The organism is Polyangiaceae bacterium (assembly GCA_015075635.1).
Classification (GTDB): Bacteria; Myxococcota_A; Polyangia; order Polyangiales; family Polyangiaceae; genus JADJKB01.
Genome location: JABTUA010000002.1, coordinates 2,806,704 through 3,220,291, shown reverse-complemented (window position 1 = coordinate 3,220,291; position 413,588 = coordinate 2,806,704). Strand labels below are relative to the sequence as shown.

Genomic DNA, 413,588 nt, shown 5'->3' with positions numbered 1-413,588 from the left:
CGATCAACTTCCATCTCCTGCGCGCGTGCAACGCCCACTGCCGCTACTGCTTCGCCGGGTTCCCCGAGACGCCGAAGCGGCTCTCGACCTCCGACGCCATCGAGGTCATGCGCCGCGTGCGCGACGGTGGAGGCGAGAAGATGAACCTCGTCGGCGGCGAGCCTACCCTTCATCCCGACATCGACCGGCTCGTGCTGGCCGCCAAGGAGCTGGGCTTCACGACGAGCATCGTGAGCAACGGGGCGCGGTTCGCTCGTCTCCTTGCGTCACCTGCGGGCGCGGTGCTGGACTGGGTCGGGCTCTCCGTCGACTCCGCTACGGATGAAGGCAACTCTCTCGTCGGCCGCGGTGGACCGGGATACACCGCGCAGGTCGTCGCTCACGCAGAGCAAGCGCGCGCCAACGGCGCAGCCGTGAAGCTCAACACCGTCGTTACTCGGCACAACGTGCGAGAGGACATGAGCGCGCTCGTTCGCGCGGTTCAGCCGGAGCGCTGGAAGGTGTTCCAGGTCCTCCGTGTCGAGGGGCAGAACGAGAGCACCGTCGACGACCTGCTCGTCGGCGCGCGCGAGTTTCAGGACTTCGTCGCTCGGCACCGCCGCCTCGTCGGCGTCGGCATCCCGGTGATCGCGGAGAACAACGACGCGATGACGGACTCCTACGCGATGATCGACCCGATGGGCCGCTTCTTCGGCAACACCGGCGGCGTCCACCGCATCGGACAGTCGATCCTCGACGCGGGAGCCATCGACGCGCTGGGCTCCGTGGGCTTCGACAACGACAAGCTCGTGGCGCGCGGAGGTGTTTACGAGTGGGATCGTGAACGTCGACGCCTGCACCTGGGTGTCGTCGGCGCGATCACCCCGCCAGCTTCGTGAGCATCGCCATCCCGCGCGCGGCCTCGGCGGGCGTCGCGTCGGCGAGTTCGAGGTAGACGCGCCCACTCTCGTTGAAGTCCTCTGTGTTCACACACCAGCGCTCGCTCGCGGGCGTGGCCAGCTCGACGTCGGCGGCGAGCCTGTGGAGCGCGGCCTTCACGACGCGGTAGCTGGTGCCCTTGGGGAAGCGGAGCGCGATCTGCGGCTCGGGCGTTCCGTAGCGGCTCTCGCCCTGGCTCACCGTCTTCGTCGTCTGCGTGTTCTTTGTCGTCGTGCTCATCGTCGTCCTCCGTGGCGCGTCGTGCGAAGTGCCCGTCGCGTGAGGACATACAGGCCTCCGTTTCGACCCCTAGCAAGGCCGGCGGATGTCGATTCTTGATGTTCTTTCAGGCAGTTAGAGGCCGGTCGCCTACACGGCGATGGGCCGCGACGACGTTGCGCCCGGGCGCGCCCGTGGCCCTTCGCGCGGGGCACGACGCCGGGCTGCGTGACACGGCCACGTGGGCCAAGGTCGGCGCGCGTGGCGCGCGTCAGAACGCGACCACCGGGTAACGCGAGCCGGGCTTCATCGCCTCGAGCTGGGCGCGGCGCTTCTCCGCGTCCTCGGCGGTGGCAAAGGCGTGACGGGAGGCGGCTACGTCGAACCGCGCTGAAGTCTGCCCATCGAGCGGGCAATCCCCAGCGACGCGAGGCCGAAGCCCGCAGCCGCGATGGAGACCTGGGACAGGTTCTTGGGCTCCACACTCCCGACGAGCACGAGCAGGCCGTACGCCACTGCGAGGTTGAAGAGCCCCCAGAGGACGTTCACGACTGGTGACGAGAGCCCTCGAAACGGCGGCGTCGCGAAGGGGCTTGGAAATGGGCGGCCCGATACTCCGGCGACGAAGTGCGGGGCGAAGTTGGCGAGAAACACGCCTCCGAAGAAGCAAGCGACGTTGTGCCAGAGCATGCGGCGAGAGTACAGCGACTGCACCGAGATGGCAACGGCGCGTTGCCATCTCGAACGGCGCAATGTTACGGTTGAGACCTATGCATCACGCAGCCGGAACGTCCCGCCGTACTCAAGGGCTCCTCGGGGGGCGTAGCGAGCAGGTGGTTCGACGCGTGCTCGATGCTGCGCTCGTCGAGCTCTCCCACTCGGGCTACGCCGACTTTCGCATGGAAGCGATCGCATCCAGGGCCGCCGTCAACAAGACGACGATCTATCGACGCTGGCCGAATCGTGCGGCGCTGGTCGCCGCTCTCGTGGAGCGAATGCGGATACCTCTTCGAGACAGCTCGCTTCCGGACACGGGGCAGCTCGAGGCTGATCTCCTCGAGGCATTCAAGCGGCGACGCGCCATCGGTCGAAAGGTAGAAGGCCGAGCTTGGGCGCGACTGCTCACCGAGCGCCACAATCCCGAGGTCGAGTCGCTCATTGGAACCGCGGTAGACGAACGCCGTGGCGAGTGGATAACGATGGTCACACGCGCGATTCATCGCGGTGAGCTGCCGCCAAACACCGATGCGCAGCTCCTCCTGGATGTCGTGCGCGCGATCGTCGACTCTCGCACGCCATCTCGCCAACTGAACGAGGACTGGCTCGCCATCGCAGTGCAGACGGCTATTGCTGGCGCCCGCGCTGGAACCCTCGCGCGAGGTCGCATGACAAAGTCCAGCACGAATCGCCGCCGCGCTTCCGTCCGGGCGGGCGTCTGACGCTGAGCGTCGACTACCCCTTCGCCGTGAGGCCGGTGCGGAGCATCTCGGCGACGAGCGACGCGGCAAGCTCCTCGTCGGTCTCGCCCTTCACGTCGAGCTCGACCTCCTCGAACTTGCGCGCGTTGGCGACGACCCACTCGATGTACTTCGGCACGGTGAAGTCCTCGACGCCGAACGCGATGTCCTGCATGGCCTTCACGATCTGCAGCGCGGTGCCTTGGAACACGCGCCCGTCTCTCATCACGATCTTCATGCTGCGGTCTCCTTTCGGCGCGAGCGCCAGTTGCCCGAGGCGATGACGGGACGACCCTCGACCTGCTCGGGCGGGAGGAGGTAGGTCTGGACGAGCGACCCGTCGTCGAGCGCGATGCGCGTGCGACGGTAGAAGCGCGGATGCCCTTCGAGCCGGTCAAGCGCGGCGAGCGTCGCCTCGTCGACCTCATACACCTCGCCGGCTACCGCGTGCGCGCCGCCGCTCACGAGACCCGGAAACGGTCCGAGGTCCCGCAGCTCGAACGCGGGCTCCGTGCGCGCGTTCGCGACAAGTCGCGCTCCAGCCAGGACGCGGTGGTTCGGCTCACCGGCGAGGAGCGTGCCGTAGACGAAGACGCGCGTGGGTACGCGACGCTGGCTCCGGGGCGCGCTCACGGCGACACCCCCGCTGCGCGAGCCAGGGGCTCGACGTCGAAGCCCAGGCGCGCGTACGCGTGCCAGAGCACGGTGAAGTAGCTGAGCGAGCGAAACAGCGGGGTTTTGGGTTCACCTGGCTGGCACGCCGCTCGCTGAGGCGGCAGTGGCGTGGGCCACCCTGCACATGCGCTCGCACAGCCCGAGCGCTCGCGCTTCCGCCACCGGCCGGAGAGGACCGTGCTCTACCAGACGGTGGCGGAGCACTGGCCGGCGTTCCTCGAGCGCGCGGAGGAGCACGGCGGACTGCCGCGCTTCGTGGTGAAGGAGTTCGAGGAGTACCTTCGCTGCGGGCGTCTCGAGCACGGGTGTCTGCATCTGGTCTGTCGCGAGTGCGGCTACTCCGAGCTCGTCGCCTTCTCCTGCAAACAGCGCGGATTCTGCCCCTCCTGCCTCGGTCGGCGGATGGCGGACACCGCCGTCCACTCTGGAGCAGAGCGTCCTGCCGCGCGTGCCCATTCGCCATTGATCTGCTCACCGCCCTGGGGACTGCGGAGCCTTGCTCGGCTACGACCGGAAGCTCTGCGCCGAGGTGGTGAGCGCGTTCATGGCAGAGGTGGACCGCCCACCGCGCTGGCGAGCGAAGCGCCAGCCGGGCCAGCGAGCGTCGCAGACGCGCACACGGGCGGCGTGGCCGCGGTGCAGAGGACGGACAGCGCGCTGCGCCTGAACGTCCACTTCCACTCGCTGGTGCTCGACGGCGTTTACGTTCACGAGAACGACGACCCGCGCTCGCTGCTCGAGTTTCGCGAGCTCGACACGCCCACGCGAACCGACATCGCCGAGGTGGCTGCGCGCACCGCCGCTCGCGTCGAGAAGCTCCTCCGAGCGCACGGCAAGAGCCTCGACCCCCCGAGCTCGTCGAGGACACGCCACCAGAGCTCGCCCCTCGACGAGCCTGGCCTGGCCGCCTGCTACGCCGCCGCCGCCGCGCAGGGCCTTCCGTGAGCGGCGACCGCGCTGGCCAGCCGCCGCTTCGCCTCATCGCCCGCCTGACCCACCTGCGCGCCCCCGCGCCGTCGATGCGACCGACCAGCCCATCGCAGAGGTGCGCGGTATCAACATCCACGCCGTGCAGGTCGGACGGCGGGACCGCCGTCGCGTGGAGCGGCTCTGCAGTACATCACGCGCCCCCTCGTCGCGCAGGACCGCCTCGAGCGCCGCGCGGACGGCAAGCTCGAGCTGACGTTCAAGAAGGTGTGGCGCGACGGCACGCGAGCGCTCGTGTTCGAGCCAGCTGACCTCATCCCGCGGCCTGTCGCTGCTGTGCCCCCGCCGCGATTCCACTTGCCCGGTACTTCGGCGTACTTCTCGAGCCACCCTCGCGCCGGCGTCCGTCGTGCCCACGCCCGCGCTCGACGACGCGACCGCGAACAAGCCCCGCCTGCTCGCGGCGATCAGCTCGAGCTGATCGGCGACACGGACGACGCGCCCGCACCCCGAAAGCGGTGGGCCTGGCTCGCTCACGTCTTCGCCGCCGACGTGGAGACCCGCCCGCGCTGCTCAGGGCCCATGCGCTGGGCCGAGGTCGCCAACACCCGCGCCCAGATCACCCGCCTGCTCGCGGAGCATGGCCTCGGCCCGAGGGCCCCGCCTGCGACCCGTGTCGGCGTTAGCGTGCCCGAGCAGTTGATGTTGGGGTTCGGGAAGGAGTGAGACGTCGGTGAGCGCCTCGCCGAAGGCGGAGCTGTGCCCTGCGCAGCCGGCGACGCGGAGAATCTCTGCCGAGCTGCGTCGGACGCCCGCCGCGCGAGGGTTCGCGGGCAGCACTCGACCCGAGCTCCGCCGCCGCGTATCTTGGACTCGGTGGGTTTTGACAGATGGAAACTCCTACGCGCCGGGATTACCCGCTTGCCGTTCGATGGCCGATGGCACCACGCAGAGCAATTCGACCACGAACAACCAGTCACGCGGCGGTACGCGCTCACTTGCCCGGCTTCGTACCAAGGTCGAGCGATGTGAGGCCCTCGCGCACCGCTAGCTTGGTCAGATCCGCGACGCTGCGCAGCTCCAGCTTGAGCATGATGTTCTTGCGGTGGGTCTCGACCGTCTTGCGGCTGACGTGCAGCCGCGACGCGATCTGGGCGGTAGGGTGCCCCTCCGCGATCAGCTGCAATACTTCCCGCTCGCGATCGGAGAGCTTGGCGAGCGCCGACCCCTCCGGTGGCGCGAGGCGCTGCACGTAGTCGTCGAGGACGACGCCGATGATGTCTGGGCTGAGGTAGCGGCCTCCGCGCATCACGATCTCGATGGCCTGGGCGAGCTCGGAGAAGGCGCTCTCCTTTACCACGTAGCCGGACGCGCCGGCGGCGAGCATGCCGGCCACGTACTGGCGATCGCAGTGCATCGAGACCGCGAGCACCCTCGTGTTCGGAAGCTCCGCGCGGATCTGTCGCGTAGCGTCGATGCCGTTCAGCTCCGGCATGCCGATGTCCATGATCACGAGGTCCGGCGAGAGCTCACGGGCGAGACGCACGGCCATTCGACCGTTGCTCGCGTCGCCGACGACCTGAGCTCCCGGCAGGTTCGCCAACATCGTTCGTAACCCTTCGACGAAGAGCTTGTGGTTGTCCGCAAGGAGGATCTTCACGCGCGGCTCCTCTGCCTATCCTGCTCGTCGTCGGCTCCGGGAACCCAGATTTGGATGCGAGCGCCCCTTCCGGGGCTGGAATCGACCTCCACCCGACCGCCCATGTGACCCATGCGCTCGCGGATGCTGAAGAGCCCGAATCCGCCGGTGGTGGACGGGACGCAGCCCCGGGAGGTCGCGTCGAAGCCGATGCCGTCGTCCTCCACCTCGACTCGGAGCTCGCCGGCGTCGTTCATCATTCGCACAGACGCCCGAGAGGCTTCCGCGTGCTTCACGGTGTTGGTCAAGAGCTCCTGAATGGAGCGGAACAACATCACGCTCGCGCCTTCGGTGAGCTCGACGAGCTCGGGATCCGCCCGTACCTCCACGGCGAGGCCGAACTGTCGATTCATGTGCTCGCCGAGCCAGCTGACCGCCTGCTCGAGCCCGAGCTCGTAGAGAATGGGCGGGCTGATCTCGAAGGTCAGTGCTCGTGTGTCGTTGACTATCTGCTTGATGAGGCTCGAGACGTCGTCGAGCCGTCCATGGTGCTCAGCCGGAAGGACATGCTTCAGCGCTTCGAGCTTCAGTCTCGCGACGGCGAGGCCCTGTCCGATCCGATCGTGAAGACAGATGGCGAGGCTCCGCCGCTCGCGTTCCTCGGCGAGCGTAAGCTCGGACGCCAGGGAGCGAAGGTGCTCCTGATACGACGCGAGTCGGTTCTGGGCCTCCTTCAGGGAGACGATCTCGGCCAGCCGCTCGGCCACCGTGGACAGCAGGATGTCCTCCTCTGGCAGGAACTCTGGCTCCCTTCCGTCGGGGAAGCGGTCCGTGTACCCGATCTCGAGCGCCCCGACCGGCTCTGCATCAGCGATGATCGGGACCTCCCGGCGCCAGCCGAGCTCGCGGAAGCGCCGCGTCTGATACCGGCGGCTCTTCAGGGTGATCGCGGCCCGCGCGAGCTCTGGGTGCTGCCAGGCCGATGGCAGCACGTCCACGATCTTCTGGAGGATGTCACCGAGCTCGTGTCTCCCCCTAAGCAGGCTCGAGATGGAGTGCAGACACTGAAGCTCCTTGACCCGCTCCGCCAGCGCGTCGGACCGCGCGCTGAGCTCCGTCTCGCCACTTATCGGTGCTTGCGATGGCGTCATCACCGTTCGCTCCTAGCTCTCCTCGAGCGCACGCGCCATGGCCGAAGAGCCGCGCGCATTTTCCCTAGGGCGTTACCCGAGAGCGGGCGCGAGACGGTGGAGGGCCGGCTAGGGAGAAAGCCCCACCGCTGCACGCCTGTGAGGAACCCATCTTCGCCGCTGCGCGCCCCTCAGAATCCGCGTGTGCCCGATATCCGGACTTCTTCGCCGAACCTACGCTGGAGCTCGATGGGTGGACGCTCCAGCTCGAGCGCCCACACGCACTGAGCAGTTTCCGAGAAACCCCCATCGGAGGTCGAACAGCATGAGCACGAGCCCATTTCAAGCGAAGGTCAGCAAGAGTGGCGGCCGCTCTACCTGCGTCTTCATCAGGTCCGGCGACGTGGTGATCCACACGGAGCTCGTGGAGCTCGTCGCCTGCGAGTTCCCGGTCCACGCGAGCTCGCCCGTTCACGTCGAGATACCAGCGAACAGGGTCAAGAGCTTCGTCGTGGGCCCCTTCCGTTCGAAGCTGCGGGAAGCGGCCGACGTGGGCTATCCGGACACGATCAAGTTCCCTGTCTATGAGGGGCAGGACATCGCGAGCCAGCAATCCTACCAAATGCTCCCTGGCGGCAAGCCCGACGACGTCCTGGCCATGACGCCAATCGTCGCGCTCGCCACGAGCGTGCGCGGGGTCGTGGACGGCAAGATCGTCCAGTCCCACAGCGTGCTGCCGATCTGGAACGACGGCTCCGCCGTCCTCGTCAAGCTCGACTGGTTCGAAGGCGAGCCGAGCGAGGGCACGCCCAACCCCGAGTGGCACATGAGCGCTTCCAGCGGGCTGCCTGCTGCGCTCGCTCTGGAGCAGCTCGCGCGAGATTCGCTCCTTCCCTCGAATGCGAGCTCGTGCCGCTACCAGCTCCACCTGACGCCCTGGCTGCTCGGTGCCGAGCTCCTCGAGGACAAGGGGAAACACACGACGCACCGCGTCTGGCAGCGGGAGTGGCAGTTCCGCGACATGAGGGAGCTCTCCGGCGCGTTGAACCGCATCTCGAGCGGCCTCGTGGGCCCCGAGCCGACCAGAAGCACGGATGCGGCGTGAGCCGCGATTCAGGACCAGTCATGACGCTCAAACGCATCGTGCTGCTTCGGCGCGACAGCGAACGGCTCGGAGCACTGCTGTCCGGCCGCACCAACGCTGAAAACGCCGTCATCCGCTTGCTCGACGACAAGCTCTCACGAGCCGATCTCGTCGAGTCTCTCGATGAAGCCGCCCACATCGTGACGATGGACTCCATCGTCGCCGTGCGACGACCTTCACAATCGCGACCTCGTGTCCTTCGCCTGGTCTATCCCGACGAAGCCGTCCCGGAAGGGGGGCGCATCTCCGTGCTTTCGCCGCTCGGCGCATGCGTCTTGGGTCACCCCGAGGGGGAGGTCTGCGATAGCGGCGGCATGCCGTTTCTGGAGGCGATAGTCGTCGAGTCCGTCACTCGCATGCCCGAGTCCCGCGCTGGCGGCCTCGGCTACTGATCACAGAGGAGCGTACCGTGTTTCGCCTCGCGTACTTGGGCCTGTTGCTCGGGCTCTCACTCGTGCTGGCAGCGACGCCGCCGGCGAGTGGCGTTCCGCTCGCGGTCTGGCTTCTGGGCCTCCCTGTTCTGTTCGTGGGCGCCCACGACATCATCCAACGCCGCCACGCCCTCTTGCGGAACTACCCCTTGGTCGGGCACTTCCGTTATGTCCTCGAGCGCGTGCGCCCCGAGATCCGGCAGTACTTCGGCGAGAGCGACATCGATGGCGTGCCGCTCGACAGGGAGGTGCGATCTCTGGTCTACCGCCGTGCCAAGGGCGATCCGGAGACGGTGCCCTTCGGCACCAAGCGCAATTTGGCGGCGGTCGGCGTGGAATGGGCGGCGCACGCGATGTACCCCCGGCCGGCGCGCACCGAGGAGGCGCGGGTGGTGGTCGGCGAAGCCACCTCCGCGCAGCCGTACGCGTGCTCGCGGCTGAACATCGCGGCGATGAGCTACGGAGCGCTGGGCGACACGGCGATCCGTGCGCTCAGCCGCGGTGCTCGCCTGGGCGGCTTCGCCCACAACACCGGGGAGGGCGGGGTGAGCCCGCACCATCTGGCCGGGGGCGGCGACCTGATCTGGCAGCTCGGGACGGCGTACTTCGGCTGCCGAGACCGCGAGGGTCGCTTCGACCCGGAGAAATTTCGCGACGTGGCGCAGCACCCGAACATCAAGATGATCGAGCTGAAGCTCTCTCAGGGCGGCAAGCCCGGCTACGGCGGCGTGCTCCCCGCAAGCAAGGTCAGCGCCGAGATCGCCACGATCCGCGGCGTGCGTCAGGGAGAGCGAGTCATGTCGCCTTCGCGCCACCCGGGCATCGACTCTCCTGTCGCTTTGCTCCATTTCATCGCGCAGCTGCGCGACCTCTCTGGCCGCAAGCCGGTCGGCGTGAAGCTCTGCGTCGGAGCCGAGCGCGACGTGGTCGAGCTGATCGAGGCCATGATCAAGACCGGAATCACGCTCGACTACATAGTCGTGGACGGTGCCGAAGGGGGAACCGGCGCGGCGCCCCAAGAGTTCACCAATCACGTCGGCGCACCGCTCGAGCACGGCTTGGTGCTCGTCGTCGACACCTTGCGGCGAGCAGGTCTCCGGGACATGACCAAGGTCTTCGCATCTGGACGCATATTGACCGGCTTCGACCTGCTGCGTGCGATCGCGCTGGGAGCCGACGGCTGCTTCTCGGGACGTGGCATGATGCTCGCGCTGGGTTGTATCCAGGCCTTGCGCTGCAACACCAATGACTGTCCGGTCGGAATCGCGACCCAAGATCCCGCGCTCACTCGCGCGCTCGACGTGGGCGACAAGTCCGTCCGCGTGAAGCGCTATCACGAGGCGACGATCGCGAGCTTCCACTCGCTGCTCGGCGCCGTGGGCCTGAGCGACCCGAGCGAGCTCCGTCGCGGTCACATCCTGCGCCGCGTCTCGATGATGCACATCGCGAGCCTCGCGGAGCTCTACCCCGACGAGCACGAGCGCGGGTCGAGAGACGGATCCTACGCCGATGCGCGTCCGGGCCAGCACGCGCTGCTCCGAAGCAGTGCTTCCCAGCCTCCGTCCTGAGCGGGAGCGCGGCGCTCCGAGCCTCGTCCGGCCGAGTGCCGAGGGCCAGCCTGTTCGTTGCTTCAGGCAAGCCACCGCCGCCGGCCACCTCTGGGTGCAGAGCTTCGGCGCGCCGCTCTGAGGAGCTAACGGTCGAGAAGTCCAAGCCTCGGCCGGCCGTCGCGCTCCAGCGCGGCCTTCACGGCACGGGCCGTCGCTTCGGGCGGATCTCCCAGCCCGTCCTGGCGGAAGCGCGCTACGCCGTCGGGGCTCAACACGGTGAGCACCGTGGAGTGATTGAACGCGCCGTTTTCGAGCTTCCGGTAGCGAATGCCGAGCACCGCGGCGAGCTGGCGCACGTCCTCCGAGGACGCGCGGGTCAAGCGCCAGGCTCGCTCGTCCAACTCGTGGCGTTTGGCGAGCTCATCGAGGGCGGCGGGCGTGTCGCGCTCGGGATCGAAGCTCACCAAGAGTACGCGCGTGGCCCTGCGCGTCTCGGGATCCAGCGCCGCCATCACGCGCTTGATGTCGCTGATGAGCATGGGGCAAGCGTAGGGGCAGCTTCCATGGAACATGCTCACGATCACGGGCTGGCCCGCAAAGTGGTCCAGGCCGATGCGGCGGCCGTCCTGGTCGGTCAGCGCGAGCTCGAGCTCGTAGAGGCTCGCCCCGGAGGCGGCCGCGCCGGCCGGCAGCGTCTCGTGCCCCGGGATGGTGGCGACGCTCGTGCTCTCGGGGCTCGGCGGGGAGCCGGGCTTCTGGCCGCAGCCGGTCAGTGACAGAGCGACGAGCAGCAGGGCGGTCTTCGCGTTCATGATGCTTCCTTTTCAGTGTCCCGCACGCAGCGGAACCCGAGGTGGCGAGCGACGTTCCGAGCTCCGAGCGAGCTCAGGAACGCGGTGCGCATGAAGCTCGCGTAGTCCTCGGGATCGCGGGCGGCGAGCGCGCCCGCTCCACAGAAGCTCGTCTTGTAGTTGCTCTGCGTGTTGCGGCTGTCGCTCGTGACGAGCGTGGAGTTGAAGTCGAGCACCCACTCCCACACGAGGCCGTGCAGGTCGGAGATGCCCCAGAAGTTCGGAGCGCCGGCGCCGACGTCTCGCTCGGGCCCACGCGACGGCTTCGCGTACCAGTCGAGGATCGCCTTCGACCACTTCGGGTCCTCACGCCCGTCGGAACGGCTCGGGCTCGCGGCCGCGACCCGCGCCCACTCGGCGTCGGTCGGCAGTCGGGCTCCCTCTGCAGCGCAGTATGCCCGCGCGGCGAACCAGCTCACGTTCGTCACCGGTTGCTTCCGAGCGCGGGGCTCGAGCTCCGTCTCCGCCTTCCAGTGCCCGAGATAGCCGTCGTCGGCGAACAGGCGCGAGACGCGGTCACGGCGCCACTCCGGATGCCGGCGCACGAACCGGAGGAAGTCGGCGTTCGTGGTCGGCGTCTTGGCCACGAGTAGCTCGCCGATGACCATCTCGGTCTCTTCGGGGCTCGGGGCGAACAGCGGCCGGTAGGTCCCACGCGGCACTCGGACCCACTCGATCGCGGGAGCGACCGCATCGGGCGCAAGCCAGCGATCGGCGGCTTGCCGAACGGCGTCAGGCTCGGTCGCGACCCAGAGCGAAAGCGTCGAGAGGAGCAGGCCGGCGAAAGAGACGGACATGAACGCCTCCCTAGTGAGCCGCCCCGATCACCTGCTGGCCGCCGAACACCCGGGGGTTCTCCTCACCCTCGACCATCAACGTGCCGACCGTGCCCTTGTGGAAGGCGCGGAAGATCGAGTGATCCACGAGCGCGTAGTCGCCGGGAACCTCGACCTGGAACTCGACGATCGCCGAGCCCCCGGCCGGGATGAGCGTGGTCTGCACGTTCTCCTGCACGCGGCTGCCTCCCTCGGTCCAGACCTTGTCGAAGATCTCGCCGATGACGTGGAAGCTCGAGACCAGGTTCGGCCCCGCGTTGCCGACGTAGATTCGGACGCGCTCGCCGACCCTGGCGCGGAGCGCCTTTGCGCCCGTGAGCGAGCCTTCGCTGCCGTTGAAGACGACGTAGGTCGGGTTCTCGTCGATCGCGCGCTGCTCGTCGAAGCCCTGGAGCCCGGCCTGTCGGTACTTTCCGTTGGTGTAGAGCTCGCTCTGCATCACATAGAACTCCCGGTCGACCGGCGGCAATCCTCCGGGCGGCTCGACCAGGATCAGGCCGTACATGCCATTCGCTACGTGCATCCCGACCGGGGCGGTCGCGCAGTGATAGACGAACAGACCGCGGTTGAGCGCCTTGAAGGTGAAGCGCGTTTCGTAGCCGGGCGAAGTGAACGAGGCGACGGCGCCTCCGCCGGGGCCGGTCACGGCGTGTAGGTCGATGTTGTGGGGCATCTTGCTGTCCGCCGCGTTCTTGAGCCGGAGCTCGACGGTGTCGCCCTGTCGCACGCGAATGAACTGGCCCGGCACCTTCCCGCCGAAGGTCCAGAACGGGTAGCTGACCCCGTGACCGACCGGCAGCTCGAGCTCGCGCGTCTCGATCTCGACGACGACGTGAGCGGGCTTGTCGCGCCGGATGGGCTTGGAGACGTTCGGAGCGGGCACGAGCTCGGCCGCCACGGGCGCGCCGACGGGAGCCCCGAGATCGCCCTTGGCGGAGCCGCCGGTGTCGCGGCCCTCCGCGGTGACATTGGTCGAACGGCTACAGCCGAGGGCGGCGAGAGCCGAAAGGACGAACAGAGAACGAATGCGACGCATGAAACCTCCAAGGCGGAAAATCGCGCCCTTCAGCAGTCGGGCCAGGGAATCGACAGCAAGAGGGCGCTGTCGGCGAGGGCCTCGACGTTGTGCACGACGGAGGGGTCGAGCAGCTGCAGCCCGCCGGCAACGTGCTCGACCGATTCCCCGGGGGCGTGGACCGTGACCCAACCCTCGACGGTGTGGATGGACACGGGCCGATCCACGCGGTGCTCCGTCATCGCCGAACCGCGCGCCAGAACCACGAGCACGACGCTCATCTCCGCTCTCTTGAAGAGGGTCCGCGCGGCACGCCCCCGGAGCGCGTACTGCGCCGTCGAACGCAGCTCGTCGATCTGGCGCGAGAGGATGAAGTGACCAGCAGCGGCTGGGACGTGATGGACCAACATCGCCGGCCCCGCACGGTGTGCGAGCTCCGATCTCATCATGGGCAAGAACCTCCGGGACGGCTCTGATGCACGTTCCGCGCCGCAATCGAGACAGGAAGGACGTCTGAGCTACGGCGCCCGCGCACCATCGAAATGAGGAGCCATGCGAGCGGGGCGAGGACCAAGAGGTAGCTCAGCCACTCGCCGTACTTGCCGGTGGGTCCGTAGGCCTCCGTCGCCAGGTGTAGCTCCTCGCTGTGCGGCAGGACGCGGGCCTCCGCGAGCTCGTGAAGCCCGACGATCGAGAGCTGCACCAAGAAGACGAGCAGGAAGACGCCCGTCATCTGGAGCAAGCGTCCGAGCTGGAGCCGGTGGCCGTACTGGCTGCACGCGGTGGCGAGCGCCGCCGACGCTCCGACGCCGATCAGCGCGCCCACCACGAGCTCCGCCTTTCCGACGCTGAAGAGCAGCGTCGAGAAGAGCAACGACGTCTCCATGCCCTCGCGGGTGACCATGAGCAGCACGAAGAAGAACACCGCGCTCGACGCACGCGGATGCTGGAGCCTACGCTCGAGCCCCTGCTCGAGCTTGCCGCGCACGGCTCGACCGTGGCGGAGCATGTACACCGTGAGCGGAGCGATGGTCACTGCTGCGACGAGTGCGAGGATGCCCTCCCAGAGCGGCCGGTTCTCGGCCTGCCCGAAGAGCCACCCAGCGCCGACGCTCACGGCGATCGAGAGCACCACGGCGAGCCGCGCCACACGACTGAGGTCGCTCCGCCCGGCTTTGCGGAGGTACGCGATCGTGATCGCGACGACCATGAAGGCCTCGAGCCCTTCCCGGAAGGTGAGCGCGATCGTGGGCAGCACGGATCAGTCCTCGGGCGGCTGCTCGCCGTCGTCCCGCCAGGCCTGCCAATCCTCGCCGAACAGCTCGACAGGGTGCGGCGTGCGCTCGGTGCCGTTGCCGCAAGTCAGATCGCTGATGGGGCATAGCTTCTCACACCCCCAGCAGACTCGCTCGGGGTGGGCCGGCTTCAGCCATCTTGGATCGATCACGGGCCCACCCGTTGCAGCGAGCGTGCCATGACTCAGTAGCGCGAGACGTCGGGGTCCATCGTGGACCAAGCGTCGATGCCGCCGACCACGTACCAGACGTCGATGAAGCCTCGAGCGTGGAACTGTCGTGCGGTCTCCCGTCCGCCAGTGCCGTGGTGCCCCATGAAGACGAGCTTCGTGCTCCGCGGCAGGGTGTCGAGCTCGGCCTGGTACGCCGCGTCGAGCGCCCGCGCGGCCTCCAGCCTGGCCTTCTCACGCTCGTCCGCGCTCCGCGCGTCGATGAGCTGGAACCGCTCGCGTTTCTCGAGCATCCGCAGTACGTCGGCGGGGCAAACGCCCTGGACGGCGCTCGATTGGTTGGGGTTGTCGAGCTTGAAGCCCGGTCCGGTGGCGCCGTCGGCGATGAAGTCGATCCTGAGCCCGTTGGCCCGTCGCGCAGTGCGTGGGTCCATCGCGAGCCTGAGCCCGCTCACGTCGACGACGACGTCGTTCGGCTGGCCGAGGCCGAAGTACAAATCGTTCTGGAACTTCGCGTCGATCGTCAGACGGAGCACCTCGCCATCGGCGGACTCGGCCGCGGCATCGCGGAAAGCTCGCAACGCGACCTCAGTGATGGTCACCTCGGGATGGATCATCGCGAGGGTTTCCTTGCCAGGGCCATGCCACCGCGCGGCGGCGGCTCCCGGCCTCCAAAACGGCCGGCTATGCCACTCTTGTCATATTTGACGTGCCGCGCATGCCAAATATGGCATGAATGGAGACATGCTGCTTCAGCTCCGGAAGAAGCCACCGCCGGTGGGCGAGGGCCTGCGCGCGATGCTCGATGGCGTGCCCGAGCCCGCGATCCTGCTCTCGATCGATCACGAAATCCTGGCCGCGAACCCGGCCTATCGCGACAAGTACGGTGAGGTCGGGCGGTCCTGCTACGCCGCCTCGCGCGACTTCGCCTCGCCGTGCGACGAGAACGGTGAGCCCTGCCCGCTACGCGCGACGCTGGAGTCGGGCCGCCGCCAGCGCGTCTTCCACATCCAACACGGCGCGGCTGGGCCGCGACACGTCGACGTCGAGGTCGAGCCGATCCTCGATGACCGCGGTCGCGTCGCGTACTTCTTGGAGCGCATCCACGAGATCCAGGAGGCACGCGGCCACGAGGGCGAGCTCGTCGGACGCGCCTCGAGCTTCCTCCGCGCGCTCGGCCTCCTGCAGCGAGCGGCGCCGAGCGAGGTGCCTGTGCTGCTCTTGGGAGAATCCGGGACGGGCAAGGAGCTCGCGGCGCGCGCGCTTCATCAGATGAGCACACGCCGGCAGCGCCCGTTCATGCCGGTGGAGTGCAGCGGCCTGCCCGAGACGCTCTTCGAGTCCGAGCTCTTCGGCTACGAGCAGGGCGCCTTCACCGGCGCGAACAAGGCGAAGCGAGGCCTCGTCGACGCGACGGCGGGCGGCACCCTGTTCCTCGACGAGATCGGCGACGTGCCGCTGCCCGTCCAGGTGAAGCTGCTCCGGTTGCTCGAGTCGGGGACCTTCCGCAAGGTCGGCGGTACCGAGCCGCACCGAGCCGACTTCCGCCTCGTCTGCGCGACTCACCGCGATCTCGCGGCGATGGTTCGCGAAGGCACGTTCCGTCAGGATCTCTACTACCGGATCAACGCTTTTCCCGTGAACCTGCCGCCGCTTCGCGAGCGTCGCGGCGACATCACCGTGCTCTGCCACGAATTCCTCGCGAAGAAGCACCCCGGCAAGCGACTCGCCCCCGAGGCGCTGGCGTTGCTCCTCGAGCACGACTTCCCGGGCAACGTGCGCGAGCTCAAGAACGTGGTCGATCGAATGGCCTTGCTCGCCGACGGCGAGGAGCTCGGCGTCGAGCACCTGCCGCCCGAGCTCGCAGCCGTCGGCCCAGGGCGCTCCGACCCGAGCCCAACGGCCGACGGCGCGTTCTCGGTCGCCGAGGTGCTTCCGCTCGCCGAGCTCGAGGCGGAGTATCTCCGTTGGGCCGAGGCCCGCGCGAATGATCGCGTGAGCCTGGCCCGGGCGCTCGGCGTCTCGGAGCGGACGCTCTATCGCAAGCTCGACGAAGCGCGACGCACGGGTTGAAGCGGGTTGGCATCCGGCGTGCAGGGGGCCAGCGGCAGCATGCTCCCGACCATCGCCGGCCCCGCGCGGGCGACCGCTTCGCCCGGGGCGCCGTCCCTTCCGGGCTTCGTCTCGCCGGCGCTGGTCCCGCCATGGCTGCCGGGTCAGCATTTCCTCGCCGCGCTCGTCTTCTACGCGGTCGGAGCAAGCACGCTGGTCCTCGCGGCGCCAGATCTGTCGCGGGGTCATTTCTTCGTGCCGCGGGTCGTCGCCCTGGTGCACCTCTTCACCCTCGGCTGGATCGTGCTGTCGATCTTCGGCGCGCTCTGTCAGTTCCTCCCCGTCGCGGTCGGCCGCTCGGTGCGCTTCCCGCCGCTCGCTCACCTCTCGTTTGCAGCCCAGACCCTGGGGGTCGGAAGCTTCGTCGTCGCGCTCCTCGCCTCGAGCAGGCCCCTCTTGCTCTTTGGGGCGTTCGCGCTCTCGCTGGCTTTCGCGGCTTTCGCGGTGAACTTGGCGGCGACGTTGATCCCCGTCCGCGAGCGGAACCTCACCTGGTGGGCGCTCGCCGGGGCCGCGATCTTCCTGCTCGCGACGCCCGCGTACGGCGTCGTGCTCGCGCTGAACCTTCGAGATGGCGCCCTCTTGTCCGACCGGTTCGGAACGATCGGCCAGCACGCACACATCGCGATCCTTGGCTTCGTTCTGATGGTCATGGTCGGCGTTGCGCACCGGCTCCTGCCCATGTTCCTGCTCACCCACGGCGCGAGTGAGCGCCCGGCATGGGTGGCCATCGGGCTCTTGTTCGGCAGCGCGACGCTGCTCAGCATGCCTTGGGGCGGCTCGGCGCGGCTCTCCGCCGCGGCTGCGCTCGGCTCTGCCGGCGTCCTTGCGCTCCTCGTGCAGGCTGCGACGTTCTTCAAGCACAGAAAGCGCAGGGCGATCGATCCGGGGATGCGCCTTGTTGCTTCCGGTCTCGCCGGGCTCGGCCTCGCGGTCGTGCTCGCGCCGTTCGCGCTCACCCGCGGCCTCGCCGATCCGCGCCTGCTCACGACCTACTTCGTCGTCTTGCTCGGGGCCGTCACGCTCTTCGTCGCGGGCCACTACTACAAGATCGTCCCGTTCTTGGTCTGGAACCATCGCTACGGACCGCTGCTCGGCAAGCGCAAGGTCCCGAAGGTCTCGGAGCTCTACTCGGAGCGAGTCGCGCTGGCAGACGCCGCGCTCCTCGTGGCCGGCCTGGTCGGCCTGGCCGTCGCCACCTTCATCGGATCCGTGGTCCTCGCGCGTATGGCTGCCATCGTGTTCGCGGCCGGCGCGTGGCTTCAGGTCATCGTCATCACCCGGCTCGCCCAGAGGAAGCTCGCATGAATGACAGGCATCTCTCCACGACCGAACCGGTTTACTCCGCCCTCCGCGACGTTATCGACCCGGAGATCGGCTTGGACATCGTGACCCTCGGGCTCGTCTATGACGTGGAGATCCAGGACGGCTCGGTCGACGTGACCTTCACGCTCACGACACCGGGCTGCCCCATGGAGCGGATCATCACCGATGGGATCCTCAGCGCCGTCGGCGTGGTGCCGGGCGTACGCGAGGTGATCCCGAACCTGGTCTGGGATCCGCGCTGGCACCCCGGCCTCGCGCAGAGGGGCGCGCTGTGATCCGCGCGGCCGACAGGCTGTCCGCCGTCCTCGCAGAGGACGAGCGGCTCCTCGACGTGCTGGCCGCTGCCGCGCCGCCCTTCGAGAAGCTCCGGGATCCCTCGCTCCGAAAGAACATGGCCCCGCGGGTCACGGTCGAGCAGGCCGCGCAGATCGCCGGGCTCGAAGCCTCCGCGTTGGTCGAGCGCCTGAACCGAGCGCTCGAGGACCAGCCACCGGCGCCCGAGCCCGCCGGGAAGGCCTTCACGCCGACGCCCGTGCCGGCTTCGCTCCTCGCAACGCCGGCCGAGCTCGTCGTCGACCTCGACGTGCGCGAAGACCTGCGATCGGGCCGTGAGCCGTTCGCCCGCATCATGAGCGCCGCACGGACGCTGCAAGCGGACAGCGTCCTCCGCGTCCGCGCTATCTTCGAGCCGGCGCCGCTCTACGGCGTGTTCGCGAAGAAGGGCTATGCGCACTTCACCGAACAGCTCGCCGCCGACGACTGGCGCGTTTGGTTCTTCCGCGGCGAGGGCGAGCGACGGGCGCCGGCGGCCAGCGTCCCGAGCGAGGACGAGGACGTAATGGTCCTCGACGTGCGCGACCTCGAGCCGCCCGAGCCGATGATCCGCACCTTCGAGGTGCTCGCGACGATGCCGCGCGGCAAGACGCTCGTGCAGCTCAACGTCCGCGTGCCGCAGTTCCTGCTGCCCAGGCTCGACGAGCAGGGCTTCGTCTACGAGATTCGCGAACAGTCGGCCGACCTCGTTCGGCTGTTCATCAGACACAAACCCGATTGAAGAAAGAGAGACCGAACGAAAATGGCCATCGAGCTCGACATCCGCGTCGTCCCCCCGCGGGAGAAGCACCCCGCGATCTTCCGCACCTTCGACGCGCTCGGCGCTGGCGAAGCCTTCACGCTGATCAACGACCACGATCCCTACCCGCTCCGGAGGCAATTCGAGGCGACGCGCACCGGGCAGTTCCAGTGGACCTACGTCGAGCAGGGACCCGCGGTCTGGCGCGTCCTCATCGAGAAGAGCAAGGCATGAAGCTGTCGCTGAGCGCTGCGGCAGCGCCCGGCCTCGCGCTCGATGCATTGGACGTCGCGTGCCGGGCGCGTGGGCTCGACGGGATCGAGCTCGTCGTCGAGACAGCCGACGACGCTCGGGCCCTCGGCGCGCTAGTCCGCGCGTCGGGGGTCCGGGTCATCGCGCTTCGCGCCGAGCGCTTCGCGGGCTCCGCGAGGGGCGTCCTCGCTCGGCTCTCCGGCGACCTCGCGGTTCCACTCTCCATCCCGCTCGGCGCGGTGCACGGCGACTCCATCGCGGACCTCTCACGGCTCTTCGCACGAGCGGGCGGGACACTGCTCCTCGGCTTGGGCACCGACCTCGACCAGGTCATCGCCGTCACGACCGCGCTCGAGAACGCGGGCAGTCCGCCCTCCGTCGGGCTCGCGTGGGAGATCCGTCCGAGCTCGGAGGATTTCGGGACGTCGGGCGCCGTCCTGCTCGCTCTGCACGAGCACCTCCGACTGGTGCGCCTGTACGGCGGTGGTCCGGAGCAGCGCGATCAGGACGGACGTGGCGTCGGTCCCTTGTTCGTCGATCTCGCGATCTCCGGGTACGGCGGTCCGGTCGTGCTGACGCCGAGCAGGCCCGAGGAGCTGCCGCGTTGGCACGAGTGGCTCTCGTCCCGAAAGCTCGCGGGCTGCGGCTCGGCTCACCCCTCGGGCGAGCACGAGGTCGACGTGCGCGACGTCGAGCCGAAGGATCGGCTCGGCACCATCCTCGGCGCGTTCCGCGCCCTGGCGCGCGGCGAGACGCTGCGAATCACGCTCGACCACGACCCGAGCTGCATGTACTACGCGCTCGAAGAGAGCGAGCCCGCCGGGAGCTTCGCGTTTCGCAAGATCGGCGATGGCCCCGAGGTGTGGGGCGCGGAGGTCACGAAGATCTGAGGGGCGAGAGCTGCGAGTCGACGTCTCAGAAGAGAACGAGACCTTTCGGGACTTGGCTCGTGTGCTGCGGGAGCTCGCCTGGGCTCGGGCGAACTCAGGGAGAAGTCCCTGACGTTCGGGCTGCTCGAACCGCTCCGATGCCTGCTCCGGCTGTCCTGGCTACCTCGCTGATCCGCGACTCTTCCATCAAGCAGCTCGCTGGTAACGTGATGGAGCCCGTTCAGCACGGGACGCGCGATCACCGCGGCGCGCCCGACCGCGGCGGTCGTGAACCCGACCGGAATGAGCTGACCGATGCCTTGGTGAGTCCGGGCTTCGTTGAAGTGGCGCATGTACTCGAGGAGGATCTCGAGCAGGTGACGTTCGCCGAGCGGGACGATGTGGTCGAGACACTCCCGCCGCACGCTGCCGAGCAAGCGTTTGCAGTAAGCGTTCGCCTTCGGCGCTCGAACAGGCGTCGTCAAGACCCTCGTGCCCAAGCGGGGGCCGACGCCGAACGCGGTCGCATCGCGGAGCTGCTGCGCGACCCGGGCCGAGCTCGGGTTTCCCGTCACCGCTACGCTCACGATCTTGCGGGACCCGAGCTCGACGACGACCCTGGGAAATCCCAGAAGTGGGATGAAGAAGGCAAAGAGCGGCCGGAACCAGATATCGTACACCTGGAGGAAGTCGCACGCCCAGATCTGGTGCAGGTGATTGTGCAAGAACGTCGCCCAACTCTGGCCCGAATGCGGGCGCGGTCGCGCCGAACGCATGTACTTCTGCACGGTGCGCTTGGCGACGCGAATGCCGACCTTTAGGAGCTCGCCGCGGATGCGCTCGGCGCCCCATAGGCGGTTGTCCCGCGCCATCGTCTGGATGAGCTCGACCGTTTCCGGAGCGACGCGCGGGACGGCGGTCACGGGCTGGCGCGACTTCGAGCGCCAGAAGAGGCGAAAGGCGTATCGATGCCAGCGGAGTACGGTTTGCGGCTGGATCAGAAGAACGGCGCTCTCCCAGTGTCGCACGAGACTCGCCAAGAGAACCATCACGCCTCGCTCGTGCGCCTTGAACTTCGGCTGTCGGAACGCGCGAGCAGCGACGATGAGCTGCTGGCGCAGAAGCGCATTCTCGGCGATCAACTCCTCGCGAGTGCGGAACGCATCCTCGACCAGACCGGCGACGAGCGACGTTGGACAGACTGCCGCGCGACCGGCGGAGTGCAGGCGCCGCAACACGCCGGCGACGACCCGTCCAACCCAGCGACCGAGCTCAGTCAGCACGAGCGATTGTGGCGATCGCCGCGAGCCGTTCAAGTCTTGTTCGCCGCGCACTCCCGCGAGATCATGCGGCGGATGCGACTGGTAGCCAGAACAAGAGGATCGCGAGGGCGCGCATGACTCATTGAACCATGGCCTGAGCCCCGACGAAAACGGTCGGATCTAGCCGCCTGCTCCTAGGGCTTTGCCGAGGCTCCTGAGGAGCGCGGCGCCGTCTCCGCGGCTCTTTTTCTCTTGCTTGTTGGGCGCTCGCTCTTGAACGAGCGCGCTTTCACTCTGTTGTCGGCGCTCGGTGCCTCTGACTCGCTCTCTCGCTCGCTGCATCCGCGCCTCGCGCTCGCTGTTACGCTCACCTGACACGCCCCGCTCTTGCGCTGCGTGCAGCGCTTGCCCGGTTCTGCGATGTGATTGACGAAGACCAGGTTGGTGTTCCCGTTCTTCAGGAAGACGCTCGTGCTCAGGATGAACGGGTTCGTCGTGAGCGGGCCCGCGTCTTCGCCGGCGTCCGACCCGGCGCTACCGCCGGCGCCTCCGCCTGACGTACCACCGATACCGCCGTTGGCAGGCTCTTCATCGCTGGAGCAGCCCGCTGAGAAGAGGGCGCAAGCGACGGCCGCATGGCCGAAGAACACTTTGATGACCATGTCTGTCGCCCTCGACTGGGGTCGATCGGGTCGTGCGTCATTTGGCTCGCCTGGCCGGGCGCCGGCGTCTGGCCGCGCTGCGCTGGCCCGCGATGCTGCGCCCGTCCGCCCACCGGCGCAGAGCCAGATAGGCGGAGTGTAGCGGGCAGCTCCGCTTCTGCCGGACGCAGCAGCCCGCGCAGCATCCGACTCGGGGATCGTCGCCGACCGCCCGCAGCACGTCGCCGAAGCTGATGGACCGCGCAGGGCGCGCCAGCGCCACACCGCCGTTGTGTCCGCGCTCCGAGATCAGCAACCTCGAGTCGACCAGCCGCCGCAAGACCTTCTGCAGATAGTAAGGGGGGATGCCGGTCGCGCGTGCGAGGTCCTCGGAGCGGAGCATCCCTGCGCGCCCCGACGTGCCCAAGTAGAGCATGGCGCGCAAGGCGTGGTCCGCCGTTCGGTTGAGAAAGACCCCCGCAGACATGGCTCAGTTATTCTTCGGGCGCACCGGGCTCCAGGGTGTCTTCGGGTCGCGGATGGCGCGCCGGTCGTAGTTCCAGATCACGCGCTGGTAGGGCCGATTCAGGTAATGGAGCGGGGCCACCAGGACGTGGACCAGGCGCGTGAAGGGGAAGATTCCGATGATCAGGAAGGCGGTGATGATGTGCAGCTTGATGACCAGCGGCATGGCGCTGACTGCGGTGATCTGCGGGTCGAGCAGGAAGAGCGACCACAGGTAGGGCGAGAGATCCGCAGCGAACCACGACGCACCCCAGCGGTGAGCGTAGCCGATGTAGAGCCCGAGGCCGGTCTGCACGAGCAGCATCAGCTCGATCAAGAGGTCCATTCGAGTCGTGACCATCTTCACGCGCGCGTTCGTGAGCCGGCGCAGCATCAGGCCCACGAGTCCCACCAACACGCTCAGGCCGAAGGCCCACGCGGTGATCTGGAGCACGAGCAGCCGGACGGGGTTGCTGTTCCAGGCCAGGATGCCGGCTGGGATCAAGAACGCGGTCAGGTGGCCGAAGAACACCACCAAGATGCCGAAGTGAAACGGCACCGAGGCCCAGAACAGGCGCTTCCCCTCCAGGAACTGTGAAGACAGGGACGAGACCTTGAAGCCCGTGTTGCGGTAGCGCTGAATCGTCCCGACGAGGAACGTCACGATGGCGATGTAGGGCAGCCCCACGAAGAAGAACAGGTTCGGCAAGGTCATCTCGTCCCTCTCAGGCGCTGGGGCCGCACGTCCCACTCGCGCAGGACTCGATACTCATCTCGGAATCCACGGATCGCACGAAGCCTCCGGCCTGCTCGACCGGCAAGCTGACCTTCAACTCGAAGTCCGCGCGCAGCACCGCGTACAGCGCCCCGATGGCGTGGCAGTACGCTGCGCGCAGCTCGTCGTCTGCGTGTTCGATGATCGTCTTGTGGTGTTTCTTGTAGATCTCTTCCTTCTTGGTGATGCGCGCCGGCTCGAACTCGCGGCACATCTCGCGCACCGCGGGGCCGACGATCACATGCACGAGCTCGTCGCGCACCTCGCCGCTCGGCATCTTGGCGAGCAGCCGAAGCACGTTCGGCAGGTGGTCACCGAGCTCCGTGCCGCAGTCGTTGCTCGCTCGTCTGTGCTCGGCAGAGAGGCCCGCGAGGAGCGCGCCGCGCTTGTAGTCTTCGCCGAACAGCGTGTAGCCGAGGTCCAGGGTGGTGATGGCCTGAATGTCGAAGGTCCGCACGAAGAGCTCGGCCAGGGCGACCGGCTCGGCCGGCAAGAGCGCGGCGAAGCGCTCGAGCCCCGCCGCCGCCTCCGGGTAGCCGTCCCGAAGGCGCGCGGCGACGGCGCGCACCTCGTGCGCGAAGCCGGCGGCTGGCGGGTCGAAGAGCCGCGACAGCAGGGCGTAGTGGCTGAGATCGGCGATCATCTCAGGACCCTCGCTCCGGCTTCTGCCGGAATCCGAAGCCCGTGGAGCCGCGCGTGTCACCGGTGAACTCGAGCATCTCGTGCGCTTGCTCGCGGTGCGACGGTGGAATCACGAAGCGGTCGTTGAACTTGGCGAGCGCCGTCAGGTAGTAGATGGCCTCCGCGCTCTCCTTGGTGAGCTCGGTGTCTTTCAGGACCTGATTCACCTTGCCCTCGTCGATGTCGCCGACGGTCTTCCAGCGGCGGTAGATGCGCACGGCCATCAGCTTCTTCAGCCGCAGGGCCACCGCCTGCTCGTCGCCGGCGCTGAACAAGCTGGCCATGTACTTCAGCGGGAAGCGCGCCTGGTCCACCGTGCCCCAGAGCTCCTCGGTGCTGGTGTCGTAGAGCCAGTCGTCGGCCCAGGTCTTGGCGATCTCGTTCAGCTTCTTCTTCTGCGCGCCGTCCGTCTCCTTGACCGACGCCATCACGGGCAAGAGTGGCGGGACGTAGAACAGCATCGGCAGCGTGCGGAACTCGGGGTGGAGCGGCAGCGCCATGCCCCACTCCTTGACGAACTTGTAGGTGGGCGAATTCTGCGCCGCCTTGATCGTCGAGTCGGGGATGCCGTTCTTCTTGGCAGCGGCGATCACTTTCGGGTCGAACGGATCCTGGATGATGTCCAGGTGCGCGCCCACCAGCTCGCTTTCGGGGGAGCTCGCGGTCTTCTCGATCAGGTCGGCGTCGTAGAGCATCACGCCCAGGTAGCGGATGCGCCCCACGCACGAATGCATGCACGCCGGCGCGTAGCCCGCCTCGATGCGCGGGTAGCACAGGATGCACTTCTCGCTCTTGCCGGTGTGCCAGTTGTAGTACGACTTCTTGTAGGGGCAGGCGGTCACGCACATGCGCCAGGCTCGGCAGACCTCCTGGTTGATGAGCACGATGCCGTCCTCGCCACGTTTGTAGATGGCGCCCGAGGGGCACGAGGCAACGCAGCCCGGGTTCAAGCAGTGGTTGCAGATGCGCGGCAGGTAGAAGAACGCCATGCGCTCCAGCTGGAACATGGCCTCGCGCTCGGCAGGCGTGAGCTTCGCCAAGTTCGGATCGTTGCGCGCGTAGTCTGGCGTGCCGCTCAGATCGTCGTCCCAGTTGGGACCCATCTGCACGTCCATGGGCTCGCCGGTGATGAGCGAAACCGGTCGCGCCGTGGGCTGATCGTCACCGGGCGGCGCCTCGATCAGGTTCAGATAGTTGTAGGTGAACGGCTCGTAGTAGTCCTCGACCGACGGCAGGTGCGGGTTGTGGAAGATGTTGCCGAGGCCCTTGCCCTTGCCGGCACCCTTGAGGTGGATCTTGCCGTCGCCGCCGCGCTCCCAGCCACCTTTGTAGATGCCCTGGTCCTCCCACTTCCCGGGGTAGCCGGTGCCGGGCTTGGTCTCGACGTTGTTCCACCACTGGTACTCGGCGCCTTTGCGATCAGTCCAGATGTTCTTGCACGCGACGGAACAGGTGTGACAGCCGATGCACTTGTCCAGGTGAAAGACCATCGAGATTTGGGCTCTGATGTCCATGTCCGTTTCCTCTCGTTGGTCTCAGAAGACGACCTTCGTCATCTTCTTTACGAAGACGTGGGTGTCGCGCTGCGGCGCGATCGGTCCCCAGTAGTTGAAGTGGAAGGAGAACTGCCCGTACCCGCCGCTCAGGTAGTTCGGCTTCAGGTGGATGCGCGTGAAGCTGTTGTGACCGCCCGCTCGGCGGTTGCCGCGCACCTGGGACTTGGGGATGCCGACAGTTCGCTCGGGGACGTGATAGACGATGCACACGCCCTTCGGGATGCGCGCGCTCACCGAGGCGCGCGTGCAGTACACACCGTGGTCGTTGTAGACCTCGACCCAGTCGTTGTCCTGGATGCCGAGCGACTCGGCGTCCGCTTCGCTCAGCCAGCACGGCTCGCACCCGCGCGAGAGCGTCAGCATGCGCAGGTTGTCCATGTAGGTCGAGTGGATGTGCCACTTGCCGTGCGGCGTGAGGCAGTTCAGCGCCATCGCCTCGCCGTTCTTCACCGTCTCGCGCAGGTCACCGTATGCCTCCGGTTTGGGTGACGGCTTGTACGTCGGCAGGCACTCGCCGTAGGCGAGGTAGAGCTCGTGATCGAGGTAGAAGTGCTGGCGCCCCGTGAGCGTGCGCCAGGGCACGAGCCGATCGACGTTGTAAGTGTAGGCCGCGTAGGCGCGCCCGTCGTTCATCAGGCCGCTCCACAGCGGCGAGGTGTTGTAGCGCCGCGGCTGGGCCTGCAGGTCCTCGTAGGTCAGGTGCACGTCGCGGCTGCCGTGGCCGATGTCCGCCAGCCGGAGGCCCGTCTTCTTCTCCATGTTCTCGTAGGCGCGGACGTTCAGCTTGCCGTTCGTCAGCGTCGACAAGTGCAGGAGCACGTTGGCCGCCAGGTTGTCTTCGCGCAACGAGGGGTAGACCTTGCCGTCGATGGTCTCGACCGGATAGTGGTTCGATTCGATCAGCTCGTCGTAGGCGTCCTCGCACATGTAGTGGTTGCCGTGCGCGCCCAGGCCCTGCTTCCTCACGCCTTCGCCCAGCGTGATGTAGCGCTCGTAGAGCTTGGTGAAGTCGCGCTCGACGACCGTCAGCTTGTGCATGGTCTGGCCAGGAATGGCGTCGCACTCGCCGCGGTACCAGTCCTTGATCGCGGGCTGAGTGATCTCGTCGGCGCTGTCGTGCGAGAGCGGCGAAGCCACCACGTCCTTGTGCACGCCGGGGAGGTGCTTCTTGGCCAGGTTCGCCGTGGCGCGAGAGATCTCCTTGAAGATGTCCCAGTCCGACTTCGACTCCCAGACCGGCGCTACCGCCTGCGACAGAGGGTGAATGAACGAGTGCAAGTCGGTGCTGTTCATGTCCGCCTTCTCGTACCAAGAGGCCGCGGGCAGCACGATGTCCGAGTAGAGCGCCGACGAGTCCATCCGGAAGTTGAGATCGACCACGAGGTCCATCTTTCCGGTGGGTGCGACGTCGTGCCACTTCACTTCCTCCGGGTGCTCCGCGGAGTCCTTGCCGATCGCGTTCGAGTGCGTGCCGAGGTAGTGCTTGAGGGCGTATTCGTGGCCCTTCATGCTCCCCATGATCGCGTTGCCGCGCCAGATGTACCAAACGCGCGGGTGGTTCTCCGGGGCCTCGGGATCGCTGACGGAGTACTCGAGCTTCTTGCTCTTCAGCTTCTCCACCACGTACTGCTTGATCTCGTCGTCGGTCTTCGCGCCGTGCTCCTGGGCTTCGCGGCACAGCTCGAGCGTGTTCTGCTTGAACTGCGGATAGAACGGCATCCACCCCATGCGCACCGAGCGGAAGATGGTGTCGGCGGTGTGGAGCTTGGTCCACTCGTTCTTGGGCACCGCGTTGTAGCGCGAGTAGTGCCCGTCGTAGCGGTATTGGCAGGTATTGAGGTAGTGCCAGAGCGGCGCCTGCTGCAGGCGGCTCGCGCTGACGTGGTCTTTGGCGAACGCCATCGTCCCCCACGAGTCCGACGGCGCCAGCTTCTCCTGGCCGACGTAGTGGTTCAGCCCGCCGCCGTTCTTGCCCACGCACCCCGACAGCATCAGCGCCATGGCGCCGGCGCGGTACATCAGGTTGGAGTGGTACCAGTGGTTGATGCCGGCACCGACGATGATCATGCACTTGCCCTGCGTGGTCGCCGCGGTGTTGGCCCACTCGCGCGCGAACTGCAGCACCGTCTTCGAGTCGACGCCGGTGAGGATCTCCTGCCAGGCTGGCGTGTAGGCCGAGTCCTTGTCGGTGTAGTCCTTGGGATAGTCACCCGGCAGACCGCGACCGACGCCGTACTGGGCCATGATCAGGTCGTAGACCGTGGTGACCGCCACCTTGCCCTCGGCGGTCTCGACGTAGCGCACCGGCACGTTGCGAATCGCCTTGCGATCGAGGCCGAACTCCGTGAACTCCGTGGGCAGCGTCTCGTCTCGATTGCCGAGCAGAGTGAGGATCGGGTCGTAGGGCTGGTCATCCAGCGCGTTCTCGAGCTTGATGTTCCACTTGGCCGTGTCCTTCTTGGCCCAGCGGAAGCCCACGCTGCCCTTGGGGATCACCAGCTCGTTGGTCGCCTCGTCGATGTTGAGGAACTTCCAGTCGCCGTGCTCGATCGCCGCGAATTTAGCGAGCTCGTTGGCACGCAGGAGGCGCCCGGGGCGGTAGTGATCGCCGACCTGCTCGAGCTTCACCAAGAACGGGCTGTCCGTGTACTGCTTGACGTACTGGATGAAGTACGGCGTCTGCTCCTCGTGGTGGAACTCCTTGAGGATGACGTGGGAGACGGCCATCCAGAACGCGCCGTCGCTGCCGGCGTGGAGCGGCACCCACTGATCGGCGTACTTGCAGACCTGGCTGAAGTCCGGGGAGAAGACCACCGCCTTGGTGCCGTTGTGGCGCGCTTCGGCGAAGAAGTGGCAGTCGGGCGTGCGCGTCATGTTCAGACACGCGCCCATGTCGGCGATCATCTTCGAGTTGTACCAATCGGCGCTCTCGCACACGTCCGTCTGCTCGCCCCAGATCTCGGGGAACGCCGTGGGCAAATCGCAGTACCAGTCGTAGAAGCTGAGGTTCGCGCCGCCGAAGAGCTGCAGGAAGCGACCGCCCGCCGCGTAGCTCAGCATCGACATCGCCGGGATGGGTGAGAAGCCGAAGACGCGGTCGGGCCCGTACTTCTTGGCGGTGTGGAGGTTCGCCGCCGCCATGATCTCGAGCACGGTGTCCCAGGACGCGCGGCGGAAGCCGCCCTTACCTCGGGCCTTTTGGAAGCTCTTGCGCTGCTCGGGGTCGCCCATGAGCTTGGCCCAAGCGGCGACCGGGTCCCCCTTCGCGTGCTCCTTCGCGTTCTCGAAAGCGTCGATCAGCGCCCCGCGGATCAGCGGGTACTTGATGCGAAGCGGGCTGTACAGGTACCAGGAGTACGAGATGCCGCGCTGGCAGCCGCGCGGCTCGTAGGGCGGGAGCGAGTCCTCGAGCAGCGGATAGTCGAGCTGCTGCGTCTCCCAGACCACGATGCCGTCCTTCACGTGGATCTGCCAGGAGCAGCCTCCCGTGCAGTTCACCCCGTGCGTGCTGCGCACGATGCGGTCGTGCTGAAAGCGGTTCCGGTAAAACTCCTCCCACTGCCGAGTCTTGGGCGAGATGATGTCCTGGATCCAGCTCATGGCTTTGTCACTCCAAGTCTTTCGCTGACGTTCTTCTGGTGTGTCACTCGGACTTCACCTGGCGCTCGAAGATCTCGCGGTTGACCGGCCCCGGCTTGCGCCGCCGCCAGATCACCCCGTACAGGCCTGCGAGCACGACGAACATCGCCGAGCCGCCCGCGACCAGCCGATTGCCGTAGTCCACCGGCGTCTGCAGCGCCTGCGTCTTGTCGACGTCTTGCAGGAACCCGACGATGTCGCGCGCTTCGCTCTGCGTGAGCGGCGCGTCCTTGTACGCGGCCTCCATCACCGGAAAGGGAGGCTTGCCGAGGATGGCGCTCACGCCCGGAGCGCCGACGCGGGAGAACACCTGCGTCAGGTCCTTGGCGAGCACGCCGCCGCCGATCACCGCGTCGTGGGTGACGTGATGGCACGAGTTGCAGGCCGGTCCGGCGTTTTCCAGCCGGATCAGCCCCTGGAACAGGCGTCGGCCGCGGTCGATCTCGGCAGAGGTCGCTTCGGGAAAGCTCTCCCCCATGCCCCCGCCGGAGCCCGAGCCCCCGGCCCTGATGAAGTCGATGATGTCCTTGATGTCCGCCTCGGAGAACTGAGGCATGTCGGGCATCGGAGTCTTGTTGAAGTCGTTGAAGAGCTTCACCGCAACCGGATCGCCGGACGCGATGACCGACTGCGACGACTTGATGAACTGGAGCAACCACTCTTCGGAGCGCCGGTCGGCGACGCCCTTCAAGTCCGGGCCGACGCGCGTGCCGCCGCCGATGGTGTGGCAGGCCGCGCACACGCTGTTGAATTTCTGCTCGCCGCCCGAAGCCCGCGCGTCGGTGGCACCGAGCACGACGGCGACGGCGGCGCCGATGGAGAGGGCGCGCCAGACAGTGGACGGTTTCATGATCGGTCTCCGGGCGGCGGCACGAGAGAGGCGTGCCGCCCGAGACCAGCGTTACGTTCCGGCGCTTACAGGCGACTTACGCGCGCCCGGTCCGGCTGACATCCGTCACGCCTGCGCTAGCTCGAAGAGCGAAAAACCCGTTGCCGGAGCGCCTCCAGCTCCGGCGAGCTCTTCACGCCCAGGTCCTTCTCGAGTGCGACCCTGAACTCGTCGAACTGGGCTCGTGCCTCGCCGGCTCGCCCCATGCGCAGCAGCAGGCGGAGCTGCGACTCGAGCAGATCCTCGCGATGTTGCCCGATCCGCAGCGCCTGCTGAAGGTGCCCGACGGCGCTCTCCAGGTCTCCACTTCGCGCACGCAAGGTGGCGGCACGCTCCAGCACCCGAAGCTGAAGCTCCGCGAGCTCGCGGCGCTCCGCCTCGCACCACTCGGCGTAGGGATCGTCCTGGAACAGCTCGCCCCGGTACAGCTCCAGCGCTTGCTCGAGCGTCGCGATCGCCTTGGCAGAACCGCCCGACTCACGCATGCCCGTCCGCGCGAGCTCCCGATAGCGGACGAGGTCGATCTCCATCGGGGCGTCGAGGTTCAGGTAATACACATCACCGCGGTTTCGAACGTACAGCCAGGCGCGGTCCGCCCGGTGCGGCTCGATCACCGATCTGAGCGCGTGCATCACGCCGTGCAGCCGGTTGGCTCCGCTCTGTGGGTCGGCGTCCGGCCAGAGTTGCTCGATCAAGAAATCCTTGCTGATCGGCGTCCCCGCCCTGAGCGCCAGCAGCTTGAGCAGCATCAGCGCCTTGCTGCGCGAGAACTGCTCGGCTGAAATCGCCGAGCCCCGCTTCAGCACCTCGAAGCTCCCCAGACAGCGGAGCTCGAGCTCCGGAGCCTTCGCCTCGTCGCCGGGATGCGCGACGCTGCTCGGGTCGAGTCGGAGTCCCGGACGGCTCGGCGCGAGGTGCAGCGCGGCCTGCTGCGCCATCACCAGCAGGGGAACCAGGCGCGCCGTGGCGTAGTTCTCACCTCGGCGCCCGAGGTCCACGGCGATGAGCCCGTGAAAGCGACCGTTCTCGCGGAGCGGCAGGCAGCACGGGGCGGTCACTCGGCTGGGAATGCCGCGCCGGCAGGGGATGGGCCAGCCACGCCGACCCCGATCGGCGGCGAAGCCATGCCCGTCCAAGACCGTAGGGCAGTCCGCCCACTCCCCGAGCTCGGCGCGGGCGCAGAGCAGCGAGGCGGGCCCGGTCGACACCACGCGGGCCGGCAAGCCCTTCTCCGGGTCGACCAACGCGATGGTGCCGTAGGTGGCGTTGGCGCGGCGACAGATGGTATCGAGCAGCGCTCGGAGCTGCGCGTCCGATCCTGATTCGTGGGGCGCGCACACCGCGTCGACCTCCTGCCTGAGCGTGGCGAGCCCAGCGCGCACCGCGCTCGACACGGGGACAGCGACGCGCTCCAGCAACGCGACGGCGCGCTCGACGGGAAAGCTCTCGCTGCGGGAGAGCAAGTGAATCGAGCCTAGGGCTCCCCGCGCCTCCGTCAGCGGCGCACACGCGTAGGAGCGGATGCCTCGCTCAGTGACCCTTCGCCGGAGGAAACGCGGATCGTCCGCCAGATCGCTGGTCGCGAGGCTCTTGCCGGTCGCGACGACGATGCCCGGGTAGCCGACGTTGGGCTCGAAGCGCATGCGATCGGACATCGCTTCACCGTCGGGGCCGGTCCAGACGGAGAGCAAGGCGTCCTTCCCATCTGGCTCGGAGAGGAAGAGCTCGCAGTCGTCCGCTCCGGTGGCGCCTCGTAGCGTCTCGAGGGCGGCTCCCAGGCTGCTGAACAGGTCGTCCGGGGAAAGCAGCGCCGCCACCGCGGCGACGACGCCTTCGACGTCCAGCTCGCCCTGAGCAGCGGGCGCGACGTGCCGCTTCACGACGTCGAGCAGCGCGGAGTTGTCGAACGGCTTGGTGAGGTAGTCGCTCGCTCCTTCCTTCATCGCTTCGACGGCCGAGTCGATGCTTCCGAATGCGGTCAAGAGCACGACCCGCGTTTGTGGCGAGCGCGCCTTCACCTCCGCGAGGAGCTGAACGCCGTCCATGCGCGGCATTCGGATGTCGGTCAACACCAGCGTCGTTTCGCGCTTCTCCATCAGCGAGAGTGCCTGCTTCGCGGAGTAGGCCACCTCCACGTCCAGCGGCAGCTCGCCGAGGAGCATGGCGATACCGTCCGCCATGTCGCGATGATCGTCGACCACCAGCACCCGAGGCCGAGTCATGCGGGGTCATCCCCCACCGAAGGCAGCCCTCGACTGGGAGGGACCTCGGGTAACAAGACGCGAAAGGTCGTCCCCTGCCGCGTCTCGCTCTCGACGCTGATGCTGCCCCCGTGGCCGCGGACGATGTTGTCCGCGACCGCGAGCCCGAGCCCCGTTCCGGTCGGCTTGGTCGTGAAGAAGGGTTGGAAGATTCGCTCGAGCTCTTCCGCTGGGATGCCTTCGCCGCAATCGCTGATCTCGATGGCGCGCGTGATTGGCGCGAGCTCCGGCGCTTCGAAGGCGCGGAGCTGCACGGTCCCGCCCTGTCGCGAAGCCTCTATGGCGTTCAACGTGAGGTTCAGCACCGCTTGCCGAAGCTGCTGCGCGTCCGCCTCCGCCCACACCGCCGAGGCGCTCTCCTCGTGGATGATCCGCACGCCGAGCTTCGCGGCCAGTGGCTCCACGGATTGGGCCACGTCGTGGCACACCGTCCGGAGATCGACGCGCTCGTGCTTGGGCTTCCGCGGTCGCGCGAGCTCGAGCAGGTCTCCGGTGATCTTCCGGCAGCTCTCGGCGTTGCGCTGGATGGTCTCCAGGTGCCGCTGGAGCGGATCGCCCTTGGGCAGTCGAGCCAGCGCGTGCTGTGCGTAGAGCGATACGACGCCGATGGGGTTGTTGATCTCGTGGGCCACCACCGCAGCGAGCTTGCCGACGACCGAGATCTGCTCCTCGTGCGCCAGGCGACGTTCGAGAGCCAGACGGTCGGTGACGTCACGGGCGACCACGACCAGGCCCATGGAACGCTCGCGCTGATCGCGCACGACCGACGACGTGGCCTCGTAGCTCCGGCCGGCGTGCTCGAAGACCCGCGCGCCCGTCGCGCCCTCGAGCGTTGCTTTCAGCACGTCCGCACGTGTCGCATCCGCGGCTCCCGGCGCACCCCACAGCTGTGCGGCGCGCTGGTTCTCGAGCAGCACGTTGCCCGCGCGGTCCGAGAAGCTCACCGCATCCCCCATGCAATCGATGATGGCCTGGAGCCTGGAACGCTCTGTCTCGAGCTCTTCGCGCGCATCTCTCAGACGATCGCTCTCGAGCGACGGGTCGTCGACGCTCCCGGCCGGCCGCCGCTCGCTCTGGTGCTTGCCGGTCAGGTAGTGGGTCAAGAGGGAGCTCACGACGAGCGTCAGGACGAGCCCCGCCAACGTGCCGAGCGCCCATGAGCTCAGCCTGTTGCCGACGCCAACCAGCACCAGGACGATACCCACGATGGCGAGCCAGCGCAGGCGCACCAGCCAGCCGAAGACAGGACCGGCGGGCTGCGCGCGCGCCATCGCTAGCGCCGACCCTGTCGAGCGGGTCTCACAAGAACTCTCGATCCGGTGGCGCGTGGGCCACGGCTGTGTCGAGCTCGCGATGGGTCCTCCCGAGGCGAGGGCCTGTAGGCCCGCTGCCGGCTCCGAGCGTAGCACGCACCGACTGGGGTCGTGGACACACGCGGAAACAGCGTCGGGCATTGTGCGCTCATGACCGAGCTTGGCCGAGGCGCGCTTCCCCGGCGCGCTCGCGGCGAACGGTGTCCGCGAGTGAGAACAGGCGCCGCGCGAACCCCGCGAACGCGAGGCTCCACGCGACGATGGCGACCACGACGAAGCGCCGGGCCAGCACCGAGAGCTCGACGATCCCCGTGACACTCGCGAGCTGAAAGCTGCAGGCCGCGTACATCCCCAGAGGAAAGACCGCTCCCCAGTACAGCGGGTCGTACGAGATGGGGAAACGTTTCACCACATGCCGCCACACCGCCAAGATCACCAGCATGGGGACCCACCAGGTCGCCGTCGCCCAGTACCAGAGCGTGAACCCCTTCAGGAACGGCAAGAGCGAGCTGAGCAGCTCCGAGCCTTCGGCGTTCTTGATCAAGGCGGTGCCTGCGAGCGTCGAGATCGCCATCGCCCCCATGTTGATCCAGTAAGGCGGCATCAGATCGCTCGGGAGGAAGCGGAAGAAGGTGTAGCGATAGAAGATCAGCGAGATGGTCCAAATGTAGAGCATACCCCCGCACAGCCACAACGCGAGCATCGCGAAGAGCGCGAACGGGCGGCTCGCACCGAAAGCGGTCGAGACATTGCAGCCGAGGACGCAGAGCGACTGCGTCGCGACGACCGCGACCAGCCAGCCACCGTTGATGCCGTCGGGCAAGCTCGGCTTGGTTTCGCGAACGGTCAGCGCCGTGAAGATGGCGTACATGCAGCCGCACCAGAGCGCGAGGCCGAGCCACCAGATGCTCTTGCCCAGGTCCAGGGCGGAGCGGAGCATCACGTGTTGGTTTCCGACGATGCAGGTGCTCGCGACGATGGTGAAGAAACCCACACCCCGTTGGTGATCGCTCCAGTCGGCGACGAACTCTCTGGGAAATCGCGCGACCCGCAGCAGCGTCAGCGCGACGAGCGTCGCCAAGAGCGGCAGGTTCAGCCAGAGCAGCGCGGTCGCGGCCAATTCGTGCCCGACCATGGCGCAGGCCATCGAGACGATGCCGGTCGACATCACCATCGCGAAGTAGGCCGGCTGCAGGTACTTCAGTTGCCCGTCTGCGACGCGCAGCAGGGCGGCGCCCCAGCTCCCGCTCGGCCCGACGCGTCGGGCCTGGGCTTCTCTGACCATCGTGCGACCGCGACGCTAGCGCCCCGCAATTACACGGCGCTTACGCCAGCAGCGGCGCTCGCGGTCAGCGCGTCACCGGCCCAATGTCTCACGGACCGTCGCCGCGATCACGGCGCCCTGGAAATCTCCGCTGTTGTCGAGCTCGGCCGCCCAAGGAAGCGTCTCCCTGAGCTGCCGGTCGTCCATCGGCCGCGATTCTAGCGGCCTCGCCGGCGGTATCCATGCGCGCGCTCAGCGGGCAGCGACGGCCGTCACGATCCACGTGCTGGACGGCGCGTAGACGCCGCGGTTGTCGCAGTCCGGATTCGTCACTCGCGAGTCGCCGGGGCCGCGGAATGAACTACACGGCCCGGGTCCGCGCGCTTGGATGCCTCCGTGTGTTGCCGAGCACGTGAAAGCGCAGAAATTTGAGCAGCCCGGCCGATCGAGGACGAGCCGCGCGCCATGCGCTTTGCGCAGACGCCCACGGAGGAGGCGCTGTGGCGGGAGCTGCGTGGCGGGAAGCTGGGCGCGGTCGTCCGACGTCAGTACGTCGTCGGCCGGTACATCGCGGACTTCGCCGTGCCCTCCGTGCGCGTCGTGATTGAGGTCGATGGCGCGTACCACGCCAGCCGGCGTGCGGCCGATGCGCGCCGGGACCGGGAGCTTGGTCGCCGCGGGTGGCGGGTGTTGCGGCTGCCGGCGGAGCTCGTTGCCCGGGACCTCGGGGAAGCGGTCGCGCGCGTGCGCGCGGTGCTCGGCAGCGATGGGTGACGGTGGCACCCCGCCGGGTGTCACGAAGCGCGTCGATCGCCACCTGAGTTCGCCACTTCGCCACCTTGTGAGCGAGCGAAACAGCGGGGTTTTGGGTTCACCTGGCTGGCACGCCGCTCGCTGAGGCGGCAGTGGCGTGGGCCACCCTGCACATGCGCTCGCACAGCCCGAGCGCTCGCGCTTCCGCCACCGGCCGGAGAGGACCGTGCTCTACCAGACGGTGGCGGAGCACTGGCCGGCGTTCCTCGAGCGCGCGGAGGAGCACGGCGGACTGCCGCGCTTCGTGGTGAAGGAGTTCGAGGAGTACCTTCGCTGCGGGCGTCTCGAGCACGGGTGTCTGCATCTGGTCTGTCGCGAGTGCGGCTACTCCGAGCTCGTCGCCTTCTCCTGCAAACAGCGCGGATTCTGCCCCTCCTGCCTCGGTCGGCGGATGGCGGACACCGCCGTCCACTTGGAGCAGAGCGTCCTGCCGCGCGTGCCCATTCGCCATTGGATCTGCTCACTGCCCTGGGGACTGCGAGCCTTGCTCGGCTACGACCGGAAGCTCTGCGCCGAGGTGGTGAGCGCGTTCATGGCAGAGGTGGACCGCTCACTGCGCTGGCGAGCGAAGCGCCAGCTCGGGCTAGCGAGCGTCGCAGACGCGCACACGGGCGGCGTGGCCGCGGTGCAGAGGACGGACAGCGCGCTGCGCCTGAACGTCCACTTACGACGTCCCGGCGCAGATGAAGAGCGGGCTCGGCGATCTGGCGCGATTCATGAGCCTGGAGATGGCCCCGCTCAGCGAGCCCGCCACGCTGGTCGCGCTCTCTCCTTCCACCTACGTCGACCGCATCCGTGCGCCGCTCTTCCTCTACGCAGGAGCTCGCGACGTGCGCACGCCCGTCAATCAGCTCGACGGGCTGGTGAGGACCTTGCGCGCCAAGAAGCAGCGGGTAGAGTACATGCTGGTCGATCAAGGTCATGCCCGGGGCGACCCGAGGACCAACGCCGAGATGACCGCCGTTGTGCCTCCAACTCGACGCAGCGGTGAGCGCCTCGCCGAACGCGGAGGTGTGCCCTGCGCAGGGAGCGAGTGGAGAATCTGCCGAAGTCGCGCCTGCCGACCGCCCAGCCGGGGTTCGCGGGCAGCGCTCGATCCGAGCTCCGCCGCCGCGTACTTCCAACTCGTTGGGTTTCTACAGGTGGAAACTCCTACGCGCCGCAGGCGGGCTCAACAAGATCCCGTCGGCCCAGACCGCGGGCAACATGGACGCCTACTCGTCGTTCCTCACCTTCCGCGCGCGCCGGGCTCACGCCACGGGCAAGCAGCAGGGACCTTCGCGGCTCCACGTCGGGAACTTGGCGACGTTCAGCCGCCCGCGCAAAATGCCAGGACTTCGAGCTTGGCCTGAGCGTCGCTCTGGATCTTGGTGCAGGTTTCAGGACACAGCACGATCGAGCTGCCGCCCGCATCTCCACCGCCACTGCCGACGGTGAGGTAGAAAGATCCGGCTTTGCACTGCGTGGCGTCGTTCACCTGGGTGAACGCTTCCGGTGAGCCTCCCGCCGAGGGTGTGTACGCGAGCATGAGGGTCTTCGGATCGATGGTCTTGCCCGCGGGAGGCGCCGGCACGTCGAACGTGCAAGCAATCTTCACGCCCTTGACCACGCTCTCGGCGATCTTCTTGAACACCACGTCGAAGCCCACGCCCTCGCATACCGGGTAGCGCAGGCCCCCGGTCAGCATGCTGAGCGCTTGGCTGCCCGGTCCGGAGTTCACCGCGGTCGCGCACTTGGAGGCGACGAGCCCGTCGGTCGGCGGGTATTCTCCCGTCGCATTGGCGGTGTTTTTGCTGACTCCCACCAGACTGTGCCAGACGTAGTTGCGCTTCGTGGCGGTGCCGAACTGGAGCGGGTCGAGAGCCAGCAAGTCGGTGTCGAAGTTCTGCGCGGCCAGAGGCGCATCGGTCAGGTAGCTGCTCGCGGTGCCGTCGTCGTAGCAGCTCGGGCCGTTGACCGCGCACGAGGAGTAGTAGGCCGCGGTCGACGGCCATTGGCAATCCATACGATCGTCGCTGACCAGTACGAAGGTCTTCAGAGCTTCCTTGCGCAGCCACTGCGACCAGCCGCCTGGAGCCAGGTTGTAGCGATCGGGCTGCTTGTACCAGTCCAGCATCTTGCACCAAGCGTCCCAACTCTCAACGTCGTCGTGATCGTAGTGATAGAAGACTGGTGGGTTGTTGGTGGGTGCGGTGTTCTGGAGCACGCCCGTGCATGGCGCTCCCCCAAGCGGCGGGGAAATGCAGATCGACGACTCGTAACTAGAGGGCGTGTTGTATCCGCCGTGCTCGCCGATCACGATCACGCGGTAGTCCACGGTGAGCGACCCGAGCACCTGTGCGAAGTTAGTGTTGATGTTGTCCTGGATCGCCTTCATTTCCTCGGCCATCGAGCAGGAGTTGTCGACGACGAAGATGACGTCGACCGGTGTCTTGATGAACGAAGCCTGGAACTTTTGGACGGCGCAGGCCGCGTCCGGGTTCAGCGCGCCGTCGCCGGCATCGGGGGCCGAGCCGCCGGTGCCCGTTCCGCCGGAGCCGCCGGCGCCACCCGCTCCGCCGGACCCGCCCGAGCCGGAGCCGCCGCTCCCGCAGTCACACGCGTCCCACTCGCCACTCGCCGAGCAGGTCTGCCCGCCCTGACACGCTCCGGGGCCCACGCACACCCGCGTGTCGCCCGGCGCGCAGGTGCCGGCGCCGCCGATACCCGCGCCACCGGTGCTCGCGCCCCCCGAGTGCAAGCCAGTGTCCGACGACTCTCCGCCGCACGCGCTCGCCAGAGCCGCGCCCAGAATCAAGCCGGTGCCCACGTAACCCGCATAACGGAGCGTCATCGATCCGGTCTCCCCAGCCGGGGCAGACTTCCCACCCCGAGTCGGAAGCTAACACGAAGCGTTCGAGTGTGCGCGCTCGGTTCGCGCGCGAGGATTGCGCGGTGCAGATCGCGGAGTAGTCATTTCTTGCAGGCGACCGAAGGTTCTTCGTTACTGCGCGCGCCGGCACACGGCTCGACGTCGCGGATTCTGTGTGCAAGCTCTCGATCGATCGACGACGCAGCGGAGCCGGCGCGAGGGGCGCGACGCGCGACGCCACCCGGGGTACCTCCATCTGACGCACGTCCGCGCGGAGTGCGGACAGCGGGAGAGCGAGCCCGGGTATTGCCCGGCCGACAGCTGCGCGTTGCGCGGCATCAACGTCTACGTCGCTCAGGTCGTCGACGGGCGGGACCGCCGCCGGGTAGAGCGGCTCTGCAAGTGGACGAGAAATGACCATGGACCCCAGGCATGTCGGCCCGTACGCTCGCGTGCATGCGGAGGCCCTCGGGCATCGAACGAAGGCGCCTGCGCTTCGGTGCCGTGCGAGCCTGGCGCGCGAAGACATTGGCGGCCATCACGATGGCCACGCTCGTGCTGGTGTGCCGCGTCGCTCCCGTGCGTGCCGAAGCCGAGCAGGCGGTGCCAGCGCTGCCCGTGCCGCGCGTCGGCCCGCTCGTGGGGGCGGGTTTCATGCTGAACAACGACGACTTTCCCATGCCGAACGGGTTTGGCGAGATCGGTGGGGCGGTGCGATTCGAGGTTGATCCCGTCTTTCACGGTGTCGTCGCCGTCTGGTATCAGCACCGCGTCACGAGCGAGACCTCCGAGAAGGACGCGAGTGGCACGGAAACCTCTTACAACCGATTCGATATCGTCGGCAGCACGATTCTGGCCGGTTGGTGGCTGAGCGAGTCGTTCGCATTTCGCACGGGCGCGGTCGTCGGCTACGCGTGGGTGGACCATCACAACGACGTCTGCGGCGACATTTCCTACGAGCGTCTCGCGCTCGGGCCTGCGTTCGGCTTCAGCAGCTCCTATGGAGCTCGCCGAGAGATCGAGGTGGGGCTCATGGTCGACGCAATCAACCTGCCCCGACTCAAGTGCATCGCGACGGCGAACGGTTACGGGCAGTTCAAGCTGTTCCACAAGCTCGACACGCTTTGGTCCGCAGCGGTCGCCCAGGTTGCGTACTTGTTCTGACGAATGGAAAGCAACGATCATGGAAGGCACTCACGGTCGGCGCAGCTCCCTTCGCCGCCTTCGTCTGCTCGTGGCGAGCTGCGCTCTTGGAGTGATGGTCAGCCTTGGAGCCGCGTGCAGCGCCGAAACGGTGAGCGAGACGAGCGACCCGTATGGCTGCAAACGTTACGAGGGCACTTGGATGGTCTCCTGCAACAACGCGGAAACCTGCACCGTGAGCTCTGCCAACCAAGGGTTCGACGGCTGCGACATCACATTCTCCAATTGCTCGCTCGAAGGTGTCGGCGACGTTCGCGAGGAGCGCGACGCAGGCGTCACACACATCATGCTCCGCTGGCACGTGGGCAGCAGTGGAAGTACCTGGAATAATTCCTGGTGTGAGGCCGAGGTCTCTGCTGACGTGAGCACGCTCAGCGGGAGCTGTGCGTGGGAACCGGGCTACTACTCGGGGAACTGTGCTCTCACCGCCACCAAGGCCGGTCTCGGCGATGGCGCGGCTGACTGATGAGCGCCACACCACGCCCAACGGCCCTCTGCCCGGGCGTGGATGGTGACGGATCCCGCCGCGCCACCTTCCCCTGCCGCGCGCAGCGGACGGCGCGAGTGCGGAGCACTGTGCTTCCGCGCGCTCCGCGGGCGCCGTTCGCGAGCACGGCTTTGGGGAAGGTCGCGCGGCCGGAGACAGCGCCTGGCAGTGCCTGTTCAGTGCCGCACCGTGATCGAGGACGCGCGGGTTGGGGCAGGAACACGGCCCGAGCGACGTGTACACACGCGTACGTGTCGTACGCCTACCCGGCGGGGATGGGGACGAAGCTGATCAACACCGTGGAGATCCCGGTGGTGAAGTAGCTGCCCCCACTCGCGGCGCTTCGCGCCGCGGTCTCCCCCTTACGCGGCAGCGCGCGCCGGATGACGTAGAGCCAAGACCACGGCGCCTTGCCGAGGGCGCGCGCCGCGCGCGTGGGGGAGACGCGTCGCTCCGAGTCTGTGTCGCCTCGCTTCGATGACGGCGACGTGAGCTTCCGCGCCGCTGGCTCCTGCCCGGCACCGCGGCCGGGCGCTGCCCATTTGGCGCACGACTCGCGCCAGGCGCCGTGCCTGCTCGGGTGATCGTCGCGAGAGTGGAAGGTGTGCGCAAGCGCCGGGCGCGGGGCGGAGGGGGCCGGCCTCGCTTCAGTGCAACGGCGCACGGCGCAGAAGGGTCTGCCCGCCCTTCAGCTCCAGGTAGAAAAGGTACTCGTCGTTTGCCGCGATGGCATAGGGCCAGCAGGCGCTCGCCACGGTCGTCGGCTGAGCTCCGGAGAGCGTGGCTCGCATTACACGTCCGTCGCAATCCTCCGCGAGGGTGCCTTGCTCGAGCCAGAACAACCGCTCGTGCACGACGAACTCAGCGGGGAACAGGTCACCTTCGAGCACGATGGACGCAGGGCCACCAGACACCGGCATGCGGCGAAGCGCGAACGTTCCCTTGGTCGTGCCCGCCATCCAGTACCAGAAGCCGTCACGTACTCGAGAGCTGAACATCGGGCCGCCCGGCTCGACGCCCAGGTCGGAGCAGGTGCCCGTGGCGTACTCGCATCGAGAGAGGACGCTACCGTGCAGAAAGAAGACGTGCGTGTTATCTGCGGCCGGGTCGCCGTATACTCCACCGAGAATGCTGGTGATCTCGCCCGTGAGCAGTGAATAGCGCTTGAGCTCTTGCGAATGCGCGAACCAGAGCCAGCTCGCGCCCAGTGCCAGATGCTGCGCGTTCGGTGTGAGCAGCATGAGATCCTTCACCGCGCCACCGTCAGGCGCTACCGCGCGGGTCGAAGACTGCGGCGGTGAGCCCAACTTACCGCTGTACTCCGTCCAGATCACGCGCTCAGGTGTCAGTACCATGTCAATGACTGCCGGTTTGACGTCATTCGTTACCAGACTGACCTGACCGGTAAGCGCGTCGATGCGACTTATCGTTCTGACTTCGACTGGGCTGCGCTCCGCGACGAAGACCGCATTGGAGTCGACTCGCATCGCTTCGACGAACTGAAGCGTCGCAAGCACCTCCGGTTGCCAAGGGCTCGCGTCTTCGGCGCCGTCCGGCGCGTCCTTGGCCGAAGTCTCCGCCGGCGCGTCCGCCGCCTCCGATGAAGCGTCTGTGCTGGCGTCGACTGCGCCGCTCGCATCCGGTTCGGCGGCCGCGCGATCGTCGTTGTCCACGCGACCGCAGTCTACGACGCTGAGCGCGAGGGGGAGCGCAAGGGACCCAGCAAGTGCTCTGCCGGACCAATGCCCCATGGATGCAAGCCTACACGCGCGGCCTGAGCTCGACCAGTTCGAGCTCGCGGCGGCTCACCGACACGCGAGTCGCGCCTGCCGGGACTCGTGTCCGCTCACTTCGATGACGGCGTCGTGAGCTTCCGAGCCGCAGGCTCCTGCCTGCACCGCGGCCGGGCTCCGCCCGCCCGGGTCAGGCGCGTTGCGGTGTCTCGCCTCGAAAACCACAAGCCACGAGCAGGGCAGCTTCCACCTCTGTCCAGCGCGCCTCGGGCAAAGTGGCTATCACGGCTCCGAGCCGAGTCTTTCGCGCAAGCGACACGTGATCCAGGTTGGCTGCGCAAGCGACCGGCATGCCGTCTTCAGGTGTCAAGACGACTTCGGTGTCGATGCCGCGAAGAGTGCGCGTGACCGGAGCGACGATTACTTCCGAGAGCGTGTCGATGACGCTGTCCCGAGTCATGAGGAGAACGGGACGTCGCTTGTCCGGGCTCGCGAACGTGTACCATCGGATCTCACCTCGCCGCACCGAAGGCCTCCCAACCCTCCGCGTCCCACGCGAGGGGATCTTCGTCGGTCCCGAACTCGTCGTTCGTCGGGGGCTGCGCGCGGTAGGCGACGTTGGCGGAGCGGCCCAACGCAGCCGCACGCAGCGCGAGTCTCGCCAAACGAACCTGCTCCTCGTGCGACAGCTTCTCGACGAGTGGCCAAAGGTCTCGGGCAGTAGCCGGTTCAGTCACCCGGCAACTCTATCACGCCTTCTGCCCGTGCGCGGCTGGTGACGGGTTTCGCCGAGCCACCTTCCCCTGCCGCGCGCAGCGGACCGCGCGAGTGCCGAGCACTGCGCTTCCGCGCGCTTCGCGGGGCGCCGTCCGCGAGCACGGCTTTGGGGAAGGTCGCGCGGCCGGAGACAGCGTCGAGCAGCGTCGGCGCAGTGCTGCACCGCGCTCGAGGACGCGCGGGTTGGGGCAGGACAACACCGCCACGGTCTGGGGCTGGGGCTCGGTGACCTCATGCCTATCGAGCCCCCGGAAACTCAGCGAGTTCACGTCGTGCAGCGGCCTAAGCGATCACCGATGCTCACCGGTGCGACGCGCTCCAGGTCCCGGGCCGAGCGTCGTCGCGCGGACTGTGAGTGGCGATCCGGGCGCGGGCGGCCGGAGTCGCCACTCCTTCGCGCGCTGACCGAACCCCGCGGCGTGGTAGTCTCAGCCGCCGATGGCTCGCGACGAGAGGTCTCCGGCGGCGCCGGCCCAGGACTCGCTGACCCTGGTGCGTCCGGAGCCGCGACTCGAGGGGTCTTTCGAGCAGCCCACGCAGGTCGCTCCTGCTCGCGATGTCGAGAACCCGGAGCTGGGCGAGGAGACTTTCGAACGACGGTATCGGCGCGAGACGCTGCTCGGTGAAGGCGGCATGGGACAGGTCCTGGCTTGCGAAGATCGGCGCATCGGTCGGGAAGTCGCCTTGAAGGTGATTCGCGCTTCTGCCGCCGAAGTGGCGGGGTTGCGCCAGCGCTTCCTCGCCGAAGCGCGCATCCAGGGACAGCTCGAGCACCCTTCGATCGTGCCGGTGTACGACCTCGGCAGCGGGCCCAGCGGCCCGTACTTCACGATGCGCCGCGTGCGAGGCAGGACGCTGGAGGCGGTCCTCGAGCGCCTGCGTGCGGGCACCGAGCTCGAAAAGTATCCGCGGCACCGCTTGCTCCGGGCCTTCGTCCAACTCGCCCAAGCCGTGGCCTTCGCCCACGCGCGCGGCATCATCCATCGGGACCTCAAGCCAGCGAACACCATGCTGGGCGACTACGGCGAGGTCTACGTCCTCGACTGGGGGCTGGCCAAGCAGACCGGGGAGTTCGATCCGGAGCTCACCAACGTCAACCCCGGGCCCGAGCTCGCCACGCTGGCCGGCGCCGTCGTCGGCACGCTCGGCTACATGCCTCCGGAACAGCTCCGGGGAGAGCCGCTCGACGCTCGCGCCGACGTGTACGCGCTCGGCGCCATCTTGTTCGAGTGTCTGACGCTCGAGCCGTTGCACTCGCACGACGCCAGCAACGCGCTGATCCAGTCGACGTTCGCGGGCGCGGACGCGCGCCCCACCGTGCGCGCTCCCGGGCGCGGCGTCCCGCCCGAGTTCGACGAGATCTGCGTGCGGGCGACCGCGCTCGATCCGGCCGAGCGCTTCGCCAGCGCGCGGGAGCTCGCGGACGAGGTCGATCGCTGGTTGAACGGCGACCGGGATCTCGCGCTGCGCAAGGAGCTCGCGCTCGGCCACTTCTCTGCGGCGCGAGAGGCGCTGGGGGGTCCCGGGAGCCTCGATGGGAAGCAGCGCGCGAGCGCCATCGCGGACCTCAACCGGGCCATCGCGCTCGACCCCACGAATGGCCAAGCGCTGGAGCTCATGAGCGCGCTCCTGCTGGAGGGTCCGACCGCGCCGCCGCCCGAGGCGCTGCTCGAGTTCAAGGAGTCGCTCGCGGGCGAGCGCCGGCAGATGGCGAAACTCGGAGCGATATCGTTCTCGAACTGGCTCCTGCTCTCCCCCCTGCTGTTCTGGCCCGGTATCAAGAGCTACGCGGGGTGGGTGATCCTCGCGCTGTCCATGGCCGTGTGCACCGCGCTCTGCCTCTGGCTCCATTCCAGGAAGCACGTGAGCGACATGATGGGGTTCGTCGTCCTCGTGCTCAGCACCGCTGCCATGGGCGTGCTGTCGTTGTTCCTGGGTCCGTTCATGTTGGTGCCTGCGCTCGCAGCCCAGAACACCATCTACTTTGCCGCGTTCGCGCCACGCGGGATCAAGCGCGGCGCGACCGTGGCGATCGGCACCCTCGCCGTGATCGCGCCCTTCGCGCTCGAGCTCGGGGGTGTGCTCCCGCCTTCGATGACGTTCACCGAGGGTGGGCTCTTGCTCCTACCGCGTCTGACCGAGCTTCCGTCTGCCCCCGTCCAGATCCTGTTGCTGGTCGGCTCGGTGTTCATGGTGCTCTTGCCGTCGTTCGTCCTGGCACGCCTGAACGACGAGCGCATCGACGTCAAGCTACGCCTCTTCTCCCACCTCTGGCACTTGCGCCAGCTGGTTCCCAAGGCCAGTCGCGGCGGCTCGCATTGATTCGGTGGTGAGATTCTCCGATCTTGTGCGGGTTCCCCTCCAGCAGCGCTCGATCCATGAACGCTCCGGGGTCGCCCCGCACTCGGCCCGAGGGCGCCGCCAGCCGAGCATGCGAAAGTGCGCGTGCCCGAGCAGTTGATGTTGGGCTTCGCGAAAGCGTGAGGCCTTCGCTCGCCGAGCGCCTCGCCGAAGGCGGAGGTATGACCTGCGCCGCGCGCGACGCCCGAATAGTTTCTGCCAAACCGCCCCGTCGGGGTTCGCGGGCAGCACTCGACCCAAGCTCCAACGCCGCGTACTCTTGCGCTCGGTGGGTTTTGGCAGTTCAAATGTGCTACGCGCCGCGCTGCTCATCGTCTTCGGCAACGTGATCTTCGTCGTGGCGTGCATCAACCTCTCACGCGCCAAGGGGCAGCCGTGGTACCTGCGCCTCCTGGGCCTCTCGAGCTGCCTCGGGCTGGCGGTGCTCCGGTTCGTCGTGCCCGACAAGGCCGGAAGCTCACAGAGGTGCACGGCACACGCTCCTCAGCTGGTCGAGGGCCTGCTCGAGGGGGAGCGCATGGCGTTCTCGTCTGGAGCGTACTGACAGGCTCCGCTCCCGTTGCTCCCGCGCGCCGACCACGGCGAACAGCGGCACGCCGGCCTCGTGGGCTGCGGCCACCCGGCGCGAGAGCGACTCCTCGCCGGCGTCGAGCCGGACGCGGAGCCCCCGCGCCCGCATGCTCTCCACTACCTCCAGCGCGTAGGCGTGCTCGGCGCCGGACACCGGCGCCACCACCACCTGCTCGGGCGAGAGCCACTCCGGCACCGCGCCGGCGTGGTGCTCGAGCAGGATGCCGAGGAAGCGTTCGAAGCTGCCGAACAGCGCCCGGTGGAGCATGGCGGGCCGGCTCCGGCCGCCGCCCCGCTCCACGTATTCGAGCTCGAAGCGCTCCGGCAGCACGAAGTCCAGCTGGATCGTGCCGCACTGCCACGAGCGACCGAAGCGGTCCCGAAGCGCGAACTCGAGCTTGGGGCCGTAGAAGGCACCGCCTCCGGGTTGCTCTGCGAACGACAGCCCTGCACGACGCGCGCTCGCGGCGAGCAGCGCCTCGGCACGGTCCCACGTCGCGTCCGAGCCGGCGCGAGCCTCCGGGCGCAAGGACAGCGCCACCGCCACGTCGTCGAAGCCGAACGCGCGGTAGAACGCCATCAGGCCCTGGCAGAAGGCCACCACCTCGTCTTCGATCTGGTCCGGCGCGCAGAACACATGACCGTCGTCTTGCGTGAACTGGCGCAGGCGAAATAGCCCGTGGAGCGTGCCGCTCGGCTCGTCGCGGTGCACCAGGCCGAGCTCGGCGAAGCGCACCGGCAGGTCGCGGTACGAAGGCGCGAGCTGGCGGAAGAGCTGCGTGTGCGCCGGACAGCTCACGGGCTTCAGCGCCACGTCTCGCTCCGGCAGCACGAACAAACCTTCCGGGAAGCTCTCCCAGTGGCCGCTCCGCTCCCAAACGGACCGGGCGAGCAGCTGCGGCGTGCGCACCTCGCGGTAGTCGTGTGCGGCGATCTGCCGGCGCACTGCCTGCTCCAGCTCCCGGTAGAGCGCGAAGCCGCGCGGGTGCCAGAACACCATTCCAGGGGCTTCCTCCTGGAAATGAAACAGATCGAGGCGTTTGCCGATTCTCCTGTGATCGCGTTCGTCGAGCATGGTCGTTCTCCGTCAGGGCCGGGCCGGCGGAGCGCACGAAGCCAAGATGCTCGAAAGCCCCGTCGGGTAATCCCGGCGGGGCCAGTTTCAGGGGCGCTCTTCCTTCGTCACCGCGCGCGCACGAAACCGCTCCCGCCGAAGCAGGTAGTGGTCGTGACGGTCGCCGCACGCAGGAACATCGCTCGACTTTTATGAACCTTGGCTTCGTCGGTGTCAAGTCGCGGGAGCAAGTTGGCAGTCTCGATCGGGTCTCCCCGAGTCGAGCTGCGTCGTCACCACCGGCGGGGAAGTGGTGACCCGGGGACGGGGCGGTGGAGAGGTACTGGGCCGCACAGGAGCAAGTGCCATCGATGGACGACCCGGCGGGCATCGAGCAGATCCGGCGCGCGGTGAGGCGCGACGAGAATTGGCAGCCGCTCTCTCCGCGCAGTCCTTGCGCACGTCGGGTCCAGGGGAACGGGTTGCTCTACGGGCTGCCGGTCCCAACGCTGTGCACATGGAGAGCCCTGCCCGGAAGGCTCCTTGCTGGCACGCCGAATCGGCCGCGCGAGTCGCCGAGCTCTTGGGAACCTCGGCACCCGCCGGCCTGACTCGCGAGGAGGCGTCGGCACGTCTCTCCCGACACGGTCCCAATCGACTGCTCCGGCGTCCGCCCAAGCCCGGCTGGCGGCTGTTCGCAGAGCAGTTCAAGAGCTTGCTGATCGTCGTGTTGCTCGTCGCTTCGGTGCTCGCGGCGCTCATCGGTGACGTGAAGGACGCGGTCGTCATCCTGGCAGTGGTCCTGCTCAACGCGTTCCTCGGCTTCCGCCAGGAGCACCGAGCGGAGGCGGCCGTGGCCGCGCTCAAACGCATGCTCGTGGGCAAGGCCCGGGTCCGCCGCGAGGGGTCCGTCGAGGAGATCGACGTCGAGCTGATCGTGCCGGGCGACGTCGTCCTGATCGAAGGCGGCGACCGCATCCCCGCCGATGGGCGCGTCGTGGAGAGCCACGGTGTCGAGGTGGACGAGTCCGCGCTGACGGGCGAGTCCCACGCGGTGGAGAAGCGGTCGGACGACGTACTGGCCGCGGACACCCCGCTGGCGGAGCGCTTCAACTTCGTCTTCATGAACACCGTGGCGACCCGCGGCCGGCTCGAGCTGGTGGTCACGGAGACCGGGATGAGCACCGAGATGGGGAAGCTCGCCGGCATGCTGGCAGAGGCTGGCCCGGCTGCCACGCCGCTTCAGGTCGAGCTCGATCGCCTCGGGAAGCGCCTGGCCTTGGTCGCGGTCACGGTCGTCAGCATCGTGCTGACGATCGACGTGCTTCGCGGTCAGCCGCTGCTCAAGGAAGTGATGGACGCCATCGCGCTCGCGGTGGCTGCCATTCCCGAAGGGCTCCCCGCGGTCGTGACCGTCACGCTCGCGCTCGGCATGCAGCGCATGGCGAGGAGCCGCGCGATCGTGAAGAAGCTCTCCGCCGTCGAAACCCTCGGATGCACGACGGTGGTCTGCTCGGACAAGACCGGCACCCTGACCATGAACCAGATGACCGCTCGGGCCGTCTGGTTCCAGGGCCGGCGCTTCAGCGTGACGGGGGACAGCTACGGCAGAGAGGGCCAGATCCACGGCGCCGAGTCCACGGACCTCGGACCGCTCACCCGACCCGTGGCGTTGTGCAACGAGGCACAGATCCGTGACGGGTCGCTGGTCGGCGACCCGACCGAAGGCGCCCTCCTGGGGCTCGCTCTCAAGGCGGGGGCCGACCTGCACGCGCTGGCCCGGGAGCTGCCGAGGATCGACGAGCTCCCGTTCGACTCGGCGACCAAGCTCATGGCGACGCTCCACCGTGACGCGGACCGGGTGCTCGTGCTGGTGAAAGGCGCCCCCGACGTCGTGCTCTCGCGGAGCGTGCAGGTGCTCGGAGCGAACGGGGCCGCGCCGCTGGACGACGAGATGCGCAGCACGATCGCGGCGGAGTCGGAGCGCATGGCTGCGCAGGCCATGCGCGTGCTCGCCGTGGCGGAGCGCCGCATCGAGGGCGCGGAGGTTCGGCCCGGGAGTGCGGGGCGGCACGTCACCGATCTGACGTTCGTGGGTCTGATCGGGATCGTCGATCCCCCCAGGCCCGAGGCCCGTGCCGCCGTCGCCCGGGCGGCTGGCGCCGGCGTGCGCGTCAAGATGATCACCGGCGACCAGAAGGCTACGGCCCTGGCCATCGCCTCGGAGATCGGCATCGCCGGACAGGCGCTCACCGGGCCCGAGATCGAGGCGATGAGTGACCAGGACCTGGCCGCCGTTGCACCGGGCACCGGCGTCTTCGCCCGGGTTTCGCCCGAGCACAAGCTGCGGATCGTGCGAGCTCTGCAGGCCAACGGGCACGTGGTGGCGATGACCGGAGACGGCGTGAACGACGCGCCGGCGGTCAAGACCGCCGACATCGGAATTGCCATGGGCCTCACCGGCACCGAGGTGACCAAGGAGGCCGCCGCGATGGTGCTCGCCGACGACAATTTCGCGACCATCGTCCGCGCCGTCGAGGAGGGGCGCACCATCTACGACAACATCGTCAAGTTCGTGCGCTTCCAGCTGTCGACGAACATCGGCGCGGTGCTCACCGTGACCGGCGCTTCGCTCCTCGCATTGCCGTCGCCGTTCACTGCCATCCAGCTGCTCTGGATCAACATCATCATGGACGGTCCGCCAGCCATGACCCTGGGCCTCGACCCGCCGCGGCCCGGAATCATGGCGCAGCCGCCGCGCCAGCGCGGGGAAGCGATCCTCACCTGGCGCAGGTTCGCGGCGCTGTTCTTCTACGGAACGACGATGGCGGTGGGGACGCTCTTCGCGTTCCAGCACGGGCTGGCGGAGGGTGGGGAGCGCTACGGGCTGACCCTGGCCTTCACGACCTTCGTGCTGTTCCAGATCTTCAACGTCTTCAATGCGCGCGCCGAGGGGTCCACCGCGCTGGCCCGATCCAGCTTCTCGAACTGGCGCCTTTGGCTGGCGCTCTCGGGCGTGATGCTGCTGCAGATGATCGTCGTGGTGTGGGCGCCGGCTCGGCTGCTGTTCGGGACGGAGGCGCTGTCAGCGCGTGACTGGCTCCTGGCGGTGGCCATCGCTTCCGGGATCCTGCTGGTCGAGGAGCTCCGAAAGTCGATCGGCAAGCTGCTGGCTCCGCGCCGTCCGGTGGCCGCCGCCCGCGCCGCGGGGTGAGCGATGTTGGACGAGCCTCAGCTGTTCTTGCGAGAGAGACCCGTCACGTTGAACATCGCGCCCAACCCCAGCCAGAACGGCACCGGAACCATCAACGTGCACTTCACCGCGCAGTGCGCGTACACCAAGCCCGACGGGACGCTCTGGCTCGAGATCAAGTCCATCATGTCCGACAATCCGCACCTGGGCTCGCTGACCCAGGAGTCCTGCCCGGTGGATTGCGGATACTTGGCGATGCCGCCGAACCCGTCGACGACTTCGGGACCCGAGCGCGGCACCCATCTCATCTTCCCCAACCTCGCGATCTTGAGCTCGGAAGGTGCGTTCACGGTCACGAGCGGCGCGCTCAAGATCGGCAGCGACGTTCCGAACAAGGCCGCCTTCATCGTCGGGGATCCAGCGTTCTCAGCCGCCGGAAAGCCGGACGGTTGCGTCGTCGCCACACGGACGTTCAAGACGACAAGACCTCGCTCTGACTCTGGCGCGATCGGGCGCGTGGACGGCACGGTCACGGTCGCGCTGGGAGGGCGCGCGTAGACTCTGGCAAGACACTCGGGCCGCGTGTGCTCGGGGGCCTCCGCCACCGCTCGCCGAAGCTGCCGCTGCATCCACACCCGAAGCTAGGGGGGGCGCGGGCGGGTGCATCGCGAGCCTGTCGCGACTTCGCGAGGAGCGCCAGCTCTGCTAGGGTCCCGAGCATGTCGCTTGGCCTGCCGCGTGAAGCCTTTCTGTCCATCGCCACCGTCGGCTGGGCCGACGGCTGGATGAGAAAGAACGAGATCGATGGGCTCCTGCGCGCCGCTCAGGCCTGCGGCGTGTCCGAGGCCGATCGCATTTCGATCGCCGCTGCGGCGAAGGAAGGCGTGGATCTCGACACCGTGGACTTGGGCGCGCTGGGCGACTGGGAGCGGGCGCTCACGTATGCCATCGCGGCATGGCTGGCGAAGCTCGACGGCGTCGCCAACGCCCAGGAGCTGAAACAGCTCCAGATCCTCGGGCGGCGCCTCGATCTTCAACAACGCCAGCTCGACTTGGCTACGTCCGCGGTGATGGACATCGCCATTCTCCCCGAGGGGCATCGACCGGAGAAGTTCGATTTCGACGCGCTCGCCACTCGCCTGCGCGAGAAGTTACCGCTGCTGAAGTAGGCGCCCGGCGTTCCCGGTAGCAGAAGCACTTGCAGCGGCCGCAGGCGGCGTACTCGAGAGTGCTGTAGCCTCCGGACGTGGTGAGCACACCCGTCGTCCTCTCCTTGGTGGTGATCGCGTGCGCATTCGCCTTCGGCGTGATCGGGGCGCGCCTGCGTCGAGACGACATTGCCTTCTTCGTCCTGCTGCTCGTCGTGACGCTGCTGCCCGCGGTGTGGATCCCGCGCTTCTGGCGCGACATCGTCGTGTGCGGCGGCATCGCCGCTTTGCTCTGGGCCGTCGGAAGCTCGTTCTGGGACAGGCTCGGCTGGAGCGCGGGCGTCAGCGTTCCGCTCTACCTCCTTTCCTGGATCGTGCCGGGCGGCGCCAGCGTGATCTTGACGGGTCTGACTCTGGTCGGGGTCTGGGTGAGCGGACACCGCAGCTACCAGCGCCTGCTGCGCCTCCGCCGCGCCACGGCGCTCGATCCGAACGTCCAGAGCGATGCTCTGGTCGAGATCGGTGGAACCGTCTTGCCGGCGCGCGTGCAATCGTCGCTGCCGAACGTCGACCTGTCCCGTGCTGGCGGCTTTCGGCTGTTGGGCAACCCCGAGAAGCTGAGCCAACCCGAGAACGTCGAGCTCACCACGCCGGCGGGGCTCGTGCTGGTCCAGCTTGCCTCCGTCGAGCTTCAGGACGTTCGGTTCGCGGTGCCGAGCCAAGAGCACGTCGCGGCGTGGCGCACCGAGCTCGGACTCGACGAGTCGACGCACCCGATGCTGGAGGTCATTGACGCCGACGAGCTCGCGTACGTGATCGGCACGCCGACCTGGACTCGAGCCTCGGAAGGTGGCGGCTACCGCAACACCCAAATGGTCCCCGTCTTCGGCAAGGGCTCGACGCTGTACCAGTTGTCCGAGTCCGAGGTCGACGCGCGGACGCGGTGGAACCTGGTCCTCGCCGTCGGCTTCGCCGTTGCCGCAGGCGCGGTCGGCGTTACCCATGCGTTTGGTCAGTGAGCAGGCGTCAGGGTTCGAGCAGGCCGTGAAGGCGACGGGCGTCGCCCCCAAGATGGCCTCGAGCGCGCTCGAGCAAGTGGGCGTGCCCTCATCCCGCGTCTGGTCGCCGCGGTCCCCCCACCACGCTGGCACTTTTCGCCAATTCGGCGTTCTGTCGAGCCACTCCTCGCGACGGCAGCTCGTCGTGCCCAAGCCCCCGCCCGACTGCCCGCGCATGAGCCCCCGCCCGCTCGCGGCGACCAGCTCGAGCTGCTCGGCGAGCATGACGAGTCTCGGGCGGTAGGGGTTTCAGTCACTCGGCAGCGCTATCACGCCTTCCATCCGTGCGCGGCTGGCGACGGATTCCGTCGCGCCACCTTCCCCTGCCGCGCGCAGCGGACGGCGCGAGTGCCGAGGACTGCGCTTTCGCGCGTTCCGCGGGGCGCCGTTCGCGAGCACGGCTTTGGGGAAGGTCGCGCGGCCGGAGACAGCGCCGGGCAGTGCCGGTTCAGGGCCGCACCGCGCCCGAGGACGCGCGGGTTGGGGCAGGCAGCACCGCCACCGTCTGGGGCTGGGGCTCCGTGACCTTCGGCCCGAGCTCGGCTCCACCGGTCGCACACCGCCCGCGTCGGTGCTATGGGCGTCCTCGGGTGCCCGCCGGCACGCGGGGCTGGGTGGACAAAGGTTTCTCGAATGTCGCGTTCGACGCTCGCTTGGGTGACGCTGACGGCCGTGTTTGCGGTATGCGCGACCGCCGTGGCGAAAGGCAAGACCGCGCGCGGTCACTGTCGCTGGGGAGGCTTGACCGATGCCGCCGGGCACCGTGTCCGCTGCCTCACCAAAGCCGAGGCGCGTGACCTCTCCGAGGAGTCGCAGAAGGACGAGCCGACGGCCGCGGACGAGCCGACGGCCGCGGACGAGCCGCCGAAGAAGCGCCTGCCTTGGGTGGAGCTCCGGACTACTTTCCAGAAGGGCAAGACAGGTGGCGCCACACCGCGGCTCTCCAAGAACGCCATCGTGTACGCGCGCTGCGTCGCCGACAACGGCGGGCTGAAACGAGCATCGGCGGAGGTGCGAATCCAGTTCCACGTATCGCGCTCCGGCCGGGCGCGCGACGTGTCCGTTTCCAAGCGCCGCTCCGTGGCTCCGGCCGCTGCCCGCTGCATTGCCGCCGCCATCGAGGGCGCGTTCGTCGGCACGCCGAAGGAGCAGCCGACCGTGGGCACGGCGGTACTGCGCTTGCGCTGACCCATCCCCACGTCCGCTGCAGCCCAAGTGGCCGAGGCGACCCCCGCAGTCGTCGCAGAGTGAGGCGCGGGCGGCTGCCCATCCGCTGCCGATCATCCCCTGCACGCGCCGATCAACGCGACCACCGTGTGGGTGATGTTCGTCGACCCGATGACCGCGACCACGAAGCTGCTCGGCGTCCCCAAACCGTAGCTTCTGCATCCCGGCCGTCGTCACAAGGTTCCGGCGATGATGCTGGCGATCTGGGCCGGCGTGAGCGCGCTCTGCCAGACACGGTAGCGGTCGAAGCCGACGCTCGCCGAGTTCGCCGTGGTGGCGCGGCCGAGGACCGTGAAGGTCGAGCCCATCGCCACGGAGCCGGAGTACGCCGAGCTGCCTGCGAGCGTGCCGTTGACGTAGAGGCGGCCCTGACCGCCCGCCGCGTCGAGCACGAAGGCAATGTGATGCCACTGGCCGTTCTGCAGGTTGCCGGTGTAGGTCACGTCGGCGCCGCCGGGCACGGAGCGCACCATCACGCCGGCGTTGGCCACACCGTTGGTGAACGCGCGGAAGCTCGTGCCGCCGTCGTACCACATGTACGAGGTGCCGGTGCCGGAGACGAACTTCCAGAAGAACTCGATGGTGGCGGTCGTGAGCGTGGTGGTGATGCCGTGCGTGACGTGGTTCACGCTGCCCGACGGGTTGAGCAAGTGGAAGCTCGAGCCCGGGGCGCCGCCCCCGGTGGTCCAGGTCATGGTACCCACGATGCTGCCGGCGGGCTGGCCGGGTGCCAGGTTCGGCACATTCGTGCCAGAGCTCTGCTCGAGCTCGTAGTGGATGAGCTGCGCGACGGTGCTGCAGCCCTCGTTGGTCTGGCCGTCGCAGTCGTCGTCCAGCGAGTTGCTGCAGATCTCGCTGGGCGCCGGCTGGTTGGTTTGCTTGCAGGTCACCGCTCCGGTCGTGCAAGTCAGCGTCCCCGACGCGCAGATGCCCTGCTTGCCGGTGTTGCACGCAGCGCCGCCGCCCGGGTTCCCGTCGTCCACGCTGCCGTCGCAGTCGTCGTCCACGGAGTTGCACGTCTCGGCCTTGGGCAGCACTGCTCCGGTGCAAGCGGCCCACTGTCCACCACTGCAGGCCTGGGTGCCGGCCTTGCACGCGCCGACGCCCTGCGTCCCCGCCGGACCGCTGTAGCAGGGCTGGGTCTGGCCGGTCGTGCACACGCACCCCTCGTCGATGGTGCCATCGCAGTCGTCGTCCACGCCGTCGCACTTCTCCGTCGGGCTCGCCGTCTTGGGCGTGCACGCGACCGGGACGCCATTCACGCAGTTGGCCGTGGTGACCGAGCACGCACCCTTGCCACAGGTCGTCTGCCCGAAGCCTTCGTCGGCGAGCCCGTTGCAGTCGTCGTCGAGCCCGTTGCACGCCTCTGCCGTTGCGGCCACGACTTGCCCCTGGCAGGAGCCCCACTTGCCGCCGGCGCAGTCCTGCACGCCGGCCTTGCAGATGCCCACTCCCTCCGTTCCCGGGGGGCCCGCGTAGCACGGCTGCTGTTGCCCGTCGTTGCACACTCCGCCGCCACCCGTGCCGCCGCTCTGATCTCCCGCCGCTCCGCCCAGACCCCCGCTCGACACCGTGCCACCCGCGCCCCCGGTGCCGCCGCCCGCAGCGCCCGAGCCGCCCGCACCGCTGGTGGCGCCCGCTCCTGCCGCTCCGCCTCCGCCCGGGTCGCCCACGCCGCCGGTGCTCGCACACGCTGCGACGACGACGAGCAACGAGGTCCCCGAGAGCGCGCGCAACCAGGAAATGACCCGCATGGCAACCCTAGTTCTAGCAGAGCAGGGTCCGGAGCGCATGACGCTCGCCAGCTGGCGAGATCGAAGTAGCTCGTCCGAGCGGCGCCTTGGTGGGCGCTCTCGACTAGTGTGAACGCAGCTCAACTGCGCCGGGTTTTGCAGTCATGCGGACCGCGACCGGGGACGCGGATATACTCCGAGCATGGCGGCGGACCGGGCTCGCGTCGGAGCACTAGCGCTGGCGCTGTCCTCGACTGCGTGCTCGCTGAACGATCTGGACGAGACGCTCGGCAAACCCTCCGACGCTGCCGTTGCGAGCGGGGGCGCTGACGGCGGGGGGCAGGGAGGGCTGATCGGCAGCGGGGGCTTCCCGAGCGCTGGCAGCGGTGGCGGGGGAACCGGCGGTGGCGGCGGTGGCGGGGGAACCGGCGGTGGCGGCGGTGGCGGGGGAACCGGCGGTGGCGGCGGTGGCGGCGGCGGCGGCGGTAGCGGCGGCAGTGGCGCGAGTTGCGGTGCGGGCGAGAAACTCTGCGGCGGCTCGTGCGTGTCCAAGAGCGCAGCGAACGGCTGCGACGCCGCTGACTGCGCGGCTTGCTCGGTCCAGAACGGGAAGGCAGCGTGCGTCGCTGGCCAGTGTGCAGTCGGCCAATGCAACGGGGGTTTCGCAGACTGCGACAAGAGCGCGCAGAACGGCTGCGAGACACCCCTCGGCACCAGCGTGCACTGCTCGAGTTGCACGGATGTGTGCAGTGCCCCGACCGGGACAGCGGCGTGTGTGGCTGGCGCGTGCAAGATCACGGCCTGCCCGTCGCTGCGAGCTGACTGCGACGGGCTCGTCGGCAACGGCTGCGAGGCCGACCTGACCACTCCCTCGACGTGCACCACCTGCACGAACAAGTGCGCGCCAGCGTTCGATTGCGCGAAGCCACCCACCGGCCCGCACCTCTGCGCATGCAGCGGCGACGCCAGCTGTCTGAATGGCGGGACCTGCTACCTCGGCATCTGCGTCTGCGGTGGGACCCCTTGTCCGGGCAATCAGCGTTGCACGCTCATCGGCACCTGTTTCTGAGGCGCCGGCAAGCGGCGTGCATTCGGGGTTCGCGCGTGAGCAGCGTCGTGCCTCGGCGCAAGCGCCGCGAGACGAAGCCGGGCTCGCGGGAAGTCCAGCGAGCGGTCAGGGAGTCCCCCAGCGATTCGAACCAGCGCTTCTTCCTGCGAGGGTCACGCCGGTGGTAGTCATCGTCGTCGTCATCGCGGCGGGCACTGGCCAACACGTTCAAGCGAGGGTTTCCCAAGTCCCTCGACGGAGCCCCCATGGTGTTGCCGCTCGAGACCTCGACGCTACGACGGATGCTCAATCAGTGGTTCGCTCGCTGTGGCGTCGAGCCTCGCGTGGTAGCCGAGTTCGAGGACAGCGCGCTGCTGAAGGTCTTCGGCGCGGACGGGGTCGGCCTGTTCGCGGCGCCTACCGTCGTCGAACGGGAGATCTGCCGCCAGTACGCCGTATCCGTCGTCGGTCGAGCCCCCGAGGTGAAGGAGCGCTTCTACGCCGTCTCGGGCGAACGTCGGCTCAAGAACCCCGCCGTCGTCGCGATCTCGGACGTCGCGCGCCACGAGCTGTTCGGGCGCGGCGCCGCACCACGTTGAGTGGCGAAGGAGGGTTTCAGGCCCGCTTCTCAAGACCTGGAGAAGCGGGTCTAGACCCGCGGGGCGCTGCCGCCGGTGGTCGCGCGCCTCGCGCGGATCACGGCATCGACGCCCGTCCCCGTGACGGCGCGCGCGCGCTCCGCCGCCACCTCGAGCACCCACTCCCTCTGATCGAGCACGGCGAGAGCGCTCTCGACGGAGACTTGCACCTGACCCGCCGCGGCCGTCGGCTCTCCGGTCGCGGGATCGATTGGACGGTGGCCGACGACGAACAACGTTCCGCCGGGTGCGACTCCGCTCGCCAGGCGCTGCACCATTTCTCCGACCGACCCCGCGACATGAACGTAGAGGCACATCACCAGGTCGAAGTGGCTGGGCGGCGGCGCCCACACCGCCAGGTCGCCCTCACGCCAGGCGATGCGCTTGGCGATGTCCGGGCCCAACGCCTCGGCGGTCGAGCGAGCGTGCGCGAGCGCACTCGCCGAGAAGTCGACTGCCGTGACCTCCCAACCGTGCGCGGCGAGCCAGAGCGTCTCCGCGCCGTGGCCGCAACCAGCGTCGAGCGCACGCCCCGGACGAAGTCCCGTCAGCTCGGCGACCAGATACGCATTCGGCGGACGCTGCGCGACCTTGTCCGGGTGCTCCCGCAGTGTCTTCGCCCAGAGCTGTTCCCAATACGAGCGGTCGTAGCCCATGCCGAGCAGGTTCTCCGCAGACCTTGGTCCCACGACGGCACGGACGATTCAAGCGCTCGTCCAAATGAGCGATGTTCGGAGCCGAGGACCACACGGCGCGGGAGCGTACCGCTTCGCCCAGCGGCGTCGTTTTCACACGGAGCGGGCAGGCGAGCTTCCCTTCCACCTGGGTGCTCGATGAGCTCGCGAGCGGCGAGCTCCACCTGACGGGGCTGTTCTCGCTCTCCGGCCACCTGACGGAGGACAACGCCGAGCAGCTCCTCGCCGAGGCGCGCGGGAAGTCCAAGCGACAGCTCGAGGAGCTGCTCGCCCGCTGGTTCCCGCGACCGGACGTGCCGCCGACCATCACCCCCGTCACGCTCGAGCCTGCGCAGTGGGAGTTGTCCACATGGCCCGGCGCAGGTAACCCGGCTCCGCCGCCTCTCGGTCGCGTCGAGCCGCTCTCGCCGGAGAGCGTTCGCGTGGATTTCACCGCCCGCGCTGCGTTCCGCGACAAGCTCGAGCAGGCCAGTGCCCTGCTCAGCCACACGGTGCCCAGCGGCGACCTCGCGACGATCCTCGAGCTCGCGCTGGACCCGGGGAGAACCGATCGAGAGTGCGTCCTCCAGGTAGCGGCTTGACCGGCTGCGAGGAGCCGCTATGGTGTCGTCCGTCGCGGGTGGCCGCGGCAGAGAGGAGCACGCCGATGACCTGGAACATCTCTTTCGCCGATCGTGTGTGCTCCGCCGTCGCGACGCGCTGAGCCCGTCGCGATCCGACCACTAGAGAGCCCGCGCCGCCCGCCCGGCGGCGCACACGCCTTTTGCCCGTGTCTCGCGGGGCGCGCCTGCTCGCGCTCTGCCTCTGCTCGGGGACTTCATCGATGTATCACGACCTGGAAACGCCGGCGCTCAGCGCGCTCGGCTTCGACGACCACTTCGCATCTCAGTTCTCCGACCCCGACGCTTGGGACCGCGCCGCGCGCGTCGCGGTCGAGCACCGCGGTCGCTACCTGCTGCTCTCTTCGACCGGAACGCGGGAGGGCGTGCTCTCCGGACGCCTGCGGCACGCTGTCGGTTCCACCGCTGAATTGCCCCGCGTGGGCGACTGGGTGGAGCTCGGGCCCCTCTCGGGCAGCGGAGTAGCCGTGATCGCGCGCGTGCTCGAACGAAAGACCTCGTTCGTGAGGCGCGACCCCGGCGATCCCCACGGGCTCCAGGTGATCGCCGCCAACATCGACGCGGCGTTCGTCGTGTGCGCCGAGTCCGGAAGCGACGACGACCGCGTACGACTGCGGGGAGTGAACCCGGCTCGGCTCGAGCGCTACGCGACCGCCGTGCGGCAGAGCGGCGCGCGCCCGGTGTTCGTGATCAACAAGCTGGACCTCGCGGCCGACCCGGAGCAGACCATCGCCCACGTCCGCGCGGTAGCCCGGGGCGCGGAGGTGATCGCGACCAGCGCGTTCACCGGCGCCGGCATCGAGCGGCTCCGGGCTGCCATCGGGCCGAGCGAGACGCTGGCCCTCGTGGGGCCGTCCGGCGTCGGCAAGTCCGCGCTCACCAACCGCCTGCTGGGCCGCGAGGTCGAGCGGGTGGGCGCGGTGCGCAGCGACGACGAGCGAGGCCGCCACACTACCACCCACCGCGAGCTCTTCGTGCTGACGGGCGGAGGGTTGCTGATCGACACGCCCGGGATGCGCGAGCTGGGACTCTCCGGAGAAGACGGCGACGTCGACGCGGGCTTCGACGAGATCGCCACGCTCGGCAGCGAGTGCCGCTTTCGCGACTGCCGCCACGCCGGCGAGCCGGGGTGCGCCGTGATCACCGCGATAGCGCGCGGGGAGCTCGACGAGCGCCGGCTCTGGAGCCGCCAGAAGCTAGAGCGCGAGATCGAACACGCACGCCAGAAGCTCGACCCACGAGCGCGAGCGGCCCAGAAGCGCATGTTCAAGACCCGCGCGCGAGCCCATCGACTGCGCGACAAGATGGGCAAGTGAGCGCTCGCGCCAGCGCGAGCCTTCGTTCAGTTCGCGCAGTCGAAGCGGGCGGCGAAGAGCTGGCTCGGCATGCCCTTCAGATCGTGCCAGGCGGCGATCGCGCTCTTCGCATCCGGGGAGCTCGCGAGCGAGAGGCTGCCGAGCGGGGCGCCGAGCAGGGGCTCGACGTGGATGGGAGCCGTGGAGGATTGGGTGCTGTCGTCCAAGCGATGGAAGCGCAGCGCCGCGCAGGGCTCGTTCTTGCAGACCGGGAACGGGTACCAGACCAAGAGCGCCCGGTTTCCCATGGGCGCCAGCGCGAACGGCGCCACGTCGCCCGGATCGACCACGTCGACCAGCTCGGAGGTCGGCTTGCCCTGCGCGTCGACCGCGAGCGCTCGGAGCGGGCCCGCCGGGATCCCCAGCGCCGTTTGGAACACGACCCACGCCCCGCCGTCGGCGCGAGGAGCGAGGCGGAGCGCGACGATGGGTTCTGCCAGCGTGAGCTCGTGCCGGAGCTCTGCGGAGGAGGGATCGGCTCCGTCTCCGAGGCGTGCGATCTGCAGGCGCGTGGGCGGACCGTCGGCCCACGCGTCGAGGCCGCAGGTCTGGAACGGGCGACTGGTGCTGAATGCCACCAGCGTGCCCGACGGCGACGACCAGCCTGCGGCGAGGAGCGGAGACGTGGCGCACCCGAGCCACCCAGGGGCACCGACCTTCGCGCCGCTCACGCTGGCGAAGGAGAGCTGATGCCCCCCGCTCTCGTACGCGACGACGTAGGCGTCTTCGGGCCCGCTGTCCGAGCGCGCCAGGAGCAGGCGGGGCGCTCCCACGTCGACCGGGGGCGACGACGTGCAGGAGCCGATGGTCGCCAGGGTGTCCTGCGGATCGATCGTGGCCAGGCGCAGACACGGCGCGCCAGCGACGCCGTGCAGCACGGCGGAGGTGCTCTTCTTAGCGTTGGCAGCGGCAACGAACGGGTCGTTCACGTCGGCGAAGATGGCGGCCGCCCCCACCAGGGGCGGCGACCACGCCCCGGACCAGGGCGAGAGCCAATCTCCCTTCACGATCGTCTTGCCGGAAGGGCTCGTCGTCTCGAAGACGACCTCGACGCTCGCGCCGAGCGCCACGAGAGCGGGATTCAGTCCGTCACCGCTGGGCTTCAGCACCTCGATCACGTCTCCGACACGCGTGAGCCCGTCGCAGGGCGCACCCGCGGCGCCGCCCGACGGCGCTCCGCCCGTGGACGCGCCCCCGACTCCTCCCGCGCCGCCGGTGCCCGTCCACCCTGCAGCAGCGGCCGTGCCCTCCGTGCTGTCGGCCACCTTCCCGCAGCCTTGGAGCGACACGACGAGCAGGAACCCCGGAACCGTCGTGCGTCGCATGCGGCCCAGGTTAGCGCTCGCGCTCGGTCCGCGCTCGCGCCTCGCGCGTCGCTCGAGGGTTCGCGCGGCGGCGACGGGGCGGTCGCGGCGCGAGCTTGGGCCGGACCGTGCTAGAGTTCAGGTTCTCGAGAGCGGATCGATCATGGGTGTGGACGAGCCGAGCGATGCCGGGACCCTCCGCTTCTCTGCTCTCGTGAACGAGTCCCGAGCTCGCCGTGTCCACCTTTGGCTCGGTGCGCTGCTGTCCATCTCGAGCTGTCGTCCGGCCAGCGACGCTCGTCCGACGCCCGCGCCGGAGCCCCGGGTCGAGCTTGTCTCCGCCCCGGACCCCACGGGTGCGAGTGTCCCCGACGCCTCGGTGGAGATCGCGCCGGCTCCGCCCCAAGAAGCTGGGACTGTCGATGCCGTGAGCGACGCAGCGCCGCCCCCGCGCGCGCCGGTGCCGACGCCCACGCGCGATGCGCTGGTGCAAGCGGTGCTTGACGCCCTGGCAGCCGGCGACCTCGAGGCGTTGCTGGCGCTCACCCCCACTCCGGCGGAGATCGAGAGCGCCTGCGGAGCCGCGGACAAGCTGAGACCGGACGGTCGCGAAATGCTCTCGTACGCCATCCGGCGGTGCGGCGGATTTGTCCCCCCTGGATCCAAAGCGAAGGCCGTGGCTGGAGGAAAGGTCACGGGGCCCTACGCGAACTGTCCAGTCGTCGCGTTCTCCAAGTTCCTGACGGTCACGATCGATCACCCCAATGGCTCTCGCGGCGAAGCGGAGGTCCGCATCGACGAGCCGGCGAAGCTGGGCCAGCGCTGGGTGATCCTCGACAACCCGCGCTGTCAGCTCAAGTAGGCGCGACGCTGCGGTATCTTCAGTGGCGGCGGAGTCGTGGCGGGCAGGGCGCGTCACCGGGCGTGTCTCGGTCCTTCGGTCACGCGCGCGGCTCGTGGCGCCCTTGCCGGGCTGGCTGGGCAGCGATATGGTTGACCCATATGAAGACAACCATCGATATTGCTGACCCGATCTTGCGGCGGGCGAAGCAGCTCGCGGCCAAACGTGGGACGACGTTGCGGGTCGTGGTCGAAGAAGCGCTGCGCGAGAAGCTGTCAGCAGAGGCGGACGGCGAAGGCGACGCGGAGGGCGTCGACACGCACGCGGTCCGCGGCCGCGGCCTGCAGCCAGGCCTCTCTTGGGAGGACGTGCGCACGCTGCGCGATCTGGCGTATGAAGGCCGCGGGACGTGATCGCCATCGACACCAACGTCCTCCTCTATGCTCACCGAGCGGACTCCCCGTGGCACGCCGCCGCTCGGGCGCGCGTCCGCGAAGCCTCGCGGCGGCCGTGGGCGATTCCGTGGCCCTGCATCCACGAGTTCATCGCGATCGCGACTCACCCCCGTGTGTTCGATCCGCCCTCGTCTCTGAGCGACGCCCGCCGGGCCGTCGAGGGCTGGGTCGCATCGCCGAAGCTCGCGCTGCTCGCCGAGACCACTGGGTACTGGAGCACGCTGGACGCCGTGCTCCGGGACGGGAAGGTCGTCGGGCCCCGCGTGCACGACGCCCGAATCGCCGCCCTGTGTCTGGAGCACGCCGTGAGCGAGCTCTGGACGGCCGACCGCGACTTCTCCCGGTTCTCCAAGCTGCGCACGCGGAACCCACTGATCGGCTGACGCGCGAGCTCGCTCGAGCCGCAAGGCGCACGGCCGTCGCCGCGAAGAGCACTCCTTCGGCCTCAGGCGACGCCGGGCCGACGGACTGCGAGCGGATCATCCCCCCGTCAGCAAGCCCCAAGCACGAGCGATCGGCGAATCGACGCGCTCGAGCGCGCTCACCGCCCCGTCGGGAGGCCCTTTGAGGCCATCCATGCGGTAGCGGGGCATGCCGCGCCGATCCAGAACGGTGATCACGGTGGAGTGGTTGATGGCGCCGTTGTCGAGCTTCTTGTAGCGGATGCCGAGCACCGCGGCGAGCTTGCGGACGTCCGCTTCGCTGCTCCTGGCGAAACGGAACAGGCTCTGATCGGTGCGATGCCGTTCGGCGAGCTCCTTCATGGCCGCTGGCGTGTCGCGCTCCGGGTCGAAGCTCACCAGCAGCACGCGCACGTCCTTGCGAGTCGTCTGGTCGAGCTTGTCGATGATGCGCTTCACGTCGGAAATCAGCGTCGGACAGGCGAAGGGGCAGCTGCCGTAGAACATGCTGATGATCACCGGGTGCCCGGCGAAGGCGTCGAGGCCGAGCGCCTGGCCGTCCTGGTCCGTCAGCTCCATCGAGACCTGGTAGAGGCTCGCTCCCTGCACGGCTCGACCGGCTGGCAGCGTGGCGTGCGGAACGTCCGCCTCGCTGGTCTCCGGTGTGGGTGGGGAAGACGGGGCGCGGGAGCAACACGAGAGCGCCAGGCACGCCGCGACGGTGAAGATGGAACGGTTCATCGGGTCTCCTTCTCGACGTCGCGGGCACAGCGGAACCCCAGGTGCCGGGCGACGAAACGTGCTTCCAGCGAGCTTCTGAACGCGATGCGCATGAACGCTGCATAGTCATCCGGATCACGGGCGCGCAGCGCTCCAGCGCCACAGAAGGTGTTCTTGTCGTTGTCGGTCGTGTCACGGCTGTCCGCCGTCACCATGTTGGAGTTGAAGTCGAGCACCCACTCCCAGACCAGGCCGTTCATGTCGTGGACCGAGAGGCTGTTCTCCGCTCCGCCGCCGACGTCACGCTCGGGGCCCCGGGACGGCTTGGCGTACCAGGCGAGCTGCTCCGCGGCCGGGCTCTCCGCGGCGACGCGCTCCCACTCCGCCTCCGTTGGCAGGCGCGCGCCGGCCGCTTCGCAGAACGCGCTCGCCGCGAACCAGCTCACCTGGGTGACCGGGCGCCGTGCGCCGGCGTCACCCAGATCATCGGGAGCAGCCCAGTGCGCGAGGTACGCAGGGTCGGCGAACAAGCGCGAGACACGATCTCGGCGCCACTCGGGGTGACGCTGCACGAAGCGCAGGAAGGCCCCGTTGGTGACTGGAGTGTCCGCGAGGTCGTGCTCTCCGATCGCGATCTCGGTCTGGGACTCACTCGGCGCGAACTGTGGTCGCTGAGTGCCGGCCGGAATGCGCACCCAGTCGATGCTGGCGCGGGGCTCGGGCCAGAGCGCTCGCTCGACGAGGTCCGGGTGCTTCGTCGCCACCAGCGTCAGCAGGGAGAGCCCGATCAGTGCGAGGGAGCCCATGATCCGACCCTCAGTTCGGCTTCCATTCGCGGGCTTCGAGCTGCCCGGAGAAGGTCGCCTTGTTCTCGTCGCCGCTCACGCGGAGCGTGCCGAGAGCACCCTTGTGGAAGGTGCGGAAGATCGAGTGGTCCACCAGCGCGTAGTCACCCGGGACCTCGACCCGAAACTCGACAATCGCCGAGCCGCCGGCCGGAATGAGCGTCGTCTGGACGTTCTCTTGATGGCGAGTCCCGCCCTCGGTGTAGACCTTGTCGAAGATCTCACCGATGACGTGGAAGCTCGACACCAGGTTGGGACCCCCGTTGCCGACGTAGAGCCGCACGCGCTCCCCGACCTTGGCTTTCAGCGCATTGTCGCCGGTGAGCGCGCCCTCCCGACCGTTGAAGAGCACGTAGGTGGGGCGCTCGTCGATGGCCTTCGCTTCGTCGAATCGAGCCAAGCCGGGCTCCCGGTACTTGCCCGCCGTGTAGAACTCGCTCTGCATCACGTAGTACTCGTGATCGACGGGGGGCAGGCCTTCCGGGGGCTCGACCAAGATCAGGCCGTACATCCCGTTCGCGATGTGCATGCCGACGGGCGCGGTCGCACAGTGGTAGACGAAGAGGCCCTGGTTGAGCGCCTTGAACGAGAACTTCGTCTCGTATCCCGGGGAAGTGAAGGAGCTCTCCGCTCCTCCGCCAGGTCCGGTCACCGCGTGCAGGTCGACGTTGTGCGGCATCTTGCTGTCGGGGTGATTCTTCAGCCGCACCTCCACGGTGTCGCCTTGCCGCACGCGGATGAACTGCCCCGGCACCTTGCCGCCGAACGTCCAGAACGTGTACGTGGCGCCGTTGGCGATGGGCAGCTCGAGCTCGCGCGTCTCGAGCTCCACCACGACGTGGGCCGGCTTCTTGCGCTCCACGGGTCTCGGAACTCTGGGCGCATCGGTGAGCTCGGCGACCACCGGCGCCCCGACGGCCGGGCCGAAGTCCCCCTTCTCGGAGCCACCGGTCGAGCCGAGGCGCTCGCGCTGGACATCCGGGGAGCGGCCGCAACCGAAGGCGGCGAGCAGGGCAACGACAGAAAGTAGTGCGGACACGGGTCGCATGGACGGACCTCCGGCAAGGGGTTCGGATGCCGGGCGCAGCGTCAGAGCTGGGTTCTTCCCGGCTTGCCCCCGCCTTTCACGCGCCGTGCCAGCCGCAACGAACCCCCAACTTGACCAGGATCAAGTCGAATTCAATGGATATTTTTATCCACTGACAGTCCGATCCCCGCGCGAGCTTTGCGCCCGCGCTCGCCTCCCGCGCAAGTTTGGCACCGGTTCAGGCCACGAGCGCTCGAGAACAGACGCAGGCGAGCGCCAGTTGCGCCTCCTGGCCGGGTCTCGGCGGGCGTTCGCGCAACCGCTGCGCCAGTCCAGCGCGTCGGACGCAGTCAGGCCGGGAGCCGGCGATGGGGCTCAGCGCGGCATGGCGCGCGGCGAGGGCCGCCCCGCTCAGGTTCGCCTCGAGCCCCGCCGAGGCGCTGCACCACCTGCCCTAGCGGAAGCCTGGAGCGCGGAGAGGTTTTCCATCGCGCGACGCTCCAGACTCTGCGCCCCCGTAGTCCGGGCGAGCTCCAGGGCCTCGAGATAGTCCTTCGCCGCCGCGGCGGGGTTCGTGCGTTCCACCTGCTCGCCGCGGATCCGGAGCAGCTCCGGTAGGAACACGCTCTCGTCGTGGCTGATCGCGAAGGAGATGATCTCGCCGGTGAGGCGGCTCGCCTCCGCAGCGTGCCCGGACGCCCTCAACACGTCGATCAGGACCTGCCCGAGCAACGTGGAGCATGTCGAGACTTCGGTCAGCCGCTGGTTCAGGTCGTCGAGGAGTGGCCGAATCTCCTCGAGCGAGAGCGGGGCGCGGCGGGCCTTCGCCCACAGCGCGAAGGCCTTTGCCTCCGTCTGGAGCCCCAGATCGGGCGCCGCGACCCGGACTGCCTCGATCGCCTCCACCTCGGCGATCGGCAGCGGATCGCGACGCAGGTACCGGAGCCTCGCGCGGACCACGTGCCCGAGCGCTGGCAGGACCGGGACTCCGGTCCTCGCCGCGAGGTCGATCGTCGCCTGCGCCTCGGCCAGGGCGCGCTCGGCGTCCCCCATGACCCAGCGCACGCACGCGAGATGGCCCAGAGCGAGCGTCCTACCGGGGAGGTTCGCGTGAAACACAGACCGCTCGTGCTCCGAGGGAGCTAGCTGTTCGAGCAGGCGAACCGCGCTGCCGAGGTCGGCGGTGAAGAACGCGGTATACGCCCGGGCGAAGATCCCGGAGTGGAGAAGCACCGGATCCAGCTCGTGGGCTTGCTCGATCGCCTCGAGCTCACCGTGCAGCTCCGCCGCCTGGCGGTAGTCGGCAGTGATCATGTGGTAGTTGCACAGCCGCGTGAGCGCTGCGTACACGCTCGGCGAGTCATCGAGCGTGCGCGCGATCTCGATGGCCCTCGAATAGACCGAGAGCGGCTCCCGGCCGGCGAAGGTCGTCTTGAACGAGGTGGAGCTCACCTGTCGGCACATGGTCCCCAGGATCTCGAGCTCGAGACGGTCGCGCTCACGGCCCGCGGGCAAGCGGGGCAGCAGATCCAGCGCGCGGGCGCACAGGGCGATGGCGTCGGAGGTGGCGTATCGGAGGCCGGCCTGTCGTCCCGCTGCCGCATAAGCGGGAACCGCTCGCGCCGCATCGCCCGCAGCCTCGAAATGCTGGGCGAGGAGGTGCGGGCTCTCGCCGGCCAAGAGGTCGCGCTCGAGCGCCGCGGCAACGCGCTGATGCCACCGCTGGCGCCGCGCCGCGCTGCTGCGCTCGACGCACACCTCCTGGACCAGCGCATGGGTGACTCCGTGGTTTCCCGCCTCGAGCATCTCCCCGAGGGTAGCGAGGTCCTTCTGGTTCACGAGCCCGATGGGCGATCGGAACGTCTGTCGGGTCGTGACGCCGACGATCTGCGCCCAGACCTGGCGACCCATGCCGAGCCACTTGCCCCCGCCCTCTCCCCCGAGGATCACCAGAGTCCCCGTCGGCGCGAGCGCGCGGCGCAGGGCGGACACACTGCGGCTGCCCGCGAGGTCGATGATGACGTCGTAGGTGCGGTCGCCCGCGGTGGCGTCCTCGCGCGTGTAGTCGATGACGTGCGCCGCGCCCAGAGAACGCACGAAGTCCAGCTTCGCCGTGCTGCAGACGCCGGTCACCTCGGCGCCCATCGCGCGCGCGAGCTGCACCGCGTAGGAGCCGACGCCGCCGCCCGCACCCGTGATGAGCACCGTCTGCCCTGCTTCGAGCCCCGCCGCGCGGAGGCCCGTGAGGGCGGTCGTCGCTGACACGGGCACGGCCGCCGCCTCCGCGAAGCCGAGGTTCGGGGGCTTGTGCAGGAGCTTGGAGACGGAGGCGCGCGCGTACTCGGCGAAGGATCCCTCCCCGACGCCGAAGACCTCGTCGCCCGGTGCGAAGGTGGTCACGTTCGTGCCCACCTCCTCGACCACCCCCGCTAGCTCGATCCCGCGCACGGGGTTCTTCGGTCGGCGCAGGCCAAAGGCGAGTCGCACCGCGTAGGGCACCCCCTCCATCAGGTGCCACACCCCGAAGTCGATGCCCGCGGCGTGGACCCGGACGATGACCTCGCCCGCGCGCGGCCGAGGACGATCGATCTCCCGGAGTTGCAGTACGTCGGCCGATCCATAGCGGTCTTGAACGATGGCTTTCATGAGGGTCTCCCGAGCGAGGTCAGGGCTCGAACCTACCCACGGGCACCCACCGAGGATTGAACGAAAGGGCTGCCGCGTGGCCCCGCCGCCCCGGTCCCTCGAGCCATCTTGGCCGTGGTGTCGCAGCGGTCGTGTGCAGGCCTCGAGTTGACATCGGGCCGGCGCTTCTCGATATCAAGCGCATGACCGACGTGTTGGTGATCGGAGACGGTCCGGGCGGCCTGAGCGCCGCGCTCTTCCTCGCGAAGAACGGCATGGACGTGGTCGTTCACGGCCAGGACAAGACGGCGATGCACGCCGCGCTGCTCAGGAACTACCTGGGCATCCCCGAGATCCTCGGCAGCGACTTCCAAGCCGTCGCGCGCCGGCAGGTCGCCGCGCTCGGCGCGAAGGTCCTGGGCACGCGCGTCGAGGCCCTCGCGAAGCAGGGAGACGGGTTCCAGGCGACGCTCGAAGACGGCGCGACCGTCCGAGCGCGCTACGTGATCCTGTCGGAGGGCAAGTCGCCGCGCCTCGCGCAGATGCTCGGCCTCTCCCACGATCCGGCGACGGGGCTCGCCACGGACAAGAACGGGCGCACCGCCGTGCCCGGGGTGTACGCCGTCGGGCGCTCGACGCGACCTGGTCGCAGCCAGGCCATCATCAGCGCCGGCGACGGCGCCGCGGCGGCCATCGACATCCTCTCGATCGAGAAGGGCGAGTCCGTGACGGACTGGGACTCGCCGCCGGAGGGTGGCTGACCGCGGTCGGGTGTAAGCCCCGAGCCCGCCAGGCGTTGCCCCGGGCATCATGCGAAGCTCGGCTTTCTTGGTTCTGAACGTGCTCGGGTGGATGGCGCTGGCGACGCCCGCGGGCGCTCGCAGCGCGGACGAGGATGACATCGGCACTCGGCCGGCGGGCGCCGCGATCGCGGTTGACGGGAGTGAGGGGCGAGACACCCGAGAGCAGAAGGTGCTCGACGCGCCACCCTGCACTGCGCCGGGCTGCGGCCCCGGAGCCCCGCCGAGCCCGGATCTGGTGGTCGCCGAAGAGCGCCCGAGCAACTGGTACGTGCTCGACGCAGGCCTGCGCACGCACCGTGACACCTTCGTCGGCATCGCGACGCTGGCCGCGGCGCAGAGTCGCACCGAGCGCTTCTACGGCGTAGCTTCGCTGTCGCTGATCCGGAACGACGCCGGGAGTCACTACGGCGTCGCGCAGCTCGCGCTCGGGCGCAACCTCTCCGACGAGCTCGGGGGCGTGGCCCAGGTGAGCCTGGGAGAGAACCGCGCGCGCTACTTTTACGGGTTGGGGCAGCTCACCTTGGGTCACAACCGCAGCCAGGAGTTCGGCGGGGTGTTGCAGCTCGCCGGCTACAACCGTGCCCAGAGCTTCGCAGGGCTGATGCAGCTCGGCGGGTACAACCTGACGGACGAGTCCTTCGCCGGCGCGCTCCAGCTCGGTGGCTACAACCGCTCCGCCGGGTCCTTCGTCGGGCTCGCGCAGATCGGCGTGGTCAACGGCCAGGGCAAGGGCCTGTTCGAGAGCCGGGGCGACGACACCGAGCTCTGGGCCTTGGGCCAGTTCGGCCTGCTGAACTACGCCAACGAGTTCCGCGGCGTGGCGCAAGTCGGAGCCATGAGCGCTGCGCACGACTTCAGCGGCGGCCTTCAGATCGGGTTGTTCGCCGGCGCCGAGACGTTCCGCGGCCTCGCGCAGATCGGCGCTGCGAGCATCTCCGAGCGCTCCACGGGCGGGCAGCTCGGCCTGGCGAACCTCGCCTTCGAGCAGCACACGGGCGCGCAGCTGGGTGGCGGCAACTACGCCCAGACCCTGCACGGGGTGCAGCTCGGCGCGGTGAACGTCGGCGACCGGGTGAGCGGCGTCCAGATCGGCCTGTTCAACCACGCCAAGCGGCTGCGCGGGCTGCAGATTGGGCTGTTGAACCACGCCGAGGACGGCGTGCTCGAGTGGAGCCCGCTCTTGAACATGGGCTTCGACGAAGCGAAGCCGCAGGTCGGCTCGCTGTGACTCGACTCTTGCTGCCTTGGCACGGCTAACCGCTCGAAAAGGTTGGGCTTTCGTGGGGCACAGGCGCGGTGCTCTAGAAATCTGCCGGGACATGTCGATCCGGGCCGCGCTCGTTCGTCGCCTGATCGAACCCCAACCAACCGAAGAGGGCAGAACGATGCGAGTGATGGTGATCGTCAAGGCGACGAAGAGCTCCGAGGCGGGCGTGATGCCCAGCGAGAAGCTGCTCGCCGACATGGGCAAGTACAACGAGGAGCTGGTGAAGGCCGGCGTGATGCTCGCAGGCGAGGGGCTCCACCCGAGCTCGAAGGGCAAGCGCGTCGTCTTCACCGCTGGCAAGAAGACCGCCATCGATGGTCCCTTCGCCGAGACGAAGGAGCTCATCGCCGGATTCTGGCTGTGGCAGGTGAAGAGCATGGACGAGGCGCTCGAGTGGGCCCGGCGCTGTCCCGACCCGATGCCCGGCGAGGAGTCGGTCCTGGAGCTCCGGCCGGTCTTCGAGGCCGAGGACTTCGGCCAGGAGCTCACGCCGGAGCTGCGCGCCCAAGAGGAACGCTTGCGCGCCCAGATCGAGCAGCAGCAGAAGTCGTGAGGAGGACGACGATGGCTCGCGCAAAGATATTTCCGCACCTCTGGTACGCGAAGGAGGCCGAGGAGGCGGCCCGGTTCTACGCCTCCGTCTTCCCAGACTCGCGGGTCGACCGGGTCACGCCGCTCCTGAGCGAGTCGCCGAGCGGCCCACCGGGCTCGGTGAAGGTCGTGGACTTCACGCTCTTCGGTCAGCGGTTCCAGGCCATCAGCGCCGGGCCGCACCACGAGTTCAACGACGCCATCTCGCTGGTCGTGGCCTGCGACGACCAGACCGAGCTCGACCGCTACTGGGACGCGCTCCTCGAAGGAGGCGGCAAGCCGCAGGCGTGCGGCTGGCTCATCGACCGGTTCGGTGTGCGCTGGCAGATCGTGCCGCGGGCCCTCGACGAGATGATGTACGACCAGGACCCGGCTCGCTCGAGGCGGGTGACGGACGCACTCTTGAAGATGGTGAAGCTCGACATCGCAGAGCTCGAGAAGGCCTACCGCACGTGAGCCGTGCGACGCGCGAGGCCATCGAAGCGGTCTGGCGCATCGAGTCACCTCGGTTGATCGGCGGGCTCGTGCGCCTCGTTCGCGACGTCGCTGGTCGCCCTGATGGAGCTTCAGGCGTCGCGCGCCCGGGCGCGGGTTGGCCCCTCGGGCGAGCCGATCCTGCTCCTCGACCAGGACCGCGCCCGCTGGGATCGGCTGCTCATCCAACGCGGGCTCGCGGCGCTCTCCGGGGCGGAGTCCCTGGCCCAGCCGCTCGGCCCCTACGCGCTCCAGGCGGCGATAGCCGCGTGCCATGCACGCGCCCCGAGCGGCGCGGAGACTTACTGGAAGAAGATCGTGGCGCTCTACGACGCCCTCGCCCAGCTGACTGGGTCGCCCGTGGTCGAGCTCAACCGCGCCGTTGCGGTGTCGATGGCGTTCGGCGCCGCCGCCGGCCTGGAGCTGGTGGACGCGCTGGTCGAGGAGCCCGCGCTGCGCGCGTACCACCTCTTGCCCAGCGTCCGCGGGGACCTGCTCATGAAGCTGGGCCGCACCAGTGAGGCACGCGCCGAGCTCGAGCGCGCCGCGTCGCTCGCGCACAACACGCGCGAGCGGGAGCTCTTGCTGGCGCGCGCGCGGGCGTGCGTCGAGGCGAAAGACGGGAGCAAGGCGCGCCCGTCATGACCGAGGCGGCGCGCCGTCGCCTTGGGCTCCGGGCACGAAGCGCTCCGCGCGCGTCGAGACGCCGACGTAGCGCAGCCCGAGGTTCAGGGCGCGGCGGTGCACCTGCTTGGGGACGTAGCGGAAGCCCTGCCGCACCACGCCGCACACCAGCCGGAAGCGCCGCTGATCCCAGCGCGTCCAGGGGATGTCGAAGCGCCGCCGCACCAAGGCCGGCAGCGCGCCGATCACCAGCGCGCGACCGGCGCCCTTGCTCAGCGGATCCCTGAAGTTCGTGCGAATCAGCGGCGGACGCCACTGTCCGGCGAGCGCCATCTCGAGAGTGCGCGCCGCCGCCGGGGTCATCTCCAGGGTGGTCGCGCAGACGTCGTCGAACTTCGCCAAGAACGCGCGGTAATCGGGCGGTACCGGGCGTGAGCTGACTCCGTAGAGCTCGTACCAACCGACGCTGTCCGCGTAGAGGCGCTCCACGTCGACGCCGCCGAGACCGCCGGGGAAGAACAGCCGGATCGCCTCGAAGACCTCCCAGGTGAACGTGGCGTGCGCCCACCAGTAGGTCTCGGGATCGAGCGCGTGGAAGGGCCGACCGCTGGCGTCTGTGCCCTGGATCGAGCGGTGCAGGTCGCGGATCCGGCGCGCGCGCTCCGCGCCGTCGGGCGCCAGCACGGTCGCCCAGATCTGCGGGACGGAGCGGTACACGCGACCGAACGGATCGCCGAAGAAGTCGGATTGTGCGGCGACGGCCGCGCCGAGCGGCGGGTACATGAGCTGGAGCACACCCGCGCTGCCGCCGGTCAGGAGCGTCCGAAAGTCGCCCAGGTAGCAGCGCAGCATCCAGAGACTCAAACCGTCCTCACATCCCCGACGCCGCCAGCGCAGCGAGCGACGCGCGCCAGACTCGGTTCTTGCGGCCGCAGACGTAGAGCGTGTCCGAGCCTGCCAGCGCGACCCCGTAGAGCGCGTCGTCGGTCGGCGACGGTAGAGGTCGCGGGTCGGTCTTCAGGTCGAAATACAGGACCGTGCCGCGATCACCGACCGCCACGACCTGCGAGGCGTCCCCGGTGATGCGCTGGATGTACGCCTTGTCGGCCTCGGGGATCGCGAGGTTCTGGTAGACCTGCGCGAGGGGCTTGTTCCGCTCGAGGAACCACGAGAGCCCCAGGAAGTTCGCGCCGACGAAGAAGGTGCTCGTGCCGGGCAGACGGAACACGGAGGCGTAGCTCACCTTCAGGTCGGGGCCGCACAGCCGGATCCAGCCGCTCGCGTCCTTGTGCGCGAGCACCGCCGAGTCGCCTGCAGCCAGGATGTTCTCGAACGAGCTGCCGTCGATGGCGTTGAGGGTCGGGCTCGGCTCGCTCCCCGTGGGGCAGCCGCCCGTGACCACGGCCAGGTGATAGCGGTCGTTCGGATGGTTGACCGGGTCGTCCTGGAAGATCTGGCCCGCGAGCCCGGTGAAGTAGCGCTGCGTCCCTTTGCCCCAGACGTCCGTCAGCGCCGGGAGGCTGGGCGGGAACGGCGCGCCCGAGATCCACATGCCGCCGTCGTAGTCGAGCACGATGGGCGACAAGTCGAACGCGGCCGCCCCGACCGCGGTCAGCGCCGCGCTGCTCTCGCCCCAGATCCCGTACAGGTGCGCGCCCGGGATCTGCGAGAACGGATCCCACTTCCCGCCGGCCCAGCGCAGGATCTGTTGATTCTTGCCCACCACCCACAGGTCATCGGCCGACGGCGCGTAGATGTCGTGCAGCGCGTCGTCGAGCGCTGCCTTTGGATCGTCGTAGACGAGGGTCCAGAGGCTCGGGCCGCCGTCGCTCGCGTCGGACGTGCCGCCGTCGCCCGGCGCCTCTCCGACGGGATCCCCCTGGCACGCCGCGAGGAGAGCCGCGAGAGCCATGGCCAGCGGCCGCTGCATGCCTCCAAACCTACCACGCTCCCGAAGAGCGCACCCGGAGGAGGCCGCTGCCCGCTCGGGCGAAATTGGGCTAGACAGCAGCGATGCAGAAGCTCGCCAAGGGCATCCACTCGTTCCAGAGCGGATACTTCGCGACCCACCGCCAGCTCTTCGAGCAGCTGGCGACGGCGGGTCAGAGACCCGAGACGTTGTTCATCACCTGCTCGGACTCGCGGGTGGTTCCGGATCTGATCACCAACGCTGCCCCAGGTGAGCTCTTCCTGATCCGCAACGTGGGCAACGTCGTGCCGCCGCCGACTCTGCCGGGCGCCACCGCGGCGGCGATGGAGTATGCGGTCGAGGTGCTGGGGGTCGAGAACGTCATCGTCTGTGGGCACACGCAGTGCGGCGCCATCCAAGCCATCTTGCACCCCGAGACCGTCGCCCACTTGCCCTACGTGAGCCGCTGGGTCGCCGGCGCGACCCGGCTCAAGAGCATCCTGAGCGAGCGCTACTCGGACCTGACCGGAGAAGCGCTCGCGACGGCTGCCATTCAGGAGAACGTACTGCTCCAGGTCGAGCACCTGCGCCAGTTCGACTTCATCGAGAACCGGCTCGTCGCCGGCACGCTGCACATCAGCGCGTGGGTGTTCAAAATCGGGACAGGGCAGGTCTTCGACTACGACCCCAGCTCGTGCGAGTTCGTCGAGCTCTCGAGCGGGCGTCAGGAGCCGACCGTCGAGCCGGAACGCTGAGAGCCCGTTCTCATGGCCCTCGCAGGGCGACATGTTACACTCCTGCCCGCGCGTCATGCCCGGCGAGGCACAACCTCCGGACTCCGTCTCCAAATCCGGCGCACCGGTGAAGCAGGGCGACGTCCTCGACGGCAAATACGTCGTCGAGCGCGTGCTGGGCGTGGGCGGCATGGGCGTGGTCGTCGCCGCGCGGCACGCTCAGCTCGGGTCGCGGGTGGCCCTGAAGTTCCTCTTGCCCGAGGCCGCAGCCGACGGGAACGTCTGCGCGCGCTTCATGCGCGAGGCCCAGACGGTGACGCGGCTCACGGGCGAGCACGTCGCACGCGTGCTCGACGTCGGGACGCTGCCGACCGGCGCGCCCTACATGGTGATGGAGTACCTCGAGGGTCGCGACCTGGGTCGGATCCTGGAGGAACGCGGCGCGCTCTCGGTGCCGGACGCCATCGACTACCTGGTGCAGGCCTGCGAGGCGGTGGCGCAGGCGCATGCAGCGGGGGTCGTGCACCGCGATCTGAAGCCCTCGAACCTGTTCGTCACCCGCGGTGCGGACGGCAGCCCCCTGATCAAGGTCCTCGACTTCGGGATCTCCAAGGCCATGGCGCGAGGGCTCGAGGACTCGCAGCTCACCAACACCAGCGGCTTCTTGGGATCGCCCCAGTACATGTCCCCCGAGCAGATCCGGAGCGCGAAGCACGTCGACATGCGCTCGGACATCTGGTCGTTGGGGGTGATCCTCCATGAGCTCTTGACCGGGCGACCTCCGTTCGACGCGCAGACGGCAGGAGCGGTGCTGGCGAACATCATCGGCGACTCGCCGCCGCCGCCGAGTGCGCTCCGGCCGGAGATTCCGCGGGAGCTCGACGCCGTCGTGGCGCGCTGCCTCGAGAAGGACGTGCGGCAGCGCTACGCGACGGTGGGCGAGCTGGTGCGCGACATCGCGGCCTTCGGCCGGCCCGCCACCGTGGTGGCGGCCACGAAGATCCAGAAGATCCTCACCCAGAGCGGCCTCGGCCCGGACGTGGAGGCGCTCACGGAGCTCGCCCCGCAACCCGAAATCACGGGTTCCCACCCGGCGTTCGTGCCGGCGCCCCCGGCGGCTGGGGCGCAGACTCTGGGCAGCTGGGAGGCCGCCCACAAGGGCGCGCCGTCCAAGGGGCTCTTGCTCGGTCTGCTCGCTGGCGGGGCGGTCGTCGTGGTGCTCGCTGTGGTGGGTATCGGCCTCGCGGTCCGCGGCTCGCGAGCTGGCGACTCCGAAGCCAAGAGCGTCGAGCCGATCGTGACCACGGCCGCGGCGGCGACGCCCGAGCCGGAGCCGGTGGTCGTGCCGGACGTGGCGCCCGTCGTCACTGGCGAGAAGGCGCCCGAGCCGCTGCCCAGCGCCGCGGTCGGCGCAGAGGACGCGGGGCCGACGCCGGTCAAGCGACCGGTCCGCAGCGGCGGGGGCAGCAAGGGAAGCGACATCGAGAAGCTGATCAAGGACAGGAAATGAGGACCAAGCTCCAACTCCTTGCGTTGTCGTGCACCGCCGCGTCTGCGGTGCTGCTCCTGGCGTCCCCCGCGCGGGCCGACACCGCCGCGGCCGAGGCGCGCTTCCGCGAGGGTCTCCAGCTGATGGACCAGAAGGACTACTCGGCCGCGTGCCCGAAGCTCGCCGAGAGCAATCGCCTCGACCCTGCCTCCGGGACGCTGCTCGCGCTGGCGCTGTGCTACGAGCGCGCCGGCAAGACGGCGAGCGCGTGGGCTGCCTACACGGACGCGGCAGCGCGCGCGAAGCTCGAGAAGCGCGCCGATCGCGAGAAGGCCGCGAAGCAGAAGATCGCCGACCTGGAGCCGAAGCTCTCCAAGCTGACCCTTCGCGTGTCCGACCAGGCCAGGGGCACGAGCGGATTCAGCCTGAAGCGCGACGGCGAGCCGGTGGGCGAGGGTTCCTGGGACAGCCCCACTCCGGTCGACCCGGGCGAGCACGAGATCGAGGCCAGCGCGCCCGGACACGAGAGCTTCAAGGTCAGCGTCACGGTCGGGGCCGACGGCGATCAGAAGACGATCGAGATCGCCGCGCTGGAGAAGCTAGCGGAAGGAGTAGTCACACCGGTCGCGAGCAGCTCGTCGAGTGCAAGCGCCGACACGAGCACCTCGGGCGGCTCGCTCCGCACGGTGGGGCTGATCGCCGGCGGGGTCGGCGTGGTCGCCCTGGGCGTCGGGACCTACTTCGGCCTCCAGGCCAAGAGCAAGAACAGCGACTCGAGCGACGACTGCGACGGGAACGTGTGCGGCGACAGCGGCTACGCGGCGCGCCAGGACGCGCGCAGCGCCGGCAACACCGCGACCATCGCCTTCGTGGCGGGAGGCGTGCTCGTCGCGACCGGCGTCACGCTGTACGTGCTCGGAGCGCCATCCAAGGGTCGAGAGGCGTCGGCGCGACCAAGCGTCCAGCTCGTTCCAGCGCTCGCCCCCACCGCCGCGGGTGGCTTCGTGCGGGGGGTCTTCTGAAATGCGACACGGAAACGTCTCGGTGGTCTCGGTCGCGCTCTGCCTGGTCGCGTGCAACGCCATCCTGGGCATCGAGGAGCCGGAGCACCGCCCGGGCGACGCGAGCTCGAGCGGTGGGACGGGCGGCGGCGGCGTGGGCGGGACCGGCGGAACTGCCGGCGGCGGCGGCGTCGCGGCCAGCGGCGGCACGTCTTCGGGCGGAGCTGCGGGCAGCGGCGGCAGTGGCGCCGTCGCGGGTGACTCCGGGAGCGACGCTCCGGCTTGCACCGAGAGCTTCACGACGCTGAAGGCCGACTCGACGATCACCTCCGGGCAGTGCAACGGGTCGATCTCCAACGGTGGCGGCAAGTACGGCAACATCGGCGTGGGGCGCGGGCTCCTTCGCTTCGAGCTCGTCGCCGCCGACGCCGCCGCGCTCGAGAGCGGAGCGGTGCAGGGGATGAAGCTGACGCTCCACCGCAGCGTGGACTGCGAGGGTGACTGCACGAGCGGACTGGCTGTCACCGGCGGTTTCCAGGTCTTCCCGCTGCGCAACGACTGGGTCGAGAAGACCACGGCTGCGACCTACTCCGGCGCCGACTACTGCCGGCGGACGGACGGAAATCCCGGTCAGCCGTGGCAAACCGACGGCGCCGAAGGGGCCGCAGACCGGGGTGGCCCCGCCGGAACGCTGACCATCGACGCAGCCACCAACACCGCCGTGTTCGACCTGGATCCGGCGCAGTGGAAGAACTGGGTCGCGAACAACGAGGTGTCGGTTCTGATCGTGCCTCAGGACACGACGGGGAGGTTCGTCTACGCGACCCGCGAGAGCACGAAGTACGCGCCCCCGACCCTCGTCGTCTGCAAGTGAGTCGGGGACGCTATCGACCCGAGCGTCGCGTGGTGTAGGCTCCCCGCCTCGCGCGCATGCCCAACGCCATCCAAGGACTCGAGGCGTTCATCGAAGCCTGGGACGCCTCGCCCCCCGCGCCGGCGAGCTCAGCCGCGGCGACGACCGGAGAGAGCGTCGGGCCCGACGGTCAGATCAACCTCGAAGGCTCTGCCACCTGCCAGTCGGCGGCGATCTTCGTGCCTTCGGATCCGAGCTTCGTCGGCGCCCTCGAGCCGGGGGTGCGCGAGCTGTGCCTGGAGCTGATCGGGCGGCTCGACTGCGTCACTTACTCGAGCTGCCAAGGCCACCGCGCTGCCGAGCCGGGTGGCCGCTACCGGCGGCGACACGTCGGTATCGTCCCGCGGGACCAGGCGGAGGCGAGCCGCCTCGAGGACGCGCTCGAGCGCGTCTGCTCGGCGACCAACCGGAGCCTGCCGCACGCCGTGGTGCGCGTGTTGCTCGTGGTGAGCCAGGTGGACGGCGATCTCGGCCCGCGACCCTGCTTCGACCTCGAGCTGTTCGGCGACGGCGTGGACGAGGACCGGTACTTCCGCGAGGTCGAGCTGCTGACGCGCGAATTCTTGAACAAACTCCGAGAAAACTTCGGCTGAACAGATTTTAGCTGGCGTTCGCCCCGCAGAGTTTGCATATACCGGGACCGCACAATGAGGGGCTCGATCGAACAGCAGCGCGGCTTTGCGTGCCCCCAGGAGCCCTTCGACGACGCCTACCTGGACGCCCTGACCCGTGCTCGAAGTAGCCGACTCGCAGAGCTTTTCTCGAAGTGCTTCGCGTCTACGCTGCGGGCACGAGCGCCCCACCTGCTCGACGCGCTGAAGGCGTTCTGTGCCGAGCCGGGACAATTCCCCGATTCCTGGCCCGCCGCGCTTGGCGAGCTCAGGGCCGCCATGTTGACGCGCCCGCTCGACCCCGAAGCCGCGCTCGCCGCGGCCGACCACCTGGCACGAGCGCGCGGCCTGGCCGGTCGCCAGCCGGAGCCGCCGCTCGCGCGCGTCCGCGGCGTGCCGGTGCGCGTGCGGCCGCTGCCGGACGGGCTCACCTGCTCGGAGCGACCGGAGATCGCCAGCTACGAGGCCGCGTTCGACATCATCGCGACCGCCGCGCCGGTCTACCTGCCGTGGGTCGAGCGCGTGGTCCACACCCTGGTGCCGGTGCAGTCGCGACCCGGCGGGACGACGAGCTCGAGCTTCGAGCTGCTGCCGGGGGTCGTCGCCCTCTCGTACACGAGCCCGGCCATCTGCCTAGCCGACGCGTTGGTCCACGAGGCGAGTCACCAGCACTTCTACCTGCTCGCGCAGGCCGGGCCCGTCCACGACGGCAGTGACACGGACCTCTACTATTCGCCTGGACCACGCGCCGAGCGGCCCATCGACAGGATCTTGCTCGCCTACCACGCCTTCGCGAACATCCTGCTCTTTTACCGGGCCTGTCGGCAGTCGCGGCTCGTCGACGCGGACGTCTGCCTGCGCCGCGAGCAGTCGTACGCCCAGAGCCTGGCGATGTTGGACGCGCCGCTGGAGAAGACCGCTGCGCTGACGACCATCGGGAGGAGCCTGTACGAACCCCTCGCGGAGCGCGTGCGTGCGAGCACGTCCGAGCCCGCCGCTGCCCGCGCTGCCGAGAGTTGCGCTCCCGCGCGAGCCCAGATCACCGCCTGACACTCAGGAAACGAAGAAAGGGAAACCAGCATGTCCGGAAATGACGAAGAAGAACGTGGACTGACCGAAGAAGAGCTGGAGGAGGTCACCGGCGGCGCCGTCGGCGACGCGCTGAAGACGGCAAAGCTCCAGGGCATCAAGACGACCACCACGGTGAAGAAGCTCCCCGGCGGCGGCTCCGCGATCCACATCAAGTCGGATTTCGGCGCGCTGCCCGGTGGCGGCAGCACCGTGATCAAGGGAGCCTGAAGGAAGACGGCCCTCTTGCTGTTGTCCCGTTCGGTCGGCGGGCGGGACAACGGCTCGGGTCGCGAGGAACGGCTCCTTGTCAGACGCACCCGTCAGCTACCGGGGGTTCTCCTGTCCGCACGAACAGCTCGACGAGGAGCTGCTTCGACGCATCGCCATCCGGCACTACCGCCGTGCGCTGCGCACCTACGTCGATCGCCACGCGGCGCTCCTGGAGGAGCGCGGCAGCGGCGGCCTGGTGGACGTGTGCCGCCGCTGGTTCGACTCCGACGTCGGGTTCGAGACGGTCTGGCACGTCTCGTTCGGCAAGATGCGCGAGGTGCTGGCTCAGCAGATGGCGGACGCCGAGGTGCTCACCGCAGGAGCGCGCATCGGCCTGCGCCTCTCCGAGATGGGCATGTCCGCGGACTGGAAGCTCTCGCTGGAGACGCCCGCGCAGTTTCGCTGGGGACGCTGGCTTCTCCCGGCGTGTGACGGTCTGGAGCTGCACGCCGAGCGCGACGGGGCCGACGTCGCCCTGACGCTGGGCTCGACCCGCCGCGTGGTCCACCTCGAGCGAGCCGCGGACGGCGAGTGGAATGCAGATGGTGCTGCTCTCATCCCTCGCTTCGACACCGGCTCGCGTCAGCTGAACGTGCTCTTGCCCGACACGCCGGAGGGCAAGGAGAACATGGAGCACCCGCTGGTAGTGGACGAGGCGACGCGTGAGGCCGTTTGGCGAGGCTACGGCGCGGCGTTCGACGTCCTGGGGCGATACGCCCCCGTCTACGTGCCCTACGTGAACCGGCTGCTCAGGAACCTGGTGCCCGTGCAGGCGGAGCCGGGCAAGTACATCGGCGGCGGGAGTCTGCGTGACAATCCCGGGGTCGTGAAGCTGCCGTTCGCGCGCGAGCCGGTGGGGCTGGCGGCGAACCTGGGCCACGAGACCGCGCACCAGCACTACTTCCTGCTGCGCGGCGCGGGGCCCGTCGACGACGGCTCCGATCAGAACCTCTACTATTCGCCGTTCGTCCGCCTCGAGCGCAACCTGACGACGATCTTGCTCACCTACCACGCCTTCGCAAACGAGGCCCTCGTCTCCCGCACCTGCGAGCTCGCCGGCATCGCCGATCCCTACGCCGCCGCGCGCGCCGAGCTGGTGCGGAAGACGCTGGCGCCGGTCGAAGACATCCTCGCCAAGAGCACCGCGCTCACCCCGTTGGGGCGGGACCTGTGGCAGCCGGTCGCCGAGCACCTGCGGCGCGCGTTTTCCTGATGCCCGGACCATGGCGACCCGGTTCTTGTTCGACCAGGTGGTGCTGCAGCCCACCTCACTCTGCAATCTGAACTGCTCGTACTGTTACGTTCCGCACCGCGACGAAGATCGTCGCATGTCACCCCGGGTGACCGAACGACTGGCGGAGTCGCTCTGGGCGCTGCCCAAGCACCAGAACCCCATCTACCTGCTCTGGCACTCGGGTGAGCCTCTGGCGGTGGGCCTCGCGCACATGCGGGCGCTGTGCGAGCCCTTCCTGGGCCTGGAGGCCGAGCGACAGATCGCCCATCGGCTGCAGACGAACGCGACCCTGATCGACGCGGCGTGGTGCGAGTTCTTCGACGAGCGCCGCTGGGAGATCGCCATCAGCTTGGACGGGCCGCGGGACCTGAACCGTCATCGGCTGGACTGGGCCGGCCGGCCGTCGTTCGAGAAGGTGCTCCGCGGCATCGAGCGCCTGCGCGAGGTGAAGTGCGACCTCGTCGTGCTCCTGGTCGTGACCGAAGAGACGCTCGGGCAGGCCCGCGACCTGTACGAGTTCTTCGCCGGGCTCGGCTGCATCCGCCTCGGGGTCAACATCGAGGAGCGCTCGGGCATCAACCTGGGGCGGCCGATGCTCGAGGACCCTCGGGTCGCGGCGTTCTGGTCGGACCTGTACGAGGCGTTTGCCAAGAACCCGGTGATCGAGATCCGGGAGTTCAGGCTGTTCGCCGCCTGGTGGGACGCAGTCCTTGGCGTCCCGCCGCCGGCGGACGAGCAGCCGACCTACCGGACCAACCTGCTCCCGACCATCGGCTACGACGGAGAGGTCGTCTTTCTCTCGACCGAGATCCTCCAGACCGACGCCGGAAGATACGGGCGCTTCGAGGTCGGGAACATCCTGACCGAGAGCCTCGACGACCTGGTGAAACGCGCGAAGCGCACGCCCTACGTCCGAGACTTCCTCGAAGGGGTGGACGCCTGCAAGGCGCAGTGCAGCTACTACAGCTTCTGCGGGGGCGGCTTCCCCGCCAACAAGTTCTCCGAGCTCGGAACCATGAACGCGACCGAGACCGTCGGTTGCCTCAACACGCGGCGCCGGCTGTATGACGTGCTGATGGAGAAGATGCGGGGCCAGGACCGATCGGCCGCCGAGACGTTGCTGCCCAAGCGAACCTGACGGAGGAATAGGGGTCACATGCGCAAAGTGCTTTTCATCTTCGGGCAGCTCTCGGACACCGACGTCGACTGGCTCGCGAAGACCGGGCGGCGGAAGCGCCTGCCGAAGGCGAGCGTGCTGATCACCGAAGGGGTCGCCGTGGAGACCTTCTACATCGTGATCGACGGCGAGCTCGTGGTGACCCAAGGCAAGCCGCGTCGCGAGATCGCACGCCTGGGCGGCGGAGAAATCGTGGGTGAGATGTCCTTCGTCGACGCCAGGCCCCCGAGCGCCACCGTGACCGCTCTGACCGACGTCGTGGTGTGCGCCATCCCCACCGAGAAGCTCGGCCAGGCCCTGACCGAGAACAATGCGTTCGCCGCGCGCTTCTACAAGGCGGTCGCGACCTTCCTCTCGGACCGCCTGCGCAAGGCGACGGACACGGACTACGACGACGAGCTCGACGACAGCGTGCTCGACAACGTCGACCGCGCCGGTGCTCGCTTCAACGCGCTCAGCCGTTCGCTCCTGGACGCTTGATGGCCTCGAACAAGATCTTCCGCAAGGCCGCGCTGGAGCGGCTCAAGTCGCCGGAGCAGCTCGACACGCTGATGCGGGTGACCGACCCCAAGGGCTGGCTCGCGCTCGTCGGTTGCGCCGTGATCATCGGCGCAGCGCTGGTCTGGGGAGTGCTCGGCACGATCCAGACCAAGGTCTCCGCGAGCGGGATCTTGCTGTCGGGGGCCGGGATAACCGAGCTGACGGCGCCGGGTGAAGGACAGATCGCGTCGCTGGAGATCCAGGCCGGTACCGACGTGAAGAAGGGGCAGGTCATCGCCCGCATCGACCAGCCGGCGTTGAAAGAGCAAATCGAGAGCACGCAGTCTCGCCTCGACGGTCTGGTCGCTCCGGACGCGGGCGCCGCCGCCGAGATGCAGAGCCGGTACCGCGAGCGGCTGGAGGGCGATCTCAAGCGGATGCGTCGCCAGTTCGAGGACAATGGCAAGGTCGTCAGCAACATGGACGGGCGCGTGGTCGAGCTGCGCGCAACCGTCGGGAGCAAGGTCTCGGCGGGAACGCCCATCGTCGCCCTGGAGGAGACGGGAGGGCGCCAAGGCCTGGAGGCGCTGCTCTACTTCGATTCCCACCAAGGCAAGCTGCTGAAGCCAGGGATGCAGATCGAGCTGGTGCCCTCCGTGGTGCGCAAGGAGCGCTACGGCGTGCTGTTCGGGCGCGTGCGCGCGGTGGAGGACTTCCCTTCAACGCGCCTCGGGATGCTCGGCGCCCTGCGAAACGAGCAGCTGGTGGACTCGTTCATCCAGGAAGCAGGCGGCGCCCCCATCGCGGTGCGCGCCGAGTTGACGGCCGACAGGAACACTCCCAGCGGGTATCGCTGGTCGAGCGGCAAGGGCCCGGACGTGATCCTGACCAGCGGCACCCGCTGCACGGGCGCCGTCATCACCCGGTCTCAACGGCCGATAGCGCTGGTATTCCCCGCGCTCGACTCCGGCGGTTGATCTCGTGACGGAAGCAGCAGAGCAGAAGCCCGCGCCCCAGGCTCCCGAGGAGCGGCGCGTGCACACGCCCACGCGCCTCCAGATGGAGGCCACCGAATGCGGCGCGGCGAGCCTCGCGATCGTGCTGGAGCACTACGGCACCTTCGTCCCACTCTCGAAGCTGCGGGAGGAGTGCGGAGTCTCCCGTGACGGCAGCAAGGCCAGCAACGTCCTCAAGGCCGCGCGCAAGTACAACCTCGAGGCGAAGGGGTTTCGCAAGGAGCCCCACGAGCTGCGCTCGATGCAGCTGCCGCTGATCATTCACTGGAACTTCAACCACTTCCTGGTGCTCGAGGGCTTCTCCAAGGGGCGCGCCTACCTGAACGATCCGGCGCAAGGGCCGACCAGCGTCACGGAGGAGGAGCTGAACCGTGCCTTCACGGGAGTGGTGCTCGCGTGCAAGCCCGGCCCCGACTACCAGCCCTCCGGGCGGCGGCCCTCGATGTTGGGCATGCTCGGGCGACGACTCGAGGGCTCGCGCTCGGCCGTGGCGTTCGTCGCGCTCGCCGGGCTGTGCCTGGTGATGCCCGGGATGGTCGTGCCGGTCTTCGGCATGGTCTTCGTGGACGAGGTGCTCGTCGGCGGTCAGATCGGCTGGCTGCCTCGGCTGCTCGGGGCAATGGTGCTCGCTGCGATCCTGAGCGCCGCGCTCACGGCGTTGCAGCGAGTCTACTTGCTGAAGTTGGTGAGCCGCCTCGGGGTCAAGACCGCGTCGGCCTTCTTGTGGCACGCGCTCCGGCTTCCGGTCGGCTTCTACGCCGCGCGTTCTCCCGGCGATCTGGCGGACAGGGTGCGCGCCAACGACGCCGTCGCGCACACGCTCTCGGGACGAATCTCGGGCATCGTCCTCGATCTCCTCCTGGTGGTCTTCTACGCCGGATTCATGCTGTACATCGACCCGTGGCTGACGCTCATCGGCTTCGCCACGGTCGCCGCGCACCTGGGACTCCTGCGCGCCGCCGAGCGCATGCGGACGGATCTCAGCCGCCAGGTGGGGCAGCACGCGGGCAAGCTGGCGGGCGTCGCGAGTGGTGGCCTGCAGATGATCGAGACCATCAAGGGCACGGGCTCCGAGTCGGAGTTCTTCAGCCAATGGGCGGGGTACCAGGCCAAGCTGGTGGCGGCGCAGCAGAAGCTCGCGCAGCGGGACCAGCTGCTGGTCACCGCGACCGACCTCTTGGGGCGATTCAACTCGCTGCTGGTGCTCGGTGTCGGTGCTCTGCGCGTGATGGACGGCCACATGAGCCTCGGCATGCTCGTCGCTTTCCAGGGACTGATGTCGAGCTTCGTGCACCCGGTCGAGAGCCTGTCGCAGGTCGGAGCGGCGCTTCAGCAGCTGCGCGGCAACCTGGAGCGCCTGGATGACGTGCTGGGGCACGGCGCCGACGACGCGCTCACCGAGCCTGAGACGGAGAGCGCCGAAATCAAGCGCCTGACCGGCGCGCTGGAGCTGAAGCAGCTGACCTTCGGGTACTTGCCGTTCTCGCCGCCCCTGGTGACGGACCTCGACCTGAAGATCGCCCCCGGCCAACGCATCGCGCTGGTCGGCGGCAGCGGCAGTGGAAAGTCGACGGTCGCCAAGCTCGTCTGCGGCCTGTACCGACCGTGGCAGGGCGAGATCTCCTTCGACGGTGAGCCCCGCGAGTCGCTGCCGCGCGCCACCATCACCTCGTCGGTGGCCATCGTCGATCAGGAGGTCACGCTGTTCGAGGGGACGGTACGCGAGAACCTCACGCTCTGGGACGACACCATTCCAGAGGCGGACGTGGTGCAGGCCGCCAAGGACGCCTGCATCCACCAGGACATCGCGAAGCTGCCCGGAGGCTACGACGCCCGCGTGCAAGAGGGCGGTGGCAACTTCAGCGGAGGCCAGCGCCAGCGCCTGGAGATAGCCCGCGCCCTGGCCCGGCAGCCGTCTCTGATCGTGCTGGACGAGGCCACCAGCGCCCTCGATCCAGAGACGGAGCAGAAGGTCGACGCGAACCTCCGGCGCCGCGGTTGCAGCTGCCTGATCATCGCGCACCGATTGAGCACCATTCGCGACTCGGACGAGATCATCGTCCTCGAGCGCGGCCGCGTCGTGCAGCGCGGCGCTCACGAAGAGCTCCTGTCTCAGGGTGGGCTCTACCGGGAGCTGATCACGACGGGCTGATGTGATGGGAATCTCGCAGCAAGAGATCGCCGAGCTCAGGGCCCACTTCGGCTCGGACGCCAGCGAGGTGCTGGTAGAAGGGGACGATCCGCTCCTGCTCGTCGATCCGGCCTTCGTGTACGTCACACAGGTCCCCCATCACCAGCTGTTCTGCGTGGGCTACGAGGGGGGCACTGCCGTCGGACGCCGAGAGCACGTCGCGCTGTGTGCGACCGGTCAGCTGGTCGCCGGCGCCGAGCCCGGTCCTGCCGTGCTGTTGCTCTCGGGCGCTGCGGGGAGCCATGTGCTCCGCATTCCGTCCGCGCGCTTCTTCCAGGCGTTCGGCGATCCTCGGGCGAAGAGCCTGGTCGAGCGACTGTTCGACGGGTTCATCGAGCTCCTCCTAGCGACGCTGCCGTCGGCTCCCGTCCCCACCCGCTGCGACGCCGTCGCGCCCGGCTCGACCCAGAGCGAGGTCGTGGCGCCCCTGCGCGCGGCGACGGGCTTGGTGTGGGCCCAGCTCGACAGCCCGCCCAGCCGCTACGGCGGCGTGGACGTTCCCATCGAACCGAGCACGCCGCTCGCGTGGCCCCTGACGGAGACCCGATGGGTCGCGTGCGAGGGCGCAGCCCGCGCCCAGCGGAGCTCGGACCTGGTGGCGGGCGACCCGTCGGCCGGGTTCGCGCGAGAGTTCCAGGCATTCGTCATCGGCTTCCTCGGCGCTCAGCGCATCGAGCTCGAGCGCGCGCGACTGGAGCGCGACCAGGCATCGCGAGAGGCCGAGGGGCAGTTCGTGTCCGACTCGCTCCGGCAGCTGGCGCTGGTGGGCCGAGGGGAGCGCCTCGCCCCGGAGCTCGGTCGCGGCGAAGCCTTCGAGATCGCCTGCAAGAAGATCGCCCTGTGGCTCGAGATCCCGATGCCCCCGATCCCGAAGCCGAAGGGAGCCGCGCTCTCGCACATGCAGGGCGCGCTCTCCCGGATCACGGGCGTTCGGACGCGGCCAGTCATGCTCGACGAGGGCTGGTTCCATCATGACGCCGGGGCCCTGCTCGGCTTCTTGATGGGAGAGGAGTCCGAGCTGCACCCGGTCGCGCTCTTCCCGGTGCGCTCGGGCTACGTCATGGACGACCCGCGGAGCGAGGCTCCGCAGCCGGTCACCGACGAGCTGACGGAGCGCCTGCACCCGCAGTCCTACCAGTTCTACGCCCCGTTCCCCGACCGCCCCATCACGCCGCTCGACGTGCTCTTGTTCTCGAGCCGCCGCGCCCGGAACGACATCCTCTACACGACGGCGATCGGCATGGCGCTGGGCTCGCTGACGACGCTCATCCCGCTGCTCACCGGGCAGGTCTTCGACACGCTCATCCCCGGGGCAGAGCGCGGCCTCTTGCTGCAGCTGACGCTGGTCTTGCTCTGCATCTACCTCGGGCAAGGCTTGTTCGACGTCGCCCGGGGTCTGGCCCTGGTGCGCGCCCAGACGCGCATGGACGTGACCCTGGAAGCTGGGATCTGGGATCGCCTGCTGAGCCTTCCTCTGCCCTTCTTCCGTGAGTATTCGGCCGGTGATCTCGCCTCGCGTGCGGCCGGAATCGGCCAGATCCGTGACGTCCTCGCGGGCACGACGCTGGCCGCGCTGATGAGCGGGCTGTTCTCGATCTGGAACCTCGGTTTCCTGTTCGTGATCGACACGAACCTGGCGCTGGCGGCGACGGGTCTCGTCCTGGTCGCGGCGGTGCCGGCAGCCCTCGCCACGCGCTACGCCCTCCGGCGCCAGCGCGAGGTCGCGGCCGTCGACGGCAAGATCGAGGGCCTCTTGCTCCAGCTCTTCAGCGGCATCTCGAAGCTCCGCGTCACCGCCGCGGAGAACCGCGCATTCGCGGTCTGGGCACGCCTGTTCGCGCGCCGCCGCGACCAAGACCTGGGCGCCGAGTGGGTGAACGTGCGCATGTCGGTGTTTCAGAGCGTGTTCCCGATCGTGTGCAGCATCGTGCTCTACTGGCTGCTGGCGAGCGGCGGGAAGCAGAAGGTCAGCACCGGACAGTTCCTGGCGTTCAGCGCTGCGTTCGGAATGTTCCTGGGTTCCACGCTGCACGTGATCGACGCCGTCTTGCACTCGCTCATGGTCATCCCCATGTACGAGCGGGCCAAGCCGATCCTGGCGCAGCGTCCGGAGAGCCAAGGAGGAGGCGTCCGGCCGGAGCTCAAGGGCGCCATCGAGGTCAACCACGTCTCGTTCCGCTACGAGGCCAAAGGTCCGCTGATCCTCGAGGACGTCAGCCTCCAGATCGGTGCTGACGAGTTCGTCGCCCTGGTCGGTCCGTCGGGGTCCGGCAAGTCCACGCTGCTGCGCCTGCTCCTCGGCTTCGAAGCACCGACGGAGGGCGGCATTTACTACGACGGCCAGGCGCTGCCCGGGCTCGACGTCCGCGTCGTCCGCAAGCAGATCGGCGTAGTCATGCAGAACAGCAAGGTCATGGCCGGCGACATGTTCACGAACATCGTCGGGAGCACGGGCCTCGGCCTGGACGACGCCTGGCGCGCTGCACGCGCCGCGGCCCTCGACAAGGACATCGAGGCGATGCCCATGGGCATCCACACCGTCATCTCACAGGGCGGCGGCACGCTCTCCGGCGGCCAGCGCCAGCGCCTGCTGATCGCGCGCGCGCTGGCTCCGCAGCCGCGCATCTTGTTCTTCGACGAGGCCACCAGCGCCCTCGACAACGTGACTCAAGCCGTGGTCAGCGAGAGCCTCGAGAGCCTGCGCGTCACGCGCGTGGTCATCGCCCACCGCCTGAGCACCATCCGCCACGCAGACAAGATCGTCGTCCTCGACAAAGGTCGCGTCGTGCAGACCGGCCGGTTCGAGGAGCTGATGGCCGTCGAGGGACCGTTCCGGGCGCTGGCCAAACGACAGACCGTCTAAAATCCGGCTTTTGGGTCACTGCGTTCGATAGCCTCAGCCTATCGCTTCCATCGAGAGGTAGTCCTGGACCGGATCTCCCGATGCGGCCAGCATGAGCCTCGCCGACAAGGAGAGCAGCCATGACCACCAGCGCCAAGTGCCCGTTTCATCAGACCGCCGGCGGCGGCACCTCGAACCGAGACTGGTGGCCGAACCAGCTCCGGCTCAACGTGCTGCGGCAGCACTCCGCGCTGTCCGATCCCATGGACCCCGGGTTCGACTACGCCGAGGAGTTCGCGAGCCTCGACCTCGCGGCGCTCGAGCAGGACCTCGCCGCTCTGATGACCAGCTCCCAGGACTGGTGGCCGGCGGACTTCGGCCACTATGGACCGCTGTTCGTCCGCATGGCCTGGCACAGCGCCGGCACGTACCGCACCGGCGACGGCCGTGGCGGCGCGGGGAGCGGCAGCCAGCGCTTCGCGCCGCTCAACAGCTGGCCCGACAACGTCAACCTCGACAAGGCCCGCCGGTTGCTCTGGCCGATCAAGCAGAAGTACGGCAGGAAGATCTCCTGGGCCGACCTGATGATCCTGGCCGGCAACGTCGCGCTGGAGTCGATGGGGCTCCAGACCTTTGGCTTCGGCGGCGGGCGCGCGGACATCTGGGAGCCGGAGCAAGACGTGTACTGGGGCTCCGAGCGCGAGTGGCTGGCGGACCAGCGCTACTCCGGCGAGCGCGACCTCGACAACCCGCTCGCTGCGGTGCAGATGGGCCTGATCTACGTCAACCCGGAGGGACCGAACGGCAACCCGGATCCGCTGGCTGCGGCGCGGGACATCCGCGAGACCTTCGCGCGCATGGCGATGAACGACGAGGAGACGGTGGCGCTGATCGCGGGCGGCCACAGCTTCGGCAAGGCCCACGGCGCCGGCGAAGCGAAGCACCTGGGGCCCGAGCCCGAAGCCGCCGGCATCGAGGAGCAAGGTCTGGGCTGGAAGAGCAGCTTCGGCACGGGCAGAGGCGGCGACACGATCACCAGCGGTCTGGAGGTCACCTGGACCACCACGCCGACCCGCTGGAGCACGAACTTCTTCTGGAACCTGTTCGGCTACGAGTGGGAGCTCACGAAGAGCCCGGCCGGCGCGCAGCAGTGGACGCCGAAGGGCGGCGCCGGTGCCGGCACCGTCCCGGACGCCCACGATCCCTCCAAGCGTCACGCGCCGGCGATGCTGACCACGGATCTCGCGCTGCGCTTCGACCCCGCCTACGAGAAGATCTCGCGGCGCTTCATGGAGAACCCGGTGGAGTTCGCCGACGCCTTCGCTCGCGCGTGGTTCAAGCTCACGCACCGGGACATGGGCCCCCGCGCGCGTTACCTCGGTCCGAAGGTCCCGGCGGAGGCGCTCATCTGGCAGGATCCGATCCCCGCGCGCGATCACGAGCTGATCGACGACAAGGACGTCGCCTCCCTGAAGCGCGAGCTCCTGGCGTCCGGCCTGTCCGTCTCGGAGCTGGTCTCCACCGCGTGGGCGTCGGCGTCCACGTTCCGCGGCTCCGACAAGCGCGGCGGCGCGAACGGCGCCCGCGTCCGTCTCTCGCCGCAGAAGGACTGGGAGGTCAACCAGCCGACCCAGCTGGCGAAGGTGCTGGCCGCGCTCGAAGGCATCCAGAAGACCTTCAACGGCGCCCAGTCCGGCAAGAAGAAGGTCTCACTGGCCGACCTGATCGTCCTTGGGGGATGTGCCGGCGTCGAGCAAGCTGCGAAGAACGCCGGTCACGCGCTGACGGTCCCATTCACGCCGGGACGCATGGATGCGTCCGAGACGCAGACCGACGCGGCGTCCTTCGCCGTGCTCGAGCCGGTCGCGGACGGCTTCCGCAACTACCAGAAGGCCCGGTACGCCGTGTCGGCGGAGGAGCTCCTGGTGGATCGCGCGCAGCTCCTCGGCCTGACCGCGCCGGAGATGACCGTGCTCTTGGGCGGCATGCGCGTGCTCGGGACCAACGTGGGGCAGTCCCCACACGGCGTCTTCACCAAGCGGCCGGAGGCGCTGAGCAACGACTTCTTCGTGAACCTGCTCGACATGGGTACGGAGTGGAAGCCGGTCTCGAAGGACGCGGACGTGTTCGAAGGTCGCGATCGCAAGACGGGTGAGGTCCGGTGGACCGGCACGCGGGTCGATCTCGTCTTCGGCTCGAGCTCCGAGCTCCGAGCGTTGGCCGAGGTCTACGGGAGCGCGGACGGGCAGGAGAAGTTCCTGCGCGACTTCGTAGCCGCCTGGACCAAAGTCATGAACCTGGACCGCTTCGACCTCTAACAACCGGCGCGGAGCACTCCGACCTCGACCGAGGCGGCCCTGGCCGGCGCCTCGCGCAGCGCGGGCTCGGTCTCACGCCAGTCCGACAACTCCGCCATCGGGTGCATGGGAACCGCGTAGGCGCGCTCGCGCAGGCGACGGAAGTTCGTCGCGCCCTCGCTCTCTACAGGCAGATGAGCGAACGAGGTGGTCAGGTGGAAGATCCGGTAGTGGAAGAAGTTCTTGGTGACCATCAGGTCGGCTTTCCTCGGATTCAGCCCGAGCTCGCGCCAGAACTTCGGATGGATCGGCAGGGGCGAGTGGTCTCCGATGGAAACGTGCAGCGACCCCGCGTCCAGGCGGATCCGCCGCCCGAACTCGCCTTCGTGTCGGGCGGCGATGGTGGCGGAGAGCTCGACCTCGGGCTGGTCGTAGCCCGGCGTTCCGCGCAACAGGACGCGCTGCTTGGTGCCCAGCGGCGTCTGCCACAGCTCGTCCACCAGCGCCGGATCGTGCACCGGTACCAACGCCGTGAGCCCACGGTCGCGGGCGGCCAGCGCCTGGACGATGCGGGTGCTGCCGCCCGGTGCCCCGGCTCCGACGATGTCGTCCGCATCCACCAGCGTGACCGGGCCGAACACGCGAGCACGCGAGCGTGCCACTGCCTCCAATGCCTCTTCGACGCCCAGCATGCGAGGCATCGCGACGTCCTTCTCCGCCCACGCCCGGTCGGCCAGCTCGTCGGCCAGACGTTCCGCCAGCGCCGGATCGCCGTCCGTGCACACGTGCACCGCCCAGCCGAGGTTCTGAGCGGAAGTGAAGGGATGCACCATGAACAGGCTGGCGGAGACCACCCCGGGGCGCTGCTCGAGCCGCTTCATGAAACGGAACACGCCGCGCATCGGCGCCAGGAAGTCGATGGTGGTTCCACCGCCGAGCACCATGGGCAGCTTGCGCCACGCGTGCGTCGGCGCGATCTCCCGCCGCAGCGTTCGGATCAGGCGAGTGCCCGCCCGGAAGCCCGTGGGCGCCAGGTCCCAGTGCGGGTTCGTGCGATAAGCGACCATCACGTCCACGGGCTCGAGCAACCCGGCGCTCAGGTTCGCGTGCAGGTCGTAGCTGACGGCGATGGCCGCATCGGGCCCGACCCGCTCCCGGACGCGTCGCAAGATCACCGCCTCCGGCGCCTCGCTCAGGCCCTGCACCTCCATGCTGCCGTGCAGCGCCAGGTAGACTCCGTCCACCGGGCCCGCCGCCTCGAGCCTCGCCAGCAGGCGATCGAGCAGCCAGGCGAAGCACTCCCCGGTCAACGGGCCGCTGGGCACGGCCATGTAGGAGGCCAGGGGAACGGTCTCCACGTTGCCCGCGACGCGCGCCGCCTGCACGAAGCCGGTGAGCTCCGCGTGGGGCATGTAGCCGGCGAGCTCCGAGCCCGAGAGCGTCGTGACCGCCGCGAGCTCCTGGGCCTCCAGGGCGTGCAGGCGCTCGAAGTCCTCCCGCGTCGTGAGCAGCGGGGAAGCGGCGCAGGCCTCGTGGAAGATCCGACCGTAGGCGATGCGCAGCGGGCGCGCGCCGTCCTTGCCGCGCATCCGCCGCGCGAAGCCGAGCACCCGGCCGATCACGAGAACAGCTCCGCGAAGAACAGCACCAAGAGCTTCTCGCGCGCGTCGGGCGTCATCGCGTTCATGATGCGGTGGAGCGGCGCTGACTCGCTGGGCATCGTCCCGGAGCCGAGCCCCATCTCCTCCACGATGGCGTGGGTGTCGACGCCCTCCGCTCCGTTGGCCAGGCTGCTGAGGAACGCGACCACGCCCTCGGGGGCCTCCGCGCTGGGCGGCAAGTCCTTGCAGCACTCGACCAGGTCGCGGCCGAGCTCCTGGGCGCGCCGCGCGTTCTCGGGATCCAGCGTCAGGTGGATGTGGGCGGGTGACGGGCCGAACTGATAGGTCGGCTGCACGTGCCAACCCTTCGCGGTCAGGCGGTCGGCCAGCGTGAACAGGTCGCCCCCGGTCGTCTTGAACGCGAACAGGTTCATGTCCGGACGCCCCACCATCTCGAGGCCGTCGGTCGCGTCCACCAGCGCCACGAGCTGCTTGGTCGCGTCCCACATGCGCGTCGCGCGCTCGCGGTAACCTTCCTTGCCCAGGTGCTGGATCAGCGCGTACGCCGCGCCCAGGGCCGCCACGCTCTTGCTGCCGAGGGTGGTGGAGTTGATGATCGAGTAACCCGTCCAGGTGGCGCAGGTGTAGTACTGCGCGTCCCGCAGCTCGCGACGGCGCTGAAGCAGGATGCTGATGCCCTTGGGGGCGAAGCCGTACTTGTGCAGGTCCATGGAGATGCTTGTCACGCCCTCCACCGAGAAGTCGAAGTCCGGCCCCGAGACGCCGGTGTCCCGCAGGAAGGGCAGCACGCAGCCGCCCACGCAGGCGTCCACGTGCATCAGCGTCCCGTGCTCGAGCGCCAGCGCCGCCAGGCCGCGGATGTCGTCGATGACGCCGTGGGCGTAGCTGGGCGCGGAGCCCACCACCAGGATCACGTCCGCGCTCATCTTGCGAGCGGCGTCCGCCACGTCGGCGCGGAAGGTCACCGGATCCACGTCCACGCTCACCACCTCGACGCCCAGGTAGTGGGCAGCCTTGTGGAAGCAGGCGTGGGCCGTGACGGGCAGGAGCATCTTCGGCGACCTCACCTCGGGCCGGGTCTTCCTGGCGAAATCCCGCGCCGTCTTGACCGCCAGCATCACGCTCTCCGTGCCCCCCGCCGTCGCCGTGCCCCGAGCTCCTTCCGGGGCGTGCATCAGCTCGAGGCAGGCCTTGACCACGGCGTTCTCCAGCTTGCGCGCCGACGGGTACACCGTGGGATCGAGCCCGTTGATGGGCATGCACGCCGCGAAGGCGTCGCGGGCCACTTCGCGGGCATGCTCCCCGGGATCGTAGACGAAGGCGAACGCGCGGCCATCGCTCCTGAGGTCCTCTGCTCGCGCCTGGGTCAGGGCAGCGAGCACTTCATCGCGACCCTTGCCTGTTTCCGGGAATGAAGTGGTCATGGTCTGTCTTTTCGTCCTCTCTTGAGGGGGCTGAGCAGGTGGGTCCACAGAAACTCGTGCACGGGGCCGAGGTCCACGTCAGTCATCACGCGCTGCACCATCAGACCATCGGTCAGGGCGCGGATCACGCTGACCAGCGCCTCCGCGTCGCAGGGCGCGACGCTGCCGTCGGCCATCCCGTCCTCCAGCAACTTCACGGCGGCGCGTCTCTGGGACTCGAAGACGCGGTTGCCCACCTCGATGATCTCGCTCATGCGCTCGCCGCTGGCGGCGATGGCCTGACTCAAGAACACGATGCGCTCCTCGCGCCCGTGGTGAAACTCGTGCACGGCGCAGAGCTGCGCGAACAAGCGATCGATGGGGTGCTCGTGCCGGTTCACGCGCTCCATCACGTAGAGCGCCTGCTCGGTCAGGAGCTCCTCGAGCGCGGTCTCGACGATGTGGCCCCGGGTCGGGAAGTGATAGTGAAGCGTCGGCCGCTTGACCCCGAGCTCGTCGGCCAGCCGGGACATGGACGTGCCAAGGCCCAGCCGGGCCAGCACGCCGACCGCGTCGCGGGCCATTTCCAGGCGCTTTTCCGGTTCCGAGGGGCGAGCCATTAGCTGACGGACTGTCAGATAAATGTTAGTTGACTAAGTGTCAACTAACATTTTGGGCTCGCATCCGCCGCGGAGCTTCGGGACCAATGAGCCCACCACGATGAGCGACGAAGAACGACGCCGGCTCAGGGAGGAGGGCGAACGTTACCGGCTGTTCGGTCCCTACCTGAGCGAGCGGCAGTGGGGCACGGTCCGCGAGGACTACAGCGCCGACGGCAACGCCTGGGAGTATTTCCCCCACGAGCACGCGCGCTCCCGGGCGTACCGCTGGGGAGAGGACGGCCTCGCGGGGATCAGCGACGAGGCACAGCGCTTGTGCCTGGCGATCGCGCTCTGGAACGAGAAGGATCCCATCCTCAAGGAGCGGCTCTTCGGCCTCACCAACAGTCAGGGCAACCACGGCGAAGACGTGAAGGAATTCTACTACTACCTCGACGCCACCCCGACCCACTCGTACCTGAAGTACCTCTACAAGTACCCGCAGTCGGCGTACCCCTACGAGCGGCTCGTGTCGGAGCGTCGCGGCGCCCACGAGCCGGAGCTCGAGCTCGAGGACACCGGCGCGTTCGACGACAGCCGGTACTTCGACGTGCTCGTGGAGTGGGCGAAGGCCGGCCCCGAAGACATCGTCCTCTTGGTGACGGCCGAGAACCGCGGGCCGGACGACGCGCCCATCCACGTGCTCCCGCAGATCTGGTTCAGGAACGTCTGGAGCTGGGGGTACCCGACCATCGCGAAGCCCTCGCTCGGTCGCGAAGGAGACGAGATCGCCGTCCAGCACGAGGCGCTCGGCCGCTTTCGCCTGAGCTCTCGCGAACGCGACGCCAAGCTGCTCTTCACCGACAACGACACGAACGAGGCCCGGCTCTGGGGCGCCAAGACCGTGCACTCTGCCAAGGACGCCTTCCACGATCGGGTGGTCCACGGTCGCCCGGACGCCACGAGCGCGCTCGACCACGGGACCAAGGCCTGCTTCTGGCTCCGCCGAACGGTCCCGGCCGGAGGGAAGGTCGAGCTCGGTTTTCGCCTGCGTCGCGAGGACGCGGGGACGCTCTCGCCGGACGACGTCGTGCTCGCACGCCGCCGCGCCGAAGCCGACGCCTTCTACGCGGAGCTCGCGAAGGACGTCGTCGATCCGGAGCAGCGGCGCGTGATGCGACAAGCGCTGGCCGGGCTCATCTGGTCGAAGCAGACGTATCGCTACGACGTGCGCGGTTGGCTCGCCGGCGACCCGCTGCAGCCGCCGCCGCCGGAAGCGCGGAAGCAGTCCCGCAACAGCGACTGGGATCACCTCCACAATCGCGAGGTCATCTCCATGCCCGACAAGTGGGAGTACCCCTGGTACGCGGCGTGGGACCTGGCTTTCCACACCCTCCCGTTCGGCCTGGTCGACATCGAGTTCGCGAAGGGGCAGCTCGTGATGCTCACGCGCGAGTGGTACATGCATCCGAACGGGCAGCTGCCGGCGTACGAGTGGTCGTTCGGCGACGTCAACCCTCCGGTCCACGCCTGGGCCGCGTGGAAGGTCTACAAGCTCGAGCAGCAGCAGAAGGGCAAAGGCGACCGCTCGTTCCTCGAGCGAGTGTTCCACAAGCTGCTCCTGAACTTCACCTGGTGGGTGAACCGCAAGGACGCCGCGGGCCGCAACATCTTCCAGGGCGGCTTCCTCGGCCTCGACAACATCGGCGTGTTCGACCGCAGCTCGCCCCTTCCCACCGGCGGCCGCCTCGATCAATCGGACGGCACGGCCTGGGTCGCGGCCTATTCGCTCCAGCTCATGCGCATCGCGCTGGAGCTCGCCCGGGAGAACCCGACCTACGAGGACATCGCGACCAAGTTCTTCGAGCACTTCCTGCACATCGCCGAGGCCATGACCAAGCTCGGCGGCAAGAGCCACGGCCTGTGGGACGAGGAAGACGGCTTCTACTACGACTCGCTGCACCTGCCGAACGGTCGGGTGATCCCGATCAAGATCCGCTCCATGGTCGGGCTCCTGCCGCTCTTCGCGGTGGAGGTGCTCGAGGCGGAGGAGGTCGAGCGTGCGCCGGAGTTCAAGCAGCGCCTGGAGTGGTTCCTCGACCACCGCCCGGATCTCGCGGCGCTGGTGTCGCGCTGGAACGAGCCGGGGCGCGGGCAAAAGCGGCTGCTCTCGCTCCTCAGGGGGAGCCGCATGAAGCGCCTGTTCAAGCGCCTGCTCGACGAGAGCGAGTTCCTCTCGGAGTACGGCATCCGCGCCCTCAGCCGGTACCACGCCGAGAACCCGTATCGATTCAGCCTGGGACGGAGCGAGCTCGAGGTGCGCTACGAGCCTGCCGAGTCCGGGAGCCGGCTCTTCGGCGGCAACTCGAACTGGCGCGGCCCCATCTGGTTCCCGGTGAACATCCTGCTCATCGACGCGATGCGCGAGTACCACCGCTATTACGGCGACGACTTCCGCATCGAGTGCCCCACGGGCTCGGGGAACCTGGTGTCGATCGCGGAGGCCGCCGACGAGATCGCGCGCCGCCTCACGCGGATCTTCTTACCCGACGGCGCCGGCGTCCGTCCGTTCATGTCGCACCGGCCGGAGCTCGCACGCGACCCGCACTTCCGGGACCACCTGCTGTTCCACGAATACTTCCACGGCGACACGGGCCGCGGCGTCGGCGCGATGCACCAGACCGGCTGGACGGCGCTGGTCGCCAGCCTGATCGCCGGGATCGGCGTGGACGGGAAGTGAGGAGTCTTCCGCTCACCCGGGGGGATCGCTACCCTGCGAGGCGCCCGTCATGAAGAGAACCGAAGACGTCCGCGACCCGAAGTCCATCCTCGTCATCGACGTCGGCGGCACCAACGTGAAGGTCGCGCTTGGCCATCACGACCAGCCGATCAAGGTGCCTTCGGGGCCCGAGATGACGGCAGCGAAGATGGTCGCCGACGTGAAGCAAGCGACCCGGGACTGGGAGTACTCCGTGGTGAGCATCGGCTTTCCCGGCTCGGTCAAGCAGGGACAGCCGGCGAAGGAGCCCGCGAACCTGGCGGACGGCTGGGTGGCGATGGACTACGAGCGCGCGTTCGAGCGCCCGGTGCGCATCGTCAACGACGCGGCCCTGCAGGCCATCGGCGCGCACGAGGGCGGGCGCATGCTGTTCCTGGGCTTGGGGACGGGGCTCGGCTCGACCTTGGTCAGCGACACCGATTTCGACGCCCTCGAGATCGCTCACCTGCCTTACCGCAAGGGGAAGAGCTACGAGGACTACGTCGGCGCCCGCGGCCTCGAGCGCCTCGGCAAGAAGAAGTGGGCTCGCCACGTCTTCCGTGTGGTGGCGCTCCTCCGCGAAGCGCTACAAGCCGACTACGTCGTGCTCGGGGGCGGGCAGACGAAGAGGCTGAAAGAGGTCCCGCCGGACGTGAAGCTCGCTCCGGGCAACGCGGCCATGCTCGGCGGGGTGCGGCTCTGGTCGAGGCTCTAGCGCGCAGAGTCCGACGACTTGCGGCGGAGGACGAAGAGGCGGGCCGCAGGCGTTTGCCCGGGACCGGGGAAGCTGCTCGCGTGCTCTTCGACGATCTCGAACGAGCCTCCGAAGAGCTGCTCCAGCGTTTGGCGGGTGTGGGGTGTGGTGCCGTGACGGTCGCCTTCTTCGCTCGCGTGGGTCTTGAGCAGCAAAGATCCGCCCGGCGCCAGCAGGGCGGCGACGTTGCGCGCGTAGCGGGCGGCGGCGTCGGGGGCGAGCAGGTGCAGGCAGCCACGGTCCACGGCCAGGTCGAACTGGCGGCGGAGGTGGCTGTTCGTGATGTCGTCTTCGAGCCAGAGGACCGGCAGCTCGGGAGCGCGTCTTCGCGCCTCCTCGAGCGCGCGACGCGACACGTCGATCGCCACGACGTGGTGCCCGCGCTCCGCCGCCGCCGCGGCCATCGGCCCGAGGCCGGTGCCGATGTCCAGCACGAAGCACTGTCTCGGCGCGAGTCGCTCGAACGCAGCGAGCAAGTCTTCATCGATCGCGTCGGTGTACCAGGGAAGTCGTTCCGGGCGCTCGGACGTGTACACGTCGTCCCACTCCGAGCCGCTCCTCGGGGCACGCTTCTTCCCTGCGCGGTGGAGCGCGAGGGCGGTCTCCAGCATCTGCACCACCACCCCGACCGGTGGCGCTGGACCGAGCTTCTCCGGGCGGTCGAGCGGCGGGTCGGCGACCTCGGTGCCGAACGAAGGGTGAATGACGTGCATGCCGTCCTTCGCCAGCTGCTCGATGTTGCGCTGCACCGCGGGGCGCGCGTACATACCCGCGTTCATCGACGGCGCAACGACGACCGGCGCGGAGGTCGCGAGCGTGATTGCGGAGACGAGCGAGTCGAAGTCACCCGTGGCGAGGCGGGACAACGTGGTTCCCGTCGCCGGCCAGACCAAGACCGCGTCGGCCCAGGTCGCGAGGTCGATGTGCGGCACTGGCGTCTCGCCTTCGTACATGTCCGCGGCCACCGGATGGTGTACGAGGCGCTCGATGGAATAGGTGCTGATGAACCGAAGCGCGTTCTTCGTCGCCGCCACGCGCACTTCGAAGCCACGCTCCAGGAGCCGAGCGATCAGCGCCGGCGCGTGCATCGCGGCCACGCCGCCCGCCAGGCACAAGACGACGCGGTCGTGGCATCGCAGCGGCGCCGCTGCGGGTGCGCCGCCCTTCGGCTCGATCGACTCGACCGCACCGCAGTCCAAGAGCAGGCGCAGCAGCTGCTCGACGACGCTGTCCTCCCCAAGCGTCGCACCGGTGAGGGCTTCCACATGCTCCACGACCTCCCGGCGAGACCTGGGCTCCAAGAGAAAGCGCAGCAGCACCTGCGCCAGCTGGGCCGTCTCGGCGTGCAGCTGGTGCGCGCGGCCGTCAGGCCCGAGGAGGACCGTCGTGTCGAGCGCGTCGTAAATGCGCACTACTCGCGCGCGCCGCAGGCGGGCGGTATCGGACATCGTCGCGGTTTCTCGCGGTCCAGACCGGACCGCCGTCAGCTATCAACTATTGTTGCCCGGCGTGCAGCCGCCGCTGCTGGTGGCGTAGCAGTCCTTCTTGGGCCCACACGTGACCTTGCCCTGGTCGTCCTCGCACTTCTCGCAACCGTCGGACGGCAGCTCGGCGCATGCGACGACGGCCGCTGAGCTCTTTTGCGTCTCGTCGTCCCCGCCGCACGCCGCCACGATGGCGAACGTCGTGACGGTCAACGCAGTCGGTAGGAGCAACTCCCTCACTCTGGTCCCGGCCATCGGCTCAGCCTACCACGATCATTCCGTTACGGAACTATCGCGAGTCTGGCAGGATTTCAGCCATTTGCGCGAGCGCCCCGAGGCCACGTGTAAGCTCGGACGATGGGCCGCCGACTCGCGCTCCTCGCCGTCCTGCTCAGCGTCCTCGGCTGTGGCGAAGGGAAGAGCGACGCGGCAGGCGAGCGCGGTGGCCTGCGGGCCCTCCCCGAGCTCGAGCTCCGGGGATACTTGCGAAACGACACGACGGGGCTCGCGACCGAAGCCGCGTTCGGAGCGCTCGACTTCGACTCGGTTCGCCAGAGCACCGACAAGGCCCACGCGCTGATTCACGTCTCGGGCTTCACCTGAAGTGCCTGCAAGGCAGCGGCCCGGGACATGGCCCTCGACTACGTGACCTACGCCGACAAGGCTATCTTCGTCGATCTTCTCGCCGAAGGCGCAGACCCCGGCGAGCCCGCGGGACAAGTGGAGCTCGACGCTTGGATCGTCGATCGAGAGATCCCGTTCACGACCGCCGTCGATGCCCCGGGTGCGGGCCAGCGCATCCTCAAGGACTTCTCACCGGTGGAGAACACGTTCTTGGTCGAGCTCGGGAGCATGAAGATCGTGAAGCACGCCCTGGCGCCCTCCACGCTCTATCCCGCGCTGGATGAGCTCTGAAGGGCGACGTCATGGCGGACCGAACGAGCCCGGATGGCGCATCGCAGGCGGCGCGGAGCTCAGGGCTCGTACCAGATGGGCCCCGAGATGATCACGTCGCCGTCCTCCTGGCGCGCGACCGCGACCACGTAGGTGCGCTTGGTGACGTTGAGGGGGAAGCTCACCTGGCAGGGGTTCTTCCCGTTGCAGTCGGCAGTGTCGACGAGCGCCCCGTGGGGGCCATACAGCCGCACCTTGGCGAAGCCGTCGCCGGCCTGTTTGTCGCTGAGCTGGACGCTGATCTTGCTCTTGCCGAGGCCGTGCAAGACCGAGCCCATCCAGCACGCGCCGTCGGCCATCATCTTCATGCGTGACGATTCGTCGTCGGTCGCGAGCGTGCGGTGCGCAAAGACCGCGGAGCGCACGCTGGAACGCGTCAGCTTCGGCGCCCAGATCAGCGTGGCTCTCGGCGAGTCTCCCCAGCCGCCGTGGTGGTTGTCCTCGTTCCACGAGGGCGAGACCATCCAGCCGCGGTCGAGGGCGGTGAAATAAGCCTTCAGCTTGTCGTCGTAGGAGCCGTGACCGTTGAACTCGATCAGGCGCACCTTGTCCTCCGCGACGGGGAAGAACTTGTAGTCCAGGAAGGTCCCTGGCCAGGGCGGGTGGTTGAACTGCCCCAGACACGGGCCGCACTCGGCGAGCGCCTGGTAGATGCCCGGGATGCCGTGGGGGAGCTTGTAGAGCTTGTCGGGGAAGAGCGTGTTGAGGTGTCCGATACCCTGGTCGTTGGCGCCGAACACCGTCTTCTCGTAGCCGCACCCCCCCACGAAGGTGCCCGGCACGTTGTACTTGTCGGCCGCGGCCTGGCAGCCCTTCCACTCGGCGGGGGTGATGCCGTTGTGGTGATCGGAGAGCCAGAGGAAGTCGAGCGGCGGCTTCGCCTTCTTGCTCGCGTGCTCGAACGCCTCGAGCGGAGAGCCCTGCCCGTCGGAGACGTGGGTGTGGGCGTGCAAGCTGCCGTAGTAGGGCTGGAAGTCGCCCTGCACGCAGCCCTTGCGTTCACACGCGCCGCAGTCCTTCGCGCACGACGTGCAGCTCTCGTCGCCGCTGCACACGCCGTCCCCACAGGCGTCGCACGCGCCGCAGTCGTCCTCGCAGCTCGCGCACGTTTCGCTGGCTGTTGGTGAACAGGTGCCGTCGCCGCAGCCGCTGCAAGCACCGCAGTCCTCGGCGCAGGAGCTGCACGTCTCGGTGCTGGAGCAGCTCCCGTCCCCGCAGCCCGGGCAGAGGCCGCAATCCTCCGTGCACGTGGTGCAGCTCTCGCCCGATTCGGCCACGCAGGTGCCGTCTCCGCACAGCGAGCAGACCCCGCAGTCCTCGGCGCACGACTCGCACGACTCGAGCCCCGTCGCTTTCTCGCAGCTGCCGTTGCCGCACACCGGGCAGGCGCCGCAGTCGCCCGGGCAATTTTCGCAGAGCTCGCCGTCGTCGTGGCTGCAGACCCCGTCGCCGCAGGACTTCGGGGCCGGCGAGAGGCTCGGCGCGGGTGCCGGCGCCTCGCTCCCACAGCCACCTGCGGAGCCGGCGACGACGACGAGCAGAGCGGCGACGCCGAGCGCGAGGCCGAAGGGAACGTCTCTCAGCCGAAGCATGGCGAGCACGTTTGCAATCGGCGTTCCAGCTCACGGGAGCGCGAAACCAGGGCGAAACACCGTGTCGGCAGGCGCCGCCGCCAACTGCGGGTTGGCACGGCAGTCCCGCTCGGTACGGGTACGGCGCGCGAGCAGGCGCAAATTCGCACTCGACAGGACGGGCCGGCGCTGGAGGTCGGGGCGTGGCTCTCGGGCGGCGCCGGGCGTTGGTGAAGCGCTGGCGGCGTCGGCGCAGCGGTCGAGCGCACGACGCAGAGCTCGATGACCGCGAGTGCGGCACTGCGTGCAGCTGCCTGGAGGGAGCGCCATCGGACTCGAGCTCGACGCGCAGCTTCCGGACCCACGGCGCTGCCGCTGACAAAGACCACCGAGGGCATCCCGTGCACGCCCGTTTGTTTGCGGGCGTGCCAGCAGCGTTTCAGCGTACGGTGACCTGAAGGAAAGAGCATCGAGACGTCGATTTCTCTTGACGCATTCTCGAGCGACGCGCGTTCGCGTTCGACGACCACGCGGGTGAGGGCCTCTCGCTCGCGCGTGGTGACGCGCTCGTGCGCGTTCGTGCGCGCGACGACGCGCGACGCGTTCAGATGCCCGAAACGCGCTCAGCGTGTCAGCAGCGAGCTCGAAAAATCGCGTGATATGCCAGAAAGCATGAACGCTCTCTCTTCGGTCTCCGACCACGAGCTCCGCGAGCGACTTTCGGCCGCCGTGAGCTCGGAGCGGTCGGCGTGCGCCAACGTCATCTTCCACCTGGCAGAGCTCGACCGCCGCAGGCTGTGTTGTTCCCGTTCCACGCCACACCACCGACAGCGATTCCGCGACTGCGGCAGACCGGAAGCGAGTTCCTCCGGCTCGGCCGGACTGTCTATTTCGATGCGTGTTCCTCCCTCTTCGCCTACTGCACCGAGCGCCTCGGCTATTCCGAGGACAGCGCGACCAAGCGTGTGCGTGTGGCCCGCCTGGCCCAGCAGTTCCCCCAGGTGCTCGATGACCTCGCCAGCGGCGAGCTCCACCTGACGGGGCTGTTCCTGCTCTCCGGCCACCTGACGGACGACAACGCCGAGCAGCTCCTCGCCGAGGCGCGAGGGAAGTCCAAGCGACAGCTCGAGGAGCTGCTCGCCCGCTGGTTCCCGCGGCCGGCCGTGCCGCCGACCATCACCCCGGTCACGCCCGAGCCGGTACAAGGGCAGTTGTCCACATGGTCCGGGGCAGGTACCCCGGCCCCGCCGGCCCAGGCGCCTCGCCCTCGCGTCGAGCCGCTCTCGCCGGAGAGCGTTCGCGTGGAATTCAGCGCCCACGCTGCGTTCCGCGACAAGCTCGAGCAGGCCCGGGCGCTGCTCAGCCACACGGTGCCCAGCGGCGACCTCGCGACGATCCTCGAGCGCGCGCTGGACCTGCTCATCGAGCGGGAGACGAAGCGCCGCGCCGGCGCGGGCAAGCCCCGCAAGCGCCGCGAGACGAAGCCGGGCTCGCGGCACGTTCCGGTGGAAGTCCAGCGAGCGGTCAGGGAGCGGGACGGCGACCAGTGCACCTTCACCGACGCCGAAGGGCGGCGGTGTTCGGCGACGCGCTTCTTGACCATCGAGCACATCGACCCGTTCGCGAAGGGCGGGCCCACGACGGTGGACAACTGCTGCTTGCTTTGCAGACCTCACAACGCCCACCGAGCGCGCCAGGTCTTCGGTGAGGACCACATCCAGAACGAGATCTCGGAGGCGCGAGCGAGGCGAAGACAGAGCACGCCACCGGCGCCACCAGCGCCGACGCCCGCGCCCGAGGGCGGCGTGTCCGAAAAGGTGCTCGGAGCGCTGGTTCGGATGGGGTTCAAGCGAGCGGACGCGCGGCGAGCCGTCGAGCAAGCGCGCCTCTGCGAGGTGGAGCCGCTGCTCGAGCCGATGCTTCGCGCGACGCTCGCCATTCTCACACCGTGAGACGGTTCGGGCACACCCCACGTCGAATGGGGTGTGCACGGATTGCCCTTGGTGGTCATTGTCAGCGGCAGCGCCGTGGGCACGCATGCGGACGAAGGAAAGGAGCTCATCTGTGCCTCGAACAGGTCGCACTCAACGCAGAGTCATCGGCATGCTCGTCAAACGCTTCGGCGACGCGCGCCTCGACGAGGTCCGCGACCCGCGCAACCCACGCGGGCGTCGCTGGCGCTCGGGCGGTGCGCGACCTCGGACTTCACTACCTGTTTGCCGTCAAGAGCACCCAACCCTCCCTCCACACCGAGGCCGTGCGCTGGATGGGTGGCCTGGAGCCTGACCAGGCCGCCGCCACCAGCACGGATCTCGACCACAGTCGCTCCGTCGTGCGGCGCATCTACCTCGGTGAAGCCCTTGCCGCGCCGGAAGGTTGGGAGCATCTCAGGACCGTGCTCCGCGTCGAGGTCGAGACCCTCGACTCCAATGGCGTCCGGGTCGCGAACGACAACCGCTACTTCGTCTCCAGCTTGCCACGCTCTCGTCTCACCGATGCCGAGTGGCTGCTCGTCGTACGGCGCCACTGGGGCGTCGAGACTGCCCATCAGCTTCTCGATGGCGCCTTCGCCGAGGACCATCATCCGTGGATCGAACAGAACCCGCGAGCCACGGTCGTCGTGATGGTGCTGCGGCGCATCGCATACACGCTGCTCGCGCTCTGGCGCGGGGTGACTTTGCGCAGCGACGAACAGCGTAGGCGGCCCTGGCGCGACCTGATGCGCGACATCTGGCTCTGCACAGTCAAGGCCACCGCAGAGACCCCTCGAAACTCGAGTGACCGCCGGCTCCCGCCGGCGCCTGCGTGACCCGTGCCGAGGCCTTCGCGCCGACCTGCTCTTTGACAGACTCCGCGTCGATCACCGCCCTCGGGCTCCTGCCCCCGTAGAGGCTCGATGGCACTTGCTCCTGTGCGGCCCAGTACCTCTCCACCGCCCCGTCCCCGGGTCACCACTTCCCCGCCGGTGGTGGCGACCCAGCTCGACTCGCGGAGAACCGATCGAGACTGGTTGGCACGGTTGCGGAGTTGCGACCCGCGCGGCGCCAGGGAACACTCTGCGAGGGAGGCGATGGATGCGGCTCGGGACTCTCTTCACGTTGGCCTTGCTGGGGCTCGTCGGCTGCGGGGGCTCGACCTCCGGCGGAGGAACCGGGGGCAGCGGGGCAACCGGCGGCGTGGGCGCGACCGGCGGCGTGGGCGCGACCGGCGGCGTGGGCGCGACCGGCGGCGTGGGCGCGACCGGCGGCGTGGGCGCGACCGGCGGCGCGAGCGGAGGCTCGTCCGTGGGCCAGCCACCGCCGCCGGATCCGAACGCTCCGCCGGCGTCCTCGACCACGCCCACGACCCTCGCGGTTCAGCGCCTCTTCCTCGGCGACACTGACCTCGGGGGCAACCCTGACCCGAACGCCTGGCGCAAGCTCGGGTTCAACGTCGACGGGTTGGTGTCGGACAAGATGTCGGCCAACCACTGCAAGTACCAAGAGGGCGCGACCAAGTCGAGCGTGCAGATCGACGGAGAGAACGGCATCGACAACTCGTTCGGCTCGAACCTGGTCAAGATCATCGCCTCGCTGATGGCCAACCCGAGCCAGTCCGTGACCGACTCCATCAACGGCGGCGGTGGGACCTGGCTCCTGCACCTGCCGAACCTGGGACCCCAGCCGAGCCAGAACGGCGTCACGGCCGCCATGTTCAGCGGCGCCAAGCTCGGACTCGCGCCCGCGTGGCAGGGCGGCGACGTCTGGCCGGTGACCTACGAGTCGGTCGTGGGCGGCAACATCGCCCAACCGCTCGTGACCTTCCCCCAGAGCTACGTCGTGAACGGCGTGTGGGTCGGCGCGCCGGCCGCGAGCGGCGCGCTCGACCTGGTGCTGGATGGACAGGACTTCGGCCTCGGCTTCCGCATCCATCACCCGAGGGTGACGGCCCTGGTGATCGGCACCGGTCCGAATGCCAAGGCGACCTACGGCGTGATCTCGGGCGTCATCGACACCGAGGAGTACGTGGCCATGCTCAAGCAGGTCGCCGGCTCCTTCGACCAAACCCTGTGCGAGGGTGCGACCTTCGAGTCCATCGCGCAGCAGATCCGGGCCGCGAGCGACATCATGAACGACGGCAGCAACGGCGACCCGAGCAAGATCTGCAACGGCATCTCAATCGGTCTGGGCTTCGAGGCCATGGCGGTGAAGCTGGGCCCAGTCGCGGGCAAGGCGCCGCCGCCAGTGCAGTACTGCAAGTGAAGGCCGGTCGCGCCATGCCGAAGCCGATGAGACCCGGAGCACGGAGACGGCCACCTCGGGGTTCGACGGGATCGTCCGCGCGTCGTCACGGCGTCGGGGCCCAGGCCGTTGCGAGGGCGTCGTGACACTGGAACGAAAGATTCACGACGTCGCAGCCTCGGTTCTGGCGCCGCCGCATCGGTCGTCGAGGTCGGGTGCGATGAGCGTGCTGCACGGGTCGTATCGCGGCTACCCAGCTCGACTGTCCTACGGGCGCCCCGATATTCATGCGACGGGCGCCGAAAATCTGACCATCACGCTCTCGGTCGACGCGCCGACCTACGGCATCGTCCTTTGGGTGACCTCGCGCGCAGCGCGCACGGTCCACCTCGGCGGCGCGCCGCCCAGAGTGCCCGAGATCCTGGACTGGGACGAAGCGTTCCGTCAGCGGTTCCAGGTCGCCGGTGCTCCTGGCTCGGTGCTCCGCCAGTGGCTGGAGCCAGCGCTCCAGCGGGCGCTCCTCGACGCAGGCATGAGCTTCGCGAGCTGCGATGGTGGTCCACTCGAGGTCGGTCTCTCCAGCGATGTCGCGGCCGATGTGGAGAAGTTGAACGCCCTGTTCGCGCTCACGGTGGACCTGGTGTCGCGACTCCCGACGGCGATCGCGGCCGCAGGAGCGAGTGCCCATCTCGCTGCTGGGTCGTTGGCAGCCCACCCCGAGGTGGTGGCGCATCGCGGCGCGACCGCTCGGAGGGTCCGGCGAGGAGTGCTCCTCCTGATCGTGGCGCTCCTCGTGGGCACCGGGACCGTGGTGGCGCTCGTCGCGGCGGCTTCGCTCATCGGCTGACAGCCCCGCTCGGGCTTCCGCCGCCGGGACATGGCGCGTCCACCAGGTAGCGGCGCGGGTTGTTGGGGCTCGCGCCGAGCGGCGTCACGAGGCCTCGTGCGGTGCCGCCGGGACATGGCGCGTCGAGCAGCTAGCGGCGGACCTGTCGGCCAAAGGCGTCGCAGAGGCGATCGGAGACGGCACCTGCGCGGTGAACGGGCCGGCTTCACCGACCCAGGCGCCGAGCCCGCTGGCAACTACGCCTGAGCCGGAGCCAGGCTCGGGAGCCGGCACGCATCCCGCAGCACCGCGAGCACCTCGGGCACCCGGTGCGAAGCGGGCGTCCCCTCGTTAGCTTCTGTCAGTTGCAGGACCTGCACCGTGGCACCGAGGTCCCGCCGAACCCGGGCGTGCGCGATCTGGATGCCGATCGCGCGCAGCGCTCGGAAGGCGCGATGGACCGGGTTGTCGGCGCTGGGACCGGTCACGGTCACCACCAGTCCCCGCGCGGTCGTCGGTTCGGACACGACGCGGACGACGACCTTCTCGAGATCGGGCACCTCCATGGGGTGAAGGCGCGCCAAGATCGTACGTGCGAGCTCGCTGAGCTCGATGGGCGGAACAGCCTCGGCGCGTGAAAACACCGCGGGCCAGTAGCTGGAATCCCTCCCGGTGGTCAACTTCATGGCGCCACTCTCGGGGCGCTGGTCGCGCCCGCAGCGGCTAGTCAAGGCGGGCAGTGCTTCTCGATTCCGTCGAGGACCTGGCGGCGGGCCTGTTCGAAGCTCGCTTCGCGGTTCGGCCAGCTCGCTCGAGCGCCCGCCTCGCCCAGCGCCCGCGGCACGATGCGCTCGGCTATCTGGCGCGCGAGCGCCTCGCCGCCGCAAGTCGCGAGCTCGCGCAAGAGCAAGCGGTCCAAGAGGCCACGCCTGAGCGCCTTCAGGCGCAGAGAGGGCAACGGTCCGGGATAGGCCAGCACGCCGTCGCCGTTGCCGAAGTCCGCTCCACCGCGCCGGCGTTCGTCGAAGGTGACCGGCTCGCGAGTCACCGCAGTCGGCCCGCCGCCGTTGTAGCGGTCGGAGAAGTAGAGGGCCTCCCAGGCGTACCAGAGCTCGATGTCGTAGCGGAACGCGATCCAACCCCAGGTGCGGAGAGCCAGGCCGTCGGTGTCCAGGATCATGCTCCCGGCCTCCGGCGGGCGGCCGTTGTAGGTCCAGAAACGCTCGCCCGTGTGGGCACGGGCGGCGCGCACCGCCGGGAAGTTCTTCGGCGAGATGAAGACGTCGATGGCGTCGCCGTAGATCGGCGAGGCCACGTCCGTGACGCCGCGCAACAGCCGCGGACGACCCGCGCCGGCCCTGCCCATCACCGCCGCGACGTGCTTCGCCCGGAGCTTGTCCGCGGTCGTTCGAGGCTCGTCCACCGGGATCGCGAACGGCGTCACGTCCGTGCCGCGGAAGAGCTCCAGCCATTGGCCGACGTCGCGCGCGATGGATTCGTCCGTGGAGGTGTCGAGCGCGACGGGCCAATAGCGCAAGTCGTGCATGAATCCACGTCGAGGCGCGAAGCGCCTGGGAGGCAGATCCGAGGCGAGCAACACAGCGTGCGCACGGAAGAGATCATGGTAGCTGCGCTCCTTGGCGATCAGCTCGGGCCCGTCGTCTTCGGGTAGCTCGTGCACGCGCGCGATCTCGCGAGGCAGGTAGAACGCCCACACCAGCGGCTCCCGTTCGGGGTCGATTTGGGCCCGCATCACCCTGAGCACGACCGGGAGCCGACGCTGCCCCACGGCGAGCTCTCCGGAGTAGCGACCGGGCGTGGCGTTTTCGGCGATGGCGACGTCGAAGAACGCGAGGTCGGCGCCGTCGACGCCGCCGGCGACGGGCGTGAGCACGTCCGGATAGACGCCCGGCCCGCGGCTCGGCCCGTACATGCCCGTGGACGGCTCGCTAACCTGCAGGGAGGAGACGCGGAAGGCCGTCACTTTCGCCGCCGCCTCGGGCAGCGAGAGGCGCGCCTCCCGGTGCTGCCCGTCGCTGATCCGGACCGACAAACCCAGGGTCTCTCCGCGCGCGCCGAACAAGCTCACCTTGCCTCCGGCGAAGATCGGTGAAGTGGCGGGCGAGCGCTCCCCGCGCGCGAGTCGAGTCGAGTCGCCGAGCACCTGCACCGCCGGCGCAGCCTCACAAGCCAAGAGTAGGCTCGCGAGCGTGCAGGTCGTCGCGAGGCGGACGAAGGTGTCCACCAAGGTTCGGGTTTGCACGAGCGAAGTCCGTGCATGCGCCATGCCACCCACGCACCGGGCGTGGTCTGGGCGATGTGTACGAAGGGACGAGCGCAGCTGCTGCGGACCGACGCAGGACGTGCGCGCGCCGACGAGGGACAGGTCATGCAGCGCGCCGCCGTTTGCGTGTCCGAGCGTGTGAGCGTGGATGAAGACTCGGCACCGTGCACGCCTTGCACTCCGGGTGGGGCGGGGTTAGCCGAGGTCGAAAGCGAGGCTCCAGCATGAAACAGCTGATTCAGCAGTTGGTGAACAAGGCGGACTTGAGCGAGGCGCAGGCCACCAAGGTCGCCGAGGTCGTCCGAGACTTCATCGGCGAGAAGCTCCCGGAGCCAATCCGCGGACCCGCGCTGGCGGCTCTGACCGGAGAGAACGTGGACAGCGCTGCGGACGCCATCAAGGGCGCGGTCGGGAAGCTGTTCGGATAGAGGCCCCTCGTGAAGACGACGCACCGTTGCCCCAAGTGCCAGAGCGATCGCATCCTCCACATCGCGACGGTCGCCGACCGCTACGGCGAGCACCTGAATAGCGAAGCCTCCGTGCCGATGAAGATCGCGCACTACGTGAGGTCGGCCGGCAGCCTGCTCGGGCTGGCGCTGACCAGGTCGGAGCGGGCCGGCGAGCTCGAAGCCGGCGTCTGTCCGCGTTGCGGCTACACGGAGCTCTACACCAAGGACCCACAGAACATCATCGTGGACGGCACCAACGTCCGCGAGCTGATCGCTCCGCGCTGAGCGGTCGCGTCAGGCGTCGCTCGACGTCATGGCTCCGCTGGCCATCGCGCGGGTGCGCTTGCGCACCAGGCGCGCTGCGAACGCTGCACTCAGACCCAGCGCCGCGACGCCGATGGCGCCGGCCGGTCCGGGCTTGGCGACCATCAAGAAGAGCGCCGCGGCGTCCGCGCCGAGCAGGGCGTCCGCCGCCAGATCCAGGCGCTCGGACCAGCGCAGCTCGTTCAGCGCGGCGGGCACGGGGCCGTCGCTGGCCTCGGCTGCTGCGCGCCCGATGAGCCCGAGCTCGGTCACTACGACGCGCACCGCCCAGGCCGCGCTGAACACGAACAGCACGACCGACACGACGAACCAGCCACTGGTCCACCAGCCCGCCGAGCCGAGGTAGAGGCCGGTCGCCAACAGGGTCATGGCCGCGATGGGGTTGGCTCGCGTCGAGCGACGCTCGAAGTCGAGCCAACCGGCTACTTCGCGGACCGTGCGAGCCCGACGCAGGGCGTCGCGCACGAACTGCGACGACAACGAGCTGCCGATCAAAACGGTTGCGGAGGCGATGTGGAGGAAGACGACCGAGCTGTAGACATTCATGTTGCGAGCGCCGATGCACGCGCCGCGCCAGGCGCGCCACTCCCGAAACCACGGGGAGCTGGTCGTCAGAGCGTCCGTTTTCGGACACTCGTGGCGGACAGGTGTCCGCGCGCGGTCAGCCTCGAGGGTGCCAGCACGGCTCCAGATCTGGTACGACCGGTCGAGAGGAGCCCCGATGCCCGTCAAACCGCAGCAGTCGTCCGACGAGATCGCCGCGCGCGCCCGACGTCATCTCGAGCAGGTCGTCGCCCTCGATTCCGCGAGTGACGAAGGCTCGACGACGATCCCGAGCACGCCGGGTCAGGCGAGGCTGTCCGAGCACCTCGCCGGCTTCTTCGCCGAGCTCGGCGCCTCGGTGGAGCGCGACGCGCACGCCAACCTGATCGCGACCTTCGCGGGCCGCGGGGTCGGCAGCTCCGCCGCTCCGCTCGCGCTCTTGTTCCACCTCGACACCGCGCGCGGCACGAGCGCCATCGAGCGGCTCGAGCTCGCGCCGACCTGGGACGGACGGACCATTCGCTACTCGGCCAACGAGAAGCTGGAGGTCAACGTCGAGAACTACCCGTCGCTCTCGAGCTTCGTCGGTCAGGCCCTCTTGCACGGGCCAGGCGACGCGCCGTTCGGCCTCGACGACAAGCTCGGCATGGCGCACGTGATGACGCTCGCCTGGCTGCTCCGCGAAAACCCGGCGATCCCGCACCCGCCCCTGATCGTCATCGGTCGCCCGGACGAGGAGATCGCGCGCATGCAGGCCGTGAAGGGGCTCGCCGCGCTCCTGGCCGAACGTGGGGTCCGGAGCGGCTACACCATCGACGGTATCGAGCCGTACGAGATCAACGTCGCCAACTTCAACGGCTCCCGAGGCGCGGTTTGGTTCCCCTGCCGGCCCGGTGACGCGCCGGACTGGCCCGCGTACACGCTGTCCTTGGGCGGCGTGAACACCCACGGCGCCACGGCGAAGGCGGAGGGACACCGGCCGGCGACGCGCTTGGGCGCCGAGTTGCTCGGGCGGCTCCGCGCACTTCGTCTGGTGCCGGAGTCGATCGTGCTCGCGTCCTTCCGCTCGGATTCGCTGCGCGACTGCGACGCGGAGTTGACCGTTTACGTGCGCGACGAAGGCGCCCGTATCGCGCTCGCCTCCGCGCTCGACGAGATCGTGGTGCCACACGTGCCCCGCGGCGCGAGCTATCGGCTCGAGCCGGCCGCGCTGCGCCCTGCCCCCGACGCCGCCGTCCACGATCTCCTCGACTTCGTCGCGCGCTTCCTCGCCTCGAGCCCGGGCTTCCCGCTCGCCGCCGAGGACTCCGCGGGCTGGGAAGGCTACTCCCAACCCTATCGCGCGCTCTCCGACGAGCGCGGTCTCAGGCTCGACGTACGGCTCCGGGACTTCGAGGACACGGGCCTGGCGAAGCGGTGCGAGCACCTGCGGCGAGAGGCCGCTGGGTCTCCGGTGGAGATCGAGGTGCAATACATCAACATGGGGCCCAAGCTCGCCGAGCGGCCAGAGCTCGCCGAGTGGGCGAAGCGCGCGGGTGAGGCGGTGGGAGTCGAGACGCGCGTGCTGCCCATCCGCGGTGGCACCGGCGTGGATCCCTTTCTGGAGCGCGACGTGGCCCTGGCGAACCTGGGCACGGGATATTTCGCGCCGGAGAGCGAGAAGGAGCTGACGACGCTCGAGCTCATGGCCGGGCACGCCGCCTGGCTCTGCGCGCTGGTGCAGATCGTGGGCTCGCCCGACTGAGCCACCGCGAAGCCATGTCGTTGTTCGGAGTGACCTGACCCGTCACATGAACCTGGTGATGCGGGCGGTGTGGAGCGCAGCCGCGCCCCTCGCGCTCAAGAGCGTGGCCGAGGGCGCCGCCACGCAGTGCTACGTCGCCACCCACCCGGCGCTCGCCGGAGTGTCGGGTGAGTACTTCGCGGACTGCAACGTCGCGCGGTCGAGCGCGCTCTCCAGAGACGCGGCGCTGGCGCGGCGCTTGTGGGACGAGTCCGAGCGCATCGTGGCGAGCCTGTGAGCGGCTGGTGCCTCAGAGCGTGAACGTGAGCTTCGCCGGCCAGCTTCCGGGCGGCGGATACACCGCCCCGGAGAGCACGCGCTCCAGGCACTCGACGGCGGCGGAGGCCCGTTCGTCGGGCGCTGCGATGCCGACGCTGATCGCGGCGCCGGCGAAGGTCGGTCCTGCGTCTGCCACGTCTTCGCCTGCGTCGCCCGCATCCGCTTCTGGTGGCGGGAGCTCGACCTGCTTCACGTACACGGTCGCCGTGAAGCTGCCGCTGGTCCCGCGCTTGCAGGCAGTGATCTCGTCGGCTGCGCTGGCGAGCACCGAGCTGGCCTGCGTGCTCGCCCAGTTGGTGGGGGCGCGGGTGTCCTTCGCGAGGTCGAACGAGAAGCTGGTGCGCACCACGCCGACCTTGCCCCCGACGGGCTTGGGGAAGGCGCGCGCCGACAGCGCCCCCAGCATGCAGCGCTGCATCGTGCCCTCGCCGAGGGTGCTCTGCTGGACGAAGCCGTAGCTCGCCCGACCGTCACGGCCGATGCCGAGCACGAGCTGGATCGTGCCGGCGACGAGCTCGTTTCGAGCGACGCCCTGCTCCCAGCAGCGGTCGACGTCACGCTCGGCCGAGCTGACGGCCTTGTCCACGGCCTCCTGATTCAGCCCGCCGACCTCTCCCTCGACCTCGATCCCGGGCGACGCCCGGTGCGCGACCGGGCCCCGTGACTCCGCCGTCTCGTCCGACTCCGGCACGACGTTCGCCGGGTCCGGCTCGAGGGCGGCGGACCGCGCGGGCTCGCTGCGACCGCAGCTGGACATCACCATCAGGCAGGCCAGCGCCAGCGACGCACGCATGCTCGGATCGGAGAGCGAGCCGAGGACGAAGTCAACAAGCGCTTCCGGCGTAGAACTTGCGCGTCTCGGCGCGCTCGAGGCGACATCCGTCAAGGCGCCCGCGCCGAGGCGGGGGCACGTTCCGCCGAGGAGCTTCGCATGGGCCACCATGGACACCTGAAGGCCGAATACGCCGCGCTCGGGGCACGGCTCGACCAGAACCCGATCGGGATGCCGGAGCCCGAGGACGAGCGCGCGCGCGCGGGCTGGCAGGAAATTCTGGAGATCCTCTACACCCCGGAGGAGGCCGCGATCGCCGCCCGGTTGCCGCTCTTGCCGGCCAGCCTCGAGGCGGTCGCGGAGCGCGTGGGCATCGGGCCCGAGGAGCTCGCGCCGAAGCTCGACGCGATGGCGGACAAGGGCATCGTGATGGACATCGTGCACCCGAAGACCGGCGCGGTGCGCTACCTGCTCTCGCCGCCGGTGGTGGGGTTCTTCGAATTCTCGCTGATGCGCGCCAGCGACATGATCCCCAAGAAGCGCATGGCCGAGGCGCTGGACGCCTACTGCCACGGTGACGCGACGTTCGCCCGTGAGGTCTTCGGCGGCGACACGGTGCTCGGGCGTGCCATGGCTCACGAGAGCACGATGCCAGCGGAGGCGCTCCCGGACGTGCTCGACTGGGAGCGCGCGACTCGGCTGGTCGAAGAAGCTCGCAGCTTGGCCGTCTCCTACTGCTACTGCCGGCACAAGACCGAGCACCTGGGCGAGCGCTGCGACGCACCGATGGACACCTGCTTGTCGATGAACGCCGGCGCGGACTTCGTGGCACGCCGCAAGTTCGGGCGTGCCGTCGAGCGCTCGGAGGCCTTCGACATCTTGACGAAGGCCCGCGAGCACAAGCTGGTGCAGATCGCCGACAACGTGCAGAACACGCCGACCTACATCTGCAGCTGCTGCGGCTGCTGCTGCGGTCAGCTCCGGGCCATCAACGACTACGACCTGCCCGCGGTCAACCCGAGCGGCTTTCTGGCTGGCTCGGACCTGGACAAGTGCAAGGGCTGCTCGCGCTGCGCTCGGGCCTGTCCCATCGGCGCGATTCGCATGCTGCCCAAGCGCGTGAAGGCCGAGCGCAAGAACGACCTCGACCCACAGGTGGACGCGGACCGCTGCATCGGCTGCGGTGTGTGTGTGCTCGCTTGCGGCAAGAACGCCGCCATGCACCTGGAGCGCCGGCCGCTTCAGCCTCGCGTCCCGCTGAATGCCATCGAGAAGACGGTGCGCACCGCGCTGGAGCGCGGCAAGCTCCCCGATCTCCTGTTCGACGAGGGCGCGAGCCGAGGCAGCCGCTTCATGAACCACCTGGTCCGCGGCCTGTGTGCCCTCACCCCCGTCGAGCGCACGCTCGCCAGCGAGCAGGTGAGGTCACGCTTCGTGCGCTTCGCGCTCGCCACCGTCCGTGACCCGAGCGGGTGAGGCAAGCGCGACTAGAAGTACTCCGACGGCTCGAGCCCCTTGAACCGGCAGTATGCGGCGAGCTCTCGCCGGAGCAGCCTGAGGGCGAGCGCCATGATCAGCACGTCGTCGATGTGCCCGATGCCCGGCAGCGTGTCGGGGATCAGGTCGGAGGGGCTCAAGAAGTAGAGCGCGGCCGCGACCGCGATGGCCAGCGAGTACCAGCGTACCTCGCGATAACGCCCTTCCCAGTAGTCGTCCACCAGGTCCAGGAGCAGCCGCACCTGGTTGGTCAGCTTCTGCATGCGCGCGGGGATCTCCCGGAGCTTGCCGATCATCGCCTGGCGCTGCTCGTGCAGTCGCGCGAGCTGCCGGTGTCGCACGTGCGACGTCAGTCGCCGGAGCAGCCCGAGGGCGCGGAAGCGGGCCGCTCCGCTGGGCCCCGACGCTGCCGGCTCGTCGATCGGGACGGGAGGCTCCTCTTCGGCTGCATCGTGTGTCGTCATCGTTCGCCCGCTCGAATCCTACGCCGAATGCGCCGCCGACTCGATGCCGCGAAATCCGTGCGGGCCCTCTTGGTCGAAGTGACGGGATTGCGTGTCGGGGAACCTCGCTCGCGCACACAGCGATGCCTCCCCCCTGGCACGTGACGTGCACGGAACAGGTCCGAGGCGGAAGCCATGTCCAAGATCCTCGTCGTGGAAGACGACTCGGCGCTGCTTCAGCTGCTGGAGCTTGGGCTGAGCCAGAGGGGACACGAGGTCGGAGTCGCAGCAGACGGTGAGCTCGGGCTCGAGGTCGCCGAGTCGATGCAACCCGACCTCGTCGTGACCGACCTGGTGATGCCGGTGCTCGACGGCTACGAGCTGTTGGTCCAGCTGCGCGAGCGCCCCGCGACCTGCGACATTCCCGTGATCGTGCTGTCGGAGGTTCAAGGCAAGGACTCGCGCCTCGCGGCCTTCCGCATCGGCTGCGGCGACTTCCTGCCCAAGCCCTTCGAGCTCGAGGAGCTGTATCTGCGCATCGACAACCTCTTGGGTCTGCACGGGCGCGGTCCCGGACACCTCAGCTCGGAGCCACCCGGAGTCACGCTGCACGGTTGCCTCGAAGACATCCCGCTGCCCTCGGTGCTCAACCTCTTGTCCATGGACGGGAAGAGCGGGGTCTTGAAGCTCGAGCAGGCTGACTTCCACGCCAAGCTGTACCTGGACTCCGGGCGGGTCGTGGACGCCGTGGACTCGTCGGATCCCTCGCGAGAACCGTTCGAAGTGGTGTGCCGAGCGCTGCGCCTGACGCAGGGGAAGTTCGCCGTGCACGACGACGCGGTGTCGATGCCGGACCGCCTGAGCAAGTCCATGACCCAGCTCTTGCTCGATGCGTACGGCAGGATCGACGAGGAAAACACCGCCGAGGCAAGACGGAGCGAGCTCGGGTAGGATCCTGCACCATGTCGAAATTGGTGCCCGGGCTCCTGTTCTCGATGGCCATTCTGGCAGCCTGCTCCGGCTCGAGCTCGAGCGAAGGGAGCGGCGGCAGCGCCGGCGGCGGCGGCACCGGCGGAGGCAGTGGCTCCGGCGGTGCTGCCGGCTCCGACTCTGGGACCCCGTCGTGCGGCAGCGCAGGCTCGTGCTCGGTGGGCACCAGCTGCGTCGAAGAGGTCTTCGAGCCGACGTGCGAGAACCTGAACGACCCGAACGCGGAGTGTCCCGACGGGAAGACCAAGTCGATCTGCGGCGGCGCGGGCTTCGCTTGCTGCTGCGATCCACCTCCCGAGAGCCAGTACTCGTGTCAGCCCACGACGGCGTGCAAGGGCAGCGTCGATTGCAGCTGCATCACCTGCCCGAACGGCAAGATGTGTCAGGCGACGGCGGCCGGGCCGTTCCGCTGCGAAGATCCGCCGAAGCCTTGAGTCGCGGTCAGTTCCCGAGCTCGACTGGCACTGGTTCGAGCCGAGGCTCGGGGCAACCTTGCCACACCTCGTCGCCGCAGAAGGCGGGCTCCACCCCCGGCTGCCCGAGGTAGTCCTCGCGCCCGAAGCAGAAGACCTTGCCGCCCTTCGAGAAGCACGTGAAGTCCTGCCCGCTCGTCACGCGCTCGACGCCCGAGGGGACGACGCTGGCCCGTGCAGCCGATGGGTAGGCCGTCCCCAGGGCCTTCTTTTCCGGACCGTACCCGAGCTCTCCGCAGGTGTTCTCGCCCCAGGAGTAGTGGGCACCTCCCACCCGGGCGAGCTGATGCCAGCCGTTCGTGCGGTAGACGGCGCTCACGGCTGGCGCCGACGTCAGACCCTCGAAGACCACCGGCGTGGGCGGAACGAACCCGTTGGTTTTCTCTCCGATACCGAGCTGTTCCTTGCCCCACCCCCAGGCGGTGAGGTGACCCTCCAGATCGACGGCAAACCCGGAGAGGTGCCCCATGCCGAAGGCATCGACCAAGCCCTGAGTCGTGGCGTTCACCCGGGTCGGTTCCGCGCGGTAGCAGAGAGACCCCGGGCTCTCGGCCAGCTGTCCACCGGTCGAGCAGTCGTTTCCCAAGTGAGAAGGGTCGGCGCCACCTCCGCAATTCGAGCCCCAGCAGTAGAGCTCCCGGTCCGAGCGTGCGCAGGTCGTGTTGCGCTGGGCCATCACTTCGTCCACCGGAAGGGTGAAGTGCGAGACCAGAGTCGGCGGCAGGATCAGGCTGCCCTCGTTGTCAGCCACCTCTTTCGTCGTGAAGCCACACATTCCACTCGCGTCGGGCTGGCCGGCATGCGCCGGGACGCGCGGCACGCCGCACTGTCCCGCGTGATTCGAGCCCCAGCAGTAGAGCTTGCGGTCCGTCGTGAGCGCGCAGCTGTGGAACAGCCCAGCGCTGACGCGCGCGACGTTCTCGAGCCCGGGGACCAGGAATGGCTCGTTCGGCGCGGAGCTCCTCGGAGCGCCGGTCTGACCGCCGAAGTTCTCCCCCCAGCAGTAGACCCGGCCGAGCTTGGTGGCGGCGCAGGCGTGGGTCTGACCGACCGACACGTCGCTGGCCGGCTCCGGCAGCTCTACCTGCACGGGTCGGCCATCGTTCTCGGTCGCCGACCGGCCCAGCTGCCCGTGGTTGTTGGCCCCCCAGCACCAGACGCTCCCGTCGCCCCGCACCGCGCAGGTCGTGCAGTTGAGCGCCGAGAGCGCGATCACCTTGGGTGGCACGTAGTCCATGTCCTCGACGCCGATCAGTTCGCCGCAGGCCGTGGTGAGCCCGAGCAGCGCCAGCGCGACGAGCAGCCGCATCAGAACCTCCCCCGCAGCGCGAGCCCAGCGGCTCGGGAGTCCGGTTCGGCCGTCAGAAGCACGTAAGTCCCGGCGCCGGCCAGGCCGAGCCCCGAAGCGACCAACAGCGTCGACGCGAGCGCGTTACGCCGAGCGTCGTCGTTGAGCTGAACGGCGTCCCGGTGCTCGCACTCGCGGTTCGGGCAGCGCGCCTCCGCGTCTTTGCGTTGCTCGATGGCTTGCCAGCCGAAGCGGAGGCCCGCCAGGGTGGCCGCGGCACCGGCTCCAATCAGCACGGTCCCCCACGTCTTCTGGGCATCGGCCGGCTGCTCGCGCACCAGCCGCGGAGGCGGCTTCTTGGTGCTGCCGTCGTCGGCCAGCGCGGGGATGCTGACGGTGCGCACGGCGCCGTCGCGCAGCCGTACCGTCAGGCGGAGAGGCTTCTTCCCCGGCGCGTGCGCCTCCACGGTGTGCTCGCCGGCGTCCACCGGCAGCGCCTCCCCAAGGCTGGCCTCGCCCAACGGCACGCCATTGCGGCGCACGCTGAGCCCTGGGACCTTGGCGCCGCTCTCCAGCACCACCACCAGCCTCGCGAGCTTGCGTTCGAGCGCGGCGCGGTGCTCCAGGGCGAACTGTTCGCGATCCGCCCGCCCGTCACGGCGCGCCCAACGCCCGGCCTCGTCGTAGAGCGCCCAGGCCGTCGCGGTCTTGCCGCGCAGCTCGTTGCACAGCGCCAGGTTCAGGATGGTGCCGCCGCCAGGGTCGAGGCGCATGGCCTCCTCGAACTTCGGGCAGGCGTGCGCGAAGTCCTTCTCCGCCAGGAGCGCGCGTGCTTGGTCGAAGAGCTCGCGGGCGACGGCGGCGCTCTCCGCGGGTGCCTGGGCCGCCGCTCGGGCCGAGCACAGCACGATCGCGAGCACGGTGGCGCCGTGCTCACGAGAGCCCATGCTCCTCCAGCTTCGTGTACAGCGTGCGGCGGCTGATGCCGAGCAGGCGTGCGGCGGCAGCGCGGTTGTCGTTGGTGCTGCGCAGCGCGGCCTGGAGCGCCTCGCGCTCCGCCGCGCGTACGCGCGCCTCCAGGGGCCCGCTGCCCGCGGGGATGGACACCGTGGAGATGGCCGGCTGGCGCGACAGCTCGCGGCTCACGGCGTCCGCGCCGACTCGGTCCGACTCCGACAGCACGACCACGCGCTCGATGAAATTCTGCAGCTCGCGCACGTTGCCGCGCCACCTTCGTGCGCGGAGTACCGCGACCGCGTCGTCGCCCAGCTGCATGCCCGCGCGGCCTGCGGCCTGCGCGAACTGCGCGAAGAAGCGCTGCGCCAGGGGCCCGATGTCCTCGGCGTGCTCGCGGAGCGCAGGCATCCAGATCGGGACCACGTTCAGGCGATAGAAGAGATCCTCGCGAAACTCCTTGGCGCGCACCATCTCCTCGAGCTTGCGATTCGTGGCCGCGACGAAGCGAACGTCGGCGCGAACGGTGCGCGTCCCGCCCAAGGGATCGTACTCGCGCTCCTGGAGCAGCCTGAGGAGCTTGACCTGCATGGCGGGCGTGATGTCGCCGATCTCGTCGAGGAACAGCGTGCCGCCTTCGGCGAGCTCGACGCGCCCCGGTTTGCGCGACGCGGCGCCGGTAAAGGCGCCCTTCTCGTAGCCGAACAGCTCGCTCTCCAAGAGCGCGTCGGGCAACGCGGCGCAGTGCACGCGGACGAAGGGACCGTCGGCGCGCGGGCTGTGGTCGTGGATCAGGCGCGCCACCAGCTCCTTGCCCGTGCCGCTCTCGCCGCGCACCAGCACCGTGGACAGCGTCGGCGCGGCTCGCCGCACGGTGGCGTAGACCTCTCGGATGGCCCGAGAGTCGCCGAGCAGCGCGCCGCCGAGCGGAAGCACCGGAGCCGAGTCCCGCACTTGCTCCGTCGCGGTGAGCGCTTTGTTCACCGCGTGAGCGAGCTCGGCGCTCGAGAGCGGTCGCGCGAGGAAGTCGGCGGCCCCCGCGCGCATCGCCGCGACGGCTGCCCTGAGGTCGCCGCGCGCGCTGGTCAGGATGACGGGCGTCTCGGGCGCGAGCGCGTTCACTTTGCGGAGCAGCTCGACCCCGGAGCCCGGGAGGTCCGCATCCGCGACGACCACGTCCGTGGGGTAGAGCTCGAGGTGACGCAGGGCCAGCTCGGCGCTGTTCACGACAGCGACCCCGAGGCCCGACTCGGCAAGGACGCCCTCCGCCGCGCCACGCTCGGCTGCATCCGCCTCCAGCAGCAGCGCGCTGCCCCGCTCGCTCGTCATGGATCCCTCTGGTGACTGCAAGCTGCGTACCCGAATGAAGCGGCAGGACGCAAGCGGGCACACGGCCCATTCCGTGCGGGACTCTGCCCAACGTGTGCAGCCCGCGGCACACCCGCTGTGGCGATTCCGAGACTACTTGGGGTCGGCGAGGGGGTCCGGGGCGGGTGTCGGGGGCGCTTTGGGCTCCGGCGCCAGCGGCGCGGATTTCTCCGGAGCTGCCGGCGGCTTCGCGCTGGCCGCGGGGCGAGCCACGAGCGGCCTGCGCAAGGCTGGGGCAGCGCTCGCCGACGGCGGGACCGAAGGCGCAGCGGATACGGGCTTTACGCTGGGGCCAGGACTGGGCAGCGCGCTCGCCAGCACCGCCGGCGTAGTCATTCTTGTGCCACTGGAGGATGGATCGGGTGCCGGAGCGTCGCTCCCGCCGCCGCGCGCGAGGAGGCCCGCCGCTGCGCCGATCGCGACCAACAGGCCGACGCCCAGCGCGAGGGACTTCCGGCTGCCCCGCTCGCTCGCGACAGGGCTCGCCACCGAGCCGCTGATGCTCTGCACCGGCGTTGCACGAGCCGAGCGATCGGGGCGCGACAGATCCGGTGAGGTCGGCGCGAGCCGTGCGCCCGAGCTGGGCACCGGTTCGGGCAGCTCCACGCCCAGGGCCCCCGCCAACGCCGCGACCTGCTCGCCCACGCTGGCGAAGCGCTCCCTGGGCGCGCGCGCGCAGGAGCGAAGGAACCAAGTGTCGAAAGCCGGCGTCAGCCGCGAGACCTTCGCCGAAGGCGGACGCACGGGTTGGCTCACGAGCTCCGCGAGCAGCATCGACACGTTGCCGGTGGACCAGTACGGCCGCCCCGTGAGCAAGCGGAACGCGATCATCCCGATGGACCAGATGTCCGTCCCGGCGCCGATTCGCTCGTGCTCCGCCGCGGCTTGCTCGGGTGCCATGTAGAGCGGCGTACCGACGACCGCCCCGGTGCTGGTGCGATTGCCGCTGTCACCGTCGCGAGTCTTGGCGATGCCGAAGTCCAAGATCTTCACGATGCCCGACCCGTCGGGGCGACTGGCCAGGAACAGGTTTTCCGGCTTCAGATCGCGATGGACGATGCCCGCGGCATGCGCCGCGTCGAGGGCGCCGGCGATCTCGTACAGCCACGCCACCACACGCGACGCTGGCTGCGGGGTGTCCCCGGCGAGATCGGCGAGGTTGTCACCCTCGAGCAGATCCATCACCAGAAACGGCGCGCCGCCGAGCTCTGGCGCGACGTCGGCGTCGATGACGCGCACGATGTGCTCGTTCTTCAAGAGCGCGTGCACGCGCGCTTCGCGCCGGAAGCGCTCCAACGCGGTCGCGTCCAGGGCTTCCGTGGCGCCCTTCAACAGCTTCAGGGCCAGGCGCTCGCCGGTCTTGTCGTGCTCGACCTCGTACACCGCGCCCATGCCACCGCTGGCGATGTGGCGGATGGGCAGGTACTTGCCGCCGAGCTTGGGAGGAAGCCCGGTGGGACCCGAGGCGGAGCCGCTGTCGTCGCCGGTCATTCCTGAAGCTGCGAGTCTACGCGCTCCTGGCGCCGGCGGCGCAGAGTTAGCGCTCCCGCCGCCGGTCCTTGCTCAGATCCGCCGTGACCTCGTCCACGTTGATGCGGGGGAGCTTGGCGGGGCGGGGGATGCGTCGAATCGTGCTGGCAGCCGCCTCGTGCGCCGGCTGCGTCGCCAAGTTGCGCGCGTTCAGTCTGGGCACGGTGGTCTTGGTCCGCGAATTGGCCCGTGGTCGGGAGGTCTTGTTCTGCGACTCGGCCCCGGGGCGAGTGGTCTTGCCGCGGGACTCGGCCCCGGGGCGAGCAGTCTTGCCGCGAGACTCCGCCCTGGGGCGGGCGGTCTTCGCGCGGGGCTCCGCCTTGGGGCGAGCGGTCTTGCCGCGCGACTCCGGTGGCAGTGAGGCGGCAGCTCGACGTTTGGTGGTTCGGGTGCGGGCGTCGGCCATCTGGGTCTGCCGCGAAGAAGCTAGTCGACCTCCGCGCCGGAGTCATGGGGATGGAACGCCAGCGCGCTCCGACTCCAAGATCTCGGCGATGGCCGCGTCGAGCGCCGCTCTGAGCGCAGGGTTCGGCGCGTCGAGGAACACGACCACGCGCAGCCGCCCGATCTCGACCGGCGTCACCGGGGAGAGCCCGAGCCACGCACCCTCGTAGAGCCACAGCGTGAGCCTGAGCCCGTGCTCGGGGTCGAGCCGCGAGCGATAGGGGGAGCGCGCGCTGTGGGGGGCCGGGACGTAGTTCGGATCGGGCTCCCAGCTCGCGCCGTGCTCGTGGTCCCAGCGCGCCAAGAAGCGCTCCTGCCAGGGCAAGCGTGACGTGTCGATGCTGTAGATCGGCCGGAGCTCCCGGCTGGCTCCGCGCATCGACGGGAAGCGCTCGCCGAGCGCGGCGACCCGCTCCACGATGCGGCGCGCCAGCGGCGCCAGGTGGTGGGGATCCTTGGGTGTCTCGGCGGCAGGAGGAGCCGGTGGGGCCGGCGAGGCCGCGCACGCCCCAGCGAGCATCACTACGACGCCGAGCGCGCTCGCACGACGGGCCACGCCTCAGCCGTCCACCAGCGCGAACGCCGCGGCCGCGCGCTGCTCGAGCGCGGCCCGCCCCTTACCCCCCACGATCTCGACGGCAGCCGAGAGCGCCGCTCGCTCGAGGATGCCGGTCTTGGCGATCAGCGCGCACACCGCGCCGAACGCAGCTCCGTCTCCGGAGAGGTTGCCGCGGAGCGGCAAGACGAGCGTGCGTTCGGCGGGGAGCTCGGCGGCGATCGTCGCGTCAGCCACCAGCGTCGCTTCCGGCGGAAGACGGGCGAGATCGCCGCGCGCCTTGGCTTCGCGCAGCCCATCGGCGGACACGACCAGGAGCGCGTCGGGCGCGTCGCTGCCCGTGTACAAGATGGGCTCGGGGCTGAGCTTCACCTCGGCCAGCGAGAAGCCGCTGCCCACCGTGACCGGGTAGTCGTTCTTCTGCACGCAGTGCAGGCCGGAGAGCACGGCGGCCTGGCTCAAGATCGCGCCGGCAGTCTGCACGCGCTCTCCGGCGCTGCCCGCCACGATCACGGTCATCGGCCGCTCGAGCCGGTGGCCGAAGAGCTCGGGAGCGGGACCTTCTCCCACCGGCTCGGCCGGCTCGGAGCGGGGGAAGCGCTCGCGATACAGCTCGTGGTACGGGCGGCGGTCGTCACGCCGAATCAGCACGCCCAGAGCATGGCCCTGCGCCTCGGCGGCGCGCCGCAGGCTCTTGCCGTCGAGGCGGTTCAGCGGAACCCCAAAGCCGGTGCAGAGCTCCAGCACCTCGACCATGGCGAAGCCCGGGTACGCGATGGCTGACGCGATCACCTGGTGCAGATCGGGGTCCGTCGCCAGCTTGCGCGCGAAGAAGCCACCCTGGCAGCCGCGCACGAAGCTCTCCATGTCGATGGCGGGGATCCAGTTGCCCTCTGGCGTGGTGCTGGTGGCGAAGCCCTCCGGCGTGAAGGCGGAGTGCTGCCCGCCGGTCATCCCGTAGAGCATGTTGTTGTGGAGCAAGACGGTCAGATCGACGTTCATCAGCGCCGCCTGCGCCAGGTGCAAGAGGCCGATGGTGGCGCCGCCGTCGCCGATCATCACCACGTTCTCGAGGCGGCCCTCGCCGAGAAGGGCGTCCGCGAGCACGGCCCCCGCCGCCACCGCGGTCGAGCGACCGTGGATGGTGTGAACGGTGTGGACCTCCGGAAACAGCGGGTCCACGAGGCCCACGCAGCCGATGTCGCTGGTGAGGACGACGTCCTTGGGTTCGACGCCCAGAGCGAGCAAAGCGTCGTTCAGTCGGCGGGTGACCACGCCGTGGCCACAGCCCTTGCAATACGGCAGCGGCCGGTCCGCGAGGAAGCTCGTCGTCTCGCCCTGGGTCGTCATGCCGCCTCCAGGATCTGCGCCGGACGGATCATCCCGCCCAGCTGGTTCACGCCCACGAGCGGCAGCTCCGGGACGACGCCGCTGAGCGCGCGCCGGTACAGACCCGGCAGGTTCTCCTCCGCGACGATCACGCGGCGGGCGCCCTGGGCCGCGGCGCGGATGGCCTCCACCGGGATCGGGAACAGCGTGAGCACCCCCAGGAACGACAACCGCTTGCCCGCGGCGCGCCCGCGCAACACGGCCTCGCGCGCCGCCCGGCTGGTCACGCCGAAGCTCAAGACCAGCGTGTCCGCGCCCGGTTGGAGGTCGGCGTCGACGAGCGCCATGTCGCGAGCGCGCGCCGCGACCTTGGCCTCCAGGTGCCGCAGCACGTCCAGCGTCTCGGGATCGTTCTTGCGCAGCCAGCCGTCCTTGTTGTGCGCGGAGCCGGTGACCGTCACCTTCAGCGGACCGCCGAGCGGCGCGAACGGCGGCACCTCCTCGGCGCGGTCGAACTGAACGGCGCGATACCCCTCGGGCCGGGCCAGCGGGCGCTCCCACACCTCGAGCTGGGGCAGGCCGGCGAGATCCACGGCCTCGTAGGTCATGCCGACCTCCTTGTCGCTGAGCAGCACGACCGGACAGCGCAGCGCCTCCGACCAGTTGAAGGCGTGGACGGCGAGGCGGTAGCAGTCGAGCGGCGTGCTCGGCGCGAAGACCGGCACGGTGTACCCGCCTGAGGTCGCGAACTCCGTGAGCAACACGTCGCCCTGTCCGCCCTGCGTCGCGCCGCCGGTGCTGGGCCCCAGCCGCTGCACGACGCTGACGACGAGCGGCGTCTCGGCCATGAGCGCGTACTGGAACGCCTCGATCATCAGCGCCCAGCCCGGGCCCGAGGTGGCGGTCATGGCCTTGAAGCCGCGCTGCGAGGCTCCGATGCAGTAGCAGAGGGCCGAGATCTCGTCGGGCGCACCCACCGCCACGTCGCCGCGGGCCTGCAAGCGCAGGGTCGCCTCGCGGTAGATCTCCGAGGCGGGCGTGATGGGATATCCGCTGAAGAAGCGGCAACCGGCGCGCATCGCGCCCTCCACCACCATCTGGTTTCCGGAGCGGAGGCGCATGCGCGTGGGGATCGTGCTCGAGCTCACTCCACGCGATCTAGCGAGATTGGTGCGGTCCCGCAACGCGGCGCCAGCGCAGGTTCTGCGGGCGGCGACCTGGTGATAGGCTCGCCGCGGGAGGAGCGCAGCATGTTCAAGAGCGTAGCCGTCGCCCTGGGCGTCGGTCTGTCCTGTCTGGTCGTCGCTTGCGGGAAACCTCAGCTCGACAAGGTCCCCGAAGAGCAAGTGGACGCCGCCAAGAAGGCCAACGCCGAGGCGCTGGGAACGAAGATCCTGAGCGCGTGGGCGAAGGACGAGTACCCGCTGCTCGGTGACGAGGCCGCGGAGGCGTTTCGCAAGGCGCACAACGCCGACGACGCGCAGCGCGCCGCCGACAAGTCCATCGAGAAGGAGCTCGGCAGCTTCCAGGCGATGACCTACCACGAGACGCTGCGCACGAAGGACGGCAAGACGGACGTGTTCCGCTTCAAGGGGACCTTCGACAAGAGCAAGGTCGCGAGCGAGGTGCGCGTGGTGATCGACGCGCAGGGGAAGCTGACGGGGTTCTGGGTCAAGCCGTGGAAGGACCAGCTCTGACGAGCGCGCTCGTCGCGACCCCGATCCAGATCGCCTGGGGCAACCTGTGCGCGGCGGTGCTCGGGCAGTTTCCGCTGATGCTGCTCTTGCCGCTGGCGCTGGCGGTGGTGCTGCGGCGACGCGTGGGCGCGCGCTACGCCCTGTTCGCCGTGGGTGGGGCGACCTTCGTGGCCTCCCAGGTCGTGCACCTGCCCCTCAATTACGCGCTCGGGCTCCTGGGGCCGCCGCGGGGCGTCGCGCTCTTTCCGCTGCCGCTGGTCGGGCTCATCGCCGGGCTCTCCGCCGGGCTCTGCGAAGAGCTGGCGCGCTACGTCAGCATGCGCTTCGTGGTGAAGAACGATCGCGGCTGGTCGAGCGCGCTCGGCTTTGGCGCCGGGCACGGCGGCGTCGAGGCCATGATCTTCGGGCTCCTGGCGCTGGTCGGCCTGGTCAACGTCTTGCTCGCGCCCTTCGCCGCGTCGCTGGGCGTGCCCGACGGCGATCAGGCCATCATGCGCCACGCAGCGCGGCAGTACTGGGCGCTGCCCTGGTACCTGCCGCTGCTCGCCGGCTGGGAGCGCGTCTGCGCCATGGCGTTCCACATCGGGGCCAGCGTGCTGGTGATGCGAGCGGTGACCCGGCGGCGCCTCGGCTACCTCGGCCTCGCGATCGGGCTGCACGCGGCGCTGAACGCGCCGATCGTCTACGCCCAGGCCATCGGGCACTTCTGGCTGTACGCGTACCTGAGCGCGGCGGGGCTGGGGATGCTGTTCTTGACGTTGCGATTGCGCGAAGAGGCCGTGCCGGTCTGATTCAGGCGCGCTGGGCGTCACCGCGCAGGCCGAGTCCTCTGCGGTCGGAGCGCGCGTCGTGCTCGGGGCCGTCCAGGGTCTCCCGGACGAGCTCGGCACCGGAGATCTCGGCGGCGGCGGCCAGGCCGCCCATCATCGCGCCCATGATGCCGTGCCCGGAGCGCGCGCTCGCGCCGCACAGGTACAGGCCCGAGATCTCCGTCTTCGGGCCGGGGCGGCGCCACAGGAACTGATCCGGCGTCGCGGCGATGCCGTAGGAGGTGCCGCCGGTGGACGACGTGTAGCGCGCGTGGGTGAGCGGGGTGGCGAGCTCCTGGAACACGACGTGGTGGCCGAGGCCCGGGAAGACGCTCTCCGCGGCGGCGAGCAAGCGCTCGGAGTACTCGGCCTTGGCGGCGAGGTAGCCGGGGCTCTCGCGGTAGGCGCCGCTCGCCAGCTCCTCCGGGCTGGTGCGCCAGGCGCTCGGCGCCGAAGGGGCGAGGGACATGAGCTGGAGGTTGACGACGCCGGCCGGCGCGAGGCGCGGGTTCTCCGGATCCTTGAGCGACGCCGAGGACACGAACAGGAACGGACGCCGGGAGAAGCGCCCCGCTTCGACCTCGGCGTACTCCTGCTCGAGATCGTAGCTCGGGTAAATCCAGTAGTTGGTGTTCACGCCGCGCGAGCCGAGCGCCTCACGCCTCACGCCCAGGTAGAGCGCCCCGAGCGCCGGCGCCATCTTCCAGCCCGCCGCCCGCCGGCGCGTGCGCGCGCCGAGCGCGTCCGGCGCGATCAGCTCGAGCAACGCCTGCTTGACGTCGTTCGAAGCGAGCACGATCGGCGCCCGCACCTCGACCTTGCCCAGGTGCTTGTTCGAGAGCCGGACTCCGCGCACCTTGCCGGACTCGACCAGGATGCGCTCGACGCTGGTCGAGAGCAGGATCTTGCCGCCGCTCTGCTCGATCGAGGCCGCGAGCTGGTCGCTCATCACCTGCCCGCCGCCTTCCGGGTAGTAGGCGCCGTCGGACAGGTAGTGCGCCATGAGCCCGGCGTGCATCAGCGCGCTCACTCGGCTCGGGGGCAGGGCGTAGTCGCCGCCCTCTCCGGCCAGGACCGCGCACAGGCGCGGGTCGCGGGTGTAGCGGCCCAGGAACTGCCCGAGGGTCGAGGTCGCGTTGCGGAGCGCCAACAGGGACTGCGGCAGCACGCGCCACGCATTGGCCGGTCGAGCCGGCAGCTGCGACAAACCGAGCACCTGCTCGATGAGCCGAGCGTTCGCGTCGATGGCGCGCTGCTCTCGGGGGAAGGCTTCGAGCAGGCGCTCGCGGTAGCGCTCGACGCCGCGCGGGACCCGGAGCTCGAGATCCGGGTACACCAGCGTGTCGAAGCCATCGGGGTCGAGCGGACGGAAGCGGACGCCGCCCGCGCCGGCGGCCTTCAGGATGCGCGGGATGGCCCCGTCGGGCCCGCACTGCCCCAGGTAGTGGATACCGATGTCGAACTCGTAGCCCTTGCGGCGAAACACAGTGGCGTTGCCCCCGGCCACGTAGTGCCGATCGACCACCAGCACCGCGAGCCCGCGGCGCGCCAGCAGCGCCGCCGCCGTCAGGCCGCTGATGCCGGCACCCACCACGATGGCGTCGAAGTTGTCTCGCTCGAGGCGACGAAAGCGATCGGGACGCGGCATGGGACCTCTCAATCTTGACGATGACAAGATTCGCATACCGCTGAATCTTGACGCTGTCAAGACTCGGTGCTCCGATGCCGTCGTGCCCCCCGCCAAGAAGCCCGCCCGGCCCTACCACCACGGCGATCTGCGCCGGGCGCTGGTGGAGGCCTCGCTCGAGCTGGTGGACGCGGGCGGCGCCGCCGGGCTCACGCTGCGAGGGGTAGCGCGGAAGCTGGGCGTCTCGCACGCAGCGCCGGGCCACCACTTCGCCGACCGCGCGGCCCTCCTGGCTGCGGTCGCGGCGCGTGGCTTCGAGGGGCTGGCGGAGGCGACCGAACGCGCGGCGAACCGAGCGACCTCTCCGGTCCAGCGTCTGGAGGCCGTCGGCGTGGCCTACGTGGAGTTCGCGGTCGCGCACCCGGAGCGCTTCCGCTTGATGTTCGGCGCCGAGGTGCGGGGAGCTCCCAGCGCCGAGCTCGCCGACAACGGCCGGCGTGCCTTCGACGTCCTGGTGGGCGCCGTTCGCGCCGCGGTCGGCGACGACGATCCGGAACGCCAGCGCGTCACCACCCTGGCGGCGTGGTCCCTCGTCCACGGCCTGGCAACGCTCTGGATCGACGAGCGCCTCGCAGGGTTTGCCAGCTCGCGCAATCGCAGCGCCGCGACCCGTCTCGCGCGCGAGGTCACCGCGCTGGTGGCGAGGGTCGTCGAGGTCGGCTGAGCCGGAGGCTACGATGGAGTCGAGGCAGCTCGCCTGCTGCTGCCTCCGACGGAGAGGCGGAGCGCGCCGAACGAGGTGCAGAGCGCCGCGAGCACGAGCAACACCAGCGCCAGAGCGACGTTGTGGAGCGACTCTCCGAAGCCGATGGCGCCGATCAGCGGCACCTGCCCCTGCGGAACTTCGTACAGGTGGGCGGTGGTGACGATCAGGCCCACCACGAAGCCGAAGGTCCCGGTGAGCAACGTCAAGACACCCAGCGCGACCTGCAATGGCAGGAAGCGCGCCTCCGGGCGAACCGCGTAACGCGCCGCGACCAGCAGCAGGAGCACGCCGAATACGGCTGTCGGATACATCCCCCACCCACCTTGGCGAAAATGGTCGAGCATTCTTGACCTCCTCGAGCAGCTGGAACACCCGAGGCCGCGCGCGCCTTGGGCTCCCCTCGCGCCTGCCGCGCCGCCGAGCGACAATGGCTGAATGGTCAGGGCCGAGCTGCCGGACGTGGGGCTCTACGGATCGATGGATCGCTACGGCGATCTGGGCATTCACGCGGTCATCGACCTGAGGCGCCGCTTCTCTCGCACGGAGCTCGAGCGCGCGATGCGGGAGACGATTGCGGCGTTCCCGGTCCTCGACCGGCGCTACGTGCCGGGCTTCTGGCGCGACCGCTGGCAGAAGGTCGAGGGCCCGCTCTCGGAGTCCGTCCACGTGCGCGACGAGCCCGTGGATCTCGAGGCGGAGACGGCGTCGTGGGCGCGCCGGCCCATCGACTCGACGCGCGAGCGGCCGCTGCGCTTGGTCAGCCTGGGTCGGGCCGGGGGCTCGCGCTTGATCTTCAGCATCACGCACCTCGCCGTGGACGGCGGGGGAGCGGCCGCGGTGGGGCACGTGCTCGGCGCGCACTTGTATGGGTTGCCGCCCGCGGCCCCGGTAGACGCGCGTCGCAGTGTCGCCAGCTCGCTCGAGGGACTCCGCTGGCATCACGCCCCGGTCCTGCTTCGGGACGTGGCCCGGACGATGTTGCTCCCGCTCCAGACGCTCGCCGCGGCCCGGCGCGAGCGCCATTTCCCCGTCGCCGCGTCGCGCGAGCCGACCTGGCGCCACTTGACGATCTCGGCGGCGGAGGTCGAGCAAATCAAGCTCCGCTGCCGGCCGCGGGGAGCCAGCGTCAACGACGCCTTGATCGCGGCGCTGGCCCGCATCGCGGCGAAGCGCTCCAGCCGCGGCCCTTTGGCGGTGATGTACACCATGGACCTGCGCCGCTACGCGGGGTCGCCCCGGCTCACCGCGGCCAACACCTCGAGCATCCTGAGTGTGATCGTTCCGAGGGAGGCGGTCTCGGACCTCGCGGCCACGGCGGAGGCGGTCGCGCGGATCACGTCGCGCCACCGGCAGGGCCTGGCGGGGCCCGCGTTCATCCTGACGCCTCTGGCCCTGGCGGCCGGCGCGCCGCACGCCTGGGCGCGCCGCATCACGCGCTGGCTGCACCCGGTGTTGATCGAGCTCCCGCTCAGTCGCGGCTTGGTCTTCACCAACGTCGGTCGCATCGACGCGGGACTGTCCGCCTTTGGCGACGACATCGAGAGTCTGCGCGTCATCGGCCCCAACGTGACCGGGGTTCGGGTGCCCGCGGTGGTCGCGTTCGGCTATCGGGGCGAGCTGCACCTTCAGCTCTTCGGCGCGCCCGGCCTGGCGGCCCTGGCTCTCGACGAGCTCGAGGGGGAGCTCCGCGAGGCCTTGGAGCTGACGCATCGCAACGGCGCGACGGATGCGCGCTCGGGTGTACCGGGCCGGCACGCGCCTTGATCCCCGTCATTGAGGGCTGGTTCGGCCGGTGACAATTGGTCGACCATGCCAGGGGCGTGGAATGGCCGGACCGAGCTCGCCCCCGGGCAGGTGGTCGCGGACCGCTATCGCCTCGATCGCCGCATCGGGCAGGGTGGCATGGGATCTGTATGGGCCGCGAGTCACATGGTCACGCGGCGGGCCGTCGCCCTGAAGTTCCTGCGGCGCTCGGAGGAGTCCGAGGAGAGTCGCCGTCGCTTTCTGCGGGAGGCCCGGGCCGCGTCTGCCGTTTCCCACCCGAACGTCGTAGAAGTGCTGGACTTCCTCGAGGTCTCCGAAGGATCGCCGGTCTTGGTGTTGGAGCTCCTCGAGGGCGAGTCCCTCGCCGGCCGGCTCGCGCGCGTCGGGAAGCTGTCGGTCGCTCAGACGGCCGAGATCATGTCCGCGGTCGTGTCCGCGGTCGGTGCCGCGCACGCCGAAGGCATCATCCACCGGGATCTCAAGCCGGACAACATCTTCCTCCAGCGTGAGCGCGGCGGTGGCAGCGTGGTCAAGGTCCTCGACTTCGGGATCGCGAAGGTCACCATGCTCGACGACGACACCCGGAAAGACGCTGGGCTCACCCACACCGGGGCGATCCTCGGCACCCCCGTGTACATGTCGCCCGAGCAGGTGTTCGCGGAAGCCGACCTGGATCACCGCGCGGACATTTGGGCGCTGGGGATCATTCTGTACCGGTGCCTGTCGGGGATCGTCCCGACGGAGGCTCCCAGCGTCGGGCAGGTCTACAAGATCATCGTGGCCGGCAGCATCGCGCCGCTGCGCGAGGTGGCGCCGCACGTCCCGCCGGAGCTCGCGGCCCTGATCGACGGCATGCTGTCTCGGGACCGGAGCGCCAGGCCGAGCGATCTTCGGCCCGTGCTCCAGGTGCTCCAGCGCTTTGCCGAGCGGGAGGCGTCGTCCTTCGGGCCGCCGCGCGCCGCGTCGCCTCTCGGTGCGGTGATTCCGCCAGTCGCGGGCGACTCGGAGAGCACCGAAACGCTCGCGCTCACCGGCGACGCCCGCGACTCCGCCGAGCCACCGGAGGCGCCCGCGCGCGTGGGCCCGGAGCGGCGTCGCTGGCTCCTGCCTGTGGGCGTCGGCGTCGCGCTGGCGATCGGGACCGCCCTGGCCGTCACCCGGTCGAGCCCGCCCGAGCCACCCGGCGCGGCGGCGGTCTCGGAGCCGGAGCGCGGAGCACCGACCGTAGCGCCGGCAGCGACCGGCTCGACCTCGTCGCCGAGCGGGCCACTGCCGAGCGCGCAGCCGGAACCGCCCGCCAGGAGCGCCGCTGCTCCCGCGCCTGGGGAAGCGAAGCGACCGCGCGCGAGGCTGAACCGACCGAGCCCGAGCGCCGCTCCCAAGAGTCTCTCTCATCCGGAGGACCCGTATGGGTTCTGAGCGGTTGTTCGCTGCCCTAGTCGTGTCGGTCGCTCTCTTCGTGTCGCCGGCCGGAGCGGAACCGACCGCCGCCGATCGCGAGACCGCCCGCGCGCTGATGAAGGAGGGGGACCGATACTCGAACGAGGGCGATGCGGCTCAGGCGCTGCGTGCCTACCAGGCCGCGCACGGCATCATGAACGTTCCTCCGACGGGAATGGCGGTGGTGCGTGCGTTCACGCAGCTCGGAAGGCTGGTCGAGGCCCGCGACGTCGCCTTGCAGGTGATCCGCTCCTCCGTGCAGCACGGCGAGTCCCCGGTGTTCGCCAAGGCGCGGCAGGAGGCTGCCGCAGCGGCACGGGATCTGGAGGCCCGGATCGCCGGCTTGGTCGTCCGCGTCGAGGGCGCCCGCGTGGTCATCGACGGAGCAGTGCTCGCCGACGGCGCGGTGGGCCTGGTGCGCAAGCTGGATCCCGGCAAGCACGTCGTCGTGGTCAGCGCGCCGGGGCACGAAGAGGTGCGCCTGGAGGTCACGCTGGCCGAAGGCGAGACACGAGAGCTGAGCCCGACGCTCGTGCGCATCCCGGAACCGGACGCACCGTCGAAGCCACCACCGGCGCGCACCGCGAAAGCACAGGTGGAGCCCGCGCCCCCGGCGGCCGAGCGCCAACCCACGTCGTCAGGTCGCTGGCTGATGATCGGGGGAGCCTCCGCCGCGGTGGCCGGTGTCGCCGTCGGATCCATCACCGGCATCATGGCGATCCAGCGCTCGTCCGATCTCCGGAGCTCCTGTCCGAGCAGCGGCTGCCCGCCGAGCCGGCAGGACGACTACGACTCCGCCGCGCGTCTGGCCACCGTGTCCAACGTCGCCTTCGCCGTGGGTGCGGTGGGGATCGGCGTCGGCGTGTCCGGCTATTTCCTCTCCAGCTCCGAGCCCGCCGCCCGTGGGTCCCGGTCGTCGGTCTGGCCGGTGGCGGGGCTCGGGGCGCTGGGACTCGAAGGACGTTTCTGAGGAGCTCCCCAATGACGTGGATTCGAACGTTGCTGTCAATTTCGCTCCTCGTGGGCTGCGAGTCCGTCGCCAACCTCGACGAGGTGAACATGGCCTCGGGAGGGCAGGCGGGCGTTGCGGGAGACGCGGGGAGCGAGCTCGACGGCGACATCGAGGCTTCGACCGGCGGGCAAGACTCCGGGCAGGCGGACTCGCCGACCTCGGACGCGCTCGAGGACGCGCTGGGCCCCCTCGAGTTTCCCCCGAGCTGCGTGAAATACGGCTCGGTCACCATCGGGTGCAACCCGATGACCAACGAAGGCTGCGGTGCGGACACGGCCTGTGACATGGCGGCGAACGGCAGCTCCTACGGGTTCGTGTGCTTCCCCACCGGCACCGTGGAGGAAGGCCAGCCCTGCAACGGCGTGAGCGGCCCGTGGTGCAAGCCGACGCTCCACTGCGGGACGGCCAAATGCGTGAGGTTCTGCTGCACGAGTGCGGACTGCCCGGGTTCGGCTTGCTCGATGTACGACCCGATCAAGGTCGGCACCTTCGGCTGGTGCAACTGAGGACCATGAGCGCCCACCAGACCACCGCTCCCTTCCAGAGCACGATCGGCTCCGCACCGATTGGCAGCGCGCTGATCATCCGCTGGGTTCACCCGTCGCCGGAGGGGCCCGTCAGCCCGCTCGACGTCGGGCGCTTCCTGCTCGGGCGTGGCGAAAAGTGCCGTACGCGGCTCGAGGCCGAGGCCGTGTCGCGCTACCACGCGGAGGTCCTGCTGGATGGCTCTGGCCCCCGGATCCGCGACCTGGGCAGCAAGAACGGCGTCCACGTGAACGGCGCTCGTGTCGAAGAGTGCCCGCTCCAAGCGGGCGACGTGCTTCGCCTCGGCGCTTGTGTCGGGGTCGTGGTGGCGCGCGAGCCCGAGTTGGTCGGGTTCGGTGAGCCCTTCCCTGGGCTGCTCGCCGGTCCGGTGTTCTGGCCGGTGTTGGACGCGGCGCGGGCGGTCGCTCGGACCGACTTGCCGGTGATCATCGAGGGCGAGACGGGAACGGGCAAGGAGCGAGTGGCTCGCGCCATCCACAGCTGGACCGGCCGCAACGGCGCGTTCGTCGCGCTCAACTGCGCGGCGCTGCCGGAGTCGCTCGCCGAAGCGGAGCTGTTCGGGTATCGCAAGGGCGCGTTCACCGGCGCGGACCGCCCGAGCCAGGGTCACTTTCGCGCCGCCGACGGCGGTACGCTGTTGCTCGACGAGGTGGTGGATCTGCCGCTCCCCTTGCAGGCGAAAGTGCTGCGCGCGATCGAGGCGCGTGAAGTGGTCCCGCTCGGAGAGACGCGGCCCGTGCCAGTGGACGTTCGCCTCGTCGCTGCTGCTCAGACCTCGCTGCACGAGGCCGTCGGCCAGAAGCGCTTCCGAGCAGATCTCCTGGCCCGGCTCGACGGCGCCACGGTCAGGCTTCCACCGCTGCGCGAGCGCATCCAGGAGGTGCCGTTCTTGTTCACCCGTCTGGCGTCGCGGCACGTCTCGCGGCTGCCCGCCCTCGACCCGCGTCTGATCGAAGCGCTGTGCCGCCACGACTGGCCCTACAACGTGCGCGAGCTCGACCTGCTCGCGCGCCGCATGATGGCGCTCCACGAGTCCGCGCCCAGCTTGCGCGTCGAGCACCTGCCCGATCGATTGACCCTCTCCGGGCAGAGCGCGATCGGGCGCGCCGACCCACCCCGCGCCGCCGGCGCGGGAAGGCGCGAAGGCCGGAGCACTCCGGCGGACGACGTCCGGGACTTCGCCGCGCTCACCACGGCGCTCGAGGAGTGCGGCGGCAACGTGTCGCGGGCCGCCGAGCTCGTCGGCATCTCGCGTCCACGCGCCTATCGCCTGATTCGGGCGCACGGCGAGCTCGACCTCGAAGCCCTGCGGTCGGGACGCTGACGGCGTTCGCGAACGTTCGCGGACGTTCGCGACGAGCCCTCCGCGAACTCCGCGGGCGGATTGCAGCGCAAATGCCTCCCAAGAGTGCTGGCACCCGCGTTGCAGTGAGGCTCCGAGCGCGCAGCCGGTGGGGCTCGCGCTCGACAGGAGGTTGCTTCATGTTTGGACGAACCGGTATTGCGGCGAGCGCCGCGTGTCTCGCACTGATGGTCGTGGCCGCGTGCAGCGACGACGAGAGCTCGAGCTCGGGCGGCACCGGCGGTGCCAGCGGCAGCGGCGGCGGGGCGGGCTCCGGCGGCGCCGCGGGGGCCGGCGGCTCGTCGGCGACCGGCGGCGCGTCCGGTTCCGGCGGCGCGTCCGGTTCCGGCGGCCAGAGCGGCAGCGGCGGCGCGGACTCCGGGCCGTCGCTCACGATCACCGAGTGGGTGCTCCAGCAAGGTCACTTCGGGTTCGTCCACGGCACCTACGGCAAGGGCAGCTACTGCGGCGCCTTCGAGAAGGGGGCCATCAAGGGCTACGAGTCGGTGCGCTGCACGGACACCGGCAGCTACATCTTCAGCAAGAACTCGGACGGCACGCTGCGGATGGAGGAGACCATCTACGTCTACAAGATCAGCACGCAGAACCCCGACGGGGAGTGGCCCTGGTTCGTCGACGGCGGCTACTCGGGCTCCGTGTACTGGAAGCTCACGCCCACGTCGCCAGCGCTCGCCAACGTCGAGGTTGCCGACGCCATGGAGTTCGACGTCGTCGCCGACGGCGGCACCGGCAACGACTCCTACTGGGCCGACCTGGGCAGCTCGGGCATGCAGTTCCGCATGATCCTGGCCCGCGGCCAGGCCGAAGACTCGTTGCTGGAGTGGACGACGGCGGACTACGACGACACCGACAAGACCTGGACCGATCGCCCGACCGGCGATCTGTTCCCCGGCTGGTTCATCGAGAAGTTCCCGGAGGGTGCCTTCTCCACGACCGTCTGCCCCGCGGCCAGCCGAGTTCCGGGCGCGACCATCAGCGGCGGCGACGCTGGGAACCTGGCCACCGGTCCCGGCTTCTGCGCGCCCAAGTGCCGCATGTCCACCACGGCCGACCCCAACGGCGCCAATGGCCTGCCGGTGTGCGCCGGAGCCAACCTCGCCGAGCTGCCGCGCGCCACGGCGCTGTTGCCGAAGCCGTGAGGGGAGCGGGGGAGGGGGGGCCCTTCGGGGCTCGTTCGAGCCGGGGCAAGGGGCGACGACGCAACCAGCGGCGTGGTCCGCACGGCTCGCGCGGCTCAAGGTGCGCGCAACGCGACGTTGAGGAACCCGGTCACCTGGGCGCCGGCGCTCGGCAGCGCGGAGTAGGAGATGTTGCCCGAGGACACCAGCGCGATGATCTCGCCCTGCCCCTTCCAGAGCGTGCCCGAGTTGACCGCGGCGAGAGGCGTGCTGGCGGTGTTGTCGAAGAGCTCCGTGGCCGCTCCGGGGCTGATGCGCGCGAGGTCCACCGTCGCCGTGAGCGACCCGATTTCTTGCCCCGTCTGTGAGAGTCCGACGACGGTGACGATGGCGGCGCCCGCCGCGAGCTTGCAGCTCACTGCATTGGTGAGCGGGTAGCGGACCCCGGCGAAATTGCCGACGACCTCGCTCTTGCCGACACCGGAAGCCTCGAACCCGCACTCGTAGCTGCCCATCAGGCCAGCAGGGGGCTCGGGCACGCACTTGCCGCTCGGCACCTCGCAGGTTTCCCCGAGCTTGCAGGTTGCCGTGCTGACACAGGCGCCGGAGCCGCCCGCGGTCGGGTCAGACTCGCTGCAAGCTGGCAGGAGCAAGAGCGCTGGGAGCAGGAGTCGGCTCGGGTTCATGGGGGTTCTCCAGGAGGAGGCTCCACGGCGGGAGCGGGTTCGGCGGGCACGCTCGGCGGCGGTGGCGCAGGCGGGGCGGCGTCCTCTTGCGGAGCGCTCGGCGCTTTGGCGGGCGGAGGGGCGGGTGACGGGTCCGGAGCCAGGGGATCCCGGACCGGTGCGTCCACGCGAACCGGCGCGTGACGACGGATGGTCTCCTTCGCCTCCTCGATCGTGACCGCCCCGGAGAAGAGCAGCATGAACGTGTGGCTCTGCGTCTCCGCCGCCGCGAACGGATTGGTGGAGTCGCTCAACAGATCCAAGGTCACTATCTTCCCCGTGCCGTAGGCGTAGGCGAGCCCGATGGTCGAGTCGAAGGACCCGAACGTCGTGCCGAGGCCGAGCGTCCCCCCGTAGCGGTCCTCGCGCAGGCGAAACGCGCCGGTGGTCGGCTCGTCGATCGCGCGCGCGCTGGAGAAGTCCGAGAAGGCGCCGGCCCGCGCCGCCAAGACCGGCGAGAAGGCGTACTCGACGCCGGCCGCCAGCTCGACCACGCGAGCCAGGTCTCGCTCCTCGATGAAACGCTCGTCGGTGCGGCGCGGGATCTCCCCGCTCTGGAACTGATTGACCCTGCGACGGCCGTCGAAGCGGTTGGCGCCACGGAGCTCGGCGAAGTAGTAGACGTCGAGCGCCGCCGAGAAGGCGCCGCGGTCCTCCCAGGCAATGCCCAGGTTGGCGCGCAGAGGCCGGCGGTCCTGGAGGTTGCCCTCGAACAAGGCCTGCTGCTCGAGCACGACCACCCCGGACGGCGTCGCGCTCGGCGAGGCGTTCGAGGCCACGTTGTGCGTTCGCTCGCGCCCCCAGGCGTGGAACGACGGCACCGCTACTCCGGCTCCGAGCCAGAGACGATCGCTGACCGCGACCTGCGCTCCGACGATGGGCACCACACCGAGCGCCGTCCCGACGCTGGAGCTCGCGAGCTGCGACTTGGAGATGATGGTGCCACCGGTGAGCGACTGGAAGCTGGAGTATTCGTAGCTGCGAAAGGACTGCGCATAGAGCAAATACAAAGAGGCGCCGAAGCGCAGACGCTCCCCCAGCGCCAGCGCGTAGCTCGGGCCCATGTAGTAGTCGGTGATCTCGCTCGACGTGGAGAGGCTCTGCTCGGCGAAGCCCGAAGCACCCGGCAGCGCGACGCGCGCCGACGCCCGGATCTCGTTGCGCTCGCGGGCGGGGACGACCAGGGACATGGCGAGCGCGTGCGCCATGCCGCTTTGCCCGGGCAAGTGCCGCACGTACATCACGCTCGTCGGCAGCTCGCTGACCGCGGTCGATTCGTACCTCTCGTCCTCGAAGAAGTGAGCGCCGCCGAACGCTGCGCTCACGCCTCGCGGCGCGAAGAGTCCGTGGAAGGTCCGCGTCTGGTACTGGTAGATGTTGGCCGACACCGCGAACACGTCGGCCGGCAACGCGGAAAGGCCGGCGGGGTTCACGTACGGCATGGCGGAGTCGTTTCCCGCGGCGGTCGCGGCGCCCCCCATGGTGGCCGTGCGACCGCCGAGCGGGACCGAGCGGGGGTTCTGCGCGAGCGCCGGCTCGACCCAGCTCTGGGTCAGCGCGAGAACGCCGGTTGCCAACCAGCGGATTCGTCCCATCAGCCGCCCACCTCCCTGGGCTCGGCGCCGATGCTACCAGATCCGCGCGAGCCGTCTCACTTCACCGGTGGCGGCACGTACTTCTCGCAGGCCTGGTCGATGACCGGCAGTGTCTCGGCGAAGAAGCCGTCGTAGCTCGCCGCACAGACATCGCCCTTGTAGGCATTCGCCCCGAACTTGTTGGTGAAGCCGATGAGCTTCGAGGCCGGGACGGCGCCGCAGGCGTTGTTGGCTTTTAGGCCGATCAGCGAGAGCACCACGATGTTCTCCTTGATACCACCCTTGTAGCTCAGGAGCTCCTGGTACCAGGCGTCGGGGTCTCCCCCGGAACCGCAGGTCTTGCAGCCGCAGGGCGAGAACGGATCGGGCGTGCCGCACTCGTCCGGAGCGTCGTCCTCGTCGGTGATGAGCACCACGATCAGGAGCGAGTCGAGGCGCGCGAAGCCGGCGTTGCAGGCGCCGGGGGCGTTGTTCTCGGTCTTGACCGCGTTCAGCATCGCGCGCGCGACGCGCTCGTCGTCGTTGCCGCCCGAGCCCACCTGCGCGACGCAGGCGAACTTCCCGGCGATGTTCGGCTCCTTCTCGTCCAGGTAGCGCTTGCCGCTGGCGAAGGGGCCACACATGGCCTGGCTCGACAGCGGTCCGCCGGTCTGGGTGACCAGGTCGCCGATCTTCTGGCAGCCCGGAGCGTTCTCGAAGTTGTCGTCCGAGCTGACCACGCCCACGTGGTAGCTGTCGGCGAACTGGAGCTTCTGCTGGATGGCGCCGATGAAGCCCGGGAACGAGTTGATCAGGCTGATCTGGTTGTCGGCCATGCTGCCGGAGCGGTCGATGACGAACAGGATGTCCACGTTGCGGCACTCCGCCGGCGCGCCGGCGGCGCCGCCGCTGCCGCCCTGGATGGTCACACCGCCGCTGCCGCCGCTGGCGCTGCTCCCGCCCGCTCCCATCCCCGCCATTCCCGCCGAGCCACCGCTCTCGTTGCCCAGAGCGCGCTCGTTGGCCGCAGAGCAGGCCATCGAGAGGGTCACCCCCAAGGACAAGAACAGCGTGCGAAACCCGAGACCCATGTCGTCCTCCGCTCGGCCTAGGGGACAGTGCTCGGGTAAAGCGATCACTCTTCCCCTCGCGCGGTCAGCGATACGCCGAAAAATGGCCGGATCCGCGCTGGGGAGATCAGTGTGCGCTTCGCCCCGTCGCGCTGGGCCACGTGCCGGGTAGCCACCCAATCCCCCTCGGCGCCTGCGAACAGGCCGGTTCGGAGCGCGCCGAACGCCCAGCTCGCGCCGAGCTCCCCTCGCATCACCGGCACCGGATCCCAGCTCGCTGGCGCTGGCGCTCCTCGGTCGCCCACGCGCCGCGGGTCCACGTGGGTCAGGTCGAGGCCGGGCCCCGCGGCAGCGCGCAGCCCGAGCGGCTCCGGGCTCCACGCGAGCTGACCCATCACGCGGGCCGTCAGCGCCTGGAGCCGCACGCCGAGCACCTCGTCTTCGAGCAAGATTGGCGCTCGATAGCCGAGCGTCGAGCGCGCGCCGAGGCTCGGAACGCCCGGTGCGCCGACGTCGAGCGAGAGCCCCGGGCCCTGCCACAAGGCGCTGGCGTACGGCGTACCCTCGTAGAACGCTCCGGGCTCGAGCCGCCAGGAGGGAGGCGGAGGCGGCTTCGCGATCTTCGGCGGAAGCGGCCGTGCTTCGACCGGTGGGGGCGTGCTCGGCTCCGGCGGAAACAGCTCCGCTCGCGCCTCGTCGCGCGTGATGCCGATCTTGGCGCCGCCGAGCAGCGCCTCCACGGCGGAGCGGACGATCTGCGCGAGCTCCTCGCGCTCGACCTCGTCCAAGTCCTTGGTCAGCGGGAAGCGCCGGATCAGGATGCGCTCCCAGCTCGCGTCGGTGAAGTAGAGGGTGGCTTGGTCGGGCGCGGTCACGTCGACCCAGACCCGCACGTCCGCGGGCTCGCGCGAGCTCGGGGGCTCGACCACGCTGCGCAGGTCGAGCGCTTGGCTCCGCGCGGTCGCGACCGCGATCGGCAGGCGCCCGAGCAGGTCGCCGAGCGCGAGCTCGACGCGGTCCAGCCGGTCGCTGGGGCCGGAGAGTCCGAGCTGGACGGCTCGGCGCTCTTCGGCGCTAGCAGGTCGGGCCAGGGCCAAGACGAGCAGCCAAAGCCCGGCCAAAAACCCGCGAAAACTCGGGCGAGTGATCGCCAAAGACCCGTGACCTCCCCCTATCCACCGTGGAGCTGGCACTCACTCTCCCGAGCCGCGACGATACTAGCCCCGTGGGCGGAGAGGCAGCGCGCCGAGACAGTGGCTCCAACGTGAGGGTCTTGGACCCCCTGGCGGGCCTGGCTCGGGCAGCGCAGCGCGGGGATGGCGCGGCGACCCGCCGGCTGCTCGAAGCCCTGGGCCCGCGCCTGCTACGGACGGTTCGGGGTGTGCTCGGCGCGAGCCATCCCGAGCTCGACGACGCGCTCCAAGAAGCCCTGATCGCGCTCGTCCGCGCCCTGCCGGCCTTCCGTGGCGAGGGTGACGTCACCGGCTACGCCGTGCGGATCACGCTGCGCGCGAGCATCGCGGCGCGTCGCCGCTACCGGGCGCGGGCGCCCGAGCCCGAGGCGGAGGAGAGCGCAGCCGACGCCGCGCAGCCGAGCGAGGTCCTAGCCGCACGACGGCGCGAGATCTTCCGGCGCTTGCTCGACGAGCTGCCGGAGGCACAAGCCGAGGCACTGGTCCTGCGCGTCGTGCTCGGGCACTCCCTGGAGGAGACGGCCGCCATCACGGGGGCGCCCGAGAACACGATCCGGAGCCGCATCCGTCTCGCGCGGGAAGGCTTGAAGAAGCGCATCGAAGCGGAGGGCCTGTCGGCGCTCCTGGAGGTAGAGGCATGAGCGACTTGTTCGAGCCCGAGCTGGCGCCGCGTCCGGAGGACGAAGCGTTGCTCGAGCGCGCCATCGCCGGCGCCCTCGAGCGAGCTCCTCTGCCGATCCCCGCCCGTCGCCCGCGCTGGCCGCTGATCCTGGTGGCGGCGGCGCTCCTCGTCGGCGCTGCGGCGGCAGCGCGCCTGGTCCGCACGCCTCCGCCAGCGCCGAGCACGACGGCCGCGCAGGCGCCCGAGCCAACCCCCGCCGCGGCCGTGGGGATCACGCTACCCGGTTGCTGTAACGCCGGTGCGAGCAAGTGCAGCTACATGGTCGACGTGTCGGGCTTCGGCGGGCCGAACATCGGCTGTGTCGATCCGGCCAGCCTCCCCGCCAGCGACGCCGGTCCGCCCGCGGCCTGCACGCCGGGCCAGCCGGGAGACGGCGGCAGCGACGCGGCGACGGACGCAGCGAGCGACGCAGCGAGCGACGCAGCGAGCGACGCTGCCGCTGATTCGGCGACGGACGCGACCGCGGACTGAGCCCTCGCGGAGCGAGGCGGGGGCACGACGCCTTCGTCGTGCCCTGCGTCATCTCGACCTCAGCGCTTGCCGGTGGTGATCAGGGCCTCCGCCGAGAGCTCCAGACCACCTGCGGGGAAGCGCGGCGAGAGCGCGTCGAGCAGGCGCGCGAGCGTGGAGTTCCAGGCCGCTTCGTCCAGGCGCTTCTTCATCAGCGCGAAGGGCGCGGCGGAGCGCACGATCGTCTCGAGGTAGCGCTCTGCGGACTCGAAGTGCACCGATGCCGTGAAGGCATGGGTTGCCACGTCGCTGAAGCCCGCGTCAGTCAGCTCGCGCACGCACTCTTCGGGAGCCTGCAGGTCGCCCTTGGCCGGGCGCGGCAGCTGCGGCAGGGCTTCGGCCATGGCGTCGAACGCGAGCTTCATGATCGGGCGGCGCTCGATGGGCGCCCACGTGGCGATCAGGGCTCGACCGCCCGGGCGGAGCACGCGCCGGAGCTCGCCGAACGCCTTGGGCCGGTCGGGAAAGAAGAAACAGCCGAACAGGCAGAACGCCGCGTCGAAGCTCGCGTCTGGAAAGATCAGCTCCTGCGCGTCCATCACCGTGGCCGTGACGTTCTGGACGCCCTCTCGGGCGGCGCGCGCTTCGAGCTCGGCGATCATGCCCGGAGAGAAGTCGATCGCGTTCACCTGCTTGGCCAGCTTCGCCGCCGCGAAGGCCAGCGTTCCGGGACCGGTGGCGACATCCAGGACGCGATCTTCGGGGCCGACCCGCAGGGTACGAAGCGCCTCCTCGGCGTAGTCCGTCCACTGCCCGATGTCCTCCGCGTAGGTCGGGGCGACGGCGTCCCACGTGGCAGGGACCTGTTGGGGACTCGGAGCGGGCGCGGTGGAGCTCATGCCCGCATCATCGCCACATGCGTCGGAGCGAGTCCAGGCGCTACGTCAGGGGCGTGATGCACTGCGTGAGCATGAGCTCGTAGACCACGCGGCGCACCACGTCCGGGTCCTGCCCGGCTTCGATCAGGTCGGGCACCGAGGGCCTCCCGTCTTGAATCGCCGCTGCCACGGCCAGCTCCTGTTCCGAGAAGTCGAACGCCATCAGGTCCGAGTCCTCGTGCAGCTCTAGCCGTGCGCCGCCGAGCTGGGTGAGCAAGCGGTCCATGGCGGCTTCTTCCGGGCGCTCGCGCAGCCCCCGAGTCAGGACCCCGAGCGGCGAGGTCACGCCGGGTACCTCGCCCCAGACCGGCGCGAGCAGGTCGAACCCGTTGTAGAAAGCATACTGGGTCGCGGGCGGAAGCCCGAACAGGAAGCAGAGGCGCTCGGTCAGCTGCTCGTTGCGCACCTCGGCGATCTGCTCGTGCCGCGCCAAGCCGGACTCGAGCAGCTCGCTCTCGAGCGTCGCTTCGTGGATGGGCGGCTGGCTGATGGGATCGCTCTCCAGCTGCGACTGGTCGAGCACGCCGTAGGCGACCAGGAGCGGACCCAGAGCGGCGACTCGAGCGCCGGTGTGGGCCTTGGTCGGGATGCCGTCCTGGAAGAACACGGCGTGCTCGATGGGCGCGTCGCCAGTGAGCTCCGCCGGCTCGGTCAAGATCAGGGTACCGGCGAGCGAGCGCTCCAGGATGTAGAGCAAGACGTTGGAGAAGGGCGTGCGCTCGAGCGAACCGCTGGCGCTCGGCGCGTGCGTGCCTTCCCCCGGACCAGCCTCGTCCGGGCCCTCCGCGGGTGCGAGCGCTGCGGGCGCTCGTCGCCAGGCCGAAGACGGATCGGACGGCTCGACCGGACCGAGCTGCAGCTCGAGCTCTGGGGGAGCCTCGTCGTGCTGCGGCGGCTGCGGCGCGCTCGGCTGGCGCGGCGGCAGAGGCAGGCTCGGCCTCGGTCTCGGCGGGGGCGCGTCGTTTGGATCGGGCTCGTAGTCGTCGGAGCGCGGATCTCGCCTCGAAGGGCGTTCCTCGACCACTTCGATCAGCGACGCGCGTCGCCTCTGGATCCGGACCGAGCCGGGTATTCCCTCCGGAGCCGACGAAAGCCGGCGCTGCGGCGAAGCGCTGTCCGGCGGCAGCTCGACTCCCGACGGAATCCGGCGCTGCGGCGATGCACTCTCCGGCGGCAGCTCGACTCCCGACGGCATTTGGCGCTGGGGAGGAGCGCTCTCCGGCACCGGCTCGCCCGCCGGCCGCAACGTCGGATCGACCTCCGGCACCAGCTCGGGGGGCTCGAGCGGCTCGAGCAACGCCAGCTCTTCGTCTGGCTCCGGCGGCGCGCTCGCCGGCGCGGCGGGAGCGGCAGCCTCTCGGACCGCGTGGCACGCCTGGAGCAGCAGGGGATCGGGGTCGGTGATGACGCGGAGGATCTGCCGGTTCGGATCGCTGGCGAGATCCAGCGCCACCTTCATCCTGAGCGGTTGGCCGTGGGCGTCGTGCACCAAGCGCACCTGGGGGCGTGGATAGTCCGCGGGGTTGTCCGGTGTGCGCAGCACGACGGCCTTCTCGCCGGTCGAGAGCTCCACCGGCGTCCCGCGCGGGAAAACCCCGAGCGCGGCGACGAGCAAGACGAGCATGGCTCGGTCCACCGCGTCGCGAGCCTCCGCCTGCAGCTTCGCCAGGGCGTCGTCCACGGTGGGCGTCTGGCTCGCCGCCAGGTCGGTCTGCATCAGCTCGTCGAAGCGATTCGCGGTCGCCACGATGCGCGCCGCCACCATGGGTTTGTGCGCGCCGTCGTACATCGGCTCGAGCGGACCGAACAGCCTCAGGCAATGCGCCTCGTAGGCGATGACCGTGCGGACCATCGAGGCGTCCCGGAGCTGACCCAGGGCAGTGAGCACCGAAGCGGTCGCTGCCGGCAGCCGCTTCTCCGCCGCGGGCGTCATGCGCGCCACGACCACGTCGTGACCCTTGCCCGCGCTGCCGGTCACCAGAGGCTTGGCCACGTCGAAGAACAGGGCCGACATCGCGATGCGCGAGAGCGTGGCAAGATCGCCGGTGAGCTGGCGTCCCATCGCCACCGCCAAGATCGAGCGGTTGACCGCGCGCCCGGCGGCGTCGTGGTTCAGCGTCCGCATCGCGGTGACGCCCAGGAAGGCAGGGGTCTCCCCCTCCGAGAGCGTGACCAGGCGCTGCGCCAGCCGTTTGGCCTGGTTGGGCAGCTGGTAGCGCGCCGCCATCAGGTTCTCGTAGACCCTGCGCATCACCACCACGGAGGTGGCGTAGGTGCGCAGGATCTGGTCCTCCGGCGACATCTGCTGGTCGTTCTCGTCGAGCCGGGCCGCGCTGACGTAGCGCAGGCGCACCCGGGGCGAGGGCTCGAGCACCCCGTGCTCGGCCTTCGCGTCGTGCGGTGGCTGAAACAGCCGCGCCAGCGCCGTCAGGTCGGCGCGTTCCGCGTCGGTGTGGATGGTCAGCTGCGTCACGCCCAGCCGGCGAACCATCTGGCTGAGCTCCAGGGCAGCTTCGTAGTCCGCGCGCGACGCCTTGAGCAGCTGACCACACACGAACACGGTGCTCTTCGCGAACAGGAGCGTCAGCGGCTCGCCGGTCTCTCTGCCGAACGCCCTGAGCGCGTCGACGGTCTGGTCCAGCTGCTGAAGGACCGCCATGTTGTCCAGGGCGTGGAACTGCACGACCTTGAGCAACCGGAAGATCTGCCGCGCCAGCGAGGAGCCCAGCTCCCGCGCTTGCTGGCGCTGCGCCAGCTCGGCGACGTTCTTCATCACCAGCTGGGACGCTTCCTGGGAGGCTGCCGTCTCGGTCATCGGGCCCCCAGGCGGCGCTTCATCGCCGCTGCCGCCTGCGCCGCCGTGTCACGCACGATTTGGGAGTTCGTCCACTTGCCGGCGGCCTTCTCCAGCTCGGAGATCACCTCTCGACTCGTGCTCAGCCGTTCCAGAAGATGGATCGCCATGATGCGCGTGTCGTCCACCGTGTCGCGGGTGATCATCCCGGATTTCACCGCCAGGTCCTTGGCTAGGCTCTCGGCGCGGACCGGCGAGAGCTCCCACAAGGTCTCCAACGCGAGCAGGCGCTCGTCGTGGGCCAGCTTGTGGAACGCGCCGTCGCCGATCAGTTGAACGAGCGTCGGACCGGCTTCCTTGACCTTGTAGCGGGCCATGGTCCGGAGCACCGCCAGACGCACCGCCTGATCGGGATCCGACAGCAGGCGTGAGAGCTCGTCGCGCAGACCTTCGCTGGACGCCTGCGCTCGCAGCGCGACGGCCTCCACTCTGAGCTCCGGGAAGGCGTTCGACTCCGCGGCCCGGAGCGCGCGCGCCGCGGCTTCCGTTCCGAGCTTGCCGAGCAGCCCGAGGATGGCCTTGCCCTTGGTCAGGTCCGCGTCGCGGAGCAGCGCACCGATTTGCTCTTCGCGGTCTCGGGCGTAGGGCTCGAGATAGTGGAGCAGCGCGTCGCGGATCGGGTCCACGTCCGCGCGGGCGAACGCCGCGAGAACCGCGTCGAAGTGCTCGGGTCCGGCGTTCGAGAGCAGCGCCGCGAGGAGCGGTGCGGTCCGCGTCACCTGCTCACGCTCGCGCTCTGGGACGGCGCGCGCCAGCTCCTTGAGCACGACTCCCACGGTGTCGCCGTCGAGGACCTCGCGCGCGAGCTCCGCCCGAGCCGCCGGCCCGGCTTGGGCGAGGAGCGCCGCGAGCACCGCTACGGTGCGCCCGAGCGCCTGCTCCAGCGCCTGATTCCCCGCCGCTTCGTGCAGCGCGATGCGCATCGGGGTGGAGACCAGCTCGAGGTTCCCGTAGGTCATGGCGTCGTTGGCGGCCTGGGCGAGGACCCGCACGTAGCGCGCCTCCCACTCCGCCTCGGGCATGTCCAGCGCGGCGGCGATCATGCCCTTGGAGCGCTCGTCCAGCGCTGCGACGCCCGCGGAACGCACGGCGCGCAGCGCCATCTGCCGGACGGCGAGCATCGCCGCGCGCTCTTCCAGCGAGAGCGGCTCGGTGTCCAGGTCCGCCTTGCCGAGCGCCGCCCGCGCCGGGCCCTCGAGCACGTCTCTGCTGGTCTCGAGCAGCTCGTCGTACTCCTGGTCCATCTCGTCGGACGCACCAACGGTCAAGAACGAGCTGACGACCTGATAGTGGACGTGCTCGAGCTGCTTCTCCCAGAAGGCCGTGGCCAGGTCGTCTTCCGGCGAGAAGTCGCGCATCGGGTCGCGTCGCAAGAGGTCGAGCAACGTCGCCATCTCGTCGAGCGTCACGCCGGGGGTGACGCTGAAGTTGCGGAAGCCGCTGGCGAACAGGTTGTACGGGATCTCGTCGAAGGGGTGGAGCGGCTCCCAGAGCACCGCGCTCTTCAGCGTGAACGAGTGGGGCTTCACGTCCCAGCGCAGGCCCTCGGGCTCGCGGGCCAAGAAGGCGCTGGCGAGCTCGTGGATGGTCTGGATGTGGCCGTGGGTCACCTTGTGATCGGAGCCGTACTGGCGCACGGCGTTCAAGCCGCGTTCGATGCGCGTGAAGATCTCCTGGAGCTCCTTGGCCAGCGCTTGCTCGGCCGGCGACAGCTCCTGAGCCGCTTCCGGGCTCTCCGCAGTCTCGGCCAGCGCAGACAAGAGCTGGGCCCGGCCGCGGGGTTTCTGCGGCTCGGGCGCGGCCTCGGGCGCGCCCTGCAAGCGGGCGAGCACGGCGGCGATGGCCTCGCGCATCTCCACCGCGGTCTGGAAACGGTTGCGGGGATCCCACTGCAACGCGCGATCGATCAGCGCCACGACCTCGGAGTGCAGGTTCGGCGCCACGGTCGCGATGGACGGCGCGGGGCGGGTCGCGGCGAGCACGAACGCCTCTTGATGCGAGCGCCCTTCCTGGAGGCGCTTTCCGGAGATCGTCGCGTGCAGCATCGCCCCGACCGCGAACAGGTCGGTGCGACCATCGATGCGGTCGGTGGAGCCCAGGGCCTGTTCTGGCGCCATGTAGGCCGGAGTGCCGAGCGCGGTCCCGGCCAGGGTGGGATCGACTCCGGCCTCTCGCTTTCGGGCCACGCCGAAGTCGAGCACCTTCACCGCACCGGACTCCGTGACGAAGATGTTGGCCGGCTTGAGGTCGCGGTGAACGATGCCCTGCTCGTGACACACCGCCAGGAAGTCGAGCACGCAGTCGGCGACCTCCAGCGCGTATTCCACCGGCAAGATGCGCTCGTGTTGCTTCCAGAGCCTCTCCAGCGTCGAGCCGACCAGGAGCTCCATCACGAAGTAGGGGTCGCCGTCTTCGCTGACTCCTTCCTCGTAGATCTCGACCCGGCCCTGATGATCGACGGCTTGGGTCAGGTGCGCCTCGCGGATGAAGCGCTGGCGCACGCCCTCGTTGGTCGCAAAGGCGCTGTGCAGGACCTTGATGGCGACCGGCGTGCCGGCTTCGTCCTGGCTGGCATAGACCGCAGCCATGCCGCCGAACCCGATCAGCTTTTCGAGCGGCCAGCGACCGGCCAGCGTCGTGCCGATGCGCCGCTTGGCGAGGCTGACGTCGTCTTGACCGGACTCGGCTGCCACCGTGCGGCATCATAGTGACAACTGGGCGAGATCGGCGACTGGCGTTTGTGGCCGAATCCGTAGAGCCTCCGACAGTTGCGAGGAGGCTGGGGAGAGCCGCATTGGCTGGCGCCGCAAGGCAGAGGGGTCCGCCGGTCGCTTCGCCTCCGCGGGCTCGGCAGGCAGAGCCCTCCGAGCCCGCCGAAGCGGCGAAGGCGCCGGCGGTGCCAGAAGAGCTGGCCGTCGCCGTGACGTCCGGGCCGAACGCGCGTCAGGCGCCGCGCGCGCGCGCCGCTTCCGTCTTCCTGAGCAGGATCACCCGATAGGCGCCGCGCGCGATGCTAGGCTCGTCGAGCAGGACTTCACAGGGTGCGCCGGCGACGATCTCGCCGAAGTGCCGCGTGATGTCGGTGCCGAACAGCGTCGAGAATTGGTTGGCGAGGCGCCGGCCCAGCGTCCCCCTCCGGCCGTCGGGCAAGAACTTGTCGAACACGACGGCGCGGCCTCCGGGGCGCAGCGCGCGCAACGCTTCGTGCAGACAGGACACGGGATCGGGCACGACACTGAGGATCAGGTTCAAGACCGCGGCGTCGAACGACTCGGGTTCGACCCAGAGCCGCTGGGCGTCGCCTTCTTCGAGCGTGATCTCCCGCCCCGGAAGCGGCAGCTTGGCGCGTGCTCGGGCGAGCATGGGGCCGCTGAGATCGACGCCCAGCGCGGACACGCCCTCGGGCAAGAGCGGGAGATCCGCGCCCGTGCCGACACCCACCAGCAGCACGCGCTCGCCCGCCTCGAGGTCGAGTAGCTGGAGCGCGCGCGTGCGCCCGCGCTGGAACAGCCGCGTGAGCAGCGGATCGTAGATCGGCGACCAGAGCCGGTAGACGACGCGGTTCCAGGAGTCGCGCATGCGCATGGCGGGTCGTGAGAGCCGAGTCAGCTCAGGTCGAACACCAGGACTTCGCCGGCATCCAGTCCTTCGAGGCGCACGCTCGGCTCATCGGAGAGCGCGGCGCCGTCCCCCGCCGAGAGCGCGTGCCCGTTCACCGAGACCGCGCCGCGCGCGACGTGGACCCAGGCGTGACGGCCGGCAGCGAGCGACAGCTCCGCGGACTGACCCTTGTCGAAGGACCCGGAGTGGACGAGTGCGTCGGTGTGGATGGTGACACTGCCATCGCGCCCGTCCGGGGAGGCGATCAAGCAGAGCCGCCCCGCCCGCTCGCCCTCCGGGAAGGCCTTCTGCTCGTAGCCAGGCGTGAGCCCGCTCCGCGCCGGCAGGAGCCAGATTTGGAGGAAGTGAACCAGCTCCGTCTTCGAGTGGTTGTATTCGCTGTGGGTCACGCCGGTGCCGGCGCTCATGCGCTGGACCTCTCCCGGGCGGATCACCGAGCCGTTGCCCATCGAGTCCTTGTGCTCGAGAGCGCCGGCGAGCACGTAGGAGATGATCTCCATGTCGCGGTGCGGGTGAGTGCCGAAGCCGCGACCGGGCTGGACGCGGTCCTCGTTGATCACGCGCAGCTGCCGGAAGCCCATGTGGGCCGGGGCGTAGTAGTCGGCGAACGAGAAGGTGTGGCGGGAGTCGAGCCAGCCGTGATCGGCGTGCCCGCGCTCGGAGCCAGGTCGGAGTTTCAGCATTGGGTCCCGCGCCGAATTATGGGGCCTCAGCGCTCCGACAGCCAGCGTGGAGACACGACCTTGATCAGCTCGAACCAGAGCAAGCACACGGCGCCGGCACCCAGCGCCAAGAGGACGTCGGGCAAGCGCGGGGTGACGAAGTGGAACAGGTCCCGAGCCGGCGGCGCGTAGAGCGCGACCGCGAGCACGACGAGCGCCCCGGCGATGATGAGCCGAGCCGGCCAGTTTCGAGCTCCGAGCGCTCCCCAGAGCGAGCGCGTCCAAGAGCGATTGGTGGCGATCAGCGCGAGGTTGCCGCCGAGCAGCGTGGTGAAGGTGAGGGCACGGGCCTCGGCCTCGGGCGCCCCCCTGCCGAGCGCGAGGCCGAAGACGAGCAGGGCCGCGACGAGCAGGCTCGCTCCTTGGAGCGCGGCCACCCCGACCAGGCGGCCCTGGAACAGCCGCGCCCGAGCGCGCCGGGGTGGGCGCCGCATCACACCCGGGTCTTCGGGCTCGGCCTCGAACGCCACCGAGCACGACGGGTCGATCACGAGCTCGAGAAACACGATGTGCACCGGGTACAGGGCCAGCGGCCAGCCGAGCAGCACCGGGATCAACGACATGCCGGCGATCGGCACGTGGATCGCGATGATGTACGCCATCGCCTTGCGCAGGTTGTCGAAGATGCGCCGGCCCAGGCGCACCGCCGCCACGATGGACGAGAAGTCGTCGTCCGTCAGCACCAGCGCGGCGGCCTCGCGCGCGACGTCGGTGCCGCGTCCGCCCATGGCCACGCCGATGTGAGCGGCCTTGAGCGAGGGCGCGTCGTTCACGCCATCGCCGGTCATGGCCACGATTTCGCCGTTCGCCTTCAGGGCTTGCACCAGGCGGAGCTTCTGCTCCGGCACCGCGCGCGCGAAGACGGTGGTGCGCTGGAGGCGTTCTCGGAGCGCGTCGTCCGACAGCTCGTCCAGCTCGCTGCCGGTGATGAGCTCTCCGGATTCGGGCAGGTGAGCTTCCTTGGCGATGACGCGGGCGGTCTCCGGGTAGTCGCCGGTGATCATCACCACCGAGAGTCCCGCTGCCCGACACTCGTCGACGGCGGCCGGGACGGTCTCGCGCAGTGGGTCGCGTAGCCCGACCAACCCCAACAGCTCGAAGTCGTAGTCGTGTTGCTGGGCCGGGAGCTCGTCTCCGGCGAAGTAGGCGCGGGCTACCGCCAGGACGCGCAGTCCCCGCCCCGCCAGCTCGAGGACGTGACGCTGAACCTCCTCGGCCTCCTGCGGCGCAAGGTGGCAGAGGTCCACGATGGCCTCGGGTGCGCCCTTGGCGGCGATGACGTGACGCTCACCTTCCCGCGCGCGCCAGACCTGCGCCACGCTCAGGAGCTCCGGCGAGAGCGGGTACTCGCGCACCAGCTCCCAGTTGTCGTGAAGGTGCTCGGTGCCCTGAAGCTTTCCCTGGCCGATCGCGTGGAAGGCGATCTCCATCGGGTCGAAGGGATCGCGCTGACTGGCCAGGATGCCGAACTCGACGACGCCGTGGACCGACTCCGGCAGCTCGGCGCCTCCGACCACGTGCCCGCCCCGAGGTGCCCAGAGCTCGGCCACCGTCATGCGGTTCTCGGTCAGCGTGCCCGTCTTGTCGGTGCACAGCACCGTGGCCGCGCCCAAGAGCTCCACCGCGGGCACGCGCCGGGTGAGCACGTTGCGCTTCGAGATGCGCCAGGCGCCCAGCGCCAGAAACACGGTGAGCACGACTGGGAACTCCTCAGGCAGCACGGCCATGGCCAGCGCGAGCCCGGCCAGGAGCCCGCGCAGCCAGTCGCCGCGGGTGAGCCCGTAGACCAGGAGCAAGAGCACGCAGAGCAGGAGTCCGCCGAGCGCCACCCGAGTGACGACGCGGCCGACCTCGTGCTGGAGCGGGCTCCGCTCGTCCTCCAGGCTAGAGAGGGATGTGCCGATCTTGCCGAGCTCGCTGCGGCGCCCGGTCGCGCTGACCCGCGCGACGCCCTGCCCGCGCACGATCAGCGTGCCGCTGAACACGAAGGGGAGGTCGTCCCCGCCTGGCCGCGCGCTGGTCGGCGAGTCTGCGCCCGCGGCCTGCTTGCGCACGGGCACCGACTCGCCGCTGAGCAGCGACTCGTCCACCGACAGGTTGACCGCATCGAGCAAGAGCGCGTCGGCCGGCACGCGGTCCCCCTCGGCCAGCACGATCACGTCGCCCTCCACCACGTCGCGGCCGGCGATGCGCTTCTTCACGCCGTCGCGGATCACCGAGGCGCGTGGGCTCGACAAGTCGCGGAGAGCGGCCAGAGCCCGCTCCGTCTTGCGCTCCTGGTACAGCGTGATGGCGATGATCACCACGACGAACGAGAGCAGGGTGAGCGCCTCGCGCACGTCGCCGAGCAGTAGGTACAGGGCACCGCTCCCCAGCAGCAGGAGCAGCATCGGCTCCTTGAGCACCGCGAGCAGAGTCAGGATGACGCTCTGCTCGCGGTCCGAGGGCAGCTCGTTCGGCCCATCGCGTGCGAGGCGCGCCGCGGCCTCGGCCTCCGACAGGCCGCGTTCGCTGCGAAGCTCGAAGACTGGCACCGCCCCCCACTTCTCGCCGGGGGCGCGGGCGGTCAAGCTGCGTGGCTCAGAGCTCAGTCTCGATCGGTTCTCCGCGAGTCGAGCTGGGTCGCCACCACCGGCGGGGAAGTGGTGACCCGGGGACGGGGCGTCTCGACCTCGACGCGGAGCACGGTCCTGAGATGCTCCCAACCTTCCGGCGCGGCAAGGGCTTCACCGAGGTAGATGCGCCGCACGACGGAGCGACTGTGGTCGAGATCCGTGCTGGTGGCGGCGGCCTGGTCAGGCTCCAGGCCACCCATCCAGCGCACGGCCTCGGTGTGGAGGGAGGGTTGGGTGCTCTTGACCGCAAACAGGTAGTGAAGTCTCGCGCGGGTCGCGGACCTCGTCGAGGCGCGCGTCGCCGAAGCGTTTGACGAGCATGCCGATGACTCTGCGTTGAGTGCGACCTGTTCGAGGCACAGATGAGCTCATTTCCTTCGTCCGCATGCGTGCCCACGGCGCTGCCGCTGACAATGACCACCAAGGGCAATCCGTGCACACCCATTCGACGTGGGTGTGCCCGAACCGTCTCAGGGTGTGAGAATGGCGAGCGTCGCGCGAAGCATCGGCTCGAGCAGCGGCTCCACCTCGCAGAGGCGCGCTTGCTCGACGGCTCGCCGCGCGTCCGCTCGCTTGAACCCCATCCGAACCAGCGCTCCGAGCACCTTTTCGGACACGCCGCCCTCGGGCGCGGGCGTCGGCGCTGGTGGCGCCGGTGGCGTGCTCTGTCTTCGCCTCGCTCGCGCCTCCGAGATCTCGTTCTGGATGTGGTCCTCACCGAAGACCTGGCGCGCTCGGTGGGCGTTGTGAGGTCTGCAAAGCAAGCAGCAGTTGTCCACCGTCGTGGGCCCGCCCTTCGCGAACGGGTCGATGTGCTCGATGGTCAAGAAGCGCGTCGCCGAACACCGCCGCCCTTCGGCGTCGGTGAAGGTGCACTGGTCGCCGTCCCGCTCCCTGACCGCTCGCTGGACTTCCACCGGAACGTGCCGCGAGCCCGGCTTCGTCTCGCGGCGCTTGCGGGGCTTGCCCGCGCCGGCGCGGCGCTTCGTCTCCCGCTCGATGAGCAGGTCCAGCGCGCGCTCGAGGATCGTCGCGAGGTCGCCGCTGGGCACCGTGTGGCTGAGCAGCGCCCGGGCGTGCTCGAGCTTGTCGCGGAACGCGACGCTGGCTGTGAATTCCACGCGAACGCTCTCCGGCGAGAGCGGCTCGACGCGAGGGCGAGGCGCCGAGGCCGGCGGAGCCGGGTTACCTGCCCCAGACCATGTGGACAACTGCCCCTGCACCGGCTCGGGCGTGACCGGGGTGATGGTCGGCGGCACGGCCGGTCGCGGGAACCACCGCGCCAGGAGCTCTTCGAGCTGTCGCTTCGATTTGCCACGCGCCTCCGCGAGGAGCTGCTCGGCGTTGTCGTCCGTCAGGTGGCCGGAGAGCAGGAACAGCCCCGTCAGGTGGAGCTCGCCGCTGGCGAGGTCATCGAGCACCTGGGGGAACTGCTGGGCCAGGCGGGCCACACGCACACGCTTGGTCGCGCTGTCCTCGGAATAGCCGAGGCGCTCGGTGCAGTAGGCGAAGAGGGAGGAACACGCATCGAAATAGACAGTCCGGCCGAGCCGGAGGAACTCGCTTCCGGTCTGCCGCAGTCGCGGAATCGCTGTCGGTGGTGTGGCGTGGAACGGGAACAACACAGCCTGCGGCGGTCGAGCTCTGCCAGGTGGAAGATGACGTTGGCGCACGCCGACCGCTCCGAGCTCACGGCGGCCGAAAGTCGCTCGCGGAGCTCGTGGTCGGAGACCGAAGAGAGCGTTCATGCTTTCTGGCATATCACGCGATTTTCGAGCTCGCTGCTGACACGCTGAGCGCGTTTCGGGCATCTGAACGCGTCGCGCGTCGTCGCGCGCACGAACGCGCACGAGCGCGTCACCACGCGCGAGCGAGAGGCCCTCACCCGCGTGGTCGTCGAACGCGAACGCGCGTCGCTCGAGAATGCGTCAAGAGAAATCGACGTCTCGATGCTCTTTCCTTCAGGTCACCGTACGCTGAAACGCTGCTCGCACGCCCGCAAACAAACGGGCGTGCACGGGATGCCCTTGGTGGTCTTTGTCAGCGGCAGCGCCGTGGGTCCGGAAGCTAGCTCGAGTCCGATGGCGCTCCCTCCAGGCAGCTGCACGCAGTGCCGCACTCGCGGTCATCGAGCTCTGCGTCGTGCACCCACCTCGCCGACTCCGCCAGTGCTCACCGCGCCCCCGAATAGCCACACCCTCCGCTCCAGCGCCGGCCCGTCCTGACCTCCAGTGCGAATTTGCGCCTGCTCGCGCGCCGTACCCGTGACCGTCCTCAACTCTTCGAGAAAGCGTCGCTTCTCAACCTCTGTCCGGCCCGACTACTAGGAAACCAACCCGTCAGCCGGCGATCATCTGGATCTCGACCTTGCAGCCGAGGTCGCCGAGGCGGCGGACGAGGCGGCCGATCGCCTTGGTCTTGTCGCGGCGGTCGAAGTGGTCGGAGCCCAGGTCGTGGTATTCGACGCCGTCGCGGAGCATGAAGTAGACCGCCTGCAGGATTGAGGCGGCAACCGCCAGAATCGCCTTCTTGGCTCCGCGACGTGACTTGATGCGCAGGAACTGGTCCGCGGCCCGCGGATGGAGAACTACCGAGCGGGACTGGCTCAGAGCTCGACTTCGTACGCGACGGAGCCGAGAGCGTTCCCGGCCTGCGCGAAGTCGAAGGCGACCTTCCAGACGCCGGGCATGCTCAGGTTCACGCTGCCGTCGTAGCGGCCGGCGGCGACGTGGGTGGGGTTCACGTTGTCCGCCGAGCCGTGGCCCATGCTGGGCATCTCCGGCGTCAAGACCACGCTCCAGTCCGTGAGCGCCTTCCAGCTCATCCCGCCCATGTCGGCCTTCTCGTGCAGGGTCAGCGTGAACGGGTTCTGCCCCACTGCGAGCGGGGCGGCGAAGTTCAGCGTCACGACGACCTTCTTCTCGCCGCCGCTGCCGTCCGGCACGGACAGGTCCTTGCGCGCGCTCGACTCGGCGACGACCAGGTTCTCGAACACCAGGGCCTGGGCGGCGCCGTCCCCCAGTTCGACGCTCACCTCGTCGCGCCAGCTGTCCGAGGCTCCGCTGGCCATCTGGAAGACCACGAACGCCGGGAACAGTCCCCGGCCGTCGGCGCTCGGGGCCGGCTGCTCGTGGGGGCAGCTGTGCTCCTTGCCCATGGCCTCCATGTGCATGACGGGCAGCTGGGTGATGCTCGCCTGCTTCAGCGACTTCCCGTCGGGGCGTGCGAGCCGGAAGTGGAGCTGATTCAGCCCGACGCGAAGCGCGTCGTCTGCGTAGAGCTCCACGGAGAGGCTGTCCGTGGACTCGACCCCCAGCGAGACCAGGCCCTTGGTCGGGTCCTCGCTGCTCGGCTCTTCGCTAGAAGACCCGCAAGCGATCAGCAGGAACGGCGCCACCAGCGCCAGAAACGGGATCTCTTTCATGGGTGGGATTCATGCCCCGCGGGCGCGTTCGGGCCATGCGACACGATGTCGCACCCTGACGGCGATCACGGGCAGCGCACGCGAGACTCCGCGTCGATGTCGCACTTGGCGTTCGGCGGGCAGCCGCGCTTGGCGTAGCAGCGCTCGCCGTCGCGTCGCACGCTCCGGCCCTTGCCCGCGGGCTCGAGCTCTATGGGTGGCTCCGTCTCCAGACAGCGCGAGGGGGGACACGGCTTCGTTCGCTTGCCGAAGTAAAGGTCGCCGGCGCGCTTCTCGAGCACCACGCGGAGCTGCTCGCCGGCGCGGAGCTCCGGGGCCGTGGCACCGGCGAGCGAGATCGTGATGGTCGCGCCGGCGTGCTCGAGGATCAGGCTCGGAGCACAGTCCGCGCACGCGGGGTAGGGCGGGCACTTGCCGCCGGGCTTGCACGCCGGAGGTTTGGGACAAGGCTTGCACGGCAGCGGCGCGCCGACCTTGCCATCGACGAAGTAGTGGCCGTCGGGGAGGTGCGGGCCGGCGAGGCTCGAGACGTCCGAGTATCCCGGGTTGTCGGCCTTGGGGCCCTCGGGCGGAGCCGGTGCCGGGCTCGCCGGCGCTCCGACACCAGCGTCAGTCACGGGCTCCGGCGCGGGGGTCGGCGGCGGAGCTGGCGCGGTTTCGCGCGGTGACGCCTTCGCCGGCGCCGCGGGCGCCGCCGCCGGCTGCTCCGACGCACACGCCATCAGCAGGAGGCCCAGGCCGGCGGAGCGCATCCAGCCCAGGCTACGCCGGCTTCTCGTAGATCACGAGCGCGCCGAAGCCGCCGCGGGTTTCGGCCTGCGACGCTGGATCGCTCGCGTACTTGATGTCCCCGACCGTGCCGCCTTCGGCGACGATGCGGTCGAGGAGCTGGTTCAGCAGATCTTCGAACTTGCGCGCGTCATGCTCGTAGACGTGCGCGACTCGGAGCAGGCGATCGGGGGACATGACGAGCAGGGGAATGCAGGACACGTGCCCGGCTGATTCGAGCGCTGCTCCGAGCACCCACGCCGCAACCCTTGCGAGCGCTCGGTCACCAGCGCACTGGGTGCGGCGCCGGCTTGCCCGGTCCGGCTGCGCAAGCGCCGGGAACCGCGTCGCCGAAATGACGATCGTCAAGACGGCGAGTCGGTCCACGACTGTCACTGACGCCAGTGTCAGTGGATGGCGTTAGGCTGCCCGCGACATGGCAGAGCGCAGGACGAGGGGCGCGCGCTTCGTCGGTATCGACGTGGGCGCGGAGACCGTGAAGATCGTGGAGCTGGCCCGCGAGGGCGACGGGCTCTGCTGGACGCGACGCCGGAGCGTCGAGCACGACAAGGAGCCGGGTCGCGCCGTGGTCGAAGCGCTCGCGGACTTCGGCTGGGACGATCTCTCGGGCGCGAGCGTGGTCGGGCGTGCGAGCCGCGTGCTCGCGCTCCCGGCGGTGCCGGTGAAGCAGGCCCAGGCAGCCGGCGCGCGCTTCCTGATCGGTGAGGACGACGCCACGGTCGTGAGCATCGGCGCGCACGGCTTCTCGGTGCTGGAGCTGCGCCCGAGCGGCGTCGAGGTCTTCCGGGAGAACTCCCGCTGCTCGCAGGGCACGGGGAACTTCTTGCGCCAGCTCGTGGAGCGCTTCGGGCTCGACATCGAGGCGGCGAGCGAGCTGGTCGAGGGCGTGACGGAGCCCGCGCTTTTGTCGGGTCGCTGCCCCGTGATCCTGAAGACCGACATGACGCACCTCGCGAACAAGGGCGAGGGTCGCGAGCGCATCGTGGCCGGCCTCTACGACGCCGTGTGCGAGAACGTCCAGGTGCTGATCAAGCCGGCGGTGTCGCCCAAGCGCGTGCTCTTGATCGGCGGCGTGGCGCGCTCGCGCCGGGTCCGCGAGCACTTCCGCGGCTTCCTCGGGCGGCACGGCATGGAGCTTCTGGCCACCACCTCGGACGATCACGTCTACGTGGACGCGCTGGGCGCCGCCCTCCGGGCAGCCGAGCGCCCCGCGCGCGTCCCGACCCTCGACCGCCTGCTGGCGCCGGCGCAACACGCGCATCTGGATCGCCTGCCGGCGCTCCGGAGCCAACTCTCCCGGGTCACACGCATGCAGCGCCCGGAGCTCCCGGCCCGGCTCGAGGAGCCGCGGGAGATCATCGCCGGCTTCGACATCGGCTCGACGGGCTCGAAGGTGGTCGCGGTCGATCGCGCGACGCGGCAGCTCTTGTGGGAGGGCTACATCAACACCAACGGCGATCCCATCGGCGCCGCCCAGACGTTGATGCGGATGCTGGGCGAGTCGCCCGCCGGACCGCACGCGCTGGTGGCGTTCGGCGCCACCGGCAGCGGCCGAGAGATCGTGGGGTCCCTGCTCTCGAGCTCCTACGGGGTCGAGCGCGTCTACGTGCTCAACGAGATCGCCGCGCACGCCGAGGGAGCCCTCCACTACGACCCGAGCGTGGACACCATCTTCGAGATCGGCGGGCAGGACGCCAAGTACATCCGCCTCTGCGAAGGGCGCGTGGTGGACGCGGCGATGAACGAGGCGTGCAGCGCCGGTACCGGCTCGTTCATCGAGGAGCAGGGCAAGAAGATCGGCGGCATCGAGAACGTCGTCGAGCTCGGGGAGGCGGCGCTGGCGGCCGAGGGCGGCGTCTCGCTGGGGCAGCACTGCTCGGTGTTCATGGCGGAGATCATCGACGAAGCCGTCGCGGCAGGGGCGGGGACGTCGTCGGTCGTCGCCGGCATCTACGGCTCCGTGATCCAGAACTACCTGAACCGGGTGAAGGGGGCGCGCTCCGTGGGGCAGGTGGTGTTCTGCCAGGGCATGCCGTTCGCCTCGGACGCGCTGGCCGCCGCCGTGGCGCGCGAGACCGGGAGCCGGGTGATCGTGCCGCCGAACCCGGGCACGGTGGGCGCGCTCGGCATCGCGTTGCTCACGCAGAAAGCGATCTCACCGAATGTCACCGGCGGCGTGGAGCCGGCGCGGTTCCTCTCGGCCAAGGTCGTGCGGCGCGACACCTTCGTTTGCCAGAGCAAGAAGGGCTGCGGGGAGCCCGGCAACAAGTGCCGGATCGACCGCGTGGGGACGCTGGTTCAGGACAAGCCGGGGCGCTTCACCTGGGGCGGCAGCTGCTCGCTCTGGGACCGCGGCACGGGCAAGAAGAAGCTGCCCGATCTCGCCCCGGATCCGTTCCGCGATCGCGAGGCCCTGATCGCCGAGCTGGTCGGGCGTGTCAGCGTGGACCGAGGCAAGACCAAGATCGCCCTCACCGACGAGTTCCAGCTCAAGGGACTGTTCCCGTTCTTCGCGACCTTCCTGTTCGAGCTGGGCTTCGACCTGGTCTACGAGCGCGCCTCCGGAGCCAAGACGCTGAAGCGGGGCATCGAGGAGGCGAACGTGCCGTGGTGCGCGCCGATGCAGCTCTATCACGGCCTGGTCGCCAGCATGTCCGAGCGCGGCGCAGCCTGGGTGTTCGCGCCCATGTTGCGCGAGATGCCGCGCTCCGCCGACGAACCCCACGCGGTGGCCTGCCCGGTGGTGCAAGCCAGCCCGGACGTGATGCGGCTGGATCTGGGCGCGGAGCGGGGCGCGCGACTGCTCTCCCCGGTCATCGACTTCGGGGCCGAGGGATTCGAGTCCCGGGAGTTCCTGAGGAGCTGCCAGCGCCTGGCGGAGTCGGTCGGAGTCTCCGGGCTCGCCTGGCTCGGGGCGTATCGGCGCGCCAAGCGCGAGCAGACATCCTTCGACGCAAAGTGCCTGGAGCTCGGCCGGCACGCCCTGGACTTCTGTCGGGAGCACGCCCTGATCCCGGTCGTGGTGCTGGGGCGGCCGTACACGCTCTACAACTCGGTGTTGAACTCCAACGTGCCGCCGCTGCTCCGGGAGCAGGGCGCCATCGCGATCCCCGTGGACTGCTACGAGGTGGAGGCGGACGTCCCGACCTTCGACGGAGTGTACTGGGGGCACGGGCAGAAGAACCTGCGCGCGGCGCACCAGATCCGGCGCACTCCAGGGCTGTACTCGATCTGGTGCAGCAACTACTCGTGCGGACCCGACAGCTTCAACCTGCACTTCTTCGCCTACGCGATGGCGGGCAGGCCCTTCGCGGTGATCGAGACCGATGGGCATGCCGGCGACGCCGGGACCAAGACGCGCATCGAGGCGTTCCTGCACTGCGTCCGCGAGGATCTGGCGCGGGAGCACCGGGCGCCCGCCGAGAGCGATCTCTCCCGGGTGGCTCGACAGCACCACACGCTCGGCGACATCCGGGCGAGCCGCGAGCGCCTGCTGGTGCCGCGCATGGGCGAAGGCGCCGAGGCCATGGCCGCCTGCCTGCGCGGTGTGGGGGTCGAGGCAGAGGTGCTGCCGATCCCCGACCGCGACGCGCTACGCACCGGGCGTCGCCATACCTCGGGCAAGGAGTGCGTGCCGATGACCATCACGCTCGGGAGCTTGCTCGAGCGCGTGGAGCGCGAGCCCAATCCCGACCAGCGCTTCGCCTTCTTCATGCCCACCGCGGACGGGCCGTGCCGGTTCGGCGTCTACAACATCCTGCACCGCATCGTGCTCGAGCGGCTCGGCTCGGCCGACCGTGTTCGCATCTGGTCACCGCGGGACAAGGACTACTTCGACGGCATCCCCGCCGGCTTCTCCGCGCTGGTGATGGCGGGCTTCGCCGCCCACGACATGCTGGAGGCCGCGCTCTACGACGTCAGGCCGGCGGAGGCGGAGCCCGGGCTCGCCGACGCCGTCTTCCGCCGCTACCAGCGCGAGCTGCTCGCACGGCTCGAGCGCGCCGGGGGCGGCGACCTGAGCGTGCCCAGCGCGCTCTGGCAGGTGAGCTCCGGTCGCCTGTTCGGCACCGCGGAGCTCCTCGCGCGCGCCGCGGCGGAGCTCCGAGGGGTGCGGACCGAGCGCCAGCTGCCGACGGTGCTCGTGGTCGGGGAGATCTACGTGCGCTGCGATCCGTTCGCCAACGACTTCTTGATCGAGAAGCTGGAGCAGCGCGGCATTCGCACCCGCTTCGCGCCGTTCACGGAGTGGCTCGAGTACACGGACTACGTGCACAGATCCACGGGCGCCAAGGCCGGGCTGTCGGCTCGGCTGTCGTCCTGGGTGCAGAAGCGCATCATCGAGCAGAGCTACGCGGGCGTGGCCCGGATCCTGGGCTGGCCCGCGCGCATCCCGGTCCAAGAGAGCATCGCCGCCGCCGAGCCCTACGTCCGCGAGGCCCTCACCGGCGAGGCCGTGCTGACCGTGGGCGGCCCGGTGCACGAGTGGCATCAGGGGCTGATCGACGGCGTGGTCAGCGTGGGTCCCCTCGAGTGCATGCCCAACAAGATCGCGGAAGCTCAGTTCTTCCACGTTGCGGAGCGGGAGGGTCTGCCTTCGCTCACCATCCCCGTGAACGGCGACCCGGTGGATCCGGCCATGCTCGACGGCTTCGCCTTCGAGGTGCAGGAGAGCGCGCGCCGCCGTCGCGAGGGCCTCACGCCCCAGCCCGTCCGTCACCGGCGCCGCCTGCGCGTCCTGCCGGGTGACGCGTCGCCCGAGCGCCCGAGCTGCGCGCTGCCCGCGGAGTGAAGCTCAGCGGGCGTGGGCGTACAGCGTGGCCTTGCGCGAGTCGGGATCGTGCTGGGCCCAGTACACGCACTTTTCGTCGAGCGCGATGGCGTCCACGCTGTGACCCCTCGTGATGCTCGCTACGGGCTTCGGCGCGGAGCCGTCGGTGCCGAACGCGACCAGCGTCTCCGTGCCGTCCTTCTCGACCGCCGCGGCGGTGGTGACGATGCCCTTGCCGTCGGCGGCGATGCGCGCGCTCGGGGCGAGGCCCGAGGCGATCTTGCTGACAGCGCCGCCCGACTTCGCGACCTTCATCAGGTGACCCTTCTGCGCCAGGCTGAAGTAGACGTTCGCGTCGTCGATCGCCAGGTCGTAGGCTTTGTCCTGCCCGGTGGCGAGCACCTTGGGCTTGCCGCGGTCCAGGGGGAAGCGCAGCACTCGGTTGGCGCTGGAGTCGGTGACGTAGATCCCCTGCGCGTCCACGGCGATGGCGCTGAAGCCGAACGGCGCGAGCTTGGCTTCGGGGCGCTCGGAGACGTCGAGCTCCTTGGTCGTGCCGCTGCTCTTTTCTGCGCGGATCAGCCGATCGTAGGGGCCGTAGTCGCCGGGCACGCCGTATACGTAGGTGCCGTCGCCGGCGATGCTCTGGGAGGAGAAGGTCTCGGCCAGCACCTTGGCCTCGCCGCCCTCTCTGGGGACGCGCATCAGCCGGATGCCGGAGGTGAAGAACACGCTCGAGGCGTCCACGATGAGCCCGCGCGGCTCCAGCGACAGCGAGGCGAGGTTGGCCGGGCCGCGGCCGTCCTTGCGCGCCCGGCCCAGATCACCTCGGCCGCCGAACAGCTGCCAGGTCGAGTAGTAGACGTGGCCGCCGTCCAGCGCGAAGCCGTGAACGTGGCCGTTCACGCTGCCGAGTGAGACGGAGTCCGTGCCGCTGGCGGTGCAGCCTTGGGGCGGAGCCTCCACCTCCGTCGCGCTCGGCGCCGGCGCCGCGGAGGCGGGCGCCTCGGGCTTCGCCGCCGCCTTCTGTTTGTCTTCGCAGCCCAAGGGCAGCGCGAGGAGCCCGGTCGCGATTACTGCCGAAATCGATCGCCGGCTCGACATGTCCTCACCCCTCCGCCTGCTTCTTCAAGAGCTGGTTCATCATTTCCTCCACGCTCGCGAACTTCTCGCGCAGCTTCCCGGTCGCGCGCCCCTCGTCCAACTCTACCAGATCGATGTGCATCCAGTCGTCGTAGCTCGTCACCTTCACGCCGTGCTTGGCCAGCGTCTCGTCGACCGCTTGGTGAGTGCGGAGCTCCGGCGCTGCCCCCGCCAGCGTGCGCACGTCTTCGAGCATGCTCTTGGCGACGAGCTGCGCGTCCGCCTTGTTCGTCCCGATCACGCCCAGGGGTCCCCGCCGGATCCACCCGACCGCGTACACCCCGGGGATCACCTGGCCGTTCCGCTCCGTGGTGACGCGGCCGTCGCGGTTGGGGATCACGCCGGAGTCGGCGTCGTAGGGCACGCCGGGCAGCGGCAGGCCCAGGTAGCCGATGGAGCGGAACACGAGGCCCGCCTCGAGCTCGAAGAACTGCCCGGTTCCTCGGGCCACCGCGCGGCCGTCGGGCCCTCGGACCGACTCGTTCCTCTCCACCCGGAGCGCGCGGACCCGGCCGCGCGGGTCGGGGAGGAGCTCGACGGGGGAGGCGCTGAACTCGAGACGCAGCACGCGCTCGGCGGGCTCGTGCTCCTTGCGGGCGAGCCCGAGCATGACCTCCAGGTTTCGCTGCTGGCGCGAGTCGAGGTGCTCGGTGTCGCGGGCGTCGGCCGCGACCCGCGCTGGGTCGAGCTCCACGCGGACGCCCGGCAGCGCCGCGATGTCCTCGAGCTCCCGAGGGTCGAAGGCGGCGTGGGCGGGGCTGCGCCGCGCGAGCAGCACCACCTCCCGCACGCGGCTCGAGCGCAGGGCCTCCAGCGCGTGCCGGGCGATGTCGGTCTTGCCGAGCTCCTCCGGGTCCTTGAGCAGGACCCGCGCGATGTCCATGGCGACGTTGCCGACGCCCACGATCGCGGCCCGCTCGACGCTCAGGTCGAAGGGAAAGTCACGGAAGTCCGGGTGGGCGTTGTACCAGCCGACGAACGCGGTGGCGGAGTGGCTGCCCCCCAGCTCTTCGCCCGGGATGCCCAGGCGCCGGTCGCTGCTGCTGCCCACGGCGTAGACGACCTGGTCGTAGTGCCGAGAGAGCTCGCTCGCGGAGATGTCTCGGCCGACCTCTACGTTGCCCAGGAAGCGAAAGCGCTGGTTCTGCGCCGTGCGCTCGAAGGTCTTGGTGACCGCTTTGATCTTCTGGTGGTCCGGCGCGACTCCGGCGCGCACCAGGCCGAAGGGGGTCGGTAGGCGCTCGAGAACGTCCACGTCGAAGAGCGGCGACTCGGAGCGCAAGAGCGCGTCGGCGGTGAAGAACCCCGCCGGGCCCGCGCCGATCACCGCCACGCGCACCGGGCGTTCGGGAGTGCCGAGGGGCATGGCCCGCGTCTACCACATCCCATGCTGTGCCGATGCTCAGGGCAGCCGGGCTTAGCGCGAGAAAAGTGCGCGACTCGCGTGACAGCCGCGGACGATGGGTCAGACTAGGTTTGGCTGCTCCTTGCCCGAAGCTCGACACAACCTGCTGGTCCTATCCGATGTCCATTTGGGCAGCGATCTGGTCCAGCACTGCCGTCCCGGCGCCCCGGCGCGCAGCGCCGCGAGCCTACGTCGCGACCGTGACCTGGCCGCGCTCCTCGACTGGTATCGCGAGCGCCCGGAGCAGGGGAGGCCCTGGCGGCTGGTCATCGCCGGTGATCTGGTGGACTTCGTCGGCATGAGCGTCAGCGCCGAGGCCGGTGAGATCTCCACCGAGCCCAACCAGGACGAGCGCTCCCACGGCCTGGGGGGAGCAGTGGATCACACGCTGGCGAAGCTCCGGCTCGTTGCGGAGCATCATCGCGAGGTGTTCGCGGCCCTCGCTCGCTTCGTGGCGGCGGGCAACACGCTGGTCGTGGTGCGCGGCAACCACGACGTCGACTTCCACTGGGAGCCGGTGCAGGCGGCGTTCAGAGACGTCCTGGCACGCCACGGCGCGGGGGAGTCCGACGCGGTCGAGTTCGCCGAGTGGTTCTACTACGAGGAAGGCGTCGTCTTCATCGAGCACGGCCACCAATACGACGACTTCTGCTCCTACGAGCACGTGTTGCACCCGGTAACGCCTTCGGATCCGCGGCGCTCCGCTCGCTCGCTCTCCGACATCTTGCTGCGCTACGTGGTTCGGCCGACGCGTGGGATGCGGGAGTCCGGCCACGACACCGCCAGCGCCATCGACTACCTGCGCTTCGGCGCGCGCCTGGGCGCTCGTGGCATCCTGGGGTTGGGTCGGCGCTTCCTCTTGGCGGTCGCCACCTTGCTGGGAGTCTGGCGGGAGCACATGAGCGACGCGGCGCTCTGGGTGCGCCAGGAGCACGAGCGCAAGATGGCGCTCCTGGCCGAGGCGCGGCACATCAGCCTGCTGAAGCTCCAGGCGCTGGCTTCGCTCCAGCGGCCGCCGATCACCCGGAGCGTGCTCAGGATCCTGGCCGGCGTGATGCTGGATCGGGTCGCGGTCGCGGTGCTGGCGACGGTCGCGCTGATCTGGCTACTGATCGCGCGCTGGACACCGGCGCTGGGCGTGGCGGCGCTGGTTTCCCTGGCTGGGCTCGCGACCATCGCCTGGCTCTGGCGTCGTGCGCGCGGCAGCATCGACGCGAGCGCGCTGTTGCGCGAGCGGGCCGCCCGCGTCGGCAGCGTGTTCCCCGCCGCCTTCGTGGTCATGGGCCACACGCACCTGCCGGAGCTCCGCGCCACGCGGCCCGACTCGAGCTACGTCAACGTGGGCGCCTGGGCCGAGGAGGAGCTCGAGGACGGCAGCGCCACCAGCCTGCCGGCCACGCGCACCCACCTCGTGGTTCGGCTGGTGGACGGCCGGCCGACGGCGGCCTTGTTGGCGTGGGATGCGGAGACCGGTCCGAAGCGGTTCTAACGCATGGTAGCCTGCCCGGCGCCATGACCATCCAGATCGGGGACACCCTTCCGAACGCCACACTCAGTGAGTCGACCGAATTCGGCGAAGCCTGTCCGCTGCGGCCCGACCCCGTCTCCACCGCGGAGGCGGCCAAGGGTAAGCGCATCGTGATCTTCGGCCTGCCGGGCGCTTACACGCCCACCTGCTCGGCGAAGCACGTGCCCGGCTACTTGGAGCAGCTCGACGCGCTGCGCGCGAAGGGTGTGGACGAGATCTGGTGCGTCTCCGTCAACGACGGCTACGTGATGGCCGCCTGGGGCCGCGAGCAGAAGGCCACGGGCAAGATCCGCATGCTCGGCGACGGCTCGGGCGAGCTCGCCAAGAAGCTCGGCCTCGAGGTCGATCTGTCCAAGTCCGGCATGGGCACGCGGATGCAGCGCTTCTCCATGCTGGTCGAGGACGGCGTGGTGAAGCAGCTGAACGTGGAGGCGCCCGGCAAGTTCGAGGTCAGCGACGCCGCCACGATGTTGAAGCAGCTGGGCTGAAGCTCAGAACCAGACGAAGACCCCGGCCTGCAGGGCGATGGTGGTGATCTTCACCTTGTCGATGTCCTGCGTGGTGTTGCCCTGGTCGGCCTCCCCGGAGCCGGACAGCGGCAGCTCGATGGTCGGACCGACCATGAAGCCCGCGTGCGGCACCGGCGTGATCACCAGCATGCCTTCGAGGGTGAGATCGAGCACTGAGAACTCGGTGCCGGTGTCCGGGGCGTTGCCGGGGTTATTGACCTCCGTCTTGGCAGAGGCGTACGTGAAGCCACCCCGAGGCCAGATGCCGACCGTGTCGTTGAACATGAAGCAGTACCCCACGCGGGGCGCGATGGCGAAGCCGCTGGACTCCTCCTCGGCCAGGTCGTTGTTGTTGTTGCCGAGGGTCTCGTCGCCGTCCTCCTTGTCCGAGGTGTAGGCGAAGGCCCCGCCGATGCTGAGCCCATCGATCACGAAGTAGTCGAACCCGACGCGGGGGGCGACGAACGGGTTCTCCACGTCGCCGCGGGCGAGGAAATCGAGCTGGGTCTTCGTCGTCTCGCGCTCGTAGTCGATGTTGCCCGGCTGAAACTCCGTCTCGACCTTGGTGGTGGTCGAGGCGTAGCCGAACACGCGTTCGGCCCCGATGGCGAAGCGGCCAGCGGTGGCGAAGCGGTCCTGGCCGAGCGCCTCCGGCGCGAACAGCGAACACACGAGGCCCAGGGTCACGGCTTGGATCTTCATCGGGGGTCTCCAGCGCGGGCGATTGTCAGCGAAACGTCCCGGCCCGTCCATCCCCGGCTGCCGCGCGAAATAACTCGGCTCGATGGGGCGAAAGGGCTCTCGGAGGCGACGATGCGAGTTCTGATCGACCGTGCAGAAGGGCTTTCTTCCTGGAGTTTCCGCCTGATGAACGACGTGAGCGAGGCCTTCTCGGGCACGCTCGTGCTCTTCGTCCTGGGCCTGGTGCTGATCGCCCTGGCCGGCGAGCGCATGGAGAAGCTCGAGCTCGAGGTGGCGGCGCGGCCGGCTCGGGCCTTCGCCATCGGCCTGGTCGGCATGCTCGCCGCGGTTGCCGCCGCGGTCGCCCTCTGCGTCACCATCATCGGCATCCCCTTCGCAGCGGTGGGCGCGCTGGTCGTGGTCTTTGCCGCCTACGCGGGCATCGTCGCCGTGCTCCGGACCGTCGGAGCGGCGCTGATCCGTCATCGGACGGAGAACCGCTACCTCCACCTGGCACTGGGCTGTCTGTTGTTTCTCGTGGCCGGCTTCATCCCCTGGCTCGGCGACTGGATCACGCTGGCGGTGGGCCTCATCGGCCTCGGCTCGGTGCTCTGCACGAGGGCGGCCGGCCTCTGGCCGCTGAAGCGAAACGGCGCCGGAACGAACGGCTTCGCTGCGGCGTGACTCAATCCGCGCAACACGGATTGCCGAGGCAGGGCGGCACCGCTGCGCAGACGCCAGGTCCCGCGCAGCAGGTGCCCGCCTGCGTCTTGCACTGTGCCGCGCAGCCCGCGGCGCCGCCGGTCGCCACGCTGGCGCCGGAACCTCCGCTGCCGCCGCTGCCGCCGCCGCTCACGGCGCCGCTGCCGCCCGCCCCGGGGCTCACGCACTGCCCGCTCTCGCAGATGCGGTCGCCTTTGCAGTCGTTGTCGGTCTTGCAGCCGTCCTCGTCCGACGAGGAACAGGCGACCGAGAGCAGGAGGCCGAGGCCCAACGCGCGCGCGAGCATGGTCGAAGGATAGCTCAGCAACAGCAGCCGCCTCCGCACACGAGTGGAACGCCGGCAGCCGGGATGGCGACCGGCGCCGAGCAGCCGCTGGCGTTGCAGGCTTGGACCTGCAAGAGCCCCACGCTGTTGGCGCACTCAGCGGTGGCGCACATGCCGACGGCGGCGCTGCACAGGTCGGCCTGAAGCACGTTGCCGACGTTCATGACGTGCTGCGGGAAGATCGAGCACTTCCAGATCACGTTGTAGTGGGTGGCGCCCGCCGACGCGCTCCACTTGATCAGCCACGGATCGCAGCAGCTGCAGGTCGTGCACCCCGACGGGCTGCCCGGTGGGGGCGGTGCTCCGGTCGCTCCGCCGGTGCCACCGGTCGCGCCGCCGGTGCCGCCAGTCGCTCCGCCGGTGCCTCCGGTCACGCCGCCGGTGCCGCCAGTCGCGCCGCCGGTGCCACCTGTCGCGCCGCCGGTGCCACCGGTCGCGCCGCCGGTGCCGCCAGTCGCGCCGCCGGTGCCACCTGTCGCGCCGCCGGTGCCGCCGGTGCCACCGGTCGCGCCGCCGGTGCCGCCGCTCGCTCCGCCCGAGCCGCTGGCTGCGCCCGAGCCGCCGCTGCCCGAGCTGGCACCCGTGCCGCCGGCGCCACCCAGGCTCGCGTCGGCTCCGGCGTCTTCGCTCACGCACACGTTGGCGACGCAGACGAGCGAGGCGTTGCAGGTGCCGTTCGGGTAGCAGGGATCGCCGGGGCCGCCCTGGGTCCGCTCGAGATCCTCGGTCGAAGCGCAGGCGAGCACTCCGACGCATGCGAGAGACCAAGACCAGCGCGCCATCCGAGAAAAGGGTGCCCGAGACCGAGCGGGTCGTCCAGCGAGCGCTGGCCGCTCTGCTATCCTCCGTCGCGGAGGCCCCGTGCTCAGCGAAGAAATCAAGAAGCGCATGCTCCAGGCGATGAAGTCGGGCGACACCCTGGAGAAGGAGATCCTGCGCGTGGCCTTGGGAGAGATTCAGACGCAAGAAGCCCGCGCGAGCAAGGCGATGAGCGACGAGGAGGTCGCGGCCGTCCTGCGCAAGCTCGTCAAGAACAACCAGGAGACCCTCGGGGTGTCCGAGCGCGCGGAGCAGAAGGACCAGCTGGCGAAGGAGATCGCCATCCTGGAGTCGCTCCTGCCCAAGGCGCTCGGCGTGGACGAGATCGTGGCGGCCCTGGCACCGGTCCGAGACGCGGTGAAGGCCGCCGGCAACGACGGTCAGGCGACCGGCGTCGCGATGAAGCACCTGAAGAGCGCTGGCGCGGTCGTCACCGGCAAAGAGGTGACGGAGGCCGTGAAGCGCTTGCGCGCGGGCTGATCAGCCGCAGGCGGCGACTTTGTCCGCACAGCAGTCGTTGTTCTGCGTGCAGTAGCTGTCGCAGTAGCAGGCCGGGCTCGAGCCCGGGACGGGGCTGGAGCTGCCGCAGTGGCCGACGCAGCTGCCGCTGCCGGTGCCGCCGCCGGTTCCGCCGCCGCTCGAGCCGCCAGTTCCGGCGGTGCCGCCGGTTCCCCCGCCGCCGCTGCCACCGGCACCGCCGGTGCCACCGGTTCCGCCGGTGCCACCGCTGCCGCTGAGCTGGCAGAACGGAACCCAGGTGTGGTTGGCCTCCGTGTCCTCGACGACGTTCTTTCCGGCGCAGGGCTCGTCCTCGGTCCACTGCTTCCAGTCCGCCGCCTTGCCGATGGAGGCGGCGAAGTCGGCGAACACCTGGTACTTCCCGCCGCCCGACGACTTGAAGACCACCGGAGGCGTGCAGGCGTTCTGCTGCAGGCTCTCCTGGTACTGCATGATGATCTGGTACATCGCGTTGGTCGTGCTGTTCCAGCAGCAGGTCTTGCTCTTGTCGTAGACGAGCTCGGCGAAGGCGTAGTCCTCCATCTTGCGGTACTGAGCATCGGTCTGGGCGGGGCTGATGCCGAACTTGCTTTGGTTGAGCTGGTAGAGCGCGCGGAAGGCGTTCTCGCGCTTCTCCCGCGCCGAGCACGAGGCCGGGTAGTTCGAGAGGTGGGTGCGCGCGTCGGCGATGATGGACAGGTAGGCGGCGCGCATCTGCTCCGGGGGAACCTCACCGAGCAGCGTCTCGAACTGCTGGGGCCTGACCTTGAGCTTCTCGTAGTCGGTGTCGTTGATCCAGGAGGCCTCGTCGGCCTTCATCCAGGAGTTCGTCCACTTGCCGTTCCAGTTCTTGGCGACGCGCCAGCGCTTCAGTCCGCCGCCGAACTTCACGTATTCGCCGCCTCCGGTGTACTCGTTGGTGAAGTACTGCTTGGAGGCGACGGCGTCCTCCCACTTCGGCTGCCGGCGCGGCATCGAGCCGGAGGCGAGCTGGGCGTCCTTCTTGCCGCCCTCCAGCTCGGTGACGGACTTGACCAGCAGGGTGTGACCGATGCCCTGGGCCTGCCAGCGCTCGACCAGGACGTCGCCCATGCGCAGCGCCTCGGGCTTCAAGTTGTACGTGTTGCGCGAGTTCGCCAGGTTCGCCGAGCCGAAGTAGACGAGCAAGAGCATGGTGAAGTGCCCGGCGCGCTTGTTGAGGTGGATCTCGTCGAAATAGAGGCCGCTGGTGCCGCCCGGCGCCAAGACGTCCGAGATGTCGTTGCCACCCGCCAGCGCCTTCTGGCGCAGCTTGTCGTCCTTGGGCCAGTTCGCCTGGTACTGCGCCGGGGTCTGGTTCGAGTAGTCCTTGTAGTAGCTCTTGTAGAGCGGCGTGTTCTTGTAGCGCCCCGACGCGGTGCGCGCGCCGAAGTGCCCGAAGTAGACGCGGGTGCCCTCGGTGTCCGTGGTCGTCATGTAGAAGGGCAGGCCGTACCAGGCGGCGAAGGTGACGCGCATGAACATGGCGACCTCGGCGCACTCCAAGCTCGGCGCGGGCAGCACCTTGCCCCAGGGCGTCGTCAGCTCGAACGTCTCGCCGTAGCTCTTGGCCGGGATCTTCTTCATCGAGGCGATCCAGGCCACGTACTTCTCGTCCCAGTTCAGGCCGCTGTTCTCGCCCCAGGCCAGGCCCGCCTTCTTGGCGGCGGCCGTGGTGCGGTCCTCCCACTGGTTCGTGACCGCCCAGACCTGGGTCTCGGAGTTGTCGAACTCGGTGCCGATGGCGGGGATGCCGGAGTTGTCGGCCTTGCCGGTCGGTCCCTCGAGCTCGAACGGCCCGGGGATCCCATAGCCGTCCCCGCTGTCCGAGCCCGACGGAGATGTGTCGCTGCAGCCCACCAGCGTGGAGAGCGTCGCGATCAGACCCAACAGCAAGGGACGAAGCAGTCCCGCCCAACCAGAAGAATTAGCCGCCATAGCCAGATGATCCTTGCAGCGAGGGCGCTTCGCGTCCAGCGCTCCGGAGGGGCGCACGTGCGGCAGCAATTGCGTTCGGGGTTTGGCGCTCGCACCTCCGCCCACACACGCGACTGCGCCATGCCGCTCTGCGCACTGGGCCGAGCCGTCGAGTTATCCTCCCAGCGCCACATGCCCTGGAACCCGTCGGCCTACCTGGCGTTCGCCAGCGAGCGCCTTCGCCCGGCGCTCGATCTCCTGGCGCAGGTCCCGCTCGAGCGGGCCGCCCGCGTGGCGGATCTCGGCTGCGGTGCCGGTAACGTCACACGCCTGTTGGTGGAGCGCTTTCCGAGCGCCGAGCTCACCGGTGTGGACAGCTCACCGGAGATGCTGGCTCGCGCGAAGAGCGCGCTCCCGGGCGTCCGCTTCGTCGAGGCCGACATCGCGAGCTGGCAACCCGACGCACCGCTCGATCTGATCTTCTCGAACGCGGCGCTGCACTGGCTTCCGGAGCACGCGCGGCTGTTCCCGCGCCTGTGCGCGTGGCTCGCGCCGGGTGGGTGTCTGGCGGTGCAGATGCCGGGCAGCTTCCAAATGCCGTCGCACACCGCGGCGCGCGAGGCCGCCCTCGACGGCCCGTGGAGGGGTTGCCTGAAGCCTGGTGAAGAGCACGCTGGCGTGTGCGAGCTCCGCGACTACCATGCCTGGCTGCGCCCACTGGTGCGCAACTTGGATCTCTGGGAGACGACCTACCTCCACGTGCTCGAGGGAGACGATCCGGTCACCGAGTGGTTCAGCTCGACGCTCCTCGTGCCTTACCTGGAAGCGCTGCGGTCGGAGCACCGCGCGGGTTTCTTGGCTGCCTACCGACGCCGCGTGAAGGCCGCGTACCCCAGGCAGGGAGACGGCCGAACGCTGATGCCGATGCGGCGCATCTTCATCGTGGCGGAGCGGTGACGGGCGAGGAGCATGGTACTCAGGGAGCGCTGCCTTCGATCCGACTCTTGAGCGCGCGCGCCTGCACGCTGTTCGGGTACGCTTTCACGAAGGCCTCGATGGCGGCCCGCTCCTCGGCAGCGCGTCCCAGGCGGCGCAGCGCCTGGATGCGGCCGTAGTGCGCCTCCTGGCTCAGGCCTCCGCCGCCGGAGCGCAGGTACGAGTCGTAGGAGCGCAGCGCGCCGGCCGGATCGCCGAGCGGTCCGAGCTGAAGCTCGGCCAGGGAGAGGAGCGCCGCGCGTGCTTCTGCGCTCTTCGGGTGCACGGCCATCAGCCTCCGGTAGCCCTCCGCGGCGCCGGCGGCGTTGCCCGAGGCGCGCTGGGCGCGGGCCGCGGACAGCATCTCCGAGGCGCTGGGCGGCTTCGGCAGGACCTCGGCGCTCGCGCTGGGCGCGGGCGCTGGCGACGGGGCGGGCTCCACCGCGGCGACGCTCGCGCTCGGCGCGGGGGCGAGCGCTGCGTGGCGCGGAAGCGTGACGCCCACCAGGCGCAGCTCCTCGGCGCGCACGTTGGGGTCCACCAGGCGCTCGACGCCCTTCGTCACGTCCAGCTCCTGCCCGGAGATCACGGCGCGCCCGCCGCCGACCTCGACCGAGCCCTCGTGCACCCGCACCACCAGGCTCCCGTCGCCCTTGGGCGCCGTGACCGAGAACACCGTGCCGGTGACGGTGGCGCGCCCCTTGGTGGTCGTCACGCTGAAGTGCTGGCCCGCCGGGAGCCTGTCGAGCGCCGTGACCACCGTGCCCTCCGTCAGGCTGAGCTCGCGGTCGGCGGCCTCGACGCGGGAGAGCGTGAGCTCGCTCTGTGCGGCCAGACAGCTCTTCACCTTGCCCTCGTCGAAGCTCAGGCAGGCGTGAGCGCCGCGACCGACGCTGAGGCGAGCGCCGGCGGGGATCTGGGTGCCCGCCGTCACCGGCTGGCCGCCCACGCGCACGTCACCGCTCGCCTCCACGAGGCTGGCGGTCGGACCGCTCGTCGCAGGCGGGACCTGCCGCAAGAAGAGCAACACACCGGCGGCGAGCGCGAGCACAGCGGCCGCTCCCCCGATCAGCAGGTTCCGGCTCTTGCGTCGCTCGTCCAACGAGGCGATCTCTCGGAGCGGGAGCTTCTTGTCGAGCGGGAGCTTCTTGTCGAGCGGGAGCTTCTTGGCCTCCGTCGCGGCGAGCACGCGATCGACGAGGGCCGCTGCCTCGTCCTCCGGCAGGCTCGGCTCGTCCGGCAGCTCCGCGAGGCCCGCCCAGGCCTCGGCCTCGCTGCGGCAGAGCTCGCAGCTCCCGAGGTGCTCGTCGAAGAAGCGCGCGTCCTCGTCCGACAGCGCCTCGTCGAGCAGCTTGCGATCGCTGAGCTCTGCCCAGCGCTCGCAGTCGTTCGGCGCGCTCATGCCGAGCCTCCCTTCTGTCCGACGCCGATGGCGACGTCACGGCGGATCAGCCGCCGCATCTCCTTCATGCCCCGCAACAGGCGATCCTTGACGGTGTTCGGCGAGACGTCGGAGAGATCGGCGATCTCCTGCACCGAGTAGCCCATCACGTGCCGCAGCACGAGGGCCGAGCGCTGCGCCTCCGGGAGCTCCGCCAGGTACTCCTTCACCGGGCGCGGGGCGTCCTCGCTCTTGGCGTCCAGGCTGCCCGCCTCGGCCGGCAGCGCGTCGAGCTCGGCGTCGTCCTCGGTGCGCGCGGTTTGCTTCTGCCGCCCACGCGCCACGCGCATGCTGGTGCGGACCACGATGCGATCGGACCAGCGCTCCAGGCTCGAGTCCCCGCGATAGCTCTTGGCGCTGGTGATGATCTCGATCAGGCTCTGCTGCGCGGCGTCGTCGGCGTCCGCCGGGGCGCGCAGGATCGACTTCGACACCCGGTGCACGCGCTGCACCAGGCGATTGGCCAGCGTGCGCGTGGCGGCGGGATCGGCGGCGGCGACGAACGACATCAAGCGGAGATCCTCGGCGTGAATGGCCAGAGCCCCGGACTCTTCCGGGCGTTCGGCTGCTTTCCCCTCAGTGGTGTCGGGCACGGGATCCGGGTGGGATTTTCCTCACCATAGATCGACCGCGAGCCCGAGGGACGCCTGCGCGCGCGTGCGATAGGGAGAGAGCAGGGCCTCGCTCCGGCCCGGAAGCTCGGCGACGTACTCGGAATTGCTGAGGAACACGTCCAGACCCACACCCGCCCAGAGGTGCGTACGGCTCCACACCTCGTAGCGCGCAGTGACCCGCGGTGAGACTGCCCAGAGGAGCGTGTCGGCGGACTCGGTGGGCACCACGCCGGTCCCGGTCTTGGTGGTGCTGCGGCGGTCGAGCTCGCCGACGAAGCCGAGCTGACCGGCGAAGCGAAAGCGCTCCACCGGGATCTCGTAGGCCACGAAGGCGCGCAGCGGGTAGCGCGCGACGCGCACCCGGGCTGCGTCTCCCTCGACCTCCACCGGCGCGAACGCGACGTAACCCAAGCCGAAGAAGAGCTGACCGTCCGGCGAGCCCGACAGCTCCACACCCAAACCGTTTTGCCACGGCGCCTCGGGCGCGAAGGACTCGCCGGCGTAGTGCGCCGCGAGCCGGCCCAGGCCGTGGCGCTCCGGTTCGGGAGCCTTCGGCGGCGCGGGCCTGGGCGGAGCGGGCTTCGGCTTCGGCGGTGGCTCCGCCGGCTTCGGCGGGGGGGCAATCTCCGGGCCGACCTCCATGCCGATCTCGCGGCCCTCGAGCAGCGCGCCCACGGTCGAGCGCACGATGATGCTCATCTCCTCGACGCCGGCTTGCTCGGCCCCCGCGGTCTTCTTCACGCGGCGCACCAGCGCGCGCTTCGCTGCGGGCTCCACCAGGTAGAGCAAGATGTCGTCCACCTGCTCGGCCTCGACGAAGAAGGCGCCGACCGCGTCGTGCTGCTTGCAGGCCTGAGCCGCGAAGTCGAGCCGGTCGCGCAGCGCGGCCGGGACCTGTCCGGGCGCCTCGACCACCAGCGCCACTGGCAAGTCGCCGAGCTGGGCCTTGATGGCCCCCATCAGACTCTCGGCGCGCGAAGCGTCGCTGGCGCTCACCACCAGGACCACCCGGCGTGGCTCGCCCGCCCCCGCGGGCGCGGCCGAGAGCGCGGCCGCGAAGCACCAGAGCGCGAGCCAGCGCCTCACAGCGTCTGGACCTCCAGGATCAGCGAGCTCAGGTACAAGCCCTCGGGGAAAGCCGCGGGTACCGGGTGATCGGCGCCCTGGAACCAGCGCTCCAGTACGGTGGGGCGCAAGCCCACGTCGCGAGCCCCCAGCGCCGCGGCGCGGGTCAGCTCGTCCAGGCCGATGGCCGCCGAGCAGGAGCACAGCACCAGGAGACCGCCGGGCCGGGTGGCGCGAGCGCCGGCGGCGGCCAGGCGGCGCATCGACGCGAGCGCGCGCTTCTTGGCGGCGCGGGTCGGCGCCAGCTTCGGCGGGTCACAGACCACCAGGTCGTAGCCGCCTTGGCGACCGGCCAGCGCCAAGACGTCGTGGGCGTCGGCGCGCTCGTGCCGGATGCGATCCCCGAGGCCGTTGTCCCGCGCGCAGGCCGCTGCGACCTCGAGCGCCAGCGCGCTCGCGTCCACCGCGTGCACCTCGCGGGCGCCGCCGCGCGCCGCCGCCATCGCGATGGCGCCGACGTAGGTGAAGGTGTCGAGCACGCGCCGTCCCTTCGCCAGCGCCTCGACGCGCTCGCGGAGCGGCCGCTGGTCCACGTAGAACCCGGTCTTCTGGCCCAGCTCGAGCGGGATGCGGAAGCGCAGCCCGCGTTCGACGAAGCCGAGCTCGCTGACCTTCTCGTCTCCACGCACCACCCCGCGACCGGGCTCGAAGCCCTCGACCTTCGCCGCGCGTTCGGAGGTGCGGTCGATGATGGCGCGCGGGCGGAGCTTCGCCGCCAGCGACTCCAAGATCATCTCCTCGCGCCGCTTGATGCCGATGGTCGCGGCCTGCACCACCAGCACGTCCGCGTAGCGGTCCACGATCAGCCCAGGCAAGTCGTCGCCCTCGGCGTGCACGACGCGGTAGGCGTCGGTGTCCGGCGAGGGCAGCCCGAGCGACTCGCGTCGAGCGACGGCCTCCGCGATGCGCCGCTCGAACAAGGCGCCGTCGATGTGCGTCGCGCGGTCGCGCGTGTACATGCGCACCGCGATCGCGGAGCCCGGCGAGTACAAGCCGCGACCGAGCAGGTTGCCCTGAGCGTCCACGACCTCGACCTCGTCGCCGGCAGTGGCGCCCCCGGCCACGCGCTGCACGGCCTGGGCGTAGACCCATGGGTGTCCGGCCCAAACGGGCTGGACGTGTCCCGGCTTGAGGCTGACCACCGCCACGCCACCCGGAGTATTCAGCGTGCCACGCGGGTGTAAACGCTTCTCCACGACGCCCGGCAAAACTCGCGGATCCGAGGCTCTGGCAACTGGCACTGGGGTTGCTACCCTCTGGCACGTTCGCTCCCCAGGAGCCGCCATGCGAACCGGAATCGCCCTTGCGCTGACCAGCGCGTTCGTACTCACTCCCGCCCTCGCGGCGGCTCAAGACGACCCCAACTGTCCGCCCGGAGGGTGGTTCTGCGAGGAGACGGACCCGCCAGCCCCGCCGCCGGACGAAGAAGGCGAAGGCCCTCCGCCCGGCGCGCGCCCGCTGCCCTACCGGCCCCCGGTCATGGTCTACGAGCCGGAGCCGTATCGCCCGCCGCCGCCCGCCAAGAAGCGGCGCTGGACTCGCAAGTGGGGCCTGAACTTGCACTTGCAGGGCGTGATGATGGGCGGCAGCGAGAACCGTCACGACGACTCCGGCATGGCCGGCCTCGGCTTCGGCTTCCGCTATCGGCCCATTCCGCACTTCGCCTTCGAGGCGGGGCTCGACTTCCTGGGCGGTGTCGATTGGCAAGGCAACGATCGGCGAGAGACGGCGCTGCTGTTGAATGCGATGGTGTTCGTGAACCCGCGCGACGCGGTGCAGTTCTACATGCTGGGCGGCTTCGGGTTCAGCGGCGCGACCGTCACGCCGCGCGACCAGTACGGCGACCCCATGGACGACTACCAGCAGCACTACTCGTACTTCGGGGGTCAGCTCGGCGCGGGCCTGGAGTTCCGGATCACCCGACGCGTCTCGCTCAACGTGGACATGATCGGCTTCGTGCGCGGGCGCACGGACGAGGACGCGCGCCTGTATCCGGAGTTCACCGATCCCGAGACCGGCCGCACCACGAACAGCTCGGGTGGCGGGCTGTTCCGAGGCGGCATCACTTTTTACTGGTGAGCTGGGCGTTTCGGCCGCGGCGGATCGCTGCTACGCAGTGATCCGGCGTGCGAGGGAGGAAGGCAGCGATCTGCGCGGGGCTCGTGGTGGCGGCCTTCACCGAAGCTCTGCCCGCGGCGCCGACCGACGGTGCCGTGCTCGTCGATCGACAACCGGAGCTTGTACGGGCTCCCGCTCGTGTAGCGCCAGCGCGCACCCAGGGTCCAGCCGGTGCAGGCGGACGCCCCGTTCGCGGCGCCGGGCGAGCAGGTCCACCTGCGGGCGCTCTACCACGATCCCTTCGGGCGGCCGGTGAGCCTGAGCTGGATGACCTGCGAGAACCCCCCCGACACCTCACCGATCGGCTGTCTGCACAAGATCGCCGCGGACGCCGCGCAGAGCGGGCAGGCCCCGGCAGTGCAGGAAGGAGTCGGGCTCGACGAGATCGACGTCGGCGCGCCCGCGACGGCCCTCGACTCCGTACCCGACGCCGCGCTCGCCAACGCGATGGTCGGCGTGGTGACGGTGGCCTGCCCCGGGGTCCTCTCGCCGCGCGACCCGTCCACGCTGGGCACCGGAGAGCTGCCGTTCCGCTGCAACGAAGACACGACCGGCGCGGAGCTTCCGTTCGAGCGCTGGGCCGTGTCGGTCAAGCGCATCTTCCTGCGGCGCATCGACAAGAACCAGAATCCGGGCATCGAGCAGGTGAGCTGGGATGGCGCGCCGTGGCCCGACACCGAGGTGAAGGTCGTTCGCCCGTGCAGCAACGACCCCAACCACCTCGAGGACTGCAAGGGGGGTGACCGGCCCCGTCTGTCGGTGTCCCTCACCCCCGGTGCGGCGGAGTTCGGCAAGGACGAGCTCGGGCGCGACTTCCAGGAGCAGGTCGTGATCCAGTATTACGCGACCGAGGGCACCTTCGAGTTCGACGTGCGAACCGACGAATCACCGGGCAACCGCTGGGTCGCGCGCAAGGCCGCCTCCGGCGAGAGCCACATGCTCTGGTTCGTCGTGCGGGACAACCGCGGCGGGGTGAGCTGGACGTCGCGGCAAGTGCAGGTGCTCTGACCAGAGCGGCAGAGCTTGTTCCCCGCCGCGGCTAGAGTCGTGTACGCTGGCTCGCATGCGGGGTCCTGCGTTCATGACGTGCGTGATCGTTGCGGCGGCTTGCTCCAGCTCGACCACCAATCAACTGCAAGGCACGGGCGGCAGTGCTGGCCAGAGCGGCGGCGGCAGCGGCGGCAGCGCTGGCACGAGCGGCAGCGGTGGTGTGGGCGCCTCAGGCGGCGCCGGTGGCACGAGCGCGAGCGGCGGTCAGGGCGGCAGCGGTGGACAGGCGGGGAGCGCTGGTGCCGGCGGTGGCAGCGGTGGCGTCGCAGGAGCCGGCGGCGGTGACGCTGCGCTCGGCGGTTCGGCCGGGGTCGACGCGTCGCTCGGCGGTTCGGCCGGGGTCGACGCGTCGCTCGGCGGTTCGGCGGGGGCGGACGCGTCGACCGGAGGTTCTGGCGGCACGGGCGGCGGCGATGCCGCCGTCGGGGGAGCCGGTGGCGCAGCCGGCAGTGACGCCGGCGATGCGGCAACCGGTGGTTCCGCCGGGGACGCCAGCAGCGACGCCTCGTCCGACGCGGGCGACGGAGCGGCCGGCGCCGACGGCGGGGCAGACGCGCCGAGCGACGCGCCACCCGCCGACGCCGGCGCTTGCCCGGGCGGAGTGACCGGCGGCGACGGCACAGTCCACTATCCTCGCTGGAAGATCGCGGGCGACGCTCGCCCGGATTCGGAGTTCACCGTCAGCGCCAACGTGGTGCTCGACCACACCACTTGCCTGATGTGGCACCGCGCGGTCAGCCCGGGCCTGCACACTCACGCCGCCGCCAAGGCGCTCTGCGAGGCGTCGACGCTCGACGGCTACCCCGACTGGCGCCTCCCCACCCGCGCCGAGCTGATCAGCCTGATCGACTTCACGAAATTCAATCCAGCGCTCAACTCCACCGTGTTTCCGGGGGTCCCGAACACGACGAACGGCTCCCGGTTCTGGGCCTCGACGCTCAAGGCGGGAGACGCGAGCCAGGCCTGGGTCGTGCTCCACGGCTCGTACGGGCAGGTGACGTACTTCGACCTCACGAACACTCACAGCGTGCGCTGCGTCCGGGGTCTGGGCGGACCGACCGTGCCTCGCTTCGACACCAGCGTCGCCGGCGTGGTGAAAGACAACGAGACCTCGTTGATCTGGGAGGCCTCCGCCACCCTGGTCGCCACCCCGACCGACTCGGCGAACCACTGCGAGCAGCTCACGCTCGCGGGGTCGAGCGACTGGCGGGTGCCGACGGCGAGGGAGCTGTCGACCCTGGTGGACCCCACGATGACGTCGCCGTCGCTGCCGAGCTACTTCAGCCCCCTGAGCAGCGACCATTGGACGAGCACGCCCGCGGTGAACCTGACGCCGGCCCAGAATTGGGTCACCTGGATCGGCCTCGGCTACAGCATCCCGTCGGCCGCGCCCACGAATCCTCGCGTGCGCTGCGTTCGCTGACGGGCGATCCTCGGGACGACGGGTGCGGTCACGCTCGTCATGCTCGGGCGCACCTGGAGAGGCGACGCGCGGAAGGCGCCTGCCGCTTGAGCCTGCGATCCGCGTGTCGGACCCGTTTCGCTCCGGCTCAGCTCGGCCCGCGCGGTAGCTGCTTGAGCGGCGGCGTGAAGGTGTCGATGAGCCAGCGTGCGGTGCCCGGGAACCAACGCGCGAACACGTTGAGCCGCGGGTAGATCACGCGCGCGCGCTTGCGCTCCACCGCCGAGAGGACCAGGCGGGCCAGCGCGTCCGGATCGCCGGTCGGGGTGAGCAGCTTGACGAGGCGGGTCTCCTCGTACGCCGCGCGCCCGCTCGCCTCCATCGCGCTCTTCACCGGTCCCGGGTACACGGTCACGACATGGACGCCGCTCCGTGCCGCCTCCGCGCGGAGGCCCTCGGAGGCGCCGGCGAGCCCGCCCTTGGCGGCGTTGTAGAAGAGCATGCCCGGCGTCGGCGCGAGCGCCGCCATCGACGCGATGTCCACGATGGTACCGCTCCTTCGCGGGATCATCCGGCGCAGCGCCTCCTGCGTCAGCCTGAGCGGTACGAGCAGATCCACGCGGAGCAAGGTCTCGCCTCGCTCCCAGTCGGTCTCGTGCGCGGGCTCGACGATCTGGACGCCGGCGTTGTTGACCAGCACATCGACGGGCCCGAGGCCGGCCTCGGCCTCGTCGAACAACGCCTGGGGCGAGAGCTCGGCGGACAGATCCGCCACGATGACCCGCGTGCGCTCGGGCGCTGCCTCCGCGATCTGGTCGAGCAGGTTCTTGCGGCGCGCCACCAGGGTGACCGCGGCGCCGGCCGCGAGCCACGCGCGCGCCAGCGACTCGCCGATGCCGCTCGACGCGCCGGTGATGAGGACGTGGGATCGCTCTGGCATCGCCGGTCAGGCTACCTTACGACGACGGGAAACGGCAGCACGGTCGCGCCTCACTCCCACGGCGCCCAGCTCGTGGTTGCTCCCTTCGCCGTCGCCGCCGTCTCCTCCGGTCCCTCCGGAGTGCACAGGTAGCCTTCGACGTACTTGCGGTCTGCGTCGGCCATCTGCTGCGCCGCGACCCACTGCTCGACCGCCTCCGCGATGGCGGCGTTCCGAGAGAGACGCTTCTTGGCGCGCACCTTCTCCAGAGACTTGGCGGTCGCCGCCGGGAGACTGATGGCGAGCTTGGTGACCGTGGTCATGCCAGAGTGATACCGGGGGGCAGGCCTCCGCTTCACTTCAGCACCGGCGGCACGTAGATCTTCTTCGTGCCCGCTCCGCCCGGGCAGTGCTGCCCCCATCCGCGCGTCCTCGGCCGCTTCGCGGCCTGCGGGCGCTCGACTTCCCCCAAAGCCGTGCTCGCAGGCAGCGCCACGAGGTGCACATTGAACCGCGTTGCTCGGCTCTTTGCGCTGCCTGCTGCGCGCGGCAGGGGGAAGTAGCGCCCCGCATCCGGAAGCGCCATCGCAAGACCTTCAGCGTCTTTGCTCCGGGCTCCGTCGCGAGCTGCGCTCCGACCTTGTCGCGCGCGCTGAGCGTCGGTGCGAGCTCCGGAGCGCTTGATGCTGGCGGCGTCCCTTCCCCGGCGGCGAGGCCGGCCTTGCCCTAACGGCGCACCCGTCGCGCCACGCGCGCTGGTCACGTGCGACGTGCGACGGGACACGGCGTCGTCGCCCAGCCCGGGGCGACCTTGCCGCGCGTGTCACGCCGCGTGCGCCAAGTGCGGGCAGAGCCCGGCCCCGCCGCCGGGTCAGGAGGTCCGCATGCATCCAAAGCTCGCCCGAAACCAGCTCCTCGAATCCCGGGCCTGTGCTCTCCGGGGCTCGCCCACCCGCAGCGAAGAGGCGCTCTGGCGGGTGCTTTCCGCGGGGAAACTGGGAGTTTCAGCCCGCCGTCAGGTCGTGCTCGGAAACTTCATCGCGGACTTCGCCGTGCCCGCCCGGCGGCTCGTCATCGAAGTTGATGGTGGCAGCCACGCCGGGCGCGCCGCGGCCGATGCCCGCCGGGACCGGGGGCTCGCGCGGCTCGGGTGGCGCGTCTTGCGGCTCGACGCGGAGCTCGTGCTCAGCTCGCCGGAAGAAGCGCTCGCGCGCGTGCGGGCGGCGCTCGCGGGATGAGCCCGCGTCCAACAGAGCGTTGGAGCTGACGGCGGCGAGCACGGCTCTCGTCACCGAGGTTCGTCACTGGAACGTGCCGCCGCAGCTCAACGCCGACGGCGCGCTCGCGTCGCCTACGACCGCGAGCTCTGCGGGCGCATCACGCGGCTGTTCGCCGACTGCGTGCTCGGCTTCTACCGCCGCACGATGCGTGAGCTGCATCGCGTGGGCAAGGGTGAGAGCGGCGCCATCACCGTCGTGCAGCGGGTTAGCTCCGACCTCCGACTGAATAGCCGTCAACGATACCTGGCATGATCACCTCCTTGATTTCATTCGAAAAGGTCGCCCTGCGTTTCTGACGTATCCCCCAGAACGACGCGCCCGGTTTGCTTCAAGCGCGCGAGGACGACGCGCACGCGGTCGCTGTCGAGGTCGCTGCGCTGGATCTCCCAAGGCGCAAACGGCACGAGTTGTCGCATTGGCAAGACACCGCCGTCCACCAGCTTCCTGATCGTGGTGTCGCTCGTCTCGGTGTAGCTGACAGCGCCTTGCAGTGTCAGCACATCGGGATCTTCGACCGTGCGAGCGTGCCCCTCGATCCCGTGATTGCGGCGCGCCGTTTTGACGGCGACCTGGCTCCACGGTTTGCCCTTGCCCGTCCGACGCCCGAGCTTGTTCAGCACGTTCGCGATCACGTTGTCGTCGTAGCGATGCGCCATCTTGCGGATCACCTCGAGGTTCTCCTCCGCGGTCTTGTGCACCGTCTTGGAGCTCACCTTGACCATCTCGAACGCCGTGTGGCAGCCGCCCTTCCAGTGCACGATGAACGACAGAGTTCCTGGCGGTTTCTCGTCCACGAGGATCTCTTCGATCACGGTGCGCGCGATCTGCTTCTTGAGCTCGATCGGACACCTAGGATGATTCCAGACGTCCTCGAAGTGTTCGCCGAACGCCGCCAGCGCATTACGCTCCTCTGCCGTGACTGGCTTGCGTTGCTCGTCGAGCTCCGTCAGCTGCGCACGGGTGCGCTCGAGCTCGTCGAGCTTGTCGTTCCAGCGACGCTCCAGCTCTGAGGCGACGAGCCGGTTGCGCGCATCGACCTCGTTGTACTGTTCGAATGCTCGCGCGGAGTCGTACTCCAATTGCTGCACTTGACGCTGAATCGCACGATGACGTTCACCTTGCTCGGCGCTTCTATGCTCGAGCGCCTCCAGGCTCGCACGCACACCGAGCGGCGACAGCACGCGCACGATCTCCTCGCCGAAGCGGTGGTCCACCGTCGCGCCACCGAATCCGACGCAGTAGTGGGCACCGTCAGCACCGTAGTCACCGACGCACAAGTAGCGCGCGTTCGTCCCCGAAGCTCCCCAGTAGCGGACATGCAACTTACGACCGCAGCGCCCGCAGCGAAGAAGACCGGCGAGCAGTCCTTTTCCCGCTCGCGCAGCACCGGCCGTTTCGTCCGACACGCCGCGAAAGTCATTACGCCGGATCATCCGTTGGTTTTCCTCGAACGTCGCCCAGTCAATGTAACCCGCATGGTGGTCGCGCAAGAAGACCCGTGCCTCTTTGGGCGGGACGGCCTTGCCCTGACGCTTGCGCAATCGCCCCTCACGCCACACGACCTGCATCGGACGGCGACCCCAAGCGTACGCACCGGCATAGAACGGGTTGTGCAACACGCAGGCGATGAAGGTGTGGCGCGGCTGCTGGAAGACGACGACGTTCTTGCCCCCGCGTGCCTGGCCCACGGGCAGCTCGATCTCGTTGTCGCGGAACCACTTGAACGTCTGCCGAATGCTCCACGTCTCACGGAACTTCGCGAAGATGAGCTCGATCGCCTCCTGCACTCGCAAGTTTGGGTCCTTGCTCACCTGACCCGCAGCGTCCCGCACGTAGCCCGGCGGCAGCCGTGGATAGATCTCGCCGCGCTTCGCCTTGTTCTCTTTGCCCTCTGCCAGACGCATTCGCAGCACCTTGAACTCCACAACACTCATCGTTGCCTTGATGCCGAGCACGAGTTGGTCGTCCATGCGACTCACGTCGTAGATCGTTTGGTCGTCGCCGACCAAGGTGTCGAACATCTGGCACAGCTCGATGAGCTGACAGAAGTCCTTGTCGGTCCTGAGCAATCGCGACAGCTCCCGACTCAGGATCAAGCCGACCTCGCGCAGAGCCACGGCGCCGAGCAATCGCTCGAAGCCTTCGCGTCGTTTCGCTGCAACGGCTGCGCTCGCACCGAGGTCGACATCGATCACCTCCACTTCGCTGAAACCCAGTCCCCGGGCGCGATGGACCATCGCGTACTGCAGCTTCTGGCTCTCGAGGTTGTTCCTGACCTGACCCTCAGAGGATTGGCGCAAGTAGACGATCGCGCGGCGACTCAGGTGCTCGGCCGTGATCTTCTGGTCACCGTTCATCGGCCGCTTCCTCCACTTGCTTTACGGCGAGCACCACCGCCACGAGCGCGCTCGCCATCAGCGCGATGACTGTTTCCGTCGTCTCGACTTCGAGCACGACCTGGCTCGGCGTGTCGACGTTGCCTGGCTCCTGCCACTCGAACGGCATCTGCTTCACGGTCACCCTCCTGCTCCGGCTCTGGCGTCTGCGAGGGAGGATCGCCCACAACGGCGACGGAGGCTTCCAGCTGTTCGTGCGTCGCAACGAGCTGCACGACGATGCGCAGAGCGTCGAGCGTCAACGCTGCGCTGTCCGACCTTACGAAACCGCTCGCCGCGGGCTCGGTCATCCAGCGTGGGATCTTGAGATCGACTCCGTCCGGCCCACGCACCGTGATCGGGATTTCGGCGCGACGAGAGGTGTGCACCACATCGAGCTCCGCACCCGCGAGCGGATGAAATGGGTAATGGACGGTGATTTTCGACGACAGGGTATCGTTGAGCCCTGTTGCTCAACCCGCACCTCCACCTCCTCGCCTTGGACGGCGTCTTCGTCGAAGCCGACGACGGACAGCTCGCCTTCCACCAGCTCTCCTCTCTCGACAACTCCGACGTCGCCGATCTCCTGCACACCGCTCGCGTTCGGATCCTCGCCTTCCTCGAGCGGCGCGGCGTCATCGAGCGCGGTCCCGACCCGCGCCTCGCCGACGATGGCTTCGCCGAGCGCGAGCCGGAGCTCGCCGCCCTCGCCACCGCCGCCGTCACCGGCAACCCACCCGCCGGGCCCGAGCAGCGGCAGCGTCCCCCCATCGCCCTGCCCGAGCATGGCGAGCGCTCCGTCTCCGGCCTCTCCGCCCGCGAGGACGGCTTCTCCGTGCACGCCGCCACCACAGCCCCCGCCGGCGACGCCCGCGCTCGCGAGACGCTCTGCAAGTACGTCCTGCGCCCGCCGCTAGCCCAGGACCGCGTGCGCCGGCTCGGGAGCGGGCTCGTCCGTATCCTGCTGAAACGACCGTTCTCCGACGGCACCACGGCCATCGACCAGGGCCCGCTCTCCCTGCTCTGTCGGCTCGCGGCCTCGGTCCCACCCCCACGCGCCCACCGCGTCCACTACGACCCTGGGAAGTCCCCGACGGGGGACGCGGGCGTCCTCGCCGCCGCTCACCGCTGGAGAGCACGCGTCGTCCCGCCCCCGCCCCGAGCGACCGAGGACGCCTGCGCTCGAGCTGGCCACGCGCATGACGCCGGACACGAAGGCAAGAAAGCTCGACCGGCAACTCATCGCTCCAGGTATCGCCCCTGGCGTGAGCTCTTGAAGCGCACCTTCAAGATCGACATCGAGAAGTGCGCCAAGTGCGGCGCTCCCATGGTCCTGCGCGCCATGGTCACCGCGGCTGAGACGGTCACCCGCTTCCTCCGCAGGCTCGGCGAAGACCCCGAGCCTCCATCCCTCGCTCCCCCGAGGAGGCCGCCGTTCTTCATCAGCCCCGCCCTGCGTCAGAGGCTCGGCAGGCTCGACGGCGACTCCAACGCGCAGATGGAGATGTTCGTGTCGTAGCGCGCTCCCGCCGCGGTCGCGTGCAGGGCGGACGTGTGCCTGGTAGCCTCTGCGACGGGGACCATGCAGGGTGCAGCAGCGAGGGCCGAGGACTTCGAGAGCCGAAACAGGCCGGCTTCGGGCGTTGTTCGCGCCGGCGGCAGCCTTCGGCAGAGAACTACCCCCTCTTTGTCTCACCTCCGCGCAGCGCGAAGAGCGACACCGCCGCGATCAGCAGCGTGACGACGCCCACGGCGATCGCACTCCCGGCCACCCCCAACGACCCGTTCAGGTACTTGAACGAAAACGTCAGCGGCACCACGGCGCCGCGCACGAAGTTCGGGGCGGTCGTGGTGACGGTGGCGCTATTGTTGCCGCCCCCGGTCGTTGCTCGCCGCGCTTCGCGCGGCTGCGCGCCGCCTGCCCCCTCCTGATCGGTGCTCACGCCGGCTTTCCGAGAAGAAAGCCGCAGCTCACGTCGATGCGGGATGGGTGAAGTGACAGCAGCCTGGGGCCGGCGCTGCGCGCCGATGGAGGGGGCGCGTCCTTCCGAGACTGGGTGCGTCACCGCGGTACCGAAGCGCGGCGAGACCACAGCGCCAGCGCTCACCACCCGATGTGCTTGCCGCCTGCTCAGACATTCAGCCAAAGGAAAGAAGGGGCTCATAGCTTCGGCTCTCGGCCCCGCTGGCCACCCCAGAGGGCGAGCACCTTCACCGCGTCGGGCCCTGGCCGCACGAAGTAGAGCTTCTTCTGGGTTCGCTTCAGTACGACTCGGAAGATCTCTTGTCCGCGGCGCTCGCCACAGCGCTCGCCGATGCTGGCGCCCTGCTCGAGCAAGTCGAAACAGTGCTCGAGCTCCTCGCGCAGCAGCGTTGGCGCATCCGGACGGTTCGCGACCCACCAGCGCGCCGCACGCTCGATCTCATTCCGCGCGCGACCAGAGACCTCGAGGCGTTTCACCCGATGGTCCGCAGCATCGCACGCACCGTGGCTCCGTCGACGACGCGGCCCGCTTCGAAATCATCAAGCGACTCGTCGAGCGCCGCTTCGAGCTCCGCGCGCTCTTCGGCGCTCACCTCGTCGTCGTCACCCTGCGCGCTCACCAACACGAAGAGCTTCGTTCCTTCTGCCAGCTCTGCGGGCTCGTCGAGGACGATCTGCCCGTTTTCAACGTGCGCTTTGAGCGCGTTCATGAGGCAGACTCTACCACCCTCGAGCCCCGACTGCCTGTGCTGGCGACCTCGCGCGATGATCGCGCAGAAATCCGGTCCAAACATGCGTGGCGTCCCAGTTGATGATCGGCTGAGTCCACCGAGAACATCCTAGCACCGCCCTCCCTTCTCGCCCTGACACCGAGAGCTGGAAGGAGCGCGAGATGCTCGTGGAACCTCACTCCTCCACGTAGTCCAAGCTCTTCCCGTACGTCTCCTGCAGCGCCAGCAGCGACACCGCCGCGATCAGCAGCGTGACCACGCCGACCGCGATCGCGCTGCCGACGACGCCCAGCGAATCCTTCAAGTACTTGAACGAAAACGTCAGCGGCACCACTGCGCCGCGGACGAAGTTCGGAGCGGTGGTGGTGACGGTGGCGCGGATGTTCGTGCCGAAAAGCTCCGAGGCCATAGTCACGAACACCGCCCAGTAGCCGGTGGCGAAGCCGAGGAGCAGGCAAACGCCGTAAAGCATCGCGATCGAGCTCTTGGCGAGGGTGAAGTAGAGGACGACCGAGAGCGCCGTGAGGCCGATGAAGCCGGCGAGGACGCGCTTCCTGCTCTTCAGGATTTGCGAGAGCGCGCCGCTGCCGAGATCGCCGGCGGCGAGGCCGATGTACGTCATCATTACTGCGGTGCCGGGCTTCGGGACTTCCGGCATGCCCATGGCCTTGCCGAGCTCGGCTTTGTTGCCTCCCCCGGTCGTTGCTTGCCGCGCTTCGCGCGGCTGCGCGCCGCCTGCCCCCTCCTGATCGGTGCTCACGCCGGCTTTCCGAGAAGGAAGCCGCAGCTCACGTCGATGCGAGACGGGTGAAGTGAGAGCCGTCTGGGGCCGGCGCTGCGCGCCGATGGAGGGGGCGCGTCCTTCCGAGACTGGTGCGGCGCCGCAGTACTGAAGCATCGAAACCCCACCCGCCGTCAGGTCCTCGAAGCACGGGCTCATGCAATGCGGGCGGCTCCCACCTGGAGCGAACAGGCAATCTCTCGGCTGCTTCGCGGCGCGGACACGCCTGCCCCTGTGCGGCCACGCTCCAGATCGGCGCACCGAGGCCCCGTGGCGAACGGAAAACCGGTAACGGCTGCCCCGTCGGCAACTCAGGGCCGCAGCGCAAGACTTGCCGGGACGTCCACTTCTTCTGCCTTGACGAAAGGCTCGCCTGACGTCGACACTGATCCAAGAGCGGAGGCGTGGAAATGGCAGCACGCAGCACGCAGCACGCAGCACGCAGCACGCAGCACGCAGCACGCAGCACGCAGCACGCAGCACGCAGCACGCAGCACGCAGCACGCAGCACGCAGCACGCAGCATAGCTTGCTTGATGGCGGCCGGTGCCATCCTGACGGTGCCTGTGCGGGCCGAAGCGGCGTTCTCTTGGGCGACGTGCAGCACGTGGCCCAATGGTAACTACTTCCCGGCCGACATCGGTTCCAACGAAACGGATCGAAACCTGCTCGATACCAGTCAGTACGGGCTGAACGAGTATCAGAAGCAGGTTCCGTTGCTGGTGAACGGCAACGTTGGCTCCGTGACGTTCTACTACTCGAGCTTCAACACGGAGCTGAACTACGACTTCCTGAAGGTCGAAGACCTTTACGGCGAGTACTCCTATACGGGCAACTTGGGCACGGGCAGCGGGCTGCACTACCCGAAGAACGTGAGCACCAACTCCAATCAGTTCTTCATGTGGAGCTGGAAGAGCGACTACAGCATCGTCCAACAGTCGAATCCCCGATTCGACGGCGTTCGCGTCTATTGCAAGAGCTCTCCCCAGCAGACGACGGCGCACGCCAGCCTCTCTCCTAACAAGCGCACGGAGGCGCTGCTCATAGCGAGCGGGGATGTGATCTACACGTCCGTCTATCAGCCAGCCAACACCAGGCTCATACTCACCGCGGACGTCCTGACGTCGGACGATCCGGCCCCCGATCTCGACATGTACGCGAGCACTCAGACGCTGCTGCCCGACGACGCGAGCTACGAGTGGCGTGGGTATCACGGAAACGGCGCCGGACTGGACGCCGCCGGAGAAGCCCTGGATCTTGGCAGCGAGCTCTACCCGCGAATGGTGTTTCTCGGCATCCGGTCCTTTCGCGGGCGGATGCACGTCGTGTTGCGCCCCAACCTCCTTCGGACGGCTGGGACCAGGACCGTCACGGTCTGTCACCCGGGAGTGCCCAACATCGAGCAGCACGCAAACTGGCCGAACGTCCGCAACACCCTTCAAGCCATGTCGGTGCGGCTGTTTGCCGCTACTCACGGCAACGTCTTCATCAAGAACATCGACATGAAGTACGACCCAGGGACGGGCGGCGACAAGTGGTGCAGCAGCATCTCGGGTTGCGACTACTGCATGCCCGATCCAAGCGTGGAGCCAGGCGACTTCTGCGGCATGCAGGCGTACATACCCGGGCGGATTCGGATCCCTCATGCCTCTTGCGCGCTCTACACCAGCACCACGCTCCTCTCGCGCACGCTGCTCCACGAGAGCCTGCACGGGCTGTTCGGTCTTGACCACGAGTACTCCGCCACTGGAGCGTTCTGTGCTCACTCAGTCATGAATGGGCCCGCAAACAACGAGCACCGGCTGTGTCTCTACGTCGACCACTGCAAGGACGCACCCGGAACTCCACCCCAGGGGTTCGACTGCCTCGCGACCGGGAACCTGTGGTACCGGCTTCAGACTGGGCCGAACTCGAGTTGGTTCTACGATGTTCCGCCGCAAGGGCCAGGGCAGCCGACCGCTCAGGTCTGGGCGACCGGGTTCACCAACACTTGGACCAAGAACCAGGTGTATTTCGCCTTCCGATGATACCCACGCGGGAGACAATGAGATGCGGTGCATGGTACTTGGAATTGCAGCGTTGATCGGTTGCGAGACTCACGTCGACAGGCCGGTTTCACCGCGCAAGGGCGAAGCGGCCAAGGCTGACAGAGCGGAGGAGCGGCTGCCCCAAGCGGCTGATCGGACTTTCCGTCTGACTCCGATGGGCATACGTCCCGGCCAGACAAACGTGCCTACGGGCGCAGCGATGCCGTTCTCGTACGCGGGAGACTTGAGCTCGGGCACGCAGGCCCTGATAGAGGGCAATGCGCACTTCATCGGCCCCGGGAACGTGAAGACCGGCGTCAAGGTAGTAGACATACCGCCGCAGCGCGCCTCCGACCTCCCTCTAATGGAGCTGCAGGCCGTCACCCCGCTCGCCGCTGACGCGTGGCATTGGCTCGTCGTTGAGCAGACCGCGGAGATGCGAGTCTCCGGCGCCGAGAAGCAGAAGGAGTGGAGTGCGCACTTCTTCACCGGCAGCGCCCCACGCGTGGTGCGGCTTCGGGCCTCGACCGCCAAGAACCCCGACATCGTGAACATCACGTTGAGCGAGGCGGTGAACGCAGCGACACTGAACGCCTCGACGCTCTTCGTGGGCGGCGGTTCAAGCGGGAAATGCGTGCTCCGAGGCGCAGCCTGCATGGACCAGACCCAGCCGTTTCTGACCAACAACGTCGACCTTCGGCTCAACGCCAAGTTCAGCGCCGCAGACGCCGCCGTGCGGCTTGCCGGCGCGGTGTCTGGATTGGGACGCTCCGTCGCGGCCGCGCAGGGACTGACCGGCGACGCCTATTCTGGGGGCGACGCGACACTCGCGGTGCCCGCTTCGGCCTGGGTCGCATGTGGCGACTCGACTACCTACTGCTGGGAAGATGCGAAGCTCCTATCTGCTGCTCCTTAGCCTCCTGTTGGCGTCTCGGGTGTTTGGCGCCTGCGGCGGCGACGTGGACGCGGACGGCGGCGCCGCCGGCGCCGGCGGTGTTGGCTCGGGCGGCGGGGGCTCGGGCGGCAACACCGGCGGTAGCGCCGCAGTGGGGCCCGACGGATCGGCCGGCGACAGCGACGCGCCGCCGGATTCGCAGGACGCGGCGCCGGACTCGCAAGATGCGCCGGGCGACGAGGACGGGGCGGACGACGATGGTCCCGTCCTGACCTGCGCTGCATGCAGCGTGAAGGAGTACGGCTGCACCCAGCAAGGGATGGAATCGTTCAGCTGGGCGGTCAGCACCTGGAGCGCAGGCGGTTGCATCATGAAGGATCCCGTGCAGCCGACAAGCCCGCACATGGAACTCCGGTGCGAGCCCCTTGAGGTCTGCGACATCCCTCCGACGAAGTGCACGCCGATTTCGATCGGAGACGGAGGCGTCCTGACGTGGATCTGGGATTGGAAGCCCTCGCCGGTCAAGGTGACCTGCTACCCGAAAAAGTGATCCGCTCGAGCGCGTAGGGGGAATGAGCTGCCAAAACCCATTAAATCGAAGAGTACGAGCAGGCAGTGATGCGGGCGAGTGCGGCACGCGAACCCTGTGCCGGCGGCCGGACTCGCTTAGGAAGCGTTCCGTTCGCGCGAAAAGCTCATGGCCGAGAACGTGCTTCCTCGCCAGCAGCTCATCGTCGCCGGTCGCGACGAGTCGATGAAAGAACCTCACTCCTCGACGTAGTCCAGGTTCTTCCCGTACGTCTCCTGCAGCGCCAACAGCGATACCGCCGCGATCAGCAGCGTGACCACGCCCACGGCGATCGCACTCCCCACCACGCCCAGCGAATCCTTCAAGTACTTGAACGAAAACGTCAGCGGCACCACGGCGCCGCGTACGAAGTTCGGGGCGGTCGTGGTCACCGTCGCGCGGATGTTCGTGCCGAAGAGCTCGGAGGCCATCGTCACGAACACCGCCCAGTAGCCCGTGGCAAACCCCAGCAGCAGGCAAACGCCGTAAAACGTGGTGAGTGAGCTTCGGGCGAGCGTGAAGTACGCCACGACCGAGAGCGCCGTGAGGCCGATGAAGCCGGCGAGGACGCGCTTGCGGCTCTTCAGGATTTGCGAGAGCGCGCCGCTGCCGAGATCGCCGGCGGCGAGACCGATGTACGTCATCATCACTGCGGTGCCGGGCTTCGGGACCTCCGGCATGCCCATGGCCTTGCCGAGCTCGGGTGAGAACGTGACCAGGATGCCGACCCCGCCCTGCGTCAGAGGCTCGGCAGGCTCGACGGCGACTCCAACGCGCAGATGGAGATGTTCGTGTCGTAGCGCGCTCCCGCCGCGGTCGCGTGCAGGGCGGACGTGTGCCTGGTAGCCTCTGCGACGGGGACCATGCAGGGTGCAGCAGCGAGGGCCGAGGACTTCGAGAGCCGAAACAGGCCGGCTTCGGGCGTTGTTCGCGCCGGCGGCAGCCTTCGGCAGAGAACTACCCCCTCTTTGTCTCACCTCCGCGCATCAACACCTGATGGTTCCGGAAGATCTGAGAGGTCGACGCGTCTTTACGGCAGGGGACACCCTCGCGCCGAGGCCGAGGCTCTCTTCACTTCAACACCGGCGGCACATAGATCTTCTTCGTGCCCGCTCCACCCGGGAAAGAATAGGTGTCGGCGCTGGCGTAGCCGTAGGCCATGATCTGGAACGGTTGGTTGCCGGTCATGCGGTGGACGCCGGCGGAGAGGGCGCAGCGACGCGACTCGTACTCCTTGCCGTCGAGGGTGCCGGACGCGAAGGTCTTGCAGCTCGTGGTCGGACCGCCGTCCAGGGTGACCTCGGTGCCCTTCTCCGCGCCGATCACCACCCAGCTCTCCTTCCAGCCGCTCATCGACAGGAACACGTACTCGGTGCGCGCCTGCTCGATGGCGGGGAAGATGGTGAACGACGGATCCCCCTTGGGCTGCGGCTCGACGTAGCCCTCGCCGATCAGGAACTGCGCCACGACGATGGGCTCGCTCGCGCTGACCACCACGTCCTTCTGCGTCCAGGTGTCCTTGACCTCGCCGGGCTGGAGCGTGAACGAGTCGAAGGGCGCGGGCAGGTTGGTCGTGACCTGCGCCGGCGCCGCGGCGCCGACGAAGCGCAACACGTCCGGCTCCTCCCACCAGGTGAACTCGGGGTTCGAGCGCAGCGGGCTGCGCGTGACCAGGAACTTCTTGCCGAAGGCCTCGACCGGCGCGAGTTGTTCTTCGAGGTGCTGGTTGCAGCAGCCGTTGGAGTTTTCGCCCCAGCTCGGCGGCATCGGCGCGCCCTCCGGCAGGCCCACGCCGCTCTGCTCGGTGCCGCTGAACACGACCACGGGTTTGTCCGAGTCCACGATGCTGCCGGTCAGATCCGCGCAGTACGGACCGGTCGTCATCGTCACGCACTCCTGCAGCGTGGAGTCGTCGGTCTCCAGGTTCAGCACGTCGAAGGGGCCGATGTTCATCTCGATGAGCCCGCCCGCCGGCGTCGCGGCGATGGGGCCGTTGCCCTTGATGCGCCAGCTGGGCTTGACCTTGACCTTGGTGTTCGGCTTCGTGCCCACGACGGTGATGTAGCCGCGCTGCACGAAGGCGCCGGGAGCGGGGAACGAGTGGGCGACCGGCCAGCCCGTCACGCGGTACTTCGTGCCGAGCGAGGTGGTCGGCAGGAGCAGCGAGGCGTCGGTCGAGAAGCCGTGCACCATGTTGTTGAACTGGTAGACGACGATGGGCACCGTGCTGGTGATGCGGTAGGCCCGCGACGAGAAGCAGGTGCCGGGGGAGCTCCAGTCGCCGGGCTTCACGGCGCAGTCCACCTCGCGCGTCGGCAGGGTGATCTCGGCCAGGTTTCCGGGTTGGATCACCACGGACTGGATCGGAGAGGGCTCGGGCGGCGCGCCGACGGGAGCGTCGTTCACCTCGATCACCACGCTGGCCGGCGCGACGCCGGCGTTGGCCAGCGCGACGCCCCAGGGCCCGCCGCCGGGGTCGCTCACGCCGTCGCTCAAGTCGAGGTCCACCGCGTAGAACTCGCAGCCGACGTTGGAGGCCTCCTCCTCGGCGATGGCGCAGCCGTTCTGGCAGGCGCCGTTGTGACAGATCTCGCCGGCGCCAGCGTCGCAGCTCTTCACCAGCGCGCCTGCGACGCCGTCGCCGCTGCAGGCGTGGACCTCGTTGCCGACGCAGATGGTGCCTTGCGGAGAGCAGCCGGTGCAGCCCTTGCCGGGGGTGCAGGCGTGCGGGCAGATCTCGGTCTTGCTCCCGCCGCCCGGATCGCAGGCCAGGTAGTTCGAGCCGATGCACATGCCGCAGTTGCTGCCGCCGGTCCCCGCGTCGAACCCCACGCCGCCGCCCGAGCCGGCAGCGCCGCCGGTGTTGCTGGTGCCCACCGCGCCGCTCGCCGAGCAGGCGCCGAGGGCCCAGAGGGCAGCGGCGAAGAGCAGAGCGATCAGCGGCAGCTTGATGCGAGTCGGTCCGGTCATGGTCGCGTCCTTCACGAGAGGGAACGAGCCTTGATGTCGCGCGCCGAGAAGTCCTTCACGAAAATCGTCACGGCGCCGCCGCGCGGACCTGATCCGCGAACGGGCTCTTGGGGAACTGCGCCAGGAAGCGGCCGGCGCGGGAGCGCGCCTCGGCGCCGCGGCCCGCGCGGGCGAGGGAGGTGATGGCGACCGCCTCGCGCTCTTGGTACAGCATGCCGCTGCCGAAGCGCTTGTGGCCTTCGTCGGCCTTGCGCGCGGCGCCCGCCGGGTCGCTGGCCGCCAGGGCGCGCACCTCGGCGAGCTGGCGCACCTCCTCGGCGAGCGTGGGCTTCTGAGCCTGCACCTTGGCCGGCGCGGAGGGCGGTGGCGAGGCGACGACGGGCGGCGGAGCAGCGCTCGGCTGCGGCGCGGGTGGCGCCACCGGTTCGGGCGCTTTCGGCTCGGGTGGCGCGACCACCGCGGTCGGGGCAGGCGGCGCCGGGGGCGGTGCAGGCTGCTTCGACGTGCTGACCCAGAGCGCCGCGCCCCCGAGCACGGCCGCTCCGGTTCCGCCCAGCAGCCAGAGCTTGTGCTTCACCAGCCAGGACGCCTCGGTTGCGCCGGGGCCCATGCCTTCCTTCAGCTGCGACAGCCCTGCATCGACGTCGAACGGAATGGGGGCCGCGCCCAGCTCCCCGAGGGCCTGCTTGAGCTCGGGTTCGATCGAGGCGTCGTCGCGCAGGCGGACAGGCGGACCGCTCATGAGGCGCTCCTGTTCTTCTGGTCGGCGGTGAGTCGGCGGTACTCCGAGAGGAACTCGGCCCGAGCGCGGTGCAAGCGCGAGTAGATGGTGCCGACCGGCACGCCGAAGGCCTCGGCGAGCGCGTCGCAGCTCTCGCCCTCGATCTCGAACAGCACGAACAGCGCGCGCTGCTCGATGGGCAGGGCGTCCAGGGCGCGCTGCGTGTTGACCAGGGCCTGGCTGCTCATCGCCCCCGAGAGGGGGTCGGCGCTCGAGCTCGGGGCCTGCTCGACGCTCGCTTCGTCGGCGACCGGGGCGCGGCGGCTGGACCGGCGCTGGGCCATGCCGACCCGGAGGGCGATCTGCGCCAGCCACGTCGTCGGCTTGGCGGGTCCTTCCACGAACCCGCCGCGGCGATGGGCGACCAGAAAGGTCTCTTGCACGATGTCCTCCACGTCTTGGCCGCGAAACCCGAGCTGCGTCACGTAGCGGGCGGTCCACGCTGCGTGGCGGCGGAAGAGCGCCTCGGCGTCCATCCTGCCCCCGTCCATGTCGCCTCCGCCCGAATCCTTCATCGAAATCCCACGGCGAGCCCGGCGCTCACTCCCAGCCCGGCGGGTGGGGGCTCGCGGGTGCTCAGCACCTGACCGCGCGGGGCGCGCTCCTCGAGCACCGGCCGAACCACTGGAAAGTAGCCGTGAATGCGGGCGGCGGCGGCCACCAGCTCGGCCAGCGGCAAGCTCACGCCGAGGTCCGCCACCAGCGCCGCCCAGGGCAGGTTGGTGGTGCGGTCTCGAGCGAACCCCCGGCCCTCGGCCGACCAGCGCCCCGCGGCGCCCCCGGCGCAAGCTCGGAGCGACGAGTCGTCGAGGCACAGGGACGCCTGCCCGGCGACCATCGCCGTCTCGGAGCTGCCCGCGCCGACCGAGACGCTGCGCGCCGCGGTGCCCCAGCCGGACACGCGGAGGTGCCACGAATCGCCGAGCGGTGCCGCTGCTCCGATCGAAGCACCCAGCACCGGCTCGGGGAGCACGCCTACCAAGGCGAGAACCTGGGCGTCGACCTCGAGCATCACCCGCTCCTCGGGCGGAGCTGGCGGCAAGGCGGGTCTCGACTTCGCCGGCGGCCGAGCAGGCGCGGGTGAGGGCTTCGGGGCTGGCGGCGCGGGCGCCTCCGGGACCGGCTCCAGGATGGCCTGCATCACCGTCGCGTCGATGGCGAGCGCGATGGCCAGCGCCACCGCCGCGCGCAGATCGACGCAGCTCACGTCGCTGGTGTGGAAGCGGCGTTCGGCGCTGGGCTTGCCGTCGCGGCTCAGCACGAAGCGCAGGCTGTCCTCGTCGAGCTGATCGACCACGATCTGGATGCGCCGGTCGACGCTGGGGCGTCCGAGCCAGAGCCGCACGTTGGCCGCGAGCTCGCTCTCGGTCATGCAGCGGTTCTCGACGACGTCGAGCGCTTCAGCGAGGGACCAGGTCTCGGGCTCGGCGTGCGCGGCGGAAGCCCAGCACACGGCTGCTCCCACCGCCGCCCAGCGCCACGCCCGCATCGCCCCGCATTCTACTTCGTTTCGGCGGGAAGCCTCGCTCGAGCTTCGAGAGAGGGCCTCACCTGCCTTGCGGAGCGCGGGGGCGCACCCTAGCTTGGCGCGTGGTGCGCCGCCCGAGCCGCTCGCGTTGGTCGCTCGTCCTGTCGGCGCTGGGCGTCGCGCTCAAGCTCGTAGTCTCGCTCGCCGTGCTCGCGACGCCGCTCCTCGGCGTGTGGGCCGCGTCGTCCTTGGCTGCCTACGGTGGCAAGGCCACCTGGCTCCCCATCCTGGCCGGGCTCCTGGCGTTCCCCCTCGCGCCCCTCGGCTGGGATGCGTGGAGCGAGTACCGGCGCAAGCGGAGGAAGGACGCGCGCGAGCGCATCCTCACCTTCGGTGACCGGCTGCTCCTGCGCACGTTCGCCATCAATTTCGTGCTGCTCGGGTTGCTCCTGGCGACTCGGCCCAGCGTCGCGTTCACTGCGCTCTCGACCCGCGGCGATTGGATGCTCGACGGCCAGCAGGGCGCGCTCGCGGACCAGACGCGCAAGCTGCTCTTCGGCGTGGCCGCGAGGCTCGAGTGGTTGTACGAGCTGTCGCACGAGAACCCGTTCGAGAAGCTGGCGGAGGACGACTCCGACGCGAAGCCGGAGCCGCCACCCGCACCGGCGCCCACGCCGAGCCCCAGCCCGGCGCCGGCGCCCAGCGGCTCGCCCGCGCCGGCGGAGAGGCCCGCGTCGAAGCCCGCGAGCTGGCCGCTGCCGGCGGAGCTGCACCCGCTGGTCCGCGATTTCCCCGCGGCGGAGGAGGGCAGCTTCGAGTCGGTGGCGCGCTTCATCAAGGCGCGGGAGCCCGAGCCGCGCGCGCGCCTCAAGGCGTTGCACGACTACGTCGCCGACCGCATCGCGTACGACGCCGTCGCGCTGGCCGACGACGCCATTCCCGCTCAGGACGCCAAGTCCGTGTTCGACGCCAAGAAGGGCGTATGCGCCGGGTACGCCAACCTGCTCAAGGCCATGGCCAAGGTCACCGGAGACGAGGTGGTGGTCGTGGTCGGCGACGCACGCACGGACGTGGACGAGATCGGCGGCGGCGGTCACGCCTGGAACGCCGCGAAGATCGACGGCACATGGTACCTGCTCGACCCGACCTGGGACTCCGGTCACGTGAAGGGGCGAACGTTCACCAAGGGGTACACGACCAACTACTTCATGACGCCGCCGGAGATCTTCGGCGTGGACCACCTCCCCGAGGAAGAGCGCTGGCAGCTCCGGCACCGCCCCATCAGCCGCGGCGAGTTCATGCGCCAACCGATGTTGCGTGCGCGCTTCCACGCCTACGGCCTCGCGCTCGAGAGGCCGGACCGCTCCCAGGTCACGGTCGGCGCCGAGCTCGGGATCGAGCTCCGAAACCCAGGCGGCGCCTTCATGCTGGCGAGCATGACCGCGAAGGGCGCGCGCGACGACGAGCTCGGCGAGCACTGCGAGGTCCGCCCAGGGCCGCGTATCGGTGTGAGCTGCCGCTTCCCTCGGGACGGCGTGTACCGCGTGCTGCTGTTCGCCGGGCCGGAGGAGCACGGCAGCTTCGAGCACGTGGGCACGTTCGAGGCGGTGAGCAGGCGCTGATCAGAGCTGCGAGGCCAGCTCGCCGAGGGAGTGGAACGCGGAGGCACCCGCGACCAGCAGCACGGTGAACGCCACCCATGTGGTCCAGGGCCACAGTGAGGCGGCGAGGTCTTCGTCGAGGGCGCGCCGCTTCCAGCGCTCGGCGCGGGCTCGAGCGTCCGCGCTCCAGGCGATCAGCGCGCCGTGCGCGAAGCAGAGCGGCGCCCGGCAGAAGGGGCAGTCGAAGATCGCCGCGGTCGCGCCCGGCGGCACGCTGCCCCCGCAGCTGGGACAGCGCCCGCCGCGGGGACGCCGCGCCACCTCCGCCTCCACTTCCGCGAGCCGGCGGCGGATCCGCGCCTCGATCCGACTGGGTAGGAAGAGCACCAGCGCCGCCACCCCGCCAGCTGCCAGGCCGAGGGCGCCGAAGAGCACGACCACCGCGTGGGCGACGCCGACCCAGAGCGGCTCGAGAGCGCTCGCGGCGTAGGTCACGACGATTGCCCCGAGGAACGCGGGAGTCGCGACGATCGCCCCGGCGATCAGCGCACCGGTGCGAGCGCGGGCGCGGGCTTCGAGCTGGATCGCCGCCCCGAGCGCCAGCGTCGCTTCGCGCTCGAGCTCCGCTGCGTTGGCGGCGCCGGCGCGGGCCGCGCGGTCCTTCTCTTCCACGTAGCGGCGGTGCCCGCAAAACGGACAGAGCACCACCACGTCACCGCCGTCGACCCGGATCTCTCCGCCACAGCTTCGGCAGCGCTCGACTTGCAGCATGTCGTCAGCGGCTCACTCGGCCAGCGCCAGGGTCTTCTGTGCGATGGCGGCCATGGCGGTCTTCGCTTGCTCGTTGGTGCAGGGGGCGGGGGCGGGGTAGCTGAGGCCGATCGAGACGACCTTCTGACCCTTGCGCGCGTCGAGCGTGGCACCATTGGCGCCCTGCGAGTGAAACGCGGCCTCGTCGCCCACGCCCGTCACGGCTTCGTACTCGCTCGCGTTGGGTTGTTGCAGGTCCAGAAAGTACTGGTGCGCGTCGTAGCTCTCCAGGCAGCGATAGACCACCACGATGTTGTACTCGGTCGCGCTGCTGACGTTCTTCTGGTAGCCGCAGGTGTTGACCGGGCCTCCACCGCTGGTGTCGATGGGGCTCAGCACGTCGTAGCCGCTTCCGCAGGCGCTCTCGACCTCGGCCACCGGCAAGCGCTCGCAAAGGTTGGTCAGCGCCTTGCACTGGGTCTCGTCGCCGCCTCCGGCGGAGTCGTCGCTCGAGCAGGAGGTCACGAGGAGTAGGGAAAGCAGAAGGATTGCGCGGGACATGGCGCCAGCATCAGCAGAGCGGTCGCTGGTTCGCAAGTCCCTCTGCGGAGCCAGCGCAAACCGAGGGTTGGCACCCGGGAGTTGCGATCGTCGAGGGCCCTCAGGGGTCGCCCCCCGAGTCTCCGGGCATTTCCCAGCGCGACGCACATGGCACGTGGCGTGCGTCTGGATGGAGCCATGCGTGGGGTCGTGGCTCTGGTCTTGGCGTGCACCGCCTGCGGTGCGGACGCGGCGGGCGGCTCGACGTCGAACGAGCCGGGCAACTCCGGCGGCGCCCAGAGCGTCAGCTCAGGCGGCGCTTGGGCCACCGGCGGCGGCAAGGGCAAGAACCCCTCGAGCCCGAGCGGCGGTGGTGCCGCGGGGCAGGCGGGTGAGAGCGGCACTGCGGGCGAGGCCGGCGCCGCGGGCCAGAGCGGCGCTGCGGGAGAGAGCGGCGCTGCGGGCGCCGGCGGCAGCGAGCCGAGCGATCCCTGCGCGGGCCTCGACTACACCGGCAAGTGCGAGGGCAGCGTGCTGGTGTGGTGCGAGGAGGGCGCGCTGAAGAAGGTCGACTGCGCCGCGGACGGGCGGAAGTGCGGCTGGCAAGACGCGAACGTCGGTTACAACTGCCTGAAGCCGGCGCCGCCGCCGGGGAGCTTGGGCTTCGGCTACCCGGTCGGCGACAAGACCACCTACCCGGCGGGCGGCTGGATGGTGTCGCAGGTGCTCGGCAACTACCTGTACTCGCCGCCCTTCGTCGGCGGGCATCTGGCGGAGGACGTCTTCAATCCGAACGGCCCGTCGGCGAACCAGCCGGTCTACTCGGTCGCGGACGGGACGGTGGCCTTCGCCGGCACGAACTCGAGCTCCTACAAGAACGTCGTGATGATCAAGCACGACCTGGGCAACGGCACGAAGATCTGCTCCTTCTACGGTCACCTGTGGCCACCCGTCGTGAGCACGGGGCAGAGCGTCAAGCGCGGGCAGAAGATCGCCGAGGTGATGGACTGGGCCTACTTCTACGGCAACGAGAACTCGCACCTGCACTACGCGCTGGTGACCGAGGCGGTCTGCAACCAGGCGCTCGGGGGCAGTGGCGCGCTCTGCGGCTACGACCAGACCAGCGGGCCGAACGGCATCTCGGACCTGACCAACGAACCGGCGACCTACACGTCCGCCGGCGACGCCTGCGGCTCCCACAAGCACGCGAACGGGTACATCGCGCCGAGCAAGTTCATCAAGGCGAATCACTTCTGACTCGGGTTTCGCGCTTTCCTGCTCCGCGAGCGCTGCTCTGCGACGCCCCTGCTCGAGGTTCTCGTCGAGACCCGATCCGGGCCGCCAGGCGACTACTCCCACCCCACAGCGGGGGCGCGCCGGCCTCGCCGCAGCTCTCGTGGGGCTCGGCCTCAGTGGCAGGCCGAGTTCTGTTGCGCCAAGACGGCGAAAGTCGAGGCTGACCTTGCGTGTTAGCTTTCGGTGCCGATGAGCCCCGACAAGCCCGCGCGGAACTGGCGTGCGCCGGCCGCGGCAGCGCTCGGCGGCGTGGTCTTCGCGCTCTCGGCGCCGCCGACGGACTTCTACCCGGCGGTGTCGATCGGGCTCGGCTTGCTGTTCGTCTCGACCCAGGCCGTGGTGCGGGTGCGGGCGGTGGTGCTGATGGCGATGATCTGGGCCACCAGCGCCGGGCTCGTGGGCATGCGCTTCGTTCCCAGCGTCATCGTGCGCTTCACGGATCTCGGCTTCGCGCTGGGCCTGCTCGCGCTGTTCCTGCTCTCGGTCATCCAGTCGGGCACCTGGGCCATCGGCCTCGCCATCGCGCGAGTGGTCGAGCGCCGCACGGGCCTCGACTCGCGGGCGGGCTTCGGGCTCGGCACGCTGATCGCGCTCAGCATGGTGTTCGTGATCGCCTGGACCCCGGCGGGGCTGGTCTCGCCCTGGCCCGTGTTCGTGCAGCTCGCCGAGCTGATCGGTGAGAAGGGTGTGTCTTTCCTGATCGCGGTCTCGGCCGCGCTCTTCGCCTCGCCCCTCGTGCCGTACGTGGCCCGCGCCGCGCCGGAGGACCGCCGGCCCTGGCTCGGTCCGGCGCTCGGCGCGCTCTTGCTCGCGCTGATGGCGGGGCACGGCGCGCTGCGCATGCGCCAGGTGCGGGCCGCTCACGCGGCGCTCCCCACGATGAAGCTCGGAGTCGTCCAGGCCGCCGTCGAGGCGCGGCTGCGCTGGCAGCCCGGGGCGCGGGAGCAGATCTTGGCGCGCCTGCGCCGGCTCAGCGTGGACTCCGAGCGCGGCGGGGCCGAGCTCACGATCTGGCCGGAGGCGGCGTACCCCTTCGTGCTCGATCACGCCGCAGGACGCATGCAGCGCGGGCGTCGCGCCATCGTCGGCGGCGGCGTGCGCGGCCCGGTGTTGTTCGGGCTGATCACCACCGCACCGGGGGGCGATGCCGGACACAATGCCACGACCGTGGTCAGCCCCGAGGGTCTGGTCCAGGTCCCGCAGGCGAAGATGGAGCTCCTGTGGTTCGGCGAGACGGTGCCCTTCGGCGAGCACCTGCCGTTCTTGCGCAAGCTGTTCTCGCGGGCCGGCGGGCTCATCCCGGGCAAGGACGTGTCGCTGCTGTCGAGCGGCCCGGCGCGCATCGGCGTCCTGAACTGCTACGAGGACACGCTGCCGGCGGTGAGCCGGAAGATCGCCAAGGTCGGCCCCAACCTCCTGGTGAACGTCACCAACGACGCCTGGTTCGGTCCGACGGCGGAGCCGGAGCTGCACCTGCGCCTGTCCGCGCTGCGGGCCGTCGAGACGCGCCTCGACCTGGTGCGCGCGGTGAACCTGGGCGTGCCGGCCTGGATCGACGCGAGCGGCGCCGTGCGGGTGCGCGGCTCCGCCGAGGCCGAGAGCGTGATGCACGTCACCCCCGCGCTGAGCGAGGCCGGTCCGACCGTGTACGTGCGCTTCGGCGACACGCCGCTCTGGATCGCGCTCGGGCTGGCCATGGCCGAGGCGTACCGCCGGCGCCGCGTCAGCGCGACTCGTACACCGTGAGCGACGGCAGCTCCACGCAGGTGAGAAAGCCGTCTCTTCCACAGCCGGTGTCGATGCCGATCACGTTCTCACCCGCCCACAGGTCCTTCGGGTCGTCCGGCGTGTGCTGCGACAGCTCCGGCGGGAGCAGGTCGGTGCAGGTGTGGCCGAACACCACGCGCTTGCCGCGGTAGTTGCGGAAGAAGTGCTCGTCCCGCAGCCACAGGAGCTGCACCGGCGGGTGGGGCAGCTGGCTCGGGTGCAGGAAGTCGCCGTTCGGACCCGGCGGCAGCCCGGCGTGGACGTAAATGGCGTGCGCGTCCTCGTACCAGTACGGCAGCTTCTCCAGCCACTCGACGATGCGCCGCGGGAAGAAGCGCCCGCTCTCGAAAGCCTCGCGCTCCTCGGCGATGGGCTCCTGACCCGTGACGGCGACCGGTGCGTTGATGAAAGAACGGTACGCCGGCAGGCAGCCGTGGTGGGGCGGACGCACGAACTCCGGCCAGCGGTGCCTGCGAACGCGCAGCCAGGCGTCCTCGTGGTTGCCGCGCAACGCGACCACCTTGGCCTGGATCATCTTGGGCAGGTAGCGCACGTATTCGACCACCTGCTTGGAGTGCGGGCCGCGGTCGATGTAGTCGCCGAGAAAGACCAGCGTGTCCTGGGTGTCGAGGCGCGGTAGCTTGGCCATCAGCTTGCGCAGGTGCCCGAGCTCTCCGTGGATGTCGCCGATGGCGAAGGTTCGGCCGGCCATGCGCCTTCGATCTTAGCTATAGTGCCGGCGTGAGGGCGACGTCGTTTCGTGAGGTCCGGGCGCTGCTCGAGGGGCTCGGGGACGCCCCGGCGCTCGCTGGGCCGTGGAGCTACTCCGAGGTGCTCCAGCACTGCGCGCAGAGCATCGAGTGCTCGATGCAGGGCTACCCGAAGCTCCGCTCCGGGCTGTTTCGCGCCACCATCGGCCGGATTGCCAAGCGGAAGTTCCTGAAGCAAGGGCACATGAGCCACGATCTCGCGGCCGCGATCCCAGGTGCCCCCGCGCTCGATCCGGCGCTGCCCCTCGAGGCTGCGCGCGAGCGCTTGCTCACCGCCATGGGGCGCTTCGAGGCTCTCGCCGCCGAGCCCAAGGAGCATCTGGCCTACGGCCCCTGCACCAAAGCGGAGTACGAACGGCTCCACGCCATGCACGTTGCCAATCATCTCGGAGCGTGAGCGCCGAAGGACCGCCGCCGGGCCCCCGTGGTAAGGGTTCCCGCATGACTCGCTTCGCCCTCGCGCTCGCGCTCCTGACCGCCGCCTGCACCAAGGGCGCCGGCCCCTCCCCGGCCGACGGCTCCTCTCCAGCGCCGCCCGCCACCGCCGGGGAGGCGCCCGTCGCGTCGGCCGAGGCGCCCGCGGGAGAGGCTCTCCCGAGCGGGGAGCTGCCCGCGGAGCTGAACGCCTCGACGAGCAGCGTGGCGGGCTGCCTGGCCAGCCCGGGCCGGACCGAACAGGCGCCCCGGGCGCGGGCCATGGAGACGAAGCCCGAGCTCACGGTGACCCCGGTGGCCGGCGGCGTGCGCGTGGCCCACGCGGTGTCGCACGCCTGCTGCCTGGACTCGAAGGTCGCGACCAGCGTCAGCGGCAACACCGTCACCATCACCGAGAGCCTGTTCGGTACGCCGTGCCGCTGCATGTGCAGCTCGACCATCTCGACCTCGGTGCGGCTTTCGCCCGGGGACTACACGCTGCGCGTGGTCGTGGATCACGACGGGCAGAAGACCGAGAGCGAGCAGAAGCTCGTGGTGAAGTGAGCCCAAATGACAAGTCCCCGACTCTCTGACGAGAGCCGGGGACGTTGGCAGTGCTCGGGCTCGCCTGCGCGAGTCACCGAGCGCAGTCGATCACTGAACCAGATCCTTGAGCGCCTTGAGGGCGGTCGCGCGGACCTTCTTGCTCGCCGGCTTCGCCGGAATCGTGATCGGCTCCTTGGTGAAGGGGTTGATGCCCTGACGCTCTTTCGTCGCGGGCTTCTTCACCACGCGGAGCTTCACCAGCCCCGGCACCACGAACTCGCCCGGACCACGGCTCGACAGCTGCTTGCGGATGAGCTCCTGCAACGCCTCGAACACGCGGTTCACGCTCTTCTTGTCCAACTCGGTCGCGCCAGCGACCTCACCAACCACCTGAGCCTTCGTCAGCCTCTTGCCAGCCATATTTCGCCTCCTAATGGAAACCTACGCTTGTCGCCGTCTCCCGCCCTCTAGGCCGCCCCGTGAACCTTCCAGGATCATCGCGAGAGCCGTCCAAGGCACGCGACAGGTAACAAGGGAATTTCTGCCGTTCAAGCGAAATTCGATCACGAGACGCACAAAAACGCCTTTTTTTCAGGGCTCGCGGCTCGAATGGACGCAATTGGGTGAAAAAAGCACATCCGCACACACGATCTCGGGGCGCGGGTCGCTTGCGTCACCGCACCCGGGCGGAGCGCGATTTTCGACCTCGACCCGCCGCTGGGCGCGCTCCTCTGGCGACGCGCTTCGGGCTCGCCGGTGCGCTCGCGGCGCGTACCAGGCGGCGCGTCAGGCTGACCATCTCGCGCTTCTCTTCCGGCGTCGCGTGGTCGAAGCCGATCAAGTGCAAGAGACCGTGCGCGAGCAGGAAGCGCACCTCCTCGTACAGCACGCGCTTGCGCGCGCGGGCCTGGCAGAGCGCCGTGTCGAGCGAGATCACCACGTCACCGAGCACCAGATCGCGACCGCCGTTCGCGCGCTCGTGAGCGTCGCGCGCCGCGCGCTCGTCGATGGGGAAGGCGAGCACGTCGGTCGGCTTGTCCTTGTCGCGCCACTCGCGGTTCAGCTCGCGGATGGTCGAGTCGTCGGTGAGCAGCACGCTGAGCTCGGCGTCGGCGAGACCCAGGGCGCCGAGCATGCGCTCCGCGATCACGCGCACCGTGGTCGCACCGAGCGCCGGCGAGCGTCGCGCGCTCCTTCGGACCAGCGCGGGCACGCGCTCAGCCCTGCGGGATCTTCTTCGCGTCCTCGAGGAACTTGGCGAGACCCATGTCGGTCATCGGGTGCTTGGCGAGCTGCGTGATGACCTTGAACGGGATGGTCGCCACGTGCGCGCCCATCAGCGCCGCCTGCACCACGTGGATCGGGTGCCGCACGCTGGCCACGAGCACCTCGGTATCGAAGTCGTAGTTGTCGTAGATGGTGACGATCTGCTGGATCAGGTCCATGCCGTCCTCGCTCAGGTCGTCGAGGCGGCCGACGAAGGGCGAGATGTACGAAGCGCCGGCTTTTGCCGCCAAAAGCGCCTGGGTCGCCGAGAAACACAGGGTCACGTTGGTCTTCACGCCTTCGGACTTGAACACCCGCACAGCCTTCAGGCCGTCCACGATGAGCGGCACCTTCACGACGATGTTCTTGTGGATCTTCGCCAGCTCCCGGCCCTCGCTCAGGATGCCCTGGGTGTCCGTAGCCAGCACTTCCGCGGAAATCGGGCCGTCCACGACCTCGCAGATCTGCTCGATGGCCTTCCGCATCGGCAAACCCGCCTTGGCGAGCAGCGAGGGGTTGGTGGTCACGCCGTCGATGGCGCCCATGGCCCAGGCTTCCTTGATTTCGCCGATGTCCCCGGTGTCGATGAAGAACTTCATGTTGGCCTCGCAGCCCACGTAGCGAAAACGCCGGGCGGCGGCAAGGGACGACCGCCTTTCCAAGGAAACGGTCGGGAGCTACGTTTCATCCTCAGTGGCTCGGCCGTCGCGTCCTCCCGGGTTCGACATGACGTACCGGCCGGCGGAGACGTCGTTCGCTCCGCCGTTCGTCGTGCTCGTCCCGTCGTTCATCTACTTGTCGCTCGCGCTGGTCGCGATCGGCGTGGTGATCGCGGCGCACGTGGGGCCCACCAACTCGAACCTGCACATCTGGATCGTCGAGCAGGACCCGCGCCGGGTGATCGGCTCCCGGACCTTCGCCACGCTGATCGCCGCTTCCGCGCTCTCCGTGCTGTTGCGCGCCAGCATGCGCGGCGTGCGCATCCGGCCCGACGGCATCGAGTACCGCGACGTTCTCTTGGGCTGGCCGCGCATCCGCCGCTACCGCTGGCCGCAGATCGACCGCATCATCCTCGATCAGCCCCGCAGCATCGTGCTCGACCTCTGGGACGGCACCCACGCCTTGCTCCCCGAGGTCGGCGACCGCGCGGGGCTGTCCATGGCCCTGGAGAAGGTCGCCCACGCGCGGGCCATCCCAGTCCGGGGGGGCAAGGGCGTGGACGAGATCCCCGAGAGCGACGAGCTCGCGGACGAGGAGGGTTGAAGAAGAGGCGGCTCACGCTCCAGCTCGAGAGCTGTCGAATAAGGACGACCTCCAGGCCGTGCTGCTCGGTATGCGGCCGAGCGGAAGGTGAGAAACGAAGCACTCTCGATCAGCCTCGGCCTCGCAGAAGTGGGGTTGTGAAAGGCGCAGCTTCGGCAGCGGCTCGACGGCGGCGGGAGCTGGTCCGGATGTTTGGGGGCTATTCGGGCGGCGGCCGTGGCTCTGCGAGCCTCCGGCGGCGGCGCGATGGAGAGAGCGCGGCGAGGCTCTTGGAGATCCTGGACGCGCGGTCGCGGGCGTTGGCACGGTCCGAAGGAGAAACGGCGAAGGGCAGCGCCACGGGTATCTCGCTCGAGACCCACCGCGCTGCCGCTGACAAAGACTACCAAGGGCATCGTCTCGATCCCTCCTTTGCGGTGCGCTAAGTTGGCTCGGATGAGCGACGCCGGGGGCACGAGCAGCTGCGGTCTTTGCGGCGAGGGGGCGCGAGCGGGCGATCTGACCCGGGGGCGAAAGCGGTCGATCTGCCGGGGCTGCGTGGAGCACGGGTTACGCGCGACCCTAGCCAGCACTCGGACGCACCGGGACGGTGAAGATGCACCGCGTGCCTACGAGTCGTGCTCGGTGTGCGGCGAACGGACGTCGCAGCCAACGCTGTACCGCGCGGCGCTTGGCACGGCCTGCACGACCTGCTTGTACGAGAGCTACAACCTGCTGACGCAGATGCTGGAAACGACGAGCCGGCGACAAAAGCACTTCGCGACCGTCGACGGGGGCACGGTCGCCGCGTTGCTCGACGGCCACTTCGACGGGCTTGAAGCGATGGACGTCGTCTCCGCGGTTCGCGAGTTCCCGATGTACCTCCGCGCAGATCTTCAGCGGGCGCTGGATGCTCGTTTCGGCGAGATCGGCGTCGAGTGCATCGGGTTTCGAACACGGTACAGCCACGAGACAGTCGACTACGCCAGCCTGCTGAACCGAGACCACTACCCAGTTCTCGTGGCTCCGTTGCAGTACGAGGACGTGCACATCGGGGAGCACGAACCCGTGCGCTGTGTGCGCCAAGGCCTGTGGCTCGCCGAGATCGGCGGGCTCAAGTGCGCGCTCATCGCGGTTCCCGCCCAAAAGCACGGCCTGACGACCGGCTGGCACGTGGAGATCGCCGTTCCAGTCGGCCCGGCAGGCGAAAAGTTCGTGCGAGACACGTTCCGCAAGCTGGAGGAAGCCATCCAGGCGTCGGCGTCCTACAGAGGAAAGGTGCTGTCGCTCGAGAGCGAGCGCCAGTTCTCGGGCATGGCTGCCGGGAACATCGTCGTTCATCGCCTCGAGCCGGTCGCCCGCGAAGAAATCATCCTTCCAACGCGCACGCTGGAGCTCCTGGAGCGCAACGTCTTCAACTTCCTGGCACAGCGGCGGCGCATGCTGGAAATGAGGATGCCCATCAAGAAGGGGCTCTTGTTCTACGGTCCCCCGGGCACCGGCAAGACCCACACCATCCGTTACCTGGCCGGCGCGTTGAAAGAACACACCACGCTGCTCGTCACGGCCGAGCAGTGTGGCATCGTCGCGGAATACTTGGCGCTCGCGCGGCTCCTGAGCCCCGCCATCGTGGTCATCGAAGACGTGGATCTGATCGCCCGCGAGCGCGAGAGCCTTCAGACGCCGGCGCAGGAAAGCCTGCTGAACCGCCTGCTCAACGAGATGGACGGCCTGCGCGAGACCGCCGAGGTGCTCTTCATCCTCACTACGAATCACCCCGAGTCCCTGGAAAAGGCACTCGCAGGTCGGCCCGGCCGCATCGACCAAGCGTTGGAGTTCCCGCTGCCGGACGACGAGGGGCGGCGCCGGCTGGTAGACCTCTACCGCCGCGAGCTCATCGTTTCGGCGGATCTGGTGGCGAACATCGTCCAGCGCACGGAGGGCGTCAGCGCCGCTTTCATCAAGGAGCTCATGCGTCGCTCCGCTCAGTACGCGTTCGAGCGATCCGCCGACGCGGCGGAGGCGACGATGGACGACGTCGATCGGGCGCTCCAGGAGCTGCTCTTCGAGGGTGGCAAGCTGAACAGAGCCTTGTTGGGCGCGAAGCTCGATTGACGGTTCGTCCGGCACCCGAAACACGAAGCGGGCTCGTGGCCGCTCAGCAGCAACGGCGGCCGGAACGGGCGGTCCCGTCAGGTCGGAGCATTCATCGAAGGATGCGCGCGGTCAGAGCATCCATCCAGCGCGCAAGTTGAGGGTCGGAACGGTGGCGCGGCCGATGGTCTCGAGCGTGTCTTGCACCTTCTGATCGTTCGGCTTGACGTACTTGTCGATGACCTCGGCCGGCACGTCCGGGGGCAGCTGCGTGTCGAAGTGGACTTCACTGGGCGCGAGGGGGACCTGAAGGCCGACGTCGATGCCCAGAGTGAAACCCGAGCCGAACGTGTGTTGGAGGCCGAGCTGCGGAGTCAGCACCAGCGTCCGGACGGACGCTCTGCTCTCGACGACGAGCGCGTCCGGCAGAGTGGGCGCGATGGCTTTGTAGGGGCGAACGTCGTAGCTGCTCTTGAACGAGCCCTTGATGGTCGCGTATCCGACTCCTGCCCCCACGAAGAACATGCCGCCGAACGGGAAGAGCCGGCCGTAGGCGTCGTACTCTTGGTAGGAAAGCTCGGCCTCGCCATAGAGTGAGATCCTTATCTTCGGGATTAGTCCGACGTTCACTCCGGCCCCGAAGTAGCGCGTGAGCTTGATGGCACCACCGAAGCTCAAGACGCTCGGCAAACCGACCCCGACCAGGCCGCCGATCCGGAACGGGCCGAACAGGCCGTCCGCGGAGTCGTCTTCTTCCTTGGCCTCGGGCTTCTCCTCGTCGTCCGATGCAGGCGGCGAACGCTGCCCGCTCTCACCGCGTGCCGTCGGCGGCGCGTTCGACCACTGCGTGGTGCGCGGCTTCGGCTGAGGTGACGTCCGCGGTTGCTCGGCGGGGGCGCTGCGCGACTTGGCGGGCGTGCGCGGCTTCTCCGACGAAGGATGTTTGGGGAAGGTCGCCACCGGAGGTTTCTTCGGAGGCGTCTCGGCCGATGGTGGCGGCTTGGGCGGCGGCTCCGGAGGCTCTTCCGGCGCAGCTGGCGCTTCCGGTGGAGCCGGCGGTTCTTCCGGTGGAGCAGGCGGCGGGGGCGGCGGGGGCGGCGGGGGCGGCGGGGGCGGCGGGGGCGGCGCGGGCGGCGCGGGCGGCGCGGGGGGAGGGTCAGGAGGCGGAGCGGGAGGCTCGGACGGCGGGTCGGCAGGCGCAGGCTTTGGCTCTTCCTGTGCCCCGACCGGCGATGTCAGGAATGCGAGAGCCAGCGCTGCTGTGAAAGTCCGTCGGCGGCTCGCGTGTCGGTGCGAGTGAGGAATCGAAGAAGCCCCGGTCACGAAGCCCGCGATGGTACTCCGCCCCGATGACGAGCGATAGCTCGCGGCACGCGAAGCGCCGGAAACCACGAACGATCGAGGCGATCATCAGCCCGGCAGCGACGGCGACCGCGGCGCAGGCCGTGCGAGCCGTTGCTTGCGAACGGCGCGGGCGTTCGTCAGCGTTCGAAGTACGAGCGGTACCAATCCGTTTCGTGGTGGTCGATGGCGGAGGCATCCGGCACGAAGCGCGGGTCGAGATGTGCCCGAATGCGACCCAGGGTGCGGTGGTCCCGCTGACTGACGATCGGGATCCCGGCGCGCAAGAGCAGCGCCGAGGCGACGCCGACCCCGGCCACGAACTCGCGACGCTCCACCAATCGGCAGCCCCTGGAGATGACCTGACTTCCGCACGCCGCGCTCATGTCCGTGACGATCGCCAGCTCCACCGCGTGCGCTTGGGCGTGCTCCAGCATGTTGCGCGCCCCGAGCCGCATCTGCTCGGTGAGATCCGAGCCGTGCTCGTCCAAGACCCGCGCCCGCCCGTCGACGACGTCGAAGCCGTCACCCCCGTGGATGTCGGGCATGGTCCGCGGAGTGCCCATCCCGCTCTCCTCCGGGCAGAACGGAATGGCCTTCACGACGTCGAGCGCCAGGAGCTCGCGGAGCACCGCGCCCAAACCGTAGTCGGTGCCGTTCACGCCGCACGGGAGGCCAGCCAGGCAGCCACTGACCAGGACGCGCAGCGGCTCTGCCGCGGTCGGCACGCGCAGCGGCAGGGGAAGGTCAGGGTGATGGGCGAGGCGCATGGACCCGCATCCTAACCCGGCGCGCGTCGTCACCCAGAAGTTCGAGGGTGATGCGCTCGCGGCGTTGCCAACGGGACCGGCGCGTCACTCGAGCCGCAGGTCGTCGATCAACACGCCGACCTTGGCGCAACCGGATCCCTCGTAGTAGTCGCCCGAGACGTGCAGCAGAACGTCCTTGCCTGCCTCCGGGATGGGGACGAGCACGCCGGCTTGCTTGCCAATCTGCATCGCGCCGGCGTCTGCAGGCAGGGGCGACAGCTCGCTCGTCGTGAACGAGGCCTGCTGTCGCTGAGCTCCGCCAATCACGCCGGCGGCCACGTAGATCGAACCCGCGAAGTTGGAGCAAGCGGACACGATGCGAGTCTCCATCGCGATGTTCCCTTCGCTGCTCACCCGCTGGAGCCTGAGGAGCGCGGAGGCTCCGGGGGCCAAGTAGAGCATCTTCGTGCCGGTGATCGCCGGCTCGCCCGCGAAGCCGTCCACGAGCTGGGCACCGCCGAGCATTCCTTGTGACGAGCCGCCCTCGAATCCGTCTTGAGTCAGCACCCCGAAGTCGGGCGGGGTCGTGACGACGAGCGGGGCAGGCTTGCCCACGCCTGCCAGATCCGAGCCGTTCACGAGGAGTGAAAGCTGGGCTCCGAGCGGCAGGACGAGGTCGCTGCGAAATCCCACCACGTAGCCCGCGGCGAGGATCGGAGAGAGCGCGTGGGGCGCCCCCGGAACCGACAGCGTCGCGGTCGCGGTTGGCTGTAGGGCTTCGCTGACGACGACACCGAGCGGGTTCAGCCCGCCGGCGCTGGACACCTGGGCGCTCGGAGCGGTGTCGTCGATCTCGCCTGCGAGCGCGACATCCGCCGTCAGCGTGATTTCACCCGTGTCGTCGCTGCACTCGGTTCGGGACAGCGTTGCGACGCCGCTGAGCTCGACGACGCCATCCGTGTCGTGATCGGAGAGCTCGAGCGTAGCGGTCGCGAGATCCCGATGACCCGGGCACATGTTCCAGCCTTTTGGCAGAGCTTCCAGCTGGATCGGGGACGTGAGCTTCCACTTGGCGCCCTCCCGCGCCAGCTCGCCCACCGCCGCACGCCCCGACGAAGACCAGACGATGGACAGCGTCGTGGGTGACGCTCCGGCCACGTGCAACGTCACGGGGCCGCAGGGACCGAGACACTCCCCGATCAGCTGGACGTCGAACGACTTTCCTGCCAGGTCAATCGTGGCACCGTCTGTGCCATCCGCGGGGCTGTCGGCGCCGGCATCCTGACCAGCCGGATCCATTGCTTCCCCGCGTGTTCGTTCGCAGGACCCGGCGAGCGCGAGCAGGAAGGGGGTCAGCGCGACGAGCCGGCGCGACATGTCACCCCCCGGCAAAGCAAGGAGCGCGCCAGGCCTGGATGCCCTTTGGCTTCGGTGCTCGACCAGGAAGACCGCGACGTCGGCTCTGCTGATACGGCCTAAGAGGACCTCGACCTTGCCATCGCCGTCGAAGTCGAAGACGGCGGAGCCGGTGGAGCCGTTGTTCTCGTCGGTGGGCTTTCGACCACAGGGCCAGACCAGCCAATGTGCTGGGCGCGGTCCCGTCCATCAGCTTCTTGCCGTCCAGCACGACGTAGCCGGGGGAACCCGACGTAGCCGGCGTCGGGAGTCCCGTTGTCTCGTCTCCGGGGACGTGTACGATTCGGAAGAGGGCATGCTCCAACGGGCCGCCATCGTGTTGCTGCTCGCTAGCGGGCTCTGCGCGACGCCCACACCGGCGCGAGCGTGCGGCCCGGGCGGAGCGACGGGTGCGTCGGTGGCTCCGCGGCAAGGCGCGGTCGTACCGAGGAACATCCCCGCCATCCACGCCTTCCCGGGCTGGAGCTACGGGACGCCTTGCACCGCCGGCACGGTCACCCTTTCGCAAGCGCCATCCACGCCGATCGCGCTGACGCCGAGCGCGACCGAACCGAACGTGTACCTGCTGGCGGGGCCGCTCGTAGCGGGGGCGAGCTACGCGGTCGAAAACCCTTCGACATGCACTTGGAACGTGCCGTCGCCCGTCTCGTTCACCGCGGGCGACAGTCGCAAGCTCCCACTCGAGACCGGCAAGCTCGAGATCGCGGCGTCAGGATTCGGGTACATCTCATGGTCCTCCGGCTCGTGCTCGTGGGGGAACCAGGGCCCATGGGTCCAGCTGCGACTGCGCCCCGCCTGCGACCTGGTCCCCTTCCTCCCGGTGACGCGCTTCACCACGGAGGTGTCCGGCGGCGCTTGGGCGACGTCCGGCGTCGGAGCAACGGTGGCGGTCGCCAACGAACACCTGGAGAGTCGAACGGTGGGCATGGTCTGGAGCAGTTGCTCCAGTACCGAGGTGGGGCCGCCACCAACCACGGGGAAGCAGCAGATCAGCGTTCGGGCGCACATCGTCGGAGCTTCGATCGACCCGGCACCTGCCGAGCTGACCTTCGACTTCGACTGCACGCAGGATGCGGGCAGCTCTTCTCCACCCTGGCCGAGCCCGGAGCTGGTCGACGTGGTGGGGCCTTGCATCGCCGACTTCGACGCGTCCACACCGCCGATCGACGCGACGGACGAAGCAGGAGAGAACGACGCGTCGGCCGCCGAAGCGTCGGTCGACGCGGGCATCGGGGGCGCGGCTGGCTTTGGCGCTTCGGCGGGCGCCGCGACGGACCTGGAAGCGGGCGACCCCCGCGAGCTGCGGCCCGCGGGCGCGTGCTCTCATGACGGGCACGGCAGCGGCTCGGGTCTGGCGCCGCTCGCTCTCTTCGTCGCCGCCGGCCTGGTCGCGGGCCGCCGGCGAGCCCCGAGCTCCCCGTGAGCGTGAGCGTGAATGGCGAGAACCTCGTCTTCAGCTCCAGGAGTCTCCGAGGTGGCGGGAACTTTCTCCCGGCCGTAGTGTCGCGGGCTAGATGGCCGTGACCGAGCCCCCGCCGATACCGGACCTGCTCCACCCCCAGCCGCTGCTCAGGATCGACCTCGACAAGACGCGGCTCGGGCTGAGCTTGGCCTTCGCGGGCGGGGTCTCCGGCGGCTTGTTCGAGGAGGCACTGGACCAGGCCACGCTGGCGCCCTCCACCTGGGAGCCCGCCGCGTTCGAGAACGACCTGTTCCTGCGCCGCTTCGTCGCCGGCTGCTTCAAGATCCGCGCCGGTCGCGAGGAGGGACCGCTCGCGGCGACCCATCTGGTGAGGCTGCTCGCCCACCCGCCCCGCGAGCGCGCCATCGTGGAGCACCGGCGGGCCATCCTGGCGGAGCTTTCCACCGAGAGCGCGCTGCGCGCCCGGCTCGAGGAGCTGTACCGGCAGCTGCGGCGCCTGCGCGCGCTCCTGGAGAACACCAGCGGGATCCGCAACTGGGACCCCAGCCGGCGCCAGCTCGACATCCTGCTGATCGTGAAGGAGCTGTTCGAGCTGATGGCAGGCGGGTTCGGCGCCAGCCGTTCGGGGCTCGGCGTCCTCGGCAGCTTCGGCGCGCGCGTCCTGACGAGCGAGCCGTATCGTGCGCTCTCGGATCTCCTCCGCTACGACGAGCGACTCGCCACCCTGAGCCTGAAGGTCGGTGTCGGCGCGGACGGGCGCATCCGCGGCTTCGAGGTGGTCTCGGTCGCGGAGGACGCCGAGAACCCGTTCGTCAATCCGCCCTGGCGCCGCTGGTTGGCGAAGCTCGAGCTGTTTGCCCGTGGCTACCGCTTCAGCGACGGCGAGGTGATGACCCGACTGGTGGACGCGGTGTTCATGGGGCTGGAAGACGACATCGTGGTCTTGGTCCAGCTGCTCGGCGACCTGGAGTTCTACTTGGGCGCGCTCGCCTTCGCCGATCAAGCGCGCGCGGCGGGGCTCGAGGTGTGTCTGCCGGAGCTCGTCTCGGCCGAGTCTCCCCGGGAGCTCCGCGGCCTCTTCAACCCGCTGCTGCTGATGAGCGGGATCCAGCCGGTGCCGTGCGATCTGGTGTCGAGCCGGCTCGCCACCACCATGCTGGTGACCGGGCCGAACTCCGGCGGCAAGACACGGCTCCTGCAGTCCGTCGGGCTCACGCAGCTCCTGGCCCAGTCGGGGGTGTTCATCCCGGCGCGCTCCGGCGCCGTCGCGCTCTCGCCCGCCCTGGTCGTGTCGCTGATCCAAGAGACGAAGGCCGACCAGGCCGAGGGTCGGCTGGGGATGGAGCTCTTGCGTATTCGGGACCTCTTCGAGCGCCTGCCGCCGGGCGCCATGGTGCTGCTCGACGAGCTGTGCTCCGGGACGAACCCGTCGGAGGGCGAGGAGATCTTCGAGTTGGTGGTGGAGATGCTGAGCAAGCTCGCTCCTCAGGCGTTCATCACCACGCACTTCCTCACGTTCGCCGCGCGCCTGGAGCGGGAGAAGAAGATCCCGGACCTCGGCTTCGTGCAGGTCGAGCTCGGCGCGGATCGCCGGGCCACCTACCAGTTCGTGCCCGGCGTGGCGACGACCTCGCTAGCGGGCCACGCCGCCGAGCGGCTCGGGGTCACCGGTGAGCAGCTTTTGTCGCTGATCGAGCGCAACGTGCAACAGTTCCAGGCGAAACACCGCTGAGCCCGATGCCGAGCCTGCTCGTCACCAAGAAGATGTCGCCTGAGCTCGCGGCCCGAGTTCAGGCCGCCGTGGACGGTCGGCGCGCGCCGCCCGGCGCGAAGCTCGCGCCGCGCGCCACCTCGCTCCTTCGAATCGGAGCCACCGCGCTCATCGTGGTCACCTGCGTGTGGTTGGGGCTGTCGCTGCACCGCGCGCACCGCGCCCTCGAGGCGCGGCGCGGGGAGCTCTCGGAGCGAGTCCGCACCGAGGCCGCCGAGCTCGGCCCCGACGAGCACGCCGCTCTGACGCGGGTCTTGCCGTGGCTCCCGCTCTTCGCCGGCGCTTACCCGGGGGATCTCGTCGCCGACGAGCTTCGCCCCTCGGGCGCGTTCGCGTCCGTCCTCGGGCGGCCCACGCTCTACCTCCGAGGCCCGCTCTCGAGCTTCGCGGATCGGGTCGACGAGAGCGCGGCGAGCTCGTTCAAGGACGCGTTCGTGTTGTGCCTCCACGCGCCTCCGACCGCACGCACCGAACCCTTGTTGAAGGCGAAGGCGCGCGCTGCGATGAGCGGGCGAGCCGAGGCGCTGCTGCCGGCGGCGGGGGTCGAGCGGCTGCACGACGTGATGATCGGTCTGCCCTTCTTGAGCCCGGATTGGGACAAGAAGGTCGGCGCCGCGCGCTCGCGCGAGGAGCTCGGGCGGCTGCGCCGGGACTTCGAGCGCGCCCCCATCGCCCGCGCCAAGGCCGGGGCGAGGGCAAAGCTCCTGCTCGTGGTCGTGGACGAACCCAACACCGAGCCGGGGCCCACGGAGCTCGACGGCGAACGCCCCCACGACGTGCGCGTCGGGCTGGTCGATCTCGGCACGCGGAAGGTCTTGCTGCGCCTGCGACGGCGCGTCGATCCAAGCTGGATTTCTCCCACGGCTCGCGCCGAATACGCCAGCGGCATCGACAGCTGCGCGCTCGCGCTGGACGTGCACGCCGCGGTCGCGAACGGGGGTCGCGTCGCGGCCGGCGAGTGAGCGAGCCGTCAGGCCGAGAGCACGCCGGGCCAGTGACGCATCCAGGCGCGGCGCTCGGCGAGCTCCTGCCACGCGGGATCGTCGCTCCGGAGGCGGGTCGAGCCCGCCATCAGCCGATCGAGCTCGGCCTCGAACGCGCGCGCGAGGGCAGCGTCCTCGACGACGAGCAGGAGCTCGCTCTCCCAGTACGACGCGGTGATGTCCATGTTGGCGCTGCCGACGGCGCAGCGCTCTCCGTCCGCGCACATCACCTTGGCGTGCACGTGAGGGTGCACCAGGCCGAGCTCCGGCGCCCAGCCAGGAACGTCTCGTAGCGCGAACAGGTGGACCTCTCCGCCCGCCGCGATGATGGGATCCACCCGCGAGTGCGTGAGCTCCATGGCCGCGGTGCGTGCGTTCGACCACGGCCCGCCGAAGGGGCGTCCGCCGTGCGTCGGCGTGGCGCAGCCGAGCAGAACACGCACGCGCACGCCGCGCCGGAGCGCGCGCATGAGCGCGTGCTGGAGCTCGAGCACGAGCGGGAAGCCGTTGACGACGTAGAGGTGGGACGTCGCCGCGCCGACCAGTTCGAGGTAGGTCTCCAGCGTGCGCGCTTCGCGGAGCCCGTGGTGGACGACCACGCGGGCGTTCGACGAGCCAGCGGCTGGTGCCGGGCCGACCGCGAAGGGCGCGCCGCCCGCCTCGACCCAGGTCTCCAGGAACGACGACTCCAAGGCCTCGACCGCCGGGCCCTCGACGCGCGCGCCCGCGTCGAGCCACGGCACGTGTCGCCACGTCGAGGCGGGAGTGACCAGCACCTCGTCGAAGCCCGTGTAGTACTCGTGGGATAGGTTGCGTCCGCCGAGCAGAGCGAGCTTGCCGTCGGCCACGACGAGCTTGCGGTGGTCCCGTCGCTTGAGGTCGGTCAGCGATGGCAGCTCGGTGATCGGGCGCAGCGCTCGGAGCTCGACCCCCGGGCGCGCGGCGAGGCGCTCGAGCAGCGGGTTTCGAGCACCAAACGAGCCGTGCAGCCCGTGCAGGGAATCCACCAGCACCCTCACCGTGACGCCGCGTGCGGCCGCGCGGGCGAGCGCTTCTTCGACCGGCCCGCCAACGTCGTCGTCCTCGGCCATGTACACCTGGAAGTGCAGCGTCTTCTCGCTCAGCGCGATGGCCTCGAGCAGCCAGCGGCGCGCTCTCGCGTTGTCCAGCTCCAGCTCGATCCGGTTTCCGGCGCTGGCCAGCGGGGTGACGGCTTCGGCGGGACGCGCCACGAGGATCACGCTGGAGTCGGCCGCGAGATCCGCGGCAGAGAGCACGCCGAAGCCTTCCGTCAGCGGCGCGACCTCGCCCCGGTGGACGATGGCCGAGACCGACGAGCCCGCCCGCGCGAGCCTCGACGCCACTCGTGCCAGGCGTATCGGGTCGAGCGCCTCCGAGACGTCGAGCGCCTCTCCTTCGTCGAGGACGACGCGGGCATCCAGGACCTGCGGCGAGAGCCCGGCGTCGCGGAGCCGCTCCCGGATCGAGCGGCAGCTGCGGGTCGGTCGCAGGCGCACGGCGAGGACATCCGTGGCCGACGCTTCGGCGAGCTCGGCGACGGAGCGCAAGGTCTGATCGGGGAGCGCGGAGTCGACCACCACGACCGGCCGGCTCCCGGGACCGATGACGGCGACTTGCTCCTCGATCGCCGCGAGCGGCTCCGCCGGTGGGCTCTCGCCGACGCGGTACACGCCGAGGGCGCTGGCGGAGAGCCCCGGCGGGAGCTCGAGCTCTCCACCCTGGGTCGAGACCGTCGCCACGACTTGGCCGCCCGAGACGAACGCCAGCTGCTGATCGGGCACGGGTGCCAGGTTCCCCACGGCCGCGACGTGGTCGGCTCGCGCGCGGATCGGGCCGCCGTCGTCCAGGAGATCGGGCACGTCGATGGGACGCTGCCCGAACGGGCGGGTCACCGAGGGCGGCGGGAGCAGGAGCACGGGCGCCGTGCGGAGCGCAGACGCCAGGAACGCGCTGGAGATGCGCGAGAGCACCAGCAGATCCACGGGCCGCTCGCGCACCCACTCTTCGATCCAAGCTTGCATCGACGGCGCGTCGTGCAGGCTCGAGACGTCCACGCGCGCCTCGATGCCCGAGACCTGGAGGCTCGTCGCCACGAGGTCGGGCGCGAGCGACGCCCGCGAGAGCAACGTGACGTGGTGGCTCCGATCGGTGTGATCCCGGAGGAAGGCCGCGAGCTCCGCCCGCGAGTGCTCGTCGAGGACGACGCAAGCGATCTCGCGAATGGGCCCCGGCGCCGTCGCTCCCTCGCACCAGAGCACCGCCGCCTGCTGGCGCTTGCGCTCGGCGGAAACGACCCAGGCCCGGCGGAGCGAGCGCGAGCCGAACACCAAGAGGTCGGTCCGTTCGGCGCCGCACAGTGCCGCGAGCGCCTCGCCGCCGAGCTCGGGTGTGACCTTCACGTCCACACTGCGAGCGACCCCGGCTGCGGCCTCGCGCAAGGCTTCGAGAGCAGCCTCGTCCGGGGCCTGCGGGCGCTCGCCGAGCAGCCAGGCGAAGGCTGGCGTCTCGAGCTCGGCGACGACGAGGAGGTGCTCGAGCTCGGGTGCGACGCGGCGGAGAAAGGCGAGCTGCGGCGCGGCGTCCCTGCCGAGCCCGAGCACGAACAGCGCGCGCCGGTACCTCACGCCGCCTCCAGCGGCACGGCGAGCTGGGCGTAGCGGAACGTGGCCCCGGCCGGCTCGAGCACACGCGCCCCGATGGCGGCGATCCGGCCTTCCTCGTCGAGCTCGTACAGGTTGAACCCCGCGCGCACGCGGTCGTCGTCGTGGTCGAGGGCCGCGGCTGTCGCGCACACGACGTCCAGCGCGCCCGAGGTGGTGAGCAGGCGTGCGTGCCGTCGCACGTGCAGGTGCCCGTAGAGCACGAGCCCGCACGCCAGGGGCTCGAGCGCGGCGCGAAACGCGCTCGCGTCGACGAGCCCGCTCCGGAGCTGCTCGAGTCGGAGGCGCGAGTCGAAGGGGCAGTGGTGGACCAGCACGACGGGAGTACGGCGCACGACCTCCGGATGCTGGAGGACCTGCCCGAGTGCCTCGAGCTGCGCCGCACCGAGGTAGCCCGCGGAGACGAACGGTGGCCTCGGGACCGCGCTGGAGAGCCCGATGATGGCCGCCGGACCCCGCAGCTTGACGCAGGGGAAGTGCCCGGCCGGCAGCTCCACCGCGAGCGCCGGCAGATCGCTCTGCATGAACCCGCCGAAATGATGCGGGAAGCGCCGCTCGTGGTGGATGGCGGGCAAGTAGATGTCGTGGTTGCCCGGCACCACCGTGACCTCCGTCCAACGCGCTGCGTCCTCCAGCAGTCGGACCGCCTCCTCGTATTCGCCCTCGAGCGACAGGTTCGTGATGTCCCCGGTCACCACCACGTGATCGGACGCGGCGGCGGCGGCGGAGAGCACCGACAGGAGGTAGTCGCGGCGGTACACGCGAGCGCGCTTGAGCAGGAGGTTGGCATAGCCCGTCACGCGCTTGTTGAAGAGGATGCGCCTGAGCTCGACGCCCGCAGGCGCGAGGACGTGGAGATCCGAGACGTGGGCGATGCGAAACACGCCGTCACTCTGCCAGCTCAGCCAAGCGCGCCTTCACCAGCTTCCGGATCAGCGCCGCCGGCAGCGGCTTGCCGATCGGAAAACGGATCGCGCCCTTGCTCGTGTCGTAGCCCGCGAGCTCGGCCTTCAGCGCTGCGACGACGGCGCCGCTCATCGGGTAGTAGGCGCAATGTTTGGCGCCCGCCGCATAGCCGGCGATCGGCTTGCCCTGGATGAACGCCGGCATCCCGTAGCTCATGCCCTCTTTCGCCTCGGGGGCTGCGGCGCGGATCCTGGCGCGCACCTTCTCCAGCGTGGCGCGTTTGTCGGTGCTCAGCGTGGCGAGGTAGGCGTCAGCGTCTCGTGCCGGCATGGCCTTGGTTCATAGGCCCTTGCGAGCGCGCGTGCCAGCCGCGCGGCGCGCGCCCCTGGGGTGGTAGCTTTTCCGGGTGAAAGCAGCGCTGCTCGTGCTCGCGCTCGCGACGGCGTGCTCTTCCCCGTCGCACTGCCCTCGGGCTCCTGCCCCCGTAGAGGCTCGATGGCGCTTGCTCCTGTGCGGCCCATCTACCTCTCCGCCGCCCCGTCCCCGGGTCACCACTTCCCCGCCGGTGGTGGCGACCCAGCTCGACTCGGGGAGAACCGATCGACACTGGGGGCACTTCCCATCTCGTGGTTCCGATGGCACGAAATCGCGAACCAGAGGGAGCCAAGCCTGATGTGTGACGACACCACCGAGGACGAAAACGAACGTTATCTGGCGAAGATCGGGCGACGCGAGTTCAGCGTGGGCGCCGGAGCCGTCGCGGCGGCTTTGGTGACCGGATGCGGTGGCCCCGCGCCGGGGAGGCCGCCCGCGGCGGCCGCACCCCCCGGCCCGGAACCGGCACCGACCCCAAAGCCGCCAGCGACGGAGCCGAAGTCCGAAGCTGCGGCAACGACCGATCTCGAGCTCGCGCAGCGCAAGGTGACCATCACCACTCCCGACGGGAAAGCTGAGGGATTCTTCGTCACGCCCAAGGACGGGAAGCATCCCGGCGTGATCGTCTGGCCGGACGTCGCTGGCTTGCGAGAGGCGTTCGAGAAGATGGCGACCGGGCTGGCCAGGGATGGCTACGCCGTCTTGGTCGTCAATCCCTACTACCGCTCGTCCGGGCTGCCGATTCTGAAGGACTTCGCCGAGTGGCGAACCGAAGAGGGCAAGGCCAAGATTGCGCCGATGCGCGAAGCGCTGACCCCGGAGGCCATCGCGAAGGACGGTGCGGCGTTCGTGAAGTGGCTCGACGAGCAGCCCGAGGTCGAGACCGCTCGCAAGCTGGCGACGACCGGCTACTGCATGGGCGGCCCGTTCACCTTCCGCACCGCCGCCGCCGCGCCGAAGCGCGTGGGCGTCATCGGGTCTTTTCACGGTGGCGGCCTGGTGACCAAGGAGCCCAGCAGTCCACACAAGCTGTTTGCGAAGATGAGAGCCGCGGCCCTGATTTGCATCGCGCACAACGACGACGAGCGTGAGCCGGACGCGAAGACCACGCTGAAGGATGCTGCGGCGGCCGCGAAGCTCCCCGTCGAGATCGAGGTCTATCCGGCGCAGCACGGCTGGTGCGCCATCGACTCACCCGTTTACGACAAGGCGCAGGCCGAGCGCGCCCACGGCCGCCTGCTCGCCTTGCTGCAAGAACACCTGTGAGCCGCCGGCGCCGCCTCAGGCCAAGATGCGCTGAGCGCCCTCGATGGCGCGCCGGACCTCGGGCAGCGCACCCTCCACGCTCGGCCCGCCGATGCCGATCAACAGGCGCTGCCCCATGGCCGTGAAGCACAGCCCCGAAATGGAGCGGTCCGCGCGCCACACCTCGCCGACCGAGGCGTCGCACAGGTCCAGGGCGGCCAAGCGGGCCGCCGCCTCCTCGCACTCGGCCGGATCCCCAGCCGAGCTGGCCAGAACCAGCCCGCCGGCGTCCGCGAGCACCATGAACTTCGCTCCGGCGCGCCGAACACAGGCCTCGAGCTGGTAGGCCAACGCCTGCCCGCGCTCGCCCGAGCGCTGGGATCTCCGTTCTCTCATGTCGCTTCTACTCCCGACGACAATGGTATCGGGCCCGCTCCAGCCGAGGCGAGTTAGTGGGGTCCGGGGACTCCGAGCTCAGCCCGCGGGCTTCTTGCAGGCGCCTGACTTGTCCTTGAGGTAGCCGTCGGCGCAGAGGGTGCATTTGCCGCTGGAATCGTGGGCGTAGCCGGCGGTGCAGGGCGGGAAGCACTTGTCGACGACGAGGACCTGAGGCGGCGTGCAGGTCGGCGGCTTCTTGCAGGCGCCGGACTTCTGGTCCTTGATGAAGCCGTCGGCGCAGAGGGTGCACTTGCCGCTGGAGTCGTGGGCGTAGCCGGTGGTGCAGGCCGGGAAGCATTTGTCGACGACCAGCACCTGGCCGGTCGGGCAGCTCGGTGGCTTCTTGCAGGCGCCCGTCTTCGCGTTCTTGACGTAGCCGGCGGCGCAGGCCGTGCACTTTCCCTGCGCGTCCGGCGCGTACCCCTCTGGGCAGGGCTCGCCCGCCTGGGCGAGGAGGGTCCAGAGCAGGCCCGAGATCGCGACCTGGAACAGGTGAAACGTGGATCGAGTCATCGGTTTACTCCGGCGCAGCTCGCGTCAGACGGTGCGGCGGCGCCAAGCATGCACTCTTCGGGAGATCGACGCAAAGCGCCGCGCCGCTCGGCTGCCCTCGACCGTTCAGCGTGTCCGGCTCCCCCTCACGGCGCGTCCGTGGGCGGACGCGTGATCTTCACCTTGCCCTCGAGGCGCTTGCTGACGTGGACCTCGTTCTCCGCGTCCACGATCACGGCGCCCACGTCCGGCAGGGACTCGACCAGCTCGAGGCCCTCCTTCGGGCCCAGGATGAAGACCGCGTCGTCCACGGCGTCGGCGGTGAAGGCGTCGCCCGCCCAGATGGTCACGCTGCGGCACGCGGTCGCCGGCCAGCCGGTGCGGGGATCGATGATGTGGTGGTAGCGTTTGCCGTCCTTGACGAAGGAGCGGGCGTAGTCACCCGCGGTCGAGAAGGCGTGGTTCTCGAGCTCGATGGTGGCGAAGAAGGTGGTGGCGGAGCCCCGTGGATCGCGGATGCCACTGACCCAAGGGGAGCCGTCAGGCTTCTTGCCGGAGCCGAATAGATCACCGCCGGCCTGCACCAGGAAGTCGCTCACGCCCGCCGCGCGAAGCACGCGCGCCGCCGCGTCCACGGCGTAGCCCTTGGCGATGCCGCCGACGTCGATGCGCTGGCCCTTGCCGATGCGCGCCTTCTTGCCCTCGCGGTCGAGCTCGATCTTGCGATAGTCGACCAGCTTCCTCCGCTTCTCGATCTCGGCCTTGGCGGGTAGCTTCGGCTCGGGGTCGGCGGCGTCGCCGAACTTCCAGACGTCGTTCATCGAAGCGAAGGTGATGTCGAAGGTCCCCTTCGAGGTCTTGCCGGCCCAGATGCTCTTGTCGAGCACGTCGAGCGAGTCCGCGCCGACCGCCACCCACTCGCCGGACTCGTCGTTCAGGCGCTGGAGCTCGCTCGGACGCCAGGTGGTCATCACGTCTTCCAGGCGGCGGATCTCCGCCATCGCCTGGTCGATGGCGGCGCGGGCCTTGGCTTCCGGCGCGCTCGCGCTGGAGAAGGCGATGATGCGCACTTCGGTGCCCATGGCCTTTTCGGCCACGTCGAGCTTGACCGGTGGGGGCGCGGGCGTCGGGGCGCTGGGCGGGGCGGGCTCGGCGCTCGGGGCTTTCGCGGCGTCCGTGGGCGTCGCGGCGCGCTGGGCGTCCGGCCGCTCGCACGCGCTGGTGCAGAGCAGCCCTCCGAGGAGCGTGAAAGCCGTGCGATTCACGCGCGCTATCCTGCGACAATTTCTCACGGGCGCGTGGTATTTCTTCTTGCCCCATGTCCTTCGACCGCGCGCTCGTCGACCGCTCCGTGGAAGAGCTCCGTGCTCCGCTGGTCGCGCTCTCGCGCCGCTTGCACGAAAATCCCGAGCTGCGCTGGGAGGAGCACCGCGCCGCTGCCTGGATCAGCGAAGCCTTGGAGCAGCTCGCGGAAGTGGAGGTCGAGCGCTCGCTCGCGGGCTACCCCACCGCGTTCCGCGCGCGCGCTGGCAACGGGCAGGGTCCGCGCGTGGCGATCCTGGCGGAGTACGACGCGCTGCCGGAGATCGGCCACGCCTGCGGGCACAACCTGATCGCGGGCGGGGCCGTCGGCGCGTTCGTGGCGCTGGCGCGCCTGGGGCCCGAGCTGCCCGGCACGGTGGAGATCATCGGGACGCCGGGCGAAGAGGGCGGGGCCGGGAAGATCCGCCTGATCGAGAAGGGCGCCTTCGACGGGGTGGACGCGGCGATGATGTTCCACCCCTTCGACCGTGACCTGCTCGCGCACCCGGCCTTGGCGAGCAAATGGGTGGAGATGCGCTTCACCGGCACCCCGTCACACGCCTCCGCCGCGCCCTGGGAGGGCGCGAGCGCGCTGACCGCGTGCCTCGAGACCTTTCGCCTGATCGACTCGCAGCGCGTGCACTTCCGCGACGGGGTTCGGGTCCACGGCTTCGTCACCAACGGCGGGCAGGCCGTCAACATCATCCCCGAGCGCGCGGCGTGCGAGTTTTCGGTGCGTGCCAAGACCCACGCCGAGCTCGAGCGGGTCCAGGCCATCGTCGAGCGCTGCGCCCGCGGGGCGGCGCTGGCAGCGGGAGTGACGGTGGAGCTCTCGGTGCGCACCGGCTACCGCGAGATGAGCAACAACATGACGTTGGCCCGGCGCTTCGGCGCCGCGCTCGAGCAGCTCGGACGCAAGGGCCGGGAGGCGGACGAGCGGGTCGGCGCCGGGTCCACCGACATGGGCGACGTGAGCCAGGTCGTGCCGGCGATCCACCCCTATCTCGCCATCTGCGACGAGGGGGAGTCCTTGTGTCACGAGCACCGGTTCCTCCAGTGCGCGGCGAGCGAGCGCGGCTTCGAGGCCATGCTGGTCGGCGCCAAGGCCATGGCGCGCACCGCGCTCGACCTCCTGGAAGACGCCGACCTGCTCGGTGCGGTGAAACGCGAATGGCAGGAGGCGCGGTGATGAAGAGCTTGGTTTCGATCTCGGTGCTGCTGGTGGCTTGCGGCACGCCCAGCCCGCCGCCGGAGTCCCCTGCGCCGCCGCCGGCCGCTGCCCAGCCGGTGCCTGCGGCGAGCGCCGAGCCGGCGCCGAGCGCCAGCGAGCCCGCTCCGGCCGAGCCTGCCGAGCCACCTCCGGGCACCGGACCGCGGGAGGTCAAGTACGTGATGGCCGGCGGCAAGCTCGAGGTCTTGGTCGAAGGCGTGCGCTTCAAGCCCAGCGCCAAGGCTGCCAAGCTCGGCGGGGGCTGGGGCATCGAGCTCCAGGTCGAAGGCGAAGCTCAGGACGACGCGATGCATTCGCTCCTGAAGCCCAAGAGCGGCGCGCTGGCCATCGCCGCCAAGATCACCCGCAAGGGCGGCAAGGTCGAGGAGACCACCGACACCCGCGACGGCGAGGACGAGGACTTCGTCACGCCGGGCACGCTGGCGACGCTGGAGCGCAAATGGCCCGACAAGGCGGGTCCGAAGCCGCTCGTAGCCGGCGACAAGGTCGCGCTTCAGGTGGGGCTCTGGGGTATCGGGGCGGACGCCAAGTCGCGCCGGCCGCTGAAGAAGTTCTTCAGCGTGACCATGGTCGTCGGCAAAGGCGAGCCGCGGCCGCTGATCGCCCCGCCGGAATGAGCCGATGGCGCGCCCGGTGCTCGAGGACATCGCGGCGCCCTATTCGGCGTTCGAGACCTTCGTCTACGATCGGGTGATCGCGCCCGCGGTGCTGGCCATGGGCGAGCGCATCGCCGACGAGCTGGCCCGCGAGATCCCGGAGCGCGCGCGGGTGCTCGACGTCGGCTCGGGCGGGGGCCAGCTGGCGCTGGAGATCGCCGCGCGGCGACCGGAGGCCCAGGTGACCGGCCTCGATCTCTCGCCGGATCAGGTGGCGCGGGCGTCTGCCCGCGCGTGCGAGCGCGGGCTCGGTGGGCGCGTTCGCTTCGTCCAGGGTTCCGCCCTCGAGCAACCCTTCGGCGACGCGAGCTTCGACGTGGTGACGAGCGTCGCCAGCATCAAGCACTGGCCGGACCAGGCGAAGGGACTCGCAGAGTGCGCGCGCGTGCTGGTGCCAGGAGGTCGGCTGTTCGTGTTCGAGGCCGATCGCGGCTGCCGGCTGGACGACGCGCGGGACTTCGTCGCGCGCTGGCGCCTGCCTGCGCTCCTGCGCGTGCCCGCGCTGGCTGCGTTCCGCACCTGGGTCGCGGGCCAGGCCATCGATCTCGACGACGCGCGGGAGCTCGTCGGCGCGCTGCCCCTCGAGGCGAGCGAGGTGCGCCGCATCTCCGGCACGCCGGCGCTGGTGCTCGGCGGGACGAAGCGCTAGACCTCTCGGGTGCCGACCTACGAATACGAGATCCTGGGCCCCGACGGCGCCGTCCAAGGCGTTTACGAAACCGAGCAGAAGATGAGCGACCCGCCGCTCACTGCGCACCCCGAGACGGGCGCGCCGCTGCGCCGCATCCTGTCGAGCACTTTCGCTGGCGGCGCGGCCAACGCGGCCGAGGCGATGTGCGGCTCCGGCGCCTGCGGCATGCCGAACCCGGGGGCCTGCGGCCTGGGCGGTGGCGGCTGCGGCGGCGGCGGCTGGAACTGAGGGCGCTGTCGCTCGTCTCGCGGGCAGCAACTCCGTACGCAGCTTCTCACGCCGAGCGGCCGATGGCCTCGATCGTCAACAACATCGCCGAGGGCGCAGGGAAGTTCGCCAAGCCCGACAAGAGCCGTTTCTACACGACGGCGATCGGCTCTGCGACCGAGTCCGCAGCCATGCTCGACGTCTGCCTGCGACGTCAGCTCATCGCGGCCGAAGCCCATGAGAAGGGCAAGCAACTACTCGATCGTTTTGTCGCGATGCTCGTGAAGCTCTGCCGTGCCCTGCGCGATGGCTGATCGGCATCGCGTTCCGGTCGGCCGACCCCGCACCCGCACCCCCGCCCGCACCCGAATCTGCCCGCCCAACGCCCGGGTCCGGGCGCGGGTGCGGGTGCGGGTGCGGGTCGAGAGCGCACCCCCGCGTTGCCAACCCGCGGTTGGCGATCGCCACCGGCGCCTGGCGCGTCGCCACCCCCGAGCGGTGAAATACTCGGGGTTTTTCTGGGTGTGCCCCGTACACCTACATCGGCACACAGCTTGCTACACGGCTGGGCGGAGGACCCCATGTTCCGCGCCCGCATCGCTTCGATCCTGGCTTTCCTGACCGCGGCCCCCGTCGCCGCTGCCGCCACCCCCGAGCACCCGCCCAAGCTGCGCCACCAGGCGGATCTGCAGGGCGACGCGGTGGTCATCGGCTCGACCCTGGCCTTCGACTGCGCGGCAGGGATGCCGGCGGCGCCGGCGGGCGCGAAGGTCTCGTGCAGCGGCGTGGCGAACGTGGCGGACACGGCGCCCGATCTCTACTGGCGCGACAACGTCGCGAGCAACGCCATCCTGCCGAACAAGGCGCGCACCAGCGCCACGCTCGAGCTGCCCGCTGGTGCCAAAGTGCAGTACGCGCGCCTCTACTGGGGCGCGCTGCACTCGGGCACGAAGGCCGACACCACGGTCACCGTCGATCACGCGGGCGGCGTGCCGACGGTGATCACCGCCGACGACTCTTGGACCACCTTCTACGGCTTTACCCAACACCCGGACTGGTACTACTACCAGTCCACCGCCGACGTGACCCAGCTGGTGTCGCAGTGGACGGCGCCGGACTTCCGCGTGACCGACGTGGACGCCATCGAGATGGCGAACGCCGACGCCCACCTGGCGTTCTCGGCCTGGACTCTGGTGGTGTTCTACCAGCGCACCGGCGACGAGCTCAGGAACCTGGCGCTCTTCGACGGCTTCACCCACGTCGCTCCGGAGTTCGGGCTCGGAGCAGCGGCGGTGACGCTCTCCGGATTCTTGGTCCCGTCCGGCTACACCGCGCGCATGACGGCCTTCACCTACGAGGGCGACACCGTCTACTCCGGCGACAAGCTGCTGTTCAACGGCCAGCACCTCACCAGCACGGGCAACCCGAAGGACAACTTCTTCAACGGCTCGCGCAGCTTCCTGGGCAAGGCCGTGAGCGGGGCGAGCGACGTGCCGAAGCTCTCCGGCGCGCCCGGCACGATGGGCGGCTACGACCTCGACACCGTGGACGTCACGAGCCTGGTCAAGGCCGGCGACAAGAGCGCGAAGCTCTCGGCGGAGTCCGCGGAGGACAAGTTCCTGCTCGGCGGCTTCGTCACCTCGATCACCAATCTCTCCCCGGATTTCCCGGACTTCGACAAGGTCGCGACGGACCTCGACGGCGGCGTGCTGCTCGAGAACGACCAGGTCGAGTACGTGCTGACCTCGACGAACTCCGGTAACGACGCGGCGGTAGGCACGGTCTGGGAAGACGTGCTCGATCAGCGCCTCGAGCTCGTCCCGGCGAGCCTCCAGAGCGTCGAGAACGGCGTCGTCATCCCGCTCTCGCACGCCGCCGGCGACGACCGCGGCGAATACGACGCGGCGACGCGCACCCTGCGGGTGCGGCTGGGCGCCGGGGCCGACGCGCTGAAGGGCGGCAAGCTCGCGGTCGGCGAAGGCTTCGAGATCCGTTTCCGCGTCAAGGTCAAGGCCGGCATCGGCGAGTCGATCCCGAACCAGGGCAGCGTGACCGCCTCCGGGCTCAAGGGCGGCGCGAAGAAGACGTGGCTCTCTGACGGCGATCCGCTCACGCCGGGCGCGCAGCCGACGACCGTCACCGTGGACGAGTGCGGCTCGAACCTGGACTGTCCGGCGAACAAGCCGTTCTGCGAGCTCTCGACGCACACCTGCCAGCCCTGCTCCAGCGACGAGCACTGCACCGATCCCAACTTCCCCGCTTGCCAGCCGGACGGCAGTTGCGGCGAGTGCTCCGCTGGCAACACCAGCAAGTGTCCGTCGAGCGCGCCGGTCTGCGTGGGCGGCAAGTGCGCGGCCTGCACTCCCGGCCCGAACGCCCCGGAGTGCCAGAACGACCCGAACGGCCCCGTCTGCCTGGTGAACCCCGAGCCCGTGTGCGGCTGCGACACCGACGACGACTGCGGCGGAGCCCAGAGCGGACGCATCTGCGAGAACGACAAGTGCGTGGACGGCTGTCGCGGCGAAGGTGGCAACGGCTGCCCCACGGGCGAGTCGTGCTCCAGCACCACGGCCGCGCCCGGCGTCTGCGGCGAGATCCCGCCGCCTCCGCCGGCAACCGCCGCGCCTGCCGACAGCGACGACGACGGTGGCTGCGGCTGCGCGCTGCCGGGGCAATCGCGCTCGCGCGGAGCGCTCGCGGCGCTCGGCGCGCTGGTGCTCGGCCTCGGGCTCCGCCGCCGCCGCTCCCGCTGAGCTTTCGTCCCCCGGCCCCCCGTGGCATGGCGTTGCGCATGTTCAAGCAGCTGAGAGGCAAGCGCGTGCTGCTCACGGGGGCGTCGCGGGGGATCGGGGTTCACATCGCTGAGCGGCTGGCGCGCGAAGGCGTCGAGCTGGTGCTGGTTGCGCGAGATGAGCAGAAGCTCGGCGCCGTCGCCGAGAGCTGTCGCAACCTGGGTGCCAAGGTCGAGGTGCTCGCCGCGGACGTCTCCCGAGCCGAAGACCGGGCGCGGCTGCTGAATGAGGCCGGCGAGATCGACATCCTGATCAACAATGCCGGCGTCGAGAGCTCGCGTAGCCTGGTCGAGCAGACCGAGAGCGACGTGCGCGCCCAGCTCGAGATCAACCTGGTGGCGCCCATCGAGCTCAGTCGCGGCCTCGTGCCGGGGATGATCGCACGCGGACGCGGTGTGATCGTGAACGTCTCCAGCATGTCGGGCAAGAGCGCGACACCCTTCAACAGCATCTACGCGGCGACCAAGCACGGCCTGAACGGCTTCAGCTCGTCGCTCGGCGTGGAGCTCCACGGCACGGGCGTGCACGTGGGCGTGGTGTGCCCGAGCTTCGTGTCGGAGGCCGGCATGTGGGCCGACGGCGGGCTGAAGGCCCCCGCTGCGCTGCCCGAGGTTCCTCCCGAGGCGGTGGTGAACGGGGTCCTGAAGGTGATCCGCGGCTCGGTCGAGGTGCTGGTCACGCCCGGGCCCATCCGGCCGCTCTTGGCGCTGCGCCAGCTCGTGCCGAGCCTGGAAGGTCCGATGTTGCGCGCCATGGGCGTGTCGAAGGTGTTCAGCAAGCGGGGCGACCCGAAGAGCTGACGGCCCGACCACGAGGCGCTCGCGCGCGTCGGGCGCGCGGGCGTATAGTCGCCGGCCCGGGGAACTTCGGAGGCGCCATATGGTCTGGCTACGCTGCATGCGAGCATTTTTCGCCGGGCGCTTCGGCGCCTGGCTCGGGTTTTGCGTACTGGTCGTCTCGACGTTTGCCTGCGGGCGGAACGAGCGCCCGCTCGCTCCGCGCAGCCAGACCTGGGCGGAGCTGCGCACGGTGCGCCGCGCGGTGCTGGTCACGCCGCCGGGCGAGAAGGAGCGCGAGCCCTACCCGCGCGAGCGACTGGTCGATGGCGCGCGGGTGCGGGTACAGGCCGGCGGCTTGGCCTGGCTTCGGCGCGACGCCGGCGCCACGCTGCTGGTCCGCGGACCGGCGGAGCTCACGCTGCGCTCCGACGGCGTGAAGCTCGACTCCGGCCGCATCTTCGTCGATTCGCCCGTCGGGCGGGCCACGGAGATCGACGTCCCGAGCGGCAAGCTCCAGCTCGCGAAGGTCCGCGCCAGCCTCGACGTTTCCGCGAACGGCGCCACCGAAGCCTACGTGCTCGACGGCGAGCTGCGCCTCGGCGATGCGGTCCGAGCTGGCGCCGGCGAGCGTTTGCTGGCCACCCCGGGCGGGCCGCCGAAGATCGAGACGGTGAAGGTCTGGGAGGACTGGACCGGCGGGCTCGCCACCACGGATCCGGTCGCGGCCCCGGCGCCGTTCGGCGTGGGCACCGTCGGCGCTCGCCCCCCGGGGGACCTGGGCTCACCACGGTTCCCCTTGGCCATCCAGCGCCTCGACGTGCGCGTCAGCATCGACGGCGACTTCGCCGTCACCGAGGTCGATCAGCGCTTCTTCAATCCGAGCTCCGCGACGGTCGAGGGCATCTACCGCTTCCGCGCGCCTGCCGGGGCGTCCATCCACCGCTTCGGTGTGGATCGCGACGGCGAGCTCGTCTGGGGCAGAGTGAAGGAGAGCGCGGCTGCGGCGGCGCAGTACCAGTCGAACGTCTACGCCGGCTCCACCGAAGATCCGGCGCTGCTCGAGTGGGACGCCCCGGGCGCCTACCGCGCCAGGCTCTACCCCATCGGGCCGGGCGAGGCGCGCCGAGTCGTGGTGCGCTACACGGAGTGGCTGCCGCGGAACGGCCAGCGCGGCGAGCGCCGCCACTACGTCTACCCGATGGCGGCGGAGGGCTCGGAGGCGTCGCTGCCGCTGATCGAGGAGCTGACCATCAAGGTCGAGCTGTCCAAGGCGCGGGCCAACGACGTGCGCGTGGGCATGGCGGGCACGCGTCAAGGCAGCGAGATCATCGTGCGCGGTCAGGACTACGTGCCTCGCGCCGATCTGTCGGTGGAGCTGTTCGACGACGGGGTCAGCTCGCTCGGCGCCTACCACTCCAAGCACCAGCCCGATCTCGCGGTGCTGGCTCCAGACGCGCGAACCGACGCCAACAAGGCGGCGCTCGGCGAGGCCGGATACGTGTTGGTCCCCTTGCGCGCGACGGACATCCCCACGCCCGAGGGCGGTCTCGACCTGGCCATCGTGGTGGACGCCTCCGCGGCGAACGACGCCTCGAGCATGGCGCTGGCCCGCGCCGCGGCCCTGGGCCTGCTCAGCCACCTGGGCGACGACGACCGCGCCATGGTCTGGGCGGGGGCGGAGTCGCTCCGTCCCCTGCTGCCCGAGGCGACGGGGCTCGCCAAGCTGGATACCGCGCTTCGCCAGCGCTACTCGGCGGCGCTCGCGACCCTCGAGCGCGGCGGCGCCACGGATCTGGGCGGCATGCTCACGCAGGCCGCCAGCCAGCTGGATCCGGCGCGCCGTGGCGTCGTGGTCTACGTCGGCGATGGCCTTGCCACGGTCGGCGAGCTGGGGCTCGACGCGCTCACGCAGAAGCTGAGCAAGCTCCCGCGCCCGCCGCGCGTGTTCGCGCTCGGTGTGGGTCGCGACGTGGACATGCCGCTGCTCGTTGGGCTCGCGAGCGGGGGCTTCGCGAGCCGCATCGACGACGCCAACGGCGCAGCGCGCACCGCGCTCAGCGTGCTGGAGCGCGCCGAGCGCCCTGCCTGGCTGGGCACGGAGGTGGATCTGGGCGACGGCGTCGAGCGCATCTACCCACGGGGCTCGAGCGCGCTGGTGGCCGACGAGACCGTCGTAGTGGTCGGTCGCACCTCCGGCGCGCCACCCAAGAAGATCACGGTGACCCGGGCCGACGGCAAGAAGGAGATCCCTCTGGACTCGCGCGCCCTCGACGACCACGGCGACCTCCGGCGCCGCTGGGCAGAGGCTCGCCTCGACCAGCTCTTGCGCGAGAGCTCCGGGCGCGCCGCCATGGTGGACGTCGGAACACGCTTCGGCATCATCACGCCGGTCACTTCGTTCTACGTGCCGACGGCGCGGGAGCTCGCCGAAGAGCGCCGCCGCTACGCGCCGCCGGAGCCCGAGGAAGTGGAGGACACGCGCGCCGACAACAAGGAGGGCGGCACTGGCACGCGCGCCAAGGGGGAAGAAGGCTCGATGGGCAACCCTTCGAGCGGCAAGCGCTACGCCGTCGCGGGGCCGAAGGACAACCCCGATCCCCAGGTCGCGCGCCAAGCGGCGCTCAAGGAGGCGGCCGAGTTCGGCATGATCGGGCTGCTCAACACCGGAGCCGGCGGCGACCCGAGCGCGCCCACGGCACCTTGGGGCAAGGACGAAGCGGCTGCACCCGCGGCGCCCGCTGCGGAGCCTCAGGCCACCGCTACCACCGCAGCCAAGGCTGCCCCTCCCGCGGACACCCCGAGCGCGGGCGAAGCGGAGAAGAAGCCCGACACCGGCCTCAGCGCGCGCGGCAACATGTGGGGCGACGACATCGGCGACGCCAAGGGCGCGGGCGGCCTCGGGCTCTCGGGCGTCGGCGAAGGTGGAGGCGGCAAGGGCGAAGGACTTGGCCTGGGCTCGCTCGGCGCGCTGGGCCACGGCGCCGGAACCGGCACGGGTCAGGGCTTTGGCAGCGGCCACGGCCGCCTCGGCGGCCAACACGCGGGCGGCGCACCCACGGTGCGCATGGGAGCGACGCAGGTGACCGGCAGGCTCCCGCCGGAGGTCGTGCAGCGCATCGTGCGCCAGAACTTCGGCCGCTTCCGGCTCTGCTACGAGAACGGGCTCAAGAACAACCCGAACCTCGAGGGGCGGGTCAGCGTGCGCTTCGTCATCGACTGGCAAGGCAACGTGGTCAACCCGACGAATGCCGGCTCGGATCTGCCGGACGCGGGCGTCGTGAGCTGCGTCGTCGCCACCTACACCGGGCTCTCGTTTCCCCAACCCGAGGGTGGCACCGTGACGGTGGTCTACCCGATCCTGTTCAACCCCGGGGGTGGCGGAAAGGCAAAGCCCGAGCCGGAGACGCCGTTCATCCAGATCGGCATCGACGTGGTGCCGCGCTTCATCATTCGCTGCAGTGACGCCTCGGACCTGCCGCTCGGCGAGCGCGTGACGCTGTGGCGCGAGCGACTGACCAAGGTCGCGGGCAGCCCGGGCGGCGTGCTGGGCGTCTACCAGCGCGCGCTCGGCGGTTGCGAAGCGCCGACCTGGACGGAGCGCCGGCGCTTGCTCTCGCTGATGCTCGATGCGCTCGGCAGCGTCCAGCTTCGCGTCGGCTTGTGGAAGCTGATGAAGCGGGACGTGACGGCGGCAGATTCCCTCTACCGGGGCATCGTGGCGCGCATCAAGACGGCCCAGCAGATGCGGGAGCTGCACGCCGCGTTGGGCCTCAAGACCATGGACCCGGGCCTGATCGAGAAGCTCCTGAAGGAGACGAAGAGTCCCGCCGAGCGCGCCGCCAAGCTGCGGGCGCTCACGCGCGAGTGGCCCGACGACTTCCGGCTGGCGCTGTTCTTGCTCGACGCCCTGGAGGATGCGGGAGACTTCGGCGGCGCGGCGGACGTGGCCGAGCGCCTGCGCGCGCGACCGGACGCCGACGCGCACGTGCGCACCTCGATCGGCGAGCTCTACCTGCGCATGGCCGCGGCGGACAAGGACCCGAAGGCGAAGGCCGAGCACGAGGCGCTGGGCCGGCGTGCCTTCGGCGAGATCGTCGAGTTCTCGCCGGACGATCCGGTGGCGCGGCGCCGGCTGGGCGATCTCCTGCGCGCGCACGGCTGGTTCGCCGAGGCGCGCCGGCAATACGAGACGCTGGCCACCCTCACGCCCGACGACGCCAGCGTGGCGCTGCTCCTGGCCGCCGCCGCGGAGGGCGAAGGCCAGCTCGAGGCCGCCGTGCGTTGGACGGAGAAGGGCCACGGCGCGGGCGCGCCGGACGTCGACTCCGGTCCCGCGGCCACGGCCCGGGCGTTCGCAGCCACGTTCCTGGCCTGGGGACGGCTCTCGGCCCGGGAGGGCAAGCGCGAGCAAGAGGCGGCACAGCTCACGACGCGGGCCGAGCAGCTCCTCGCTTCGGAGCGCGCGAAAGCCGGCAGCGGCGCTCGCGTCACCCTGAGCTGGGCGCACCCGGAGCTGCACCCGGTGCTCTACACCAACGCGCTCGGCTCGGCGATGCCGGCGTCGGAAGGCGACGTGACGCTGGGCATCGCTCAGGCGCGTATGCCATCGAAGGGAGAGCGCTGGGTCGAGATCCGCATCGAGAAGAGCGACGTGGAGGCGGCGGCTCGCCTGGGCGCCGAGCTCACACTGACCGTGGTCTTCGACGAGCTGGGCAAGAGCGAGAAGATCGTGCGGGTGCCGGTGCGCTTCGAGCGCGGCGGACCGCCCATCCTGCGCTTCAACCTCGGCGCTGGGGAGGTGACCCGTGGCTAAGCAGCTGCTCCGTGCCCTGGCCGTGGTGGTTGGCCTGGGCGTGATCGTGATGGGCGTCGTCTTCGCCGTCCGTCCCAAGGTCGTGACCCGGGGCTCGAGCGTCGCGGACCTCTCGGTCGTGCACCCGAGCGTACGGGTGGACGGCGCCGAGCGTCGCGGCTTGGTTCGGCTCGCTCCGGGAAACAAGATCGAAACCGACCCGCAGGGCCGCGCGCGTCTGCGCCTCGACGACGGCACGCTGGTGCTCGTGGACAAGTCCACGGCGCTCAGCGTGGGCGAAGCCAAGGTCGAGCTCGGCTCCGGTCGCTTGTTCGTCGAAGGCGTGCTCGGTGCCCGCGCGGAGATCTCGATCGGCGAGGTCAAGGTGCGGCCCGGCGCGGCGCGGGTGGGCTTCGACCGGCGCGAGGGCCCGGCGCGGGTGTACGCGGCAAACGAAGAGATCGTGGTCGTCTCGGGCACCACCGAGCACAAGGTCCGTGCCGGAGAGTCCGCGGTGCTGGAGGGCGGGAACGTCAGCGTGCGCGCCGAGAAGGCCTTCGACGACTGGACCGGGGGGCTCGCGGCTCCCTGGGGTGCAGCCGGGCCGCCGCGCCGCGCGGTGGGCGAGGTGTGGGGCGCGGAGGCCGCGGCCAAGCCAGGCGATCCGGGCTCGCCGCTCACCATCCGCTCGCTGGATCTCCAGGCCAAGGTCCAGCCCGAGGTCGCCGAGACCCGAGTCACCACCACCTACTTCAACGGCGGCAGCCAGAGCGTGCGCGGTGACTTCCGCATGGCGCTGCCGCCGAACGCCATCGTCTCGCGCTTCGCCTGGGGCAGCGATCACGACCTGGCGGAAGGCAACATCGCCATCGCGGCGCGTGGTAACGCGGCGCTCACGCCGCAAGGTCACGCGCTGCTCGAATGGGCCGGCGAGGGCTGGGTGCGCGGGCATCTGCCGTCCATCGCCAGCGGCGCCGCCGTCACCGTGGTGGTCGAGTACATCGAGTGGCTGCCGGTGCGGCGCGACGCCGGGAAGCTCCTGGCGCAGTACCGCTTCCCGCTGGCCGCCGCCGGAGAGCCTCCGCTGATCGGCGAGTTCTCCGCTCAGGTGGACGCCTCGCTCGCCAAGCCGCGCGCGCTGACCGCCAGCTCCGGCGCCAACGTCGAAGGGACCAGCGTCCGCACCCGCCGCCCGGATTTCCGGCCGACCGCCGATCTGGTCGTGGACGTCGAGCTCGCGCCTTGGGACTCGAACGCGCGGCTCTACCTGGCGCAAAAGAGCGGGGACGAAGACGCCAGCACCGTGCTGGTGCGCGCGGACCTGCCGGACGTGGGCCCGGACGTCGGCGCGACGCTGGCGCTGGTCGTGGACACCTCGGGAAGCGCCGAGGCGGCCGAGCTCGACGTGTCGCGGGCGTTCGTGCGCGCGGTCCTGGACGCCCTCGGCGACAGGGACCAGGTGGTGGTGTTGGCGGCCGATCAGACCGTGCGCCCCGTCGGTCCGAAGGACATCGGGCCGCTCGACGCGGCGCGAAAGACGGCCATCCTCGAGGCGCTCGGCAAGCTCGCGCCGGGCGGAGCGACCGACCTCGGGCGAGCGCTGGAGGCGGGCGCGGACGCGCTGCCGGCCGACGCTCCCGCGGGCGTGGTGGTGTACGTGGGCGACGGCTGGGCAACGGTCGGCGACCCGGACGTGAAGAGCGTGGAAGCGCGGCTGGCGCGCCGGGCAGGCGGCAAGCCACGCGTCGGCGCCGTCGCGGTCGGTCCCATGTCCCATGTGCGGGCGCTGCGCGCGCTGACCCAAGGGTCCGGGCCGCTGCTGTTCGTCTCGGACTCGTCCGAGGCCACCGCCGCTGCGACCGAGCTGGTGGCGGACGCGCTGCGTCCGGCGTTCGCTGGAGTGGAGCTAGTGCTCGGACCCGAGATCGAGCAGGTGTACCCGCGCAGCGCTCGGGCAGCGTTCGCCGGCACCACCATCGAGGCCGTCGGACGCGTGCGCGGTCGCTCGCCCAGCACCATCACGCTGCGCTGGCGTGACAAGGCAGGAGCTCACGAAGACTCCCTGCTGGTCGCGCTTCGGGTCGCACCGTGGCCGGACGACGTGCGGCGCCGCTGGGCCAAGGCGCGCATCGACGAGCTGCTCCTCGGGCGGCGCGGCCGCGAGGCGGTGACCGACGTCGCCCTGCGCTCGGGACTGCTGACCCCATGGACGGGATTTGCGGTCGGGAAGGTGTACATGGGGACGGCCCTCGAGGCGCGCCAGCTCGACGTGGCGCTCTCGGACGTCATCTCACCCTGGGACGACGTGCCCATCGGCAAGTCGGCCAACGACTTCGGGCCGGGCGCGCTGACCAGCGTCCCGCACCCCGGGCGCGTCGAGGATCGCGCGGACGACAAGGAGCTCGCGGACGCGGTGGCCGCGGCGGCTGGCTACAGCGTCGACGGCGCGATGGCGTCGGTGCGAGCCTGCCGGGACTCGCGCGCCGCGCTCCGCCCGGAGCTCGCCGGCACGTTGCTCGTGTCGCTGGCCATCGACGGCAGCGGACGCCCGAGCGACGTGAAGGTGCGCGGGCGGAGCCCCGAGGCCAACGACGACGCGCTGAACCGCTGCGTCGAGGTCGCCCTCGCCGGCCTGTCCTACCCCCAGAGCGGACTCGCCACGAAGGTGCGGGTGGAGCGCGAGATCATGCTGCCACCGCCGCGCGCGGCGCTCCGGGGCACGAAGTGCTCGTCGCTGTCGCAGCTGCCGATGCCGCTCCGCCGCGGAGTCTGGCGGGTGCGCCTGGGATCGGAAGCGCCTTTCGACGTGTACACCTCCGCCAAGCGTCAGTGCGAGCTGAACGGTTGGGCCGATCGCCGCGCGTTGCTCGAGATCGTGCTGCTCGTCGAGCGCGACGGCGTACGCCGCGTGCAGCTCGCGCGCGCGCTCGAGACCGCGGGCGAGGTGGAGTCCGCGGCCTTCATCCGCCGCGAAGCGGTGCGGCGCGCACGCTCCGCGAACGAGCTGGTGTTGGTCAAGCAGGCGCTCGTCGGCACCGAGTCGTATCCGATGTCCGCGTTCCAGAAGCGCTACCGCGCGGCGACTGGCGACGAAGGCCGCCTCGCCGTCGTCCGGCAGTTCCTGACCATCGCGCCCCACGACGGCTTCCTCAAGGAGCGCCTGATCGTGCTCCTCGAGGCGCTGGGCAAAAAGGACGAGCTCGCCGAGGAAGCACGCCGCGTCCGCGTCGATCCGTTCGCGTCGGCCGAAGTGCTCGCGGACGTCGCCAGCGCTCTGCGCCGTCTGGGCGACGAAGACGAGGCGCGTCGCACCTTTGGCGAGCTCAGCGAGCGAGCGCCCGCCGACCCTTGGGCGCGGGCCTTCCTGGGTGATCGCCTGCGAAACGAGGGGCTCTTCGACGACGCTAGCCGTGCCTACGCGGCGCTGTCGGAGCTCGCCGCGGACGAGCCTGCCAGCGTGCTCCGGAGCGCATTGGCGCACGCCGGCGCCGGGCGCCTGGACCTGGCCCGGCGCTTGCTCACCCGAGTGGTCGAGACCGGAGGTCGCTCCGGTCAGGCTTCGGCGTCCATGCTCGCGGGGCATGTGGCTGCAGCGCTGCTGGCTGAGGCCCGTTCGGGAGCGGGCGTCGCGAAGGAGCAGACGGACGCGCTGACCTTCGCGTCCCTCGAGGTGCCGCGAGCGGAGAAGCGCCACGTCTTGCTCTTGAGGACGCCCGCGGCACTGCCGGGGCTGGAGGTGAAGCTCGTGCGCCGCTTCGGCAAGGAGAAGGAGGAGATCCCCGTGGACATCGCCGCCGCGGCGATGGGCCTCTACTCCCTGGCTTTCGACCCACAGGGAGCCGAGGTCGAGCTCCTGCTCACGCGCCCCGAGGAGCTCGCACCGGCGCGCGCGTACAAGCTGCGGGTGGACACGCTCCTGCCCTCGGATGCCCTGAGCACGCCACCGAAGCTCACGTCGTCGGAGCTCGAGCTGCCGGCGACGGGCAAGCCGGTGACGCTGCGCTGGGCGGAGGGCGGCTGGGTCAGCCCCGGCACGTTGTGACCCGACCCACGCGGGGTTCACCTGCCCGATTTCGCCCAGCGCCCCCAGGCGCCGGACGCCGGCTTCGCGACTGCGAAGCGCTGGCGCCAGTCTCCGCTGCGGATCCGCCGTAAGCCTCGCGCCTGTTCGTGGCGCAGGAAATAGGCATGGGCGACGGAGCCATCGGCCAGGCGCACGTCGCGCCGGATGTAGAGCGCGGGATGATCGCGGCGCTTGTCGCAGGCGTTCAGCACGTCGTAGCCGACCTCCCAGAGCTCGCCGGTCACCTCCGAGTCCCCGCCCTCCAAGAGGCCTGCCATGGCGCGGGCCTCGACCAGCGAGTAGCCCCGCGCCGTCTTCACCACGCCGTGGCACTTGGCCTTGGCGATGACGTCGTGCTCACGCTCCCCGGACAGGAACGTGCCGTAGACGAAGAGCCGAAAGGTGACGGGGCCCGGCGTGGTCAATGTCTCCACGCTAACGCGAGCGACGCCCGTTGTCGCTGGTCTCGTGCCCGGGCCAGCCGTACGCTGGCGGCGTCGCGAGGTACCCCATGCCGACGTCGTATCGCGAGCTCCACCGTCGCTCCATCGAGGAGCCGGAGGCGTTCTGGGCCGAGCAAGCCGCTCGCATCGACTGGCACGTGCCGTTCGAACGCGTGCTCGACGACTCGCGCCCGCCGTTCAGCCGCTGGTTCGTCGGTGGCGAGCTCAACTTGTGCCACAACGCCGTGGACCGGCACCTGGCCGAGCGCGGCGAGCAGACGGCCCTGATCTACGTCTCCACTGAGACCGAGGAGCGGAAGACCTTCACCTATCGTGAGCTCCACGCCGAGGTGCAACGCATGGCGGCAGTGCTCCAGAGCCTCGGCGTCGGCCGCGGCGACCGCGTGCTGATCTACATGCCGATGATCCCGGAGGCGGTGCTCGCCATGCTGGCCACCGTGCGCGTCGGCGCCATCCACTCGGTGGTGTTCGGCGGTTTCGCCGCGCATTCACTGGCCACGCGCATCGACGACGCCCGGCCCAAGCTCTTGATCAGCGCCGACGCCGGCATGCGGGGGGGCAGGCCGGTGCCGTACAAGCACCTGGTGGACGAGGCCCTCGGCCTGGCCGAGCACCCACCCGAGAAGGTGCTCTTGGTGGACCGCGGGCTCGATCCCGACATGCCTCGCGTGGCGGGGCGCGACGTCGACTACCCCAAGCTCCGAGCCGAGCACCTTCACGCGACGGTGCCTTGCGCCTTCGTGGAATCGAGCCACCCATCGTACATTCTCTACACGTCGGGCACGACGGGGCTGCCCAAGGGCGTGCAGCGAGACACGGGCGGTTACGCCGTGGCGCTCGCGAGCTCGATGCGCCTGATCTACGACGCCAACCCCGGCGAGACGTTCTTCGCTACCTCCGACATCGGCTGGGTCGTGGGTCACTCGTACATCGTGTATGGGCCGCTGATCCACGGCATGGCCACCGTGGTCTACGAGGGAACGCCGCTCAGGCCCGACCCAGGCATCTGGTGGCGCATCGTGGAGGAGCAGCGCGTGAGCGTGATGTTCTCGGCTCCCACCGCGGTCCGCGTGCTGAAGAAGCAGGACCCCGAGCACATGCGGCGCCACGATCTGTCGTCCCTGCGCCACCTGTTCCTGGCGGGCGAGCCCCTCGACGAGCCGACCGCGCGCTGGATCGGCGAGGCGCTCGGCAAACCGGTGTACGACCACTACTGGCAGACGGAGACCGGCTGGCCGCTGCTCACGGCCCTGCCGGGCGTCGAGAAGCACCCGACCAAGCTCGGCAGCCCGAGCTTTCCCGCCTACGGGTACGACGTCCGCGTCCTGCACGAGTCGAGCGGCGAAGAGGTGGCCGCGGGCGAGAAGGGCGTCGTCTGCGTGCGACCGCCGCTGCCCCCCGGCTGCTTGTCCACGGTGTGGGGTCAGGACCAGCGCTTCGTGCAGACCTACTTCTCGATGTTCCCCGGCCAGCTCGTCTACACCACGTTCGACTGGGGGATTCGCGACGCCGACGGCTACTTCTTCATCCTGGGGCGCACGGACGACGTGATCAACGTCGCGGGACACCGGCTCGGCACCCGGGAGATCGAGGAGGCCGTGTCGGCGCATCCCGGTGTCGCCGAGTGCGCCGTGGTCGGCGTCGAGGATCCTCTCAAGGGGCAGATGCCGGTGTGCTTCGCGGTGGCGCGAGATCCGGAGACGGTCGCCAGCGTCGAGGACCGCGTGCGGCTGGCGCGGGAGGTGCTGGCGACGGTGGACACGCAGCTCGGCGCCATCGCGCGGCCGCGGGAGGTGCACTTCGTGAGCCAGCTGCCCAAGACTCGCTCGGGCAAGGTGCTGCGCCGCTCGATCCAGGCGCTGGCGGAGGGGCGCGATCCGGGGGACCTAACCACCCTGGACGACCCGGCGGGCATCGAGCAGATCCGACGCGCGGTGAAGCGCGAATCATGACCCTCGGGTGCCCGAGGCGCGCACGGGGCACACGCTGTACGAAGCGTACGACCAGATCGTGCGGCAGCAGGGACGCCGCACGTCAGGCGGCGCGGCGGCGCGGCTGTCGTCGCGAGCCCACCTGCTGCTCGTACAGGCAGTCGAACAGGAAGTCAGTCAAGCGCGCCTCCGAAGCGTCGTCGAGCACCAGGAACGAGTACGCGAGCCGGTTGCCACGCTCGCCCACCCGGCGCGCGAGCAGGTGCACGGGTCCGTCGTTCAAGAGCAGGGTCGCGCGGAGGTAGGGCCAGGGAGTCTGCTTCAGCGCTCTGGGCACGCAGAGGAGGAGACCCGTCTGCGACAGCTCGGTGCACTTGAGCGTGTAGCTCACCTTTCCCTGGCGGGCGCTGAGGATGACGTTGGTCTTGGTGCGGGGGCTGGTGCGCTTCTCCATCTCGACCTCCGACTCCTCACTCTGCACGCCGCGTGCCGAGCGTCTTGTTCGCCATTTCTCGGGGAATCGTGTCCTGGTGGCAGGTGCGTCCGGATGCGCGTTCCAATCTGTCCGGATCATTCCTCCATGGGGCGACTCTGCTTCTTGAAGCGCACCACCACGGCTTTGCGCTCACCCGAGCCGACCTCGATGCTGGCGCCGCGACGCCCGTGCTCCGGGTGGACGAAGGTGACGGAGTGGGTCCCCGGGCTCACCGCCACTCCCACTAGCGGCGTGGAGCCGATGGGCCGTCCGTCCAGGACGACGTTGGCGATCGGGATCGAGTTCAGGTTCAGGTACGCGCCGGCGGCAGCCGGCTTGTACGGGGAGGGCGGCGCCGGGTGGGTCGGCGCCGGCGTCGCTGGCGGGTCGGCGGGCGTCTCCTCGGCCAGAGCGGTCACGGAGATGGGCTCGTCCGCCGGCGGTGCCGGCGCGACCGCGGGCGTCGCTCCCCCGCCGCCCAACGCGAAGTGCAGCGTGGTTCGCTCGCCCTTGGCTACGCTCAAGCTCCGGCCCGCGCGCTCGTCACCGAGCACGCTGACCACATCGAACTGGTGCGCGCCGGGCTCGAGCTCCACGCTGCACGGGGCCGTCTCACAGCCGAGCTGACCATCCACCAGCACGTGGACGCGGCTCGCGGCGATGCCTCGGGAGTCGGTGACGGTGACCAGAGCGCGGGCAGGCGCCGAGGCGGTGCTCGGGGTCGCGACCAGCCAAGCCACGGCGAAGAGCGTCACCCCGGCCGCGACGCCGAGGCCGGCTGCGCGTGCTGGCTTGCCCAGCCCGCGGCGGGAAGGTGGAACGCTCCAGGTCGCCGGCGAAAGCGAGGGACGCGACGCGTCGAGGAGCGCGCGACCGGGTGCCGGCTCTGCTTGGGCACGCAGCGGGCGGGCATCGGGTCGAGTCGCCTCGCTCGGGAGCGCGCGGGTAGGGGCCAGGCCCGGGGCCACGGGTAGGGGCGGCAAGCTGGGAGGAGGCGGCAGAGATGGCAGCGCCGGCAGCGGGGGCAGCGCCGGCAGGCGGGGCGGCGGGGGCAGCGCGACCTCCCCATGGCTCGGTCGCCACACCGGGCTCGTGAAGGACCCCGTCGTCTCGAGCTCGATCAGCAGCGATGGGTCGATCTCGACCTCGGAGACTTCGGGCGGAAGGCGCGCCATGCCCGGCCGGCTGCAAGCCGTGGACCAGGTGCCGCCACGGCAGAGCTCCGCAGGTTTGGGCAGGGCCCCTCGCGGCCCGTCCGGACGGCGCTTGGACCGGGTCCGGATCGGGCATGTAAGATGCGCCGTTCATGGCCGATCGCACGGTCACCGAGGCCGCCTTCGATTACGCAAGCGTGGCCGGACAGCGCCGCCAGGAGCTGGGCGTGGTGGTGGCCTACTGCCGGGGCGCGCTGCCCTGGTCCGTCTCGCGCATCGCGCCGGCGCTCACCGTGGGCCGGGACCAGACCGCGGACTTGACCGTGGAGGACGCGGGCGTGTCCCGCATCCACGCGCGTCTCGAGCACCGAGGCTCCGCGGTCCACGTCACCGACGCGGGCAGTCGAAACGGGACCTTCGTGAACGGAGAGCGGGTGCCGGACGGCGGAGTGCTCGCGCCGCTGGGCAGCGTGATCCGCATCGCGAAGACCCTGCTCGTGACCCTGGCCGACGTGGGCCCGTACGCCGATCGGCGGCCGCCCTTCATCCCCGAGCTGGTCGGCGGCGCCGCCCTCGACGACGCCCGGATCGTCATCGACACCGTGGCCGCCACCAAGACGCCCGTCCTCGTCCTGGGGGACACGGGCACGGGGAAGGAGGTCGTGGCCCGGGTGCTGCACGATCGCAGCGGGCGCCCCGGGCAGTTCGTGGCGCTCAACTGCGCGGCGGTCCCCAACGAGCTGGTCGACGCCGAGCTGTTCGGGCACAGCCGCGGCGCGTTCTCGGGTGCGGTGGGCTCCCGCGCGGGGCTGTTCCGCAGCGCCGACGGGGGCACTCTGTTCTTGGACGAGATCGGTGAGCTGCCGGCTCCCGTGCAGGCCAAGCTGCTGCGCGTCCTGGAGACCGAAGAGGTGCGCGCGGTCGGCGAAGACAAGGTCGTGCAGGTGGATGTGCGCATCGTCGCGGCCACCAATCGGGACGTCGACTCCATGGTGGACGCCAGCGACTTCCGCGGCGACCTCCTGCACCGACTCTCCGGCCTCCGGGTGGTGCTTCCCGCGCTGCGCGAGCGCATCGAGGATCTGCCGGCCCTGGCGCTGCACTTCCTCCACGAGAGCGGCGTGACCCTAACGGCCACCGCGCTGGAGCGGCTGATGTTGCACGCCTGGCCTGGCAACGTGCGCGAGCTCCGCAACGTGGTGCGGGCGGCCAGCGAGGTCGCCCGGCGCGCGGGCCGCGCGGAGGTCGAGCCTGCCGACGTGGCCGTGGTGATCGGCGCCACGACGGCCCGTCTCGGCCAACCGACGGAGGAGGCGGAGCTCGCCGCGCGCATCAGTCAGGTGCTCACGGAGACCTACGGCAGCGTGCCGGACGCGGCGCAGCGGCTGGGCATGAGCCGTACCGTGCTGTACGAGACGCTCCGCCGGCTGCGCCTCGACCCCAAGGCGTTTCGTCCCCGCTGATCGGAGCCGTCGTCACAGGTCGCGGCAGCAGCGGAACCCCAGGTGGTAGTTCCGGTGGCTGTTCCAGTAATCCACCTTGGTCGAGTGCCACGCCGGTGCGCGCCAACGACAGTCGTCCTCGTGCGCCTCGCCGAGCCCGAAGATGAACCAGCTGCCCTTCATCTCCGTCTCGCCGAGCCCGCCTCGCTTCCCGAGCTCTTCCGGTTTCATCGGCAGGTTCATGTGCTCGGCGGCGTTGCCGTGTTGGTCGTACACGCCGAAGCGACTGACGCACTCGGGGAACGCGCCGGCCGGGTAGGTGTTCGAGCCACAGCTCTCCCAGCCCCCACCGCCGCACTTGCCGCTCTTCTTGGAGCCGGTGGCGCACTTCTGGTGGTTCTTCTCCAGCCCGTAGGCCCAGACCTTCTCGCGCTTCTCGTTCTTGAAGAACTCCATCTCCATGCGGCGCTTCCGCTCCCACAGGTACTCCTCCTCGGCCGGTCGGAGCTCGCCCGCGCAGGCGCCTTCCCACTCGTGGGCGTCGCACAGCCGCTTGCCCACCGCTCGGCAGAGTTGCGCGGCCTCCTGCGCGGAGGCGTACACCAGCGGGTACTCGCAGGGGATGTTCGGGAATTCGTACTGATCGATGCAGGTGTCCGGCGGCTTGGCGGAGCTCTTGCCGCCGAGCGGTACCATGTAGCGCGCGCCGCAGAGTGCTTCGTTCGTTCGAAGCTCGAGCAACTTCGGCTGCTCGTGGAGCCCCGCGCGCTCCCGGATCTCCCAGCACTCGCTGCGCTTCATCGGGTGCTCGGTCACTTCGGGGTTGCCCTCGCTCACGACCTTGTTGCCCTCGACGATGGAGCCGACCTTGGCCAAGACTTCGTCACCGAGCCCGAGCTCCTCGCGCATGCGGCGGTAGATGCGCTGGCGCTGCTCCGCCAGAGACTTCGGCTCGGCGTCATCGGGTCGCGCCGGCTTCGGCAGCGGCGCCGGCGCGGCCTCGGCCTCGGCGTCGCTCGGCGCGAGATCGCGCGCGCTCTGCCCGTGCGCCCCTTCGGGCGGCGGAGCCGCGGGTGGCGATCGCCGAAGTCGCCAGACCGCGAGGGCGACGCCCAGGGCGAACAGCGAGACCACCGCGGCTCGGCGACCAGTTCGGTTCATAGGTGTCCGGAGTCGTAGCCAGAATCGAACAGGGAAGACAGCGGGCCACGCTGCCGTATAATCGACGCCATGACCTCGCGCGCGGTTTCGGCCGCCTTCTTGTTCTTCTTGGCGGGGCTCGCCGCGTGCGGTGGCGCCGGCAGCAGCAGCGGCGGGTTCAACCCCGACGGCGGCTCGGGCACCGGCGGCAGCGGCAACACCTCCGGCGCCGGCGGGTTCGGCGGCGGTTCAGGTGGCTTCGGGGGTTTCGGCGGCTCCGGCGCACAGGGCGGCAGCGGCGGCATGGCCGGCACGGGCGGAATCGCCGGCGGCGGCACCGGGGGCTTCGGCGGCACCGGTGGTGTCGGCGGCACGAGCGGCTTCGGCGGCACCGGTGGTGTCGGCGGCACCGGTGGTGTCGGCGGCACGAGCGGCTTCGGCGGCACGGGTGGTGTCGGCGGCACGAGTGGCTTCGGCGGCACCGGTGGTGTCGGCGGCACCGGTGGTGTCGGCGGCACGGGCGGTATCGGTGGCACCGGTGGCATCGGCGGCATTGGCGGCACGGGCGGCAGCGGTGGCACGGGCGGGAGCTGCACCAAGTACTTCAGCGACACTTTCGCGACCTCGACCGCGGGTTGGTCGCTCGGCCCGACCTGGTCCATCGGAGCGGCGATGGCTTCGAGCTGCGGCTCGTCGGCGGGAAACGACCCCTCCACGGATCACTCCGGCGACGGCAAGATCGCCGGCGTCGTCATCGGTGGCTGCTACTCGACCTCGGCCTCTACCTCGGACTACTGCCTCACCAGCCCGAGCATCAACGCAGGCAGCGCCACATCGCTCCACCTGTCCTACTGGCGCCACCTGCACACCGACTACCCGAGCTACGTGACCACGAAGGTCGAGGTCTCGAGCGATGGCTCGTTCTGGACGTCGGTCTACTCCGTCAGCTCGAGCGGCTTCGTCAACGACACCAGCTGGACGCAGCAGCAGTTCGACGTCTCGGCGTACAAGAGCTCCACCTTCCGGGTGCGATTCTGCTACAAGGTCGGCTCCGGCGCAGTCGCTGGAGGCGGCTGGAACGTCGACGACGTGGTGGTCTCGAACAGCGCGAGCTGCACGACCCCGTGATCAGCGCCCCTGGAACTCGGGCTTTCGCTTGGCGGCGAAGGCGCTGAGCGCCTCGCGCCGATCTTCGCTGCGCAGGCACTCGTCGTAGAGCAGGCGCTCGAGCTCGAGGCCGTGCTCCAGGCTGGTCTCGAACGACAGGTCGATGGCCCGGAGTGCAGCGCTCTGCGCGATGGGGGCGCCTTCGGCGATGGGCGCGATCCAGCCGAGCGTGTCCTCGAGCACGCTGGTGCCCGTGGGCGTCACCCGGTTGACCAGGCCGATGGCCAGCGCTTCTTCCGCGCTCAGGCGGCGACCAAGCAGGATCAGCTCCTTGGCTCGAGCCTCGCCCACCACTCGCGGCAGGCGCTGTGTGCCGCCCGCGCCGGGAATGATGCCGATGCCGGTCTCCGGCAGGCCGAGCACGGCGTGGGCGGCGGCGACCCTGAGATCGCAGAGCAGCGCGAGCTCGAGCCCGCCGCCGAGGGCCACGCCGTTGAGCGCCGCGATCACCGGGACGCGAGAGGCGTCCAGCCAGCCGAGCTCGGTGCGGTAGAGCTTCACCTGGTCGCGCACGGCGTTCTCGTCCATGCCCTGCCGCTCCTTGAGATCCGCGCCGGCGCAGAACGCCTTCTCGCCGCTCGCGGTGAGCACGATGGCCCGTACCGAAGCGTCTCCTTGGAGCTCTCTGCCGATGCGACCGAAGGCCTTCAGCGTTGCACGCGAGAGCGCGTTCAGCCGATCGGGGCGGTTGATGGTCAGGATCGCGACGCGTCCGCGCCGCTCGACTTCGACCGGGGTCTCGTCGCTCACGCCTTCCTCCGGCTCGTCTTCTTGGCCCTCGCGGGCCTGGGCGCGCGCTTCGCCACCGGCTTGGCCTTCGGCGCGGGCTCGTCGCCGCCGTCGTCCGCCCTGTCGTGGTCCTTCTTGGCTTTCTTCTTCTGCTCCAGCTTGGTCAGGCGAACCTGCAGCTCTTGCAGCTCGTTCTTCAGCGTCTCGACGTCGTCGCTGATGCGCTTGCGCTCGGTCGAGCCGGCTTCGCCGAGGTCTCGCAGGGCCTCGCGGATGCGCCGCGCCACACGTCCGTCCAGATCGCGCTCCAAGGCGCGCCGGAGCGGGCCGCGGCTCTTCGGGTCGCCCAGAGTCGCGAGGGCGTTCACCGCGTCGATGCGCAGGTGCGGGTCGGCGTCCTCGAGCAGGTCCTCGAGGTGCAGGCGCACCTTGCGCGTGTCCGCCAGCCGAGCCAGCGCCGAGATCGCCGCGCGGCGCCCGCGAGTCGGGTAGCCGTAGCGCGTCCGTTTCTGCACGTCGTCCACGGCGTCGTCGTCGCGCAGCGCCGCCAAACCGTCGAGCGCACCGGCGCGCGCGACGTCCGCCCACGACTTTCGGTCGATGAGCTCCCGCAGCACCTTCAGCGCGTGCTTTTGGCGCGTCCGTCCCAGGCTGCGCAGGGCGTCGGCGGTCACCAGGTAGCTCTGGTCCTTGCGCGCCAGCTTCTCCAGGGCCTTCGCGGCCCTGGGATCCCGGAACGCACCCAGGGCCCGGGCCACCGCGCGCCGCACCTTCGGGTGCTCGACCGAGACGTTCTCGAGCAGCAGCTCGAGCGCGTGCTCACCCCGGATCTTGCCTAACGCAGCCGCGGCCTCGGCGCGCACCATCCAGGTCTCGTCCGGCTTGCCCAGCGCTTTCCCGAGCGCCTCCACGCTGGGCAGATCGGAGCGCTTCGCGAGCGCTTGCGCGGCGCGCCAGCGCAGGCGCGCGGAGCTGCCGCTCTCGAGCTGGTTCCTGAGCATCTCCGCGGGCGCCTCCAGGGTGACCTCGCCGACGATGCGGAGCTCCGGATCGAGGCCGACCCACGCCGGCCGCTCGTGACAGGCGACCACGAGCGCGTCGCTCTCGGTGGTGACCGTCTTCTTGTGGCGGCGGGTCCGCCCCGCTTTGTCCGCCACCTCGATCTCCAGATCGAAGGCGAACACCGCCGTCTCGCCGGTCTTCTGGGTCTGCTTCACCGCCACGGTCACCAGGCCGTCTTCGTAGCTGACCTTGGCCTTGATCACCGGGTGGCCGGGCCGGTACACCCAGGCGTCGAAGAGGCGCTCGAGCGAGCGCCCGCTTACCTCCTCCAGCGCGCGCATCAGGTCGTTGGTCTCGACGATGCCGTGGGCGTGGCGCGAGAGGTAGGTCTGGACGCCGCGCCAGAACAGCGTGTCGCCCAGCTCGCCCCTCAGCAGGTGCAGGACCAGGCAGCCCTTCTCGTACAGGTGGCGGTCGAACAGGTCGATGGGCAGCGAATAGTCGCGGCACACGATGGGTCGCTGATAACGGCCGCTCGCCTCGCTCAGGTAGGACTCGAGCTCGGCCTCCACGCCGTACAGGTACTCGTCGCGCCCCAGCCGGTCCTCGCGCTCGACTTGCTCGAAGAAGGTGGCGAAACCTTCGTTCAGCCAGCCGTGCGACCAGTCTCGGCAGGTCACGAAGTCGCCGAACCACTGGTGCGCCAGCTCGTGCGCGACCAGGTCGTGACTGACGACGTCGATGGCAGCGCGCGCGTCGAGCAGGATGTGCTCGTACATCGTGGTCGCGGTGGTGTTTTCCATGCCGCCGAAGATGAAGTCGCTGACGACGATCTGCGAGTAGCGGCTCCACGGGTAGGGTACGCCGGTCAGCTTGCCGAACAGCTCGATCATGCGCGGCGTCTCAGAGAACGCGCGCTGGCCGTCGGCCTTTCTGCCCGGCGGCACCCAATACGTCACCGGCACGGCGCGGCCTTCGCCCACGATGGCGTCGCGATCTTCGAGCACCTCGAAGCGTCCGGCGACCAGCGTCATCAGGTAGCTCGGGTGCGGCTGGTTCATCTTGAAGTGGAAGACCCAGGGGCTCGCACCCTTCGGTGTGTCCTTGAACACGAGATCGCCGTTCGAGAGCACCGAGTGCCCCTCGGAGACGCGCACGCGCATCTCGGTGGTCATCTTCACGTGGGGCTTGTCGTGGCACGGGAACCAGTGCCGCGCGTCCTCGTCCTGACACTGGCTCCAGACCTGCTCCGGGCGGTCCTTGACCACCTCGTCCGGAGCCAGGAAGTACAGGCCGCGCTTGGGCGTGGCGCGGTAGTCGACCTCGAGCTTGCCCTTCTCGACTCGCGGCGGCACGCTGACGTGAATCTGGTCGCCGTCGTATTCGTACGGCACGTCGGACCAGCCGCTGCCGGTGTCGATGCGGACTCGCCTGAGCTCGAAGCCGAGCGCGTCGAGGCTCAGCGTGTCGCTCGTGGGAGAGACGCGTTCGAAGTCCAGGGTGGCCGAGCCGGACACGGACTTCTTGGCGAAGTGCAGCTGCAGGTCGAGCGACAGGTGCAGGATGCGGAAAGGGCGGTCGCGCTCGTATTTCCGCTCGGTGCCGGACAGGGCGAACGGCGGGGCCGCCGCCGCGGCGCAGGAACAGCGCGCGTGGTGTCGCTGGGAGAGAGCCATGGCAGAAGTCCCGAATACCCCGGCGCGGATCGGGTCCGCAAGGACCGAGGTGTCGAGCCGGCGCCCCAGGGTGAGGTTGGCGGCGCTGGCGGGGCCCGCTAAGCTGTCCGAGATGGTGCGGAAGCTCGTTCGCTGGCTGCCTGCGCTCGCGCTGCTCGGCTCGGTCTCGTGCGCGTTCCTCCTCGACTTCGACGAGCTGAAAGGAGAGCCCGGCGACGCGGGCTCGGATACCTCCTCGGGGGGAGTAGCCGGCGGCGGGGGAAGCGGCGGTGCCGTCGGCGGCAGCGCTGGGGTCGCGGGCTCAGGCGGCAGCGCGGGGGACGCGGGACCTTGCGGGAAGTCGTGCGACGACGGCGACCCGTGCACCACCGACGTCTGCCTCACTCCCGAAGGCGGAACGCCCACCTGCGGGCACGTCGGCAAATTGTACGACGACGGGCAGCTCGATTTGCCAGCGGAAGAGTACCTGGGCGGGCTCAGCGCCGTCGGCGGTTCCGACCGCTTTTACGTCTCGAAGTACTTCGGCACGAAGCTCGGCGATGCCGGCACGTGGCAGTTCGACAGCTCCGTGTTCGCCGTACCGGTGGACGGTTCGCTGCAGAAGACCGCCGAGTACCCGCTCGGGCCGTCGTTCGGCGGTGGCCCTCGCGGTCCGGTGTCGTTGGTCCATGACGGGAGCGACCTCATCGGCTTCCTCGCCGTGCAAGTCTCTGGCTTCGACTGGCGCGTGAAGCAGCTCGCGTTTCCAGCCGACCTGGGCGCGGCCCCCACGGCCGCCGATGTCTGCTCCGGCGCCTGCTACGACCTGACGATAGACGGGACGCTGCGCCCCGAAGGATTCCTGGGACCGAGCGGTGAACCTGGCGCCATGTGGATCGGGCCGAACGGCATCTGGATCGGCAACGCGTCGACGAAGCCCACGCAGAAGACCATCACTGCGTCAAAGGTCACTGGGCTCGCACCAGTCATTTCCGAGTCGGCAATCGGCGCGTTCTGGCGAGACGACACCACGCTGAACGTGACCATTACCGGCACGTCCGAGACCAGCATGACGCCGGCCTCGTGCGACACCACGAAGGGCTTCTTCGGCGGACTCGTCGCCGCGGGGCGCGGCCGACTCTGGACCGGCGCGTTCACGACCAACATCGTCGCCGCTGGGCCGTCCACGGAGTTCAACTCGTTCCTGATCACCGGGAACCAAGTGCAGGAGCTCTCGAGCTGCAAGTCCAACCCGGAGTCGTTGATCCAGGGCGTCAATCTGCCCGGTATGACCGCGTTCAAACGACCGGCGTCCTCGCCGGACGAGCGCGTGCACTTCGCGGTCGCGGGCATCAATGCGGCAGAATCTTCGCTCGCCTTGACCGCGAGCTACGTCGAGCTCCAGCCGGGGAAGGCCGAGCTCGCGGGTATCGCGAAATTCGAGATGACTGGAAGCCCTTCGACGAAGCTTCCGAGCTCCAAGGGCGTCGATCAACCCGTCGTGGCCCACGCCGGCGACAAGCTGCTGGTCGCCTGGCGGGACTCGGGAGCGGCGGGAGGGTTCCAGGCCACCCTGCGCCTGCGCCGCTTCAAGCTCTGTCAGTGAGCGGACGGCGGCGTGTGCGAGGGCACGGCGCCGGGGAAATGCATCACCCTTGCCGGCTCGGTCGACTGAGCCCAGCTACCGCACCACCACGGCGACCTTGCGCGATTCGCCGCGCGACTCGAGGGTGACCACGCAGCGCACCGGACCGGTGAAGCCGCCCGCGCACGCAGGATGCTCCCGACCCCCGCTCGGTGTCGGGTCACCTGCTTGGAGCTCGATCACCTCCGCGGGGCGACAGGGGACGATGCGGTCCGCCTCGGGTACGACGCACCCGGGCGCCGTGGGCGCACAGTGCGCGTAGCTCTCGTAGCTGGCGCGCGCGAACAGCCTGCGGGCCACCGAGCAGAAGCGAATCGGCGCGGCCGGCTCGCCGGGGCCCATGCTGTCACCCGCGCTCCAGAACACCCGATCTCGGTGCCAGGCGAGCTGACGCCCGAGCTGCCTTGCGATCTCGAGCTTCGCGGAGCGCTCGCGCCAGGCGTTGCCGAGGAAGCCCGTCGCGACCACGAGCCCCAGGCCCAGAGCGCCGAAGAGCGCAGCGCGCCTCATGCTCGGCCTCTAGCGCCGGCCAAGGACGGGGACAACCCGCGGTCCTTGATCGTCCTAGCGCGGGCGAAAGCGACGCGCGCAGCCGCGGCCCCGGTGTAGCTTTCGGCCGTGCCGACCACCCTCACCGGCCAAGTCGAGCGCGTCACCTTCGAGAACGAGGAGACGGGGTTCCGGGTGCTGCGCGTCGGCTCCGTGGAGGGAGGCGCAGGTTCCGGCCCCATCGTCGTCATCGGCACCTTCCAGCCGGTGGGCCCCGGCACGCGGGTGCGCGTCACCGGCGACTTCGTGCGCGATCCCCGGCGCGGTGAGCAGTTCCGCGCCGAATCCTTGGTCGCCATCGAGCCGGCGACGCTGGTCGGGCTGGAGAAGTACCTGGGCTCCGGCCTCATCCCCGGTATCGGTCCCGGCTTCGCCAAGCGCATCGTCGAGACCTTCGGTCTGGAATCGCTGAAGGTCCTGGACGCGGAGCCGCAGCGCCTGGGCGAGGTCTCGGGCATTGGCGCGCGACGCGTCGCCGAGATCAAGAAGGCGTGGTCGGAGCACCGCGCCATCGCCAACGTGATGGTGCTCCTTCAGACCCACGGCGCCTCGCCCGCGCTCGCGGCCCGCATCTTCAAACGCTACGGTGACCGCAGCGCTTCCGTGGTGCAGCGCTCGCCCTACCGGCTCGCCCTCGAAGTTCAGGGCGTCGGGTTCAAGACCGCGGACCGCATCGCGCGCTCGCTCGGCATCGCGGGCGATCACCCCGAGCGCGCCCAGGCAGGCGTGCTCCACGAGCTCGGGGCGCTCGCCGATCAGGGGCACGTGGCGGTGCCGCGCGCCGTATTGGTCGAGCGCTCCGCCCAGATGCTCGAGATCGACGACGCGCACGTCGAGGCCGCGATCGACGCGCTCCGGGCCAGTGAGCGCGTAGTCGTCGAGGACGACTTCGCTTTCCTGTGGCGCCTGCACGCGGCGGAGGTGAGCTTCGCAAAGGGCGTCCGGCGCTTGCTCGACGCCCCGGCGCCGAGCCTTCCGGGCCTGCCGGCGGCCATCGCGGCGTACGAGAAGCGCCGTGGCCTCACGCTGGCTCCCGCCCAGCGTGCGGCGGTCGAGGCGGCGGCTCGGGAGAAGGTCCTGGTCATCACCGGCGGGCCGGGCGTCGGGAAGACCACCATCGTGAGGGCCGTGCTGAGCGTCTTCGAGGCCGCGCGGCTCTCGACGAGGCTGGCGGCCCCGACGGGGCGCGCCGCCAAGCGACTCGCCGAGGCCACTGGCCGGGACGCCAGCACCATTCACCGCCTCCTGGAGTTCGAGCCGCGCTCGGGTCAGTTCCAACGGAACGCCGACGCGCCGCTCGACGCGGACGCGATCATCGTGGACGAGGCCTCGATGATCGACCTGCCGCTCGGCGCGGCGTTGCTCTCGGCCACGCCCGACGGAGCCCGCTGCGTCGTGGTCGGGGACTCCGACCAGCTGCCGAGCGTGGGGCCGGGCGCGCTGCTCCGAGATCTGATCGACAGCGGTGCGGTGCCGGTGGTGCGGCTGAACGAGATCTTCCGCCAGCACGGCGCGAGCCGTATCGTGGAGAACGCGCATCGCATCCTGATCGGAGAGCCGCCGCTCGGCGCCAACGCCGAGGAGCCGAACGCCGACTTCTTCGTCGTTCAGCGCCGCGACCCGGAGGAAGCGGCGGCCGTGGTCGTCGAGATCGCCACGCAGCGCATCCCCAAGCGCTTCGGGCTGGACCCGGTGCGCGACGTCCAGGTGCTCACTCCCATGCACCGAGGCCCCGCGGGGACACAGGCGCTGAACGAGCGACTGCAGGCAGTGCTCAACCCGGACGGCCCCGCCCTCGAGTCACGGGGCCAGAAGCTCCGCGTCGGCGACAAGGTCATGCAGACTCGGAACGACTACGAGCGTGACGTCTTCAACGGCGACCTCGGCGTGATCGTCGCCGTCGAGCCCGCCGAGCGTCACGTCCGCGTGCGCTTCGACGAGCGCGAGGTCGATCTCGAAGACGCGGATCTCGAGAGCCTGACGCTCGCGTACGCCACGAGCATCCACAAGAGCCAGGGCAGCGAGTACCCGGCGGTGGTGCTGCCGCTCTTGTCGACGCACTTCGTGATGCTGAACCGCAATCTGCTCTACACGGCCGTGACCCGCGCCAAGCGGCTGTGCGTGCTGGTCACCGATCCGCGCGCGCTGCGGCTCGCCCTGTCGGAGGTCCGGCGCGAGGAGCGGAGTACTGGCCTCACCCGCCGCCTGCGCGACAAGTAGCTGAATCTTCAGCATTTATGCGACGCGTTATTCGCGCTTGACCCGGGTTTCTACGGGGCGTACATGGCGCACCCACATGTAGGGGCCTGTCGGGTGACTGGCTCCGGAGGCAAAGCGCCAATGCTGAAGCAAGCTCTGGTTCTCGGATTCGGGTTGTCCCTCTCGCTGCTCGCCGGCTGCGCCGCCACCACGGAGGCGCCCGACGAAGCGGAGCCCACCAGCGCGCTCGGCGACGAGACCCACTGGGCCGGCGGCTGGCGCTACTACGACTGGGACTTCGGCTGCCAGACCGGGTCGCTGAAGAACTTCGTCGTGCCGAAGAGCCGGCGGCACGTGTACTCGTTCTCCGCCTCGGCGGAAACCGAGACGACCTTCACGCTGACGGCGAGCTGGCCCAAGCAGCTCGGTGCGTTCTTGATGGTGATGAATGCGAAGGGCGAGCTCGTCGACTGGACCTACAGCACGAACAGCGGGGCGAGCCTGAGCGTGAAGCTCGCGGCGGCCGGCGACTACTGGCTGTTCGCTTCACCGGTCTGGTACGAAAAGGTGAAGACCGCATACGCGTACACGCTGTCGGCCTCCTGCTCGAAGGAGTGCAGCGTGGACGCCGACTGCGGCGCCGGCAAGACCTGCGTGGTTCCGCAGTGCTTCAAGGCGCCGTGCAAGGCGGGCGTCTGCGTGGACGCGCCGCTGTGCGCCGAGTACACCACCAGCGACGGCCGCTACTACGCCAAGAACTTCGCGGGCAGCGATGCGGCTGCAGCGAAGCAGTGGGTGACCCTCGATCCGGAGGTCAGCTCGAGCGGCGTCAATCCCGGCACGTGCGAGTCCCTCAACTCGAAGGTCTGCCCCAGCACGGATCCCGCGGTCTGCGGCGTCCCCATCGCCACCGACAAAGAGGCCACGTACGCGAACCTGTGCGAGTTCCAGAAGGTCGTGCGCGCGGCGGCCGGAGCGACGGGCGAGAGCAAGGGGAAGTACTGGGCGGGCGCCTGCCCCGACGGCTACTGCGCCGTCGGCTGGCTCTCGCCGCCGGACGTGAATTCGCCCACCGTCTACGTGAAGAACTTCACCAGCAAGGGCGACGCGGAGTCGTGGCTCGGCTCGAGCTTCTCCAACCTGTCGAGCTCCGAGATCCGGAACGGGCACTGCGACGATCCCGTCGCCTGCATCACGCTCTACAAGCCGGTCTGCGGCGTGATCAAGAGCGAGCCCCAGAAGACCTACTCGAACTCCTGCGGGTTCCAGGGCGCGGTGATGGCCGATGCGGGCAGCAGCGGCGAGAGCAAGGGCTACTACACGGACGGCGCGTGCAAGCCGGCTTGCGACTACACGGATCCGAAGAAGACCTGGATGGCGCAGAGCGCCGAGAAGTGCGCGCTCATCAAGTACTTCTGCACGGCGCCCACGGTGCCGTTCTCGAACGAGTGCGGCTGCGGCTGCCAGGGCTGAGCGCCCGAAGAAAGACAGCTCGGCCGCAGGCCGAGCCCGGAATCACATCCTCGGTCTTGCCATGATCAGACGACCGGAGGAAGCACCGGAGGGTGTCACGATCGGCCAAAGTGACCCGAGTGTGAAAACCGGCCGGGCCCGGCGCCGGCTGTCTCACCGGTAGGTAGAGTCGCGGGGCGCTTGGGTCGTCCGCGGACGCGAGAAATTCTCAAGGCGAGATGCTGAAACCCTTGCTCACCGTCACGGGGTCGCCGCTGAACGCCGGCACCTGAGCGCGGCGGAACACGCCTGCGATGCAGCTGCCGACCGGTGTACCAGGGAACTCACCGCCGCTGATGTTGGCGGTGGTGACACGGCCCGAGGGCGCGAAGGTGACCACGGCCTTGCCGCTGCCGGTGGGGCCGCCCGGGCGCTTGCAGCCGGAGGCCTGAGCGGCGGCGCCGCCCAGCGCGGCGATTGCCGCGCCCTTGTTGAAGGAAGCGACGCCGCTCGACGGCTCTTCCTTCTTGGTGACCTCTTCCTTCTTCTCCTCCGGCTTCTTGGTCTTGTCCTCTTCTTCCTTCTTCTTCATCGCCTCGGCGAAGCGCTTCTTGTCCTCTTCGGAGACCTCCTTCTTGTCGCCGGACGCCGTGGGGGCGGCGGCGGGGTCGCCGGTGGGGGGGGCCTCTTCCTTCTTCGCTTCCTCGACGGGCCTTTCTTCCTTCTTCTCTTCGCTCGCGCTGCCGCTCTTGCCGGAGGTTTCTTCGGTCTTCTTGCCCGTCTCGGCCTTGGCCTCTTCGCTCTTGCCGCCGCGCAGCGCCAGCACGCCGATCACGATGGCGATCACCGCCAGGAGCGCGACGCCGCCGCCGACCGCGAACACCACCGTGTTGTTCTTCTTCTGCGGAGCAAAGCCCGGAGGCGGCATGCTGCCGAACGCCGCCGGCATCTCGCTCGGGATGCTGGGGCGCGGGGGCGGATCGGGGGGCGGCGGGGGCGCCGCGAGCAGCGCCTGGTTGGCGCTCATACCGAACAGCGGACCGCCCATCGCGCCGCCGCCGATGTTCATGATGTCGTCGAGGTCGGCCTTCTCTTCCTTGGGCGGCGGCACGGTGCCGCGCTTGGCGGGCGCAGATGGCTTGGCTGCGGGTCCCACCCCTGCCTTGAGGGCGTCGAGGGAGAACAGCACCGAGTTCTCGTTACGCGCGCCCGTCGGCTTCTGGTCGTCGTACTCCGTCGCCCCGGGCTGCGCCGCGGAGGACACGACTTCTTCCTCGGACCCCGCGGACGCCTGGGCGCCGAAGATGTCCGCGGCGCCGCGGCCGCGGCCGCCCTCGACGCGGGCCGCGCCCGCGCTCGGGCCAGGCGAAAATCCAAAAGCCGGAGCCGGCGTGGGCGCCGGCTCGAGCTGCGCCGGCGCCGAGTGCTGCGGAGCGGACAGGTACGGCGTGAGCTCCGGCGCCGACGCCAGCGGCACCCAGTCGCCCATGCCCTCCTTCCACACGAACGCGTCCGCCGGCAGCATGCCGGCGTTCCACGCATCGACGATCTCGTTGGTCGACATCGAGCGCTGGTCGGTGTCGCTCAGGTTGACGCTCCAGGTGTCGGCCGCCGCTCCCGCTGCGTAGCCCGGGTCGGCCGCTGGAGCTTCCTCCCGCTCTTCGGCATAACCGTCGACGATGATGGGCTCGTTGCAGCCTTTGCAGCGAACCTTGACGCGGCGTCCTCGGACCTTGTCGTCCGCGATCGCATATTTCGCGCCACATGACTGGCAGGTGATCTTCATCGTGCTTCGGCTCCCAACTCAGGGGCTAGAGCCCAAAATCTAAACCAAGTTCGCCGTTCGGGCGAAGCACCAAGATTCTCGCTCAATTCACCGTCACCAGCGCGGACCCGTCGGCTCCACAGAATCCCGACCCGTTTGGGTACTGGACGCCGCAAGTGGGACAGATCTTTGGATACTGGCCGCTCGGGCGTTCCTGCGCCCGGTGGGCCCCCGCTGGGACGAGCTCCTCGTCATGAACCGGGCAGCTCACCACCCCCGGATCGTAGCCTTGTTCGCAGACCGGGCAGACGCCGCCGGCCGGTCCTCGAGTGTCAGTACCCCGGCTCACCACTACCAGGCGGTTTCCGTCGAACTTACAGAAGCGCGACTCGGCGCCGTACTCCGCCCGGCAAGTGGGGCAGAGCAACATCGCCTCCGCGGCAGGAACCGCGGGCTCCCGCGGGGCGCTGCCCGCGTGGATCTGGGTCACGATCGGGCTCGGGGGAGGCGTTTCCGCTGCCGCTGGCGCGGGCAGGGCCCGCCGGGAGCGGCGCACCAACCACAGGCCGGCGAGGCCGAGCACCAGCGCGGCGAAACCCACCACTCCGACGAAGGTCCGTCGCCGATCCGCCGCCGTGGCGTGCCCCTCTGCGCTCTGAGCGACAGGGCCCCGGGGTGCGGGCGGGTCCTGGGATGCCGCGCAGAGGATGGAGCACGGCGCGAACGCTGCTGCGGCTGCGAGAAGGGCGACCGCGACCGTCTGCCTCACGGGAGCTCGACGAAAGGATAGCAGACGCGGGCGCGACTTGCCCTCGTCGCCGCGCCGCGTTGACAGGGAAATTCGGCCTCTGCTACGGTCCCGCGGACTAACTCTAGGATTTTCGAAGGCTTCCGCCGCAAGGCTGGGATGGGAGGCCGCCGACTGGAGAGGAGAGCTCTGACGATGCATTGGGACAGCGGCAGCAAGCGGTCGCAGCGCTGGGTGCGCGCCGCGGCGAGCGTCGGTACCCTGCTCTTGGTTTCAGGGGTGGTGTTTGGCCAGGAGGAGCCGCGCGTCAACGAGAAGAACGGCGACGGCATGGACACCCACCTGTTCCGTCCGGCCGTCGACTCGAAGGGGTTCATGTACGTGAATGGCTCCGACATCCTCGGATCCAACGACATCAGCTTCGGTCTCGTCCTCGACTACGGCCGCAACTTGATGCGGACGAACAACCACAAGGACGGTTGCGGTGACGCGGGGCAGCCGGACTGCCGGGGTGTGGACGCGCTGGTCGCGAACTCGTTCCAGGGCACGTTCGGCTTCAACTACGGCATCGCGAACATCGGCAGCATCGGCATCACGGTGCCCGTGATCTTGATGGCAGGCAACGAGGCCAACGACATCGGCGCGACCGGCGACACGTACAACTCCGGAAAGCTCGACGCGCAGAAGATCAGCACGGTCGCGCTCCAGGGCAAATTGCGCCTGACCCGCGTGGACAAGGGACCGGGACTGGGGATCGTCGTGCAAGGCGGCGTTCCCGTCGGCGACGCGCCGCGCGACCTCGGCGCGGATCCCGGCGCCTGGTACTGGCCGCACGTGGTGTTCGAGAACCGCTTCGGCTCCACCGGCCGATTGAAGCTCGGCCTGGACGCCGGCTACCGCGGCCACACCGGGAAGAACCCGAAGTTCGGGCTGGACAGCACCGGCAAGCCCCAGCTGAAGGAAGGCGAGTTCGAGAACGGCAACCTGGCGACCTTCGGCGCCGGCATCGCGTTCCGGGTCCTCGACCCGCTGGACCTCGTGGCCGAAACCTACGGCAGCTACCTGGTCGGCGGCAAGAGCGACTCCAAGCAGAAGCTCAGCCAGGAGTTCTTGGGCGGCATCAAGCTGTTCGTCGAGCGAAACAGCTACCTGATGATGGGCGGCGGTAGCCGCATCTTCAGCACCGGCTTCGAGGCGGCCGACGTCCGCATGGTGCTCGGCTTCGTGTTCGAGCCCAGCATCGGCGACCGCGACGGCGACGGCTACAAGGACGACCAGGATCAGTGCCCGGACGACCCGGAGGACTTCGACGGCTTCCGGGACGAGGACGGCTGCCCCGAGCCGGACAACGACAACGACGGCATCCTGGACGTGGACGACCGCTGTCCGAACACGCCTGAGGACCGCGACGGCGACGAGGACGAAGACGGCTGCCCCGAAGGTCAGGACGGCGACCGCGACGGCGACGGCATCCTCGATTCGCGCGACAAGTGCCCCGACGATCCGGAAGATCGCGACGGGTTCGAGGACAAGGACGGCTGCCCCGAGCCGGACAACGACAAGGACGGCATCCTCGACAAGGAGGACAGCTGCCCGCTCGATCCGGAGGACAAGGACGGCTTCGAGGACACCGACGGTTGCCCGGATCCGGACAATGACAAGGATCAGATCCCGGACGTGAAGGACAAGTGCCCGAACGATCCAGAGACCTACAACGGCTTCGAGGACGAAGACGGGTGCCCGGACAAGGGCAAGGTCGTGATCGAGGGCTCGGACATCATCATCCTCGAGAAGGTGATGTTCGAGACCAACAGCGCGAAGATCCTGCCCGAGTCGGACGGGATCCTCGACGCCGTGGCCGCGACCTTGAAGGGTCATCCGGAGTTCCAGGTGGTCGAGATCGCGGGTCACGCCGACGAGCGCTCGAGCGACGAGTACAACCTGAAGCTGACCCGCGACCGCGCCGCCAGCGTGGTCGACGCGCTGGTCAGCCGTGGCGTCGCCAAGAGTCGCCTGGTGTCGCAGGGCTACGGCGAGTACTGCCCGCTCGACGACGCGCACAACGCCGCGGCCTGGGAGAAGAACCGGCGCGTGGAGTTCAAGGTCGTCAAGACCGACGACGGTTCAACCGGCGCCGAGCGCGGCTGTGAGCGGGCCAAGGCCAAGGGCGTCCTGCCGCCCCCGGTCGACTGAGCGGGTGGGCGCGGCCGAACCGGTTTCGGTCGCGCCCGGCTCTCACCGGGGTCGATCCTCATGACCCCCCTCCAGTGGCTCCTCCTGGCGCTGATCGCGGCGCTGTTCCTGTTCATGCTGCGCCGCCGCTTCGGCGACGTGTCGCCCGCAGAGGCCAAGCAGCTCGTCGAAGGTGGCGCGCTGCTCCTGGACGTGCGCACGCCCGGCGAGTTCGCAGGCGGTCACCTGCCCAGCGCCGTGAACGTGCCGGTCGGCGAGCTCGGCGGGAGGCTCGAGAGCCTCGCGCCGAAAGACAGGGCCGTGGTCGTCTACTGCGCCTCCGGCGTGCGGAGCGCCGTCGCCGCCGGCGTGCTGCGCGACGCGGGCTTCTCCAGCGTGAAGAACCTGGGCGCGATGTCGCGCTGGTGAGGCGCTACACTGCTCCCGCTTGCCCGAGCTGGTTTCCCACGATGACGGCGGTGGCGTCGAGCGCTGCGTGCGCTGCGGTGCGCTGGCGGTGGGACCCTGCGCGCGCTGCCGCTCACCGATCTGTGGGGATTGCTGCGTGCTCACCGAAGGCGGCACCCGCACCTGGGCCATCTGCCTGGCCTGCGAGGACCGCGGGGGCAAGGCGCTCGGCGGGGCGTGGCGGAGCCTGGTGCTCTGGATCCTCGGGATCCTCGGCGCGCTGCTCTTGGCGGTGCTGGCCCTCGGCTACCTGGTGCGCTGAGGCGCTCAGGGATCCACGCGCTTGACGACGCTGCCCGCCGGAAGCGGCTGGTCCGGGCCGACGCCGTTGATCAGGGCGAGCGTGGCCAGGTTCGTGCGCGGCGGGTTCTCGGCGAAGAGAGCGCGCAGCGAGGTCTCTCTCTCCAGCGTGGTGAGGCGGATGCGCAGCACGCCGAGGTTCTTCAAGGCAGGATTCGAGATCTTCCCCACGCCGCCCAGCAGGGCCTTCACCGCGTCGGTCTCTTCGTCGCCCCGCGGCACCACCAGCGCCAGAACGAGCGGGGCGACCGGCGTGTCGAACACCCAGGAGAGCGAGCTCAGAGCGCCCTCGGGCACGGATTTCGCGACGAAGACGCGCTGGCCGCCCAGGTTGGACTCCGTGAAGCTCTCGCGTTTCCCGAGCGCATCGAGGGTGCGCTCGAGGCTCCCGTGCTCGGAGCGCGCCACCAGGAGGATGGTCGCCTTGCCGGGCAGGGCCGCCATCAGATCCTTGCCGATCAGCTGCGCGCGCCAGAGCGACGGCAGCACGAGCTCGAAGTCGGCGTTCGGCACGACGTAGCGATCGCCGTACAGGTAGCCGTCGCGCGGGTCTTCGCCGAAGGGAAGCCCGTCGATCTTGCTCAGGTACTCCCGCGCCTTCCACTCGCCGCCCGGGTCCTTCTGCTGCTCGAGCGCCCTGAGCCGCTCGCCCGTGACGGGGTGCGTGCGCAACAGAGGCGGCACGCGGCTGCCCCCGGCCAAGCGTTCGAGCTCGGCGAACAAGCGGAGCACCTTGGCCAACCCCCCGCGCGCGTAGCCGGCGCGCTCGAGATAGCCGAGCGCGAGCCGGTCAGCCGTCCGCTCTTCGTCGCGCAGCCGCGCGAGCAGCGCCAGGCGGTCGTCGGGCGGGAGCTTGTCGAGGTCGCCGTCTTCGACGCCGCGCTTCACCAGGTACTCCGCCTGCCGTCGCCAGTGCCGCTCCGAGACGTGCGCCACCTCGTGGGCCAGGGCCGCGGCGAGCTCCGCCTCGGAGCCGAGACAGGCCAGGAAGCCCCGGGTGACGTAGACGTAGCCTCCCGGTCCGGAGCGAACGCTCACGTGCGAGCTGTCGAGCAGGCGCAGCGTCCAGCGGGTGGCCGTGGGATTGGCCTGGCGAGCGACGGCCGAGAGCACGCCGTTCACGTAGGCCGCGAGCGGGGCGTCGGCGAGCACCGAGAGCTCCGACATCACCCGCTCGTCGGCGAGCCGGCCGAGCTCCGCGTCGTCGTCCACCGCGCGGGACGGAGCGCTCGCGGGCTCTCGCGTCTGGGGCTGGGGGCGATTGCAGGCAAACGCTGCCAGGCCCACCGCCACGATAGCTGCCGGAAAGCGCTTCACGCGAAGGATCTCTAGCGCTGCGACTCGGAGTCCGCGAACGAATTCCTCGCCGCCCGATCTCGTGGGTGGCACTCTCGACGACGCTGGTGAGACTCGCTCCGGTTCTTTCGATCGCTGCAGGGCTCTCGGCCTGCTCGGCCGCGCCACCGCGAGTGGCCGAGCCCGCGCGCACGCGCGCCGAGGGCTACGAGCACCGAGCCGTGGAGCTGGATCGCCTGGGCGAACGGCAGGCGGCGCTGCACTTCGCGACCCGCGCTCTGGTGGTGCGGCTGGCGGACTGCGGCTACGACTGCCCCGAGGTCGCCTACTCGTTCGTGCAGCTCGGCGATCTCCGCTTCCAGAACGGCCAGCCCGAGCACGCCGCCCAGAGCTACGCGCGAGCGCTCGAGGTGCTTTCCCCGCACCGAGCGAGCCACGGCGGCTGGGTCGGCGCGACCTCCGAGCGCCTGGCTCGGGCCTGCGCCGAGTCACGGCGCCCGCCGCCGGGCTGCGGAATCCATCCGCGCAGGGCCGGCTCCAACCCCCGAGGAGACGCGCCTTGAAGCCGAAAGACGACGGGAACGAGCTGATCGCGACGGGGCTCGGTGTCGGTGCCATCGGCGTCGCGGGCGCCGTCTTGCTCGGAGCGACTTGCCCGATCTGCGTCGTGGCCACGCCCGCGCTCCTGGGGGCCGGCCTGTACAAGAAGTGGAAGGCCAAACGCGCCGTGGTCCTGGACGAGCGTCCGCGAAAAGCTCCAGAATGAGGCCGTGCGTTCGATCTTCGTCCTGGCCCTAGCGCTCCTCGTCCCGCAGCTCGGCTGCGGCGAGCTCGACTCGGGCGCGGGCGGCAGCGGCGGGTCGGGTGCCCTGGGCGGCGCAGGCTCCGGCGGCCTGGCAGGAACCGGCGGCCTGGCGGGCGCGCCGAACGCCGCGTTGGTCAAGCAGTGGGCGCGCGAGGTCGCGCTCGGGACGGAGTACGGCGGCGGCTCGAAGCAGGTCGCGCGTTGGGCCGACTCGCCCTCGCTGTCGGTGGTGACAGGATCGGCGGCGGACCGAGTCCACCTGAACGAGCTCGTCCCGATCCTGAATCAGGACCTCGGACCGACGCCCATCCAGGTGGTCGCCGACGGCGACGACAGCGCCGACATCCGCGTCTACTTCACGCCCCTCGCCGACTTCACTGCCATCGGCCAGCAGCACGGCTTCCCCGTCGTCCCGGGAAACTGGGGCTACTTCTACATGTTCTGGGACGCAGACCAGGCGCTGACCAAGACCTTCGTGCTCCTCGCTACCGACAAGCTGTCGGGCGACCAGCTGCGGCACTTCACCTTCGAAGAGCTGACCCAGTCCCTGGGCCTGGCCACGGACTCCGACATCTTCCCCGACAGCATCTTCTACGCGAACGGCGCCGATGGCGGAGACGCCACCGAGCTCAGCGCGCTCGATCGGCGGCTCCTGTGGTTCCTGTACGCTCACACGCAGCCGGGGGACGACCAGGCGGCCTTCGACGCGGCGTTCGACCAATACTTCTAGCTCGGGTCAGCGGACCTCGGTGCCCTGCGTCTCGACGACGTTCGGCGCGACGTAAGCCGGCTGGCGCGCCTCGAGCTCCGCGCCCTGCTTCCGCTGGTAGCGCCTGAGCGCCAGGAGCAGACCCGTTCCGGCGCCGAGCAGGGCGATCAGGTCGTCGATCCAGCCGACGACGACGGCCACGTCCGGCACGAAGTCGAGCGGCATGATCACGTAGAGCACCGCCAGCAGCATGAACGACTTCGCGATGAACCCGGCCTTGGGATTGAGGAAGAACCGCATCGTGGTAGCGAGGTCGGTGGCTCTCTGTGGCATGGCGCGCTCCGAAGGGCAGATTGGCGCAAAGTAAGGCCCGATCTCCAGCGCGCAAGGCCCAGGTCAGGGGTGGGGCCTTCAGCCGGGAAATGTTCTAGTCTTCGCCGCCATGAGCTTCGGCATCGATCACGCCCACTCTCTGCCCATCGACGACGCGCGGGCGCGCATCCGCGCGCTGGGCGAGTACCTCTCGAACAAACACGGCATCGCCGTGACCTGGAGCAGCGACGACCAGGCCAAGATCGCCGGCAAGTACCTGGTGGTCTCCATCGAGGGTAGCGTCACCGTGGAAGACAAGCGCGTGCGCTTCGAGGGCAAGGACCCGGGCATGCTCTGGCGCGGCAAGGCCAAGGACTACTTGAGCGCGAAGCTCTCGAAGTACCTGAACCCGGCGACGAAGCTCGAAGACCTGCCTCGATCCTGAGTCAGCGGCACGGCTCTTTGAACGCGATCCGCACGCGCTCGATGCTCACCGGCGTGACCGGCCGGTCTCCTGCGCCGGTGGGCACGCGGGCGATGCCGGAGATCACGTCGCCCGGCTCGCACTCGCCGAAGGCCGTGTAGCGGCCGTCGATGTGTGGCGCCGGGGCGTCGAGGACGAAGAACTGCATCCCGTTGGTGTCGGGGCCGCGGTTCGCCATGAAGAGCAGACCGCGGCGATCGCTGTGGACGGACTCGTCGATCTCGTCCGGCAAGAGGAAGCCCGGCTCGCCGCTGCCGGTCCCGAGCGGATCGCCGCCCTGGATCATGAAGCCGGGGATCACGCGGTGGAAGCTCGAGCCGTCGTAGGCCGGGCGCGCGCGCCAAGCACCGCTCTTCGGCTCGCGCCACGGGCGCAGGCCGCGCGCCAGACCGACGAAGCTCGCGACCGTGCGCGGCGCCACCTGGTCCCACAGCGTGCACTCGAGGTCGCCCTCGGAGGTCTCGAGCGTCGCCACGAGCGGCCAGCCGCCGCTGAGCTCGCGGATCGCGTCGGCCAGCTCGAAGCGCCCGCCGAGCGGGTCGTCCGGGCTGGGGGCCACCTCCCTCGGGGGACGGATCGGCCTTGGCTCGCGGACGGCCGGCGTGCAGCTCGCAGCGCGAGGCTCGGGGGCGGTCTCGGCCGGCTCCGCGGGAGTCGCGACGAGCACCGTGCGCGGGGGAGGTGCGGGGGCTGGCGTGGCGCACGCGCTCGCGAGCACGACGGCGAACGCGCGCTTCATGGGCAGTGCACCAATCGCACGCGGTGCCCATCCCCGACCAGGAGCCCCCCGCCCGCGTAGGCCTTCGCCAGCGCGAGGCCAGTGAGCGCGGAGAACGCGGCATCCGCGCCGGCGAGCGTCTCAGGGGACCCGCTCGGCGCGAAACGCAACACGCGCTGGTGACCCGAGTCGGCGACGTAGACATTGCCGAAGTCGTCCACTGCGATGCCCATGGGTGCCTTCAGGGTGCCGTCACCACCGGCGAACGTGCTGACGTTCCCGCTCGTGTCGAGGCGACGGACGCGGTCGTTGCCGGTGTCGCTGATCCAGAGCACGCCGCTCGGATCGACCGCAATGGCCCAGGGTGCGTCGAAGCGAGCGCTCGCGCCGGCTCCGTCCGCCATGCTCGGGCTCCCGTCGCCGGCGAGCGTAATCACGAGCCCGTTCGGGGTCAGCTTGCGGATAGCGTGGTTGCCACGGTCCGCCACGAACACCACACCGCTCCCGTCCACCGCCAGCCCGGTCGGTTGATTGAAGCGGGGATCGGGTTCATCCATGAAGCCGGAGCTGCCGTCGCCGGCCAGGGTCTCGACCGAGCCGTTCACGACGCGCCGAATGGCATGGTTCTGCGTGTCGGCGAAATGAACCACGCCGGCAGCGCTCACCGCGACGCCTTCGGGCGCGGCGAGCTGGGCTGTCTCCGCTGCGCCGTCCGAGAAGCCCGAGACGCCGCTGCCTGCCCAGACCTCGCAGTCCCCGCCGTCGAACAGCAGGTTGCGGATGCGCTGGTTGTTCGTGTCGGCGACGAAGGCCGAGACGGTCGAGAACGCCGCCAGACCGTGGACGCCGTCGAGGAGGGCGATGCCGTTCGGCCCAGCGGAGCCTTCCTTGAAGCCGGCGCTGCTCCCGGCCAAGGTGGACACCTTGCGGTCCGGACAGGTCAGCGGAGCGCCGCTGGCCCCCGCGCTGCCGCCGCCGGAGGTGCCCGCGCTGCCGCCGCCGGAGGTGCCCGCGCTGCCGCCGCCGGAGGTGCCCGCGCTGCCGCCGCCGGAGGTGCCCGCGCTGCCGCCGCTCCCGCGGACTTCGACTCTCCACGCGTCGTCGGCGCACGAGCAGACCAGGAGGGCGCTGAGCAGGGCACGCAGGGTGCTCATGCACCTGCACTCCTCACGCGCGCCGCGATCCAGTCGTTCAGCTTCTGCCACTCGCCGTACAGCCAGCGTACCCGATCGGCTCGCGCCAGCGGGATCTGGCTGCGCGGGACGCGCCAGAGCTTGATCGAGACGCGCCGCCGCCCGAGCGCGTGACGGAAGATGTCGCGGACACTCGCGAAACCGTCCAAGCCGGTGTGTGCGAAGAACACTGCGTCGACCTCTGGGGCGGCGTCCAAGAGCGCGAGCGCGCCCCCGAGCCGGGGTGGGAGGACGTGGGTCAGCGACTTGGCCAGCGCGAACACCTCCGGCGCTTCGGTCTCCAGCTTGGCGAGCGCGCGACGGTGCTTGTTCGGGCCGAAGCGCGTGCCTTCGGGGTAGATCAACACGCCTTCGTTCGGTCCCAGGCCCGAAGCCAGCGCCGCCACTCCGCGGACGTCGCTCGCGTCATCGCCGGTGCGTTGCACGAAGTAGTTGGGCAAACGTTGCCCCGCCACGTCGAGGCAAGGGTCGATCAGGAGCTCGCGCTTGAGCACGAAACGCAAGCGGATGCCGTGCTTGGCGGTCACGAACACCGTGGGCAGCAGCGTGTCGATGACGCTGGCGTGTCGGATGAAGACCAGGTACGGGCCGGGCTCGAGCTCTTCGTCGCCCTCGAGCTCGAAGTCGAGACCGAAGAGCGCTGACACCGCGCGGAAGAGCGCGCTCGCCCAGGCCTCCTGTACCGCGAAGGTCGCGGCGATCAAGCGCTCTCTGCCGGCGGAGCGCGTGCGCAGCCAGACCCAGGCTAGCGCCGTCAGCCCGAGCAGCTGCGCGGCCAGGTAGAACCAGAGAAACGCGAGGATGCGGAGGCTGACCCAGGGCACCCGTCGGCGGAGCCAGCGCGTCAGATCGATCAGCGACGCGCCCAGGAAAAGCAGGGGCAGGAGGGTGGTCGCCAGGAGGAAGGCGAGGGTCACCGCCGGAATCGTGACCGCCCGGCGCCCCCAGCTCCCCGTCATGTCGCGAGCCCTACATTAGAAACGCCGCACGTACTCGAATGACATCCCGCCCGGCGTGCCGCGGAGCCCGGCGCTCGACTTCTGCTCCTTCGGGCCCCCGAACAAGATCAATGCGCCCCCACCGAGGAGCCCGACGCCGCCGGCGATCAGCCCGACGTTCGCGATGGTCTCCAGGCGCTTTCCGCTGTCCACCGTGTCGGCGTATTTCGGATCCGTGCAGCGCGTGCTGCCGCAGGCGTCCTCCAGCTCGCCGTATTTCGAGCTCGCCATCGAGCCCGTGACCGCGAAGACGGCGATGCCGGCGACGCCCACGCCGGCGAGGACGTAGCCCACGGTTCGCAGGCTGCCGCCCTGCTTGGCGGGAGGGCCGCGGTCGCGCGAGGGCTCCGGCGCCACGGGAGCGACCGCGGCGGGCGCCGCCTCCTTGAACACGAGCGTGATGGTCTGGGTCGCGCCGGCGGCGATCTGGATCTGCTTCTCGACCGCCACCGCGCCGTCGCCGTGGGCGCGGGCCAGCACGTCGCCGGGAGCGACGGCTACGGGTTGTCCGATCTGCGTCGCGTCGAGCGCCTTGCCGTTGAGCTCGACCTTCGCGCCGGGCGGCGGGTCCACGAGCGCGACGATGACCTTGCCCACGCGCTGATCCAAGAGGGCGAGCTCGGCCGCTGCCGCGTCGCGGGTCGGCTCGTACTTCGCGTCCGTCTTGGCGGCGTCGCGGGCGTCTCGGAGCGTCCGCTCGAGCTCGCCGTGAGCCTCCGGCAGCTGCCCCAGCTCGCGCAGCGCGCGCGCCACGTAGAGCCGAGCGTTCGGGCTGCCGGTGCCCTCCAGCGCGGCGCGGGCGAGCTCCAGCGCCTGCGCGTAGTCCTTGGCGTCGTAGGCCTTCTGAGCTTGCTTGAACTTTTCGAGCGCCAGCTTGGCGTCACCCAGGCACGGCGGCGCCGCGAAGATCAGACAAAGCAGTAAGGACAGGAACGAGACGAAGCGCATCACAACCCTTCGGGACGATAACCCGGAGCGGAGGGACGCGTCGGGCGCGAGCTCGGGGTCTGGGTCTTTTGCGCGGGTTTCGCGCTGGCGGAGGCCGGCGGCGCGGCGCTCGGGCTGGGAGCGGCCGAGACTTCGGGCTCCGGCTCCGGCTTGGCCGGCGCCGGCGGGGTCGGCTCTGGCGCGGCCTCGACGCTGGGCGCCGTGCTCGCTGCCAGGGTGGGCTGGACGGCCGCGGACTTCCCATCTCCCGAGCGCACGCCGAGCACGAGCCCCAGCGCGACGACCGCGACCACACCGGCGGCGCCGAGGCCGAGCCAGCGAGCCTTGCTCGTGCGAGCCGCCGCTGGGGTCGAAGCCACCAGCGCGCTCGCGTCGCCCGTCGCGCTACCCCGGGAAATGCCCGACGAAGATCCGCTCTTTGCCGGGCCGGTGTGGAGCTTGGCGGCGTCGATGGGCGGCGCCTTCACGTCGAGCGACAGGATCTCGGCCGCCACCTCGCGCGGCTTCGCGAGCGGTACGCCGGCGGCGGTGGCGGCCGCTTCCAGCGCGTCCGCGAAATCCACCGCGGTCTGGAAGCGATCGTCTCGCGCCGCGGTCAGTGCCTTCATGCAGACGTCGGAGATCTGGAGCGGGACGTCGCTGCGCACCTCCCGTGGCGCTCGCTGAGCGCCGGCCATGATCTGCGCGATGGTCTGGCCTTCGGTCTCGCCGCGGAACAGCCGGCGTCCGGTCAGCGCCTCCCAGAGCACGATGCCGGCGGCGAACACGTCCGCGCGCCGATCCACCTTGCCGGTGGTCATCACCTGCTCCGGCGCCAGGTAGGCGACCTTGCCTTTGAGCCCCGAGCCCTGGGTGGTTGCGAGGCGCGCGCGCGCGTGGGCCACGCCGAAGTCGGTGATGCGGGAGACACCGTCCGCGCCCACCAGCACGTTCTGCGGAGAAACGTCGCGGTGGACCAGGTCCAGATGATGCCCCTCCTCGTCCCGGAGCTCGTGGGCGGCGTGCAGCCCCTCGAGCAGGTCCACCACGATGCGCAGCGCGACCGGGATCGAGAGGTGCTTCTTGGCGCCGAGCGCCGTGCGCAAGATGGAGTGCAGCGCGTGCCCCTCGATGTACTCCATCACCAGGCACAGGCCGTCCTCGTTGCGCTCCACCGCCAGGGTGGGCACGACGTTGGGGTGTCGGATGCGCGCCGCGAGCCGCGCCTCGTCCAGGAACATGGACACGAAGTCGGGCTCGTTGGAGATGTGCGGGTGCATCACCTTGAGCGCGACCAAGCGCTCGAACCCGCCCTCGCCCCGCACCTTCGCCAGATACACGGTCGCCATTCCGCCCTGGGCGATCGGGCGAACGAGCTCGTAGCGACCGATGTGCGCCATCGCGCGGATCGTAGCCGAATGTCCCTGGGCTTGCCCACTTGCGCTGGCAGCTCGACGGAAATGCTAGACTCCGGCCTGCTCATGCCGAAGGTACGCTCGGGGTCTCTGCTGGTGCTTGCGCTCGCGCTCGGCCCGGCCTGCTCGCACGACTGGGACGAGTACGATCCTCGGCTCGGCAGCGGCGCGAGCACGGGCTCCGGAGGCGTCGCCGGGAGCGGAGCCAGCGGTGGTGCCGGGGCGAGCGGCGGCGGCGGAGCGCCGAGCGGCGGAGCCAGCGGTGGCGGCGGCACACCGAGCGGCGGAGCCAGCGGCGGCGGCGGCACACCGAGCGGCGGAGCCAGCGGTGGCGGCGGCACACCGAGCGGCGGCGGAGGAGCACCGAGCGGAGGTGGCGGCTCTGGCAACACCGGGGGTACCGGCGGCACCGGCGCGACCGGCGGTGGCGGTACCGGCGGCTCCGGCCCGACCACGCTCACCTACGTCGCGAACGTCGCCGACTGCGTCAGTCTCACCAACCCGGATCCCGACGCCTGTGAGGCCGGCAACCCTGGCTTCTTGTCGGTGGACAACGCGAACGACGCGCTCGCCACCTCGGACGCCGGCCCGGCGCCGGCTTCCGCCGGATTCTTGCGGTTCAATCTGGACAGCGCCTTTGCCGGCAAGTCCATCATCAACGTGGAGCTCGTGGTCCGCGCTGGCACGAGCACTGGGGCCGCCAGCGATCACACCGGCGAGGTCTGGACCGTGAGCCCGTTCACCCGGCCCGACTTGTTCAGCTCCGTGCCTGCGAAGGTCGCGAAGGTCGCCAACGATTTGGGCGCGGTCGCGTCCGGCGCGACCATCACCTGGACGATCCCGTCGAGCACGATCTCCGCTGGGGCTCCCGCGTGCTTCGGCATCTTCACGAACAGCACCAACGGCGTCGACTATCAGAACACCAAGGGCAACACTCCGCCCCGGTTGCTCGTCACTTATCAGTGAGCGTGGGCGCGCGCCAGGTGAGCGGTCCCAACGCCAGTTGATCGCCGTCCGCGTCCGCGCCGCGGGCGACCAGCACCTTGCCATCCGGCGCTAGCCCGAGCGGGCGCCCGGCGAACGCGCCCAGCACGCGGGCGCCCTCCAGGCTCAGCACCAAGGGGGCGGCCGCGACCAGCGGCGGTTCGACGATCAGGTCGAGCGTCGGCGCGAGCTTGCCAGCGATGGCGGTCTCGCTGCCGCGCTCTGCGTCGTGGAACAAGAGCCCCGTCTTGCGCCGTACCAGGCTCGTCGCGCCGTGACTCGCCAGCACGACGTCACCGGCGCCGAGCGGCAGGAGCTTCTGCTGGACGAGATCGAGGAGCTTGGTGTCGTTGCCCGGGTAGAGCGCGAACAGCCGCTCCCGCGTGCCTTCCACCTGATCCTGGCTCTGATGGGCGACGTCTGCGTCGAGGGGCAAGCTCGCCCCGCGCCGAACCAGCTCGAGCTTGGGACGACCCTTCGGCTTGGTACACGCGATCAAGAGCTGCTCGTTCGCGTGGTCCACCAGGACCACGCGGGCGCCGCACTTCTCTCCCGCGAGCTCCTCGCTCTTGCCGCTCTGCCTGAACGACAGCTTCCCCGACGGCTCCCGGACGACCCAGCCTTCGCCGAGCGTGGTCACGAACCCCGCCACCGTTTCCGCGCTTCCGCCTGCTAGCGGGAGCAGTCGCACCACCGGCTCGTCGCCTCGACCCACCCAGGCATCGTACGTGGTCACGGGCCCACGGCAGGGCGGTGCGCCGCTGCGAACCGGCGCGGGCCAGGTGAGCTTCTTGTCCCGATTCGTGTCGTCGACCACGGCGCGGACGATCACGAAGCGCCCGGTCGGCTCGAGCTCGATACGCCAAATGTCGCCGCCGCCCGGGTCGAGGGCGAGCTCCGCTCCGGTGGTCAGAGTGCGCACGACGACCCGCGCGTCCGGTCCAGTGCCCCGCAGATAGACCAGGCGCGTGCCGGACGGGTCGAAGGCCAGCGCGCGGTGTGGCCGAAACGAGAGCGCATCGTCCCGCGCGTCGAGGCCGAGGGCGCTGAGATCGGTCTCGGTGCCGGCGCGGGTGTCGAGCAAGACAGCCGTGCCCTCGCGGGAGACCACCAGCCAGCGGCCGCTGCCGTCCCGGCCGAGCAGCGCGTCGATGCGCTCGCCCGCCACGGCGCCCTTCGCGAGGAAACGCTCCAAGCGATCGCCGCCGAGCGCGCCGTTCTGCGCGACCTCGACCGACACCTTCCCGTCCTGATTGGTGTCCGTCCTCGCCTGGCAGAAGACCACCCAGCCGGCGTCCTGGGCCACCGCCTCCACTAGCACCGGGTGCGCGCTGCCGAGGTCGCCCTCCGGCGCGCGCGAGAGTGGCTTCGGCGCGACCGGTAGCGGCGCCGTCGCGCTCGGCGTCGCGCTCGGCGTCGCGCTCGGGTTTGGCGGCGGCGCGGGCCTCGGTGGCTCCGACTGGCGCGCGGCGCCGGCGCACGCGCCAGCGGCGAGGAGCGCGAGCCAAGCTGCGGGCCACCGGAGCGCGGACATCGCGTCGGAATCTCCGTCACGAATGGTCCCGAGCGCAAGCCCGGGACTCGATGCTAAGCTCCAACCGCGATGAAACGCTGGTGGGCTCCCGTGCTCTTAGGACCGCTGCTGCTCGGCTGCGGCAGCAAGGACAACATCTCGCTCAGCGCGTCGGTGAGCAACGTCCAGCTCAGCGTCACCGAGCAGACCCTCGGGACGCAGCTCAGCGGCAGCTTCGATCTGAACCTGGAGGTCGGCGCCGAGGCGGACGGCGCCGCCACGGTCGAGCTGGGCAGCTTCTCCCTGGCGGGCGACCAGGCCACGCTCGTCGGCGCGCTTCAGGTGGTGCCGGTCGGCGTGACGTTCCCGGTGACGGTCGGGAAGGGCCAGAAGAAGACGGTGGCCTTCACGCTGGACGATTCGGCGCTCCTTCCCGCGAGCGACAAGGCGGCCTTGTGCGCGGGCCCGGTTCACGTGGTGGGCGCCGTGACCCACAACCTGAACGGCGGCGAGACCCAGCCGCTGACCAGCAAGCCCGGCGTTCCATCGGGCTGCTGATGCGCGTGACGACGCGCGCCTACTTTAGCGCATGGCGGGTGTGGGTCACCGTGCGCACTTTCACACCGTTGACGGACCGCCGATGGTCGCGGTCTAGTGGAAGCCACACCGCAGGGAGGTACGAGATGGAGCGAGTGTGCGTGACGGCACGGTCTTCGCAGGGGGGGGCTTGGCGGCGGCGAATAGTTGCGCTCGGGTTTTGCGCAGCGGCGGTGGGGGCCGGCTGCTCGACGCGTGAGCCGGCGATGGAGGGGCCCAGCGCGACGAACGCGCAGGAGGTGTACGGCGCCGGTGTGGCGCCCGACATGATCTCGACCTCTGGCTTCGTAGCGCCGGTCGGGCAGATCTCGACCGGGTCGCTGGGTTGCTCCGGCACCGCGGTCGCTGACGACGCAGTCGTCACCGCTGCGCACTGCATGTGCAACTGGAGCACCGGGCAGTGGGTCGGGACGACGGGCGTGACTTTCAACTTGCCGCAGGCGGGCGGGTTCAATTCTTTGGTCGCGAGCTACTCGGTCCATCCGGCAGTGCAGTGTTCTCCGCTCTCGAAAGTCCCCCTGCTGGGCGTTGTGGATCTGGCGGTGCTGAGGCTCACCACGCCGATCCCGGTCAACGTCGTTCAGGACTACCCGCGCGTGCACCTTGGTCCGATGAAGGCAGATTGGGACTCGGGCAAGCTCAGTCCCTTCACCAGCACTGCGTACGGCGCGTTCGTCGTCGGTTGGGGCGGAACCGTGAAGTACGACTCGGCCGCTGGCGGTGGTACGCGCCGTTTTGGATCCGTGTCCCCCCATCCGGCGAAAGACCCCTGCGACAAGCCCGTGCTGGAAGGGCACTGCAACAACCTATTTGAGTGGGAGTCGTTTGTGAATCCCGCCTCCTGGGCTGTCACCGCCCAAGGCGACTCGGGAGGACCGCTCTACGTCACCGACACGGCCACCGACGCCCTTGTCGTGGCCGGCGTGTCCTCGGGCTATTACGACCCTGCCTTGAAGTGCTGCAAGGGCTGCCCGTGCGAAGCCAATCCCCCGCCGGTCCAAAACGTCTGGGCGCCGACGGGAGACGTCGGCTCCATCGGGAACCACACGTTCCTGATCGCTGCGCTAGGCGGGGACTCGGACAAGGACGGCCTTCCCGACGCCGTCGACAACTGCCCTCTCGTGAAGAACATAGACCAGCTCGACGAAGACGGCGACAACGTGGGCGACGTCTGCGACAACTGCCCCCCCTCGGCCTGCACGGGGTTTCCTCCGCTCTTCGCCACCTGCAAGAACCCCGCGCAGGCGGACTGGGACGGGGACGGGCTCGGCGACACCTGTGACCTCTGCCCCGAGACGCCGAAGAGCGGGGGCTTCCCGCAGGGCGACGACGACGGGGACGGCGTCGGGAACGACTGCGACACGTGCGCCACCTCGAGCGGGTATTCGGGCTGCTCGCAGAACGGCCAGTGCGCTGCGAAGAACGCGGGGTTCTGCGTCTTCGATCAGCCCCTGGGTCCATTCGTGCTGGGACGCTGCAGTCGCCCGGACGACAGCGACGCGGACCAGATCCCCGATGCGTGCGACACCTGCCCGGGCTTCCCGAACGCCTCCACCCTCAACACCAACGACCTGGCTGAAGAGCGCGAGCGCATCTGGAATCCGTCCGTCGCCATCCTGGCCGACGACTGCGATCCGGTCCCCATCGTGCGCGTCCCGGTGCAGAAGCCGATCGTCATGGACTTGATCAGCTACGACAACCTCGACACCAGCAACGGCACCGGCCCGGACGAGGCCGTGGACATCCCGCAGGAGAGGTGGCTCGGCAAGCAAACGCCGAGCGAGCCCGTGGGCAGCCCGCTCTCGGAGACATGGGGCTACCGGGCGTGCGACTGCTTCGCGCTGGACGGCACCCCGAGGCCGCTGAAGGAGTGTGTCGGACTGTCCACTCAGTGCCCCTATGGTGCCCCCGTCGGCGATCCGGCCTGGACAATCCCAACAATCACGCTGACCAATGGCACACCGTTCCTGGACTCGAACGGCATGACGCTGCTCCCGGGATCGTTCTCGCGCGGCTCGGCCCAGGCGATGACGCTGAGCTGGCGGTGGCGCGACGACGTGAAGAGCGGGAAGGTTCCGGGGGACGGCACCTGCGGCGCAACCGTGCAGTCCTGCAAGGCGCACGTGGCGCTCTTCACGACGACGCAGGGACCGGACGCGAGCCCTCGCGACGCGAGCGCGAAGCTCCGCGACGTGTTCCAGATCGTCGACGGGCCGGCGATCAAGACCTTCCTGCCGATCCCCAACGCGTTCCTGCCTACGGCGTGCTCGTTCGTTCCGTGTCTCGAGTGGTATAATCCCAAGCTCTACCTCTTCGACCCCGCGCTCGACGACTTCTCGCAGGCGTTCGACGGTCCGGTGCTGCTCACCAAGGTGGGGAGCACGATCGCCGCGCTCGCGCAGCCGGCGAGCCACGACCTTGGGGGCGCCATCGCGCCGGCGGTCGCGGCGCTGGTCGGGGATCCGACCCGAATGTGGCTGACTCCCGTCGAGCCGGCCCGTCGGGTGCGGAGCTTGCCGCAGCGAGGCGGCGTCCAGGCCGTCTCGTTCCCACGGGACTTCACCTCGACCGCGCGCATCGACGTCGTCGTTGCCACTCGAACCGGACTGATCGCGGACCGGCGCATCGACGACGGCGGGATCTCCGCCGCAGCGGCCGCCGCCGAGCCGGGCCTCCGGGCGCGCAGCGACGTGCGCGCCGTTCTCTCCGGTGTCGAAGAGGCCGTCTACATGGTGGGGGGCCGGGAGGACGACGGCCTGCCGAGCCAGGCCATCTGGCGGTACACCATCGCCGACCGCGCCTGGAAGATCGTCGCGGAGCACGCCTCCGTCGCGCCCTCGTCCCGGGTGCTCGCCGTGACCTACGACGAGCCCCGCGGGAAGCTCTACGTCCTCGATATCGATGACGAGCCTCTCCCGGGCAACAAGTCGAGGGCGCGCCTCGCGAGCTACGACGTCCGGGCGGGCACCGCGGAGCAGCTCGCGACCTGGCCGTTCGCCGGCGTCTACGAGCAGCTCTGGCTCGCCGCCACCGAGGACGGCAGCGTGCTGCTCTTCGGCGCGAAGCAGCAGACCTACAAAATCTGGCGGCTCCAAGCGAAGCCAGCCGGCGTCAAGTACACGGGCAATCACACCGGAGTGGGCAGCCTGCTCGGCCAACCCACCATGGGCGAGCGCGATCCGGTGATCGCGGTCAAGACTGGCGCGGGGATCCTCGCCTACCGCACCCTCTCCCCCGGCGACTTCTCTGGTCCTCAGCCGTGCTCGGCGCTCTGACTTCGAAGTCGCGAGTCGTCCTCGCGCTCGCGGCGCTCGGCCTGCTCCGCTGCGGGTCCTGCACCAGCGAGCGCGACCGCCAACCCGCCGATGGCGGTGACGCCGCTTCCTCGGACGCGGCGGGGGGCTCAGGCGGCGCGATGGTGGACGCACCGGGCGGCGGTGGCTCCGCACCGGACGCGTCCGGAGGGGCCGGCGGCAGCGGCGGCATGCTCAGCGACGCGGGCCTCACGCCCGAGCAGGCCTGGCTCGCGGATCCGGAGGCGTGGCTGCCCGTCCCCGGAACGGAGTTCACGCAGCCGCTCTGCCCCGTCTTCGAAGCGAAGGAAGGCGACATCGGGTTCGCGAAGCTCGGGTGGCAACCTTGCGGCGCGGGGTGTGAGAGCACCCTCCTCGGCGAGGGCTACGGTGAGAAGGGCGCACTGCCGACCGCGACGACCTACGAGCTCGCTGGCGGCGCCTCGGCGTTCCTGACCTACGATTTGTCGGTGAAGACGCCGTCTGTCTGGCACTATCTCCGGCGAGTCGTGCGCCTCGACGACGGCGCCACCGTGGGCGTGCTGGACGGCCGGAGGAAGCCCAACGCCGCAATCGACACGTGCGTGTTTGGCAACGGCCGCGAGAGCGCCCGGGCCAACGCGCTACTCGGAGGCGAGCCGGGAAGCGAGATGCGAATGGTCGCCCCCCTCGCCGGCGGACAGTGGATCTGGTCGCAGCCGGCCAAGCTCCAGGCGACGCTGCCCATCGGCCTCGTCGAGTTCGACATCGACGCCAGCGGCGGGGCGATGTTCATGACCGGCAAGGGCGGGGTGTTCGCGCTGCTGGATCCGAAAGTGAACAACTGGACTGCGCTCGAGACCCCCTCGACCTCCTCCCGCGGCGCGGGACAAGGGGATCTGGCGGTGTGGACCGACGAGCCCCCGTCGGGCCCGGTCCGGATCCGCGGCTGGGCAACCGACGGGAAGGGCGTTCGCACGCTGCTCGACCCGGCGCCGCCCGGGACCTGCCTGGTCAACGTGACGCCGTCGGCCATCGTGGGGATCACGCTGGAGGGTGGGGGCGGCTGCCAGAAGCCGCCCTGGGCTCCGAAGTCGCGCTTCTGGTGGGCGCCGAGGAAGTACGAGGCGTCGGGCGCTGGCGCCACTCTCGGACAGGATCTCCCAGGGGACGCTTTTGTGCCGCTGAGCGTCTTGCCACTCCGCGCGTGGGGAGCCTACGTCGCGGTTGTTCTAGGTACCGTCAACGAAGCGGGTGCGCTGGACTCGGACGCGTATTTTCTCATCACGAACATGTCGAGCGGAAAAACCTGGAGGCTCGACGCGGAGCCCGGCCATCGGATCCGCGATGCCGCCTGGACGATCACACCCAGCTACTTCTACTACGGAGACCAGGAAGCTGCGGACGGACCGCAGATCGTCCGCCGCATGTTCCGTCTGGAGCTCTCCAAGCTCGAGCAGTGGGCGAAGCCCCAGAACTGAGGCCGCGCCATGCTCCCCGCCCGCGCGCTGGTCTCGGTCATGCTCCTCGCGCTCCCCGCCCGCGCCGAGCTCGAGCCCGTCGTCGCGCACCCCGAGCGCGAGCCCAGGGTGTTCCCGCGGCGCTGGCTCGAGCTGTCGGCGCACGGCGCCGGCGCCGCGGCGGAGTGTTCGTCGCCGTGCGACGACACCAGCGCCTGGGGTTACGCGGCCGGGCTATCGGCCGTGCTCCGACCGAACCCCGACTTCGCGGTGGTCCTCGGCTTGCACCGGGCGTGGTTCCGCTGGCGACCCGAAGGGCGCGAGTCCCGCATGGCTCACGTCACCACCGAGCGGATCGGGGTGCGCGTGTACCTCGCGCAGACCCCGCGCCTGGACTTCTGGTTGGAGCCGTCGCTCTTTCGTTCGGTCTGGGGACCGTCGCACGACCTGCGCGCATCTCGCTCCGGCATGATCGGCGGCTACGGCGCGGCCATCGGGGTCGATGCCTTCGTGTGGGACCACCTGAAGCTCGGCGTGCGGGTGCAGTTCGACTCCGGCGGGGGTCCGATGGAGTCGAGCTCCGGCGGCGGCGCGGTCGCCCCGTCCGAGGAGCCGCTCGAGCCTCCGCCCGTGCGAATGATCCTTCAGGCCGGTCCGATGGTGACCGTGGTCTTCGGCCCGCCGAACGCCCGCGCAAAGTAGTCAGCCGCAGCTCGCCGGAGGTGGGGCTCTCGACCCCGCACTGGCCAACCCGCTCGCGCTTGGCTATTTCCATTCCATGGCACAGGTCCGGACCGACTTCGGCGACGCGGGCGACTTCAGCGGCGAGGGCGAGAGCCCGGAGGGACTGGGCGAGCTCGGCCGCGCGGTGAAGGAGTGGCGCTCCGGCGTCGTGGCGCCGAGCGCCGCGAAGATGCCGCCGCGCAAGCCGCGCTTCTCGACCTGGAGCGACGTCGAGGTCCCCGACCTGGTCACGCCCGCCGATCTGGACTTCGACTACCTGCGCGACCTGGGGTTGCCCGGGCAGTATCCGTTCACTCGCGGCGTGCAGCCGACCATGTACCGGAGCCGGCTCTGGACCATGCGCATGTTCGCCGGCTTCGGCACGCCGGAGCAGACCAACGAGCGCTTCAAGTACCTGCTCCGGGAGGGCCAGACCGGGCTCTCGACGGCCTTCGATTTCCCCACCCTGATGGGCTACGACTCCGACTCGCCGCGGGCGCTCGGCGAGGTCGGGATGTGCGGCGTCGCGGTGGACACGCTCCGCGACATGGAGGTGCTGTACGGGGACATCCCGCTCGAGCAGGTGACGACCAGCATGACCATCAACGGTCCTGCCATCGTCCTACTGGCGTTCTACGTGGCGCTGGCCGACGTGCGCGGGATCCCGCGGGACCGCATCGGTGGCACCGTCCAGAACGACTGCCTGAAGGAGTTCATCGCGCAGCACGCCTGGCTGGTCCCGCCGCGTCCGGCCATGCGGATGGTCACCGACATGATCGAGTTCTGCTCGCGCGAGGTGCCGCGCTGGAACACGGTCAGCATCAGCGGCTATCACATCCGCGAGGCCGGCGCGACGGCGGCCCAGGAGCTCGCCTTCACGCTGGCCGACGGCCTCGCCTACGTGGAGGCGTGCCTGGAGCGCGGTATGGACGTGGACGCGTTCGCGCCGAGGCTCTCGTTCTTCTTCGACGTGCACAACGACTTCTTCGAGGAGATCGCCAAGTTCCGCGCCGCCCGGCGCATGTGGGCGCGCTTCATGAAGGAGCGCTACGGCGCCAAGAAGGCCGAGAGCCTGAAGCTGCGCACGCACGCGCAGACCGCGGGCGTCTCACTCGCGGCGCAGCAGCCCTACAACAACGTGGCGCGCGTGGCGCTTCAGGCCCTGGCCGCGGTGCTCGGCGGGACGCAGTCGCTCCACACGAACTCGCTGGACGAGACCTACGCGCTGCCCACGGCGGAGGCGGTGACCATCGCGCTCCGGACCCAGCAGATCGTCGCCCACGAGAGCGGCGTCGCGAGCAGCATCGACCCGCTGGGTGGCAGCTACTACCTGGAGTGGCTCACGAACCGGCTGGAGCAAGAGGCGCTGGACTACATCCGCCGCATCGACGAGATGGGCGGCATGGTGCGGGCGGTGGAGAAGGGCTACCCGCAGCGCGAGATCGCGCGCAGCGCCTACGAGTTCGAGCGCAAGCTGAACGAAGGAGAGCGGGTGATGGTCGGCGTCAACGACTTCCGCCAGGAAGAGCCCGATCGCATCCCAACCTTGAAGATCGACGAGGCGGTCCAGAGGCAGCAGATCGAGGCGCTGGGTCGGGTGAAGGCCGGGCGCAGTCGGACCGAGGTGGCGGCCTCCCTCGAGGCGGTGCGCGCGGCCGCGAAGAGCAGCGACAACCTGATGCCGCCGATCATCCGGGCCGCTCGAGCCTATTGCACGGAGCAGGAGATCTGTGACGTGCTGCGCGAGGTGTTCGGGACCTACACGGACCCTGCAGAGTTCTAGCTCGACTCCAGCTGTCGTGGCATGGGCAGATCGCGATCCGCGACAGAGGCCGAGACCCACGAGAATTCCGGCGAGGCCGGCGCACCCCTTTCGTCAGGTGGGAAGTGTCGCCCCGCGCTTCCTGACGGCGTCTCCGAGCGACCGCGGCGCTGAACGCGGGCGTGAGAGAGCCAGACCCGAGGCGGTCGCCCCAGCCCCTCAGCTGAGCGCGCCGACTGCGGCACCGGCGGCGAGGGCGCCGAGCGCGATCAACACGACCGCCGCCACCCGCGCGCCGCCGCGAGCCTTGCGCGTAACCAGGAACTGGCCGAAACCGGCGGTGCGAAACCCGCCGAACATGTGGGTGCCCGTGCGCCACGCGACGAGGCCCGAGTAGATCCAGGCGGCTCCCGCCGCGATGAAGCCCGCCGCCCCGAGCCAGCGAGACACCCCGGTCAGCGCGGCACCGGCGAGGACGAAGGCGCCGCCGGCCGCGAACGCCACGGCGTGTCGCCGGTAGTCCACCAGCTCGGCAGCCTGCCGGTCGAGCTCGGCCTCTCGGGCCTGGAAGTCTTTGCCGGGCATGCCGCCAGGCTAGCACTTGCGTGCGTCACCCCGATGACGACGACGGCTCGTCATCGTCGTCGCGCCTCGAGAGGAAGCCCGATTGCGACAGGCTGGGCATGGTGTCGGAGCGCGGCGCCGGGCTTTCCTGGGGAGGCTCGATCGCGGGACGACGGCTGCGCGGCACGAAGATCTCCTCCGGCGCGGTCCTGGGCAGCGCGGGCGGAGTGACGCTCGCCCGGCGGATGATGCGATCGACCGCCTCCAGGGTGGGCTTGGTCGTCGGCAAGTGCGGGCGAGAAGGGTTCGTCGCCGCGGTGCGCCGAGGGGGCTTCGGCGGCGGCGTGGGAGCCTGCGGCAGCGCCGCCGCGCCGCCGAGGCGAGCCTCGAGTCGGACGCGATCGCCCAGCGCCTCGGACGCGAGCACGACCTCGTCCGTCATTCCCTGACGGGCGAAGCGCTGGGCAGCGCGCACTGCGCCGACGGTCAGGTGCCGGAGCAGGCGTGCGGTACGCGGGCGTCCACCAACACCCAGGAAGAGCACGAAGCCGTCGCGCTTCTTGGAGAGGTCGAAGCCGATGGGGAGGCCGACGAACAGGTGCTCCAGCGGCGCCTGCAGCCGCGCCACGGTGCCCATCAGATCCCCCGAGATGCTCATCGTGCCTTGGGCCAGGATGCGCGCGAAGAGCTCCGTCGCGAGCCGCTCGAGCAGCTGTCCGGTGCCGTCGCTGACCGCGGCGTCGAGGCCGAAGACGAGCTCCTCGGCGTCGGCCACGTCGAGGGTGTCCGCATGCGTCGCCGCGCGCAGCGCCGAGCGGACGCCGGGCGTGGACAGCCGGGGCTCGAGCCGTCGCAGCGCCTCGCCGACAGCTTCGGCGCGCCCATCGCGCTCGAAGCCCTCGACGAGATCGCGGACGAAGCGCGTTCGAAGCCCCGGCATCGCCCCAGTATAGGTTCGTCTGTCCCGGAAGAGAACTCGGCCCCGGGGCACCTCACACCTGGGAGGTGCTCGCCTCGCCCCGTTCGCCACCCAGCTGGAGCTTCGGGAAAAAAAGACCTACGGCGAACGCTGCCGCCGCCAGCGCGGCGATCACCCAGAACACCGGCGTGAGCCCGCCGGCGAGCGCGCTGGACAGCCGTTCCCGGTGGCCAGGCTCGAGCGCCCCGTCGAGCCCCGCTCCGGCGAGCAGCTTCGCCGTGTCCTCTGCCAAGGCCGGATCTCGCGACAGCGCTCGGGCCAGGAGCTCACCCAACAGGCCCACCGACAGCGCTCCGCCGATGGTCCGAAAGAGCATCGTGCTCGCGGTCGCCACGCCGCGCTCCTTGAACCCCACGCTGCCCTGTACCGCGACCAAGGTGACCGTGTTGGCGAACCCGAGGCCGACGCCGAAGAAGCCGCTCGCGATCCGAGGCACGTACGGGCTCGCGCCGGGGTGCAGGAACAACGCGAGGCTGAGCGCAGCCAGCGCCGTCACCGCGAGCCCGACCCGCACCAGCGGGCGGTACCCCAGGCGGCCGATCAGCCGCCCCGCCACGGCGCTCGCGAGCGGCCAGCCAATCGCCATCGGCGCGATGGCGGCCCCGGCTTGGGCCGGGGTGCCGCCGGTCACGCCCTGCACGTACAGCGGCACGAAGGTCAGCATCGACATGAGCGACGCGCCGATCAGCGCACCGAGCGCCGTTGCGATCCGGAGCAGCGGGCGCGAGAGCAGCGCGAGGGAGAGCACGGGCTCCGCCGCGCGTCGCTCGACCCAGACGAACAGCGCGGCGAGGAGCGCCGCGAGAGCCATGATCCAGAGCCTGGTCCCGCCGCGCGCGCCGATGAGCGCGAGCACGATGGTCGCGCCGAGCAGCGCGGCTCCCGTCACATCGAGCTTGGCGGCGTGCCGCTCGACCCGCTCGTGGAGGGCCGTGGTCAAAAGGACGGCCGACGCCACGCCGAAGGGCAGGTTCAGGTAGAAGATCCACGACCAGCCGAGGTGGTGCACGACCGCGCCGCCGACGAGCGGTCCGACGATGCCCGCCAGCCCCCACACGGTGCCGATCACCCCCTGCATGCGCGCGCGCTCGTGGACGCTGAAGATGTCGCCCATGATGGTGAGGCCCATGGACTGCATCGCGCCGCCGCCGAAGCCTTGGAGCGCGCGGGCCCCGATCAAGAACGCCATGCTCTGGGCCTGTCCGGCGGCCATGGAACCCGCGAGGAACAGCGCCATCGCCCCCAACATCACCGGTTTTCGCCCGTAGATGTCCGCCAGCTTGCCGCCGATGGGCATGCTCACCGTCGAGACCACCACGTAGGCGGTGAAGACCCAAGCGTAGAGCGAGACGCCTCCGAGGTCACCGACCACCGTCGGCATCGCGGTGGAGACGACCGTCACCTCGAGAGCCGACATGAACACCGCGAGCATCACGGCGACGACCGTGAGCGGGCGGTTCGTGACCTTCTGGAACGTCACGACCGAAGCCCCTCAGACGGCGCGGAGGGCGCTCTCGATGTCGGCGAGCACGTCGCCCTCTTCCTCGATGCCGACGGAGAGGCGGATCAGCGCGGGATCGATGCCCACGGTCTCGAGCTCGGCGTCCGAGAGCTCGAAGTAGCTCATCAGCGCGGGTTGCTCGATCAGCGTCTCCACGCCGCCCAGCGACGGCGCGATGGTGGCGAGCTGGCAGGCGTCGATCATGCGGCCGGCCGCCCCGCGACCGCCCCGAACCACGAAGCTGACGACCCCGCCGCCGCCCCGCATCTGGGCGCCCGCCACGGCGAAGGACGGGTGGCTCGGCAGCATGGGGTAGTAGACGCGCTCGACCGCCGGGTGGGCTTCGAGCATCTCGGCCACGCGGAGCGCCGTCGCATTCTGCTTTTGAACGCGCACCGCCAGCGTCTTCAGGCCGCGGCCGATCAAGAACGCCGCGTGCGGATCCAGGTTGGCTCCGAGCACGCTGCGCAGCTCGCGCAAGAGCGAGATCAGGTGCGTGGGGCCGGCCACGAAGCCGCCGAGCACGTCGTTGTGCCCCGACAGGTACTTGGTCGCGCTGTGGGCGATCAGATCCACGCCGTGCTCCCGCGGCCTCATGTTCACCGGCGTGGCGAAGGTGGAGTCCACGAGCGTGCGGACGCGGCCCTTGCTCTTGGCGATGCGGGACAGCGCCGTGAGGTCCGTGCAGTAGAGGTACGGGTTCGTGGGCGACTCGCCCACGCAGAGGCGAGTCTCCGGGACGATCGCCGCTTCCATTTCGTCCAGCGAGCCCGGGCCCACCAGCGTGTGCTGCACGCCGAAGCGCGCCAGGGTCTGCGTCACGAACTGCCGGGTGCGCCGGTAGCAGTCGCGGAACAACACTACGTGGTCTCCGGCGCGGGTCAACGCCAGGATCGCGGTCGTGACCGCCGCCATTCCCGTGGCGAAGGCGACGGCGTCGTCCGTCCCTTCGAGCGCGGCCACCCGCCGTTCGACCTCGCGCACCGTGGGGTTGCCGTAGCGGCCGTACTCCTCGCGCTCCGCGTCTCGATCTTCACCGCGCATGTAGCGCTCGAGGTCGGCGGTGTCGTCGAAGGTGTAGGTCGCGGTCTGCGCGACGCTCGGCGTCAGGGTGTGGTGCGGGCGGTGCGGATCGGTGCCCGCGTGCACCGCCTCCGTGCTGTTCGCTCCGCGCCGGGCCTCGTCCGCCATGGTCAAGAGCTCGAGAGCAGCTGGCGCACGCGCTCGGCGATGGTGTCCGCCGCCGTGCCGAGGGGCAGGATTTCGACCTTCTTCGGGTCGGGCTCGCTGCGCGGCTTCAGTTCGACGCCGCCGCTCTTCAGCGCCTTGGCGCCCACCGTCACGCGGAGCGGGACTCCTACCAGATCGGCGTCCTTGAATTTCACGCCGGGTCGCTCGTCGCGGTCGTCCACCAGCACGTCGATGCCCCGCTGCTCGAGCGCGCGCTCGAGCTCGCCCACGGCCGCCTCGACCTCCGGCTCCACGCCGACCTGCACGACGTGGACCTGGAACGGCGCGAGCGCCATCGGCCAGCGGATGCCGTTGTCGTCGTGGTGCTGCTCCACGCTGGTGGCGACCAGGCGGGACACGCCGATGCCGTAGCAGCCCATCACGATGGTCTTCTGCTCGCCCTTGTCGTCCAGGTAGGTGGCGCCCATCTTGCCGGAGTAGTGCGTGCCGAGCAGGAAGATGTGCCCCGCCTCGATGCCTCGGTAGACGCCGAGCGGTGACCCGCACTCGGGACACGGATCGCCCTCCTTCACGCTGCGGATGTCGGCGACCTGCCCGGTGAAGTCACGTCCGGGTTGCACGTGCTTCAGGTGGTGGTCCGTCAGGTTGGCGCCCGTGATGCCGTCCACGACGCTCGCCGCGCTCTCGTCCACCACCAGGGTGCCCGCGAACCCCACCGGGCCCGCGAAGCCCACCGCGGCGCCGGTGGCCTTCTGCACGTCCTCGGCGCTGGCCAGGAACACCTCGCCCACGCCCAGAGCGCGGGCCAGCTTGATCTCGTTGACCTCGTGGTCGCCGCGCACCACGGCCATGATCACGGCCTTGTCGGCGACGTAGAGCAGGCTCTTCAGGAACCTGTCGGGCGAAGCGCCGAGGAAGGCGCTCACCTCTTCGATGCTGCGCTGGCTGGGCGTGTGGACCTTCTCCGGCGCCGGGATCTTCTCCGGGTCGCCGGCCCGCGCCGGCGCTGGTGAGCTCGCGACCTCCAGGTTCGCCGCGTATTGGCACTTGGTGCACGCCCCGAGGAAGTCCTCTCCGCTCTGCACCAGCACCTGGAACTCCGCGCTGCCGGAGCCGCCGATGGCGCCGGAGTCCGCGTTGACCATGCGGTAGGTGAGGCCCATGCGGTCGAAGATGCGCGTGTAGGCCACCCGCATCGACTCGTAGCTTTCCCTCGCGCGCGTCTCGTCCACGTCGAACGAGTAGGCGTCCTTCATGCTGAACTCGCGGCAGCGCAAGAGCCCGCCGCGCGGCCGCGGCTCGTCCCGGTACTTGGTCTGAATCTGGTAGAGATTCTTCGGCATGTCCCGGTAGCTCTTGATCTCGTGCCGCGCGAGGTCGGTGATGATCTCCTCGTGGGTGGGGCCCAGGTGGTAATCGGTACCCTTCCGGTCCTTGATACGGAACAGGACCTCGCCGTAGAGCTCCCAGCGACCCGTCTCGCGGAAGTACTCGGACGGCAGGAGCGCGGGCAGGAGCACCTCCTGGGCGCCGGCGCGGTTCATCTCCTCGCGGACGATGCTCTCGACCTTCTTCAGCACCTTCACGCCGAGCGGCAGGTAGCTGTACACCCCGGCGCCGACGCGGCGGATGTAGCCCGCGCGCAGGAGCAGGATGTGGCTCGCGCTGGTGGCGTCGGAGGGGGCCTCTTTGAGGGTCGGAAGCAAGAGTCGGCGGTACCGCATGGCGCTCCGGCTCCTACCACGAACCCCGCGAGATCCCCCGTTCTTGACCAAAAAAGTCGGGTTAAACGATCACATTTGCAGCATGTTCCGAGCTGATCTGCGCATCGTGTATGATTCCCGACTTGCCGCACCGGGAATTGGGGATAATGGATGTCGGGTCGGCAGCCATGGCAGGAGAGAGCAGCTGGAGAGAGCGCCTCGCGGGGCGCATTCGCGAGGACTGGGCGCGCGAGATCGACGTGTTCGAGACGCAGCTCGAGCTCAGGCAGCGCGGCAAGATCGAGGAGAAGCTGTTCGCCGAGACGCGCCTGCGCCGCGGCGCCTACGGCCAGCGCTACGACAACGGGCAGCGCAGCGACGGCGAGAAGACCCAGGCCATCGCGTTCCCCGAGCGCCCGACCAAGGGCCCGGGCACGGCCTGGGACGCGCCGGGCATGATGCGGATCAAGCTCCCCTACGGGAAGCTCGGCGCCGAGCAGCTCGAGGTGATGGCGGAGCTCGCCGAGGAGTACTCGGACGCCATCCTGCACGTGACGACGCGCCAGGACGTTCAGCTGCACTTCGTCCACATCGAGGACACGCCGGATCTGATGCGCCGGCTGGCGGCCGCGGGCATCACCACTCGGGAGGCCTGCGGCAACTCGGTGCGCAACGTGACGCAGTGCCCGAACGCCGGCGTCTGCGGCGGCGAAGCTTTCGACACCACACCCCACGCGCACGCGCTGACGTTCTTCCTGCTCGGTCACGACGACACCCAGGACTTCGGACGCAAATTCAAGATCGCCTTCTCCGGCTGCACGGGGAGCGCCTGTGGCCTGACCAGCTTCCACGACATCGGCGCCATCGCCACGCTGCGCGGCGCCGAGCGCGGCTTTCGGCTCTTCGTCGGCGGTGGCCTGGGGGCGGTGCCGCAGGCTGCGCAGCTGCTCGAGGACTTCACCCCCGAGGCCGAGCTCTTGCCGATGTCTCAGGCCATTTGCCGGGTGTTCGCCCGCCTCGGAGAGCGCGAGAACCGGCAGCGCGCGCGGCTGAAGTTCCTGGTCAAGCGGCTGGGAATCGAGGATTTCCGGCGCCTGGTGCAGGCCGAGCGCGAAGCGCTGCGCCCCGACCCGCGCTGGACGGCGTTTCTCTCCGACCTGCACGTCGCCGACGAGGCGCCGCTCCGCCCCGCGGGCGCGCTCGCGGCGGACGCCGCGGGCGCCGCGGGCGCGGCGTTTCAACGCTGGCGGCGCGAGAACGTCCGCCCGCAAAAGCAAGCGGGCTACTCCACGGCGGTGGTGACGTTGCCGCTCGGCGACCTGACCAGCCGGCAGGCGCGGGCCGTCGCCGCGGTCGCGCGGAAGTTCACGGGCGACACGCTGCGGACCACCGTGGACCAGAACCTGCTCCTGCGCTGGGTGAGCGACGCCGACCTGCCGGCGGTCTTCGCCGCGCTCGAAGCGACCGGCCTCGCAGCCGCGGGCGCGGGCACCATCGAGGACGTCACCTCCTGCCCCGGCACGGACACCTGCAAACTGGGGATCTCGTCGTCACGCGGCCTTGCGGACGAGCTCAGGAAGCGCTTGCAGGTCGTGCAAGAGCCGGCGGCGCGGGAGCTGCACCTGAAGTGCAGCGGCTGCTTCAACTCCTGCGGCCAGCACCACGTCGCGGACATCGGGTTCTTGGGCGTGAGCCGCGTCGTGGCCGGCCGGCGCGTACCGCACTTCCAGCTGGTGGTGGGCGGGCAGTGGACCGACAACGCTGGCGCGTTCGGGCTGGCGATCGGCGCCGTGCCGTCGAAGAACGTGCCGAAGCTGGTCGACGCGCTGACCGCGCGCTACGTCGCGGAGCGGCAGGAAGGAGACAGCTTCCGCGCCTGGGTCGAGCGCGTGGGCAAGAAAGAGATCCGGGCGCTCGTCGACGCCCACAGCCAGGTCCCGCCCTACGAGGTCGATCCTTCCTACTACTCGGACTGGGGCGATCCGCGTGTCTACACCATCGGTGACATCGGCGAGGGCGAGTGCGCCGGCGCGGTGGTCAGCTACCTGGAGATGGGCCTGGCGGCGAGCGAGCGCGAGGTGTTCGAGGCACAGCTCCTGCTCGATCAGGGCGATCCCAAGGGCGCGGCAGCGCGCGCGTTCAGCGCCATGTTGCAGGCCGCCCGGGCGCTCTGCCGCGAAAAGAACGCCAACGTCTCCGAAGCCCCCGACGAGGTCGTGAGCGAGTTTCGCGCGCACTACTACGAGACCAAGCTGTTCTTCGATCCGTTCGCCGGGGGGAAGTTCGCGCACTACCTGTTCAAGGCGCACGCGGAGCGCTCGAACGGCGCCAGCTCGGAGTCTGCGCACCAGCTCATCGAGGAGGCGCAGCTCTTCGTGGACGCCGCGCACGCCTGTCACGCGAGGCTGGTGAGCGCATGAAGGCGCGCCGAGTCGAGCTGTCGCTGCCCATCGAGGCCGGCACCTTGCCGGATCCGGAGCGCGTGGTTCCGGTCTTCCATGCCTGGATCCGCGATCGCGCGATCGACGAAGTGCTGGTGGACGTGGCGCGCTACGGCCACGTGAAAGAGGGCCCGGTCGTGATGTTGGTCGGCCAGTCCAGCGATTACGTGATCGACGTGACCCACGAGGGCACCCGCCTCGCCGCCGTGCGCAAGCGCGACGCGGCAAGCGACGCCGAGCGACTCCCGGACGTGGCGGAGCGTCTGCTCGTCGCGGCAGCTCTGCTCTCGGCGGCGCTGCCCGAGCTCCGCTTTCGCACCGACGAGCTCACGCTGCGGGTCCTGGATCGGCTGAACGCGCCCAACACCTCCGAGACCTTCGCGCTCTTGTCGGAGGAGGTCGGGCGGTTCGCCCGCGAGTGGCTCGGGCCGGTCGAGCTCGAGCACGCCGGCGAGCCGGGCGGGCCCCTGGAGATCCGGCTCCGCCGGGCCGACAACGAGCCCGTGGCGGCGCTCAGCGCGCGCTTGCCTGCCCGCGCGTGAATCCCGTCGCCCCACGTCTTGATCAACCCAGCGCGCGGGCGACCAGGGCCCGGACGTCGTCGGGCAGGCCGGGCAACAGCTCCCGCGCCAGCGCCTGCCCGCGCGGGCTCATCTTGCGCCAGGTCTGGCGCAGGATCTCGAGCAGCTTGTCTTCGGGTTGCCCGCCAGCGAAGTCGGCCAGCTCGTGCTCCAGGAAGCTCAGGCAGAGCGCGTCTTCCATGTGCTGCACGTCGGCGCGGCTCTGCATGCCCTGCTTCAGCACGATGCGCCGGACGTCGCCGATGCTGGTCTCGTCGTAGCCCACCTCGCGCAAGACCTCTGCGGCCAGGTCGGCGTGGAACTCCGCCATGTGCCGGCGCCAAGCGTGGTAGCCGGCGCGACCCTCGGGGAACTCGCCGCGCTTCACCTTCCAGCGCATCAGGTGCTGGCAGCGCGACGCCAGCCGGAGGGCTTCGCTCGGGTCTGGCTCGACGCGGTAGACCCAGGCGGACAAGCGCTCCGCGCTCAGGAGCTCGCGGGGTCTACCTTCCAAGAGCGTCGGATCGGCCGCGTTCAGCTCATCGAAGCGAGCCAGGGCGCGCTCCAGACGCTGGTCCGTCATGGCTCCGCATTACACCAAGAAAGGGCGCACGAAAAAAGGGCGGGTCCCTTTCGGGACCCGCCGTGCCGGGGTTGGGGAGGTCGGGGTTTCGGAAATCAGTTGCCGGGGGGCGGCTTGGCGAACTGGCCCGGGAAGGGGTCGGCGCCGTGGCGCTTGTCCACCTCCTGGTTGTCCCAGGGGAAGCTCGCCCCGCGCTCCTCGAAGAAGGCCACGCCGATCACGCCGACGTTGCGGTCTTCGCCCTTCTTGCCGGCGTACGACTCGCTCACGCGGCCGAAGCGGAACGCAGCGACGGTGTCCGTGCTCCGGCGCCAGCCGTCGATCTCGACGGTGGAGAAGCCGTTGATGATGTAGCCGCGGTTCGAGAACGAGCCGGCGCGGCCGTTGATCACGTCGAGGCCGTCCACCGTGGTCACCGCCTCGAAGCGCACGCCGGTGTTGTTCTTGATCTGGATGATGTAGCGCTGGCCGTGGTCGCCGACGACGTAGGTGTTGCCGGCGGAGGTGAAGCCCTCGAGGGGGCGGCCGCTGCCGTCGAGCAGCCGCACCGTCAGCGCGCCGCGGGTCGAGCGACCGGAGCTGTCGCGGAAGTCGCTCACGCCGGCGCGGCGCGCCATGGCGCGGACGCCGTCCGAGTCGTTGTAGAACATCTTGACCACGTCGAAGGGCTGCTCCGGGCGCTCGCGGAAGAAGGCCGAGGTCGAGACGCGGCTCTCGCGGTTCTCACCCCACTCGGTGCCCAGGCCCGGGCGCTCCGACTTGGCGACGTCGGCCGACTTGGCCTCCGCCTCGCCGCCCATGCTGGGGCTCGCCGGTGCGGACTCGGCCGCTGGGGCGCCGTAGCCGCCGCCCGGGGCTGATGCGGCCTCGGGGGACCGGGCGTCGTAGGCCGCCTTCGAGCCCCCACCCGCGCAACCCGCCGCTACCAGACCCGCCGCCAGAACGCCCAGAATGCTTGCTTTTCGCATGACTTTCTCCCGCTTTCGCTACCGACGCCGGAAGAACGCGGCGCCCCGAGGCTCGCTTACACCCGCCCAAGCGCCGCATCTTGACACAAAGCATTGGAGCGGGCTGGGCCGACTAGTAGAACTACCGATCGGGAGGAGCGGATGGGGCGAGCGTTCAGTGGATTGGTGGGGGCCGGTGCGCTCGGCGCGCTCCTGGCCGGCGCCTGCGGGTCGGACGACGAGGCGGAGGCCCTGCGCCGGGCGAAGCTCGCCGAGGGCTGCGTCATCAACAGCGATTGCTCGCAGAAACCGGACCCGCTCATCTGCGCGTTCCGGCTCTGCCACATCCAGTGTCAGACCAGCGAGGACTGCGATCCGGGACTGCGCTGCGTGCTCGGTGACAAGCCCGAGCACGTCTGCCAGCTGCCCGAGGAGGTGAACTGCACCTACAACAGCGACTGCCCGGGGACGCAGATCTGCGGCATCGACGGCGAGTGTCGCGACGCCTGCAAGGGCGATGTGGACTGCGTCGAAGGCCAGCTCTGCATCACCGGCACCTGCGCCGATCCCGACGAGCTCGTGAAGGGTCAGCTCCCGCGCAAGCTCGCGCTCGACGGCGGCACGGGCCTGCCGTGCAGCTACCACTCGGATTGTCCCGGCGAGCAGGTGTGCCGCCCGAACGGCAGCTGCGGCTACGAGTGCAAGGCTGACAAGGACTGCGCCGCCGGTGGCTGCGTCAAGGCCAAGGCCGACGACGCCTTCGGCAAATGCGGCGGCGGACCGACCCAGCTCCCCGAGCACTGCAAGACGGGCGTGAAGGACGGCGACGAGAGCGCCGTGGATTGCGGGGGCAGCTGCTACCCCTGTCCTTCGGGCTCCGACTGCGGGAAGGCCGGCGACTGCGCGAGCCAGGTCTGCACCGCCACCACGTGCCAGGAGCCGACCTGCAGCGACGGGGTGCGCAACGGCAGCGAGAGCGGCGTGGACTGCGGCGGCGCAGCCTGCCCGGCCTGTCCCCCGCAACAGACGTGCGTCAACCCGTCGGACTGCGGCACGGGCGTGTGCAAGGCGGGGCTCTGCGTGGAGGCCGGCTGCGCGGACGGCCAGAAGAACGGCAAGGAGTCCGACGTGGACTGCGGCGGAGGCGGCTGCCCGCCCTGCGACGCCACCAAGAGCTGCGTCGTCGGCGGCGATTGCACGAGCGGCGCCTGCGTGTCGTTCTCGTGTACCCAGCCGAGCTGCACGGACAGCCTGAAGAACGGCAACGAGACCGGCGTGGACTGCGGCGGCACCTGCAAGCCCTGCGGCTCCGGCGCGGCTTGCACGCAGGCGACCGACTGCGCGAGCGGCGTGTGCGCGAGCAACACCTGCGCCGCGGCGACCTGCACCGACACCGCGAAGAACGGCGCCGAGACTGACGTGGACTGCGGCGGACCCGATTGCCCCAAGTGCGCGGCGGGCAAGAGTTGCGCGCAGGCCAGCGACTGCTCGGCCGGCGCCTGCTCCGGCAACGTGTGCAAGACCACCTTCAAGCTGACGGTGACGCCAGCGGGGAGCGGAGCCGGTAGCGTGAAGAGCGACGTCGGCGGCATCGACTGCGGCGCGACGTGCAGCGCGGACGTCGCGGACGGGACCACCGTGGTTCTGACCGGGACCGCCGCCAGTGGCTCGACCTTCTCCGGCTGGTCCGGCGGCGGCTGCTCGGGCACGGGCACCTGCTCGGTGACGGTGAGCGCAGCGGTGACTGTGACGGCGACCTTCGGCGGGACGGCGCCGGGCGGGACCGTGTCCTCGAAGACGCTGCTCTCGCCGTCGGCGAATCCGGCCAGCCCCGCCGTTGCGACCGTCGATGCCAGCGGCAACGTCGTCACGGCCGGCGCGTTCATGTACTCCACCGACTTCGGAGGCGGCCCGCTGCAGCCCGTGGGGACCGACGGCTACGTCGCGAAGTACACCGCGGCGCTGGGCTACGTCTGGGCCCGCAAGCTGACCGGGAACGGAGCGCAGGCCGTGCACCAGGCCGTCACGGAGCCGGGCGGCGACGTGATCGTCGCGGGCGTCAGCGCGGCCGCGAACAACGTGGACCTCGGGGGCGGCCTCACGACCTGCGGCGCGAACGCCCTGCTGCTCGCGCGCTATGCGGCGGGGAGCGGCCAGCACGTCTGGTCGAAGTGCGCGGGCGTCAACGTGAGCAGCGTCCGCGCGATGGCGCTCGACGGCGCCGGGAACTTCGTGATCGCCGGCTCACTCTCGGCCGGCACGACGGACTTCGGCGCGGGGCCCATGACCGTGCAGGGATCGGACATGTACCTGGCGGTGTTCTCCGTCGCCAGCGGCGCCGTCGTCTCCTCGAAGCGCTTCGGCGGGGCCGGCGACGACGTCGGGATGGACCTCGCGCGGACGACGGGGGGCTGGCTGCTGGTAGGGGGCTGCGCCGGGAGCGTGGACTTCGGCAGTGGCAAGATCACCACCGGCCTCGGCGCCGAGGACATCTGCGTGGCGCGCATGGACGCCGCGTTCTCGCCGATCTGGGTACGTCAGATCGGTGGCCTGCTCGACGACCGCGGGCGCGCGGCGGGCTTCACGCCGGGCGGAAAACCACTGGTCGCGGCCGGCTTCCGCGATCAGGTGGACTTCGACACGGGCATCGCCGACATCTCGAAGGGGCAGGAGGACATCGTGCTCCTGCGCTTCAACGACGCGAGCGGTGCCCTCGAGTGGCACAAGGTGTTCGGCGATGACGGCAACTCGAGGGTCGAGGATCTCGCCGTCGATCCCACGACGGGCGCCATCACGTTGGTGGGCGAGTTCAGTTTCAACGGACCGAGCTTCGGGGGTCCCACGCTCTCGAACAACGGGGCGTCCGTCTTTGCCGTGAAGCTCGACGCCGCGGCCAGCCACGTGTTCACCAAGAGCCACCTTGGCTCCAGCTCGGGCGGCTACGCCGTTGACGCGGTAACGCTCAATGCGAGCGGTGGCGCCGTCTACACCATTCGCTCGAACTCCGGCGGCTGGGTCGGGTCGGGCGTCTTCGTGCTGGCCCCGTAGCCACGCGACTCGTTCCTCCTCCCGGCTGACGCCCAGATGGCGCCGGATCGCTCATGGGGCGAGGGTACACGCTCGAACCTCGGGTGGCGGTGACGGTCCTGACCAGGCCGAGCAGGCGCGCCGCGGCCGTCGCCGTCTGACGCTGGGCGAAGAAGTCGTCGGCGGCAGGCACGCTGGTCGCCTTGCCGTCGAGCATCGCGGTCGCTTGCCTGAGACTGGAAGAAGCCGAAGAGCCGGCCGGCAGCGGTGGGGCGTGCCCCCCAGCGCAGGCAACGCGGGCTGCGGGCCGGACGGCGCCACCAGCCTGAAGAGCGGCAAGGTGGTGGCGTCCGGTCTGCGCGTGGTGTGCTGTCGCTGAGCTAGCCCGCGATCCGTTCGGACCCCGAGTACACGTTGAACGCGCCCTGGCGCGAGAACCCCAGGAGCGTGAGCCCGGCCCGCTCTGCCGTGGCCACGGCCATGCTGGTCGGCGCCGAGACCGCGACGACCGCCGGGAAGCCAGCGACCACTGCTTTTTGCACGATCTCGAAGCTGGTGCGACCCGAGACGACCAGGAGCTGCCCGCGGGCCGGCAGCGCGCCGTCGAGCAAGAGGCGACCGACGACCTTGTCCACCGCGTTGTGCCGCCCCACGTCCTCGCGCACCACGAGCCAGTTGCCGCGCGCGTCGGCGACGCCGGCGGCGTGCAGGCCGCCGGTCTTTGCGAAAACCGGCTGCTCCGCCCGGAGCCGCGCCGTGAGCTCGGCGAGCACCGCGCGTTCGAAGCGTGAGGCGTCTTCGATGGGACCGACCCGCGCCATCAGGTCGTCGATGCTGCGGCGGCCGCACACGCCGCAGCTCGCGCTCATGAGCGTGCCGCGGCGCGCGAGCGCCACTCGCTCGCCGTCGAGCACCGTCCCCGGCGCTGCCGTGACGTCCAGGGTGTTGCCGTAGCCCTCGTCACCGGGGCGGCCGCAGTGCGCGATGCCGCCCAGATCCGCCGCGGAGGCGATCAGTCCCTCCGACAGCAGGAGCCCGGCTGCGAGCTCGCGGTCGTGGCCCGGCGTCCGCATGGTGATGGCGAAGGTGTCGCCCGAGATGCGGAGCTCCAGCGGCTCTTCGACGACGATGGACTCCTCGAGCGTCTCCGAGCCCCCGTCGGCGTGGTGCCGGACGGCGGAGCCTTGCGCCACGGACTTGTCGCTCATCGCGCCTCGATGCGCGCGAGCCAGTGCCCGAGGATGCGTTGCCCCAAGGCGAGGCCGGAGATCGCCGTCCACTCGTTCTTCTGGTGAGCCTGCGCTTGGGTTCCAGGCCCGAAGTTGACCGCCGGGATGCCGAGCTGGGCGAAGCGGGCGACGTCCGTCCAGGCCTGCTTGGGCTCCACCGCGACGACGCCGCTCTCGGCCAGCGCTTCGACCAGCGGGTGGTGGCGATTCGGGGGGGCGGCGGGGGAGAGGTCGATGAACTCGACGTCCGCGTCGCCGCCGACCAACGCAAGGATCTCCTCCTTCACGCGGTCGAGCCCGCGATCCGGCCCGAAGCGCCGGTTCAGGTTCAGCTCGAAGTGATCCGGGATGACGTTGCGGCCGCGTCCGCCGCTGGCGAGGGTGGCGCTGGTCACGTGCGCCCATTCCAGGCCGTCGATCGAAACGCGCTCCGGCTCGAGGGCGCCGAGGCGCGCGAGCAGGTTCGCGGCTTTGTGGATCGCGTTCTCTCCCTGCCACGGCCGCGCGGAGTGAGCAGTGCGCCCACGGAAGTGCGCCTTCGCGTGCACCGAGCCGCTGCAGCCGAGCTGCAGCTTGTTGTCGCTGGGCTCGAGCGCGACCGCGAACTCGACGTGACGGAGCTCCGGATCTTCGTCGAGCACCACGCCGAGCTCGTTCTCGGCGTAGGGACCTTCTTCGCGCGCGTAGAACACCAAGGTGAGATCCACCTTGGGCCGCTCGGCTCGCTCCGCCAGGTCGAGCATCAGCGTGAGGCCGCTCTTCATGTCGGCCGCGCCGGGCCCGTAGAGGCGATCGCCTTCGATGCGCGGCGGGTGCTCATGCTCGGTGCGCACCACGTCCAGGTGACCGAGGAGCGCCACGTTGGGGCCGCCGGTCCCGCGCGTCAGCGGCACGACGATGGAATCGCCGAAGCGACGGATGGGCGCGGCGAGGGCGAGCTTGGACAGCCGCTCCAGCACGCGGTCGCAGAGCAGGCGCTCCTCGCCTATCGGCGAGGGCGTCTCGCAGAGCCAGAGCAGCGTTCTCGCGAGCTGCATCAGACCGGAACGTTGAACTCTCTGAGCGCGGCGTTCAAGCTGGTCTTCTGGTCGGTGCTCTGTTTTCGCTGACCGATGATCAAGGCGCAGGGCACCATGTACTCCCCGGCGGGGAAGCTCTTGGGCCGCATTCCCGGAATGACCACGCTGCGGGCCGGGACCCGCCCGCGGACCTCCACCGGTTCGCTGCCGGTCACGTCCACGATGGGGGTCGAGGCGGTGAGCGTGACCGCTGCGCCGATCACGGCTTCGCTCTCGACCAGGACACCCTCGACGATGATGGCCCGCGAGCCGATGAAGCAGCCGTCTTCGACGATGACAGGCTGCGCCCCGGGCGGCTCGAGCACGCCGCCGATGCCCACTCCGCCGGACAGGTGGCAGTTCTTGCCGATCTGCGCGCAGGAGCCGACGGTGGCCCAGGTGTCCACCATGGTGCCGCTGCCGACCCAGGCGCCGATGTTCACGTAGCCGGGCATCACGATGGCGCCGGACTCGACGAAGGCGCCGTAGCGCACCGTGCCGGGAGGCACCACGCGCACCCCCGCCGCTTCGAGCCCGTGCTTGAGCGGGATCCTGTCGAAGAACTCGATGGGTCCCGCCGTCGAGCGCCGCATCTCCGCGACACCGAAGTAGAGCAGCACCGCCTGCTTCACCCAGGCGTGCGTCTCCCACTTCCCCGGTGCCAGCTGCGTCGCCACGCGGATCTTGCCGGCGTCGAGCAGCTCGATGGCCGCGTGGACGGCGGCGCGGTGCCGGGGCTCCGCGAGCAGCGCACGGTCGGCGAAGGCGGCTTCGATCAGCGGGCGGACGTCGGACGCTTCCACGGGTCCCGACGTTTAGCAAGGTTTGCCCGCGAGCAGAACCAAATCCTTCAAGCGGGCAGGTGCAAGGTGAAGCGCGGCACGCTCGAGTCCCAGTCGAGCCTCGCGCCACACGCGCGGGCAGCGGTCTCGGCGCACGTGAGGGTCGGAGCGACGAGGGGTAACGTCGGCAGCGAGACCACCTCACCCGCGGCGTCATCCGCTGCCAAGGTCAGCGACCGGCCCGTGCCGAGCCGGACCAGCGGCGCGCTGGTTCCACGTTCGCGGAGCAAGCTCGCGCCGACCCCGAGCACCAGGCTGCACACTCGCGCGTTCAGCGAGACTTCGCCGACCAGATCCGGGGCGACGCGCACCTCGATTCGATCGCCGTCGTCGCGGGAAACATGGGCATGTCGGAGCAGCTCGGCCAGATCGAGCTGCACGCGAGCGCCGCGCACCGCCTCGTCCAGCAGGTCCACCAAGGCGCGTCCGGCTTCGAGCTCCCGCGAGACGCGCGTCACCACTTGCTCGAGTCGGAGCCGTGCCTTCGCGTTGACGGGCTTGCCGAGCGCCGCGCCGAGCTCGCACTCCAACTCGCGCGTGCGCGGGAGCATCCAGGCCAGGAGCTCGTCGGGGGCTGCGTCATCCGGCAGGCGAGCGGCGACGGAGTCGAGCAGCGTCTTGGCGTGGGAATCGATGGCGGCGCACGAGTCGCGCACGTCGGGCAGCACGCTCTCGATGGAGCGCGGCCCGACGCGCACGCTGTGCAGGATCTGGGCCAGGTTCCGCACGCTCCCGAGGGCGTCGCGCAAATGGCCGCGCTCCGCCTCGAGCCGCGCCGGCTCGCCGGGCGTTCCCTCGGGTCTACCGCGCTCCATGGCGGGAACGTGGGGCTCAGAGCAGGGAGTGGCCAGGGAAGAAGTACGCGCACTCCTTGAGCCCGTTCTCTTCCGAGTCGGAGCCGTGGCAAGCGTTCTCGCCGACGTTGGAGCCGTACAGCTTGCGGATGGTACCCGGCGCGGCCTTGGCCGGGTCCGTCGCGCCGATCACGTCGCGGTAGTGCTGGACGGCGTTCTCGCGCTCGAGGGCGACCAGCACCACGGGGCCACGGGTCATGAAGGTGCAGAGCTCGTCGAAGAAGGGACGCTCGCGGTGGACGGCGTAGAAGCCCTCCGCCTGGGCACGGGTCAGGTGGGCCTGCCGCATGGCGACGACCTTGAAGCCTTCGTCGAGCAGGCGCTGGAGGATGTGCCCTTGGACGCGCTTCTCGACCGCGTCGGGCTTGATGATGCAGAGCGTTCGCTGACTCGCCATGGCTTCTCCGAGAATTTCTGTGAGTTATCCCGCCCGCTTGGGCGGGGCTCTTACGGCATGGGGCGCTGCCGATCAACAGAGATCTGCGCCCTGACCACCCGGACAGTGCGGATCTTCCAGGGATTTCAGCTCGACGCGCACTGCTGGAGGAAGTGCGAGCGCTCTCGGGCGGTGGTCCAGCGCTCCAGGGTCTTCACCACCGCCGGGTCGTTCTGCCGGAGCTTGTCGAACAAGTAGTCTTGGATGCCCTTGTGCACGGCGCACCAGTCGCTCTCGCGCATGCGGCCGTGGAGCGAGCCCTGCGTCTCGTAGTTGTGGACCGGACAGATGCCGCAGTAGGCCGCGTAGGTGCAGCTCACGCAGTCCGGCTGAGCGTCCAGGTTCGAAGCGGCGATCATCGCCCGCACGGTGTCGTGGGTCATGATCTCGCGGTACTTGGTCTCGCCGGCCTTGCCGAGCAGGAACAGATCGTCCCCCATCTCGTGCAGCATGCGGCCCTCGTCGCAAGTGAAGAGGCTGCCGTCGTAGTTGTAGGCGAGCTGTCCGATGCCCGCCCCGCACGGCGAGCGGATGTCCAGGAAGTTGGGGTCGTCGCCGGTCAGGATCTTCGTCAGGAAGATGGCCGCGTACCGCTCCAAGATCTCCGCGCCTGCCGCGTTCTTCTCCAACATGTAGTCCACGGCCTCTCGATAGAAGTCGAGGTAGCTCCGCCGCGCGTACTCGATCTTGTGGCCCGTCTCGCTGGCGAAGCCGAAGGGATCGAGCGGGCGCAGGAACAGCGCGCGGCAGCCGAGCTCGAGGTAGGTGTCGACGACCTCGCGAGGGTAGTCCAGGGCCGCCCGAGTGACGGTGATCAGCGCCTCCACATGGTACAGCGTCGGGTCGAGCCCGATGTCCGCGTAGCGCTGGTTGATGGCGCGGATCCAGCCCGATGCTTGCTGAAAAGCGCTGCCGCCGGCCAGCACGCGCTGTTTGTCGTGCAGCGTCGGCGGCCCGTCGATGCTGGTGCAGATCTGCACCTTGTTCTTCACCAGGTAGTCGAGCCGCTCGTCGTTCAAGAGCGACAGGTTGCTCACCATGGTGAACTCGAGCTCCTTGCCGTAGGCGCGGTTCTTGGCCAGAGCGTACTCGATGGCGTGCTGCACTACGGGGAAGTTGGCGAGGGGCTCGCCGCCCTGGAACTCCAGGGTGATGCGCGGGGCGGTGGAGCGGAGCGCCAGGTCCACGCACTTCTCGGCGGTCTCCCGCGACATGTCGGTGTCCACGCGGTCCATGGCGGCGCGGCTGGCGTGGCAGTACACGCAGGTCTCGTTGCAGCGCAGCGTGACCACCAGCACGTGCAGGTTCGGGCCGTAGCGCAGGAACGACTTCTTCCTGCGCATGCGCTCGGCGAGCGCGACGGTGTCGAGCGAGTCCGCGAGCAGGTTCCGCGAGCGCAGGCGCGCCTCGAGCTCGGAACCCTCCTCGAGCTTGCCGGCCATGAGCTCCGCGTGCTCGGCCTCGCTGACGAACACCCAGTCGCCGAAGTGCGAGGCCAGCAGCACCGCGCCGCCGACCTTGCGGTGGCGCACGGGCACCAGCTTGCCGGGTCGCCTCGGTCTCACACCCAGCTCGAGTAGGCGCATGTGAGCCAAGCGTAGCGTGCTAACCTCGTCGCGTGGAAGTCGCGCGACGCCTGGACCTCAAGCTCGGCTTCGCCTGCAACAACCGCTGTCTATTCTGTGCCCAGGGCGAGAAGCGAACGGAGTGCGCTGCCCGGCCGCCGGCGCTCTTGCTCTCGGAGCTCCGGGCGGCGCGGCCGGACGCCACAGGGGTCGTCCTGACCGGTGGCGAGCCCACGCTCTACAAGAAGCTCTTGCCGCTGGTGCGGGCCGCTCGGGCGCTGGGCTTCTCCAGCGTGCAGCTCCAGACCAACGGGCGCCTGCTCGCCTACCGAGACGTGCTCGCGGCGCTGGTCGAGGCGGGGGTGACCGAGATCTCTCCGTCCTTGCACGGGGCGAGCGCCGCGGTTCACGACGAGCTCACCCGCGCGCCTGGGAGCTTCGCGGAGACCACGCGTGGGATCGCCAATGCGCTCGAGGCCGGTCTGCCGGTGGTCACCAACAGCGTGATCACCAGGCGCAACGTCGAGCTGCTCGACGAGCTCGTCGCCTACCTCGCGGGCCTTGGCGTGAGGAACGCGCAGCTCGCCTTCGTGCACCCGGTGGGCACGGCGCTCGAGCGCTTCGACGAGATCGTGCCGCGTTTGTCGGAGCTCGTGGAGCCCCTCCGCCGCGCCGAACGGGTCGCGAGGGAGCGTGGCCTCCGCCTCTGCACCGAGGCGGTCCCGCTGTGCTTCTTGCGTGGCATGCAGGAGCTGGCGGTCGAGGCGACCATCCCGCTCACCACGGTGAGCGACCTCGACGGCCGGCTCGACTACTCGGAGTGGCGGGTGCGCGAGGGCAAGGTGCAGGGGCCGCCGTGCCAGGCTTGCTCCGCGCGCGAACGCTGCGAAGGCCCCTGGCGCGAGTACCCGGAGCGCTACGGCTGGAGCGAGATGCTGCCGTTCGACGCGCCGCGAAGCGGCGCGGGCTCACCGAGCCGGTGAGCCGGGCGTCTTCACTCCCTTGCCGACGAGCCGCCAGCGATCTCCGGAGCTCTCGAGCTTCCAGGTGTCCACGTGGCCGAACTGCCCGCACGCAGCGGATGGGCGCAGCGCGACGCTCACCGTCCGGCCGTCGCAGCTGAGCGCCGGCTCGCCCTTGGACCAGTCGACCGCGTCCTTGCCGCAGTCGTCTTCGCCGCTGCGGGCGTCGGCGCCGCGCGCCTTGGCGGCTGCGAGAGCCTCGGGGTCCAGCGCGAGCTCGGAGCGAACCTCGAGCAGGTGCCTGGCGCTCTTGACCCTCCTGGTGCCGGGTACCTCACCGGTCCACTCCACGGTGAAGGGCGGCTCGATGAGCTCCGCCACCGCGTTCTCTTCCCCGCGCGCGAGCTTCTGGCTCAGCTCCGCCAGGAAGCCGAGCGTCGCGCCGACCAGCATCGCCTGGGAGTCCTTCGGCGGCGGTGTCGACGCTGGGGTCGCCGGCTCGCACTTCGGGACGTCGCCGCCCAGGCGCGCTTGCGCCGTCGCGCAGCGCAGCATCTTGGGGAAGCCCGCGGAGAGGTCGGCGCCACCGGAGAACTGCGCGCCGCCGATGGAATACGACCAGGTCAGGTGGCCCCGCGGCAGCTCGAACGTCGTGCTGCGACCACGGAGCACCCAGAAGCAGCCCGGCAAGCGCTTTCCTCCGGCCGTGAACTCGAACGACACGTCCACGTTGGAGTCGTTGGCGACCGAGAGCAGTCCCGTCGTGGCACCGGACGGGTCCGGGTTGCCGCACGGCGGGAGCCCCAGCACCACCAAGAGCGCAACGGTCGGGATGCGCATCGACGACCTCAAGCGTGCCACGTCGGGTGGCGCGAGTCAGGGTCCTCGAGTCAGCCGGCAGCGCAAACGCTGCCGGCTACGGGTTGACGCAGGTCAAGTCGTGGTGGGGGTGAGACTCGAGTCAGAGCATGCTCTGGAGCGTCACGCCCATGTCGCTGGGCGTCGGGGCCACCTTCACGCCGGCGGCGGTCAGCGCAGCGATCTTGTCCTTGGCCGTGCCCTTGCCGCCGCTGATGATGGCGCCGGCATGGCCCATGCGCTTGCCGGGCGGCGCGGTGGTGCCGGCGATGAAGCCCGCCACCGGCTTCTTGAAGTGCGCCTTGATGTAGTCGGCGGCGCGCTCCTCGGCGTTGCCGCCGATCTCGCCGATCATGATCACACCCTCGGTGTTCGGGTCCTCGTTGAACAGCTTGAGGACGTCGATGAAGTCCGTGCCGTTCACGGGATCGCCGCCGATGCCGATGCAGGTGCTCTGCCCGATGCCGAGCGCGGTGAGCTGGCCCACGGCCTCGTAGGTGAGCGTGCCGGAGCGGCTGACCACGCCGATCTTCCCGGGCTTGTGGATGTGGCCGGGCATGATGCCAATCTTGCACTCGCCGGGGGTGATGACTCCCGGGCAGTTCGGGCCGACCAGGCGCACGTTCTTGCCCTCGAGCACGCGGCGCGCGCGAATCATGTCCATGACCGGGATTCCCTCGGTGATGGCGATGATCAGGCGGCAGCCGGCGTCCGCGGCCTCGAGGATGGAGTCCGCCGCGCCGAGCGGGGGCACGAACACGCAGGAGGTGTCCGCGCCGGTCTGCTTGACGGCGTCCGCCATGGTGTCGAAGACCGGGATCTCGATCTTCTTGCCGTCCGGGCCCTCGGCCACGAAGGTCTCTCCGCCGCGACCGGGGGTGCAGCCGGCGACGATCTGCGTGCCGTAGGCGACGCACTGCTTGGCGTGGAAGGAGCCGGCGGAGCCGGTGATGCCCTGGACGACGACGCGGGTGTTCTTGTTGACGAGGATCGACATGGTTCGTGGTTCTTTCGTTCAGGCGCCGCGGACCAGGCCCACGATCTTCTGCGCACCATCCGCCATGGTGCCGGCCGGGACGATCTTCAGCCCGCTCTCGCTCAGGATCTTCTTGCCGAGGTCCACGTTGGTGCCCTCCAGGCGCACCACGCAGGGGACCGACAGGCCGATCTCCTTGGCCGCCGCCACCACGCCTTCGGCGATGACGTCGCACTTCATGATGCCGCCGAAGATGTTGACGAAGATGCCCTTCACCTCGTCGCTGTGCAGGATGATCTTGAAGGCCTTGGTGACCTGCTCCTTCGTGGCGCCGCCGCCGACGTCCAGGAAGTTCGCGGGCTCGCCGCCGAAGTGCTTGATGATGTCCATGGTGGACATGGCCAGGCCCGCGCCATTGACCAGGCAGCCGATGTCGCCGTCCAAGTTGATGTAGGAGAGGCCGGCCTCCTTGGCCTCGAGCTCGACCGCGTCCTCTTCGTCCTTGTCCTCGAGCTCCTTCCACTCGGGGTGCCGACCCTCGGCGTTGGAGTCGAAGTTGATCTTCGAGTCGAGGGCGAGGACGTCCCCGCTTTCGAGCACCACCAGCGGATTGATCTCGAGTAGCGAGCAGTCTTCCTTCTCGAACAGGCGGCCCAGCTTGGTGACGATGTCGGCGAACTGCTTGACGGTCTCCTTCGGCTTCGGGCTGCCCTTGGCGATGTTCAGGCCATAGGCCAGCTTGCGCGCCTGCCAGCCGCCGAGCCCGAGCGCGGGGTCGATGTGCTCGGTCAGGATCTTCTCCGGGGTCTCCGCCGCGACCTTCTCGATCTCGACGCCGCCCTCGGTGCTGGCCATGATGGCGATGCGCTTCTTCTCGCGGTCGACGACCATGCCGAGGTAGAGCTCGCGCGCGATGGCCATGCCCTGCTCGATGTAGAGCCGGCGCACCTTCTGCCCGCCGGGGCCGGTCTGGTGCGTCACGAGCTGCATGCCGAGCAGCGCGTCCGCGACCTCGCGGGCCTTCTTCGGGCCGTCCTTGACGACCTTCACGCCGCCGCCCTTGCCGCGTCCGCCCGCGTGGATCTGCGCTTTGACGACCACGACCGGGATGCCGGTCTCGTCGATGAGTCGCTTCGCGGCGCTCTCGGCCTCCTCGGTGCTGAAGGCGGGGTAGCCCTTGGGCACCGGAATGCCGTACTTCGCGAAGATCTGCTTGCCCTGGTACTCGTGGATCTTCATGACAGGCCCGAGCGCGTAGATCGGCGACCCGTCGGCCGCAAGGGCCCGGCGCGCTCAGTCAGTCTCGATCGGTTCTCCGCGAGTCGAGCTGGGTCGCCACCACCGGCGGGGAAGTGGTGACCCGGGGACGGGGCGGTGGAGAGGTACTGGGCCGCACAGGAGCAAGTGCCATCGAGCCTCTACGGGGGCAGGAGCCCGAGGGCGGTGATCGACGCGGAGTCTGTCAAAGAGCAGGTCGGCGCGAAGGCCTCGGCACGGGTCACGCAGGCGCCGGCGGGAGCCGGCGGTCACTCGAGTTTCGAGGGGTCTCTGCGGTGGCCTTGACTGTGCAGAGCCAGATGTCGCGCATCAGGTCGCGCCAGGGCCGCCTACGCTGTTCGTCGCTGCGCAAAGTCACCCCGCGCCAGAGCGCGAGCAGCGTGTATGCGATGCGCCGCAGCACCATCACGACGACCGTGGCTCGCGGGTTCTGTTCGATCCACGGATGATGGTCCTCGGCGAAGGCGCCATCGAGAAGCTGATGGGCAGTCTCGACGCCCCAGTGGCGCCGTACGACGAGCAGCCACTCGGCATCGGTGAGACGAGAGCGTGGCAAGCTGGAGACGAAGTAGCGGTTGTCGTTCGCGACCCGGACGCCATTGGAGTCGAGGGTCTCGACCTCGACGCGGAGCACGGTCCTGAGATGCTCCCAACCTTCCGGCGCGGCAAGGGCTTCACCGAGGTAGATGCGCCGCACGACGGAGCGACTGTGGTCGAGATCCGTGCTGGTGGCGGCGGCCTGGTCAGGCTCCAGGCCACCCATCCAGCGCACGGCCTCGGTGTGGAGGGAGGGTTGGGTGCTCTTGACGGCAAACAGGTAGTGAAGTCCGAGGTCGCGCACCGCCCGAGCGCCAGCGACGCCCGCGTGGGTTGCGCGGGTCGCGGACCTCGTCGAGGCGCGCGTCGCCGAAGCGTTTGACGAGCATGCCGATGACTCTGCGTTGAGTGCGACCTGTTCGAGGCACAGATGAGCTCCTTTCCTTCGTCCGCATGCGTGCCCACGGCGCTGCCGCTGACAATGACCACCAAGGGCAATCCGTGCACACCCCATTCGACGTGGGGTGTGCCCGAACCGTCTCACGGTGTGAGAATGGCGAGCGTCGCGCGAAGCATCGGCTCGAGCAGCGGCTCCACCTCGCAGAGGCGCGCTTGCTCGACGGCTCGCCGCGCGTCCGCTCGCTTGAACCCCATCCGAACCAGCGCTCCGAGCACCTTTTCGGACACGCCGCCCTCGGGCGCGGGCGTCGGCGCTGGTGGCGCCGGTGGCGTGCTCTGTCTTCGCCTCGCTCGCGCCTCCGAGATCTCGTTCTGGATGTGGTCCTCACCGAAGACCTGGCGCGCTCGGTGGGCGTTGTGAGGTCTGCAAAGCAAGCAGCAGTTGTCCACCGTCGTGGGCCCGCCCTTCGCGAACGGGTCGATGTGCTCGATGGTCAAGAAGCGCGTCGCCGAACACCGCCGCCCTTCGGCGTCGGTGAAGGTGCACTGGTCGCCGTCCCGCTCCCTGACCGCTCGCTGGACTTCCACCGGAACGTGCCGCGAGCCCGGCTTCGTCTCGCGGCGCTTGCGGGGCTTGCCCGCGCCGGCGCGGCGCTTCGTCTCCCGCTCGATGAGCAGGTCCAGCGCGCGCTCGAGGATCGTCGCGAGGTCGCCGCTGGGCACCGTGTGGCTGAGCAGCGCCCGGGCCTGCTCGAGCTTGTCGCGGAACGCAGCGTGGGCGCTGAATTCCACGCGAACGCTCTCCGGCGAGAGCGGCTCGACGCGAGGGCGAGGCGCCTGGGCCGGCGGGGCCGGGGTACCTGCCCCGGACCATGTGGACAACTGCCCTTGTACCGGCTCGGGCGTGACCGGGGTGATGGTCGGCGGCACGGCCGGCCGCGGGAACCAGCGGGCGAGCAGCTCCTCGAGCTGTCGCTTGGACTTCCCTCGCGCCTCGGCGAGGAGCTGCTCGGCGTTGTCGTCCGTCAGGTGGCCGGAGAGCAGGAACAGCCCCGTCAGGTGGAGCTCGCCGCTGGCGAGGTCATCGAGCACCTGGGGGAACTGCTGGGCCAGGCGGGCCACACGCACACGCTTGGTCGCGCTGTCCTCGGAATAGCCGAGGCGCTCGGTGCAGTAGGCGAAGAGGGAGGAACACGCATCGAAATAGACAGTCCGGCCGAGCCGGAGGAACTCGCTTCCGGTCTGCCGCAGTCGCGGAATCGCTGTCGGTGGTGTGGCGTGGAACGGGAACAACACAGCCTGCGGCGGTCGAGCTCTGCCAGGTGGAAGATGACGTTGGCGCACGCCGACCGCTCCGAGCTCACGGCGGCCGAAAGTCGCTCGCGGAGCTCGTGGTCGGAGACCGAAGAGAGAGCGTTCATGCTTTCTGGCATATCACGCGATTTTTCGAGCTCGCTGCTGACACGCTGAGCGCGTTTCGGGCATCTGAACGCGTCGCGCGTCGTCGCGCGCACGAACGCGCACGAGCGCGTCACCACGCGCGAGCGAGAGGCCCTCACCCGCGTGGTCGTCGAACGCGAACGCGCGTCGCTCGAGAATGCGTCAAGAGAAATCGACGTCTCGATGCTCTTTCCTTCAGGTCACCGTACGCTGAAACGCTGCTCGCACGCCCGCAAACAAACGGGCGTGCACGGGATGCCCTTGGTGGTCTTTGTCAGCGGCAGCGCCGTGGGTCCGGAAGCTGCGCGTCGAGCTCGAGTCCGATGGCGCTCCCTCCAGGCAGCTGCACGCAGTGCCGCACTCGCGGTCATCGAGCTCTGCGTCGTGCGCCCACTTCGCCGACGCCGCCAGTGCTTCACCAGCGCCCCCGAATGGCCACGCCCTCCGCTCCAGCGCCGGCCCGTCCTGACCTCGAGTGCGAATTTGCGCCTGGTCGCGCGCCGTACCCGTGACCGTCCTCAACTCTTCGAGAACGCGTCGCTTCTCGACCTCTGTCCGGCCCGACTACTACTAGGAAACCAACCCGTCAGCCGGCGATCATCTGGATCTCGACCTTGCAGCCGAGGTCGCCGAGGCGGCGGACCAGGCGGCCGATCGCCTTGGTCTTGTCGCGGCGGTCGAAGTGGTCGGAGCCCAGGTCGTGGTATTCGACGCCGTCGCGGAGCATGAAGTAGACCGCCTGCAGGATTGAGGCGGCAACCGCCAGAATCGCCTTCTTGGCTCCGCGACGTGACTTGATGCGCAGGACTACCGAGCGGGACTGCGCGCTCAGTGCAAGAACGCCCGAGTCACGTTGAAGCGGGCCTCCGACGCCGAGAGCACGCGCCGGATCGCCGGCGCGTTCCGGCCGGCGATCGTTGCGCCCAGATCCAGCGTAGTGGGGTGCGAGAGCGGCGTACCCTTGGCATCGGTCACCACGCGCAGCACCGGGGCGCCGGTCGCCCGCGCCGAGGTCGCGATGACCACGGCCCACTCGCCGCTGTCCAGCTCCACGACGCTGCCGGCCGGGACCATCCCGAGCGTGCGGATCAGGAGGCGCACCAGGAAGCGGCTCGCGCTCGGATCCGCGGCCATTGCGTCCACCGCCTCGGCGGGTGAGAGCGCAGGACGTGCGTCGCACGGCGCGATGTGATCGACCAGCTTGCGCACGAAGGCCAGGAGCTCGGATTGGGTGAGCGGGGTCTCGTCGATCCGGCACGGGCCGAGCACGGCGCTGCGCTCGAGCCAGGTCGTCTCGAAGACGGTCACGGTGCGCTCGGCGCTGTGGGGGTTGACGCCGCCGGTCGCGATGCAGAAGAGCGCCGTGACGGCCGGGACCCAGCTCTCTTCTTCGTCGGACAGGCCGCCGAGGGGGCTCGACGAGCCGGCGGACAGGCGAATGCGGCCGGCGTCGGCCAGAAGAGCGCTCATCGCGAGCCGGACCATTGGCTGGCGCTCCGGCGTGATCTCCCGCGCCAAGAGCACCGCCAAGATCGCCGACTGGACGGCGCGGGCGGCGTCGTCGCGGTGCGCGGCGGCCAGCGCCGCGATGCCGAGCAGCGCAGGGTTCCTCTCCTCCGTCAGCACGACCAGGCGCTGGGCCAGGCGCTTCACCCGGTGGGGGACCAGCCGGCGGCCTGCCGCGAGGTCCTCGTAGAACCGCCGCATTACCACCAGCGCCGTGGCGTAGAAGCGCACGGCGCGCTCGGTCGGCGCGCCTTCGTCCTCGCGCTGGCGCGAGAGCAGGGTCGGCTCCGCCGCGCGCAGGCTGACGCTCGGGATCTTCGCCTGGAGCAGCGCGTCTCGCTGGTCGGGAGCGCGCAGCGCCGTCGCCAGCGCCTGCCCGAACTCACGCAGCCCTTCCCGCGTCAGCCCGGGCTCGAAGGCGACCTCGGACACTCCGGCGCGCGCCAGCGTCCTGCCGAGCTCGCTGGCCGACTCGTAGACGCCGCGGGAGGCCCGGAGCAGCTGTCCGCAGACGAAGATCGTGTCGTCCGCGAAGGTGATCGTGGCGGCGCTGCCCAGCTCCCGCGTGAACGACTGCAGAACCTCCAGCGCGCGCGACGCGGCCTCGACGGCCGCGTCGTTGTCCATGGAATGCACCAGCGCGTTCTTGGCGAGACGGAAGATCGCGGTGGTCACGTCGGCGCCGCGGTCCTGGATCTGCTCCGCAAGCGCGTTGGACGCGAGGTTGGGCAGAAGGCTCTGAGTCATGAACGCCTCTTCGGGGTGGAGGCGTCGAGCGGGCTTTCCGGGTGCACGCTGTGCGGAGGCGCCGGGCGCGACGTCAGCACGGGTGCGGGCGGCTGTTGCGAGAGACGGAGCACGGCCTGCTCCTTGGCGAAGACCGCCGAGGTCCGCACTCGTTCGCTGTAGCGAAAGCGCCCGGTGCTCGCGTCATCGAGCGCCTCCAGCGACTCCCGGGTCGACGCGATCTGTCCCAGCACCTCGGCGGCCAGGGCTCGGCTCTCTTCGTGGGCAGAAATCGTGAGCAAGCGCGAGTCGCCGAGCAGCTCCGTGCACAGCTCCTCGGCGCGTGCGGGAGCCAGGGTCGCGAGCGTGCTCAAGATCTGACGGCGCTCGTCCACGGAGAGCTTGTCGAAGACCGCGGACTTCGCGCGCATGGCCAGCGCGGGCCCGGCCGCCTTGATCTGTCGCTCGCGAATCGCGCGGAGCGCGGAGACCCGGACCTCGGGAACCGGATCTTCGATCAGCGTGCGAAGCTCGAGGCGCAGGCGCTCGCCGGCACCGTCCAGGTGGGCCAAGGCCTCGATGCGCACGACGGCGTGGGGGCTCTCCGCGGCCCGGAGCACCGCTGCCCGCGCCGCCGGCGTGCCCAGGCGCCCGAGGACCCGCACCAGCGCGAGGCCGGTGTCCAGATCGACCCCTGCGAAGGCCGTCGCGATGTGCTCTTCGTGGCCCTCCGCGTTGCGCGCGAGGTAGTCCGAGAGGGCGCCCCCGAGGGTTCCCGCTTTGCCTTGGAGGAACGTCTCGAGCACGACGGGAACGAAGGCGTTGCCGGAGACGTCGAGGATTTCCCGGAGCAGCTGGAGGCTGGCGGGGCTCGGGTCCGGGTCCGTCGCCGTGGCGAGCAGCGCGCGCAGGGCGCGCTCGGAGATGACCCCGCGGGCCAGGGCACCCCTGAGCTCCGCGCCTTCGCCCGGAGCCTCTCGGTCATCGAAGCAAGCGAAGAGCGAGGTCACGAAGCGCGCGGCCGCGGCCGGCGCGGACTCCGCGAGCCCATCCAGCGTCGCGCGCAGCGGAACCGTGATGGCCCCCGCGGCGTTCAGGCGCCGGCCAGCGCGGAAGGCCTCGGCCAGCACCTTCACGAAGCGCTCGTCGACACCGGCCGTGTCCGCGAGCCGGGCGCGCACGACCTCGAGCGTCGTCGCGTCGATGTCGACGGCGCCGGCGCTGCCGGTGTCTGGCCCGAGGTCGCGCAGCTGGAAGGACTCGGCCTGGACCAGCGCTTCTCGATCTCGGGTGGCGCCGAGCGAGAGCAGCTGCTTCAGCCGCGCTTCTCGCCCCGCCGCGGACTCGACCCCCGCGCCTTTCTGCGCGTCCTGCCAGCACTCCTCGAGCTGGAAGCTGGTGTCGAAGTTGGCCAGCGCGGTGATCTCTCCGGCCGCCTTCTCGAAGGCGGCGCGGCTCGCCTGTTCGCCTTCGCTGAAGGTGTCGATGGCTCGGTAGACGACGTGCTCGAAGTTGGCGTCCCAGAGCAGCGTCACGAAGTCGTCGTCGGGCGACACGTCACGCACGCGGTCCAGGGTGATGACCCGCAAGAGCTCGGTGATCTCGTCTTGCCGCACGCCGGAGAGCAGCCCGATCAATCGCACGCCATCGGCGAAGAGCTGGTAGGGGATGCGGTCGAACGGCGCGCGGGGCTCCCACACCACGCTCTCGCCCAGGGTGAAGGCGTAGGGGGTGACCCGCCAGACCAGCGCCTCGTCGCTCTGGGCCAGGGCCTTCTCGCAGGCCTTGAAGGCACGCTCGAAGTGGCGGGCAGTCTCCGGGTGGGCAGCGCCGTACTGCTGGCGCGTGAAGAGCGCGTTCTCGAGCTGACGGAACGCCTCGGCGAGCGCGGCGGCGTCGCCGCTTCCGGTGAAGCGCTCGTCGAACGCCTCGAGCGCGTCCTCGGCGCGGCGCTCGCGCTCGTCCCGGGCGGGGTCGTACAAAGTCTCCGCTTCCGGCGCAGCGCGTACGGGAGCCGCGCTCGGGCGCTCGATCGAGAGGTCGAGGGAGGGAATGTGGGCCGGCGGGGCGGAGCTCCGAGCGCGGGCCGTGACCGGCGGGGCGGAGCTCCCGGCGCGCGCCGTGGCCGGCGGTCGGGTGACGCGCGGCAGCGAGACGTGTCCGCCGGGGAGCGAAACGCGCTCGGGCGGGCGCGAGACGTGCTCGGCCCGGGGCGATGAGGGCTGGGAAACGGGCGGTGCCGAGCCCCGAGTGGGCGGGGCCGGGGCGGCCCGAGTGAGCTCCGCCAGGACCCTGAGCACGTCGCCGTGCATGCTGGCGGCGTCGTCGAAGCGCTTGGCCTGATCGTAGGCGAGCGCGCGATCCACGCAGCGCACCACCGCGAGCGGGGCGTCCGAGAAGCGCGCCAGCGACGGCGCCGGCTTGGACGCGGCGAGCACCAACGTCTCGTTACCGCTCGGCGCGTCGTGGACCATGCGACCGGTGATCATCGTGAAGGCGATGGCGCCGATGGCCCAGAGGTCGGTACGCGCGTCCACCTTCGACCAGCGGCCGAGCGCCTGCTCCGGCGCCATGAACGCCGGAGTCCCCATCACCAACCCCGTGCGGGTGCGACTCTGTCCTTCGGTGGCCTCGAGCAGCCGTGCGATACCGAAGTCGAGGACCTTGACCTGTCCGTCGCGGGTCAGGAACAAGTTCTCCGGCTTGAGGTCGCGGTGCACGATGCCGGCGGCGTGCGCCTCCTCCATCACGTCGAGCACCCGCTCGAGCAGGCGCATCACCTCCGCGGGGGGAACCTTGCCGCCGTAGCGGGTCTGCACGCGCTCCAGCGACTCGCCGTCGAGCAGCTCCATGACCAGAAAAGGCTGGCCGGTCGGCGTGACGTCGTCGTCGTCCACGCGCACCACGCCCGGGTGGTTGATCTTGTTGGCGATGTACGCCTCGCGCAGGAAGCGCTGGCGCACCTGGGGGATCTGCGCGTACTTCTCGTGCAAGAGCTTCAGCGCCGCGGTGCGCCCGTTGCGGTGGGTGGCGCCGTAGACCGCGGCCATGCCGCCGACGCCGAGCAGGCGGTCCAGGTGCCACTTGCCCCCGATCCCGGTCCCGACGCGCTTCCGGCACTCGGCTTCGAAGAGGTCTTCGTCGTCCATTTCGCGCGCCTGACGGGACCTTCAAGGTAGGACCGCAGCACCAGGCGGGCAAGCGCTCACGGTCTGGGTTCGGGCTCTGCGCGGGCCTCGTCACCGACCTCGAGCCAGTGCAGGCGAAAGCCTTGGTCACTTTTCGCCATCTCGGCCTCGCCAGCGCGCGGCGCGGCGTGCAGGTCACCGGCTTGCGAGTCCGACACGAGGACCTCGAACGCCACGCGCACCAGCCCTCTGCCAGGTCGACCGGTGCGGACCTCTTGGAGGCTGATCACCGGGCGCCGACCTCGCCCGAGCTCCAGCGCCTTCGTGATGAACGCATCGCGTCCCTGGAGCGACTCCCCGCCAGGGAGGGTGACATGCACGTCCGAATCCACCAGGCTCGCGAGCTCGCGACGCAACCGCGCTTCGCGCGCGACCGGCGCTTCGCCAGGCTTGTCGGCCAGCGTCGCGACCAGACGCTCGAACGCCGCTCGTGCCGCCCTCTCCTCGCTCGCGGGTCGTACGAAGATCGAGGCGAAGCCGACGAGCAGCACGCCCGCGATCAGGAGCTGCTTGCCTCGCGTCACGAGCCGCGCTTCTCCAGCTTGCGTAGCTCCTCGAACAGGCGTCTTTGCTCCGTGGAGAGCTGCTTCGGTACTTCGACGCGCAGCACCAGGTACAGGTCTCCGCGCTCCTCGCCGCCCAGCTCCGGCAGGCCCTTGCCGTGGACGCGCAGCAGGGTGTCCTGCTGCGCTCCCGCGGGCACCGCCACCTTCACCTGGCCGTCGAGGGTCTCGACGTCGAGGGTGGTCCCGAGCGCGGCGTCGGCCACGGACAGCGTCTCCACGCGGAACAGGTCGCTGCCACGCCGCTCGAAGCGGGGATCGGGCTCGCTTCGCAGGACGACCAGGAGATCGCCGGCAACGCCGCCTTGGGCGGGCGCGGCCATGCCGTGACCAGCGACGCGCAGCACGAGCCCGTCGGGTGCGCCGGTTGGAATGCGCACCTTCACCTCTTCGAGCGCGAGCACCTGACCCGTGCCGCCGCAGCTCTCGCAGGGCTCTCGGATGTGCCGCCCGCGACCGTGGCAGACGTCGCACACGGTGATGCTCTGGAACAGGGTGTTCCCGCGCTTGCCGCTGAGCGTCTTCTTGCCGCTGCCCTGGCAGGCCGCGCACTTCTCCGGCGCCGTGCCGGGCTTGGCGCCGCCGCCGTTGCACGCGGTGCAGGGCTTCGCGCGGCGAAAGCGCACGGGCTCCATGCCACCCTCGAGCACGCGCCGGAGCGAGATGGGGACCACGACCTCCACGTCGGATCCGCGCGGCGGGCCGGCCGCGCGCCGCCGCCGGCCGAACAGGCCGTCGAAGAAGCTCGGCCCGCCGAAGCCCAGCCCGAGCCCGCCCAGGATGTCGTCGAAATCGAGCCCGCCGTAGAGATCGTCCTGCGAGAAGCCGTCGGTCGCGACGAAGCCCCCGGCGTCGTACTGCCGTCGCTTGTCGGGGTCCGAGAGCACCGCGTAGGCCTCTGCGATTTCCTTGAACCGGCTCTCGGCGTCCGGCGCCTTGTTGCGATCGGGGTGGTACTTCTTGGCGAGCTCGCGGAAGGCATCCTTCACCGACTTCGGGTCCGCGTCGCGGGGGACGCCGAGGACCTCGTAGTAGTCGCGGCGGGCGGCGGCCATCGCCCCGAGCTTAGACCTTTCTGGCCCGATGTTTGCAGCCCCCCGGTGCGGCTGGCCGCCGCGGCGCGGAAATGATGGCGGTCATCCCCAATGTGGCCGGGAGCCGAGACCATGGACCGATGGAGCACAGCATCGGTCGTCTGGATGTTCTGGTCGGGCTGCTCGTCTGCGCGCTCGGTCAGGCGGGCTGCGGCAACGACGCCGAGGCGCGAGAGCCGTCCGAGGTGACCGTGACCTCGAAGGCCGCCCTCTACGAAGGCACGTTCACGGCGAGCCCTGCGGTGGGACACAACGAGGTTCGGCTTCAGCTCGCGAACGCGGACGGCAGCCCGCTCGAAGGCGCGCTGGTGGCCAGCGACGTGTGGTGCCCGGAGCACGGTCATGGATCCGGCGACATGCCGATGTGCAGCGAGCACGGCCACGGGGCCTATCTCGTGAACAACGTGGTCTTCACCATGCCGGGCACCTGGGACATGCACGTGTACGTTTCGGCCGAGGCTGGGTACGACGAGCTGGTCGTGAGCTACGACGTGGAGTGAGCAGCGGAAACTCCGGGGTTTTCTCCGGGCGCTGTGCGCCTCGCGGGTCAGGCTCTAAGCTCCTCGTCGCGTGCGCGTCGCCCTCATCTACCCACCGCCTTGGAAGATCCCGCGGCCCGGTGAGGCCCCGCCGCCGCGTGGCGAGGGTCCACCGGCGGACTTCGTAGAAGGCGATCTGGACTCCGACTTCTTTCAGACGCCGTACGGGCTGTTCTCCCTCGGCGCTCAGGCCATCCGCGCCGGGCATCACGTCAAGGTGCTGAACCTGTCTGGCTTCGCCTGGTCTCGGGTCGAGGAGGTGCTCTCCGCGCTCGACGCCGACGTGTATGGCATGTCGTGCTGGACCGCCAACCGGCGCGGCGTGGGCTACGTGGCTCGGCTGATGAAGAGCCTCCGCCCCCAGGCGCCGGTGGTGATCGGCGGGCCGCACGCGACCCCGCTCGGCAGAGAGATGCTCGAGCACCACCCGGAGATCGACCTGGTCACCCTGGGCGAGTCGGAGGACACCTTCCACGAGATCCTGGAGCGCGTCGCCTCCGGCGCGTCGCTCGCGGGCATCGCCGGCAGCGTCTACCGCGAGGGGGGCAGGGCGGTGCTCGGACCGGAGCGTCCGGCGATCGCCAACCTGGACACGCTCGAGTCTCCGCATCGCCACTTCGACACGCACATCGTGATGACCTCCCGGGGCTGCCCCTGGCAGTGCACCTTCTGCGGCGCGGAGACGAGCTGGGGTCGCGGCTTCCGCGGGCAGAGCATCCCGTACGTCGTGGACGCGCTGGCCAGCGCGCTGGAACGCGTGCCGGTGAAGATGATCCAGATCAAGGACGACACCTTCACGGCGAATCGCAAGCGCGCCTTGCAGATCTGTCAGGGCATCCGCCAGCGCGGGCTCTCGTTCTTGTGGAGCTGCGACACGCGCGTCGACGTGCTCTCCGAGGAGCTGTTGCGCGAGATGCGCCTGGCGGGCTGCCAGCGCCTCAGCCTGGGCGTCGAGAGCGGCTCGCAGCCGATCCTCGACGCCATCAACAAGAAAATCAGCGTGCAAGAGATCGAGGAAGCCGCGCAGATGGCGAAGAAGTTCGGCATCCGCGTGCGCTTCTACATGATGCTCGGGAACCGCGGCGAGACGGCGGCGACGTTCCGCGAGACGCTCGGGTTCCTGGAGCGCGCCCAGCCCCACGAGTACCTATTCTCGTGCCTCTCGATCTACCCGGGCACGACGGACTTCGACGACGCGGAGAAGGCGGGCTGGCTGAAGCGCGAGGTGTATTTCAGCGGGGACTTCCAGGAGCTCAAGACCCCCTTCGACGCGACGCCCGAGGACGCCAAGCTGATGAGCGACTGGTTCGCCCAGAACAAGGGCCTGCGCATCGGATTTCGCGAGACGTCCGCCGACTTCCGCGCCATCTTGGCGCGGCTCGGCGAGTACCACGCGGCGCACCTCGATCTGGCCGGCGCGCTCTACCACGAAGGTGATCTGGCCGGCGCCCAGCACCACGCGAAGCGCGCGCTCGAGCTGGGGCACCCCTGCCCGGGCCTGTGCCTGAACTACCTCGCGTGCATCGCGTTCCGGCGCGGGGACGTGCCGGCCATGCAGGAGCTCTTCCTGCGGGCCGCCAAGACGGATCCGCAGCACGACGTGCTGATCCAGAACGTGCAGCGCGCGCGGGCCTGGTTCAAGGAGCGCGGGCCCGCGCGGCAGCTGCCCCTCGTGCTCGACGCGCGCCACGACTTCATCTTGCTCGAGCGCAACGCTCAGCCGACGCTGCCCGGTCCGCTGCCCGACGACTTCGCGGCGTGGCACGAGCACGCCGCGCCGGAGGTTCCGCCGCTGGTCGAGGCCAGGCGATTGCGCGTGATCTAGTCTCAGTTGCAGACGCCCACGTCTTGCCCGCTGGCGACCTGGCAGGTCTTGCCGCTCGGGCAGTCGGCGCTCACCGCCGCGCGACAGGCTTTGAGGCAGGTGTAGGTCGTGCCGGAGGTGTTCGCGCACAGCCCGCGCCACGCCGCCCCGTCGTTGCCGCAGGGCTCCCCGCCGGTCGAACCGCTGGCGCAGGTCCCGTCGAGCGCTGCGGGGTCCCCCGACTCCGCGAAGCACACGCCGATCAGCGCGCAGCGCTGCGCGCTCGGGCAGCCGGGGCTGCCGGACCAGAAGCTGCACTGGTTGCGGCACACCGAGACGCTCTGGTCCGTGGCGCAGACGAGGCCCGTCGCGCAACCGGTGTTCAGGGCCGTGGCCTTGCAGCTCTGGCCTTCGGACGCGCTGCCCGCGCCCCAGCAGAAGCCGCTGTTGTCCGCCATCGAGACCTTGCAGGTCGCGCCACCGGCGCAGGGCGTGCCCTTGAAGATGCACTCGGGGTAGCAGGCGCCGACCGAGGCGTTCTCGTCTTGCGCGACGCAGGTCTTGCCGCTCTGGCAGTCGATGGTGTCCGAGCACTGGCCGGCGACGCACTTCGCCGTCGCCGGATCGCAGACCATGGTGGTGGGGCTCGCGCAGTCCGACGCCTCGTCGCAGGTCGCACCGCCGCCTCCCGTTCCGCCACCGCCGGTCGCGCCGGTGCCACCGCCGAAGCCGCCGGTCGCGCCGCCGAAGCCGCCTGCGGCACCCGCGGCCCCGCCGGTCGCGCCGCCGAAGCCGCCGGTCGCGCCGCCTACGCCGCCGGTCGCGCCGCCGAAGCCACCCGTCGCGCCGCCGACGCCGCCGGTCGCGCCGCCGACGCCGGCGTCATTGAAGCCGCCGCTGCTGCCTCCGGCGGAGCCGCAGGCGATCGCGCAGAGGAGCAGAGGGCCGAGACCGAGGACGATTCGGGCTTTCATGGCCCCTGGTACGGAAGGCGCGGCGACAATGTTCCTGAGCGCAGGTGCGCTAGGCTCTCGCGCGTGGTGACCTTCTTCTTCGACTTCATCTCCCCCTACGCTTACCTGGCGTGGTGGCGCGTGCTGGAAATCGCGGACCGGCATGGGCGAGACCTGGAGCCGGTTCCCGTGCTGTTCGCCGGGCTGCTTCAGGCCCACGGCACCCGAGGTCCGGCGGAGGTCCCGGCTCGCCGGCGTTACTTGATGAAGGACGTGGTGCGCATCGCCCACGACTTCTCCGTGCCCATCGACGCGCCGTTCGCGCACCCGTTCAACCCGCTCTTGGCGCTCAGGCTCAGCTCCCTGCCGATGTCGCCCAGCGAGCGCCGTGCGCTGATCTCGGCGCTCTTCCGCGCGACCTGGGCGGAGCGCCGGGCGGTGGTGGAGCCGGCCGTGGTCGCGGAGATTCTGGCGGCCGCCGGCCTACCGAGGGAGCTCCTGGGCCGCGCCGCCGAGCCGGACGCCAAGCAGCGCGTGCGCGAGCAGACCGAGCGTGCCATCGCGCTCGGCGTGTTCGGCGTCCCCACCGCGGCCGTCGGTGCCGAGCTGTTCTGGGGCACGGACTCGCTCCCGCACCTCGAGCGCTTCCTCTCCGGCGCTGACCCTGTGCCGGTCGATCTGCTGGAGCGCTGGGCAGCGCTGCCGGCGCAGGCCGTGCGCAGGAGCTAGGCCCTCACGCGCTTCATTCCCGGGTCGTACAGCGGCTTCATCGAGGCGACGGCCGGGTACAGTCTGCCGGCGATGTCCACCTCCCACTTGCCGTCGTCCAAGTAGGCCTGTGTGACCGGCTCCCCCGCCTCGATCATCGCCAGCCCCACGGCGCCGCCGAGCGTGTGCCCGTAAGACGCAGCGCGGATGTAGCCGACGGGCTTGCCGCTGCGAAACACGACCTCCGCGTGGAACATCAGCGGCTCGGGGTCCGTCACCAGGATCTGCACGATGCGGCGGCGGAGCGGGCCCTCCGCCTTCTTGGCCAGCACCGCCTCGCGGCCCAGGAAGCCGCCGGGCTTGTCCAGCGCGACGGCGAAGCCGAGCCCCGCCTCCAGCACCGAGTCGGTGTTGTCGATGTCGTGGCCGTAGTCGCGGTAGCCCTTCTCCATGCGCAGGCTGGCCAGCGCCTTCAGGCCGGCGTGCCGTAGCTCCAAGCGCTTCCCCGCCTCGACCAGTCGGTCGTAGACGTGCGTCGCTTGCTCGGTGGGGATGTAGAGCTCGTAGCCCAGCTCGCCCAGGTAGGTGATGCGCACGCAAAGCGCGCGGGCGAAGCCGATGTCGATCTCGCGGGCCGAGCGGAACGGGAACGCCTCGTTCGACAGATCCGCCGTCGTCACAGCCTGCATCAGCTCCCGCGAGCGGGGCCCCTGGACGTTGATTTGCGCGTAGCCGGAGGTCACGTCGCTGACGAAGGTCTGCGCGCCCTCCGGGACGTGGCGGCGCATCCAGGTGAGCACGTGACGATGAGCGGTGTCCGAGGCCACCACCCAGTAGCGCTCGTCGCCGAGCTTGGTGACGGTCAGATCCGCCTCGAGGGTGCCGCCGGCGTTCAGCCACTGCGTGTAGGTGATGAGGCCGCTCGGCCCGTCCACGTCGTTGGCGGAGAGGAAGCTCAGGAAGCGCCCGGCGTCGCGGCCCTCGACCCAGAACTTCGCCATGAAGGACATGTCCATCAGGATCACGCCCTCCCGCGTGGCGCGGTGCTCCGCTGCCCAGTACTCGAACCAGCTCTGCCGGCCCCAGGAGAGCTTCTCGACCTTGGGCTCCGCGCCCTCCGGCGCGTACCAGTCCGCGCCCTCCCAGCCGCTCACGTCGCGGAAGTAGGCGCCGCGCGCCGCGAGCCGATCGTAGATGGCGGACTTCTTCGCGCCCCGGGCGGTCAACATGGAGCGGGTCGGATAGTGGCACTGGTAGACCATGCCCAGCGACTCGACGGTCCGCGTGCGCCGGTACTCGGGGTTCGCCTGGTAGCCGTGCAGGCGGTCGATGTTCATGCCGGTGACGTCGACGTCGGGACGGCCGTTCGCGATCCAGTGGGCCACGACCCGGCCCAGGCCGCCGCCGGTCAGGATGCCGATGGAGTTCAGCCCGGCGGCAACGAAGTAGTTCCGGAGCTCCGGCGCCTCGCCCACCACGGGCAAGAGATCCGGCGTGAAGCTCTCCGGTCCGCAGAAGAACTTGCGGATACCGACCTCGAGCGAGATGGGCACGCGCTGCATCGCCTTCTCGACGTACGGACCCATGCGGTCCCAGTCCGGGGTGATCTCGCCGAACGAAAAGTCGTCCGGCACTCCCTCGACCTTCCACGGAGCGCAGACCGGCTCGAACAGGCCGATCATCAGCCCGCCGACCTCCTCGCGGTAGTAGCCGTGGGAGGCCGGGTCCTCGATCACCGGGAACGACTTGTCGAGGCCCGGCACCTTGTCGGTGATCAGGTAGTAGTGCTCGGCTGCCTGCAGCGGCACGTTCACGCCGGACTTCTCGGCCAGCTGGCGCGCCCACATGCCGGCGCAGTTGACGACGTACTCCGCCTGAACGTCGCCGCGGTCGGTCGAAACGCCGGTCACCACGCCGCGCTTCGTGAGGAGCCCCGTGACGGTGACGCCTTCGATGACCATGGCGCCCTTCAGCCGAGCGCCCTTGGCCAGGGCCATGGTCACGTCCACGGGGTTCACCCGCCCGTCGCCCTTCACGTAGAAGCCCGCCAGCACGTCGTCCGTCTTGGCGAGCGGAAAGAGCTCCTTCACCTCTCGGCCGGAGATCTCGTGCACATCCACGCCGCAGTGCCGGTTGAAGGCGGCGACCCGGCGGTACTCCTCGAGGCGATCCGGCTCGGTGGCGAGCTCGATGAAGCCGACCGGCTCGAAGCCGGTGGCGAGCCCCGTCTCGGCTTCCAGCCGGCTGTAGAGATCGCGGGTGTATTTGCGCATCTCCGTCGAGGTCTCGGAGGTGGAGCCGAACGTCACCATCAACCCGGCCGCGTGCCAGGTGGTCCCCGAGGTGACGCGATCGCGCTCCAGCAGCAAGATCTCGCCGAAGCCCAGTTGGGCCAGGTGGTAGGCGACGGAGCAGCCGATGACGCCGCCGCCGATCACGACGACGCGCGCATGCTGCGGCAAGACCGGGTCGGACATGGCGTCACTCGGAACAGGGCCCGATGGGCTCGTCGCAGTTCGACGGTCCGCACGCGGTGGGATACTGCTGGCCGTTCAGGCAGGTCAGCACCTGCGCGCACACCTGATCCCGGTTGCAGGCTCCCGACTCGCCGCCCGGGGTGCCAGGCTCGGTCGTCGCGGGCTCATCGCCGGGTCCCGTTGGCCGCTCCGGTGGGCTGGGTGCCGGTGTCGGCGATGCAGCACACGCCACTCCCACCAACGACACGAGCAGAGCGCAGACGATTCGGACCTTCAAGAGCACCTCCGGGACCGGACGATACAGCGAGTCGGGACCAGAGCCAGCCCCGGCCGCGCGCGCCAGGGATTCGCTCGTTCAGAGCGCCCCGCGCAAGCGGTGCGCGCGTCCTGGGGCTTTCCGCACGATTAGGGCTGGCGTGGGTGGGTACGTGTCTTGCCCCCAAAGTCCCCATGAGGATCACACCGTACCTGGTCACCCTGCTCGCAGTGGTGGCCGTCGATTCCGCAAGCGCGGCGGGAGCTCCCACCGCGACGCCGATGGTGTTGGACCTCGTTGGCAACGGCATCGACCTCGGAGGGCAGACCACCACGTCGCTCTTCGGGCCGACGCTGACCCTGCGCTGGACCAAAGCCTCGAGCGACGACTCCTTCTTGGTCATCGACGCGACCGCGCTACGCCAAAAAGGCTACGACTGGCGAAGCCCGCACGGGCCCGCCCTGAAAGGCAACCAGCTCGTTCGGGGAGGAACCGAGCTCGGGACCGCGAGCGGCAAGGTGACGATTCGGGACAGCTGGCACCTGCTCACCCTGCTCGACGCCAACGGCGACGGCATGCTGAGCGCCGCCGATCCCGCCTGGCCGACGGCGAGCGTCTTCACCGATGCCGACGCCAACGGGAGACTCGAGACCAGCGAGCTCATGGCGCTGCCCGTCTCGGGCGTGAAGAGCATCTCGCTCACGCACGCAGCGCCCACTCCCGACGACTACGGCAACGTGTTCCGAAACGGCACCTACCAGACCGCGAGCGGGACGACGCGCACGGCGAGCGGAGTCTCGCTGGCGAGCGGTGTCCTGCGTCCTGCTGCGCTGGATTGGTAGGCGAGCTCACTTTGGAGCGCAGTCGGGGCCCAGGCAGTCCTTGAAGGTCACGCAACTCGTGCCCGCGCCACAGTCTAGCGGAATGCTCTGGGCGCCCATGCACAGGACACACTTCGAGACGGCCTCGACGCTCGGGTTTTTGCACAGCTCGTCGCACGGGGTCTCACAGGGCGATCCGGCGTCGCAGACGCCCTGTGCGTCGGCGGCGGCGTGGATCGGGGCCAAGTCGCCCTCGACGAGGCTCGCGCAGCAGACCGTGAGGACGTTGCAGACTCCGGCGCAGCCGGCATCGGAGGTGCCGCCGCCGGAACCCGGTCCTCCGGCGGCGCCGCCGCTCGGTGCTCCACCACTCGGAGCACCGCCGCTCGGTGCTCCACCACTCGGAGCACCGCCGCTCGGTGCTCCACCACTCGGAGCACCGCCGCTCCCGGAGCTCGCGCCCGACCCGGCGCTGCCGCCCTTGGCGTTGGGACCTTCGTTGGTGCTCGTGGAGCTGCACGCCAGGAACCCGGACGCCAGGCAGGTGACGACGACCGCTCGACGAAATGCGCTCACGGCTCGTGAGGGTACCAAGGCCACGGCATGTGCGCACGTCCCGAGGACGTAGTCGTGCTACCTTGGGTTCCCCCGGGGTGCACCATGAGATTGCTCGCGCTCGTCCTTCCCTTGTGTCTGTCCGGCGTTGCTTGCAGCAGTGAGACCACGGTGCAGGGCAGCGGTGGGAGCAGCGGGAGCGGGGCCACCGCGGGGGCCGGTGGCGGCGGAGGAAGTGGCGGAAGCGCAGGCGCCGACGCGAGCAGTGGCGGTGCGGCGGGCTCGGGGGGCTCGACCCCGACCGGCGGAACGGGCGGAGGCGGAGCCGGCGGCAGCGGAGGCGGGCCGGGATGCGACGCCGGTCCGGTGCCTTGTGACGTGGAAGTGGTCGCGAAGGGACTCACGAAGCCGTTCGGGCTGATCGCGCACGACGCGAACGTGTACTTCACGACCTTCGACAACCCAGGGCAGGTGCTGAGCTGTCCGAAGACGGGTTGCACCGGTGCCCCCACCCCGCTCGCGTCGAATCAGAACCTGCCGCGCCGGTTCGCGCGAAGTGGTGCCAAGCTGTTCTGGACGAACAACGCCGTGAACACCTCGGGCTCCGTGATGACCTGTGGTCTGCCGTGCGGGAGCCCGACGCCGATCGCGACGGGGCAGAACGCGCCGGATCACGTGGCGGCCAGCCCGACGCACGTCTTCTACACGGACGCCACCAATGCCATCCGCCGCTGCGAGCACTCCGGTGCGAACTGCGTGCTGATGATCACGGCCCAAGGTGCGGTCGGAGGGCTGGCCTACTCGAGCGTGACGGGCTCCGTGTACTGGAGCGTCCCGTCGCAGGGCTACATCAAGTCGTGCAATGCTACGGACTGCGCGGCCGGGCAGCCCAACCTGATCCAGGGTAACCCCAACGTGGCGTCCATCACCACCAATCCGGCAGCGGACACGATGTTCTCGGTGCACGACCTGAACCCGAGCCCGTTGAAGAAGTGCGCTCTCAGCGGCTGCTCCATGATCCCCACGGACCTCACGCCGAATACCTTCTTGAGCTCTCCAGTTGGCATCGCGGCCGACGATCTGACAGTGTTCGTCCTCGAGAGCACGAATCGTGTGAGTCGTTGCGCGATGGCCGGATGCGCGCAGCCCACCGTGTTGGCGAATGCCGCCGGCACCCCGGGCACGATCGTGGTGGACGACAGCCACGTCTACTGGACTGCGACCATCGGCGGAGCGGGCTACGTGCTGCGCCGGACCAAGACCTGAGGCGCGAACGCGTCGAACGCCGGCCCCCTCTCGGGAACCGGCGCTCGGCGCGCTCGGCGTGCTCGCTTCAGATCTTGCCGCAGAACTCCCCCAGGCCGGCGACGTTCACGCACGCCTCGGGGCCCGCGCTGGTCATCTTCACCGAGCCGCTCGCGATGGTGGTGCAGCTGCCGCCGGTCGCGCAGTACTGGCCGCTCGCGTCGCCGTGGAGCCCGCCGTTGCCGATCTTCACCGTGACCTGGCCCTTGAAGGTGCCGTAGTCGAAGTCGGGGACGATCACCTTCTTCTCGCAGGTCTTCACCTTCTGGCAACTGGCCGGCACCGAGCAGGTGTTGGCGACGTTGCAGGTCGCGGCCACCGTGCAGGTCTTGGCGGTCCAGCAGCTGGTCGCCACCTGGCAGGTCTTGGGGAAGCTGCACGAGCAGCTCTTGAACAGGCTGGAGACGCAGTCCCAGCCGCAGTGCGCCGCGTCCGAGAAGTAGTCCACGCCGCACTGGGTGGCCGAAGTGACGGTCTTGTAGCCGCAGATGGCGCCGCTGGTGACGTATTGGCTGCCGCAGACGGCCGCGTCGGTGACGGTCTTGGTGCCGCACAGCGCCGCGTCGGTCACGACCTTGGTGCCGCAGAGCGCGCCGTCCTTCACCGTCTGGTAGCCGCAGACGGCCGCGTCGGTGACGGTCTCGTAGCCGCAGACGGCCGCGTCGGTCACCCACTGCACGAGCTCCTTGCCGGCCACGATGGGGATCTCGACCTCCGCGTGGCCGGTCAGATCCACGCCGCTCTTGGTGATGCTGCCGCTCATCTCGATGAGCGAGACCGGGGTCGTCATCTTTCCGCTCACGAACATGCCGTTCTTGTCGAGCAACAGGTGCGCGTCGGCGCCCAGGTCGATGCTCTTGACCGCGAGCCGACCGTCCAGGGTGACGTACCAACCGTTCGGGTCTCCGTTGAAGTAGCCGACGGCGTCGAGGCTGCCGGAGAGGCCGACTAGCGGTGAGATGCTGGTGGTCGCCTTGCCCTTGATCAGCACGCCGTTCTCGTCGATGTCGAGGCTGGCGGTGGCCATCGCCAGGTCGTCGAGGTCGAGGCCGGTCCACTCGCCGAGCTTGCCGGCGTCGAGGCTCATGTCGCCCTGCGCCTTGAAGTAGCTCTCTTCGAGCTTGCTCGAGGCCAGGCCTGCCACCTTCAGCTCCGCGCTGTTCTTGATCGGGAGCTGGGCGAGCCAGCCGTTGCCCGCCGTGATCTTGCCGCTGTACATGGCCCAGGCGCCGTCCTGCCCCACGTGGGCGACGGTGGTGGCCTGCGCGATGGGGATCTCGAACGCGAGCAGCTTGGCGTCGATGCTGACGTCCACCTGGGAGTTCGAGCCGTAGTTGACTCCGTCGGTAGCGCCCTGGAACATGGTCTTTCCGTCGTCGTTCGGATCGAAGTCCACGACGGTGTTGCCGCCGATGGCGAGGGGGATCTTGGCGAAGTTCAGGTTCAGCTTGCCGCCGAGCCACATGTGGCCGTCGAAGCTGGCCTTCTGCGCGTCGAGGCCCCAGGTGTTCTCGGGCGTGAAGGGCAGGTGCCCGCCGATCGAGAAGCCGACGCTCGCCTCGTCCACCGGGCCCATCAGCCCGCCCAGCGAGGCGCGGAGGAAGAACGCCGGATCCGTGGGATCCAGCGTCATGGTCGCGCTCTGGTTCACGGCCGTCGAGACGCTCAGCGAGCCGATCTTCGCGTCGAGGCCAGCGGAGAAGGTGAAGTAGAAGTACTTCCGGTCGTCCTTCAGCGGAGCGTCCACGTTCTCGATGTCCTTGCCGAGCTCCCAGCCGACGGAGCAGTAGACCAGGTCGCCCAGCTCGACGCCGCTCATGAAGCCCAGGTTGGGGAACGGCAGGCGGGCGGTCCCTTCGAAGCTCTGGAGGCCTTCGCCCTTCGTCGAGTCGTACTTCAGCATCAGCTTGCCCTCGGCCAGCGTGACGCTCTGGTTGCCGGGGACCTCGATCATCACCGAACCACTGAGCTCGAAACCGTTCTCGAGCTTCTTGACGTTCTTTGCCAACGTGCGCAGCACCGCGGGCACCTTGCCTTTGGGGTCGAGCACGAAGGTGGCGAAGCCGTTGTCTGCGACGGCGCCGTCCTTGGCTTCCGTCCAGTCCTTGGCGGCCGCACCGTACTCGGCGGAGCTCGCCTCCTCCCCGGGCGCAGCGCCGCCGGATTTCTGCGAGTCCGAGCAGCCGTTGCCGTCCACCGCCTCGCCCGCGGGCGTGCCCGGGCACAGGTCCTGATCCGTGGGCAGGCCGTCGGCGTCGCCGTCCTGGCTCTCGGAGCAGCCGGCCTGATCGACCCACTTCGAGGTGCTGAGCTCCGGGCAGCGATCCTTCGCGGCGATGACGCCGTCGCCGTCGTGGTCCGAGCTCGGATCGACGGCGCCGGGCACGGGGTCGTTGCTGGCGCTGCCGCCGGCGCAGCCGGTGACGAGAGCAGCCATCAGGATCAAGGAGGTGTAGGTGACGGGGCGGACCATGTTCGTTCGTGTTCTCCTGTTCGGGTTCGTGGCTCCCTTCAGCACGCCCCGTGCCAGCCACGAACCCGCAGGAATCACGCTGGATGGGCCCCAACGTGCAAGCGCGTGCACCCGGCCCTGGGCAGGCCTTTGCGCCGAGTGCAAAGGCTTGCACCGCCCGTGGTAGCTTCGGCGCATGACGGCGCGCCGGGTGACGCTGGGCCTGTTGACGGTTGGGGTGGCGGTCCTCTTGGCCGCCTGCGGCAGCGATGACGACGGCGGCGGCAGCTCCGCCGCGCAGAGCGACTTCCTTTCCCGCTGCAAGGTCGCTACCGACGCGGCCTGTCAGAAGGGCTTCGACTGCCAGAACTTCTTCGTCACCTCGAAGTACAACAGCGTGGCGCACTGCCAGCACGACGTACACCAGGGCTACATCGACGCGGCCGGGCAGATGAGCGGGCAGCAGCTGACGAGCTGCGCTTCGGCCTGCGATCTGATGAAGTCCGACATCGACGCGCTGACCTGCGACAAATTCACCGACGCGGTCTTCAACACCTACAAGTGTTGATCACCGGCCGAACAGCACGTCGGACATCGAGATCGCGGGGAGGTCCACGCGCTCCCCGACCCCGGGTGGCGTGAACCGCACGTAGCGACTGCCGCGCCACGTGATGAACACGTGACTCTCGGACTCGAGCGGCGCGTCGAGCTCGACGCGCAGCACCTTGGGATTCCCGGCGGGCGTGAGCTCGCCGACGGTGACGGTGACCGCGCCGAGCCTCGGGCCCTCGCCGACCCGCCAGGGGATCTCGGGGGCGCGGAACAGCGTGTCCAAGGCTCCGTCGAAGAAGCCGTCTCGCGCCTCGAGCACGAGCGTGCGCTCGCTGGTGCGCGACACGACCAAGGGGCTCCGGGAGACTCCCAGGCAACGCAGCCGCGCGGGCAAGGCGATCCCGAGTGAGGCGCCGTGCGCCAGGATCTGCGCGCACATCAGCCCGTCCGGGGCGTTCACCACGATCAGCGTCTTGCCCGGGAGATCGTGCGGCACCGCGCCGAACGAGCGCTCGCTGGCGGCGGCGAAGACGCGCATCGAGCCCGCCCGGGCTGGAAGCGAGAGCGGCGCCACGATCAGGTGCACCGCCACGAGGAACAGCGCCATGCGCCGCGAGACCGGGCGTCCGGCGCGCCAGGCTGCCAGGGCCTGGGCGACCAGGCCTGCCCCGGCCAGGCTCGCCACCATCAGCAAGCGGTCATTCGGAAAGGTGGCGCAGCCCGGGAGCACGGCGAGGACCAACCAGAGCGCGTGGAAGCGCGCGACTTCATCGCGACGGACGAGCTGGAAGAGTCCGCGCCCGAGCACGAGGCAGCCGAGCGCAGAGAGCAGCGCGAGCGCGAGGCCGACCGGGCGCGCGACGAACGCCCAGAGATCCGAGCTCAGGCCGCCGAGCTGCGCGAAGAGCAGCAGCGGCAGGCGCTCGACGACCGCGACCGCGAAGGCGAGGGGCGAGTGCAGCGGATCGACGTACAGCCCCGAGCCGTGGGCGCCGTAGCCGAGGAGCGCGTGGGCGACGCGCCAGGCCGCGACCAACACCAGCGCCGGCAGCGCGGCGCCGAGACGCGCGCGGGTGCCCTTCTCGAACACCCAGGCGTGCGCGAGCACGCCGCCGAGCGCGCCGAGCGCGAGCTCGCCGCTGAGCAATCCCGCGCCAAGGGCGCCGAGGGAGAGCAGCGCTCCCGGACGCCAGCCGTCGCGACGCCAGCGATCGTGCGCCCACAGCGTCAGCGCGGCGAAGCAGGTGGCGACGAGCGCGTTGCGGTTCGCGATCCAGCCAGTGGGGAGGCCGTGCCCGTCGTCGACGGCGAAGAGCAGCGTGGCCAACGCCGCGACCCAAGGTACGGCGTGCAGGCGGCGGAACAACGCACCCGCGGCGAGCACCAGCGCGCCGAGCCACGCGAGCGAGTGCGCGTGCATCAGCGCCGGGCGATCGGGCCAGAGCGTGAAGTCCAGCTGGTGCAGCGCCGAGGCCACGGGGCGCCAGAAGGCGACCTTCAAGTCCGGTGGCGCCCACCAGGGTGCGATGCCGAGCTCGAGCCAGCGCGCGAACAGCGCCGGGTCCCCAGAGTAGAAGCGGAACAGGTCCCACTTCGTCGCGAGCGACAGCTCGGGCGGGTTCAACCCCAGGCTGGTCGCGCGCAGGAAGTGATCGTCCGCGACGAAGCCCACGCCGAGGGCCGGCAGGGAGAGCCCGATGCCGAGCGCGGCGGCGCGCCAGGAGAGGCGCGGGCTCCCGAGCCAGCGCTCGAAGCGGGCCCACAGGCTCAACTCGGCCGGATCTTCCCCGCGATGTTCGCCAGCCAGTCGGTGCCCGCGCGCTCCAGGTGGTCGAAGCTCGCGTCGTCGCCGTACGCCACCGCGGACCACATCGCGCGCGAGAGGTTGACCAGACCGCCGATACGGGCCGAGCGCGTCGTGCTCTGAAGGGCGATCGCGGCTTGCTCCGTCTGCGCCAGCGCGGCCATCAGCGTGGCGCGCGGTCCCGACGCCAGGAACAAGCTGCACCATGCCTCCCAGTCGTCCTGGTATGCCTCGGGAGTGGTCGCGCCCAGGCCGAGCTTGTCCGCGAGGTTCGTCAGGTAGTGCCACTTTGGCGCCGGGTCGCTCGGGTCGTAGGCGTCGCCGGAGGCCAGCCACACGTCCACGCCGCTCTCGATCGCCGACGGCTCGAGCTTCGCCGCGGCATCGGGCGAGTGCGCCTTCAACGCCTCGGCGACGCCCGTGGGCGCTCTCTGTCGAGCGCCGTCGTGAATGGCTTGGGCCAGCCAGATCCGTGCCTGGCGCTCGGGCTCCCAGCCCAGGAGCGCGAGCCAGAGCTTCTCGGAGCCGGCCTTGGCGAAGCGCTCGGCGGCCGTCTGCTTGCGGAGCGCGTCCCGGCTCGGAACGGCTCGGGTCGTCACGGTTTGGGCCGGTGCCTGCGCGCGCCTGAGCTTCCTCTTGTTCGACACGGGGCGATTCTACACGAGCGGTCCGCCCGAGCGCCCAGTCCCGCTCGGTAGTTCTTCATCCGCGGGCCGCGGACTCCGTTGGATGAAACCGGACCGCGCCGGGTAGGCTTTGGCGGTCGGTCGGCACCGAGGTCGGCGAGACTATGGTGCGTTCGAGCCCGTTCGGTAGTTGGACCCGGAGCCCCGCGAGCACCCCGTATTGTCGCCAAAGGGTCGCAAGACCCCGGAGCACGCCTAGTAGTCGGGCCGGACAGAGGTTGAGAAGCGACGCGTTCTCGAAGAGTTGAGGACGGTCACGGGTACGGCGCGCGAGCAGGCGCAAATTCGCACTCGAGGTCAGGACGGGCCGGCGCTGGAGGTCGGGGCGTGGCTCTCGGGTGGCGCCGGGCGTTGGTGAAGCGCTGGCGGCGTCGGCGCAGTGGTCGAGCGCACGACGCAGAGCTCGATGACCGCGAGTGCGGCACTGCGTGCAGCTGCCTGGAGGGAGCGCCATCGGACTCGAGCTCGACGCGCAGCTTCCGGACCCACGGCGCTGCCGCTGACAAAGACCACCAAGGGCATCCCGTGCACGCCCGTTTGTTTGCGGGCGTGCGAGCAGCGTTTCAGCGTACGGTGACCTGAAGGAAAGAGCATCGAGACGTCGATTTCTCTTGACGCATTCTCGAGCGACGCGCGTTCGCGTTCGACGACCACGCGGGTGAGGGCCTCTCGCTCGCGCGTGGTGACGCGCTCGTGCGCGTTCGTGCGCGCGACGACGCGCGACGCGTTCAGATGCCCGAAACGCGCTCAGCGTGTCAGCAGCGAGCTCGAAAAATCGCGTGATATGCCAGAAAGCATGAACGCTCTCTCTTCGGTCTCCGACCACGAGCTCCGCGAGCGACTTTCGGCCGCCGTGAGCTCGGAGCGGTCGGCGTGCGCCAACGTCATCTTCCACCTGGCAGAGCTCGACCGCCGCAGGCTGTGTTGTTCCCGTTCCACGCCACACCACCGACAGCGATTCCGCGACTGCGGCAGACCGGAAGCGAGTTCCTCCGGCTCGGCCGGACTGTCTATTTCGATGCGTGTTCCTCCCTCTTCGCCTACTGCACCGAGCGCCTCGGCTATTCCGAGGACAGCGCGACCAAGCGTGTGCGTGTGGCCCGCCTGGCCCAGCAGTTCCCCCAGGTGCTCGATGACCTCGCCAGCGGCGAGCTCCACCTGACGGGGCTGTTCCTGCTCTCCGGCCACCTGACGGACGACAACGCCGAGCAGCTCCTCGCCGAGGCGCGAGGGAAGTCCAAGCGACAGCTCGAGGAGCTGCTCGCCCGCTGGTTCCCGCGGCCGGCCGTGCCGCCGACCATCACCCCGGTCACGCCCGAGCCGGTACAAGGGCAGTTGTCCACATGGTCCGGGGCAGGTACCCCGGCCCCGCCGGCCCAGGCGCCTCGCCCTCGCGTCGAGCCGCTCTCGCCGGAGAGCGTTCGCGTGGAATTCAGCGCCCACGCTGCGTTCCGCGACAAGCTCGAGCAGGCCCGGGCGCTGCTCAGCCACACGGTGCCCAGCGGCGACCTCGCGACGATCCTCGAGCGCGCGCTGGACCTGCTCATCGAGCGGGAGACGAAGCGCCGCGCCGGCGCGGGCAAGCCCCGCAAGCGCCGCGAGACGAAGCCGGGCTCGCGGCACGTTCCGGTGGAAGTCCAGCGAGCGGTCAGGGAGCGGGACGGCGACCAGTGCACCTTCACCGACGCCGAAGGGCGGCGGTGTTCGGCGACGCGCTTCTTGACCATCGAGCACATCGACCCGTTCGCGAAGGGCGGGCCCACGACGGTGGACAACTGCTGCTTGCTTTGCAGACCTCACAACGCCCACCGAGCGCGCCAGGTCTTCGGTGAGGACCACATCCAGAACGAGATCTCGGAGGCGCGAGCGAGGCGAAGACAGAGCACGCCACCGGCGCCACCAGCGCCGACGCCCGCGCCCGAGGGCGGCGTGTCCGAAAAGGTGCTCGGAGCGCTGGTTCGGATGGGGTTCAAGCGAGCGGACGCGCGGCGAGCCGTCGAGCAAGCGCGCCTCTGCGAGGTGGAGCCGCTGCTCGAGCCGATGCTTCGCGCGACGCTCGCCATTCTCACACCGTGAGACGGTTCGGGCACACCCCACGTCGAATGGGGTGTGCACGGATTGCCCTTGGTGGTCATTGTCAGCGGCAGCGCCGTGGGCACGCATGCGGACGAAGGAAAGGAGCTCATCTGTGCCTCGAACAGGTCGCACTCAACGCAGAGTCATCGGCATGCTCGTCAAACGCTTCGGCGACGCGCGCCTCGACGAGGTCCGCGACCCGCGCAACCCACGCGGGCGTCGCTGGGATCTCGGCAGTTTGCTCGCCAGCGCGCTGCTCGGGATGGTGGCCGGGAGCAGGAGCCTGCGCGAGGTCGAGCAGCTGACCGCGGAGCTCACGCCCGCGGTGCGCGCGAAGCTCGGAATCGCACGTCGTGTTCCGGACACTACGTTGCGCGACGCGCTCGCGGCGCTCGAGCCCGACGACGTCCGCCCGGCCCTGCACGCTGCGACTCGCGCCGCCCAGCGCCGCAAGGCGCTCGAGCCCAACGGCTCACCCTTCGGCGTCGTCTCGCTCGACGGCAAGGCGACCCGTGTGCCTGCCGCCGACGACTTCTTCGCCCAGCGTCAGACGGCGCCGGCCGAGGCGCGCCTGCTCGGCCTGGTCAGGACCGTCACGGCCACGCTGACCAGCTCCACCGAGCGACCCGTCATCGATGTCGTCCCGATCCCGGCCAGCACCAACGAGATGGGCATGTTTCAGCGCTGTCTCTGCGCCTTGATGCGGACCTACGCGCGCAGCGACCTGTTTCGCCTCGTCACCTACGACGCCGGCGCGTGCTCCAGAGAGAACGCTCGGGCGGTGCGCGACCTCGGCCTTCACTACCTGTTCGCCGTCAAGAGCACCCAACCCTCCCTCCACACCGAGGCCGTGCGCTGGCTGTGTGGCCTGGAGCCTGACCAGGCCGCCGCCTCCAGCACGGATCTCCACCACGGTCGCTCCGTCGTGCGGCGCATCTACCTCGGTGAAGCCCTTGCCGCGCCGGAAGGTTGGGAGCATCTCAGGACCGTGCTCCGCGTCGAGGTCGAGACGCTCGATTCCAAGGGCGTCCGGGTCGCGAGCGACAACCGCTACTTCGTTTCCAGCTTGCCGCGCTCTCGACTCAGCGAGGTCCAATGGCTGCTCGTCGTGCGCCGCCACTGGGGCGTCGAGACTGCCCATCAGCTTCTCGATGGCGCCTTCGCCGAGGACCATCATCCGTGGATCGAACAGAACCCGCGAGCCACGGTCGTCGTGATGGTGCTGCGGCGCATCGCATACACGCTGCTCGCGCTCTGGCGCGGGGTGACTTTGCGCAGCGACGAACAGCGTAGGCGGCCCTGGCGCGACCTGATGCGCGACATCTGGCTCTGCACAGTCAAGGCCACCGCAGAGACCCCTCGAAACTCGAGTGACCGCCGGCTCCCGCCGGCGCCTGCGTGAGCGCTGCCAAGGCCTTCGCGCCGACCTGCTCTTTGACAGACTTCGCCTCTATCATTGCCCTCGGGCTCCTGCCCCCGTAGCGGCTCGATTGCGCTTGCTCCTGTGCGGCCCAGGCTCCTCTCTACCGCCCCGTCCCGGGTCACCACTTCCCAGCCGGTGGTGGCGACCCAGTTCGACTCGCGGAGAACCGATCGAGACTGCCCGAGCGCCCTCGGTCGTTGCTGCCGCGCTCGCGCCCCGCTAAAGCTGGCGGGAAGGAGAAGCGCGATGCTCAAGGTCGAAGACATCATGACCAAGAACGTGATGACGGTCGCTCCGGGCACGAAGCTCGACGATCTGGCCTGGGGGCTGACGCAGAAGGGCGTGAGCGGCGCTCCCGTACAGGACGCGGGCGGTCACATCCTGGGGCTCGTGACCAAGAGCGATCTCGCGGACCCCGCCCGCCCCAACAAGCTCCACGGGGCGACCGCCGAGGACGTGATGAGCCCGTTCGTCTTCGCAGTGAACGCCGGCGACCCGGTGCTCGACGCGGCCAAGCGCATGGTCGAGACGGGCAGCCATCGGCTGGTCGTGGTGAACGCGGAGGGGCACCTGGCGGGTATCGTCTCGACCATGGACGTGGTGCGCGCGCTGGTCTCGGGCAAGCTCGGCGGGTGAGACCATGAGCCCGAACGACAAGTCGGATCGCGATGCCATCCTGGCGCGCCGCCGCCTGTTCGTGGCTTCGGCGATGGCTAGCATCGCCGTCACTCAGACCAGGTGCGACTCGCCGTTCCGCCCGTGCCTCGAGCCGGCGCTGCGCGCCGACGCCGAGCCCGTAGCGTGCCTGTCGGTGCCGCCCAACATGCACGACGCGTCCGTGTCGATCGTCACGGACGCGGGCGCGGACGCAGACGCGGCGCCGATGCAGCCGTGCCTGAGCGTGGCGCAGCCGCCGCCGGACGCCGGCCGCGATGCAGCGACCAAGCCGCCCAGGCCGCCGCCGCCGCCACCCAAGGTGTGCCTCTCTCCGGTGCGGCCGCAGCCTTGCCTCAAGCCGTCGAGCGGCGGGCTCTAGAGCGCGTCCCTAGTTCGGTGTGCGACCGAGTGGCTCGATACGCGCCGCTCGGCGGTCAGCCGAGCCCTGGAACCACCTGAACGGTCTGGTCATGATCAGATCTCGATCCGCCACTGAGGCGAGAGTGCGAAAACCGGCCGAGACCGGCGCCGGCTGTTTCGACCGAACGGAAGTGTCGCGTGGCGTTTGCTGCCGCCAGCGGAGCGCGAACTAGCTCTAGTAGGTCACCACGGTCCGGATGGACTTTCCGGCGTGCATCAGGTCGAAGGCCTCGTTGATTCGCTCGAGGGGCAGGGTGTGGGTGATCAGGCTGTCGATGTCCAGCTTGCCGTCCATGTACCAGTCCACGATCTTGGGCACGTCGGTGCGACCGCGCGCGCCGCCGAACGCGCTGCCGCGCCAGACGCGCCCCGTGACCAGCTGGAACGGCCGGGTGGAGATCTCCGCGCCGGCCGGCGCCACGCCGATGATGATCGACTCGCCCCAGCCCTTGTGACAGCACTCCAGGGCCTGTCGCATCAGCGTCACGTCGCCCACGCACTCGAAGCTGTAGTCGGCGCCGCCTCCGGTGAGGCTCACCAGGTAGGCCACCAGATCGCCGCCGACCTCCTTGGGGTTCACGAAGTGCGTCATGCCGAACTTCTCGGCGATGGCCTTGCGCGCCGGGTTCACATCGACGCCCACGATCATGTCCGCGCCGACCAGGCGAGCGCCTTGCACCACGTTGAGCCCGATGCCGCCCAGACCGAACACCACGACCTTGGAGCCCGGCTCCACTTTGGCGGTGTGGATCACCGCCCCGACGCCGGTGGTGACTCCGCAGCCGATGTAGCAGACCTTCTCGAATGGCGCGTCCTTGCGGATCTTCGCCACGGCGATCTCGGGCAGCACGGTGTGGCTGGCGAAGGTGCTGGTGCCCATGTAGTGGAAGATCGGCTCGCCACCCGCCGAGAAGCGGCTGGTGCCGTCCGGCATCAGGCCCTTGCCTTGCGTGGCGCGAATGGCCTGACACAGGTTGGTCTTCGGGTTCAGGCAGTACTCGCACTGGCGGCACTCCGGCGTGTAGAGCGGGATGACGTGATCGCCGGGGACGACGCTGGTCACGCCGCGACCGACCTCGAGCACGACGCCCGCGCCTTCGTGACCCAGGATGCTCGGGAAGATGCCCTCCGAGTCCTTGCCGCTCAGCGTGTACTCGTCGGTGTGGCACACGCCGGTGGCGCGGAGCTCCACCAACACCTCGCCGTCCTTGGGTCCTTCGAGCCGCACGGTCTCGATGCTCAGGGGTTTGCCCGCCTCTCGGGCCACGGCAGCGCGAACGTCCATGGTTCTTCGTCTCCTTGTCTCACAATAACGGTGAAAAGACCCGGGCGCCCCCCTCGAAGAGGCGGTCCGCGAGCGGCAGGCGCAACCGGCTCGCCGTGCTGATGTGCTTGGCGACCTTCAGATCCTCCTCGAACGTTGCGGCCAGCGCGCCGGCGAGCTTCTTCCCGTAGACCAGCGCGGTGACCTCGAAATTCAGGCGGAAGCTGCGGTTGTCGAAGTTGGCGGTGCCGACGGCGGCGAGCCAGTCGTCCACCAGCAGGGTCTTCGCGTGGAGCATCCGAGGTTGGTACTCGAAGATGCGCACGCCCGAGCGCAGGAGGTCGTCGTAGTGCGAGCGCCCGGCTGCCGTGACCAAGCGCGAGTCGCTCTGCTTGGGCAAGAGCACCCGCACGTCCACGCCGCGCAGCGCGGCCGACTTGAGCGAGAACGCCATCGCCTCGTCGGGGATGAAATACGGCGTGCTGAGCCAAACTCGGGCCGCAGCCGCGCCGATGGCGGCGAAGAACGCGCTCTTGATCGTCTCGTGTTCTTTGTCCGGCCCCGAGTCCAGGATCTGAACCAGATCGCCTTCCTCGGCCGGTAACGGAGGGAAGAGCGATGGATCGGTCGGCGCGCTTCCCAGCGCGTAGCACCAGTCTTCCAGGAACACGAGCTGGAGCTGGCCCACGCACGGGCCCTCGAGCCGGAGGTGCGTGTCGCGCCAGGCTCGCTCGCTGTGCGCCGGGTTCTCCTCGTTCGTGATGTTGATTCCGCCGGTGAAGCCGACGCGCCCGTCCACGACCACGATCTTGCGGTGGTTGCGGAAGTTCAGCACGCGCCCCCAGAGCGCGGCAGGTCCCACCGGGTTGAACACTCCGACCTCGGCGCCGGCTTGCCGTAGCGGCGCGAAGAAGCCCGACTTCCGCCGCGCGCGCGCGGAGCCCACCGCGTCCACCAGCACTCTGACCTTCACTCCCGCGCGGGCGCGCTCGAGCAAGGCGTCGCGCAGCGCCCGCCCGGTCTCGTCCGGCTCCAGGATGTAATACAGCACGTGCACGTGCTCACGAGCGCCGGCGATGGCCTCGAGGATCGCGGCGTAGGTCGCCGCGCCGTCCACCAGGAGCTCGCTCTTGGTCGCGACGCCGAGCGGCGCCTTGTTGACGGCCTCGACCAGGTGCACGAGCTGCGAGGCGTCCAGCGCCGTGCCGGGGTCGTGGCTCGACAGCGCTCTGGCCTGGAGCTCAGGGTGTGCCACGGCGTCCCGCGCCCGCAGGCGCTTCAACCGCCGGCGCCGGATGCGGCGCGGCCCCAGGAAGAAGTAGATGAAGAAGCCGGCGATGGGCAGCGCGATGAGGCCGAAGATCCAGGCCAGGGTCGCGGCTGGGCTGCGCTTCTCCAGCAGGATCCAGCCGCACAGGAGCACCACGTAGATCGCCTCGACGATCGTCAGCGCCGTGATCAGGGACTGGCCCCCCTCGAGCTGCATCTACGCGAAGGACCTCTCGCAGGTCAGTTGCAGGTCGCGGTCGCCCAGACGTCGGGCTGCGGCTGGTTGTTGCAGAAGAACCCCGTGTTGCCGTAGCAGCACTTCAGATCGCCCGGGGCACTGCACTGGTTGCCGATGGTCGGCGCCGACGACGGACAGCAGACTTTCGATTGCAGCGTGGCCCACTGGTAGGGGCCGCCGCCGTCCACCGACGTGGGCACGCAGCGCACTGGCTTCACGGGGTCGTTCCCGTAGCAGCAGACCGCGCCCGGAACGCTACAGCTCGTGTTCGGCGTGGGAGCGGTGGACGGGCAGCCCGCCGAGCCACCGCCGCCGGTGCCGCCGGTGTTGCCGCCCCCGGTTCCGCCCGAGCTGGCTCCGCCGGTGTTGGCGCCACCCGTGCCGCCGGCGCTGGTTCCGCCGGAGCTGGTGCCACCGGTGCTGCTGCCGCCGGTTCCCCCGACGCTGGCGTCGGAGCCCGCGCTGCCACCCGTGCTAGTGCCGGCACTGCCACCGGTCGCGGTGCCCGCGTTCCCGCCGGTGGAGGAGCCGCCGGTGGAGGAGCCGCCGGTGGAGGAACCTCCCGTCGAGGAGCCGCCAGTGGAGGAGCCGCCGGTGGAGGAGCCACCCGTACCCTTGAGCCCGGCGTCGTCGTCACCGCCGCAGGCGGACGCCAACACCAAACCCGCGCCTACGCCCAGAGCCACCCAGTGCCGCATGGGCGCAGTATACCGCGCCAAGCTCCCGTCGGTCAGCTCGGTCACGGACCTCTCGGCCGATCGGGGCATTCGACGGAGTCCGGTCGCAGATGCGTAGCCGTTGATTTAGTGTTTCCGCCCATGTCGCCGCCCGCGATCGAGCACCGAACCGGCAAGACGGTCAGCGCCGGCCACTTTCACCCGCTCGGGGCAACGCCGGGGGCCGACGGCGTCAACTTCGCGCTCTACAGCCGCGAGGCCAGCCAGGTCTTCCTCCTGCTCTTCGACGGCCCGGACGGGCCACCGACCGACGTCATCCGCCTGCCACGGCGCACGCGCTTCATCTTCCACGGCTTCGTCCACGGAGTCCGGCCCGGGCAGCTGTACGCGTACCGAGTGTGCGGTCCCTTCGAGCCTGCCCACGGCTTGCGCTTCAACGAGCACAAGCTGCTCCTCGACCCTTATGCCAGGGCGTTCACCGGCAAGGCCCGGAACGTCGAGAACCTGCTGCTCGCCTACGACCCGTACTCGCCTGCGCGCGATCTGTCGCTCGACACCCGGGACTCCGGCTCGGTCCTGCCGAAGTGCGTCGTGGTGGACGACACCTTCGACTGGGCCGGCGACGAGCCGCCCGACATCCCGTTCGAACAGCTCGTCATCTACGAGGTCCACGTGAAGGGCTTCACGGCCCACCCCTCGTCGGGCGCGCGACAGGCGGGCACCTACCTCGGGTTCATCGACAAGATCCCCCACTTGGTCGAGCTCGGGGTGAACGCCGTCGAGCTCCTACCCGTCCACGAGCACTACGTGGACGACTTCCTGGTGCGCCTGGGCCTGACCAACTACTGGGGCTACAACACCCTCGGTTTCTTCGCCCCGGAGAGCTCGTACGCTTGGGGTAAACAGCCCGGCGCGGCGGTGTACGAGATGAAGACGCTGGTGCGCGAGCTGCACCGCGCGGGCATCGAGGTGATCCTGGACGTGGTCTACAACCACTCCGCGGAGGGCAACGAGCTCGGCCCCACGCTCTCGTTCCGCGGCATCGACAACCGCACGTATTACCTGCTCACCGGCGACGCCACGGCGCCCGGCCGCCACTACGTGAACCTGAGCGGCTGCGGCAACAGCATGAACCTGGCGGACCCTGCCGTGATCCGCCTGGTGATGGACTCGCTCCGCTACTGGGTGGAGGTGATGCACGTGGACGGCTTCCGCTTCGACCTGGCGTCGGTGCTCGGACGTGAAGAGGGCACCTTCCGCGCCGCCGCCTCGTTCTTCGACGCCATCTCGCAAGATCCGGTGCTCTCCCGCGTGAAGCTGATCGCCGAGCCCTGGGATCTCGGGACCTACCAGGTCGGGAACTTCCCGGTTGACTGGTCGGAGTGGAACGGGCGCTTCCGCGACACGCTGCGCCGCTTCGCGAAGGGGGACTCGGGGCAGCTCCAGGAGGTCGGCGCCCGCCTGACCGGCTCGCAGGATCTGTACGGCGAGGACGGGCGCACGCCCTACAACAGCGTCAACTTCATCACTTGCCACGACGGCTTCACGCTCTGGGATCTGGTCTCGTACGACCACAAGCACAACGAGGCGAACGGCGAGGACAACCGCGACGGCTCGAACGACAACCACTCCTGGAACTCGGGTGTCGAGGGCGAGACCGACGACCCGGCCGTGAACGCCTTGCGCCGCCAGATCGCGAAGAACCACGTCTGCCACCTGCTGTTCTCGGCCGGGACGCCGATGTTGCTCGGCGGGGACGAGTTTCTGCGCACGCAGCGCGGCAACAACAACGCCTACTGCCAGGACAACGAGCTGTCCTGGTACGACTGGTCGCTGCGCGACGAGAACGCCGGCTTCTTCCGCTTCGTGCAGAGGGCCATCCACTTCATGCGCAAGTACCCGGTGCTCGCGCGGCGCAGCCACTTCTCGGGTCGCGACCAGAACATGAACCAGGAGCCGGACATCCGCTGGTACGGACAGAACCTGGACGAGCCGGCGTGGTCCGATCCGGAGGCGCGGACCGTGGCCTACCAGCTCGACGGCACGGAGGCCGAGCTCGGCGCGGGCAACTACTTCCTGTTCGTGATCCTGAACGCGGACCACCAGATGCGCGGCGTGAAGCTGCCCAAGGTCGAGGGCTACGCCTGGCACCGCGTGGTGGACACCAGCCTGCCCGAGGGCTCCGACTTCGTGGACGACGGCCACGAGGTGTTGCTCGTGCCCCAAGAAGAGTACCTGGTGTCCCCGCGCAGCACGGTCGTGTTGCTCGGGCGTGCGCCGGGTCGGTGATCTGGCTCGACCTTCGCCCAACTCCACATGTGTGCCTTCGCCCCACATCCGACTCGCGTGCCTTCCATGCCCAGCTCGTGCGAAAATGATCGGATGCGGGTCGTGCGGTGGCTGTGCGTGAGCGCCCTCTCGGTCGGAGCGGCGCTCCTGGGTTGCGCCACGTCGTCGGGCGATGGCGATCCTCCCGGCGGGGGTGGCGCGGGAGGAGGCGGGGGCGGTCCCGCCTGCGGCGTGGGCACCGTCGCGTGCGGCGGCGTCTGCACCAACGTGGACGTCGATCCGGCGAACTGCGGGGCTTGCGGCAAGGCCTGCCCGAACGGCGAGTCCTGCGCGGCGGGGAGCTGTAGCGGCAGCTGCTGGGGCAACCAGCTCTCGTGTGATGGCAAGTGTACGGATACGGACAACGATCCGCTGAACTGCGGAGGCTGCGGCGCCGCTTGCCCGAGCGGTCAGCTCTGCGTGCAGGCGAAGTGCGCTGCGGAGTGTGCCGCGGGCACGACCCAGTGCAGCGGCAGCTGCGTGGACACGACGCAAGACCCGGCCCACTGCGGGCAGTGCGGCAACATCTGCTTCGCCGGCGAGGTCTGCTCGGACGGCAAGTGCAGTCCGAGCTGCGGCGGTGCGCTCACCGAGTGCAGCGGCAAGTGCGTGGACACCAGCGTGGACCCGAAGAACTGCGGGAGCTGCGGCACCGTCTGCTCGACCAGCATCGGCGAGGTCTGCTCCGTCGGGAAGTGCGACATCGCCTGCCTGGGCGGCTCGACCAACTGCAACAGCGTGTGCGTGGACACGGGGGTGGACCCGAAGAACTGCGGGAGCTGCGGCACGGTCTGCGGCGCGGGCGAGGTATGCACGGCGGGCAAGTGTGCGCTCTCCTGCGGAGGCGGGACGACGGCCTGCGCGGGCAAGTGCGTGGATACCGCGGTGGACCCGAACAACTGCGGCTCCTGTGGCAAGGTCTGTGCGACCGGGCAGAGCTGCCAGAACGGCGCCTGCACGCTCGTGTGCTCCGGCGGGCTGACGAAGTGCGGCAGCCAGTGCGTGGACACCTCGACCAGCCTCGCGCACTGCGGCGGGTGCAGCAAGCCCTGCGCCTCCGGCTACACCTGCACCAGCGGGACCTGCAAGCTGGTCTGCTCGGGCGGGACCACGAATTGCTCCAATCAGTGCGTCAACTTCATGACCGACGTGAACAACTGCGGGGCCTGTGCGAACAAGTGCGCCACGGGTCAGAGCTGCGTGAACGGCGCCTGCAAGCTGGTCTGCTCGACGGGTCAGACCGCCTGTGGCAACCAGTGCGTGAACCTGAACACCGACCCGCAGCACTGCGGGACCTGCACGACGGTGTGCCCGACCGGGCAGAGCTGTCAGAACGGCGCGTGCACCCTGGTCTGCGGGACCGGCCTCACCAACTGCTCGAACCAGTGCGTGAACACCAAGACCAACCAGAACCACTGCGGCGCGTGCGGCAACAAGTGCACCACGGCTCAGACCTGCACCAACAGCGTCTGCGTGAACAACTGCGATCCGACCCTGAACCTGGCGACGACGGCCACGGCCACGAGCAACGGCGGCGGCTCCGGCAGCCTCGGCCCCGACAACATGAACGACGGCTACGGGGAGGCAGACTGCAGCGCCCAGGGCTGGCACTGGATCTCCGCCACTTCCAGCTCGGGCAGCGCCTACGCGCAGCTCACCTGGACGACGGCGAAGACCGTGGGCCGCATCACCATCGACACGGCGGCCTGTGCCGTGGCGGGCTGCGGCGTGCTCGCGGGGCGTACCGTGGCGGGCGGCACCATCCAGTATCTGAGCGGCGCGAGCTGGGTCACCGTGGGAACGGTGTCTGCGAAGACCGACGACTGGACGTTCACGTTCCCGTCGCCGGTCTCGACGACCGCGGTGCGCATCACGGGCCTGTACGCGGCTTCTTGCGGCTACGCCACGAACCCCATCGTCTACGAGTTCAAGGCCTTCGGCTGCTGATCAGCTCAGGGCGTCCTTCGCGATCACCGTCCAGTCGTCCTTGGCGTGGCCGCGGGCGAGCCAGCGGTCCATCTCGGCGGCGATCGCGGGGATGACCGCGAGCGGCACGTTGCCGCGGCTGGCTTCTTCCTGCATCAGGCGGGCGTCCTTGCGCGCCATGGCGAGCTCCCAGGATGGATTCGAGAACTCCCCGGCCAGCAAACGCTCGACCCGCACCGGCAGGAGCTTGCCCGGGTTGAACAGGTCGAACAGGGCCCCCGCCTCGGCGGCCGGGATCCCCAAGGCCTTGGCCAGCGCGAACACGTCGGCCAGGCCCGCAGTCATCGCGATCAGGAACAGGTTGCCGAGCAACTTCATGCCGGCGGCGCGCTCGGGCGCTGGCCCGAGGTAGACCAGCTTGCCGGTCATCTTGGCGAGCTCCGGCTCGAGCGCATCGAAGCGCGCGCGCTCTCCGGAGGCCAGCATCAACCCGGTGCTCTCCAGGGCGTTGACCGGACCCATGAACACCGGCGCGTGCTGGAAGGCGACTCCGCGCTCGGCCCAGCGCCGGGCGCGCTCCGCCGTACCGCTGGCGGTCGTGGTGGTGTGATCGACCACGACGAGCCCGGGGCCGAAGCCGGGGCGGGCGCGCTCGAGCACGTCGTCCACCGCCGCGTCGTCGGAGAGCGTCAGGTGCAGGCGCGTCGCGCCGCGCACCGCGTCGGCGGGGTCGTCGAAGGCCTTCGCGCCGACCTCCTCCAGCGCGCGCGCGCGCGCTGCCGTGCGGTTCCAGACGTTCACCTCTTCGCCGCGCTTCCTGAGCGCGCGCACGAAGTTCGAGCCGAGGAGTCCCATCCCGTAGAAGGCGATCATGGCGGTAAACCTGGTGTGGCGCCGATCGCGCTGCAAGCGCTGGCAGCCCGCGCCACGACGTGCTGGAATGCGCCCCATGAAGCGCGACTTTTTGATCTTGGTGATGGCTCTCGGTGCCGCCGCGGCGGCGTGCAGTAAGAAGTCCGATCCGCCGCCGGAGCAGCCGCAGCCGTATTACCAGCAGCAACCGCAGCCGTACCCGCAGCAGCAGCCGTACCCGCAGCAGCAGCCGTACCCGGAGGCACAGCCGCAGCCCGCGCCCGCGCCCGCGCCTGCGCCCACCCCGGCCGCGACGGGCTCGGCCGGAGCTCCGACGGCGATCCCCGGCGTCACCAAGAACGCGGACGGTACTTGCTCGATCATGGTGCCCGGCGGGACGCAGCCGCTCACCGGCCCTTGCCCGCCCGGACTCTGATCAAGCCCGGAGGACCTGCCCGATCCGCTGGACCGCGTGGACCGCGGCGTCGGTCGGGACGCCGGCGAAGCACAGGCGCATGAAGCCCGGCTCGCCCACGCGGCACGCCGCGCCTGGGGTCAGGTTCACGTTGGCGGTGTCGAGCAGCCGTCGCCAAAGCGCCGCCTCGGCGTCCCAGGTCGGCGCCGCGAGGAAGCGCCGCAGGTCGACCAGCAGGAAGAAGCCCGCGCCGGAGGGCAGGTGCTCGATGCCCTGCTCGTCCAGCGCGCCGGCGACGCGCCGGTAGGCCTCGCCCAGGCGCGCGCGCATCGTGGTCAAGTAGGTCTCGAGCCACGCGCGATCGGAGATCAGCTCGCCGAGCGCGAGCTGGGTGAGACCGGAAGAGCACGCCCAGTAGGCGAGCCCGTCCACGGCCCGCAGGACCTCCGCGTTCTCGCTCACCATCACGCCGGTGCGCAGGCCGCTCGCCGCGAAGTCCTTGGAGAACGCCCAGACGATGTGCAGGCGCTGGCCCAAGGCCGGGCGGAGGCTCGCCGCGCTCACGAACGGACGCGCGCCGAACACGGACAGCGCGTAGATCTCGTCCACTACCAGATGCACGCCGGCCCGCTCCGCCCAGACGAGCACGGCCTCGAGCTCCGAGGCGTCGTAGACCCGACCCATGGGGTTGTCGGGCGAGGTGAAGAGCAGCGCACGCACGGGTCGCCCCGCCGCGGCGCAGGCGGCGTCGAGCCGCTCCGGGGTCAGGCGAAATCCCTCGCTGCTCTGCGTGTGCACCGGCACGACGCGGAGCTCGTCGCGGGTCTCGAGATCCGGCCAGAAGCCGGCGTAGCTCGGGGTCGGGACCAGTACGCCGTCGCCCGGATCGGCGATGACGTGAAACAACAGCTCGAGCACGCTGCCGGCTCCCGAGAGCACGGCGAGCTGCTCGGCGCGGACGCTTCGCCCGAGGAAGCGCTGGCCCATGAACGCCGCGAGGCGTTCGCGGAAGTCGAGCGAGCCGATCATGGCGTCGTAGCCGAGCACGCGCGCCGGGACGTCCCGGGCGGCGCCGAGCTTCGGCGCGAGCAGGTCGGTCACGAGCTTGTTCTCGGCGACGCAGAGCGGAACGTAGCCGTCCGGGCGGAGCTCCGGGTCGAAGGGCGCGGCCGAGCGCGCGAAGTGCGCCTGCAGGTACTCGGCGGCGGGCGGGCTCTCCACCAGCCGTCGGCCGCGCTGGGACAGGGTCATGGGCAGGAGGATAGAGCATCGATTCGAGCTATGCTGGGCGCCAAATGGCCCACCGATTCGCCCTCGCGTTGCTGCTCTGTGCTTGCGGCGGCGCGCCCGCCCCGACACCGTCCAATCCCAGCGCCCCGGCCGCCCCGAGCACGCCCGCTGACGAGTGCCTGGCCGAGGCCTCGGCGCCGCGCACGCCGAAGGCGGGCGCCCCGGACATGCTCACGCTCTCGCACATTCTCGTGCGGCACAAGGATCTCAAGCGCTCCGAAGGCGCCACGCGCAGCCGCGGCGAAGCATGCCTGCGCGCGCGGGAGGCGCGCGAGAAGCTGCTGGCCGGCGCGGAGTGGGACGCCGTCGCGAAGGAGTACAGCGACGCCGGTGACGCCACGGGCGGCAAGCTGGGCAGCGTCTCGAAGAGCGAGCTCGACGAGACCTTCGCGAACGCCGCCTTTGCGCTGGACGCCGGTGAGCTGAGCCACGTGGTGGAGACGCCGCGCGGCTTTCACGTGATCGCGCGCAGCCAGTAGGGGCTCGAAGACAGCGAGAGTCGCGTCACAGCGCCGGCGGGAACAGCGTGGCGTCGATCTTCGGCTTGGTCAGCGAGGCGCCCATGGCCTGGAACCCCGCGCCGCCTTGGGACACCTCCAGGTCGCGATCGACCAGCGCGTCGTTGCAGCGCAGGATCATCGCCTCGATGGGCAGATCTTGGGCGGGGAAGATCGCGCTCGGAGCGTCGGCGGTCAGATCCGGGGTGGCGTGGCCGTGCACCTCCAGGAACACGTCGTTCGAGTTGGCGCTGCCGACCTTCGGCCCGAGCCAGGCCCACAGGCCGTCGCCCACGGCGTCGTCCTTCTCGCGCAGCGCGATCGAACCGGCCGGGTGGTTCACGGTGCCGAGGTAGAGCACGATGAAGTTGAACTGGTCCGAGAGCAGCGTCCCTCCCAGCGTGTCGAAGCCAGGCACGTTGGTGATGGCGAACTGATTCAGACCCGTCGGATCGGTCCACTTCGTGAGCGGCGCTCCCGCCACGATGTCCTCGCCCAGGGTCGCTTCGCTGGATTTGCCGCGGGCGAACTCCCAGATCACCGCGCGGTTCGGCGCGGTCAGGCTGCTCGACTCGCAGTAGGCGTTGGCCATCGGCCCGGTGGACGAGAAGGCCCGGACGATGGCGGTGAGGCCGGTGGTCGGCGGTGGCCAGGGTCCTTCGTCGAAGACCTCGATGCTGCTGCCCTGCGTGATGCGCAGCTGCTTGGGCGGTCCGGGGAGCAGCTCGACGCCGAAGTTCTCTTTCTTGCCGTTGTCGGTGTCCGACGGCCAGCCGGCGGGGACGGTGATGGTGGTGTTCACCGTCTTGCCGTCGCTCTGCACCTGCATGATGCGCAGCTTGCGCTGCCGTGCCGGACCGTAGGGGTTGCGCGTCTCGGCCCAGAACAGGTTCAGCGCGTCGAACTCGACCTCGTACGCGCGCTCCTTCCCAGCACGCGTCTGCTTGCCGTGCCACACGCTCTGGCCGAGCGCCGCGAGCAGCTCAGCCGCCGGGTTGCCCGCGCTACCGCCGCTGCCGCCTCCTCCTCCGGTGGCGCCCGCGCCTCCGGTGCCCGCAATTCCGCCGGAGCCGACACCCGCGCTGCCACCAAGGGCGCCGCCCGCGCCGCCGGGGGTGCCCCCGCTGCCGCCGAAGGAGCCGCCCGCACCGCCCGCGCCGCCCGCACCGCTGCCACCTTCGCCGCCGACGCCGCCGTCGGCGCCGCAGCCGGTGAGCAAGAGCAACGCGGTGAGTGGGGCCGCTCTGCGCAGGCGGCGTCGCCGCGCGCCGAGCGCTGCCGCCAAGGCCAGGAGCGCGAGCTCTGGGTGCAGATCCCGCGCGGGGCCTGGCGCGCGGCAGCCGCAGCCGCCGGCGTCGCCGCTTCCGCTCGGCCCCGTCGAAGGCACGCCGCTGCCCGCCGCCGAGCCGCCGCTGCCGCCGCTGCCCGTGCTGCCGCCGGCGCCGCCGATGCCCGGCGGAGGATCCGGCAGGCCCTGGATCTGCAGGCCGATGCACGCGACCTCCGGCGTGCCCGGCAGCGGTGGGTGCGCCCGCGACACCGTGCCGCGGTGCGCCGCGTCTTGGATCAACGACTCCAGATCCGTGAGCTTGCACACGCCGGCGCTCGGGTTCGGCGTGAAGGCGGCGAGCGAGCCGTCGTGGCACTCGAGCGGGCTGTCCTCGTTCACCACCGCGGGGATGATGGCCCCGGACTTCCACAGGCTCATCAGCCCCGACACCTCGAGGCCCAGCGGGAAGATCGCCTGGCGCAGGTACTCGCACACTCCGGCCTGCATCCAGCTCGGTGTGTGGGAGGCGTCGAAGCTGGCCGGCCCGAGCAGCGGATCCGGCGTGGCCGGCAGCACCACACGGTGATCGGCGATGGCGGTCGCCGCGATGTTGAACGAGTGCCCGTAGAGGCCGCTGTCGAACAGCTGGTCGAGGAAGGTCCCGCTCTGACCGGCCGGAGCGGCTTGTGCCAGGCGCTGCTGATACTCCGACTTCACGGTGGCGAACTGCGCCTTGTACTCGCCGACCAGATCCTCGACGTACACGGTGGCCTCGTCGATGACGTATTGCTTGATGGCGTCCTTGATCGGGGTCACGACCGGATCGAGCAGCGCGGCGATCAGGTTGGGGATCGAGATGTTCACGCCCACGACTTGCAGGGCGTTCTGGAGATCCTGGAGCCACTGCGGGATCACCGCCGCGGTCAGCGTCTGGTAGTCGATGGTGGTCAGGTCGTCCGCCCACTGGTTCAGCGGCTGGAACAGCGTCGCGACCTCGGCTTTGTCGATGGTCATGCCGTCGCTGCCGGCCGTCAGCGGGGTGTTCAGCTTGTTCGACAGGTTCTCGACCACGGCGAGGTACGCCGGCATGAACTCGAACAGGTCGTCGTGGAGCTTGTCGCTGATCTTGTCGAAGGCGGGGGGCAGCGGGTTGTTCGCGGCGTCGTAGCGGGGCGCCAGGAGCGCCACGTACACCTTGTACTTGCCGTACAAGCTGGCGCAGCTGCTGGAGCAGGCCGTGGTGTCGTCGCTGGTGCCGAGCTTGCCATCCGAACCAGGGCCCACGCCCAGCGTCGCGCCGTCGGCGGTGCTCTTGTTCTGAAGGTCGGCGATGGACTTTTCGATCAGCGTGCGTACGCCCTTGCGCTCGTCGTCCAAGAAGCGCAGGTAACGTGGCGCCAGCACCAGCGACTCCGCCGTCGCGAGCTTCGCCTTCGGGATCAGGATGGTGAGCAAGGAGCCAGGGTTCGCGCTCTTGGCGGACTCGAATTTCGCAAGCGCCGTCGCGCCCATCACCTTCCAGAGCGGGCTCTGCTCGTCGAAGTAGGCGCGCTCGACGAAGCTCTTCGGGATGGTGTGCCCGAGCTCCGCGCTCGAGAACGACTCCGGGGAGAGCTCGAACGCCGCAGACTGCACCATGTTCTCGGCGATGATGTGGCGGACGACGTTGCTCCAGGATTGCTGGCGATTGTTGCTGACGGGCGCCAGGGTGAAGGTCTCACCCGTCATGTAGTTGACGTAGTGGTGCGCGATGGCGTCGGTAGAGCCGTGCAGGAAGCAGCCCAGGGCGTAGGCCCTCTCCGCCGGCAGGAGCGCCTCGGCGTAGAGCAGCTCGCACTGCTCGTAGGGACGCTGACCGACGGCGTGCGACGGATCGGTCATGCCCGGGAACGCCATGTTGTCCGGGCCCACCGCGCCGGCCCGGAACTCCAGCGGGTAGTTCGTGATCGCGTCGGCGTCCTCGGCCTTCAGGGTCACGGCGTAGCTGCCGAAACGCAAGGGGATGGCGGTTCCGCCGTTCTGGATCAGCGCCTTCCGGACGTCGTTCGCGAGCTTGATGTGAAAGCGCGTCGTGAACGCCTCCGCGTCGGGTGCGGCCGCGAGCGTCGCGCAGAACCCCAGCACCCCGAGCCCGACGCGTACCCTGCGCATCGGGCGAGTATACCAGCCTGTTGTCCGTGACATCCGCCCGAAGATGGCAAAAACTGGCCGCACCTGCATGGCGCCCCATCGGACGCACGAGCCCAACGCGCTCCTCGCCAGCCTCGACTCGCTGCGCGAAGGGCTTCAGGTCATCTCGCCGGAGTGGCGCTACATCTACGTCAACGACGCCACCGCTCGCCAGGGCCGCAAGGCCCGCGCGGAGCTGGTCGGGCGCCGCATGATGGACTGTTACCCGGGCATCGAGGCTACCGAGCTGTTCTCGGTGCTCGAGCGCTGCATGCGCCAGCGCGAGCGCGCCGAGCTCGAGACCGAGTTCGAGTTCGAAGGCGGCACGCGGGGTTGGTTCGAGCTTCGGATCGAGCCCTGCCGCGAGGGACTCATCGTCCTGTCCGTGGAGATCACCGAGCGCAAGCGCATGGAGCGCGCGCTCCTCGAAGCCCACAAGCTGCGTGCCCTGGGGCAGATGGCGTCGGGTGTGGCCCACGACCTCAAGAACATCCTGAACCCGCTCGGGCTCCAGGTGGAGGTCCTGAAGCGCAAGCTACGCTCGGATCCGGCGGCGCTCGAGGTGCTCGAGCAGATGGCCTCCGTGCTCCGGCGTGGCACCGAGACCATCGACCTGCTCAGGGACTTCGGGCGGCAGAGCAGCGAGGCACCGGCGCACGACGTGGACCTGTCCAGCATCGCCCGCGAGGGCATCGCGCTGTGCCGGCCTCGGGCCCAGGGGGTCCTCGTGCAGGACGACCTGACCGACGCGATCAGCGTGCGCGTGGCGGGAGCCGAGGTGCTCTCGGCCGTGGTGAACCTTCTGGTCAACGCCATCGAGGCCATGCAGCACGGGGGCCGGGTGACCGTGCGCACGGGGCGAGAGGAGCGCTTTGCGTGGCTCGCCGTCGAGGACGACGGCCCGGGCATGCCGCCGGAGGTCGAGGCGCGGGCATTCGAGCCGTTCTTCTCGACGAAGGGCGAGGCGGGCGGGGGCTTGGGCCTGGCCATCGTCTACGCGGTGGCCGCCCGGAACCGGGGCGAGGTCCAGCTCCGCACGGCCCCGGCTGCCGGCACCACCGTCACGCTCAGGTTTCCGGCCGACGCCGCGCCGGAACAATCGTGATATTCGCCGGAACATGCCCGTCCTGGTCCTGAACGCCGGCTCCTCGACCCTCAAGGCCCAGCTGCTCGAGCCGGAGTCGGGCGAGCTCTTGCAGAAGATGCTGGTGGAGCGCATCGGCGAGGCGGGGCGGACCCACGAGCGCGCCGTCGCGGAGGTGCTCGAGCAAGTCAAGGACCGGTCAATCCGCGCGGTGGGGCACCGCGTGGTCCACGGCGGCGCGGACTTCACCAGCGCGGTGGCCATCGACGACGTGGTCGAAGCCGCCATCGAGCGCTGCATCCCGCTCGCACCGCTGCACAACCCGGCGAACCTGGCCGGGATCCGCGGCGCTCGCAAGGTGCTGCCGGGCGTGCCGCACGTGGCGGTATTCGACACCGCCTTCCACGCGCGTCTACCGCGCCGCGCTTCCACCTACGCCATCGACCAGGACGTCGCGCTGAAGCACGGCCTGCGCCGCTACGGATTTCACGGCACCTCCCACGCCTACGTCGCGGAGCTCGCAGCGCGTGCGCTCCGGCGCCCGCTGTCCGATCTGCGCCTGGTCACCCTGCACCTGGGCAACGGAGCCAGCGCCTGTGCCGTCGAGCACGGGCACTCGACCGAGACGAGCATGGGCATGACGCCGCTCGAAGGGCTGGTCATGGGCACGCGCTCCGGAGACCTCGATCCCGGCGCGGTGCTCATGCTCGCTCGCGCCGGGTACGACGCCGCGGCTCTGGACGAGCTCTTGAACCACAAGAGCGGGCTCTCCGGGATGTCCGGCGTCGGCAACGACCTCCGCGACATCGAGGCCCGCGCGGAGGGGGGCGACGATCGCTGCCGGCTCGCCATCACGGTGTTCTCCCACCGCGTGCGCAAGTACATCGGGGCCTACGCCGCGGCGATGGGCGGGCTCGACGCCGTGGTGTTCACCGCAGGCATCGGCGAAAACAGCGCGTCGATGCGCCGGCGCATCTTGCAGCGCTTCGACTTCATCGGCATCGAGCTCGACGAGGACAAGAACGCGGACGCCCGGGTGTCGAACGAGTCGCCGGTCGCGTTCGTGACCGCGGAGCACTCCGGGGTCGCGGGCCTGGTGGTCAAGACCAACGAGGAGCTCTCGATCGCCAGGCAGACGGCCGCCGTGTTGCGCGAGCGCGAGCGCGAGCGCGTCGTGCCGCCGAGCCCGATCCCCATCGCGATCAGCGCGCGCCACCTGCACCTGACCAGCGAGACCTTCGCCGCGCTGTTCGGTCCGGACGCGACGCCTACCCACCACAAGGACATCTCCCAACCCGGGCAGTACGCCTGCAAGGAGCAAGTGAACCTGGTAGGCCCCCGCGGGCGCATCGACGGCGTGCGACTGCTCGGTCCGCTGCGGCCCAAGAACCAGGTCGAAGTCTCGCGCACCGACGAGTTCAAGCTGGGCGTGGACGCGCCGATCCGCGACTCGGGCAACACCGAGGGTTCGGCGCCGATCGTGCTCGAAGGACCCAAGGGGAGCGTGTCGTTGAGCGAAGGGTTGATCTGCGCCAAGCGCCACATCCACATGGCACCGGCCGACGCCGAGCGCTTCGACGTGATCGACGGTGACGAGGTGGAGGTCGCCATCACCGGTGGGCCCCGGGATCTGGTGTTCGGCGACGTGCTCGTGCGGGTGAGCCCGAAGTTCAAGTTGGAGATGCACATCGACACGGACGAGGCCAACGCGGCCGAGCTCGACCCGGACGCCGCCGGTGAGCTCACCTACACCGACGTGCTCGGCGCCCAAGCGGTCTTGAATCCCAAGCGCGTGCGCCGGCCGGGCTGAGTCCCGGCGGGGAAACCGCGGGGCCGCGGCTCAGTCTTGACGCGTGCCGTCGGCGCGCTCTACCAAGGCAGGTAATGAGCCCGACCTTGCCCAAGACCGTCGGCGAGGTGATGACCCGAAAGGTCGTCACCGTGACCGAGAACGACACCATCGCTTCCCTCGACGACGGCTTCAAGCGCTTCCGCTTTCGCCACATGCCCGTGGTGGACGGCGACAAGCTGACCGGGCTGGTGACGCACCGCGATCTGCTCCACGCCTCGTCCAGCTTCCTGTCCTCGATGGCGGAGCAGCGCGACGCGCTCATCTACCAGCAGCCCGTCAAGCTGATCATGCAGAAGAACGTGGTCACCGTCGGTCCCGGCGAGCCGCTGCTCGAGGCGGCGCGCTTGATGTGGGACTCGAAGCTCGGGTGCCTGCCGGTGGTCGAGGGTGACGATCACCTGGTCGGCATCGTGACGGAGGCGGACTTCCTGCGCTTGTGGATCGTGCGGCTCTCGGACGGCGAAGTGCCGCCGCCCCCGAGCCGTGCGCTCGGCTGAGCACTGGAGGAAACGCCGACGGCCGCGCCTCCTGACCGGAAGCGCGGCCGCGTTCTCATCTGGGTGATTGCCGACACACGCGCCTGGCGATCGACGCCACCGGACGCGCTGTTCCACCGGACAGGAAGGTGCCCTGCCTCAGCCGGCCATCTTCTTGACCACGTCCACCACGCTCTGAACGCTGGCGGCGCTCTTGGCGAGCATGCCCTTCTCCTCGTCGTTCAGCGGGACCTCGACGATCTTCTCGACGCCGCCGGCGCCGATCACGACCGGCACGCCCATGTACAGGTCCTTGTAGCCGTATTGCCCGGTCAGGTACGCGGCGCAGGGCAGGAGACGCTTCTGATCGCCCAGGTAGGCCTCCGCCATGGCGATGGAGGCGGCTGCCGGCGCGTAATACGCGCTGGTGCCCATCAATCCGACGATTTCGCCGCCGCCCTTGCGGGTGCGATCGACGATGGCCGAGAGCTTGTCCTTCGCGATCATCTGCGGCAGCGGAACGCCGCTGATGGTGCAGTTCGACAGGATCGGCACCATGTCGTCGCCGTGGCCGCCGAGCACCATGGCGCGGATGTCCTTGATGCTGGCGTTCAGCTCGCGGGCGAGGAACAGCGTGAAGCGCGCGCTGTCGAGCACGCCGGCCATGCCCACGACCTTCTCCGAGGCGAAGCCCGTGCGGCGCTTCAGCTCGTAGACCATGGCGTCGAGGGGGTTCGAGATCACGATCACGAAGGCGTTCGGGCAGTGCTTCTTGGCGTTGTCGGCCACGTCGCGGATGATCGGGAGGTTCACGCCCACCAGGTCGTCGCGGCTCTGGCCGGGCTTGCGCGGGATGCCCGCAGTGACGATCAGCACGTCGGCGCCGGCGCAGTCCTCCCACTTGGCCGTACCCGTGACCTTGACGTCGCCGCCGTTCATGGCCGAGCTCTGCTCGAGGTCCAGGGCCTTGCCCTTGGCGAAGCTCTCCTTGGCGGGGATGTCGAACAGCACCACGTCGCCGAGCTGCTTCGCCACGCACAGGTTGGCGAGCTCCCCGCCGATGTTGCCTGCGCCGATGAGTGCGATCTTCTTCCTTGCCATGGTAGGTGACCTTTCTGGTGTCTCGAGTGGGGGTGCTCTCCACCCCGACGAGCACGGGGCGCCAGGCTTAGCTCGACGTCGCGGTGGGGGCAATCGAGCACGGGACCGCAGTGTTTGCGCGTGGTAAGCTCGCACGTGATGCGGCGGCTCTCGGCGATCCTCCTGCTCGCAGGCACGGCGCTCGGCGCGGCTGGGGCGTGCAGCGTCGAGAAGGCGGGGGGCCTCTCGGCGAGCGAGGACGGCGGTGGCGGCTCCGACGCGGGGCAGAGCGTGACCAGCTCCTGCTTTCCCCCCAGCAAGGCCTGTCCCGACGAGGCCGGCGGCCTCATCTGCGTGAGCTCGAACGACCCGCAGAGCGGCTGCAAGGCCTCGACCAGCTGCGCGCCCTGCGTGCTGCCGCACGCCAGCGCGAAGTGCGAAGACGTGAAGGGCTGCATCGTCGACCACTGCGACACCGACTGGAGCGACTGCAACGGCGATCCGACCGACGGCTGCGAGACCAGCCTGGGCGCCGACCCGATGAACTGCGGGGCGTGTGGCACGGACTGCGCCGTCACCAAGGCGCCTGGGGCCGTGTGCATCGACGGCGCTTGCGCCGACAACCCCTGCTCGCCGCCGACCAACGGCAACTGCGACAAGGACCCCTCCAACGGCTGCGAGATCGATCTGCTCGCGGATCCGAAGAACTGCTCGTTCTGCGGCAACGTGTGCAACCTGCCGCATGCGTCGTCGGCGTGCGAAGCCAACCCCAGCGGATACCCCATCGCGCGCTGCGTGGTTCAGAAGTGCGACGACGGCTGGGCCGACTGCGACGGCAACCCCGCGAACGGCTGTGAGAGCAGCGCCAGCACGGACCCGTCGAGCTGCGGAGGCTGCGGCAAGAAGTGCAACTCGACGAACGGCGTGGCTGGCTGCGTCGCCGGCAAGTGCGATCTGATCTGCAACCCGGGCTTCGGCAACTGCGACAACAACATCGACAACGGCTGCGAGACGGACCTGAACGCGCACGTGTCCAACTGCGGGAGCTGCGGCAACGCCTGTCCCTCGGCGAACGGCACGCCGACCTGCGTCGCGGGCAAGTGCGCGACCGGAGGTTGCAGCACCGGCTACGCGGACTGCGACGGCAATCCGGCGAACGGCTGCGAGACCGGCACCACCACCGATCCGAGCCATTGCGGCACCTGCACCACGGTCTGCCCGGGTACGCCGAACGGCTTCCCCACTTGCGCCGGCGGCGCCTGCGGCGTGGGCTGCTCGCCGGGGTTCTCCACGTGCGGCGCGGGGACGACCTGCTTCGACACTACGGTGGATCCGCAACACTGCGGCGCCGGCTGCAAGGCATGCCCACCTCCCACGGCCGGTAACGGGAGCCCCGCGTGTGCCGGCGGAAACTGCACCATCGCCTGCGCGCAAGGCCTCTCGCCTTGCGGCACGGCCTGCGTCGATCTGAAGGCCGACAGCGCGAACTGCGGCGTCTGCGGCAAGGTCTGCTCGGCTGCCTCCGGAGGTACCTCCACCTGCGTCAACGGCGCGTGCGACGTCACTTGCCCCCCGAACGTGGCGGAGTGCAACAACCAGTGCGTGGACGTCTTCAACGACTCCAGCAACTGCGGCCAGTGCGGGAAGAAGTGCGGCACCAACCAGTCCTGCAGCGGCGGCAGCTGCGTGTGCCACTGGCTCTTTCCCAAGAACTGCGGCAGCTACTGCGCTGGCTGCTGCAACCACGGCGACTGCAGCGGCGGCAAGAAGTGCTACTTGGGCGCTTGCTGGTGAAGGCGGCGGCTCAGCGCCGGTAGCTCGCCGGGTCGATGGCGAGCCGCTTGAACGCCTCGTAGAGCGCGGGCCGGCGCATGCCGAGCGCCTTCGCCACGTGCGAGACATTGCCACCGTGCTCGGCCAGGGCGTCGCGCAGGCGTTGTTCCTCCGTGGGCTGGCCGTCCGTAGCCGGTGCCCGGCGGCCGCCCAGCGCCACGTCCTCGGCGTCGATGCGCACCGAGTCCCGGGCCTCGACCCGGGCGGCCGCGGCCGAGATCACGTTCTTGAGCTCGCGCACGTTGCCGGGCCAGGCGTGCAGCATCAGGCGCTCCATGGCTCGGGCGGTGAAGCGGAGCTCCGGGCCCACGAAGCTCCGAGCGAGCGCCGGAACGTCCTCGCGCCGCGCGCGGAGCGGCGGCAGCGCGATGCGCCCGCTGGCGATGCGGTGGAACAGGTCGGCGCGGAAGGGCCCGTCCACGATCATCCGGTCGAGGTCGCGATTCGTGGCGGCGATCACCCGCACGTCCACCTTCGCCGGGTGGTCCTCCCCGACCGAGCGGACCTCGCCCGTCTCCAGCACCCGGAGCAGCTTGGCCTGGGCGGGGAGCGGCAGATCGCCGATCTCGTCGAGGAACAGCGTGCCCCCGTCGGCCGCGCGGAACAGCCCCTTGCGGGCGCCCGCCGACGACGAGAACGCACCGCGGGCGTGGCCGAACAGCTCGGACTCGACCAGCTCGCCGGGGAGCGCCGCGCAGTTGACGGCGCACAGCTCGCCCTTGCGGCCGCTGGCCCGGTGGATGGCCTGAGCCACGAGCTCCTTGCCGGTGCCCGTCTCCCCCTCGATCAACACCGGCACGCGGCTCGGACCGACCACGGCGATGACTTGACGCGTCTCGTCGAGCGCAGGACCGCCGACGAGCAGCGCGTCCGGCTGCGCGTCGCGCAGATACGGGCGCACATTTGCCGTCACCATCAGGAGAGTGCGTCCCGCGCGGATGAGCGAGCCCACCTTGGCCAGGGTATCGCGCGCCTTCACCGGCACGCCGTCCAGGAAGGTTCCGTTGCGGCTCTCGAGGTCGGTCACCAGGACGCCTCCCGCCGCCGGCGAGAGCTCGGCATGGCAGCGGGACGCCTTGCCGTCGTCGACCGAGAGCTCGAGCTCCGGGTCTCGTCCGACGCGCACGCGCGTTTCGACGGGCAGAGCGTAGACCGCGGGCGTGCCCTCGCTGAACACCACCACCACGCCGAGCACCGGCCTGGTCGCCGACAGCTCCGGCAGGTCCAGCGCCGTGTGCGTGTCGGTCCGCTCGCTCATCGGGTCCTGTCGGAGTGTACGGACAGTGTTCGTACAGCAAAAGCGCCGGGAAATACGGGACACAGGAGCAGCCGCCCCGCCCCGGCGTCCGGGTACGAGCTGGCGATTTCCGAGGAATTCGCCCCCATTTCCGACTGGCACGCGGGTTGCTCTTTCTGGCTCGCCACCCGCGCGCTCAGGAGGAAACGGATGTTCGCTCGCTTCTCGTCGTTCCGTCGCACTTGGCTGCCCTCGTTCTCGCTCTCCGCCGTCGGGCTCCTGATCGGCTGCGCCGCCGGAGTCGGGGACGAGATCGCCACCAACGAGGGCAGCGCCATGTCGCCGCTGAACGACAGCTGCACGCCGGGGACCAGCGCGGCGTGCAACGTGCAGGACGCGGTCGACTGCGCGGTGGGCGAACGCTACTGCAACTCCCAAGGCAAGTGGGGCGCCTGCCAGCCGGCGATGCCTTCGGACGAGGAGTGCGGCGACGGCGTGGACAACGACTGCGACGGCGTCGTGGACAACTCCTGCCTGATGGGCGGAGGCGGTCAGGGCGGAGCCGCGGGGGACGGTGGCGACGGCGGCTACGGTGGCGGCCCCTGCACTCCGGGACAGCTCGTCTCGTGCGTCACGGCCTGCGGTTCGAACGGCGACACCACCTGCCGGCAGGACGGCAAGCCCGCCGAGTGCGTGCCGCCGGAGGAGCTGTGCGGCAACGGCAAGGACGACGACTGCGACGGCACGGCCGACGAAGACTGCGGCGAGACCTTCGACTGCAGCGATCTCGAGCCCCACAACTGCAACGGTGATCTGGGCTACGGTGACAAGTGCACCGCGGAGTACAACACCAACGGCTGCACCTGGGAGTGGTTCCAGGCCTGGTGTCACCGGCGGGACGAGGCGAACGGCGGCCCCCAGAAGTGGGATGACGCCGTCAAGAAGTGGGTTGAAGACCACTGCGACGGCAAGGTCACGATGACGGGCAACACCTTCCAGTGCACGGACACCAAGGGCCGCACCTGGAAGTGCTCCACGCCGCTGGTGCTCGCCTTCGACGCAGCCCCGGCCGAGCTCGCGCCGGCGAGCGGGAGCTTCGATTTGGACCAGAGCCGGGTGAGTCGGAGCAGCGATTGGCCGACGGCGCGCACGCCCTGGCTGGCCCTGGACCGCAACGGCAACGGTCGCATCGACGACGGCGGCGAGCTGTTCGGCTCCGGCACGACGCTTCGGGACGGCACCCGGGCGGACAACGGCTTCTTCGCGCTGGCCGAGCTCGACTCGGACCAGGACGGCGCGATCACGCCGGCCGACGCCGCCTACGCGTCGCTCCTCTTGTGGGCGGACGAGAATCGCGACCGTGAATCTCAGGCGAGCGAGCTGGTCTCGCTCTCGCACAGGGGGGTCACTCGCATCGAGCTCGGATTCCGGCAGAAGCCCCAGTGCGACGCGCGGGGCAACTGCGAGATCGAGCGCTCGGTGATGGTCTTCGAGAGGGACGGCGTGCCGCGCATGGGGCAGGTCGTGGACGTGCACCTGGTGCAGCGGTAATTCTCGGGTATCGCGAGGCGCGCCGACCGGTCCTCGCACTCCGGTCTAGGGGTGTCCCTAATTCGCGCTCCGCTGGCAACAGCAACCGCCATGCGACGCTTCCGTTCGGTCGAAACGGGCGGCGCCGGTCCACCCCGTCGGGTATCGCGAAGCGCGTCCGGCCGGTCTTCGCACTTCGTCACAGTGGCGGATCGAGATCTGATCATGACCAGACCGTTCCGGTGATCCAGGGGTCGGGCGACCACGGTCGCCCGCCGCCTAGTCCTTCAGGCACAAGACCGCGTAGCTGCCGCAGGCGCAGTAGGCGTAGCTCGAGGCGGCTTCGTGGTAGCCGCCCGGGCAGCCGCCGCAGCCGGCCCAGTAGTCGAAGCCAGGCTGCACGCAGAGCGCTTCGTAATAGCTGCTGCAACCATAGGCGCAGTACTCGGTGAACGCGGTGTCCCAGCCGCCGGGGCAGCCGTCGCAAGACGCGAATCCGGCGAAGTCGCAGGTGCCGTTGGGGGAGCAGCCCTGATTGCCGTAGCAGGTACCGCATTCGAGCACTCCGCCGCAGCCGTCCGAGATGCTGCCGCAGCTCTTGCCCTGAGCGCCGCAGCTGGTCGGCGTGCAGCAGGACCCGTTGAAGCAGGTCTGCCCACCCGGGCAACCGCCGCAGTTGACGCTGCCGCCGCAGGGGTTCGGGATGACGCCGCACTTGCCGGCGCAGCTCGGGGCCGAGCAGCCGCAGACGTTGCTCGAGCCGCCGCCACCGCACCACTCCGGGCTCTGGCAGCTCCCGCAGTTGAGCACCCCGCCGCAGCCGTCGGAGACCTGGCCGCAGTTCTTACCGAGGGAGCTGCAAGTGTAACAGGTGCTCTGGCACTGGCCAGAGACGCACTGCTGGTTCGTTCCGCAACCGCCGCAGTTGAGCTGGCCGCCGCAGCCGTCGCTGATGGTGCCGCACGAGTAGCCCTGAGCCGAGCAGCTGGTGGGAGAGCAGCCGCACACGTTGGCCGTGCCGCCGCCGCCGCAGCTCAGCGGGGCGTTGCAGGCGCCGCAGTTGACGCTGCCGCCGCAGCCGTTGGAGATGACGCCGCAGTTCTTGCCCTGCGCACTGCAGCTCTGGGGAGAGCAGCCGCACACGTTGGGGACGCCTCCGCCGCCACAGCTGTTCGGGGAGTTGCACGAGCCGCAGCTCAGCGTCCCTCCGCACTTGTCGCTGATGCTCCCGCAGTTCTTGCCCTCGGCGGCGCAGCTGGTGGGCGTGCAGCCGCAGACGTTGGGGGTCCCGCTGCCGCCACAGGTCTGCGAGCCCGAGCAGGAGCCGCAGCTGATCGTATTGCCGCAGCCGTCCGAGACCTGACCGCAGTTCTTGCCCAGATCGGCGCAGCTCTTGGGTTGGCACGGCGCAGTGCCGCACTTGTTGGGGCCCGCGCCGCCGCAGATCTGACCGCTGGCGCAGCTGCCGCAGTCCGCGAGGCCCCCGCAGCCGTCCGGCACCTTGCCGCAGTTCATGCCCAGATCGACGCAGGTCTTGGGCTTGCAGCCGCACTGGTTCGCCGGTCCGGCACCTCCACATGTAGCTGGCGGTTGACAGGTGCCGCAGTTGAGCTTGCCGCCGCAGCCGTCGGAGAGCTCACCGCAGGTGGCCTTTACGGTCTCGCAGCTGATGGGCGTGCAGCCGCAGACGTTCGCGGTGCCGCTGCCGCCGCACTTCTCGGGCAGCGTGCAGCCGCCGCACTCGAGCACCTTGCCGCAGCCATCCGAGGCCTGCCCGCACTCGGCGCTCAGCTCCTGGCAGGTCTTGGCGATGCAGGGGGTCTGCCCGCACTTGTTGGGGCCCGCGCCCCCGCAGAACAAGCCGCCCGGGCAGTCGCCGCAACTGAGCTTGCCCCCGCAGCCGTCCAGCGCTTCCCCGCACGAAGCGCCGAGCTCGCTGCACTTCTTGGGCTTGCAGGCTCCGCCGTCGTTCTTGCCGCCGTCGCTGTCGGGCGCGCTCGCGTCGGCTCCGGAGCCCTGCTTCAGCGCGTCCAGGTCGGACAAGAGCGAGCAAGCCCCGACGAGCCAGACCACGAGGCCGGCCGCGAGCAGCCCGAGCAGTCGAGGAAGCCGAGGCAATCCACGCTCGAAGATAGCCCGCCCTCGAGCGTGGTGTCGAGGCACGGGGGCGCTTCACCTGATCGACGACGTGTGCGACAAGAGCTTACGTGGAGTCCTTCGTCGAAGACGCGGTCGAGGTCGTCGTGGGCGGCAGCGGCGGCTCGCCCTTCTTGATCACCTGCGAGCACGCCTCCGAGCGCCTGCCCGAGCCCTGGCGCTGGGCTGCCGAGGACCGCTGGCTCGTGGGCACGCACTGGGCGTACGACATCGGGGCCGAAGATCTTGCGCGCGATCTCTGCGCCGCGCTCGGCGCGACCGCCGTGCTGTCGCGCTTCAGCCGCTTGCTCGCCGACCCCAACCGCGAAGAGTCGGCGCGCGACCTTTTCCTGGCTCTGGCGGAGGGCGAGGAGGTGCGACTGAATCACGCCCTCGACGCGGAAGAGCGCGAGCGACGCCTGGCCCGCTTGTGGCGTCCGTATCACGCGGCGGTCGAGCGCGAGGTCGCGCGCAGCCAGTGCCGCGTGGTGTTGGCCATCCACACCTTCACGCCGGTTTGGAACGGCGTCGCCCGCGATGTGGAGGTCGGCGTCTTGTTCGACGAAGAGGAGGAGCTCGCCGAGCGCGCCCGCGCTGCGCTCGGGACGACCGGCCTGGTGGTGCGGATGAACGAGCCGTACTCCGGGCAAGCGGGGCTGATCTACAGCGCCCGCCGCCACGCCATGGCGCACGGACGGCGCGCGCTCGAACTGGAGGTCCGACAGGATCTGGCCGTGGAGGCGCGGGTGCGCGCCAAGGTGGTGGCGGCGCTGGGCGAGCTCGGGAAGACGCTCGGGTAGCTAGCGCACCTGCGTCGGGAGCTCGGTCTGGGCGTCGCCCAAATTGAACGCGAGGGTCGCAGGATCGCCGGTGCGCGACCCGCGCGCCGGGATGGAGCACAACACGGGCTCCTGCAACGCCTCGAGTCGCACGAAGGCGTCGGGCGGTCCACTGTGGTGGCCTTGCGCGTCGAGCAGCGAGACGCCGAGCTCGATGGGGAGCTCCGGCAGCGGACTCCCGCGCCGGAGCAGCAGCGTGACTTGAAGCGTCGGTCCGGCGCGCCGCACGGTGACGTCGAGCTCGCGCACGATGCGCTCGAGGCGTTCCTTGCGATTCGCCCCCGCGAGCGGCGTGCCGATGATGGCCGGATTCTCCACCGGCTCGGGCCAGGTCGGATCCGAGTCCTCGGGCTCGCGCACCACGGACTTCCCGCAGACGGCGCAGTGGTCCCTCGTCAGGTCCAACCGCTGACCGCAACCCACACAGACGACGCTGGGCGGAGGGAGTGCCCCGTGACTCACGCGCGGGGACCCTAACCCCCCTCGGCCCCGAGGACAATGCGGGGCCGTGCGCGAAAAGGGCGTGGGTTTCAGCCTTGGCGCCGGTGTGTGTGCGGGTGTGCTCGCGTCACATGTGCTCGACGATCGCCTTGCCGAACTCGGAGCACTTCACTTCCTTCGCGCCTTCCATCAAGCGCGCGAAGTCGTAGGTCACGGTCTTGGCGCCGATGGCGCCGTCCATGCCCTTGATGACCAGATCCGCCGCCTCGTTCCAGCCCAGGTGCCGGAGCAGCATCTCGCCGGACAGGATCACCGAGCCGGGGTTGACCTTGTCGAGGTTCGCGTACTTCGGCGCGGTGCCGTGGGTCGCCTCGAACACGGCGTGGCCGGTGACGTAGTTGATGTTGCCGCCGGGAGCGATGCCGATGCCCCCGACCTGAGCCGCCAGGGCGTCCGAGAGGTAGTCGCCGTTCAGGTTGAGCGTGGCGATGACGTCGAACTCCTTGGGACGCGTCAGCACCTGCTGCAGCGTGATGTCGGCGATGCTGTCCTTGATGCGGAGCAGGCTCTTCCATTTGCCACCGCCGTGGGTCGGGACGAGCTTCGCCGCCGCCTCGACCTCGGCGCGGATCTCGGCCTGGGCCTCCGGCGGGGCCATGTCGTAGCCCGGCTCGATCAGCTTGGCGTTCTCCTCGGCCGTGAGCTTCGGGTTCTGCTCGAGGTTGCCGAGGATCCAGCTCTCGCGCTCGGTGACCACCTGCGCGCGGAACTCCCGCGTGGCGAGGGCGTAGCCCCAGTCGCGGAAGCCGCCCTCGGTGAACTTCATGATGTTGCCCTTGTGGACCAGGTTCACGCTCTTCTTCTTGTTGCGCAGCGCGAACTCGATGGCCGCCTTGACCAGGCGCTCCGTCCCCTGCCGGCTCACGGGCTTGACGCCGATGCCGCTGGTCTCCGGGAAGCGGATCTTCTTCACGCCCATCTCGTTCTGAAGGAAGGCGATCACCTTCTTGGCTTCGGCGCTCTCGCTCTCCCACTCGATGCCGGCGTAGATGTCCTCGGTGTTCTCGCGGAAGATCACCATGTTCACGTCGCCGGGTCGCTTGACCGGGCTCGGGACGTTGGTGAACCAGCGCACCGGGCGGAGGCACACGTAGAGGTCGAGCTGTTGGCGCAGCGCCACGTTCAGCGAGCGGATGCCCTTGCCCACCGGAGTGGTCAGCGGGCCTTTGATGCCGACCAGGTACTTGCGGTAGGCGTCCACGGTCTCGTCCGGCAGCCAGGAGTCGAAGAGCTTCTTGCTCTTCTCGCCGGCGTAGACCTCGTACCAGGCGAGCTTCCGCTTGCCGCCGTAGGCCTTCGCGACCGCGGCATCGAGCACCGCGCTCGACGCGCGCCAGATGTCGGGTCCCGTGCCGTCCCCCTCGATGAACGGGATGATGGGCTGGTCGGGCACGCTGAGCGCCGTGCCGGACATCGTGATCGCTTCGCCTGTCTTGGGGGCTTCGAGCTTCGCCATTTCTTCGGGTCTCCGGGGGAAAAAGTGCTGTCGGATTAGACCAGACCGCGTGGTGCGGCAAGGTCGCCGATCCAGCCCAGGCGCTCGCGCGACGAACGAGGGTGGAGGCGCGCATGGGAGCGACGGCTGAACGGAGGAGGTGTGCTCGCAGGTCCGGGGTCATGCTGGGGGCTGGGCTCGCGGTGCTCCTGGCCACGGGTTGCCTGGATCGACCGCTCTCGACGATGGAGCCCGCGACCAGCAACGTGGTGGTCAAGCAGTTGGCCCTGGAGGCGCCCAGCAAGATCGACCTCTTGTTCATGATCGACAACTCGCAGTCGATGGCGGACAAGCAGGCGTTGCTCGCGGACGCAGTTCCTGCGCTGGTGCGGCGGCTGGTCGCTCCGCGCTGCGTGGACGAGACGAGCGGAGCGCCCCTCGGGACGAATCATCCCTGCGCGGTCGGCGCGCCGGAGTTCCGGCCGGTCACCGACATCCACGTCGGGGTGCTGAGCTCGAGCCTCGGCGGACACGGCTCGGACATCTGCACTCCCAAGTGGCAGAAGTGGAACCCGACCCAAGATCAGGCCGGCCACCTCCTGGCCCCACACCTCGATTGGAGCCCCGGCGACGACACGGCAGATCCGAGCGCGTTCGTCCAAGGGCTGGCCCAGCAGGTGAAGGCGGCGGGCGACGAGGGCTGCGGATACGAGGCGTCGTTGGAGGCCTGGTACCGCTTCCTGATCGACCCCGAGCCGCCGCTGACCGTCACCAAGAAGGACGGGGTCACCGTCGCCGAGGGCGTGGACGAGGTCCTCTTGGCGCAGCGCAAGGAGTTCCTGCGCCCGGACTCGTTGCTCCTGGTGGTGATGCTCAGCGACGAGAACGATTGCTCCCTCGTGGACGACGGCTGGTCCTGGTACGCCACGCAGCAGGAACAGAACCTGTATCGCTCGACCAGCGCGTGCGCGAGCGACATCGCCAGCCCGTGCTGTCGCTCCTGCGGCACGAGCGAGAGCGCCCCGCCTGCCGGCTGCGTCGCGCTCGCGGACGATCCCGCGTGCCAGTCGTCAGTCCTCGACACCGCGGAGGACAGCCGCAACCTGCGCTGCTGGGAGCAGAAGCGGCGCTTCGGCATCGACTTCCTGTACCCGACAGCGCGCTACGTGGACGGGCTCACGAAGCCGACGATCCGGAACCGGCGCGGCGAAGAGGTGCCGAACCCGCTCTATTCCGCGCCGACGGGCGTCAGGGCACGCGACCCCTCGCAGGTGCTCCTGGCGGGGATCCTGGGCCTGCCCTGGCACGACGTGGCGAGCGCCGAGAGCCAGAGCGACCCCGACACGATGCGCTACCTGACCGCGCGGCAGCTCACCGAGCAGGACCGCTGGTCGTGGCTCCTACCGTCCGCGGGAGCGCCAGCGGGCGATCCGCTCATGCGCGAGTCCGTCCTGCCGCGCAGCGGGGTCCATCCTGCGACCGGCGTGCCGCTGGTGGGTCCGGACGGGCCGGGCGCTCACCCGGTGAACGGCCACGAGTGGAACACGGGCGGCGAGGACCTGCAGTACGCCTGCATCTACCCGCTCGCAAAGCCCCGAGATTGCACGATGGCGACCGGGTCCTGCGACTGCACGAACGTGACCTCCAGCGATCCGAGCAAGAACCCGCTGTGCCAGGACCCCGCCAGCGGACAGTACGGGACCACGCAGCACTTCGCCAAGGCGTATCCGGGCACGCGCCAGCTCGAGGTCTTGAAGGGCCTGGGCGACGGGGCCATCGTCGCGTCGATCTGCCCCAAGCTGTCGAGCGGCGACAGCGCTTCCCCCAGCTTCGGCTACAACCCCGCGGTCGAGTCCATCGTCGAGCGCCTGCGCGACAAGCTCTTGACGCAATGCCTGCCGAGGCCGCTGTCGATCGCGGACGACGGCGCCGTGAAGTGCGCGGTCGTCGAGGCGCTGCCGGCGTCCGCTTGCAGCTGCGACGCAGCGAAGAACCGGCACCCCGTCAGCGCGACGCTGGCGAGCGCAGCGCGCCGAGAGCTCCGCGAGTCGGGGCAGTGCGGCCCTGGTTCGAAGGACCAGCTCTCCTGCGAGGCGTTTTGCCTGTGCGAGCTCGGCGTCGCGACCGACCTCGGGTCGTGTCAGAACGACGTGAAGCCCGAGGGCACCGGCTGGTGCTACGTCGAGCCCGACCGCGGGCTGGGGAACCCCGCGCTGGTCGCGAGCTGTCCCGCGACCCACCGCCAGCTCGTGCGCTTCGCGGGCGAGGAGACGCCGGCGCCGGGCTCGAACGTGTTGGTCGCGTGCCTGGGCGCCGCGCTCGGGAAGTGAGCCGGCTCAGCGGCGGAACATGCTCGAGATGAGCACGACCGTGCGGTGATCGCTCGCCGGCGCCTTCTCGCAGCCGGGGTAGCCCTTCGGCTCGGCGTCGTGAACGGAGAGTCGGAAGGGGCCCTTGCCGATGCCGAGCTCGTTGGGGCGCGAGGTCACCTCTGCTCCGCAGCGGCCGGCGAGCTCGCGGTAGCGCTTCTCGAGCGCCGAGCGCGCCTCGCTGGTGGCGAAGGAGCGCCAGTGGATCTCGGCGTCGGTGGCCAGATCGTGCTGGTCGCAGAGCAGCACCGCGCCGGCGGGAGGCTCGAACAGCTTCTCGCACTCGGGGCTCGTCGCGGCGGGGACCGCCGACGCCGCTGCCTCCGGCTTCGAGGTCGGCGCGGACTCGCGCGAGCACCCGAACAGAATCAGGCCGACGATCAGGAGCCTCTCAGCCACGAGTATGCCTCCAGGAGCACGCGCCGTCCGTCGCGCTCGACCTGCGCGCCATGCGCCAGCGTGATCTTGTCGATGTCCCACTGCGCGATGCGGTCCACCTGACGGCGGCCGAGCCGGTAGTCGCGCACCGCGATGCGCTCCAGGTAGCCCTTGCCCGGCGCGGTGTTCGCCATCAGGAAGGCCGCGACTCGGGTCATCCGCGAGGGATGGCGGGAGAGGTTCAGGAGCGCGTCCGCGCACACCAGCGTGCGGCTCTTCGGGTGGAAGAACACGATCTCGTTCTCGAAGCGCGCCGTGAAGGCCGCCTGCTCGACGTCCGCCTTCCAGACCGAGACGGGCGCATCGCCGAGCACGCCGGTCCAGCCGAGATCCGAGCGCTTGCGCTCGAGCCCGGGGCAGGCCCAGACCTCGGCCTCTGGGTAGGCCTCGATCCACTGACCGACGTACAGGTGATGGAACAGGCTGGGCGCGACCACGCCGACCACCGGTCCGAGCGCGTCCAGCTCGCGGCGCAGCGCCGGATCGAGCGCCACGGGGCAGTGCACGAACAGACCGCCGCTCGACAGGCGAATGATCGTGGTGCGCGTGCCGGTCTCGACGCCCCAGAAGCGCTGCGGGCGCGCCACCGTCCAGAGATCTTCGGCGAACGGGACGAGGTTCATACTCTCTCCGCTCCGTCCAGCTTGGCCAGGTCCCGGTCGAAGGTGCCCAGGGGAAGGTGCCCCGCACGCCTGGCGACCTCCAGCATCAGACAGTCCGAAAATCCGAGGCTCGGGCGCTTGCGGAAGTGAGCCAGCGCGGCGGCCACGACGTCGGGATCTTGGACGGCGAGCGTTTGGTGGTCCAAGAGCATCTCGATCGCGGACGCGATCTGGGCCGGGGGGACCTCGTAGACCGAGCTCAGCACCCAGCTCGTCTCCACCAGTGCCAGGTGGGATACCCAAGCGCCGGGTGACACGAAGGCCTCGGCAGCCGCGACCTGCTTGGGGTCGTCGCGCGCCAAGAGGCGCACCAACACGTTGGTGTCAACGGCGCGCATGCCGCTGCCTCACGTGCTGGCGGATCCCCTCGTCCAGCTCGCGCAGCGTGCGCGCGGCGGGCGGGCGCGGGAACAGGACGGCATGGAGGTCCGAGGAGCTGAAGCGCCCGACCCGGCGGATGGCGATCGTGTCGCCGGTCGCGTCCCACTCCAGCACGGAGCCTGGGCCGACCGCCAGGCGACGCCGCACCTCGGCCGGGACGGAGATCTGCCCCTGCGCGGTGACCCGGGAGCGCGCCAACTTCATGCCCTTCAGTACCATGGTAATGAAAGGGGTGCAAGCTGGCTCCCATCCTGTATGGTGAGCGCCTCGATGCGTGAGTCGTCGCTTGCGGTGTGGGTAGTCTCTGCTGGCTCCTGGGCTCTGGCCTGCGGGGGGGCCCCGCTGCCCGCCGACCCGGCTCCCGAGAGCGCGACCCCAGCGCCGCGGCGAGCAAACCTGGGCTACGACTGCGCAGAGGTCCCGGGCAAGCCGCCGCCGGCGCCGCTCAAGAAGCAGTACACCGGGGTGGCGGCCAAGGCGCGTTGCGACCGCGAGGTCTTCACCATCATGGGCGGCGTCAAGCACTTCCTCGGCGTCGAGTGCTCGTACTGCCACGACGAGACCGACTACGCGAAGATGACGCACAGGAAGCACGTGGCCAACTGGATGGCCCGCGAGCTGATCCCCGCGCTCGAGAAGAAGAAGGGTGGGGAGCTCTGGTGCAACGACTGCCACATGGTGGACGGCAAAGGCACGGCCAAGATCCTCCGGCAGCCTCGCGATGCCCGCTGGGCCGCAGAGTGGATGGCGACGCACCTGGTCGAAGACCTGCAAGCCGCGGGCGAAAAGCCGCTCCGCTGCAAGTCGTGTCACGGCGGGAACCCGGGCACGCCCGAGTTCCAGAAGAAGATCATCCTGACGGATCGGCTGCCGGTGAAGCGCACGGCGGAGCCTCCGCCGCCGGAGGCTCTCGACGCAGGCGCGGATTAGCTCAGGTACACTTCGTGTAGCAGCTCGACGCCGACGAGCAGGTCTGGCAGGGGTGCCAGTCGCAAGCGCTGGAGCAGTACTGCCACTTCTTCGCCCCGCAGCACTGCCAGTTGCTGCCGCCTTCGTACAAGCAGGTGGCGCCCGTCTTCTTGCCGCAGGCGCCGAAGGTGCAGCTCGCGCCGCAGGTCTTCTCCGCGCAAGGATCGCTGCAGCCGCTGGTGGTCTTGTCGCCGGGGTTGCACTCCTTCTGCTCTTCGCAGACGGGATCGCCCCAGGTGCCGTTCGCCTGACAGGTGCGCCGGGACGTGCCGCACTTCTGGCAGGTGCCCAGCGCCTGCTTGTCGCCGGGGGTGCAGGTCGTCGCGCCGCCGCTGCCGCCGCCTCCCGCCGCGCCGGCCATGCCTCCGGCCGCGCCGCCCCGCCCGCCGCGCCCGCCGTGCCCGCGGCGCCGGCTGCCGCGCCGCCCGCGCCGCCCCCGCCGCGCCGCCGCTCGTAGCGCCGCCGCCGCCACCGAGGGTCTCGTTGGTCGCGATGAACGTGTCGTCGGAGCAGGCCAGCACGGTACCTGCGCCGGAGGCCACGACCAAGACCGCGCACAGGACTCTCATGCCATCACCGGTACTTCAGCAACCGCAGCCCGAGCAAGTCTGGCAGGGAAACCACTGACAGCTCGAGCTGCAGAACTGCCACTTGCCAGCGGCGCAGCACTGCCAGTTCGTGCCGGCCTCGTAGTCGCACTGATTGCCCGCCTTGAGCGTACACTTCGTCGGCCACTGGCAGCTCGAGTTGCAGACCAGGTGCGAGCAGTTGTCGCAGCTGCCGGCCTTGGTCGCGCCGGGCGCGCAGACGCCCTCGCCGGTGCAGTTGCCCCAGGTGCAGCTGGCGCTACACGTGCGCGTGCCGCAGTTGCCGCAGCTCTGCTTCTGGCCGGGCGTACACGCGCCTTGACCCGAGCAGGTGCCCCAGCTCGGCCAGGTGCAGTCGGCCTGGCAGCTGCGCGACTGGGTGCCGCAGCTGCCGCAGGGCTGGCTCTGGGGATCGCCGGGGTTGCAGTCCTTCTGGTTGATGCAGACCGGCGCGTCCCACTGACCGCTCGCGTTGCACTTGCGCTCGGCGGTGCCGCACTTCTCGCAGCTGCCGAGCTGTTGCACCGCGCCCGGCGAGCACGAGCCGCCGCCGCCGCCGCCGCCGCTCGGGCCTCCTCCGGTGGCCGCGCCGCCGCTCGAGCTCCCGCCGCCTGATGGGCCACCCGCCGTCCCGCCGTTGCCGGCGCCGGCCGCGCCGCTCGTGCCGCCCGAGGCCCAGCCGCCTCCCGTGCCGGGATCGAGGCCGGCGACGCCGCTGCCGGCGGCTCCGTCCGGCGTGTCCAGCGGCTCCTCCTCGTCGGCGCCCACGGCGCACGCGGCCAGCGTGACCGCGACCCCCGCGCCGAACAGCAGCCTCGACAGGACCCGCAGCACACCCGGAGTTTAGCCGGGATTCTGCCGTTCGTCCCGCCTCTGGCGGGTCAGCTCGCCGGGTGGCGCTCCGACACTGGCGGCGCCGCCACGGAAGGAACGCGGGTTTCCATGTAGTCGTCGGCCTTTTCCAGCGCCTCCGCCAGGCGCTCGCACAAGACGACGCCGGTCGTGCCGGTGAGCTCCGCGCGCTCGATCAGGGTCCTGGGCTGGGTCTGGGCCCCGACCAGGATCGCGAGTGCGCTTCGGCCCTTGAGTCGCTCGAGCGCGCTCTCCAGGTTCACGATCCCGGTCGCGTCCATGGCGGGCACCTGCGACACGTCGAAGATCACGACCTTGGTCTCCTTGCCGATCTCCGAGAAGGTGTGCATCGCCTTCTGCGCCGCGCCGAAGAACAGCGGGCCCTCGATGCGGTAGAGCGTGACCCCCGCGGGCATCTCGAGCCCCGCGTATTGGCCACCGGCGCCCACGAGCTGCGCATTGGAGACCTCGGCCATGCGCCGCATGAACAGCACCGCTGCCAGCATCACGCCGACGGTCACCGACACGACCATGTCGAAGGCCACGGTCAACACGAAGCACGAGGCCAGCACGGCGACGTCGCTCTTCGGGGCGATCCGCGCCATGTGAACCACGTGGCGGAGCTCGCTCATGTTCCAGGCGATCACCAGCAGCAGCGCCGCCAGCGAGGCCATCGGCAAGTGACCGAGCAGCGGCGCCAGGGCGACCACCGCGGCCAGCACGAAGAGCGAGTGGACCAGGGCGGCGATCGGCGAGCGGGCGCCGTAGCGGATGTTGGTCGCGGTGCGCGCGATGGCGCCGGTGGCGGCGAATCCTCCGAAGAACGGCACCACGATGTTGCCGATGCCCTGCGCGACGAGCTCGACGTCGGGGTCGTGACGGGTGCCGGTCATGCCGTCGGCGACGACCGCGGAGAGCAGCGACTCGATGGCCCCCAGCATCGCGATGGCGAAGGCTGGCCCGGACAGCTCGCGCAACAGCGCGAGCGAGAGCCCGAGCGCTCTGCCGTCCGGTCCCGCCATCTCCCAGGGCAAGAGCGGGAGCGGGGCGGAGCGCGGGATCCCGGCGTGGGTGACGCCTCCCACGACGTAGCTGAAGCGGTCCGCGATGGTGTCGACGTGGAACCCGGGCAACGCGTGCCCGAGCCCGAAGGCCACCAGGCCGCCGAACGTCAGCGCGACGAGCGGCGACGGGATCTTCTGCGTGAGCTTCGGCCAGAGCACCAACACGGCCAGGGTGAGCGCGCCGATCAGCACCTCCTGCCAGCGTGCGCTCGGGAGCGCTCGGCCGAGCGCGACGACGCGCTCCGGGGTGTGCTCGGGCATCTTCGCCACGGTCAAGCCCAGGAAGTCCTTGAGCTGGAGCAAGGCGATGACCACGGCGATGCCCGCGGTGAAGCCGCTGACCACGGGGTAGGGGACGAACTGCATCAAGCGGCCGAAGCGCGCGATGCCCATGACCACCAGCAGGCTGCCCGCCAGCACCGTGGCCATCATCAGGCCACCCAGGCCGTAGCGGCTGGCGATGGGCGTCAGCAGCACCACGAAGGCCGCGGTGGGACCCGAGACCTGCACCGGAGAGCCGCCCAGGAGCGCGATGACGGCGCCCGCGACGATGGCCGTGTAGAGGCCGTGTTGCGGCGGCGCTCCGCTGGCCACCGCCAGGGCCATGCTGAGCGGGAGCGCGACGATGCCGACCACCAGCCCCGCGAGCACGTCCGCTCGGAGGTCGGCCTTCGTGTAGCCCCGGCGCAGCCGCTCGCGCAGCGCGGTGCCCAGGCGCAAGCTCTTGCCGAGTGGAAATAGTGACGCAGCCTGCGCCACGCGACGTCGAATCATTCCGGGTCAAGGAGCGGCGAGCGCTCCTCTCCAAGGGCGCTGGTTCTACGCCATCGAAGCCCTTTTGGCAAAGTTCAGTTTGCCTTGCAGCCGAGGTAGTTGCCGCCGCCGCAGGCGCACACGCAGGGCGGCTTGCCCGGGCAGTTGTAGTCGCAGGGGCAGATGCAACTGTCGCTCACCGCCTGGCAGTCGGCGCGATCGAAGCAATCACACGCGCTCAGTCCCTCGCACGGGGGAAGCGTGCAGTTCGAGTACTGCACGTCCCACACACCGCCGCTGCATTGAGCGATGGTGTGCGGGCTGCCGTCCATGCACTTGCCGTAGGTGCAATACTGGTACGGATTGCTGCACGGCTCGCGCGACCCACAGGGCGCACCTGCCGGCGGCGGCGACTCGGGGCAAGGCATGGGCGGAGGCGGGTTGCACGAGCTGGCGAAGCCCTGCCACTTGCCGTTCAGACACTGCGCCTCCCACGGCGGGCAGCAGTCGCCCTGGTCGTAGTTGCAGCTCGTGCCGCTCGGCAGATCGCAGCTCGTCTCGTTCTGCGGAAACGAGGCCGGGCACTTCGCCGGGTTGCCTCCGGAGCCGCCGACGTTGCCGGAGCCGCCGGAGCCGCTGACGTTGCCGGAGCCGCCGGAGCCGCCCGTACCGCTCGAGTCGCTGCTGGTCGATCCGCCGCAAGCGGCGAGGGTGGAGGCGACGGAGAGGGTCACCACGAAGGGTGCGCGGTAGCGGCGGGCAGGTGACACGGAGGGCTCCTGGGGTCGGCACAGGCTGTGCCATTGGCTGACAGGTGGATCCGGCGGCGACGACGATTTCATCACCACCGAGGCTCGTTCAGCAACGCGCGTGCCAGCTACTGGGTGATCGGCACGTGGGCGCAGTCACCGTCTTGCCAGTTGATGCGCTGGCCACCGTCCACCATCTCGAAGTCGCTCCATTGCAGCGACTTCAGATCCTGCGCGGTCAGCCCCACCTGGCTCCACTTCGCGCTGGTGTAGTCGTCCGCCATGCCGGTGAACGTCAGATTGCCGCCGTCCGACAGGATCATGCCGTACTTCTTCAGCGCCTTCGCCACGACCTGCGCGGCGGGGTTGAGCCCGCTGATGTCGGCGGAGGCCTTCAGGCGCATGCGGGCGCCGTAGGGCGGGGCGGACGCGGGGCCGCTGGTGGCGCCGGTGGAGTGGGTGGCGGGGTGCACGTAGATGTCCGCGCGCATGAGGGAGTTCGGCAGGATGAAGCGGATCGCGTGCTCGATGGCGCCGGCCTGGACCTCGTCCGCCGAGAACAGGTGCGCCGCGATGGGCAAGCCCGCGGCGTCGGCGCTGGTGCAGTAGTCGCCGCGCATGCTCGGCGGGTACACGGTCTTCAGATCCCAGATGGCCTGGCAGCCGCCCTCGAAGGCGCTCGAGGTGATGTTGGCGCGCCACATCTCGAACAGCCGACACTCGTCCTTGTCGATCACGATCAGGTGGCAGTCGCCGTCGCTGGCGCACTCGTAGCCGCTCTCGCCTTCCAGCGAGCCGACTGCCGGCACGGGCGGCGGCGCGGGATCGCAGTCGGGGCTGTAGAAGTCGCCGGTCTGCGTGAAGGGCTTGTGCGGCGTCGAGGCGTCCGCCATCAGCACCTTGATCGAGAAGTCGATCTGGAACTTCGCGGCGGCGGTGTGGTTCTGCTGGAGGTAGTCGATGACCGCGGCCGACTCGGAGTCGAGCGGGGCGGTGTCCACGGGCGTGTTCCAGATGGAGCCCGGCGGGAAGAGCTGACCGTTGGCGTTGCCGCAGGAGTCGAGCGCGCCGCTGCCGCCGGTGTTGCCACCGCCCGAGCCCCCGGCGCCGGTGCCGCCGGAGCTCTGACCTCCCGTGCCTGCTCCGCTGCCTCCGTCGTCTCCGCCGCACGCGATGGCGACCAGCGCCACTGCTCCGACCGCCAGGCCCAGCGTTGCGAGAACCTTCATCACTCACCTCTCGAGTGGGCGCAGAGTATCAAGCGAGACGCACGTGCGCTCGCGCCGGGCTCACATGCGCCCATTCTCCGCGGTTTTCTGGGCGCTCCGCTCGTGCTAGAGCGCGCACGCTCCGAGTGGCGAGCGAAGGGCTGGACGCGATGAGAATCGATCGATGCTGGTGGATCGCGGTGGGCACTGTGGCGCTGGCGGCGGCGTGCGCGGGCTCGCGAGAGTCCGAGACGCTGCGCGCCTCCGAGGGCCGCATCGAGAGCGCGCCGGTGCTGGGGCAGCGCTTCGAGCGCAGCTTCGCCTGGGGGCAGGGCCAGGATCAGTTTCGACGCACGCCCAGCGTCCCGGAGAGCGTCGTCCAAGGTCCGAACGCCGTCGCGGTGACGAGCGACGGTCGCCCGCTGGTGCTCGACCGCCTGGCTGGGCGCGTGGTGTCGCTGGACGCCGTGTCGCCGCTCCGCGGCGTGGCGACCGTGAGCGTGGACTCCGAGGACCTCGCGGCCGGCACGGACGGCACCTGGCTGGCGTTCAGCCCGCTCCGCGCGAGGGCCTCCGTGTTCGACGCCGACGGCAAGAGCCTGGGTGAGCTCCTCGTGCCGCGCGAGCTCCGCGACGGCGTCGGCTTCGACATCGGGATCTCACGCCGCGTACGCCTGCGCACCGGCTACCAGGAAGTGATCGAGCTCGGCAGCCCGTCGGCGCCGCTGCCGCTGCCGGTGGCCCTGCGCACCAAGCGCGAAGGCGCGTACCAGCTCGCCGACGGCCGCGGCGTCGCGGTGCGGGCCACCGACGCGGGGGCGTCGCTGGTGCTCGTCTCCCAGCCCGCGGACGAGGCCGCACGCAGCGAGATCGAGAAGGAGATCCCGCTGCCCGGCGCGCCGACGGCGGCGCGCGTCGTCGGTGGCCAGGGCAACGTCGTGTGTCTGAAGAGCGAGAGCGTCAGCTCGGCGCCGGCGCTCTCGGTGAGCCGCCGCGCGAGTTGCGTGGACGTCGCTACCGGCACGGTGGTCTTCGACGAGGCGCTGCCCGCACCGGGCCTGTACGTCCCGCGCACGGAGGTCGCCTTCGGCGCCGGTCGGCTGGCGTTCATCCACCCGACGGAGAAGGGGCTCACCGTCACCAGCGTCGCGGTGCTGGGGAAGGAGGTGTCTCCATGAAGCGGACCGGCCTGCTGCTCGCCGCGCTCGGTCTCGGCCTCGCCGTCTCGTCCAGCGCCTCCGCCATCACGCGCACGGAGGTCTTGATCAAGGCCAAGGCGTTCGCCTTCCACCCCTGGACCGCAACCAGCGCCAACACCAAGGCCTCGTGCAACGGCGCGTACACCAGCGTGTACGCCCCCGGCGACTACATGGGGCTGCCCTACGACTGGGGCGGGCACATGTCGCTCTTCACGTTCGACCAGCAGATCGCCCAGGGCTACGGCGCCGGCTCGTACCCGGCGGACGGCATCCTGAGCTGCACCTCGGGCGTGGACTGCTCGGGTTTCGTCAGCCAAGCCTGGAGCTCCGGGCACTACACCACCTCGAGCGTGGATCAGATCTCCACGGCCATCAGCAAGGCGCAGCTCTTGCCCGGCGACATCTTCAACGACGCCGGCAACCACATGGCCATGTACAGCCACCTGCTCGGCAGCGGCGAGCCGGCGCTGTACGAGTCGGTCTTCTACAACGTGCACTACAGCCTCCCGGGCTGGTCGTGGCTGGACGGCTACATCCCGCGCCGCTACACGAAGATCACCGGCACCACGGCAGACGATCCCTCCGGGACGACCGAGAAACCCATCGTCATCTCGAGCTTCCCCTTCGTGGATTCGCGCAACACGGCGCAGTCACCCTCCGACGTGCTCGACGGCTGCGGCGCCGACCCCAGCGTCCCCGAGTCCGGTCCCGAGTACATCTACGAGCTCACGCTGACCAAGCCCGGCACGCTCAGCGTGACCGTGCAGGACGACGTGGGCGTGGACATCGACGTGCACCTGTACACCTCGATGAACACCAACGACTGCGTCGCACGGCACGACTCCAGCTTCACCAAGAACCTGGACTGCGGCACCTACTACGTGGTCGCGGACACCTTCGCGAAGTCCGGCACCTCGCTCAGCGGCGCGTTCACGCTCACGGTGAATTTCGCGCCGTCGAGCGGCCAGGCCTGCGGCGCGGGCCCCAAGCAGTACCAGTTCGAGGGCGGCGCGGGTGACGCCTGCTCCTACCCGGGCAACAAGAGCCTGCCGTTCTGCAACCCGAACCTGGGCGTGGATACCTGCCTCTACACCTCGACCTCGAGCTTCTGCAGCAAGCCCTGCGCGAGCGCCGGCGACTGCGGGCAGTTCCCGGGCGGCTGCTGCGCGGACATCGGCGGCGGGGAGAAGTACTGCATGCCCTCCGGCAAGTGCGGCGGCGGTGCGCCGGACTCCGGCGTGGCGCCGAAGCCCGACGCCGGCGGCGATCCGGCGGACGCGGGCCAGGGCGGCGCGAGCGGCGCGGCCGGCGGCGCCGGCTTCTCCGGCAGCGCGGGCGCGGGGCCGGCGGCAGCGCGGGCGGCACGCCGAACGTGGGCGGCGCGCCCGGGAGCGGCGGCGCCCCGAGCGGGGGCAACGGCAGCCTGGGCAACGGCTCCGGCGACGACTCCGGCTGCTCCGTCGCGACGCGGCCCCAGCCGACGCCGTGGTGGGCGCTCGCGGGTGCGCTCGGCCTGGCGGTCGCGCGGCTGCGCCGGCGCGAACGCTGAAGCGTGAAGCGCCACGCGGCAGCGCGGGTTGAATGCGCTGCGATGCGCGTTTGGACGCCTCGCGCAGCGCAGGGCGCTGCGACGCACGGGATGTCCGCGGGATGGACGTTTCGAGCGTCGCAGGGCGCTGCGACGCACGGGATGTCCGCGGGATGGACGTTTCGAGCATCGCAAGGGGCTGCGACGCACGGGATGTCCGCGGGATGGACGTTTCGAGCATCGCGAGGGGCTGCGACGCACGGGATGTCCGCGGGATGGACGTTTCGAGCATCGCAAGGGGCTGCGACGCACGGGATGTCCGCGGGATGGACGTTTCGAGCATCGCAGGGCGCTGCGACGCACGGGATGTCCGCGGGCAACGGCAGCCTGGGCAACGGCTCCGGCGACGACTCCGGCTGCTCCGTCGCGACGCGGCCCCAGCCGACGCCGTGGTGGGCGCTCGCGGGTGCGCTCGGCCTGGCGGTCGCGCGGCTGCGCCGGCGCGAACGCTGAAGCGTGAAGCGCCACGCGGCAGCGCGGGTTGAATGCGCTGCGATGCGCGTTTGGACGCCTCGAGCATCGCAGGGCGCTGCGACGCACGGGATGTCCGCGGGATGGACGTTTCGAGCGTCGCAGGGCGCTGCGACGCACGGGATGTCCGCGGGATGGACGTTTCGAGCATCGCAAGGGGCTGCGACGCACGGGATGTCCGCGGGATGGACGTTTCGAGCGTCGCAGGGGGCTGCGACGCACGGGATGTCCGCGGGATGGACGTTTCGAGCATCGCAAGGGGCTGCGACGCACGGGATGTCCGCGGGAGTCTGCGGGATGGCTAGCGCCGCTTCACGCCACCCAGGCGGTCCGCCCAACTCTCCGGGAAGCCGTCGTAGTAGCCCTCCCACGGCCGGCGGGTGACCGGCCACTGCGCCACCGCGTAGAGCGCCCGAAGCGACGACGGCACGCCGACCACGAGCAGGTAGAGCGGACCGAGCAGGCGCGACTGCCGCGCGTGTCCCCACTCGTGTCGGTCGTTGTCCGGGTTGACGCGTACGAACGCGGTGTCTCTGGTGCTCCAGAACACGAAGTAGCCGAGCGACACGGCGCCGGCGCCCCGGAGCTTCACGAACAGGCGCCCGTGGCGCGACTCCGCAGACTCGACGTTGCCGAGGAGGCGTTGAGCGCCCAGGTTCAGCGCACCGAGCGCCGACTGCGGGAGCTCCCAGAGCGCGCCAGCCCAGCGAGCGCGCACGCTCAGCTCTCGCGGGCCAGGAGCACGTTCACGGCCTTGACCACCACCGTGACGGTCGAGCCCTTCTTCAGGCCGAGCTCCTTCATCGAGTCGATGGTCATGACCGAGCTCATGCGGTTGCCGCCGCCGATGGCGACGTCCACCTGGCACATCAGCGCGCCTTTCTTGATGCCGATGACCTTACCGGAGATGGTGTTGCGCGCGCCGTATTTCATGCGTCGGTCTTGCCCAAGCGCGCCGGGGGACGCAAGCCTGGTCAGGGCGGCGTGTAAAAGGCGATCAGCTTGGCGGCGCCCGTGCCCGCCACGCTGAAGCCCTGCTCCAGGCTCGCTTCCTGGCGGGTGTCGATGACGCGGTTCTGGAAGGGCAGGTCGGTGGTCAGGTCGCCGAAGGCCTGGCACGACACGTCGGCGCCGCGCGCGAACAACGCCAGGCGCCCGCCGCCGGCGAGCTTCTGCTTGAACTTCACCGTCTCGATCTGCCCCTTGTGCAGCGCGATCGGCCCGAACTGCTCGGTCTTCGCCTCGTCTTTCACGAAGTAGTACACGCGCGCCATGGCGTTGATCACCGAGCCGATCATGCCGCGGCCGAAGCGCACGACCTCGCCGCGTCGCAAGGTCACGTCCTGGTCCACCAAGATGTCGTCTTGTTCGGCGCGGAGGCTCTTGTAGATGGCGTCGCGCACCGGGCGGATGATCTGCTCGGCGCCGGTCAGGCTCGCCGAGGAGATCTCGGCGTAGGCCTCGAGGCCTGCGGTGATGGCCTTGGGCAGATCCGCGGCGGCGCCGTCGTCGTCGTAGAATGCCACGCGGAGCACGCACGACTCGACGTCGTCCTCCGGCGGGATCACCGCCAGGAGCGTGGGGTTCGCGAGCGAGATGTTGGTCATCCACTCGAGCGAGCCGACCTTGTGGGGTGGCGCGCCGGTGGGGATGCCGGCCAGCGGCTCGCGGCGCACGCTGCCACCCGTGCGGGTCAGGACCGGGATCGTCCACCAGTAGATCTCGCCGTCGCCCCAGAAGTCGGTGTCGTCCACCACGTAGGTCGAGAGCAGGTACACGCCCAGGTGCGAGCCGTCGCCCTCCATCTGCGCCATCAGCCGCCCCCGCGTGGCTTCCACGCTGACGATGCCCAGCTTCTTCACCAGCTCTTCGTTCAGACCGATGCGCTGCGTGTCGGCGAGTGTCGCTGCGATGTCGTCGAGCCCCATGTCCGCCAGGCTATCACAACGCGGCAACGACCTCGGCCGCAGCTCGCTGCCCGGACTCCACTGCGCCCTCCATGAAGCCCATGCAGTGGCGCGCCGTCTCGGTGCCGGCCCAATGCAAGCGATCGATCGGCTCGCGCAGCGCCGCCCCGTGGCACAGCAGGGTCCCGGGCGGAAACAGCGCGATGGGTCCGCCGCCGCTCCAGCGTTCCTGGGTCCAGTCGGCCTCGGCGTAGGCGACGGGCTTTCGGGCCTCGTCTCCGAAGTATCGCGCCAGCTTGTCCAAGACCACGCGTTTGCGCTCGGCCTCGCCCTCTCGGTGCCAGCTGCGTGCGGGCCGCCCGCCCACGAAGGCCAGGAGGCACGGCTGACTCCCGTCCTCGCTCGACTGGTCGAAGGTGACGGAGATGGGACCGTCGCCGCTGGCGGCCTCCCCCGACAGCCCGCGCTCGCGCCAGAACGCGCGCTCGTAGCGCACGAAGCACTTGACCGCAGCGCCCATGGGCGAGCGCTGGACGAGCTGCTCGCGCAGCGCGGGGAGTCGGGGCACGAAGTCGATGCGGGCACACAGCGGCAGTGGCACGGCCACGACGGCGCGCTGGGCGCGGAAGCGCTCCCCGCCCTGGCTCTCGATCGTGACGCCACCGTCGTCGCGAGCCACTCGGGCGACCGGCGTGCCGAGCCTCAGGCGCTCGGGACCGAGCTCCGCCGCCAGCGCGAGCGCTATGGCCTGCGCGCCGCCGCGGATGCGTTCATGCTGGAAGCCACCTTCGGTGGAGATGAGCTTCTCCAGCCCACCCGCCGAGCGCACGTAGGCCAGCGTGTGCAGGAGCGAGAGCTCACCCGCTTCGGCGCCGAAGATGGTGCGCATCGCGGCGTCCATCGCCGCGCGGGCGTCGGCGCTCCACATCACCTTCCTGCGCAGCGCGTCCAGCGTGGTCGAGTCCCAGTCGGCCGCCTGTGGGTGCTCCCAGGGCCCGTCCAAGTCCAAGCGCCGGGCCCGGGCATCGAGGAGCCAGATTGCCAGCTGGATCTGCAGGAGCTTCCACGGGGCCATGCGCGGGATGGTGCCGGAGTAAGTCGAGACCCGGCCCCGCATCTCCAGGATCTTCTCGCCCGTGTCCCAGGTCGGAAAAGTGCCCAGCCCGAGCGACTCGACGAGCTCGTGGATGCGTGGTTGCCCTTCTCCGATCCACTCGCCGCCCCAGTCCACCTCGGCGCCCTCGAGCTCGCCGCTCCAGGTGCGGCCGCCCACGCGGTCGCGGGCCTCCAGCACCAAGACGCTCTTGCGGCACCCGGCGAGCTCGCGCGCAGCCGCGAGCCCGGCCAGGCCGGCTCCGATCACGATGCAGTCGGCGTCGTACATGCGAGGCCCTCGATGCGCGCTCTGAGCTCGGTGCTCACGGGGGTCTTGGTCCCGGCCGCGTAGTCGAAGACCACGATCACGCTCTGGGCCTTCATCACCACCGCGCCGTGCTTAGCTTGGCTGGTCGCGACGTAGTCGAGCGTGAGCGAGGTCGTCCCGATGCGCGACACTCCCACCGACACGGCGACCCGATCCGGGTAGGTGACGGGCTCGACGAAGTCGATGGCCTGCCGGGCCAAGATCGGCCCGACCGTGCCGCCGCCGATCAAGCCCACGCGCTCGAAATAGGCGATGCGCGCCTGCTCCAGCCAGCGCGCGTAGACGGCGTTGTTGACGTGGCCGAGGGCGTCCATGTCGCCCCACAGGACCGAGAGCTCGGTCGTCACGGGTAAGACGCCGCTCATGCTCACTTCGCTGCGTAGTGGGCGGCGATGCGCTCCGGAGAGAGCGCCTTGTCGTAGAACGCGACCTCGTCCAGGCTCCCGACCATCGACTGCCACTCGTTGACGGCGCCGAGCTGGGTCGGGTTCGCGTGATCGATGACGGAGGTGGTCGAAGGCGTGCTCTTGGCCGTCTTGCCGTTCAAGTACGTGGTCAGGTTCAGCCCGTCGAAGGTCATCACCACGTGGGTGTACTCGGTCTTGCCGAGCTTCGGCAGGATCACGCCCGCGCCGCCGCGGACGCACTGCAAATCGTCGGCGCCCTCGGCGAGGAACCAACCGTCGTAGCCGGTGCCGTCGGCGTAGTAGCCCTTCCCCAGAAAGCCGCCGTCGTCGGCCAGCGGCCAGATCCAGGCTTCGACGCTCATCGGGACCTGCCCCGCGAAACCGAACTTGTCGCCCAGGTCGATGCTGCTCACGCCGTCGAACGAGGCCGCCGTGCTCCCGGCGATGGCGCCCGGCGCGCCGAGCACGACCTTGCTGGTCGGCGTGCCCGTGTTGCCGTTGCCGGAGGAGTCCGCGACGCTGGACGAACCCGCGGGCTCGTCCAAGCGGAAGTAGGCGATGGGCCCGTCAGCGAGCACCTCTTTGCCGTACTTGTCGTTGGCTGTCGCACCACCGCCGCCGTTGCCGCTGGCTCCGCTGGCGAGCTCGCCATCCTCGAGCCCCGCGATTTGAGCGCACCCGAGCGATGCCCAGGCGACGGAGACGAGAGACAGAAGGGCGCGGATGGACACGTTGACCGCCGAGCATACCGCGAAATCGGGCGCTTTGCGGAGGGGACGGAGCCCGCTATCCTGAAGGCTCCATGTCCTCGGGATACGGCTCCGGCTCCGGCGGCAAGCCCAAGAAGAGCGCGGCGGAGCGCTCCCCGGTGAAGGTCGGCGAGCTCATCGCGGACAAGTACCGCGTGGTCGAGATCCTGGCGGCCGGGGGCATGGGCGTCGTGGTGGCCGCCGAGCACGTACAGCTCGGCCAGCGCTACGCCGTCAAGTTTCTGCTCTCGGACGCGCAGCACGCGCAGAGCGTCGAGCGCTTCCTGCGCGAGGCACGCGCTGCGGCGTGCATCGAGTCCACGCGGGTGTGTCGCGTCTTCGACTGCGGCACCTTGCCCGACGGCTCGCCCTACATGGTGATGGAGCACCTGGTCGGCCACGACCTGGGCCACGAGCTCAAGACCCGCGGCCGACTGCCGGTGGGGGAGACCGTGGACCTCTTGCTCCAGGCCTTGGAGGGCATCGCCGAGGCGCACGCCGTCGGCATCGTCCATCGCGACCTCAAGCCGAGCAACCTCTTCTTGTGCCAGAAGCCGGGACGCGCCCGCGAGGTCAAGGTGCTCGACTTCGGCATCAGCAAGCTGATGGCAACGGACGAGAGCACCGAGGAAGATCTGACTGCGACCGCCACCATGCTGGGCTCCCCGCGCTACATGTCGCCGGAGCAGGTGCAGAACGCCAAGAACGTGGACGCGCGCACGGACATCTGGTCGCTCGGCGTGATCCTCTACCAGCTCCTCGACGGCAGGAGCCCGTTTGCCGGCACCACGATGGGCGAGACCATCGGCAAGGTCCTCTTGCACGTGCCGCCGCCCATCCGCGAGACGCGTAGCGACGTGCCCGACGGAATTGGCCAGGTGATCGACCGCTGCCTGGAGCGCGATCGCGAGCGCCGCTACCGCAACGTGGCCGAGCTCGCCTTGGCGCTTGCGCCGTTCGGTACGCCGGCGTCGCAGCCCAGCGTGCAGCGCATCACCGCGCTGCTCGTGGGCGGCCAGCTCGGCGTTCCCGCCGCCGCCCTCGCGCCCACTCCCGCGTCGCCGCTCCCGCGCCCACCGCCGCCGGCGGAGGAGCTGACGCGCCCGATGCAGCGTCGAGCTGCGACCGACGACCTGACCGTCGGCACCGTCGGGCCGGTGACGCAGGCCGCCGCCGCCGAGTTTCGGCCAAAGCGCCGCGGGTTGCTCGTCGCAGTGGGCGCGCTGGCGCTCTTGGGCGCGGGCGCCGTGCTGGCGCTCGCCCTGGCTGGCTCGAACCCGAGCTCGCCTGCGCCGGTCTCAGCGCTTGCTGCCACGCCCCCCGTTCCCGCTCCGCCTCCGAGCGCCGCGCCAGCGGTCGAGCCTTCCCCGAGCGCCACCGCCGTCGCGACTGCACCGAGCGCCGAGCCAGTCGCCAGTGCTCCTGTCGCGCCGAGCGCGAGCGCCTCCCCGGCGCTTCAGCCCGTGAAGAAACCGGTCAAGCCCGGCCGTCCCGGCAAGCGCGCCGAAGATCTGCTGAGCGACAGCTACTGACCCATGTCCCGACTGATCACCGCCCAGCTCTGCGCCGCCGCCCTCTCTCTCTCGCTGTCGTCCGCCGCGCTCGCGGAGTCGGCGGCGGACAAGGCCGCCGCTGACGCCCTGTTCGACGACGCCAAGAAGCTGATGGAAGAGAAGAAGTGGGACGAAGCCTGCCCGAAGCTGGCCGAGAGCCTGAAGCTCTCCGAGCGCCTGGGCACGCTGTTGAACCTCGCCACGTGCCACGCCGAGCAAGGCAAGACCGCCAGCGCCTGGGCGGAGTTCAACGAGGCCGCGGCCATCGCCAAGCGCGAAAAGAGCAGAGAGCGCGAGAAGCTCGCCCGCACCCGAGCCGAGAAGCTGGCGAAGCGCCTGGCCCGGGTGAGCTTCAAGCTGCCCAAGGGGCTCGAAGGCGCGACGCTCGAGATCGACGGCACGGCGATCGGCGCGAGCGCGCTCGGTACGGCGCTGCCCATCGACCCCGGCACACGGGAGATCAAGGTGTCGGCCCCCGGGAAGAAGACCTGGACGAAGCAGCTCCAGATCGAGGACGCGGCGGGCACGACCACGCTCGAGGTTCCGGAGCTCGAGACCGAGGAGGTCGCGCCCGCCGCGGCGCCGGACAAGGCGCCGGCACCGGAGAAAGGACCGGCGGACAAACCCGCGCCCAAGGCCAGCTCCGGCGGCGGCGGGAGCACGCTCGGCTGGATCGCGCTCGGGGTCGGCGTGGTGGGCGTCGGCGTCGGCAGCTACTTCGGGCTCACGACCTTCTCGAAGAAGAAGGAGTCCGACGACCACTGCGGCGAGGCCATCGGACAGAGCGATCCGAACCGCTGTACCCAGAAGGGCCTCGACCTCCGCGACGAGGCCAAGACCGCCGCGACCTTCTCCACCGTCGGCTTCGCGGTCGGCGCCGTCGGCGTGGGCGCGGGCGTGGTGCTCCTGCTGAGCAGCGGCGGTTCGGCGCCCGAGAAGTCCGCGCGTCGCACGCGGGTCGTGCCGGTGCTCGGTCCTCGCGCTGGCGGGTTGGGTGTGAGCGGGTCGTTCTGAGCATGGAACAGCGTCACCGCTCGCAACCTCCGCCCCTGCCACCCCCGGTCGTGACCGAGGTGGACGAGCCCGAGGAGCGCATCAGCTTCGTGCCGGAGGACGACATCGAAGGCGGGCGCCTGCACGTGATGTACGAGCGCCTGAGGCACGACGACTACGCGGGAGCGCAGCTGGTCGCGCAGAGCATCCTGGAGCGCGAGCCGGAGAACCACGACGCCCAGCAGTGTCTGGAGATGTGCAACGTGGAGCTGCGCAAGCTGTACCTGTCTCGGGTCGGCGATCTGGGACGGATCCCCCAGCTTTCCGTCGAAGCGGAGGACCTCCCGCAGCGCGTGAGGGACGAGCGCTCCACTCATCTGCTCCAGCTCGTGAACGGCCTCACCCCGCTCGCGACCATCGTGGAGGCGTCGGGTCTGCCTCAGGTCGAGGCCCTCGGCATCTTGTCCGAGCTGTTCCTGCGCCACGTGATCGAGTTCGAAGACGAGTGAGTCGTGGGGGGCGACTGCGAAGGCACTCTGCGCAGTCCCCGCCCCGGGCCATACCGAGTCGGCCATGTCGGCGAGCCGTCGCCGGTCAGCACTTGCGTGCTATGTTTGCGGCTAGTGGACGATTCGTCTCGACGACCCTTGGTGCCGGAGCCGGATTACGATGCGAATGGCGTCGATCGCACGCTCGTGCGGTACGTCCTGGCGATGAGCCCCGCCGAGCGTGTTCGGACACACGACCTGCTGCTCGCCGACATCGAGAAGTTGGAGGCGGCTGGCCGGGCCGCGCGCGATGTCCGAGCCTAGGCTTCTGGAGATCCTCCGCACGCTGCGTGCGCACCAGGTGGACATGGTCGTCGTCGGTGGCATGGCCGCCGTGATCGGGGGCGTCCCGGTGGTGACACGCGACATCGACGTGCTCAGGTCTCGGTCACCGGAGAACGTCCAGCGATTGCTGAGCGCATTGACCGAGCTCGATGCGGTGTTCCGGGGGGATTCGCGACGCCTCCGACCGAACGCCTCGCACCTGGAAGGACCTGGCCACCTTCTGCTCGAGACCCGGCACGGCGTGCTCGACGTCTTGGGAACGATCGAAGAGGCGACGACCTACGACGACGTGATCGCAGACACCACCAGCGTCGATCTCGGAGGGGTCGAGGTGCGTGTCCTCACTCTGGAGAGGTTGCTCGAAGTGAAGCGGAAACTCGGCCGTCCGAAGGACAGGCTGATGGCGATGCAGATTGAGGCGACGCTCGACGAGCGCCGCAAGCAGGGAGGCTGAGCAGCGGAGGGGGCGATGATTGCGAAAGCAATCAGCGCGCCCGAGAGGATTCGAACCTCTGACCTACGGCTCCGGAGGCCGTCGCTCTATCCAGCTGAGCTACGGGCGCAAAAGGGCGCCATGCTTAGCCCAGGCAGCGCGATGGGGCAATGCTGGTAAGATGGCCGCGAAATGCGCGTCATCATCGTGCCCTGCCTCCAGGACAACTACGCCTACCTGATCCACGCGGAGGGCAGCCGGCGCGCGCTCGTGGTCGACCCGAGCGAGGCGGAGCCGGTGAGAGGCGCGCTCGACGCCCACGGCCTCGAGCTCGCGGGGATCCTGAACACCCACCACCACTGGGACCACACCGGGGGCAACGAGGAGCTGTGTCAGGCCTTCGGCGAGCTCCCGGTGTACGGGCACGGCTCGGACGCCGGCCGCATCCCGCTCCTGAGCTCGAAGCTCACCCACGGCGAGAGCTTCGAAGCGGCCGGGCTCGCGTTCCGGGCGTTGCATGTGCCGGGGCACACCTCGGGGGCGGTGGCCTACGTGACCGGCGACGCTGTGTTCACCGGGGACACACTGTTCGCCGCCGGCTGCGGTCGGCTCTTCGAGGGCACTCCGGCCCAGATGTACGAGTCGCTGAACGAGAAGCTCGGCGCGCTGCCGGACGAGACGCGGGTGTACTGCGGGCACGAGTACACGGCGTCGAACCTGCGCTTCGCCGCGCACGTCGAGCCGAGCAACGCCGACGTGCGCGCCAAGGCCGAGCGTGTCGCGGTGCTGCGCGAGCGCGGCGAGCCCTCGGTGCCTTCGACCATCGGCGAGGAGCGGCGCACGAACCCGTTCATGCGCTGCGAGAGCGAGGAGATCCAGAAGAGCGTCGCGGAGCGGCTCTCGGGAGCCGCGAGCCCGATCGAGGTGCTGGCGGCGATACGGGCGGCGAAGGACTCGTTCAAGTGACGGCGCGGCGCGCGCCGCTCGGGTTCGCGCTCCTGCTCGTGGCCTGCGACGGCTGCGGCGCCAGGGCCAACCCGCCGGCGCCGGCCGAGCGTGCTCCGAGCGCGGCGGCAGCGCCGCCGAGCGCGAGCAGCACGCCCAGCGACGGGCCCGAGAGCGGCGTGCCTCCCAACGCCCCGCTGCTCCCGGCGCGGGAGCTGACCTGGGTCTACGACTCGACGCCCGTCGGGGCGATGCAGGTCGTGGTCCGTCTGCCGCCGCGGCGCGAGGGCCAGCGTTTTCCGGTGTTGATCGCCATGCACGGCCGGGGCGAGGCGTTCAAGGGGCCAGCCCACGGCGCGCGCGGTTGGGTGGACGACTACGGCTTGGCCACGGCGCTCGAGCGCCTGCACGCGCCGCCACTGGTCCCGAAAGATCTGGAGAACCTAGCCGCTCCGGAGCGTCTCGGGCGCCTGAACGCCGCGCTCGGCGAGACGCCGTTCGGCGACCTGGTCGTGGTGTGTCCGTACACACCGGACATCTTGGCTGGGGACAAGCCCTTCAGCGCCGCGCTGCCGTTCGGGCGCTTCTTGGTCGATGAGCTGTTGCCGCGCGTCTACCGCGAGACCCCCGCGCTCGGCACCGCCGGGTCCACGGGCATCGACGGCGTCAGCTTGGGCGGCCGCGCCTCGGTGCTGATCGGCCTGGAGCGCGCGGAGGCCTTCGGCGCGGTCGGCGCGCTGCAAGCGGCGTTCGACTCGGCGGACGCGCCCGAGCTGGCCCGGCGCGCCAAGATGGCCCGGGAGAAGAACCCGAAGCTCTCCATCCGGCTGTTGACCAGCGACGGTGACTTCTTCCTGCGCGCGAACAAGAACATCTCCAAGGCGCTGACGGACGCCGGGATTTCGCACGAGCTCCGGGTCGTGCCCGGGCCCCACGACTACGTGTTCAACCGCGGACCGGGCGTCTACGAGATGCTGCTGTTCCACGACCGGGCGCTGCGTGGTCGCGGCCCCATCGAGTGACTGCTGCTCACTCGTAGAGGTCGGCAGCCAAGAGGTCGAGCAGGCCGCGCATCAGGGCGGGGGAAGCCTCGAAGGAGAGGCCGAGCTCGCTCCCGCCTTCGCCGCTATGAGCCCAGGCCACCCGCGCAGGCAGCTCGAGCGGGTCCCAGCGGTTCGGGCTCTCGACCGAAAGGCGCACGGCGGCCCCGGGCGGCACCTCCGCGTCGGTCGCGAGGCGCGCGCCGCCCAGGGACAGATCGATGATTCGCGCCGGGCGGCGCCACAGCCCGTCGGCGCCCCCGAGCGCCCCGGTGAGCCGGACCGGCTGGCGGGCGAGCCCTCGGAAATGGCCGTGTCCGCTCATCTTCTCCGCACACGCTACCACGGCCCCTCCCGGTGATGGACTTGGGGTCGCCGCGCGGGTGGGGGTAGGATAGCGTTCCCAACGCCGGCTTCGGGCCGGAACCAAAGCGCGCCGAGAAGCGGCGCGTCAGAGTACGGAAGAGAGCTCAATGTCCCAGGACACGCGAAAAGACCCGCGCGCGAAGGTGCTGACGATGACGGTCCGCTACAAGAGCGCGACCCTCGACGAGTTCATCGAGCACCACTCCCACGACGTCAGCCGCGGCGGCATGTTCATCAAGACCCCCTCGCCGTTTCCGCCCGGAACGCTGCTGAAGTTCGAGGTGAAGATCGCCGAGGACAAGAAGGTGATGCAGGGCGTGGGGCGCGTGGTCTGGAAGCGTGAATCCACCGACAACGACGCCGAGCGCCCCTCGGGGATGGGCGTGAAGTTCATCAAGATCGACGACGAATCCACCAAGGTCATCGACACCTTGGTCAAGGGGCGCGGAGAAGGTGGCGCGGCGTTCGAGGCCGGTGAGGCCGAAGGCGGCGCGGCAGCCAAGCCGTCAGCCGCTCCTTCCGCGGCTCCGGCCGCCAAGCCGGCGGCGGCCGCTCCTTCCGCGGCTCCCGTCGCAGCCGCCAAGGCCGCCGCTGCCGAGGGACCGAAGCGCAAGTCCACCATGATCGGGCTCGGCGCGGTCGCAGCGTCGCAGTCCACCGCGCCCGCCAAGCCGTCGGAGCCGGCGCCTGCCGCCAAGGACGAGCCCTCCTTCTTCCCGAAGACCGACTCGGAGAAGGACATGCCTCCGCCCGAGGATCGCACCGTCATGAAGCAGGCCGCGGAGCTCTTGAAGGACGCGCTGCGTGAGGCCGGCGGTTCCATGGACGAAGTCGGCGAGGCGCCGGCGCCGGAGCCCAAGCCTTCGGAGAAGCCGGCCGCAAAGGCGCCCAGCGAGCCACCGGCTGCCGCGAAGAGCGAGGCGCCGGCCGCCGCCGCGCCCGAAGAGAAGAAGCCCTCGGTCCGGCCGGAGCCCGAGCCTCCGCCCGAATCGCGCGTCGAGAAGAAGGAGAGCGTCAAGCCCGTGGCGAGCGTTCGCCCCGCTCCGGCTGTCGTTCCGGAGGCGCAAGCCAGCGGTGGCGGCGCCGGCAAGGCCGTCGCGCTCCTGGTCGCGGTCGCCGTGATCGCCGGCGCCGTGTTCATGTTCACGCGCGAGAAGGCGCCGGAGACTCCGGTGACCCCTCCTCCGCAGCCGACGACCGCTGCGACGCCGGAGAAGACCGCGGAGCCGAAGCCGGAGCCCACGCCGGCCGAGACCGCGACGGCCGCTCCCACCGAAGAGCCCGCGGCGAGCGCCAAGCCCGAGCCTTCCGCGGCGCCGCCGGAGAAGACCGCCGCGCCGCCGCCCGCCCCGAAGCCGCCGCCGGTGGTGGCGCCGAAGCCGCCGCCCGTGGTTGCTCCGACGCCGCCTGCGCCGAAGCCGCCGCCGGTAGTCGCTCCGACGCCGCCTGCGCCGAAGCCGCCGCCGGTGGTGGCGCCGAAGCCGCCGCCGCCCGCAAACACCAGCGACAACCCGTACTGATTCCTGCGGCGGGACTAGAATAACCGTCTCGCATGTCGCCTCCGCCCACCGAAGGCTCGGACTCCGCCGGGAGCGGCTCGAGTGACGAGCGCGTCGGAACGGTCCTCTCGGACCGCTACCGCCTCGACTCGCTGTTGGGCGAAGGCGGAATGGGCAAGGTCTACGCGGCCGAGCACGTGATGATGCGCAAGCGGCTCGCGGTGAAGGTGCTGCACCGCGAGCTGACCGCCGTCCCGGAGGTCGTCGCGCGTTTCGAGCGCGAGGCGATGGCCGCCGCGAACATCGAGCACCCCAACGTCGCCGCGGCGACCGACTTCGGCAAGCTCAGCGACGGCTCGGTGTTCCTGGTGCTCGAGTTCGTCCAGGGGCGAAATCTGCGCGACGAGATCGCACAAGGCCCGATGGGTATCGAGCGTGCGCTGTCCATCGCGCGGCAGATAGCCTCGGGGCTCGCAGCGGCTCACGCGCTCGACATCGTTCACCGGGATTTGAAGCCCGAGAACGTGATGTTGGTCGAAAAAGGCGGCGATCCGGACTTCGTGAAGGTCCTCGACTTCGGCATCGCCAAAGTGCCCATCGGCGAGCAGGGCGCAGACGGCAAAGCCGGCAAGCCCATCACCAAGGTGGGCATGGTGTTCGGGACACCCGAGTACATGGCGCCGGAGCAAGCGCTGGGACAGAGCGTGGACGGTCGCGCGGACGTGTATGCGCTCGGCGTGATGCTGTACGAAATGCTGGCGGGCGTGCGCCCGTTCAGCAGCAAGAGCCCCGTCGGCATCCTGGGCCAGCAGCTCTCGAAGAACCCGCCCAGCGTCGGCGACAGGGTTCCGGGCTTGTTCGTGCCGCCCGCCGTGGAGCACCTCTTGCAGCACCTCCTGGCGCGCGAAGCCTCCGAGCGCGTGCAGACCGCTGGCGAGGTCGTGGCGGCCATCGACGCGCTGCTCGGGCCCGCCCCGCAGAGCGGCGCGCGACTGTTCACCATGACCGCCGGCTCACCGCCGTCGTCGCCGGTGAACCTTCGCGTGCAGACCATCCCAGACCTGGACGAGCCGGTTCCGGTCCTGGTTCCGCCGGACGCGATGCGGCACATGCCCTCGTCTCCGGGGCTCGGCCCGGCGTCTTCGCCGGGCATCGCGCTGATCCCGGCGCCGGAGTCGTTTCAGCGAGTGTCGTCGCCGGATGCTCTGGAGGCGGACCTCGAGGAGCCCTCCGTCCCCAGCATCGCCGGTCTGCCTCGCGGGGGCGCCCAGCCCGATCGGTTCCGAGCGGCCGTCGATGACATCGTCCACAAGGTGAAGCACGGCCTGGCCGGCACCTTCGAGTGGATCGACGCACAACGCCCGCGCCTGCCGCCGGCCGTCCGGGAACCGCTCGGGAAGGTCCCCACGCCAGCTCTGCTCGGCGCGTCCCTGGCGCTGCTCGCCGGCGGCGTGCTGGTGTTCGTGCTGATCCTCGGCGCGCTGATCGGCGGCGGGCGGGGCAAGCAGGCCGCGACTACGCCCTCCGCGACCGCTTCGGGAACCGGCGCGGGCCCGACGCCTTCGGCATCGGCGAGCGGTGCGGAGTCGGGCGTGATGGCCAGCGACGACGAGCTCGCGGCGGCCAAGAAGGCCGGTGTGGCGGCGCTCAGCGAGCTCGCCGCCAAGTACCCGAAGGACGTGCGGGTCCTGCTCGCCGCGGCCAAGCTCGAGGTCGCCGACAAGAAGCACACCGACGCGGTGGGTAGCATCGGCAAGGCGCTGGGCGTCGATCCCAGCATCAACGAAAATCCCGAGGTCGCGAGCGTGCTCTGGACCACCGCGCAGGCCAAGGACTCGACGGACGCCACCTTCGCCCTCCTGGAAGGACCGATGGGGTCGCGAGGCGCGGACATGATGCACGATCTGGCGACCACGGAGGGTGTGCGCCGCGAGGTCCGGCAGCGCGCCGATCGCTGGCTCGGCAGCGAAGCGTTCCAGAAGCGCTCGACGCCGGCGCTCAACGTGCTGGTCGCGCTGGAGAAGGCCAAGACCTGCCGCGAGCGCTACGCGCTGCTCCTGCGGGCGAAGAACCAGGGCGACGAGCGCACGCTGGCGCTGCTCAGAAGCTACGAGAAGAAGAGCGGCTGCGGCAAGAAGGGCAACGAGGACTGCAACGAGTGCATGCGCTCGGACAAGCGCCTCGAAGAGGCCGTCGAGGCGGTCAAAGCCCGCAGCAAGACCTGACCCGGCGAGCTCAGGGCCCCGGCTTCCTGCCGAGCTTCGCGTCCTCCAGCGCTCGGTCGATCACCTTCTTCAGCTTGCCGAAGGGCTGCGCACCGCTCACGTGGTAGCCATTGATGACGAAGGCCGGCGTGCCGTCCACGCCGGCGGCCTTGGCCGCGGCTTCGTCCGCCTTGATCGCGCTCTCGTGGGCGTCTTGGTCGAGGGCCGCGCGGAACTTTCGCATGTCGAGCCCGGCCTTCTTCGCGTAGCCCTCCAGAGCCGCGCGGTCCAGGCTCCGCTGATTCGCGAAGAGGATCTCGTGCATCTTCCAGAAGCCGGCGTCGCCCTGCTGGGCGTGGGCTTCCATCGCGGCCATGGCGGCGGGGCGGGCCTCGCGGTGAAACGAAAGCGGCAGGTTCCGCCAGACGATGCGGACTCGGCCCGCGTACTGCTTCTCGACCTGGGCCACGGTCGGCAGCACCCGCGAGCAGAACGGACACTGGAAGTCCGAGAAGAGCTGGACGGTCACCGCCGCCTTGGCGGCTCCCTTGCTGGGGTTGCCTTTGCCCACGCTGGGCGTCGTCTTGGCGAGCTCCAGGGGCTCGCCCGCGCGCCCGTCCTTGATCAGCTCGCCGTACAGGCGCGCGGCAGGCGTGCCGCCCCGTACCATGGCCTCCGCGACGCCGAGCTGCTCGTCGATCAGCTCCTGGAACTTCTCGAGCGGCTGAGCGCCGGAGAGCTTGCGCCCGTTGACGTAGAAGGTGGGCGTGCCTCGGGCGGTGACGTCGTCGGCGAGGTCCATGTCGGCCTGGATGGCCGTCTTGTGCGACTCCTTCGCCAGCGCGGCCTTCACCCGCGCCTCGTTCAGCTTCATCTCCCGGGCGATGGCCAGGAGGTCGTCGTCCTCCAGGTTCGGTGCCGATCGGAACAAGAGCTTGGTCGCCTCCCAGAAGCCCTTGTCGCCCCGCTGCGCGCGGGCCTCCATGGCCAGGACCGCCGCGGGCATGGCGCGCTGGTGGAACGGAAGCGGTTGGTGCTTCCAGACCACGCGCACCTTGCCGGCGTAGCGGCGCAGGAGCTCGTCCACCGTCGCCTGACCGCGCTTGCAGAACGGGCACTGGTAGTCGGAGAACTCGACGATCGTGACCAGTGCGTCGGCGGGGCCGATGCTCGGCGACTTGCCGGTGGGGACCTTCCACACCGTCGTGTCGGGCGGAGCTGGGGCCTTCGCGCGGGGCGCCTCATCGGGCTCGGGCTTCTTGAAGTTCTCCGCCACGCGAGCCGCGTACACCTCGCCGCGAGCCACCCCCTTCATGGCGCCGACCGCGGCGAGCTCGCCGTCCACGCGCTGCTTGAACTCCTCGTAGGGCTGCGCGCCGACCAGGCGCGAGCCGTTGATCAGGAACGCTGGCGTCCCGGACAGCCCCGCTGCCTTGGCCAGCGCGACGTCGGCGTCGATCTTGGCGCGGACCTCCCGCGAGGCCGCCACGCGCAGGAGCGAGCTCCGGTCCACGCCGACCTCCTCCGCCCAGGCGAGCAGGTTGGCGTCGCTCAGCTGCGCCTGGCCGCGGAACAACAGGTCTACGTAGGCGAAGAAGGCTGCCGGTCCCGAGAGCTCGTACACGGCTTGTGCCGCCAAAGCCGCCGGAACCGCGTCCTGGTGGAAAGGTAGCGGGTTGTGCTTGAAGACGACCCGGAGCTTCTGCGGGCCGTACTCGCGCATCAGCTGCTCGACGCGCGGGTGCGCTCGAGAGCAGAAGGGACACTGAAAATCCGTGAACACGACGACCGTGACCGGCGCGTCTCCCGCGCCCCACACGGCATCGCCCGCGTCCACTGGCACGTCGCGGCTGGTGGCGCCGCCGGTGGTGGGCCTCGCCCACGCGCCCTGGCTCTCACCCCGCTGCGCGGCGCTCTCGGGAGTCGTCGTTTTCGCTAGATCGACCTCGGTCGACTTGGATGCCACCCGCGGAGGAGAGCCGGAGCTCCCCCCGCAGGCGACGCCGAGCAGCGCCAGCACGACGATGGTGAAGGCTCGCGCTGCTCGGCTCATCGTCACTTGGCTTCCTTCAGCGCGCGGTTGATCACCTTCTTGAAGGCGGTGAGCGGCTGCGCACCGCTGATGTAGTAGCCGTTGATGACGAACGACGGGGTGCCGCTCACGCCCGCCTTGTTGGCGACCTCGGCGTCCTTCTCGACGCGGGCCTTGTGCTTGCCGCTGTCCATCGCGTCCTTGAACTTCGCCATGTCCAGGCCGAGCTCCTGGGCGATCTTGTCGAGGCCCGGGCGCTTCAGACCGTCCGGCGACCCGGAGGCCTCGAACAGCTTCTCGTGGAACTTCCAGAAACCGGCGTTGCCCTTCTGGGCGTACGCCTCGCGGGCGGCCTGCGCGGCTCCCGGCGCTTCCTGGTGGAACGGCAGCGGCAGGTCACGCCAGACGATCTTGACCTTGTTGCCGTACTCCTTCTCGATCTCGGTGACCGTCGGCTCGACGCGCTTGCAGAACGGGCACTGGTAGTCGCTCCAGAGCTGGATCACGACCTTGGCGTCCTTGCCACCCTTGTAGGCGTTGTCCGCTTCGGGCGGCGGGACGTCCTTCTTCTCCGGCGGCGGGGGCTCCTTGCCCTCCTTCATGATCTCTTCGTAGACCTTCGACTTGGGCGTGCCCTTGTCGACCAGCGCCTTGGCCTTGGCGAGCTCGGCGTCGATGATCTTCTTGAAGCTCTCGAAGGGCTGCGCGCCGCTGAGCTTGCGACCGTTGATGAAGAACGCCGGCGTGCCGCGCGCGTCGAGGTCGGCCGCCTGCTCCATGCTGGCGTCGATCTTGGCCGCGTACTTCTTGGCGTCGATGTCCTTCTTGATCGTGTCCCAGGAGAGGCCGAGCTTCTCGGCGACGGCCTGGAGGTCGGCGTCCTCGAGCTTCGGTGCGCTCTCGAACAGCGCGTGGTGCGCCTCCCAGAAGCCCTTGTCACCCTTGGCTTTGTACGCCGCGGTGGCGACGTAGGCGGCCGGGATGGCGCGCGGGTGGAACGGCAGCGCGTTGTCTTTCCAGACCACGCGCACGTCGTTCTTGTAGGTGTCCACGACCTGCTTCATCGTGTCCTCGACGCGCTTGCAGAACGGGCACTGGTAGTCGGACCACATCACGATGGTGACCAGCGCGTCCTTCGGGCCGAGCACCGGATCGTCCGGGGCGATGTTCACCTTGTAGACGGTGGTGTCCTCGGGCGGCGGCTGCTGCGGCTTCGCCGGCTCGGCGGGGCGCGCGGCCTCGGGTCCCGCGGCGGCGTTCTTCTTGGTCAGCTCGACGTACACCTTCTCCTTGGGCGTGCCGGCCGCGACCAGCTTCTGCGCCTCGGCCAGCTGGGCGTCGATGACCTCCTTGAACTTCTCGAAGGGCTGCGCGCCCACGACGGCGACGCCGTTGATGCGGAACGCCGGGGTGCCGGTCGCGCCCACCTTGTTCGCCATCGCCATGTCTTCATCGACCTTGGCGGCGTACTTCTTGGAGGACATGGCCTCCTTGAACTTCGCCATGTCGACGCCGGCGGCCTGCGCCCACTTGTCGATGTTCTCGGGGGTGAGCGCCTGCTGGTTCGCGAAGGCGCTGTCGTGGAACTTCCAGAAGGCGTCGTTGCCCGCGATGGCGTGGACGGCGGCGGCCGCTTCGTGGGCGGGACGCGCCTCCTTGTGGAAGGGCAGCGGCTGGTGCTTCCAGACGATGCGGACCTTCTGCGGGCCGTAGGTGTCCTTGATCTGCTTGAGCGTCGGTCCGACGCGGCTGCAGAACGGGCACTGGAAGTCGCTGATCTCCACGATGGTGACCGGCGCGTCCGCGTTGCCCCAGCTCGGGTCCTTGCTCGTGACGGGAATGGGCGAGGCACTGTGGTCGAGAGAGCCGGCCTCGGCGCCCTCCGCACTGATCGCGACGCCCTTGCTGCGATCGATGCCCCACATCAGGCCCATCCCTGCCAAAAAGCAGAGGAAGAACCCTACGATTGCTGTTCCTTTGTTCATTTCGATCTCCTGAAGACAATCCTCGAGAAACGAGTCTCCGAGCCGCGCGGGGGACGCCTGCGCTCGGCGGAAGCCGAGACGGCGTCGAGAGCCGCGTGCTCGACGACTGGGTGCCGAGCGATGCCGGCACCAAAGTGCGTTGTGTTGAGGTGGCTCGAGCGCGGTCGAGCCTGGTCCGAGACAACCGGCGCGCGAAGGCTCAGCGGCGAGGCGGTCGGAAGACTCCGTCCGCGAAGCCGGGGCATGTCAGCGCAAGGATGGTGTCGGCGGGGCGCTTCGACCGGCCGCGATCGCGCACCAGCGCGAACGGTTTGGCGGGGGGCGTGCGGTCGAAGCCGTCGGCCGAGATGCTCTGGGGTTGGTCGCGCTCGGGGCTCGGCGCACGGCCGAGCTCGAACTTGCCCTTGCTCCAGCAGGGGCGCCCGGCCCGGGCCTCGCCGCCGTGGATGGGGAAGAGCGGGAACGGCGCCGCGATGCTCTGCGCGTGCTCGTCGCACATCGGAGCGGGCGCCGCTGTGGCCGCGCCACCCACGAGCAGCACCACCAGCGCTGCCAGCAGCGCGACGCCGCGCGCCTGGGCGCGCCGGCAGAGGTGGGTGAACTTGCTCTCGACCATCGAAGCCCGCGGAGTCTACTCCGAGCGACCCGCTCTGGAACCAGGCTCGCGAGTCCGATCTTCCCGCCCGAGCTGACTCATGTCGTTTAGTTGGCCACCTAAGCCTACATTGGCACCATGCGCCCATGTCCGCCGAGCTCTCCGCGCAGAAGTCGACGAAATCGGCCAAGAATCCTGCCGAGGAGGAGGCCGAGGTCCTGCCCCGGCGCTTCGGACGCCTGACGCTGCTCCGACTGATGGCCCGGGGCGGGATGGGCGAGGTGTACCTGGCCGCGACCGGCGCCATCGAAGGCGCCGAGCGACCCTGCGTGGTCAAGATCATCCGGCGCGAGCACGCCGGAGACCGCTCCTTCCTGGCGCGCTTCCTGGACGAGGCGCGGATCCAGGCGCAGCTCCAGCACCCGGGAGTCGCGCAGATCCTGGAGGCCTCCACCGACGGCAGCGGGCAGCCCTTCGTCGTGGTCGAGCACGTCGAGGGGCGGAACCTCGGCGAGGTGCGCAACCGGGCTCAGCAGCTCGGCGCGCGGATCAGCTGGCCGGAGGCGCTGGCCATCGGCGTGATCATGGCCGAAGCGCTCGCGCACGTGCACGAGCGAACCGACGCCTCGGGACGCCCCCTCGAGATCGTGCATCGCGACCTCAGCCCGCAGAACGTGATGCTGGGCTACGGCGGCGATCTGAAGCTGATCGACTTCGGCACGGCGCGTGGTGAGAACCGCCGCTGCCACACCGTCGCGGGCATCGTCTTCGCCAAGCCGGGCTACGTCGCCCCCGAGGTCGCCAACAATACCCCCGGTGGCGTTCCTGCGGACCTCTACGCCTTCGGCATCATGCTCTGGGAGCTGGTGGTGGGACGCCGCTTCCTCAGCGGCGAGGCGTCGGAGCACATGGCGGCGGTCGGTGCCGGCAAGAAGAACCCCACGGCGGTGGCGCAGCTCTGCGACGCTCCCCCCGAGCTCGACTCGATCATCGCTCGGCTGACCGCGACCCAGATCGAGGATCGCTATCCGTCGGCGCGCGAAGCGCTCACGGATCTGGTGGAGCTGATGAAACGAGCTCCGAGCCTGCCGAACGGCGAGCGCGGCGTCCGCGCGCGCATCGGGCAGCTGATGCAGCGGCTCTACCCTGCGGAGCCCGCCCGCAGCCGGGGCGAGTTCGTGCGCTTGGTGGCCCAGGCTCGCAAGATCGAAAAGCCCCGACTCGTGCTGCCGCCGCCGTCACCGACGCCGCCGCCCGCCGACCAGGACCCCTCGCTCTTGCCGGGAACCCGCTACCGCCTGCTGGGCGAAATCGGCGCGGGCGCCATGGGGGTCGTACACGAGGCCTATCACGTGGATCTCGGGCGGCGCCTAGCGGTCAAGGTCCTGTCGCCGGAGCAGTCTTCGAGCGCCGCCTCCGACCGCCTGCGCGCTGAAGCCCGAGCCATCGCCCGCGTCGAGCACGAGAACCTGGTTCGGCTGGTGGACTTCGGCATCTCGAGCGACGGCCGGGCCTTCTATGCGATGGAGTTCCTCGAAGGCGAGACCCTCGACCGGCGCATCGCCCGCGGCGAGGAGCTCGGCTGGCGCGAGGTCGCTCGCCTCGGCGTGCAGGCCTGCGCGGCCCTCGAGGCCGCCCACGCGGCCGGTGTGGTCCACCGCGACATCAAGCCCGCCAACCTGTTCTTGACCTGCGCCGGCACGCTGAAGCTCCTGGACTTCGGCGTCGCGAAGCTCGCGCGTGGCATCGAGACCGAGTCGCTGGACGGCGAGGCGCTCGTGGTGATCGGAACGCCCGAGTACATGGCGCCCGAGCAGGCCCGCGGTGGCGAGTCAGACGACCGCAGCGATCTCTACGCCCTCGGTGCCGTGCTCTACGAGCTGGTCACCGGACGACTGCCCTTCGAGGCGCCGAGCACGGTCGCGCTCTTGGACGAAAAAACGAAGACGAAGCCCGAGGCGCCGCGCCTCCGAGCCCCACAGAGAGGAATACCGACGATGCTGGACAAGACCATCTCCAAGGCCATGGAGCCGAGCTCCGACGACCGGTTCCAGAGCGCAGAGGAAATGCGCCAGGCGCTCGAGGCGGCGCTCCGAGAGCCGGAGGAGAAGCGCCGCCGGCGCCGCCGCATCGGAATCGGTGTGGTCGGGGCTTTGGTCCTGTGCGCCGGAATTTTCGGCGGCGTCGCAGCCGCCAAGCCGGACGTGCGCGGTCGCGCATGGGCGGCGGCCAAGCCGATGATCGATCGTCTCAAAGGCGCGCCGACGGAGGTCGCTGCTGCGGCGCCCGCCGAGGAGGCGGAGGTGGCGGAGGAGCCGGCGCCCACCGGCGAAGAGCCAGCGGCGGTGCCTGTCGAGGAGGCCAGCGACGAAGCGAGCGAGCCGACGGCCGAGGAGGCGAAGGCCGAGCCCGCTCCAGCTGAAGCCGCCGAGGAGGAGACCGCGAAGCCCGAAGCGGAGGTCGCGAAGGCCGAGCCGGAGCCGGAGAAGAAGGAAGAGAAGAGCGCCGCTTCCGACGACGAGATGTTCAGCGCCCAGCCCGTCCAGGGCGAGAGCGGCGACAAGGTCGAGGGACTGCTCGCCGCGGCCCAGGAGCTCGTGCAGAGCGGCAAGAAGATCAAGGCCCTGAACGAGTACCGGAAGATCGGCAAGAAGCACCGCAAGGATCCGAGGGCGCTCAAGGCATGGAGCGAGGCCGCCGCGCAGATGAAGGGCTATGGCGAGGCGCTGCGCGTCGCGAAGCGCTGGGCAGACGTGGACAAGAGCATCGAGGCGCGCATCTTCCTGGCCAGCATGCAGCGGAAGGTGGGCAAGCGCGAGGACGCGATCAAGACGCTGAACGCGCTCCTCCAAGAGCGCCCGGGCTGTCAGGAAGCGCGCAGCATGCTCAAGGGTCTCTCCCCAGAGGCTCGCGTCGCGCAGAAGTAGCGCGCGCTCCAGCCTCGACTTGCGCAGTCTTGCCATGATCAGATCACGACCATCAGGAGCGGCGAAGACCCACGGAAACTGCCGGCGAGGCCGGCGGATGCTTCCTCGTCCCGCGGGATGGGTCGCGACTCTCTCGCAGGTCACGCTTCCGGGCTAACCTCGACGAGACGCTCGCGCAGCGGGTTTTTTGCGGCGCGAAAGTTCGTGGGTGCGAAAACCCGGCGTCGAGGGGCGCCGGGTTTTCTCCATTCGGAATGCGCGCTGGACAGCCCGGCCCGTTGGCCTTAAGAGCCCGGGCTCGCCTGGGTCACGATGGCCGCTCCGGTACAATCAGCCGTCCAGCTCGACACCACCGGCTCTCCCTACAAGGTGGTGCTCAAGCTCGCGACGCCCACCGTCCTGGCGATGCTCACCCAGAGCGTCGTCAACGAAGTGGACATCGTCTTCTTCTCTTGGCTGCCCTGCCCGGAGTCGTCGAACGCGCAGGCCGCGCTCCTGCCTTCGCTGATCCTGCTCTGGCTCTTCGGCGGCTCGCTCTCGGCCATCTCGGTGGGCACCCAGGCGCTGGCGGCCCGGCGCTTCGCGCAGCAGAAGAACGCCGACGCGGGGGCCGTGCTGGTCAACTCCTGGTTCTTCTCGCTGACCGCCGGCATCGTCTTCACGGTCGGCGGCTACCTCAGCTTGCCCTACGTCCTGGGAGCCTTGATCAAGGTGCCGGAGGTGCGGGAAGCGGCGACGGCGTACCTGCACTGGCGGCTGCTCGGCATCGTCAGCATGGCGATGACCTTCAGCTTCAAGTCCTTCTTCGACGGCATCGGAAAGACTCACGTACACATGGTGAGCGCGATCGTGATGAACGCGCTGAACATCGTGCTCTGCCTGATCTTCATCTTCGGCCGCTTCGGCGCCCCGCGCATGGGCATCGCCGGCGCCGGCCTCGCCGGCTTCGTCTCGACCTGGTTCGGACTGCTCATCATGATCGGCTGGGCCGCGTTCACGAAGTACCGTCAGCCGTTCGGACCGTTCGCCCTGGGCAAGCTACAGAAGTCGCTGACCTGGGACATCTTGAAGCTCTCCATCCCGAGCGCGGTCGCCACGGTCGCCGTGATGAGCGGCTTCGCGTTGTTCGCCATGATCGTGAGCAAGCTCGACGCCATCGCGGGGACGACGGCGTTGGTGAACCCGGCGTGTCCCGGCGGGCAGGCCGAAGCGGTGAACAGCGCCGCGACCACGGTGATCGTGGGCGTGCTCAAGCTGACCTTCACCGCCTGTCTCGCCTTCGGGACCTCGACCGCGACGCTGGTGAGCCAGTCCCTGGGCGCAGGTAACCCGGAGAAGGCCGCGCGCTTCGGCTGGGTCAGCGTGCGCTTGGGCCTCGTGATCTTCGGCGTGGTCGGCCTGCTCGAGGGGGTGATCTTCCCGACCCAGATCCTCTCGGTCGTGAGCCAAAGCCCGCCGGTCATCGAGGCTGCGCTCTTGCCCATGCGCGTCATGGGCATCTGCACGCCGGCCATCGCGGTGGGCATGATCCTGACCCAGGCGCTGTTCGGCGCGGGCAACACGCGCTTCGTGATGATCGTGGAGCTGATCCTCCACTTCATGTGTCTGGTGCCGCTGGCCTGGGTGCTCGGCATCACCCTGGGCTTCGGCCTGATCGGCATCTGGAGCGCGGCGGTGACCTACGTGGTGCTGCTCACGGTGGTGATGGTCTGGAAGTTCAAGAGCGGCGACTGGAAGGCCATCAAGATATGAGCGCCTCGCTCGCAGACCGGGTCGGCACCGCCATGGCGAGCGCCCTTCTGAAGAAGGGCTACGCGGAGCTCACGCCAGTGCAGGAGGCGGTGCTCGGGCCGGAGCTCGCGGGCCACGACGTGCGGCTCTCGTCGCAGACCGGGTCGGGCAAGACGGTGGCCATCGGCCTGCTCCTGCGCGAAGCAGTGGAGGCCCACGCCTCGCGCACGGTGCGCCTCGCGCCGCCGGTGGCGCTGGTGGTCACTCCGACGCGCGAGCTGGCCAAGCAGGTCGAGGAAGAGCTCGGCTGGCTGTTTTCGCCCTACGGCGTGGCGGTCACCTCCGTGACCGGCGGTGCTTCCTACCGGGACGAACGCCGGGCGCTCAGCGGCTCGCCCGCCGTGGTGGTGGGGACACCGGGACGCCTGCTCGACCACCTGGGCCGCGGCGCGCTCTCGCTCGCAGGTCTCCACGCCGTCGTGCTCGACGAGGCGGATCGCATGCTCGACATGGGCTTCCGCGACGACATCGAGGCCATCTTCGCCCAGGCCCCGGAAGGGCGTCGTACCCACCTGGTGAGCGCGACCTTTCCCCGAGAGGTCAAGGCGCTGGCGGACAGCGTGCAACACGAGCCGCGCGAGGTCTTCGGCTCTCCGCGTGGCGCCGCCAACCTCGACATCGAGCACGTGGTCCACGTGATCGACGCGCGGGATCGCTTCGACGCGCTGGTCAACTTGCTCCTGGCCCACCCGGACGAGCAGATGTTGGTCTTCGCCCGCACCCGCGCCGACGTCGCGCACGTGACCTCCGAGCTGATGCAGGCCGGCTTCATGGTCAGCTCCCTGTCGGGCGAGATGGAGCAGGCGGAGCGCAATCGGGCGCTCGCTGCCTTCAAGACCGGCCGCTACCGCGCCCTGATCGCCACGGACGTCGCAGCTCGCGGCATCGACGTGGCCGGCATCGCCCGCGTGATCCACTTCGAGCCGCCGAACGACCGCGACAGCTACACGCACCGGAGCGGCCGCACCGGGCGCGCCGGGCGCAAAGGGGTGAGCTCGATTCTGGTCGCGCCCGCCGGGCTCTCGCGCGCGCTCTCGCTGCTCACGCGGCTGGGCCTGGAGCCGCGCTTCGAGCCCATCCCGGGTCCGGAGGAGATCCGCGCGCTCGGTGGGGCGCGCTGGTACGACGACCTCACCGCCGACGATCCCGACGGGATCGTGGTGCCCTTCGAGGCCGCGACCTGGGCCTTGGCCAAGAGCTTGGCGGCCCATCCGAGCGTGGTCCGGGTGATCGCCCGGCTCCTGGTGCGGGCAGGCCAGATGGGGCCGACCGAGCCCCGCGAGCTCGCCCAGCCCGATCCGGAGTCGCTCCGGCGCCGCTACGGCAGCGCCGGCGGCAAGCCCCCGCGGGCCCAGCGCCAGGCGACTGAGTGGGTGAGCTTCCACGTTTCCTGGGGAGAGGAACGCGGCGCCGATCCGCGCCGCCTCCTGGCGCTGTCGTGCCGGCGCGGGCAAATCCGTGGCAGCGACGTCGGCAGCATCCGCGTGCTCCGGCGGCATTCCATCGTCGATGTCACGGCCGCGGCCGCCGGTGACTTCGCCACCCACGCCTGCCGGCCCGATCCGCGGGAGCCGCACATCCAGATCCGGCCCATGACCGGCGCCGAGAGTCAGCGCCCGACCGCGCCCCGGCGCGGCCCGCCGCCGCGCCACTTCGATCGGAAGAAGAAGCCGCCGAAGCGCTGAAGGCTACTTCAGCATCTCGTCGAGCATCTGGTCTTCGTCGTCGTCCTCGCCCTTCTTCGGGGCCTCGGCGTCCTTCGCGGCGTCCTTCTTGTCGCCGCCCATCATCTCGTCGAGCATGTCCTGGTCGTCGTCGTCGCCCGTCGGGGCGGCGCTCGGGTCGGGGGTGGGCTCGTCCGGCGTGGGCTGATCGGGAGTCGGCTCCTCGGGCGCCTTGATCTCCTTGCCCGCGCCCCACTTCTCCTTGTCCTCCTTGCTGCAAGGCAGGGGGTTGTTCCGGTCCTCCTGCACGCACTCCATCATCCAGGCGTCTCGCGGGGGCTCGCCGTGCTCGGCGGCCTTGGCCTTCGCGGCCTTGATGTCGCCTTCGATCGCGAACGTCGAGAGCTTGGGCGTGGTCATGAGGATGATCAGACCGACGACCAGGATGGCGATGAAAGGCACCGCGATCCGGTACAGGTGCACCATCGGCTTGTTGAACCTGAAGCTGGTCACGAACAAGTTCTGGCCGAGCGGCGGGCTCAGGTAGGCGATCTCGAGGTTGAGGAGGAACATCATCGCCAGGTGGAACGGCGAGAGGCCGAACTGCGCGGCGAAGGGGATCAGCAGCGGGACTGCGACGAGGATGGCGCTGAAGCCGTCCATCACCATGCCCTGGATGTACAGGAACACGTTGAGCGCGATCAGGAAGTGCCAGGGCTTGGTCACGCCCATGCCCGTGACCCAGTCGAAGATCTGCTGCGGGATCTTCTCGTTGATGATGTAGTTGGTCAGCGCCATCGCCATCGCCATGATCAGGATGATGGCGCCGGCCAGGGCGATGGAGCTCCGAGCGATGCGCGGGATGTCCCGCAGCGTCAGGTCCTTGTAGACGAAGATCTCGATGGTCACGACGTAGAGCGCTGCCAGCGCCGCGACCTCGTCGATGTCCGTGAGCCCCGTGAACAGTCCGCCCAGGATCAAGAACGGGATCCCGAGCTCCCATTTGACGTACCAGAGGCTCGAGCCCATTTCCGAGAGGTTGGGCTTGGTGCGGGGGATTTTGGCCTTCACGCCCACGTAGGCGGCATGCACGCCGAGCAGCGCGACGACCAACAGGCCGGGGATAACCGCCGCCTTGAAGGCCTTGGTGAAGTCGATGCCGGCGACCAGGGAGTAGACCAGGATGGGCAACGAAGGCGGCAAGAGCAGGCCCAGCGAGCCGCCGGTCATGACCACGCCGAGCGCGTAGTCCTTGGGGTAGCCGCGCTTGAGCAGCGCCGGATACAGGAGGGCGCCGATGGCCACGATGGTCACCGCGCTGCCGCCCGTCAGGGTCGTGAAGAAGGCGCTGGCGACGATGCAGACGATGGCCAACCCACCGGGCATCCAGCCGAAGAAGGCGTTCGACGCGCGCACGATGCGCTCCGGCGTCCGCGACTCGGCCATCGTGTAGCCGATGAAGGTGAAGAGCGGGACGGTAACCATGATGGGCGAGCCGACGAAGCGCTCGTCGAGCACGTCCGGGGCCAAGAAGCGCATGAAACGCTGGCCCTCCTCCGGGTGGCTCAGCCAGGCGAGCTGCGTCGCTCCGGCCATGACCGCGAACACGGGCGCGCCCAGGAGCGCGAACACGATGACGAAGAGCAGGATGATCATGTGCCCTGCTCCTCGGGTTTGTCGCCTTGGTCGTCGACGTCCTCGTCGTGTCGCCGCTTGATCTCGTCGGCGGCCGACTCGAAGTTGACGCTGAAGTGCCCGCTCAGCGCCAGGAGCGAGAGCAGCACGAAGCGGAAGACCAGCACGAACAGACCGAAGGGGAAGACCAGGTTCGCCGACTTGATCAGATCCCCGCGGGGCTCACCCTTCTCCGGGATGACCACGATGGGCGAGCGCTTCATGTCGGCGGTGATCTCGAGCAGCTTGGCCTTGTCCGCGCCGTAACGCTCCGCGAAGCCCGCGTCGCGGATCCAGCCGTTCCACTCCTCGCTGCCCAGCCACTCCGCGTAGCGCTCACCGGCGACGACGTGGGGCAGCGACTTCAGATCGAGCGCGATCTGCTTTCTGAGCATGAAGGCGTGCTCGCCCATGCCCTTGGTCACCGTGGAGACCTTCTCCGCCGGCCGAGCCTCGGCCTTGGCGTTGAAGTCGTCGATGGCGATGTGGTCGAAGAAGCCCCAGCCGGCCACGCCGCAGATGAAGGCCGTGGAGAGCCAACCGACGACCATCACGTACAGGCGAGCCTTGGGCCGCACGAAGCGCGTGAGCAGGTCGATGTTGATGTGCTTGCCGGAGGCGGTGGCCAGGGAGCCGCCGAGCAGCGCCAGGAGCAGCGTGAGGCGCGTCCCCAGGCCGCGCAGGCCGCCGAACAACGTGAGCGTCGAAGCCTGCTGGAACCAGTTGAGCATGTTGGATGCCCACTCCACGCCGACGTTGCCCCAGAGCTTTCCGGTCGCGATGCCGAGGACGACGCCGCTGATGGCCGCCACGCGCTGCAGCGACTTCTTCTGCTTGCGCATCGCGAGGAAGCCGACGCCTCCCAACACCACCGCCCCGGTGAGCATGCGGAACACCACGCCAGCCTTGCTGGCGCCGTCCGCCGAGGTGGACAGACCCTTGAGGCCGACCCAGAGCGAGAGCACCAGGACCTCGAGCACGAGGACGACGGTGCAGAGGAAGATCTCCCACTTGGTCCACCCCGCGTCGAGGCGCACCAACGGCAGGCCCCAGGCCGCGGGCTTCCTCGAGCTGGTCTCCGGGTCCACCTCGACCTTCGGCATCGCTGGCCTTTGCCCCGCGTCCGCCGGCTTGGCGCCCACCTCGGACGCCGCCGCTGCCGGCTCGGCGTCCTCGTCGGTCTCGTCGGCCTTCGGCGCATCGGCGTCGCTGGCCCCGGCGTCCTTCTGAGCCTCGGCCTCGTCGGACTTGGCGTCCTTCTGAGGCGCAGCTTCGTCGGACTTGGCGTCCTCCTTCGCCGCAGCTTCGTCGGACTTGGCGTCCTCCTTCGCCGCAGCTTCGTCGGACTTGGCGTCCTTCTGAGGCGCAGCTTCGTCGGACTTGGCGTCCCTCTGAGGCGCAGCTTCGTCGGACTTGGCGTCCGTCGGAGCAGCGGCCGCGTCGGAGTTGGCGTTCTTCTGAGGCGCGGCTTCGTCGGACTTGGCGCCGGCCGCGTCTTGCTTCTGCGCCTCGGCCTCGTCCCGCTCGTCGCGGTCGTCCTGGTCGGTCATCCCTGACCGCGGACGTTACCAGGAACCCGGACTCGGGGGCGACAACCGCGGGGCCCCCTCCCCTCCCCGAAAGACGAACGGGCCGCGCCCTGGGGGGGCCGGCCCGCTCGTTTGCCGTGAGGCCTGCGCCTCAGCAGGCGCCGACTTTGCCCAGCGCGTCGCCGGGGATCGCCGACTTCAGATTCTGGCAGGCCTTCTTGAAGACCGCCTTCCACTCGGCCTTCTCGGCGGCGGTCGGCTCGTGCACGGTCATCTTCTTCTTGAGCCGCTCGAACGCAGCTGCGTCCGCGCTGCGGATGCGCTTGGTGAGCATCTCGGCGGCCTTGGTGCCCGTGCTCTTGACGATCTCCCGCTGGTCGGCGGTGAGGCCGTCGATCTGCTTCTGGCTGATCACCACGGCGCCGATGCCGTAGTAGGTCTCTGCCGTGTTGATGTGGTCGAGGCGGGACGCCCATTGCAGCTGCTCGGCCGCGAGCGACGGCGTGTTCATGACGTCGATGGCGCCGCTGTTGAGCTTCGGCAAGAACCCGGTGACCGGAGAGGGCACACCGGTGACACCGCCGATGGCCTCGTAGACCTTCGGGGCGATGACGTCCTCGTTGATCATTCCGGGGTGCTTGCCCTTCAGATCACCGGGCACCTTCACCGCGAAGCCCTTGGACATCACGCGGCCGATGCCCACGTCGCCGAAGCCGCCGATGTGGAAGCCGTCCTTGGCTGCCGAGGCGATCAGCTCCGAGGAGTAGGCGTTGCGGGCCTTGTCGAGCTCGGCCCAGCTGTTGAACGCGCCGGGCATCTGAAGCGCCATGAAGCGTTTGTCGATGGCGCCCAGGCCCACCGCCGTGATGGCCGCGCCGCCCAGCTGACCGCTCTTGATCTTGCCGACGACCGCGCCCTCCGGTCCGCCGGTTCCGTTCCAGAGCCAGTCGAGGGTGACCTCGCCGTTCGTCTTCTGATCGACGGCCTTCGACCAAGTCGTGAAGACCTTGCCCCACGGGCTTCGCTTCGGAGCCAGCGTCGCCATCTTCAGTGTCGACTTCGCCTGTGCGACGCCCGCCGTACCCATGACGACGAACGCGGCGGCCAGAACTGCCGCGAGAACCTTTCGGACCATCTCGAACTACCTCCTCGATTCCTGAAGTCTTGGCTGGTCAGCCGAAGGGCCGCCGGCTCAGGTGAGACGAGGCGGCCCGCAAAACCCATCAAGGCATATGCGAAATTCTTGCTCGGGGCCAGGCGCCAGAAGGCCCTGACCCTCTGTTCAGCCGCGCCGCGTCAAAGCTTGAAGCCGCACTCTTCCTGCCAGACCTTGTTGCCGAGGTACCGGCGGGCTCGCCGCTTGGCGATGACGTTGGGCAGCCGCGCCTCGGGCAGCTCGTCCCCCGCGGCCAAGACTTCGTTCAGGGTCTTCTCGTAGGCGACCTTGTCGCCCTTCGCGCAATAGTAGCGCTGGGCGTAGTTCAGCTTGGTGGCCAGGTACTTCCCCCCGTTCAGGGCCAGGGCCTTCTCGAAGTAGGCCTTCGACTCGTCGAGCTCGGCCATCGCCGTGCGCGCGTGGTAGGCGCCCAGGATGGTGTAGGCCGTGCCGTACACGAGGGTGTCGTCGAGCTCCGCCGAGCGCTTGACCATCTCGACGCCGACGTAGAGCTCGCCGACGATCTCCGGGACGTCCTTGGAGGCCGAGACGTGCCCGATCCAGGCGTAGCCGATCCAGAGCAAGTCCTCGGCCTGCTCCTTGTCGGTGAAGTTCTCCTTGAGCCACTTCGAGATGGTGTCCTGGTTGCGCCTGGCGGCGTCGAAGCCCTCGGCGTGGTGGCCGAGCAGCTCGACACCGTAGTGCTTCGCCCGTGCGTAGCCGGCGCGGGCGCGGAGCAGGTGGTACTCCGCCATCACGTCGTCGCCCTTCTCGTAGGCTTCCTCGTAGTCGTCCTCGGTGAAGCCGAAGGAGAGGCCGGCCCAGCCTCGCGTCAGCATGAACAGCGCGTCGGTGTTGTCGGGAGCGAGCTTGTGGAAGCCCTCGAGCTGACCGATGCCGGCCGTGGCGACGCCGCGGGCGATCTCCCAGTCGTGCAGCGTGTTGACCGCCGCCGAGCCGTCCCGCGTGCCCTTGATCTGCCCCTTCAGGAGCATCGCCTTGAGGCAGCCGGTGCTCGTGAGCCCGAGCCCTGCGAGACACAGCACACCCATTCCCCGGAGAAGCTTCATGACGCGCGGGGATAGCCGTCTTTCATCAGGATTTCAATCAATCCCGAGCCGCCAGCACCGCGCAGGCGACGCTCGTCCGGACTCCGGGGTCGTCGTCGGCCAGGGCGGTGGCGGCGTTTCCGTAGTCGCCCAGGGAAAGCAGGCCCCGGGCGGCCACCGTGCGGGTCCGGGCCTTGGGCGCGGTCAGGAGGTCGGTGAGCTGCTTCTTCACCCCGGCATCCCCGGCCGCGGCCAGGGCCGCGCGGGCCTGGAGGCCCAGGTCATCGTCCTTCTTGGCGAGCTCTCGCAGGCCCTCCACGGCCCTCGCCTTGTGGGCGCTCTCGCCCGCGAGGCGGGCCAGGGCGATCACCTTCACCTCCTTGTCGGCGTCCTTGGTCGCCTTCTCGATGGCGGCGACGGCGTCCTTGTCCGAGAGCGGAACGAGCTGGATGGCCAGGCGCCGCTCGCTCTCGGTGCCCTGACCCACGGCGCGGATCAGCACCGCGACGCCGCTGGTCGCGAAACGCCCGCGGGCCCGGACCAGCGCATCCGCCGCGCTGATGGCGAGCGTGCCTTGGTGGTTCTCCGCGATCGTCACCAGCTCGTGCTCGCCGCCTGCGGCGTAGGACGCGGGCATGGCCCAGGCGTCGATGATGGTGATGCGCGTGGTCTCGTCCGCGCGGGCCCAGTGGTCGCGCAGCGCGAGCACGGCACGCTCGCCGCCAATCGCGCCCACTGTGCGCGTCGCGTGGGCCTTGCTCACCAGATCGGGATCCAGACGGGCCGCCTCCAGCGCGGCCTCCAAGTCGTCGGCTGAGCGGGCTTCAATCGCCGCGCCGAGCGCGGATCGGCGCACGCGCTCGTCGGGGTCCGCGAACAGCTTGCGGCGCAGCGGTCCGTGCTCCTTGGCAGACGCCGCGCGTGCTGCCACCGCGCGCCAGGCGCCGCTGGAAGAGTCCCGATGGCGCCGCACCAACTCGCGGCGATCGCGGCGCCCGAGCTCGAGCAAGGTCAGCGTGGCCTCGGCGGCGGCGTCGTCGGCCTGCTCGGCCCGCGCCTCGAGCACGCGGAGCAGCGGCTTGGCGCAGGCGCGCACGTCCTTGATGCGGTCCACGGCGGCGTTGCCCGTCGCTGAGCGCACCTCGCGTCCGGCCACGGCCTGAGCCAGCTCCTCCACCGTGGACCTGTCGAGGCGCCCGGCTTCGCGGCTCTGCTTCACGTCCCGCTTGAGCGACGCCAGATCCCCGTGTAGGGCGGTCTCCACGACCCCGGCGGTGCCGCAGCCGGCGACGAGCAGGGCGAGAACGAAGAGACAGTGGGCAGAGCGAGCCATTCGAGAGGCGGTGATAGCACACCGAGGACCGAGGTCGTCGTCAACGCGAACGCCGCGGCTTTTGCCGCAGATCCCGCGCTTTCGGCCCGGGTTCGGGCGGCGGCACGGGGCGCCGCACGGGTGGTCGTGACGCGCACGCAGGGCGAGCTCCGGAGCGCAGCCACCGAGATGCAGCGCTCCGGCGCCGAGCGTGTGGTCCTGTGCGGCGGGGACGGCACCTTCATGGGCGGGATCACCGCGCTCGCCGACGCCGGCTTCGACCCGCTGCCGGAGCTCGTTTTCGCGCCGGGCGGTACCGTGGCCACGGTCGCGAGGAACCTGGGCCAACGGCGCCAGCTGCTCGAGGTGGTGCGCGCCGCGTGCGATGGATCGACGGGCCTGGTTCGCGTTGAGCATCCGACGCTCGCGGTCGCCGAGACGGGCGGAGTCACCCGCGTCGGCTTCATCTTCGGGACGGGCCTCGTCGCGCGCTTCTTCCAGCGCTACTACGCGAGCGGCGCGGGTGGCTACGCGGCGGCGGCGCGCATCGTGGCGCGGGTGTTCGTCGGCTCCTTCGTCTCCGACGCCTACTCGCGCAGCGTCCTCGATCCGCTGCCCTGTAGGCTCTGGGTGGACGGACGCGAGCTCGCGCCGCGGGCCTACAGCTTGGTGGTGAGCTCGGTGGTGCGGGATCTGGGCCTGCACATGCTGGTGACGCACCGAGCCGGCGAGGATCCGGAGCGCCCGCACCTGGTCGCAGCGCCGCTGTCCGCGCGCCGGCTCGGCCCGCAGGCGCCGCGCGTCTTGCTCGGGCGGCGCCTGCGCGGCGCGGGCTGTTTCGACGACCTGGTGGGAGAGCTCTCGCTGCGCTTTCCGGACGGACCAGGTCCCTACGTGCTGGACGGCGATCTCTTTCGCGCAGAAGAGCTGCGGGTGAGCGCGGGGCCGAGGATCCGCGTGCTGGTCTGATTCAGTTCACGCTGCTGCTGGCGTCCTTCTGGCCGGCTTCGCCGCGAGCGGAGGCGGCGAGCTCGTCGCGGCGGCGGAGCGCAGCGGCCACGAAGTGGCTGAACAGCGGGTGCGCCGCCATCGGACGGCTCTTGAACTCGGGGTGGAACTGGCACCCGACGAAGTGCGGGTGATCCGGCAGCTCCACGATCTCGACCAGCCGCCCGTCGGGGCTGGTCCCGGAGAGCACGAGCCCGGCCTTGGTCAGGGGCTCGCGGTATTCGTTGTTGAACTCGAAGCGGTGCCGGTGCCGCTCGCTGATCTCTCCCGCACCGTAGATCTGCGCGGCGCGGCTGCCGGAGAGCAGCGTGCACGGATAGGCGCCCAGGCGCATCGTGCCGCCCTTGTCCTTCACACCTTGCTGGTCCGGCATCAGGTCGATGACGGCGTGCGCGGCGTCCTTCTGGAACTCCGTGGAGCTGGCGCCCTTCAGGTTGCAGACGTGGCGCGCGTACTCGATCACCGCCAGCTGCATGCCCAGACAGATGCCGAAGAACGGCACCTTGTTCTCGCGGGCGAAGCGGATCGCCGAGATCTTGCCTTCCACGCCGCGATCACCGAACCCGCCCGGCACCAGGATGGCGTCGAGGCCGCTCAGCATCGCAGCTGCGCTCCCGCGCTCGATCTGCTCGGAGTCGATGTACTCGAGCTCCACCGCGCAGTCCTGGGACAGCCCGCCGTGGACCAGCGCCTCGTGCAGCGACTTGTAGCTGTCCTTCAGGTGGACGTACTTGCCGACCACGCCGATCTTCACGCTGCCGTTGGCCGGCTTCTTGAACTTCTCGACGGTGCGCTTCCAGTGGCTGAGCTCGGGGTCCCGGGACCAGATGTTCAGCCGCTCGGTGAGCACGGTGTCCAGGCCCTCGGCGTGCAGCACCAGGGGCAGCTCGTAGATGCACCCGACGTCCACGGCGCTGATCACGCTGCCCACGGGCACGTTGGAGAACAGCGCGATCTTCTCCTTCAGGCCCCGGGCAATCGGGCGATCGCAGCGGCAAATCAGGATGTCCGGCTGGATGCCGATCTCGCGCATTTCGCGCACGGAGTGCTGGGTCGGCTTGGTCTTCAGCTCGCCGGCCGTGGGGATGAACGGCACCAGCGTCACGTGCACGCTGACCGCGTTCTCGTGGCCCGCCTCGAGCTTCAGCTGGCGGATGGCCTCCAGGAAGGGCAGGGACTCGATGTCGCCGACGGTGCCGCCGATCTCGACGATGGCGATGTCGGCGCCCGAGGTCGCCTGCTTCACCCTCGCCTTGATCTCGTCGGTGATGTGAGGAATCACCTGCACCGTGGCGCCCAGGTACTCGCCGCGGCGCTCCTTGCTGATCACCGCCTCGTAGATGCGCCCGGTGGTGATGTTGGCCTGGCGGGTCAGGCGGCAGGACGTGAAGCGCTCGTAGTGACCGAGGTCCAGATCCGTCTCGGCGCCGTCGTCCGTGACGTAGACCTCGCCGTGCTGGTAGGGCGACATCGTGCCCGGATCCACGTTGATGTACGGGTCGAGCTTCATGTGCGTGACCCGGAGGCCACGCGCTTCCATCAGCGCGCCGATGGAGGCGCTCGCCAGTCCCTTGCCGATGGAGGAGACGACTCCGCCGGTGATGAACACGAACTTGGTCCGTCGACTCACCGTGCGACCTCCAAGCGTGGCGGATTAACACGCCTGACGAGGATTGGCACCCTCGATTTCGGAGGCGCAGGATCCTCGCGGAAACGTTGGCAGTAAAGGCGCGCGAAAGTTTCGTGAAACGAAGGCGCCGAGGTTTCACGGAGCGGGGAGCGGAGCCGCGCGTGCGCGAGCTGCGAGACGCCGACAGCTCAGAACCGACCCACGAGCCCGAGACCGAGCCCGTCTCGACCCGCCGTGTACGGTACGGGTCGGAGCATCAGACCCTGCTCGCGCTCGAGCCGCGGCAGAGGCCGTCGCTTGGGCGCCGCAGCAACGTCCTGGGTCGGGAGGAAGATGGCCTCGGCGGCGACGAGCACGCCGCCGGTCTGTCCCACGGCGTCCATGGTCGTGAGGATGGCGCGCAGCACCACCGTGAAGGTGGAGCAGCCCGGATCGTCGTCGGCGCAGCCCGTCTCGCCGAGCGCCATCCAGGGGCCGGCCACGGGGATGCGCAGATCCTCTGCTCCGGGCGCGTCGGGCCAGGCGTAGGAGAAGCCGAGGGCGGCGCCGTACCAGACCGCGGTCGCGCCGAGCCCGACGAGCGCGAGGTTCAGCTGCGTGCCCGAGGGCGGGTAGACGCCGGTGTCCACGCGGGTCGGGCGCTCCGGCTCGTCGGCGAGGGTCGGGCGCACCGAGAGCGCGCTCGCGCAGACGAGGCAGAGAGCCAGAAGGACGCGGGGCGTGCGCACGGGAAGGCCTTTTGGCCGGGGTGGCGGCGGAATGCAAGGGAGGTCAGCGCAGGGCCGCGATTCCCAGCCAGCGGCCCTCGGCCGAGAGCGTGAGCTCGGCTGCGCGCTCCGAGACCACCGCGACCTGGTCCTCGTGCCAGAGGGGCAGCACGGGGAGATCGCGCCGCATGCGCTCGGCGACCTGGGAGTAGAGCTGCCTGCGCCGAGCCGTGTCCCGAGTTGCGCCGGCCGCGTCGAGCCAGCGGCCGACGTCGGCGTCGCGGTAGCGCGCGCGGTTCTTGCCCTCGCCGCCCTCGCCGGGCACGCCCCGCGGGTGGAAGAACCACGCGAGCACGTTCGGCTCGGTGAGCTCCGGCATCTGCAAGGTCGCCATCTCGAAGTCGCCCGCGTCGAGCCGCGCGAGCAGCACGCCGAAGTCGAGGGACACCACCCGGACGCTGAGCCCGGCGTCGCCGAGCATTTGGGCGATGGCGCGGGCGACGGTCACCCGCAGGCGGTCGGTGCTGGTGACCAGCGTCACCGGCGGCAGCGTCCCGAGGAGCGCGCGGTCCGCCGCCGGGGGTGCGCTCGCCCCCACGTCCGGCGCGGCCCAGTGCCCCGCGGGCAGGAGCCCGCTCGCCGTCTGCGCACGCCCCGCGAACAGCGTCCGCACGATCAGCTCGCGGTCGATCGCTCGCGACACGGCGCGACGCACCTCGGGGCGGTCGAAGGGCGGCCGGTCGTTCTGGAACAGGAGGTAGCTGACGTTGGCCCCGCTCCGAGCACGAACGCGGAGGCCGGCGCGCCCCTCCAGGGTCGGTAAGAGCGTGGGGGAGAGCGCGTTGGGCGCGATGTCCGCGCGTCCCGCGAGCAAGCGCAGCGCACGCGCGTTCTCGTCGCGGATGCTGCGCACCACCACGGCGTGCGCCGGACGCGGCACGACGCCGGTGTCCGCCGGCTCGAGCTCCACCACCGACGGTGAGGCGCGGGCGACGCGGTACGGTCCGAGGCCGTCCAGCCCGCCGAGAGGCTGCGGCGCCGAGCGCGCCTGGTCCTCGCGCAGGATTGGCACTTCCAGGTCGGTGAGCAGCGTGGCGCGCGCACTCTCGAGCTCGATGCGCACGCGATCGTTGCCTCGAGGGGTGCAGGCGCCGATGGCTCTGACCACCGCACGGTGGGGGCTGCCGAGCTTCGTGTCGGCGATGGCGCGGAGCGTCGCGCACACATCCGAGGCGGCGAGGGGCTTGCCGCTGTGGAAGCGCAGGCCGGGCCGCAGCTCGACCTCCAAGCTACGCTCGTCCACGAAGCGCCAGCTCTTGGCGACGAGCGGCACCGGCGCCAGGGTGTCGGGGTCGAGCCCGACCAGGCCGGCGTGGACGAGCCGGGTCGTCTTCACGTCGTGGCCTCGCGTCGAAAAGCGCGGATCCAGCGTGGCGATCTCCTGCGGCAGGACGATCTCGAGCGGACGACCCCGGTCCGAGCGCGCTCCGCCGCAGGCGGAGAGGGCCCCGAGCAGGCCGAAGGCGAGCGCGCGCCGCACTGCACGGTTCTAGACCATGGCGTGGGCCTGCGCGAGTTTCGCTCACCCCGGAATTCCCGGGAACTCGACCGGCGTTCGGATCGACGCTATCTCCGGAGTGCCGATGCGCCGGACGGTCTTGGCTCTGCTCGTGGCGGCGGCGGCTGCCTTCGGTCACCCGGGGCCCGCGCTCGCCGAGCTGGCGGCAGCCGGCCCCGCTGCGCGGGCCCCGAGCCCAGCGCAGAAGGAGCTCGATCGCTTCGCGGCTTGGGTCGAAAAGCAGAAGGGCGAGCTGTCCGCCCTCGTGGTCGACGTCGAGACGCGCCGGGTCGTGGCCGAGAAGAACCCGGCCTTGTCGCTCAACCCGGCGTCGAACGCCAAGGTGGCGACGGCCGCGGCGCTGCTCGCGCGGCTCGGACCCGATTACCGTTTCCAGAGCGGGCTCTACGGCGTCAAGAAGGATGCCGGCGTGGAGCGGCTGGTCCTGCGCTCGAACGGCGATCCCAGCCTGTCGAGCCGCGACCTCGCGCGCTGGGTCAAGGAGCTCGCCGATGCCGGTGTGAAGAGGGTCGGGGAAATCTTGGTCGATCAGAGCGCGTTCGACGCGCGCTTCGTGCCCCCTGCCTTCGAGCAGCAACCCGCGGAGTGGGCGTCATTCCGGGCTCCGGTCAGCGCCGTGCCGCTCGATCGGAACGCATTCGTCGTGCGCGTCGCGCCCGGCGAGCTGGGCGAGGCGGCCAAGGTGAGCGTCGAGCCCGCCGGCTTCGTCGAGGTCGAAGGCAAGATCGTCACCGAGAAGAAGGGCAAAGGCCGGAGGCTCTCCGTCGAGATGCGGCCGAACGGCACGACCCTCGCCATCCGTCTGTCCGGGCACATCGCCGTGGACGCGAAGCCCACGGCGTTCGCCAAGCGCGTGGACGATCCCCGACTCTACGCCGGTCACGTGCTGCGCGCGCTGCTCAAGCGGCGCGGCGTCGTCGTGGAAGGCAGCGTCGGCGAAGGCGGCAAGGGCGAGACGGCCGCGCTCCACGAGAAGAAGAGCGAGCCCTTGTCCGCGCTGCTCCGCGAGGTGGGCAAGAACAGCGACAACTTCTACGCGGAGATGCTGCTGAAGGCCCTGGGCGCCGAGACCAGCCAGCGACCGGGCGCGAGCGCCGACGGTGCGGCGCAGGTCCACGATTGGCTGAAGTCGGCGGGCGCGGCGGACGCTGGGACGCGCATCTCGAACGGCTCGGGCCTCTTCGACGCGAACCGCCTCAGCGCGGCGTCGCTCGTCTCCGCCCTGATCGCCGCCGGCCGCGACCCAAAGACCGGGACGGTCTTCGTCGATCAGCTGGCGGTGGGCGCCGTGGACGGCACGCTTCGCAACCGCTTCCGTACCAAGAGGCTCTCCAACAAGGTCAGGGGCAAGACCGGCACGCTGGCCCGCGCAAACTCGCTCTCCGGCTTCGTGCTCGGCGACGACGGCAAGCCGCGGCTCGCCTTCGCGTTCGTCGTCAACGGCATCGCCGGCAAGGCCGACGAGCAGCGGCGCGCCTTCGACCGGGTGGTGGAGCGCGCGGCGCTGGGTAAGTGAGGCGGCGTTGCGCCTCGCCCACCGCCGGGTCAGCGTAGGCGAAGTGTCCAAGGGCCTCTCGACTCGCCACGAAATCGGCAGCGCGTATCGCGAGCTCCTCGTGCTGGTCGATGCCGAGCTCGCGCTCGGAAGAAAGGACCACCTGCTCTCGCTGTTCGCTGGGGAGGAGGACCTGGTGCACCTGGATCTGGAGGGCCGCCTGCACCGCGCCTGGCTGGGCGGCAGCTCCTTTCAGCGCGGGCTGGACGGTCGAGTGAGGCAGGTCTCGATTGC

Annotated in this window: 367 protein-coding genes, 1 tRNA gene and 5 pseudogenes (1 of these 373 only partly in view); 172 read left to right on the top strand and 201 right to left on the bottom strand. The window is 69.8% G+C overall.

What is annotated here, in order from left to right:
* Positions 1-878: radical SAM protein (locus HS104_30550; GenBank protein MBE7484297.1), on the top strand; the 878-nt coding region annotated here is incomplete at its 5' end.
* Here the strand turns inward: HS104_30550 and HS104_30545 are convergent.
* Complete coding sequence (locus tag HS104_30545) at positions 859-1,158, bottom strand: hypothetical protein (protein ID MBE7484296.1); 300 nt, start codon at positions 1,156-1,158, stop codon at positions 859-861. The genes HS104_30550 and HS104_30545 overlap by 20 nt on opposite strands.
* A 354-nt stretch (positions 1,159-1,512) precedes the next feature.
* Positions 1,513-1,827: a hypothetical protein gene (locus HS104_30540; GenBank protein ID MBE7484295.1), complete on the bottom strand. Its 315-nt coding sequence runs from the start codon at positions 1,825-1,827 to the stop codon at positions 1,513-1,515.
* 155 nt (positions 1,828-1,982) lie between these two features.
* On the opposite strand from HS104_30540, the gene HS104_30535 reads away from it, so the two are divergent.
* A complete protein-coding gene (locus HS104_30535; GenBank protein ID MBE7484294.1) occupies positions 1,983-2,576 on the top strand; it encodes a TetR/AcrR family transcriptional regulator in 594 nt (197 codons plus the stop codon).
* 13 nt (positions 2,577-2,589) lie between these two features.
* On the opposite strand, the gene HS104_30530 is transcribed toward HS104_30535, so the two are convergent.
* Together HS104_30530 and HS104_30525 are read right to left on the bottom strand one after the other, a co-directional pair.
* Complete coding sequence (locus HS104_30530; GenBank protein MBE7484293.1) at positions 2,590-2,820, bottom strand: hypothetical protein; 231 nt, start codon at positions 2,818-2,820, stop codon at positions 2,590-2,592.
* Positions 2,821-2,828: 8 nt separating this feature from the next.
* On the bottom strand, positions 2,829-3,227 hold the full coding sequence (locus HS104_30525) for a gamma-glutamylcyclotransferase (protein MBE7484292.1): 399 nt from the start codon (positions 3,225-3,227) through the stop codon (positions 2,829-2,831).
* A gap of 219 nt (positions 3,228-3,446) precedes the next feature.
* Between HS104_30525 and HS104_30520 the strand changes: the two genes are divergently transcribed.
* Both HS104_30520 and HS104_30515 read left to right on the top strand, forming a co-directional pair.
* A complete protein-coding gene (locus tag HS104_30520; protein MBE7484291.1) occupies positions 3,447-4,214 on the top strand; it encodes a transposase zinc-binding domain-containing protein in 768 nt (255 codons plus the stop codon).
* Positions 4,215-4,379: 165 nt separating this feature from the next.
* On the top strand, positions 4,380-4,922 hold the full coding sequence (locus HS104_30515; protein ID MBE7484290.1) for a transposase: 543 nt from the start codon (positions 4,380-4,382) through the stop codon (positions 4,920-4,922).
* A gap of 268 nt (positions 4,923-5,190) precedes the next feature.
* On the opposite strand, the gene HS104_30510 is transcribed toward HS104_30515, so the two are convergent.
* Together HS104_30510 and HS104_30505 are read right to left on the bottom strand one after the other, a co-directional pair.
* Positions 5,191-5,856 (bottom strand): response regulator transcription factor, encoded by a 666-nt coding sequence (locus tag HS104_30510; GenBank protein ID MBE7484289.1) that lies wholly within the window; start codon positions 5,854-5,856, stop codon positions 5,191-5,193.
* Entirely contained in the window at positions 5,853-6,986 is a 1,134-nt protein-coding gene (locus tag HS104_30505; GenBank protein MBE7484288.1) for a sensor histidine kinase, read from the bottom strand. Before HS104_30505 ends, HS104_30510 begins: the two co-directional genes overlap by 4 nt.
* Before the next feature lie 304 nt (positions 6,987-7,290).
* On the opposite strand from HS104_30505, the gene HS104_30500 reads away from it, so the two are divergent.
* From HS104_30500 to HS104_30490, 3 genes are read left to right on the top strand one after another with little or no spacing between them, the layout of a single operon-like run.
* Positions 7,291-8,070, top strand: coding sequence for a hypothetical protein (locus tag HS104_30500; GenBank protein ID MBE7484287.1), 780 nt, complete (start codon positions 7,291-7,293; stop codon positions 8,068-8,070).
* A gap of 20 nt (positions 8,071-8,090) precedes the next feature.
* Complete coding sequence (locus HS104_30495; protein MBE7484286.1) at positions 8,091-8,501, top strand: GreA/GreB family elongation factor; 411 nt, start codon at positions 8,091-8,093, stop codon at positions 8,499-8,501.
* Positions 8,502-8,518: 17 nt separating this feature from the next.
* Positions 8,519-10,108 carry an FMN-binding glutamate synthase family protein gene (locus HS104_30490; GenBank protein ID MBE7484285.1) on the top strand — a complete coding sequence of 530 codons (1,590 nt, stop codon included), beginning with the start codon at positions 8,519-8,521 and terminating at the stop codon, positions 10,106-10,108.
* 125 nt (positions 10,109-10,233) lie between these two features.
* Here HS104_30490 and HS104_30485 read toward each other — a convergent pair whose 3' ends face one another.
* The 7 genes from HS104_30485 to HS104_30455 are packed head-to-tail and all read right to left on the bottom strand — an operon-like array spanning position 10,234 to position 14,874.
* On the bottom strand, positions 10,234-10,902 hold the full coding sequence (locus HS104_30485; protein MBE7484284.1) for an SCO family protein: 669 nt from the start codon (positions 10,900-10,902) through the stop codon (positions 10,234-10,236).
* Positions 10,899-11,738: a formylglycine-generating enzyme family protein gene (locus tag HS104_30480; GenBank protein MBE7484283.1), complete on the bottom strand. Its 840-nt coding sequence runs from the start codon at positions 11,736-11,738 to the stop codon at positions 10,899-10,901. The genes HS104_30485 and HS104_30480 overlap by 4 nt, the downstream gene beginning before the upstream one ends.
* Before the next feature lie 10 nt (positions 11,739-11,748).
* Positions 11,749-12,813, bottom strand: a complete 1,065-nt coding sequence (gene nirK, locus HS104_30475; GenBank protein MBE7484282.1) for a nitrite reductase, copper-containing — start codon at positions 12,811-12,813, stop codon at positions 11,749-11,751.
* A gap of 29 nt (positions 12,814-12,842) precedes the next feature.
* A complete protein-coding gene (locus tag HS104_30470) occupies positions 12,843-13,238 on the bottom strand; it encodes a hypothetical protein (protein ID MBE7484281.1) in 396 nt (131 codons plus the stop codon).
* Positions 13,238-14,050, bottom strand: coding sequence for an FTR1 family protein (locus HS104_30465; protein MBE7484280.1), 813 nt, complete (start codon positions 14,048-14,050; stop codon positions 13,238-13,240). Before HS104_30465 ends, HS104_30470 begins: the two co-directional genes overlap by 1 nt.
* Before the next feature lie 3 nt (positions 14,051-14,053).
* Positions 14,054-14,236, bottom strand: coding sequence for a DUF3079 domain-containing protein (locus HS104_30460; protein MBE7484279.1), 183 nt, complete (start codon positions 14,234-14,236; stop codon positions 14,054-14,056).
* Between the two features lie 35 nt (positions 14,237-14,271).
* Positions 14,272-14,874, bottom strand: a complete 603-nt coding sequence (locus HS104_30455; GenBank protein ID MBE7484278.1) for a hypothetical protein — start codon at positions 14,872-14,874, stop codon at positions 14,272-14,274.
* Between the two features lie 115 nt (positions 14,875-14,989).
* On the opposite strand from HS104_30455, the gene HS104_30450 reads away from it, so the two are divergent.
* From HS104_30450 to HS104_30425, 6 genes are read left to right on the top strand one after another with little or no spacing between them, the layout of a single operon-like run.
* Positions 14,990-16,330: a sigma-54-dependent Fis family transcriptional regulator gene (locus tag HS104_30450; GenBank protein ID MBE7484277.1), complete on the top strand. Its 1,341-nt coding sequence runs from the start codon at positions 14,990-14,992 to the stop codon at positions 16,328-16,330.
* 18 nt (positions 16,331-16,348) lie between these two features.
* Entirely contained in the window at positions 16,349-17,677 is a 1,329-nt protein-coding gene (locus tag HS104_30445) for a hypothetical protein (GenBank protein ID MBE7484276.1), read from the top strand.
* A complete protein-coding gene (locus HS104_30440) occupies positions 17,674-17,970 on the top strand; it encodes a metal-sulfur cluster assembly factor (GenBank protein MBE7484275.1) in 297 nt (98 codons plus the stop codon). The genes HS104_30445 and HS104_30440 overlap by 4 nt, the downstream gene beginning before the upstream one ends.
* The gene (locus tag HS104_30435; protein MBE7484274.1) at positions 17,967-18,749 is read left to right on the top strand and encodes a DUF2249 domain-containing protein; all 783 of its coding nucleotides are present in this window, start codon (positions 17,967-17,969) and stop codon (positions 18,747-18,749) included. Before HS104_30440 ends, HS104_30435 begins: the two co-directional genes overlap by 4 nt.
* A gap of 21 nt (positions 18,750-18,770) precedes the next feature.
* Entirely contained in the window at positions 18,771-19,001 is a 231-nt protein-coding gene (locus HS104_30430; GenBank protein MBE7484273.1) for a DUF2249 domain-containing protein, read from the top strand.
* Entirely contained in the window at positions 18,998-19,909 is a 912-nt protein-coding gene (locus HS104_30425; protein ID MBE7484272.1) for a DUF2249 domain-containing protein, read from the top strand. Before HS104_30430 ends, HS104_30425 begins: the two co-directional genes overlap by 4 nt.
* Here the strand turns inward: HS104_30425 and HS104_30420 are convergent.
* The gene (locus tag HS104_30420; GenBank protein ID MBE7484271.1) at positions 19,813-20,811 is read right to left on the bottom strand and encodes a transposase; all 999 of its coding nucleotides are present in this window, start codon (positions 20,809-20,811) and stop codon (positions 19,813-19,815) included. The genes HS104_30425 and HS104_30420 overlap by 97 nt on opposite strands.
* Before the next feature lie 45 nt (positions 20,812-20,856).
* Here HS104_30420 and HS104_30415 point away from each other — a divergent pair, with 45 nt between their 5' ends.
* Positions 20,857-21,288, top strand: coding sequence for a hypothetical protein (locus tag HS104_30415; GenBank protein MBE7484270.1), 432 nt, complete (start codon positions 20,857-20,859; stop codon positions 21,286-21,288).
* A gap of 56 nt (positions 21,289-21,344) precedes the next feature.
* Here the strand turns inward: HS104_30415 and HS104_30410 are convergent, their stop codons facing one another.
* From HS104_30410 to HS104_30365, 10 genes are all read right to left on the bottom strand, one after another.
* The gene (locus HS104_30410) at positions 21,345-21,812 is read right to left on the bottom strand and encodes a hypothetical protein (GenBank protein ID MBE7484269.1); all 468 of its coding nucleotides are present in this window, start codon (positions 21,810-21,812) and stop codon (positions 21,345-21,347) included.
* Positions 21,813-21,849: 37 nt separating this feature from the next.
* Complete coding sequence (locus tag HS104_30405; protein ID MBE7484268.1) at positions 21,850-22,278, bottom strand: Rrf2 family transcriptional regulator; 429 nt, start codon at positions 22,276-22,278, stop codon at positions 21,850-21,852.
* 3 nt (positions 22,279-22,281) lie between these two features.
* A complete protein-coding gene (gene narI / locus HS104_30400; GenBank protein MBE7484267.1) occupies positions 22,282-23,010 on the bottom strand; it encodes a respiratory nitrate reductase subunit gamma in 729 nt (242 codons plus the stop codon).
* A gap of 10 nt (positions 23,011-23,020) precedes the next feature.
* A complete protein-coding gene (locus HS104_30395; GenBank protein ID MBE7484266.1) occupies positions 23,021-23,713 on the bottom strand; it encodes a hypothetical protein in 693 nt (230 codons plus the stop codon).
* A 1-nt stretch (position 23,714) separates the two neighbouring features.
* Positions 23,715-25,265, bottom strand: a complete 1,551-nt coding sequence (narH, locus tag HS104_30390) for a nitrate reductase subunit beta (protein ID MBE7484265.1) — start codon at positions 25,263-25,265, stop codon at positions 23,715-23,717.
* A 21-nt stretch (positions 25,266-25,286) separates the two neighbouring features.
* Positions 25,287-28,907 (bottom strand): nitrate reductase subunit alpha, encoded by a 3,621-nt coding sequence (locus HS104_30385; protein MBE7484264.1) that lies wholly within the window; start codon positions 28,905-28,907, stop codon positions 25,287-25,289.
* A 43-nt stretch (positions 28,908-28,950) separates the two neighbouring features.
* Entirely contained in the window at positions 28,951-29,796 is an 846-nt protein-coding gene (locus tag HS104_30380) for a cytochrome c (protein MBE7484263.1), read from the bottom strand.
* Positions 29,797-29,912: 116 nt separating this feature from the next.
* A complete protein-coding gene (locus HS104_30375) occupies positions 29,913-32,057 on the bottom strand; it encodes a response regulator (protein ID MBE7484262.1) in 2,145 nt (714 codons plus the stop codon).
* Entirely contained in the window at positions 32,054-33,367 is a 1,314-nt protein-coding gene (locus HS104_30370) for a hypothetical protein (protein MBE7484261.1), read from the bottom strand. The genes HS104_30375 and HS104_30370 overlap by 4 nt, the downstream gene beginning before the upstream one ends.
* A 190-nt stretch (positions 33,368-33,557) precedes the next feature.
* A complete protein-coding gene (locus HS104_30365; protein MBE7484260.1) occupies positions 33,558-34,694 on the bottom strand; it encodes a tellurite resistance/C4-dicarboxylate transporter family protein in 1,137 nt (378 codons plus the stop codon).
* Positions 34,695-35,138: 444 nt separating this feature from the next.
* On the opposite strand from HS104_30365, the gene HS104_30360 reads away from it, so the two are divergent.
* Both HS104_30360 and HS104_30355 read left to right on the top strand, forming a co-directional pair.
* Entirely contained in the window at positions 35,139-35,447 is a 309-nt protein-coding gene (locus HS104_30360; protein MBE7484259.1) for a DUF559 domain-containing protein, read from the top strand.
* Positions 35,448-35,652: 205 nt separating this feature from the next.
* A complete protein-coding gene (locus HS104_30355) occupies positions 35,653-36,477 on the top strand; it encodes a transposase zinc-binding domain-containing protein (protein ID MBE7484258.1) in 825 nt (274 codons plus the stop codon).
* Between the two features lie 318 nt (positions 36,478-36,795).
* Here the strand turns inward: HS104_30355 and HS104_30350 are convergent, their stop codons facing one another.
* Positions 36,796-38,319: a hypothetical protein gene (locus tag HS104_30350; GenBank protein MBE7484257.1), complete on the bottom strand. Its 1,524-nt coding sequence runs from the start codon at positions 38,317-38,319 to the stop codon at positions 36,796-36,798.
* A gap of 474 nt (positions 38,320-38,793) precedes the next feature.
* Between HS104_30350 and HS104_30345 the strand changes: the two genes are divergently transcribed.
* A complete protein-coding gene (locus HS104_30345) occupies positions 38,794-39,501 on the top strand; it encodes a hypothetical protein (protein ID MBE7484256.1) in 708 nt (235 codons plus the stop codon).
* 94 nt (positions 39,502-39,595) lie between these two features.
* On the top strand, positions 39,596-40,006 hold the full coding sequence (locus HS104_30340; protein MBE7484255.1) for a hypothetical protein: 411 nt from the start codon (positions 39,596-39,598) through the stop codon (positions 40,004-40,006).
* A gap of 668 nt (positions 40,007-40,674) precedes the next feature.
* On the opposite strand, the gene HS104_30335 is transcribed toward HS104_30340, so the two are convergent.
* The 3 genes from HS104_30335 to HS104_30325 form a co-directional block, all read right to left on the bottom strand.
* Positions 40,675-41,700, bottom strand: coding sequence for a hypothetical protein (locus tag HS104_30335; GenBank protein ID MBE7484254.1), 1,026 nt, complete (start codon positions 41,698-41,700; stop codon positions 40,675-40,677).
* A gap of 250 nt (positions 41,701-41,950) precedes the next feature.
* Positions 41,951-42,286: a type II toxin-antitoxin system PemK/MazF family toxin gene (locus HS104_30330; protein MBE7484253.1), complete on the bottom strand. Its 336-nt coding sequence runs from the start codon at positions 42,284-42,286 to the stop codon at positions 41,951-41,953.
* On the bottom strand, positions 42,273-42,497 hold the full coding sequence (locus tag HS104_30325; GenBank protein ID MBE7484252.1) for a hypothetical protein: 225 nt from the start codon (positions 42,495-42,497) through the stop codon (positions 42,273-42,275). Before HS104_30325 ends, HS104_30330 begins: the two co-directional genes overlap by 14 nt.
* A 478-nt stretch (positions 42,498-42,975) precedes the next feature.
* Between HS104_30325 and HS104_30320 the strand changes: the two genes are divergently transcribed.
* Complete coding sequence (locus HS104_30320) at positions 42,976-44,859, top strand: serine/threonine protein kinase (protein MBE7484251.1); 1,884 nt, start codon at positions 42,976-42,978, stop codon at positions 44,857-44,859.
* A 496-nt stretch (positions 44,860-45,355) separates the two neighbouring features.
* Here HS104_30320 and thrS read toward each other — a convergent pair whose 3' ends face one another.
* A complete protein-coding gene (thrS, locus tag HS104_30315; GenBank protein MBE7484250.1) occupies positions 45,356-46,543 on the bottom strand; it encodes a threonine--tRNA ligase in 1,188 nt (395 codons plus the stop codon).
* A 496-nt stretch (positions 46,544-47,039) separates the two neighbouring features.
* On the opposite strand from thrS, the gene HS104_30310 reads away from it, so the two are divergent.
* The 5 genes from HS104_30310 to HS104_30290 all read left to right on the top strand — a co-directional run bounded on the left by HS104_30310 (position 47,040) and on the right by HS104_30290 (position 53,109).
* The gene (locus HS104_30310) at positions 47,040-49,736 is read left to right on the top strand and encodes an HAD-IC family P-type ATPase (GenBank protein MBE7484249.1); all 2,697 of its coding nucleotides are present in this window, start codon (positions 47,040-47,042) and stop codon (positions 49,734-49,736) included.
* 3 nt (positions 49,737-49,739) lie between these two features.
* The gene (locus HS104_30305) at positions 49,740-50,273 is read left to right on the top strand and encodes a hypothetical protein (GenBank protein MBE7484248.1); all 534 of its coding nucleotides are present in this window, start codon (positions 49,740-49,742) and stop codon (positions 50,271-50,273) included.
* A 161-nt stretch (positions 50,274-50,434) separates the two neighbouring features.
* Positions 50,435-50,884: a hypothetical protein gene (locus HS104_30300; protein MBE7484247.1), complete on the top strand. Its 450-nt coding sequence runs from the start codon at positions 50,435-50,437 to the stop codon at positions 50,882-50,884.
* An 80-nt stretch (positions 50,885-50,964) separates the two neighbouring features.
* On the top strand, positions 50,965-51,882 hold the full coding sequence (locus HS104_30295) for a hypothetical protein (protein ID MBE7484246.1): 918 nt from the start codon (positions 50,965-50,967) through the stop codon (positions 51,880-51,882).
* Between the two features lie 672 nt (positions 51,883-52,554).
* Positions 52,555-53,109 (top strand): hypothetical protein, encoded by a 555-nt coding sequence (locus HS104_30290; GenBank protein MBE7484245.1) that lies wholly within the window; start codon positions 52,555-52,557, stop codon positions 53,107-53,109.
* Between the two features lie 212 nt (positions 53,110-53,321).
* Here the strand turns inward: HS104_30290 and HS104_30285 are convergent, their stop codons facing one another.
* Both HS104_30285 and HS104_30280 read right to left on the bottom strand, forming a co-directional pair.
* The gene (locus HS104_30285; protein ID MBE7484244.1) at positions 53,322-54,902 is read right to left on the bottom strand and encodes a LamG domain-containing protein; all 1,581 of its coding nucleotides are present in this window, start codon (positions 54,900-54,902) and stop codon (positions 53,322-53,324) included.
* Positions 54,903-55,271: 369 nt separating this feature from the next.
* Positions 55,272-55,379: pseudogene (locus HS104_30280) on the bottom strand (DUF2497 domain-containing protein).
* 46 nt (positions 55,380-55,425) lie between these two features.
* Here HS104_30280 and HS104_30275 point away from each other — a divergent pair.
* On the top strand, positions 55,426-55,950 hold the full coding sequence (locus tag HS104_30275) for a hypothetical protein (GenBank protein ID MBE7484243.1): 525 nt from the start codon (positions 55,426-55,428) through the stop codon (positions 55,948-55,950).
* A gap of 245 nt (positions 55,951-56,195) precedes the next feature.
* A complete protein-coding gene (locus tag HS104_30270; protein ID MBE7484242.1) occupies positions 56,196-56,528 on the top strand; it encodes a hypothetical protein in 333 nt (110 codons plus the stop codon).
* 50 nt (positions 56,529-56,578) lie between these two features.
* On the opposite strand, the gene HS104_30265 is transcribed toward HS104_30270, so the two are convergent.
* Positions 56,579-57,223: a methyltransferase domain-containing protein gene (locus HS104_30265; protein MBE7484241.1), complete on the bottom strand. Its 645-nt coding sequence runs from the start codon at positions 57,221-57,223 to the stop codon at positions 56,579-56,581.
* Positions 57,224-57,294: 71 nt separating this feature from the next.
* Here HS104_30265 and HS104_30260 point away from each other — a divergent pair, with 71 nt between their 5' ends.
* Together HS104_30260 and rsgA are read left to right on the top strand one after the other, a co-directional pair.
* Positions 57,295-57,843, top strand: a complete 549-nt coding sequence (locus HS104_30260) for a hypothetical protein (protein ID MBE7484240.1) — start codon at positions 57,295-57,297, stop codon at positions 57,841-57,843.
* Positions 57,844-58,085: 242 nt separating this feature from the next.
* Positions 58,086-59,198 (top strand): ribosome small subunit-dependent GTPase A, encoded by a 1,113-nt coding sequence (rsgA, locus tag HS104_30255; protein MBE7484239.1) that lies wholly within the window; start codon positions 58,086-58,088, stop codon positions 59,196-59,198.
* Positions 59,199-59,224: 26 nt separating this feature from the next.
* On the opposite strand, the gene HS104_30250 is transcribed toward rsgA, so the two are convergent.
* Positions 59,225-60,562: a hypothetical protein gene (locus HS104_30250; GenBank protein MBE7484238.1), complete on the bottom strand. Its 1,338-nt coding sequence runs from the start codon at positions 60,560-60,562 to the stop codon at positions 59,225-59,227.
* Positions 60,563-60,968: 406 nt separating this feature from the next.
* On the opposite strand from HS104_30250, the gene HS104_30245 reads away from it, so the two are divergent.
* The 3 genes from HS104_30245 to HS104_30235 all read left to right on the top strand — a co-directional run bounded on the left by HS104_30245 (position 60,969) and on the right by HS104_30235 (position 62,220).
* Positions 60,969-61,403 (top strand): hypothetical protein, encoded by a 435-nt coding sequence (locus tag HS104_30245; protein ID MBE7484237.1) that lies wholly within the window; start codon positions 60,969-60,971, stop codon positions 61,401-61,403.
* A gap of 140 nt (positions 61,404-61,543) precedes the next feature.
* Entirely contained in the window at positions 61,544-61,795 is a 252-nt protein-coding gene (locus HS104_30240) for a DUF2191 domain-containing protein (protein ID MBE7484236.1), read from the top strand.
* A complete protein-coding gene (locus HS104_30235; protein ID MBE7484235.1) occupies positions 61,792-62,220 on the top strand; it encodes a PIN domain-containing protein in 429 nt (142 codons plus the stop codon). Before HS104_30240 ends, HS104_30235 begins: the two co-directional genes overlap by 4 nt.
* 96 nt (positions 62,221-62,316) lie before the next feature.
* On the opposite strand, the gene HS104_30230 is transcribed toward HS104_30235, so the two are convergent.
* From HS104_30230 to HS104_30215, 4 genes are all read right to left on the bottom strand, one after another.
* The gene (locus tag HS104_30230; GenBank protein ID MBE7484234.1) at positions 62,317-62,979 is read right to left on the bottom strand and encodes an SCO family protein; all 663 of its coding nucleotides are present in this window, start codon (positions 62,977-62,979) and stop codon (positions 62,317-62,319) included.
* Entirely contained in the window at positions 62,976-63,764 is a 789-nt protein-coding gene (locus HS104_30225; protein ID MBE7484233.1) for a formylglycine-generating enzyme family protein, read from the bottom strand. Before HS104_30225 ends, HS104_30230 begins: the two co-directional genes overlap by 4 nt.
* Positions 63,765-63,774: 10 nt before the next feature.
* Entirely contained in the window at positions 63,775-64,851 is a 1,077-nt protein-coding gene (gene nirK, locus HS104_30220; protein ID MBE7484232.1) for a nitrite reductase, copper-containing, read from the bottom strand.
* Positions 64,852-65,241: 390 nt separating this feature from the next.
* Positions 65,242-67,476 (bottom strand): zinc-binding dehydrogenase, encoded by a 2,235-nt coding sequence (locus HS104_30215; protein ID MBE7484231.1) that lies wholly within the window; start codon positions 67,474-67,476, stop codon positions 65,242-65,244.
* Positions 67,477-67,658: 182 nt separating this feature from the next.
* On the opposite strand from HS104_30215, the gene HS104_30210 reads away from it, so the two are divergent.
* The 5 genes and pseudogenes from HS104_30210 to HS104_30190 all read left to right on the top strand — a co-directional run bounded on the left by HS104_30210 (position 67,659) and on the right by HS104_30190 (position 71,235).
* Entirely contained in the window at positions 67,659-68,216 is a 558-nt protein-coding gene (locus HS104_30210) for an FAD-dependent oxidoreductase (protein MBE7484230.1), read from the top strand.
* Between the two features lie 49 nt (positions 68,217-68,265).
* On the top strand, positions 68,266-69,486 hold the full coding sequence (locus HS104_30205) for a hypothetical protein (GenBank protein ID MBE7484229.1): 1,221 nt from the start codon (positions 68,266-68,268) through the stop codon (positions 69,484-69,486).
* A 157-nt stretch (positions 69,487-69,643) separates the two neighbouring features.
* On the top strand, positions 69,644-70,078 hold the full coding sequence (locus HS104_30200) for a YciI family protein (GenBank protein ID MBE7484228.1): 435 nt from the start codon (positions 69,644-69,646) through the stop codon (positions 70,076-70,078).
* 11 nt (positions 70,079-70,089) lie between these two features.
* Positions 70,090-70,572 (top strand): VOC family protein, encoded by a 483-nt coding sequence (locus HS104_30195; protein MBE7484227.1) that lies wholly within the window; start codon positions 70,090-70,092, stop codon positions 70,570-70,572.
* 90 nt (positions 70,573-70,662) lie between these two features.
* Positions 70,663-71,235: pseudogene (locus HS104_30190) on the top strand (RNA polymerase subunit sigma-24).
* Here the strand turns inward: HS104_30190 and HS104_30185 are convergent.
* A complete protein-coding gene (locus tag HS104_30185) occupies positions 71,230-72,066 on the bottom strand; it encodes a DUF2236 domain-containing protein (GenBank protein ID MBE7484226.1) in 837 nt (278 codons plus the stop codon). The pseudogene HS104_30190 and the gene HS104_30185 sit on opposite strands and share 6 nt — an antisense overlap.
* A 19-nt stretch (positions 72,067-72,085) precedes the next feature.
* A complete protein-coding gene (locus HS104_30180; GenBank protein ID MBE7484225.1) occupies positions 72,086-73,144 on the bottom strand; it encodes a hypothetical protein in 1,059 nt (352 codons plus the stop codon).
* An 83-nt stretch (positions 73,145-73,227) separates the two neighbouring features.
* Here HS104_30180 and HS104_30175 point away from each other — a divergent pair, with 83 nt between their 5' ends.
* From HS104_30175 to katG, 14 genes are all read left to right on the top strand, one after another.
* The gene (locus tag HS104_30175) at positions 73,228-73,878 is read left to right on the top strand and encodes a carbonic anhydrase (protein ID MBE7484224.1); all 651 of its coding nucleotides are present in this window, start codon (positions 73,228-73,230) and stop codon (positions 73,876-73,878) included.
* A gap of 55 nt (positions 73,879-73,933) precedes the next feature.
* Positions 73,934-75,367 (top strand): serine/threonine protein kinase, encoded by a 1,434-nt coding sequence (locus HS104_30170; GenBank protein MBE7484223.1) that lies wholly within the window; start codon positions 73,934-73,936, stop codon positions 75,365-75,367.
* Positions 75,364-76,368, top strand: a complete 1,005-nt coding sequence (locus HS104_30165) for a hypothetical protein (GenBank protein MBE7484222.1) — start codon at positions 75,364-75,366, stop codon at positions 76,366-76,368. The genes HS104_30170 and HS104_30165 overlap by 4 nt, the downstream gene beginning before the upstream one ends.
* A gap of 1 nt (position 76,369) precedes the next feature.
* Positions 76,370-77,221, top strand: coding sequence for a hypothetical protein (locus tag HS104_30160; protein ID MBE7484221.1), 852 nt, complete (start codon positions 76,370-76,372; stop codon positions 77,219-77,221).
* A 56-nt stretch (positions 77,222-77,277) separates the two neighbouring features.
* A complete protein-coding gene (locus HS104_30155) occupies positions 77,278-77,853 on the top strand; it encodes a hypothetical protein (GenBank protein MBE7484220.1) in 576 nt (191 codons plus the stop codon).
* Between the two features lie 54 nt (positions 77,854-77,907).
* A complete protein-coding gene (locus HS104_30150; protein MBE7484219.1) occupies positions 77,908-78,921 on the top strand; it encodes a hypothetical protein in 1,014 nt (337 codons plus the stop codon).
* A gap of 30 nt (positions 78,922-78,951) precedes the next feature.
* Positions 78,952-79,170, top strand: a complete 219-nt coding sequence (locus HS104_30145; protein MBE7484218.1) for a hypothetical protein — start codon at positions 78,952-78,954, stop codon at positions 79,168-79,170.
* 76 nt (positions 79,171-79,246) lie between these two features.
* Complete coding sequence (locus tag HS104_30140) at positions 79,247-80,425, top strand: hypothetical protein (GenBank protein ID MBE7484217.1); 1,179 nt, start codon at positions 79,247-79,249, stop codon at positions 80,423-80,425.
* Positions 80,426-80,435: 10 nt separating this feature from the next.
* Positions 80,436-81,584, top strand: coding sequence for a radical SAM protein (locus HS104_30135; GenBank protein ID MBE7484216.1), 1,149 nt, complete (start codon positions 80,436-80,438; stop codon positions 81,582-81,584).
* A gap of 18 nt (positions 81,585-81,602) precedes the next feature.
* A complete protein-coding gene (locus HS104_30130; protein ID MBE7484215.1) occupies positions 81,603-82,103 on the top strand; it encodes a cyclic nucleotide-binding domain-containing protein in 501 nt (166 codons plus the stop codon).
* Positions 82,103-83,080: an NHLP bacteriocin system secretion protein gene (locus HS104_30125; protein MBE7484214.1), complete on the top strand. Its 978-nt coding sequence runs from the start codon at positions 82,103-82,105 to the stop codon at positions 83,078-83,080. Before HS104_30130 ends, HS104_30125 begins: the two co-directional genes overlap by 1 nt.
* Before the next feature lie 82 nt (positions 83,081-83,162).
* Positions 83,163-85,271: an NHLP family bacteriocin export ABC transporter peptidase/permease/ATPase subunit gene (locus HS104_30120; protein ID MBE7484213.1), complete on the top strand. Its 2,109-nt coding sequence runs from the start codon at positions 83,163-83,165 to the stop codon at positions 85,269-85,271.
* Positions 85,272-85,275: 4 nt separating this feature from the next.
* Positions 85,276-88,173 carry an NHLP bacteriocin export ABC transporter permease/ATPase subunit gene (locus tag HS104_30115; GenBank protein ID MBE7484212.1) on the top strand — a complete coding sequence of 966 codons (2,898 nt, stop codon included), beginning with the start codon at positions 85,276-85,278 and terminating at the stop codon, positions 88,171-88,173.
* 119 nt (positions 88,174-88,292) lie between these two features.
* A complete protein-coding gene (gene katG / locus HS104_30110; protein ID MBE7484211.1) occupies positions 88,293-90,470 on the top strand; it encodes a catalase/peroxidase HPI in 2,178 nt (725 codons plus the stop codon).
* On the opposite strand, the gene HS104_30105 is transcribed toward katG, so the two are convergent.
* Genes HS104_30105 through HS104_30095 form a run of 3 tightly spaced genes read right to left on the bottom strand, consistent with a single transcriptional unit; the run spans position 90,467 to position 94,058 of the window.
* Positions 90,467-92,071, bottom strand: a complete 1,605-nt coding sequence (locus HS104_30105) for a M81 family metallopeptidase (protein MBE7484210.1) — start codon at positions 92,069-92,071, stop codon at positions 90,467-90,469. The two genes, katG and HS104_30105, sit on opposite strands and share 4 nt — an antisense overlap.
* On the bottom strand, positions 92,068-93,495 hold the full coding sequence (locus HS104_30100; GenBank protein ID MBE7484209.1) for an aspartate aminotransferase family protein: 1,428 nt from the start codon (positions 93,493-93,495) through the stop codon (positions 92,068-92,070). The genes HS104_30105 and HS104_30100 overlap by 4 nt, the downstream gene beginning before the upstream one ends.
* Complete coding sequence (locus HS104_30095; protein MBE7484208.1) at positions 93,492-94,058, bottom strand: TetR/AcrR family transcriptional regulator; 567 nt, start codon at positions 94,056-94,058, stop codon at positions 93,492-93,494. The genes HS104_30100 and HS104_30095 overlap by 4 nt, the downstream gene beginning before the upstream one ends.
* A gap of 136 nt (positions 94,059-94,194) precedes the next feature.
* Between HS104_30095 and HS104_30090 the strand changes: the two genes are divergently transcribed.
* Positions 94,195-96,813, top strand: coding sequence for a glucosidase (locus HS104_30090; GenBank protein ID MBE7484207.1), 2,619 nt, complete (start codon positions 94,195-94,197; stop codon positions 96,811-96,813).
* Between the two features lie 49 nt (positions 96,814-96,862).
* The gene (locus tag HS104_30085; protein ID MBE7484206.1) at positions 96,863-97,546 is read left to right on the top strand and encodes an ROK family protein; all 684 of its coding nucleotides are present in this window, start codon (positions 96,863-96,865) and stop codon (positions 97,544-97,546) included.
* Here the strand turns inward: HS104_30085 and HS104_30080 are convergent.
* Together HS104_30080 and HS104_30075 are read right to left on the bottom strand one after the other, a co-directional pair.
* Complete coding sequence (locus HS104_30080; GenBank protein ID MBE7484205.1) at positions 97,543-99,033, bottom strand: methyltransferase domain-containing protein; 1,491 nt, start codon at positions 99,031-99,033, stop codon at positions 97,543-97,545. The genes HS104_30085 and HS104_30080 overlap by 4 nt on opposite strands.
* A gap of 42 nt (positions 99,034-99,075) precedes the next feature.
* Positions 99,076-99,324 (bottom strand): hypothetical protein, encoded by a 249-nt coding sequence (locus HS104_30075; protein MBE7484204.1) that lies wholly within the window; start codon positions 99,322-99,324, stop codon positions 99,076-99,078.
* 102 nt (positions 99,325-99,426) lie between these two features.
* Here HS104_30075 and HS104_30070 point away from each other — a divergent pair, with 102 nt between their 5' ends.
* Positions 99,427-99,672, top strand: a complete 246-nt coding sequence (locus tag HS104_30070; protein ID MBE7484203.1) for a hypothetical protein — start codon at positions 99,427-99,429, stop codon at positions 99,670-99,672.
* Between the two features lie 27 nt (positions 99,673-99,699).
* Positions 99,700-99,984, top strand: a complete 285-nt coding sequence (locus tag HS104_30065) for a hypothetical protein (GenBank protein MBE7484202.1) — start codon at positions 99,700-99,702, stop codon at positions 99,982-99,984.
* A 59-nt stretch (positions 99,985-100,043) separates the two neighbouring features.
* On the opposite strand, the gene HS104_30060 is transcribed toward HS104_30065, so the two are convergent.
* On the bottom strand, positions 100,044-101,615 hold the full coding sequence (locus HS104_30060) for a hypothetical protein (GenBank protein MBE7484201.1): 1,572 nt from the start codon (positions 101,613-101,615) through the stop codon (positions 100,044-100,046).
* Positions 101,616-102,394: 779 nt separating this feature from the next.
* On the opposite strand from HS104_30060, the gene HS104_30055 reads away from it, so the two are divergent.
* From HS104_30055 to HS104_30040, 4 genes are all read left to right on the top strand, one after another.
* Positions 102,395-103,546: an HNH endonuclease gene (locus HS104_30055; protein MBE7484200.1), complete on the top strand. Its 1,152-nt coding sequence runs from the start codon at positions 102,395-102,397 to the stop codon at positions 103,544-103,546.
* Positions 103,547-103,782: 236 nt separating this feature from the next.
* Entirely contained in the window at positions 103,783-104,403 is a 621-nt protein-coding gene (locus HS104_30050) for a hypothetical protein (GenBank protein ID MBE7484199.1), read from the top strand.
* Positions 104,404-104,668: 265 nt separating this feature from the next.
* A complete protein-coding gene (locus HS104_30045) occupies positions 104,669-105,835 on the top strand; it encodes a hypothetical protein (GenBank protein MBE7484198.1) in 1,167 nt (388 codons plus the stop codon).
* A 199-nt stretch (positions 105,836-106,034) separates the two neighbouring features.
* Complete coding sequence (locus HS104_30040; protein ID MBE7484197.1) at positions 106,035-106,661, top strand: hypothetical protein; 627 nt, start codon at positions 106,035-106,037, stop codon at positions 106,659-106,661.
* A gap of 236 nt (positions 106,662-106,897) precedes the next feature.
* Here HS104_30040 and HS104_30035 read toward each other — a convergent pair whose 3' ends face one another.
* Both HS104_30035 and HS104_30030 read right to left on the bottom strand, forming a co-directional pair.
* Entirely contained in the window at positions 106,898-107,326 is a 429-nt protein-coding gene (locus tag HS104_30035) for a hypothetical protein (GenBank protein MBE7484196.1), read from the bottom strand.
* A gap of 41 nt (positions 107,327-107,367) precedes the next feature.
* Positions 107,368-108,903 (bottom strand): DUF4091 domain-containing protein, encoded by a 1,536-nt coding sequence (locus tag HS104_30030; GenBank protein ID MBE7484195.1) that lies wholly within the window; start codon positions 108,901-108,903, stop codon positions 107,368-107,370.
* A 245-nt stretch (positions 108,904-109,148) separates the two neighbouring features.
* Between HS104_30030 and HS104_30025 the strand changes: the two genes are divergently transcribed.
* On the top strand, positions 109,149-109,352 hold the full coding sequence (locus HS104_30025; GenBank protein MBE7484194.1) for a hypothetical protein: 204 nt from the start codon (positions 109,149-109,151) through the stop codon (positions 109,350-109,352).
* A gap of 9 nt (positions 109,353-109,361) precedes the next feature.
* On the top strand, positions 109,362-109,658 hold the full coding sequence (locus HS104_30020; protein MBE7484193.1) for a hypothetical protein: 297 nt from the start codon (positions 109,362-109,364) through the stop codon (positions 109,656-109,658).
* 9 nt (positions 109,659-109,667) lie between these two features.
* On the opposite strand, the gene HS104_30015 is transcribed toward HS104_30020, so the two are convergent.
* Positions 109,668-110,243, bottom strand: coding sequence for a DUF2269 family protein (locus HS104_30015; protein MBE7484192.1), 576 nt, complete (start codon positions 110,241-110,243; stop codon positions 109,668-109,670).
* Between the two features lie 175 nt (positions 110,244-110,418).
* Here HS104_30015 and HS104_30010 point away from each other — a divergent pair, with 175 nt between their 5' ends.
* Both HS104_30010 and HS104_30005 read left to right on the top strand, forming a co-directional pair.
* Complete coding sequence (locus tag HS104_30010; protein ID MBE7484191.1) at positions 110,419-111,984, top strand: hypothetical protein; 1,566 nt, start codon at positions 110,419-110,421, stop codon at positions 111,982-111,984.
* A 46-nt stretch (positions 111,985-112,030) separates the two neighbouring features.
* The gene (locus HS104_30005; protein MBE7484190.1) at positions 112,031-112,261 is read left to right on the top strand and encodes a hypothetical protein; all 231 of its coding nucleotides are present in this window, start codon (positions 112,031-112,033) and stop codon (positions 112,259-112,261) included.
* Between the two features lie 12 nt (positions 112,262-112,273).
* Here the strand turns inward: HS104_30005 and HS104_30000 are convergent, their stop codons facing one another.
* The gene (locus HS104_30000; protein ID MBE7484189.1) at positions 112,274-113,095 is read right to left on the bottom strand and encodes an AgmX/PglI C-terminal domain-containing protein; all 822 of its coding nucleotides are present in this window, start codon (positions 113,093-113,095) and stop codon (positions 112,274-112,276) included.
* 138 nt (positions 113,096-113,233) lie between these two features.
* Here HS104_30000 and HS104_29995 point away from each other — a divergent pair, with 138 nt between their 5' ends.
* The gene (locus tag HS104_29995) at positions 113,234-114,550 is read left to right on the top strand and encodes a 4Fe-4S binding protein (GenBank protein MBE7484188.1); all 1,317 of its coding nucleotides are present in this window, start codon (positions 113,234-113,236) and stop codon (positions 114,548-114,550) included.
* Between the two features lie 11 nt (positions 114,551-114,561).
* Here the strand turns inward: HS104_29995 and HS104_29990 are convergent, their stop codons facing one another.
* The gene (locus tag HS104_29990; protein ID MBE7484187.1) at positions 114,562-115,035 is read right to left on the bottom strand and encodes a DUF1232 domain-containing protein; all 474 of its coding nucleotides are present in this window, start codon (positions 115,033-115,035) and stop codon (positions 114,562-114,564) included.
* Between the two features lie 174 nt (positions 115,036-115,209).
* Between HS104_29990 and HS104_29985 the strand changes: the two genes are divergently transcribed.
* The gene (locus HS104_29985; GenBank protein MBE7484186.1) at positions 115,210-115,965 is read left to right on the top strand and encodes a response regulator; all 756 of its coding nucleotides are present in this window, start codon (positions 115,210-115,212) and stop codon (positions 115,963-115,965) included.
* 11 nt (positions 115,966-115,976) lie between these two features.
* Complete coding sequence (locus HS104_29980) at positions 115,977-116,438, top strand: hypothetical protein (protein ID MBE7484185.1); 462 nt, start codon at positions 115,977-115,979, stop codon at positions 116,436-116,438.
* Between the two features lie 7 nt (positions 116,439-116,445).
* On the opposite strand, the gene HS104_29975 is transcribed toward HS104_29980, so the two are convergent.
* The 8 genes from HS104_29975 to HS104_29940 form a co-directional block, all read right to left on the bottom strand.
* A complete protein-coding gene (locus HS104_29975; protein ID MBE7484184.1) occupies positions 116,446-117,786 on the bottom strand; it encodes a hypothetical protein in 1,341 nt (446 codons plus the stop codon).
* Complete coding sequence (locus tag HS104_29970) at positions 117,786-118,712, bottom strand: hypothetical protein (protein MBE7484183.1); 927 nt, start codon at positions 118,710-118,712, stop codon at positions 117,786-117,788. The genes HS104_29975 and HS104_29970 overlap by 1 nt, the downstream gene beginning before the upstream one ends.
* A complete protein-coding gene (locus tag HS104_29965) occupies positions 118,699-120,048 on the bottom strand; it encodes a sigma-54-dependent Fis family transcriptional regulator (GenBank protein MBE7484182.1) in 1,350 nt (449 codons plus the stop codon). The genes HS104_29970 and HS104_29965 overlap by 14 nt, the downstream gene beginning before the upstream one ends.
* Before the next feature lie 132 nt (positions 120,049-120,180).
* Complete coding sequence (locus tag HS104_29960) at positions 120,181-121,578, bottom strand: protein kinase (GenBank protein ID MBE7484181.1); 1,398 nt, start codon at positions 121,576-121,578, stop codon at positions 120,181-120,183.
* Positions 121,579-121,624: 46 nt separating this feature from the next.
* Entirely contained in the window at positions 121,625-121,780 is a 156-nt protein-coding gene (locus HS104_29955) for a hypothetical protein (protein ID MBE7484180.1), read from the bottom strand.
* A 285-nt stretch (positions 121,781-122,065) separates the two neighbouring features.
* Complete coding sequence (locus HS104_29950; protein MBE7484179.1) at positions 122,066-122,617, bottom strand: hypothetical protein; 552 nt, start codon at positions 122,615-122,617, stop codon at positions 122,066-122,068.
* A 3-nt stretch (positions 122,618-122,620) separates the two neighbouring features.
* Positions 122,621-123,967, bottom strand: a complete 1,347-nt coding sequence (locus tag HS104_29945; GenBank protein MBE7484178.1) for a 2-oxoacid:acceptor oxidoreductase family protein — start codon at positions 123,965-123,967, stop codon at positions 122,621-122,623.
* On the bottom strand, positions 123,964-125,094 hold the full coding sequence (locus HS104_29940) for a pyruvate flavodoxin/ferredoxin oxidoreductase (protein ID MBE7484177.1): 1,131 nt from the start codon (positions 125,092-125,094) through the stop codon (positions 123,964-123,966). Before HS104_29940 ends, HS104_29945 begins: the two co-directional genes overlap by 4 nt.
* 102 nt (positions 125,095-125,196) lie before the next feature.
* Here HS104_29940 and HS104_29935 point away from each other — a divergent pair, with 102 nt between their 5' ends.
* Together HS104_29935 and HS104_29930 are read left to right on the top strand one after the other, a co-directional pair.
* Positions 125,197-125,643: a hypothetical protein gene (locus HS104_29935; protein MBE7484176.1), complete on the top strand. Its 447-nt coding sequence runs from the start codon at positions 125,197-125,199 to the stop codon at positions 125,641-125,643.
* A complete protein-coding gene (locus HS104_29930; protein ID MBE7484175.1) occupies positions 125,625-126,434 on the top strand; it encodes a YhfC family intramembrane metalloprotease in 810 nt (269 codons plus the stop codon). The genes HS104_29935 and HS104_29930 overlap by 19 nt, the downstream gene beginning before the upstream one ends.
* A 1-nt stretch (position 126,435) precedes the next feature.
* Here HS104_29930 and HS104_29925 read toward each other — a convergent pair whose 3' ends face one another.
* Positions 126,436-128,100, bottom strand: a complete 1,665-nt coding sequence (locus HS104_29925; protein MBE7484174.1) for an NAD(P)/FAD-dependent oxidoreductase — start codon at positions 128,098-128,100, stop codon at positions 126,436-126,438.
* Here HS104_29925 and HS104_29920 point away from each other — a divergent pair.
* Positions 128,099-128,803 carry a TetR/AcrR family transcriptional regulator gene (locus HS104_29920; protein ID MBE7484173.1) on the top strand — a complete coding sequence of 235 codons (705 nt, stop codon included), beginning with the start codon at positions 128,099-128,101 and terminating at the stop codon, positions 128,801-128,803. The genes HS104_29925 and HS104_29920 overlap by 2 nt on opposite strands.
* Before the next feature lie 8 nt (positions 128,804-128,811).
* On the opposite strand, the gene HS104_29915 is transcribed toward HS104_29920, so the two are convergent.
* Positions 128,812-129,189 (bottom strand): hypothetical protein, encoded by a 378-nt coding sequence (locus HS104_29915; GenBank protein ID MBE7484172.1) that lies wholly within the window; start codon positions 129,187-129,189, stop codon positions 128,812-128,814.
* A 91-nt stretch (positions 129,190-129,280) separates the two neighbouring features.
* Between HS104_29915 and HS104_29910 the strand changes: the two genes are divergently transcribed.
* The 6 genes from HS104_29910 to HS104_29885 all read left to right on the top strand — a co-directional run bounded on the left by HS104_29910 (position 129,281) and on the right by HS104_29885 (position 136,109).
* Positions 129,281-130,609 carry a hypothetical protein gene (locus HS104_29910; protein MBE7484171.1) on the top strand — a complete coding sequence of 443 codons (1,329 nt, stop codon included), beginning with the start codon at positions 129,281-129,283 and terminating at the stop codon, positions 130,607-130,609.
* Positions 130,610-130,654: 45 nt separating this feature from the next.
* On the top strand, positions 130,655-132,028 hold the full coding sequence (locus HS104_29905; protein ID MBE7484170.1) for a protein kinase: 1,374 nt from the start codon (positions 130,655-130,657) through the stop codon (positions 132,026-132,028).
* 22 nt (positions 132,029-132,050) lie between these two features.
* Positions 132,051-133,019, top strand: coding sequence for a PEGA domain-containing protein (locus tag HS104_29900; GenBank protein MBE7484169.1), 969 nt, complete (start codon positions 132,051-132,053; stop codon positions 133,017-133,019).
* An 11-nt stretch (positions 133,020-133,030) separates the two neighbouring features.
* Positions 133,031-133,567 carry a hypothetical protein gene (locus tag HS104_29895; protein ID MBE7484168.1) on the top strand — a complete coding sequence of 179 codons (537 nt, stop codon included), beginning with the start codon at positions 133,031-133,033 and terminating at the stop codon, positions 133,565-133,567.
* 5 nt (positions 133,568-133,572) lie between these two features.
* On the top strand, positions 133,573-134,931 hold the full coding sequence (locus HS104_29890; protein ID MBE7484167.1) for a sigma 54-interacting transcriptional regulator: 1,359 nt from the start codon (positions 133,573-133,575) through the stop codon (positions 134,929-134,931).
* 158 nt (positions 134,932-135,089) lie between these two features.
* Positions 135,090-136,109, top strand: coding sequence for a hypothetical protein (locus HS104_29885; GenBank protein ID MBE7484166.1), 1,020 nt, complete (start codon positions 135,090-135,092; stop codon positions 136,107-136,109).
* 95 nt (positions 136,110-136,204) lie between these two features.
* Here HS104_29885 and HS104_29880 read toward each other — a convergent pair whose 3' ends face one another.
* The 4 genes from HS104_29880 to HS104_29865 are packed head-to-tail and all read right to left on the bottom strand — an operon-like array spanning position 136,205 to position 140,554.
* Positions 136,205-136,774, bottom strand: a complete 570-nt coding sequence (locus tag HS104_29880) for a hypothetical protein (protein ID MBE7484165.1) — start codon at positions 136,772-136,774, stop codon at positions 136,205-136,207.
* Positions 136,771-138,408 (bottom strand): hypothetical protein, encoded by a 1,638-nt coding sequence (locus tag HS104_29875; protein ID MBE7484164.1) that lies wholly within the window; start codon positions 138,406-138,408, stop codon positions 136,771-136,773. Before HS104_29875 ends, HS104_29880 begins: the two co-directional genes overlap by 4 nt.
* Before the next feature lie 56 nt (positions 138,409-138,464).
* Entirely contained in the window at positions 138,465-139,478 is a 1,014-nt protein-coding gene (locus HS104_29870; GenBank protein MBE7484163.1) for a VWA domain-containing protein, read from the bottom strand.
* Positions 139,479-139,522: 44 nt separating this feature from the next.
* Positions 139,523-140,554 (bottom strand): hypothetical protein, encoded by a 1,032-nt coding sequence (locus HS104_29865; GenBank protein ID MBE7484162.1) that lies wholly within the window; start codon positions 140,552-140,554, stop codon positions 139,523-139,525.
* Positions 140,555-140,721: 167 nt separating this feature from the next.
* Here HS104_29865 and HS104_29860 point away from each other — a divergent pair, with 167 nt between their 5' ends.
* Positions 140,722-141,291 (top strand): RNA polymerase sigma factor, encoded by a 570-nt coding sequence (locus tag HS104_29860; GenBank protein ID MBE7484161.1) that lies wholly within the window; start codon positions 140,722-140,724, stop codon positions 141,289-141,291.
* Positions 141,288-141,803 carry a hypothetical protein gene (locus HS104_29855; GenBank protein MBE7484160.1) on the top strand — a complete coding sequence of 172 codons (516 nt, stop codon included), beginning with the start codon at positions 141,288-141,290 and terminating at the stop codon, positions 141,801-141,803. Before HS104_29860 ends, HS104_29855 begins: the two co-directional genes overlap by 4 nt.
* 59 nt (positions 141,804-141,862) lie before the next feature.
* Here HS104_29855 and HS104_29850 read toward each other — a convergent pair whose 3' ends face one another.
* The 12 genes from HS104_29850 to HS104_29795 form a co-directional block, all read right to left on the bottom strand.
* Positions 141,863-142,681: a methyltransferase domain-containing protein gene (locus HS104_29850; GenBank protein MBE7484159.1), complete on the bottom strand. Its 819-nt coding sequence runs from the start codon at positions 142,679-142,681 to the stop codon at positions 141,863-141,865.
* A gap of 40 nt (positions 142,682-142,721) precedes the next feature.
* Positions 142,722-145,535: a hypothetical protein gene (locus HS104_29845; protein MBE7484158.1), complete on the bottom strand. Its 2,814-nt coding sequence runs from the start codon at positions 145,533-145,535 to the stop codon at positions 142,722-142,724.
* Entirely contained in the window at positions 145,532-148,267 is a 2,736-nt protein-coding gene (locus HS104_29840; protein ID MBE7484157.1) for a protein kinase, read from the bottom strand. Before HS104_29840 ends, HS104_29845 begins: the two co-directional genes overlap by 4 nt.
* A gap of 250 nt (positions 148,268-148,517) precedes the next feature.
* Positions 148,518-149,153 (bottom strand): methyltransferase domain-containing protein, encoded by a 636-nt coding sequence (locus HS104_29835; GenBank protein ID MBE7484156.1) that lies wholly within the window; start codon positions 149,151-149,153, stop codon positions 148,518-148,520.
* 26 nt (positions 149,154-149,179) lie between these two features.
* Positions 149,180-149,878, bottom strand: coding sequence for a pirin family protein (locus HS104_29830; protein MBE7484155.1), 699 nt, complete (start codon positions 149,876-149,878; stop codon positions 149,180-149,182).
* 26 nt (positions 149,879-149,904) lie between these two features.
* A complete protein-coding gene (locus HS104_29825) occupies positions 149,905-152,451 on the bottom strand; it encodes a cation-translocating P-type ATPase (GenBank protein MBE7484154.1) in 2,547 nt (848 codons plus the stop codon).
* A gap of 53 nt (positions 152,452-152,504) precedes the next feature.
* Positions 152,505-152,732: a hypothetical protein gene (locus tag HS104_29820; protein ID MBE7484153.1), complete on the bottom strand. Its 228-nt coding sequence runs from the start codon at positions 152,730-152,732 to the stop codon at positions 152,505-152,507.
* A gap of 270 nt (positions 152,733-153,002) precedes the next feature.
* Positions 153,003-154,154 (bottom strand): HNH endonuclease, encoded by a 1,152-nt coding sequence (locus HS104_29815; GenBank protein MBE7484152.1) that lies wholly within the window; start codon positions 154,152-154,154, stop codon positions 153,003-153,005.
* Between the two features lie 717 nt (positions 154,155-154,871).
* The gene (locus HS104_29810; GenBank protein ID MBE7484151.1) at positions 154,872-155,012 is read right to left on the bottom strand and encodes a hypothetical protein; all 141 of its coding nucleotides are present in this window, start codon (positions 155,010-155,012) and stop codon (positions 154,872-154,874) included.
* A 125-nt stretch (positions 155,013-155,137) separates the two neighbouring features.
* Entirely contained in the window at positions 155,138-155,956 is an 819-nt protein-coding gene (locus HS104_29805; GenBank protein MBE7484150.1) for a FixH family protein, read from the bottom strand.
* 65 nt (positions 155,957-156,021) lie between these two features.
* Positions 156,022-156,708 carry a hypothetical protein gene (locus HS104_29800; GenBank protein MBE7484149.1) on the bottom strand — a complete coding sequence of 229 codons (687 nt, stop codon included), beginning with the start codon at positions 156,706-156,708 and terminating at the stop codon, positions 156,022-156,024.
* A 10-nt stretch (positions 156,709-156,718) separates the two neighbouring features.
* A complete protein-coding gene (locus tag HS104_29795; GenBank protein ID MBE7484148.1) occupies positions 156,719-156,922 on the bottom strand; it encodes a hypothetical protein in 204 nt (67 codons plus the stop codon).
* A 238-nt stretch (positions 156,923-157,160) separates the two neighbouring features.
* Here HS104_29795 and HS104_29790 point away from each other — a divergent pair, with 238 nt between their 5' ends.
* A complete protein-coding gene (locus tag HS104_29790) occupies positions 157,161-161,534 on the top strand; it encodes a CoA activase (GenBank protein MBE7484147.1) in 4,374 nt (1,457 codons plus the stop codon).
* Positions 161,535-161,537: 3 nt separating this feature from the next.
* On the opposite strand, the gene HS104_29785 is transcribed toward HS104_29790, so the two are convergent.
* Both HS104_29785 and HS104_29780 read right to left on the bottom strand, forming a co-directional pair.
* Positions 161,538-162,617 (bottom strand): hypothetical protein, encoded by a 1,080-nt coding sequence (locus tag HS104_29785; GenBank protein ID MBE7484146.1) that lies wholly within the window; start codon positions 162,615-162,617, stop codon positions 161,538-161,540.
* A gap of 4 nt (positions 162,618-162,621) precedes the next feature.
* Positions 162,622-164,022: an FAD-dependent oxidoreductase gene (locus HS104_29780; GenBank protein MBE7484145.1), complete on the bottom strand. Its 1,401-nt coding sequence runs from the start codon at positions 164,020-164,022 to the stop codon at positions 162,622-162,624.
* 121 nt (positions 164,023-164,143) lie between these two features.
* On the opposite strand from HS104_29780, the gene HS104_29775 reads away from it, so the two are divergent.
* Entirely contained in the window at positions 164,144-165,550 is a 1,407-nt protein-coding gene (locus HS104_29775; GenBank protein MBE7484144.1) for a metallophosphoesterase, read from the top strand.
* 23 nt (positions 165,551-165,573) lie between these two features.
* Positions 165,574-166,077, top strand: coding sequence for a peroxiredoxin (locus HS104_29770; GenBank protein ID MBE7484143.1), 504 nt, complete (start codon positions 165,574-165,576; stop codon positions 166,075-166,077).
* A 3-nt stretch (positions 166,078-166,080) separates the two neighbouring features.
* Here the strand turns inward: HS104_29770 and HS104_29765 are convergent, their stop codons facing one another.
* Positions 166,081-166,800: an outer membrane beta-barrel protein gene (locus tag HS104_29765; protein ID MBE7484142.1), complete on the bottom strand. Its 720-nt coding sequence runs from the start codon at positions 166,798-166,800 to the stop codon at positions 166,081-166,083.
* Between the two features lie 165 nt (positions 166,801-166,965).
* Between HS104_29765 and HS104_29760 the strand changes: the two genes are divergently transcribed.
* Positions 166,966-167,463, top strand: a complete 498-nt coding sequence (locus tag HS104_29760; protein MBE7484141.1) for a hypothetical protein — start codon at positions 166,966-166,968, stop codon at positions 167,461-167,463.
* A 1-nt stretch (position 167,464) separates the two neighbouring features.
* Here HS104_29760 and HS104_29755 read toward each other — a convergent pair whose 3' ends face one another.
* Positions 167,465-167,788, bottom strand: coding sequence for a hypothetical protein (locus HS104_29755; GenBank protein ID MBE7484140.1), 324 nt, complete (start codon positions 167,786-167,788; stop codon positions 167,465-167,467).
* Between the two features lie 347 nt (positions 167,789-168,135).
* Positions 168,136-168,426 (bottom strand): annotated as a pseudogene (locus tag HS104_29750) (hypothetical protein).
* 262 nt (positions 168,427-168,688) lie between these two features.
* Between HS104_29750 and HS104_29745 the strand changes: the two are divergent.
* A complete protein-coding gene (locus tag HS104_29745; GenBank protein MBE7484139.1) occupies positions 168,689-169,126 on the top strand; it encodes a GatB/YqeY domain-containing protein in 438 nt (145 codons plus the stop codon).
* Positions 169,127-169,252: 126 nt separating this feature from the next.
* Here the strand turns inward: HS104_29745 and HS104_29740 are convergent.
* Positions 169,253-169,378: pseudogene (locus tag HS104_29740) on the bottom strand (DUF3494 domain-containing protein).
* A 1,893-nt stretch (positions 169,379-171,271) separates the two neighbouring features.
* On the opposite strand from HS104_29740, the gene tam reads away from it, so the two are divergent.
* Positions 171,272-172,036 carry a trans-aconitate 2-methyltransferase gene (tam, locus tag HS104_29735; protein MBE7484138.1) on the top strand — a complete coding sequence of 255 codons (765 nt, stop codon included), beginning with the start codon at positions 171,272-171,274 and terminating at the stop codon, positions 172,034-172,036.
* 19 nt (positions 172,037-172,055) lie between these two features.
* On the opposite strand, the gene HS104_29730 is transcribed toward tam, so the two are convergent.
* From HS104_29730 to HS104_29715, 4 genes are all read right to left on the bottom strand, one after another.
* Positions 172,056-173,456, bottom strand: a complete 1,401-nt coding sequence (locus tag HS104_29730; GenBank protein MBE7484137.1) for a FecR domain-containing protein — start codon at positions 173,454-173,456, stop codon at positions 172,056-172,058.
* A complete protein-coding gene (locus HS104_29725; GenBank protein ID MBE7484136.1) occupies positions 173,453-174,004 on the bottom strand; it encodes an RNA polymerase sigma factor in 552 nt (183 codons plus the stop codon). Before HS104_29725 ends, HS104_29730 begins: the two co-directional genes overlap by 4 nt.
* Before the next feature lie 105 nt (positions 174,005-174,109).
* Complete coding sequence (locus HS104_29720; protein ID MBE7484135.1) at positions 174,110-175,195, bottom strand: hypothetical protein; 1,086 nt, start codon at positions 175,193-175,195, stop codon at positions 174,110-174,112.
* Positions 175,192-176,520 (bottom strand): class I SAM-dependent rRNA methyltransferase, encoded by a 1,329-nt coding sequence (locus HS104_29715; protein ID MBE7484134.1) that lies wholly within the window; start codon positions 176,518-176,520, stop codon positions 175,192-175,194. The genes HS104_29720 and HS104_29715 overlap by 4 nt, the downstream gene beginning before the upstream one ends.
* Between HS104_29715 and HS104_29710 the strand changes: the two genes are divergently transcribed.
* From HS104_29710 to HS104_29700, 3 genes are all read left to right on the top strand, one after another.
* Entirely contained in the window at positions 176,519-177,313 is a 795-nt protein-coding gene (locus HS104_29710) for an outer membrane beta-barrel protein (GenBank protein MBE7484133.1), read from the top strand. The genes HS104_29715 and HS104_29710 overlap by 2 nt on opposite strands.
* Before the next feature lie 210 nt (positions 177,314-177,523).
* Positions 177,524-178,360: a hypothetical protein gene (locus HS104_29705; GenBank protein MBE7484132.1), complete on the top strand. Its 837-nt coding sequence runs from the start codon at positions 177,524-177,526 to the stop codon at positions 178,358-178,360.
* Between the two features lie 55 nt (positions 178,361-178,415).
* Positions 178,416-179,825: a DUF1566 domain-containing protein gene (locus HS104_29700; GenBank protein MBE7484131.1), complete on the top strand. Its 1,410-nt coding sequence runs from the start codon at positions 178,416-178,418 to the stop codon at positions 179,823-179,825.
* A gap of 127 nt (positions 179,826-179,952) precedes the next feature.
* On the opposite strand, the gene HS104_29695 is transcribed toward HS104_29700, so the two are convergent.
* Genes HS104_29695 through HS104_29685 form a run of 3 tightly spaced genes read right to left on the bottom strand, consistent with a single transcriptional unit; the run spans position 179,953 to position 181,309 of the window.
* Positions 179,953-180,744 (bottom strand): SDR family NAD(P)-dependent oxidoreductase, encoded by a 792-nt coding sequence (locus HS104_29695; protein ID MBE7484130.1) that lies wholly within the window; start codon positions 180,742-180,744, stop codon positions 179,953-179,955.
* Between the two features lie 50 nt (positions 180,745-180,794).
* On the bottom strand, positions 180,795-181,046 hold the full coding sequence (locus HS104_29690; GenBank protein ID MBE7484129.1) for a ribbon-helix-helix protein, CopG family: 252 nt from the start codon (positions 181,044-181,046) through the stop codon (positions 180,795-180,797).
* Between the two features lie 32 nt (positions 181,047-181,078).
* The gene (locus tag HS104_29685) at positions 181,079-181,309 is read right to left on the bottom strand and encodes a hypothetical protein (protein MBE7484128.1); all 231 of its coding nucleotides are present in this window, start codon (positions 181,307-181,309) and stop codon (positions 181,079-181,081) included.
* A gap of 298 nt (positions 181,310-181,607) precedes the next feature.
* Here HS104_29685 and HS104_29680 point away from each other — a divergent pair, with 298 nt between their 5' ends.
* Positions 181,608-181,961, top strand: coding sequence for a DUF559 domain-containing protein (locus tag HS104_29680; protein MBE7484127.1), 354 nt, complete (start codon positions 181,608-181,610; stop codon positions 181,959-181,961).
* Positions 181,962-182,269: 308 nt separating this feature from the next.
* On the opposite strand, the gene HS104_29675 is transcribed toward HS104_29680, so the two are convergent.
* Both HS104_29675 and HS104_29670 read right to left on the bottom strand, forming a co-directional pair.
* Positions 182,270-184,360 (bottom strand): recombinase family protein, encoded by a 2,091-nt coding sequence (locus tag HS104_29675; GenBank protein MBE7484126.1) that lies wholly within the window; start codon positions 184,358-184,360, stop codon positions 182,270-182,272.
* Positions 184,350-184,517, bottom strand: coding sequence for a hypothetical protein (locus HS104_29670; protein ID MBE7484125.1), 168 nt, complete (start codon positions 184,515-184,517; stop codon positions 184,350-184,352). The genes HS104_29675 and HS104_29670 overlap by 11 nt, the downstream gene beginning before the upstream one ends.
* 330 nt (positions 184,518-184,847) lie before the next feature.
* Here HS104_29670 and HS104_29665 point away from each other — a divergent pair, with 330 nt between their 5' ends.
* A complete protein-coding gene (locus HS104_29665) occupies positions 184,848-185,897 on the top strand; it encodes a transposase (GenBank protein MBE7484124.1) in 1,050 nt (349 codons plus the stop codon).
* A gap of 157 nt (positions 185,898-186,054) precedes the next feature.
* Here the strand turns inward: HS104_29665 and HS104_29660 are convergent, their stop codons facing one another.
* From HS104_29660 to HS104_29645, 4 genes are all read right to left on the bottom strand, one after another.
* Positions 186,055-186,543 carry a hypothetical protein gene (locus tag HS104_29660; protein MBE7484123.1) on the bottom strand — a complete coding sequence of 163 codons (489 nt, stop codon included), beginning with the start codon at positions 186,541-186,543 and terminating at the stop codon, positions 186,055-186,057.
* Positions 186,540-186,839, bottom strand: a complete 300-nt coding sequence (locus tag HS104_29655) for a hypothetical protein (GenBank protein ID MBE7484122.1) — start codon at positions 186,837-186,839, stop codon at positions 186,540-186,542. The genes HS104_29660 and HS104_29655 overlap by 4 nt, the downstream gene beginning before the upstream one ends.
* A complete protein-coding gene (locus HS104_29650) occupies positions 186,836-187,072 on the bottom strand; it encodes a hypothetical protein (protein MBE7484121.1) in 237 nt (78 codons plus the stop codon). Before HS104_29650 ends, HS104_29655 begins: the two co-directional genes overlap by 4 nt.
* A 196-nt stretch (positions 187,073-187,268) precedes the next feature.
* Positions 187,269-187,853 carry an MFS transporter gene (locus HS104_29645; GenBank protein ID MBE7484120.1) on the bottom strand — a complete coding sequence of 195 codons (585 nt, stop codon included), beginning with the start codon at positions 187,851-187,853 and terminating at the stop codon, positions 187,269-187,271.
* 556 nt (positions 187,854-188,409) lie between these two features.
* On the opposite strand from HS104_29645, the gene HS104_29640 reads away from it, so the two are divergent.
* The 3 genes from HS104_29640 to HS104_29630 all read left to right on the top strand — a co-directional run bounded on the left by HS104_29640 (position 188,410) and on the right by HS104_29630 (position 191,345).
* Positions 188,410-189,900 (top strand): hypothetical protein, encoded by a 1,491-nt coding sequence (locus tag HS104_29640; GenBank protein MBE7484119.1) that lies wholly within the window; start codon positions 188,410-188,412, stop codon positions 189,898-189,900.
* A 244-nt stretch (positions 189,901-190,144) separates the two neighbouring features.
* Positions 190,145-190,816, top strand: a complete 672-nt coding sequence (locus HS104_29635; protein MBE7484118.1) for a hypothetical protein — start codon at positions 190,145-190,147, stop codon at positions 190,814-190,816.
* Positions 190,788-191,345, top strand: coding sequence for a hypothetical protein (locus tag HS104_29630; protein MBE7484117.1), 558 nt, complete (start codon positions 190,788-190,790; stop codon positions 191,343-191,345). The genes HS104_29635 and HS104_29630 overlap by 29 nt, the downstream gene beginning before the upstream one ends.
* A 215-nt stretch (positions 191,346-191,560) precedes the next feature.
* On the opposite strand, the gene HS104_29625 is transcribed toward HS104_29630, so the two are convergent.
* From HS104_29625 to HS104_29605, 5 genes are all read right to left on the bottom strand, one after another.
* Positions 191,561-192,043 (bottom strand): hypothetical protein, encoded by a 483-nt coding sequence (locus HS104_29625; protein ID MBE7484116.1) that lies wholly within the window; start codon positions 192,041-192,043, stop codon positions 191,561-191,563.
* A 391-nt stretch (positions 192,044-192,434) separates the two neighbouring features.
* The gene (locus HS104_29620; GenBank protein MBE7484115.1) at positions 192,435-194,348 is read right to left on the bottom strand and encodes an IgGFc-binding protein; all 1,914 of its coding nucleotides are present in this window, start codon (positions 194,346-194,348) and stop codon (positions 192,435-192,437) included.
* A 52-nt stretch (positions 194,349-194,400) separates the two neighbouring features.
* The gene (locus tag HS104_29615; protein ID MBE7484114.1) at positions 194,401-195,075 is read right to left on the bottom strand and encodes a hypothetical protein; all 675 of its coding nucleotides are present in this window, start codon (positions 195,073-195,075) and stop codon (positions 194,401-194,403) included.
* Positions 195,072-195,629 (bottom strand): RNA polymerase sigma factor, encoded by a 558-nt coding sequence (locus tag HS104_29610; GenBank protein MBE7484113.1) that lies wholly within the window; start codon positions 195,627-195,629, stop codon positions 195,072-195,074. Before HS104_29610 ends, HS104_29615 begins: the two co-directional genes overlap by 4 nt.
* Positions 195,626-196,603, bottom strand: coding sequence for a hypothetical protein (locus HS104_29605; GenBank protein MBE7484112.1), 978 nt, complete (start codon positions 196,601-196,603; stop codon positions 195,626-195,628). The genes HS104_29610 and HS104_29605 overlap by 4 nt, the downstream gene beginning before the upstream one ends.
* A 104-nt stretch (positions 196,604-196,707) precedes the next feature.
* On the opposite strand from HS104_29605, the gene HS104_29600 reads away from it, so the two are divergent.
* Positions 196,708-198,204, top strand: coding sequence for a transglutaminase (locus tag HS104_29600; protein ID MBE7484111.1), 1,497 nt, complete (start codon positions 196,708-196,710; stop codon positions 198,202-198,204).
* On the opposite strand, the gene HS104_29595 is transcribed toward HS104_29600, so the two are convergent.
* Positions 198,205-198,954: a hypothetical protein gene (locus HS104_29595; GenBank protein ID MBE7484110.1), complete on the bottom strand. Its 750-nt coding sequence runs from the start codon at positions 198,952-198,954 to the stop codon at positions 198,205-198,207.
* Between the two features lie 12 nt (positions 198,955-198,966).
* The gene (locus HS104_29590; GenBank protein MBE7484109.1) at positions 198,967-199,494 is read right to left on the bottom strand and encodes a hypothetical protein; all 528 of its coding nucleotides are present in this window, start codon (positions 199,492-199,494) and stop codon (positions 198,967-198,969) included.
* Positions 199,495-199,671: 177 nt separating this feature from the next.
* On the opposite strand from HS104_29590, the gene HS104_29585 reads away from it, so the two are divergent.
* Entirely contained in the window at positions 199,672-200,730 is a 1,059-nt protein-coding gene (locus HS104_29585; protein ID MBE7484108.1) for a M23 family metallopeptidase, read from the top strand.
* A 228-nt stretch (positions 200,731-200,958) separates the two neighbouring features.
* The gene (gene lnt, locus HS104_29580; GenBank protein ID MBE7484107.1) at positions 200,959-202,515 is read left to right on the top strand and encodes an apolipoprotein N-acyltransferase; all 1,557 of its coding nucleotides are present in this window, start codon (positions 200,959-200,961) and stop codon (positions 202,513-202,515) included.
* Here lnt and HS104_29575 read toward each other — a convergent pair.
* Positions 202,493-203,248, bottom strand: a complete 756-nt coding sequence (locus HS104_29575; GenBank protein MBE7484106.1) for a serine/threonine protein phosphatase — start codon at positions 203,246-203,248, stop codon at positions 202,493-202,495. The two genes, lnt and HS104_29575, sit on opposite strands and share 23 nt — an antisense overlap.
* Before the next feature lie 29 nt (positions 203,249-203,277).
* Here HS104_29575 and HS104_29570 point away from each other — a divergent pair, with 29 nt between their 5' ends.
* Positions 203,278-203,703, top strand: coding sequence for a DUF1569 domain-containing protein (locus HS104_29570; GenBank protein ID MBE7484105.1), 426 nt, complete (start codon positions 203,278-203,280; stop codon positions 203,701-203,703).
* A 44-nt stretch (positions 203,704-203,747) separates the two neighbouring features.
* Complete coding sequence (locus HS104_29565) at positions 203,748-204,284, top strand: hypothetical protein (GenBank protein MBE7484104.1); 537 nt, start codon at positions 203,748-203,750, stop codon at positions 204,282-204,284.
* 90 nt (positions 204,285-204,374) lie between these two features.
* On the opposite strand, the gene HS104_29560 is transcribed toward HS104_29565, so the two are convergent.
* The 3 genes from HS104_29560 to fsa all read right to left on the bottom strand — a co-directional run bounded on the left by HS104_29560 (position 204,375) and on the right by fsa (position 206,131).
* The gene (locus tag HS104_29560) at positions 204,375-204,686 is read right to left on the bottom strand and encodes an HU family DNA-binding protein (protein ID MBE7484103.1); all 312 of its coding nucleotides are present in this window, start codon (positions 204,684-204,686) and stop codon (positions 204,375-204,377) included.
* A gap of 253 nt (positions 204,687-204,939) precedes the next feature.
* Positions 204,940-205,401 (bottom strand): rRNA maturation RNase YbeY, encoded by a 462-nt coding sequence (gene ybeY / locus HS104_29555; GenBank protein MBE7484102.1) that lies wholly within the window; start codon positions 205,399-205,401, stop codon positions 204,940-204,942.
* 82 nt (positions 205,402-205,483) lie between these two features.
* Positions 205,484-206,131: a fructose-6-phosphate aldolase gene (fsa, locus tag HS104_29550; protein MBE7484101.1), complete on the bottom strand. Its 648-nt coding sequence runs from the start codon at positions 206,129-206,131 to the stop codon at positions 205,484-205,486.
* A gap of 127 nt (positions 206,132-206,258) precedes the next feature.
* Here fsa and HS104_29545 point away from each other — a divergent pair, with 127 nt between their 5' ends.
* A complete protein-coding gene (locus HS104_29545) occupies positions 206,259-206,795 on the top strand; it encodes a hypothetical protein (GenBank protein MBE7484100.1) in 537 nt (178 codons plus the stop codon).
* 624 nt (positions 206,796-207,419) lie between these two features.
* Positions 207,420-208,889, top strand: coding sequence for an ATP-binding protein (locus HS104_29540; protein MBE7484099.1), 1,470 nt, complete (start codon positions 207,420-207,422; stop codon positions 208,887-208,889).
* 111 nt (positions 208,890-209,000) lie between these two features.
* Here HS104_29540 and HS104_29535 read toward each other — a convergent pair whose 3' ends face one another.
* The 3 genes from HS104_29535 to HS104_29525 all read right to left on the bottom strand — a co-directional run bounded on the left by HS104_29535 (position 209,001) and on the right by HS104_29525 (position 212,335).
* On the bottom strand, positions 209,001-209,828 hold the full coding sequence (locus tag HS104_29535; GenBank protein ID MBE7484098.1) for a hypothetical protein: 828 nt from the start codon (positions 209,826-209,828) through the stop codon (positions 209,001-209,003).
* Between the two features lie 521 nt (positions 209,829-210,349).
* Positions 210,350-210,979, bottom strand: a complete 630-nt coding sequence (locus HS104_29530) for a DUF523 domain-containing protein (GenBank protein MBE7484097.1) — start codon at positions 210,977-210,979, stop codon at positions 210,350-210,352.
* An 84-nt stretch (positions 210,980-211,063) separates the two neighbouring features.
* A complete protein-coding gene (locus tag HS104_29525; protein ID MBE7484096.1) occupies positions 211,064-212,335 on the bottom strand; it encodes a hypothetical protein in 1,272 nt (423 codons plus the stop codon).
* Between the two features lie 334 nt (positions 212,336-212,669).
* On the opposite strand from HS104_29525, the gene HS104_29520 reads away from it, so the two are divergent.
* From HS104_29520 to HS104_29510, 3 genes are all read left to right on the top strand, one after another.
* Positions 212,670-213,797 (top strand): hypothetical protein, encoded by a 1,128-nt coding sequence (locus tag HS104_29520; protein MBE7484095.1) that lies wholly within the window; start codon positions 212,670-212,672, stop codon positions 213,795-213,797.
* 91 nt (positions 213,798-213,888) lie between these two features.
* Positions 213,889-215,529 (top strand): DNA mismatch repair protein, encoded by a 1,641-nt coding sequence (locus tag HS104_29515; protein ID MBE7484094.1) that lies wholly within the window; start codon positions 213,889-213,891, stop codon positions 215,527-215,529.
* Positions 215,530-215,534: 5 nt separating this feature from the next.
* The gene (locus HS104_29510; protein ID MBE7484093.1) at positions 215,535-216,530 is read left to right on the top strand and encodes a hypothetical protein; all 996 of its coding nucleotides are present in this window, start codon (positions 215,535-215,537) and stop codon (positions 216,528-216,530) included.
* A gap of 8 nt (positions 216,531-216,538) precedes the next feature.
* Here the strand turns inward: HS104_29510 and HS104_29505 are convergent, their stop codons facing one another.
* Genes HS104_29505 through HS104_29495 form a run of 3 tightly spaced genes read right to left on the bottom strand, consistent with a single transcriptional unit; the run spans position 216,539 to position 220,468 of the window.
* A complete protein-coding gene (locus HS104_29505) occupies positions 216,539-219,196 on the bottom strand; it encodes a phosphatidylserine/phosphatidylglycerophosphate/cardiolipin synthase family protein (protein MBE7484092.1) in 2,658 nt (885 codons plus the stop codon).
* Positions 219,193-220,116, bottom strand: a complete 924-nt coding sequence (locus HS104_29500) for a metallophosphoesterase (protein MBE7484091.1) — start codon at positions 220,114-220,116, stop codon at positions 219,193-219,195. The genes HS104_29505 and HS104_29500 overlap by 4 nt, the downstream gene beginning before the upstream one ends.
* Positions 220,117-220,120: 4 nt before the next feature.
* The gene (locus tag HS104_29495; protein ID MBE7484090.1) at positions 220,121-220,468 is read right to left on the bottom strand and encodes a DUF1801 domain-containing protein; all 348 of its coding nucleotides are present in this window, start codon (positions 220,466-220,468) and stop codon (positions 220,121-220,123) included.
* Between the two features lie 342 nt (positions 220,469-220,810).
* Here HS104_29495 and HS104_29490 point away from each other — a divergent pair, with 342 nt between their 5' ends.
* Positions 220,811-221,779, top strand: a complete 969-nt coding sequence (locus tag HS104_29490) for a dienelactone hydrolase family protein (protein ID MBE7484089.1) — start codon at positions 220,811-220,813, stop codon at positions 221,777-221,779.
* A 15-nt stretch (positions 221,780-221,794) separates the two neighbouring features.
* On the opposite strand, the gene HS104_29485 is transcribed toward HS104_29490, so the two are convergent.
* The 3 genes from HS104_29485 to HS104_29475 form a co-directional block, all read right to left on the bottom strand.
* Positions 221,795-222,154 carry a hypothetical protein gene (locus HS104_29485; protein ID MBE7484088.1) on the bottom strand — a complete coding sequence of 120 codons (360 nt, stop codon included), beginning with the start codon at positions 222,152-222,154 and terminating at the stop codon, positions 221,795-221,797.
* Between the two features lie 78 nt (positions 222,155-222,232).
* Positions 222,233-222,709 carry a hypothetical protein gene (locus HS104_29480; GenBank protein MBE7484087.1) on the bottom strand — a complete coding sequence of 159 codons (477 nt, stop codon included), beginning with the start codon at positions 222,707-222,709 and terminating at the stop codon, positions 222,233-222,235.
* A 125-nt stretch (positions 222,710-222,834) separates the two neighbouring features.
* Positions 222,835-223,953 carry an FAD:protein FMN transferase gene (locus tag HS104_29475; GenBank protein MBE7484086.1) on the bottom strand — a complete coding sequence of 373 codons (1,119 nt, stop codon included), beginning with the start codon at positions 223,951-223,953 and terminating at the stop codon, positions 222,835-222,837.
* Between the two features lie 53 nt (positions 223,954-224,006).
* Between HS104_29475 and HS104_29470 the strand changes: the two genes are divergently transcribed.
* From HS104_29470 to HS104_29430, 9 genes are all read left to right on the top strand, one after another.
* A complete protein-coding gene (locus HS104_29470; protein ID MBE7484085.1) occupies positions 224,007-225,179 on the top strand; it encodes a M20 family metallopeptidase in 1,173 nt (390 codons plus the stop codon).
* Entirely contained in the window at positions 225,179-225,838 is a 660-nt protein-coding gene (locus tag HS104_29465; GenBank protein ID MBE7484084.1) for a hypothetical protein, read from the top strand. Before HS104_29470 ends, HS104_29465 begins: the two co-directional genes overlap by 1 nt.
* 4 nt (positions 225,839-225,842) lie before the next feature.
* Positions 225,843-226,526, top strand: coding sequence for a class I SAM-dependent methyltransferase (locus HS104_29460; protein MBE7484083.1), 684 nt, complete (start codon positions 225,843-225,845; stop codon positions 226,524-226,526).
* A gap of 9 nt (positions 226,527-226,535) precedes the next feature.
* Positions 226,536-226,796, top strand: coding sequence for a zinc ribbon domain-containing protein (locus tag HS104_29455; GenBank protein ID MBE7484082.1), 261 nt, complete (start codon positions 226,536-226,538; stop codon positions 226,794-226,796).
* Between the two features lie 62 nt (positions 226,797-226,858).
* Positions 226,859-227,089: a four helix bundle protein gene (locus HS104_29450; GenBank protein ID MBE7484081.1), complete on the top strand. Its 231-nt coding sequence runs from the start codon at positions 226,859-226,861 to the stop codon at positions 227,087-227,089.
* A gap of 267 nt (positions 227,090-227,356) precedes the next feature.
* Positions 227,357-229,528, top strand: coding sequence for an isopeptide-forming domain-containing fimbrial protein (locus HS104_29445; protein ID MBE7484080.1), 2,172 nt, complete (start codon positions 227,357-227,359; stop codon positions 229,526-229,528).
* Between the two features lie 38 nt (positions 229,529-229,566).
* On the top strand, positions 229,567-230,367 hold the full coding sequence (locus HS104_29440) for an SDR family NAD(P)-dependent oxidoreductase (protein MBE7484079.1): 801 nt from the start codon (positions 229,567-229,569) through the stop codon (positions 230,365-230,367).
* A gap of 97 nt (positions 230,368-230,464) precedes the next feature.
* Positions 230,465-235,159 carry an AgmX/PglI C-terminal domain-containing protein gene (locus HS104_29435; protein MBE7484078.1) on the top strand — a complete coding sequence of 1,565 codons (4,695 nt, stop codon included), beginning with the start codon at positions 230,465-230,467 and terminating at the stop codon, positions 235,157-235,159.
* Positions 235,152-239,180 (top strand): VWA domain-containing protein, encoded by a 4,029-nt coding sequence (locus tag HS104_29430; protein MBE7484077.1) that lies wholly within the window; start codon positions 235,152-235,154, stop codon positions 239,178-239,180. Before HS104_29435 ends, HS104_29430 begins: the two co-directional genes overlap by 8 nt.
* Positions 239,181-239,197: 17 nt before the next feature.
* Here the strand turns inward: HS104_29430 and HS104_29425 are convergent, their stop codons facing one another.
* Entirely contained in the window at positions 239,198-239,626 is a 429-nt protein-coding gene (locus HS104_29425; protein ID MBE7484076.1) for a gamma-glutamylcyclotransferase, read from the bottom strand.
* Between the two features lie 86 nt (positions 239,627-239,712).
* Between HS104_29425 and HS104_29420 the strand changes: the two genes are divergently transcribed.
* Entirely contained in the window at positions 239,713-241,617 is a 1,905-nt protein-coding gene (locus HS104_29420; GenBank protein ID MBE7484075.1) for a propionate--CoA ligase, read from the top strand.
* Positions 241,618-241,699: 82 nt separating this feature from the next.
* Here HS104_29420 and HS104_29415 read toward each other — a convergent pair whose 3' ends face one another.
* Together HS104_29415 and HS104_29410 are read right to left on the bottom strand one after the other, a co-directional pair.
* Positions 241,700-242,077 (bottom strand): PilZ domain-containing protein, encoded by a 378-nt coding sequence (locus HS104_29415; GenBank protein MBE7484074.1) that lies wholly within the window; start codon positions 242,075-242,077, stop codon positions 241,700-241,702.
* Positions 242,078-242,166: 89 nt separating this feature from the next.
* Positions 242,167-242,496, bottom strand: coding sequence for a PEGA domain-containing protein (locus tag HS104_29410; GenBank protein MBE7484073.1), 330 nt, complete (start codon positions 242,494-242,496; stop codon positions 242,167-242,169).
* 881 nt (positions 242,497-243,377) lie between these two features.
* Here HS104_29410 and HS104_29405 point away from each other — a divergent pair.
* Positions 243,378-244,688, top strand: coding sequence for a sigma 54-interacting transcriptional regulator (locus HS104_29405; GenBank protein ID MBE7484072.1), 1,311 nt, complete (start codon positions 243,378-243,380; stop codon positions 244,686-244,688).
* A gap of 12 nt (positions 244,689-244,700) precedes the next feature.
* Here HS104_29405 and HS104_29400 read toward each other — a convergent pair whose 3' ends face one another.
* Positions 244,701-245,828: an SUMF1/EgtB/PvdO family nonheme iron enzyme gene (locus tag HS104_29400; GenBank protein ID MBE7484071.1), complete on the bottom strand. Its 1,128-nt coding sequence runs from the start codon at positions 245,826-245,828 to the stop codon at positions 244,701-244,703.
* A gap of 69 nt (positions 245,829-245,897) precedes the next feature.
* Between HS104_29400 and HS104_29395 the strand changes: the two genes are divergently transcribed.
* Positions 245,898-246,935, top strand: coding sequence for a hypothetical protein (locus HS104_29395; GenBank protein ID MBE7484070.1), 1,038 nt, complete (start codon positions 245,898-245,900; stop codon positions 246,933-246,935).
* Here HS104_29395 and HS104_29390 read toward each other — a convergent pair whose 3' ends face one another.
* Both HS104_29390 and HS104_29385 read right to left on the bottom strand, forming a co-directional pair.
* Positions 246,936-247,724 (bottom strand): enoyl-CoA hydratase/isomerase family protein, encoded by a 789-nt coding sequence (locus tag HS104_29390; GenBank protein MBE7484069.1) that lies wholly within the window; start codon positions 247,722-247,724, stop codon positions 246,936-246,938.
* Complete coding sequence (locus HS104_29385; GenBank protein ID MBE7484068.1) at positions 247,721-250,381, bottom strand: HEAT repeat domain-containing protein; 2,661 nt, start codon at positions 250,379-250,381, stop codon at positions 247,721-247,723. Before HS104_29385 ends, HS104_29390 begins: the two co-directional genes overlap by 4 nt.
* Before the next feature lie 250 nt (positions 250,382-250,631).
* Here HS104_29385 and HS104_29380 point away from each other — a divergent pair.
* A pseudogene (locus HS104_29380) lies at positions 250,632-250,709 on the top strand (PE-PGRS family protein).
* A gap of 1,332 nt (positions 250,710-252,041) precedes the next feature.
* On the opposite strand, the gene HS104_29375 reads toward HS104_29380, so the two are convergent.
* Entirely contained in the window at positions 252,042-252,515 is a 474-nt protein-coding gene (locus HS104_29375; GenBank protein ID MBE7484067.1) for a hypothetical protein, read from the bottom strand.
* Positions 252,516-252,623: 108 nt separating this feature from the next.
* Between HS104_29375 and HS104_29370 the strand changes: the two genes are divergently transcribed.
* Both HS104_29370 and HS104_29365 read left to right on the top strand, forming a co-directional pair.
* Complete coding sequence (locus HS104_29370; GenBank protein ID MBE7484066.1) at positions 252,624-254,774, top strand: ATP-dependent RecD-like DNA helicase; 2,151 nt, start codon at positions 252,624-252,626, stop codon at positions 254,772-254,774.
* A 120-nt stretch (positions 254,775-254,894) separates the two neighbouring features.
* Entirely contained in the window at positions 254,895-256,226 is a 1,332-nt protein-coding gene (locus HS104_29365) for a hypothetical protein (protein ID MBE7484065.1), read from the top strand.
* A 208-nt stretch (positions 256,227-256,434) separates the two neighbouring features.
* Here HS104_29365 and HS104_29360 read toward each other — a convergent pair whose 3' ends face one another.
* Positions 256,435-257,991, bottom strand: coding sequence for a zinc-ribbon domain-containing protein (locus HS104_29360; protein ID MBE7484064.1), 1,557 nt, complete (start codon positions 257,989-257,991; stop codon positions 256,435-256,437).
* Positions 257,992-258,073: 82 nt separating this feature from the next.
* Positions 258,074-258,574, bottom strand: coding sequence for a hypothetical protein (locus HS104_29355; GenBank protein ID MBE7484063.1), 501 nt, complete (start codon positions 258,572-258,574; stop codon positions 258,074-258,076).
* Positions 258,575-258,877: 303 nt separating this feature from the next.
* Between HS104_29355 and HS104_29350 the strand changes: the two genes are divergently transcribed.
* From HS104_29350 to HS104_29340, 3 genes are all read left to right on the top strand, one after another.
* Positions 258,878-260,911 carry an OmpA family protein gene (locus HS104_29350; GenBank protein ID MBE7484062.1) on the top strand — a complete coding sequence of 678 codons (2,034 nt, stop codon included), beginning with the start codon at positions 258,878-258,880 and terminating at the stop codon, positions 260,909-260,911.
* A gap of 114 nt (positions 260,912-261,025) precedes the next feature.
* Positions 261,026-261,319: a rhodanese-like domain-containing protein gene (locus HS104_29345; GenBank protein MBE7484061.1), complete on the top strand. Its 294-nt coding sequence runs from the start codon at positions 261,026-261,028 to the stop codon at positions 261,317-261,319.
* A gap of 19 nt (positions 261,320-261,338) precedes the next feature.
* Entirely contained in the window at positions 261,339-261,620 is a 282-nt protein-coding gene (locus tag HS104_29340) for a hypothetical protein (GenBank protein MBE7484060.1), read from the top strand.
* 5 nt (positions 261,621-261,625) lie between these two features.
* Here HS104_29340 and HS104_29335 read toward each other — a convergent pair whose 3' ends face one another.
* Positions 261,626-262,975, bottom strand: a complete 1,350-nt coding sequence (locus HS104_29335) for a M48 family metalloprotease (protein ID MBE7484059.1) — start codon at positions 262,973-262,975, stop codon at positions 261,626-261,628.
* Between the two features lie 152 nt (positions 262,976-263,127).
* Between HS104_29335 and HS104_29330 the strand changes: the two genes are divergently transcribed.
* Genes HS104_29330 through HS104_29320 form a run of 3 tightly spaced genes read left to right on the top strand, consistent with a single transcriptional unit; the run spans position 263,128 to position 264,489 of the window.
* On the top strand, positions 263,128-263,517 hold the full coding sequence (locus HS104_29330; protein ID MBE7484058.1) for a tetratricopeptide repeat protein: 390 nt from the start codon (positions 263,128-263,130) through the stop codon (positions 263,515-263,517).
* Positions 263,514-263,720: a hypothetical protein gene (locus HS104_29325; protein MBE7484057.1), complete on the top strand. Its 207-nt coding sequence runs from the start codon at positions 263,514-263,516 to the stop codon at positions 263,718-263,720. Before HS104_29330 ends, HS104_29325 begins: the two co-directional genes overlap by 4 nt.
* Before the next feature lie 4 nt (positions 263,721-263,724).
* Positions 263,725-264,489: a DUF2927 domain-containing protein gene (locus HS104_29320; protein ID MBE7484056.1), complete on the top strand. Its 765-nt coding sequence runs from the start codon at positions 263,725-263,727 to the stop codon at positions 264,487-264,489.
* 6 nt (positions 264,490-264,495) lie between these two features.
* Here the strand turns inward: HS104_29320 and HS104_29315 are convergent, their stop codons facing one another.
* A complete protein-coding gene (locus HS104_29315; protein ID MBE7484055.1) occupies positions 264,496-264,720 on the bottom strand; it encodes a DUF1232 domain-containing protein in 225 nt (74 codons plus the stop codon).
* A 190-nt stretch (positions 264,721-264,910) separates the two neighbouring features.
* On the opposite strand from HS104_29315, the gene HS104_29310 reads away from it, so the two are divergent.
* Positions 264,911-265,225 carry a polyhydroxyalkanoic acid system family protein gene (locus HS104_29310; GenBank protein ID MBE7484054.1) on the top strand — a complete coding sequence of 105 codons (315 nt, stop codon included), beginning with the start codon at positions 264,911-264,913 and terminating at the stop codon, positions 265,223-265,225.
* Between the two features lies 1 nt (position 265,226).
* Here HS104_29310 and HS104_29305 read toward each other — a convergent pair whose 3' ends face one another.
* From HS104_29305 to HS104_29285, 5 genes are read right to left on the bottom strand one after another with little or no spacing between them, the layout of a single operon-like run.
* Positions 265,227-266,003, bottom strand: coding sequence for a peptidylprolyl isomerase (locus HS104_29305; protein MBE7484053.1), 777 nt, complete (start codon positions 266,001-266,003; stop codon positions 265,227-265,229).
* Positions 266,000-267,136, bottom strand: coding sequence for a hypothetical protein (locus tag HS104_29300; protein ID MBE7484052.1), 1,137 nt, complete (start codon positions 267,134-267,136; stop codon positions 266,000-266,002). The genes HS104_29305 and HS104_29300 overlap by 4 nt, the downstream gene beginning before the upstream one ends.
* Positions 267,133-268,134, bottom strand: coding sequence for a lysophospholipid acyltransferase family protein (locus HS104_29295; GenBank protein MBE7484051.1), 1,002 nt, complete (start codon positions 268,132-268,134; stop codon positions 267,133-267,135). The genes HS104_29300 and HS104_29295 overlap by 4 nt, the downstream gene beginning before the upstream one ends.
* 15 nt (positions 268,135-268,149) lie before the next feature.
* The gene (locus HS104_29290; protein MBE7484050.1) at positions 268,150-269,121 is read right to left on the bottom strand and encodes a tetratricopeptide repeat protein; all 972 of its coding nucleotides are present in this window, start codon (positions 269,119-269,121) and stop codon (positions 268,150-268,152) included.
* Positions 269,121-270,500, bottom strand: coding sequence for a serine/threonine protein kinase (locus HS104_29285; protein MBE7484049.1), 1,380 nt, complete (start codon positions 270,498-270,500; stop codon positions 269,121-269,123). The genes HS104_29290 and HS104_29285 overlap by 1 nt, the downstream gene beginning before the upstream one ends.
* A gap of 81 nt (positions 270,501-270,581) precedes the next feature.
* On the opposite strand from HS104_29285, the gene HS104_29280 reads away from it, so the two are divergent.
* Positions 270,582-271,481: a hypothetical protein gene (locus HS104_29280; protein MBE7484048.1), complete on the top strand. Its 900-nt coding sequence runs from the start codon at positions 270,582-270,584 to the stop codon at positions 271,479-271,481.
* Here the strand turns inward: HS104_29280 and HS104_29275 are convergent.
* Positions 271,468-273,033, bottom strand: a complete 1,566-nt coding sequence (locus HS104_29275) for a hypothetical protein (GenBank protein ID MBE7484047.1) — start codon at positions 273,031-273,033, stop codon at positions 271,468-271,470. The genes HS104_29280 and HS104_29275 overlap by 14 nt on opposite strands.
* A 69-nt stretch (positions 273,034-273,102) precedes the next feature.
* On the opposite strand from HS104_29275, the gene HS104_29270 reads away from it, so the two are divergent.
* From HS104_29270 to HS104_29250, 5 genes are all read left to right on the top strand, one after another.
* Positions 273,103-273,570, top strand: coding sequence for a hypothetical protein (locus HS104_29270; GenBank protein ID MBE7484046.1), 468 nt, complete (start codon positions 273,103-273,105; stop codon positions 273,568-273,570).
* 245 nt (positions 273,571-273,815) lie between these two features.
* Positions 273,816-276,884, top strand: a complete 3,069-nt coding sequence (locus HS104_29265) for a thrombospondin type 3 repeat-containing protein (GenBank protein MBE7484045.1) — start codon at positions 273,816-273,818, stop codon at positions 276,882-276,884.
* Positions 276,869-278,362 carry a hypothetical protein gene (locus HS104_29260; GenBank protein ID MBE7484044.1) on the top strand — a complete coding sequence of 498 codons (1,494 nt, stop codon included), beginning with the start codon at positions 276,869-276,871 and terminating at the stop codon, positions 278,360-278,362. The genes HS104_29265 and HS104_29260 overlap by 16 nt, the downstream gene beginning before the upstream one ends.
* A 9-nt stretch (positions 278,363-278,371) precedes the next feature.
* Entirely contained in the window at positions 278,372-279,043 is a 672-nt protein-coding gene (locus HS104_29255; GenBank protein ID MBE7484043.1) for a hypothetical protein, read from the top strand.
* Positions 279,044-279,119: 76 nt separating this feature from the next.
* On the top strand, positions 279,120-280,847 hold the full coding sequence (locus HS104_29250) for a methylmalonyl-CoA mutase family protein (protein MBE7484042.1): 1,728 nt from the start codon (positions 279,120-279,122) through the stop codon (positions 280,845-280,847).
* A 198-nt stretch (positions 280,848-281,045) separates the two neighbouring features.
* Here HS104_29250 and HS104_29245 read toward each other — a convergent pair whose 3' ends face one another.
* The 5 genes from HS104_29245 to HS104_29225 are packed head-to-tail and all read right to left on the bottom strand — an operon-like array spanning position 281,046 to position 286,785.
* Positions 281,046-281,411, bottom strand: a complete 366-nt coding sequence (locus tag HS104_29245) for a hypothetical protein (GenBank protein MBE7484041.1) — start codon at positions 281,409-281,411, stop codon at positions 281,046-281,048.
* A 25-nt stretch (positions 281,412-281,436) separates the two neighbouring features.
* The gene (locus HS104_29240; GenBank protein ID MBE7484040.1) at positions 281,437-282,330 is read right to left on the bottom strand and encodes a hypothetical protein; all 894 of its coding nucleotides are present in this window, start codon (positions 282,328-282,330) and stop codon (positions 281,437-281,439) included.
* Between the two features lie 52 nt (positions 282,331-282,382).
* On the bottom strand, positions 282,383-283,801 hold the full coding sequence (locus HS104_29235; GenBank protein MBE7484039.1) for an MFS transporter: 1,419 nt from the start codon (positions 283,799-283,801) through the stop codon (positions 282,383-282,385).
* 60 nt (positions 283,802-283,861) lie between these two features.
* Positions 283,862-285,061 carry an aminotransferase class I/II-fold pyridoxal phosphate-dependent enzyme gene (locus tag HS104_29230; protein MBE7484038.1) on the bottom strand — a complete coding sequence of 400 codons (1,200 nt, stop codon included), beginning with the start codon at positions 285,059-285,061 and terminating at the stop codon, positions 283,862-283,864.
* A gap of 2 nt (positions 285,062-285,063) precedes the next feature.
* Positions 285,064-286,785 carry a proline--tRNA ligase gene (locus HS104_29225; GenBank protein MBE7484037.1) on the bottom strand — a complete coding sequence of 574 codons (1,722 nt, stop codon included), beginning with the start codon at positions 286,783-286,785 and terminating at the stop codon, positions 285,064-285,066.
* 167 nt (positions 286,786-286,952) lie between these two features.
* Between HS104_29225 and HS104_29220 the strand changes: the two genes are divergently transcribed.
* Together HS104_29220 and HS104_29215 are read left to right on the top strand one after the other, a co-directional pair.
* The gene (locus tag HS104_29220; protein MBE7484036.1) at positions 286,953-289,184 is read left to right on the top strand and encodes a nitrite/sulfite reductase; all 2,232 of its coding nucleotides are present in this window, start codon (positions 286,953-286,955) and stop codon (positions 289,182-289,184) included.
* Entirely contained in the window at positions 289,181-289,747 is a 567-nt protein-coding gene (locus tag HS104_29215) for a hypothetical protein (GenBank protein MBE7484035.1), read from the top strand. Before HS104_29220 ends, HS104_29215 begins: the two co-directional genes overlap by 4 nt.
* Before the next feature lie 22 nt (positions 289,748-289,769).
* Here the strand turns inward: HS104_29215 and HS104_29210 are convergent, their stop codons facing one another.
* A complete protein-coding gene (locus HS104_29210) occupies positions 289,770-290,348 on the bottom strand; it encodes a DUF4202 domain-containing protein (GenBank protein ID MBE7484034.1) in 579 nt (192 codons plus the stop codon).
* A gap of 95 nt (positions 290,349-290,443) precedes the next feature.
* Positions 290,444-291,289, bottom strand: coding sequence for a hypothetical protein (locus HS104_29205; protein MBE7484033.1), 846 nt, complete (start codon positions 291,287-291,289; stop codon positions 290,444-290,446).
* A gap of 168 nt (positions 291,290-291,457) precedes the next feature.
* Here HS104_29205 and HS104_29200 point away from each other — a divergent pair, with 168 nt between their 5' ends.
* The gene (locus HS104_29200) at positions 291,458-294,343 is read left to right on the top strand and encodes a hypothetical protein (protein MBE7484032.1); all 2,886 of its coding nucleotides are present in this window, start codon (positions 291,458-291,460) and stop codon (positions 294,341-294,343) included.
* Between the two features lie 359 nt (positions 294,344-294,702).
* Here HS104_29200 and fdhD read toward each other — a convergent pair whose 3' ends face one another.
* The 6 genes from fdhD to hxsB form a co-directional block, all read right to left on the bottom strand.
* Entirely contained in the window at positions 294,703-295,530 is an 828-nt protein-coding gene (fdhD, locus tag HS104_29195; GenBank protein MBE7484031.1) for a formate dehydrogenase accessory sulfurtransferase FdhD, read from the bottom strand.
* Complete coding sequence (locus HS104_29190; protein ID MBE7484030.1) at positions 295,527-296,588, bottom strand: succinyl-diaminopimelate desuccinylase; 1,062 nt, start codon at positions 296,586-296,588, stop codon at positions 295,527-295,529. Before HS104_29190 ends, fdhD begins: the two co-directional genes overlap by 4 nt.
* Entirely contained in the window at positions 296,588-297,412 is an 825-nt protein-coding gene (locus HS104_29185; protein MBE7484029.1) for a 2,3,4,5-tetrahydropyridine-2,6-dicarboxylate N-succinyltransferase, read from the bottom strand. The genes HS104_29190 and HS104_29185 overlap by 1 nt, the downstream gene beginning before the upstream one ends.
* A 47-nt stretch (positions 297,413-297,459) precedes the next feature.
* A complete protein-coding gene (locus HS104_29180; protein ID MBE7484028.1) occupies positions 297,460-298,266 on the bottom strand; it encodes a hypothetical protein in 807 nt (268 codons plus the stop codon).
* A gap of 16 nt (positions 298,267-298,282) precedes the next feature.
* A complete protein-coding gene (gene ndk, locus HS104_29175; GenBank protein ID MBE7484027.1) occupies positions 298,283-298,702 on the bottom strand; it encodes a nucleoside-diphosphate kinase in 420 nt (139 codons plus the stop codon).
* Between the two features lie 125 nt (positions 298,703-298,827).
* Entirely contained in the window at positions 298,828-300,327 is a 1,500-nt protein-coding gene (gene hxsB / locus HS104_29170) for a His-Xaa-Ser system radical SAM maturase HxsB (protein MBE7484026.1), read from the bottom strand.
* Positions 300,328-300,359: 32 nt separating this feature from the next.
* On the opposite strand from hxsB, the gene HS104_29165 reads away from it, so the two are divergent.
* Positions 300,360-301,289 (top strand): radical SAM protein, encoded by a 930-nt coding sequence (locus tag HS104_29165; protein MBE7484025.1) that lies wholly within the window; start codon positions 300,360-300,362, stop codon positions 301,287-301,289.
* On the opposite strand, the gene HS104_29160 is transcribed toward HS104_29165, so the two are convergent.
* From HS104_29160 to HS104_29115, 10 genes are all read right to left on the bottom strand, one after another.
* The gene (locus HS104_29160; protein MBE7484024.1) at positions 301,275-302,108 is read right to left on the bottom strand and encodes a hypothetical protein; all 834 of its coding nucleotides are present in this window, start codon (positions 302,106-302,108) and stop codon (positions 301,275-301,277) included. The genes HS104_29165 and HS104_29160 overlap by 15 nt on opposite strands.
* 121 nt (positions 302,109-302,229) lie before the next feature.
* Complete coding sequence (gene sucD, locus HS104_29155; GenBank protein ID MBE7484023.1) at positions 302,230-303,123, bottom strand: succinate--CoA ligase subunit alpha; 894 nt, start codon at positions 303,121-303,123, stop codon at positions 302,230-302,232.
* Between the two features lie 18 nt (positions 303,124-303,141).
* On the bottom strand, positions 303,142-304,341 hold the full coding sequence (gene sucC / locus HS104_29150) for an ADP-forming succinate--CoA ligase subunit beta (protein ID MBE7484022.1): 1,200 nt from the start codon (positions 304,339-304,341) through the stop codon (positions 303,142-303,144).
* Positions 304,342-304,600: 259 nt separating this feature from the next.
* On the bottom strand, positions 304,601-305,221 hold the full coding sequence (locus tag HS104_29145) for a hypothetical protein (protein MBE7484021.1): 621 nt from the start codon (positions 305,219-305,221) through the stop codon (positions 304,601-304,603).
* A gap of 236 nt (positions 305,222-305,457) precedes the next feature.
* The gene (locus HS104_29140) at positions 305,458-306,609 is read right to left on the bottom strand and encodes an HNH endonuclease (GenBank protein MBE7484020.1); all 1,152 of its coding nucleotides are present in this window, start codon (positions 306,607-306,609) and stop codon (positions 305,458-305,460) included.
* Between the two features lie 733 nt (positions 306,610-307,342).
* Entirely contained in the window at positions 307,343-307,483 is a 141-nt protein-coding gene (locus HS104_29135) for a hypothetical protein (GenBank protein ID MBE7484019.1), read from the bottom strand.
* Between the two features lie 101 nt (positions 307,484-307,584).
* Positions 307,585-309,009: a hypothetical protein gene (locus tag HS104_29130; protein MBE7484018.1), complete on the bottom strand. Its 1,425-nt coding sequence runs from the start codon at positions 309,007-309,009 to the stop codon at positions 307,585-307,587.
* The gene (locus HS104_29125) at positions 309,006-312,137 is read right to left on the bottom strand and encodes a protein kinase (GenBank protein MBE7484017.1); all 3,132 of its coding nucleotides are present in this window, start codon (positions 312,135-312,137) and stop codon (positions 309,006-309,008) included. The genes HS104_29130 and HS104_29125 overlap by 4 nt, the downstream gene beginning before the upstream one ends.
* Before the next feature lie 56 nt (positions 312,138-312,193).
* Complete coding sequence (locus HS104_29120; GenBank protein ID MBE7484016.1) at positions 312,194-312,700, bottom strand: hypothetical protein; 507 nt, start codon at positions 312,698-312,700, stop codon at positions 312,194-312,196.
* Positions 312,697-313,794, bottom strand: a complete 1,098-nt coding sequence (locus tag HS104_29115) for a J domain-containing protein (protein MBE7484015.1) — start codon at positions 313,792-313,794, stop codon at positions 312,697-312,699. Before HS104_29115 ends, HS104_29120 begins: the two co-directional genes overlap by 4 nt.
* Before the next feature lie 119 nt (positions 313,795-313,913).
* Between HS104_29115 and HS104_29110 the strand changes: the two genes are divergently transcribed.
* Positions 313,914-314,333: a FixH family protein gene (locus HS104_29110; GenBank protein ID MBE7484014.1), complete on the top strand. Its 420-nt coding sequence runs from the start codon at positions 313,914-313,916 to the stop codon at positions 314,331-314,333.
* 70 nt (positions 314,334-314,403) lie between these two features.
* A complete protein-coding gene (locus HS104_29105; GenBank protein MBE7484013.1) occupies positions 314,404-316,197 on the top strand; it encodes a cobalamin B12-binding domain-containing protein in 1,794 nt (597 codons plus the stop codon).
* Positions 316,198-316,199: 2 nt separating this feature from the next.
* On the opposite strand, the gene HS104_29100 is transcribed toward HS104_29105, so the two are convergent.
* Positions 316,200-317,150 (bottom strand): hypothetical protein, encoded by a 951-nt coding sequence (locus tag HS104_29100; GenBank protein ID MBE7484012.1) that lies wholly within the window; start codon positions 317,148-317,150, stop codon positions 316,200-316,202.
* 63 nt (positions 317,151-317,213) lie between these two features.
* Here HS104_29100 and HS104_29095 point away from each other — a divergent pair, with 63 nt between their 5' ends.
* Positions 317,214-317,858 (top strand): 2-hydroxychromene-2-carboxylate isomerase, encoded by a 645-nt coding sequence (locus tag HS104_29095; protein MBE7484011.1) that lies wholly within the window; start codon positions 317,214-317,216, stop codon positions 317,856-317,858.
* Here the strand turns inward: HS104_29095 and HS104_29090 are convergent.
* Positions 317,855-320,314: a GcvT family protein gene (locus HS104_29090; protein MBE7484010.1), complete on the bottom strand. Its 2,460-nt coding sequence runs from the start codon at positions 320,312-320,314 to the stop codon at positions 317,855-317,857. The genes HS104_29095 and HS104_29090 overlap by 4 nt on opposite strands.
* Before the next feature lie 4 nt (positions 320,315-320,318).
* Positions 320,319-320,591, bottom strand: a complete 273-nt coding sequence (locus tag HS104_29085) for a hypothetical protein (protein MBE7484009.1) — start codon at positions 320,589-320,591, stop codon at positions 320,319-320,321.
* A gap of 173 nt (positions 320,592-320,764) precedes the next feature.
* Here HS104_29085 and HS104_29080 point away from each other — a divergent pair, with 173 nt between their 5' ends.
* A complete protein-coding gene (locus tag HS104_29080; GenBank protein MBE7484008.1) occupies positions 320,765-321,412 on the top strand; it encodes a hypothetical protein in 648 nt (215 codons plus the stop codon).
* Between the two features lie 6 nt (positions 321,413-321,418).
* Here the strand turns inward: HS104_29080 and HS104_29075 are convergent, their stop codons facing one another.
* A complete protein-coding gene (locus HS104_29075) occupies positions 321,419-321,967 on the bottom strand; it encodes a hypothetical protein (GenBank protein ID MBE7484007.1) in 549 nt (182 codons plus the stop codon).
* 84 nt (positions 321,968-322,051) lie between these two features.
* On the opposite strand from HS104_29075, the gene HS104_29070 reads away from it, so the two are divergent.
* Positions 322,052-323,212, top strand: a complete 1,161-nt coding sequence (locus HS104_29070) for a hypothetical protein (GenBank protein MBE7484006.1) — start codon at positions 322,052-322,054, stop codon at positions 323,210-323,212.
* Positions 323,213-323,279: 67 nt separating this feature from the next.
* Here the strand turns inward: HS104_29070 and HS104_29065 are convergent, their stop codons facing one another.
* Positions 323,280-325,724: a hypothetical protein gene (locus HS104_29065; GenBank protein MBE7484005.1), complete on the bottom strand. Its 2,445-nt coding sequence runs from the start codon at positions 325,722-325,724 to the stop codon at positions 323,280-323,282.
* 175 nt (positions 325,725-325,899) lie between these two features.
* Between HS104_29065 and HS104_29060 the strand changes: the two genes are divergently transcribed.
* A complete protein-coding gene (locus HS104_29060; GenBank protein ID MBE7484004.1) occupies positions 325,900-326,271 on the top strand; it encodes a hypothetical protein in 372 nt (123 codons plus the stop codon).
* On the opposite strand, the gene HS104_29055 is transcribed toward HS104_29060, so the two are convergent.
* Together HS104_29055 and HS104_29050 are read right to left on the bottom strand one after the other, a co-directional pair.
* Positions 326,272-328,026 (bottom strand): hypothetical protein, encoded by a 1,755-nt coding sequence (locus HS104_29055; GenBank protein ID MBE7484003.1) that lies wholly within the window; start codon positions 328,024-328,026, stop codon positions 326,272-326,274. It abuts the gene before it with no gap.
* On the bottom strand, positions 328,023-328,706 hold the full coding sequence (locus HS104_29050) for a hypothetical protein (GenBank protein ID MBE7484002.1): 684 nt from the start codon (positions 328,704-328,706) through the stop codon (positions 328,023-328,025). Before HS104_29050 ends, HS104_29055 begins: the two co-directional genes overlap by 4 nt.
* Positions 328,707-329,669: 963 nt before the next feature.
* Between HS104_29050 and HS104_29045 the strand changes: the two genes are divergently transcribed.
* The 4 genes from HS104_29045 to HS104_29030 all read left to right on the top strand — a co-directional run bounded on the left by HS104_29045 (position 329,670) and on the right by HS104_29030 (position 333,280).
* Positions 329,670-330,821, top strand: a complete 1,152-nt coding sequence (locus tag HS104_29045) for an HNH endonuclease (GenBank protein MBE7484001.1) — start codon at positions 329,670-329,672, stop codon at positions 330,819-330,821.
* Between the two features lie 151 nt (positions 330,822-330,972).
* On the top strand, positions 330,973-332,223 hold the full coding sequence (locus HS104_29040) for an ISAs1 family transposase (protein MBE7484000.1): 1,251 nt from the start codon (positions 330,973-330,975) through the stop codon (positions 332,221-332,223).
* A gap of 267 nt (positions 332,224-332,490) precedes the next feature.
* On the top strand, positions 332,491-332,880 hold the full coding sequence (locus HS104_29035; protein MBE7483999.1) for a CBS domain-containing protein: 390 nt from the start codon (positions 332,491-332,493) through the stop codon (positions 332,878-332,880).
* A 4-nt stretch (positions 332,881-332,884) separates the two neighbouring features.
* Positions 332,885-333,280 (top strand): hypothetical protein, encoded by a 396-nt coding sequence (locus HS104_29030; protein MBE7483998.1) that lies wholly within the window; start codon positions 332,885-332,887, stop codon positions 333,278-333,280.
* A 216-nt stretch (positions 333,281-333,496) separates the two neighbouring features.
* Here the strand turns inward: HS104_29030 and HS104_29025 are convergent, their stop codons facing one another.
* From HS104_29025 to HS104_29015, 3 genes are read right to left on the bottom strand one after another with little or no spacing between them, the layout of a single operon-like run.
* Positions 333,497-334,606, bottom strand: a complete 1,110-nt coding sequence (locus HS104_29025; protein MBE7483997.1) for an S-(hydroxymethyl)glutathione dehydrogenase/class III alcohol dehydrogenase — start codon at positions 334,604-334,606, stop codon at positions 333,497-333,499.
* A 19-nt stretch (positions 334,607-334,625) separates the two neighbouring features.
* On the bottom strand, positions 334,626-336,071 hold the full coding sequence (cls, locus tag HS104_29020) for a cardiolipin synthase (GenBank protein MBE7483996.1): 1,446 nt from the start codon (positions 336,069-336,071) through the stop codon (positions 334,626-334,628).
* 23 nt (positions 336,072-336,094) lie between these two features.
* The gene (locus HS104_29015) at positions 336,095-336,790 is read right to left on the bottom strand and encodes a hypothetical protein (protein MBE7483995.1); all 696 of its coding nucleotides are present in this window, start codon (positions 336,788-336,790) and stop codon (positions 336,095-336,097) included.
* Positions 336,791-336,910: 120 nt separating this feature from the next.
* Here HS104_29015 and glgX point away from each other — a divergent pair, with 120 nt between their 5' ends.
* A complete protein-coding gene (gene glgX / locus HS104_29010) occupies positions 336,911-339,058 on the top strand; it encodes a glycogen debranching protein GlgX (protein MBE7483994.1) in 2,148 nt (715 codons plus the stop codon).
* A gap of 93 nt (positions 339,059-339,151) precedes the next feature.
* Positions 339,152-341,044, top strand: a complete 1,893-nt coding sequence (locus HS104_29005) for a hypothetical protein (GenBank protein ID MBE7483993.1) — start codon at positions 339,152-339,154, stop codon at positions 341,042-341,044.
* Here the strand turns inward: HS104_29005 and HS104_29000 are convergent, their stop codons facing one another.
* On the bottom strand, positions 341,045-341,896 hold the full coding sequence (locus tag HS104_29000) for an NAD(P)-dependent oxidoreductase (GenBank protein MBE7483992.1): 852 nt from the start codon (positions 341,894-341,896) through the stop codon (positions 341,045-341,047).
* Positions 341,897-341,972: 76 nt separating this feature from the next.
* Between HS104_29000 and HS104_28995 the strand changes: the two genes are divergently transcribed.
* Complete coding sequence (locus HS104_28995; GenBank protein MBE7483991.1) at positions 341,973-342,311, top strand: hypothetical protein; 339 nt, start codon at positions 341,973-341,975, stop codon at positions 342,309-342,311.
* On the opposite strand, the gene HS104_28990 is transcribed toward HS104_28995, so the two are convergent.
* Positions 342,312-343,541, bottom strand: a complete 1,230-nt coding sequence (locus HS104_28990; protein MBE7483990.1) for an aminotransferase class I/II-fold pyridoxal phosphate-dependent enzyme — start codon at positions 343,539-343,541, stop codon at positions 342,312-342,314.
* A gap of 44 nt (positions 343,542-343,585) precedes the next feature.
* Here HS104_28990 and HS104_28985 point away from each other — a divergent pair, with 44 nt between their 5' ends.
* Complete coding sequence (locus tag HS104_28985; protein ID MBE7483989.1) at positions 343,586-344,059, top strand: peptidyl-prolyl cis-trans isomerase; 474 nt, start codon at positions 343,586-343,588, stop codon at positions 344,057-344,059.
* 25 nt (positions 344,060-344,084) lie between these two features.
* Here the strand turns inward: HS104_28985 and HS104_28980 are convergent, their stop codons facing one another.
* Positions 344,085-347,498 carry a hypothetical protein gene (locus HS104_28980; GenBank protein MBE7483988.1) on the bottom strand — a complete coding sequence of 1,138 codons (3,414 nt, stop codon included), beginning with the start codon at positions 347,496-347,498 and terminating at the stop codon, positions 344,085-344,087.
* 43 nt (positions 347,499-347,541) lie between these two features.
* On the opposite strand from HS104_28980, the gene HS104_28975 reads away from it, so the two are divergent.
* The 3 genes from HS104_28975 (at position 347,542) to HS104_28965 (ending at position 350,949) form a co-directional block, all read left to right on the top strand.
* Complete coding sequence (locus HS104_28975; GenBank protein MBE7483987.1) at positions 347,542-348,621, top strand: PAS domain-containing protein; 1,080 nt, start codon at positions 347,542-347,544, stop codon at positions 348,619-348,621.
* 13 nt (positions 348,622-348,634) lie between these two features.
* On the top strand, positions 348,635-350,410 hold the full coding sequence (locus tag HS104_28970) for an acetate/propionate family kinase (GenBank protein ID MBE7483986.1): 1,776 nt from the start codon (positions 348,635-348,637) through the stop codon (positions 350,408-350,410).
* Between the two features lie 74 nt (positions 350,411-350,484).
* Positions 350,485-350,949 (top strand): CBS domain-containing protein, encoded by a 465-nt coding sequence (locus HS104_28965; protein ID MBE7483985.1) that lies wholly within the window; start codon positions 350,485-350,487, stop codon positions 350,947-350,949.
* A gap of 138 nt (positions 350,950-351,087) precedes the next feature.
* Here the strand turns inward: HS104_28965 and mdh are convergent, their stop codons facing one another.
* On the bottom strand, positions 351,088-352,029 hold the full coding sequence (gene mdh, locus HS104_28960) for a malate dehydrogenase (GenBank protein MBE7483984.1): 942 nt from the start codon (positions 352,027-352,029) through the stop codon (positions 351,088-351,090).
* A 138-nt stretch (positions 352,030-352,167) separates the two neighbouring features.
* Here mdh and HS104_28955 point away from each other — a divergent pair, with 138 nt between their 5' ends.
* Positions 352,168-353,802: a hypothetical protein gene (locus tag HS104_28955; GenBank protein MBE7483983.1), complete on the top strand. Its 1,635-nt coding sequence runs from the start codon at positions 352,168-352,170 to the stop codon at positions 353,800-353,802.
* 10 nt (positions 353,803-353,812) lie between these two features.
* Here the strand turns inward: HS104_28955 and HS104_28950 are convergent, their stop codons facing one another.
* On the bottom strand, positions 353,813-355,099 hold the full coding sequence (locus HS104_28950) for a sigma 54-interacting transcriptional regulator (protein ID MBE7483982.1): 1,287 nt from the start codon (positions 355,097-355,099) through the stop codon (positions 353,813-353,815).
* Positions 355,100-355,288: 189 nt separating this feature from the next.
* Here HS104_28950 and HS104_28945 point away from each other — a divergent pair, with 189 nt between their 5' ends.
* Positions 355,289-356,629, top strand: coding sequence for a hypothetical protein (locus HS104_28945; protein MBE7483981.1), 1,341 nt, complete (start codon positions 355,289-355,291; stop codon positions 356,627-356,629).
* A gap of 258 nt (positions 356,630-356,887) precedes the next feature.
* On the opposite strand, the gene HS104_28940 is transcribed toward HS104_28945, so the two are convergent.
* The gene (locus tag HS104_28940) at positions 356,888-358,726 is read right to left on the bottom strand and encodes a hypothetical protein (GenBank protein ID MBE7483980.1); all 1,839 of its coding nucleotides are present in this window, start codon (positions 358,724-358,726) and stop codon (positions 356,888-356,890) included.
* An 89-nt stretch (positions 358,727-358,815) separates the two neighbouring features.
* Between HS104_28940 and HS104_28935 the strand changes: the two genes are divergently transcribed.
* Entirely contained in the window at positions 358,816-359,544 is a 729-nt protein-coding gene (locus tag HS104_28935) for an N-formylglutamate amidohydrolase (GenBank protein MBE7483979.1), read from the top strand.
* Here the strand turns inward: HS104_28935 and HS104_28930 are convergent, their stop codons facing one another.
* Both HS104_28930 and icd read right to left on the bottom strand, forming a co-directional pair.
* Entirely contained in the window at positions 359,545-359,988 is a 444-nt protein-coding gene (locus HS104_28930) for a hypothetical protein (GenBank protein ID MBE7483978.1), read from the bottom strand.
* A 163-nt stretch (positions 359,989-360,151) separates the two neighbouring features.
* The gene (icd, locus tag HS104_28925; protein MBE7483977.1) at positions 360,152-361,540 is read right to left on the bottom strand and encodes an NADP-dependent isocitrate dehydrogenase; all 1,389 of its coding nucleotides are present in this window, start codon (positions 361,538-361,540) and stop codon (positions 360,152-360,154) included.
* 161 nt (positions 361,541-361,701) lie between these two features.
* Here icd and HS104_28920 point away from each other — a divergent pair, with 161 nt between their 5' ends.
* A complete protein-coding gene (locus HS104_28920; GenBank protein MBE7483976.1) occupies positions 361,702-363,849 on the top strand; it encodes a hypothetical protein in 2,148 nt (715 codons plus the stop codon).
* Between the two features lie 6 nt (positions 363,850-363,855).
* Here the strand turns inward: HS104_28920 and HS104_28915 are convergent, their stop codons facing one another.
* The 4 genes from HS104_28915 to HS104_28900 are packed head-to-tail and all read right to left on the bottom strand — an operon-like array spanning position 363,856 to position 365,573.
* Positions 363,856-364,287, bottom strand: coding sequence for a hypothetical protein (locus HS104_28915; GenBank protein MBE7483975.1), 432 nt, complete (start codon positions 364,285-364,287; stop codon positions 363,856-363,858).
* Entirely contained in the window at positions 364,269-364,949 is a 681-nt protein-coding gene (locus HS104_28910; GenBank protein ID MBE7483974.1) for a DUF4336 domain-containing protein, read from the bottom strand. The genes HS104_28915 and HS104_28910 overlap by 19 nt, the downstream gene beginning before the upstream one ends.
* Positions 364,946-365,326 carry a type II toxin-antitoxin system VapC family toxin gene (locus HS104_28905; GenBank protein MBE7483973.1) on the bottom strand — a complete coding sequence of 127 codons (381 nt, stop codon included), beginning with the start codon at positions 365,324-365,326 and terminating at the stop codon, positions 364,946-364,948. Before HS104_28905 ends, HS104_28910 begins: the two co-directional genes overlap by 4 nt.
* Entirely contained in the window at positions 365,313-365,573 is a 261-nt protein-coding gene (locus HS104_28900; GenBank protein ID MBE7483972.1) for an AbrB/MazE/SpoVT family DNA-binding domain-containing protein, read from the bottom strand. Before HS104_28900 ends, HS104_28905 begins: the two co-directional genes overlap by 14 nt.
* 66 nt (positions 365,574-365,639) lie before the next feature.
* Between HS104_28900 and HS104_28895 the strand changes: the two genes are divergently transcribed.
* Positions 365,640-366,299, top strand: coding sequence for a hypothetical protein (locus HS104_28895; protein MBE7483971.1), 660 nt, complete (start codon positions 365,640-365,642; stop codon positions 366,297-366,299).
* A 1-nt stretch (position 366,300) separates the two neighbouring features.
* Here the strand turns inward: HS104_28895 and HS104_28890 are convergent, their stop codons facing one another.
* The 5 genes from HS104_28890 to HS104_28870 all read right to left on the bottom strand — a co-directional run bounded on the left by HS104_28890 (position 366,301) and on the right by HS104_28870 (position 371,572).
* On the bottom strand, positions 366,301-366,699 hold the full coding sequence (locus HS104_28890) for a hypothetical protein (protein ID MBE7483970.1): 399 nt from the start codon (positions 366,697-366,699) through the stop codon (positions 366,301-366,303).
* Between the two features lie 223 nt (positions 366,700-366,922).
* Positions 366,923-367,759, bottom strand: coding sequence for a hypothetical protein (locus tag HS104_28885; protein MBE7483969.1), 837 nt, complete (start codon positions 367,757-367,759; stop codon positions 366,923-366,925).
* Positions 367,760-367,806: 47 nt separating this feature from the next.
* Positions 367,807-369,615: a C4-dicarboxylic acid transporter DauA gene (gene dauA, locus HS104_28880; protein ID MBE7483968.1), complete on the bottom strand. Its 1,809-nt coding sequence runs from the start codon at positions 369,613-369,615 to the stop codon at positions 367,807-367,809.
* A gap of 74 nt (positions 369,616-369,689) precedes the next feature.
* Positions 369,690-370,364, bottom strand: coding sequence for a hypothetical protein (locus HS104_28875; GenBank protein ID MBE7483967.1), 675 nt, complete (start codon positions 370,362-370,364; stop codon positions 369,690-369,692).
* A 107-nt stretch (positions 370,365-370,471) separates the two neighbouring features.
* The gene (locus HS104_28870) at positions 370,472-371,572 is read right to left on the bottom strand and encodes a hypothetical protein (protein ID MBE7483966.1); all 1,101 of its coding nucleotides are present in this window, start codon (positions 371,570-371,572) and stop codon (positions 370,472-370,474) included.
* A gap of 149 nt (positions 371,573-371,721) precedes the next feature.
* On the opposite strand from HS104_28870, the gene HS104_28865 reads away from it, so the two are divergent.
* From HS104_28865 to HS104_28855, 3 genes are all read left to right on the top strand, one after another.
* Entirely contained in the window at positions 371,722-372,729 is a 1,008-nt protein-coding gene (locus tag HS104_28865; protein MBE7483965.1) for a hypothetical protein, read from the top strand.
* Entirely contained in the window at positions 372,726-374,306 is a 1,581-nt protein-coding gene (locus HS104_28860; protein ID MBE7483964.1) for a hypothetical protein, read from the top strand. Before HS104_28865 ends, HS104_28860 begins: the two co-directional genes overlap by 4 nt.
* 338 nt (positions 374,307-374,644) lie before the next feature.
* A complete protein-coding gene (locus tag HS104_28855) occupies positions 374,645-374,791 on the top strand; it encodes an MYXO-CTERM sorting domain-containing protein (GenBank protein MBE7483963.1) in 147 nt (48 codons plus the stop codon).
* Positions 374,792-375,110: 319 nt separating this feature from the next.
* Here HS104_28855 and HS104_28850 read toward each other — a convergent pair whose 3' ends face one another.
* Genes HS104_28850 through HS104_28825 form a run of 6 tightly spaced genes read right to left on the bottom strand, consistent with a single transcriptional unit; the run spans position 375,111 to position 379,277 of the window.
* Positions 375,111-375,527 (bottom strand): hypothetical protein, encoded by a 417-nt coding sequence (locus tag HS104_28850; GenBank protein MBE7483962.1) that lies wholly within the window; start codon positions 375,525-375,527, stop codon positions 375,111-375,113.
* A 2-nt stretch (positions 375,528-375,529) separates the two neighbouring features.
* Positions 375,530-375,742, bottom strand: coding sequence for a TOBE domain-containing protein (locus HS104_28845; GenBank protein ID MBE7483961.1), 213 nt, complete (start codon positions 375,740-375,742; stop codon positions 375,530-375,532).
* A 41-nt stretch (positions 375,743-375,783) separates the two neighbouring features.
* Positions 375,784-376,737 carry a hypothetical protein gene (locus tag HS104_28840; protein ID MBE7483960.1) on the bottom strand — a complete coding sequence of 318 codons (954 nt, stop codon included), beginning with the start codon at positions 376,735-376,737 and terminating at the stop codon, positions 375,784-375,786.
* A 13-nt stretch (positions 376,738-376,750) separates the two neighbouring features.
* Positions 376,751-378,100, bottom strand: coding sequence for an FAD-dependent oxidoreductase (locus HS104_28835; GenBank protein MBE7483959.1), 1,350 nt, complete (start codon positions 378,098-378,100; stop codon positions 376,751-376,753).
* On the bottom strand, positions 378,076-378,504 hold the full coding sequence (locus HS104_28830) for an acyl-CoA thioesterase (protein ID MBE7483958.1): 429 nt from the start codon (positions 378,502-378,504) through the stop codon (positions 378,076-378,078). The genes HS104_28835 and HS104_28830 overlap by 25 nt, the downstream gene beginning before the upstream one ends.
* A 2-nt stretch (positions 378,505-378,506) precedes the next feature.
* Positions 378,507-379,277, bottom strand: a complete 771-nt coding sequence (locus tag HS104_28825; GenBank protein MBE7483957.1) for a LamG domain-containing protein — start codon at positions 379,275-379,277, stop codon at positions 378,507-378,509.
* Positions 379,278-379,348: 71 nt separating this feature from the next.
* On the opposite strand from HS104_28825, the gene HS104_28820 reads away from it, so the two are divergent.
* The 4 genes from HS104_28820 to HS104_28805 all read left to right on the top strand — a co-directional run bounded on the left by HS104_28820 (position 379,349) and on the right by HS104_28805 (position 383,128).
* Complete coding sequence (locus tag HS104_28820; GenBank protein MBE7483956.1) at positions 379,349-380,827, top strand: serine/threonine protein kinase; 1,479 nt, start codon at positions 379,349-379,351, stop codon at positions 380,825-380,827.
* A 3-nt stretch (positions 380,828-380,830) separates the two neighbouring features.
* Positions 380,831-381,862, top strand: coding sequence for a hypothetical protein (locus tag HS104_28815; GenBank protein MBE7483955.1), 1,032 nt, complete (start codon positions 380,831-380,833; stop codon positions 381,860-381,862).
* A gap of 2 nt (positions 381,863-381,864) precedes the next feature.
* On the top strand, positions 381,865-382,350 hold the full coding sequence (locus HS104_28810; GenBank protein MBE7483954.1) for a hypothetical protein: 486 nt from the start codon (positions 381,865-381,867) through the stop codon (positions 382,348-382,350).
* A 220-nt stretch (positions 382,351-382,570) separates the two neighbouring features.
* Positions 382,571-383,128 (top strand): hypothetical protein, encoded by a 558-nt coding sequence (locus HS104_28805; GenBank protein ID MBE7483953.1) that lies wholly within the window; start codon positions 382,571-382,573, stop codon positions 383,126-383,128.
* 35 nt (positions 383,129-383,163) lie between these two features.
* On the opposite strand, the gene HS104_28800 is transcribed toward HS104_28805, so the two are convergent.
* Positions 383,164-383,237: transfer RNA gene (locus tag HS104_28800), tRNA-Arg, on the bottom strand.
* Between the two features lie 62 nt (positions 383,238-383,299).
* Here HS104_28800 and gloB point away from each other — a divergent pair.
* Positions 383,300-384,073, top strand: coding sequence for a hydroxyacylglutathione hydrolase (gene gloB, locus HS104_28795; GenBank protein ID MBE7483952.1), 774 nt, complete (start codon positions 383,300-383,302; stop codon positions 384,071-384,073).
* A complete protein-coding gene (locus HS104_28790; GenBank protein MBE7483951.1) occupies positions 384,070-385,074 on the top strand; it encodes an esterase in 1,005 nt (334 codons plus the stop codon). The genes gloB and HS104_28790 overlap by 4 nt, the downstream gene beginning before the upstream one ends.
* Positions 385,075-385,081: 7 nt before the next feature.
* On the opposite strand, the gene HS104_28785 is transcribed toward HS104_28790, so the two are convergent.
* A complete protein-coding gene (locus HS104_28785; GenBank protein ID MBE7483950.1) occupies positions 385,082-385,417 on the bottom strand; it encodes a PilZ domain-containing protein in 336 nt (111 codons plus the stop codon).
* 148 nt (positions 385,418-385,565) lie between these two features.
* On the opposite strand from HS104_28785, the gene HS104_28780 reads away from it, so the two are divergent.
* Positions 385,566-386,978, top strand: coding sequence for a TIGR02266 family protein (locus tag HS104_28780; protein MBE7483949.1), 1,413 nt, complete (start codon positions 385,566-385,568; stop codon positions 386,976-386,978).
* Positions 386,979-387,010: 32 nt separating this feature from the next.
* Complete coding sequence (locus HS104_28775; protein MBE7483948.1) at positions 387,011-389,182, top strand: protein kinase; 2,172 nt, start codon at positions 387,011-387,013, stop codon at positions 389,180-389,182.
* Positions 389,183-389,192: 10 nt separating this feature from the next.
* Here HS104_28775 and HS104_28770 read toward each other — a convergent pair whose 3' ends face one another.
* From HS104_28770 to HS104_28760, 3 genes are all read right to left on the bottom strand, one after another.
* On the bottom strand, positions 389,193-391,214 hold the full coding sequence (locus HS104_28770; GenBank protein MBE7483947.1) for a thioredoxin domain-containing protein: 2,022 nt from the start codon (positions 391,212-391,214) through the stop codon (positions 389,193-389,195).
* A gap of 2 nt (positions 391,215-391,216) precedes the next feature.
* Positions 391,217-393,178: a thioredoxin domain-containing protein gene (locus HS104_28765; GenBank protein ID MBE7483946.1), complete on the bottom strand. Its 1,962-nt coding sequence runs from the start codon at positions 393,176-393,178 to the stop codon at positions 391,217-391,219.
* 199 nt (positions 393,179-393,377) lie between these two features.
* Entirely contained in the window at positions 393,378-393,794 is a 417-nt protein-coding gene (locus tag HS104_28760; protein MBE7483945.1) for a hypothetical protein, read from the bottom strand.
* A gap of 125 nt (positions 393,795-393,919) precedes the next feature.
* Between HS104_28760 and HS104_28755 the strand changes: the two genes are divergently transcribed.
* The 3 genes from HS104_28755 to HS104_28745 all read left to right on the top strand — a co-directional run bounded on the left by HS104_28755 (position 393,920) and on the right by HS104_28745 (position 400,176).
* On the top strand, positions 393,920-396,700 hold the full coding sequence (locus HS104_28755) for a protein kinase (protein MBE7483944.1): 2,781 nt from the start codon (positions 393,920-393,922) through the stop codon (positions 396,698-396,700).
* Positions 396,701-397,012: 312 nt separating this feature from the next.
* Positions 397,013-398,452, top strand: coding sequence for an MATE family efflux transporter (locus HS104_28750; GenBank protein ID MBE7483943.1), 1,440 nt, complete (start codon positions 397,013-397,015; stop codon positions 398,450-398,452).
* A complete protein-coding gene (locus HS104_28745) occupies positions 398,449-400,176 on the top strand; it encodes a DEAD/DEAH box helicase (GenBank protein ID MBE7483942.1) in 1,728 nt (575 codons plus the stop codon). Before HS104_28750 ends, HS104_28745 begins: the two co-directional genes overlap by 4 nt.
* Before the next feature lie 3 nt (positions 400,177-400,179).
* Here the strand turns inward: HS104_28745 and HS104_28740 are convergent, their stop codons facing one another.
* The 5 genes from HS104_28740 to HS104_28720 form a co-directional block, all read right to left on the bottom strand.
* A complete protein-coding gene (locus HS104_28740; protein ID MBE7483941.1) occupies positions 400,180-401,811 on the bottom strand; it encodes a TRAP transporter large permease in 1,632 nt (543 codons plus the stop codon).
* Entirely contained in the window at positions 401,808-403,379 is a 1,572-nt protein-coding gene (locus HS104_28735) for a TRAP transporter small permease subunit (protein ID MBE7483940.1), read from the bottom strand. The genes HS104_28740 and HS104_28735 overlap by 4 nt, the downstream gene beginning before the upstream one ends.
* 130 nt (positions 403,380-403,509) lie before the next feature.
* Positions 403,510-404,493: a TRAP transporter substrate-binding protein DctP gene (dctP, locus tag HS104_28730; protein ID MBE7483939.1), complete on the bottom strand. Its 984-nt coding sequence runs from the start codon at positions 404,491-404,493 to the stop codon at positions 403,510-403,512.
* A 161-nt stretch (positions 404,494-404,654) separates the two neighbouring features.
* The gene (locus tag HS104_28725) at positions 404,655-405,584 is read right to left on the bottom strand and encodes a hypothetical protein (GenBank protein MBE7483938.1); all 930 of its coding nucleotides are present in this window, start codon (positions 405,582-405,584) and stop codon (positions 404,655-404,657) included.
* 37 nt (positions 405,585-405,621) lie between these two features.
* Positions 405,622-406,896, bottom strand: coding sequence for a hypothetical protein (locus HS104_28720; GenBank protein MBE7483937.1), 1,275 nt, complete (start codon positions 406,894-406,896; stop codon positions 405,622-405,624).
* On the opposite strand from HS104_28720, the gene HS104_28715 reads away from it, so the two are divergent.
* Complete coding sequence (locus tag HS104_28715) at positions 406,879-407,844, top strand: hypothetical protein (protein ID MBE7483936.1); 966 nt, start codon at positions 406,879-406,881, stop codon at positions 407,842-407,844. The two genes, HS104_28720 and HS104_28715, sit on opposite strands and share 18 nt — an antisense overlap.
* A gap of 1 nt (position 407,845) precedes the next feature.
* Here HS104_28715 and HS104_28710 read toward each other — a convergent pair whose 3' ends face one another.
* From HS104_28710 to HS104_28700, 3 genes are all read right to left on the bottom strand, one after another.
* Complete coding sequence (locus HS104_28710) at positions 407,846-409,513, bottom strand: CTP synthase (GenBank protein ID MBE7483935.1); 1,668 nt, start codon at positions 409,511-409,513, stop codon at positions 407,846-407,848.
* 188 nt (positions 409,514-409,701) lie between these two features.
* Complete coding sequence (locus HS104_28705; protein ID MBE7483934.1) at positions 409,702-410,241, bottom strand: hypothetical protein; 540 nt, start codon at positions 410,239-410,241, stop codon at positions 409,702-409,704.
* 43 nt (positions 410,242-410,284) lie between these two features.
* Entirely contained in the window at positions 410,285-411,760 is a 1,476-nt protein-coding gene (locus HS104_28700) for an ABC transporter substrate-binding protein (protein MBE7483933.1), read from the bottom strand.
* A gap of 103 nt (positions 411,761-411,863) precedes the next feature.
* Between HS104_28700 and dacB the strand changes: the two genes are divergently transcribed.
* Complete coding sequence (gene dacB, locus HS104_28695) at positions 411,864-413,315, top strand: D-alanyl-D-alanine carboxypeptidase/D-alanyl-D-alanine-endopeptidase (protein MBE7483932.1); 1,452 nt, start codon at positions 411,864-411,866, stop codon at positions 413,313-413,315.
* A gap of 7 nt (positions 413,316-413,322) precedes the next feature.
* On the top strand, positions 413,323-413,588 hold the beginning of the coding sequence (locus HS104_28690) for a radical SAM protein (protein ID MBE7483931.1). 1,009 nt of this gene lie beyond the right edge of the window; only the first 266 of its 1,275 coding nucleotides appear in the window; the start codon lies at positions 413,323-413,325; its stop codon lies beyond the right edge, outside the window.

What these genes read in the sequence shown, in the direction of transcription:
- HS104_30545 (MBE7484296.1), bottom strand. Translation starts at nt 1,158, where the DNA reads ATGAGCACGACGACAAAGAACACGCAGACGACGAAGACGGTGAGCCAG.
- HS104_30540 (MBE7484295.1), bottom strand. Translation starts at nt 1,827, where the DNA reads ATGCTCTGGCACAACGTCGCTTGCTTCTTCGGAGGCGTGTTTCTCGCC.
- HS104_30530 (MBE7484293.1), bottom strand. Translation starts at nt 2,820, where the DNA reads ATGAGAGACGGGCGCGTGTTCCAAGGCACCGCGCTGCAGATCGTGAAG.
- HS104_30505 (MBE7484288.1), bottom strand. Translation starts at nt 6,986, where the DNA reads ATGACGCCATCGCAAGCACCGATAAGTGGCGAGACGGAGCTCAGCGCG.
- HS104_30500 (MBE7484287.1), top strand. Translation starts at nt 7,291, where the DNA reads ATGAGCACGAGCCCATTTCAAGCGAAGGTCAGCAAGAGTGGCGGCCGC.
- HS104_30495 (MBE7484286.1), top strand. Translation starts at nt 8,091, where the DNA reads ATGACGCTCAAACGCATCGTGCTGCTTCGGCGCGACAGCGAACGGCTC.
- HS104_30485 (MBE7484284.1), bottom strand. Translation starts at nt 10,902, where the DNA reads ATGAACGCGAAGACCGCCCTGCTGCTCGTCGCTCTGTCACTGACCGGC.
- HS104_30480 (MBE7484283.1), bottom strand. Translation starts at nt 11,738, where the DNA reads ATGTCCGTCTCTTTCGCCGGCCTGCTCCTCTCGACGCTTTCGCTCTGG.
- nirK (MBE7484282.1), bottom strand. Translation starts at nt 12,813, where the DNA reads ATGCGTCGCATTCGTTCTCTGTTCGTCCTTTCGGCTCTCGCCGCCCTC.
- HS104_30470 (MBE7484281.1), bottom strand. Translation starts at nt 13,238, where the DNA reads ATGAGATCGGAGCTCGCACACCGTGCGGGGCCGGCGATGTTGGTCCAT.
- HS104_30455 (MBE7484278.1), bottom strand. Translation starts at nt 14,874, where the DNA reads ATGATCCATCCCGAGGTGACCATCACTGAGGTCGCGTTGCGAGCTTTC.
- HS104_30450 (MBE7484277.1), top strand. Translation starts at nt 14,990, where the DNA reads ATGAATGGAGACATGCTGCTTCAGCTCCGGAAGAAGCCACCGCCGGTG.
- HS104_30440 (MBE7484275.1), top strand. Translation starts at nt 17,674, where the DNA reads ATGAATGACAGGCATCTCTCCACGACCGAACCGGTTTACTCCGCCCTC.
- HS104_30430 (MBE7484273.1), top strand. Translation starts at nt 18,771, where the DNA reads ATGGCCATCGAGCTCGACATCCGCGTCGTCCCCCCGCGGGAGAAGCAC.
- HS104_30425 (MBE7484272.1), top strand. Translation starts at nt 18,998, where the DNA reads ATGAAGCTGTCGCTGAGCGCTGCGGCAGCGCCCGGCCTCGCGCTCGAT.
- HS104_30415 (MBE7484270.1), top strand. Translation starts at nt 20,857, where the DNA reads ATGCCAGCGGAGTACGGTTTGCGGCTGGATCAGAAGAACGGCGCTCTC.
- HS104_30410 (MBE7484269.1), bottom strand. Translation starts at nt 21,812, where the DNA reads ATGGTCATCAAAGTGTTCTTCGGCCATGCGGCCGTCGCTTGCGCCCTC.
- HS104_30405 (MBE7484268.1), bottom strand. Translation starts at nt 22,278, where the DNA reads ATGTCTGCGGGGGTCTTTCTCAACCGAACGGCGGACCACGCCTTGCGC.
- narI (MBE7484267.1), bottom strand. Translation starts at nt 23,010, where the DNA reads ATGACCTTGCCGAACCTGTTCTTCTTCGTGGGGCTGCCCTACATCGCC.
- HS104_30395 (MBE7484266.1), bottom strand. Translation starts at nt 23,713, where the DNA reads ATGATCGCCGATCTCAGCCACTACGCCCTGCTGTCGCGGCTCTTCGAC.
- narH (MBE7484265.1), bottom strand. Translation starts at nt 25,265, where the DNA reads ATGGACATCAGAGCCCAAATCTCGATGGTCTTTCACCTGGACAAGTGC.
- HS104_30385 (MBE7484264.1), bottom strand. Translation starts at nt 28,907, where the DNA reads ATGAGCTGGATCCAGGACATCATCTCGCCCAAGACTCGGCAGTGGGAG.
- HS104_30380 (MBE7484263.1), bottom strand. Translation starts at nt 29,796, where the DNA reads ATGAAACCGTCCACTGTCTGGCGCGCCCTCTCCATCGGCGCCGCCGTC.
- HS104_30375 (MBE7484262.1), bottom strand. Translation starts at nt 32,057, where the DNA reads ATGACTCGGCCTCGGGTGCTGGTGGTCGACGATCATCGCGACATGGCG.
- HS104_30370 (MBE7484261.1), bottom strand. Translation starts at nt 33,367, where the DNA reads ATGGCGCGCGCGCAGCCCGCCGGTCCTGTCTTCGGCTGGCTGGTGCGC.
- HS104_30365 (MBE7484260.1), bottom strand. Translation starts at nt 34,694, where the DNA reads ATGGTCAGAGAAGCCCAGGCCCGACGCGTCGGGCCGAGCGGGAGCTGG.
- HS104_30360 (MBE7484259.1), top strand. Translation starts at nt 35,139, where the DNA reads ATGCGCTTTGCGCAGACGCCCACGGAGGAGGCGCTGTGGCGGGAGCTG.
- HS104_30350 (MBE7484257.1), bottom strand. Translation starts at nt 38,319, where the DNA reads ATGACGCTCCGTTATGCGGGTTACGTGGGCACCGGCTTGATTCTGGGC.
- HS104_30345 (MBE7484256.1), top strand. Translation starts at nt 38,794, where the DNA reads ATGCGGAGGCCCTCGGGCATCGAACGAAGGCGCCTGCGCTTCGGTGCC.
- HS104_30340 (MBE7484255.1), top strand. Translation starts at nt 39,596, where the DNA reads ATGGTCAGCCTTGGAGCCGCGTGCAGCGCCGAAACGGTGAGCGAGACG.
- HS104_30320 (MBE7484251.1), top strand. Translation starts at nt 42,976, where the DNA reads ATGGCTCGCGACGAGAGGTCTCCGGCGGCGCCGGCCCAGGACTCGCTG.
- thrS (MBE7484250.1), bottom strand. Translation starts at nt 46,543, where the DNA reads ATGCTCGACGAACGCGATCACAGGAGAATCGGCAAACGCCTCGATCTG.
- HS104_30310 (MBE7484249.1), top strand. Translation starts at nt 47,040, where the DNA reads ATGGAGAGCCCTGCCCGGAAGGCTCCTTGCTGGCACGCCGAATCGGCC.
- HS104_30305 (MBE7484248.1), top strand. Translation starts at nt 49,740, where the DNA reads ATGTTGGACGAGCCTCAGCTGTTCTTGCGAGAGAGACCCGTCACGTTG.
- HS104_30300 (MBE7484247.1), top strand. Translation starts at nt 50,435, where the DNA reads ATGTCGCTTGGCCTGCCGCGTGAAGCCTTTCTGTCCATCGCCACCGTC.
- HS104_30290 (MBE7484245.1), top strand. Translation starts at nt 52,555, where the DNA reads ATGTCGCGTTCGACGCTCGCTTGGGTGACGCTGACGGCCGTGTTTGCG.
- HS104_30285 (MBE7484244.1), bottom strand. Translation starts at nt 54,902, where the DNA reads ATGCGGGTCATTTCCTGGTTGCGCGCGCTCTCGGGGACCTCGTTGCTC.
- HS104_30270 (MBE7484242.1), top strand. Translation starts at nt 56,196, where the DNA reads ATGGTGTTGCCGCTCGAGACCTCGACGCTACGACGGATGCTCAATCAG.
- HS104_30265 (MBE7484241.1), bottom strand. Translation starts at nt 57,223, where the DNA reads ATGGGCTACGACCGCTCGTATTGGGAACAGCTCTGGGCGAAGACACTG.
- HS104_30260 (MBE7484240.1), top strand. Translation starts at nt 57,295, where the DNA reads ATGTTCGGAGCCGAGGACCACACGGCGCGGGAGCGTACCGCTTCGCCC.
- rsgA (MBE7484239.1), top strand. Translation starts at nt 58,086, where the DNA reads ATGTATCACGACCTGGAAACGCCGGCGCTCAGCGCGCTCGGCTTCGAC.
- HS104_30250 (MBE7484238.1), bottom strand. Translation starts at nt 60,562, where the DNA reads ATGCGACGCACGACGGTTCCGGGGTTCCTGCTCGTCGTGTCGCTCCAA.
- HS104_30240 (MBE7484236.1), top strand. Translation starts at nt 61,544, where the DNA reads ATGAAGACAACCATCGATATTGCTGACCCGATCTTGCGGCGGGCGAAG.
- HS104_30230 (MBE7484234.1), bottom strand. Translation starts at nt 62,979, where the DNA reads ATGAACCGTTCCATCTTCACCGTCGCGGCGTGCCTGGCGCTCTCGTGT.
- HS104_30225 (MBE7484233.1), bottom strand. Translation starts at nt 63,764, where the DNA reads ATGGGCTCCCTCGCACTGATCGGGCTCTCCCTGCTGACGCTGGTGGCG.
- nirK (MBE7484232.1), bottom strand. Translation starts at nt 64,851, where the DNA reads ATGCGACCCGTGTCCGCACTACTTTCTGTCGTTGCCCTGCTCGCCGCC.
- HS104_30215 (MBE7484231.1), bottom strand. Translation starts at nt 67,476, where the DNA reads ATGAAAGCCATCGTTCAAGACCGCTATGGATCGGCCGACGTACTGCAA.
- HS104_30210 (MBE7484230.1), top strand. Translation starts at nt 67,659, where the DNA reads ATGACCGACGTGTTGGTGATCGGAGACGGTCCGGGCGGCCTGAGCGCC.
- HS104_30205 (MBE7484229.1), top strand. Translation starts at nt 68,266, where the DNA reads ATGCGAAGCTCGGCTTTCTTGGTTCTGAACGTGCTCGGGTGGATGGCG.
- HS104_30200 (MBE7484228.1), top strand. Translation starts at nt 69,644, where the DNA reads ATGCGAGTGATGGTGATCGTCAAGGCGACGAAGAGCTCCGAGGCGGGC.
- HS104_30195 (MBE7484227.1), top strand. Translation starts at nt 70,090, where the DNA reads ATGGCTCGCGCAAAGATATTTCCGCACCTCTGGTACGCGAAGGAGGCC.
- HS104_30185 (MBE7484226.1), bottom strand. Translation starts at nt 72,066, where the DNA reads ATGCTGCGCTGCTACCTGGGCGACTTTCGGACGCTCCTGACCGGCGGC.
- HS104_30180 (MBE7484225.1), bottom strand. Translation starts at nt 73,144, where the DNA reads ATGCAGCGGCCGCTGGCCATGGCTCTCGCGGCTCTCCTCGCGGCGTGC.
- HS104_30175 (MBE7484224.1), top strand. Translation starts at nt 73,228, where the DNA reads ATGCAGAAGCTCGCCAAGGGCATCCACTCGTTCCAGAGCGGATACTTC.
- HS104_30170 (MBE7484223.1), top strand. Translation starts at nt 73,934, where the DNA reads ATGCCCGGCGAGGCACAACCTCCGGACTCCGTCTCCAAATCCGGCGCA.
- HS104_30165 (MBE7484222.1), top strand. Translation starts at nt 75,364, where the DNA reads ATGAGGACCAAGCTCCAACTCCTTGCGTTGTCGTGCACCGCCGCGTCT.
- HS104_30160 (MBE7484221.1), top strand. Translation starts at nt 76,370, where the DNA reads ATGCGACACGGAAACGTCTCGGTGGTCTCGGTCGCGCTCTGCCTGGTC.
- HS104_30155 (MBE7484220.1), top strand. Translation starts at nt 77,278, where the DNA reads ATGCCCAACGCCATCCAAGGACTCGAGGCGTTCATCGAAGCCTGGGAC.
- HS104_30150 (MBE7484219.1), top strand. Translation starts at nt 77,908, where the DNA reads ATGAGGGGCTCGATCGAACAGCAGCGCGGCTTTGCGTGCCCCCAGGAG.
- HS104_30145 (MBE7484218.1), top strand. Translation starts at nt 78,952, where the DNA reads ATGTCCGGAAATGACGAAGAAGAACGTGGACTGACCGAAGAAGAGCTG.
- HS104_30135 (MBE7484216.1), top strand. Translation starts at nt 80,436, where the DNA reads ATGGCGACCCGGTTCTTGTTCGACCAGGTGGTGCTGCAGCCCACCTCA.
- HS104_30130 (MBE7484215.1), top strand. Translation starts at nt 81,603, where the DNA reads ATGCGCAAAGTGCTTTTCATCTTCGGGCAGCTCTCGGACACCGACGTC.
- HS104_30125 (MBE7484214.1), top strand. Translation starts at nt 82,103, where the DNA reads ATGGCCTCGAACAAGATCTTCCGCAAGGCCGCGCTGGAGCGGCTCAAG.
- HS104_30120 (MBE7484213.1), top strand. Translation starts at nt 83,163, where the DNA reads ATGGAGGCCACCGAATGCGGCGCGGCGAGCCTCGCGATCGTGCTGGAG.
- HS104_30115 (MBE7484212.1), top strand. Translation starts at nt 85,276, where the DNA reads ATGGGAATCTCGCAGCAAGAGATCGCCGAGCTCAGGGCCCACTTCGGC.
- katG (MBE7484211.1), top strand. Translation starts at nt 88,293, where the DNA reads ATGACCACCAGCGCCAAGTGCCCGTTTCATCAGACCGCCGGCGGCGGC.
- HS104_30100 (MBE7484209.1), bottom strand. Translation starts at nt 93,495, where the DNA reads ATGACCACTTCATTCCCGGAAACAGGCAAGGGTCGCGATGAAGTGCTC.
- HS104_30095 (MBE7484208.1), bottom strand. Translation starts at nt 94,058, where the DNA reads ATGGCCCGCGACGCGGTCGGCGTGCTGGCCCGGCTGGGCCTTGGCACG.
- HS104_30090 (MBE7484207.1), top strand. Translation starts at nt 94,195, where the DNA reads ATGAGCGACGAAGAACGACGCCGGCTCAGGGAGGAGGGCGAACGTTAC.
- HS104_30085 (MBE7484206.1), top strand. Translation starts at nt 96,863, where the DNA reads ATGAAGAGAACCGAAGACGTCCGCGACCCGAAGTCCATCCTCGTCATC.
- HS104_30080 (MBE7484205.1), bottom strand. Translation starts at nt 99,033, where the DNA reads ATGTCCGATACCGCCCGCCTGCGGCGCGCGCGAGTAGTGCGCATTTAC.
- HS104_30075 (MBE7484204.1), bottom strand. Translation starts at nt 99,324, where the DNA reads ATGGCCGGGACCAGAGTGAGGGAGTTGCTCCTACCGACTGCGTTGACC.
- HS104_30070 (MBE7484203.1), top strand. Translation starts at nt 99,427, where the DNA reads ATGGGCCGCCGACTCGCGCTCCTCGCCGTCCTGCTCAGCGTCCTCGGC.
- HS104_30065 (MBE7484202.1), top strand. Translation starts at nt 99,700, where the DNA reads ATGGCCCTCGACTACGTGACCTACGCCGACAAGGCTATCTTCGTCGAT.
- HS104_30060 (MBE7484201.1), bottom strand. Translation starts at nt 101,615, where the DNA reads ATGCTTCGGCTGAGAGACGTTCCCTTCGGCCTCGCGCTCGGCGTCGCC.
- HS104_30045 (MBE7484198.1), top strand. Translation starts at nt 104,669, where the DNA reads ATGCGGCTCGGGACTCTCTTCACGTTGGCCTTGCTGGGGCTCGTCGGC.
- HS104_30040 (MBE7484197.1), top strand. Translation starts at nt 106,035, where the DNA reads ATGAGCGTGCTGCACGGGTCGTATCGCGGCTACCCAGCTCGACTGTCC.
- HS104_30035 (MBE7484196.1), bottom strand. Translation starts at nt 107,326, where the DNA reads ATGAAGTTGACCACCGGGAGGGATTCCAGCTACTGGCCCGCGGTGTTT.
- HS104_30025 (MBE7484194.1), top strand. Translation starts at nt 109,149, where the DNA reads ATGAAACAGCTGATTCAGCAGTTGGTGAACAAGGCGGACTTGAGCGAG.
- HS104_30015 (MBE7484192.1), bottom strand. Translation starts at nt 110,243, where the DNA reads ATGAATGTCTACAGCTCGGTCGTCTTCCTCCACATCGCCTCCGCAACC.
- HS104_30010 (MBE7484191.1), top strand. Translation starts at nt 110,419, where the DNA reads ATGCCCGTCAAACCGCAGCAGTCGTCCGACGAGATCGCCGCGCGCGCC.
- HS104_30005 (MBE7484190.1), top strand. Translation starts at nt 112,031, where the DNA reads ATGAACCTGGTGATGCGGGCGGTGTGGAGCGCAGCCGCGCCCCTCGCG.
- HS104_30000 (MBE7484189.1), bottom strand. Translation starts at nt 113,095, where the DNA reads ATGCGTGCGTCGCTGGCGCTGGCCTGCCTGATGGTGATGTCCAGCTGC.
- HS104_29995 (MBE7484188.1), top strand. Translation starts at nt 113,234, where the DNA reads ATGGGCCACCATGGACACCTGAAGGCCGAATACGCCGCGCTCGGGGCA.
- HS104_29990 (MBE7484187.1), bottom strand. Translation starts at nt 115,035, where the DNA reads ATGACGACACACGATGCAGCCGAAGAGGAGCCTCCCGTCCCGATCGAC.
- HS104_29985 (MBE7484186.1), top strand. Translation starts at nt 115,210, where the DNA reads ATGTCCAAGATCCTCGTCGTGGAAGACGACTCGGCGCTGCTTCAGCTG.
- HS104_29980 (MBE7484185.1), top strand. Translation starts at nt 115,977, where the DNA reads ATGTCGAAATTGGTGCCCGGGCTCCTGTTCTCGATGGCCATTCTGGCA.
- HS104_29975 (MBE7484184.1), bottom strand. Translation starts at nt 117,786, where the DNA reads ATGCGGCTGCTCGTCGCGCTGGCGCTGCTCGGGCTCACCACGGCCTGC.
- HS104_29970 (MBE7484183.1), bottom strand. Translation starts at nt 118,712, where the DNA reads ATGGGCTCTCGTGAGCACGGCGCCACCGTGCTCGCGATCGTGCTGTGC.
- HS104_29965 (MBE7484182.1), bottom strand. Translation starts at nt 120,048, where the DNA reads ATGACGAGCGAGCGGGGCAGCGCGCTGCTGCTGGAGGCGGATGCAGCC.
- HS104_29960 (MBE7484181.1), bottom strand. Translation starts at nt 121,578, where the DNA reads ATGACCGGCGACGACAGCGGCTCCGCCTCGGGTCCCACCGGGCTTCCT.
- HS104_29945 (MBE7484178.1), bottom strand. Translation starts at nt 123,967, where the DNA reads ATGACGACCCAGGGCGAGACGACGAGCTTCCTCGCGGACCGGCCGCTG.
- HS104_29935 (MBE7484176.1), top strand. Translation starts at nt 125,197, where the DNA reads ATGTTCAAGAGCGTAGCCGTCGCCCTGGGCGTCGGTCTGTCCTGTCTG.
- HS104_29920 (MBE7484173.1), top strand. Translation starts at nt 128,099, where the DNA reads ATGGGACCTCTCAATCTTGACGATGACAAGATTCGCATACCGCTGAAT.
- HS104_29925 (MBE7484174.1), bottom strand. Translation starts at nt 128,100, where the DNA reads ATGCCGCGTCCCGATCGCTTTCGTCGCCTCGAGCGAGACAACTTCGAC.
- HS104_29915 (MBE7484172.1), bottom strand. Translation starts at nt 129,189, where the DNA reads ATGCTCGACCATTTTCGCCAAGGTGGGTGGGGGATGTATCCGACAGCC.
- HS104_29910 (MBE7484171.1), top strand. Translation starts at nt 129,281, where the DNA reads ATGGTCAGGGCCGAGCTGCCGGACGTGGGGCTCTACGGATCGATGGAT.
- HS104_29905 (MBE7484170.1), top strand. Translation starts at nt 130,655, where the DNA reads ATGCCAGGGGCGTGGAATGGCCGGACCGAGCTCGCCCCCGGGCAGGTG.
- HS104_29895 (MBE7484168.1), top strand. Translation starts at nt 133,031, where the DNA reads ATGACGTGGATTCGAACGTTGCTGTCAATTTCGCTCCTCGTGGGCTGC.
- HS104_29890 (MBE7484167.1), top strand. Translation starts at nt 133,573, where the DNA reads ATGAGCGCCCACCAGACCACCGCTCCCTTCCAGAGCACGATCGGCTCC.
- HS104_29885 (MBE7484166.1), top strand. Translation starts at nt 135,090, where the DNA reads ATGTTTGGACGAACCGGTATTGCGGCGAGCGCCGCGTGTCTCGCACTG.
- HS104_29880 (MBE7484165.1), bottom strand. Translation starts at nt 136,774, where the DNA reads ATGAACCCGAGCCGACTCCTGCTCCCAGCGCTCTTGCTCCTGCCAGCT.
- HS104_29875 (MBE7484164.1), bottom strand. Translation starts at nt 138,408, where the DNA reads ATGGGACGAATCCGCTGGTTGGCAACCGGCGTTCTCGCGCTGACCCAG.
- HS104_29870 (MBE7484163.1), bottom strand. Translation starts at nt 139,478, where the DNA reads ATGGGTCTCGGGTTTCGCACGCTGTTCTTGTCCTTGGGGGTGACCCTC.
- HS104_29855 (MBE7484160.1), top strand. Translation starts at nt 141,288, where the DNA reads ATGAGCGACTTGTTCGAGCCCGAGCTGGCGCCGCGTCCGGAGGACGAA.
- HS104_29850 (MBE7484159.1), bottom strand. Translation starts at nt 142,681, where the DNA reads ATGAGCTCCACCGCGCCCGCTCCGAGTCCCCAACAGGTCCCTGCCACG.
- HS104_29845 (MBE7484158.1), bottom strand. Translation starts at nt 145,535, where the DNA reads ATGACCGAGACGGCAGCCTCCCAGGAAGCGTCCCAGCTGGTGATGAAG.
- HS104_29835 (MBE7484156.1), bottom strand. Translation starts at nt 149,153, where the DNA reads ATGCGCGACTCCTGGAACCGCGTCGTCTACCGGCTCTGGTCGCCGATC.
- HS104_29830 (MBE7484155.1), bottom strand. Translation starts at nt 149,878, where the DNA reads ATGCTGAAACTCCGACCTGGCTCCGAGCGCGGGCACGCCGATCACGGC.
- HS104_29820 (MBE7484153.1), bottom strand. Translation starts at nt 152,732, where the DNA reads ATGGGTGGCCTGGAGCCTGACCAGGCCGCCGCCACCAGCACGGATCTC.
- HS104_29810 (MBE7484151.1), bottom strand. Translation starts at nt 155,012, where the DNA reads ATGCTCCGCGACGGCGTCGAATACCACGACCTGGGCTCCGACCACTTC.
- HS104_29805 (MBE7484150.1), bottom strand. Translation starts at nt 155,956, where the DNA reads ATGAAAGAGATCCCGTTTCTGGCGCTGGTGGCGCCGTTCCTGCTGATC.
- HS104_29800 (MBE7484149.1), bottom strand. Translation starts at nt 156,708, where the DNA reads ATGCGCTCCGCCGGCCTGGGCCTCCTGCTGATGGCGTGTGCGTCGGAG.
- HS104_29795 (MBE7484148.1), bottom strand. Translation starts at nt 156,922, where the DNA reads ATGTCCCCCGATCGCCTGCTCCGAGTCGCGCACGTCTACGAGCATGAC.
- HS104_29790 (MBE7484147.1), top strand. Translation starts at nt 157,161, where the DNA reads ATGGCAGAGCGCAGGACGAGGGGCGCGCGCTTCGTCGGTATCGACGTG.
- HS104_29785 (MBE7484146.1), bottom strand. Translation starts at nt 162,617, where the DNA reads ATGTCGAGCCGGCGATCGATTTCGGCAGTAATCGCGACCGGGCTCCTC.
- HS104_29780 (MBE7484145.1), bottom strand. Translation starts at nt 164,022, where the DNA reads ATGCCCCTCGGCACTCCCGAACGCCCGGTGCGCGTGGCGGTGATCGGC.
- HS104_29770 (MBE7484143.1), top strand. Translation starts at nt 165,574, where the DNA reads ATGACCATCCAGATCGGGGACACCCTTCCGAACGCCACACTCAGTGAG.
- HS104_29765 (MBE7484142.1), bottom strand. Translation starts at nt 166,800, where the DNA reads ATGAAGATCCAAGCCGTGACCCTGGGCCTCGTGTGTTCGCTGTTCGCG.
- HS104_29760 (MBE7484141.1), top strand. Translation starts at nt 166,966, where the DNA reads ATGAACGACGTGAGCGAGGCCTTCTCGGGCACGCTCGTGCTCTTCGTC.
- HS104_29755 (MBE7484140.1), bottom strand. Translation starts at nt 167,788, where the DNA reads ATGCTCGCGCGCGCGTTGGGCCTCGGCCTCCTGCTCTCGGTCGCCTGT.
- tam (MBE7484138.1), top strand. Translation starts at nt 171,272, where the DNA reads ATGCCCTGGAACCCGTCGGCCTACCTGGCGTTCGCCAGCGAGCGCCTT.
- HS104_29730 (MBE7484137.1), bottom strand. Translation starts at nt 173,456, where the DNA reads ATGAGCGCGCCGAACGACTGCGAGCGCTGGGCAGAGCTCAGCGATCGC.
- HS104_29725 (MBE7484136.1), bottom strand. Translation starts at nt 174,004, where the DNA reads ATGTCGTTCGTCGCCGCCGCCGATCCCGCCGCCACGCGCACGCTGGCC.
- HS104_29710 (MBE7484133.1), top strand. Translation starts at nt 176,519, where the DNA reads ATGCGAACCGGAATCGCCCTTGCGCTGACCAGCGCGTTCGTACTCACT.
- HS104_29715 (MBE7484134.1), bottom strand. Translation starts at nt 176,520, where the DNA reads ATGGCGGCTCCTGGGGAGCGAACGTGCCAGAGGGTAGCAACCCCAGTG.
- HS104_29700 (MBE7484131.1), top strand. Translation starts at nt 178,416, where the DNA reads ATGCGGGGTCCTGCGTTCATGACGTGCGTGATCGTTGCGGCGGCTTGC.
- HS104_29695 (MBE7484130.1), bottom strand. Translation starts at nt 180,744, where the DNA reads ATGCCAGAGCGATCCCACGTCCTCATCACCGGCGCGTCGAGCGGCATC.
- HS104_29690 (MBE7484129.1), bottom strand. Translation starts at nt 181,046, where the DNA reads ATGACCACGGTCACCAAGCTCGCCATCAGTCTCCCGGCGGCGACCGCC.
- HS104_29685 (MBE7484128.1), bottom strand. Translation starts at nt 181,309, where the DNA reads ATGGCGCTTCCGGATGCGGGGCGCTACTTCCCCCTGCCGCGCGCAGCA.
- HS104_29680 (MBE7484127.1), top strand. Translation starts at nt 181,608, where the DNA reads ATGCATCCAAAGCTCGCCCGAAACCAGCTCCTCGAATCCCGGGCCTGT.
- HS104_29675 (MBE7484126.1), bottom strand. Translation starts at nt 184,360, where the DNA reads ATGAACGGTGACCAGAAGATCACGGCCGAGCACCTGAGTCGCCGCGCG.
- HS104_29660 (MBE7484123.1), bottom strand. Translation starts at nt 186,543, where the DNA reads ATGAGCCCCTTCTTTCCTTTGGCTGAATGTCTGAGCAGGCGGCAAGCA.
- HS104_29650 (MBE7484121.1), bottom strand. Translation starts at nt 187,072, where the DNA reads ATGAACGCGCTCAAAGCGCACGTTGAAAACGGGCAGATCGTCCTCGAC.
- HS104_29640 (MBE7484119.1), top strand. Translation starts at nt 188,410, where the DNA reads ATGGCGGCCGGTGCCATCCTGACGGTGCCTGTGCGGGCCGAAGCGGCG.
- HS104_29630 (MBE7484117.1), top strand. Translation starts at nt 190,788, where the DNA reads ATGCGAAGCTCCTATCTGCTGCTCCTTAGCCTCCTGTTGGCGTCTCGG.
- HS104_29625 (MBE7484116.1), bottom strand. Translation starts at nt 192,043, where the DNA reads ATGCCGGAGGTCCCGAAGCCCGGCACCGCAGTGATGATGACGTACATC.
- HS104_29615 (MBE7484114.1), bottom strand. Translation starts at nt 195,075, where the DNA reads ATGAGCGGTCCGCCTGTCCGCCTGCGCGACGACGCCTCGATCGAACCC.
- HS104_29610 (MBE7484113.1), bottom strand. Translation starts at nt 195,629, where the DNA reads ATGAAGGATTCGGGCGGAGGCGACATGGACGGGGGCAGGATGGACGCC.
- HS104_29605 (MBE7484112.1), bottom strand. Translation starts at nt 196,603, where the DNA reads ATGCGGGCGTGGCGCTGGGCGGCGGTGGGAGCAGCCGTGTGCTGGGCT.
- HS104_29595 (MBE7484110.1), bottom strand. Translation starts at nt 198,954, where the DNA reads ATGCTGCAAGTCGAGCGCTGCCGAAGCTGTGGCGGAGAGATCCGGGTC.
- HS104_29590 (MBE7484109.1), bottom strand. Translation starts at nt 199,494, where the DNA reads ATGTCCCGCGCAATCCTTCTGCTTTCCCTACTCCTCGTGACCTCCTGC.
- HS104_29585 (MBE7484108.1), top strand. Translation starts at nt 199,672, where the DNA reads ATGCGTGGGGTCGTGGCTCTGGTCTTGGCGTGCACCGCCTGCGGTGCG.
- lnt (MBE7484107.1), top strand. Translation starts at nt 200,959, where the DNA reads ATGAGCCCCGACAAGCCCGCGCGGAACTGGCGTGCGCCGGCCGCGGCA.
- HS104_29575 (MBE7484106.1), bottom strand. Translation starts at nt 203,248, where the DNA reads ATGGCCGGCCGAACCTTCGCCATCGGCGACATCCACGGAGAGCTCGGG.
- HS104_29565 (MBE7484104.1), top strand. Translation starts at nt 203,748, where the DNA reads ATGACTCGCTTCGCCCTCGCGCTCGCGCTCCTGACCGCCGCCTGCACC.
- HS104_29560 (MBE7484103.1), bottom strand. Translation starts at nt 204,686, where the DNA reads ATGGCTGGCAAGAGGCTGACGAAGGCTCAGGTGGTTGGTGAGGTCGCT.
- ybeY (MBE7484102.1), bottom strand. Translation starts at nt 205,401, where the DNA reads ATGCTCGGCGCCCTGGGTCTCGCCGACGCCGAGCTCAGCGTGCTGCTC.
- fsa (MBE7484101.1), bottom strand. Translation starts at nt 206,131, where the DNA reads ATGAAGTTCTTCATCGACACCGGGGACATCGGCGAAATCAAGGAAGCC.
- HS104_29545 (MBE7484100.1), top strand. Translation starts at nt 206,259, where the DNA reads ATGACGTACCGGCCGGCGGAGACGTCGTTCGCTCCGCCGTTCGTCGTG.
- HS104_29530 (MBE7484097.1), bottom strand. Translation starts at nt 210,979, where the DNA reads ATGCGCCTCGCCCATCACCCTGACCTTCCCCTGCCGCTGCGCGTGCCG.
- HS104_29525 (MBE7484096.1), bottom strand. Translation starts at nt 212,335, where the DNA reads ATGTCGCGCCGGCTCGTCGCGCTGACCCCCTTCCTGCTCGCGCTCGCC.
- HS104_29520 (MBE7484095.1), top strand. Translation starts at nt 212,670, where the DNA reads ATGCTCCAACGGGCCGCCATCGTGTTGCTGCTCGCTAGCGGGCTCTGC.
- HS104_29515 (MBE7484094.1), top strand. Translation starts at nt 213,889, where the DNA reads ATGGCCGTGACCGAGCCCCCGCCGATACCGGACCTGCTCCACCCCCAG.
- HS104_29510 (MBE7484093.1), top strand. Translation starts at nt 215,535, where the DNA reads ATGCCGAGCCTGCTCGTCACCAAGAAGATGTCGCCTGAGCTCGCGGCC.
- HS104_29495 (MBE7484090.1), bottom strand. Translation starts at nt 220,468, where the DNA reads ATGCCGGCACGAGACGCTGACGCCTACCTCGCCACGCTGAGCACCGAC.
- HS104_29490 (MBE7484089.1), top strand. Translation starts at nt 220,811, where the DNA reads ATGTGTGACGACACCACCGAGGACGAAAACGAACGTTATCTGGCGAAG.
- HS104_29485 (MBE7484088.1), bottom strand. Translation starts at nt 222,154, where the DNA reads ATGAGAGAACGGAGATCCCAGCGCTCGGGCGAGCGCGGGCAGGCGTTG.
- HS104_29480 (MBE7484087.1), bottom strand. Translation starts at nt 222,709, where the DNA reads ATGACTCGATCCACGTTTCACCTGTTCCAGGTCGCGATCTCGGGCCTG.
- HS104_29470 (MBE7484085.1), top strand. Translation starts at nt 224,007, where the DNA reads ATGTCCTTCGACCGCGCGCTCGTCGACCGCTCCGTGGAAGAGCTCCGT.
- HS104_29465 (MBE7484084.1), top strand. Translation starts at nt 225,179, where the DNA reads ATGAAGAGCTTGGTTTCGATCTCGGTGCTGCTGGTGGCTTGCGGCACG.
- HS104_29460 (MBE7484083.1), top strand. Translation starts at nt 225,843, where the DNA reads ATGGCGCGCCCGGTGCTCGAGGACATCGCGGCGCCCTATTCGGCGTTC.
- HS104_29450 (MBE7484081.1), top strand. Translation starts at nt 226,859, where the DNA reads ATGGCCTCGATCGTCAACAACATCGCCGAGGGCGCAGGGAAGTTCGCC.
- HS104_29445 (MBE7484080.1), top strand. Translation starts at nt 227,357, where the DNA reads ATGTTCCGCGCCCGCATCGCTTCGATCCTGGCTTTCCTGACCGCGGCC.
- HS104_29440 (MBE7484079.1), top strand. Translation starts at nt 229,567, where the DNA reads ATGTTCAAGCAGCTGAGAGGCAAGCGCGTGCTGCTCACGGGGGCGTCG.
- HS104_29435 (MBE7484078.1), top strand. Translation starts at nt 230,465, where the DNA reads ATGCGAGCATTTTTCGCCGGGCGCTTCGGCGCCTGGCTCGGGTTTTGC.
- HS104_29420 (MBE7484075.1), top strand. Translation starts at nt 239,713, where the DNA reads ATGCCGACGTCGTATCGCGAGCTCCACCGTCGCTCCATCGAGGAGCCG.
- HS104_29405 (MBE7484072.1), top strand. Translation starts at nt 243,378, where the DNA reads ATGGCCGATCGCACGGTCACCGAGGCCGCCTTCGATTACGCAAGCGTG.
- HS104_29400 (MBE7484071.1), bottom strand. Translation starts at nt 245,828, where the DNA reads ATGAACCGAACTGGTCGCCGAGCCGCGGTGGTCTCGCTGTTCGCCCTG.
- HS104_29395 (MBE7484070.1), top strand. Translation starts at nt 245,898, where the DNA reads ATGACCTCGCGCGCGGTTTCGGCCGCCTTCTTGTTCTTCTTGGCGGGG.
- HS104_29385 (MBE7484068.1), bottom strand. Translation starts at nt 250,381, where the DNA reads ATGGCTCTCTCCCAGCGACACCACGCGCGCTGTTCCTGCGCCGCGGCG.
- HS104_29375 (MBE7484067.1), bottom strand. Translation starts at nt 252,515, where the DNA reads ATGAGGCGCGCTGCGCTCTTCGGCGCTCTGGGCCTGGGGCTCGTGGTC.
- HS104_29365 (MBE7484065.1), top strand. Translation starts at nt 254,895, where the DNA reads ATGCTGAAGCAAGCTCTGGTTCTCGGATTCGGGTTGTCCCTCTCGCTG.
- HS104_29360 (MBE7484064.1), bottom strand. Translation starts at nt 257,991, where the DNA reads ATGAAGATCACCTGCCAGTCATGTGGCGCGAAATATGCGATCGCGGAC.
- HS104_29350 (MBE7484062.1), top strand. Translation starts at nt 258,878, where the DNA reads ATGGGAGGCCGCCGACTGGAGAGGAGAGCTCTGACGATGCATTGGGAC.
- HS104_29345 (MBE7484061.1), top strand. Translation starts at nt 261,026, where the DNA reads ATGCTGCGCCGCCGCTTCGGCGACGTGTCGCCCGCAGAGGCCAAGCAG.
- HS104_29315 (MBE7484055.1), bottom strand. Translation starts at nt 264,720, where the DNA reads ATGCTGCTGGCGGTGCTCTACGTGATCATGCCGCTCGACTTCGTGCCG.
- HS104_29310 (MBE7484054.1), top strand. Translation starts at nt 264,911, where the DNA reads ATGAGCTTCGGCATCGATCACGCCCACTCTCTGCCCATCGACGACGCG.
- HS104_29305 (MBE7484053.1), bottom strand. Translation starts at nt 266,003, where the DNA reads ATGAAGCGCGCGTTCGCCGTCGTGCTCGCGAGCGCGTGCGCCACGCCA.
- HS104_29300 (MBE7484052.1), bottom strand. Translation starts at nt 267,136, where the DNA reads ATGAGCACCCTGCGTGCCCTGCTCAGCGCCCTCCTGGTCTGCTCGTGC.
- HS104_29295 (MBE7484051.1), bottom strand. Translation starts at nt 268,134, where the DNA reads ATGACGGGGAGCTGGGGGCGCCGGGCGGTCACGATTCCGGCGGTGACC.
- HS104_29290 (MBE7484050.1), bottom strand. Translation starts at nt 269,121, where the DNA reads ATGCGCTTCGTCTCGTTCCTGTCCTTACTGCTTTGTCTGATCTTCGCG.
- HS104_29285 (MBE7484049.1), bottom strand. Translation starts at nt 270,500, where the DNA reads ATGGCGCACATCGGTCGCTACGAGCTCGTTCGCCCGATCGCCCAGGGC.
- HS104_29280 (MBE7484048.1), top strand. Translation starts at nt 270,582, where the DNA reads ATGCCGAAGGTACGCTCGGGGTCTCTGCTGGTGCTTGCGCTCGCGCTC.
- HS104_29275 (MBE7484047.1), bottom strand. Translation starts at nt 273,033, where the DNA reads ATGTCCGCGCTCCGGTGGCCCGCAGCTTGGCTCGCGCTCCTCGCCGCT.
- HS104_29270 (MBE7484046.1), top strand. Translation starts at nt 273,103, where the DNA reads ATGAAACGCTGGTGGGCTCCCGTGCTCTTAGGACCGCTGCTGCTCGGC.
- HS104_29265 (MBE7484045.1), top strand. Translation starts at nt 273,816, where the DNA reads ATGGAGGGGCCCAGCGCGACGAACGCGCAGGAGGTGTACGGCGCCGGT.
- HS104_29255 (MBE7484043.1), top strand. Translation starts at nt 278,372, where the DNA reads ATGCTCCCCGCCCGCGCGCTGGTCTCGGTCATGCTCCTCGCGCTCCCC.
- HS104_29250 (MBE7484042.1), top strand. Translation starts at nt 279,120, where the DNA reads ATGGCACAGGTCCGGACCGACTTCGGCGACGCGGGCGACTTCAGCGGC.
- HS104_29245 (MBE7484041.1), bottom strand. Translation starts at nt 281,411, where the DNA reads ATGCCCGGCAAAGACTTCCAGGCCCGAGAGGCCGAGCTCGACCGGCAG.
- HS104_29240 (MBE7484040.1), bottom strand. Translation starts at nt 282,330, where the DNA reads ATGCCGGGGCTTCGAACGCGCTTCGTCCGCGATCTCGTCGAGGGCTTC.
- HS104_29235 (MBE7484039.1), bottom strand. Translation starts at nt 283,801, where the DNA reads ATGCTCGCGGTGTTCATGTCGGCTCTCGAGGTGACGGTCGTCTCCACC.
- HS104_29230 (MBE7484038.1), bottom strand. Translation starts at nt 285,061, where the DNA reads ATGGCGGACGAGGCCCGGCGCGGAGCGAACAGCACGGAGGCGGTGCAC.
- HS104_29225 (MBE7484037.1), bottom strand. Translation starts at nt 286,785, where the DNA reads ATGCGGTACCGCCGACTCTTGCTTCCGACCCTCAAAGAGGCCCCCTCC.
- HS104_29220 (MBE7484036.1), top strand. Translation starts at nt 286,953, where the DNA reads ATGGCAGGAGAGAGCAGCTGGAGAGAGCGCCTCGCGGGGCGCATTCGC.
- HS104_29215 (MBE7484035.1), top strand. Translation starts at nt 289,181, where the DNA reads ATGAAGGCGCGCCGAGTCGAGCTGTCGCTGCCCATCGAGGCCGGCACC.
- HS104_29210 (MBE7484034.1), bottom strand. Translation starts at nt 290,348, where the DNA reads ATGACGGACCAGCGTCTGGAGCGCGCCCTGGCTCGCTTCGATGAGCTG.
- HS104_29200 (MBE7484032.1), top strand. Translation starts at nt 291,458, where the DNA reads ATGGGGCGAGCGTTCAGTGGATTGGTGGGGGCCGGTGCGCTCGGCGCG.
- fdhD (MBE7484031.1), bottom strand. Translation starts at nt 295,530, where the DNA reads ATGAGCGACAAGTCCGTGGCGCAAGGCTCCGCCGTCCGGCACCACGCC.
- HS104_29190 (MBE7484030.1), bottom strand. Translation starts at nt 296,588, where the DNA reads ATGCAGCTCGCGAGAACGCTGCTCTGGCTCTGCGAGACGCCCTCGCCG.
- HS104_29180 (MBE7484028.1), bottom strand. Translation starts at nt 298,266, where the DNA reads ATGGAGCGCGGTAGACCCGAGGGAACGCCCGGCGAGCCGGCGCGGCTC.
- ndk (MBE7484027.1), bottom strand. Translation starts at nt 298,702, where the DNA reads ATGGCGAGTCAGCGAACGCTCTGCATCATCAAGCCCGACGCGGTCGAG.
- hxsB (MBE7484026.1), bottom strand. Translation starts at nt 300,327, where the DNA reads ATGCGCCTACTCGAGCTGGGTGTGAGACCGAGGCGACCCGGCAAGCTG.
- HS104_29160 (MBE7484024.1), bottom strand. Translation starts at nt 302,108, where the DNA reads ATGCGCATCCCGACCGTTGCGCTCTTGGTGGTGCTGGGGCTCCCGCCG.
- sucD (MBE7484023.1), bottom strand. Translation starts at nt 303,123, where the DNA reads ATGTCGATCCTCGTCAACAAGAACACCCGCGTCGTCGTCCAGGGCATC.
- sucC (MBE7484022.1), bottom strand. Translation starts at nt 304,341, where the DNA reads ATGAAGATCCACGAGTACCAGGGCAAGCAGATCTTCGCGAAGTACGGC.
- HS104_29135 (MBE7484019.1), bottom strand. Translation starts at nt 307,483, where the DNA reads ATGCTCCGCGACGGCGTCGAATACCACGACCTGGGCTCCGACCACTTC.
- HS104_29130 (MBE7484018.1), bottom strand. Translation starts at nt 309,009, where the DNA reads ATGACTCAGAGCCTTCTGCCCAACCTCGCGTCCAACGCGCTTGCGGAG.
- HS104_29125 (MBE7484017.1), bottom strand. Translation starts at nt 312,137, where the DNA reads ATGGACGACGAAGACCTCTTCGAAGCCGAGTGCCGGAAGCGCGTCGGG.
- HS104_29115 (MBE7484015.1), bottom strand. Translation starts at nt 313,794, where the DNA reads ATGGCCGCCGCCCGCCGCGACTACTACGAGGTCCTCGGCGTCCCCCGC.
- HS104_29110 (MBE7484014.1), top strand. Translation starts at nt 313,914, where the DNA reads ATGGAGCACAGCATCGGTCGTCTGGATGTTCTGGTCGGGCTGCTCGTC.
- HS104_29100 (MBE7484012.1), bottom strand. Translation starts at nt 317,150, where the DNA reads ATGAAAGCCCGAATCGTCCTCGGTCTCGGCCCTCTGCTCCTCTGCGCG.
- HS104_29090 (MBE7484010.1), bottom strand. Translation starts at nt 320,314, where the DNA reads ATGTCCGACCCGGTCTTGCCGCAGCATGCGCGCGTCGTCGTGATCGGC.
- HS104_29080 (MBE7484008.1), top strand. Translation starts at nt 320,765, where the DNA reads ATGAGGATCACACCGTACCTGGTCACCCTGCTCGCAGTGGTGGCCGTC.
- HS104_29070 (MBE7484006.1), top strand. Translation starts at nt 322,052, where the DNA reads ATGAGATTGCTCGCGCTCGTCCTTCCCTTGTGTCTGTCCGGCGTTGCT.
- HS104_29065 (MBE7484005.1), bottom strand. Translation starts at nt 325,724, where the DNA reads ATGGTCCGCCCCGTCACCTACACCTCCTTGATCCTGATGGCTGCTCTC.
- HS104_29060 (MBE7484004.1), top strand. Translation starts at nt 325,900, where the DNA reads ATGACGGCGCGCCGGGTGACGCTGGGCCTGTTGACGGTTGGGGTGGCG.
- HS104_29040 (MBE7484000.1), top strand. Translation starts at nt 330,973, where the DNA reads ATGCTCGTCAAACGCTTCGGCGACGCGCGCCTCGACGAGGTCCGCGAC.
- HS104_29035 (MBE7483999.1), top strand. Translation starts at nt 332,491, where the DNA reads ATGCTCAAGGTCGAAGACATCATGACCAAGAACGTGATGACGGTCGCT.
- HS104_29030 (MBE7483998.1), top strand. Translation starts at nt 332,885, where the DNA reads ATGAGCCCGAACGACAAGTCGGATCGCGATGCCATCCTGGCGCGCCGC.
- HS104_29025 (MBE7483997.1), bottom strand. Translation starts at nt 334,606, where the DNA reads ATGGACGTTCGCGCTGCCGTGGCCCGAGAGGCGGGCAAACCCCTGAGC.
- cls (MBE7483996.1), bottom strand. Translation starts at nt 336,071, where the DNA reads ATGCAGCTCGAGGGGGGCCAGTCCCTGATCACGGCGCTGACGATCGTC.
- HS104_29015 (MBE7483995.1), bottom strand. Translation starts at nt 336,790, where the DNA reads ATGCGGCACTGGGTGGCTCTGGGCGTAGGCGCGGGTTTGGTGTTGGCG.
- glgX (MBE7483994.1), top strand. Translation starts at nt 336,911, where the DNA reads ATGTCGCCGCCCGCGATCGAGCACCGAACCGGCAAGACGGTCAGCGCC.
- HS104_29005 (MBE7483993.1), top strand. Translation starts at nt 339,152, where the DNA reads ATGCGGGTCGTGCGGTGGCTGTGCGTGAGCGCCCTCTCGGTCGGAGCG.
- HS104_29000 (MBE7483992.1), bottom strand. Translation starts at nt 341,896, where the DNA reads ATGATCGCCTTCTACGGGATGGGACTCCTCGGCTCGAACTTCGTGCGC.
- HS104_28995 (MBE7483991.1), top strand. Translation starts at nt 341,973, where the DNA reads ATGAAGCGCGACTTTTTGATCTTGGTGATGGCTCTCGGTGCCGCCGCG.
- HS104_28990 (MBE7483990.1), bottom strand. Translation starts at nt 343,541, where the DNA reads ATGACCCTGTCCCAGCGCGGCCGACGGCTGGTGGAGAGCCCGCCCGCC.
- HS104_28985 (MBE7483989.1), top strand. Translation starts at nt 343,586, where the DNA reads ATGGCCCACCGATTCGCCCTCGCGTTGCTGCTCTGTGCTTGCGGCGGC.
- HS104_28980 (MBE7483988.1), bottom strand. Translation starts at nt 347,498, where the DNA reads ATGCGCAGGGTACGCGTCGGGCTCGGGGTGCTGGGGTTCTGCGCGACG.
- HS104_28975 (MBE7483987.1), top strand. Translation starts at nt 347,542, where the DNA reads ATGGCAAAAACTGGCCGCACCTGCATGGCGCCCCATCGGACGCACGAG.
- HS104_28970 (MBE7483986.1), top strand. Translation starts at nt 348,635, where the DNA reads ATGCCCGTCCTGGTCCTGAACGCCGGCTCCTCGACCCTCAAGGCCCAG.
- HS104_28965 (MBE7483985.1), top strand. Translation starts at nt 350,485, where the DNA reads ATGAGCCCGACCTTGCCCAAGACCGTCGGCGAGGTGATGACCCGAAAG.
- mdh (MBE7483984.1), bottom strand. Translation starts at nt 352,029, where the DNA reads ATGGCAAGGAAGAAGATCGCACTCATCGGCGCAGGCAACATCGGCGGG.
- HS104_28955 (MBE7483983.1), top strand. Translation starts at nt 352,168, where the DNA reads ATGCGGCGGCTCTCGGCGATCCTCCTGCTCGCAGGCACGGCGCTCGGC.
- HS104_28950 (MBE7483982.1), bottom strand. Translation starts at nt 355,099, where the DNA reads ATGAGCGAGCGGACCGACACGCACACGGCGCTGGACCTGCCGGAGCTG.
- HS104_28945 (MBE7483981.1), top strand. Translation starts at nt 355,289, where the DNA reads ATGTTCGCTCGCTTCTCGTCGTTCCGTCGCACTTGGCTGCCCTCGTTC.
- icd (MBE7483977.1), bottom strand. Translation starts at nt 361,540, where the DNA reads ATGGCGAAGCTCGAAGCCCCCAAGACAGGCGAAGCGATCACGATGTCC.
- HS104_28920 (MBE7483976.1), top strand. Translation starts at nt 361,702, where the DNA reads ATGCTGGGGGCTGGGCTCGCGGTGCTCCTGGCCACGGGTTGCCTGGAT.
- HS104_28910 (MBE7483974.1), bottom strand. Translation starts at nt 364,949, where the DNA reads ATGAACCTCGTCCCGTTCGCCGAAGATCTCTGGACGGTGGCGCGCCCG.
- HS104_28905 (MBE7483973.1), bottom strand. Translation starts at nt 365,326, where the DNA reads ATGCGCGCCGTTGACACCAACGTGTTGGTGCGCCTCTTGGCGCGCGAC.
- HS104_28900 (MBE7483972.1), bottom strand. Translation starts at nt 365,573, where the DNA reads ATGAAGTTGGCGCGCTCCCGGGTCACCGCGCAGGGGCAGATCTCCGTC.
- HS104_28895 (MBE7483971.1), top strand. Translation starts at nt 365,640, where the DNA reads ATGCGTGAGTCGTCGCTTGCGGTGTGGGTAGTCTCTGCTGGCTCCTGG.
- HS104_28890 (MBE7483970.1), bottom strand. Translation starts at nt 366,699, where the DNA reads ATGGCCGGCGCGGCGGGAGGCGGCGGCAGCGGCGGCGCGACGACCTGC.
- dauA (MBE7483968.1), bottom strand. Translation starts at nt 369,615, where the DNA reads ATGATTCGACGTCGCGTGGCGCAGGCTGCGTCACTATTTCCACTCGGC.
- HS104_28870 (MBE7483966.1), bottom strand. Translation starts at nt 371,572, where the DNA reads ATGAAGGTTCTCGCAACGCTGGGCCTGGCGGTCGGAGCAGTGGCGCTG.
- HS104_28865 (MBE7483965.1), top strand. Translation starts at nt 371,722, where the DNA reads ATGAGAATCGATCGATGCTGGTGGATCGCGGTGGGCACTGTGGCGCTG.
- HS104_28860 (MBE7483964.1), top strand. Translation starts at nt 372,726, where the DNA reads ATGAAGCGGACCGGCCTGCTGCTCGCCGCGCTCGGTCTCGGCCTCGCC.
- HS104_28855 (MBE7483963.1), top strand. Translation starts at nt 374,645, where the DNA reads ATGTCCGCGGGCAACGGCAGCCTGGGCAACGGCTCCGGCGACGACTCC.
- HS104_28845 (MBE7483961.1), bottom strand. Translation starts at nt 375,742, where the DNA reads ATGAAATACGGCGCGCGCAACACCATCTCCGGTAAGGTCATCGGCATC.
- HS104_28840 (MBE7483960.1), bottom strand. Translation starts at nt 376,737, where the DNA reads ATGGGGCTCGACGACATCGCAGCGACACTCGCCGACACGCAGCGCATC.
- HS104_28835 (MBE7483959.1), bottom strand. Translation starts at nt 378,100, where the DNA reads ATGTACGACGCCGACTGCATCGTGATCGGAGCCGGCCTGGCCGGGCTC.
- HS104_28830 (MBE7483958.1), bottom strand. Translation starts at nt 378,504, where the DNA reads ATGAGCGGCGTCTTACCCGTGACGACCGAGCTCTCGGTCCTGTGGGGC.
- HS104_28820 (MBE7483956.1), top strand. Translation starts at nt 379,349, where the DNA reads ATGTCCTCGGGATACGGCTCCGGCTCCGGCGGCAAGCCCAAGAAGAGC.
- HS104_28815 (MBE7483955.1), top strand. Translation starts at nt 380,831, where the DNA reads ATGTCCCGACTGATCACCGCCCAGCTCTGCGCCGCCGCCCTCTCTCTC.
- HS104_28810 (MBE7483954.1), top strand. Translation starts at nt 381,865, where the DNA reads ATGGAACAGCGTCACCGCTCGCAACCTCCGCCCCTGCCACCCCCGGTC.
- gloB (MBE7483952.1), top strand. Translation starts at nt 383,300, where the DNA reads ATGCGCGTCATCATCGTGCCCTGCCTCCAGGACAACTACGCCTACCTG.
- HS104_28785 (MBE7483950.1), bottom strand. Translation starts at nt 385,417, where the DNA reads ATGAGCGGACACGGCCATTTCCGAGGGCTCGCCCGCCAGCCGGTCCGG.
- HS104_28780 (MBE7483949.1), top strand. Translation starts at nt 385,566, where the DNA reads ATGTCCCAGGACACGCGAAAAGACCCGCGCGCGAAGGTGCTGACGATG.
- HS104_28775 (MBE7483948.1), top strand. Translation starts at nt 387,011, where the DNA reads ATGTCGCCTCCGCCCACCGAAGGCTCGGACTCCGCCGGGAGCGGCTCG.
- HS104_28770 (MBE7483947.1), bottom strand. Translation starts at nt 391,214, where the DNA reads ATGAGCCGAGCAGCGCGAGCCTTCACCATCGTCGTGCTGGCGCTGCTC.
- HS104_28765 (MBE7483946.1), bottom strand. Translation starts at nt 393,178, where the DNA reads ATGAACAAAGGAACAGCAATCGTAGGGTTCTTCCTCTGCTTTTTGGCA.
- HS104_28760 (MBE7483945.1), bottom strand. Translation starts at nt 393,794, where the DNA reads ATGGTCGAGAGCAAGTTCACCCACCTCTGCCGGCGCGCCCAGGCGCGC.
- HS104_28755 (MBE7483944.1), top strand. Translation starts at nt 393,920, where the DNA reads ATGTCCGCCGAGCTCTCCGCGCAGAAGTCGACGAAATCGGCCAAGAAT.
- HS104_28750 (MBE7483943.1), top strand. Translation starts at nt 397,013, where the DNA reads ATGGCCGCTCCGGTACAATCAGCCGTCCAGCTCGACACCACCGGCTCT.
- HS104_28745 (MBE7483942.1), top strand. Translation starts at nt 398,449, where the DNA reads ATGAGCGCCTCGCTCGCAGACCGGGTCGGCACCGCCATGGCGAGCGCC.
- HS104_28740 (MBE7483941.1), bottom strand. Translation starts at nt 401,811, where the DNA reads ATGATCATCCTGCTCTTCGTCATCGTGTTCGCGCTCCTGGGCGCGCCC.
- HS104_28735 (MBE7483940.1), bottom strand. Translation starts at nt 403,379, where the DNA reads ATGACCGACCAGGACGACCGCGACGAGCGGGACGAGGCCGAGGCGCAG.
- dctP (MBE7483939.1), bottom strand. Translation starts at nt 404,493, where the DNA reads ATGGTCCGAAAGGTTCTCGCGGCAGTTCTGGCCGCCGCGTTCGTCGTC.
- HS104_28725 (MBE7483938.1), bottom strand. Translation starts at nt 405,584, where the DNA reads ATGAAGCTTCTCCGGGGAATGGGTGTGCTGTGTCTCGCAGGGCTCGGG.
- HS104_28720 (MBE7483937.1), bottom strand. Translation starts at nt 406,896, where the DNA reads ATGGCTCGCTCTGCCCACTGTCTCTTCGTTCTCGCCCTGCTCGTCGCC.
- dacB (MBE7483932.1), top strand. Translation starts at nt 411,864, where the DNA reads ATGCGCCGGACGGTCTTGGCTCTGCTCGTGGCGGCGGCGGCTGCCTTC.